The sequence below is a fragment of the Chloracidobacterium sp. D genome (assembly GCF_018304685.1).
GTDB classification, from domain to species: domain Bacteria; phylum Acidobacteriota; class Blastocatellia; order Chloracidobacteriales; family Chloracidobacteriaceae; genus Chloracidobacterium; species Chloracidobacterium thermophilum.
On sequence record NZ_CP072635.1, the window covers coordinates 634,388 to 994,244 of the forward strand.

Sequence of the window (359,857 nt, forward strand, 5' to 3'; positions counted from 1 at the left end):
ATGGCCAGCACGCAGCCCAGAGCGAACCACAGGGCAAGGGTGCGGTAACGGGTCAGTACGGCTGTGGCGAGACCAATTCGCTCGATGTATTCCACTGCGCCTTCGGGCCGACCGGCCCGTTTGATGGGCACGCATATCCAGTAGGCATCTCCGCCGCTGCCGTTCAGACGCAGTTGAGTGGGCAGGTTCGTCATGGCCGGTGTCCGCAGTGCATTGGCGACGGCTGTCGGGTCCGGCGGCGGCAGGTCGTCTTCGACCAGGGCCGTGACGACCTGGTAGCTTTTCCCCGACCGCTCCCAGACCCGGATACCCAGGGCGTCGGGCCGCGCCTGCTTGGACAGCGCCACAAGGCGGTTGAGGCCGGGCTGTTCATTGGGCAGGCGTGCAATCTGCTCGGCGAGCGTGACAGCGTGGAGTTTGACCCACACGCGCTGCTCATCGCGGAGCAGCCGTGCCAGTTCACGGTTCGACAGCCACACGAAAGCGCCCAGAACAGCAATCGTGAGTGCTGAGGCCAACAACGTTGTCCGGGTATGCAGTTTCAAGGCCATAGCCGAAACGGACCCCACCTCCGGGACTGACCAGGTTCGGCAACCGACGCCGCCGGGTCACGGATGTATCTGCCGGCGGGCAAGCATAAGGCACCGCCGGGTTTTCACGGAACTCGCAGGTGGCTAGGATCGTCACGAGTTTCTTACAACTTCAGCTTCGCCTTCTGGCACAGTATCGTGGCGCAGCCGCCTGTCCGGCGGACTTGTGCAACCTGGTGTAGTTTCGAGGAGCCTTCATGTCACACCTAGCTTGTCCGACCGTCGGCATCGTTGGTCTGGGCTACGTTGGGCTGCCGCTGGCCGTACAGTTTCTTCGCAGCGGCTGCCGGGTCATCGGCTTTGACATTGACCAGCACAAGGTCACAACCCTCAATGCCGGGCGGAGTTATATCAGAAACGTCCCTGCAGCCGTGATTGCCGAAGCCGTGGCGACCGGGCAGTTCCAGGCGACGGCTGATGTGGCCCGGCTTGCCGACGTGGAAGCGATCCTGATCTGCGTTCCCACGCCGCTGACGGCGCACCGTGAGCCGGACCTTTCCTTCATCATTCAGACGGCTGAAGCCGTTGCCCCGCATCTGCGGGCCGGGCAACTCGTCAGTCTGGAATCCACGACCTATCCTGGAACGACCGAAGAAGAACTCGTGCCCCGGCTCGAACGGGGGTCAGGATTGCGCGCCGGACGTGACTTTCATGTGGTCTATTCGCCGGAGCGTGAAGACCCCGGCAATCCCGACTTCGGGACGCGCAACATTCCCAAGGTCATTGGCGGCCTGACCTCCGACTGCCTGGCGGCCGGCATCCGGCTGTACCGCCACGCGGTGCAAACCCTGGTGCCGGTTTCTTCGACGCGCGTGGCCGAGGCCACGAAACTCGTCGAAAACATCTTCCGCTGCGTCAACATCGCCATGGTCAACGAACTCAAAATGGTCTTCGACGCCATGGGCATTGATGTGTGGGAAGTTCTGGACGCCGCCAAAACCAAGCCGTTTGGCTTCATGAAGTTCGAGCCGGGGCCGGGTCTTGGCGGGCACTGCATCCCCATTGACCCGTTTTACCTGACGTGGAAGGCGCGGGAGTTCGGCGTGCAGACCAAGTTTGTGGAGCTGGCTGGCGACATCAACACGAGCATGCCGCGCTACGTGGTGATGCGCCTGCTGGAAGCCCTTTCGGATCGCGGCCGGGCGCTGCGCGGGGCCAGCATCCTGCTGCTGGGGCTGGCCTACAAGAAAAACGTGGACGACCCACGCGAGTCACCGACCTTTGCCATCTGGGACCTGCTGCGCGCCCGGCAGGCGAACGTACAGTTTCATGACCCGTACATCCCGGTCGCCCCGGCCATGCGGGAATATCCGGCCTATGCCGGCACGCCATCGGTTCCGTTGACCGAAGCGGTTTTGGCGCACAGTGACGCCGTGGTGATTTGTACGGCGCACGACGGGCTGGATTACGGTTTTGTCGTCCGGCATGCCCGGCTTGTCGTGGACACCCGCAATGCCTGCGCCGGGCTGCCGGCCGAGTTGTTGCATAAGGTGGTCAAGGCCTGAAACCAAAGGATGTCACTGTAAGCCTGACCACACCTTGACTGTAGCTACTCGCCGGAAGGGGTTTCCGTCCCAGCGTTCTCAAGCGCCGACCTCAAGCGCCGACCGGCCGGGCTAGCCTTCAGCCGGCTTCAACTTGCTGTGCCGGATGCCATAGTTGAAGTAGATGACATAGCCGGCAGCCATCCAGATGACGAGCCGCAGCCAGGTGTCGAGGGGCAGGGCGGCCATCATGGCAAAGCACACCAGAATCCCAAGCACCGGCACAACCGGCACGAACGGCGTTTTGAAGGGCCGCTCCCGCTCCGGCTGCGTGTAGCGCAACACGATGACCCCGGCGCACACCAAAATGAAAGCAAACAGCGTGCCAATGCTGGTCATCTCGCCCACGACGCGCGCTGGCACAAAGGCGGCAAAGAGGCTGACGAAAACGGCAAACAGCGCGTTGGACTTCCACGGCGTACGGAAGTATGGGTGCACTTCCGAAAAAATCTTCGGCAGCAGCCCGTCGTAGGACATCGAGAAAAAGACCCGCGACTGTCCCAGCAACATCACCAGGATGACCGAGGCGTAGCCGGCGAGAATGGCGAGGATGATGCCCTGGTTGAGCCACTTGTAGGGCGTATGGGCAATGGCTGTCGCCACGGGTGCAATTCCTTCGACCCCTTGAAATTCCGTGTAGTGGGCCAGTCCGGTCATGACGTGTGCAAACAGGATGTAGAGCACGGTACAGATACCGAGCGAGCCGAGAATGCCAATCGGCATGTCGCGCTGTGGGTTGCGGGCTTCCTGGGCGGCTGTCGAAACAGCATCGAAACCAATGTAGGCAAAAAAGATAATGCCGGCGGCGCGGATGATGCCGCTCCAGCCGAAGCTGCCGAACTCACCCGTGTTGGGTGGGATGTAGGGTTCATAGTTTTTCGGCTCGATAAACGCCCAGCCCAGCCCGATGAAAGCCAGCACGACGCCGACCTTGAGCGCCACGATGAGGTTGTTGACCAGGGCGGATTCCTGAGTTCCCTTGATGAGAATGAGCGACATGGCCACGACGATGAACACCGCCGGCAGGTTGGCGACGCCGGTGATGGTCGTGCCGTTGGCTGTGGTGATGGAATCAAAGGGCGACATGGTGAGCTGGGGCGGGAGCACTACGTTGTAGTACTCCAGAAACTTCACCAGATAGCGCGACCAGCTTATGGAGACGGTGGCCGCGCCGACGGCATATTCCAGCACGAGGTCCCAGCCAATTGTCCAGGCGACGAGTTCACCCATGGTGGCGTACGAGTAGGTGTAGGCGCTTCCGGCAACCGGAATCATCGCGGCAAACTCGGCGTAGCACAGGCCGGCAAAAAGACAGCCGACAGCGGCGATGATGAAGGAAATGGTGACGGCCGGCCCGGCGTTGTTGCCGGCGGCCAGGCCGGTGATGGAAAACAGCCCAGCACCGATGATAGCGCCGATGCCCAGGGTAATCAGGTTGAAGGGTCCAAGGGTTCGTTTGAGCGAGCTGTGTTCTGGTGATGACTGGGCTTGCAGTTCATCAATGGATTTGACGACGAAGAGCTGATTTGCCACGCTGCACTCCTCTATCAGTTCAGTTGAAATGGATTCAGGTCAAGCAGCCGACACAGACGCCCGTGTACACATAAGGCGATGCGGTTCCCTCTGTGGCTGGTTCTGGGCTGACGTTGCCGGTAAGCGGCAACATAGCGCGAACGGCACGCGGTTGCAAAAACTTGGTTTGCAGAATTTGGTTTGTATGAATCAGCTACCAGAGGATGGGCTTCCTCGCACGTCACCGTCTGTACGGCCCTGGCTGGGCGGCATTGGGCTGGTGGCGGGGTTGTTTTTGCTCAACCAGGCGTTCGTGCATGGGGTGGGCGGCTATGGGTTATCGGAGTACTACCTGCGGGTTCTGACGCTGGTGGGCATTTCCATCATCCTGGCCGTGAGCCTGACGCTGGTCAACGGCTGTGCCGGACAGTTTTCCATCGGGCATGCGGGTTTTATGGCAATTGGCGCGTATGCGGCCGGCGCGGTGACGCACTTTGGCGGGGGGCCGTTCGTGGCCCTGCTGGAGGGGCTGCCGGGGTGGCCGGTTCATGCGGTACGGCTGCTGGTGTCCCTGACGGTGGGGGCTTTTGCCAGTGGACTGGCGGGGTGGCTGGTTGGGCTGCCGACGCTGCGCCTGCGGGGTGACTATCTGGCGATCGTGACGCTGGGGTTTGGGGAAATCATCCGGGTGGTGTTGTTGAACATCGAGCCGACGGGTGGTGCGCTGGGCTTTACGAACATTGCGCAGGGGCCGGATGTACCGGGACGGTTGCCGGACCAGCGGTTTGCCCTGTTTCTTGAAGGCACGATGTTTTTCTGGGTTTCGCTGGCGGCCGTGTTGACGACGCTGGCTGTGGGACGGCTGGCCTATTCCAGTTTTGGGCGCAGTCTGGCGGCAATTCGTGAAAACGAAATTGCGGCGGCGGCGATGGGCATTGACACGACGCGGGCCAAAACGATGGCTTTTGTCATCAGTGCGGTGCTGACCGGCATTGCGGGGGGGCTATATGCGCACTATGACAACTATCTGAATCCGGGTTCGTTTACCTTTCTGCGTTCGGTTGAGATGGTGACGATGATTGTGCTGGGCGGGCTGGGGAGCATTTCCGGGGCGATTGTAGGGGCAACGACGTTGACGGTCTTGCCTGAAGCCCTGCGTGATCTGACGCGCATTCTGCCGCCGGCAGTGATTGAGGTGGCGCCATTTCTGGCGAATCTGCCCGACTACCGGATGGTGTTGTATTCGCTGCTTCTGATTGGGCTGATGATCGTACGTCCGCAGGGTTTGTTTGGGCGGCGCGAATGGGCGTGGCTGGCGCGGTCGTTCCGGTAGGGGGGTCGGTGGCGAAGTTTCACTGGAAGCTTCAAAGATTGAAGGTCATCATTGACAGCGGGCGAGGGAAAACGTAAGGTCGCACGTTGCTGACAAGCTTCCGGTGCAACGCTGGTACTTGGAACATTGGAACAAGGTTGGCATCGGGATGGCGCAGTGGCCGGGCAGCCGGTCAGTGCACGTGACAGATCAGGTATATGGCTAGGTAGCTCAGTTGGTAGAGCAACGGACTGAAAATCCGTGTGCCGGGGGTTCGATTCCCTCCCTAGCCACCAATAAAATCAATAGCTTACGGGGTACTCAAAGGCAGAAAACGCAGTCGCAGCCAAACGATGTAGCCACTATGTAGCCGGTTTTGGGAAATCGGGGCGGTTTTTCTGCCCCGCCGGGTAGTGTGCTGCGGTTTGCCGGCCGCCTGCCAGAGGAATTCAAACTCCGCTTCAATCCAGGCCACGCCCTCCGGCGATTCATCCTCCCACAGGATTTCATAGTGCCGCTGCCAGCCGCTGCGGGTCTCGTTCATCGAACCGATGAAGCCCAGCTTGCGGCCATCAGCCAGAGTGATGACGCCGGCCTTGCCGTGCACAAAACCGCAAAGGTCATCCGGGGCCACGCGGACAGACTGCCCGTGTCTTTGCAGAAAGGCATCCAGACGGCGGTACCGCTCCCGGTGCAGCAGCGTTTCGGCCTCCAGCGCGCGCTCGTTCCAGCGGCCCAGCATCCGGCTTTCCCGAAGCTGCGCCACTTTCAGATCGTCCGGGTGAATGTCCACGTTGCAGACAATCCGTACGTCGGGAATGTCCTCCAGAACTTCGCCGGCCACCTCAAACAACGAACTCGTGAAATAGCCCGCAATGCGCATGTAACTGCGTGCGCCCCGCAGATGCGGCAGCAGAAAACTGACATCAAGCCGCTGGGTACGCGAAGAAAAACGGCGGATGGTCATCGCCTCCAAACCTCACTCGCCAAAGCGCAGATTCTTCAGCCGCGCGGCCAGGACCTCGGCCGCCTCGCGTACGGGCTGCTCCGGTGACTTGCGCGCCAGAAATGCCAACACCTCCGCCAGCAGCAGGCGTACGTCCAGAAAATCATCCATCTCCCGCTTGAACTGCTCCACAACAACCCGCGCCTCAGTCTCCCGAAGCATCTGCTGCAAACCCAGAATGAGCCGCCCCAGCCGGCTGCGCCCCAGTTCCGTCGCCTCGGTCAAATCACGTCCGGCAAATTCACTGACGCGCTTCACACGCGCCTGATTCGGGCGCATATCGCCCATCACCTGACTGTAGTCCCCCACGTGAAAGGCCTTGGCGAAGTTCTGGTAGTTGTAGAGCTTGCGCGCGCCAGCCGCTTCCATCTCCAGCATGCGGCAGTAGAACCGCTCGATGCCGGTGAGACGGCCCCAGGTGTCCGGCGACAGACCTTCCGGCACCAGAAGGTTCGAGGCGGTCTCCGCCGCCTGTTGCACCATGTCATCCACAACCGTCACTTCCCGCCGGGTGCGCGGGCGCAGGGCAAAGGCCGTCACCTCCTCGCCGCCAATGTGCGTGCATGCCGTCAGCACCTTCAGCGCCGCCGCATAGCCCGCCATCTGCAGGTCGGCGTCATTCCACACCGGCGCGCCATGCTGCGCCGCCACCCGTTCGTTCAGGTGCAGCATGGTTTCCATCTGCCGCTGCACTTCCTGCCGTACCTCGGGCAGAAGCCGCTGCCTGAACCCTTGCCGCTCGCCGGGGGCGCGCTTCCTGAGCATCAGGATGACCGTCCCCTGTACGTAGCCGCCCTGCTTGAGTTCGGAAGTGGTCTCCGTGGCGATGTACCACGCGGCCGCCACCTGCAGTCCCGCCGCCCAGAAAATCGCGATGAGATCGCTCCACACGCCGGTGTCCTGGTGCGTGAACATGACGCACTGCACGCCGTTGTCCGGCATGTGCGCGGCCATGGCCCGGTAGGCGGCCACCATGCCGCGCCGGAACTCCGCGCCGGAACCCTTGATGGCGAGCGCCCGGCGCGAGTCCCAGACCCACGCATCGAAGGGAACGGGCGGATTCTTCCTCAGCCAGGCAATGAAGAATTCGGTGATCTCGTGGTAGTTGACGGCGTCGGCGTAGGGTGGGTCGGCGATCCAGAATTCGCAGTGCTGTTGAGGATGATTGGCTGGGACAGAGACGATCTCGCGCTTTACATCCGGCATCGTCACCCTACTTAACTCGAAGAAATCTGGTGTGAATCGAACAAAGCCTCGCACGGCGTAGTTGTAAAAAACGTTGAGTGCCTGGTTGTAGAAAACGTGCTTAGGGCCACCTTCGCCTTGGGTCGGCAACCACTGACAAAGCTTGGCGTAGAAATTCAGCATCTTGGCTATGTTGATCCAGCCTACATTAGCCACTTGTGAGGTTCGCCATTCTTGGATCGTCAGCGCCATTGATAACAACTGCCGTGCGTTGAACAAATGATGCCAATACGTCCAGCCGCGCGTACGGATCGGTTCATCGGTCTTGTCACCCGGCTCAATAGGCATGTCGGGCACGAGTCCGTCGGCCTGCCAGCGCGCAAGGTTCTCAGCCACGATGGCTTCCACGCGGCGCTCGCGCTCCAGATCAGCCTCGGTCGGCGCGGCAAAGAAGGTTTCCTGCCGGGCAGCGGGCGGATGGCCCTCCGCCTGTCCGCCCCGCCTGATCCACTGGATGCAGTAGAGCCGCTCCTGGAAGATGTCGTCCGGCCGGGGCTTGAAATCGGTTTTCTCCCAGCGGCGCAGGCGGTTGGCAGTTGATCCGTCGGGCAGCCGGTAGTCGCCGCGCAGGGTCTTGATCGGCGTGCGGTAGGTTTTGCCATCAAGCTGATAGACCATCTCGCCATCCTGCACCGTGCCGCGCCCGGCGGCCTTGAGTTCCCTTTCGCTCACACCGCTGACAATCCCGATGTCAAAGCGTTTGCCGGCGTGATCGGGTCTGAGGCGGGCGATGACACGGCGCGTTCTGGAAATGACCCACGAGGGCGCAAGCGGCACCAGCCAGCCGGTTTCCGGGCAGCGCGTTTCCAGGCAGTAGAGATAGGCCTTGGCGCGGTTGCCCTGCTCATCGTGCTCGATGCCCAGCCGGGTAATCTCGGCATCCACTGCGGCGGCCACTTCGCGTTGCGCCTGCTCAATTTCGGCCCGGCGTTCTGGACTGGCGCCGATGATGTTGAGCGCCCCCCAGGTGAGCATGCATGCCACCGGGTTCAGGTCGCTGGCATAGACATCACAGCCCAGCCGCGCCGCCTCGAACGGAATGGAGCCGCCGCCGCAGAAGGTGTCGCCGACACGCGGGCGATGGCCGTAGCGCAGGATGCCCAGTTGCTCGATGAGTTCCGGGAACGAATGCGCCTCGATGCCAAGGTGCGCGTAGTGGCGGTTGACGACGGGCCAGGCCGGGGCGTAGAGCCAGTCGGGATTGACTTCTTCGGGGCGCTTGCCGAGGCTGGCTTTGGCTTCGTAGCTCCCAAGGGTGGCCAGCGCCCGGCGGTAGAGGGTGAGTTTGTCGTCATCCGTGAGGTCCCGTCGCCAGCCGCGTCCGCTGAAGTAGCGTTCCGGGTCGCGGATGGTCAGCATTTCCTGGAGTCTGGCGGCGGAGAAGGCGTTGGCGGCGAGCGCCCGGCGGGCCAGCCCTTCGTCATCGAAGGCCAGCAACCGCTCGAACACATTGAGGTCGGCTTCGGTGTCGTCCGTAGGGGGCAGAAGGCAGCCCAGCACGATGGCGCGCACAAGGATCAGGGGCTTTCTGCCCTTCCAGTAGGAGCCGAGACATGTCAAGGTCTGCGCCGCAACGGCCTTGCGTTCCGCCTGTGCCTCGAAGGAAACCTTCTGCGCCGGGAAGACGGTTTCAATCAGCGCTGGGGCGCCCCTGAGCACCAGCGGGGTGAGGGTTGTCTTCACTTGGGAGTCCATGTTCAAGCATCCCGGATTGAACGCATGCAGATACCAGTCACCCGGAACATGGGCTTGGTTGGTTTCCCGGCGCTCATGAATTCATCCACCTCTGCGGCTATGGCATGGGCAATGTGGACAGCCTCCATGGCAGCGATGCCGTAGGCTTCGGCAATGTTTTGCGCCTGCTCCAGGGCTGAAACATTCCAGGCAATGTTTTCAGCCCGGCTGAACACGGCTTCGTAAAAAGCGGCTTCCTGCGGCTGCCGGTGATAGTGGGCCATAGGCAATGCCTCCAGGCGCACCGCGTCACTGACAACCAGCGTGCGTTCCGGGTCATCCAGCACGCTCAGTGCCCGTTGCCCTGTTTCGCCCTGCCCCGTGAAGGCTGCCATCAGCACGGAAGTGTCAATGTAGGTTCGCTTAGGCATGGCTTATGCCACCTCGCTTGTGCCACCTCGCCGGGCGCAGATTTCAGCGCCCACCTCATCGGCAGAGAGTAGCTGTCCACCCTGGGCAATATAGGCTTGACGCAGCTCAATGAGCTTCCTGCCCAGTTCGGTTCGCGGCTGATAGCTGGTCAAACAGTCCAAATGCGCCCATGCCGCGTCCTCCCCGGGACGCAGCCAGTCTTGCGCCAGGCTTTTTTCATCTGGTGTCAAGGCAGTGGTCGGCGACGCGGCTTCCCTTGGGACTTCCTTCCCATTCCCGATATGGGGGCCGACATGAGGCTGGCATCCGGCCTCAATCCACCGTTGTTCCTGAAGGCGGTGTATCGCAAGCTCAATTTGCTGCCGCGAAAACTGGGGGCCCTTACGTGGATTCCAGGCGTGGACGCGCGCAACCACATCGTCGGGATGATGCGCACCCTCGTGCGTCATGACCCAGTGCACCGTCGAGAGCAACCCAAGCCCATCAGACGACTCAAACCCTTCAATGAGACGGCTGACACGCTCAAGGCGCGCCCGGCTTTCGGGGATGGCGGTCGAGGAAGGCTGTGGCTTCCTCAATCGCGCCGGGAACCAGCCTCAGCGGCTTGTTCGCTCTGTCGCCACCGTCGGCATAACCGGCAATCAGATAGCCTTCAACAGCACGCAGGACGTGGTGCAGATTTTCGGCATAGGGGCCGTAATGATGCCTGACATAGTTCAGGCGCAGCGGTTCGCCGGCCGCCTGCATGAAGTACATCAGCCTGTGTGCTTCCAGCAGGGTGATGAAAGAATCGGGCAAGCCATCAAGATACCGCTGCATCAGCCTGACCATCGCCGCGCGGCCAGTGGTCATGGTTGGCACTTCGCGCGCATGGGGCATTCTGTCGGTAGTCGGTGCACCGTCTGGTTCAAAGATGAGCACATGCACATCCGTCAGGGAAGCCAATGCCTGCTCGATGCGGGGGCGGACATCATTTCAGTCCAGGCCACCCAGGCCGCATCCCAGCGGCGGAATGGCGATGGAGCGGATGTTCCTGTCGCGGATGACCTTGACCAGATCGCCAAGGCCCGCCTCAATGTCCTCAATACGGCTCTTGCTGCGCCAGTGGCGCTTCGTGGGAAAGTTGATGATGAAGCGCGGCGGCGTGAGCTGCCCCGTCTCAAAGACGAACATGCGGCCCGGCTGCACGGCTTCGCGCTTGCATGCAGCTTCGTAAGCCTTGAAGTTCTCAGGAAAGGCCTGCCTGAAGTGCAGGGCGATTCCCCGTCCCATCACGCCGACACAGTTGACCGTGTTGACCAGCGCCTCTGCCTCACACTTGAGGAGGTCGCCCGAAGTGAACTCTATCACAGCAGCCTTCCTTTCGTTGCCCTTGCTGTCAGTAGTACCAGTCACGGCGGACCTCAACCCGCGGCCAATGGCCCCTTGGCGACACCCTGTTCAGGACTTCCAGGACTTGCTGACGGATCGTGTGTCAAACACACCGATGCGATCCATCAGGCGCCAGGGGAAGTTGTACTCCATCAGAAACTCAGCCTGTTTCTCTTCCTTGCACCGCCGCCAATCCCGGGCTTGAACGGCCGCCCAGTTAATCTCATCAAGGTGCGCCAGGTCACAGCGTTCCTCAAAGTTGGTCGAACCGGCGTTCGAGAGCGTGAACACCCACCTCCGCCCGCACTTGTGCGCCCAGGCGACGGCAACACGCAGCTTGGCCTCGAAATGCAGGATTGGTTCCTGCCCGCCGTCATAATCCAGTTCCGGATGCTCACCTCGATAAATCACATACAGCATTACGGAGCGCGGGCAGAAGTAGAACGGCACACAGTCCCCCACACACAGGTCAGGGTAACTATCCAGCGCCAGCATCAATCGCCGCTGCTTGATGCTGCTCATGCCAATGTTCGTACCTGCAAGCCCACGGCATATCACTTCTGCATCGCACCAGAGGTACTTGTCGGCAACGATGGATGCCAGACGATCAATGTGGGCGATGTGGTAAATCCTGGGTTCTTCCGGTACGCGGACGCTGGTCATAGGGGGTCATCGCCAAACAGGTTCAGCCGGGGCTGGCTGTCTTCATGCAAACGCTGGCTGCGGTGGGCACGGATTTCCAGCATCTCGCTCTGGACGACATCCCCCAGCGCATGCTCCAGCGCAGCGCGCCAGCCCCTGCCGGCATCCAGCACTCCCCCCGTGCCCATGGCGGTCATGCCAAACAACCACCAGCGTTCTTCAGGCCGCAGCGCCACCCGGTTACGTACGGCCACGGGAATCCGGTCAAGGTTCATCCGCTCCACAGCCCAGGCGAGGACACACAGTTCCTCGCCAAGCAGGCGATCCACGGGATTTTTTCTCCAACCTTCACCAGCAGGCGGCAGGCTTGCGGACCAATCTTGAAGGGACCGTCGTAGCGCCGCCGTCTCTGGGATTGGAGCCGTCCAGAGTGAAGTACAGCTCAGCCCGTGGTGTGGCTTCGAGGCGAACCAGCCGCACATCTCCGGCGGGTTCAACCTGGTGGCGGATTTTCAGGTCGGCGAGCCACCGTACGGGCGGCGCACTTTCGTGCTGGCCGGTTGTGTCCCTGACCCAGGAGTAGAAGGTTCCTTCCGTGGTGATGAAGTTGTCGGGGTCGCTGACCGGCTGCATCCCGGCGACATCCCCGCTGGTTGATCAGTATCTGTCGCAGTGATACACCACATCCAATGCTGAAGCCCACAACTTTGGTGCCGGCCACGCAAGGAAAGTCTGCGCCAGCAAAGCTGCCAGCCGTCAGGGCCGACGGCAGGGCGGCTCAGACTCGGTGTCCGCCCGTACCAGCGAGACCGTCCCGCTGAAGGTACTCAAAAGAACCTTGGCAGCACCATCCCCGTGTCGCCAGACAACGAAACGGCCGTGACGCGGTGGCGGTGGCGGCGCCCCGGGTCCCGGCAGCGGTTCCGTATCCGGGCCTGACCCACTGGCATCCGCACCGCCCACCGGAAAATCCGACTTCAACGTTCCACTGAAGCTCTTGAACCGCGTCTCAAAACCACAGGTTTCGGGCACAGCCAGCTTGATGTCACCCGAAAACGCATTGATGGTACACCGCCTGACCGGCGTCAGCGCCCCGACAAAAAACACATTCCCGCTTGTCGTCTCGACAGCCACTTCATTTTCCAGTCGGCTCAGCCTGACCTCCCCACTGACCGTCATCACATCAACCCGACCCCGGCTGCACCGGATGCTGGCATTGCCACTGACAAGCTGGGCCGTCAGATCGCCCCCAATGTCGGACGCTTCCAGCTTCCCGCTGACGGCACTCACCGCCACACGGCCCATCACCGCCTGCACCTGCGCATCGCCGCTCACGGTACGGAGCTGGACCGTCCCCACTTCAGTCAAACGGACCCGTCCGCTCGTCGTCGCCACGTTGACCGGACCGGGCACCTGTTCAACCAGGACCCCGCCGCTGACCGTCGCCACATTGGCGGCCGCCACTGCGCGGACGGTCACGTTGGCGCTGCGCGTCCTGACCTCCTGCAGCGAGGCTTCCCGTGGGACAGTGATACGTAGCCGATGTGGCATCATCGGCGGATCGACCGAAATACCGTACGCTCCATCAGCAAGCTGTTTGACCTTGACCATGGACGGATTGCCATCCGTCGTGACCGTCAAAACCGCCTCATCACCGCCGGTAACGGTAACTTCCCCTACCTGACACAGAACCTTGACCCGACCGTTGCGCTCGATGGGCTGCCGGATTTCCTGCGCCAACACCGAAAGACTGCCGAGCAGCCAGCCCAGCGCCAGAACGCGCGCCATCAACACAACCGATTTCATAGCAACTTTCCCCCGCATGCGTCGTTTCCTTACCCCCACGGGCCAACCTGTTTCGGAGCCAACCCGTTCCGTTTCCGAAAGGACAGGTTCAGGAACCTTCCCCTTCGGTCATGACAATGATTTCACTCAGCACTTCCGCCTTCCTGCGATAGGCCGTCACCAGAAAATGCAGGGCGGCTGGATCGGTCGGCGACTGGCGGACAACCTCCCGGGTCTGCGCAATCTGGGCATCCAGTCCGGCCAGAGTCCGGTCCATGGCCGTCCGTGTCGCCGGATCGAGTCTCATGCGCCGTAACCGGGCCTGGGACTGAAGGCCCTCGATGACCACGAGATAGGTTTGTTCCGCCTGGGCGAGAACCTGCTCCGCCTCGGAGGGCGGGCGCTCGCGTATGGGTGGCGGGCTGGCCATTCCCGTACGCCGCCGGGGTGGCTCAATGATGACAGTATCCGCCGGCGCCAGCGTTTCCGAAACCGACGGTGAAGGGCTTGCGGGCGGCGAGATGCGTGGCAAGCCGCCGGTATCCGACCGGCTGGGCGGAGTCGGCTCCTGAGCCAGAAGCGGCTCCGGCGTGGCGGACGGACGCAGCCAGAGCCAAAGGCCAATAGCCAGCGCCAGAAGGCAACCCAGCGCTGGCCCCAGCCGCCACCAGCCAGACCATTCCGGCCGGAACCAGTCTGTGCGCCCCCCACTTGACCGACGCTGTTCACGCTCGTCCACCGCCGCCATGCCGGCAGCAATGCGCGGCCACAACCCCTCCGGGAGCGAAGCCCCGGCGGCTACGTCGCGGTACAGCCGGTTTTCCCATTCGCGGGCGCGGTACTCCGCCTGACAGCTCGGACACTGGCGCAGGTGCGCGGCCAGCAGGCTGGCGTCCGGCGCGTCGAGTTCACCATCCAGATAGGCATCGAGTTGTTCGAGGCAACGTTCACAATCCATCAGTTACCTCCATGTCCTGCCAACAGGTACGGTCGGACGTGGCGGCGCATTTCCAACCGCGCGCGATGCAGGTCCGTCTTGACCTTGCCGACCGAAAAGCCTGTGATCGCGGCAATGTCCTCATAGCTGTACTGCTCGAACGTTCGCAGGACGAACACCATGCGCTTGTCGGATTCAAGCTTTGCCAGCGCCGCCCGTACGACGAAGCGCAGTTCGGCATCGAGAAGCTGCGCATCGGGGGTTGTGCCATCCGTCGGTTCCGGTTGGCGCTCGCCGTCAAAGATGTCATCCAACGAATCCCAGCGGGCATATTCACGGACATGCTCACGCGACACATTGCGTGCAATCCCAAACAACCACGCCGCCACACGGGCGCGATCCCGCAGGGTGGCGCGCTGCTCATAGGCCCGCACGAAAGTCTCCTGGGTCAGCTCCTCGGCCAGTTCCCGCCGGCCGACCAGCGCACACAGAAAGTTGAATACCGAACGGGCATACCGGTCGAACCAGTGACGAAAGGCTTCCGCATCCGGGAGCGGTGGTGATTCAGTCGGTAGGGACGCATCGTCCATGACAGGTGCGGTGACTCCCAAAACGATTTGACTCCGACGGCATACGCTGTGCTCCTGGCGAAAGTTGCTCCGTCATGGAGCATGTGCCAAATGCGCCGAAAAAGTTTCACACGTTATGGAGGTTTTCGCGGCTGTGTCCTGACGCGCGTCCCCAAGCTTTGGCCCGGGGTCCGGGCGACGGGATGTTGCCCAAACGAAGCACCAAACAAAACGGGACGCACCCGATAAGGGCACGTCCCGCAGGTTTTGGATTTGGGCGCACTCAGCGCCCGGTGTCGCGCTGATCAATGGCTGCCGCGTTCATAGCTTCATAGCTGCTACCCGGTGCTTCACGCAGACAGGCTTCAGGTCAGGCAACCCGCCGGGGGCACTAATCCGTTACGGTCAAGGTAATCGTTACGCCGTCATCATTGACAGTAACCTGATCAAAGATACTGTCTGAACCACCCTGCCCATTGGGTCGCCTGACATCCATGATTCTTACTTCAAGCAAATAGTCTCCAGCCGTATTGGCCGAACCAATGGTGAACCTTGCGTTGGTATTGTTTCGTTCCAGCAACTCAATGGCGATTTCTTGTCCTGGCGGTGGCGGATGGGCAAAAGTGATTCCTGAACTTGGACCTTCCAGGATAGTGATTCCCAAGACCGCAAAATCCCTACGCCGGATACCACTCCCTGAGACGCTGACGGTCACATCAAGATGGGTGGAGTCAAGGCTAACCCTGATGGGATTCCTGGTAAGCCTTGGATTCCGAACAATGACCCGCGTTCTAGCTTGAGTGATGACATTCCCTCTTCCCAGATACAGCTCATCCGACCGCCTCGTGCGAAACGGACCGTACCCCGAAGCTACCAGGCAGTACCAATTCTCCCAACCCCCACCGATCAACTGCGCCCGCTGAAAGTTCCAGGGGTCAAGGTAACAACCACAGCACCCACAGAACGGATCATAAATCCCCAGCCGTAGGCGGTACTCTCCACACGCCCCGTAGGTCAGTCCCTCCTGCCCCACCATCTGCACGATGACCGACACCGTCCCATCCCCGTCGGTGTCCTCGGCACTCTGACTCGCCAGCGGGTTGCCATCCCCGTCGCGGAGGCTGCACGTCACCCGCCCCACATACCAGTCCTGCGCCGTGTAATCGAGTTCGACCGTAGCCACCCCCGTCACAAGTCCCGTCTCAGGGTCATAACTGATGAGGGTCACTCCAGTAGCCACAGCTTCCGTTGGCGTCTGCGGCACCGGATTGCCTGTTCCAGACTGCCCCTCCCCACCACGCGCCAGCGCGCGGCTGGTGCGCATCCCCGCCCGAACCCGTGCCAGAACCCGCCGGTCAAACTCCTCCCACGCCCGCGGCCCAAAGGCTTCCTGCAACCGGTCACGGTAACGCAGCACCACCGCCTCCCGCTCCCGCTGCAACGCCAACAACTCCGCCGACGGCGGCAGCGGCGGCTGCCCCGCCCCCAGCTTCCCCTCAGGATAGTTCGCCCGCCGCGCCGCAAGGATTGCCCGCGCCCGTGCGTCCACCGCCCGCACCGCCGCCTCACACTCCGCCGCCAACCGGTCAAGGATCACACCCTGCTTCGCCTCCAGTTCCGCTTCCTGTTTGAACGCACGCCGCAACGCCTGCGCCGCCTCCGTCCGCCCAGCCCGCTCCGCTTCCTCCGCCTCCTCGTTGAGCAGAAACACCGTGTGAAACAGCGTGCGGTAAAGCTGTGGCTCAGGGACAAAACCGGATGCCTTCCGGTCAGACCGACGCTCCACCTGCGCGTTGGTGCTGAAGCCGGGCGGCACCACAAGCATCAGCACCAGACCAACCAAGACAAACATCCCGGAAATACACCGGTGTTTTCCGGTCGCCTTCAACATCAGGTTTACCTCCCTGCAGAAAGTGTGATTGCCTTTTCGTCACCGGGGACACGCACTTCCCAACCGGTGTCGTGACTCCCAAGAACCTGCTATCGCCGTCGGCTGATGTTGCACTTTGGGAAGAATCTGCTTCAGGTTAATCACCACCTTTGGCAGCATCAACAGGACTTCCGGTTTTTCCAGTCTTTTTGCCAATCCGTTATGACTTCAACTATCCGCCTGACGAAACTGGCCAAGCGGGCCGGTTGTGCCGCCAAGCAACCACCGGGCTACCTGTTTTCCCTGCTGGGACAGCTTCCACCGCTCCGCGATCCGCAGGTGCTGGTGGGCAGCGCCACGGCCGACGACGCCGCCGTGTACCGGCTGACCGACGAGCTGGCGCTCGTGCTGACAACGGACTTTTTCACGCCCATCGTGGACGACCCAACCGACTTTGGAGCCATTGCCGCCGCCAATGCGCTCAGCGACGTGTATGCCATGGGCGGCACGCCACGGGTGGCGCTCAACCTGGTCGGTTTTCCCGATGACCGGCTGCCACCGGAGGTTCTCGGCGACATCCTGCGCGGCGCGGCCGCCGTGGCGGAAGCGGCCGGGGTCAGTATCGTCGGCGGCCACACGATCAAAAGCGAAGAACCCATCTACGGGCTGGCCGTAGTCGGTACAGTTGCGCCCGACCGGATGCTGACCAACGCCGCCGGACGACCGGGCGACTGGCTGGTACTGACCAAACCCATCGGGGTGGGCGTCATCACCACGGCCGCCAAAAACGACGTGGACACGCTGGGCGCCATCGGTGAAGCCATCCAACTGATGCGGACCCTCAACCGTGCGGCCGCCGAAGCCGCCTGCGCTGTCGGCGTCCGGGCAGCGACGGATGTCACCGGTTTTGGCCTTCTGGGCCACCTGCGCAATCTGGCTTATGCCAGTGGTTGCGCGGCAGAAGTTGACCTGACGGACGTTCCCATCCTGGCGGCGGCGCGACACTATGCGGCGGAGGGCTTCGTTCCCGGCGGCACGCATGCCAACCGGCGTTTCCTGCAGGACTGGACGACCTACGCGCCGGAAGTGACCGAAACCGACCAACTGCTGCTGTGCGACGCGCAGACTTCGGGCGGTCTGCTGCTGGCCGTTGCGCCGGAAACAGTAGAAGACCTCGTCAGAGAGCTGAAGCGCCGCCAGACGCCATGCGCCGCCCGGATCGGCCGCCTGGCAGCCGGGACGCCAGGGCGGCTGACCGTCCACCGCTCATAATGCGCGGCATCAAGCCCTGGCTCAGGGTCGGGGCGACGGCACGTTGCACCAATGAAGCACCAAACGAAAAGGGACGCACCGGCAAAGGGCGCGTCCCACAGATTTTTGGCTTTGGGCGTACTCAGCGCCCGGTGCGGTGACTACCAGCCGCCACGACGGTTGCCGCCACCATAGCCGCTACTCTGCTCTTCCGGTTCTGTTACGGTCAAGGTGATCTCCACCGGGCCACCGATAATAACCGCATCCGCGATACTGTCCGAACCACCCTGCCCGTCGGGTCGCCTGACATCTATGATTCTTACCTCAAGCACATAGTTCCCGGCCCTATTGCTTGAGACAATGTTGAACATCTTCGTGGTAATGTCTCCCGGCACCAATCGAACGCCGATTATTCGGTCGCCAAAAGTGAGGTGTCCTTCGCTTGGTCGATCCAAGATATTGACTTCCAAGACCGCAAAATCCTCAGACTGAAGCCCTGCCAGTGAGGCCCTAACAGTCACATCAAGATCGGTGGAGTCAATGTTGACCTTGATGGGATTTTTGGTAAACCTCAGCCTCCTAATAGCGACCAGCGGTTTTACCTGAAAGGTGACATCCCTTGCTCCCAGAAACAGCGTACCTGACCGCATCGTGCAAAACGGACCGTGCCCCGAAAATACCGTGCAGTACCAAGGCCCCCAGCCCCAACCGCCCAGCAGCGCCCGCTGAAAGTTCCAGGGGTCAAGGTAACAACCACAGCACCCACAGAAAGGATCATAAATATCCAGCCGTAGGCTGTACTCCCCGCGCGCCCCGTAGGTCGTCAGCCCCTCCTGCCCCACCATCTGCACGATGACCGACACCGTCCCATCGCCGTCGGTGTCCTCGGCACTCTGGCTCGCCAGCGGGTTTCCGTTCCCGTCGCGGAGGCTGCACGCCACCTGCCCCACATACCAATCCTGTGCAGCATAATCGAGTTCGGTCGTGGCCACCCCCGTCACAAGGTTCGTCTCAGGGTCGTAGCTGATGAGCACCGAGCCGGTGACAATAGACTCTCCCGCCTGTGTCGTCAGGTTGCCCGTTCCAGAACCGTCCTCAACCGGCTGGTGCCTCTGAGTACCGCCTGCGCTCAGCCCGGCGGCAAAAGGCAGCAGAACCCGCTGCTCAAACTCCTCCCACGCCCGCGGCCCAAAGGTTGCCCGCAACCGGTCACGGTAGCGCAGCACCACCGCCTCCCGCTCCCGCTGCAACGCCAACAGTTCCGCCGATGGCGGCAGCGGCTGCTGTCCCGCCCGCAGCTTCCCGTCAGGATAGTTCGCCCGCCGCGCCGCAAGGATTGCCCTCGCCCGTGCATCCACCGCCCGCACCGCCTGCTCACACGCTGCCGCCAACCGGTCGAGGACCACCCCCTGCTCCACCTCCAGGCCCGCTTCCTGTTTGAACGCGCGCCGCAACGCCTGCGCCGCCTCCGTCCGTCCAGCCCGTTCCGCTTCCTCCGCCTGTTCATTCAGCAGAAAAATGGTGTGAAACAGCGTGCGGTAAAGCTGCGGCTCATGGACGAAGCCGGACGCCTTCCGGTCAGACCGACGCTCCACCTGCGCGTTGGTGCTGAAGCCGGGCGGCACGCCCAGCATCAGCACAACAACCACAAGGGCCACAACCCCGGCGACACAGCGGTGTTTTCCGGTCGTCTTCAACATCGGATTTACCTTCTTCTGAAAGCGTGATGGCCTTTCCGTCAGCAGGGAGGCACCCTTCATAACCGGCGCCGTGACTCCCGAAACCAGGCATACCTGCCCGCCAACATTGCACTTCCGGGAGAAGCTGTTTCAGAATCAATAACACCTTTGGCAATGTCAACAAGGCTTCAGGTTTTTCCTGTCTTTTTGCCAATCCGTCATGACCTTCCCCATTCGCCTGACCGGGCTGGCCAAACGGGCTGCCTGTCTTCCCGGCCGGAACGGCATGCGACCTGCCAGCCCCGGGCCCGGGGTACGGGCGACGGCACGTTGCACCAATGAAGCACCAAACGAAAAGGGACGCACCCGCGAGGGCGTGTCCCACAGATTTTTGGCTTTGGGCGTATTCAGCGCCCGGTGCGGTGACTACCAGCCGCCACGACGGTTGCCGCCACCATAGCCGCTACTCTGCTCTTCACGGTTCCGTTACGGTCAAGGTGATCTCCACTGGGCTACCGATAATAACCCTATCCGCGATGCTGTCCGAACCACCCTGCCCATCGGGTCGCCTGACATCTATGATTCTTACCTCAAGCAAATAATTCCCAGGTGGTGCGATTGAGAGAATAGTGAACCTCGCGTCGGTATAACCTCCTGGCACCAATTCAACGTCGTCCGTTACTCCCGGTGGGTAGGCAAAACTGACTTGTGGGTTGCTTGGTCCAGTGATGAGATTGACTTCCAAGACCGCAAAATCCCTATCCTGAAGCCCTGCCCGTGAGGCCCTAACAGTCACATCAAGATCGGTGGAGTCAATGTTGACCTTGATGGGATTTTTGGTAAACCTCAGCCTCCTAATAGCGACCAGCGGTTTTACCTGAAAGGTGACATCCCTTGCTCCCAGAAACAGCGTACCTGACCGCATCGTGCAAAACGGACCGTGCCCCGAAAATACCGTGCAGTACCAAGGCCCCCAGCCCCAACCGCCCAGCAGCGCCCGCTGAAAGTTCCAGGGGTCAAGGTAACAACCACAGCACCCACAGAAAGGATCATAAATATCCAGCCGTAGGCTGTACTCCCCGCGCGCCCCGTAGGTCGTCAGCCCCTCCTGCCCCACCATCTGCACGATGACCGACACCGTCCCATCGCCGTCGGTGTCCTCGGCACTCTGGCTCGCCAGCGGGTTTCCGTTCCCGTCGCGGAGGCTGCACGCCACCTGCCCCACATACCAATCCTGTGCAGCATAATCGAGTTCGGTCGTGGCCACCCCCGTCACAAGGTTCGTCTCAGGGTCGTAGCTGATGAGCACCGAGCCGGTGACAATAGACTCTCCCGCCTGTGTCGTCAGGTTGCCCGTTCCAGAACCGTCCTCAACCGGCTGGTGCCTCTGAGTACCGCCTGCGCTCAGCCCGGCGGCAAAAGGCAGCAGAACCCGCTGCTCAAACTCCTCCCACGCCCGCGGCCCAAAGGTTGCCCGCAACCGGTCACGGTAGCGCAGCACCACCGCCTCCCGCTCCCGCTGCAACGCCAACAGTTCCGCCGATGGCGGCAGCGGCTGCTGTCCCGCCCGCAGCTTCCCGTCAGGATAGTTCGCCCGCCGCGCCGCAAGGATTGCCCTCGCCCGTGCATCCACCGCCCGCACCGCCTGCTCACACGCTGCCGCCAACCGGTCGAGGACCACCCCCTGCTCCACCTCCAGGCCCGCTTCCTGTTTGAACGCGCGCCGCAACGCCTGCGCCGCCTCCGTCCGTCCAGCCCGTTCCGCTTCCTCCGCCTGTTCATTCAGCAGAAAAATGGTGTGAAACAGCGTGCGGTAAAGCTGCGGCTCATGGACGAAGCCGGACGCCTTCCGGTCAGACCGACGCTCCACCTGCGCGTTGGTGCTGAAGCCGGGCGGCACGCCCAGCATCAGCACAACAACCACAAGGGCCACAACCCCGGCGACACAGCGGTGTTTTCCGGTCGTCTTCAACATCGGATTTACCTTCTTCTGAAAGCGTGATGGCCTTTCCGTCAGCAGGGAGGCACCCTTCATAACCGGCGCCGTGACTCCCGAAACCAGGCATACCTGCCCGCCAACATTGCACTTCCGGGAGAAGCTGTTTCAGAATCAATAACACCTTTGGCAATGTCAACAAGGCTTCAGGTTTTTCCTGTCTTTTTGCCAATCCGTCATGACCTTCCCCATTCGCCTGACCGGGCTGGCCAAACGGGCTGCCTGTCTTCCCGGCCGGAACGGCATGCGACCTGCCAGCCCCGGGCCCGGGGTACGGGCGACGGCACGTTGCACCAATGAAGCACCAAGTGAAAAGGGACGCACCCGCAAGGGCACGTCCCACAGATTTTTGGCTTTGGGCGTATTCAGCGCCCGGTGCGATGCTTACCAGCCGCCACGGCCGTAACCGCCACCGCCGCCACCGCGCCGGCCGCCACCGCCGTAACCACCACCGCGACGGTTGCCGCCACCGCCATAGCCGCCGCCGTTCCGCTCTTCACGCGGGCGGGCTTCGTTGACGGTCAGCGTCCGTCCGTTGAACTCAGTGCCGTGGAACATCTCAATGGCCCGATTGCCATCTTCGGTTGAAGTGAACTCGACAAAACCAAAGCCACGTGAACGGTTCGTGTCACGGTCTTCGACGACCTGCGCCGATTCCACTGTCCCAGCCTTTGAGAAGTGGTCGCGCAAGTCCTCACTTGTGGTCTGAAAACTCAAATTACCAACATACAGCTTCATGGATGCGTTTTCCTCTTTCGGATGAAGAAACCCACGCCGGAAACGCACTCTGGAAACGGTGCAAAAGAGTGACGCACGGCTGACCGGCAAGCGGCGGATTTCGTAGTAACCTAAACCTTCCTATCTCTGACTATCCGAAACCGCCACGCCCAACACACTATCCGAAACGAGGCACGTCACCGTTGATGAGCAAGAGAAGGTGTACACTGCCGCCATCATAGGGGGCGTGGCTGGGAAAAGCAACGGTCGGCGACGGCTTTTCTGAAAATTATTTCCCAAGGATGCGCCCCGGCCGGAAAGCCAGCGTGGGGAGTTGACACCGGATGCCCGGCACAGCAAAGCCACACCGGCATGGTAGAGTGCCGATGGGCAACCTCATCCCGATGTCGTTCCAAGGAAAGAACCCATGTCACTCAGAACGAATGCGGAACTATCATCCCTTGCGGCGCTGCCGGACCAGTCACGGGTCTGGGTGTTCACCACGGCGGCGCCCCTGACAGACGACCTGGCCGCACTGGTCGAAACCGGGCTGAAAACCTTTGTCGCCGATTGGATGTCGCACGGCCAGCGGGTACGTGGTGGCTTCGCCATCTGCAACCGACGTTTCATCCTTGTTGCTGCCGATGAAACTGCCAACGATGTTTCGGGCTGCTCGATTGACAGCATGTTTCGTGCCGTACAGGCGGCTGTAGGCCGCGCTGGTGTGCCGTTGGCCGACACGGCCGACATTGCCTACTGCGGCCCGAATGGTGTCGAACTCGTTGACCGTCCCACCTTCCGGCGACTGGTGCGGGAAGGCGTCATCCGGCCCGACACCCTTGTGTTTGATGGCACCGTCCGTACGCTGGGGGAAGTGCGGGCCGGCCGCTGGGAGCGGCCGTTTGCCGAAAGCTGGCACGCCGAACACTTTGCCCCACCGGCCGTCGGAAGCAGCGTGCGGTAGGAAGTGCGGCTGGCAGGTATGTGGACTTCACTGCACCTTCTCGCCCTGGCCCTTGGGGTGCGTCCGTGGGAAGGACCACCACCTCCCGGATGGGAGCACCTGCCGGCAGCGACCTGCCAGCAGTTACAGCCTTTCTTTTCAGAGCTGGACCTTGGCCGGGATGTGCTCTGGCGCGTGGGTGAGCTTCCGTGGTGGGTTCGCCGCCTGGCGGTCGTGCCGCCCGTGGCCATCACCTTCGGCGCACTGGTCTGGGTTGTTCCAGGGTGTTATGCCCCCAGCACGCCAGCCGGATTGGAACTTATTGCCCACGAACTGACCCATGTCGTCCAGTACCGCCGCCATGGGTATTTCGGCTTCACGCTGCGTTATGGGCTGGAATTTCTCACCAACGTCCTGCGTGGCGACAGCCTGACTCAGGCTTACGAAAACATCACCTTTGAGGTGGAGGCGCGCACCCACGCTGCGGCTGTCGCCGGACAATACCTTTTCGTTTGACAAAGTGCGCCGGGTCTGAGTAGTCTGACGGCTGTTTCAGCCCGCGCCCAACAACAGCGGCAGAATTCGTGGCTGGAACGGTTTGCACGGGGCGTGGCTCAGCCTGGTAGAGCGCACGGTTCGGGACCGTGAGGTCGGAGGTTCAAATCCTCTCGCCCCGACCACATTTTTGTCGTCCACAGCACGAATTGCCGACCCGATGGTTGTGAGAGCAGGGACGCTCTGCGGCCATCGCCCTTTTGGCCTTAGCTTGCATACGGAACAGAAAATGGCGGTCATCGCACGACACTTTCGCATCACGGGGCGGGTGCAGGGCGTCGGTTATCGCTATTTTGTGCTGTGTGTGGCGCGTGAACTCGGTATCGTCGGATGGGTACGCAACCTTCCCGATGGAAGCGTCGAAGCCTGGGCCAAAGGGTCTCCGAATGTCCTGGAAACTTTCCAGCACGAGTTGAGTTTTGGCCCCTACAACGCCCAGGTGACTGGCATTGAGGTCACGGAAGCCGATGCTTCCATCAAATATGATGAGTTCCGTATCCTGCGGTAGTGGCGCTAATGGAAACGGACAATTGAGAATGGGCAATTAAAAATGCTTTATCCTGCCCTCTTAATTATTCTCCATCAAGCGCCGCCAGGCTGAATAGCATCCACACGCCGGAGAACTGCCTGACCAACGGCTTTTTGCAAAACGGCGGATGCGGGCGCTCTTTTGTTCGCAGCTTGAAGGCACTGGGTAGCCATGCATGGACTTATGGGGTAATTGTGGGTAGGTTTCAGTCCCACTGCGCAATGCCCTTCCCACCGGAGACCGCGATGGACGAGTTACGACGCCTGATTCGTGAGATTCCTGATTTTCCCAAGCCCGGCATTCTTTTTTACGACATTACGACCCTGCTCAAAGACTCCCGTGGCCTGAAGCTGGCCGTCAACCGGATGAGCGAAGCCCTGGCCAACCAACCTGTTGATGTGGTCATTGGTGTTGAGGCGCGTGGCTTCATCTTTGCTCCGCCGCTGGCTTACCAGCTTGGCGCGGGCTTTGTGCCTGTGCGGAAGCCCAAAAAGCTGCCCGGCGAAGTCGAGCGTATCAGTTATGACCTCGAATACGGTAGTGACACACTGGAAATTCACCGGGACGCCATCCAGCCGGGCCAGCGGGTCGTGATTGCGGATGACCTTCTGGCCACTGGCGGGACAGCCGCCGCCACCGCCGCGCTCGTGGAAAAGCTGGGGGGCGAAGTCGTCGGTTTGACCTTTCTCGTCGAGCTGACCTTCCTTGGGGGGCGTGAAAAACTCGCCCGGTACCCGGTTACATCCCTGCTCACCTACGACCGATAGGCACACAACGGCAGCCGCAGACAAAACCTGATGGCGTCCGGCTCAAGTCGGCCGGCGACGGAGTTTCGTACCACCATGACACGTCCACCCCTGCAGCGTCGGGTCTGGCCGGCACTGGCGCTCGCTCTTGCCTTCTGTGGACTTTTCAGCCTGCCGCTTCTTCCAGCAGTTGCCGCGCCGCCAGCTACCGCCCGGCAGGCAACGCCACCCGAAACCTTTGACGTTGCGGCCCACTACACCAAGACTGAAGTCCGCATCCCCATGCGCGACGGCGTCAAGCTCTTTACCACCATTTACGCCCCGCGCGACACCTCGCGTCCCTACCCGATCCTTCTCAACCGGACGCCCTACAGTTGCGCTCCCTATGGCGACGCCTACCGGCAACGCATCGGCCCCTCGGACGAAATGATGCGCGAGGGCTATATCTTCGTGTTTCAGGACGTACGCGGGCGCTACATGTCCGAAGGCGAGTTCGTCAACATGCGCCCCCACAACCCGGCCAAGCGCGGGCAGGAAGTGGATGAGTCATCTGACACCTACGACACCATCGAATGGCTTATCCACAACGTTCCCAACAACAACGGCCGGGTTGGCATGTGGGGCATCTCCTACCCGGGCTTTTATGCCGCCGCCGGGATGATTGACGCTCATCCGGCGCTCAAGGCGGTTTCCCCGCAGGCGCCCATCGCCGACTGGTTCATCGGCGATGACATGCACCACAACGGCGCTTTCTTTCTGATTGATTCCTTCACGTTCTTTTCTTCCTTCGGCCAGGCCCGTCCTGAACCTACTACCAAAACGCCGCCCGGCTTCCGTTTTCCGACGCCCGATGCCTACCGCTTCTTTCTCGATGTCGGCTCGCTGCGGCACATCGAGGAACGGTACTTCAAGGGCAGCATCGCGTTCTGGACTGAAATGGCGGCGCATCCCAACTACGATGCCTTCTGGCAGGCGCGCAATCTTGTGCCGCACATGAGGCGTGTCGCGCCGGCGGTGCTGTTCGTTGGCGGCTGGTTTGACGCTGAAGACCTCTACGGCCCACTCAAGCTCTATGCCAGCACAGAGCGCCAGAACCCGACAGTGAAAAACGCACTCGTCATGGGTCCCTGGTTTCACGGCGGCTGGGCGCGCAGCGACGGAAGACGCCTCGGCCCGATTGATTTCGGACAACCGACGGCGGAATTTTATCGCCGCGAGATTGAAGCCAGGTTTTTCGCCCACCACCTGAAGGACGCACCCGATCCCGGACTACCCGAAGCCTGCATCTTTCAGACCGGCTCGAACGAATGGCGGCGCTACGCGCAGTATCCACCCGCCGGACTCAAACCGGCCCGGCTGTACTTCCGGGCCAACGGCGAACTGTCGTTTGATCCGCCCCGGGAACCCTCTGGCGCTGACGAGTATCTCAGTGACCCGCGCACCCCTGTGCCCTACACGAACCAGATTACAAACCGGCGCGGCATCACTTACATGATCGAAGACCAGCGTTTTGCTGCGGCACGGCCGGATGTGCTTACCTATCAGACGCCGCCTCTGTCGGCGCCGGTGACGATGACGGGGCCGCTGCGCGCCGAGCTGTTCGTCACCACGACGGCCACTGATGCCGATTTCATCGTCAAGCTCATAGACGTGTTTCCCGACGACACCCCGGACCTGCCCGATCTGCCGCCGGGCGTCCACCTGGGCGGTTATCAGATGCTGGTACGTGCTGAAGTCATGCGCGCGAAGTTCCGGGACAGCTTTGAACGTCCAAAGCCACTCCGGCCGGGACGTGTCGAACGCATTGCCTTTGAGCTTCAGGATGTTGACCACTGCTTCAAGCCCGGACACCGCATCATGGTACAGGTACAGAGTTCGTGGTTTCCCCTTGTTGACCGCAACCCACAGGTTTTTCTGGACAACATCTTTCAGGCGCGTGACAGCGATTTCCAGCCGGCGACGCACCGCATACACCGCAATGCCCGCCATGCCTCCGGTCTCAGTGTTTTCCTTGCCCCCTGAAACCGGACGCAGTGGCTGAAACCAACCGTTGGCACGCCCCTTGCTGAACCAGCCTTTGAAAAGTGGAGCAAAAGGCGTATCTTCGTTGTAGAAACAGTCTGGAGTTATCCTTATGCTCACAAAAATTCAGAAATGGGGTAACAGTCTTGCCCTGCGAATACCGAAAGTCTTTGCGGCTGAAGCTCAGCTTCAAAATGACTCACTTGTAGAAATCAGTATCGTCGAAGGCAAAATTATTATCACTCCGGCTCCAGCGCCAAGCTGGACACTTGACGAATTGCTGGCAGGTATCACCAAGGACAATCTCCATCCTGAAGTCGAGACCGGTTTTGCCGTAGGAGATGAAGCCTGGTGAAGCTATGGCATACATTCCCGACAGTGGTGACATCGTTTGGATCATGTTCACTCCGCAAGCCGGGCACGAGCAGGCAGGGCGCAGGCCGGCTTTGGTTTTATCGCCGAAGAGTTACAACAGCAAAGTTGGTCTTGCCCTGCCCTGTCCAATATAAGCCAGTTCAGAGAACATCACGCAAACACGTAAATAAGAGGAATTCAAGATGAAATATAGAGTATTCATTGAGCAGGATGAAGACAATGTGTATGTTGCAACAGCACCTTCTCTGCCCGGCTGCGTTTCCCAGGGAAAAACTCGCTCTGAGGCTTTGGAAAACATTAAGGAAGCTATCACAGGATACCTGGAGAGCCTGAAAGCTCATGGTGAACCTGTCCCGCCTCCAATTTCTGAAGAAATCGTGGATGTTTCATCGTGAGCGACCTACCTAAAATCTCTGGACGTGAGTTAGTCAAAGCTCTCAAGAAGATAGGTTATGAGCAAGACCGACAGCGAGGCAGCCATATCATACTCCGGCAAATAGACCCTCCACACCGGAGAGTGACAGTGCCAGACCACAAAGAAATAGCAAAAGGGACATTGTGGACAATAATCCGCGAAATCGGACTGACAATTGATGAGCTTAAGGACTTGTTATGATGACTTGAACAATGTCCAACAAGCCTTTGGATGGAGTATGCAAGGCACAGCCAGGTGTTCATCATCGTACCGCTCACTCCCTCATTGAACGGGAGCGGTGTTAGCCTTTTGCAGGTTTTGTCAAGGAGGCGACCCGATTGCCCGGACACCGTTACACTGCAACGCCTGCCACGCCTCCGGTCTCAGTGTCTTCTTGGCCCCTAGAAGCGGTCCGGTTAGAAAGGCACTTGGCAACCCGCTTGATCATAATACTCACAATGTGTTTATAAATGGACACTTGTGGGAACCAACTGATTGTTCTCATCCGGTCTGGTGAGGCTGCCCGATGATGAACAGAGTCCTGTCTGACATTGTTCCCTAGGAAACGACGATTACGCTGGCGTCTCGCTAGAAACCTAAGTCTGGTGGCTTTTTTCTGCTGGTATGTAATCTGCTTTTGGCAGTAACAGGTTTCATATTCTTTACGCTAGCGGTTGATATTTGATGCTGTTGTTGAACACGCAGTCACCGGTCCACGCCATGAGATGTAGCAGTAACTGCTGTCGCCTGCACTCAGACGAAGCGAATTTTGTCCGCTGCAAATAGTATGGCTTGCCCACCTGCTGATGTGATGGTATTATACCGTACGCAAAATGATTGCATGACTATTTCCTTAAGAAGTGTGGTGGCCGCGCCATCGTGATATGTTGCACTTGGTGCTTTTCCACTGCGCTTCACGGGGCAGGGGAAGCTTTGGCCGTCGGCTACACAACGCTCCGGCGTTTCCCCGTAAGCCCTTTAAGTAAAAATACTCCAATTCCGAAAGGAGGCTTAGAATGGAGAAGCGTTACCCAGCCCTTAGAATCATAGGCACCTTCTATAAAACGCTCGGGGTGTTGATCTTGGTCATTACAATACTGTCTGGATTTGTCATGCTCCTCACAGGCCAACCTAACCTTGTTGCGGCAGCTGTAGTCACTGTTATTATTGGCAGTGCACTAGCTGTGAGTTGCTACGCTATTGGTGAATTGGTATATCTTTTCCTTGATTTGGAAGAGAACACACGTGCTACTAACAAGTTGCTGCGACAACAGGTGGACTCTAGTTCTTCATAGAAACGCCGAAACTCTGGAAACTGTTGAATCAGTACTGCATCCTTGAAGTCACGCCTTCAAAAGGTAAGCCTGCCAAAGGCAGAGTACCTTGTTGTTTATTTAGAAACCTATTTCCGGCGGCTGTTTTCTGCTGACGCTGGCACTTAACCTGTTGTCATTGGGAGTGCAGTACATTCTTCTGCACCGAGCAGCTCATGCACCAAGCGGCTCATATTCGACGTTGTCGTTGAACACAGAGTCATTGATTTGTAGATGAAATCTGGTGACCCCACTACTACATATACCGGGTACAAGTGAACATCATCTGACGATAAAAGATGCTTAGGAAACTCGGAACTGGACTAACGCAATAATACGGTTTGCCTACCTGCTGATGTGAGAATACTGCCTGTCAGGTGACTGCGCCGCTGTTTCCTTTAAGAAACATGAGAACCGTATTACCAGGAGATGTTCTGACGAAAAATCTCTGGATGTGGAAGTGAAGCAACCACATCCTACGAAGCAGCCCGAACGGAAAGGCGACGGTCAACCGAAAACCAACTACCGGCTTTGACAGGATGATGTTTCAGCGGTTGCTCGTGCGCGGCACCAACTGGGTTGGCGACAGCATCATGACGCTCCCGGCGCTGCGCGAACTTCGGCGCTTGTTTCCCACGGCGCACCTGACGCTGATGGTACGCCCATGGGTAGCCGACCTGTTTGCCGACACGCCGTTGGCCGACGGTCTGCTGCTGTACGACAACCGCCAGGAATCCTTCCTTTCCGGGGTGGCCAAACTCAAAGCCGGCCGTTTTGACGCCGCCATTTTCTTCCAGAACGCCTTTGAAGCCGCGGCGCTGGCCACGGCGGCCCGCATTCCACGCCGTATCGGATTCGCCACCGATGGACGCCGCTTCCTGCTGACGGATGCCTTCCCGGTGACGCCGGCCACCCGACGCAAGCACCAGCTATACTTCTATCTGGACCTCGTTGCCCAACTGGAAGCCCACCTGACGGGCACCAACCACGTCAACTATGAGACGCCTGACTACCGGCTGCCCGTCTCAGCGGCGGCGCAGGCGGCCCTCGACGCCAAACGGCCCGATCTCCGGCAGGTTGCGCACCCGCTGGCAGTTGTTCCCGGTGCCGCCAACAGCCGCGCCAAACAGTGGCCGGCCGCGGCGTTTACCGCCCTGCTTGACCGGTTGGCCGCAGAGCATGACTGGCCGCTGTTTCTGGTGGGCGCGCCGGTTGAACGTCCCCTGTGCGAAGCCATCCGTCAGGGAATGCAGTGCCCCGAACGGGTCACGATTCTGGCCGGTGAACTGTCCCTGCGTGAAAGCGTGGCGCTGCTTTCCCGGTGCGCCGCCGTGGTCAGCAACGACACGGGCCCGGCCTATGTCGCGGCCGCGCTCGACCGTCCCCTGGTGACGATCTTCGGGCCGACCGACCCAAACCAGATTTCGCCCTTTTCGCCGACGGCGCGGCATGTACGCAAGCTCGTTCCGTGCGCGCCCTGCCTGCTCAAGGACTGCCCGATTGACCACCGCTGCCTGACCGGTGTAACGCCCGACATGGTGTATCAGGCGCTGCTTGCCACCCTTGAGGAACATCGGGACTTGCGTCCGGCGCGGCTTCACGCTAGGCTGTAGCCAACTTTCAGCTTTCGTTTCCGGTATGCACGTACGCAGCTTTACGTTTAGCGGCTATTGGTATTGGTGGAGCCCCAATGGGAAGGCTCGACCGGCTGCGCTGGCGTGCGTGCTTGACGACTGAAACAACACTCCGCCAAATTTTTCCAGAAGCCGCCGACCTTCCCAAGCGTGGGGGTCGGCGGTTTTGCTTTTGGCCATTTCCAGTGAGGACCTGCTGCCATGCTCGTTCGCCAAAGTTCCCCGTCACAACATACGACGGTCACGATTGCCGGTGTCCCGGTGGGTGGGCCGTCCATGGTTGTGATTGCCGGCCCCTGTGCGGCCGAATCGGAAACCCAACTCCGCACCGTCGCAGAATGTCTGACCTGCCTCGACATCCGGTTGCTGCGGGCTGGTGTCTATAAGCCACGCACGTCGCCCTACAGCTTCCAAGGGCTTCAGGACGAAGGTCTCCAGCTTCTCCACGACATCAAGCGCGCCTACGGGCTGGGCATTGTCAGTGAAGTGATGTCGGTGGCCCATCTCGAACGCGCCTGTGAGGTCTTCGACTGTTTCCAGGTCGGCTCGCGCAACATGCAGAACTTTGAACTGCTCAAGGCGCTCGGGCAGGTACGCAAACCCGTCCTGCTCAAACGTGGCCTGGCTGCCACCATTGAGGAGCTGCTCGGTGCGGCGGAGTACATTCTGGCCGGGGGCAATCAGCAGGTTATCCTGTGCGAACGCGGAATTCGCAGCTTCGACCCGGCCACGCGCAACGTCCTTGACCTGGGCGCGGTGGCACTGCTCAAGCGCCTGACGCACCTGCCGGTCATCGTTGACCCAAGCCATGCGACCGGTCGCCGGGAACTGGTCATTCCGGCCGCCCGGGCCGCCGTAGCGGTTGGGGCCGATGGTCTCATCGTGGAATGCCATCCCATTCCCCAGCAGTCGGTTTCGGATGCCGCCCAGGCGTTGTCGCTCGATGAGCTGGAGCAGCTTGTCCGTGAAACAGCCCGTGTGGCGCAGGCGGTTGGCCGCCAGCTTCCCTGCCCAGTGGAGCGTGCGGCATGAGCATCCTTACCGTGTTGTCAGATGCCGTAACGCCGGCAGCCCTTTACCATGAGCTGGCCGCTGCTTCCGACGTGGCCTTCCTGCTTGAAAGCGCCGAAGGTGACGCCCGCCTGGCGCGCTATTCCATCATCGGCATCGAGCCGCGTCTGGTCGTGGCTTTTCAGGACCGGCGCGTGACGGTTTGTGACCTTCACCGCCAGACCGAGCGCCAGACACAGACGGATGATCCACTGCGGTTTCTGTGTGAAATCCTGGAGCGCGAGCAGGCACAGGTTGCTGACCAGATGCCAACGTTGCCGCCGATGCTGCCGTTCAAGGGAGGTTTTGTCGGCTATCTTGGTTATGGGGCCACCGCCTGTCTGGCCGGCATTCCCATCCAGACGGCGATACCCTATGCCGCGCCGGACGGCTGCTTTGGTCTCTATGACACCTTTGTGGTGTTTGACCATCTCTACCGCAAGCTGCACATTGTCTCCTACGGTGGCGAGGCCATTGTCGAGCAGATATACGAACGGGTCTGCCGCCGGACGCCGCTCCCACCACTGCGCGATGCCACGGCGTCGTTACGCAGCCGCGACGTGTTTGCCGATGCCGAGACCTCACTCGACGATGCCGCGTTCGGCGCGCTGGTTGAACGCTGCCGCGCCTATATCACGGCCGGCGAGGTCTTTCAGATTGTGCCTTCCCGGCGCTTTTCACGTCGGATCAGTGCGACGCCATTTACGGTGTACCGCTCGCTGGTGGCGCTCAATCCATCACCCTATGCCTACTGTCTCAAGTTCGGACGCTTTACGGGAACACCGGGCTTTACCTACGTTGGCTCTTCGCCGGAAACGTTCGTCACGGTGCGGCAGGGCAGCATCACGCTGCGGGCCCTGGCCGGCACGCGCCCACGCGGCGAGACGCCGGAAGAAGATGAGGCGCTGGCCCGGGCGCTGTGCGCCGACGAAAAGGAACTGGCCGAGCACCGGATGCTGGTTGATCTGGCGCGCAACGATGTCGGCCGGGTGGCGCAGGTGGGAACAGTCGCCACTGGTGAAGTGGCGCGTCTGGTGCGCTACACCCACGTGATGCACCTGGCAACGGACGTGACCGGGCAACTGCGTCCGGGGTTGACGGCCTTTGATGTCATCCGAAGCTGCTTTCCGCGCGGCACCGTGACCGGCGCGCCGAAAATCCGCGCCATGGAACTGCTGGCGACGCTTGAACCCGAACGGCGCGGCCTCTATGCCGGCATGGTGGGTTATGTGGACTTTGCCGGCCAGGCGGACAGCGCCATTGCCATCCGCTCGGCGCTCATGCAGGACGGCATCGCCCACATCAACGCCGGGGCCGGTGTCGTCTTTGACTCGCAGCCGCAGCTCGAAGCCGAAGAAACTCGTAACAAGGCGCGCAGCGTCCTGACGGCGCTCTATCTGGCCGAACAGCAAACCCTGCCCCCAACACGGCACTCCACCCATGAAGGCCCGTCGGCTCCGGTATAACGGCGCTCCAACGGCCCTGACCCGTATGATCGTCATTGTTGACAACTACGATTCGTTTACCTTCAACCTGTACCAGATGCTGCAAATGCAGACAGCCGAAGAAGTGGTTGTCGTCCGCAACGATGCTGTGAACCTGGCCACCTTGCGGGACTGGCGACCAACGCGCATCGTCCTGTCGCCGGGGCCCGGGCGTCCCGACAACCCGCGTGATTTTGGCGTCTGTCGGGACATCCTGCTGGCAGCCACCGAACTGGCGGCACCGATTCTGGGCGTCTGCCTGGGACACCAGGGGATTGCCGTTGCCTACGGCGGGCGCGCTGTCCAGGCGCCGCGCATCGTTCACGGCAAGGCCTCGGAGATGGTGATTACCGCCGATTCACCGCTGTTTGACGGACTTCCGCCACGCTTTGCGGCCATGCGCTACCACTCGCTGGTGGCGGACGAAGCCACACTGCCGGACTGCCTGATGGTCACCGCGCGTGACGCCGTGGAAGGCATCATCATGGCGCTTCAGCATCGGGATTGGCCGGTGTACGGTGTCCAGTTTCACCCTGAATCCATTGGAACGCCGTTGGGGCAGCGCATCCTGGCCAATTTTCTCCGCTGCTGAGACCGGGGAGTACAGGGTTTCCAAAGTGAAACACCCCCGCTTTGTCATCCACATGCGGTCAAAAAAGCGGCGGATTGATACGGCATTTCGTCGTAAGTACGACCCTCCAGCTTACGTCCGGTCAAGTCCTTGCGCACCCCACCCCATTGCTTGAAAAAGAATGGAACGCCAGCCTGCCGACACTGCCGCAGGATTCCCATCACCCAGGCTTTGTCTATTGGACGTGCATGGGGGCCGGATTCACCTCCGACAATAACCCAGTGAATACTTTCCAAGCTCAGGTCCTGCATCGGTCCCAGCAAAGGTTCACAGGACAGAAACCGTACTGCGGCCGGCACAGCACGCAAATCATCAATCCGGTGCATTACGGCAGCGTTTTCTACACTAACGCCCATCCAGACGTTTTTCGGCCAAGGCAATTTGTCGGCTATGGCGCGCAGCCGCGCTGTGCGTTTGGTAAGCACCTGAAAAGTGTGCTGCGGGCAATTCTGCATCGTGTCGAACACACGCTGGATGAATTCCAACGGTACCTGATCGTGAAACAAGTCGCTCATAGAGTTGACAAAGACCACACGCGGCTTGCGCCATCGTTTGGGCATCTCCAGCAGATCAGCATGCAGGGTGATGTCAAAGCCGTTGCGATACCGGGCGCTCCCCATGACCCGTAAGCGTGACGCCAACCGCTCTGCATAACAATTTTTGCAGCCATCACTAATCTTGGAACAACCTGTCACTGGGTTCCAGGTGGCTTCAGTCCATTCGATTTTTGAATTGTCAGCCATGGTTACGGTCTCAGGATATGTTGCGCGATCCTCACTGCCGTCTTGGCACCTCTCGGATTCCCTGCCGCAAAGCAAAGCAGGTAAAGTGGCGTGTTTCGACTGTTTCGCAGTGGCAAGGGGTTTTCAGCAACTTCGCTGAAAACTGTCTTCAACCGGTTGACAAAGAATTTCCCGATTTTCACAAAGTCTGCTTCCTTAACAGTGACATCAATATCACCAAACAACGTCGGCTCAGTCTTTTGTGAGTAGAAAATTCTTACGCCAATCTTCAGTACCAAACACTCGTGTCAATGCCTGTTCCCAAGCCGCTGGTGGTTTTCCTCCCTTCGTCAGCAGGCGATTTACTGCCATGCCAGGTGGAAACAGTAGCCACAAATCAATAGCCTTCGTTTTGGCAAGCGCCTCAATCAGTGTCCACTCCACCTGCATTCCGTAGGGATCGAGGAATACTACTGCCCGGTGTCTTTTTCAGTCTGTACCACGGCACCAACCTTGCAGCCAACTGTTTGCATCACTCTGGATAATTTGGATATTGCCTTGTTTTTGGGGAAAGATGGTCTGTAATTTCTGTAGTTCTTCTACACGGGCGGTATTTTGCTCAATGAAAATATACTTTTGAAATGAAGGCTCAACTTCCAACGCCAGCCGGGCACTTCCTTTTAAAAAATTGTCAACTTCCGGCTCGGTAAATTCTTCAAAAAGCTTCAATGATTTAGTCAGTTGCAGCGGGCTGGTGCGGTAGCCAGTACCGGCAAATGCATCCACGTAAATCGGGATCAGACTCTGAGCACGTTCATTCTTTGTAAATATCGTCGTATAAGCCTTCAGATACTTTTGGAGCCGCTCCAGCTTTTGCTCTGTCCAATCACCGCCGAAGGTATGTGATGTTTTCATAGAGCAGAGCCTGCCCTTCTCAGTTTTGTTGTGTCTCTCAAGCTGGGTTTGCCTGGGTTCAGCACTGGTCAACAGTAGCTTACATCAATTTGAGCTGAGGCTCGGAAGTTGGATTTCCTGCATAGTTGTATCAGGAAGACAAGTGGCAAAATGGCGTCAAGTCCGCTTCCAGCACAGGAAACGCGCGTCATCGGTTGAACCCATCGCGACGATAAAGGCGTGGTTGTCAAAGCCCGGCAGTTCCTGAAGGCGTTTCAACAGCACGCCCGAACGGTCGGCTGACTGCGGAATGACCAGCGGCGGACCGTCCGACAACAACCCCCGGAAGACATCCACGGCAAACGGCCCGTCGCTGGTGGTGACGATTTCAACCGCTTGCAGGTCTGCCCAGGCGAGGCGACGCGCAGCACCATCAGGCGGGCTGTATGAAACAGCCACATCGTCAAACGAAATCTTGCCTGCCGATTGGTTTGCCAGCCGGCCTTTTGGAAAGAGCGCATTCCAAATCCTTGAAAACATGGGCCGGGCTTTGGTTCTCTCCGGCAAGTCGCCGTCGGACGGCACGGCTGATCCCTGAGATACCCCTTGAAAGTATCAGGCCGTCGGGCGTTCAGGCACCGGCTGGCGGGTGAAGAAATCCACCCGAAAACGTGCCATGTAGTCATCCAACAGGCGGCTGACGCGCCCGTAATCAGGCGACTTCACAATCAGGCCGGCATGAAACGCCTTGTTGAGCCGCCAGACGACTTCAGGATCATTGTAGGCACTGGTGTCCGGCCACTCCTGGCGCGCCAACGAAATGATCAACCCGGCATATTCGCGCCGTCCCTGTGGTGGACGGTAGGTTTCCGGCGGTTCCGCGCATTCCAGCCGGGCCCACTCCGCCCACAGGTTCACGCCCGTCGCCGCCTCGACCAACTCGACGATGTTGGCCCCGCCCACCCGCGCCGAAGTCTCCAGAAAGTAAAACGTCCCATCCGCGTGGGATTTGATGAACTCCGTGTGGGACGCGCCGCGTACCAGCCCCATCGCCTTCAGCACCCGGCGGTTGAACTCCAGAAGCTGCTGCTCGTCCTCCGACCCGTACTCCACCGTGCGCGTCGCAAACACATCCCCATCGTGCATGACCTCAATAGGTGGACGCGCGTACTTGCTGACCGCCGCGAACACCACCTCCCGCTCCGAGACAATGGAATCCACGTGATAGACATCGCCCGGAAGGAACTTTTCCAGCAGGTGGTAGGAACGCCGGTCGCCAAGCTGGTTCAATATCTCCCACACTTCATCAGGGGAGCTGGTGCGCTTGATGCCAATGGTCGAAGCTTCGGAGCGCGGCTTGACCAGCCACGGACCCGGTACTTCCGCCAGGTACGCATTGACGACCTCATCGTTGAACACCGGCGTAAAGGGCGGCACAGGAACGCCATATTCACGCGCCCGGGCCCGCATTGCGAGCTTGTCACGGAAATAACGCGCTGTTGTTTCTCCCATGCCCGGAATGCGCAGGTGCTCCCGCAAGGCGGCTGCCGTCTCCACGTCAAAATCGTCCAGCGCCACGATGCGGTCAATGCGGTGGGTACGGGCCAGGTAACTGACACCCAAAATCACGTCGTTGAGTCGCCACTTTTTGTTTTCATCGGGCATCAGGAAGATGTCGTCGAGGCTTTCACGCGGCCAGGCAGCGTCCCGGATGCTTTCCGAAGTGACCAGATAGACCCGCCACCCCTGGCGCTTGGTCTCGCGCATAAACTCCGCGCCTTTTTCATAACTGGCAAGACACAACATCGTGAGCGGATGTGTCGGCATACAGAAAGCCCCCCGCAAAGCTGAAGCAGCACTGGGATCGTTGACCGGAAGCTGCATTCTTATCCGCGTACGCCGACCGACGCAAGCGATGTCACAGCCGACTCCAATCCAAGGATTTCCACAACGCCCAGCGCCGCCTGCACCCGAATCCGGTCGCCCGTCCGAATGACGCGCGTCACATGACGGACATTCGTCACCGCTGGCAGACCAAGCTCGCGCAGGACAATCGAGCCATGTGAAAGGTCACCGCCGATTTCAACGACAACACCTGCCACACCGGCAAAGACCGGAACCCAACCGGCATCCACAGCCGGGGCAACCAGAATGAGCGGTTCAGTCGAAACCGGCGGGACAGATGGTGTGTGGCAGACCCAGGCGCGTCCTTCAACAACACCACGGGTCAGTCCTGTTCCCTGCAGGACGGCCGGACGGCTTCCTTCGGCAGGCACGGCCAGAAAAGCCGAAAAGTTATCAAAACGCCGAAACACGTCCGGGAAGGCATAGCCGGCCAGCGTCGCCTGTGCCTGCCGGCGCACAGCCAGGAAGTCCGGCGTTGCACACCAGCCGCCGTCAAGCTGCCGGAGTTCTTCGATGTCCAAAAGCCAAAGATCATCTGCCGCCGGCAGCCGTCCGTCCTGAAGGGCCTGCGCGGCAAGGCGTTTCATCCGCTGCCGGATGCGGTCAAAGGTCTGCATGGCGGCATGCCGCAACTCCTCCCGCGCATCGAGTGCCCGGCGGGCCTGCTGCCACAGGGGATACACCAGCCATGCCAACCAGGGCAGCGGCAGGGGGGCCTGCCTGGGACGCTCAGCAAGCAGGCTGCACAACAGCGTCTCCGGTTGCTCGTGATAACGCGGGCACGCGATGTCACTTTCAAAAACGCCCCGAAAGCCATAGCGCGCAAGATACGCCTGCCATAGCGTTTGAAAACCATCGTCTTCGGGCACCCTTCCTTCAGCCAGGACAGCCGTGAGATGGGGATGAGCCTGTACATATTCACGCAGCGGATCGAGATCGGTCAGCAGGCGCGTCGTCACCGTTTCATGACACGCCGCCAGCGCGGAAAGCACACCCAGCCGGCGGAGCAGCGCCAGCGGGCCGCTCATGGCCTGGGTCAGTGAAAACATCTCACGAACAAGCGCCGTGTAAACCGTCTGCAAATCGCTTATGCAGTTGGTGAAACTGTCCGTATCAGGTGGAGCATGGCCAAAACCGGAAAGCCAGGCCATACACCGGCGCGCCGAGGACGGCGCTCTCAACTGCGCCCATCCCAGACGTATCAACACCGGCAGAGAACAGAGCAGGCGTCCCCATCGCCATCCCTGTGTGCCAATGTCGCGCCCGCCAATGGCATCCGTGACGAGGCGCGTCGGCAGGCCCCAGAGGCGCATCATGTCCGTCAGCAGCGACAGGTTGATGAACGGTCTTCCGGCAAAGACCTCAATGAACGGCCGGTGCTCCTGCAGACGCGCGTCAAACCCACGGTAGTAATCAAACAGGTCAGACGCACAGGACGCGATGAGACTCGTCATCAACGGTGACGGCAGCGGCGGCAGAATTTCCCGGTGGTTGGCATAGGTGAACCACTCGTTGCGTATCACCGGGCGCGTCAGCGGACGTACCTGAAGCAACCAGCACTGTTGCCCGTCATCGGCAAACTCGACATCCCAGTTGCGTGCCCCAAACACGCGGCGCACGTCACGCAGAAGCCGCTGCAACCGCCCTGCAAAGCCGGCTTCCGTTGGTTTCTCGAAGGCACGCAGCTTTGGCAGATGCAGGGTTTCACCGGCTACGAGTCCACTCACGAGACGGTCGCCCAGTCCCTGCGTCACATTGACGAGATCATCCTCATACTCGGTTTCGGTGACGGCAACTCCAGCATGACGCGCGTCAACCATGGCCATGATGAGCACGTCGCGGCGGAAGGGTGCATCCAGACGGTGACTCGAATTCCAGACCCGGCACACCGCCGGCCAGACTTCTGGAAAGGGAACGTTTAGAAAGGAAGCGAAGTAGCCTGCCAGACTCTGGCTTTCGCCATCTTCACGCGAAAAAGCCGAACGCACGGCCACTCTGGAAGCTACTGGCGGGAGGTCGAGCGCCTTCTGAAGGGCTTCTTGGTCGGCGATAACGAAACCTTCCCCGGTAGCGCGAATCCATCCCCTGTGCAGGCTGTGGGTCAGGGCTTCCTCCACGACAAGAACACCCGGCGGCACCGGCAAACCGGCCGCCTTTGCGCGGTGGAGAGAGTCTGCCTTCGGCCCAACCCGCGCCGGCCACGGTGAACGCCCCAACCACACAACAAAGTCGCCTGTTTCCGGCATGGCTTTTTCGGTCCCAACAGTCTCACTGCCAGCGTTCTGCACGTCAGCGCGCGGTGGCAGCCCGTTCGGCGGTGAGTTTGGAGGCAAGCTGCATGAGCTTGTGCGCGTAGGCTTCCGGCTGCTCAACCATGGGAAAGTGATCCCAGTCGTTGACGATTTCCATAGTGGCTGCCGGCAGCTTGGCCCGAAACTCAGCCGCCTGATCGAGCCGCAACACCCGCTCGCGCGCCCCCCACAGCAGGACAGAAGGCAGCGTGACGGGCTTCAGTGCAGCAAACCACTCAGCGGTAATCAGCTCGAACATCTGCCCGAAGGCCTCACATGTGCCGTATTCGGCAAAAAACCGGTTGAGAAACTCATCCGGGACCGGCTGCGAAAAAAACAGCCGCTTCCACAGCGGACGAAGCAACGCCGAAGCCAACATCCGCTTGCCCAGTTCACGGACTGTTTCGGAGGACATCAGCCGTGGAAACCAGCGGGTGTCCAGCCGCGCACCAACTGGCGCATGCAGAATGACGCCAGCAACGGAGGGCGCGAAATGCTGGAGATATTCCAGCACCAGCGAACCGCCAATGCCGTGCCCAAGCAGGATGCGTGGCGCGTCAATGTGCGTCACGAACTGCTGAATATGCGCGGCATAATCCGACAGCGTGACACACTGTGTGTCCCGTGGCGTCCCGCCAAAACCCGGCAGGGTCAGGGCTGTAAAGCCGACCGGAGAGGTTTCTGAAAAAAACGGCTCCACCCGTGCAAAACGGAAAGCGCCACCACCGTTTCCGTGGATGGCAATGATCGTCGGGCGCGTCATGCCTTCGCGGCAGTAGCAGCAGGTACGATTGCCTGCCAGTCGGGATGATCACCGGCATGCCTGAAGTCATGTTGCCAGAGAACGTCACCGGCTGACGACACCAGGAAAGCGCCGGGCATAACAAACGGATCACCAACCGGCAGACCGATGAAGTGTCCCTTGCCCACGGCGCGCAATCCGCAAGCCCACACTTCGGGGCCGAACATCTCGCGCAACCCGCCACGCTGAATGCCCAGTGCTTTGTAGAACACCAGCGGTGTGTCGCTGATGGCGCGGGCTTCCTTCCAGAGGTTGGCAAAAAAATCCTGCCCCTGCTCGACCGTCCCCTGATAAAAGAAGACCACGTTCGGATAGTTGGCGTCCTGCGTGGCCGCGTTACGCACATCGGCCACCATTTCGCGGCAGAAGACGCAGCCAAAGTGCCGGAGAAAGACGAGCAGATTGACCGGTGCAGTTAACTGCCCGGCCAGGGTACGCCCGGCCAGATTCAGCCCTATCACTTCACGTTCGAGGATGTCTTTCGGAATGCGTTTCGTCATGACAGCAGCCACCTTGTGTTACGCCAGATGAACAGGCGGCAACAAGCCCTGTGTTTCACCTTGCCGGGGGTGGGTTCATCATCCGGGCAGAACTGGATTCAACCGTGCGCCCACACACACTGGATGCGCGTTTTCCGGGTTCCTGCCGGCTCGCGTGGAAACCGGCTCGCGTGCCGGTGAAGCGACACCTACCGACCAAATGTTAGCTTCCTAACAGTTTCCAAGGGTTATACTTCTCACTGTAAAACCTTACAAGAAAGTAAGGTTTTACACTGCGTCCCCAAACAGGTGTCTGGCGGCGTCCGGTCCTTCCCGGATACCGCCGCTGACATCGCCGTGGGTACGTCTCCCACGGGTTTTCTGAGCTGTACCAAGGAGGCATCAGTGATGGCACGCATCAAGTTGACTGAGGAGAATCGTTTTTCGACCTACGTCAAGAGCCGGAACTCACCTCAGTACCGTGACCTGGAAAAGTGGCAGCAGTGGTTTGCATCACGTGGGATTCCATCCGTCATTGCCTGCTCGCGCAGTGGCTATGCCCTCTACCGGGAAGGGCTGCTGCCGGTGGACATTCACGATGAATCCCCGGCATCGGCGGGGGGAAACGGATCGAAGGCGTTTTTCGCTCCAACCACGGAGCAGAGTGAGGCTAAGCCTCCCCAGACGCTCAACGATAACCTCACCAACCCGAACGTACGGATGGCTACCGCCTGAAAACAGCTTTTCAGAAAGGTCACACGGCGCGCTGGGTTGCCTACCCTGGCGCGCCGTATGCTGTGTGCCGGTTTGCCTGACCGATGGCGGCCGAACGACCGCCGCCACTCCGAGCCGAAAAGTGTTTACATGGCTGGGGGCGGCAGCACAGGCCCGAAGCCGCGCCCGTGATGCCACCTGGGACCGCCCTGCATCCGCTGGTGGAACCGCTCCAGTATCTGTTTGGCACGCTCACGCTGTTCCGGCGTCAGCACGGCTGCAACCCGCGCTTTTGTGCGTTCCTTGACGACGATGAGTTCGGTCATCGTTTGTGCCTGTTGCTGGGCCAGCACACGCACCTGCGCTTCATTGAAAACACCATCTGTACCGAGAGTGCGGAGTTGACCGTGAACGGACTTGAGTTGCCGCATGAGCGGTTCCGCCACAGCCCGCTCCTCTTCCATAATCTGCCGAATCTGGGTCTGTTGTTCTTCGCTGAGGCCCAGTTGCGCGGCCATGCGTTGGATGAAAAAGCCCATGAAGCGTCCGGGGCCACGGTCGCGCCCGGCTGCATAGGCCACCCCGCCCATCACCCCGGTCAGGATGAAGGCCAGGAAGGCGACGGCGATCAAGGGACGTAAGCTGAAACGGTACAACATACGCGATACTCCTTCTCTTCGCTGCATTTGCCCCTGCGTTTGCCCCAGGGGACGGACTTGAAGCCGTGAACGGCTCGGTTCGACGGCTACCCCTATAGACGCCGGGCGTCGCTCCAAAGTCCGTCAAATTGGGTCAACCGATTGTCAGGAATCGTCAACCGGTCAGGTCAGCCAACCGGCAAGCTGCGAATCGGCGCGCAGAATGGTGTCGTGGCGGTCGGGACCCGTGGATACCAGCCCGATGTCACAGCCCACCAGGGCTTCAAGCCGCGCAATATAGCGCCGTGCATTCGTGGGAAGTTGTGCAAAGTCGGTCAGCCCCACGGTCGAGGATTGCCACCCCGGCAGGGTCTCGTAGATGGGTTCAACAGCTTCGAGGTCTTCGGCGTCGTGGGGAATGGCGTCGAGCACTTCCCCGTGCAGCCGATAGCCGGTGCAGATGTCAATGGTCTCGAAATCGTCCAGGACATCCAGTTTCATCAGGGCCACTGTCGTCAATCCATTGATCATCCGGGCATAACGGGCCACGACGCCATCGAACCAGCCACATCGCCGGGGACGGCCGGTTGAAGCGCCGTACTCGTGACCGCGCGCCCGCAGCCGTTCGCCGGTGGCATTGGTGAGTTCCGTGGGGAAAGGCCCGCTGCCCACGCGCGTCGTGTAAGCTTTCATAATGCCAAGCACACCGGTAATCGCGGTTGGCGGTACGCCGGTGCCGACCGTGGCCCCGCCAGCCGTTCCGCTTGATGAGGTAACGTAGGGATAGGTTCCGTGGTCAATGTCGAGCATCGTTCCCTGCGCTCCCTCGAACAGGATACTTTTCCCGGCGGACATCTCCCGGTTGAGCCACAGGGCCGTGTCGGTGACAAAGGGGGCGATACGACTGGCTTTGCCCAGCAGGTCATCCACGGTAGCGGCCAGGGCAATGGGTTCGGCCCCGCGCATCTGCAGGATGTCATTGGCTTCGCCGATGATTTCTTCAAGCTGACGTTTGAGCCGTTCGGGGTGCAAGAGATCGCCAGCGCGCAGTCCCCGGCGGCCGATTTTGTCTTCGTAAGCAGGGCCAATCCCGCGCAGGGTCGTCCCGACCTGCCGGATGCCGCGCCGCTGTTCGCTCGTGCGTTCAAGCGCCAGGTGGTGGGGCAGGATGATGTGCGCCCGGTTGCTGATGTGCAGCCGCCCCGTGAAGTCAATCCCACGGGCGGCAAGCTCATCCATTTCGGAAAGCAGTGCGGTCGGGTCAATGACCACCCCGTTGCCAATCACACAGCTTTTGCCCGCATGCACGATGCCCGAAGGCAGCAGGTGCAACACGAACTTCTCTCCCCGGACGATGACGGTGTGGCCGGCATTGTGGCCGCCCTGATACCGGGCCACGATGTCGAAATGCGGAGCAATGAGATCGACGACTTTGCCCTTGCCCTCATCACCCCACTGCGTTCCGACGACAACGATGTTTTTCATGCGCGCAACACGGTTGAACCCTCGCCCCTGGCAACACCCGCCCAGTGCGCCGGGAAGAGGGCTTCAAGCTCCTTTCAATGGCAGGCAGACAGCGTAGCGCCCACATCATCCCGTACAGTGGTTCCCAACGGGCAACTACACCGCCACAGCCAGATGACCTGGATAACCCATCGGGCGAGTATTGCCGCCGGGCAGCATTTCGTCAACGCTGGCCTTCGGCATCAGAAGACGGCGCATCCGCTTTGCCTGGCTGCCCAAGCCACCGCTTGACGTGTAGCCAGGGCAGCCAGGTGGTGCTGTCACTGTAGCGCCGTCGCAGATAGTCTGCCGATGGCCATACCAGTTCCCGCAAAAACAGTATCCGCTCGCTCCAGGACAGCGCCTGTAATTCCAATCGGAAGCGTTGCCAGCGGCTCAGGTGACGGACGAGCACCTGCGCTGATCGCTCAGATGTGGACTGCCGCACCAGTTCCGCGCAGAAATCATCGGCACAGGGCGTGCCAAACCAGGCCCGCGACAGCGCCAGACAGGCCAGGCAGACCCGCGCCATCTGCAATCGCCGGGCGCGGAGCAAACACCGCTCCAGCACTTCCGGCGGCCAACGGGTCGCCATCAGGTGGATGTCGTAGAGCCAGACCAGCGCAAACTCATAGCTGATGTGCAGTGCCAGGTGAAAACAGGCATGCAGGAACAGGTCCTCATCCGCCGGGGCATAGGCGGCCGCACCGAGTTCAGAAATGGGCAGACGCTCGCGCCACATAGTCTCGAAGTCCAGCACGTGGGCAAAGAGCGCCGTATTGGCGGCGCTCCAGTGAACATCCAAAGCCACGTCACCCCGGGCCAGTGTCGTCTGCCGGTTCACGAGCTTTCCGGTAATGCCGACCGAGCGCGTGTAACCCAGTTCCTCCAGCAGGGCAACCAGACCGGCAACATCCGCCGGGCAAACGAGCAGGTCCACGTCGGTTTTGACGCGATGGTGGGGTTCGGCATAGTACCGATAACCGACGGGCACGCCCTTGAGCAGCAGCACCCGGATGCCCCGCGCCTGCGCCAGGGGGAGCAGTTCCTGAAGCGCCAGGGTCTGCTCAAGGTCCAGCACCACCTGCCCCCGCGCACTGGCTTTCAGCCATGTCTGCAACTCGCCAGGCAGGGTGGCCCAGGTTTCTGGCAACAACTGCGCACACAGTAACGGCCCCAGCCGATGGGCCTGCAAAACAGCGATGACCTCCGCCACCGACAGCCCCGCCTCCCAAACCACCGGCTGACCGGTCAGTGCCCGTTGCAGGAAAACATCCACCGGTGTGGCGGGGAGCAGCGGCGCGAGCGTGTCTGGCAACATGGGGTTGGCGGACATAGGCGGCGGTCGGTCAGGACCTGTGGCCGTCAGCGTCACCGCCGCCGCACAGCGTCCAGAACCCGAACGAAATCCACGATGCGGTGTTCGGCCCAGTACCAGTCTTCATCGCCCTGCTGGGCCGCGAGAAATCCGACATGCCCACCCCGCTCGGTCAGGAGTACCGCGATGCAGGGATTGTCGGCAAAGGCCGGCTCGTACAGCGGCGTCGCCGGAATGAACGGATCATCCTGCGCGTGAATGACGAGCGTGGGCAGCCGGATGGCCGCCGCAATGCGTACGGCGCTGGCCCGGTAGTAATAATCGGCAGCGTTTTCATAGCCGGCCGCCACGGCGGTGTAGGCTTCATCAAACTCACGAATCGTCCGAATCTGCGCCAGCCGTCCGGCGTCGTAGCGATCAGGAAACAGGGCGGCCTTGCGCCTCATGCGCGCTTTCAGGCTGCGGACGAAGCGCCGGTGATACAGCCAGTTGGAACGGCGTTCGATGGCGGCTGTACTGGCGGCCAGATCGGCCGCCGGAGAAATAGCGGCGACGCCGCGTACGTGCCGGGGGGCCTGCGCGCCGTACTCCCCGGCCAACCGCAACACGACGTTGCCGGAAAGCGAAACGCCGACGACATAAACATCCTGAACGCCGTCCCGCTCAGCCAGCTCGGCGATGATGGCGCGGGCATCTTCCGTCAGCCCGGCATTGTAAAGATGTGGTGAGAGATGCTCCGTCCCGCCACATGTACGGGTGTTGAGCCGAATGACGTGGAAGCCGGCCCGCAGCGCCTTCTCCGCAATGCCGCGCATGTAGCTCGACTCGACCGACCCTTCCATGCCGTGCAGCAGCAGCAGAGTCGGACGATCAGCCGGGGCGCATCCGGGCTGCCAGTGGCAGACGGCCGTTACGGCCGTATCCGGGCAGGTGTGAAAGGTACGCGGCTGCCCGGTCTGCCCGACAAGCGGCGACCGCCGGGGCAGCACCGATCCCAGAATGGTTTGCAGATGGGGATTGGTCAGGCGCGGGTCGGGTATGAACGGCCGCTGCCCCAGCCGCTCCAGCAGGTAGGCACGAGGTGTCACAGCGCGCGTCGCCGTCCCTAACGCTCCAAGCTGCATACCCAAAAACCCGTTGTGCGTAGGGGCGGGCCGCCAACCCGCCCCTACATTTGGGCGGGTATGGGAACCCGCCCCTACATTTGGGCGGGTATGGGAACCCGCCCCTACTCGGTTGGGGTCTCGCTGGCGGCGGCGGCAACCACCACCCGTTCCGCCAGCGCCTTATCCACCCGAAGCTGTCCGCTTTCCTTCAGTCGCGCCTTGACGCCATCAATGTAGGTCTCAAACAGATTGTTGGCACGGTCGCCACGCAGGCGATCCATGGTTTGCTTGCGCTGCTCGGCAAACTTCGTCAGGTCAGCATCCTTGCGCGCTGTCACTGCCACAACGGCCACCGTCGGCACGGTATTGCGGGCAGAGTAGAGCGGCATCGGGATAAGCTCACCGACCTTGACTTTTTCGGCATTCGGGAAGGCGGCCGGGAAGGATTTGTTGTCCAGGTAGGCCGTGTCGTTGAAATCCTTGATTTCTTCAACCTTGAGCTTTCTGGCCTCGGCCGCAGCCTTCAGGCCGGCAGCATTTTTGGCCGCAGCGATGAGTTCTTTGGCGCGCTCGTACGCCTTTTGCAGAGCCTTTTCCTGTTTGACCTTGGCCGCCACCTTATCGCGTACCTCATCCAGGGTTGGATCGCCGGGCTTTTTGATTTCCACAAGCTGGGGAACGGCAAATCCACCCCGGATGCCAACCTTCTCACCCACTTCGTTCGGCTCGGTCAAAGCCGATGTTTTTTCCTCGAATGACGGGTTGCTGCCGATGTCGGGCACGTCGTCACCCGGAGCGAAAAACGGGGTCTCGCGCTTGACCTCTTCCGGTTTGACATTGAGTTTCGTCGCAATGGAGGCCGCCGTTTCCTCAAAGTTGCGCGTCCGGGAAAGCAGCGATACCGCCTCGTCTGCCAGTTGCGACGCCTTGGCATAGGACAGCCGGTTGCGCACGATGGCAAGCAAACCCGGCTTGGCTTCTTCAAATGACTTGATGGTGCGGTCGGTCACTTTGAAGATGTAGAAGGCATTGCCCCGTCGGACCGGCTCGCTGATTTCCCCTACGCCGAGATTGAATGCCGCCTCAACGGCATCACCAGGCTTGACATTCGCCCGCTCAACCACGCCCAAGTCGCCGCCTTTGACGGCGGTGGCCGGGTCCTGGGAGTTCCCCCGCGCCAAGGCTGCGAAGTCTTCCGGCGGTGCGCCTTCCTTGCCCCGCGCACGTGCCACGAGATCGTTGGCTTTCTGGAGCACCTTGTCTTCGTCCTTGGGTGTCAGCACTTTCAGGACGATCTGGCTGACCTGGACTGACTTGACCTGCTTGTTGGGATCGTATTCCCTTCGCAACTCCTCATCGGAAACCGGGATGATTTCCGCGGCCTTGTCCTGGCTGATGTAGATGTAGCGCACCTTGCGCCGGTCTTTCGTCGGACGGAAGTCTTCCTTGTGCGCCTCGAAGTAGGCGCGCAGTTCATCTTCAGTCGGCTCGCCAACTTCCTTCTCAAAATCGGCAGCCGGCAGTACCACATAACTCAACTCAAAACGGGTGTTCTGCCGCCGGTATTCCTCTTCAGCTTCCTTTGGGGAAATCTGGATGCCGCTGGTGATGAAGTTGCGCAGCTTTTCCTCCGCGATGGTGTAGGCCAGGTCGCGCTCGAAGTCCACGTAGTTGGTGCCCATGCGCGCCAGTTGCCGCTTGTACTTCTCCACACCAATGAAGCGCCCGTTTTCGTCGCGGAACTGCTCCCGCAACCGCTGCTGGATTTCACCTTCAGTGGCTGTCAGGCCCAGACGCTCGGCTTCGAGTTCGATGACGCGCCGCCGTACCAACTGCTGCAAAATAGCCCGGTCGCTGCCCTGCTGACGCAACTGCTGAATGGTCATCGGGAAGCTGCCCCCGCCGGACATCAGTTGCTCCGCATAACGGCGGTACATGGCGACGAGATTTTTCAGCGAGTCGGTGTACTCCTTGGCCGTCACCGTCCGGCTTCCGACGCGGGCAATCACCGTGTCGTCCGGCACAGGCCGTACAGCCTTGGGGCCGCTCGCCCCAAAGAGGGAGCGGGAGGGCAACGAGTACGCCAGCGCCATGACGAAACCCAGGAAGCAGATGACAACGATCAACAGGGTACGCCGCGGCTTGGACGCCGGTTGTGTGGAAGACGTTTCAGACTGAGCCATTGGGGAACACTACACCTCACCCAGGGATGGTCTCTGCAATACGCAGCAAACGAAGTCGGCGAGCGTATCGAATCCGCCTCGCAAACGCAATCCGGCTTTTTTCGCCGGGAAGTGTACGGACAACCCGTCACAACTTCTCCCGGCCGGCACTTAGGGCGTGGGATTGCCGCCTGTGGGCCGGCATGTCACCATGCCGGCCGCTACTGACCAGTGGATTTGCACGCCTTCACTGGCCGCCCAACCTTTCGTGAACGTAAAGCTACCCGATGCACCACCAGACCTGCCCCCACTGTCAGCTTCGTCAGCCGTTGACCCAGACCAGTTGCGTCCGCTGCGGGATGCCGCTGCCGCTGGGGTGGGCGCATCACGAAGCCTGGCAGCCGCCGCTGGAGGCGGAACGGGTGGACCGGCCGGGCTACCAGTCCATCCTTGGCGGCGCCGGGTTGGCGGCAGCCGTCGTTTTCCTGCCCTTTTTTGGCTTCATTTCGTTTCTTTTGCACCCGCTTGTGACCCTGGTGCATGAACTGGGACACACGCTGGCCGGCTGGCTCTACGGCTATCCTTCGATTCCGGCGTTCGACTTCGTGTATGGCGGCGGGGTGACGCTTCACCAGGACCGGCAGTGGCTGCTTACCGGGCTGTGGCTGGCCGCCTTTGCCTGGCTGCTGTATTGCTTCCGCCGCAATCCGGGGACGCTGCTCGTCATCAGCAGCCTCGCCGGGGCGTACATCACCACGGCTGCAACGTCCTGGCACGAGGCCATCGTCATCGCCATGGGGCACGGCGGCGAACTGCTGTTTGCCACCGTGTTTCTCTACCGCGCGTGGAGCGGCACCTCGCTTGTCCATGCACTGGAGCGTCCCATCTATGCCTTTGCCGGGTTTTACATCCAGTTCCATGACCTGCGCTTCGCCTTTGAGCTGCTGACCAGCCAGGCGGCGCGCCTCGATTACGAAGACGCCAAGGGTGGCGGCCACTGGATGGACTTCAGCCGGCTGGCCGATGAGTTTTTCGGAGGCCGCTTTCTGCTCGTCGTACTGGCCTTTTTCGTGACCTGCCTGCTGCCGCCGCTCATCGCCTGGCTGCTGCATCGCTACCGTCCCCACTGGCAGCGATGGCTTGTCAACCGGCTGGCCGTTGAGACCTGAGACCGCTTCGCGTCCGCCTTCCGGCCTCGCCCGTGAATAATGGCAACCCGGCGGGCCGGAACCGCTGAATCGGTTGGCAAACGCACAAAATAGTGGTTGCATGGAAGAAACACCCCACGTTACTTCCTGCGGTTTTTACGTCCCATGCCCACGACTTTTTCGCTTGCATCGCTTTCCGCCCTGGCCGGTCAGGAACTGGCCGTCAGCGACTGGTTCACCATTGACCAGGCGCGCATCACCAGCTTTGGTGAAATCACCGGCGACACCCAGTGGATTCACTGCGATCCCGAACGGGCGGCTGTCGAATCCCCGTTCAAAACCACCATTGCGCATGGCTTCCTGACGCTGTCGCTGATTCCGCATCTGGTGGAGCAGACCCTGCACTTCGAGGGAGCGCGGCTGGCGCTCAACTATGGTCTCAACCGGGTGCGGTTCGTCACGCCGGTCCCGGCCGGAAGCCGCATCCGGGGACGCTTCGCCATGGCCCAGGTCAAGTCGCTCGATAACGGCCTTGACCTCACGCTCAACTGCACCGTGGAACTGGACGGCGCGGACAAGCCGGCCTGTGTCGCGGAGTGGATTCTGCGCGTTCTGGTTTAGGCATCCTGGTTGAGGTTCCGGCTATGTTTGAGTTTTCACCCAAAGCCCTTGAACTCCGCGAACGGCTGCTGGCCTTTATGGACGAGCACATCTACCCCAACGAGGCCACGTTCCGGGATGAACTTGCCGCCGGCCCCCGCTGGCAGCCAACGCGCATCGTCGAAACGCTCAAGGCCAAAGCCAAAGCGGCCGGGCTGTGGAACCTGTTTCTGCCGGAAAGCGAATATGGCGCCGGGCTGAGCAATCTCGACTACGCCCCGCTGTGCGAAATCATGGGGCGGTCGTTTCTGGCGCCGGAGGTGTTCAACTGCTCGGCCCCGGACACCGGCAACATGGAAGTGCTCGTGCGGTACGGCACGCCGGAGCAGAAAAAGCAGTGGCTCGAACCGCTCCTGGCTGGCGAAATCCGGTCGTGCTTTGCCATGACCGAACCGGACGTGGCGAGTTCGGATGCCACCAACATCTCAGCCCGTATTGAGCGCGACGGCGACACCTACATCGTCAACGGCCGGAAGTGGTGGACGAGCGGGGCAGGTGATCCGCGCTGCAAGCTCATCATCTTCATGGGAAAAACCAACCCGGAAGCGCCCAAGCACCAGCAGCAGTCCATGCTGCTCATTCCGATGGACACGCCCGGCGTCCGGGTCGTCCGCATGCTGGATGTCTTCGGTTATGACGATGCCCCCCACGGCCACGCCGAGGTCATTTTTGAAAACGTCCGGGTTCCGGCATCCAACCTGCTGCTGGGGGAAGGGCGGGGCTTCGAGATTGCCCAGGGGCGGCTTGGCCCCGGCCGCATTCACCACTGCATGCGCTTGATCGGCCTTGCCGAGCGGTCTCTGGAGGCCATGTGCCGACGGGTGCTGACCCGGACGGCCTTCGGCAAGTCGCTGGCGGAACAGGGCGTGCTCCGGGCGGCCATTGCCGACTCGCGGATCGAGATTGATCAGGCCCGGTTACTGACCCTGCAGGCGGCGGCGATGATGGACCGCTACGGCAACAAAGCCGCCCGCACAGAGATTGCAATGATCAAGGTCGTCGCCCCCAACATGGCGCTGCGGGTCATTGACCGCGCCATTCAGGCGCACGGTGGCGGCGGGGTCTGCGCCGATTTCGGGTTGGCCTACGCCTGGGCGCAGGCGCGCACCCTGCGCCTGGCCGACGGCCCTGACGAAGTGCACCGGGAAACCATCGCCAAGCTGGAGTTGACAAAACACCGTTCCAAAACCGAGGAACGTGCAAGCGGAGGGAAACATGGCCAGACATGAGCTTCCAGCCGTAGGCATCATCATGGGGAGTGACAGCGACTACCCGGTGATGAAGGATGCGGCGGCTATCTGCAGTGAGTTCGGGGTCGCGCACGAGATGCGAATTGTGTCCGCCCACCGGACGCCGCGCGACATGTTCATGTATGCCGAAACGGCCCACATGCGGGGGTTGCGGGTCATCATTGCCGGGGCGGGCGGCGCGGCCCACCTGCCGGGCATGGTCGCGTCCCTGACGCCCCTTCCGGTCATTGGCGTGCCGATTCAGTCGAAGGCGCTCAACGGGCTGGATTCGCTGCTCTCCATTGTCCAGATGCCGGTCGGCGTACCGGTGGCGACGGTGGCCATCGGCGCAGCCAAAAATGCCGGCATCCTTGCCGTCCAGATTGTCGCGGCGGACAACCCGGAGCTCCAGCGCGAACTGGTGGACTTCAAAGCCAAGATGGCCGAAATCTCGCGCAGCAAAAACCAGCTCATCAACAACGGGAACTGAAGTAGCGGCGGCAGGTGCGCCGGACGAAACCGGAGTGTCTGCGCCGCAATGAGTCAACCATGCGTTTGAACGGAAAAGTTGCTCTCATTACGGGCGCTGCCGGCGGGATCGGCAGTGTCGTGACACGGATGTATTTGCGGGAAGGCGCGCGCGTCGCCATTTCCAGCCGGTCGCTCGAACGGGCTGAGCAGTTCCGGGCGGCGCTCATGGCCGAAGGCTTCTCCGGCGACGACATCCTGCCGGTGGCTTTTGCGTCCACAGACCTGGCAGGCATGCAGACAGCCATCGAAGCCATTGCAGCGCGCTGGGGCGGGCTGGATGTGCTCATCAACAATGCCGGCTCGGCCGGGGCCAAACAGCCTCTGTTTCGGATTCCCTTCACCTTGGAAGACCTGGCCCAACTGGCGGCCGAAGGCTTCACCGAAACCGAAACCATGCGCGAATCGGCAGCCAACCTGCTGGGCATGCCGTGGCACCTGACGCGCCTGGCGCTGCCCTACCTGCGCGTCGGGGCCAGCATCATCAATGTCTCCACGATTTTTTCCCGGACGAACTACTACGGGCGGATTCCCTACGTCGTGCCCAAATCGGCCCTGAATGCGCTGTCGCTGGGGCTGGCCAAGCAGCTTGGGACGACCGACCGCGCCGTGCGCGTCAACACGGTCTTTCCAGGGCCGATTGATTCCGACCGCATCCGCACCGTGTTTGGGGCGATGGACCGCCTCAAGGGTGTTCCTGAAGGAACGACGGCGCAGGAATTTTTCGACATCATGATTTTGGCGCGGGCGCGCGGGGGTGAAGCGCCGACCAAATGCTATCCGACCCAGGCCGATGTCGCGCACGTCATACTCTTTCTCGGTTCGGACGAATCAGCCGCCATTTCCGGGCACAACTTCGAGATTACGCACGGCATGCAGGTCAAGGCCCAGAGCCGCACCAAGCTCACGGCGTGGCCTGACCAGCGGCTCATTGACCTCAGCCGGCGCGTCGTGCTCATCGTGGGCGGCGAGCAGGTTCACGATGCCGTGACCATTGCTGCCAGCCAGCAATCGTACGGGGCATCAGTCATTTTGACGTTCCGGCAGCCGGAAGCCGTCAATACGGCCAAGGCCCAGCTTGAAAGCCGCGGACTCAACCACAGCATCGCCGTCACCTGGCTCGACCCCCTGCGGCGGGAGTCCGTGACGAGCGTCTTTGACCTCATCCGGGAACGCTACCACCGGCTGGATACGGTCATTGTTTTTCCGGCGCACGCGGCGGGTCACTACGGCCCGGAACTCATCCCGGACGAGCCGGAACGCATCCGGCAGTTCACCGACGAGGCCATTCTCGGAACGACGGCTTTTGCGGCGCAACTTTCGCGCTTCCTGCTCGCTTTCGACGCCGAAAACGAACTCCAGGAACCGGTCAACGTCCTGTTCGTCACCAACGAACACGACGGCGCCACCAACGCCTTTGAAGACATCTACCGCGCGGCCGTGGAACAACTGCTGCGGGTGTGGCGGCACGAAGACGAGCTGCAGGTGGCGGCCGGAACGCGCCGCTTTGCCGTGCGAACCAACCAGATTGTCCGCTACGCCAACGCTGAACCCGACAACCTCAAGTTCACGGCCGACTGGCTGGCGACGCTCGCCAACCGCGTCCGTATCTTTGACGAACTGAACCTCTACGTTCCCGAAAACATCCAGCGCACCACCGGCAAGACCGAACTGCCCCGCGACATTGCCCGGACGCTGCTCGGCCTGCACATCGGCAAGGTGGCGGTCATCACCGGGGGCAGCGCCGGCATCGGCGGCGCAATTGGTCACTACCTGGCGCTTTCCGGGGCCAAGGTCGTTCTGGCGGCGCGGGATGCCGAACGACTGGCAGCGCTCAAACGCGAGATCGTCGCCGAACTGTTTGCCGTTGGCTACCCGCAGCCGGAAACACGGGTTGAAACCCTGGCCAACATTGATGTGGCGGATGAAGAGGCCCTGGGGCGGCTGGTCAAATTCGCCCTGGACAAGTTCGGACGCATTGACTTCCTCATCAACAACGCTGGCATTGCCGGGGCGGAGGAAATGGTTGTTGACCTGCCACTGGCTGCCTGGCGGCACACCCTCAAGGCAAACCTGCTCAGCAACTATTCGCTCATCTACAAAATCGCGCCGCTGATGAAAAAACAGGGCGCGGGCTACATTCTCAACGTCAGCTCGTACTTTGGCGGTGAGAAATACGTGGCCGTGGCCTATCCCAACCGCAGCGATTATGCCGTTTCCAAGGCCGGGCAACGGGCGCTGGCCGAGATTCTGGCGCGGCATCTGGGACCCGAAATCCAGATCAACGCCCTCTCGCCGGGTCCGGTCGAAGGCAAGCGGCTGCGCGGGGAAGGCTCGCGACCGGGGCTGTATGCCCGCCGGGCGCGGCTCATTCTCGAAAACAAGCGTCTGAACGACATCCACGATGCTGTCATTCGTGCGTGGCGCGAAGGTGAAGCTGTCAAGTCCACGTTGGGGGCGCTGGCGCACAACCACTTTGAGGATGTGCTGGCGGCCGGTCCGCCTGAACCCGTGCGGAGACTCATCACGCATCTGCGCGCCGCCGCCGTCAATGAAGGCCACTCGGACAGCCACTACCTCATGACGCGCAAGATTGCGGAAAAACTGCTCCACCGGCTGTTCGAGGGGGGCTATCTGACCTCGGTCGAAGACCGGGAAGCCTTTACGCTGGCTTTTCTGCGGGAGTTGCCCGAACCACCTGACCCATTTTTTGACCCAAAAGAGATCGACAGGGAAGCCGAGCGTGTCCAATCGGGCATCCTGACGATGCTCAATCTGAGACGGATGCCCACCGAAGAGGAAATTGCGATTGCGACGGTCTTTTACCTCTCCGATCCGAACATCAGTGGTGAAACGCTGCATCCTTCGGGGGGGTTGAAGTTCGACCGGACGGTGACGGAAGGGGAGTTTTACGGTCTGCCGCGCAACGAACACCTCATGGAACTGCGGCGCAAGAACGTCCTGCTCATCGGCGACTATCTGGAAGAGGAACTCCGGTGGCTGGTCGGAGCCTTTGCCATTCAGCTCGTCGTCCGCAACTGCATCATCCTGACCAAGACGGCGGAGCGGGCGGATTCGCTGCGGCACTATTTCTCCGCCCAGCGACTCAACAATCTGCACATCTTCAGCGCCGGTGCCAACGTCGAGGCCGCCATGGATGACCTCATCCGACGGTTTGGGCATCTGGATGTCGTGGTGTCCACACCCTTTGACCCGCTGCCGCTCAAGCCGCTGGCGGCAACGGATGACTGGCGCGGCGTGCTCAACGAAAAGGACTTTGAGCAGCTTGTCGAAACCCACATCACCCACCACTTCCGGGTGGCCAAAAAGGCGGCGTTGCAGGACAAGTCGCAGATTGTGCTCGTTACGCCCAAAACCTCGCGCAACTCATCCCGTGAAGAGTTTGCCCTGGCGTTGTTCGTCAAGACGACACTTCACGCGCTGACGGCGACGCTGGCCGTGGAGTGCGAGCGGTTCACCCACCATCCAACGGTCAACCAGGTGGACCTGACGCGCCGGGCGCGAGTCGAAGAACCACGCAACGAACGGGAAGAACGTGAGGAGTTGGAGCGCTTTGTAGATGCCGTTTTGCTGGCGGCGGCCCCGGCCCCGGAGCCGGAGCAGAGCCGCTACCTGTCACGGATTCACCGTGGCAATGCCATCACGGTCTGACTTGGTACGACAAGCCCCGCCATACCGGGGCGAATGGCCATCCGCCCCTGCTGCCCCGTGTCCTTCCCGGTCTTCAGTCTGGGAAGGGCATCAACATCACCCACCGGTCTCGCGGCGTTTGGCAACCAGCCGGTTGGCGGCCTGCCGCAGCGCGTCGGGAATGGACTTGCTCTTGGTCAGGTTGACGAGATCGCGGCTCTGAAGCCGGTTGATGAACTGCATGCTGAAGTTGAGCGGACAACGGGCATTCCGCACGAGGTTGTGCATGATGGCGTAGTTGCTGACCCACGCCCGGTTCATCGCAATGATGCGCAGAACATCCTCGTTGATCCCCTTGATGTTGGCGATGGCCTCAATTTCGGCTTCCGAAATACGTGGGTTTTTGACCACCGCCGTGCTGACCATGCGGTTCGAGTCACGAATGAGGATGGCCCGCACATCGCGTCCCCCCTTGAGCGCCGCAAAAATACGTTCCTTGACCGACATGCGCGCCAATGCCTGATAGATGGACAGGCGCTCCTTGGTTGCCGGGTCGCTTGACTGGCGCAGATCAATGCCTTCCTCGCTCTTGACCGCAGCCAGCATAGCCTCAAAGTCGGCGTCGGCGTCAGCTTCACTGGGGGCTTCATCGGAAAAGGTCTGGCCGACTTCGGCCTCGAAACCGGCCAGGACGGACTGAAACTCGGCCTCGAAGGCCTCATCCGGCATGGGCGGCAGGTCGAGGACGGCCGCAAATTTCGCCGCCCGCGCCTTTTGTTCGCGTGCAACCCGCTCCGCGCCAAGTTCTTTCTCGAAGAACTCGGTTTTGACCTCACGTGCCTTGCGCTTGGCTTCAAACGTGCTTGCCGGGTTTTCCAGGATGGCATCCAGCAGGGCCGGCAGACGGATGAGCCGTTGCTGGTTGATGGTGACAGCTTCCAGCAGATACCCGCTCGTGGTTTGCCGGACGAATTCGAGTACCGATTCATCCAGCAGCGCCGGATGCAACAACAACTGCTCGCCAAACCGCTCTGGAAGGCCGGGGTGCAGAAGCAGGTAATGCAGCACTTCCTCCGGCGTTTCCGGGTTCTGTACCACGGGTTGCAGGGTGTTGAAGTCCAGCGTGGCGAGCGAAGCGCGGGCGGCCTCGGCAATTTCCGCATCCGCATCGGCTGTCAGAAGCACCTGCGCAAACAGCAGGTCTTCCGGGGCCAGCGGGAGTTTCCCCTGCGCCACCATGAGTTTGGCCGGGCGCGGGGCTTTCCCCTGCTGAATCATGGCCACCGGGGGCGACTTGGACAGCTTGAGCGGTTTGGCCGGCGGTGGTGGCGCGCTGACGCCAGACGACGTGGGAGCCGTCACCGGCGGCGGAGAAGGCGGCGCGGCAGGTGGCCCGGCCGGGGACGGCGTGGATGTCACCGGCGGCGGGCCGGAAGGGATGCCCGGCGGGGCATCCACAAAGGCTTCCGGGACAAGGTCAGCCGCAGACTTGAGCGGAACTTCGGGCGTGGACGCCGCCCGTTCACCGGCCACCTGGCGGCGCCCGAATTCCTTTTCGAGAAACTCGGCCTTGACCTCCCGCGCCCGGCGCTCGGCTTCCGGCGTCCGGTGGGGATTGTGCAGAATGGCCTCAATGAGCGCCGGGCGGCGAATCAGGCGTTGCTGGTTGATGGTCAGGGCTTCAAGGATGTGGGGCTGCGTTGTTTTGAGCGCCAGCGCCTCGACGGCGGCATCCGGGGTGGCCCGGTTCAAAACGGCGGCTTCGGTGATGGACGGATCGGTGCTGGCCGTGCACAGCAGGGACAGAATCGCTGGATCGGTACGGTCATCGCGCGCAATAGGCAGCACAACCGTTGGGTCAAGCTTCGTGACTGAGGTTTGGGCGGCCGTGCGAATTTCCTCGTCACTATCGTGAACCAGCGTGGACAACACGAGCAGGTTGTCATCCGGGGCCAACGGCAACAAACCATTGGCGGCGGCCAGTTTTGCCGCACGCGGGGCAGCTCCGTTCCGAATGGCGTCAACGACAGGATGGGGCATGGCTTGCTGGCAAGGGGTCTGCTATCTAAGGAAGCCGAAATGTTCAGGAAGCCTTATTTTTGGTCTATGTCCAGGCAAAGGCAACGAAAATCCGCACGGGAGACTTCTCCGGCCGCGGCCTGTCCAGTCACCTGGCGCCGGTGGGGTGCACGTTTTCCGTCCCTTATGTCGGCGCTGCTTGTTCTGCTGTTGTTGCCGGCTCTGCCCACAGTGCAAACGGTTCTGGCCGATGAACTCCAGGCTCCGGCTCCAGCAGTTGAAAGCGGCGTGCCGGTGCAACTGGGCGGAGAGACGGTGTTTCGCATCCGGGCGCGACTGGGCACGCTGTCGCCGTCAGAGCGGGCATCCATTGTTGAGCGGCGGCTGGTCGAGCTGGCCGCCACGCCATTTCTCAATCTGGAAGACCTGCGCCCGGTCGAGTATGACGACACGGTTGAAATTGTGCTGGGCAGCCGGGTGATTACGGTGGTTACGGAAGCCGACGCCGTTGCCGCCGGTCTGCCACGTGCGGAGCTGGCGCAACGTACCGCCGGGAACATCAAAGCGGCTCTGCAACGTGTGCGTCAGGCCACTTCGTGGCAATCGCTGCTGACCGGGGTGCTGTTTTCCCTGCTGGCCACCGTCGTCATTGCTGCGGTCTGGCGGGCAGTGGATGAACTGGTCGCACGTCTGCGCCGGGCGTGGCGGGCTGAATCTTCCACGCCACACTCGTCACGGCTGCTGAACCGGTTGGATGTCCTGGTCGGGGGACGGCTGCGTGAAGCGCGGCTGACGGCCCTGACGGGGCTTTGGTTTCTCACGCGGGCTGGGATTGTCATTGCCTACCTGCCGCTGCTGTTCACGTTTTTTCCGGCCACGCAGGGACTGTCGCGGTCATTCTGGGAAGCCGTCCTGACGCCACTCGTGACGCTGTGGGGAGCGTTCATTCTCTACATCCCCAACCTGCTGTTCATTCTGACGGTGATTGTCCTGACCTGGGCGGCGATCAAGGGCGCGCGCCTGATTGCGCTGGCGCTCGAACGGGGTGTCATCGTCATCGGGGGCTTTGACCCGGAGTGGGCGCGTCCGACCTACAAGCTGGTGGTCATCTTTCTTGTCGCGGCCGGCCTCATCGTGGCGTTTCCCTACGTGCCGGGCGTCGAGTCGCCGGCATTTCGCGGGGTTTCCATCTTCATCGGGGCCCTGTTTTCCCTGGCCTCGAGTTCGGCCATTGCCAACGTGGTGAGCGGAATTGTGTTGACCTACACCCGGGCCTTTCGCATCGGCGACCGGGTTCAGATTGGCACGACGACCGGGGATGTCGTGGAAAAAACCCTTTTCGTCACCCGTCTGGAAACCATCAAGCAGGAAGTCGTCTCGATTCCCAACTCCCAGGTACTCAACGGCACCATCATCAACTACTCGACGCTGGCCCGGACACGCGGCATTATCCTGCACACAACCGTGACGTTGGGTTATGACATTCCGTGGCGGCAGGCGCAGGAACTGCTCATCGCTGCGGCGCGCGCCACGCCGGGTATCCGCGCCGAACCGCCGCCGTTTGTCTGGCAAACGCAGTTGAACGATGTTCACGTGTCCTACGAACTCAATGCCTACACAAACGACGCCTGGCTGATGCCATACACTTAGGCGGCCCTGCATGCCAACATCCGGGACGCTTTTGACGCTGCCGGCATCGAAATCATGTCCCCCCAGATCACGGCACTGCGGAATGGTCCGCAAACACCCGTTCCTCACGACAGCGAAGCCCGGCGCTCCCCGGCACCCCCTTTTCGGATCGTGGTGGAAGGCGACGGCCAACCAAACGCTGCACGTCCGCCAGCGGAGCAACGTCCCCGCCAACCATAGCTGCTGGAGGTGAACCGACCGCTGCCATGAACTTCCTGCCGACCTGGCCCATCGCCTTCGACACGATGACCGTCTTCGGTCTGCTGCTCATTCTGGGCGCACTGGGGGGCTATCTGTCCCATCGTTTCCCCTGGCTGCCAAGTATCACGGGTTTTATGCTCATCGGACTGCTCTTCGGGCCCAGCGGGCTGGTTGTCCTCGACGAGGAGACCCTGGCCAAGTCCAGGATTCTGGTGGACATCGCCTTGGGACTCATCCTCTACCGGCTGGGGCTTTCGCTCAACCTCTCCCTGCTGAGGAAGCGTGTGACGTTGGGTGTCATGGGACTGGCCGAGAGTTCCCTGACCATCATCGTCGTTGCCGGCGTTCTCTGGATCGCCGGGTTTGCCCTGCCGGTCGCCGGGCTGGTGGCGGCCATTGTCGTTTCTTCGTCTCCGGCCGTGCTTCTGCACGTGGCCCACGAAGTGCGCGCGTCAGGCGACGTGACCGAGACCACCAAAACCCTTGTCGCCATCAACAACGTTGTTTCCTTCGTGGCGTTTTCGGCCCTGCTGCCGCTGGTGCAGTTTTCTTCCGGTAAAAGCTGGAGCGAGATTCTGCTCCTGCCAACCTACCGGTTCTTTGGCTCACTCATTCTGGGGTGCGCTGCCGGGGCGGTGGTGTATGTGTTGACCCACCGTACCCGCGAGGCCACGCAGTACCGGCTGGCCTTTGTCATCGGGGGCGTCATGCTCACCACGGGGTTGGCCAACGTCTTCAACCTGTCGGCACTGTATGCGCCACTGGTTTTGGGGATCGTGGTCAAAAACCTCGAACAGGAAGATACGGTGTCGCAGATTCAGTTCGGTGAATCGTTCGAGCTGTTCTTCATCGTCCTGTTCGTTTCGGCCGGGGCCAACCTGCACCTTCATGACCTCATCACGCTGGCGCCGGTCGTCATCCTGCTGGTTGTGACACGCAGTCTGGCCAAGGTTGGGGGCGTGGTGGCCGTGGCGGCCGCCACCCGGGAAGCGCTTAACAAGGCTGTGGCGCGCGGTATGTTGCTGATCCCGATGGCCGGGATGGCCATCGGGCTGACGCGCACCACGGCGGAACTGTTCCCGGACCAAGCGGCGAGTGTCGCCGCCGTGGTGCTGGGTGCGGTGGCGGTGTTTGAAACCATCGGACCGCCGCTGGCCGCCTATGCGTTCAACCTCGCCGGGGAAGCCGGGCAGGCGCAGAAACACACCAGCCCGGAAGCCCTGGCCACGACGGTCGAAGAAGTCTCCTGATGGGCTTATTCAACGACCACCGTCGTCTCAAACTTGCCGTACTTCTGGAAAGTAATGCAGTTGAGGGAGGTGATCCGGTCCTTGCGGTCGGTCAGCGCGACCCGTGCTGCAACCGGCAGCAGGTAGTCGTTTTCGCCCACCGTGACCCACCCGAACTCGACAATCGAGACGGCCTCGGAAACCGGAAAATCCGGTGGCAGGTCAAAGCTCTCGGATTCGAGCCGGACAATCCGCCGGGTTTCGGGGTCAACGAATATCCGCCCCCGGTAGCCGGCAATCGTGCGCGCCTTGCCGACCTGCAATGTCTGGCGGGAGTACGCGGTCTCGACAACGTAGGCAAAGACCTGGCACGTCCGTCCGTAGAAGTTCGTCGTCCCGGCATCCCGGAAGGTCGTCTGTGAGGTTTCATCAAACAGCGACTTGAGCAGTCCGGCAAACTGCCCGGTCGAGGTCAGTCCGCCCACTTCGTCCAGTCCGAGCGAGGTGGAGACGCCGTTGTGCAGCTTGAGTTCCAGTTTCTCGCCTTTTTCGGCCGAGTAGGCAATGGCGATTTCAAGGTAGTCGCCGAGTTGCCAGGGGCGGCCGGCCACCCGGTAGTACCGCTGCACCCGCTGGCGGACGGTAAAATCCGGCAGGCTGGAGACATACGCCTGGGCCACGGCGCGGACCTGCTCGATAAACGGCTGTGTCTCCCGATAGACCGGAACGTTCGGGTTGTCGGTCATCAGCGCCACAGGGCGCTGGGGGCGGGCGGTAACGGCCTGCCGGCGCTCATCAGCCCGCCACAGGGCGCTTTCGACCTGGGCGGCGCGCAGAAAGCGCATTTTGCGCCCGAAGGCTTCGGTCATCTCAAAGGCAATCCCCCGCTGGTCAATATCGGCAGCAACATCGTCCACTTCGCGGTTGCGCAGGTAGGCTTCCCGGACGCGCCCCTCAATCTCGGCAGCTCGCAGCGGCGGCCCTATGGACGAGAACCCTTGGGAGATCGTCGCTTCGGCCGTCTGCGCTGCGCCAATCTGAGCCAGGACAGGGGCCGGTGGCAGACCCAACGGAAGGGACAGGGCGACACCCAGCCCCAGAAGACCGGCCAGGGTTGGTCGCCAGACGCTCCGGCCGGGCTGATGACGCACTGCAAAATACGGTTTCCACACAGGTTGACGCATCTGACGCAGACTTGCACCACCTGCGCACCACGTGCTAGAAAGCTGTACATTCACGGTTTTTTCCTCAAGCTAAAGTGCTTTGGTACTGGAGGTTCAGGCATCGAGTGCCGGGACGTATGACGGTCGGTTTATGTCCCGTGAGATGTCGCCCGTTGACTCATACACGTATGTCCGGCCCCCATCAACTCGGTTGCTCCGGGCAATCTATGGAAAAAAAGGAGTTACTTCCATGCTGCTGTGTCATTTGCGCCGTGGGCTGATTGGCTTATGTCTTGGCGCAGGTTCGCTGATTATGCCTTCGTTGCTTTTGCCGGCGACGACGTTCGCCCAATCACAGGTCAACGCCGCCGACTTGCGTGGAACGGTCAGTGATGAAGGTGGCAAGGTCATTGCCGGGGCCAAGGTGATGGCGCGTGACGAGCGCACGGGCTTTACCCGTGAGGCTACAACCAACGAGGTCGGCGTCTATCAGTTCATTGCCCTGCCGCCGGGGTCGTATGAAATCACGGTCGAATCGCCCGGCTTCGCCCGCGCCGTCAACCGGAATGTCATCCTCACCATCGGTGCGGCAGCGCAGCTCGACTTTACCCTGCGCGTGGGTGAGACCACGGAAGAAGTCGTGGTGACGGCGGATACGCAGGTCATCGAAAGTTCGCGCACCTCTGTGGCGGAAACCATCAACCAGCGTGCCATCAACAACCTCCCGACGAGCAGCCGGAACTACGTCGGGTTTACGCTGCTGACCTCGACCACGACACGCGACAACCAGCCCAAGCTGGGTGTGGCGCCAACCTCCGGGTTGAACTTCGGCGGACAGCGCGCCCGCGCCAACAATGTCTCCATTGACGGTGCCGATGCCACGGATTCAGGTGTCAACGGGGTGCGGGCGACGGTTTCCCAGGAAGCCGTCCAGGAATTCCAGATTCTGACCAACAGTTACGCCCCGGAGTTCGGGCGGGCTTCATCGGCCGTCATCAACATTGTCTCCAAGGGCGGCGGCAACGAGCTGCGCGGCAACGTCTTTGCCTTCCTCCGCGACCAGGCGTTTTCGGCCAACAACGCCTTTGCCGGCGTGCGGGAGTACCCGGAAACCCGGTTCCAGGGTGGCTTTACCCTTGGTGGGCCCATTGTCAAGGACAAAACCTTTTTCTTTCTGTCCTTTGAAGCCCAGACCCTCAACGGCACAGGTTTCAACATCACAGGGCGCAATGGTTTTGGCTTTACGACGTTTACGCCGCCGGCCCTGCTGGCCACCTCCCCCAACCTGGGATTTCTCCCGGCGGGTATCTTCGTGCCCATCGGCGGTCAGGTTGCCCAGGTGACACCGCAGCAGGCGGCTTTTCTGAATGCTGCACTCAACAGCCTGTCCCAAGCGACTGGTATTCCCCTGAGCACACCGTTCACGGCACTGCCGCCGGCGGTTCAAACGGCGTTGCTCACCAATGCCTCCTTCCAGGCGCTCAACACCTACTACTTCCTGGCGCGGGAAGGCTCCAGCGTTGGGTTGACCGGCCGCCAGACCAACGGTCAGGCCATCTTTCCGACGCTGGCGGCGCTGGGTATCACCAATCCCGGTGTCAACTCTCCGGTTCCGCTCGGCACCGGCGCCTTCCGTCCGATGAACACGCTGCTGGGGAACTACACGGTGCGCGAGCGCACCTTCCTGCCGGCGCTGCGCATTGACCACCGCTTCAACGACATCCACCAGTTTTTTGTCCGGGTCAGTGTCACCCCCTCGACAGTACGAGGTATCCCCTCCAACGGGCAGAACCAGCCCACGGCGCTCAACGAATTCACCCGCACGGGCTTCCAGGGCACCCGCGATGTGGCCCTCGTTGCCCAGAACCTGGCCACTATCAGCCCGACGCTTATCAACGAGTCGCGCTTCCAGTTTGCCCGCCGGGGCGTGGATTACGGCCCGCAGGGCCAGACCGTGGGGGTCGAAATACCGGGCTTTGCTTCCTTTGGGCGCGAGCCGTTTTCGCCCGCCCGGCGTGTTGAAAAACGCTGGCAGGTGACGAACAACCTCACCAAGATTGCTGGCAACCACACCATGAAGTTCGGTGCCGACTTCAACCTCCTGCTCTACAACGCCCTGTTTGAGGTCAACTTCGGCGGCGTTTATGGCTTTCCACCAAATCAGCTCTTCCCGGCGGCACAGGGGTTTCCGCCTTTCAGTGGAGTCCAGGCTTATGGGCTGGGGCTGCCGGAGTCCTACGTGCAGAACGTCGGCAATCCGAACAGCAACTTCAACAATCCGGTGCTCGGCGTCTTTGCCCAGGATAGCTGGAAAATTCGCTCGAACTTCACCCTCAACTATGGTGTGCGGTACGACGTGCAGTACACCAAACAGATTCGCCCCGTCCAGCCGGAGCCGTTCACTGGACCCGGCAACGTCGGCCTCATCAACATGCCCAACCTGTTTGCCGCTGGGGAGGAAATCGTCGGCATCCAGCAGGGCATCCCGCGTGACTACAACAACATTGCGCCACGTATCGCCTTTGCCTGGGACCCGTTCAACAACGGCAAGACGGTCGTTCGCGCCGCCTACGGGCTGTTTTACGGCACGCCTCTGGCGGGATTGATCTTCCTGTCCGACGTGGTGGATGGAGCCCAGTCACCGTTCCTTGTCTTTCCGGGCCTGCTCGGTGGTGGGGCCATCTTCCGCAATGAACGGGTCAACATCCCTGTTCCGCCCCTGCCCGGCTACCAGGTTGGACAGCAGCGGTACAACCCGCTCGATCCGGGCTTCGAGATTTTCAACGGCGGCCCTATCCGGTCGCTGCTGTTTTCACCCATCACCTCCCAGACCCTGCACCTGAACCGGGGCTTCGAGTTTGACTACACCCAACAAGGCAACCTCTCCATCGAGCGGCAACTCGGACGGACGATTACGGTCAATGCCACGTACAGCTACATTCGCGGGCTGCAACTGGTGCGCCCGCGCAACGTCAACCAGCAGAACCTGGCGCTGCTTCAGGCCAACGCTCAGGCGCAAACCAACCCGATTGTCGTTGGCGGGCAGACGGTCGGCTTCTTTGGCACAGGGCCACTTGCCGGGTTGTACAACCCCCTGCCCAACAGTCTGGGGCCGGGTCTGTCGGGGCTTCCCGCCCAGGTGGCCCCGATTGGGCGCTTCCTCTTCAATGACTTCCGGCGGACAGGGCCAAACCTGCTCTACACCGCCGCCACGCTGAACATTCCGGTGGCCCAGGCCCAGCAGCTACTCACGGCTCTGACCAACCGCTTCAACCTGCCCCGCCTGCAGGGTGCGCCCTTCGTACCGTTTGGCAGTGCCAAGAACTATGAGTCGTCAGGCAGCTCGATTTACCACGCCCTGACGCTCAGCGTGAACAAGCGCTTCTCCAACAACTTCCAGTTCCTGGCGTCCTACACTTGGTCGCACGCCATTGACGATTCGACCGACGTGCAGACGCTGCAGGAACCGCAGGACAACAGCAACCCCCGGCTTGACCGGTCCAACTCCAACTTCGACCAGCGCCACCGCTTCATTTTCAGCGCCGTCTTCAACAGCCCCTTCAAGCGCAACGAGGGGCCGGGCCGCTACCTGCTGGCGGACTGGACGTTTGCACCGATTGTCGAAGCCGGCGCCGGACGCCCCTACACGCTGCTCATCGGGGTGGATCAGACCCAGGTCAACAGCTCCTCCACGGCGCGCCCGAATTTCGTCACCTCCTGCCCACCCGGGACGGCCGGTCTCACCTGTTTCCCATCCCCGCGCGGCAACGGCTTTCTCACGCTGCCGCCTGACAGTCGCCTGCCCCAGAACTTCGGGCTGCCGGTTTCAGCGTTCCTGGGCAATGTCGGACGCAATGCCTTCACCGGGCCAAACTTCATCTCGGTGGACTTCCGGCTGGCGCGCAAGTTCTACTTCTCACGCGATGCTGACGCGACGGCACGGAATCTGGAGTTCATCTTTGAAATGTTCAATGCCTTGAACCGCGTCAACATCACGGAGATCAACCCCAGCTACCAGTTGAGCGGCGCGCCAACGCTGGCCGCTCCGCCCCGGCAGATTCAGTTTGCCCTGAAGTTCAACTTCTAGCTGGCGGGTGATGCGTCAGGGACGGCCCAGGTCGCTGACGCATCACCTTCAATCTCGTCGGAAATGTTTTTGGGGGCGGCCTTGGTTGAAAGGTCGCCCCCGGTTTTTTCGGGCAGTGTCAGGCCGTGCGCGCCGGCGTCCACAGCGTGATGGCGCGCGCCCGGGGTGAGGTGCGCAGCCGCCGCTCCCGGCGGGCCAGCAGCGGCAGGAAATAACGCGCGAGTTTCATCCGCCGCAGGGCCGCGTGCGGGTCCACGAGGTGTGTCGTCGGGAGTTTCTCCCCGCCCATTTCCAATACGACACTCAACGGCAGCGTCATGCTGTCCTGAAGCTGAATGAACTGAGCCAACAGATCGGCGGCCGGGCTGGCCAACGGGCCGAAGCCATAGCGGGGTTGGCTCGTGCCGAACACGTACAGGTTGCGGGTCCGGGGCGGGATGACCCCGGCGTAAAGCTGCGCCGTGCTGCCCTTGATCTCGACGAGTCCGGGCGGCAGAAACGGAAAACTCAGGTGAAAGCCGGTGGCGCAAATCACCAGGTCGTACTCATCCGACGTGCCGTCCACGAAATGCACCCGGCGGCCTTCCAGCCGGGCAACATCCGGGCGTGGACGGATGCGCCCGTGCTTGAGGTAGTGCAGCAGTTCGGAGTTGACCGTCGGATGCCGCTCAAAGATGCGGTGGTCGGGTTCGGGCAGGCCATACTGGGTGTACTTGCCCACGATAATCCGCAGCAGCACGCGCAGCAGCAGGCGCTGCAGGGGAACCGGCATCCAGCCGCGCATGATTTCGACTGTAGGGATGCCGAACATGGTCTTGGGCAGGAACCAGTAGCCCCGGCGCAGGCTGAGGTGGCTACAGACGCTGACACGGGCCGCTTCGGAGGCAATGTCGCAGGCGGAGTTCCCGCCTCCGATGACAAGCACCCGCTTACCGACAAGCTGCTCCGGGTGGCGGTAGTCCTTGGAATGCCACCACTCGCCCGTAAACGTCCCCGGATAGGTTGGGAAACGCCGGTCCCAGTGGTGGCCGTTGCAAACGATGACGCCTTTGTAGCGGCGTTCCTCACCGTTGGCCAGCCGAACCCGCCACGACCAGTCTTCCAGGGGCGTGGCTGCGGTTACTTCCTGCCGGAACTGGATGTGTTCGCGCAGTCCGAAATGGCGCGCATAATCACACAGGTAGGCCAGCATCTGCGCGCGACTGGGAAAATCAGGGTAGTGCGCTGGCATGGGGTATTCCGGGAAGGACGTCGTCCGCCGGGAGGAAATGATGTGGGCCGTGGTATAGACGCCGTGCCGCCAGTTGCCGCCCACGTCTTCGTCGGCTTCGACCTGCTCGTAGGGAATGCCTGCCTGTTTGAGCGCGCGCGCCACAACCAGCCCCGTCGGGCCGGCGCCGATGATGAGGAAACGGTCGGAACGGTCTTCCATGGACTGCCTGCTGCCTCCGATGCGGGAAAGCCGGTTTCCAGAGTTGCCGTAGGGATTCAGTTTTCCGGGACGATGCGCAGGGTCTGATGATAACCAAATCCCAGGTCACGTGTCTCGATGGCAAGCCGATACACCCGGTCTTCCTGTGCCGGATGCCAGGCGTACCACACTTGGTTTTGGGCGTGAATCATCTGTTCGATAAACAGGGAGAGGTGGGCAAAAGTTTGCTCCAATGTCGCGGCACTGAGCTGATAGCCCCCCTCCAGTTCCAGCAGGACGTGAAACAGATCGGCTGTCAGGCGTAGACGCACCGTGTTGCCTGCTGGCAAGCGATACACCAGAAATGCCTCTGCGGGCAGTCCCCGCCGACCAGTTTCCGAGACTCCGGTGCCAAGCAGCGGTGATTCCAGGGTGAAATCTTCCAGCCGGGTTTCGACCCAGAACATGGTATCGGTCGGTGTGCGCGGATGCAGCCGGAAGGGAATCCGGCCCGGACGGTAAGCCGGCTGCGGCAGTGGCTCAAGGCGCGACAAGCCACGGCCCAGCCGCGCCAGCACTGCCTGCTTTTCTTCGTCCGACATCAGCGGCAGCCGGCGCAGTGTGTCCAGATGCCGGCCGCGCGCCAGATCGAGGGTGGTTCCCGGCCCCCCAGCCCGCTCGATTTCTTCCGGCAGCCATGTAAAGTAAGCGCGCCGCCGCGCCTCGGCCAGCCGGTGGACGCCCCGGTAGTGCCTGAGCAGCGCCCGGTCGAGCCGGGCATGGGCTTCCAGCGCCGGGTCGAAGGAGGCCAGTTCTTCCAGCAGCCGTCCCTGGCGGTCAGGCGTCGCCACCCGAAACGCACGCTCCCAGAAAGGTGGATAGGGCTTTTTTGCACCGTCTGCCTTGCAGTAGGTGTCGCACGAGGCCATTCCGAACAGGATATAGACCAGCGCCCCGCGCAGTTCCCGGATGGTGATGTGGATTTTTCCCCGCTGGTGGACGGCCTGAAACAGCCGGTAAAGCTGTTGCCGGGCATGCTGCCGTCGGCGTTCATCTTCGATGCCGGACAGGTTAGCCGGTCCAAAATATCTTGCTGCCTCAAAGACCCGGCAGCGGGGTTGCGCCACACAGGTTTGGCACTTCTGCCAAATCCTGCCAGCTTCAGCGCCTCCGTAAAGCTGGTCCAGCAGTTGGTCGAGAAAATCTGTCCGCAGGTTGCCATGCTGATCGAATTCGCCCACCAGCGAGCGGTTGTTGAGGTGGAAAAAGCCAATGTGCGGTGCGTCGGAGGGTTGTCCATTGAGCAACCGGCGCAGGGACTGGGCCAGAGGCGTTGTTTGCCCGTCGAGCCAGCCCATCAGACGGCCGTCGTTGATGGCCAGCAGATGCACAATGTCTTCCGCTGGCGCACCGTTGGCAAACGGACGGAGCAGGTCGTTGAGCAGGTCATTCGAGGAACTCGTTTCCCAGGCGGCCGAACCGTCCAGATTGAGGCGCACCAGCAGTCCATCCGGCAGCCGATGCTCAATGGTTCCAGTGGGCTGACGGGTTTTGTCTATGCCTAACTGACCGGCCAGTTTTTGCAGCAGGGCCGTTTTCCCGTCGCCGGGGTTCCCACACAGGACGACCAGCCGAAAACGCCGGTTGATAACGTCTCGGTAGAGCGCTTCCTCCAGACCGGTCGGCACGTAGGTCTGGTGGGCAAAGGGGCTGTCCAGGCCGTGGGTTTCCCAGTTGCCCCGACGCGCCCCGGGGTAGGCTTTCTGAACCTCACTCAACCATTTGAGGCGGCGCGGTTGGCGTTCCATGGTCATAGCATCCTTTGGCTTTGAAACAGGTCAGGGCCGGCACCATTGCGCCACCACCTGCCGGTCAAGCACCAAGACCGTTCCAACATTATGCACCGTCAGCCAGCAACCGGACGTGGCGCACAGGCTCCCCTTCACTGAAGTACAGCGCCTGAAACTTCGGCAGCGACTTGAGGCGGTCCATCACCGTCCGCTGCTCGGCGGCCGTGGCCATGTTCCGGGCCAGCGCTTTGGCGTCAGCTTCATTGACGCGCAGCACTAACTGGTGCGCTATGGCCGAAAAGACGCTTTCGTGGAAATCCCGCGCTTCCTGCGAAGCGAGCACCAGCGAAATGCCGTACTTGCGACATTCCTTGGCCATGGTCGGAATCAGCCTGAGCTGTTGGGCGCGGTGGGCTTCGTCAAAAATGACGGCATGCGTGATCCGGGACTGAAGCCCACGCCGGAACATGTCCTTGTAGAGCTTGTAAAACACCAGCATGGCAAAGGCGCGCTGAACCAGCTCACTCTGCTCACGGTGCAGGCAGACGACAACCGGCACATCCCGCTGCCACAGATCGCGTGCCACTTCACCGGAGAGGGTCTGGAAAAACCCATAGTCTTCCAACTCGGTCAGGCGCACCAGCAACCGCTTCAGGGCGGCATCTTTGACCGCCCGCTGGCGCACGATCTCAACAAAACGTCCAAAGCGTGGCGTCTGTCCGGCGCGCTGATCGTCCCAGCCGCATTCCCGGAAGCTGTCCACCAGGGACTGGCGGATGGCTCCAAGCTGAAGGTCGCCCAGGTCCGGGTACATCGCCGCGAAAAGGTCGCGGACAGCACCGGCCACATCCACGTAAGTCCGGGGATGGGTTGGGTTCGGAACCTCCAGCGGGTTGAAGCTGAGCTGTCCGACGTTGAGGAAATCCACCTGCGGGATGCGCGCCTGAAGCTTCTCATCAAAATCCTGGTGGTAGGAAAACACCACCGGGCACACGCCGTACGGATACATCTGGACGCACAGGTTGAGCAGACAGGTGGTTTTGCCCATGCCGGGCAGTCCGACGACAAGCAGGTGGGGATTGCCCCGAATGGTGAGTTTCCAGTGAACGTCCGCGCCATGGTTCGTCTTCCCCAGAAGGATGTCCGGCTCCGGCGGCTCTCCCTCCGCCTCTTTGTCCGGTCGGGTCACCTGGTCGTCGGTTTCACCATTCTGTGCGGCATTGGCTGAGCCGCCTGACAACTCACCGGAGCCGTCGTCCGGGGTGCGCTCTGGTGTTTCACTTTCCTTTGGTTTCTGAATGGAAATGGGGTGGTCATCCTGGGTCGGCAGGTGAAGGCCGAAACGAAATGTTCTGACGGGCCAGCCAGCCCAGGACAGCTCCACCGGCTTCACCGCCTGACAGTCTGGAGAACACACCCACCCGCGATGCTCACCTTCTTCCACCAGAAACCGGTAATCGCCGGCTGCGTGCAGGATGCGGTCGAGTTCGGCCGCGATCGCCGCGTAGCTTTCCGGTTCAAGGTTGTGGCGCCGTGCCTTGTCCAGATAGGAACGCAGCACACGCACGAGCCGCGCCTGCCGCAGGGCACGCAGGGAAAGTGGCGCGGACCCGTCCAGATACTGTTCACGAAACTGCCTCTGTGTGGCTTCAACCTGGCGGCGAATGTCGTCGAGCAGGACATTGACCTGCTCAGGCGAAAAGTTCTCCAGGTTTTGGCGATACTTGACCTCGATGAAACGCACGGCCAGCGTCCCCTGCGGATGGCAAAAGGTATAGAGGAAGTCGGCACGGCGCTCATGTGGCGTGGAGGGGTCGGCTGGTTGTTTTGCCCGTGGCGGTTCTCCGAGCACATCGGTGAGGTCATCGAGGGGCACGAGGATGCCCTTGCGCAGCGAAACCCAGCAGGGGTCATCCGCAGTGGCGTTCCGGCAATGCGCCGCCGCCCAAGCTACGGCGAGCAGTTCTTTGGCAGGAGGCCGCGCTCCCGCCAGCCGAATTGGCAAACGGCCACTGATTTCCCTAAGCCGCGCCAGAAAGAACCGGGCTGCTTCCGGGCTGGGGTCGCCGCCGGCCTGTCTGATGAGTTCGGCGAGAAGTTCCTGGACTTCTTCCACCAGCGCCGTGGAAGCCACCAGCCGCAGATCGGCCAGATCATCCCGTTCGGGCACACAGTCCAGAACGTGGGCTTCATAGACCTCGCCGTGGACGTAGGGATGGTCGAAGTATTCCACGCCGGCGAAATGGTCGAGGATCAGCACCCAGTCACACTGCTCATGCATCCGGCGCAGCTCAAGCTGGCGTTCTTCCGAAAGCGTCGTTTGCAGCGCCAGCACACCCGATGTCTTCCCCAGATGCTTTGCCAGCAGGGCATCCAGGCTGGCTTGGAGACTTTTCAGCCGCGCCGTGTGTCGCGCATCGGCGGGATGATCGGTTGCGCGACCACAATCAGGCAGGAAGGCTGTCCATCGGGGCGTAGGGTCAGGATGGTACACGCGATGCAGACCTGCCAGCAGGCCGTACAGCGCCGCCGGCGGGCGACGAGCCGGACCCATTGCCTTCTCGTCCACAACCGTGACCTGCGAAGTAAAGAGGTCAAATACAACCCCCAAGTGAGCGGGCGTCTCCGGGAGTGACTTCATCCGTTGTACCCACTGCAAGTTAGGCTGGTTAACGCCCTCCGGCTCATAACGGGTCACACCACTCACCCAGCGGTCTTCCTGGGAAAGATGGTTTGCGCCCCGGTGACGGGAGCGTGCCAGAAGGCGATGCAGAAACTGCCCCGTCGTAGGCGTACCGGCGGATGCCGCATACAACTCCAGCACAAAAGCCGGTGGTTTGTCGGCTTCTGTTTCAGCGTCGTCTTCGGTATTGGTTTGGGTGGCTGTTGCCGGAGCCGTCTGATGCAACCGGCCTAGCGCCCGGACAACCACCCTGGCATCGCCGGCGCGCAAGGCGTGGACGTGTAGCAGCTTTTGGTCAGGATGTCCGGCAGCATAGACCCTGATTTCTTCACCGAGCAGGCCGGCGCTCCGCTCGGCTAGGGATTCCTGCGCCTGGCTTTCCTGCCCGCCGTTGTCGAGCGCCTGCGCCAGCAGGGCCACTGTGGCTTTGGGTTCGGGGTCGGCTTCGGGCGTCAGCACCACAGCGTGAAAGCCCAGCGTGTCAGCAAAGACGAAGGCACGCACGCCGTCCACACCCGGCAACCAACCCGGAAACCAGGCGCCACTCAGATAACTCAGGTCGTGCTTACGTCCTTTGAGCGTTGCACCCTGCCTGAAACGCAGCTCAAACAGCAGGTCATCGTAGGCGGCCTGCCAGGCCAGCCGCAGCGGATGGGTGGGCAACACGATCAGCCCACGGACGTTGTCCTGTCCGTCACGGACTTCAACCGTCCCCACTAGCGCCAACTCCGGGTCGCCGACCGCCAGCAGTTCACACCAGGCATCAAGGTAATCTTCGATCAGCTTTGCCTGGGGCGTGCCGACGACATAACACAGGCCACTCATGCTGACCCGGTGGCATAGCTCGGACAGGGCTTCGGTGGCTGCCTGCGTGCGCTGCCAGAGACCAACCGATATTTCCTCACCGGGCAGCACGGGTACAGGACACAGGTCGGCAGCCTGCCAGCGCCCTGAAGTGCGGACTTTGAGCCGCCACCGTACGATGTCTCCCTTCCAGCGTGAGGCGATTTCGTCAAACAGCTCCGGATGGGCGAGACGAAACCCACGCCCCCGGCAGACAGACAAATCCACCTGACCCTCCGCAAATACTGTTTCCAGGGAGGTATAGGCGGCGCTGGCCTGTTCTAGTTCATCCAGTTGCACCAGGCCCTCACTGAGCGTCCGCACCCGGGGAAATGACCGTGAGTGTGCAGCGTCGGGTGGCAGATCGCCATACCGGATGATGAACGGCTCGGTTTCCTGTTCAATCCGCGTCTGCCCGTCTTCAGCCGTGAGGCGCACCCGCGCCCGGACGTAGAGCTGCCCGGTATCGTCCGTCAGCTCATCGGAGGTAAAGGCGGCGACCTCTTCCTTTTTGCCGCGATGCGAAACCTGTTTCCCGGCCAGTGCCTGGCCGTCTTCAGCCACGATGGACAAGTGGTACTGCACGCTGCCTTCCGGCAGTTCCGGCGGCACAGTTTTCCATTTGATTTGGAGCTGCCCCTCGTCGTCATCCGGGCTGATGACCCACACGGGGTCTTTTTCCTGTTCGTCCGCAATGAGTCCCGACCACTTGAAGGGAGCAGTGCCGCGCTTGGTACGCCAGGGACTGAGTTCAATCGCACTCAGGCTGGTCGCGGCCGAGGCAAGCTCAATCTCACCAAGCCAGAAGTGTGGATGTTCGGACAACGCCCGGAGCAGGGCTTCTGTCGGTTCGTGCCGTCTGGTTTCCAGGAATTGTTGGAGCGCCAGAGTGTCGGCTTCGGTTTTTGTCCGCACCTGGGCCCGCGCCAGACGTTCTGCAACCGACAAAAGCGGGTCTCTTGTGTCCAGCACCTCAGCTACCAGCCGGGCAGATTGCTTCAGATAAAGCAGCGCCTTCTGCTCATCAGCCTTGCTGGTGATGGGGAAGCCAACCACGGGCCATAGTCCGAGCAACCACAAGAACTTCCCCCAGGATGAGGGGTCGGTGGCGCTCCGCACAAGAAAATCAAACCGAAACCAGGGTGAACGATGTTCCTGCTGTTGACTCGTTTCTTTAAGCAGGTGGCGCAGCCATTTGCGGTAAGTGGGTGATTCAATCCCCTGCACGACCTCGTCACAGGCCTGCTTGAAGAGTTTTTCTTCCTTGATTTCCCGGCAGGCACTATAAACCCCGTCCATACCGGGGCCGGCTTTCTGACGGTCCACGAGCAGCAACAGCGCCGGGCCTTTCTGTTCCCGCAGCGCCACAGCCTGGTCAGAAGTAATGATGTTGTCGTACCTGTCTTCCCGCTCAGCAACGCCGTAAACCTGCCAGTGCTGTTCCTTCAGAACTTGCTGAAAGTGCAGGTCGCAGGCCAGCCGGCGGATGACATCCAGTGGGGCATCCCGCACAAAGGCCACCTTGCCCGGATGCGCCTTGCCGAGCAGCCGCAGGAAAGCCTGTGCCAGAACATCCGCCTGTTTGTCCCAGTGTTCAATGCTGGTCAGGAACCGCGTCATCCCTGATCTCCTCCGGGCTTCTCACTCGTGGGCCGTTCACTCGTGGGCCGTGGGAAAGCGCGCCAGCAGGCGCTTGCCGGACTCAGCATCGCTGACGCTCACGAACAGGCCCAGATCGCGCAGACGGTCTTCTGTCCACTGCCGGTTTCTTCTCAGCAGGGTCGCCGGCACCGGTGCCTGGGAGGGAAGCGGCTCGTGAACATACAGGCCGTAACGGTTGCGCAACCACCTGAAAAACCCCTCCACCGTGGGCGGCTGCTTTTCCCGAAGCTGATGCGCCACCCACAGGTGCACCAGATAATCGAGCATGGTATCGGTCAGGGTCGGATGCCGCGTTTCCTGGCGCGCGCGACTACCGGCAGCCGCCGGTTTCGTCACCAGACCACAGGGGTGATTGCACAGAAAGCAGGCATCGAGCAGCTCAAACCACTTCCTGGTCTGTTTCCTGCCGCGCAGGGCTGTCAGGACACGGGCCAGCCGCCATACCGACTCGTGGGAAGGCCGCTGCGCCGCTTGGAGGTCGCGCACGATCTGGGGGTCATCTTCTGCCCACAGTTCAGCTATCCGGGCCGCTTTTTCAGCCAGTGCCTTCAGGACAGCCCCGGAAGCGGGATGGCGTCCGCAGAGCACCTCACCCAGCAGGTTGAGATAGGCGTCGCCGTGCGGGGTCCGGGTGGGCAACGACGCTGAAAGTGTTGCCATGGCCGAAACTTCCGCGTCGAGCAGGCGCAAGGCCATCAGGATCACCGGCACTTCCGCCAACAACCGGCTCTGCGCTTCAAAAACCTTTTTCGAGGCGCGTTTGAGTTCCCTGTCCAGCCCGTTGGAAGCATCCACAAGCAATGGCAGCCGTGGCAGTTGGGAGGGCAGACGCCCGTCCTGCGCCCATGCCGTCAGGGCGACAGCCGTGCTCGTCAGGATGGTTGACAGACCCACGGCCAGGGCCGCGTCGAGCAGGTTGATGAGGACGCCACGCGGCATGGTTTCGCCGTAAGCCGCCATGAACACCTCCAGGTCTTCCCGCAGCGGCGCGGCAATGCAGGCCAGCGGCTGCTGGTTGGGGATAGCCGCCCCCCCGGCGCTGGCGCTGAGCGGTCGCGGCGGCTGCTCCAGGGCTTCCGCCAGCCGGATTGTCAACCATTCCGGGAGTGTCACCGGTGTGACTTCATCAAACTGGTCGCTGGAAAGGTCTCTGAACGGCTCCGGTGGTTTCACCCCATGCAGGAAGGGCTTGAGCAGCAGGTTTTCCCGAAACCGCCGCCCGACAGGAAACGGTGTGGGATCATCGGCCGGCGAGTCGGTGACGACCGGGCCGTTTTGACCGGCCAGCATGGCCACAATCGTCTCCGGCACGTAACGCAGGTTGACGCTGCGTTCCGGCAGATCGAGCCAGCCGGCAAAGTAGTGCGTCGGCAGCGCCCGCCGGAGCGGTTCCTGCTTGTCTTCCGAGCGGCTGCGGTTTTCCAGACAGAACCCCATGAGCAGATCGCCCAGGATGTGCCGGGTGGTTTCGTCTTCAAAGCCCCTGAAATGGGGGGTTTGGGCAAGCTGACTGGCAACGGAAGCCACTGAAGACTCTTTGTCCCCGCCGCCGAAGACCTCGGCCAGCCGCCCCTTGCCGCGCCGCTGCACATAGCGGGAAAGATAGAAGATGGCTGGCAACGTCGCCGTAATGTCCACGTCCTGAATCGAAAACGGTACGGCTGGCCGGTAGTCGCCGGTGAGGACCCGGTCACACCACGGCTTGCCAAAGGCAGTTTGAAGCCGGGTTTTGTAAGTGCCTTCTGTCATGACACTTTCCCTTCCCAATCCAGCCCCAGTGCGGGGTGGTGCCTGACGTTTGAGCCAGGCTGCCCGCGTAGGCAGTCACTGTAAGCCTGCCGCAGCGGGTCAGCTTAGACGAGGGGTTAGGACTCATCGGCGAAGCTGTGCCGCCCACTTGCACCTGCTCGTGGTGCAGCGACCAGGCTTGCCGGGCGGCTTGCGCCCATTCAAGGATGGCAACGGCGTGGTCTGCGGCAGTCCTGGCTGCCAGAGGGTGCAGGACATTGATCTTGTGTGTCGTCACAGGGGGCTCCAGCCATCGGAAGCGTTCTTTGTCTGCACAAAGTTTCAGAAATGCGGCAGGTTGGTCCGCCATGGTTTTCCATCATGAGACGAAACATTCGTACTCATCATGGCTGCCAATCCAGAACCACGTTACCGTGTCACCTTCAAGAACACCAAAGCACGATAGCCGCGTGTGATCCTTACCGACCACACATTCTCTTCGCGATTGACGCACTTGAAATACAAGGATGGATGAAAGGGATTTTCCACCCACAAGCGATAGGCTTTTCTGGCACTATGCTTGACGTCGGCATTGAGCATGTCATACGCCGCCCAGAAAGACGGCAACACGGCTGACTTCATAATTGCTCATCGTCCATTGGTTGTGCGCGTCCCTGCACAATATCCTGTTTCGCACGACGGGCAGCGGTCACCAATTGGGACTGTGTCTGCTCAAACAGGCTATCCCATTTCAATTCATCCTGCAGGTCAGCAAGATACTCGCGCAAATGCTCGACTACCCGCTCCTGTACCGATTCGGGCAAAGATTCCAGCATTTTTGTTACTGTCATAATGGCTGCCGTAGATGACATGGTTGCACCTCTCTTTCCACTGCTGGAAAAACATCCTGCACAAATTGTAAGCGACACGCCGGAGCGGACGAAGCCAAGTCTGAACTCTGCCATGCGGCACACGATTGGCAAGCCTCGGAAGCTCGGCCTGTAGCCACCTCAATGGTTGACGGGTCGTGCGGTGCTTCGATACGAGGTCGCCACTCGTTGCCCGGCAGGCTGCTTCGCAACGGTGACACTCTTCACCACGCTAATGGTGACGTGCCCCAGCCGGTGCGCTGCATTCCGCACCAACTGCCACGGTTTGCACAATCCTCGACAAGCGCAACAAGCGGTGTGCCTCGGTGCTCACGGACAGGGTCTGACGCCAGAGTTCAGCGGCGCGCGGCAGTGTCCGCTGCATGCTGCTGTTAGCCGGCGTGCTACCGAAGGCGTTGATCACGTTTCTTCGGATTGGTCCACAGGTGCGAACTGCCCGGCACCGAAGTGTGCGTCGGCACCGAGTGGCCAATTGAGGCTCACAGGTTCGTCAAACGTAAGCTGAAGCCAGAAGCCAAGCCGTCCCGTCAGCGTCCAGCTCCGTCCGCCTGTTCCGTATTCATGTGCCAGGACAGGCGAGACACGGCCGAGGCCACCAGGACCGGACAGACTCTTAGGGCACCGACCGCAGACTTCCTTGGCGCATTCGATGGCTTGCCGATCCACACGGGTCTCCTGCTATCAAGAATGTGCGCAAAAGTGCGCACGGTTCTCTTCCTGCCCCGACGTGTCCTGTTGACCACCGTCGTATCTGACAGGCGTGACTTTCCCGACTACGGCGGGGACCGTCCCCGCCGCAGCGCCGCCATTGCTGGACGGACTCGCCACGGGTAGGGCAGTTTCGGTTGCCAGCCGTTTCAGGTTCAGCGCCGCATTGAGGTCACGGTCATGGTGCGCACCACATTGAGCACACACCCATGTTCGCTCTCTCAATGTCAGCGCCTCGTTCTTCCAGCCACAGATGGAGCACAGTCGGCTACCTGGATACCAGCGATCAGCGATGGTAAGCTGAGTACCGTAGCGCCGGGCCTTGTATTCCAACGGCGAGCGCAACATCCCAAAACCCACGTCAGAGATGGCGCGGGCGAGTTTCTCGTTCTGCAGCATCCCTTTGACGTTTAAATCCTCGATCACCAACGCTTGGTTTTCGCGGCAGAGTCGAGTCGTGAGCTTGTGGGTGAAATCCGCTCGGATATTGGCCATGCGGGCATAGAGCCTTGCCAATATCGCAGCGGACTTCTGCCGGTTGTTCGATACCGGCAGGCGCGTTCCTTCAGGCAGGCGGGCAGGGCGTTCAAATCCTGCTGCCTTCCTGGCGGCTTCCAGCTTGCGGCTGAGACGTCGGCTACGGATTTCCAGACGGCGCAGCGCTGCTTTGAGCGGCTTTGGCGCCTCGATGACTTCACCGCTGGAGACCGTTGCGGCAGCCTTGATGCCCAGGTCGATGCCGTTGACCTCGTGCGACGTGCGACGCCGATAGAATTGCGCATCAGGCACCTCGACCTGTATTGCCACAAACCAACGATCCGCGGTGCGAGAAACCGTTGCGCCCAAAATCCTGCCCGCGAAGCGCAGTTCCTCGGTCATGGCGACTTCACCGATCCTGGGCAGACGGATCGTCCTGCCTTCCAGGGTGAACTTGTCGTTGGCAACATAAAAGCTGTCGCGGCAACGGCCCTTTTTCTTGAGCCGTGGCTCGTGCGCTTCTTTGCCCTCCTTAGCGAAGAACCGTTCCCATGCTTTGGCGGGATTCCTGAACGGCTGGGCGTGGGCATCCCGGTGAATGTCTTGCAACCAAGGCCGACCGTTCTCATCGAGCCACTGCGGGTCGGTGTACTTGATGGCGTTGAACTGTTTTTTGAGCGCCATGGCGTTTGGCCTGCCGCCTGCTGCGTATTGCCTGTTCCACTCATTGAGCGCCCAGTTCCAAACACGCCGCGCCGTGCCGCAGGCGCGCTTGAAGCAGTCCACTTGCTCAGGAGTCGGACAAAGAGCGATCTTGTGGGTTAGTTGCATTGTTGGGCCTTTTTGACGTCATTCGCATCCTGTTTCAGCGCTTCATCCAACTTCTTTCGATAGTCCCTCAAACCGTACAGCCGGGACGAAAAACAGTGCACGATGGTCATCAAGTCTTGCACCATTTCCTGTTCGGGAGACAGCCGTTCCTGGTTGAGTACCAGCACTTCGCAGCCATGGGTTTGGGCGTAATGTTCGAACCACTCAAAGCCGAAACGGGTGAGGCGGTCCCGGTGAGCGAGGATCAGCATCCTGACTTCCCGTCGCCCGATCTCGTCCATAAGGGCCAGAAACCGCTTGCGCCTGAAGTTCAGCCCGCCGCCCACTTCCCCGATAAACCCGACCCCCGCCAATCCCTTCGCCACCACGAACTCTTCCAGCACTTTGCGCTGATTCGCCAGGTCCGGCTTCTGCGCCGCACTCGATACCCGACAGTAGGCGACAAGCTTTGTTGGCGCATGGTTGGCCTGCCGCAAACCGATGAACTCACGGATCTGCGTCTCAGTGTAGAGGCGGCGGTTGCTGTCCGTTCGGGCCACCGGAATTAGCCTTCCTTCGCGTTCCCAACGCTGCAACGTCTTGACCGGGACACCAAGGAGTTTTGCCGCCTTGCCTGTGCTTATAGTGCTTTCAATGAGCATTATTATACACTATCGCGTACTATACGGCAAGCTAGAGTCCGGCTCCTGTTCGTCAATCGGCACCCAGAGACGCCGCGATAGGGCGAGCGTGTCGTCTTTCAAGATGGGGACGAGAACTGCGAGCAGCATTCGCGCTGCCTCGTCACCCGGGATCGTCGCGGCGAAGCGCGCAACAGCCTTTCCGGTCGGTCTCGGATTCGTGCTCCAAGGGAGTCCGTTGACTCGCAGGCACCGGAGCGCCAATTCAACAGTCCTCTCGACCTCGCTGGCGCTGCCCAACGAGAGAAGCCGCGCAACAGTGCCGTCGCGCGGGGGCCGCGACTCCGGCGGCGGATCGATGCCCAGCTCGAGCCACAGACGGAGCGCGGCGTACGACGGCGGCACAGGAACGCATGCACCTGACGCTTCACCCCGCCCGGTTCCCAACGATTCCCAGTCGAGAAGCGCGTAAAGACCAGCGAGGCAATGGACCTCCCGAATGTTCACGTCACCACGAAGCAGGGCGGCGATGTCGGCGAGGCGCGCGAAGCGCGCGGCGGCAAACGGCAGCTTCGGCAACTCGGCACTGTCGAGCCAGCGGTACCAGAAGAGGTCCCCGAAGTCACCGAGGGGGTTCAGGCCGGACCACCGGAGAGAACGCGACGGAGGCGATTCCGGAACCGTCCAGGCGCAGTCGTCCCAGCGGTATCGAACCGGGAGCATGTGCTCAAGGATGGGCCCGACAACCGCACCCTCGGCTCGAACCCCGAGGATCGAACCGATGGCACGTCCCAGTCGATGGGCCGGGTCTGGCCCGTTCCCGAGTGCACGCTCCCATAGGAGCGCCGGGAGCGGTGGCAGTGGGCGCGGCTTCCGGCGTGTGTCCTCGAGGTCCCGGCGCAGGGCACCGGACACAACAAGCGCCTGGTTGAGATCCCAGAGCGACTTGAGGATGCCACGATACGTATCGGGCCCGGGCTCATCGACTGCGCGATGGATGGCCTCCTCCGCGCGCGCACGTTCCGCGCGCAAACGATCCGTGCTGAACTGGTCGAACCATCCCGTTTCCGCGAGCGGTGCCAGCATCAGCCGTAGCGTTGCGTGTTCCTTGCCCTTGCCCCCAACGCGCGTCGAACCGCGTGGGATGCCTTGACGCATCCGCTGGCCCTTCCCTGGGCGGCGCCCTTCGAGGACGAAGCGATGGAAGGTGTCGAAGGCGGCACCGGGGCCACGCCCGACGACCGCCGCCCGGAACTCTGCTGCGGTGGCGGCGAAGCCCCGGCCTGACAGACGTGCCTGGAACTGACGCATCTGGACCTCAAACTCCGCGAGCGTCCGAGGGCAGTCGGCGTTCCACGTGGGGAGGTGGATCTCGACGTTCCGGAAGAACTTGCCCTTCCCGAGCTCGACCACCGAGCCCTCGAACACGAACGGGAACGCGGGGTACGCGCGGCGACCCCAGCGGAGGCGACGAAGGCTGCCACGCAAAAGCACAGCCCCACGCACTGCCAGCAGGAAGCACCATGGGCTGAGCGCAGCGCGATCCTGCACCCACTTCGCGATGCCCGTCGCGTAGCGTTTCATTGGCTCGGGAAAGAAGAGATAGCCGCTGTCGAGCCCCTTCTTGAGTGTGGGGTTCCCTTCCGCGAAGAGCGACCACGCGATGTCCAACGGAGCACCTCTGGCCGCCTCGACTGCCTTCTCGACCTGGGAGAAGTAGTCGCCGCTGCCCTCCTGCCCATGGGCCGGGAACAGCGGGTGCGGTTCGGTCTTCTCCTTGTCCGGGTCGGGAAGAGCGATCGCCCGTGCCCATGCCGCAATCTGGGGCTCGAACCGATCATGGTTATCGCGCAGCTTGAGCTTCGAATCTTGCCGTTCGAGGCCCTTCTTCTTGTCGCCGCGAACGGGCTTGAACGCCTCCGCAACGACACTCCCCCACCCGAGCAGGTGGCCGCGCACCACATCCTCGATCGCCTGCCTCGCCTTCGTCTGATCCGCGCCATCGTCGCAGGGCCGCTCGACCGCCAGGTGAAAGGCGTCGTCCCACCAGAACAGTGCGTCCGGACAGTTCTCCCCCACGATGGCCATGATGCCGAAGCCTTTGAGGAGATCGCCGAGCGAACGCGGCGAGACCCCGCCGAGAACGACCGCTGCCATCAGCTCGCCCTCCAGTCCGCGACGCGCACGAGGCCTTCCAGGTAGGCAAGGAGAAACGGCCCGTGTTTTTTGAGAAGTTTGTGCACGCGCTCTTGCCATCCCCGGTGCTGGCGGGATGGAAGCACGATTTTCGTGTTGAGCACGATCGGGTTATTTCCGACGGGTAAGGCGGCCGCGGGGATCCTGTCGCCGTCCCGCACGCCACACAGATCCACGGGGTCATCATCGTCCCACGCCTCGGGAAGCAGCCGCACCTTGCCGTGGTGAGCGAGGATCAGGAACGCCGCGAGGTCGTCGTCCACGTGCTTCGACTGGAGGAACGCGAGGAGCGAGGCCATCTCGTGTCGGAAGCCTGAGGTATCGCCCGGCTTCCGTCCGTTGGACTTCGCATAGAGAGCGTTGCCGCGCGGATGTGGCCCGACGGCCGTGCCGCCGCGCCGCAAGTACTCCTGAAACGGCCGGGTGAATGTACCGTTTCTATCCCGCTCGAGCGCCTTCCCGACGTCGTGCCAACGCGCGGCTCGGATGACAGATTCGCCGACGGTGCCATTCAACGCGAGCCTTCCCACGAGGTCCATTGCCTTCTGCTCCGCGAGGAGCAGGTGAGGTTAGAGCTCCATCCAGTCCTTGGTGAAGCACCGCCGATCTTCGAGCCGCGCGCGTGGGCCCACGATGTGCTCGTCGATCTCGCAAACGAGCGGCGCCGTTCCACCGTCGAGGCGGACCCAGGCGCGTACGCGCTTGCCGTCGTCCTTCTCCCGGCGGTCAATGATCACGTTCGGTTTGTCTGCGTCCCTGGCGGTCCACCCGACGTCTTTGCGATAGCACCCGGCCTCACGATCGACCATGACGGTGTCGCCCGCGCGAATCTCACGGCCTGTCGCCTTCCGCCACGCGGCGCGGCGTTTCCGGCCAGTGGCGAGCGTGAGGATCCAGACCTCGCGTTCCGCGAACGCTTCCTGCGCTTCGTAGAACGGCACGGGGCACAGCTCGTCGTGATGAATCGGCACCTGCTCGTCTGCATCGAGCCCACCTTCGATCCGCCGCCCGATCCGCCGCCAGAGCAGGTACGCATCGACGTCGCGATCGGCGGCGCGCAGATAAGGCGTTACATCCGTGTAGCCACCAGACAGATCCGGATCGGTGTCGAAGAGATCGTCTAGATCGAAGCGCCGGAGGACGGGTCCTTCGAGCGGGAGCGAGATCGAAAGAGTCGACAGCGTCTCGGGCGAGAGGGAGCCGTCGTGAGAATCCTTGACGCTGTCGAGTAGCTTTCGTGTCTCTTGGAGCGCATTTGGCTCATACGGTAAGCTCTGCTCTCGCGCGCGGCGGCTCTCGTAATCGGATGCAGACTCTCCATCCTTCTGTGGGGGACACGGTGGCTCGAAGACCACCGCCTTCGCGGGCTCTCGCGTCCCTGAAGCGACCTCTTGCGCGGTCGGCCGCGTGCCGCTGCGATTCAGCCGTCCAAGCCGCTGCACAAGCGACGGCCACGGACAGAGTTCCGTGAAGAGCGCATCGGCGTCGAGGTCCACGCCGGCTTCGAGGACCTGTGTCGTGACGACGATGCGTCCGGAAGCAGGTGTGGCGGTCCCGAGCTTGCTCACGACTGCGTGCCGATCGCACGGGCGCATGCGGCCGTGGACGAGGAGAACCTCCAACCCCGCGGCAGCCTTCTGAAGACGAGCGTGGAGTTCGCGCGCACGCTTGACCTGGTTCACGAAGACAAGCACGAGGCGTCTTTCTTTCGCTTTATTCTTATTCGCTTCATTGCAAATCGCCTTAAGCAGCCCGGGACTCTCGACGGTCCAGCCGCGCTTGCCTGGCTCGGCGGAGTCCAGGTGCAGTTCCAGGCGCTTAGGAGCGTTCCACCGCAGGGCGAACGCCGGGTTTTGAAGGTCGGCGTTTGTGTGCTGACATGCAAGTGTGTGCTGACATGCAAGCGACTGGCTCTTTTCAGGCGTTTGCATCCAATTCGGAAGCTGGAGCGAGCCGGCCTGGCTGCCGAGTGTGGCGCTCATCCAGAGCGTCTGGCGCAGCCCATGGGACGGAGGTGCAGCGTCCCAGAACGCTTGGAGCTGTACGCTCGTCGTGCGCCCCGGCCCCATGAGCTGGACTTCGTCCATCACCCAGAGCGCGTCCACGTTAAGAAATCCGAAGTCGATCGGCCACTCCTGGGGAGGCATCGCGAAGCCGCGGTTAAGCGCCCGAGACAGAAGCATGTCCTGCGTCCCGATGAGGATCGCCTCGTGTTCCGGATGCTCGCGCCAATCGCGCTAGGCCTCGCCACCCATGAGCGTGACGACAGCGATCTTGTTCTGCTGCTTCCAGTCGACTTCGTAGCTTTTAAGCCGGTTGCCTTTGAAGATCGCCGTGCCGGCGAGCAGGTTGAGGTTGTTCAGCCAGCGGACAGCACACGCGCGCGTCTGTTCCACGAGCACGCGCATGGGGAGGCAGTACACGAGACGGCGCGGCGTCGCGTTGCACACGGTCTCGCCCTGATGATGGCATCGCCGACGCCACAACCAGCCGAGGATTGCAGCAGCCGTCTTCCCCGTGCCCGTCGGCACCTCGAGCAACTCGGGAAGTCGCCCGCCTTGGGCGAGAGCACGCTGGTATGGGAAGAGCTTCCTGCCTGTCGCCTTCTTGAACCAATTGTTGAAGTAGTTCGCTCGCCCCTGAATCATAACAGTGCAGATCGGCTCGCAGGAAAGTACTGATGAGTTTGTTTGCGTTGGGCTTGTTCACACGGCGCAGCACCATAAGTAAAACCGGCAAACAGTGCAATCTTTCTCTAAATGCTCAAGACTAGCCAGTCACGCGGGATGCCGACCTGCCGGCCAACGCCCAAGGTGACGGTTCAACACATGCCTGGCATCGGCCGTTTTTTGGCTTTCAAAACAGTTGTTACGCCTTCAAAAAGTAGCGCGAACCACGGCAATGCACCAGACGGTAGGGTGACGGCAGCGGTTTTCCAGCCGGAAACCTCTGCCGGGTCCGGCTGACTTGACCTTTGACATAAAACCTTTGCAGGCCTGAAAAGATTGTACACCTGCCTTTCCGCCGCTGTACGTTGGAAAAAGAAGGCTTCGTTCAAGCCTGTGTTTTTGCGCGTCCCCACCCCGACCTTTTCCTTCATCTTCTGTCGGCAGTTCCAAGCTGTGAGGACGCACCGTCATGAAAATTCTGATGCTTCAACCCAACTACCACTGCGGCGGCGCAGAAATCGCTGGAAACTGGCCGCCAAGCTGGGCCCCTTACATTGGCGGGGCCATCCGGGCGGCCGGTTACACCAACTACCGCTTCGTGGATGCCATGGCGCTCGACCTGTCGGATGAAGCCGTCGCCAACATCATCCGTACCAACCAGCCGGATGTCGTCATGGCCACCGCCATTACGCCGATGATTTACAAGGCCCAGGACACCCTGAAACTGGCCAAGGACATCAACCCGTCCACCGTGACCATCCTGGGCGGCATTCATCCGAGCTTTATGTATGGGCAGGTGCTGGCCGAAGCGCCGTGGATTGACTACATCGTACGCGGCGAAGGCGAGGAAATCATCGTCAACCTGCTGCGCGCCATCGAGGCCGGGGATGACCGCCAGCGCCGCCATGAGATTCGCGGACTGGCCTTTCGCAGTGACGAGGGCAACGTCGTGGCCACGCCGGCCCATCCGCCGATTGCCGATCTGGACTCGCTGACGCCGGACTGGAGCGTGCTCGACTGGAGCCAGTACATCTACATTCCGCTCAACGTCCGGGTGGCTGTCCCGAACTTTGCGCGGGGCTGCCCGTTCACCTGCCGGTTCTGCTCGCAGTGGAAGTTCTGGCGCAAGTACCGGACACGCTCGCCGCGCAAGTTCGTGGATGAAATCGAAACGCTCGTCAAAGAGCACCAGGTCGGGTTTTTCATCCTGGCGGACGAAGAACCCACCATCAACCAGAAGAAGTTTGTGGCGCTGTGCGAGGAGATGATTGCCCGCAAGCTCGACGTGCACTGGGGCATCAACACGCGCGTGACGGACATCCTGCGCGATGCCGATCTGTTGCCGCTCTACCGCCGGGCGGGGCTGGTTCACGTCTCGCTCGGCACCGAGGCGGCCACGCAGATGAACCTCAACCGCTTCCGCAAGGAAACGACCATCCAGGAAAACCGGCGCGCCATTCAGCTTCTCAAGGACAACGGCATGGTGGCGGAAGCGCAGTTCATCATGGGGCTGGAGAACGAAACGCCCGAAACCCTGCAGGAAACCTATCGGCTGGCGCTCGACTGGAATCCCGACATGGCGAACTGGAACATGTACACGCCGTGGCCGTTCTCGGAACTGTTCGAGGAACTCAAGGACCGCGTCGAGGTCCGCGACTATTCGCGCTACAACTTCGTCACGCCCATCATGCAGCCTGATGAAATGGAACGCGAGGACGTGCTCAAAGGGGTGCTCAAGATGTACGGCAGGTTCTACAGCCGCAAAGCGTTCCTGGAATATCCCTTCATCCGGGACTCGTTCAAGCGCAAATACATGCTGGGCTGCCTCAAGGCGTTTCTCAAGATGACGGCCACCAAACGCTTCTATGACCTGGGGCGCGTCAAGCGCAAGGGGCTTGGGGTTGAGGTGGACCTTGGTTTTGATTCGTCCAAGGTCTTCACCCGGGAACAGCTCACGGCGCTCAACGAGGGTCCGGGCGCGGTGCGTGCCGACGTGGACTACCTGGGTTCCATCTCCGCCTGTGGCGGGCCGCGTGAGCAGACCGTACCCCCGACTCCGCTGGTGTCATTGGGCAAAAGGGAGCAGGCTGACGATGAGGATCGACCAACTGTTGCAAAAATATAGCCGCCCCGGGCCGCGCTACACGAGCTATCCCACTGTCCCGGTGTGGAGTGAACAGGTTGGAGCGACCGATTACCGCGCGGCCCTTCAGGCGCTTTCGGAAACGCCAGACGCCCAAAACCTTTGTCTTTACGTTCACCTGCCGTTTTGTGCCATGGCGTGCCACTACTGTGGCTGCAACAATGCCGTCACCAGCAAAACGGAAGTTGTGGATGCCTATCTCGACCGGGTGGCGCGGGAAGTGGCGCTGGTGGTTGAACAGCTCGGACGCGGCCGGCGCGTCGTCCAGATGCACTGGGGCGGCGGTACGCCCAACACGCTGACGGCGCGCCAGATGGAGCGCCTCGTACGCCTGCTGGAAGAAGCCTTCGTTCTGGACTGGAACGGGGAAATGTCCATCGAGATTGACCCGCGCATTGCGTCGCCGGCGCAACTGAAGCACATCCGGTCACTCGGTTTCCGGCGCATCAGTCTGGGCGTCCAGGATTTCCACCCGGAGGTACAGGCGGCTATCGGCCGGCATCAGCCGGAAGCTCTCACGAAGGCAGTCTATGCCGCCTGTCGGGACGTGGGCTTTGAAAGCATCAACCTTGATCTGGTGTACGGACTACCCCGGCAGACCCGCGCCACGTTCGAGCATACGGTTGCGTCCGTTCTGGAACTGCGTCCCGACCGCCTGGCGCTGTTCAACTACGCCCACGTGCCAAAACTTCGTCCGCGCCAGCGGCACATCCGTACGGAAGACCTGCCGGATGTCGCCACCCGCTTTGCCATGTTTGACGATGCGCGCCAGCGGCTGACGGCGCACGAGTACGTGTGGATTGGCATGGATCACTTTGCGCGCCAGGACGATGAGTTGGCCGTGGCGGCCTACGAGCGTCGTCTCCACCGCAACTTTATGGGTTACACCCTGCGTCCGGCGGCCAATCTCATTGCCTTTGGGATGAGCGGCATCAGCGAACTGGAAGACTTCTATGCCCAGAATGATGCCCGGCTGGGACGTTACCAGACGGCCCTTGACCAGGGGGAGCTGCCTGTCGTGCGCGGCCATCGGCTGAGTGCGGACGACCAGCGACGGCGGGAGGCGATTCGTTACCTGATGTGCCACATGGAGCTTCCGGTGGCCGTTCTTCGGGACGACTTCGAGCGGCAGCGCGCGGCTTTCCGTGAAATGGAAGCCGACGGCCTCATCTGCTTTGACGCCGGACGCCTGGTTGTCACGCCGTTGGGACGCCCCTTCGTGCGCAACATCTGCATGACGCTCGACGCCTATCTGGAAACCGACGCGCCACGCCCCGTTTTTTCAAGAACCCTGTGAATGGCGAGTGGCGAGTAGCGAGTGGCGAATGGTGAATGGCGAGTGGTGAATGGCGAGTGGCGAGTGGAAGAGGGGTGAATAGCGAATGGCGAATGGAACATCAGTTTGCGCCACTGGAGTTTCCGTGACGATTTGACGACGGCAGCCGGAACCCGGAGAAGGTCCTGGCCATCGGCGGCACAGAGAAGCTCATTGCCACGCACCACTCACCACTCGCTACTCGCCATTCGCCACTCGCTATAAACCTGTTTACAACCTGAAAAAAACATCCTAAATCTCACAACACCCTGAACAGGCAACCAGCCGGCGCTCAACCTGGCTGGCCTTCTGCGAGGAGCGCCTATGGTCAAATGGATACAGGTGATGGCTCTGGCTGCCGTGCTGTGCCTGACTGGCGCTATGGCTTACGCCCAAGGCGCGGGCAGTGAGTGGGAGACACTCCAACAGGAGGCAAGGAAGCTTTATCGGGCCGGTAAATATGACCAGGCCGTCATAGTTGCGAAAAAGGCGCTGGAGTTGGCCGAGAAAAGCGTCGGGCCTAACCATCCCGATGTGGCGACAAGCCTGAACAACCTGGCTGGCATCTATCGCGCCCAAGGTCAGTACGCCCAGGCCGAGCCGCTCTACAGGCGTTCCTTGGTCATCCGCGAGAAGGCTTTGGGCCCTGACCATCCTGATGTGGCGACAAGCCTCAGAAACCTGGCGCTACTCTATCGCGCGACGCAGCGGACTACCGAAGCGGAGCAGCTTGAAGAGCGGGCGGCAAAAATCAAAGCCAACGACAAGTGAGAAAAATGGTTAGGTATCTGCGAGGAGTGCCAATAATCAACCTGGTGCAGGTGATGGCTCTGGCGGCTGTGCTGTGCCTGACCGGTGTCCCGTCCCACGCCCAAGGTGCAGGCATCGAGTGGGAAACACTCATTGAGGAAGTGCGGACGCTTTATCGGGCTGGCAAATATGACCGTGCCACCGTGATTGCGAAAAAGGCGCTGGAGGTTGCCGAGAAGCGCGTCGGGCTGAACCATCCCGATGTGGCGACAAGTCTGAACAACCTGGCCAAGTCCCATCAGGCCCAAGGGCAGTACGCCCAAGCGGAGCCGCTCTTCAAGCGCGCGTTGGACATCCTGGAAAAAACCCTGGGTTCCGACCATCCCGATGTGGCAACAAGCCTGAACAACCTGGCTGATTTCTACCGGGAACAGGGTCAGTACGCCCAAGCTGAGCCGCTCTACAAACGCGCGCTGACCATCACGGAAAAGGCTACAGACCCCGATTATTCCGTTGTGGCGATGATCCTGAATAACCTGGGCAGGCTCTACGATATCCAGGGTCAGTACGCCCAGGCGGAGCCACTCTTCAGGCGCTCACTGGCTATCAGGGAGAAGGTTCTGGGTTCCAACCATCCCGACGTGGCAACGAGCCTTGAAAACCTGGCCTTACTCTGTCGCCTGACCAGGCGGATTGCTGAAGCGGAGAAACTTGAAGAGCGGGCCGCAAAGATCAGGGCCACCAAAAGGTGAGAGAAACGGCTGAATCTGTCGCAAAGGCGGTTTATGCGGCTTGTCGGGCCGGCTTTGAAAGCATCAGCCCCGACTGTTTACGGGACCGGTGTACGGGCTTACCCCGGCAAACCCGCGCCACTATCCGCAAACACCGGCTGGGTGTGTACGACCAGCAGCCAGAGGCAATTCATTACTTCAACAAACCAGAACACCATCTGCCGCGCCTGCTCGGAGCACCCCTCAAAACATCCCCCACTTCCACCTACTCGCCACTCGCTACTCACCACTCGCCATAAACCCGTTTACAACCTGAAAAAAACCATTCTAAATGTCACAACACCCTGAACAGTGAGTCAGACGACCAGCCTGCCCTCAACTTGGCTGGCTTTTTGCAAGGAGCACCTATGATCAAACGGATACAGGTGATAGCTCTGGCTGCCGTGTTGTGCCTGACCGGCACGATAGCCTACGCCCAAGACACGGGCAGCGAGTGGGAGGCACTCGACCGAGAGGCAACGGAGCTTTATCGGGCCGGTAAATATGACCAGGCCCTCGTGGCTGCGAAAAAGGCACTGGAGGTAGCTGAGAAGCGTGTCGGGCCGGACCATCCCGATGTGGCGACAAGCCTGAATATCTTGGCTGAAATCTATCAAGCTCAGGGGCAGTACGCCCAAGCGGAGCCGCTCCACAGGCGCGCGCTGGCTATCCGGGAAAAGGCCTTGGGTTCTGACCATCCCGATGTGGCGCTGAGCCTGAACAACCTGGCCATGCTCTACGCCAAACAGGGTCAGTATGCCCAAGCAGAGCCACTCCACAGGCGCGCACTGTCCATCCGGGAGAAGGCTCTCGGCCCCAACCATCCCGATGTGGCGATGAGCCTGAGCAACCTGGCAGGACTCTACGATGCCCAAGGGCAGTACGCCCAGGCCGAGCCACTTTACAAGCGCGCGCTGACTATTCGGGAAAAGGCCTTGGGCACCGACCATCCTGATGTGGCGACCAGCCTGAACAACCTGGCTGGTATCTATCAAAACCAGGGCCAGCACGCCCAGGCTGAGCCACTCTACAGGCGCGCACTGTTTATTAGGGAGAAGGTACTTGGTACCGACCATCCTGATGTGGCGACCAGCCTGAACAACCTGGCCACACTCTACTGTGACCAAGGTCTGTATGCCCAAGCGGAGCCACTCTTCAAGCGCGCGCTGGTCATCACGGAAAAGGCCTTGGGGGCAGACCATCCTGATGTGGCGCAGAGCCTGAACAATCTGGCCATGATTTATGCCAACCAGGGGCAGTACGATCAAGCAGAGCCACTCCACAAACGCGCGCTGTCCATTCAGGAGAAGGTGCTGGGCCCTGACCATCCCGATGTGGCAACGAGCCTGAGCAACCTGGCCGCGCTCTACCATGCCCAAGGTCAGTACGCCCAGGCGGAGCCGCTCCTCAAGCGCTCACTAGCCATTATGGAAAAGGCTCTGGGCCCTGACCATCCCGATGTGGCAACGAGCCTGAACAACCTGGCCGCGCTCTACTATGTTCAGGGCCAGTACACCCAGGCAGAGCCACTCTTCAAGCGCACGCTGGCTACTATGGAGAAGACTCTGGGCTCCGACCATCCCGATGTGGCAACGATCTTGAGCAACCTGGCTGGTATCTACATAGACCAAGGTCAGCATGCCCGGGCGGAGCCACTCTACAGGCGCACGCTAGCCATCAGAGAGAAAGCCCTGGGCCCCGACCATCCCGATGTGGCAACGAGCCTGAGCTGCCTGGCTCTGCTCTACGCCAAGCAAGGTCAGTACACCCAGGCAGAACCACTCTACAGGCGTGCGCTAGCCATCATGGAGAAGGCCCTGGGTCCCGACCATCCGGTTGTGGCGATGAGCCTGAACAACCTGGCTGGACTCTACCGTGCCCAAGGGCAGTACGCCCAGGCCGAGCTGCTCTACAAACGCTCATTGGTCATCAGGGAGCAGGCCCTGGGTCCTGACCATCCCGATGTGGCGGCGAGCCTGAACAACCTGGCTGCCGTCTATCGAGACCAAGGTCAGTACGCCCAAGCGGAGCCGCTCCACAGGCGCGCGCTGGCTATCTTGGAGAAGGCCCTGGGTCCCGACCATCCCGATGTGGCAGCGAGCCTGAGCAGCCTGGCTGGACTCTACCGTGCCCAAGGGAAGTACGCCCAAGCAGAGCCGATCTACAAGCGCGCGCTGGCTATTCGGGAGAAAGCCTTGGGATCCGACCATCCCGATGTGGCGGAGAGCCTGAACAACCTGGCTCTGTTCTACACCAAGCAGGGTCAGTACACCCAGGCGGAGCCGCTCCACAGGCGCGCGCTGGCTATCTTGGAGAAGGCCTTAGGACCTGACCATCCCGATGTGGCGGCGAGTCTGCACAACCTGGCTGGATTCTACCAAGCCCAAGGGCAGTACGCCCAGGCCGAGCCACTTTACAGGCGCACATTGGCCATCAGGGAGAAAACCCTGGGACCCGACCATCCCGACGTAGCGACGAACCTGAGCAACCTGGCTGAAATCTATCGAGGACAGAGTCGGTACGCCCAGGCGGAGCCGCTTTACAGGCGTGCTCTAGCCATCTGGGAAAAGGCCCTGGGACCCGACCATCCCAATGTGGCGGCAAGCCTGAACAACTTGGCTGACCTCTATCGAGAACAGGGTCAGTACGCCCAAGCGGAGCCGCTCTTCAGGCGCGCATTGTCCATCGGGGAGAAGACCCTGGGGCCTGACCATCCCAATGTGGCACTGAGCCTGAGAAACCTGGCTGGACTCTACTATGCCCAAGGTCAGCACGCCCAAGCGGAGCCGCTCTTCAAGCGCGCGTTGGCCATACAAGAGAAGACCTTGGGGACTGACCATCCCGATGTAGCGCTGAGCCTGAACAACCTGGCCCTGCTCTACGCCGACCAAGGTCAGTACACCCAAGCAGAACCTCTCTACAAGCGCACTCTGGCCATCTGGGAGAAGGCCTTGGGACCCGACCATCCTGCGGTGGCGACAGTCCTGCACAACCTGGCTGGTATCTATCAGGACCAAGGTCAGTATGCCCAAGCGGAGACGCTCTACAGGCGTGCGCTGACCGTCAAGGAGAAGTCTTTGGGCTCCGACCATCCCAATGTGGCGACGAGCCTGAACAACCTGGCCATGCTCTATGCCAAACAGGGTCAGTACGCCCAAGCGGAGTCCCTCTTCAGGCGTTCACTGACTATCAGAGAGAAGGCTCTAGGCCCTGACCATCCCGATGTGGCGGCGAGCCTGCACAACCTGGCTGGTATCTATCAAGACCAAGAGCAGTATGCCACGGCGGAGCCGCTCTTCAGGCGGGCGCTGGCCATCCGGGAGAAGGCCCTGGGTTCCGACCATCCCGCTGTTGCGCAGAGCCTGCACAATCTGGCCCGGCTCTACTATGCCCAAGGGCAGTATGCCCAAGCCGAGCCGCTCTACAGGCGTTCACTGGTTATCCGGGAGAAGGCATTGGGACCCAACCATCCTGATGTGGCGACGAGCCTCAGAAACCTGGCGCTACTCTATCGTGCGACGCAGCGGATTACCGAGGCGGAGCAGCTTGAGGAGCGGGCAGCAAAAATCAAGGCCAACGACAAGTGAGAGAAACGGTTGAATTCCATCGCAAAGGCAGTTTATGCGGTTTGCCGGGAAGCCAGCTTTGAAAGCATCACGACTGGTTACAGAACCGGTTACGGGCTTACCCCGGCAAACCTGCGCCACCATCCGCAAACACTGACTAAGTGTGGACAAGCAGCGACGGCAGGAGGCGATTCATTCAGCTTCACACGTCAGAACAACCACTCCCCACGCCTGCTCGGAGCAACTCCCAAAACATCTCCCACTCGCCACTCGCCATTCGCTACCCACCACTCGCTACTCGCCACTCGCTACTCACACCCATTCCTCAGTCCCAGATGCGGTTTACGCCGTAAGTGTCGAAAATCGTGTCGGCGCTGAGGAGCGGCATGCCCTCGATCAGCGACTGAGCAACCAACATCCGGTCAAATGGATCGCGGTGGTGGAATGGCAGCGTGGTCAGGCAGTTGAAGTGGTCATCGCGGAATGGCAACCACTCAAAGTACGTGCGCAGCATGTGCTGGCGGAAGAATCCGGCGTACGATCCGCCGATGTCGAGCTTTTTCAGGCTGACCTTGATAGCGACTTCCCACGGCGAGACAAGGCTGACGAACTTCTGGTTCGCCGGATTGCAGATTGCAGCTTTGGCCGTTGCCCCCAGTTGCGGGTCATCCCACCAGAACCACAGCACCGTATGCGTATCAAGTAACAACTTCATTCCATATATTCCGCGAAGTCTTCAAGTGGGGCGTCGAAATCGGGGGACATCCAGAACGAGCGGTCCTTGGCTGTGCCAGGAACACTTGGCCAACTCGTGCGCTCCAAGCGCTTGATGACGGCGACAGGTACACCATCAGCCGTCAGGATCAACTCCTCGCCGCCAGCCATTCCAGCCAGAAGTTCAGGCAATTTGGACTGGACGGCCGTCACCGGAAACGTGCGGGCAATCGTTTCGGTCATGTTGTTCTCCTTGTTGGTGGGCTTGTTCTGTCGTAGCCGCCAAAGCTACCTGGATTGTTATTCAGGTGTCATTTTCGCCGGCAACACGACTATCCGCAAACACCGGCTGAGTGCGGACGACCAGCGACGGCGGGAGACAATCCGTTCGGCTTCACAACAACGGCTTTGCCTGCCTCAGAGCACCCCCCAAAACATCCCCCACTTCCACCTACTCGCCACTCGCCCGTACGGGCGGGTTCGGAACCCGCCCGTACTACCACTCGCTACTCCCGAGGGTGCGAAACGCTGGATGCCGGGTGGTTCCGGGGCGGGTTCGGAACCCGCCCCTACCACTCGCTACTCGCCACTCGCCATTCGCCATTCACTATAAACCTGCACAACCCGAAAAAAAATTGCTTCTATCTAAATGTCACAAAACCTGAAACGTGATAAGGCAACCAGTCGGTGCTGAAGTGGTTGGATGCGGCGAGGAGAACATAATGATCAAACGGATACAGGTGATGGCTCTGGCTGCCGTATTGTGCCTGACCGGCGCGATGGCCTACGCCCAAGGCGCAGGTGGCGAGTGGGAGACACTCAGCCGAGAGGTAATGGAGCTTTATCGGGCCGGTAAATATGACCAGGCCCTCGTGGTTGCCAAAAAGGCGCTGGAGGTAGCTGAGAAAAGCGTCGGGCCGGAGCATCCCAATGTGGCGAAAAGTCTGAACAACCTGGCTTATCTCTATAATGCCCAAGGGCAGTACGCTCAGGCCGAGCCGCTCTTCAGGCGCGCGCTGGCTATACAGGAGAAGGCCTTGGGCCCCGACCATCCCGACGTGGCGACAAACCTGAACAACTTGGCCGTGCTCTACAAAAACCAAGGCCAGTACGCCTAGGCCGAGCCGCTCCTCATGCGTGCGCTGGCTATACAGGAGAAGGCCTTGGGCCCCGAACCATCCCGATGTGGCGCAGAGCCTGAACAACCTGGCTGATCTCTATCAAGCCCAAGGGCAGTATGCCCAGGCCGAGCCGCTCTACAGGCGCGCGCTGACCATCCGGGAGAAGGCCCTCGGCCCCGACCATTCCGATGTGGCGACAAACCTGAACAACCTGGCCCTGCTCTACGATGCCCAAGGTCAGTACGCCCAGGCCGAGCCGCTCTTCAGGCGGGCGCTGGACATCCGGGAAAAAGCCTTGGGTTCCGAGCATCCCGACGTGGCGCAGAGCCTGCACAACCTGGCGGTCTCTATCAAGCCCAAGGGCAGTACGCCCAGGCCGAGCCGCTCTACAGGCGCGCGCTGACCATCCGGGAGAAGGCCTTGGGCCCCAACCATCCCGATGTGGCGCAGAGCCTGCACAACCTGGCCGGTCTCTATCAAGCCCAAGGGCAGTACGCCCAAGCTGAGCCGCTCTACAAACGCGCGCTGACCATCACGGAAAAGGCTACAGACCCCGATTATTCCGTTGTGGCGATGATCCTGAATAACCTGGGCAGGCTCTACGATATCCAGGGTCAGTACGCCCAGGCGGAGCCACTCTTCAGGCGCTCACTGGCTATCAGGGAGAAGGTTCTGGGTCCCAACCATCCCGATGTGGCAACGAGCCTTGAAAACTTGGCCTTACTCTGTCGCCTGACCAGGCGGATTGCTGAAGCGGAGAAACTTGAAGAGCGGGCTGCAAAAATCAAGGCCAACAACAAGTGAGAGAAACGGCTGAGTTCCGTCGCAAAGGCGGTGTGTGCCGCTTGTCGGGAGGGGCAGCTTAGAAAGCATCAACCTCGACTGGTTACGGGACTGGTGTACGGACCTGCCCGGCAAACCTGCGCCACTATCCGCAAACACCGGCTGAGTGCAAACGATCTGCGCAGCCGGAGACGATTCATTCAGCTTCACGCACCAGAACACCACTTCCCCACACCTGCTTCAGAGCAACCCTCAAAACATCTCCCACTCGCTACTCACCACTCGCTACTCGCCACTCACCCCCATTCCTCAGTCCCAGATACGGGTTACACCATAGGCGTCAAATTGCGTATCGCTCCCGACAATCGGTATGCCCTCAACAAGGGACTGTGAAATCAGCAAGCGGTCGAAAGGATCACCATGATGGGGCGGCAATGCCAACTGCCGGTCAGTATGGTCCAGGGTGATTGGCAGCAGCGTCAGGTAGAGATCAGCAATGGCGATCTCCATCCATTGCCGGAACGGCTTCGATAAGGGAAGCCGCTTCTTGCCAACCTTGATGGCGATTTCCCAGACGGTTGCTACACTGATGAGGCGGTCATTGGCTGGGTCTGAAAGGGCGGCAAGTGCAACTGGCGACAACTGACTGATGTCGTCCTGGCTCCAGATCAGAGCGTGGGAGTCAAGCATTGACATACTCCCCTGCCTAAAGGCAGGGGATTCTTGTTCTTGGTTCTGCGAGCGCACTTACTTCATCAGGTTGCCCCTCTAAAGCAGCGGTGCATCTCTCCCCAAGCGTTCCCTCTTTCGAGGCAGTTCCCTTTTGCCCAAAGGTACTGTAGTGGCAAGTAGCGAATAGCGAACAGGGAGCGAGCAGCGAGTAGCGAGTAGCGAGTGAAGCGAGTAGCGAGCAGCGAGTAGCGAGTAGCGATCAACCACTCGCCACTCGCCATTCGCCACTCGCCAATTCCGCCACTCACCACTCGCCTCTGAACCACTCGCCACTCGCCACTTGCTTCCTTATTGAGGACAACTATGGGTTCTGGTGGATAGGGTTTTTACTACCATAATGCCCACAGTGACTACAGTCCTGTGTGGTGTACTGCGGCGGTACGCTGACGACTGCCTTGTCCCACACCTTGCCGTAGTAGTCCAGCCACGCAGTGAATTGAGACCAGCCAGCATCATGAATGGATTTGGCAAGATGATGATTTTTGACCAGGTTCTTCACCTGCAAGTCTTCATACGCCACGACATCGTGAGATGCCACCACGCACCGTGCCTGCTTAATTGCCCAGTCCTTACGCTGGCGTTGGACTTTCAGATGAACTTTACCTAGTCGTTTTCTTTGCTTGTGGTAGTTCTTGGATTGAGGTTTCGCCCCTTTCTTGAACTTCCGACTTAATCTGCGCTGGTGTTGCTTTAACCTTCTTTCACTACGCCTCAAAAACTTAGGATACTCTACAGGGTTGCCGTTCTGGTCGGTGTAGAAAGCCTTCAAGCCCAAGTCAATGCCAATAACATTGCCTGTGTATTCTCCCCGCTCTTTGCGCTCCACATCCAGGCAGAACTGGGCATAGTATCCATCTGCCCTGCGTATCACCCGCACCCGATTGATTTTGGATTCAAGAATCAACCGTCTTGCTTCACCATTGCAGTACAGAGCAAACGAGCCAGCATTGAAGCCATCGGTGAACGAGATAGTCATCCCATCCCCTGACAGCTTCCAGCCAGATACCTTGTATTCCACAGAACGGCAATGCTTCTTGAACTTGGGATACCCTTTCTTGACCGCCTTGTTTCTGCAGTTGGTATGGAACCGGGAAATGGAAGCCCAGGCTCGCTCTGCACTTGCCTGCCTTGCCGCTGAGTTTAACTTCCTGACAAAGTCAAACTCTTTGGCCAGGTCTTTGCAGTGGGCATAGAGAACAGCTTTGTTGACGCTCTTGTTGTCCATCCAGTACCGCACACGTATGTTTCTGACAAACTGTGCGGTACGGATGGCTTCATCCAGAGCCTGATACTGCTCTGCTGTCCCGTTGAGTAGCTTGGCTTCCATGACTCTCATACTGCTATTTTATCACAGGTTTGGCTTGATAAAACAGCGTGCGCCTTATATCCCTGCCCTAAAGTGCAGGGCTTTACGGCGTTTTTTTCGGTAACCGCATCACTGGTATTCCTCAAACTCTTCCAGCGGATCGTCAAAGTGCTCCATTGACAATACCGAACCGCGTTGCGTGCCAAGCTTCGGGACCGGGCGCGGTGGTGGTGTGCAGGTAGCAACCAGTCTGGCGACAGGCTGACCGTTTTCTGTGAGAATCACTTCCTCACCAGGGGACAGGCGGTGAATGAGGTCTGCCAGGCATGCTTGAGCTTCCTGAATACTGAGGGGGTTCATGTCGTTCTCCTTGTTGGTGGGCTTGTTCTGTCGTAGCCGCCAAAGCTACCCGGATTGTTATTCGGGTGTCATTTTCGCCGGCAACACGACTATCCGCAAACACCAGCTGAGTGCGGACGACCAGCGACGGCGGGAGACAATCCGTTCGGCTTCACAACAACGGCTTTGCCTGCCTCAGAGCACCCCCCAAAACATCCCCCACTTCCACCTACTCGCCACTCGCTACTCACCACTCGCCATTCACCACTCGCTACTCGCTATTCGCTATTCGCTATTTGCTATTTGCTGCTCACCACTCGCCATAAACCTGTTTACAATCCGAAAAAACGATTCTAAACGTCACAAACCATAACTGTGATAAGGCAACCAAGCCGGCGATAAGCGGTTGGGTGTCTGCAAGGAGCACCTATGGTCAAATGGAGACAAGTGATAGCTCTGGTTGTTGTGCTGTACCTGACTGGCGCTATGGCTTACGCCCAAGGTGCAGGCCGCGAGTGGGAGACACTCAACCAGGAAGTCATAAAGCTTTATCAGGCCGGTAAATATGACCAAGCCGTCGTGGTTGCCAAAAAGGCGCTGGAGGTGGCTGAGAAGCGCGTCGGGACAGAGCATCCCAATGTGGCGAAAAGCCTGACCAACCTGGCCTATCTCTATAATGCCCAAGGGCAGTACGCTCAGGCCGAGCCGCTCTTCAGGCGCGCGCTGGCTATACAGGAGAAGGCCTTGGGCCCCGACCATCCCGATGTGGCGACGAGCCTGAACAACCTGGCTGGTCTCTATCAAGCCCAAGGGCAGTACGCCCAGGCCGAGCCGCTCTTCAGGCGCGCGCTGGCTATCCGGGAAAAGGCCTTGGGTTCTGACCATCCCGATGTGGCGACAAGCCTGAACAACCTGGCTGGTCTCCATCAAGCCCAAGGGCAGTACGCCCAGGCCGAGCCGCTTTACAAGCGTGCGCTGGACATCCGGGAGAAGGCCCTGGGCTCATACCATCTCGATGTGGTGGCGATCCTGAACAACCTGGCTGAAATCTATAAAGCCCAAGGGCAGTATGCCCAGGCTGAGCCGCTCTACACACGCGCGATGGGCATCCAGCAAAATGTCTTGGGTCTTGACCATCCCGATATGGCCACGACCCTGAACAACCTGGCTGAAATCTATCGTGAACAGGGTCGGTACGACCTGGCTGAGCCATTCCTCAAGCACTCGCTGGGCATCCTGGAGAGGTTCCTGGGCGCCGACCATCCTGATGTAGCAACGAGCCTCAACAACCTGGCTATCATCTATAAAGCCCAAGGGCAGTACGCCCAGGCCGAGCCGCTCCTCATGCGTGCGCTGGCTATCCAGGAAAATGTCTTGGGTCCCGACCATCCCGACGTGGCGCAGAGCCTGAACAACTTGGCGGCGCTCTACCAGGCACAGGGTCAGTACGCCCAGGCCGAGCCGCTCTTCAAGCGTGCACTGACCATTCGGGAGAAGGCTTTGGGCTCCGACCATCCCGACGTGGCGACAAACCTGAACAACCTGGCCCTGCTCTACGAGGCCCAGGGTCAGTACGCCCAGGCCGAGCCGCTCTTCAAGCGTGCGCTGGCTATCCGGGAGAAGGCCTTGGGCCCCAACCATCCCGATGTGGCAACGAGCCTGAACAACCTGGCTGGTCTCTATCAAGCCCAAGGGCAGTACGCCCAGGCCGAGCCGCTCTTCAGGCGTGCGCTGGCTATCCGGGAGAAGGCCTTGGGCTCCAACCATCCCGATGTGGCGACGAGCCTGAACAACCTGGCTGGTCTCTATCAAGCCCAAGGGCAGTATGCCGAGGCCGAGCCGCTCTTCAGGCGTGCGCTGGCCATCCGGGAGAAGGCCCTGGGCCCCAACCATCCCGATGTGGCGACGAGCCTGAACAACCTGGCTGGTCTCTATCAAACCCAAGGGCAGTACGCCCAGGCCGAGCCGCTCTTCAGGCGCGCGCTGGTCATCCGGGAGAAGTCCTTGGGTCCAAACCATCCCGATGTGGCGGCGGGTCTGAACAACCTGGCAGGTCTCTATCAAGCTCAAGGGCAGTACGCACAAGCAGAGTCACTCCACAAACGCACGCTGGCTATCAGGGAGAAGGTCTTAGGACCTGACCATCCCGATGTGGCGACAAGCCTGAACAACCTGGCCATCATCTATAAAGCCCAAGGGCAGTACGCCCAAGCCGAGCCGTTCTTCAGGCGGGTGCTGTCCATCCGGGAAAAGTCCCTGGGTCCAAACCATCCCGACGTGGCGACAGCCCTCAGAAACCTGGCTCAACTCTATCGTGCGACCAAACGGATTGCCGAAGCGGAGCAGCTTGAGGAGCGGGCGGCAAAAATCAAGGCTGGCGACAAGTGAGAGAAACAGTTGAATCCTGTCGCCAAGACAGTTTGTGTGGCTTGCTAGGCGTCCAGCTTTGAAGGCGTCAACCCCGAATGGTGTCACGTCAACGGCCAAGTGAAGCAACCCGCAGGATATCCCTCACTTTCGCTCATTTTTCATTCTCCATTTTCCACCGACAAATGGTTAGGTGTCTGCGCGGAATACCAATGATCAATCTGGTGCAGGTGATGGCTCTGGCGGCTGTGCTGTGCCTGACCGGCGGGCCGGCTTATGCCCAAGGTGCGGGCATCGAGTGGGAAACACTCATCGAGGAAGTGCGGACGCTTTATCGGGCTGGCAGATATGACCGCGCTGCTACCGTGGCGAAAAAGGCGCTGGAGGTTGCCGAGAAGCGCGTCGGGCTGAACCATCCCGATGTGGCCACCAGTCTGAGCAACCTGGCCAAGTCCCATCAGGCCCAAGGGCAGTACGACCAGTCCGAGCCACTCTACAAGCGCGCGCTGGACATTGTGGAGAAAACTTTCGGCCCTGACGATCCCGCTGTGGCCAACAGCTTGGGCAACCTGGCTGACTTCTATCGGGAACAGGGGCAGTACGCCCAAGCCGAGCCGCTCATCAGGCGTGCGCTGGCTATCCGGGAAAAGGCCTTGGGTTCCGACCATCCCGCTGTGGCCCAGAGCCTGAACAACCTGGCTGTTGTCTATCTGGCCCAAGAGCAGTACGCCCAAGCCGAGCCGCTCCTCAAGCGCGCGCTGGTCATCCGGGAGAAGGCCCTGGGTCCCAACCATCCCGATGTAGCGACGGTCCTCAAAAACCTGGCTCAACTCTATCGTGCGACCAAGCGGATTGCCGAAGCGGAGCAGCTTGAAGAGCGAGCTGCAAAAATCAAGGCCAACAACAAGTGAGAGAAGCGGCTGACACCCAGCAGCGGCAGCATTGTGCGTACCAACTGAACTGCCGGGATGCTTGAGAGAGCGCGCAACCCTGAAGCCCACGCGGGCGGGACGCCCGCGCCCCCAGAGCTGCCCGCGCTCCCAAGGGACTTACGGCCAGTCGGACTAGCCGACGTGAGAGCAACCGATTAGACTTCCGCCTTCTCAGCCCCAAGTTGCTTCTCACAGACGGCTACTTCCCTATCCGATGTCTTCTCCAACCACAGCCCTGCTCGAACAAGCCCTTCGTGAACGCATTCTCGTCCTCGACGGCGCTATGGGGACGATGATCCAATCCCACAAACTCCAGGAAGCCGATTACCGCGGAGAGCGTTTTGCCAGCCATACCCACGACCTCAAAGGCAACAACGACCTCCTGTGCCTGACCCGCCCGGACATCGTCGAAGCCATCCACCGCGCTTATCTTGAAGCCGGCGCGGACATCATCGAAACCAACAGCTTCAATGCCCAGCGGATTTCGCAGGCCGATTACGGACTGGAAGACCTGTCCTACGAAATGAACCTGGCTGCGGCCCAGTGCGCCCGGCGCGCCGTCGAGGCATTTCTCAGGGAAGACAGCTCGCGCCCGCGCTTTGTCGCCGGGGCGCTGGGGCCGACCAACAAAACCGCCTCGATCTCGCCCGATGTCAACGATCCCGGCGCACGCGGCACGACCTTCGACGAGCTCGTTGCCGCCTATGCCGAGCAGGCCGAAGGACTGCTCGACGGCGGCGTGGACCTGCTCCTGCCCGAAACAACCTTCGACACGCTCAACCTCAAGGCAGCGCTCTTTGCCATCGAGGAAGTCTTTGAACGGCGTGGGCAGCGGGTGCCGGTCATGGCCTCGGTGACGGTCGCCGACGCCAGCGGGCGGACGCTTTCCGGGCAAACCGTCGAGGCGTTTCTCATTTCCGTCGAACACGCACCGCTGCTGGCGCTCGGAATGAACTGCGGCTTCGGAGCCGCCGAAATGCGTCCGCACGTCGAAGAACTGGCCGAAAAGTCGCCGTTTTACCTGATCTGCTACCCCAACGCCGGCCTGCCGAACGTCTTTGGCGGATTTGACCAGACGCCCGACATCATGGGCGAACTGCTGCGCGACTTTGCCCGCCATGGCTGGCTCAACATCGTGGGCGGCTGCTGCGGGACAACCCCTAAACACATTGCTGCCATTGCCGCAGCCGTTGCCGGCATGCCCCCGCGCATTCCTCCCAAACCGTCGCGCTACACCCGCCTGAGCGGCCTGGAAGCCCTGGTCATCCGCCCGGAGACAAACTTCGTCAACATCGGCGAACGTACCAACGTCACCGGCTCGGCCAAATTCGCCGAACTCATCCGTGCCGAACGTTACGAAGACGCCCTGACCATTGCCCGCCAGCAGGTAGCCAATGGTGCGCAGATGATTGATGTCAACATGGACGAAGCCATGCTTGACAGCGTGCGCGCCATGACGCGCTTTCTCAACCTTGTCGTCGCCGACCCGGACATCGCGCGCGTCCCGATTGTCATTGACAGCTCGAAGTTTCACGTCATCGAAGCCGGGCTGAAATGTGTTCAGGGCAAGTGCGTCGTCAACTCCATCAGCCTCAAGGAAGGCGAAGCCGTGTTCATCGAGCAGGCGCGGCGTATCCGCCGCTACGGCGCGGCCGTCGTCGTCATGGCCTTTGACGAAATCGGACAGGCCGACACGGCAGCGCGCAAGATCGAAATCTGTACCCGCGCCTACCGGATTCTCACCGAACAGGTTGACTTCCCGCCGGAAGACATCATCTTTGACCCGAACATTCTGGCCATTGCCACTGGCATTGAAGAACACGCCAACTACGCCGTGGATTTCATCGAGGCCACGCGCGTCATCAAGCAGACCCTGCCCGGCTGCAAGGTTTCCGGCGGCGTCAGCAACCTGTCGTTTTCCTTTCGTGGGAACAACGTCGTCCGGGAAGCCATGCATTCGGTCTTCCTGTACCACGCCATCCGGGCCGGCATGGACATGGGCATCGTCAATGCCGGACAGCTTGCCGTCTATGACGAAATTCCGCCGGATTTGCTCGAACTCGTCGAAGATGTGGTACTCAACCGGCGCCCGGATGCCACGGAGCGGCTGATTGCCTTCGCCGAATCGGTCAAGGGGGCCGGTAAGGCCGAGGTCAAGGACGAAGCCTGGCGGCAGACCAGCGTCGAGGAACGGCTCAAGCATGCCCTCATCAAAGGCAATGCCGATTACATCGAGACCGATGTCGAGGAAGCCCTCCAGAAGTACGGCGCACCGCTGGCGGTCATTGAAGGGCCGCTCATGGACGGCATGAACGTCGTCGGCGACCTGTTCGGAGCCGGCAAGATGTTCCTGCCGCAGGTTGTCAAATCGGCGCGCGTCATGAAAAAAGCCGTGGCCGTGCTGCTGCCCTACCTCGAAGCCGAGAAAAAGGCAGCCGCCAACGGACAGACGGCCAATGGCTCCGGCCGCAGGAAGGTGCTGCTGGCAACGGTCAAAGGCGACGTTCACGACATTGGCAAAAACATCGTCGGCGTCGTTTTGGGCTGCAACAACTACGAGGTCATTGACCTGGGCGTGATGCAGCCCTGTGATGTCATCCTGGCCAAGGCCCGCGAACACAATGTGGATGTCATCGGTCTCAGCGGGCTGATCACGCCGTCGCTGGACGAAATGGTTCACGTGGCCAAAACGATGACCGAGGCCGGCTTCACCGTGCCGTTGCTCATTGGCGGGGCGACGACCTCAAAGCTGCACACGGCCGTCAAAATTGCGCCAGCCTACAGCGGGACGACGGTTCACGTTCTCGATGCGTCGCGCGCCGTTGGCGTCGTCGGGGCGCTGACCAGCCACGAGCAGCGCCAGGATTTCATTGCCCAGAACGCGGCCGAACAGGCTGCCTTACGGGAAGAACACCAGTCCCGCCTCGACCGCAAGCACCTGCTGCCGCTGGCGGAAGCCCGTGCGCGCCGTCCACAGTTGCGGTTTGACGCCGAAACTGTCGCCGTCCCTGAACAGCTTGGCGTCATGACGTTCGACGATGTCACGCTCGACGCCCTTGTGCCCTACATTGACTGGTCGCCTTTCTTTCATACCTGGGAACTGCGGGGGCGCTATCCGAAAATCTTTGACGACCCGACCATTGGTGAACGCGCCCGCGAACTGTTCGACGACGCCCAGCGCCTGCTCGAACGCATCATCACGGAACGCCGTCTGCATCCACGCGGCGTTTTTGGGCTGTTTCCGGCCAATGCCGTCGGCGATGACATCGAGCTGTACACCGACGAAACCCGAACCGAAGTGCTCACCCGCTTCCACACCCTGCGGCAGCAGGTCGAGCGTACAGACGGGAAGCCCAACATCGCCCTGGCGGACTTCATCGCCCCGAAGGATACCGGCCGGCTGGATTACATCGGCGGCTTCGTGGTGACAGCCGGGCTGGGACTGGACGAACTCTGCGCCGCATTCGACGCTGACCACGACGACTACCATTCGATCATGGCCAAGGCGCTGGCCGACCGCCTGGCGGAAGCCTTTGCCGAACTCGCCCACAAGCGCGTCCGTGACCTCTGGGGCTACGGACGGCACGAAAACCTGACCCGCGAGGACCTCATCCGGGAACGCTACCGGGGCATCCGCCCAGCGCCGGGCTATCCGGCTTCGCCCGACCACACGGAAAAGCGCACGCTGTTTGCCCTGCTGGGCGCAGAGGAAAATGCCGGCGTCCGCCTGACGGAAAGCTGCGCCATGTGGCCGGCCAGTTCGGTCAGCGGTCTCTACTTTGCCCATCCCGACGCGCATTACTTCGCCGTCGGCCTGCTGGGACGCGATCAGATCGAGGATTACGCCGCGCGCAAAGGGTGGACGGTTGCCGAGGCCGAGCGGTGGCTGCGTCCGAACCTGGGCTACGATCCGGCCTGATGCGACGCCGGTTCCGTCACCGGGCTGACCGCATGGGGGCGGAACGCACCAACCAGCGCCGGTATGGTTGTCCCCTGCTCGCGGCAGTAGGCTTCCAGCCCTTCGATGACGTGCAGGGCGGCACACGGTTCGGTGTAGTTGATTGTGCCGAGCTGCACGGCTGTCGCCCCGGCCAGGATGAACTCCAGCGCGTCCATCCAGTTGGTGATGCCGCCCATGCCCAGCCGGGGAATGCCGACGGACTGTGAGACCTCATACACCATCCGTACGGCCAGCGGACGGATGGCCGGGCCCGACAGTCCGCCCGTCGTAAAACCCAACCGCGGCCGGTGGGTATAGACATCAATGGACAGGCCGACAAAGGTATTGACCAGCGACAGGGCATCGGCTCCGGCCTGCTCGACGGCGCGGGCCACCTCGACAACACTTGGTGCATTGGGCGACAGCTTGACGATGACCGGCCGCCGCGCACGGTTTTTGACGGCTTCCGTGACGCGGGCCGCCAGCCGGGGGTCGTTGCCAAACTGCGTCCCGCCTTCCTTGACGTTCGGGCAGGAAATGTTCAGCTCGTAGGCCGATACACCTTCGGCATCATCGAGCACGGCGACGACTTCCAGAAAATCTTCGATGGAAAAGCCAAAGACGTTGGCAATGACGTGCGTATCATAAGCGCGCAGCAGTGGCAGTTTTTCCGTGACGAAAGCCCGTACTCCGATGTTTTGCAGCCCGATGGCGTTGAGCATGCCGGCGGGTGTCTCCACGATGCGCGGCGGAGGGTTGCCTTTGAGCGGCTGCGGCGACAGGCCCTTCGTACAAAAACCGCCCAGCCGGGACAGGTCGAAAAAGGGCAGAAATTCCAGCCCGTAGCCAAACGTCCCGCTGGCCGGGATGACCGGATTTTTGAACGTCAGGCCGGCAATGGTCACAGCCAGCGGGTTGTCCAATCGGGAGGCGTTCGGCGTGTGGCTGGTGGATTCGCTGCTCATGACGCCGTTGTTTCCGGGACTGGTTCGTTGACCATGAGCACCGGCTGCCCGGTTGCCGCCAGCACCGAAAGCCACATACTGCTTTTGGGCGAGAGGTGTTTCTTTTGGCTGGTCACCAGGTGCATCGGCACGTGGACGAACAGCCCATGCCAGTATCCAATGAGCAAATCCGTCTTTCCGGCCATGGCGGCATGCACGGCGTACCGCGCAAAGCGGTCGCTCAACTGGGCGTCGTCACAGTTGGCCGGGACGCTCCGAATGAGATAGCTCGGATCGATGTATTTGACATTCGCCTCGATGCGACGCTCGCGGAAGTGGGCAATGATGCGGTCGCGCAGGTACGTCCCGATGTCGTGGTGCTTGATGTTGCCGGAGGCGTCGCGTTCAACCGGCAGATCGCCAAACAGGTGTTGCCCGGCTCCTTCGGCCACGACGATGACGGCGTGCCCACGCTGGAGGACCCGCTTTTCCAGGTGCGCCAGAAAGCCGTTGGGTGGGTCGAGATCAAAGGGCAGTTCGGGGATGAAGGCGAAGTTGACTTCCTGGCTGGCCGTCGTCGCGCCGGCCGCGATAAAACCGGCATTGCGGCCCATCAGCTTGACGATGACGATGCCATTGGGCGCGCCCTTGGCTTCGGCATGCGCCCCGGCAATGACTTCGCGCGCCTTTTCGACGGCCGTACCGTAGCCGAAGGAGCGAAAGACGTAGGGGATGTCGTTGTCAATGGTTTTGGGAATCCCGACCACGGCCAGCGGCAGGTTGCGTCGGCGGGCCGCCTGGGCCAGAGCGTCAGCGCCGCGCTGCGTTCCATCGCCGCCGACACAAAACAGCATGTCAATGCCACGGTCGGCCAGGGTGTCGAGCATGACTTCCACCGGCTGCGGCCCACGGGATGACCCCAGAAATGTGCCCCCATGCAGGTGGATGTTTTCCACCATCTCGTGCGTCAGGCGGATGAATCCGTCGCCATAGGCCGGATTGAGGCCCCGGTAGCCATAGCGGATGCCATAGACTTCCGGGACGCCGTAGTTGTACTTGAGGGACAGAAAAACCGACCGGATGACGTTGTTGATGCCCGGACACAGCCCGCCGCAGGTGACAATGGCGGCTTTGACCTTGGAGGGATCAAAAAAAAGCCGCTCCCGTGGGCCGGCCCGCTCGAAGAACAGGTCATCGGGACGCCCTTCCAGACGTTCCAGTTCGACGTGGAAGCGGACTTTGGCGGCGTCGGACATAAACTCCCCGTGGTATTCACCGGAAGCCGCGCCAAGCTGGAGCGGCGACGGAAACCGACACTCCCCCAGCGAGTGGATGATGAGGTCTTCGGGTTTGGGCAACGTCATGACTTCCTGCTATCAAGAATGTGCGCAAAAGTGCGCACGGTTCTCTTCCTGCCCCGACGCGTCCTGTTGACCACCGTCGTATCTGACAGGCGTGACTTTCCCGACTACGGCGGGGACCGTCCCCGCCGCAGCGCCGCCATTGCTGGACGGACTCGCCACGGGTAGGGCAGTTTCGGTTGCCAGCCGTTTCAGGTTCAGCGCCGCATTGAGGTCACGGTCATGGTGCGCACCACATTGAGCACACACCCATGTTCGCTCTCTCAATGTCAGCGCCTCGTTCTTCCAGCCACAGATGGAGCACAGTCGGCTACCTGGATACCAGCGATCAGCGATGGTAAGATGAGTGCCGTAGCGCCGGGCCTTGTATTCCAACGGCGAGCGCAACATCCCAAAACCCACGTCAGAGATGGCGCGGGCGAGTTTCTCGTTCTGCAGCATCCCTTTGACGTTTAAATCCTCGATCACCAACGCTTGGTTTTCGCGGCAGAGTCGAGTCGTGAGCTTGTGGGTGAAATCCGCTCGGATATTGGCCATGCGGGCATAGAGCCGTGCCAATATCGCAGCGGACTTCTGCCGGTTGTTCGATACCGGCAGGCGCGTTCCTTCAGGCAGGCGGGCATGGCGTTCAAATCCTGCTGCCTTCCTGGCGGCTTCCAGCTTGCGGCTGAGACGTCGGCTACGGATTTCCAGACGGCGCAGCGCTGCTTTGAGCGGCTTTGGCGCCTCGATGACTTCACCGCTGGAGACCGTTGCGGCAGCCTTGATGCCCAGGTCGCTGCCGTTGACCTCGTGCGACGTGCGACGCCGATAAAATTGCGCATCAGGCACCTCGACCTGTATGGCCACAAACCAACGATCCGCGGTGCGGGAGACCGTTGCGCCCAAAATCCTGCCCGCGAAGCGCAGCTCCTCGGTCATGGCGACTTCACCGATCCTGGGCAGACGGATCGTCTTGCCTTCCAGGGTGAACTTGTCGTTGGCAACATAAAAGCTGTCGCGGCAACGGCCCTTTTTCTTGAGCCGTGGCTCGTGCGCTTCTTTGCCCTCCTTGGCGAAGAACCGTTCCCATGCTTTGGCGAGATTCCTGAACGGCTGGGCGTGGGCATCCCGGTGAATGTCTTGCAACCAAGGCCGACCGTTCTCATCGAGCCACTGCGGGTCGGTGTACTTGATGGCGTTGAACTGTTTTTTGAGCGCCATGGCGTTTGGCCTGCCGCCTGCTGCGTATTGCCTGTTCCACTCATTGAGCGCCCAGTTCCAAACACGCCGCGCCGTGCCGCAGGCGCGCTTGAAGTAGTCCACTTGCTCAGGAGTCGGACAAAGAGCGATCTTGTGGGTTAGTTGCATTGTTGGGCCTTTTTGACGTCATTCGCATCCTGTTTCAGCGCTTCATCCAACTTCTTTCGATAGTTCCTCAAACCGTATAGCCGGGACGAAAAACAGCGCACGATGGTCATTAGGTCTTGCACCATTTCCTGTTCGGGAGACAGCCGTTCCTGGTTGAGGACCAGCACTTCGCAGCCATGGGTTTGGGCGTAATGTTCGAACCACTCAAAGCCGAAACGGGTGAGGCGGTCCCGGTGAGCGAGGATCAGCATCCTGACTTCCCGTCGCCCGACTCGTCCATAAGGGCCAGAAACCGCTTGCGCCTGAAGTTCAGCCCGCCGCCCACTTCCTCGATAAACCCGACCCCCGCCAATCCCTTCGCCACCACGAACGCTTCCAGCACTTTGCGCTGATTCGCCAGGTCCGGCTTCTGCGCCGCACTCGATACCCGACAGTAGGCGACAAGCTTTGTTGGCGCATGGTTGGCCTGCCGCAAACCGATGAACTCACGGATCTGCGTCTCAGTGTGGAGGCGGCGGTTGCTGTCCGTTCGGGCCACCGGAATCAGCCTTCCTTCGCGTTCCCAACGCTGCAACGTCCCCAACGCTGCAACGTCTTGACCGGGACACCAAGGAGTTTTGCCGCCTTGCCTGTGCTTATAGTGCTTTCCATGCGCATTACTATACACTATCGCGTACTATACGGCAAGCTAGAGTCCGGCTCCGTGACGCGGGACGGGCCGGGGCAGAACCCCTTGGTGACTTGGGGCTTCCCGGCCCTGAAGTTGCCGGCTTGGCGGCTGGACGAACCAGCCGCTGGGACGGTGCGGCGGGGGACTGGGCAGTGCGGCCGATGGTCGTTGCCAGCCCCTCACGCTGGCGGGCTTTGGCTTCCCCGACCGGACGGGGCTTGCCGGTTTTTTGCGCTGCTGCCTTTTTGGCGACAACCCGTGGGGCAATTTTCCGCTTCGAGAAGAACCGCTGCACTTCAGCCGGAGTCAACTCCCGAACGGCTCCGACCGGCAGGCCGGCATCGGTCAGGTGGCCGATGGCCACGCGCCGGAGTTTGAGCACGGAATGCCCGATGGCGTCAAACATGCGCCGAATCTGGTTGTTTTTGCCCTCGTGCAACACGAGTTCATACCAGGCGTTGTTGTGATCCGTGTGTTCCAGGGGGGTCAGGTTGGCAATCCGGTGAACTTCCCCGTCAATGGTGATGCCACGTTGCAACCGTTCAAGCTGGGCAGGGCCGGGTGTTCCCTTGACCTTGACGTGATAGACCTTCGGGCAGTGGTCGCCGGCTTTGGTCACAAGGTTGGTCAGGGCCCCGTCGTTGGTCAGGATGAGCAATCCTTCGGTGTTGAAATCGAGGCGGCCGACGGGATGTACGCGCGGCGCGCCTTTGGGCAGCAGGTCCGTCACGAGCGGGCGCTGCTCCGGGTCGGAGAGGCTCGACAAATACCCCTTCGGCTTGTTGAGCAGGTAATAGACCAGCTTCCGCTGCGCCAGCTTCGGGTTGATGAGCTTGCCCTTGACCTTGATGGCATCGTGTTCCGGGTCGGCTTTGGCCCCCAGCGTGTCCACAACCTGGCCATTGACCGTCACCAGCCCGTTCTGAATCCACGTTTCGGCTTCCCGCCGTGAGGCCAGTCCGGCGGCGGCAATGAGTTTCTGTAACCGTTCCTGCATGGCGGTGTTATGAACCCGTTTCGGCCGGTGCTGCCGGTGGGGCAAGTGATGGCGTCTCCGGTGGCAACGCCCCAAGCCGTTCGGCAGCGTGCCGGGCCACGGCATGGGATTCCAGCATTTCCTGCATCAGTTCCTGCGGATGCTGCCGGATTTCAAGGCTGTGCCGTTCGATCTCCTTGCGGTACTGCCGGCGGAGCTTGGCGGCAGCCCACCGGCGCCGGTCATCTTCGGTTTCAATTGGAACCGGCGGGATAGGGCGCGGATGCCCCTGCTCATCCACGGCCACCATCGTGAAATAGCACGTCATGACGTGGCGGGACGTGCGCTCGCGGATGTTTTCGGCCTCGACGCGAATGCCAATCTCCATGGAAGTTCGGCCCGTGTAGTTGACCGAAGCGCGAAACGTCACCAGTTCACCAACGTGAACCGGCTCCCGAAACACGACCTGGTCCACCGAAACGGTCACGACATAGCTGCCTGAATAGCGTGACGCACAGGCATAAGCCACCTGGTCGAGCAACCGCAACATGGCCCCGCCGTGGACGTGGCCGGAAAAATTCGCCATGTCAGGCGACATCAGAACCGTCATCAACAATCGCTTTTCAGACATGCCTGGCTCCTGCATAACCGTTTTTCCCAGATGACCAACCGGCCGGATGACTACAGACTCCCAACGATAATGCTGCTCAGGTCGTTGGCGCGTCGAGTTCGGCCAGGTCTTCCAGACTGGGCAGGACACTCAAATCCTTTAACCCAAACTGCACCAGAAATTCCTTTGACGTGCCGTACAAAATGGGACGCCCGACGCACTCCTTGCGCCCCTTGGGCACGATGAGCTTCCGGTCAAGCAGTGTCTTGATAGCGGAAGACGAACTCACTCCGCGAATTTCCAAGATTTCGGGAATGGTAATCGGCTGCTTGTAGGCAATCACGGCCAGGGTCTCCAGCGCCGCCAGGGAGAGCCGCGCTGCCGGGCGGGCACGGTGGTAGCGCCGGACGTACTCGCTCAACTCCGGGCGCGTGGCAATTTGCCAGCCGCCGGCAATCTCGCGCAGCACCAGGCCGCGCCCGGCGTAGTCGTTGACCAGGCTGTGCAGTGCTGCGTCAATGTCCGCCGGAGCCGCTTCCGGCAGCAACTCGGCCATCTGCTTGCGCGTCAGCGGCTCCTCGGCCACGTAGATGAGGGTTTCCAGAATCGGTTTGAGCGTTTCAGGAGTCATAGGGCTGGGGTCACTTCTGCTGTCGCTGTCACCTGTTCGAGATGGATGCTACCGAAGGTCTCTGTCTGAATGAAGCGCACGGCCCCTTCCCGCAGCAGCTCCAGAATGGCCAGAAAGAGGCAGACCATTTCGCGTTTCGTCCGGGCCGCTTCAAAGAGCCGGGTGACATCAAGGCGCGGCTGTTCAGCGAGCAGCGCCCGCAACTCGGCCAGCTTTTGCGCCTGGGTTATGGCTTCGTGGGCAATCGTCAGTTCAAGCCGCTGGCGGCGGCGGTCGAGAATGCGTTTGAACGTTTCCAGCAGGTCAAAAACCGTGACGTTGACTTCTTCCGAAGCGGCGGTTTCACAAGTACGACGGGTATAAACGCCCTGCTCCAGCTCGTACCGCATCCACAGGTCTTCGGCAGCGGCCCGGTAGCGCCGGTGCTCCAGAAGCTGGCGTACCAGTTCCGCCCGTGGGTCGTCGGCGACGGCTTCGGCGGAAGGTTCAGCCGGCAGGGGCAGGAGCATCCGGGACTTGATGTGGATCAGCGTGGCTGCCATGACGAGAAACTCACCGGCAACATCAAAGTCCAGTTCGCGCAGCGCCTGAATGTAAGCAAGATATTCCGCCGTAATCCGCGCTATGGGAATGTCGGTAATGTCGAGTTCATGGCGCTTGATGAGATAGAGCAGCAGGTCGAGCGGCCCTTCAAAGACTTCCAGCCGCACCCGGTAGTCTCCGGGGCGGCTGTCGTCGGGAACGGCCGCCGTTTTGGCTTCCTCCGTTCTGGTTTCAGCAGGTGGCTGAGCGTGCATCGCCATGGAAGACATCGGTCTGACCAACGGACAATGGGCGGTCGGCGCAGTCTGGTCGTTCAGAGCAGGCTGAACAGCAGGACCAGGAAAAATCTCATCAGCGGCAGATAGATTTGCGACAGCAGGCCGGTCAGAGAAGCCAGGATGATGATGAAAAAGCCATACGGGCGCAGGCTCTCGTACGCTTCCATCAGCGGCACACTCACCACACTGAGCAGGCTCGACAGAATATGGCTGCCGTCCAGTGGGGGGATGGGCAACATATTGAAGACGGCCAGCAGCAGGTTGACGACAATCATCATCCGCAGAAAAATCAGCACCGGCTCAGCCAACCCCAGCAGGGCCTGGGGATTGGCCGGTTCGTGGCCGCTGAACATACTCAACACATCGCCCCGCCCGACGCCCCCCGTGACCACCAGAAGCTTGAGCAGCAGCACGGCACCAAGGGCCAGCAGCAGGTTGCTGATGGGGCCGGCCGCCGACACCACGATGTTGGCCACAACCTTGTTTTTCCAACGATTGGGATTGACCTCGACCGGTTTGGCCCAGCCAAAGATAAAACCACCCCCAATCAAACCGATCAACGGAAAGAGGATCGAGCCGATGGGGTCAATGTGGGCCCGGGGGTCAAGGGTGATACGTCCCTGGTAGCGCCCGGTGTCATCCCCGAAACGCTCCGTCGTCCAGGCATGGGCAAATTCGTGGACACACAGTGAAAAGAGAAACGCGACGAAGCCCAGGACGACGTTCCCCAGATGAATACCTTGCATGGTGCCTCTCGGAAAACTGAGCCATCAGGCGCGGGCGGGATCGTAGCCAATGACCCCGACCGGAACCCGATAGATTTCATGGTTGGAAGCCAGAATGGCATTGCCGCGATTGTCGAAGGTGAGTCCGACCAGCCGGGCGCCGGCGATGAAGGGTTCGGCCTCCTGCCCATCGGGCGTGATTTTGATGACTCCCCGCAATCCATTGAGACTGGCACAGACATAGGCATTGCCGGCCCGGTCGAAGGCCAGCCCCTGTGGCCGTCCCAGCCCGACGAACCACGGCTCGACCTCACCACCCGGTGTCACCCGATAGATGCTCTCGCGGGTGCCGGCCAGCGTTGGGGCTGTCACATAGAGATGACCATCCGGCGAGAAAGCCAGATGATAGGCAGCCATGCTCGGTTCGAGGCGGGCGTGAGGGCTGACCTCTCCAAACGGCGTCACCCGGTAAATCGTCCCCTGCCGGTCGCCGACAAACAGGTTGCCCATCCGGTCAATCGCCAGCCCGGTGGCAATCCCCAGGTTTTCGGCCACGGGTACAACCTCCCGGAAAGGAGACACCCGATAGAGCGTCCCATCGTGCCGGCTTGTGATGTAGAGCGTCCCCTCGCGGTCAATGGCCAGCCCCGTCGGGTTCATGACGTTGTCCAGAAAGGGTGTGGACTGCCCCTCCTGGCTGATGCGCCACACCGAAACTTCAACTTTTTTGCCGCGTGAGCCGGAAATCGTGGTGAATATCGCTCCGGTTTCCGGGTCACAGACCGGATTGGCCACCGGATGCATGTTTTCGGCCAGAAGCTCAGCGACCAGAAAGGGAATACGGGGACTGGTTCTTCCAGCGGACATCAACTGCAAGCCGGTCAGACGGTCCGCTTTGGTCACATCGTCAGGCACCGTGACCAGTACCCGGTCGGGCGAGGCGCTGACGATACGGCCCGGTGTCTCACCAAACAACACCTCACAGTCCGCATAGTCCGAGGCATCGAATCCCCGACAGTCAATAATGATGAGGCCGCCCGGCACACCGGCCTGGGGCCGAACCTGAAGCACTTCAAGCATGGTTACGATGTCACGGGTGAAAACATAGCGGTCTCAGAATGGTGGGAGGGGGGACGCCAGCGATGGAAGACGTTCCAGTTCCCTGCGGGCATCCTTGACCAGCTCGCTTTCCGGGAAACGTTCGAGCAGTTCGGAAAAGTACCGGCGGGCTTCAGCATCATAGGTGCGCGCTTCGTCGGCTTTGCGCTGTCCTTCATCGCTCTGCCCCTGCTTCCGCAGTCGCTTTGCCTCATCTTCCAGAAGACGGCGCTGCCCCAGATGATACTTGCCAAGCAGAAAGAGAATCCGGTCAAAGCGTGTAAACTGCGGATACACCTCGTAGATTTCCGTCAGCCGGTTGATGGAGGCCCGGAAGTTCTTCTGGCGGGCGTAAAATTCCGCCACTTCGATGTTCTTGCGCGCCCGCTTTTCCAGCAGGGGGTCACGGGTTCCCATTTCCCGCCAGTCAGCAGCCTGCTCTTGCGCTTCATCCGGCTCTGCCTCCGGCTCGCGGTCCGGCGCGCCGGGCGGCGGCGCCGGTTTTTGTGGCGACTGGCTTTTCCAGGGGGCCACCTGAACGACCCTCCCTGCCACCGAGGCTTCTGCCGTGCCGGAAGCTGCAACGGAAAACAGCACGCTGGCAAAGAAAACGACACGTACGCCAAACATCCAAAACCTACTCCCAAAAGCTGTCTGAAGACAGGGCGGGGAACGGTCACATCACCCGGTATCGCCATCCATTGTTCCCGCGCACCCAGTCCCCTGCCCATCCGGCTTTGCGCGGGCAAAGGACGGTTCTGCGACTATACCAATGTCGTGGAAGCGCGAAAACCCAAGACGGGCGGCCCGGACCGACGGCCAACCGTCAGGCCGGGTTCTCAGCACTTGGGGCGGCGAGACCGGCCGCCGGTGTCGGGCGGATGCTCGTTTCAGCCGCCGGCAGAGTAATGGCAAAGCAGGTTCCCTGTCCGACCTGGCTTTCTACGGCAATGGTTCCGCCGTGGGCTTCGGTAATGCGCCGGGCAATGGCCAACCCCAACCCGACGCCAAGCCCTTTCTTCTCAGAAGCCTGCACCTGGCGGTACGGGTCAAAAATGTAAGGCAGGTCGGCTTCGGGGATGCCTTCCCCGGTATCGGCAACGCGGATGACGACCAGCTTCTGGCGTGGTTTTTCGGGGTGACTTTCCACCTGACAACTGAGCCGGAGTTGCCCACCGACCGGCGTAAACTTGATGGCGTTGGAGGTGAGGTTCGTCAATACCCGCCGGAGCTTCGACCAGTCGCCCAAAACCGGCGGGACGGGGCTGCACATCAGCAGGACATCAATCTGCTTTGGACGCGCCGCCACACGCACTTCCTCAAGGAGTTCGTTCAGGCAGGGCACAAGGTCCAGCCGCCGCCTCTCCAGCGTGATTTCCTGGCTTTCCGACCGCGCCACTTCCAGCATCTCGTTGATGAGTGTCAGCATGGCTTCCGTGCTATTACTGGCAGTTGTGACCAGTTGAGCATAAGGCCCGTTCGAAACGGCCGGTTCTTCAGCGAGAAGTTCGAGCGTGGCTTTGACAACACTCAGCGGCGATTTCAGGTCATGGACGAGCATGGCCGTAAAGGCCGCCTTGACCCGGTCCAGTTCACGCAGGCGGTCGTTGACGTGGCGCAGTTCCGTGTTGCGCGCATCGAGTTGGGCCTGGGTCCGAATGAGACGGCTTTGAATGGCATCGCCCGAACCCGTGATCTTGATGGCCTGACGCAACAGGGTTTCATACTTCCTGAGCAGCTTCGCATAGTGGGACTGCCACTCCGCCGGTGAAAATTCACCCTGCTGAACCAGTTCATGGGCGGCCGCCACAAGCGCGCGTTCCTCGGCAAACAGCTCGAACGCATTGGCATGGTTGGAATCTTTCGCCATGGCAGTCCAGACCAGTTGGAGTCCGAAGGGTTGGTCGTGAAGGGTTCACTGTCGCCGTCAGGCGATCAGGCGGACAGTGTCTTGGCAATCCGCGCCGTGAGGATGAAGAAAGCCCGCCCGTCAGCAATCGGGCGCATTTCATAGTCCAGCGGAAAATCGGCCTTGCGGGCAATGTCAATCAGGCCCAACCCGGCACCCTTGCTTCCGGCCCGAACCTGTTCTGCCTTGAGCCGCTCGTCGTAATACTGCTTGAGCTGGCTGGCATCCGAGTTGTGGATGCGCTCACACTGCTCGCGCAGGTAATCCATTTGCTCGGCCGTGATGACATTGCCGGCCGACACCGAGTAGTCATCCGCCGATTCCGATACGACCACCACGCCGACCCCGACGGGATGCACCGCACCATTGCCCCCAAAGGGAACGGTTTCCGTCTCGGCCGAATAATGCAGGATGTTCTGGGTCATCTCGATGAAAATGGCGAAAACCTTTTTCACCTTGCGGTCAAGGACCGACTTGTTTTTGAGCAGCGTACCCAGCTCCACAAGGACATCCTGCGAGATCGCCCCTTTGAAGGCCAGCCAAATCTTACGCTGACTCATGTCCTGATAGAGCCGGAACAGGTCTTCCGCCATCATTGTGCCTCCAGATCAACCGGCCGACGGGTTGCATCGGTCATCCATTGCCTACCGACAGGATGGGCGCGCATGAAACCCGATTGCGCCCGGCTTCTTTCGCGGCATACAGCGCCTTGTCAGCGGCCGCGATCAGCGAACTCACCCCTTGTTGTTCCACGGCCACAGCCGTCGCCGCCCCGACACTGACCGTCAGGACGCCATACGGCGACACCGGATGCGGAATCTCCAGCGCCGCAATCGCCTGCCGGACCTCCTCGGCAAAGGACATCACCCAGTCCGGTTGGGCACCGGGCAGGATGACGGCAAATTCCTCGCCGCCGTAGCGGGCGGCCAGATCGCCGGCACGCCGCACGCTCGCCGCCAGCGCCGCCCCCACCTGCCGGAGACAGTCATCGCCATACGGATGACCGGCTATGTCGTTGAGCCGCTTGAAGTGATCCACATCCAGAAGTATCAGCGACAGCGAGGCCTGCTTGCGCATGGCCCGGCGCCATTCCTGATCGAGATACTCGTTGAAGTGCCGCCGATTGGCCACGCCCGTCAGGGCATCCAGATAGGACAGCCGGTGAAGCGCCTGATTGGCCTGTTCCAGGTCCACGCGGGCTTGTTCGAGTTCGGCATTGCGTCGCTCCAGCTCCGCCTGCATCCGCAGCAGCTTGCCCTGGAACATGTCGCTGACGTGCGTGAGCTTGATGAGCTGGCGAATGGCGTGGCGGTATTTCCGGGCTAAAAACCGGTAGTGTTCGTGCAGCGCATCGAAGGTCACTGTCGGATCAGCGGCCACCCGGGCCGCTTCCGCGGCAACGGCTTCTTCCTCGGCGTACACCGCCTCTGCATTTCGCTTTGCCTGCGCTTCAGTGCCCACGCCCTTTTACCGTCCCTGCTACGGACGCCCAAAGCCGACGGCGCTGGGCGCTGTATTCCCCGAACCGGGTCAGTGCTTGACAAACTGGAACGTCAAGCTCAAATCCTCGGCAAATTCCTCTCCACTTTCCCGAATGTCCTCATCATCTTCCCGATAGTGCCAGTGCAGACTCACCTGCCGTCCATTGCGACTGGCTTCTTCCAGCTTTTCCAGGATGTTGAGAATGCACTTGGAAGAACTCGTGTTGAAATAGGACAGCTTGAAATGAAAGGCGATGGGGATCGTCGTCCGCTGGATGAAATCATCCAGCCACTTGAACACCGGCTGGTAAAACTGAAGCGAGTGCTCCGGGTAGGAATCCCCCTCGATTTCAAGTACCCCGCTGGCTCCATCAAAATGCACTCTTGGTGTTACCTTCGTCGCGTCAAGCACCAGGTTGTTCATTGCCCGCATCCTTGAAAAACTTTCCACCCGGCAGACGGTGTGACGCAGCGCTGACCGGCACCCGGCCGCGTCTGCACCGGTCTCCCCTTTCGCTTGGGTAGCAAAACCCAAAAGGCTTACTGATGAAGCTATTCAGGATTTGACCAAAGCTGACTTTACCACCCGCCTCCGGTACTTCCAAGCCTGCCGTTGACCCAAAAACCACAGGCGAGGAACAGGCTGCCGTGCCGTCGTGAACCCGGCACGGCTTCGGCATTACCGGAAAATGGTGGCGGCATCATCCTCGGTCGTCGCTTCTGCCGACTGCGCCGCCCAGGCCTCGAACAACTCAGCCTTGGTTTTCAGTCCCAACCGGGGCAGTGCATGGTTGACAACGTAAGTCGCCCCGGCGTGGCGGTTGTCCCACATCGCCTGATGCGCTTCCGGCAGGTCGGCCCACCCGACGACGACCGGCGGTGTCACTTCCAGCAACCCGGCCGCGACGGCATCGTTCATCGCCACGACCTCGTAGGCGTTGTTGAGGTGTGTGCCCCAGATGTTGGCCGTCGGCATGTCAATCCGGCGCTGCCGCATCCAGACCTGTGGCGCATAGAAACTGTAGCGCCGCCCGGACATATCCTCGGCATAGACGACGCGCCCGGTGTAGGGCTTGACCAGGGTCGTGCTGATGCCCAGGGTGTCCTGTCCGGCGCGTTCAAAAATCATGTCCGGGTAGCCACGGGGATTGTCCGGCGCGGCCAGCAACCGTCCCACGGCCGCCGCGAAAGGTTTGAAGTTGATTTCGTTGAACAGACGCACGGCCTCCTTGAAGGCTTCCGTGTCAGCCTTGGGGTCAGGAAACGCCGGCATCGTGGCCGGCCAGACGAAGTCCGCGCCATAGCGCCGTCGCAGGTCCTCGATGCTGACCAGTCCCCGAATGGCATCACCAAAACCCAGACTGGCGACAAACTCTTTCTGGGCATCCGTCTGCGTCGCCACGACGATCCGCGCATGCGCTTCCCGTACGGCCTCGATAATCTCGATACCGGTCTCATCCACGATATCTTCACTAATGCCGTAATAGACCAGCACCGACTGCCCGGCCCGCAGCCCGACCCGCTGGAGCATGTCGGACGGCGCAGCCGCGCCGGGTTTGCCCATAAACGTGAAGTGATAGCCGGATGATGCGCCGTAGAAGGTCAACGTCCCGCCCGGTGCCAGCAGTTGAAAACTCCGTGGAAAGGAACGCTCCCCGGCGTGGGAAACCACGTAGTCGGCCAGATGCCCCTCATTTTGTGCGCGGAACATCGCCAGCAGGGGTTCACCGGCGGCCTCCCAGGCGGCCCACTGCGCCGGGTCTTCCGGCACTTTCGTAAAGCAGGGCTCCAGTTCCGGCGCCCGCCGGTTGATCACACCCGTTGCCCCGTGCTGTTTGACAACCTCCGCCCGCTCAGCGCTCGACACCATGCCCGTCACCTTTACGTTGTTGCGCACACCAACCTTGAGGGCCTCGAAGCCGGTGCCCGTGGCCGCGCCTTCCACAAACAGGCGCTTGCCGGGCGCCACCTTGAGCGTCGTAAACAGCGCCCGGTAAATCGTGCCCAGGTTAAGCATGTAGCTTCCCGCCGCCTCGATGGTCAGGTCTTCGAGCTTGTGGTGAAGCTGGGGCGGCTGCACGAGCAAAAACTGCCCATGCGAGCCGTTCGGTTCCTGGTAGCCTTGGATGCCAAAATCGGCAAACATCGGGTCCAGCCCGACCAGCGGTGAAAACAGGTCATTCTGGCCGGAGTAAATGGACACCAGATCGCCCACCTGCAGCCGTCCTTCCCGCTTGACCTCGCTGCCCATCGCCACAATGAGACCGATGCCACCGGAGCCGGTGATGTGAAAATCCTGGTCATGGTCGTCCATAACGGAGATGGGAATCCCGGTCAGCGCCCAGATGTCGTTGAAGTTGACTTCGCTTACCAACACATACACCAGGACTTCAGCCGGGCTGGGCGTCGGGACGGGCACGATGAAGTGCTGTTCCACGTCTTTCGGCTCACCGTGCAGAGCAGCACCGGTCATCGGGTCCTTGATGATACCTTGGGCGTACTGATACTTCGGCAGCGGTGTCAGACCGGGATAAAACGGCGTTCCGACCGGGAGCAGTTCGCCGCGTTCCAGCAGCGCCTGTTCTTCCGGTGAGCCAACCATAATGAGCGGGCGCGGTGGCAGGGGTGCGCTTTTCTTGTCGAGAAACGCCTGAATACCTGCCTGCCCGCCCTCCGGGTCGGCCACAGCTTCGGCAAACACGTTGGCTTCGTGCCGGAGTCCGGCTGCATAGCCCTGCTCCAGGCCAAAAAACACACAGTCCAGAGCACGCTGGACGGCCTTTTCACGCCCGACGGCCCGCGCCTGTGCCAGCAGGCGTGCCACGCGCGGATGGGCTTCGACCTCGGCGCGGGAAAGCCCCGGCTGCGGTGTGGCCCACTGGCTGAGCGCCGCCTGCCGCCGGGCAAACGCTTCGGCCAGCGGGCCGGTTCCCGTCAGGATGTACTCACGGGCCAACTGTGCGGCGACCTCGACGGCTGAATGCGCCTCGGTGGCAATGACATCCACCAGCCCCAGAGCTTGCGCCGTCGGGGCATCAAGGTTTCGCCCGCCAACGATGATTTCGATGGCATCGAGCAACGTATCCGGCACGGCCGAAGGGGCCGGCGCCGCGCCAGAAGCAGCAGAGTTCGACATGGCTGGAGAAAACCTTTCGCTGAAGTACCGGTAGCGTTCAGTATCGCATGATGGCCCGGTTCTGCGCTATGTTCGGGCGTTTGAATCCCTGCGTTGACTGTGCTCTCATCCCACGACTTCCCTGCCTGTCATGTTTGACCAACACACCAGAAGCCTGCTTCCCGATGCGGAACTCTCGCGGCGGCAGTTCGTGCTGACTTCACTTGCTGCCGGCTTTGCACTGGCCGCGCAACCCATCAGCGCCCAGACCATTGTGACCGACACAGCCGGCCTCACCACCGCTGAAGTCAGCATCCCGGCGGCCGACATTGCCTTTCCGGCCTATCTGGCGCGGCCTGAAAAAGGCACCCGTTTCCCGGTGGTCATTGTCATTCAGGAGATTTTCGGCGTTCACGAGCACATCAAGGACATCTGCCGGCGACTGGCCAAGGTCGGTTATCTCGCACTGGCCCCAGAACTCTTTGCCCGTCAGGGTGATGTCTCCAAACTGGAAACCATCGGCGACATCATCTCCAAGGTGGTGTCGAAGGTCCCGGACGCGCAGGTGCTTTCTGACCTGACGACGTGCGTTGCCTACGCCGCCAAAACCGGCTACGGCGACATCAAACGGCTGGCCGTGACGGGCTTCTGCTGGGGCGGGCGCATGACCTGGCTGTTTGCCGCCCACGAACCACGGGTCAAAGCCGCTGCGGCGTGGTATGGCTCACTGGTTGCCAACCCACGCAACAACCCGGATTTCAAGCCTGACCCGTTGCGTCCTACATTCCCGATTGACATTGCGCCGACGCTGCGAACACCAGTGCTTGGGCTGTACGGCGGCAAGGACCAGGGCATTCCGCTCGAAACCGTTGAACAGATGCGGGCGGCGTTGGCCAAGGGCAGGTCCGGGTCGAAGATCATCGTCTATCCCGACGCCCCCCACGGCTTTCACGCTGACTATCGCGCGTCCTACCGCAGGGAGGACGCCCAAGCGGCCTGGAAGGCAATGCTCGCCTGGTTCAAGCAGCATGGCGCAGCCTAGTCGTCACCCGGGACAGGATGCCGCTGCGGCCCGCGCCGCCCTGGCTGCGGCCCGGCGCATTGTCGTCAAAGTCGGAAGCAATGTGCTCGTGGAGCCGGAGGTTGGTCTGGTTGAAGCTGTGCTGCGGCATCTCGTCGGGCAATGTCTGGCGCTGCGCGCGGGTGGGCGCACGGTGGTCATTGTTTCCTCCGGCGCGGTCGCCTGCGGCATGACGTATCTGCGGACGCATCATCTGCCGCTGGGCCGGGACCTGTCCTTCAAGCAGGCGGCGGCAGCCATCGGTCAGCCCTTTCTGATGCGCTACTACGAGCAGGCCTTTGCGCCCGTCCCGGTGGCACAGGTGCTGCTGACCTACGACGACGCCCGCGACCGGGAGCGGTTTCTCAATGCGCGGCACACGTTGCGAACGCTGCTGACGCTCGGCGTCGTGCCCATCATCAACGAAAACGACACCGTGGCCACGGCTGAAATCAAGTTCGGCGACAATGACTTCCTGAGCGCGCTCGTGGCCAACATCGTGGATGCCGACCTGCTCGTGCTGCTTTCGGACGTGGACGGTCTGTTTGACCGCGATCCCAAACAGTACCCGGAAGCCCGGCAGTTGAGCTTCGTCCCGGAAGTCACGGTCGCAACGCTGGAACTGGCTTCCAGCGGAAAAAGCGCCTTTGGCACGGGCGGCATGCAGTCCAAGCTCACGGCAGCGCGGACGGCGGCGCGGTTTGGCGTTACGACGGTCATTGTCAATGGTCGTGCGTCAAACATCCTGGAGCGCGTCATAGCGGGGGACGACGTTGGGACGCTGTTCCCACCGGCAACGGCAGCCCTCGGCGGCCGCAAGCGCTGGATTGCCGCCCTGCGCCCGAAAGGCACCCTGACGCTCGACGCCGGCGCCGTGCGCGCCGTAGTGACGCAGGGCAAGAGCGTCCTGCCGTCGGGTATCATCCGGGTCACTGGACGGTTCGCCGCCGGGGATGTCGTGGCGTGCTGCGATGAGCAGGGGCGCGAAATCGCGCGTGGACTGACCAGCTACAGCGCCGATGAAACTGAAACCATCCGTGGACTGAAGTCCTCCGAGATTGCGCAGCGGCTTGGCTTCCGCGCGCACGACGAGGTGATCCACCGGGATGACCTCGTACTTACCGGCGAACGCTAGCGCCCCATCCAACCGCCATCCACGACGAGCACGTGGCCGTGGACGTAATCACTGGCCGCTGAGGCCAGAAACACCGCTGCGCCGGCCAGATCGGACGGCTGCCCCCATCGCTCGGCCGGAATGCGCTCCGTGATCTGGCGGTGACGCACGGGGTCCTCCCGCAGCGGACGGGTGCTTTCGACTTCCAGATAACCCGGCGAAATGGCGTTGACGTTGACGCCCCGCGCGGCCCATTCGTTGGCCAGGGATTTCGTCAGTTGCACGACGCCGCCTTTCGAGGCCGCAAATGCCGGAGCCTGCCAGCCGCCCTGAAAGGCCAGCAGGGAAGCAATGTTGATAATCTTGCCTGACCGCCGTTCGAGCATGTCCTTGGCCACCATCTGCGACAGCCGGAACACCGTTGTCAGGTTGATGCCCAAGATGAAATCCCAGTCTTCGTCGCTCAGTTCCACGGCAGCGCCGCGCCGGATTGTGCTGGCATTGTTGACCAGAATATCAATCCGCCCGAAATGGGCGAGGGTCGTGGCCACGATATGACGGTGAAAGGCGCGGTCGTAGAGGTCTCCCGTCACGGCCAGCGCCCGCCGGCCCAGCGCCCGAATCTGCTCACAGAGGGCTTCCGGCGGGCGGGCCGAACCGTGACAGGCGACATCCGCGCCGGCTTCGGCCAGCGCCAGCGCAATGGCCGTCCCAATCTCGGAAAGCGCACCCGTCACCAGCGCGACCTTCCCATCCAGACGAAACAAATCCAGTACCACGTCTCGAACCGTCCCTGTCGTTGGAAAATGTCATGTGACCGCTGAGCTTACCGCGTCCCTCCACGTAACAACAACGAAAATGGCTGTTGGCCGCTGGGACTGAATCCGCTAACGTGTGCCGACCAACAGTAGCAACTCCATTCACCCACAGCCGGCGTGCGTTTTTTCGGCCTGACGCGCCGGTTTGACAGGACATGTCTGACGTTTGACCCAGTTAATCCCCACCTACGCTACCCAGAGGCTTTGGTATAAAACAGTTCAAAGGAAACATTCCCTTTATTTACAGGAGAACAGATCATGGCATTCGATGAAAAAGTTTTCCAATCCGTGCAAAAACTTCCCCGGTCACTCCAGGAAGAGTTGCTTAGCTTTATCCAGTATCTTCTCGTCAAGGCAGAGCAGCAGGAAAAGCAGGAGTGGGGAGCTTTGTCGTTATCTTCAGCCGTGCGGGATATGGAGGATGAGCCTGCGTTATACAGCACGGCAGACATCAAGGTAAGTTTTGTATGAAAAAAGCGGGGCAGGTTGTTGTCTTTCGTTTTCCACAAGCTGATCTGGCAGAAGGGAAGCTAGGACCTGCACTCCTGTTGGTTGACATACTCCCCTGCCTAAAGGCAGGGGATTCTTGTTCTTGGTTCTGCGAGCGCACTTACTTCATCAGGTTGCCCCTCTAAAGCAGCGGTGCATCTCTCCCCAAGCGTTCCCTCTTTCGAGGCAGTTCCCTTTTGCCCAAAGGTACTGTAGTGGCGAGTAGCGAATAGCGAACAGGGAGCGAGCAGCGAGTAGCGAGTGAAGCGAGTAGCGAGCAGCGAGTAGCGAGTAGCGATCAACCACTCGCCACTCGCCATTCGCCACTCGCCAATTCCGCCACTCACCACTCGCCTCTGAACCACTCGCCACTCGCCACTTGCTTCCTTATTGAGGACAACTATGGGTTCTGGTGGATAGGGTTTTTACTACCATAATGCCCACAGTGACTACAGTCCTGTGTGGTGTACTGCGGCGGTACGCTGACGACTGCCTTGTCCCACACCTTGCCGTAGTAGTCCAGCCACGCAGTGAATTGAGACCAGCCAGCATCATGAATGGATTTGGCAAGATGATGATTTTTGACCAGGTTCTTCACCTGCAAGTCTTCATACGCCACGACATCGTGAGATGCCACCACGCACCGTGCCTGCTTAATTGCCCAGTCTTTACGCTGGCGTTGGACTTTCAGATGCACTTTGCCCAGTCGCTTTCTTTGCTTGTGGTAGTTCTTGGATTGGGATTTTGCCCTCTTCTTGAACTTCCGACTTAATCTGCGCTGGTGTTGCTTTAACCTTCTTTCACTACGCCTCAAAAACTTAGGATACTCTACAGGGTTGCCGTTCTGGTCGGTGTAGAAAGCCCGCAAGCCCAAGTCAATGCCAATAACATTGCCTGTGTATTCTCCCCGCTCTTTGCGCTCCACATCCAGGCAGAACTGGGCATAGTATCCATCTGCCCTGCGTATCACCCGCACCCGATTGATTTTGGAGTTTAGGATATGGTGTCTTGCCTCACCATTGCAGTACAGAGCAAACGAGCCAGCATTGAAGCCATCGGTGAACGAGATAGTCATCCCATCCCCTGACAGCTTCCAGCCAGATACCTTGTATTCCACAGAACGGCAATGCTTCCTGAACTTGGGATACCCTTTCTTGACCGCCTTGTTTCTGCAGTTGGTATGGAACCGGGAAATGGAAGCCCAGGCTCGCTCTGCACTTGCCTGCCTTGCCGCTGAGTTTAACTTCCTGACAAAGTCAAACTCTTTGGCCAGGTCTTTGCAGTGGGCATAGAGAACAGCTTTGTTGACGCTCTTGTTGTCCATCCAGTACCGCACACGTATGTTTCTGACAAACTGTGCGGTACGGATGGCTTCATCCAGAGCCTGATACTGCTCTGCTGTCCCGTTGAGTAGCTTGGCTTCCATGACTCTCATACTGCTATTTTATCACAGGTTTGGCTTGATAAAACAGCGTGCGCCTTATATCCCTGCCCTAAAGTGCAGGGCTTTACGGCGTTTTTTCGGTAAACTTCCTGGCGAGTATGACGACTGGCTGATTTGCATGATTTCATCCCAGACGCGGCATTATCTTGCAGGATTTGATGAAGTGGTTCGGGAAGGTGATGAAGATTTTGAACAAAGTGGCTTGAAGGTAGCGAGTGTCATCCGGGCAGGGCGCCTGGCTGTTGTGTCGGGCGACCTGCTTCTTGGTGCAATTGGTGAAATTTCACGGGAGCGTTTGGAGCGTGTAAGACAGAGTATAGCGAAGTGGTTATTAACAATGCAAAATGGCGGCTGAGAGCTTATCCGAACAACCCAGTGGCACGGAGGGGGATCAAGCCACAATCGAAGTGAAGGAAGGCCAGTGTTGCTCAGGCTTCTTCTTTCAGGCCCGGCCGGAAAGTAGCCGAGTTGCGCCGGAAGTGCGGTGGTCACCCATCATCTGTCAGCGCGCCTCGTACTGCCGTGCAGCAGGCACGTGCCACCCCGGCAGCCGCATCCCCCGCCCTTCCGGGCTGCGCTCAATCGGCCGCCCTCCGCATCAGCTTCTTCAGCTCTTTCCCGGCATACCGATCAACCTCGTGGATTGGCAGCGCCGCTTCAGTGAAGAATGATGTTGGCCACGGGGATTCGAATTCGCTAACGTGTCCTGACCGACAGTGACAACTCCCTTCACCACAGCCGGCGTGCATTTCTTCGGCATGACGCGCCGGCTTGACAAGACATGACTGACGTTCGACTGGCCTGGATTGATTACGTCCTGATGGCGATTTACTTCGCCTTCGTCATTGGCATTGGTGTGGCGCTCAAGCGTTTCATGCGTTCGAGTACCGACTACTTTCTGTCAGGCCGCGCCATTCCGGCCTGGGTCGCCGGACTGGCGTTCATTTCCGCCAATCTGGGTGCGCAGGAAGTCATCGGCATGGGCGCTTCCGGCGCGAAGTACGGCATTGCCACGAGCCACTTCTACTGGATCGGGGCTATTCCGGCGATGGTCTTTGTGGGTGTTTTCATGATGCCGTTTTACTACGGCTCGCGGGCCCGCTCCGTGCCGGAATACCTCAAGCTGCGCTTCGATGAAAAAACCCGCGCCCTGAACGCCATTTCCTTTGCCGTGATGACGGTGTTTTCTTCCGGCGTGTCACTGTATGCCATGGGCAAGCTGTTCCGGCTGCTGCTCGGCTGGGATGAAGATGCCAGCATGCTCGTCGCCGCTGGCATCGTGCTGGCCTACATCTTCCTGGGTGGGTTGACGAGCGCCATCTACAACGAAGTCCTGCAGTTTTTCCTCATCGTCTTTGGTTTTCTGCCGCTGGTGCTGCTCGGGCTGAAAGACGTTGGCGGCTGGGAGGGGCTTCAGGCGCGCCTTATGACGCACTCCGTGACGCAGGGCTATGCACCGACAGCCTACACGCAGTCCTGGGCGTTTATGGGAGACGCCACGCGCAATCCGGTTGGCGTCGAGTGGTTCGGGCTGGCGATGGGGCTTGGCTTTGTGCTGTCGTTTGGCTACTGGTGCACGGATTTTCTCGTTGTGCAGCGCGCCATGGCGGCCGACTCCATGACGGCGGCCCGCCGCACGCCGCTCATTGCCGCCATTCCCAAGATGCTGTTTCCCTTTCTGGTTATCCTGCCGGGGATGATTGCCCTGACTGTCGAGCCGCGCCGGGAAGCGACGCCAGCGGCGACCGTCGCCCGCGTCGGCATCATCCCGGCCAAGACAACTGATGCTGGCGAAGTGCTCCGCGACACCAACGCGCGCCCGGTTATTGACTACGACCTGGCCACACCGGCCATGCTGGCGCACTACCTGCCGGCCGGACTGCTCGGCCTGGGGCTGACGGCGCTGCTGGCGTCGTTTATGTCCGGCATGGCGGGCAATGTCACGGCGTTCAACACGGTGTGGACGTATGACATCTATCAGAGCTATTTCAAACGCGACGCCAGCGATGCGCACTACCTCTGGATGGGCCGCGCCGCCACCGTCGGCGGAATTGCACTCTCGGTAGCGACGGCCTACGTGGCTGCGGCCTTCAACAACATCATGGATGTGCTCCAGCTTGTGTTTGCCTTTGTCAATGCGCCGCTGTTTGCGACGTTCCTGCTGGGGATGTTCTGGAAACGCGCCACGGGACACGGCGCGTTCTGGGGTCTGGTGGCGGGCACGCTGGCAGCCGCGTTTCATCACGGGATTTCCCTGCCCGAAGGAGCTACCGTCGGCGTCAAGGGGGGCTTTTTCGGCGTCCTTCTGTCGCCCTACCGCAGCGAACTGGCCCAGACCTTCTGGACGGCCATCATCGCGTGGACGGTGTGCTTCATCGTCACCATTGCCGTGAGCCTGGCTACGAAACCGCGTCCCGATGAAGAACTTACCGGACTGGTCTATGCCCTGACGCCCAAGCCGACGGAAGAGGCGTCCTTCTGGCAGCGCCCCGGAACGTTGGCCGTCGTCGTCCTCAGCGGTACGCTTTTGCTCAACCTGATTTTCTTCTAGCCATCCTCTTCCGGAAGGAGCCTTGTGTATGAGCGGCGGTATCGGACTCGACGTGCGCCTGCCCATTGGAGTCATGTTCGTGCTGATGGGTCTGACACTCGTCCTCTACGGCTGGATGACCAATGGCGTCCCCGGCTTCTACGACAAATCGCTGGGCATCAACATCAACCTCTGGTGGGGACTGGTGATGACCATCTTTGGCGGCGCGATGCTTGCGCCGGCACTGCTCAAGGGACGATGACCGAGACTTCCACCATACCACCGGAACCCACTATGACGCGGCAGGTCATCATCAAGCCTGATGGCCGGCGGCTCATCTTCTATACCTTTGCGCAGCCGACCGAAACGGCGGATGCCGCGCGGCGGCCAGACGAAATGACACCCAATGTCGGAGCTTCGCTGGAACCCTCTGCTGGGTGAGTGGACCATTACCGCCACGCACCGGCAGGAGCGCACGTTTCTGCCGCCGGCAAACTACTGTCCGCTGTGCCCGACCCAACCGGGCGCTTTTGAAACCGAAATTCCGGCTCCGGCCTTCGACATCGTGGTTTTCGAGAACCGCTTTCCGAGCCTGCAGGCTGTACCACCACTGCCAGCCGTTGAAGGCAGCGCGCTCTATCCGGTACGGCCGGCGCAGGGCGTCTGCGAGGTTGTGGTCTATACCGACCGCCACACGACGACGCTGGCCGAAGAAAGCGTCGAGCGCATCCGGCGGCTCATTCTCGTCTGGTGTGACCGCTTTGCCGAACTCGGCGCGCGGGAAGAGGTGGCTTACGTCTATATCTTTGAAAACAAGGGCGAAGCCATCGGCGTCACGCTCCACCATCCGCACGGGCAGATTTACGCCTATCCGTTCATCCCGCCGCGTGTTGCCCGCCAACTGGCGCAGTCCCGGCAGCACTGGGCGCGCACCGGGCGCGACCTGCTGGGCGACATCCTGGTGGCAGAGCAGGACGATGGGCGGCGCATCGTCTGCGAAAATGAAGCGTTCGTCGTGTTTGTTCCCTTTTTTGCGCGCTATCCGTATGAAACGCTGGTTGTGCCCAAACGGCAGGTCACAGCCATTGTGGACTTCAATGCGCGCGAACGTCAGCTTCTGGCAGAAATCCTCAAGGCCCTGCTCGTTGGCTATGACCGGCTCTTTGGGTTTTCCCTGCCGTACATCATGGCGCTCCACCAGCGGCCGACCGACGGGCAGGACTATCCCTACGTCCGCTTTTACATCGAGTTTCTGCCGCCGCACCGGACGGCCGCCAAGCTCAAGTATCTGGCCGGGAGTGAAAGTGGTGCCGGGGCCTTCATCAACGACACCATTCCCGAAGAAACTGCGCCACGGCTGCGCGCCTGCTGTCTGGAGAGGTAAGTGGAGACCGTTTATCTGGGCCGAACGACCCGGTGGGCATGCCGCAGGATGGCTTCCATGTGGCTGACGTAGTCTTCCAGCGCCGCGCGGCCAGTGGCCGTCAGCCGATACCTCGTGTGGGGCATCCGTCCCCGAAAGCCCTTTTCACAGTGCAGATAGCCAGCTTCTTCCAGCCGCCGCAGGTGGACGCTCAGATTGCCGTCCGTCGTGGAGAGCAGTCGCCGCAGCTCCGTAAAGGACAGGTATTCGACTCCGGCCAGCGCGCACAGGATACCCAGCCGCAGGGGTTCGTGAATGAGCTTGTCCACGCCCTCGCAAACCACCTTGGCCGCCGAGACGACGGCTTTTGGCGGGGCGGGCAGAGGTTCTGGTTTGTTGGCTTTCCGTTTAGCCGCCATACTTTCGCGCAATGACAAGTCCGAAGCCGACGTGGAGTGCACCAAACCCAAAGGCCATCGCCCAGTGCGTCAGGGGCAACGGGAGAAACAGCGTGACGCTTCCCAGAAGCAAAAACGCCAGGCCCAGCAACGGCACGACACGGACAGAAAAAGCCCCGGCTGCCGTGACGCCGGTGCCATAGAGCAGCAGCCACGTGCCGGGCAGCAGGTCATACGCGCCGTGCCTGACCAGCACCACTGAGAGCAGGCTGCCCACCACCAGTGGCGGGACAAAAGCAAAGAAAAAGCGGCGCGCCGCCGCCGAAGCCAGCGAGTGATCCTGCCGACGCGCCTTGCGCCACATCGTCGTTGCGCCAATGGTCAGCGCCAGAATGGCTTCCCCAATCCACACCAGCAGCCAGCGCCAGAGCGTCGGTTGAAGCGCCGCCAGAACTACGGCCACACCAGCCGTCAACCCGACGGCCACCATGCCCCAGCCGGGCACAGCCGTAAACAGCGTAGCCCGCTCCATGGTGTCACGGATGAAGCGCAGGTTCGCTTCAGCACGCTCATGGAGCGTCACGGTCGGATTGCCGTTTCGCAGCGGCGTGGCAGCCATGTTCACATGCGTTCCAGGCTTCAGCGCCCGGTAAACACCGGCGGTCGTTTTTCGATAAACGCGGTGACGCCTTCCCGGAAATCGTGTGTTGTCGCGCAGGCCGCCTGGTGGTCGCGTTCATGGTTCAACTGCGTGGCAAAGTCAGCATTCTTGCTGCTACGCAGGAGGGCTTTTGTCCGGGCGATGGCCTGGGTCGGAGCAGCAGCAAACTGTTGGGCGCATAACTGAACCGTGTTGGCAAACTCAGCATCAGCGACCGTCTGATGTACCAGACCGATGGTTTTGGCCTCTCCGGCCGGAACCGTCCGCCCGGTCAACATCAAATCCGTGGCGCAGGCCCAACCGACAATGCGCGGCAGGAGAAACGTCCCCCCACCGTCGGGAACAAGTCCAATCCTGATGAACGCCTGGGAAAAGCTGGCGCTCATGGCGGCAATCCGGTAGTCGGCGGCCAGCGTCAGGCTCATGCCCAACCCATGCGCCGGGCCGTTAATGGCGGCAATCACCGGCTGTGGCAGGTTGTACAAAGCCAGCACCATGCCGTTGACGCGCTCAATCATGGCGGTGACAGCTTCTGCAGCCGTTTCCGGGGCTGCCGCCAGCATGCCACGGATGTCGCCACCCGATGAAAAGGCCCGGCCGGCGCCCGTGACCACTACGGCCCGGACATCGGACTGCCCGGCAAGCCCGGTAAACACCTCGGTCAGCTCACCGATCATAGTCTGGTTCATGGCGTTGAGTGTGTCCGGACGGTTGAGCGTCACCCGCGCAATGGCGTTCTGCGTCTCCACGAGGATGGTTTCGTAGGCCATGCCTGAGTCTCCCTTGGTTATGAAAGTTGCGTTTGGCCTACATAGCCCAACCGACTATAAAAACACAACCAAAGGCACAGCCTTTGCGCCTTGCAGCAAAGTGGGTCTTCAGAAAAATGTCACCAACCTTGCCCTGCCAGCCACGCCGGCTGACCGTCCTCTTGTTCGTTGCCGGGCAGTTCCTGTCGCGTACCACCGTCATCTTCGAGGACAGCCGACTTTGGCTTTCGGTCGGCACAACCTCGGAATGCGACATCCTCGTGACCGAACCGGACTTTCCCCAGCTTGCCTTTCAGATCAACTGGCATCCGGCCCGCGAACCGCTGTTGTACGTCCACCCGGCTGTCGTCTGGCTTGACGGTCAATGCCGGCAGGCAACGCTGACCGAGTCCATTTTTCCCCTGGGTGCCCATACCGCCGTCCGTCTGCATGGCACGCGGACGGTCTTTCTGGTCCTGCGTACCGATGGCACTGACGTTGACGGGCAGGACTGGGACGGGCAGAACCGGGACGGGCAGGACTGGGCTTCAGCCGTCAGATGGCTCTTTGCCGACCCGGCTGCCGACCGGTTTCAACCGGCAGACGCAGCCAGCCGGGCTGTTCACCCATAGTCATGTCATCCGGCAGACCTACCACTTCAGGAGAAACATCCAGGATGAAACGCATCGTCCGCCAGCTTATCCGACGAACAGGTTTTGACATCGTGCGCTACCGAAGCGCCCCTCCCAAGGCCGCCGGTCCGGCCGAAGTCAAACCTGTTTTCCCACCGGATTTTGACCCCGAAGCGATTGACATCATCCAGGCCGTCCAGCCTTACACCATGACCAGCATCGAGCGCATCTTTGCGCTGATTCAGGCGGTCAGATACATCGTCCAGGCCAATATCCCCGGCGATATTGTCGAGTGTGGCGTCTGGCGGGGGGGCAGCATGATGGCCGTTGCACATACGCTCCGGCGTCTCGGCCAGGACAAGACGAACCTCTATCTCTTCGACACGTATGAGGGCATGACGAAACCGGATGCCACCGACGTGGACTATACCGGTCAACCCGCCTTGGTCGAGTTTGAGGCCACGAAAAGAGGTGAAGACAGCTCTTCCTGGTGCTATGCCCCACTCGAAGAGGTTCGCCAGAACATGGCCAGCACCGGCTACGACATGAACCGGGTCAAATTCATCAAGGGCAAAGTCGAAGAGACACTTCCCGGTTCAGCGCCAGACCGGATTTCGCTGCTGAGACTCGACACCGACTGGTACGAGTCCACCAGACACGAACTGACCCACCTGTTTCCCAGGCTGTCCACAGGCGGTGTCCTGATTGTTGATGACTACGGGTACTGGCAAGGCCACAGAAAGGCCATAGATGAGTACCTGGCAGAACATGGCTTCCACCTGCTGCTCAACCGGATTGATTTCACGGGACGAATCGCCGTCAAGTGTATTCCCGGCTGAGGTCAGGGTTCGGCCAGAGGGCGACGGATTCAGCCAGTCGTCATCCGGCGGGAGAAGCATCAGATTTCCTGGGGCGAAGCGCCTCGGCCAGCGCCTGGAATTGGTCGCGTGGCAGCATCGTCAGGGTATTGAACGACTGCCCCATCAGCCATTCGCCGCCGTCTATGGTGACACATTCCCCGTTGATGTAGCTGGCGGCATCGCTGATGAGATAGGCTGCCAGGTTGGCCAGTTCGGGCGGCTCGCCGAAGCGACCCGTTGGGTTGCGGCGTTTCCCTTCCTCTTCCATCCCCGGCAGCATCAACCGCGACCAGGCCCCCTCGGTCGGAAATGGCCCCGGTGCAATGGCATTGAGCCGAATCCGATAGCGCCCCCATTCCACTGCCAGTGAGCGCGTCATTGCCAGGACACCGGCCTTGGCGCACACCGAGGGCACAACGTAAGCCGCACCGGTCCAGGCGTAGGTGGCCACGATGTTGAGAATGCAGCCTCCCTTCCCCTGGGCAATCATGTGCTTCCCTACCGCCGACGTGCAGTGAAACGTGCCGTTGAGCACAATCCCCACCACGGCGTTGAAGGCATTGGGCGACAAGGTCTCGGTCAGCGCCAGAAAGTTCCCGGCGGCATTGTTGACCAGCACATCGAGCGTGCCAAAGCGTGCAACGATCTCATCCACAGCGCTACTGACACGGGCAGCATCCCGAACATCAGCGCAAACTGCCATAGCTTCTCGACCTTGGGCTTCAATCTGTTGCACGACTTCGGCCAGCGGTTCAGGCCGTCTTCCCAGCACGGCAACCCGGGCCCCCAGTTCGGCAAAACGCAGCGCCATGACGCGCCCCAGCCCCGTGCCGCCGCCGGTGATGAGAATGTTTTTCCCAGCAAGCAATGTGGTTTCAAACATAACCCGTGACTTTCACGAACAGGAAAGGAACAGCCTCTGGAGATTGGGGCAGGCGGTAAGCCCACCTGCCCCGTCAGTCATCTGCCAACCGATGACCGCCGCTGGTCAGAGCTTGATGCAGACGGATTTCGTTTCGGTGTAGGCGTTGAGCACAGCGTGGCCCATTTCACGCCCCCAACCCGACTGCTTGTAACCGCCGAAGGGCAGCGCAGCATCAAAAACGTTGTAGCAGTTGATCCACACCGTGCCGGCCTTGATTTCGGCCGCCAGAGCGTGGGCCTTGCTGATGTCGCGCGTCCAGATGCCGGCCCCAAGCCCATAGACCGTGTTGTTGGCGCGGGCACTGACTTCCCGAATGTCCGAAAACTTCATCGCCGCCACAACGGGACCGAAGATTTCTTCCTGCACGACCTTCATATCGTCCCGCACGTCGGTGAGCACGGTAGGCGCGACGAAGTACCCCTTGTCGCCGATGCGATGTCCGCCGGCGACGGCTTTGGCGCCATCCTTTTCACCGGATTCGAGATAGCCCGTCACCCGCCGGAGCTGCGTCTCGGACACAAGCGGCCCCATCTGGGTTGCCGGATCGAAGCCCTCGCCGACGCGAATCCGCTTGGCAATTTCACTGACGCCGGACACGACATCGTCAAAGATGTCTTCCTCGACGAAAAGCCGCGAACCGGCCACACAGCACTGACCGTGGTTGAAGAAGATGGCGTTGGCTGCGCCTTCAATGGCAACCGACAGGTCGGCATCCTTGAAGACGATGTTGGGTGACTTGCCGCCGAGTTCGAGCGTGACCTTCTTGAGGTTGCCGGCTGCCGCCTGCACGATGAGCTTGCCGACCTCTGTCGAACCCGTAAAAGCCACCTTGTCCACGTCGGGATGCGCGGCTAGCGCCGCCCCAGCCGTTTCGCCGTACCCCGGCACAATGTTGACCACGCCCGGCGGGAAGCCGGCTTCCAGGATGAGTTCACCCAGCCGCAGCGCTGAAAGCGGCGTTTCCTCGGCCGGCTTGAGCACCACTGTACAGCCCGCCGCCAGCGCCGGGCCAAGTTTCCAGGCCGCCATCAGCAGCGGGAAGTTCCACGGAATGATCTGCCCGACAACCCCCACCGGCTCCCGCAGCGTGTAGGCCAGATAGTTGCCGCCCGGCACAGAGAGCGGAATCGTCTCGCCTTCGATCTTGGTGGCCCAACCGGCCATGTAGCGGAACAAATCCACGGCCAGCGGCACATCCGCTGCCCGCGACACCGTCAGCGGCTTTCCATTGTCAAGCGTTTCGAGTTGGGCAAATTCTTCCAGGTGCTGTTCAACCAGGTCGGCCAGCTTCCAGATGAGCCGCCCCCGCTCGGAGGGCGTCATTTTGCGCCACGGGCCTTCCTCAAAGGCGCGCCGCGCTGCTTTGACGGCCAGATCAATGTCCTCGGCATTGCCTTCGGCGACATGGGCAATCACTTCTCCGTTCGCCGGGTTATAGACTTTGAACACTTGACCGCGTTTGGCCTCAACCCACTGACCGTCAATCAGCAGGTGATGCGTTTTCTCGACAAAGGATTTGACTTCAGGCGCAACTTCGTACGTCGCGGTAGCCTGTGCACTCATACGCGAAACTCCTTGATCGTAAGCGTGGGGGAAAGTTTGAAGGCTGGGACCCGACAGGGTGAGTAAACTTACACTTTCCGGGGAAAAATGCAAAACCTTTTGAGTGCATTCCGCTGACGCAACATAACGCACAGCGTCGCAAGAACGCAGCGCGTCATGTCAGCCGGCTTACCTTATGGTGCAGGAACAAGGGCTAAATGACGGTGGTGACGATTTCCTGGATGCTCCGCTGAAGGTCGCGGTCATCCGTAATGGGGTTGACGATGGCTACGGTGCAGGCACTGACGGGCGAAATACCGCCCCGGATGAGTTGTGCGGCATAGACGAGCAGGCGTGTGGACACGCCTTCTTCAAGGCCATGCCCGCGCAGGTTGCGCACTTTCTGCCCAATCGTCACCAGATCGCGCGCCGTGGATTCATCCACCTGCCCCTCGTGCGCCACAATCGCCACTTCAATGTCAAACGGCGGGTAGTCAAACTCGATGGCGACGAAACGCTGCCGGGTGGATTGCTTCAGGTCCTTGAGCACACTCTGGTAGCCCGGATTGTAGGAAATGACGAACTGGAACTCGTCCGGGGCTTCAAGAATGACACGGCGCTTTTCAACCGGAAGGATGCGCCGGTCATCGGTGAGCGGGTGAATGAGCACCAGTGTGTCCTTGCGGGCTTCGACGACTTCATCCAGGTAGCACATGGCACCGTGTTTGACGGCCAGGGTCAGGGGGCCGTCGTGCCAGACAGTTTCTTCCCCCTCCAGCAGGTAGCGGCCCACCAGATCGGTTGCCGACAGGTCTTCGTGACAGGCCACCGTCACCAGCGGACGTTTGAACCGCCAGGCCATGTGCTCGACAAACCGGGTTTTGCCGCACCCGGTCGGGCCCTTCAGCATGACGGGCAGCTTGGCCTGATAGGCAGCCGTAAACAGTTCGATCTCATTGCCGACCGGCAGGTAGTAAGGCTCTTTTTCAAGGATGTACTTCTCGATGGCGCGTTCGGTGAGCATGCATTCCCTCAGAGAGAACGTTCTTGCAGCACGGTACCGTGACCCCGGCAAGGCTGGGGCAATGCAGTTTTTCACAGCCGCTTGGGCAACGTCCACTAACGACCGTGGGCGGTTGGCAGCTTGACAATCCCAGTGCCATCAGGCATCCGTCGCGCCGGTCATTCTGTTCACATCAGGTTTGCCGATGATGCTTTTTTCTGTTCGCACGTTTCGTATCCGGTCATTACTTTTTCGACCGGCGGGCTTTCCGTCGCAGCTTCTGCTCTGGTTTTTTCTGCTCGGCTGGACGCCACTGCTGGCCGTAGCGCAGCCGACAGTGGCATACCGCATCACCATCAGCGTTCCCGGCGACGATGAAGCGCGCGTCGAAATGACGATTCACAACCTTGACGGGCGCGAAACCCTGGATGTCGCCCTTCCGGCCTGGACGCCGGGTTCCTACGAAATTCTCAACCACGCCAAACATCTCTTCGAGTTGACGGCCCAGGGCCCTGATGGGCAACCGCTGCTGCTGCGGCGACGGGACAAACAGACCTGGCGCGTCCGATGTGCCGGACAGTCCACGGTCATCCTGCGGTATGGACTGCTGTGCGACCGCCAGAGCGTGGATTCCAACTGGCTTGGCCCGGATTACGGGCAGCTTGCCGGCGCGGCAACGTTGCTCTACGTCCCGGATGGACGACACTGGCCCGCAACGCTTACCTTCCACCTTCCCCAGGGCTGGCAGGCGGCTCTGCCGCTACCCCGCCGCGCTGACCAGAGTTACACGGCTGAAAGCTATGACGCACTCATTGACGCCCCAATTGCGGTTGGCAGGTTGACGCGCCTGGACATTTCGGTACGGAACAAACCCATTGCCATTGTCACGACGCGCCCGCCCAAAGACCCAGCCGGGTTGCAGAAGGCTGTGACAACCATCATTGAAACCTACGCCGACCTGATGGGCGGCCTGCCCTTCGAGCAGTACATGTTCCAGTACCTGCCCTTCGCCGACGAAGACGACGAGCGGCTGGAAGGCCTCGAACACGCCAACGGAACCCTTATCAACTACGCGCCGGAAGACCTGCTCGACCAGCCCCAGACGAAGAACTGGCTGGTAGTGACGGCGCATGAGTTCTTCCATGCGTGGAACGTCAAACGTCTCAGGCCACGGGAGTTTGCCGACTACACACTTGACCGCGAGCTGTACACGCCGCAGTTGTGGTTTGCCGAGGGTGTCACGGAATACTATGCCTGGCGCGGGCTGCGGCGGGCCGGACTGATTTCCGCGGCCGATTTCGATGAAGCCATCCGCAGCGCGCTAACCTATCTGGCCAACAACCCGGCCGCCCGGCAGGTCAGCCTGGCCGAAGCGTCCATCGGCACGTGGTTGACCGGCACGAGCAGCTTCGAGGACATCCCGCTCGATTACTACCGCAAGGGTTTTATCGTCGGGCTGCTGCTCGACATTGAAATCCGCACCCGTACGTCAAATGCACGCGGTCTCGACGACCTCATGCGGCAGCTTATGCGGGATTTTCCGCCCGAAAGCCAGGGCTACCGGCACGAGGACATCATAGCCACGGCCAGCAAGTTGGCTGGGACAGACCTGGAAAGCTGGTTCCGGCGCTACGTGGAAGGAACGGACGAGCTGCCGCTGGAGACGGCCCTGAACCACATGGGCATGGCCATGCTGGCCGAACCCATGACGGAACTCGATTTCGGCTTCGAGTTGGAAGCCACGCCGGCCGGACTGGAAATCGTCGAGATTGATCCCGATTCGCCGGCCGGGGAATCTGACCTTGAAGAAGGTGACCTGCTGCGCACCGTGGCCGGCAAACCTGTCCGCAGTGAAGCCGATTTTGCGGCGGTGCTGTCCACCCTTCAGCCGCAGAAAGCGGTCAAGCTGACGGTCCTCCGGGAAAAACGCCCCCTGACCGTCACTCTGACCCCGGAGGTTATCACCACGCTCGATGTGGCCGTCGGCCCCCTGCCCAACCCAACTCCGGCCCAGAAGGCGCTGCGGGTGGCATTGCGTGGCGAGTGAAAAGCCTCGCGTCAGGGTCTGAAACTCTCCTCGCAGCGCCGGATGTCATCGGCGGTGAGCGGAACGTCCCGTGGGAGAATGGTGACGTGACCGTTCCGAATCGCCACGTTCGGGCGGAAGCATTCCAGGTATCCGGGCGGCGGGCTGCGGAAGTGTGCCATGAGGTTCCCCGTCGCCTGCCGGTTGCGGGCGATGACGTAATCGTTCAGCCCATGCTCGTCTATGACGTTGACGTAGGGTAACACCCACGCCATGACACCAACGGAAGTCTGGGTCACGACCGGATAGGCATCATCCCGCACCTTTTCCCCAACCGCGCGCGGCGGCAGCACCTGCATCAGAAACAGGTGAAAGCCCTTGTGTTCCTGGTGGCGCATACATGCAGCATGGTCAATGAGCCAGAACTGCAAGCGGTCATACAGCCGGACATACGCCAGAACGATGTCCGGCAGGGCTGGAAAACGCTGCGCCAGAGCGTCGGCGACGGAAACCTTCAGGTAACTGGTTTCCTCGCGGGTGCGTTTGTCTCTCGCCGCCAGCCAGTGCGTCCACGGAATGACGAGGGAGGCGGCCAGAAAGAGCGCCAGAAAGATGACGACCGAGCCAAACCGGAACTGAAGCACATTCAGCATCCAGAGGGTGCTCAGAAAGATGAGCGGCAGCAGGTGGCTATAGACGCGAAACTCGAAGTGGTCACCGCCGATGACCAGCGTGTAGTAGGCCACCTGCACCCCGATGCTGAATCCCATGATGCTCCAGCCCAGGGCGCTTTCCAGATGCGCCGGATGCTCCCGCAGCCAGCCCATGATGAACTGGCGACGGCGTATCCCCACCCAGACCGTCGCCAGCGCCAGCGCGATCCAGAACCACAGGGCGTACTCGATGATGAAGGAAAGCGCATACCGCAGACCGCTCATCACCCAGAGCCAGCGCGGGTCTGACTTGGCATAGTGGGTATTGGGCAGCCACTCACCGTAAAAGGCCTTCCGCCAGAGCAGATGCACCGGAATGAGTAGCAGGGGCGTGACGGCGAGCCAGTCCGCGGCGCGCCACCGGACCTCCCGACACCAGGCATCGGCGGCAAACAGGGCCACTGAAGCCAGGGCAAAAAGCAGCCCATCGGGACGGGTCAGATAGACCAAAGACGCCAGGGTGGCCACCCCGGCCAGACGCGCGGGTGTACCACGCGGCAGCCACCACCAGGCCAGCATCCAGGCCAGCAACAGCGCGTTGAACAGGGCTGTTTCAAGACCCGAACTCGTCCAGGCAAGGAACGTCCGGTTGCTCAGCAGGCCGATGAACACCGCCACCAGCAGGGCGTGGCGTCCGGCAGCCAGGGAAGGCCGTAGCGGGAGCCGCAGCACGGCCACGCCGGTCAGCACCAGCGTCAGCGCCGCACAGGCCAGCGCAAGGTAGTTGGCGGACGTCGGCGGATCAAAGCCGGTGACCTTCCAGACCCACGCGAGCAACATCACCCACAGAAAGCTCGTGTAGCCCTCGACCGGCCGAAAGGGCGGCGGGTTCCACACCAGCCCGTAACCAAGCCGGTAGTTGCTGACATAGCGGAAGGCAATGTAGGCGTCATCCGTCAGAAACCAGAAGGTTTTCCAGCCAATCACCAACGCCACCAGCGCCGCCAGAAAGATCACAACGGTCAGCATTGGCGAACCGGCGACGAGCCGATAGGACATAGGGTGAATCGTGTCTGGCGTCATGCAGGCAGGCCATGACCAGTGGAAGGCAGCTTGTCAAGCAGCACTGAGCAAATACTCGCCAAAAAAAGACCCCGTGCAGCATGTGTGGCTGCACGGGGCGTCGTCACCAACCAGAGGACGACTCAGAAGGAATAACGCAGAGCAAACACGATGCGCCGGTTGCCGCCGTCGGTGCCCCACTGGTTGAGGAAGGCTGCCGACGTGCGGATGGCGTTCGGAATCCCAAAGTTGCGCGTGTTGGTCATGTTGAAGAAGTCCACGCGGAACTGGATGGTATGCCCCTCCACAATGCGCGTGTTCTTGGCGAGGCTCAGATCAACGTTGCCAATCCCGTCCGCGCGCAGGATGTTGCGCCCGGCGTCACCAACGCGCTGCCCCGGACGCAGGGGTGCAAACAGGCTCGCGCCCCCGGCCCGCAGGATTTCAGCCACCGTCATGCGGCTGAGATTGCGGGTTGTGTTGAGGTTCGGACGGATCGGATCGCCTACCAGCGCATTGATGCCAGCCAGCGACTGAAGTGGGTCTGAACCGTTGAGCACCGTAAACGGCGCGCCGCTCTGGAAGGTGATAAACCCGGAGGTCTGCCATCCACCAAGCAAGCGTCCGACAGCCCCCTGCTGTTCACGGAAGAACGGCAGTTCATAGACGAAGTTGCCCGTCAGGCGGTGCGTCCGGTCGTAGCTTGACACGGCACGGTCAGCCCGGCGGTTGAACGAATCCTGTGGGAGCGCAATTTCACCCGTCGAGGGGTTGAATATCTCCGAAGCCTCGTCAATGAACTTGCTCCAGGTGTAGTGCACACCGGCGCTGAAATCACGGCTCAGTCGCTTGTCCACGCTGATCTGGAGCGAGTGGTAAATCGAAGAGGCCGCATTGGCCCGCAGGCGCACCGGGCCACGAGTCGGGTCAAGGCGGACATTCGGGTCGGTTGATGTCGGTGGAGTCGTCCGGGGACGGTTTGGGTTCCCGTCAATTGTCTGGAACAGCGCCGTGCCTTTCGTCCCAACATACGCGACACGCATCACAACGTCGCGCGTCAACTCACGCTGCACTTCAAGGCTGAACTGCTCAGAGAAAGGCGAGCGAAAATCCGGCGCAACAATCGTCGCCGCCAGCAGGCGGGGATTGCCGCTAAAAGGCTGTACGGCGCGCAGCGCGGCAAAAGCCCCATTGGAAGGCAACGTTACCGTTGCGGCAAACGGTGACGCCGTGCCGACGTTGAGCGCGATGTTGAGGAAGGAAGCATCAAAGGTCCGGGCGTAGCCGCCCCGTACCACCAGTTTATCGCCCCCGGTGATTGCGCCCCAGATGCCATCAGCTTGTGTGCGTGGATTCCAGTTGAAGCCAAAACGCGGCTGGAAGTTGTTGGTGTCGCGTCCGGGACGCTCCTGGAGACGGAAGTTCGGATCGTTGCCGTTGGCCGCCACAATGCGATCATTGAGGCGGTAGAGGTTTTCCATAGGATTGCCCGGCGTCTCGTAGCGCAACCCGTAAGTGATGGTGAAGTTGGGCCGGATGCGCCACTCATCCTGCCAGAAGGCGAAAACATCCGTGAAGTCATAGTACTGAATGGCCTGTCCGCCGCGCAGCGGCAGGTTGATCTGGGCAATCTGGGCCACGTCGTTGACGAAGTTCTGGAGCGTGGTGTACTGCAACCGTCCGCGAATCGTCGGGAAGAAGAAGCTCCGCACGTCCCGGTTGGTCACTTCCACACCGAACTTCATCGTGTGATTACCCACCGTGTAGGTCATTACATCCTGAAACTGGTAGGTGTTGTTGGTGCGCGCCTGCGGCAGGTTGACCGCCAGACCGATAGCCGTCCGGCTGGGCGCGGCATTGAAGCCAAGCATCCCCAGCGAGTTGATCTCAATGGAGGGAATTTCCTGGGAAGATGGGTCGCTGGCATTGGTGACAGAGTTGAAGCGGTTGTACGCCGCGCGAAACTCATTGACCCAGCGCGGCGAAAAAATGTGCGTCCAGGTGAGATTGAGCGCCTGCTGGCGCTGCTTGACGCGGGTGGTCAAACCCGGCGGTGTCACCTGTCCAAAACCTGATGAAAGCTGGTCGTTGAACAGAAAACTGCCCGAAATCCGGTTGCGCTCATCGAACTGGTGGTCAATCCGGGTGGACCACTGCCAGTTGTCAAACTTCTGCGACGCCGAACCGGTCAGCGACCCCAGCGGCACGGTAAAGGTCTGGTTGCCAATGGTAAAACTCTCGCTGCGGCCAATCGGCGCCTGCGCCGGAGGGAGGAAGCGCAGCAGGGCGGCCACCTGGGGACGGTTTCCGGCCGCCGACTGCAACACCTGCCGGCCGGCTTCCGTCGGCGCGCCGTTCAGCGTGAAGCCCGAACCCAGCGCCCGGTCGGTCCACCGCTGAAGCGTTCCGAAGAAAAAGGTTTTGTTGCGCCAGATGGGTCCGCCCAGTGAGCCACCGATGCGGTTTTCGACGCGGAAGGGGGCTTCCGTCCGCCCGGCCCGCTTGTCGAGGTTGCTCCGTGCATTGAGCGCGTTGTTGTTGTTGAACCAGAACAGCGAACCGTGAAACTCGTTCGAGCCACTCTTGGTGACCATGTTGACCACCGAACCGCTGTTGCGTCCGAACTCCGGCGCAAACTGGCTCGTGATGATACGCACTTCCTGAATGAGATCAGGGTTGTTGAGCGGCTGCTGCACGCCGGCCACGCTGGGGTCGTTGAGGTCCTGTCCGTCCACCATGAAGTTGTTGGAGCGGACGCGCCCCCCGTTGGACGAAAAGCTGATGCCGTTGGCAAACCCGGTCTGCCCGGAAGCGAGCTGACTGACGCCCGGAACGGACAACAGGATGTTGTACACGTTGCCATTCGTCGCAAATGGCAGGTTCATCAGCCGCTTGGAGTCAAAACGGGTGCTGACTTCAGCGTTCGTGGTGTTCAGAATCGAGGCATCGCCCGTGACCGTGACCACTTCCTGGGTCGCCGCGACCTTCAACCCAATCTCCAGCACTGCCACCTGGTTGACCAGCAGTTCAATGCCCTGCTGGACATACTTGGACTGTCCGGTGGCTTCCACCGTCAGTTCGTAACTCCCGATGGGCAGACTGCTGAAACGGAAACGTCCGTCGCCATCCGTCTGGGTCGTGCGGGTCAGCCCGGTACGGACGTTCCGCACGGTAACGGTCGCATTGCCAACCACAGCCTTGGATTCATCGGATACCGTCCCGGTGATCGTCCCGGTGTCGAGTTGGGCATAACCTGCCGTCACCAACCCGAACACCAGGACGACGGCGTACACCAGACGACTCATCCAGTTCGTCATACTGCTTTCTCCTCTCTGCTGCGCAGAAAACCACCCGGCTTGTTTTGGCTGCCGGTTTTGCCCGGACAGGTAGAGGCAACTTTGATGCCACACAGACGTTACCTTACCAAACCATCGCCAACCGGCACGGAAGAGGTCATCGCCGACGCTGGAGACACGGGGAGGTAACTCAGGTAAAAACGTAAAATGTTGTAGAGTCTGATTTTATAGCGCAACTTCGGTCGTGCGCCACCCGCTTGCAGGTATGGCCGGGGATGCAGCCCGGCATCGGGGATGTAGAATTTCGGAGCGACATCCAAAAACTTGAGTTGTCCTACGAAAATTTCATTACCGGCCAAGCCCCCGCTACTCGACCCAGAAGCAGAGACTTCCTGCCGGGAAGGGTTTGCCCCTGACGCCGCGCTGCACGAAGACGAGGGTCGTATAGACGCCCGGCTCGCGTTTGGGAAAAGACAACTCGAATTTGAAGCGCCCGCCAGCGCCGACTTCAACTTCCCCGGTCGTGCCATCGGTATATTGCGAACCGTCGGTGAGGCGGGGTTTGAGCATGCGGGAGGTTTCCGGCAGGGCATAGGGGCGCGGCTGGCGGAGGCGTTCGAGCGTCAGCGGCTGTGGCAGCGGCTCGTGATATACCGCGGCAGCATAGAAGGCATACTCATCCGGGTTGAGCACCTGTCCGACGACATTCAACCGGTCGCCTGGCCGGGCCTTGGTGGGCAGCGGTTCAAAGCGGATGTAGCGGCTCAGAAACTCCTGTGCCAAGCGCAGCTCCTTCCCAACCACCGCCAGGCCCAGACCGACGTGGGTATGCTCCGGGTTAAGGATCGTGCGGCGATGGCCGTCATTGGGTGGCGTTTCATCGTGCATGGACTGCTGAAGCTGGAGGATGGCTTCCCTGACTTCGGCCGTGCCGGCACGTGGTGACAACCCCGAAAGCATGGAGACATTTTCGGCGCAGTAGGCCGTCCCACCCCGCAGCCCGTAGCGCATGTAGGGCAGGAAGCCATCGCGGTTCCAGTGGCTCAGGTAGTTGTACTGTGCCATCTCTTGTGCATGGGCTTCGGCAACCTGACCGGCGAGGTCATCGAGCGCGACAGGCGGCGCACCGGCCCGCGCGCGCTGGGCGTTGATGACATCCAGCAGTTCGCGCTGGATACGGGCGAAGTCCACCTTCGTTTCATTTGTGGTTTGCGCCCCGGCGGCGTCCACTGCCGATTCAGGGTGCGCCCCAGGCAGCAGCACCAACACCAGAAACCACCAGCCGGCTAACCTGCACCGCATGCGTCTGCGACCTCCCCGCGCTGCGCGTCCAATCCAACCTGCACTGCACGCCCAGCCGCAGTGGACTGACCGTTTTTGCAAAGTATGATTTCCAGCGGGCGCAGGTAAGATTACCATTGGACTATTTCTCAATGGAACTTCTCCGAAATGCCGTTTGAAATCGTGAATCGCTGTTTGCAAGACCATGCCCGATGACGCTGTCACCACTTCCACTCATCCGCGCTCGTTAGATTCGGTCAAACACCGTGACCGGTATGTGGCCGATCTGGTAGCCCACCTCGAACCCCGGCTCATTGCCACCCGACGCGAACTGCACCAGCACCCGGAACTTTCCAATCGCGAAGTCCGCACCTCACGCTTTCTGGTTCACCGGTTGCGTGAAATCGGTGGCTTTGAGCTGCGTACCAACGTCGCCCACCACGGCATCGTGGCCACGCTCCACGGCCGGCAGCCAGGCAAGGTCGTCGGCATCCGGGCCGATATGGACGCCCTGCCCATTGACGAACCACCGGGACTGCCCTTTGCCTCAACCGTGCCGGGCGTGATGCATGCCTGCGGCCACGACGTTCACATGACGGTGGCCTTGGGTACGGCAGAGGTGCTCGCACGGCTGCGCCAGCACTTCTGCGGTACCGTTCGCTTCTTCTTCCAGCCGGCCGAAGAAGGGCCGCCGCCGGGCGAGGCAGGTGGGGCCAAGCTGATGCTGGACGAAGGTGCGCTCGAACCCCAGCGCCCGGACGCCATGTTTGCCCTGCACTGCTACCCGCCGCTGGCCGCCGGACAGCTTGGTTACAACGAGGGCGTGATGATGTCGAGCTGTGACCGGTTTACCATCACCGTCCGAGGGCGCATGGCCCACGGGGCCTATCCGCACCGGGGCGTGGATGCCATCGTCGTGGCTTCGACCATCGTCATGATGCTTCAGACCATCCGCAGCCGGATGATTGACGCCCAGCAGCCGATGGTGTTGACGGTCGGACGGATGCAGGGCGGACGGCGCTACAACATTGTCGCTGATGAAGTTGTCATGGAAGGCACGGTACGGGCTTTTGACGAAACCGTGCGGACCGAGACTGAGCACCTGATTCACCAGATCGTCTCAAATGCGGCAGCCGGCAGCGGAGCCAGTTGCGACATTCGCTATGAACGGCTCGTTCCACCACTGGTCAATGACCAGTCGCTGGTCAGGCAGATGCTGCCGACACTCCAGCGGGTGATCGGCGCCGAGCGCGTGATTGAGCATGCCCCACGGATGGGTGCCGAAGACTTTGCCTACTTTGCCTGCGCCGTGCCAGCGATGTTTTATTCGCTGGGCGTTTCCAATCCTGCGGCCGGTATTGAGGGCGACATCCACACCCCCAGGTTTGCGGTGGATGAAGTCTGTATTGCCACCGGCGTGCGGGCAATGTCTGCGCTGGCACTGGATTTTCTGGCCGCTTAGTCAACAGCAGCTCTGACCTCTGAGAACGACATCTTTGACAACTGTCCCCAACCCGACAACGCACGCATGCCAATGACAGCACGACTTGCCGATAACCACTGACGAGCTTGTCCGTTCCGGGTGAGCGTACGAGGTGTGGCCATGAACATGCAATTCTGGGAGGCAACCTTTCCCAAGGCGGAAGCCCTTGCGGTGGGCGGACTTGAATCCTATGCCTTTGCCCTGCTGGCACGCTGGAAACAGGCCCTGCAGGAGGGTTTTGTTGTACCGTTCTGTGAGAAAAAAAATCGCTCGGCCCGGGAGGCGCTCGAAGAGCAGGGATTTCTCATTGTAGGGTCAGCCGGTACACTGGTCGTCGGCATGAATCACCTGATCATCCTGGCGGTGGGCAGCCTGGAGCGCTCTGACAGCTACTGGAGTGTCAACGTCACTCCGCTGTTCCCGGAGGAATTTCATCCGCCGGCTTATCCGTGCTGAGCCTTACGCCCACAAAGAACCGGTATGCTGTCCAGCCGCGGGTCTGGTACGGTTTGCCAGGGAGACCATACGATATGTACCCGCGCCGGGGCCTGACCTGCCGGGCCCGGCGCGCCATCCGTCAAGCGTCGTTTGGGAAACCAGGTTCAAGCGACACCGGGCACAGCCGTCTGTTCTTCACCTTGGAGGTCAGACCTGCGCCCTTTTGCCCCACGTCAGGCCCAGTATGTCAGGACGATCAGGCAAAACCGACTCCGAAGGTCCCATGCTCGCCTTCTACACGGGTTCTCCGAAGGGGCGGTCCAAAGCCGACGCCAAAACCACGGAAGAAAGCTTCACCCTGCCGCACGACCTAGACGCCGAGCGCAGCATTCTGGCTTCAATTCTGCTGGACAACGAGGTGTGCCACGAGGCGCTGGAACTGCTCCAGCCGGAAGACTTCTTCCGGCCCAGTCACCAGCAGATTTTTGCGGCCATGCGCGAGCTGTCGGAAACCGGACAGCCGATTGATCCGACCACTTTGGCCACACTCCTGCGCCAGCGGGGTCAGCTCGACAAAGTCGGCGGCATCCCTGCCCTTTCGGCGCTGCTGGATGCCTATGCCATCCCGGCCAACCTCGAGGCCTATGCCAAAACTGTCAAAGACAAGTCCATGCTCCGCCGGGCCATTGACATCTGTCAGGCCGGCATCCGGGCCTGCCGACTGGAGGAACAGGACGCGCACAGCATCATTGACGAGCTGGAGCGCAGTATTTTCGAGGTCGGGGAAGCCCGTATCCGCAGTGGCTTCGTACCGGTGGCCGAGGTGGCCCGCACACAGCTCCAACAGGTTGAAGCCGCCCAGAGCAACAGCGGCCGCCTGACGGGGCTGGCCACAGGATTTACCGACTTCGACCGCCTGACGAATGGCCTTCAGCCATCAGACCTTATTATCGTCGCGGCGCGGCCGTCGGCGGGCAAAACGGCCTTCTGTCTCAATATCGCACAGCATGCAGCCGTGGCGGACGGCAAGCGGGTGGGCATCTTTTCCCTGGAAATGTCCAAGGAATCGCTGGTGATGCGCCTGCTGTGCGCCCAGAGCCGCGTGGATTCACAGCGGTTGCGGAGCGGCTACCTGAGCCGTGAGGAATGGCGAAAACTCGCCGAAGCCCTCCAGGAACTCACGACCGCCCCCATCTTCATTGACGACACACCAGGCATTTCGGTCGCTGAGATGCGTGCCAAGGCGCGGCGGCTCAAGGCGCAGCACGGCCTTGATCTGCTCATTGTGGATTACCTGCAACTCGTGCGGGCCCGCGGACGGCACGAAAACCGCCAGACGGAAGTTTCCCAGATTTCCCGCGATCTGAAGGGGCTGGCCAAGGAACTCGACATTCCGTTGATTGCCCTGTCCCAGCTCAGCCGTGCGTCAGAGAATCGCTCTGACCATCGGCCAATACTGTCGGATTTACGCGAAAGTGGCAGCATCGAGCAGGATGCGGATGTGGTGGCGTTTATTTTCCGCGAAGAGATGTATAACCCCACGGAAGACAATGCCGGGCGGGCGGAACTCATCGTCGCCAAACAGCGCAACGGCCCTACGGGCACGGTTGAACTGACCTTTATCAAAGCCTGCACCCGCTTTGACAACCTCTGGGAAGAAGACTTATGAAGTGGCAGGCCAGGCTTCTGACGGTTTCCCCCCGTACTGTCACACACCTCACGTCAAGGCACCCTGCTGCCCACCAGCGAAACTTATCCAAGCCTGTGGAGTCCGCTTATGGATACCCTGCCACGCCCCATCTGCTGCCGTCCCATTACCGATGAAGAGCGCGCCGCCCAGCTTTCGACAGTCCGCCACTGGAAAGTTCAGGGCAGCCTTATCAAGTCACGTTTGCTGTACCTGCAAATGAAGCATGGCATTGCCACGCTCAAACACGTTCTACAGAGCCTTAGCGAAGCGGATCGGGCGGTTCTCACCAAAACCGTCTTTGTGGGCGAGTGGTATGAGCTGGGGCTGCTCGTCCGGCTCGATGCCGCGATTGTGGCGGAATTGGGCGCGACCACACCCGATCTGCCGGAGGCGCTCGGTGCATTTTCCGCCGAACTCAACATCGGCGGCACCTATGAAAGCCTGGTGCAGCGGGATGTGGAGGGGTTTCTGCAGCTTTCGGCCGTGGTCTCCCCCACGTTCCAGACCTTCGGCAGTGCGCGCTATGAGCCGGAAGGCAAAACGGGGTTGGTTCACGCCGGGACGGTCTGCCTGGCGTATGACACAGCACCGCCGTCACAGTACTGCCAGTCAGGTATTGGCTATTTCCGCCGCGCCGTCGAGTTGTGTGGCGGCATTCACCCTGAAGTCACCATCACGGGCTGTCGGCGCGAAGGGGCACCGGAGTGCCGGTTTCGGATTTGCTGGCAACCCAGTGGTGCGTCCACGATTCCGATGACCTGAATCCGCTGACCGGAAACTTCTTCACAAAACTGTCAGCCGGTGGCTCCCGGAAGTGTGGCCCTGCTTGCTGCGACCGGGAGTCTCCCTGCTTCTCCCTGTTGCCAGAGGCGCTATGCAACGCCATCACCTTTGCGAGTTACGTCGTTCATCCATTCATGGCTGGGGCGTCTTTGCCACAACGTTCATCAAAGCCCGCACCCGCATCATTGAATACCGTGGCGAACGCATCAGCCGGGAAGAAGCCGACCGGCGCTATGCGCGCAAACTGGAGCGGACGACCCATACGTTTCTCTTTATCCTGGACGAACACACGGTCCTGGATGGCGGTCGCTTCGGCAACCTGGCGCGCTACATCAACCACTCCTGCGAACCCAACTGTGAAAGCCTCCAGGAAGCCAGTGGCCGCGTTTTTATCGAGGCGATTACGGACATCCCGCCAGGCGTCGAACTGACCATGGACTATCACCTGCAAGTTGCCGATGGAGACCCTGAAACCTGGCGGCGGGACTACCCCTGCTTTTGTGGCGCGCCGCGCTGTCGGGGAACACTGGTGGGGCGGCCCCTCTCACATTCAACCTTCAGCCCCACCTGCAAACCTCCCTTTGTCTGACAACCTGGAGGGCTGCCTATGAGCGATCCCCTGGCGGAACGCGCCCGCCATATCGGTCTGCTGCTGATGGATTGCGACGGCGTGCTGACCGAAGGTTTCATCCATCTTCTCCCGGATGGAACGGAACTCAAAAGCTTCAACTCACAGGATGGTCACGGACTCAAACTGGCCAGGCGGGCCGGCATTCGGACCGGCGTCATCACCGGGCGGCACTCACCGGCGCTCGAACAGCGGGCGCGCGAAACCGGCATCGAATTCCTCTGCCAGGCCACCAGCGACAAGGCCCAGGCGCTGACCGAACTGCTGACGGCCCACGCAATCCCCCGGCAGGCGGTAGCCTTCATCGGCGATGACCTGCCGGATGTCCCGGTGATGCAGCAGGTCGGGTTGGCGATTGCTGTAGCCAACGCCGTCTTGGAAGTCAAACAGGCGGCCCACTACGTCACCACCCGGACAGGCGGGCGCGGGGCCGTCCGGGAAGCCATTGAGCTGATTCTCAAAGCACAGGGCAAGTGGAACGCCGAGTTTCTTTTTCTTGCCTGAACCTCACTTGGGGCGTCTCCGCGACACTTCAGCCGGCACCGGCTACACCGCACAACCAAAAAAGCCCGTCCATATCCTGGAACACAGACGGGCGGCTGCGGCTGGTGGCACCGGACAGCGGCCAGCCACATCAGGCATAAGCCAGACGGGCCTGGCGGGCGCTGCGCAGGAAATCCGGCGGGAGCGGCTCTGGGAACCGATGCTTGATGATGCTGCGGAAACGGAGATTGGAAATGGTCGCCAGCAGCTTGCGCTGGGCATGGGAGCGTGGCGACAGCACCCGTTTGTAAATGGAAGGCACGGAATAGAACTGCTCGAAGGCAAGCTGCAACAACCGGCGGGTCTGCTCGGCATCTGTCCCTTCGCGCACCCAGACGACTTCCTCACCCGTGTAACGGTCCCAGTCGGTGTGCAGCAGCTTATCCTTCGTGCGCTGGTAGAGCGCCGTTCCCGGAAAGGGCGTCATCACGGAGAAGATGGCCGTCTCCACGTTGCACCGTTTGAGTTCTTCGATGGTCTCCAGTGTGCTCTCGACGGTCTCATCCTCAAATCCGAAAAGAATGCCGACATCCACGGCAATGCCGTTCCGGTGAAAGAGGCGGATGAGTTCTTCGTACTTCTCCGGCCGGTTGAACTTTTTGTTCACCGAGGCCAGTTCGTTCGGGTGGATACTTTCAATGCCCAGAAAGGCCCGGCGGCAACCGGACTTGGCGGCCAACTCCACCAACTCCGGCCGCTTGATGGATTGGGTGTCAAAAAATCCAAACCAGCTCAGCTTACGCTTGGCCAGGGTCTTGAACAGTTGTGCCGCCGCATCGGGATTGACGATGAGGTTGTCATCGGCAATCGAGAAAAATTCTGCCCCGTAGGCATCAATTTCGCGCAGCAGATGCGCCGGGTCACGGTAGCGCATCTTACCGCCGGCAAAGACCGGCACCGTACAGAAGTCACACTTGTGCGGACACCCACGGGAGGTCTGAATGCTCATGATGGGCATCTTCAGCGTGGGAATGGGCTTGAAGTAACGTTCGAGTTTGAGCAGGTCCCAGCGTGGCACCGGCAACTCATTCAAATCCTGCGAATGCCCCCCCTGATACACCGGCTTGAGGTCGTCATTCTGCACATCTTCGAGAATTTGCGGCCAGAGGGCTTCCCCTTCGCCGGACACCACGGCATCGCAGTGCTGAAGCGCCTCTTCAATCATGAAGCTGACGTGAATGCCCCCCATGACGACCGGAATGCCCCGTGCCCGGCACTCATCCGCAATCTGGTAGCCACGCTGGACGTTGCGGGTGTAGGTCGTGATCGCCACCAGGTCGGTGTCGTCAGGGATATGCAATTCCTCAACATTCTCATCCACAATCGTCACCTTGTGCGGTGCCGGCGTAATCGCCGCCAGCGTCGGCAGGACGATGTTTGGAAAAATCATGAACGGCTTGTGCTGCTGTCCTTTTTCCGGGTTGTAGTACCGGGGCAAAACCAACCGGATGTTGAGCGGACGATGCTGGCCGAGTTTCTTGCGACGCTTGATTTGAACGACGACAGGCATGGCAACGAGGGGTCTCCTTGGAGGGATGCAAAAAGTTGAGCCACAGGCCCGGATGACGCGCTCCCACAGGTCATCAGCAGGCAGCCTGTTTCACCACGGGCGTAGGCACTTTTCCAAAAAACAGACGTGGAAGATTCTCCAGAATGTATCTCGGACGGGTGTAATACATCGCCGTCATGGCCTTGCGCGTGACTTCAATTTCCCAGGCTTCGAGATGGTCCAGTTTGAAGGTCACATGTGAGATGTCATAGTCTTCCCAGGACAGATTCGGCAGCAGCCTTCCCGACTGAATGAATTCACGCCGCATGGTCGTGCCGACGTAAGGCGTCAGGATGTTAATCCAAAGCATTTCGGGGTTGAGGTCGCACATGTACTTCATCGTCGCCTGGAGTGACTCACGGGTTTCTTTTGGATGCCCGATGATGATCGAAGCCATCGAAGCAATCCCGTGCTTTTTCAACAGGCGGATGCACTCGGCATTGTCGTCGCTGGTTGCCGTCTTGTTGTAGTCCTTGAGGGTTTCCGGGTCCATGGACTCAATCCCCATGATGACGCCCATGCAGCCGGCCGCAGCCATGATTTCGACGACTTCCGGGAACTTCACAAAAATGTTGGTGACGCACTGCGCTGTCCATTTGATTTTGTCTGCCAGACCGGCATCAATAATGGCCTGTGAAATAGCCATAGCACGCTTCGGACTGGCGTTGAAAATGTCATCCGTAAAGAAAAATGTGCGGTACTTGTACTTGTAAAAACCTTCCTCGATTTCCTGCATAATCGAGTCAACCGAACGATACCGCCACTTGGCCCCGTAGTTGGCCGTCACAATGCAGAACGAGCAGTCATAGGGGCAGCCCCGTGAGCCTGAAATGTTGTAAACCGGATCAGCGAATCTCCCCAACCAGGAGCGGGTCTGTTTCCAGTAGCGCGGCACATCCAGCAGTTCCCGGTTGGGAATCGGCAGGCTGTCAAGGTCTTTGATGAACGGCATCGGCGGATTGCGCACAAATTGGTCGCCATCGAGCCAGGAAACACCCTTGATGGTCGAAGGATCAACCTTGCCGTTGGCCTCAAACTGCTGGACGATTTCCAGCATTTGATACTCCCCTTCACTCCGCACGACGACATCCACGTAGCCGGAGCGCAAGGTGGCTTCATCGTCAAAAGTGGGATGCGTTCCCCCCATCACCACATACTTTCCGGCCGCCTTGGCCGCCTTGGCCACCCGCATCCCAACCGTATATTTCACTGTGTCACAGGAGATGCCAACGATATCAATGTCATCCCCGAAGACAGGCTCCTGGCCAGCGTTCATATCACAGAGTTCAACTTCGTAGCCGTGCGACTGGATGAACGTGCCAATGTAGAGAATAGCCAACGGCATGCTGATGAAGCTGAAGCGTTCGGCTACCTTCTCGATGACCGGGGGGTTGACAAACAAGCACTTGGGCTTTTTCCTCATGGCGATGTTTTCTCCCTATGACAGTAATCCCTGATTGATTCAAACAACTGATGCCATACAGGTTCAATGAACAAACCTGTTTGGCGGAAACTGCACGCTACCTGGTTTCACCCAAGCTCATCTCATACCAGCTTCAACGGACCGGAGCTGACACCTTGGGAAGCAAAACGGAAAATCCGGGGACGTACCCTCAGCATCAGCACTGTGTCCACGATGGCGTGAAAGAAAACGACACTCCAGAAATCCTCAAAAACATAAAACGTCAAACACCAGGAAAAAGAAAGCGCGCTTTCTGACCAGAGCCGAAACTTCCGAATCCTTCGCGCCCACTCGTCTTCCCGAAAGTGAGGAGGGAAAATGCGCATCCAGAAAAGACCGTGGATGGCGCCCCCGTAAATGAGAAAGGTGAAAAAGCCGCTGCCGAAAACGAGCAGGTGAAAGGGTATCCCGGTCAGTCCCACGAGGTTCACCAACCAGGTTCCTATTGCTGCCCCGCATTTGAAGACCAGCAGAAACGCCAGTGTCTCTCCAAGACTGTTGCCGATGATGAAGATGGGCGTGCCAACAAGATTGAATGGACGTTCTTCGTGAATGGCCACCTGGGCATAAAGCCACTGGGAAAAGCCAAGGGTCGCAATCAGCAGAGCAATGCCCCAGACCGAGGCAATGGTCTGGTTGACATTGAAAACAAAAGGCTCCGGGATACGGAACAGCCAGGTGAGCGCAAAAGCCCCCAACCAGTAGAGCACGATGGCACCTTCGCGCCCCCAACTCGGCGTGTCCGTATCTACTCCGCCCGGCGCATAACGCTCCAATTTTTCAACAGCCTGCAATACCGGCATAAGAACTCTGCTTTCGTGGTGTTTAAGGAACCAGAAGCCCAAGGCATGTCCCCGGCAATCGTATAACCGTGGCTTTTCAGTTTCTGCCGGTTGATGACGTACTTACGCACAAACTGGTATGCATTGATGCAGTATGTCAGATAGGCCACAAGGGCCACATAGGCCAGCGTCATTTCCTCCCACTTGAGGAAAAAGCCGATAACGTAGAGCGTGTGTGAGATCAGGACGAAGGTCGAGAAGAAATCTTCCCACCAGAACTCTTTGGCAAAGGCATAGTGGCCGAAAACATCTTTTTCCCAAAACGCCCCTGTAATGGCCATAACCCACAATACGAAGACTTTGACCATCACGCTTATGTTGGCCAGCCAGAATCCGCGGCCAGTGGAGAGGAAATAGATGATGAGCGCCAAACTGATAAAGAAAATGACGAACTGCACCGGGGCCAGAAATGCCTGCACTGGCATCCATTTGCTTTTCTGACGGCGGAGCATCTGCTCCGGGGTGTAGGTCGACACGGGTGTAACCTCCCAGATGAACCTGTGTGATGTGTCTGTGATCCATCAGCCAACGCCAACCGGATCACTGCTTTCCAGAATCCTGTCCTTCACGGGCTTACCCAACGTCGCTAACCGACGCGGGCGCTTCACGCCGACAGGCGGACGCGGCGGCTGGGTCTCGCCCGGCAGGACGTACTTTTCAAGCGGGACATAGGCGTAGCGCGGAACGAGCAGTGCCTCCCGGTGTCCGGCCTTGCGGCGTACCGTAAACAGCCCTTCCGCCAGCTTCATCTCGACGCGGGTCCGGGCAAACTCCAGCCCCCGCGGCCCGAACCGGCGCTGGAGAAAAGCGATGAGTTTTTTGACCGGACGGGGCGCGCCTTTGGTGTAGGGCTTCCCAAGCTGGGACAAAAAGCCCTTCATCGCCAGCGCGCGGCTGCCACTCTCGGTCGGCTCGGACAACTCCACGTCATCGCGGATGAGGTCAAGCAAACGCCAGCCCTTGGCATTCCGAATGAGCAACCACTGGTTGTCCGGCATGCCGCCGCCCATGTAGCCCACCGACAAATCGGCCAGCGAGTTCGTGTAGTTGAAACACACCCGGCAGGAAGGCGCGATGAGGTCGGGGCCAATCTCGTGCATCGGGATTTCGACGAAGTTCAGCTTTTCGACTTCCCCGTTGGTATGCCGCATCCACAGGCGGAAATCCGGCATGAACTCCATGTGCACGACCGTGTCCGGCGAACGGCTGACGGACTTCAGAAACGTCATGTAGTTTTCGTGCGTCGTGTTGTCGCTGCACAGAATGCCCAGGCACCACAACTCGTCAAAGGGCAGGGTTGACTCGATGACGCGCAGGGCGTGGAACTGACACGGCGTGCCGACTACCATGACGCGCTTCAGGCCGGCAGCGATGGCGTCATCTATCTTTTCCAGGGTCGGTGAAAGGCCGAACTTGTTGCCGCGACAGGCGAGCACTTCTTCCGGTGTGCGCGCCAGAACGGGCTGGGGTTTGTTGAGCGTACCGGGTTCCGTGCCGGTCAGGATGACGCCTTCCACCAGCCCCTGTTCCAGGGCGCGCATGGCAATGGTCGTCACCACCCCCGTCCACTGCGCCCCGGCGATGGGGCGTTGCCGCCGGACGCGCAGGATTTTTTTGTACGGCCCAAAATACACCTCATCCGTTCCGGCCCGCCGGGCGTGTCCCTGCACGGTCAGCTCCAGTTCATCGTATTTTTGCACCAGGAAGGCGCAGGCCTCCTTGACGTGCGGGCGCAAACTGGACGTGCAGATGCCACAGTCGCTGCAAATGCGCGAAAACCGCTCCGCGGCATCCGGTTTCACAATGGGCAGTGGGGTTGCCATAGATTGCCTTTCTGGAACATGTCCGTCCAAAATGCGCGCTACCGGCGCTCACGGCTCATCTTTTCCCAGCCCACGGCTTCCACTGTGGGCAGCGTTGGGCCGGCTTTCCTCGCTTCACAACCTCAGTTCAGAGCCAGACACGAAGGGTCTTCAAGCAACTCCAGGTCTTCGGCATTGAAACGCTGAATGTTGATGTTGATGTACTCACTGCGCAGATGCTCGAACACTTCCCGGTCGGTCAGGGGCTTGACCTTGAGGGCTTCCGGTTCGGACAGCAGGTAGTCGGCAATTTCGAGATACCGATCCTGCGCCAGGGCAATTCCGCCGATGCGCTTCATCTCGAAGATGGAAACCCCAGCCAGCCGTGACCGCCGGATTTCGTCAATCTGCGGGACGTGCCCGACAATCCGCGCGCCGGTCCGGTCGCAGTACCGTTCGACGTGGTCGGTGTCGGGGCAGCGGTTCACAATCAGACCGGCAATGTAGATGGGATAGTTTTTGGCCTTGGCCATCACTGCGGCACAGATGCGGTTGGCCGCAAAGAGCGAGTCGAAATCGTTGGACGTCACCACACAGGCGAAATCCGAGTGGTTGAGTGGAGTGGCGAAACCGCCGCAGACGACATCGCCCAGCACGTCGAAAATCACCACGTCGTATTCATCCATCAGCTTGTGGTCGCGCAAAAACTTCACCGCTTCGCCGGTCACATACCCGCCGCAACCGGCGCCGGCAGCCGGGCCGCCGGATTCCATGGCATCCACGCCCATCTTGCCCCTGAAAATCACCTCGGATGGCTCGATTTCCTCGTGGTGGTAGTCGTGCTCTTCGAGGATTTCGACGAGGGTCGGGATCATCCGTTTGGTGATGGTAAAGGTCGAATCATGTTTGGGATCACAACCCACCTGAAGGACACGCGCGCCACGCTTGGCCATGGCGATGGCGATGTTGGAAGAGGTCGTGGATTTACCGATACCGCCTTTGCCGTAGATTGAAACGATCATGAATCAGCACCTCACCTGGGGTTGGAATGGATGAAAACTGGTCAGGGGACGAAGGGCCGGTTCCAACCCTCCATCACAGATGTCATTTCAGGCCGAACGCGCCAGGCGCACCTGCTGTTGAGCACCAACCCGCACTTCCAGCCCGAAGGTTTCACACAGCCGGCTTTGCTCGCCCTGCGCCGCCGCTTCACGGATGTTTTCGATAAGTGGATGGGCGAATTTGCGCAGAATCGAGGTGATGATGACCTCGCGTACGTACCGCTCGACTTCAGGCGGCATGCCTCCGAGCCGTTCAATGCGCTTGCGATGGCGCTCATATTCCGTCTGGGCCATCTCCACAAGGTGCGCATTGAGCGCGGCAATGAAAGGCGCAGCGGCCATGCTGCGCCATTCGGCCACAAAGGCCGCGACTTCCTCCTCGACAATGCGGCTGGCCCGTTCGGCTTCCTGTTTCCGCTCGCGCAGGTTGCTTTCGACCACCGCCTGCAGGTCATCCACGTCATACACAAAGACCTGTTCCAGGTCATTGATGGACGGGTCCACGTTGCGTGGCACGGAAATGTCAATGATGAACATCGGGCGGTGCCGCCGCCGCTCCATGGCCGCCGCCACATCGGCCACGCGCACGACGAAGTGCGGGGCCGCCGTGGCAAAGATAAGGATGTCGGCTTCCGGCAACCGCTCCCGGAAGCGGTCAAAAATCACCGCCGAGCCATTGAACTTGGTGGCCAACTGAACGGCTTTGTCGAAGGACCGGCTGGCCACGACGATGTGGCTGGCTCCGGCGCTCATCAGATGGGTAGCGGCCAGCTCGGCCATCTCCCCGGCGCCGACCAGCATGACGGTCTGCCCTTCAAGACTGGTGAAAATACGCCGCGCCAGCTCGACGGCGGCGTAACTGACCGAAATGGCGTTGGCGCCAATTTTCGTCTCCGTGCGGACCCGCTTGGCAACGCTGAACGCCTTGTGCATCAGCTTGTTGAGCAGCGTCCCGGTCTTGTTCAGCGCCTGCGCCGTGGCGTAGGCGTCCTTGACCTGTCCCAGAATCTGCGGCTCGCCGATGATCATGGAGTCCAGGCTCGACGCTACCCGGAAGACGTGCCGTACCACATCCTGGTCGGTGTAGTAGTACAGGTGCTCGTCGTAGCTGTCGCACTTCTGATGAATGGCCTTGAGGAAGTTCTTGACGCAGGCGATACCCTGGGTTCCTTCGTGAGGCGTTACACCCAGCAGTTCAACCCGGTTGCAGGTGGAGAGAATCATCCCTTCGCAGATGTTTTGCCCATCCACGAACAGGTTGAGGGCTTCAGGCAGGTAGTGCTTGCTGAAGGCAAAGCGTTCGCGGACCGCAACGGGCGCCGTATGGTGATTAAGGCCAACGAGTACAAACTTCATGGCAGTTCACTTGGGGGGTTCGTTCCCGGATAAAGGCTTGGGGATTACAAAGTCACGTTTTCCAGTGCGTCTTCCATCTGGGCGTAGGCTTCACGCAACTGTTCGAGCGTCGCCTCGTCCGTTTTCCACAGCCCCCGCCCATGGGCTTCAAGCAACCGGCGGGTCAACTTCGACAAACTGCTGGGGTTGAGGCGCTGCAACCGCGCACGCATGGCTTCGTCGAGCACGTAGGTCTGCGCCACGCCGTCATACACCCAGTCATCCACAGCCTGGCAGGTCGCACTCCAGCCAAAGGTGTTGGAGACCTGCCGTTCGATCTGGCTCACACCGGCGTAGCCGTTCTCCAGCATGGCTTCGTACCACTTGGGATTGAGCAGCTTGGTACGGGATTCGAGCCGGACCGTTTCTTCGAGACTGCGCACCTTGGCTTCGGCTCCCGTCGCATCGGCCAGCATCACAGCCGGCGCGGTGCCATCGCCCCGCAGGTGCTTGACGGCGCTGGTGACGCCGCCCAGGTACTCGTAGTAGTGGTCAATATCGGTGATGTTCATTTCGGTGGAATCCACGTTCTGAAACGCCAGCGTGACGCTGCCCAAAACCCGTTCATAGTCGGCCCGGGCCGCGACGAACTGCCCGTTCGGGTCGTATGCAAAGCCCTTGCGTGAGAGGAACGTCTGGGCAATTTCGCTGTCGTTTTCCCACGTGGACGAATCCACCAGATGGTTGACGTTGGCGCCGTAGCTGCCGGCAGCATTCGAGAAAATCCGCCGGACGGCATCTTCCCAAGTCACCCCCTGCCGCAGCATTTCCTGCACGTGGGCGCGGATGAAGTTTTGTGTCTCCGGCTCATCCGCCTCGGCTGCCAGGCGCACAGCGCGGTCAAGCAGACGTATCTGCTGTGGCAATACATCCCGGAAGATGCCGGACAGCGTCAGCACGACATCAATCCGGGGCCGGCTCAACTCGGTCAGCGGGATGAGTTCAACGTTGGCAATGCGGCCCATTTCATCGGCCACGGCCCGCGCTCCCAGCAGCCACAGGGCCTGGGCCACGCCCACGCCGCCACTTTTCAGGTTGTCGGTACCCCACAGCACGAGCGCCACGCTGCGCGGCAGTGTGCCGCCGTGTTCGCGCGCATACCGCTCAAGAAGCTGCTCCACAGACTTCTGGGCTTCGCGCGTTGCGGCATAGGTCGGCATGCGGTACGGGTCAATGGCATGCAGGTTGCGCCCGGTCGGAAGAATGCCGGGGTCACGCACGACATCCCCGCCCGCCACAGGGGCAATGTAGCGCCCGTCCAAAGCCCGCAGGATGGCATCGAGTTCAGCGTTGGTGCGGAGCTTTTCGTGCAGGTCAAACAGAAATGCAAAGTGCGCGTCAAACAGACTCCGTTTGGCGCGGCAGAGTTTGGCCAGGTGGCTGGCCCCGGCGCTGGCCGAACGCTTCTGGTGCATTTCCAGGATGGCCTCGCCGATGAAATGCCGCGCCTGTCGCTCCAGTTCAACGTTTCGTGAAAAGGCCGCCAGCGCGTCATCCCCTCCGGCAGTTCCGGCGGCCGACTTCGCGTTCAGTTCGGCCCAGTGAGCCAGGACGGTTTTGGTCAGGCTCGGCAGGCGCTGCCCGGCAACCGGAAAATCCGCCACGACGCGCAGCATGCCGACGAGTTCCTGGCTGTCGAGACCGTCATCCATCGTGTGCAGCCCCGTTGGAATGAGGCTGTACTCCAGTTCCAGCAGGTCGTTGTAGAGCTTCTGGAAGCGTTCGGTTGTCAGTTCGTCGGGAGTGAAGTCGTGGTCGAGCAGGTTGAGTTCCTTGGCCTTTTCGACGATGGCCGGAACGTAGGCCTCGCGCCGGGTCGGTTCATTGCGGAAACCGTCCATGGTTTCCTTGAGCGTCACGAATTCCTTGTACAGACCCGCTGCCTCAATGGGCGGGCTGAGGTAACTCACCAGCGTCGCGTAACCCCGGCGCTTCGCAATGAGACCTTCCGACGGGTTGTTGGCGCAGTAGGCATAAATGTTAGGCAGGTCGCCAATGAGCCGGTCGCTCCAGCAGAACCGGCTCAACCCAACCTGCTTGCCGGGCATAAACTCCGTCGCCCCGTGCGTTCCGAAGTGGAGCAGGACATCCGCCCCCCACGTCCGGTTGAGATACGCATAAAAGGCGGTAAAACCGTGGTTGGGCGTGACATCCTCCGAAAACAGCAGGCGCATCGGGTCATCTTCAAAGCCAAAACTCGGCTGGACAAACACCCCGACGTTGCCAAACACCCGTCCCATGATGGCGAAGTCCCCGCCATAGACGTTCTTTTCACCCGGCGAGGGTCCCCACGACCGTTCAATTTCGCGGTAGGTCGGCACAAGCCGCTCGTATTCCAGCCGTGGAAACAGGTCACAGACGTTGGCCGGCTGGCCGTACTGGACGGCATTGCCGTGAACGATGCTGTCGCGCAACTCGTCCACGGTGGCAGGTACGTCCGTGAGGTGGTAGCCGGCCTGCTGCATTTTGCCGAGCAGACGGTGCAGGCTTGTCCACACATCAAGGTAGGCCGCCGTGCCGACGTTGCCCTGGCTCGGCGGAAAGTTGAACAGCACGATGGCAACGCGCCGTTTGGCCGGCGGCAGGCGGCGCAGACGGACCCGCGCCATGACCCGCCCAACCAGACGCTCCACCCGATCCGGGATGGGTTCCAGCAGGCGCGAGTTCCCGGACTTGCCGGCAAAAACAATCTGATCGGTTGTCCCGTCCAGCTCTGGAATGGAGACCATCAGCGTGGCCTGAAGGCGGTTCAGCCCCTGGGTGTCGGAGAGCCACTCCTCGATGGTCTGAAACTCCAGCGAGGGCGCGCAGATGTAGGGCACGTCAAGCTGCTTCAGCAGCCGCTCGGCCGCCAGGGCGTCGTTGTAGGCCGGCCCGCCGACGAGTGAAAACCCGGTCAGCGACAGCACGGCATCCACTACCGGGCGGCCGCGTTCGAGGAAGTATTTTTCCACCGCCGGCCGGCCGTCCAACCCAAAGGCATAGGCCGGAATGACATTCGCGCCACGCTGTTCGAGGGCTTCAATGACGGCCGCATAGTGCGCCCGGTTGCCCGACAGCAGATAGGACCGCAACATCAGCACGCCAATCGTGGGGGCATTGGGCCGCGCCGGGACGTGCGCCCGCAGTTCCCTGATGGATTCGACAATGCGCCCTTCACGGGGGTGAAACAGCCCCACATCGGGGTATTCAACCGGCGGCTTCGGGTTGAAACGGCCACGGTAGGCTTCCGTGTAGCGCGTCAGCAAAAACAGCAGAAACTGCTCCAGATTGTCAGCCGAGGCATTGAGCCAGTACTGGATGCTCATCATGTAGGCGTGAATGTCCTGCGCCGTGCCGGGGATGTACTTCATAATCTTCCCGGCATTCTTGAGCATGGTGAGCATGGTGCGTCCCGGCGGCTGGGCCGCCTTGGGTTCGGCGGCCGGGTCGTCGTCCTTTTTGAAGGAATCCTTGACGGCCCGGATCATGCGCAGCGGCGAATACCACGGCGTTTCGCCTTCATCCTTTTTGGCCAGTATGAAGCGTCCCAGGCGCGTCTCCCGAATCAGCGACGGCGCGCACATCACGCAGATGACAGCCTGGTAGCGGGCGGCATGGCGGTGGAGCAACTCCCGGATAAGGGCAATTTTTTCGTCGTCAAACTGGTGGACGACAAACACCAGGTCGGCTTCCGCCGCGTCGGCGCGGAGCTTTTCAATGGCCTCAGCCCGGTCAAGTTCGGCTGCAATGTGAAAGGCCACCTGGAGATTGACGCCGTGCTGCTCACGGACCCGCGCCGCAGCAACAGCAAGGGCCAGATCGGCCTGTCCATCGAGTGCGATGAAAAGAAACTTCATACCCGAAAACGCTCTTCTGAAACCCAAAGCAAGCGCACCGCCGGCTTTCCCGGCAGGACACGCCTCGGATGGGACTCACGCGATTCGGGGACGCACACCTTCCAGCAGGCAGGTGAGGGGGGAAGGCTGTGAGGGACTGGGTGAGCCTGAAACCAAGCTATAGAACGGTTTATGGCATCGCAAAAAAATTCTTTGAAGTTTTTCCGTATCAGGCCCGGAACGCGCAGCGCAGGCCCGGAACGCACGGCGTCAGGCGCCGGGCGGCAGCTCCAGCGCCCAGCGTTCAACCCCCTGTGCGGACTGGGCCATCACACACAGAGCCAGAAAGCCAACGGTCCAGCGGGCATTGATTTCCAGAAGGCAGCGCCACCCCTGCGTGTGTTCAAGAATGTCCATCCCCCACGGGCCGCGGTAGCCCTCCGCAGCCAGGCGCACACCGACCTGCCTTCCCAGGGACAACACCGCCGCCGGCAGCGATGCAGACTGCAATTCATAGCCAATGAGCACACCGGCCCCATTGGTGACAGGACGACTGACGCCCGGCAGCCGCAGGTCGCCATCAGGGCCAATGAAGCCGCACAGGCCGTATTCCCGCTGCACGTCATACCAGGGTTCAAACAGCAGTGGCACCCCTTCGGCAAAGCGCCGGCGACACCAGGCGGCGGCCGGCGGCGGCACCCGGGGCCCCCGCCCCAGCACCCGCTCGCGGGCCGCCACGCCGTAAGGGTGCTTGATGACCCATTTGGCTTCCGCCTGCGGACAGACCTGCGCCACATGCGCCATGAGTTCCGCCTCGGACGCCACCAGCCGCGCCCGTTCATCGGCTACAGCGAGTTCGACTTCCAGACTGTGGCTGTAGACTTTCGAGTTGACCCGCGCCACGCTGTTCAGTGGCGGCGGTGACAGCCGCGCGCCAGCGCGCACTCCAACGGCCAGCGCCGTGGGCGTCCAGCCCCAGGGCGTGAAGTGGTAGGCAGACGCCTCCCGCGTGCTTTCCAGCGGCAGCAGGGCGATGCCGCGCCGGGCGGCCACGTCCTCCAACGACGTCCGCCAGGCGTCGGGCGTCAGCAGGGCATCACCGGGCCGAAGCAGGTATTTCAGCAGGTTGTAGGCGATCACCCGGTTGCGTCCCGCAAAGCGTCCGGTCGGGACGTAGCGCCGCCCCTGCGACAGAGCCGCCAGTTCGGCCTCAAAATCGGTGTTGACGTACCACAGGCGCGGTTCACCCGGAACGTCCCCCATGGCGTCCTTGTCATGGCTTGACGCCAACGCACCCGGTGAATGACTGTGCGTTAATCTCCCCCGGACTCCAGTTCCTTCAGGAAGCATTATGATCAAGTTCTATTCCAAGGCATGGCTCGATGAAATGGCGCGGCGGATGGAGACCGACCCGCGCTTTCTGGCAGATGGCAAAAAACTCAACGGCACGTTCGTCTTTCGGGTCTATGACGGCCCGGACGGCAAGGACCGGCGGACCCAGTGGACGTTCAAGCAGGGCAAGGCCATCGAATGGAAGTACGAAGACCACCCCAGCCCATGGCAGGCACTGCGGGAAGAACCCTTCAGCGCCAATTTCGTGTCGCGTACGACGATGACCTACGACAAGGCGGCCCGGCTCAACCGGGGTGAAATCACCGTGCAGCGGGCGCTGTCATCGCCGGATTACAAAATCGAGGGCAACATGAGCCTCGTCATGGCGATGATGAAGTCCTTTCAGGCGTGGAACCTCGTCGCCTCGGAAATTCCGGTCGAGTACGACTTCACCGCCGAAGACCAGCCCCAGTCAGACCCGCCACAAGCGCCGCCCCCACCTGACCAGGCCGGCAGTACGAACGCCGGTTGAGCACCGGTTGAACGGACGCGCCAGGCACACAACCAGCCAGCCAGCTTTCAGCCTCCTATCGGAAGGCTGGCGCCACTGACGGCCCGGGCGGCATCGGACAACAGAAACACCAGCACGGCGGCAATGTCTTCCGGTGCAACCCACGTGGCGCGGTCCGCCCCCGGCATCGCCGCCCGGTTGGCCGGCGTGTCAATCATGCCGGGCAGGACGACATTGGCCCGAATCCCGTAGGGCGCTCCTTCCGCAGCCAGGGTTTCGGTCAGGCGGATGACGGCAGCTTTGGCGGCAGCGTAACCGGCATGCCCGGCCGTGCCGCGCAGCGCCCCCAGCGAGGAGACATTGACGATGCTGCCCCGGCGGCGCGGTTGCATGGCGCGGAAGGCAGCGCGGCTGCCCAGAAAGGCCGTCCGCAGGTTGAGCGTCAGCATGGCTTCAAACTCTGCCAGTTCGAGGTCGGCGACGGGCGTTCCCCCGGCATAGCCGCCGACCAGATTGAGCCAGCCGTCGAGTCGGCCGTACTGCTGTATGGCGTGGTCGGCCAGTGCCGGGACGCTGGTTTCATCCGTCAGGTCGGCTGACACAAGCGCAAGCTGCCCGTCTGCGCCCTCAAACCGGGATCGCCATTCATCGGGGGCAACGTGTCCGCGATGACCCGCTACAACCACGGCTCCGGCGCGCAGACAGGCCTGCACGACGGCCGGCCCCAACCCGCCGGTACTGCCGGTGATGACAACAACCTGTTCCTGAAGTGACATAGGCAACGTCCCGCCTTCCTCAGCAGTCCGCAGGCACACGGGGCCGGGGCGGGGATACATCCTTTCCGAAAATTTGCGCTTGGCGAAGGGCGGCGCTTCCGTGTAGGATTACGGTTTCGCTTTGGCTTCGGCCCGGCGCGTCTCAGCCGGTGAGTTTGTGCAAGACCAAACAGGGCGTCCAGTGAAAATGGCATAGCATCCGGCGCCCGTCTGGCAGGAAGGTGAGCAGTGAAAAAAGGCATCCATCCCGAAAATTACCGTCCCGTCGTGTTCCGGGACGAATCCGCCGATGTCAACTACATCATCCGTTCGACAGTCAAAACCAACAAGACCATCACCATTGACGGGCAGGAATACCCGCTGGTGATGCTGGACATCTCCGCGGCTTCCCATCCCTTCTTCACCGGGAAGCAGAAGTTTGTGGACACCGCCGGGCGCGTTGACCGCTTCAACCGGCGCTATGGGAAGAAGACGACCGGGGCCGCGGACAAACCAGCGGCGAAGGCGTCAAAGTGACAGACACTGTGGCGGCTGCCCGCCAGAGCCGGTGGGTGAGTCAACATTGCTCATTTCACGAGAGTCGTTATGGCCAAGAAAAGTCGCATTGCCAAAGCTGAGAAAATCAAGCGCCTTGTCGCCAAGTATGCCGAAAAGCGGGCCGCGCTGAAGGCCATCATCCGCAACCCGAACGCAACTGACGAAGAGCGCGAAGCGGCGCTGTACAAGCTCCAGGACCTGCCGCGCAACTCCTCCCCGGTACGCATTCGCAACCGCTGCGCTATCACGGGACGCCCACGCGGGTATCTGCGCAGGTTCGGCCTGTCGCGCATCAAGTTCCGCGAACTGGCCCTGCGGGGTGAGATTCCGGGTGTCAGAAAGGCCAGTTGGTAACGTCCGCCACACGGCGCAACCGACTTACCGGCCCTTACGTTCACCAGCACCGACTTCCCCACCCGGCCCGGCGTGTGTAAACCCGCCGGGCCGGGGTGTTTTTCTGTGGCTGTTGTTTCCGCCGTCACTCGCCGGACCGGCTTCGGTAGGGCGAGAGGGCGTGCTGCACGAACATCCAGCCGATGAGAAACGCGATGAAGGTGCTGGCCCAGCCCATGGTCGTCTCGCCAATCCAGAACGTGACAGCAATGTTGAAGGCAAAGATGCCGAAATAGACCCCCAGCGGAGCAACATGCTGGAACGGAAAGGCAAAGCTTCCCGTGCGCGCCACACCACGCAGCAGCGTTGCTTCCCACAGGCGAAAGGTCGTGGTGATGAGTACGCTGACCACAAACCACCCGACATAGTTTTCAATCGTCACGCCAAAGTGTGGGCCGCCGTGTGGGTAGCCGTAGATTTGCCCCAGAAACCACCGCTCACCCTGGAGCGTCACCGGATCAATCACCACATCGAGAAACATCATCAGCAGTCCGGCATAGACGGTCGTCAGCCATGACCGCCGCGCTGGCGCGTCATCGGGCGCCACATGCCAGGAAGTCAACGGCGTACGCAGGATGACAGCCGCTTCAAAGCTGATGAAGGAAAGAAAGGCAAAGGACAGCGAATCAAAAAAAGGCACGCCCGCCACCCACAGTTCGCGGTCACTCGTGCGGTCAATGTAGTCGTACCGCCCGAAGGGAAACCCGTTGTGAACGGAACTCCATTCACAGGCCCAGGCGATGAGATACGCCGTAACAGTCCAGACCAGGGTACGCAGCCAGCCCAGCCGCGCCACAGCCAGAAACAGGTACGCCAGCAGGAACACAAAGACGTAGGGACGCAGCAGGACGGTCCCCGCCAGGCGATGCAGCAGATCGGTCATGGTTGAAAGTCGCGGATGAGCGGCAACGGCTCATCGGCGGTCAACAACTCCAGCGCCGCCAGGATAACCCGCCGTTGGAGCGCCGGGTTGTGGGGTTCGCCCAGGGGATACCCCAGCGGGAACGGTACCCACAGGGCGCGCGGCGGACGTACCTTCTCGGTGACGAACCGGTACAGTGAAATCGAGACCGTCACGATGCCTTCGTTTTCAAATGCAGCCTGAATCAGTCCGACCGACTGATTGCACATCGGTCAGACCGGGGTCAGCAGGGCGACTTCCACGCCGTCGGCCCGGGCCTGGGCGGCAGCTTCCGGCGCGGTACGGGCAATGAGTTCCCCCGGCTTGGCAATCGAACCGCAAAATGACCAGGCCCGCGCGTTGAGTTCGCCCACGACACCTTCCGCCACGAGTTCCTGAAAACGGGTGATGGGCAGTGCCAGGTTCGGGTCGCGCTCGATACCCGTGTGATCAAACGAAGGGCTGACATGCCCGACCTTGAGCGTGGTGAGGTCACAGTCGGTCGGAATGATGCGAAAGGACGGATCGCCGGCCAGCTTGAGGTCAAACGTCGGTTGCGTGGGCAGGTGAAAGGCGGCCGTCGTCACCAAGCCGACCTTGCAGGCGGACAGCGGCTTGGTCAGCCGCGCCGGTTGCCAGACGGATACCGTGTAGCGGTAGGCGCGCATAAAGGAGCGGACAAGCAGGCTGGCATCGGAAAGTTCCGCCATGGCGGCTCACCTCCGGCAGTTGGGGCGTTTCACGGGTGACACGGTGACACGCTCAGGCTGGATTTTCAATGAGCTGCGCGTGCAGCTTCTGGACGGCCGTCGGCGCGGCAGCTTCCGCCAGAAGAAACAGACGCGCGTGGGGCGATGGATGGGGCAACAGCGGCGTGGAACGAAACTCGGCCAGAATTTCGCTCAGCGCCGGATGTAGTTCCGTGGCCTCAGTTCCGAAGTTGCCGACGACACACAGCAGCGCGCGGTCGGTCGTCACCTGCACGTCGCCACAGGTCTGAAGGTCGCGCCGGGCCGCTTCCAGTGCCTCGCCGTCCTCCACTGTGGCCGTCAGCCCCAGGCGCGAGGCCGCCAGGTGCTCGACCAGGATGCCGTGGGCGTCCAGAATCTGGGCCATTTCGTCCAGGGCCGCGGCCGTGCGCCAGCTCCCCCGTGGACGCACGTGAACGGCGGCCACACCGTTGCGGTGGGTGACGGCCAGAATGGCCCCGGCCGGGGCGCCGGATGAAGCCCTAATCGTCGAGTAGCCAGCTTCCGGGTCGTACGAGTTGCGAATGCTCACCGGAATGCTCAACCGCTCGACCGGCTCGATGGTGCGTGGATGCAACACTTTCGCCCCGTAGAGCGCCAGATCGGTGGCTTCCCCGTAAGCCAGTGTGTCCAGCCGCCGCACTTGGGCAACCAGACGTGGATCGGCCGAGTAAATGCCGGCGACATCCGTCCAAATCTGGACTTCGCAGGCCTGAAGTGCTGCGCCAATCAGGGTGGCCGAATAATCCGAGCCGCCGCGGCCAAGTGTCGTGGTCGCGCCGTCAAAGGTCGCGCCGATGAAGCCGCCCAGCACCGGGATGACTCCTTCCGCCAGCAGCGGCCCCAAAACCTGACGGGTGTAGGCCTGGGTTGCCTCCCAGCGCGGGCGCGCGCGTCCGTAAACATCATCTGTCACGATGCACGTCCGGGCATCCACCGTGCGACAGGGCGTACCGTCACCGGCCAGAACGGCCGTCAGCAGCGCGGCGGAAAGGTGTTCGCCATAGGCCACGACTTCATCGCGCAGCGGTGGAATGGTGCCCGGATAGCGGCGCATCACCTCCAATGCCTGCGCGATGCGTTCGCGCGCGGCATAGAGCACGTGGACGAACTCACCGTAGGCACTCCCTTCGGTCAGCCGTTCGGCCACCTCGCTGTAGCGGGCAAAATGGGGTTCCAGCCACTCCAGCGCCGCCGTCGTGTCCTGTTCCAGGGAACGCTTGACGGCATCCAGCAACGCATCGGTCATCCCGGCCATGGCCGACACCACGACGACGGGCTGCTGTCGGGGCGGCTGACCTTGCTGCCGACGAATGATGGCGGCCACCCGCTCAAAGGCCGCCGTGTCCTGAACCGAAGTGCCGCCAAACTTCATCACCACGGGGCACAGCCCGGGGTTGGCGGCCGAAGGCACAGAAAGGGATGGTGTTGGGTTCATGTGGGTTGGGTTGTGAGTGCCGCACGCAGGCAGGGGGCAACAGCATCGGGTTCGGCCAGAAAGCCATCGTGGCCATGGTCGGTTATGATTTCATCATACTGAACCGCCACATTGACTGCCCGCAGCCGGTGGGCCAGCGCGCGTACGCCGGCGGCCGGAAAAAGCCAGTCCGAAGACAGCCCCACCAGGTGTATCCGGGCGCGAATCCGCGCCAGTTCCGCATCGGTGAGGTCGAAGGTGTCCATGGCTTTGCTCAGCACAAGGTAGCTGTTGGCATCAAACCGCCGGACGAACTTTTCTCCCTGGTGGTCGAGATAGCCGGCTACGTCGTATCTTCCGGTCAGCGTCTTTCGGGGGTCTTCACCTGACCGGTCGGGACGGCGGCCGAAACGGGCATCAAACAGCGCCGCTGACTTGTAACTGCACATGGCAATGGCGCGGGCCAGGGCGAGTCCGGCCACCGGCTGCGTCGTGTAGTCGCCATCCTGCCAGGCGGGGTCGGACAGGATGGCCTGCCGCTGAAGATGGTTCAGCGCCAACCCCATGGCCGGCAGTGGCGTCGCGCCAATGGCGCAGCAGACATCGAGCAGGGCGGGGAAATCCGTGGCCCAGCGCAGCGCCTGCATGCCCCCAATCGAACCGCCAATCACGGCCGTCAGGCGCAGGATGCCCAGTTGCCGCAGCGCAAGGTACTGGGCGCGCACCATATCCCCGATGGTCACCAGCGGAAACCGCGCTCCGTAGGGGCGTCCACGCCGTCGGTCAAGCGTCGTCGGCCCGGTCGAACCATAGCAGGAACCAAGCACATTGATGCCCACGATGGCATAGTGCGCCGGGTCCAGCAGGCGCCCCGGCCCGACCAGTCCGCCCCACCAGTCGGCCACCCGGGCTGAACCGGTCAGGGCATGGCAGACGAGAATGACGCCGCCGGGAGCCGTTTCCGGTTGGCCGTACCAGGCGCACCGCAGTGTCACCTCCGGCAGTTCGCCCCCGGCTTCCAGGCGAAAGGGATGCTCGTCGAGGGTGACATCGCACTCGACCGTTGGTTCGATGGCATCCATGGCGTTTTTTTCAGAGCCCCGGCAACTTTTCCTTCCCGCCGGGAAGGAAAAGCGCCGCTGGCAAAAACCATCGCCGACGCCGGGCGCTGGGACGGAAACTCTCTCAGCCCGAACCGTCACAAAAGAGCGCCGGCGCCGACGAAGCTCGAAAGCTCAGGCCGTGGCCGATTGCGCCGCCGCTGGCGATTCCGAAATGACGGCGCTGCGCAACCCGGCGTCAAGGTCGGCCAGGATGTCGCGGATGTCCTCAATCCCGACGGAGAGCCGGATCATCTCCGGCGTCACACCTGTCGCCCGCTGTTCTTCTTCGGAAAGCTGGGAATGCGTGGTTGAAGCCGGATGAATGACCAGGGACTTGGCATCGCCGATGTTGGCCAGCAGGCTGAACAGCCTGACCGAATTGATGAAGCGCTTGCCGGCCTCGTAACCGCCCTGAATCCCGAAGGTCACGAGCGCCCCGGCCCCCTTGGGCAGATACTTCTCTACCCGCGCCTTCTGTTCGCCTTCCGCCAGACCCGGATAGTTGACCCAAGCGACGTGGGGATGGTTTTTGAGGAAGTTGGCGACAGCGAGGGCGTTTTCCGAATGACGCGCCATGCGCAGGGAGAGCGTTTCCGTCCCTTGCGCCAGCAGGAAGGCGTTGAAGGGCGACAGCGCCGCGCCGGTATCCCGCAGGCCCTGCACCCGCGCCTTGATGATGAAGGCCAGATGGCCAAAGGCTTCCGTATAAACGATGCCATGGTAGGACGGATCGGGCGTCGTGAAATCGGGAAAACGCCCGGAAGCCTTCCAGTCGAAGTTGCCTCCGTCAATGATGACCCCGCCGATGCTCGTTCCGTGACCGCCGATGAATTTCGTGGCGCTCTCGATGACAATGTTTGCGCCGTGCTCGATGGGACGGCACAGCGCCGGTGAAGCCGCGGTGTTGTCAATGATGAGCGGCAGTCCATGGCGATGGGCAATCTCTGCAAGGCGTTCGATGTCGGTCACAAGCAGGTTCGGGTTGCCCAGGGTCTCTGAGTAGATGGCCTTGGTGCGTTCGTCTATGAGCTGCTCGATGCCGGCAAAGTCGTCGGCATCCACAAACTTCACGGTGATGCCCAGCTTGGGCAGGGTGTAGCGAAACAGGTTGTACGTCCCGCCGTAGAGTGAGTTGGTCGAAACGATGTTGTCACCGGCGCTGGCGATCGTGGTGATGGCCAGCGTTTCGGCTGCCTGCCCGGAAGCTGTCGCCAGCGCAGCCACTCCACCTTCGAGCGCGGCCAGGCGCTTCTCGAACACGTCGGTCGTGGGGTTCATCAACCGCGTGTAGATGTTGCCAAACTCCTTGAGTGCGAACAGCCGCGCAGCATGGTCGGCATCGTCGAACTGGTACGAGGTCGTCTGGTAAATCGGCAGGGCGCGGGCTTTCGTTGTTGCCTCGGGCGCGTAGCCGCCGTGAAGGGCCAGGGTATCGAAGTGGTATTCCGCCATTGGGACATCCTCCCTAAAGTGACCTGTGTGAAGTGACCCGGCGCAGCCCAAAAAGCAACTGCCCCGCACGCTTTGCCCAAAGCGTGCGGGGCAGATACGGCTTGGACCACCGGCGCTTTAGCAGTTTTTAGCGTGGAGCAAGTTGCCTAAATCGCCACGTCAGGTTGTCAAATCATCCGTTATGACGGACGAACGATGGATGATAACGGAGAACCTTGTCAACCCATTTCTGTGTCGGCGGCCGACAGCGCAGAGGAGGAAGAAAGCGGGCATGTTTTCGTTGTCGGCAGGACGATGGTAAAGGCGGTTCCGACGCCTTCGGTGCTTTTCACGCTCACCTGCCCGCCGTGGGCAGCCGTGATGCGCTGCACAATGGCGAGTCCCAGTCCCGTGCCCAACTGCCGGGTGCGCTGCCGGGCCTGGTAGTACGGGTTGAAAATGTAAGGCAGGTCCTTGGCCGGAATGCCCGGCCCGGTGTCTTCGACGTGAATGACCAGAAAACTTTTACCCGCGTCCAGCCCGACGCCTTCCGTTCGCTCGGCGCGCAGCGTCACTGTGCCGCCGGCAGGCGTGAACTTGATGGCGTTGGAGAGCAGGTTGCCGATGGCACGCAGCATTTTGCCCCGGTCAAGCAGCAGACTGGGCAGGTCAGCCGGGTACTCGACGCGCAGGGTGATGCCCTTGCGCTCGGCGTTGAGGGAGACCTGATCAGCCGCTTCCTGGACGAGTTCCCCGGCGGCCACCAGCTCCAGTTCAAGTGTGGCTTCCCCGGCTTCAGCCTTGGAGAAATCCAGCACTTCGTTGACGAGCCGGGTGATGTGGTCGAGGGTACGGTAAGCGTGCTGAAAAATCCGGCGCAGTTCATCGTCTATGATGCCGGTTTCCTCCGCCCGGAGTTCCGTCAGTTCCAATGCGCCATAGACTGTGGCGAGTGGCGAGCGGATGTCGTGGACGAGCACGGCCGTGAACTCCTCCCGCTGATGGGCCAGCTCTTCCAGCTTGGCGACGGTTTCCTGAAGCTGGGCAGCTTTTTCGCGCAGTTGGTGTTTGAGTTCGTGAATGCGCATGGCGCTGCGCACCCGCGCCAGAAGTTCCTTGGTTTCACAGGGCTTCACCAGGTAGTCATCCGCCCCGGCATCAAGCCCCTGCACCCGGTCTTCGAGTTCGCTGCGCGACGACAGCATGATGATTTGGCTGTCGAGCAATTTGGGATTGGTGCGAATCAAACGGCACACCTCAGGCCCATCCAGACCCGGCATCACCCAGTCCAGCAGAATCACCCCCGGCAAGGCAGCATCCACCTGCTGCAAGGCATCTTCGCCATTCACAGCTTCCAGTACGGCAAAGCCGGCCCTGGTCAGGATTTTTCTGAATAACAGACGTACAGTGGATTCATCATCCACCACCAGCACTGTGTTGGACATAAGCTCATGACCCCTGTGGCGGCGTCGAACGCAGCCGCGTCTCTCCAAAGGTCAATTCCGTGCCCCGATAGAGCCGCTGGAGGTTCTCGCGGTGGCGCGCAACAATGACCAGACCTATCACAACCGACCACACCAGGGTCGGCAACCAGACGGCTGGTGGACGCCCCGCCCACCAGCCATCACAACTCCAGATGCCAAACGGCAGCGCGACCACCCCCAGCAGCGAACCCAGCGACACTGTGCGCGTCAGGGCAAAGGCAACCACCCAGACTCCGAGCGACAGAAGCGTGGCCCACGGCGACAGCATCAGAAACACACCCACTCCGGTCGCCACGCCTTTGCCGCCGCGAAAGCCGAGATAGACCGGAAACATGTGGCCCAGGATGGCTGCCAGCCCCACGGCGCCCTGAGCTGTGGACGCGGACAATCCGAACCACCGCACCGCCAGCCACAGCACCAGCATGCCCTTGGAAACATCCAGTATGTAGGTGGCCAGTCCGGCGGCGAGTCCGGCCTTGCGGACGACATTCGTCGCCCCGGTACTTCCCGACCCGGAAGCGCGGACATCTTCACCCGTCACGGCCTTGGCAATCAGGAAGCCCGAAGGCAGGCCGCCGATGAGGTAGGCCAGCGTCAGAGCGACAAACCAGGTTGCCAGCGGTACGGTTGCCATCGGTTCCGGTATCGTTGCACTAGTTACGGTATGAGGCGTCCACCCGGTCGAGTTTGCGCAGCAGCGCAGGCCAGACCAGTTCGGCGCCCAACCCAAGCGTCACCTGGTCAGCCTGGGCGCGAATGCCCCGCAGAATCGGCTCAGGAATCGTCACGAGCGGTTGCCCGCCGGACTGCGCCAGAACCTGGATGCGGCAGGCGCTTTCCACAACGTACATCAGCAGGAAGGCTTCGGCGGCCGTCCGGCCGACGGTCAGCAGGCCGTGGTTGCGCAGGATGAGAATCTGCTTGTCGCCCAGGTCGGCCACCAGACGTGGCTTTTCGTCTTCATTGAGCGCCACGCCTTCGTAGTCGTGATACCCAAGGCTGGCAAGGGCAAAGAGCGACTGCTGGGAAAGCGGCCGCAGCCCTTCGGCCTGGGCGGCAACGGCAATGCCATGTGGCGTGTGCGTGTGGAACACACACCGGGCATCTTCCCGCGCGGCATGAATGGCGCCGTGAATGGTGAAGCCGGCCGGATTGATGCGGTAGGGTGTTTCCATGACGATCTGCCCATTGAGATCAATCTTGACCAGGTTCGAGGCCGTCACTTCTTCAAAGAGCAGACCGTAGGGATTGATGAGAAAGTGGTGGTCCTCCCCCGGGACGCGCATTGAAATGTGCGTAAACACAAGGTCATCCCAGCCATACAGCGCCGTGAGGCGATACATGGCGGCCAGATCAACCCGCGCCTGCCATTCTTCCGGCGAGACACGGTCACGAACACTCAGCGGCGCAGGTGCGGTCATAGGACAATTCCTCCGTAGGCGCAAATGGACGGGTTCAGGCCGGGCGGTGGGTAGCCCGGTAGGTGGCTTCGATCAGGGAACTGATGCCGCCGCGTGGCGTAAAGTCGCCCGTGACCGTACATTCGACCGGATCGCAGGCGGCAACGACATCCCGCAGGATGCGGTTGATGGCGTTCTCGTAAAAAATCCCCAACTGGCGGTAGGCGTGAATGTAAAGTTTCAGCGATTTCAGCTCCAGGCAGCGGTCACGGGGCACGTAGGTGATGGTCACCGTCCCAAAATCCGGCTGCTCGGTGAGCGGGCACACGGACGTAAACTCCGGGATGCGAATCGTAATTCGGTAGTTCGGAAACTGGTTGGCCCAGCACTCGATGGGTGGCAGCGGTGCATCCAGCCCCTTTCTGGCATGTTCATCGGTGTAAGCGCCCATGAGACATTCAGACCTCGTTTCCTGAAAATCGGTGTTACCTTACCAGCCGCCAGGCGGACTGGCACGAATTTTTCTGACACGAATTTTTGCGCTGTGGAGCTGAACTTTTGCGACATTGAGGCGCAAGCACTTTTCATTTGAAAGGAATCATAACGGTATGACTGAACTGCGCAACATAGGCGTCGTCGGCTGCGGCACGATGGGCGCCGGCATTGCCCAAACCGTGATTCAGGCTGGCCTGGATGTGGTGGTGGTCGAAACGGACGATGACCGGCTGCAACGCGGTTTTACGACGATTGTTTCATCCCTGTCGAAACTGGTCGAGAAGGGCCTTTTGGAAGATGAAGCCAAAAGTGCGGCCCAGCAGCGGCTGCGTGGCTCGACCGAGCTTTCGGCGCTGGCGGGATGTGACCTCATCATCGAGGCTATTGTGGAAGACCTGGCCGCCAAGCAGACGTTGTTCCGCCAGTTGGATGCGTTGTGCCGGCCTGAAACGGTCTTTGCCAGCAACACCTCCTCGCTCTCGATTACCCAGATGGCGGGTGTCGTTTCACCGGCGCGGCAGACCCGCTTTCTCGGCCTGCACTTCTTCAATCCCGTCCCGCGCATGGCGCTTGTGGAAGTCGTCCGGTCGTTTCTGACCGACGCCGCCGTGGCCGAGCAGGTCACGGCCTTTGTGCAGGCGATTGGGAAAACGCCTGTTCAGGCTACGGACAAGACGGGCTTTATCGTCAACCGCCTGCTCGTGCCCTACTCCCTCGACGCCATCCGTGCGCTGGAAGAGGGCGTCGGCTCGATAGCCGACATTGACCAGGCAATGAAGTTGGGGGCGGGGCATCCCATGGGGCCGCTGATGCTCAACGACCTGGTGGGGCTGGATGTCCTCCTCAACGTGGCCAATGTCATGTACGATGCCTTCCGGGAACGGCGGTTCGCGCCCCCGCCGCTTCTGACGCGCATGGTGGCGGCTGGCTGGCTGGGTCGCAAAACCGGACGCGGCTTTTACGACTACAGCGACCCGAAACAGCCCAAGCCCATGACGCTACAGTGACAGGCCGGCTGCCCGGGCCGGGCAACGGGCCTGGGACAGGCAATTAATAAGGAAGGCCCTCCACTGGCAGCTTTCTTTTGGGAGGCGTCGGCATGGTCAGGAAAAAGTCTTCAGAAGCAGCCGAAGGGCGTTTGGTGTGGAACCATTCGACCCACATTCCGGGACTCATCCCCGTGCTGACGCGCCTGTGCAAAGTGCCCGGCGTCAAGACGGTGACGCCGGGACGCCTGGGACAGGCCAAGGGCCGCCCGCTGCCTCTGACGATTCGGGTCACAGTGCCGATTGTCGGTGGCTTCAAACTTCAGGCGCGTTCCAGTGGGGGCGTCCAGGAAATTTTTGTCGTCACTTCCCTGACCGAAGCGGAGTTGCAGCAGGCCATAGATGAACTTCTGGCCGACGACTGACCGCTGCGCCCGCAACCCACTACGATGTCTGACGCTGCTCCCACCCTGTTTTCGGAATCTCTGCCATTGACGCGGCAGGCCGCTGAGCGCGAAGCGGCAGCCCTGCGGGCTGAAATTGCGCGTCATGACGAGTTGTATTACCAGCAGTACGCGCCGGTCATCAGCGATTACGACTACGATCAGCTCGTCAAACGGCTTCAGGCCATCGAGGCGGAGTTTCCCGACCTCATCACGCCCGATAGTCCGACGCAGCGGATTGGCGGACGCCCCAGCGAAGGCTTTGCCTCCGTACCGCACCGGATTCGCATGCTGTCGCTGGATAACGTCTATTCGCCTGACGAACTGCGCGAATGGGAAGCGCGCTGCCGGCGCACCTATGACGGGCCATTTGACTACGTGGCCGAACTCAAAATTGACGGCATCAGCCTGGCGCTGCGCTACACCGATGGGCTACTGACGGAAGCCATTACCCGTGGCGATGGGCTGACCGGCGATCTGGTGACGGAAAATGCCCGTACGATCCGACAGATTCCCCTGCGGCTGGCGCAGCCGCTGGCAGCCGACATCGAAGTACGGGGCGAGGTCTATCTGCCTCTTTCGGCGTTCCGGCGGCTTAATGCCGATCTTGAAGCCGAAGGCGAAAAAACCTTCGTCAATCCCCGGAACGCTGCCGCCGGCACGATGAAGCTGCTGGACTCACGGGTGGTTGCCAGTCGGCGGCTGGCGATGTTCTGCTATGAGTTGTTTGCCGACGGCGTCAAACCCTTTGCCACGCACTGGGAAAGTCTTGAATGGCTGCGCCAGGCGGGTTTTCCGGTCAATCCTCACGCCCGGCGTTGTGCGACGCTCGATGAGGTGCTGGCGTACTGCGCCGAAATGGAAAGCCAGCGGATGGCGCGCGACTATGACACCGACGGCGTGGTGGTGAAAATCAACCCGGTGCGTGTTCAGGACGAGTTGGGTGCGACAGCCAAAGCGCCACGCTGGGCGGTTGCCTACAAATTTGCGCCGATGCAGGCCCAGACCCGCCTGCGCGGCGTGACGTGGCAGGTCGGCCGTCTGGGCACGCTGACGCCGGTAGCCGAACTCGAACCGGTTTTTGTGGCCGGGACGACTGTGGCGCGCGCTTCCCTGCACAATGAAGACCAGATTCAGCGGCTTGATGTACGGCAGGGCGATCTGGTCATCGTCGAAAAAAGCGGCGACATCATTCCGCAGGTTGTGGGCGTGGTCACGGCGGCGCGCACGGGCGCGGAGACTCCGGTTGGCGTCCCGGAATACTGTCCGGGCTGCCCGGAGCGGCAGGTCCGGCTGGTGCGCCCGGAAGGTGAGGTGGCGTGGCGGTGCCCCGAAATGCACTGCCCGACCAAGCTGCGGCAGCAGGTGCAGCATTTTGCCAGCCGTCTGGCGATGGACATCGAAGGGCTGGGCGAAGTGCTCGTGGACAAGCTGGTACGGGAGGGCCTCGTGACGGACGTTGCCGATCTCTACGCCCTGACGGCCGAACAGGTCGCGGCACTGGAGCGGTTGGGGGAAAAGTCCGCAGCCAATCTCATGGCACAGCTTGAGCGCAGCCGGACGGCCGGGTTGGAACGGCTTATCTTTGCCCTGGGGATTCCCGATGTCGGCCGCCGCAAGGCGCAACTGCTGGCGCAGCACTTCGGCTCGCTGGCGGCGCTGGCGGCAGCTTCGGAGGCGGAACTGGTGGCCGTACGGGACATCGGTCCGGCCACAGCCGCGCACATCCGCCAGTGGTTTGCCGATGCCCGGCATCAGCAGACGGTGGCGCGGCTGGAAGCGGCCGGGGTTGTGACCCGGCTGGACTCGTCCGGTGCGGGTACGACGGCGCGGCTGGCAGGCAAGCAGTTCGTACTGACGGGAACTCTGCCCAACCTGACGCGGGAGGAAGCGACAGCGCGCATCGAGGCGGCTGGCGGACGGGTGACGAGCGCCGTCAGCAAGAAGACGGATTATGTTGTGGTGGGTGAAAATCCCGGCTCGAAGCTGGCCAAGGCTGAGGCGCTGGGCATTCCCCTTCTGGACGAAGCCGGGCTGCTGGCGCTACTCGCCGGATAAGAAGACCTGCCGCTATGTTGGATACTGCTGCCGTCTGCACACCTGTCCCGGTGAATCCAGGCGGCTTCAACCAATTGTTGAAGAAAAAAGCAGATTGGTTTTTACAGAAGTGCCAGCATTAATTAGTCTGATACATTTTGAAATAAGCTACCACGAGCTTCATCACTAATAAGCGTATTACCATATCAAACATAGCAAGTTTTCCAGCGGAAGACCTGGATTATTCCTGCTATGACGTTCTACCACAGGAAACTTAGTTGTTTCTCTTGCAAATTCCTTTCGTGCAGCTTAGTCAAATAGTTTGAAATAAAGAGTTCCTTGCCCGTCTGATTGGAGTGAGGGGTAACATTACGCATTCCGTATTTCAAATCCCAAGTCAAGATTGTCGCAAATGAAAAGAGTTCTCTGATATACTCGCTATCATCATACGTGATGAGCCAATCGTGGCGGCACCTTTTCATCGTCTCGGCAAAACGAACATGGTCAAAGCATTTGTGTAAGTTTCCATTCTTACCATACAATGCAGATTTAGTTGCGGAATAGTAGGGCGGATCAAGAAAAAGAAACACATTTTTACCTTCCTGCTCAACAACTTTTTGGAAATCTTCATTAGTGATCTTTGTTCCCTTAATGACCTCTGCAAACTTTTTCAATCGATGAATACTACTTTCAGTAAATCTTCCTCGAAATGCTTGTTCGCTGTACCCACCACTTTCACTTGTTCCAGAAAATGTCATGCGATTGAGAATAAAAAATGCAGCAGCAGTTTCAATGTCATCAAATGCAGAAGTATTGCTGACGAGAAATCTATGTAAGTCTTTACCTTCTTGGAATTGCTCGCGCCATTCATAGACTTTTTTGATTACATATTCCACGTTAGATTCGCACATCTTCCAAAATTTAAAAATTGGAAGGTGCAAGTCATTAACCCAAAATTTTCTGTTCGGAAATTTTTGCTTGAGATAGATAAATACAGATCCTCCGCCGAGAAATGGTTCACGGTATTCTTCGAATTGAGGCACAAGCGAGGCGATCAAGTTTACTGCGCGGCTTTTACCTCCTGGGTATCTAAGTGGACTTCTGATCATTGGCTTCTTGCACTTTTACCTCAAAATTATTACTTTTTGCTTCTAAGAAGAGTTGCTCTATCAATCTTTTTTGCGTCTCATTGAGACGATTCGCGCTGAAGAAATTTTTGAGTTCTTCTTCTAAGGACTTGGAACTAATGTAGCCACTTAATTTTTCAGATGTCAACTTCAAGGTTGGGTTACATACGACATTCGCCCCATTTACCTTTGTGTTGGAAAGATTGGAATATAAAACCATCTTCAATAATCCGTCCTTGATGTCGCTCTTACTGGGTATCAAAGTATTTTTACTGTGCTTTGCCTCAATCAATGAAACAGTTTTACCTGGCTGAACCTCATCCACAGTAAGAAAATACTGCCCACCTGAGTAATCTTCAATAGTTAGTTTTGCCTTTGTAAAGTTTGACAATTTTTCTTTCGGCTGAACAGTAGCATATTCTCTCATTTGCGCTTTTTGTGCGTTTTCCCTTGAAGATTTCATATATTGCGATATATCCTGCCTGATCTTAATCTTTGAATTTTGCTATTCCATTGGAGCTGTGGAGCTTGACTCCTGTTTCTTTTTCAATCTTATTGTAGGCAGCTTGTACCTTTTCTGCAATACTTTCCAAATTAACTTTTAGCTCTTTCAAGTTCCAATGTAAAGCTGAACTATGGTATTGTTTTATTTCTCTGATTTTTGTTAATATATATTCATTGTCAAACTGCTGACTGGTTATTTTCTCACCCTTCTTTTTTGCTTTATCGTAATAAGCGAGAACAACAAACACGTCAAGTAAACTCATCAGTGATATTGTATCCCATTGGATAAAATCTCTATCACCTACTGCACCTTCATCCTTGATTACTGGAATCACTGTTACCCTTTTCGGGTAAGCCAATGTGTTGTAAACTCTCTCAAACGGATAAGAGCGGGTACGTTTTGGCGAAACCCATTTTGAAACCGCAAAAGTGTGTGTATCATCTTTGATAATGCAGGCAGGAGGAGTATTGCTAATGTCAAACTCTGCAATTCTGATTTCTTGTAAACTTTCTACAAGAAAGAATCTGTAAGTAATGCCCTTAATTCTGCCTGTGATGTTCATTTTGCTACTTGCTGTAGTAGTAACCCGGATTTTTCTCGATACCAAGGGTAGAATATCCAACCACCCCGGCAGTCGCAATCGTGGAGCTTGAACCCATAAAGAAGAATACCTTCGCCAAGCGGCAAAGGAGCATACACAAGCTGACGCAGAAAAGATTGCGGTTTCAGGCTCGGATGATTGGCCAGCATCCGTTCTTTTCGTGGCGTGCGTTCACTTTCAATAACGTCCTCGAAAGGATTGCCATCGGGCTTGCGCCGCGAGCCACCGGTCTGAAACTGTCGCAGACATTCGCTGACGGTCATGTCCCTGGGTAACAGTTTACGGAAGATGCCCCACGGTTCGTAACACCCACGCGGCATGGAACAGACATCGGGAAACTCCTCTTCGGCATTTTTGGGCTTGTCCCCACCCCACAGGGTTCTCACCAACCGGATGACCTGCCCCCGAAACTCCAGGCCGGCGCGCACCAGAGCCGCAAAAACGGTTTGCGACAGAAAAACATTGGAGGCAAGAAAAAGATGCCCGCCTGGGTACAGGACCCGCAGGGCAAGCATTGCCCACTCCTGAAAATACACTTCGATTTGTTCCCGCTCCTTCCCGTTCAGGGCCGTGAAGCGCGGGAGCGGTGATCGGGTGTGCCCATCAAAGGAAGGTGGGATGCGCCAGATACCGCCGTGACCGTTTGAGCGTTTGGCCAACTGTTCCGGGTCATACTCTTTCAGCCCGTATGGCGGATCGGTGACGATGGCATGGAAACATTCGCCCGGCACGCGACGCATCCACTCCAGGCAGTCGGCGTGAATTACCACGGAGTTTCCCACAGACTGATACGCACAGTCGCCGGCGTAGCGTTGTCCAAGCTGTTCCGCAGTCATTCAGATTACCTGTTCATCGGCTGTTCACAGAACGAACCCCAGCACACTGGCTTTCATACAGCAGGTTCGGTTTCCTGCATCTTTCGCCGTGTTCCGTTTCCGGGAGTTTTCAGAAACGCCGGCGGAATTGGTAGCACAATCCGGAGCAGGTCAGACATTGAACGCTGCGCCAGACCTTTGTCCACAGCACCAAGTATCCTGGACTCAACAAATTGGCCGCAGTGTTCCGAAGCGGTAAAGTCCCGGCTGGCGGGGATTTTTCTGGCGAGGTGAAGGATTTTGCCTGCAATGCGGTTTCTTATCAGCGTGCTGTTACTGGGTCTGTTGGCCCGGCCGTGGCCGGTTGTCCACGCCGCGCGGGCGGCCCGTCCAGTGAAAACCACGGCTGTAGAGGTCAGGGCGGAAGAGCCTCCGGCCGAACCAAGCTACCCGGACATCGCGGCCAACGACGAACCGACGCCACGCCTCAACGGCCCCCGCGTGGTGGGCACGACGCCGGGGCGCGAGTTCATCTACCGCCTGCCCGTAACCGGCGCAGCCCCGCTGACCTGCACCGTCACCAATCTGCCGCCCGGCTTGACCTTCGATGCCGCCACAGGTGTCATCCGCGGCCGGGTCGAAAAGGAAGGGACGACACCGGTTGCGATTACCGTACGCAACCGCTACGGCACGGTGCGGGCCACGCTGCGCATCGTCGCTGGCCGGAACAAACTGGCGCTGACACCACCAATGGGCTGGAACTCGTGGAACGTCTGGGGCACACAGGTTTCGGACGAAAAGGTACGCGCCGCCGCCGAAGCCCTTGAGCGCACGGGACTGGCGGCTTGTGGTTATCGTTATGTCTGCATTGACGATGGCTGGCAGGGCCGCCGTACGCCAGAGGGTGTCATGCAGCCCAATGAACGATTCCCGGACATGAAAGCCCTTGGCGACTGGCTGCATGCCAGGGGCCTGCTTTTCGGGATGTACACCTCGCCAGGGCCGTTTACCTGCGGGCGCTACCTTGGTAGTTGGCGACACGAGGAAGCCGATGCCCGGCTGTATGCCAGTTGGGGTGTGGATTACCTCAAGCATGACTGGTGTTCCTACGAGGGCATTGCGCGGCAGAAGACACCGGAGGTGCTGCAGCAGCCATACATCGTGATGCGGGCGGCACTCGACAAAACCGACCGCGACATCGTTTATGCCATCTGTCAATACGGTATGGGTGAAGTGTGGACGTGGGCGCGCCAGCCCAACATTGGCGGCAACCTCTGGCGGACAACGGGCGACATCGAAGACACGTGGCAAAGCGTCGCGGAGATTGGGTTTCGACACTCGCCGCTGGCGCGGTTTGCCGGGCCCGGCGGCTGGAATGACCCGGACATGCTTGTGCTGGGGGTTGTCGGGTGGGGGGAAAAGACCCGTCCGACGCGCCTGACGCCGGACGAACAGATTACGCACATGACGTTGTGGGCGCTGCTGGCAGCCCCGCTCATCCTGGGTTGTGATCTGACCCGGCTGGATGAGTTCACCCGGCGGCTGCTGACGAATCCCGAAGTCATTGGCATTGACCAGGACGAGTTGGGCATACCGGCCACCCGGCGCGATACAGCACAGGATGGAACGGAAGTCTGGGCGCGTCCGCTGGCTGACGGCCGTCTGGCGGTCGGGTTGTTCAACCGCAGCAACGACACGCAGACGGTTACAGCGAACTGGCGTGACCTGGGATTGCGCGGGCGCTGTACTGTACGGGATGTGTGGCAGCGGCGTGATGTCGGGACGTTTGACCAGGTGTTTGCCGCGCTCGTACCGCCACATGGCGCGCGGTTGTTGCTTTTGCGCCCCCAGCCGACAGCGCCACGCTCCCCACGGCGGACGGCCACGCCGCCCGCCAACCAGCACGGGAACGGGAACTGAAAGCTGCCATTGCCATTTCCTCACCGGTCAGGAATCCTACCCGGTGCCTTGAGGGAAGTTTACCGAAAAAACGCCGTAAAGCCCTGCACTTTAGGGCAGGGATATAAGGCGCACACTGTTTTATCAAGCCAAACCTGTGATAAAATAGCAGTATGAGAGTCATGGAAGCCAAGCTACTCAACGGGACAGCAGAGCAGTATCAGGCTCTGGATGAAGCCATCCGTACCGCACAGTTTGTCAGAAACATACGTGTGCGGTACTGGATGGACAACAAGAGCGTCAACAAAGCTGTTCTCTATGCCCACTGCAAAGACCTGGCCAAAGAGTTTGACTTTGCCAGGAAGTTAAACTCAGCGGCAAGGCAGGCAAGTGCAGAGCGAGCTTGGGCTTCCATTTCCCGGTTCTATACCAACTGCAGAAACAAGGCGGTCAAGAAAGGCTATCCGCAGTTCAAGAAGAACTGTCGGTCGGTCGAGTACAAGCTGTCCGGCTGGAAGCTGTCTCCTGACGGCATGTCCATCACGTTCACCGACGGCTTCAACGCAGGAACATTCGCCTTGTACTGCAATGGTGAGGCAAGACACCATATCCTAAACTCCAAAATCAATCGGGTGCGGGTGATACGCAGGGCAGATGGGTACTATGCCCAGTTCTGCTTGGATGTGGAGCGCAAAGAGCAGGGAGCATACACAGGCAATGTGATTGGCATTGACTTGGGCTTAGGGGCTTTCTACACCGACCAGAACGGCAACCCTGTAGAGTGTCCTAAGTATCTGCGGAAAGCAGAGAAGCGGCTAAAGCGCCACCAGCGCAGGTTGAGTAGGAAGTTCAAGAAAGGGGCGAAACCTCAATCTAAGAACTACCACAAGCAAAAGAAAAGACTAGGCAAAGCACATCTGAAAGTCCAACGCCAGCGTAAAGACTGGGTGATTAAGTTAGCTCGGTGCGTGGTGGCATCTCACGATGTCGTGGTGTACGAAGACTTGCAGGTGAAGAACCTGGTCAAGAACCATCATCTTGCCAAATCCATTCATGATGCTAGCTGGTCGCAGTTCACCCAGTGGTTAGACTACTACGGTAAGGTATGGGACAAGGCAGTAGTCAGCGTACCACCGCAGTACACCACACAGGACTGTAGTAACTGTGGGCATTATGGTAGTAAAAACCCTATCCACCAGAACCCATAGTTGTCCTCAATGTGGATTTGAATCAGACAGAGACCAGAATGCGGCTTTGAACATCCTCAAGAAGGGACTAAGCATCTTGGGAATGGAGTGGCAAAACAGTACCTTTGGGCAAAAGGGAACTGCCTCGAAAGAGGGAACGCTTGGGGAGAGATGCACCGCTGCTTTAGAGGGGCAACCTGATGAAGTAAGTGCGCTCGCAGAACCAAGAACAAGAATCCCCTGCCTTTAGGCAGGGGAGTATGTCAAAAACGCTTTGCCTCTGGAAGTATCCTGGATTCAAAGAAGTCCATGATGAGCAGCCTGCCTTTGTTTCACCCGGTCAAATCAATTGAAGCCACTTTTCATCAGGAAGCTGAAATCGTAGCTTTCAATGGCGATGTGGCGGACTTTGTGGCACAGATTCCAGATGAATCCATCACACTCATTATCACTTCCCCGCCATACAATCTTGGAAAAATCTACGAAAACCGCACAACGATAAGTGACTATCTGGAAACCCAATCCAGTCTGATTTCGGAGCTTTGCAGGATACTGAAACCAAACGGGAGTATATGCTGGCAGGTTGGTAACTTCGTGGAAGATGGAGAAATCTATCCATTGGATATTTTCTATTATCCCATTTTCAAAAAGTTTAGAATGAAGTTGCGCAATCGGATAATATGGACGTTTGGACATGGACTGCATTCCTCCAAACGTTTTTCTGGTCGGTATGAAACAATACTATGGTTTACCAAGTCAGATGACTACATATTCAATCTCGACTCCGTTCGTGTTCCCTCAAAATATCCGGGAAAACGTCACTTCAAGGGACCAAACAGGGGAAAGCCATCAGGCAATCCCCTTGGTAAAAACCCATCCGATGTCTGGGAGATACTCATCCAGGACTGGGAAGCCGCGGTATGGGACATTCCCAATTTGACATACTCCCCTGCCTAAAGGCAAGGGATTCTTGTTCTTGGTTCTGCGAGCGCACTTACTTCATCAGGTTGCCCCTCTAAAGCAGCGGTGCATCTCTCCCCAAGCGTTCCCTCTTTCGAGGCAGTTCCCTTTTGCCCAAAGGTACTGTAGTGGCAAGTAGCGAATAGCGAACAGGGAGCGAGTAGCGAGCAGCGAGTAGCGAATTACCTTCCGAACCACTCGCCACTCGCCACTCACCACTCGCCTCTGAACCACTCGCCACTTGCTTCCTTATTGAGGACAACTATGGGTTCTGGTGGATAGGGTTTTTACTACCATAATGCCCACAGTGACTACAGTCCTGTGTGGTGTACTGCGGCGGTACGCTGACGACTGCCTTGTCCCACACCTTGCCGTAGTCGTCCAGCCACGCAGTGAATTGAGACCAGCCAGCATCATGAATGGATTTGGCAAGATGATGATTTTTGACCAGGTTCTTCACCTGCAAGTCTTCATACGCCACGACATCGTGAGATGCCACCACGCACCGTGCCTGCTTAATTGCCCAGTCTTTACGCTGGCGTTGGACTTTCAGATGCACTTTGCCCAGTCGCTTTCTTTGCTTGTGGTAGTTCTTGGATTGGGATTTTGCCCTCTTCTTGAACTTCCGACTTAATCTGCGCTGGTGTTGCTTTAACCTCCTTTCACTACGCCTCAAAAACTTAGGATACTCTACAGGGTTGCCGTTCTGGTCGGTGTAGAAAGCCTTTACGCCCAAGTCAATGCCAATAACATTGCCTGTGTATGCTCCCTGCTCTTTGCGCTCCACATCCAGGCAGAACTGAGCATAGTACCCATCTGCCCTGCGTATCACCCGCACCCGATTGATTTTGGAGTTTAGGATATGGTGTCTTGCCTCACCATTGCAGTACAGAGCAAACGAGCCAGCATTGAAGCCATCGGTGAACGAGATAGTCATCCCATCCCCTGACAGCTTCCAGCCAGATACCTTGTATTCCACAGAACGGCAATGCTTCTTGAACTTGGGATACCCTTTCCTGACCGCCTTGTTTCTGCAGTTGGTATGGAACCGGGAAATGGAAGCCCAAGCTCGCTCTGCACTTGCCTGCCTTGCCGCTGAGTTTAACTTCTTGGCAAAGTCAAACTCTTTGGCCAGGTCTTTGCAGTGGGCATAGAGAACAGCTTTGTTGACGCTCTTGTTGTCCATCCAGTACCGCACACGTATGTTTCTGACAAACTGTGCGGTACGGATGGCTTCATCCAGAGCCTGATATTGCTCTGCTGTCCCGTTGAGTAGCTTGGCTTCCATGACTCTCATACTGCTATTTTATCACAGGTTTGGCTTGATAAAACAGCGTGCGCCTTATATCCCTGCCCTAAAGTGCAGGGCTTTACGGCGTTTTTTCGGTAAAATCCAATCATCCTGAAAAGACCATCCATCCCTGCCAGTTTCCCATTGAACTCGCCGAACGCTGCGTACTGGCACTGACCAACGAGCGGGATTGGGTTTTTGACCCCTACATGGGCGTTGGCTCAGCACTGGTGGCGGCTGTCAGGCACGGCCGGCGGGCTGCAGGATGCGACAAAGAAGCCACCTACGTTGAAATTGCCCGCCAGCGCCTGTCCGACTATTTCAACGGCACCCTTGGGTATCGCCCAATAGGCAAGCCGGTTCATCAGCCGACGGGGAGAGAGAAGGTATCGCAGGTTCCAGATGAATGGAAAGAAAACCTGCAGACTGGCATTAGCGAAAATCGGAACAAAGCTGAATGAAAATTGCAGGCATTTACTCGTTCAATAATGGCAAAGAAGTTGTCGAAAGCAAATACAATCTGGAATTCAGCGAAATCAAAAATATCATCCACAGCATAGACAGCGAAAGGTGCAGAACGAAAATCAGCAGGGAAAAAACAATGTCTGGAAGAAAGCTCTACAATCCAAAAGAACTGAATAAAGCATTCACAGAAGAGTTTGCAAGGCAAAATTGGAAAAGGTATAGAATAGAATGTACATATTCCAGTGAATACTACACAGAAGACTTTCATCCCGCAGAAAAACCAAAGAGTGCATTCCGCGAAATTGATTTTGTAAAAAATCGTCTCGGTGTAGAGGTTCAATTCGGCAAATATGCTTTCGTGGTGTATAATGTGTGTGCGAAAATGACTATTTTTCACAATTTGAATGCGATAGACACAGGCATTGAAATCGTACCTGTCAAATCTTTTGCCAACGAAATGTCAACCGGTGTTTCCTATTTCGAGCAGTTTGTCTGGGACCTGGAGCACCGTGGTGTCTCTGACATTGACATCCCGGTGCTGGTGCTGGGCATAACAGCCTGAAAGACGGCATCGCGTCAGGATGCAAGGTGTAGGACCCCACGCCACAGCCAACCTGGCAACTGCTGTCTTGCCATCGGCAGATGTCTCATCTTCACGCAGGCTGACAAACAATCAACGCTGCAAAAGCTATATCCAGCTCAAAAATTACGCCAGCAGGTGCCCTTCAGCTTTCAATGACGGCGGCAATCGGCACACGCCGGCCGCGCCCAAATGCCTTGGGTGTCACCTTGATGCCGGGCGCGGCCTGCTGCCGTTTGTACTCGTTGCGGTTGATGAGTTTGGCAACATATTCGACCGTGGCCCGGTCAAATCCCTCGGCCACGATTTCATCCAGGCTCTGGTACCGCTCGATGTAACGCTCCAGAATCGCGTCGAGGATGTCGTAGGGCGGGAGGGTATCCTGGTCCGTTTGGCCAGGGCGCAGTTCGGCGGAAGGCGGTTTGGTGATGGTACGGGTTGGGATGATCACCCGCTGCCGGTTGATGTAGGCCGCAAGGCGATAAACATCGGTTTTGGGGACATCAGAAATTGCGGCCAGTCCGCCGCACATATCGCCGTAGAGCGTGCAGTACCCTACGGCCAGTTCCGACTTGTTGCCAGTCGTCAGCACCAGCGCGCCCGACTGGTTGGAAAAGGCCATCAGGGTCACGCCGCGCAGTCGGGCCTGCAGGTTTTCTTCGGTCACGCCCTGCGGGGGAAAGCCAAAGGCCGGCGTCAGCATCTGCGTCATGGCGCTGACGGCTGGTTCGATGGGCACGACGTGGAAGCCAATTCCCAGGTTGCGAGCCAGTTCGGCCGCGTCCTCAAGGCTGTGGTCTGAAGAATACTTCGAGGGCATCGCCACTCCGGTGACGTTTTCCGGCCCGAGCGCCTGTACGGCCAGGGCTGCCGTCACGGCCGAGTCAATCCCGCCGCTCAGTCCCACCACGGCCTGGCGGAAACCGCACTTGCCCAAGTAATCCCGGATGCCCAGTACGAGTGCGTCATGGATGTCGGCAATCTCGTCGGCGAGGTGGGGCGTGATGGGTGCCGGTAGCTCAGCCAGATCAACGATGCGGAGGTCTTCCTGAAAGGCATGGGCTTCGAGCACCAGTTCCCCCTGCGCATTGAGCACCAGACTGCGCCCATCGAACACCAGACTGTCATTGCCGCCGACCTGGTTGACCAGCACCACGGGCACCTTCAGGGTGCTTGCGTGATGGGCCAGCATGGCCTGCCGGAGTGCTCCTTTGCCCCGGTGAAACGGTGAGGCGGAGACGTTGATGATGACCTGCGCCCCCTGCTCGGCCAGTTCCCGGACGGGATCGACCTCATACAGGTGGGTGTCCCAGAATTCACGGCTGTTCCAGGCGTCTTCACAGACGCAAACACCCAGCCGATAGCCGTCCCAGTGGATGATTTCCCGGCGTTCAGAGGGTTCAAAGTGCCGCGCCTCATCAAAGACATCGTAGGTGGGCAGCAGGGTCTTGTAGCGGATGGCCCGCAGTTCGCCGCCTTCGAGCAGGGCGACAGCATTGTAGAGCGGCTTGCCGAAGTCATCGGGATTTTCTGCCACGAACCCGACCAACAGGGCCGCATCCACCGTAGCTGAAAAGCGTACCAGGTCGTCCAGCGCAGCCAGGTTGCGCGCAATAAACGCCGGGCGGTCAAGCAGATCGAGCGGCGGGTATCCCGGAATCGTCAATTCGGGAAAGATGACCAACCGGGCCCCCTGTGACGCCGCCCGCAGGGCATATTGGCGGACCTTGGCCGCGTTGGAGACAAAAGCCCCGACCGTGGTGTTGATTTGGGCAAGCGCAATTTTCATGGTTATCCTCTGGCTCGAACGGCGTGCAGGGAAAAGTCTCAATTGTACATGCCAGGGCACGGTTGTCACGGGGTTGATATTGTGGTGTTCCGGTTGCTTGCCACAAGAAAACGGACACTACCCGTGGCGGATAGAACGGCTACAAGCACTATCGGTCGTGGGGCATACAAAAATTGCTTGATTTCATGCGGATTGCCGGCTAGTCTCGCGGAAGAATCCGCTTCACGACAAGGGTAAATCACATCACGTGCGTACTTGCGCTTTCAGGAGGATCCACTGCCATGGCGGCTAAAGCTCCAAAATCCACGGCAACCAAAGCCACAACCAAGGCCAAAGCAGCCGCTCCCAAGGAGGAGGCACCAGCCAAAAAGGCACCGGCTAAGAAAGCGGCAGCCAAGCCGATGACCAAAACCGAAATCGTCAACCACTTCGCCGAAAAGTTCGGCCTCCCGAAACAGAAGGTGCGGGAGTTTTTCGATGAACAGGCCCGGCTCGCAGCCGCTCAGGCCAAGGTCGGCTTCATGATTCCAGGGATTGGGAAGCTGGTTGTGCGGGAATACAAGGCGCGTGAGGGGCGCAATCCACGCACTGGTGAAAAAATCACCATCAAAGCCCGGAAACGGCTCAAGTTCGTCATTTCCGCTGCCGCCAAAAAAGCGGCCGGGTTTGAGTAACGGATAGAAGAGGGCGACAGCGACTGCCAACCGATGGCAGACGCAGAGATGCCCCGGGGCCGGAAAACCTTACGCCGTGTCAAAGTATAGCAGCCACAGGCCGGTTTTGCCTGTGGCTGCTATGCTTCCTAAAACAGCAGGCGCAGCGAGAACTGAATCGAACGCGGGCTGCCAAACTGGAAAAGCTGGTTGAAACCGTTGGACGGACTCGTCTGCCGGGTAGCTGTGCCGCCAACACCCGCCAGCGCCCGCCCCAGCATACTCGACGCCTCTCCGTTGCCCACCAGGGTGCCGTTGGGCAGCCGCGTCGGGCTAGGCGGTGTGAAGTTCGCCTGGTTGAAGGCATTGAAGAAATCCGTCGCAAACTGCAACCGCAGGCGCTCGCCGAAGTTGAAGGTGCGGCGAACGGAAAGGTCCCACTGCGTCGCGGCCAGCCAGCGCAGGCTGTTGCGGCCCAGCGTCCCCTGCCGGTTGCGGGCCGGCTCGGCAAAGGCCGCCGGGTTCAGCCGCCGGCCACCCGGCGCATTCCGGTCGCTGATAAACACCGGCTGCCCCGGAACGCGGTCAACGCGGCGTGTCGTCCCGATGTTGAAGACATCAAAGGACTGGGAAATGACGTTGAGCGGGGCCCCGGAACGCGCCCGGAAAATGCCGTTGATGGACCACCCCCCAATGAGCGCCTTCACGAAGGGCTGCTGCGTCAGGGTCGGCAGGTCATAGGTTGCAGCCGCCGTAAAGGTGTGCCGGATGTCGAAATCCGAGGGGCCGCGTTCCAAACGCTGATTGTACCCCTCCAGCGGAATGCCCTGCAGGACCTCATCCGACACGTCATCAATAGACTTGGACCAAGTGTACGAAGCCAGCGCCTGAAGGCCCCGTGACAGCCGTCGCCGGTATTGCATCTGCAGGGCGTTGTAGTTTGATGCCGTTGCATTGCGGGTGACACTGACCGGCGAGCCAGCGGCTGGCGAAGCCGAAGGCGCCGGGCCAAACACAGCCGGGTTGATGACAATCACCGGCCGGTCCAGACCAAAGTTCTGCCGGGCAAAGGCTTCGTTGTAGTTCCGCAGTTGTTCGGCGCGCAACAGCCGCCGCGCCGCCGCGCCGACATACGAAATGGTGATGGCATTGTGGCGCCCGATGGCGCGTTCGAGCGTCGCGTTCCAGTGGTGCGTATAGGGCAGGCGCAGGTTTCTGTCAAAGACGAAAAAGCTGGCGTTGATAGGCAGGTTGTTGGGATCAAGAAACGGCGGCGGCTGAAGGTCAGCTTCGTTGGCCGGAAAGCGGAGCTGGGCCGGGTTCGTAATCGTTCGGAGTGTGTTGTAGGGGAAGCTGTTGAACCCACGCAGCGCCGTGCCGGTTCCGAGGTCGTAAAATATCCCGTAACCGCCGCGCAGAATCCAGCCGCCGAAGAACCGTCCCAGCGCCGAGCCGGATTGTTCGGCAAACTGGTAGGCCACGCCCAGCCGGGGGGCAAAATCCGTGTAGCGCGTCCGCCACTGGCGCGTGCCGGCCGGAGCCAGCCTGGCCGTGAGCGGGTTTTCCAGCCCGTCAATGGAGAAGGGCAAACGCTCGCCGGCCAGCGGCGGATTGAGGTCATGACGCAACCCGAAAGTGAGCGTCAGACGCGGCCGGATGCGCCACGTATCCTGCACGAACGATGAAAAGTTGTGGATGCGGAAACCCGTGACCGGCGCAAACGCCTGAATGGAAATCGAGGTCGGGACGCCTGTGGCCCGGCTCGCCACAGTACCAAAGACATAGCTGATGGAAAGCGACCGCGTATCCTGAATGGGGCGCAGCAGCCGATAGTCCGCGCCGACCTTGATTTCGTGGTTGCCAACAACGTAGGTCACGCTGCTGACCAGGTTGAACTGGCGCTGAAGCTGCCCCAGCGTGCGCCCCTGCGTGAGGTTGGCCGCCGAAACGCCCGACACACCGGGAATGGTCTGGAGGCTCACGGCCGTCGTGGCGCGGGGCGCAAAGGACGGAAAGACGAGTGAATCCGGCGGCAGCACCGCGCCGTCGCGCTCGACGCCCCGAAAGTCGAAGTTGCCGCGCGAACGCCCGAAGTTGAGGCGTGTATCCAACACCAGATTGGGACGAATGGCCCAGGTCAGGCCGCCGGTCAGACTGCGGTTGTTGCGCTCGAAGGCGTTTTCCTGGCTCGGAAACGACCGGAAGCGGCTCCCGGAAGGCGAGTTCAGGAAGGTGAAAAACAGGTTGGCCGACTGCCCGAACTTCTGGTCAAAGCGCAGGTTGACCGTGTCAATTTCCGAAGGGTCGGAAATCCCGGTGATGTAGCGCGCTGCATCGGCCGGGTCGCCAGGTTGCGCCGGAGCATTCGGAAGCGGAAAAGCATTGAGCACGGCCCGAAACGGCTCCGGCGCGGCCTGGCGGGCCGCCAGCGACGGCACGCGGGCGACAAATACCGTTCCCGGCACAAGCAGCCGCAGCCCTTCGTACGTAGCAAAGAAAAATGACCGGTTGCGTCCGTCATACAGCCCCGGAATCCGAATGGGTCCGCCAAAGGTCCCGCCAAACTGATTCAACCGCAGTGGCAACCGTGGGAGTCCGTTGCGGTTGTTGAACCAGTCGTTGGCATCGAGCTTTTCATTGCGGAAGTAATGAAACAGCGAGCCGGTGAAATCATTGCTACCGCTGCGGGTTGAGATGGAAATCTGTCCGCCCGGCGTCCGGCCGTATTCAGCGGCAAAGCTGGAGGTCTGGACGCGGAATTCCTGCATGGCATCGGCCGGGACGAGACTGCTGGTAGTTCCCAAGATCGTCAGCGCCGGCTGCGTCCCGGCGCCCTGCTGGAAGGACTGCGCGGTGACGGCCGCCCCGAAATTGGCGCTGACGCCATCCACCATGAAGTAGTTGGCATTGGTACGCTGTCCGTTGATGCTGAACTGCCCGGTCGAAAAAATGCTTGGTCTCGCCAGCACGACTCCCGGCGTCAGCTCGATGAGCGCCTGAAAACTGCGTCCGTTGAGCGGCAGGTTTTCGACGAACTTGCGTTCAATCACCGTGCCGACGGCGCCCGACTCGCGGTTGACCAGATCGCTGTCACTTTCGACCGTGATGGTTTCACTGATCGCCCCGGCCACGAGCGTGAAATCCTTGGCGACGATGGCCTCGACGTTGACGACCACCCGCGTTTCCACGGCCGTCTGAAAACCGTCGCGTTTGACTTCCAGCTGGTAGTCGCCGGGCAGCAGTTCGGCAATGACGTAGCGCCCGGAGGCGTTGGTTATGGCCGTACGGGTGAAGTTGGTCGCCAGATTCGTGGCGGAGACTTCCGCGCCACTGATGAACGCGCCGCCGCTGTCCCGCACAACGCCGGTGATGGTGCCCGTCGGCCCGGCGAGTATGGTCAGGCTCCACATGAAGCTGCACAGCCAGATCACAGCCGCCACGGCCCAGAGGCGCCGCCCAAACCAGACACGTATGCGTTCAACCATAGGTAACTCCTTGGAGAAGACAAACATAATTTCAAGACAATTCCTGTTTACTTGAATAAGCGTCCCGTTGTCCACCCGGTGCCGTGTGTCGTTTTCAGTCAAAAACACTTGACCCTATGCAACTTGTGGACCTAGCTTGCTGAATGTAAATCGTATTTTTACGAATCAAGCCATCTTCAAAAGCAGACTGGACAGAGACCATGCTGGACTGGTTGGTGATAGGCGGGGGGATTCACGGCACCCATGCCGCCTTGGTTCTGACGGTCCGGGCCGGAGTGGCCACGGACCGGCTGCGCATTCTCGATCCGCAGCCCACGCTGCTGGCGCGCTGGAATCAGTGTACGGGCAACGTTCAGATGCCGTTTCTGCGCTCTCCGCTGGTGCACCACCTTGGGCTGGGAGCGTTTGACCTCTTTGAGTTTTCGCGCACTCCCGAAGGAAAACCGTTTGCCGCTTTTGCGCCGCCCTACGACCGCCCCGGTTATGCTCTTTTCCAGGCGCACTGCCAGCACTTGCTGGCGCAGTACCGCCTGATGGAGCTGCACCTTCAGGGCGAAGCCGTTGGCTTGCGTCGGCTGGGTGAGCGTGGCTGGCAGGTCGAAACACCGGACGGCAGCCTGGAAGCGCGCCGCGTCATTCTGGCGCTCGGTTTGAGTGACCGGCCGGCCTACCCCGACTGGGCGCGTCTCTGCCGGGCAGCCGGCGCACCGGTGCGTCATGTCTTCGACCGTGACGTTCATACAGCACAGTTACCGCTGTGGCGTCACGCCGTGGTGTTTGGTGGCGGGATTTCCGCGGCCCAACTGGCGTTGGCGCTGGCGGCCCGGCAACCGGGCACAGTGACGCTGCTGATGCCGCATCCGGTTCGGATTCACCAGTTCGACAGCGATCCGGGCTGGCTGGGGCCCAAGTACATGCGCGCCTTCGAGGCTGAAACCTCACTGGAACGGCGGCGGCAGATGATTCGTGAGGCGCGCCACCGGGGTTCGATGCCCAAGGATGTCTATCACGACCTGCGGCGCGCGGCAGAGCATGGCGAGCTTTGTCTTCGGGAAGCCAACGTCACAGGAGCGACGCCCCAAGGTGATGGGCGGCTGCTGTTGTCACTGATGACCGGTGACACCCTGGAGACCGACAACCTGCTGCTGGCGACCGGTTTTGAACCACAGCGCCCCGGCGGGCCGTGGCTTGATGAGGCAATTGCGGCCTACGGGCTTCCGGTCGCTCCATGTGGTTATCCCGTGGTTTCCAAAGCTCTGCGGTGGGCGCGTGGGCTGTACGTCATGGGGCCGCTGGCCGAACTCGAACTTGGGCCGACGGCGCGCAACATTGCCGGCGCACGCAAGGCGGCGGATCGTCTGGCGCACATTGTCGAGCGGGGGCAGGCCAACCGTCCGGTTGTGGCGGGTTGCCAACGGTAGGGACGGTTGGCCAAAGGTAAGGGCGGTTGGACAACGGTGTGGGCGGTTGCCAACCGCCCCTGCTTGGTGGACGCCCCAGCAGCGGTATAAACTCCGCGGCCGCCAGCCCAAAATGCTCTGGAGACCTGCTCCGATGACCGACCTCCGCATTGTTTCCCTGCTGCCAAGCGCCACAGAAATCATCTGCGCGCTTGGCCTCGAAGCGCAGCTCGTCGGCGTAACGCACGAGTGTGACTACCCGCCTTCTGTCCGGGACCTGCCCAAAGTCACCCACACGCTCATTCCGACCGACGCCACCAGCCAGGAAATAGACCACCTCGTACGCGAGCGGCTCCAGTCGGTACAGGCGCTTTACACCCTCAACCTGCCCGTCCTCGAAGCCTTGCAGCCAGACGTGATCGTGACGCAGGCGCTGTGTGATGTCTGCGCCGTCGCGGAAGAAGAAGTCAAAGCCGCCGCCTGCCGTCTGCCCGGCAGCCCACAGGTCATCAATCTCGAACCCCAAACCCTGGAGGAAGTCTTCGCCAGCCTGCATCAGGTGGCCGCCGCTACCGGGCGGCAGTCCGTGGCCGAAGAAGTCGTCGCCGGCTTGCAGGCGCGGGTAGAAGCCGTTGCCCGCCGCAGCGCCATGGTTGACCGGCGTCCACGGGTGGCCCTGCTGGAATGGCTCCATCCGCCCTTTTCCTGCGGCCACTGGAGTCCGGAGCTGGTACATCTGGCTGGTGGCGAAGAAGTGCTGGGACGGGCCGGCGTACCCTCCCGGACGCTCACTTGGGAAGAAGTCGCTGCTGCCCGTCCCGAAGTTGTGTTCGTGGCCTGCTGCGGTTTTTCGGTTGAGCGTACGCTGGAAGACCTCGACCTGCTGGCAGCGCATCCGGTCTGGTCATCCCTGCCGGCCGTCCGGCAGGGACAGGTCTATGTCACCGACGGCTCGCATTACTTCAGCCGTCCAGGGCCGCGCCTGGTTGAAAGCCTGGAGATTCTGGCGCATGCGCTGCATCCAGCGCTGCACCTGCGGCCAACCGTCGCGCCGGCTGTTGCCTACCGCCCGAAGCATCAGGGCGCGGCCGTTGGTGTGTGACGGACGTTTTCCTGCAAGGGCGATTGACTAGTCGCCCCTACTGTGGGGTGGCGGGTGGGTTTTCAGTAACGTCTTTGGTTTCGGTCGAAAACTTCCGGTAATCGCTGTAGCGGTTCTCAACGCTGATGTTCAGGCCTGCCAACAGCAGGACCTTGATGCCGGCGTTGAAATCCTCGCGCAGCGGCAACCAGACGCCTTCCACATTGCGGGTCTGCTCAAAAACAAATGCCGCCCCCCGCTTGAGCGACGCCAGCAATCCGCCGCCAACCTTGAAATCACTCGCAAAGCGTCCTTCAAGTCGCGTCACTTCCTCGTCTTCGGCGTCGAGCCAGACCGTGCCGACGAGCTTCTGGATGATTTTCTCGGCGTCATTGGTCGGCTTGTAGCCAGGGCGTGGACGAAAGTCGCAGACGATGACCTCCCGCCCCCGAAGGTTTTCCCGGCGCGGGTTATAGAACTCGCAGGCACGCAGAAACTGCGAAATGGCAAGGCGTCGCCGCTGGGCTTCATCGTTATCATCCACTTTCCCGGCCTGGCGCTTTCGCTGCCGTTCTTCGTTTTCCTCGATGAACTTCGTCACCCGGCGCTGTTCTTTTTCGGCTTCCGAAGGTGAAAGCGGTTTCCCATTGACCGCGACCAGCTTTCGGGCGCGCACACCACCGGTCAGGGGATAGACTTCATACACCTTGACTTCGGTTTCCTTGACCCGTCCATCGCCGTCCAGCCGCCGGATGGTCTCCGTCAGCGTGTAGGTGTACTGCGTCACGCGCTCATCCAATGCCTTTTGGTTCTGTGCGATGCGTGTCAGCAGTGCTGGCACATCGAGGGCCGGATCGCCCGTGGGAATGTCAAAATGGTTGGTGGCAAAGCTGTTGACCGGTATCGCTTCCTGCACCGTCAGGGTCAGGGACGGCTCGCCGGGCGCTTCGAGGGTCAGGGTGTAAGGTTCACGCCGGCCGTTGACCAGACGGTAGTCGGCAAACTGAAAGACCTGCCGCGCCGCACCTTCCCCGCTCTCGAGGCGGACGAGCAAACCGGAAGCGGCAGCAAAATAGCCGGTGGCTGTGGCCCGTTCGCGTGACGTGAAGACAACGCGGTAGCAGGGCTGCCCGGCGAGTTCCACAACCGGCAGCGAACGCAGGGCGATTCCCTGCTGTTTGGCGTCGAGCAGGTTTCCGGCTAGAATCCAGCCTTCGAGCAAGCGCTGCCGGCCAATCTCATCCACGAGCGTCGAAGCACCGTCGCGGGTCGTCTGTACCCAGGCTGAAGTGCCATTGATGCCCAGGCAGCGACGGTCATCCTCAAACACGAGTTCCAGACGCAACTGGTTGGGGGCGCGGCGGTCGAGCGTAAAGCTGCCAGTGTCACTTGCCGCCGTCTGCACGGTTCCGCGCAGCGTGGTGGCACCGGCTGCCCGCAGGGCTTTCTCGCCGCCCAAGGCCGCCCAGTACCGCGCCACGACTTTCGGCGCCGGCAGGGATTTGACCGAACGCAGGGCCGGGGCTGAAGTTTGGACCGAAGCCTGGGCCGGGGCTTGTGCCGGAGACTGGGCAGGGGCTATGACCAGTCCCAGCAGGAAGCTGCCGAATATCCACAGCCAACACTGATGACCAAAACCAAAGCGACGCAATGACAGGCAGGGCAACATAGGTTCTTTCTGCAGCAGGGTACGTCCGGGGGGGGCAGTCACAGGGGGTATCCACGCGACGTACGCAGCGCCTGGGCCGGCCGGGCCACCGGAACCGTCCGTCGGGGAACAAGATTGTGCACCAGCCGGACGATTCCCATACGTTGGAAATCATGCCATTGAAGTACAGGTGGCTGTACGGCGTCTGTGCCCATCAGCCCGTCCGATGCCACGCACGATGGAGGCCAGCGTTTCCGAGATCAGCGTTTCCTGAGAAACGCCCTAGCACTCGCTATACCCACAGGCGTGACACTTGCGACACCCTTCCCCATTGAACAGCGCTGCATTCTGACATTCGGGACAAAGCTCGGCCGTTTCCAAAATCCCTGGCCTGGCATCCAGGTGCAGAGAAACATCCAACACAGAAGTGGCTTTGCCCATGCGAGCCATATCCCCGTGGACAGTTCCGTCGTGGCTGTCACCAGTCCCGTTCCCACGGCCGTTCCTGACATAGTGCTCGAACAACACCTTACCGATGGCGTCGGGGACGGAAAGCACGCGCGCCGGGCCAAAGCCGGCCGAACGCGAACCGCCAATGCCGCGAAGCTGCTCGGCAATGAGCTTCACCGGCACACCACAGCGCAGGGCCAGCGAAATCAACCGCCCGATGGCTTCGGTAAAGGCCGTCACATCACTCCCAGCCCGCCCGATGATGGCAAAGACTTCAAACGGTTTCCCGTCCAACTCAGTGACAAACAACCGCAGCTTGCCGAGTGGGGTCATCACCGGGAAGGAATGGCTGGGCAAGCCTTCAGCCGGGACCGGTCGCGGTTTCAGCCCGGTCGGTGCGGGTTCCGCCGCCGGTGCGGAACTGGCGCTCCTGCCGGTGGAACCGGTGGAGAGCACCTGGTTGGCCCGTGAACCGTCGCGATAGACGGTGATGCCCTTGCACCCCAGACGGAACGCCAGCTCGTAGGCTTCACGGACCTGATCGGCAGTCGCCTCGTGGGGGAAGTTGATCGTCTTCGAGATGGCACTGTCGGTGTATTCCTGGAAGGCCGCCTGCATGCGCACATGCCACTCCGGCGCGATGTCGTGGGCCGTAACCCACACCCGCTGTACCTCGGCCGGCACTTCCGGGTGATGGATGTGACCGGTATCGGCAATCCGTTCCATGAGTTCAGGGCTGTACCAGCCTTCCCGTCTGGCCTGGGCCACGAAATCCTGATTGATGTCAAGCATCCGGCTATCGGCCTGGTAGCGCCAGAAGGCAATGGCAAAGAGCGGCTCGATGCCCGACGAACAGCCGGCAATCATGCTGATGGTGCCCGTGGGGGCCACGGTGGTGACATTACAGTTGCGCAGCAGGCGCGGCGGACGAATCCGCGCGCCGTCCGGGCGGCGGGCGCAGGTGGCGTCGGGACCCCAGATGCTGTGCTCCCATTCGGGGAATGCGCCACGCTCGCGGGCCAACTGTTCGGAAGCCACCTTCCCTTCCTCGTCAATAAAGTGCATGACCTTCCGCGCCAGATCGATCGCCTCATGCGAGTTGTACGGAATCCCCAACCGCACCAGCATGTCGGCCCATCCCATCACGCCCAGCTCGATCCGCCGGATGCGCTGGCTCAGGTGCGTGATCTGTTCCAGCGGGTAGTGGTTGGCATCAATCACGTTATCGAGAAAGCGTGTGCTTTCGTGGACCACCTCGCGCAGGTGATTCCAGTCAACGGTTCGTTCGGGCGTGACAAACTTCCCCAGATTGATGGAGCCGAGATTGCAGACATCGTAGGCCAGAAGTGGTTGTTCGTCGCATGGATTACTGGCTTCGTACTCGCCGAGATGCGGAACCGGATTGTACTCGTTGGCGCGGTCAATGAAGAAAAGCCCCGGCTCGCCGGTGGCATGGGCGCACTGCACGATCAGGTCGAAGACCATCCGGGCGCGTAGGCGCATGAGTTGACCGGGCGGCACCAGTATCTCGCCGGTCAACGGGTGTTTCAGTCCGTCGCGTGAAGCCATCTGTACGGCGCGGGTGCGCGGATTGATCAGTTCATAAGTTTCATCGCGCTCAACAGCGCGCATGAAGGCATCGGTGGTAGCGACCGAGATGTTGAAGTTCGTGATTTTCGTCGTATCGCGCTTGCAGGTAATAAACTCCAGAATATCGGGGTGATCGCAGCGCAGAATGCCCATATTCGCACCACGGCGCGTCCCTCCCTGCTTAATCGCCTCGGTCGAGTGGTTATACACCTCCATAAAGCTGACCGGGCCGCTCGCCACGCCCATGGTGCTGCGTACCACGTCGTTGCGCGGACGCAGCCGTGAAAAGCTGAAGCCGGTACCGCCGCCGCTCTGATGGATCAGCGCCTGATGCTTGAGGGTGTCGTAAATGCTGTTGAGGGTATCTTCAATGGGGAGCACAAAGCAGTTATGCACCACCATCTGGTTGGCGACGTAGGTGTGATCCTGCTATCAAGAATGTGCGCAAAAGTGCGCACGGTTCTCTTCCTGCCCCGACGTGTCCTGTTGACCACCGTCGTATCTGACAGGCGTGACTTTCCCGACTACGGCGGGGACGGTCCCCGCCGCAGCGCCGCCATTGCTGGACGGACTCGCCACGGGTAGGGCAGTTTCGGTTGCCAGCCGTTTCAGGTTCAGCGCCGCATTGAGGTCACGGTCATGGTGCGCACCACATTGAGCACACACCCATGTTCGATCTCTCCATGTCAGCGCCTCGTTCTTCCAGCCACAGATGGAGCACAGTCGGCTACTTGGATACCAGCGATCAGCGATGGTAAGATGAGTACCGTAGCGCCGGGCCTTGTATTCCAACTGCGAGCGCAACATCCCAAAACCCACGTCAGAGATGGCGCGGGCGAGTTTCTCGTTCTGCAGCATCCCTTTGACGTTTAAATCCTCGATCACTAACGCTTGGTTTTCGCGGCAGAGTCGAGTCGTGAGCTTGTGGGTGAAATCCGCTCGGATATTGGCCATGCGGGCATAGAGCCGTGCCAATATCGCAGCGGACTTCTGCCGGTTGTTCGATACCGGCAGGCGCGTTCCTTCAGGCAGGCGGGCATGGCGTTCACATCCGGCTGCCTTCCTGGCGGCTTCCAGCTTGCGGCTGAGACGTCGGCTACGGATTTCCAGACGGCGCAGCGCTGCTTTGAGCGGCTTTGGCGCCTCGATGACTTCACCGCTGGAGACCGTTGCGGCAGCCTTGATGCCCAGGTCGATGCCGTTGACCTCGTGCGACGTGCGACGCCGATAGAATTGCGCATCAGGCACCTCGACCTGTATTGCCACAAACCAACGATCCGCCGTGCGCGAGACCGTCGCGCCCAGTATCTTTCCTTTGAATCGCAGTTCCTCGGTCATGGCGACTTCGCCGATCTTGGGCAGACGGATCGTCTTGCCATCCAGACGGAACTTGTCGTTGGCCACGTAAAAGCTGTCGCGGCAACGCCCCTTTTTCTTGAAGCGCGGTGCGTGCGCCTCTTTGCCAGCCTTGAGGTCAGTGAAGAATCTTTCCCAGGCTTTGGCGAGATGGGCAAACGGCTGGGCGTGGGCATCCCGGTGAATGTCTCGCAACCAAGGCCGACCGTTCTCATCGAGCCACTGCGGGTCGGTGTACTTGATGGCGTTGAACTGTTTTTTGAGCGCCATGGCGTTTGGCCTGCCGCCTGCTGCGTATTGCCTGTTCCACTCATTGAGCGCCCAGTTCCAAACACGCCACGCCGTGCCGCAGGCGCGCTTGAAGTAGTCCACCTGCTCATCGGACAAAGAGCGATCTTGTGGGTTAGTTGCATTGTTGGGCCTTTTTGACGTCATTCACATCCTGTTTCAGCGCTTCATCCAACTTCTTTCGATAGTTCCTCAAACCGTATAGCCGGGACGAAAAACAGTGCACGATGGCCATTAAGTCCTGCACCATTTCCTGTTCGGGAGACAGCCGTTCCTGGTTCAGTACCAGCACTTCGCAGCCATGGGTTTGGGCGTAATGTTCGAACCACTCAAAGCCGAAACGGGTGAGGCGGTCCCGGTGAGCGAGGATCAGCATCCTGACTTCCCGTCGCCCGATCTCGTCCATAAGGGCCAGAAACCGCTTGCGCCTGAAGTCCAGCCCGCTGCCCACTTCCTCGATAAACTCGACCCCCGCCAATCCCTTCGCCACCACGAACGCTTCCAGCACTTTGCGCTGATTCGCCAGGTCCGGCTTCTGCGCCGCACTCGATACCCGACAGTAGGCGACAAGCTTTGTTGGCGCATGGTTGGCCTGCCGCAAACCGATGAACTCACGGATCTGCGTCTCAGTGTAGAGGCGGCGGTTGCTGTCCGTTCGGGCCACCGGAATCAGCCTTCCTTCGCGTTCCCAACGCTGCAACGTCTTGACCGAGACACCAGGGAGTTTTGCCGCCTTGCCTGTACTTATAGTGCTTTCCACAAGCATTATTATACACTATCGCGTACTATACGGCAAGCTAGAGTCCGGCTCCTCGACCTCAAAGTTATAGACGATCGCCTCTTCATCAAGCGCGGCGACTTCAAGGACCCGATAGGCGCCGTCGCGGACCATCCCGGCGTTGTACGTTTCGCCATAGGCCAGCGACCAAGGCTGCACGGTGCCGAGGGCTGGCAGCGAATCTGCCCGTAGCGTCGGGTAGTAGCCCAGGCTGTAGGCCAAGGTGAAGAGCTGGCGGACCAGCACCTCATTGCAGAGGGTGATCCGGGTCTGATGGCTGTTGATCGGGGTGCCGTCGCCGTCGGCGACACCTTGGAGCAGCGCCTGGCGAAGATCGGGCGACAGGCTCATGGCCCAGGCGGGCAGCCGCTTCTGGTCGAAGCCGGCGCCGAAATGCTCGACGAGCCACTGCGCAAGCAGCTTGCTCTGGAGGCGCACGGTCGTCCAGCCATCGCCCCGCCGGCCTTGCGGCTGGGTGCTTTTCTGCACACGGGCGGGCAGGCCGAGTTTACCCTCAAGGATCGCGGCGAGGCGTGCGGCGTGCTCATCCTCATCCCAGGAGAGCGTGAAGCGGATATCGTACCCGGCCGAGATGGACCCTTCCGCGAGGTAGAGGCCCAGCATCCAGGCGAGAGCCGCATCAATTGTGACGCCGTCGCGGATCGGAGCGACCTGGCGCGAGATCGCATCACGCTGGGCGTAGCGGCGCTGTGAGCGTGGGCTGGTGCCCTCAAGCCGGGCATGGACCCAGCCATCCTCAACGTGGCCGTCAAAATGCATTGTGACGGTTGCGCTCCCGATCTCTGGGCAGCCGATCTTCACGAAGTGCTGTTTGGGCGCCAGATCCCTGACCTGCACCCAGCCATCGGTCGTGAGGAAGGGATGCTCGGCGGTGACATAAAGCGCCGGCAACTTATCAACCTTCACCCGGTAGAGGCAGCCGGTGCGGCGCATCGTCCCGGTGACGGGACGGTAGCGGCCGGCGTGGGTAAGCACAAGGGTGCCGACCTGCACCTCCTCGATGGGCTGCGGCCCAGCGATCGTCTCGATCATCGTACCGGCGGCGAAGCACGCGCTGAGCTGTCCCAGAGGACGCCCGGCGTTCATCAGGGTCGGGCTGTTCGGCTCAAACCAGCCCTGCGCCATCAGTTCGTAAAAACGTTCGGCACGTTCTGCAACCTGCCCGGCCGATGCCCCATAGCGGGCATCAACTGCAGCAATAGTTTTAGCTACCCGCCAGAACATGGCTTCGGGGGTCTCAATCACCTCGCCCTGCTCGTTCTTGAGCAGATAGCGTTTCATCAGGACCGTACGGGCGATGTCGGTGAGACTGGCGGGGGCAGGTTCCTGTTTCATCATGGATCGTAAAACTCCTCGGCTGGACAGAGGGACAAAGCGTGCCGGTATGCACGGCTGGAAAGCGAAAATCAGACAGAACCACTATATCTGGTAGCGGCGATGGTTGGTAGGGTACACATCTTGATTCTGCGCGCGGCCCTGCCAGTGCCGCCCAAGGGCGGGCACCGCCTGCTTGCCCGCAGCTTTTCGCCAAAAAAAGTATTCACCGGGTGTCTGGGCTACGGTATGCAGATAGGCTTTCTCAGGCAGGCAGCCTACGGTGCCACATCCACGTGGGACAGGTTGGGTCATCATGAACCGTCCCGTCAGACTTACCCGTTCCTGCCCAATCAGGAACGTGAAGGACACCACACGCCGGACACGGCCACCGGCAACACCCACTGCCCGGTTGAGGCTTCAACCGGCCGCGCTGACTCACGCGCGCCGCGCTGACCAGATTTCTCCACGCCGGGTACATCCGGGGAACTATCAAGCAGCATCCGAAGCGCCCGGGCCAGCCACGCCGCCGGACACCAGCCATCGAGAAAATGGGTTTTGCATCCGCCGGACGATTCCATAAGTTGGAAATAACGCCATGGAAGGGTTGAGGAAACGTCTGGCCGTGAAAGAAGGTATTGCACCATCATCGCTTCCGCTGTCACGGGCGACACCTCGCACCGCCAGTCCGGCGCGCCATAAAGTCTCGGCATGGGTCGAGTTGCTCAAGCCCGTCACCTGGATTCCTGTCATGTGCGCCTACGTCGCCGGCGCCCTGTGCAGCGCCGCGTTCACCTTGGCGAGCCTCGCCGACTGGCGGCTGTGGCTGGGACTGCTGATGAGCGGGCCGCTCATTTCCGGCACCTGCCAGGCCATGAACGACTACTTCGACCGCGACGTGGATGCCATCAACGAACCCTACCGGCCCATCCCTTCCGGCCGGATTGGGCTGCGCGAAGCCACGCTGGGCATCAGCCTGCTGTGCGCCCTCACCCTTCTGACGGCCTACCTCATCCATCCGTGGATTGTGGCGCTGGCGATCATCGGCATCGTCAACGCTCACCTTTACAGCGCCAAACCCATCAAGCTGAAGCGCATTGTGTGGGTCGGCAATGCCACGGTTGCCGCTTCGTACATCCTGCTTCCCTGGATGTCGGGCGAGCTGGCCTTCAAGGGCCACATCAGTTGGACAGCCACCGCCGTCGCCGTCTGCTACGTCATTGCCAGCATCGGCAGCATGACGACCAATGATTTCAAGTCGCTCGAAGGCGATGCGCGGATGGGCATCCACACCCTGCCCCAGGTCTTTGGGGTGGCGCGGGGAGCCTGGCTGGGCATCTTCGTGCTGGACGCCGGACAACTCGCCGCCGCCGGACTGCTGGCGCTGCTGGGTGAATGGCTGTGGGCAGTGCTGGTGGGCGCTACGGTACTGCCGCAGATGTGGTTTCAGCGCACATTTCTGGCCGATCCCATCCACAAGGCTATCTGGTACAACGCCCACGCCCAGGGCTTTCTCGTGCTGGGGATGTTCCTTGCCGCCTGGGCCGTCCGCGCCTGACGGCCATCAGTCTTCTGCGTGAACTTCCGCCGGAAGGGGAGGTTTGCCTTTTTTCCAGTAGGGCGGGATGTCGTGGAACTCGCGCCAGAGCTGCTCGAGCCTGGCCAGACGGTAGGCCTGCTCACAGGCCAGAAAGCCCATGACCAGGCCCACGGCTTCCCGGCTGGCAGCCTCGCCGGCTGGAGCAAGCTCGGACAGCAGGCGCGCCGTCACGGCGGCATCATTGAGTACGCCCAGCACATCCTGCAGGTCGGCCAGGTGCCGGATGAAGCGCCGGGCCGCCTTGGGATGCCAGACGGCAAAAAATTCCGCGCTGTAGCGGAGTTTTTTGGCCGCAATCCGCATGGCATGGCGTTCAGTTGCATCCAGCTCGTGCAACCGCTCGCCCAGGCGTACCAACTGGCGCCGCCAGCGGCGCAGGGCCGCCCGCGACCAGTCGGCCGTCGTGGCCGGCGAGACGGGCAGCAGTGCCAGCTCGCGCTCAACCTTCAGCCACAACGGTACCAGACGCGGCGATGTCACTGCCGCGCGCGCCCGGTCATTGGCCGCCCGGCGCTGCGCTTCGGCAGCTTCAAGCAGGACGGCCAGCCGCTCCGGTTGCGGCAGATGCGCCTGAATCCGGGGCAGGGTTTCCGTCGCCAGCACGTCCCAGTCACGCGCTACGGACAGTTCACCCATCAGCCACTTGAGTTCGCCAAGCCAGTCCGGTTTGGTATAGCCCATAAAGCGCAGCAGGCCGATGGCCGCCCGCATACGGCGCAGGGCAACCCGCATCTGGTGAATGAATTCGGGGTCGGGATCGGACGTGCTGAGCAGGCCCGGCAGATTGGCTTCAAACTGGCGCAGGCAACTCCGTACGATGTGCTGAAACGACACACTGGCCGGAGCATCGAGCAGCAGGAGCGGCGGGCTGGCTTTGACCGGCGTGCAGGGCAATGCACCCACGAGCTGGTAGCCACGCTGCGCCTTGCTGCGAGGTTCGAGTTGGAATGGCAGGTCGGCGGCCAGGCGTTCGGCGATGTCGAACAACGGCGGCAGGTCGCCGCTCCTGAGTTCCAGTTCAACTTCGGCAATAGGGCAGACCCGTGCTCCGGCGCGTACTTCACCGCGATCCAGGGCGACTTCAATGAGAGCGCCCTCGTGGTTGAGTTGCCAGGTGTCGCGCCAGACTTCTGTCTCGAAACAGGGCGCAAGGCTGGCGGCAGCCTCCGGCGGGAGCAGCGACCGGGCTTCAGCAGGCAGCAGGTCCAACTTCAGGCGTTTGCCGGAAACCGGCATCTCCCACTCCGGGCGTTCGGCAAGCAGCCCACCGCTGCCAGCCCCCGCCTTCAGGGTTTGCAGCCAGCGGCGTCCACTGCGGCGCAGGCGCAGGGCAATGCCCTGGCGGAGCAGGGCGGCATCCGGGGTGTCCACATACAGGGTGTACAGTTTGGCGCGGGACCGCGCCGCCTGGCGCAGAAGAGGATGCCGTCTGAAGCGGGGCATCAGCCTGGGCGAGAGCGCCAGTTTGATTTCGATTTCGACCGGAGCAGCCGCCGTGGCGACCTCCGGTGCATTGACTGACCTACCCATAAGCACGGCTTCACGCCGTCGGCCGGGCAGCCGGCGCATAAAACTTCCGCCACGTAGCACGCAGTGACGACGACACTTCAGCGTCGGCCAGCGCGCCGGCTTCCCGCAATGCCGCATGGCAGGCCGGCAGCCGGTAGTGCGGCACACTGGGATACAGGTGATGTTCGATGTGATAGTGCATCTGGTGCGGGAAAAGCCACCAGCGGATGTACCACGGCACCAGGTTCGTGCGCGCTGCACGCAACGGCGTCGAAGTGTCCGCTACCGCGCCATGTTCACAGAGCGCGCGCAGCCGCAACAGCCACTGAAGCAGCGTTACCAGTGGTAAAAGCCATAAAACGACATAACTCTGCCACCACCCACCAGCAACGGCAGCGACAAGCAGCGTCACCTGGAAGACAATGACAAAACGCTGATCCCGACGGGCCGCCCGCCGCAGGTTTTCCGAAGTGTCATCCACTATGGACACATGTGCCGCTGGCTTTTCCGGCGCGGTGCGGCGCAGCGGCCGGCCGAAAAAGTACAGGTAGTTTTTGACCGCCGTAATCCCCAGCAGGTCCTTGATGAACTTTTTGAGCAGGTGCCAGCGTCCACGGGGATACCCCGCCATCAGCGCCATGTCCGGGTCAACCGGGCTGTACAGATGGTTGTGGTGAATCCGGTGAACGATGCGGTACGTGTGCATGGAAACCCCCAGCGGAGCAGCACACAGCATCCCCACTGCATCGTTGAGCCATCGGGTTTCATACATCCGGTAGTGCGCCGCCTGGTGGGCCAGAATGGCCAGCCCGTGCTGCGCCGCCGCGATACCCAGGGGTGCCAGGCACCACAACAGCGGATGGTTGAGCCAGACCGTTGCGGTGACAAGACCGACGATGATACCCCAGTCAAGAAGCAGCGAAGACGTTGCCCGCAGCGGCGAGAGCGCCGAAAGCTGTTTGACCACAGCCGGCGCCAGCAGTGGCCGCCGGCCCGTCTGGCGGAATTCCTCGCCCCGTTCTCCCACAACCATCGTCAACCGACACTCCATGCTAATCTGACCGGGGGACGCTCAGCCCACGTCGGCCAGTGCCACGATGCGTTCAATACAATCTCCGACGACCTTGTTGGGCGTCGAAGCCCCAGCCGTGATGCCAATGGTGACGGGCCCTTCCGGGAGCCAGTCCCACGAAGTCGTCTCTTCCTTGCTGAAAGCCGGCTTGTGGCGGATTTCCCTTGCCGATACCAGACACTCCGGCGCATTGATGTGGTAAGTCGGCAACCGCTCTGCGGCAATTTCACACAGGTGCTCGGTGTTGCTGCTGTTGTAGCCGCCCACCACAATGACCAGATCAAGCGGTTCTTCGATGAGCTTCAGGATGGCATCCTGCCGTTCCTGGGTGGCGCTGCAGATGGTATCAAACGAACGAAAGCGTGTTTTGACTTCTTCCGGCCCGTACCGCTGCTCGATAGCGCGCCGAATCATCTCCGCAATTTCCAGGGACTCACTCGAAAGCATCGTTGTCTGGTTGGCCAGCCCGACGCGCTGCAAGTCGCGGTCCGGGTCAAAACCCGGCGTCGCCACGGCAGCATACCTGGCCAGGAAGGCTTCGCGGTGGCCGCGCCCAAGGATGTAATCACAGACATCCTGCGCCTGCACCCGGTCGCGCACGACAAGAAACTTGCCGTCGGGATAGAGCGTCGTCCGCGAGCGCGTGGCCTCGGTTTCCTCGTGGTCGTACTTGCCGTGAATGATGGCCGTAAAACCTTCCCGCGCATACTTTTCGACCCGCTTCCAGACGTGGACCACCGAGCCGCAGGTCGTATCCACCAGCAGGCAGCCGATGCGCTTGAGACGTTCCAGCTCGTGGGTCGGGGCGCCAAAGGCCGGGATCAGGACAATATCATCGGCTGTCACTTCGTCGCCCGGCCGCAGAAAACAGTAGCCCATCCGGGCCAACTGCTCGTTGACTGTGGGGTTGTGGATGATTTCCCCGGTCAGATACACCCGCCGGTTGGGAAACCGCACGTGGGTCTCGTAGGCCAGGTCAAGGGCGTGGTCAACGCCATAGCAGAAACCGAACTCCTGCGCGAGACGGAAGGTGAGACGGCCCGCCTGGTGCGTCCCCCCAGAAGCCTTGATGCGCTGGACCAACGCACTGTCAAAGTCGTTTCGGATTTCATCGTGAACTTCAGCGCGCAGACCAAACCCGCTCCGGGAAGGATTTTGCCGTTTTGCCGGCGCAGCCGCATCATTCGCTATTGCCATGAGAAACACCTGTGTCTTCCGGGAAGAGTCAACGACCTTAGCTGCAAGCTTACATCGCGCTGTAACCATTCGCCAAGCAACGCCGAAATCACTCCGGCCAGTCACCTTCCCGCCCCCGGCAGGTGTAGCCTGGCTTCTGATTCTGAGATAGAGTCGCCGACTTCGCGCTGGCTGCCCGACAGCCGGCGTCCGTACCCTGCTTTTCCGAGGAACCACCGCTATGCCCGGATTTGCGCCCCGCTTTGTACAACCTGTCGTCGAGTCACCACTGCCGCCCGCCTTCCGCTCGGCGCGGCCGGCGCCGGCCACAGCGGCCGCCGTCGAGGCAGCCATCCGCAAAGCGCAAGCGTATCTTCTTTCCAAGCAGTACCCGGAAGGCTACTGGTGGGCCGAACTTGAAGCCAATGTCACCCTGACGGCTGAGTACGTGTTTCTCCACAAGGTGCTCGGCACGGACGGTGAACGGACGCGGCAGTTTGAGAAAATCCGCACCTACCTGCGCCGCCAGCAGCGCGAACACGGCGGCTGGGAGCTGTACTACGGCGACGGCGGCGAACTCTCCACGAGCATCGAGGCCTACTTTGCCCTCAAACTGCTCGGCGACAGCCCCGACCTGCCGCACATGGCGCGCGCCCGGCAGTTCATTCTGGCGCGCGGCGGCATCACCAAAGCGCGGGTGTTCACCAAAATCCATCTGGCGCTGTTCGGCGCGTTTCCCTGGGAAGGCTGCCCGACGCTTCCGCCGTGGATTATGCTCCTGCCGGACTGGTTTCCCTTCACCATTTACGAGCTCGCCAGTTGGGCGCGCAGCTCGACGGTTCCCCTGCTCCTTGTCAGCGACCGGAAACCCGTCGTGCGCGTACCGGGCGGCGATGCCGATGAGCTGTATGCCGAAGGCCGCGCCCAGGCCGACCTGTCCCTGCCCAATCCCGCCGGCCTCCTGTCGCTGGGAGGTGTGTTCATCGGCTTCGACCGGATGCTCAAACTCATGGAGCGGTTCGACTTCTCGCCCCGCAAGGCGGAAGCCCTGGCGCGGGCCGAACAGTGGACGCTCGAACACCAGGACGACAGCGGCGACTGGGGCGGCATCATTCCGGCCATGCTCAACTCGCTCCTGGGGCTGCACTGCCGGGGCTATGCGCCGACCCACCCGGTCATGCAGAAGGGCATCGCGGCCGTGGAGCGGTTCTGCATTGAGACCGAAGATGAGTTCCACACGCAGCCCTGTGTTTCTCCCGTCTGGGATACGGGCCTGACCATCCTCGCCCTGCTCGATTCAGGGCTGCCCAACGATCATCCGGCGCTCGTCCGCGCCGGCGAGTGGCTGCTCTCCAAGCAGATTTTCCGGGACGGCGACTGGCGGTTCAAAAACCGGACCGGGCCGGCCGGCGGCTGGGCCTTCGAGTTCTGGAACGATTTTTTCCCCGATGTGGACGATACAGCCGTCGTCACCATGGCGCTGCACCGGCTCAAGCTCCCCGACGAAGCCGAAAAACAGCGCCGCCTGAAACTCGCCATCGAGTGGACGCTCTCGATGCAGAGCAAAAACGGCGGCTGGGGCGCTTTTGACGTGGACAATGACCTCGAAATCCTCAACGACATCCCGTATGGCGACCTCAAAGCCATGATTGACCCGCCCACTGCCGACCTCACTGGACACATCCTCGAAATGCTGGGCGTCACCGGTTATGCCGCGCCACGGGAAAAGGTCGAACGGGCCATTGCCTTCATCAAAAGCAAACAGGAACCGGAAGGCTGCTGGTGGGGACGCTGGGGCGTCAACTATATCTACGGCACGCACATGGTCATCTGCGGCCTGGTTGCTCTGGGGCTTGACCCCCGCGAAGCCTTCATCATGCGCGGTACGCAGTGGCTCAACTCCTGCCAGAACGAAGACGGCGGCTGGGGCGAAACCTGCGCCAGCTACGGCGACCGGACCCTGATGGGCGTCGGCAAAAGCACGCCTTCCCAGACGGCCTGGGCACTGCTGGGTCTGATGGCCGGCGGCGAAGGCAAGTCCGACTGCGCTCGCCGGGGCATCGAATATCTCGTCACCCACCAGAATGACGACGGAAGCTGGACGGAAGCCGAGTTTACCGGCACCGGCTTCCCCAACCACTTCTACATGAACTATCACTTCTACCGGAACTACTTCCCGCTCATGGCGCTGGGGCGTTACCGGGCTTTCGCCCGGACCTAGACCAGCAAGCTAGAAAATTCGCCACACCTTTCAGTGCAGAAAATTCTTGCCTCTCCCGGCTGGAACAGGGTACTGTCACTGCCATCGCTGGATTTTTCCAGTTTGCCATTCCACAGTGGCTTCCTGAGAAGCTCGTGATGTCGCATTGGGCGCGGCTGCCCAGGGAGGGAGTGATGAGCACCTACACGAACGGTCAGGTTCCCGATTTCCGCGTCGCCGTCATAGATGAACTCAACCATGCGGCCAAGGCGGTCGAGAAATACGGGCTGCCGGTAACGGCGACCTATACGCTCGAAGAGGCTGGGACGCGACTTTCCGAACTGAGCAAGTACCACATCATCATCGTTGGGGTGTCGCTGTTTCCCATCCGGCGGCGAATTGTGAATGAACTGCGGCGGGTCGCGCCGAATGCCTGTCTCGTGTTCCTGCGGCGCTCCCATGAGTTCTCTAACGGGCAGTCTCCGCTGGAGGTCAAAAACACGGTCTCGGCCGACTTTATGCTGAGTGCTTCCTCGCCGGATGAGGTCTGGCAGGCCGCACAGTCTCTGAAGCACATGTTTCCGCTGCCGACGACCGCCGAACTTGAACCGCCGGCCGAAGCGTTTCTGATGGACCGGGTGATGAAAGTCGTTGCCGCGCACTATCAGGACCCGAACCTCAACCTGCGCGCGGTGGCAAGCCGGCTCAACCTTTCTTCGGGGCAGTTGTCGCGGCTGCTCAACCGCCATGCCGGAATGCGGTTCCGGCAGTTGCTTCAGCAGACCCGCCTCGAAGCCGCCAAGCAGTTGCTGATGACAGCCAACTGCACGACCATCAAGGAAGTGGCCTTCAAGGTCGGTTTTGCAGACAGCGACTACTTTTCGCGGGCGTTCAAACGCTACACGGGCTGCTGCGCCACGGAGTACCGCGAAAACAGCGCCCTTCAGTAGGACCGGCAGCGCGCGGGACGGCCCGGTGTGATGCGGGCGAGCCCCCAATGACAGGCAGGCATGACATTCCTGCCCGTCAGCGGGGGCGTTGCTTTCCGGCGTACCGCTGAAAGACCACGGCCGGCTGTTCGACGACCCGCCTGGCTTCGATGCACATCACGAGCCGCACGAACTGCGCCATGCTCCAGGCCAGAGGCGTGGCGCTGCCCGTGCCCTGACCTATCCGGTAGCGGGCGTCGGGCGGATAGGCCTGGTCCCAGACCTGTTCAGGGATCATCCCCGTTGGGCCGGCAAAGGCCAGCATGGTTTTCGCGTAGGGATTGGCATCGCCGCCGCTGGCAATGACGTATTCGCCGCGCTCGCCGGTCAACAACGGCCAGATACGCCCGATGCCTTTGTCCTGCCAGCCGCTGCCGTCGGCGCGCTCGCCATACCCGTCGTAGTTGTAGCGTCGCCAGCCCGGCCCCATGGGCGTTTCAACCCGAATCACCCGGTCAACTATCCGCAGTGAACGCAGGATTTTGGGGTCGTCGGGCGGTACGATGCCCAACCGCACGAGTTCCAGAAAACCCGCATCCACGATGGCGCGCTCATCGTGTTGGCCGCCGCCGTTGTTGATGTCGAGCTTGAAACCGTCGTTTGGGTCGCGGTTGTTATTGATGCGCAGGTAGTACCCCCGTTCGGCTTCACCTTCGTCCCACGGGCCGGTCGTTGTGTAGCACCACTGCTGGACGCCTTCGGCCCAGCGGTCAGCCGTGCGCTCATAGCGTTCGGCGTCTTCAGCGCGGCCCAGCCGCCGGGCAATGTCCGCCGCACAGATCAGGCCGGCGATTTCGGCGGCTATCGTGGAAGGGGAATAGCCCTCTTCCTCTTCCCATCGTTCCTGCGGTGTGTAAGGGCCGTGGCGCAGGATGTACTCGGCGGCCGGCCGGACGTGCTGGGTGTAGGTCTGGCGGTCAAAGCGTTCGAGCTGCCAGGCGAGAATGATGGGGTAGGCCACTTCGTCGAGCTGGACGCTCGGCCAGTAGGGACGCCCGTCCAGCCAGCTATTCTGGGGAAAACTGCCGTCGGCGTTCTGCTGCACCTTGAAAAGGTAGTCCAAGGCGCGGCCGGCGGCATCACGGTCGCCAAGGGCCAGCCAGGCAGTGGCAACGTGGTAGAGATCGCGTGACCAGACAAGATGATAGCCGCCGGAGGTCGGACGGTCGGCGTCGGCTGCCTCACCCCAAGGGATGCTCAGGCTGGCGACGCCCGCGCCAGGGTAGGTTTTGTCCTCGTGGGCCAGCAGGGTCATGGCGGCCACGGCAAACTGGGCGCGGTATTCGGCAGCCACCCGTGGCAACCGCGCCGTAAAGGCCTGCCATTCGGCTTCGTAACGCCCGGCAATGGCGGCAAAGCCCTCGGCCAGCGCTGCTGCGGCAACATCGGCCGCCGCTTCCGGGCGGTCGGCAAAGGCCAGTGCCAAAGTCGTCCGGGGTGCAGACAACTTTCCAATCTGCACGACGTTGCCATCCACGGCGCGCTGCTCACGTCCATCCAGCCGTCCGTCGGCAGCCAGATCGGTCCAGCCATCACTGACCCCGGCAAAGCCACTCGACACCACCTCAAAGGCCGGCTGTGCGGCGAAAGCCATGGCAATGGTCTGGTTGGTCGTGGCATCACGGTCGGAAGCGACGAGCGTCCGGCCGCGGTGTTCGCCCGTGTCCCCCAGGCCGCTGTTGGCCACGGCCGGGTCAAGCAGCGCGAAGACCTCGTAGTTGCCGCCGTCCAGCGCCGTGCATTCGACTTCGATGAGCAGTGCATCGCGGTTGGGGTCGCAGGCATAACGCTGTGCGATGCGCCACCGCTTGCCGTCGCTCAGGGTCTGGGCAAAGGACAGGGCATCATCGCGGGTCCGGCGCGTCTCCCGCTCCAAGGCATCACGGGACGCACATCCGACGTATCCGTTGCCGACGATGACAAAATCCAGCGCCCGCAGGTTGGGCATATCCACCGTCGGGTAATAGACCTCCGTCAGGCCCGTTGCGCCCAGGGTGAACCACACCCGTGACCGCCGGCTGACGGCGGTGCCCACACCCAGTTTGCCGCCGGAAGTCCACGTGGACTTGACGCCGGGCCGGCCCGGAGCCTCTCTTGTTGCGTCTCCCGATGGCGACAGGGAAAACAGCCCCGGACAGACCAGCGCCACGGCAAGCGCCATGCTTACCAGTTTTGTCATTTCCAACTCCCTGTGAACACGCGCTCACCGAACGCGAAACACCCGGTAGCCAAAGGGTTCCACCGGCACGCGCAGGGTTTCCCGCGCCTGCATTTTTCTTTCGTTGACGGGAAATGAACTGTGTACCGGATTCACCGTGCACGGCCGGTTGGGTGCGCCGTCACAAAAGGATGCCACAGGTATCGGTACTTCAGCCCGGTTTCCGCTGCCATTGACGACGACGAGCAGCTTTTCCTTGCCGTCTTCGCGCACAAAGGCCCACTGCCGGCCTTCCACAACCAGATCGCGATGCCGGCCATGCCGCAGCGCCCGGTGACGGCGACGGAGTGTCAGCAACTGCTGCGTCTCCTCCCACAGTTTCTGTTGGTCGGGCGTCCGCCCGGCCGGGGTAAAGGCATTCGGGGTATCGCCGAAGCCGCCGGGAAAGTCGCGCCGGTTGTCGGGGTCTTCGCCACCATCCATCCCGATTTCATCGCCGGCGTAAAGCTGTGGGATGCCGCGCAGCGTCATCAGCAGGGTCAGGGCCAGTCTGACGCGCCGCCAGTCACCGCCACATGCACGCATGATGCGCGGCACATCGTGATTGCCGATGAAGGTGACGTTCATGTGGGCGTTGCCGTAGAGCGCATCCTGCCGCAGCAACCCGGCAATACGCGCTGCGGGAGCATTTCCGGCGGCAAAGTCCCGGATGGCATAAAAGAGCGGAAAGTCAAACTGCGACCGCAGGCCCGTGTCAATGCCGTCCCAGCCCGTTCGCCCGCCACGAAAGAAGGCGATGATATTCGGGTCGCCGTGCCAGATTTCGCCGACGGCCGTGAAGTTCGGAAAGGCGTCATCCATGGCGCGCTGCCAGTCCCGCCAGAACGTCCGAACAACATACGGGTAGGTGTCGAGCCGCATGCCGTCAAGGCCCACTTTTTCCGTCCACCAGAGGGAATTCTGGATGGCATAGCGTTTGTACTTCTCATCTGCACCGTTGAGGTCGGGCAGAATGCCGGCAAACCAGCCTTCAAGCACCAGCGCGCGCTCGTGCGGCGTGGCGTCGGGGCGCGTCAATGCCGGGATGTCAAAGTTACAGACGAGATGTTGTTCCGGGGTTCCGTTGAACCAGGTCGGCGTTGGCGGACGGCGCACCCACGGGTGCAGCGGCCCGGTGTGGTTGGGAATGACATCCTGAAGCAGCTTCATGCCGCGTCGCCGCACTTCCTGCGCCAGCGTCTGGTATTGCTCCAGCGTCCCGAAGCGCGATTCGACGGCGTAAAAGTCCGTCGCGCCGTAGCCGTGATAATCCTCGCTGGCATCGGCGTTGTCATAAACCGGCGTCATCCAGATAGCGGTGACGCCCAGCGCCTGGAGGTAATCGAGTTTCTCGATGACGCCGCGCAGGTCGCCCCCGTGATAGGCCCGTGGGTTGGCACGGTTGGCCGGCGGCATTCCGGGTGGCGCGTCATTGCGGCGATCGCCGTTGGCAAAGCGGTCAATCATCAGCAGATAGACGACATCATCCGGTGTCAGGCCGCGAAAGGCCGCCGTGCGGGGCAGGGGCGCAAACAGCGCCCAGGGGAGCGGACGCACACCATTGGGCGTAAGCAGATTGAGTTGGACAGGTCCGGGACGCGCCTCCGGGGTGATGGTCACTTCGCAGAACGCATAGCGCCCGTTGGAGGTCACTTCGACCCGGCCGGTGGTGATGCCGGGCGTGTTGCTGGCAAGGTGCGTACCGGTCAGGTTTTCGCCCGTGAGGAGCAGCTCGATGGTCGTCGGACGGATCACGGTAGGCCAGTCGGGCGGCTCGACTTTGGTTACAACCTGGGCCAGGCCTGCCGCGGTGAGCCACACCAGCCACCAGCCAGCGCCGACGGTGTAGAACAACCATTTGCTTCGTTTCATAAGCCGGAAAGTGGCGTGAGCAGAAAAGAATTCCGCTCACGCCCGGAGTGAGTCCAGTGACAGGCTAGAAGGACAACCGCAGGCCAAGCTGCACCGAACGGTTCGAGCGGTTGCGCACCGAGAAAATGCGCCCGAAGTCGCCGCCCAAAAAGATGTTCGGGAAACCAAGCTGGGGTTTGTTGAACAGGTTGAACGCCTCTGCCCGGAACTCCAGGTTCAAGCGCTCGGTGAGCGTGAAGCGCCGGAAAATGGAGGCATCCACTGTGGAGATACCCGGCGACCGGAGAAAGGCATTGCGCGGATATTGTTCGGACGGATTGGCGGAAGGCGCAAAGGCGGCGGTGTTGAACCACCGCGCGGCACTGCGCCGACCGGCATTGGGGTTCTGCCCCGGCACGAGTCGCGCCCGGCCGCCATCGCCGCCAAAGACCGAGAAGGGCGTTCCGCCCTGCAGCGTCACAATGCCGTTGAGCTGGTAGCCATAAAGCAGCGCCCGGACGGCCCGGTTGCTGGCTTCCTTGAAAAACGGCAGGTCGTAATTGAAGCCAAAGGTAAACCGATGTCGTACGTCATAGTCGGCCAGACCCGGAGCCAGTCCGCCGGGGTCAGCCGGCGTGGAGCGGCCGGCCCCGCCCGTTCCAGGAAACGGTCCAGGTGAGTTGTTGGTGGCTTTCCCGAAGGTGTAGGCCGCCAGGTAGCTCAATCCCTTCCAGGCCCGTTGGTTGACCTTGATCTGGAGCGAGTCATAGCGCGATTCACCCACGTTGGCGATGGTCGTCAACCGCCGGGTGATTTCGGCATCGCCAAAGCCGCCGACAGTTGTCACGGCGGTGACGTTGGCGCCGCGTGTGCCGACGTAGGCAATGTGGAACGCCAGGAAGTCCGTCAACTGGTGCTCAAAGGCAACGTTGAACTGCTGTACCCGCGTATTTTGCGTATTGCGGGGTGTGTAGCGAATCTGCGTGCCGGGCGGAAGGTTGGGTGACGCCAGGTTGATCGGATCAGGCGGTGGAATCGGATCACTGAGTCGGACATTGGAGCCCGGACCGTCAAAGCGGAACTGCGTCACGATGAACGGCGGGTTCTGCGTCAACTGGTTGGCAATGCCGCCGCGGTCCAGCGAGTAGAATATTCCCCAGCCGCCACGTAGCACGGTACGGCCCTTGCCGGTCAGGTCAAACGCGGCCCCGATACGCGGGGCAAAGTTGTTGCGGTCGGTATCCACGAGCGAACGTGAATTGCCGTCGCGCCCGGCCAGCAGGATACGCCCACTGAACGGGTCAAAGTTGGCCATCCGGTTGTTGAGTTCGTAGTACGGCGTAAACAGCTCATAACGCAAGCCGGCGTTGAGCGTCAGCCGACGGTTGATGCGCCAGTCATCCTGCGCAAAAAAGCCCATCTCATAGCTGCGCGTCGTCGCGGCCGGGATTTCCGGGTTGGCCGTGGTGGTAAAGGCTGTGCGCCCGACGAGCATCTGCGCCACCTGGTAGCCGGTCTGCCCCAGGCCCGGACTTGCCGGCGGCGGCCCGCCAGGGGTGAAGGTCACGACCTGGTCGGAGAAAAAGTAGAAGCCCTTGCTGAAATCCGCCTGCACCGAGCGGATGTTGCGCTGAATGATGGAAGCCCCGAACTTGGCCGAATGGTTGCCAGTAACCCAGGTCACGGCATCGGTGAACTGAATTGTCCGCTGGTTGAGGATGAACTCGCCAAAGTCGCCCAGGTATTCCAGAAAGTCCCCGTTGCCGCCGCCAATGAGCGAAATGCCGTTGGCGCGGGTGATGCCGTTGATGCCGGGGATGCCGAGCTGACGGTTGAGGTCTGTCCCAAAGCCGAGTGGTAGAAACTCGATGTTCTGCTTGACGTAACCAAACCGCAGCTCATTGACGACGCTGGGCGTGAACGTGCGCGTGTAGTTGCCCATCACACTGTGGTTGAACTGCCGGTTCGTGCCTGAACCAAAGCCGGTCTGGGCATTGATACCCAACCGCCCTGGATCAAACTGCGGGTCGTCAGCAATGCTGAACCGCACAAAGACGGTATCCCGTTCCGTGAACCGGTGGTCCAACCGGAGGTCGCCACCCTTGAAGTTCTGCCGCTGGATTTGGCGGTTGAAGAAGTTGAAACGCGCCCGGTCGGGCAGGTCGGGAAGCGGAAAGAAGTTCAGATACCGGACGGCGGCCGGGTCGAGCCGGTTCTGGGGAATGATGTTGCCTGGAAACGGCAGGCCGGTCAGCGGGTCAAAAATCTGCACCGCCGCGCCCAGACCGGTAAAGTTCGGGTTGAGCAGTTCGCTGAAATCGCCCTGTCGCATGCGCGCCGTCGGCACGGTGAAGGTACGCCCTTCCTCACGCGGCAGCCGCTGCCGTAGTTGTTGGTAGTCGGCAAAGAAAAACGTCTTCCCACGGACGATGGGGCCGCCAAAGGTGCCGCCAAACTGGTGCCGAATGAACACCGGCTTGGGCGGTACAACACCGACCAGATCGGTGGCGCGGGCATCCATGGCCGAGTTGCGGAAAAACTCAAAAGCCGAGCCGTGAAAATCATTCGAGCCGGAGCGAATCGTGGCGCTGACAATAGCCCCGCCACCGCGCCCAAACTCGGCCGGGGCCACACTCGTGATGACCCGAAACTCCTCGATAGCTTCAATGGGCGGGAAAAAGACGATGGTGTTGACAATGGACTCGTTGTTGTCAATACCGTCGAGGGTGAAGTTGTTGTTCTGCTCCCGCAGGCCGTTGACGGAGAGCGCCGCCGAGCCGGTGTCGCCCTGGCGGAAGGTTTCCGCGTTGCCGCCGGACCCATCGGCGTTGCTGCCCGGTGTGCCGCGCGTCACGCCCGGCGTCAGCGTGGCCAACTGGGTGAAGTTCCGCCCGTTGATGGGCAGGTCAATGATCTGCCGGCCGGTAATGGTCTGCCCGACCGACGAGCTTGCCGTCTCCACCAGCGGCGCGCCGGCCGTGACTTCGACAACGTCCGTGATGTTGCCCGGTTCCAGCTCGGCATTCAGGCTGAGCACCTGGTTGACGCGCAAAACGACCTCCGGGCGGGAGACTTTTTTGAAGTTGGGGGCCGAAAATTCGATGAGGTAAGTTCCGGCTTTGAGTACCGGGAACACATAGACCCCATCCGCATTGGTCGTTGTTTCAAGCTTGGCATTCGTTGCGGTTTCGGTGGCGGTGACGGTCGCACCGGCAATGACGCCGCCGCTGGTGTCGGTGACAACACCGGTCAGCCGCGCCGTATCACTCTGGGCCAGCGCCGGCCAGACGAAGCTATACAGAATGCCCAAAATTATGCCGCACGAACGGAGCCAGTGATGTGTTCGCAGGGGTTTCAAACTGTTTTCTGCGATTGACACACGTTGCCTCGTTCGCGCGGGGTGAGCGTAAGACATAGTGAGATTCCTCCTGAGAAATGATGCTCTAATTGCAGCCAACAGGGGGCGACCGAATCCAGTCGAGTCAGGCTGAGGCATCTGCACACAGGGCACTGCCACCAACCGGGACGGCACGCAGGCCCGCTTTCGGGCATACACCGCCTTCGGCTGGCTATAGCAGCAAGACTCATTCCGTCGGGGGGACCGGAATAAGCGCGTCATCAATGTTGACGCCGCGTTATAAGCGTGTTAGAGCGTGCGAAAACTTACGAAGTCTGTTTCACGGTGTCAACTGCCCACTGACTGAAAGGTGAAAAAACTGATTTCCCGGTTTTCGGATCGGCTGTTCGGCTGTATTGCGGGGATATGCCCAAAGCCCCTGGTAACAGCCAGGCCGTAATCCAAAGCTGACTCTTGCCGCCAGAAAACAAAACTTCTATGGACTCCTATCCATCTGCCGTTCCGTCGCGCCGTCGCTCGTTCGGCGACATCTTCACCATGAATTTCGGCTTTCTGGGCATCCAGTTCGGCTGGGGCTTGCAGATGGCCAATATGAGCGCCATCTACGAAAAACTTGGCGCACAGCCGGACGAGATTCCTCTGCTCTGGCTGGCCGCGCCGATGACGGGTCTCATCGTCCAGCCCATCGTCGGCGCGCTGAGTGACCGGACATGGACGCGCCTGGGCCGCCGCCGGCCCTACTTTCTGACCGGGGCGATCCTGGCCAGCCTGGCGCTGTTTGCCATGCCCCATGCTCCGGCGCTGTGGGTTGCGGCAACGCTGCTCTGGGTGCTCGACAGCAGCATCAACATCAGCATGGAGCCGTTTCGGGCCTTTGTCGCCGACCGGCTGGACGACGAACAGCGTCCGCTGGGCTTCGTCATGCAGAGCTTTTTCATCGGCGTTGGCGCAACACTGGCGAATGTTCTTCCCTACATCCTGCGCGAATGGCTGGACATCACCGGGCGCGCCGCCAATGGCGTACCGCTGGCAACGCTCTACTCCTTCCAACTTGGTGCAGCAGCGTTTCTGGGTGCCGTCCTTGTCACCGTCCTGACGACGCCGGAAGACCCACCGCCAGACCCGGAGGCTTTCCATCGGGCAAAAGCCCAGTCCGGCCCCTTTGACTGGGTCGGCGACATTGGAAATGCCCTGACGGCCATGCCATCGGTGATGAAGCGGCTGGCTGTGGTGCAGGTGTTGACCTGGCTGGGGCTGTTCTGCATGTGGCTGTTTTTTGGCCCGGCCATCGCGCGTCATATCTTCGGAGCGGCCGATCCGGCGGCTCCAGCCTACGACGAAGGCATCAACTGGGGCGGCATCTGCTTTGCCACGTATTCGGTCGTCTGTTTTGTCGTGGCCTTTGCCCTGCCCAAGCTGGCAGCGCGTCATGGCTGTGCAACCGTCCATGCCATCGCCCTGACCTGTGGCGGGCTGGGACTGCTCTCAACGGGACTCGTCGCCAACCGCTACTGGCTGCTGGTCGCCATGGTTGGCGTCGGCATTGCCTGGGCCTCGATTCTCTCGATGCCCTACGCCATTCTGGCGCGCGCCCTGCCCGGCCACCGGATGGGCGTCTTTATGGGCGTCTTCAATTTCTTCATCGTGCTGCCTGAAATTGCGGCGGCGCTGACCTTCCAGCCGCTCGTCAAATACGTGTTTGGCGGCAACCCGCTCTATGTCGTGCTGCTGGGCGGGGCCAGCCTGCTGGCGGCGGCCGGCGCGACACTCTTTGTCGAGCGACCGGCAACTGCCACCGCCTACCGTCCGGTCTGAGTGGCCGCTCTCTGAGTGTCGCCTTGTCCGGTGTGGTGGCACCAACCGGGTTTTCGGACTCCTGCGGCCGCGTTTTGCCTGGCGGGCGGTAGCTTGCGTATGCTTGCTTCGTCCCGATCCTGCTTCAGTCCAACGCCTCTATGACCAACCTCACTCCGGCAGAACGATTCAGCGTGATGGAACGCCGGCTGGCGGAAGGCGCCAAACGGTTGACCCTCACTGAGGCGGCCGCAACCACCGGACTGTCCATTGACGAAGCCGAAGCTGCGCTCCGTGAACTGCTCATGCGCTATGACTGCGTTCTTCAGGTCACAGAAAACGGCGACCTCATCTATGACTTCGGCCCGCGACTGCATCGCCGCGATGAAAAATCATTCCGTGAATATCTCGACGAGTTTCTGGAGCTGTTGTGGAAAGGCTTTGTCCTGTTCTTCAAGGCGTGGATTGCCATCACACTGGTGGTCTATTTTCTGATTTTCCTCACCATACTCGTGATGGCCGTCATTACACTGCTGTTTGCGGGAGACAACAAAAGCAAGGGACGACGCTCGCGGAGTGCGGCTCCGTTTCACCTGATCTACTACGCCGCGCGGCTGTTCGTGGCCATTTTCGACTGGGGGACGGCGGCGACGACGACAACCTACCAGACCGATCAGCATGGCTATCGGTATGCAACCTACCAGCCCAAATCCGCCCCCCTTTCCCCCTTCCAGCCGAAGAACGCCCAGACGGCACAACCCGCCAAAAAGAGCTTTATTGCTTCCGTGTATGACTTCGTTTTCGGGCCGCCGCGCGTAACCCGTGACCCACTCGAAAACCAGAAGGAAATCGCCGCCTATGTGCGCCGCAACAAGGGCATTCTTTTTGTTTCTGAAATCAAGGCGCTGACGGGACTGGACTCGACGCCGGCGGCGCTTCTGTTCTCCGATTGCATCGGACGCTTTCAGGGCGATATTCGGATTAGCGACCGCAAGCTGATGTACGGGCTGTTTGACCGGCTGCTGCGCACTGCCGGCGAGGATGAAGGCCGCATTGTGTACTACTGGGACGAATACGAGCCGCCGCACTTTCTGACCGGCAATACGCCCCAGATGAATGTCCTGATTGTCTTTCTCAACGGCTTCAACCTGCTGTTTTCGCTTATCATCCTGTCCGGTGCGTTCGGGGAGGCCCTGTCGCTGTTCTGGCTGGGAACCGTGCCCCTGCTTTTTTCGGTCATCTTTTTTGCCGTGCCCCTGCTGCGCCTGCCGGTGGTACTGCGGCGGGAGGCGCGCCGCAACGCCGAAAACCAACGCCGCAGGGTCATGCGCGCCATCTTTCTCAACCGCGGCCGGGCGCAAACGCCGGAACAGGTGCTGCATATTGTCAATCAGCCCGGCGGGCCCGAACCACTCTCAAAAAAGACCGTCGAAGACATCCTGGCGCGGCTGGTGCGCGACCTGCCCGGCGAGATACGCACCGATGCCCAGGGGCAGGTGCTTTATGAGTTTCCCATCATCACGCTCGAACTCGAAGAAGCCGAACGGCTGCGCGCCCAACGCCGGGTTGAGCGTGATCTCGGCAAGGTTGTCTTCGACAGCCGCCAGTAATGCCGGCCGCCCACCCCGCCTGCATGTGAAGTCACCCTATGTCGCAGATACCCAACTCATCCCGCCCGGCAGTCGTTCTGCTGAGCGGTGGACTTGACTCGACAACCGCGCTGGCCATTGCCCAGGCCGAAGGCTTCACCTGCCATGCCCTGTCGTTCGACTACGGACAGCGGCACCGGCTGGAGCTGGAAGCCGCCCGCCGGGTGGCAGCGGCGTTCAACGTGGCCCGCCATCTGGTGGTGACGTTCGACCTGCGCGCCATCGGCGGTTCGGCGCTGACCTCTGATCTGCCCGTACCCAAAGACCGCCCGCTTGAAAGCGTGGGAATTCCGCCAACGTACGTTCCGGCCCGCAACACGATTTTTCTTTCCTTTGCGCTCGCCTGGGCGGAAACCCTGGCGTGCACGGATATTTTTCTGGGTGTCAACGTCTATGACTACGCCGGTTATCCCGATTGCCGGCCGGAATATCTGCGCGCCTACGAAGCCATGGCCAAACTGGCGACCCGCGCCGGCGTTGAAGGCGCCCGGCCGTGGAAGATTCACGCGCCGCTCATCACGCTGACCAAGGCCGAAATCATCCGGCGTGGACTGGAGCTGGGCATAGACTACGGCCTGACACACAGTTGCTATGACCCGACGCCGGAAGGACTCGCCTGCGGCCGCTGTGATAGCTGCCGTTTTCGTCTGAAAGGATTTGCCGAGGCTGGCGCAACCGATCCGCTGCGCTATGCTTCCTGAATCCAACACTCCCGCACGAACGAACCCTTACCAACCATGAATCGGTATGCCGCGCGGTTTGCCGCGCTTCGCCAGGCTGGACGAAAAGCCTTCATTCCCTTCACCGTTCTCGGCTTCCCTGACCGGGCGCGCTGCCTGGCCAGCATCGAGGCCATGCTGGCTGGCGGTGCGACGGCGCTGGAACTGGGCATTGCCTTCAGTGACCCGATTGCCGATGGGCCGGTCATCCAGCAGGCCACCCACGACGTGCTGGCGTCCGGTTTCGGAGTTGACGATGCGCTGGCGCTCATCGCCCAGGTACGGCAACGGGATGCCGACATTCCCATTGGTCTGCTGGTCTATCACAACACGGTGGCGGCCCGTGGGGCCGGGCGGTTTTTTGCCGATGTACGCACAGCCGGCGCGGATGGTGTTCTCATTGCCGACCTGCCGCCGGAAATGGCCCACGAGACGACGGCTGCCGCCAAACAGGCCGGCATTGCGCCGATTTTTATGGTCTCTCCGCTGACCGATGCTGCGCGGTTGGAGCGGTTGGCTGCACTGGCGGAGGGCTTTCTCTATGTCGTCTCCCGCCTGGGCATCACCGGCAGCCAGACGCACTTCGACAACCAACTCCGGGCGACGCTGGAGCGGGCGCGCGCCGTTGTGGACCTGCCGCTCTGTGTCGGATTCGGGGTTTCGACGCCGGCGGCCGCGCAACACATGGTGGCGCTCGGCGCGGATGGGGTCATCACCGGCTCGCGGATCATTGAAATCATCCGCGCCGCCGGGGAAGACTTCAGGCCGGCAGTGGAGCAGTTCTGCCGCACGATGCAGGCTGCGGTGGATGGCACGGCCGTTCAGGCCGTGTAGATGTTCTCGCTGCCGGACAGCGCCGCCGGGGTGGTGGCGTCCGTGGTTTCCACGCTTTCGGCCACTGTGTCGGTCATCTGGTGCTGCCCGAAAGGTGACGCTGCCGGGCCATCGCCGCCGTTGCCGGATGACGCCCCGGCGTCCGCGCCGGCCAGTCTGGTCGAGGAGGAAACCACATCGAGACCCCGCGCCTGGAGCAGTTCATTGAGTTCGCGCGCGTGGGCATCCACGATGCGCTTGGCGGCTTCGGTCGTGGCCGTGATTTCCGCCGAGACACGGCCGCGGGCGTCAGTTTGCAGCGTGATGCTCAGCCCGTGCAGCACTGAATGGCTGAGCTGAATCGTGGCCTGCGCTTCGTTGCCGGAAAAGGTCTGGGTTCGCACCGTCGCCACGATTTTTTCCATGTCGAGGACGTGCAGGATACGGCGTGGCGTCACTTCGGCCGTGGCTTCCGGGCGGATTTCCCGGTTGGTCGGGAGCATGGCCGCGCGGGCAGCATCCTCGGCGGCAGTCGGGGTCTTCCGGTCGTCTTCGGCAGTCTGTTTGTGGTCAGACGCGCCGGCGCTTTCGGCCTGGGTGTCGTGCAGGAAGTCCTGTCCCAACGGGGTGGCCGCGTCAGGCTGGCCGGCGGCTTCGCCTTCGGTCAGTCCATCGAGCTGGCCGAGCAGGTCATCAAAGCCGCGCGTCGGTGGCGGAGTGGACGGTTTGCCGGTGGGACGGGAAGACGCTGACGGGTTTGCCGACGGGTTGACCTTCATTGGTGCATGACTCCGAACAGTGAAACGTAACGGCACATGGCGGCCCATCCAGGTTTTCGGCACTTTGCAGCCAATGTTGCGTCCCGCAAGCGGACACCTTTGCACCTGCTGCCTTTCTACTTTTTCTTGCCGGCAGCCTTCTGGAGCAGCGTACGCAGTTCGGTCGTGTTGACCTGCTGCCCGTCCGGGTCCAGCTCCACAGCCTGCTGAAGATACGGGCGCGCTTCCTTGTACTTTTTGGCGCGGAACAACATTTCGCCCAAGCGCGCATGGGGCAAGGGCGAGGATGGGTTGCGTTGCAGGGCGGTTTCGTAAGCTTCCCGCGCCATATCGGTTTTCTTCTGTCCGGCGTAGGCGTCGCCCAGCGTAACGAGCACCTCAACTGAAGGCGACAGCATCAGCGGCCGCAAGCGCTCGATGGCCGCACTATATGCCCGTTGGGCCACCAGCGCGCGGGCAAGCTGCAACGGCAGTTCCGGCGGCGCGTAACCCAGGGCTTCAGCGCGTTCCAGACTGGCGATGGCTTCGCGCGACTGACCGCGCCGCAGCAAAGCCAGCCCCAGGCCGTAGTGCGCCATGGGCAGCACGGGATTGGCGGCAATCGCCCGCTGGAAGGCAGTGGTGGCTTCGGCCGGCTGGTTGGCGGCCAGATAGGCCAGCCCCAAGGCATAGTTGGCAATCGAGGAAGCCGGCACCAGCCGGGTCGCTTCCAGCAGCCGTGGGATGGCGCTGGCCGTATCGCCAATGCGCAGCGCCAACTGGCCCTGGCCCAACAGCCCCAGCGCCCGGTACTCGATGCGCAGGTCTCCGGCCTCGATGTGGCGGTTGGCCGTCTCCACCAGAGCTTCCCACTCCTCGGCCGTGACGAGGTTCGTCGTCCGGGGGTTCTCATAGCGCGCAAACAGGGCGCCGACATCGTAATCCAGCGCAATGTCGAGGCGCTTTGTCTCCGGGATGATCTCGACTTCCTGCGAAAAGGGCAGGTAGTTCTCACTTGTGGCGCTGATGCGCACGACACCGGGCAGCAGTTGGAGCTTGAGCGGCTGGTCGCGGCGGGCCACACCGACCACTTTCTCTCCAATCAGAATATCCGCCTTGGGAACATTGACCGTCACGAGAATGTCCAGTGGCTTGGGTGGCGCTTCGTCCGGTGGGGCGGCCAGCGGGGCTGGCTCAGCTACTGGAACGGGTTTCTTCCGTGGCGGTGCCGGAGTTCGCGGACGTGGCGCAGCTTTTCTGTCGCTGGTGGGTGCTGGCTCCGGGTCGGGAGCCGGCTCGGCCGGCTTTGGCTCACCCTTCAAGCGCCGCTCAATGTTGGATTCCTGGGCCAGGCAGGACGCCTCCGACCAGTTCCCACCCATCAGCCCAATGAGCAGCCCCACAAGCATTGCGCCAGATTGCCGGGTCATGCTTCCTCACCTCATCAGCTCACCTCGCCAGGGGTTTGCCTGGGTCTAGGGCGTCGTGGACGGCCGGGGCGTGCCGGCCGTCGTGGCGTTGTTTGCCGGTGCTGAGCTTGGCACGACGATGTAACGAAATCCAAGCATCGGGTCCGTCACCGTGGGCGGAACGGCCTTACGTACGAAAAGGCTCAGTGTACGCGGCTCTTCATCTGCCGAGCCACCCTTGATGATGCGCCGGGTCTGCCCTTTTTCGTCCGTTTTCGGAGCGCCTTCGGCATCGAGTTCCACATCGTTGGTCCATTCCCAGACGTTGCCGGCCAGGTCATAGACGCCGTAGGGGCTGCGCCCGGCCGGGAAGCTCTTGACCGGAAATATCTTGCCGCCGGTCTGTTTGGAAGCGGCCACGTTGTCCTGCCAAGTGCGCCCCCAAGGATACACCAGGTTGTCATCGCCCTGCGCGGCGCGCATCCACTCGGCTTCAGTGGGCAGGCGGACGGTCGCGCCAATTTTGGTGCTATACCAGGCGCAGAAGTCATTGGCATCGTACCAGGAAACATTCGTCACCGGCTGCATGGCGGTTCCGACGGGAAAGTTGTTCCCCGTCCAGCCGGCCGGGGCAGCGTGGCGTGTGGCCACGATGAATTCGTGATACTGCTGGTTGGTCACTTCCGTTTCGGAGATGAAAAATGCCTCCACGGCAACCTTGCGCGGGGGGATGCCCTCGACACCTCCCATAGCGACCGTTCCACCCGGAATGAGAACGGTGCCGATGACCGGCGTAGGCGGCACCGGTGACGGCGGGGGCGACGCAGGCAGGTTGGCTGGCGGGGACGGCGGCGCAGCCACTGGGGCCGGTGAGGACTGCCCCCCAAAGAAAAACCACAATCCGCTACCCAGCAGAATAGAGAGCAACAGGCACACCGCCGTGGCGATACTGAGAGCCACCAGGCGGGCGCTGTCTGAGGGTTTCTGTTGCGTCCGAAAGTTCATTCAGGTGAGCTTTGGCGCGCCTCACGCCGCTGCGTGGCATGCATTTCGAGCAATGCCTGCTCGATGACGCGCAGTTGGGTGTCGAGTTGGGCATCCACAATACCGGATTCGCTTTCCAGGATGCAGCCCCCTACCGACACGCGGGTATCGGGAACGATGTTGACAAACTGTCCCCGCCGGAGGGTTTCAATCGCTTCGCGGTGCCGTTCAAGCCGGGGCACATCAGCCGGGTTGACGCAGATGGTGACGGTACTGGCCTGGCGGAGGTTGCGCATCGCCGTGCGGACAATGTCCAGCAGGGTTGTTTCCTGGACTTCCAGCTCCCGCCCGATGATTTTCTCGGCAATGCGCAGCGCCAGGCGCAGCACTTCCTGCTCGGCATCGTTGAGCAGCGCCTCGCGGCGGCGCTGAAGGTCAAGCAGGCGCGTGGTGAACTCCGCCAGTCCGGCTTCGTAACCGGCCTTCCAGGCTTCCGTACGAATCCGCTCCACTTCGGCCTGGGCTTCGGCAATGCGGCGGTCGGCTTCAGCCTGTGCCTCACGCACAAGCCGCCGGGCCTCGGCGCGGGCCTCGACGACGGCGCGTTTGACGATCCCTCCGGTGAGCGGGAGCAGGTCGGTGACAGATGGCTTGACGACGAGCATAGACAACGTGGGCCGGACTGACGGGCGCTATTTGAGCACGACGGCTGCGCCCGACAAGTCGGGCATAGATTGGTTACGATGATGTTGCGCCCAGCGCAAAACGTCCTCAAACAGTTGTTTTTGCAGCTCCGGGCGCGCGGCGGCCGGTGGGGCGTCGAGCCACTCCTGCAGGCGCCGGACGAGCTTCGGCGGCAGCTTCTGAAAGGTAAAGGCCAGGCGGTTGGCATCACCGGCGGCCGGCAGCGCCACCATGATGACCTGCCAGCCCAGCGTCATCACCAGTTCGGGGTCGCGTTTGTGAGCGGTCATGGCGGTCCGTACGAGCTGGCGCGCAAACTCCCGCCGCGCGGCCGCTGGCGGCCGGGGGCGGACGCGCAGCGCCGCAATCTGTTCGGCGATGGCGCGGGCCTCAGCTTCAGGAAAGCGCCGCAGCAGCGCCGTAACCGCCTCGGTCGTGGGCAGGTCATAGCTGGCCAGCGCCACCTCGGCAACTCCCATGGCGTGCGCCACCCGGTACAACTCAGCTTCGGTCAGTTCGTCAAACACCGTCAGCGGCGCAATCTGGTCGGCGCTCACAAACTGGCTCAGGAAACGCTGGCGGATGGCATTGAGCACCGGGGCTACGGGGGCAAGGTCATCCATATTGAGACGTATCTGGCTCTGGCGGAGCGCGCGCGCCACGGCCGTTCCAATGGCAGCCGGCAACGACGCCAGCAACAGCCGCTGAATGTAGAGCGGCTCATGGCGCAGCGCCGCCGCGATGTGCGACGGATGGACCCGTTCATCAAGCGCTGGCGACCGCTGCCGCACCCGTTGCCGCAAACCGTCGAGCGTCTGCGCCAGCCAGGCCGTCACCGTGGCGTCATCCTGCGCGCTTATTTCCTGCTGACGGGAAGTCAGGCGTTGCTGCGCCTCTGCCGGCAGAAGCGCGAACAGTTCGGAAGGCGGAATGGGCTGCTGTGCGGTGTTGCGCTCATACGCCAGCGCCAGTGCCAGTAACCAGTCGGTGGGATTTCCCATGGCGTTGTTCTCCGCGTGGCAGCCGGCCGGAGACTGTCGGAAACCCAGGGGCCGCTGCGCCCGGGCCTATTCCGGCGTCTCCGAAACTGACGCCGTGTGTTTGGGATAGAAGTCATCCAAGCGGCGCTCGTGCGGTTCGCCCAGCAGACCCAGGTTATGGGCCACCAGCATGGACACACAGGCGTCGCTTGTCACATTGGCAACGGTACGGCACATGTCCAGCGGGCGGTCAATGGCAAAAATCAACGCCAGCCCCTCCTGGGGAATCCCGGCAGCGCCCAGAACGATGACGAGAATGACCAGTCCGGCGCCGGGCACGGCGGCCGCTCCAATCGAGGCCAGCGTTGCCGTCAGCAGGATGCTCAACTGGTCGCCCAAGTCGAGGTTCAGGCCCAACACCTGTGCGATGAATACCGCGGCCACACCCTGGTACAGCGCCGTCCCGTCCATGTTCACCGTTGCCCCGACCGGCAGGACGAAGCTGGCGACTTCTTCATGAACGCCCAGATGTTCCTGTACGCGCTCCATCGTCACCGGCAGGGTTGCCGCGCTCGAACTCGTCGAAAAGGCCACCAACTGCGCCGGCAGGATGCCGCGCACAAAGAAGCCGTAGGATTTCCCGGTGAAGGTCCGCACGAGCAGCGGATAGAACAGCAGCACCAGTACGGCGAGGCCGGCCAGCACACACAGTGCATACCAGACGAGGCTCACCAGAATGTCGGCGCTGGGCGATTCCGTCATCAGGGCTGCCAGCAGTGCCATGACGCCCACCGGTGCGGCCAGCATGATGAGGTCCACCAACCGGAGAATCACCTCGTTCAGGCCGTCGAAGAAGTCCTTGACCGGCTTGGCTTTGTCTTCTGCCACAAGCATCAGCCCGATGCCGACCAGCAGCGCGAAGAAAATAACCTGAAGCATGCGGCGGTTGTCCGTCGTGGCGGCAAAGACGTTGTCGGGAATGATGTCCACCAGCGGCTGGAGCGGCCCTTTTTCCTGCTCGGCCTGGGCGGTGCTGATACGCTGGCCGGCTTCACCGGCATAGGCGCGCAGCAGGGTTTCGCGTGTGGCCGGGGTGACGCCAGCGCCCGGTTTGACGACATTGACGATGACCAACCCCAGAGCAACAGCCACGGCGGTCGTCAGCAGGTACAGCACAAGAGTTCGGCCGCCCATCCGGGACAGGCGGCCGATGTCCTTCATGTCGGACGTCCCCTTGATGAGCGAGGCCAGAATGAGCGGGACGGCAATCATCTTGAGCAGGTTGATGAAGATCGTCCCGAAGGGCTTGATCCAGTGCCTGACGAACTGCTGCGCCCCCAGCCGGTCGGCGGCAAAGCCGATGAGAACGCCGGCTGCCATCCCGGTCAGGATTTGCCAGTGCAGGGGAATCTTTTTCAACATAGGGCGGATGCGACCGATGCCGGAGATGCCTTTTTCAGGCAAGGGTTTCGTTTTTCGCAAAGCCGGTCTGAAATGTCAAAGCCCGGTTTTCTGTGGCGCTTCCGGGGACTGGAAAAGGCCGGCTTGCAGTTGTGCCTTTCCACGGGTAGCGTTGTGCGCAGCAGCAGGACATTTCAGGTGAAAGCGCCCATGCTCACCAAACAGGACCACGACTGGTTGCAGGGAGGGCTGTCGCTGGCGGCGGCGACCGGCTGGACGCCCGAAGAAGTCCGTCTTGTCACCGATCTGGGCTACAGTCTGGCCGAGCAGGGCCGTCATGCGGAAGCCATCACGGTGTTCGAGGGGCTGGCGGCGCTCGTGCCGGCGACGCTGTACTTCCAGTCGGCGCTCGGGGCGCTCAAACTGCGCATCCGCGACTATGCCGGGGCGCTTCCCCATCTGAACCGCGTCCTGGCAGCAACGCCCGACGACGCCGTGGCGCTCATCAACCGGGGTGAAACCCTGCTCCATCTGGGTGACATTGCCGGGGCGCGCGCTGATTTGCAGCGGGCAGTGGCGCTTGTCCGTGAGCCAACGCCGCCACCCTACATCCAGCGGGCGCGGGCGCTGCTGATGTTTATCGAGCAGGGCGGGCGACCGCTAGCGCGGACGGCACTGCCCCAGCGTGACACCCGCCAGCTTGGGGATGGTTTCCAGTTGTGACAACGACAACGGCAACGCCGGACGGACGAGTGCAGCGCCGGTGGTGGGCCGTCACCCGGTGGCTGCTCCTGTTGGCCCTGCTCTTTTTCCTTGCCCGGTCGGGTCATCTGGGTGGCGTCCTTGCGGCCCTGCGGCAGGCTGAGCCAGGCGGGATCGGTCTGGCCCTGCTTCTGGGAAGCATGATGCTGGTCATCCGGGCGGCCAAGTGGTGGATTCTGCTCCGGCGCGTCCTGCCGGGCTTGCCGGTGGCCTATGCTTGGCGCTCCCTGCTCGGCGGCATGGCGCTGGGACTGCTGACACCGGGGCGTATTGGCGAGGTCGGCCGCGCGGCGGCTTTTCCGCCGGGCGCGCGGCTGGCCATAGGCGGGCTGTTTCTTGTGGATCGGTCTGCCGATGTGGCGGCTATCGCCATGGCAGCCGGTTTTGGAACGGCGGCCGTTGCGCCAGCGGCGTGGCGTGGCTGGCTCGTTCTGGCCGGACTCGGCGCCGGGGGACTGGTTCTGGCGCTGCCGGCTGTCGTTCCGGTGGTGCTCCGGTGGGAACGGCTGCCGGAGCCGGTACGCACGCAGCTGGCCACGCTGGCGGCGGCCTTTGCGGCGCTGCGCCGGCGCGATGTGGCGGTCAACCTTCTTGCCAGTATTGTGCTTATGGCGCTGGATGTCGTGTCGCTGTACGTGCTGGCCTGCGCCTTCGAGCCGGTGGCCTTTGCGGCCGTGGCCTTTGCCTTTCCCTGGATTCTGCTCACCAATCTGGTGCCCATCACGCCGGCCGGTCTGGGCGTCCGCGAGGGGACGGCCGCGGCACTGCTGCACACCTGTGGCGTACAGGTCGCCACGGCCGTCAATGCCACGCTGTTGCTGTTTGTCATCAACAGCGTCCTTCCGGCGCTCTTCGGCTGGCGTTACCTTGGGCAACACACGCCGGTGTCTTCCGGCTATCAGTTGGAAAAGCCAATCGGCGGCGCTGAGGCTTCCCCAACGCCGCCGACCGCTTACCGGCACTGACCTTTCTGGCAGACACAGCTTCCAGCGCTGGATGCGCGCCGGCAGGTCCGCCCGCCAGTCAGCCACAGGGGTTCAACTGTCTCCTAGCGCCGCACCAGCGCCCCCTTCACCCCCTGCACGCCAACGCCAATCCCTTGCCAGGTCAGTTTCCGCTCCGGCACAAACCGTGTTGCCAACTGCGGCTCTCCACTCCGGTCAAAGCCCGTCACCTCGATGGCCAACTGCCCCAGGCGCTCCCGCTTCAACCCCTTGCCGCCGGCTGGCACGTGTTCCGAAACGCCACCCACCACGGCAAACACATCCACGAAAAACCGGAACCGGCGCGGCTGAATGGGGCCCGGCAGGTCAATCTGAAACGCCACCGGGACGGCAGCGCCCGGGTTGAGGTTGAACGGTGCTGGCGATACCTGCTGCGTTGAACCCACCACCCCGCCAGTGTTGCAAGCCACGTAGTCATCCGCCGTCTTGAGCCGGTAGGGATTGGGCGGCGGCGTTCCGTTGGCCTGTTGCAGTTCCACGACCTGAAACTCAGGATTGCCCAGCACCGCCGCCCCGGTGTTGACCAGGTTGGCGTTGATGTTGAACTGGTTCAGGTAGTTCGGCCCACAGGCCGACCCCAGCAGCCCGGTCAGTGTGGTCACCAGGTTCACGTTCGCGTTGACATTGGTTTTGAAGAAACCCGTCACGGTAAATGCGTAGTGTGGTGGGGCAGGCACCGTGCTCGTTGGAACCCAGTTCGGGTAACCAAAAAAGGCGCTGCGGAAGTGACCTTCCTGCTCGGTGCTCGGCGAGGCGCCGTTGGAAGTACACAAAAAGCCGCGCCCACTGCCAGTGCCAATCACATACCCGCTGACCCAGTACCGCCCGGCCGCCAGGTTCAGCGGCGGCGACAGCGTCACCGTGTAGCGCCGGATGTCAAGGCCAAAGCCTGACCCAACGACCGTGAAGGTCGTCGAGGTGTAGGTGGCCAGCGGCAGGGCGTTGACCGGCCCGATTCCGCCGCTGTGGGCATAGATGTCCACGACGCCGGGCTGGGTGACCGGTGTGTCGGCGTAAATGTCGAAGGTGATGGTGTGAATAGTGGCGCTGGATGTCAGCACGAAGTCATCCGCCGTGCGGGCGCTTGGGACAAGGGTGTTTTCCTCCGAAGCCAGCCCAATCACATTGTTGAACGGGCCGTTGTCCCACAGCACGACGGGTGAAGAAAGCGTCGTGGGCGGCAGGTCGGTGGTCTGCTGACCGTTGTTGCGCCCCGGCGTCTCACTGACCGTCATGCGCAGACTGGTCCCGGCCGGTTTCCGGTCCTGCGCCAGAACCGGGGGATGAAAGGCGGCAACATATAGCAGTGTCACCAGCACCGCGGCCAGCGACGGCCAGCGATGCCGGGCGTAAAGGCGATAAACAGGTTGCGCTGTCATTCTGTTGGTCTCCGTAAGTGGCGTGTGATCCCTTTGTGGTGCGACGGCCGAACCCGAGCTGCATCGGGTAGAAACAATGCACCAGGACTCCACCGGGCAGAGACTCGGCTACCCAAAACAGGACAGGTGTGGAACACCAGAAAGTGTTAGTGTTATACCACAACCAGAACATCAGGCTACAAAAAACCTGACGGATGCAGAAAAAACCGCGCTGGCCGCCCGCGCCAGCCGGCGCAGTGCTTCCCACCCAACCCGGCTAGGCCGCCAGTCGCCCGCCGTGCGGCAGGGCAATCCGGGCAATGGGCTGAATGGTCAAATCCGGTGACAACTCCTGATAGGAAAGCACCGAGACGTTCGGAAACTCCACTTCCACGAGCTTGCGGACAAACCGCCGGATGTCCATATCCGTCACGATGACGGGCTTCTGCGCCGTGGGCGGCAACTCGCCGATTTCCGCCCGCAGCGCCGCCAGGATGTCGTTGCTGATGGTCGGGTCAAGCGCCAGAAAGGCCGAAGTCGAGGTGCGCCGGATCGAGCCGCGTACGATGTCCTCAATTTCCGGGTCAAGCAGATAGACAAACAGCGTCCCGCGTCCGCCGGAAGCCTTGAAGGAAATGACCCGCTTCATCGAGGCGCGCACGTATTCGGTCAGTTGCGCCGGGTCCTTCTCGATGCGTCCCCATTCCGCCAGCGCATCGAGAATGGACTTCACATCCCGGATCGAGACGCCTTCCTGCACGAGGCGCTGCAGGACATCCGTGAACAGGTGCAGCGAAACAATCTTCGGGACGACTTCCTCCACCAGCTTCGGTGCGCCGCGCCCGACGAAATCCAGCAGCGCCTGCGCTTCCTGGATGCCCACATATTCGTGCGCGTGGCGGCGCAGAATGTTCGAGATATGGAGCAGCAGAAAGTCGCTTGGCTCCCAGATTTTGAGACCAGCCACGGCTGCCAGCAGGCGGTACTCATCTGGCACCCACGCGCCGGGACGCAAATCGGCCGGGTTGCGCACTTCCTCGCCCTCAATGCCAAACACCCGGATGTTCTCCACCGAATCGTTGACGTAGAAGTGAAACGGTTTGACGACGCCCTGCGCCACGGGTACTTCCTTGACGGCAAACACATAGTGGAAGGGTTCGAGCGGGGCGTTGCCGGTGACGTAAATCTGCGGCATGAGCACGCCGGTGTCGTAGTACATCGTGTTGCGCAGCGCCGTCAGTCCTTCGCGGAACTTCGCGCCGGCCGGAAACTCCGGGTCAATGTAGGGCGCCAGCTCGGCGCTCGTCACAATCGCCATCGGGACGGTGTAGGACGGCTGGATGTCGTCGCTTTCGGAAGCCTCCGCTGCCGGCCCTTTCTTCTCGGCCGCCTGCGCCGCCAACGCCTGCTGGCGTTTGCGCAGACTGAACGCCAACGGGGCCACCACGGCCGCCACGATGAGCACCGGCAGGGCGACGACGCTCCCGGCCAGTACCGCCACGACAGCCAGCGAACCCAACAGCCCCGAAACCACGAGCAGCGGCTTGGGATTGGCCAGCATCTGGGCGCTCATATCCGCGCCGACGTTGCTGCTTTCGTCCGTATCGTCGCCAGCAACGCGCGTCACCACCAGACCGGCTGAAATGGCGATGAAGATCGAGGCGAAAATGGCACCGAGACCATCGCCAATGGTCAGGATGAGGTACTTCTTCGCTGCCACAGCCGGAGAAAGCCCCTTGTACAGCACCCCAATCGTCATCCCCGCCACGATGTTGACAACGGCAATGATGATGGTGGCGATGGAGTCGCCCTTGACGAACTTCATCGCCCCGTCCATCGCGCCGTACAGCCGGGATTCCTTCGCCAGGTCCGAGCGCAGCTTTTTGGCGACATCCATCGTGATGAGGCCAGACCGCATATCGGCGTCAATGGCCATCTGCTTGCCGGGCAGCGCATCGAGGGTAAACCGGGCCGCCACTTCGGCGACGCGCTCAGCGCCTTTGGCCACGACCAGAAACTGGACGACCAGCAGGATGATGAACATCACGAACCCAACGACAAGGTTGCCCTGGGCCGTGATTTCTCCCAGCGCCCGGATGACATCGCCGGCGTCGCCCTTTGTCAGGATGCTGCGCGTACAGGAAATGCTCAGCGCCAGCCGGAACAGCGTCGTCAACAGCAGGATGGTCGGGTAGGTCGAAAGCTGCAACGGACTCGAAATGTAGAGCGACACCATCATCACCGCGAGTGAAATGGTGATGTTGACCACGATGAGGATGGAGAGGATGAAGGTCGGCACGGGCACGATGATCGTGCCGATGAGCACAATCATTCCGGCCGCAATGAGCATGTCGCTGTTTTTCGAGAGGGCCGCGGCAAAGTCAATGCCGCTGAAGCTTTTCACCTGGTCAGTCAGGGAAGTCATAGCTTTCTCCGCACCAGTCACCGTCAAATCAGAAGCGTTTGGACAAACCGGGCGCCCTACAGCGCCGCCAGCCTAGAACATTTCAAGGAAAACATAGACGAGCAGCGCCCCCAGAAGCGTCCCCACAGCCATGACCGCCAGTTCAATGCCGGTGAAATAGCCCAGATAATAGTACGTCACGGCTCCCGTTGCCGACGCTGTGCCGCCGGTTGCCGGGGACGCGCCGGATGAGACCTCGGACGACACAGCTGGCGCATCGGGCGCAGCCGCCGATGACAGTGACGCCGATGGCGGCGATTCAGGCGCCACGGAACGGATGTCCGCTTCGGTCACAGCCGGCATTTCCATCACCTGGCGCAAGGGAACATCATCCACCTCCAATGGGCCGGCAGCAGGTTCGGGAGCAGCCAGCGTTCCATTCAAAAGTGGCTCCGTTGGCCGCAGCGGTGCCGTGGCCACGGCTTCGGTCAGCATGGACAGGGTGGACGGCGTACGGAAGACGAGCGTCGGCAGGGGCCGCTCCAGCGGACGGGTCAGTGGCGAGGCAAACCGGATGCGGTCACGGTCAACGAGGACCCGTGGCTCCGTCACCGGCTCGTCATTGACCGTCAGGCGATGGTCGGGTAGAACCGGATGCAACACAACCCGCTCTCCGGTCTTGCGGACAAGTGCGCAGTACGTCACCAGTTCCTGCTGGTTGATCGTGATGCGCAGGCCCGAAGCCTCCCATCCCAGCGGGACTTCGGCATCCCCGGCCGGCAGCGGCAGGGAGACGTTCGGCTGGTAGCCCCCCTCGATGACGAAGCGGAAACTGTCCTCTGGCGCGACCAGGGCTTCGAGTATCTGTGCAAAACTGGCGTTTTCGGGAATCTCCAGCGACTTGCGCGGGCTGGAAGGGCGAAATGCCGCCGGCAGCAGGCTGTCAAGGTCGAACTTCAGTCCACTCGTGAACAGTTCACGGGTGGCTGCCTGGAGCAGGCTCGTGGCCCGGGGGTCATCAAGTCGGGCCGCCGGGGAGTTGCCGTCGAGCACCGTGATGACGTAGTTGCCGATGTGTATCCGGTCGCCAAAGGTCAGCGGCCGCCGGTCGCCGATGCGGACCGGCAGGCCGTTGAGGCGTGTGCCGTCACCATGGTTGACGAAGATGATGTGCCCGTTTTCCTCAAAGATGATCACGTGTTCGGCGGCAATCCCCAGGCCGGTCAGCCGCAGGGTGGCCTGGGGGCTGCTTCCCACACTGATGACACTCGTGCGCCAGATGTCTTCCAGCAGCGGTTTGGCAGCAGGTGGCGCACCCACCTCACGCACGATGAGTTTGACTTCCATTCAGAAACTCCTCCGACTGGCGACCGGCGCCACCTGCGAACCGGGCTGCACGCCGTGGCGCTTGTCTTTCCAACCGATGTTCGGTCATGCTAGCCGACACATGTAAACTTCAGGTTAGTGCATGGCCAACGTCACATCGCTGTAACCTTGATGTTTCTGGCGTACGCCACAAACTCAGGGCAGAAAATTTTCCCGGTTCTGCCGCTTTGGACGCAACACTGTGACGCCCGCTTCGATAACGAGAGTGCAAGCGGAAACGGCTTCACGGTTGCGTCCGAATCCGATGACCACAGAGAACGTACAGGAGACCCTCCCGATGAGTGCCAACGGAAACGAAACGCCACGCCAGCAACTCGGCATTACCGATGAAGACTTCCAACGCATGGGCGAAATCGGTGCCATGTACTATGAACAAGGCGACCTGAAGCGCGCCCGCACGATTTTCGAGGGACTGGTGGAAGTCGATCCCAACAGTGCTGCGGCCCACGCCGCACTGGGTGCGCTTTACACCCGAACGCAGGAAGATGAGTTGGCACTCGCCAGCCTGGAACGGGCGATTGCCCTTGACCCGCAGATGATTGCCCCTTACGTCAACCGCGCCGAGGTCTTTCTGCGCATGGAGCGTTATGAAGAAGCCATCGCTGATTTGCAACGCGCCATTGACCTCGACCCCGAAGAAAAGGACCCCGGTGCCAATCGCGCCCGCGCCATTGCGCTAGGCATTCACCAGATTGTGCAGGAAGCTGCCGAGCAGGGCGGCGACAGCATTCAGTAACCCAACCGGTCTTCTTGACCTACTCTCAAAGAAAGGAACGCTCGCACGATGTCGAACTTCGGTCTTCCACCAAAGCCAGTGATGCCCGGTCCCAATGCTTCAGACGTTGAACGTCTCAAGTATCAGCAGGACATGCAGAACTACCAGTTTGCCCTCCAGCAGGCGGTCAACGCCATCACGCAGGAAGGTGTGACGAAGTCGAACCTGCAGAAGGCAGCTCACGACGCCATCATGCAGATGATCAACAACCTGCGCTAAGCCTGCGGGCCTGGGTCACACCCGGGCCTGATTTATGAAGGGAGGCTCGTCATGCCGTTAGGAAAGATACTCGGTGGTATTGCCCGCGTGGCCGTACCGATTCTCAGAACTGTCGCTGGCAGCAATCCGCTGCTGGGTATCGCCACCTCGTTTCTCCGTGGGGGAGGCATTGGTAACGCACTCACCAACCTGGTTCAGCGCATCAGCAGTTCCTTCCTCCGGGGCGGCAATCTCAACATCGCCAAGAATCCGCCGCTTGGTCCCTTTGGTCAGGTAAGCAATTTCCTTGATCGCACGGCGAAAGGTCTCAGTGATTTCGCGCAGCGGCTTCAACAGTTCAGCCAGCGCCTTCAGAACATTGCCTCAGCGTTGACGAAGTTCAACGAAGCCCTCAAGACGCTGATGGACGCCATCACCGGGCGTACAGCGGTTGAGGACAAGGTCAAGCAGGCGCAAGTTTCCGCACCTTCGACGGGGCAACCGGCCGCAACTGGGCCACCGGCTTCCTCTGCCACACCTTCCACGGCGGTGATGCCGCGTGCCACCAGCAATGAGTTCGGCCTGCCGGAAAAGCCGCAGATGCCGGGTCCGAATGCCTCCGACGAAGAACGTTTGCGCTATCAGCAGAAGATGCAGGAATATCAATTTGCCCTTCAGCAGATCAAAGATGCGATTACGCAGGCTGGCCTGGCAAAGTCAAACCTGCAGAAAGCCATGAATGACGCCGTGATGCAGGCGCTCAACAACCTGCGGTAGGCACACCGCACACACTTCTTAGGAGGATTCCATCATGCCACTTCCGGTACTTGCTGGTCTTGCGAAAGTTGCCCTTCCGATGCTGAAGGGTATTGCGATGAATGCGGTCAAAGGCTTGGCCACCTCCCTCTTGAGCAATGGCGTCAAGGGTGCGTTGGCCAGCCTCGTACAACGGATTGGAACTTCGCTGCTCAGCGGCAACAATACCAACATCGCCAAGAATCCCCCGCTCGGGCCCTTTGGACGTGCGACAGACTTCCTTGATCGGGCGGCTGGCGGCATCGGCGGCTTCGCCCAGCGGTTGCAGAGTTTTGCCGAGCGGCTGCAGAAGATTTCCACGGCGCTGACGAAGTTCAACGAAGCTCTCAAGACGCTGATGGATGCGGTGACGGGACGCGATGCTGTCGCCGACAAGGTCAAGCAGGCGCAACTGACGATGTAGTTTTGGCAGCCCACTGCTGGTTCTCTGTCGGCAGTCCCACCACATAGCAGAACGCGGCGCGCCCTCGGTCGGCGCGCTTCTTTTTTGCCCGATCTCGTTTCTTTGCTTCGTCCCCGGTGGGTCGGGCACTACCAGCCCGTCCCACCCGAACCCAACCGGCAACTACGGCAACGGTTCGATGACGCGCACCACCGGATAGCGGTCCTTGTCGGCTTCGTAGTACGGTGTCTGCTCGTAGAGAAACTGCAACCGCGCCCGGGGACTGGCGGCAAAATCGGCGTCTGTGGCCAGCCGTCGCTCGAACTCAGCCTTGAGTTTCGGGTTTCTGGCCAGCAGCTCGCGGGCAATCGGCTCGAAAACGTAATCCGCCGCGTATTCCTTCTGCTCAAAGATGGTGTTGAACCACCCCCAACGTACGGCGGAGTCAGGGCCTTCAGGTTCGAGCCAGTTGAAAATAACGCGCGCCGCCGGCTGCGTCATGGGTACATAAACCGTCCCCGCTGGAAACGTCTGTGTCGCCCGCACCCGCTTGGCCGTAACACCGGTCAGCATCACACGACCTTCAAAAGGCCGCGCGGCCCACTTTGGCTCGGTCAACCGGTAGGTCTCGCCGGTTACGGTCGTGGGCTGCTTCAGACGGTGCATTTCAACGCCGTGGGCCGCCAGCACATCGAGGATGCCCGTCCAGGCCGCCGGGATGAGATAGCCCAGCGGCACGGGAACGGCTGCCGTGGTTTTCAGCTTTCTGAACAGCCGGGTGGGGATGTCCACCGGCTGGCTTTCATAGACGCGCACAGGCTGGCCCGTCACGACGCTGGTTTCCTCATGCCAAGCGACGCCTTTGTAGGTAAATGCTTCGCCAGCGCTGCTCCACGTCCCGGCAAGGAACAGCGGGGATTTTGGGTCATAGCGTGCGCCGAGCTGCGCCATTTCCCGTTCAGCGGTGGAGATGAGTGCACGCAGTCGCGGCCCTTCTGCGCCCACCAGTTCCAGTGTGTGCACCATGATGTCGTAGTGCGCCCACATCTGTGTCCGGTGCGACTTGAGGCTGTGGGTTTCGACGAGCAGGGCCGGACGGTGCCACAGCGCAACATAGGTCGTCGAATACCGTGGCTCGATGACGCCGACATCAAATCCCTTCGACCAGTCGGATGGATCGCGCGGCTCGGCATAGGGGCCGACAATGTGGCCATCGGACTCCAACCTTTCATAGAGCCGGGGCAGGAAGCTGTCCTTTGACCACGCTCCAACGGAGGGCCAGATGTTCTGCTCGGTGGGCATGTCGAGCGTCACGTCGTACTGATGATCCATGCCGTCCGTCACGTGGTTGTCCACAAAGAAATCCGGCTTCCAGGTGGTGAAAAACCGCAGCCAGGCGCGCATTTCCGGTGCATCAGCTTTGAGGTAATCGCGGTTGAGGTTCAGGCGGGTGGCCGTGGCGCGAAAGCCCATTTCCCGCGGCCCATTCTGGTTGATGCGGTGCCACGGACTGAACCGCTCGTGCCCATCGGCATTGAAGACCGGCATGGCGAGGATGATGACCGAATCGAGCAGCGCTGCATGGCGTTTGGTGATGAGGATGTCGCGCAGCAGCATTGAGGTCGCATCCTTGCCTGAAATTTCGCCGGGATGGATGCCGTTCTGGATAAAGACCAGCGGTTTGCCCGTCGCCTGGGCGGCAGCCGGTGTGAAGGCTTTGTCCTTCGAGGCCACGAGGACGTACAGCGGCCGTCCTTCGGCCGTTTTTCCAATGGTCAGCAGTTTGGCCAGCGGCGAGGCGGCTGCCATCTTCTGCCACAGACGCACGGTTTCGGCGTAATGGCCGGTTTCGGCATAGCCGGTTTTTTCGCAGTGCGTCAGAAAGGCTTTGGGCGCGGCCGCCGTACTTTCCACGAGCGAACGGGCCGCGGCTGCGGCCGGGGCTTCATAGCCGGAGCGGGGCGGCATGGGTTCGAGTTTGACAGGCATAGGCGGTGCGGTTTCAGGGTCAGGGGCCGGCATTTGCCCCCATGTGGTCAAGGTCAACGCAACATACAGAACGAAAGCCCAGCCACACCACTGAAATCTTTTTCGCCACGCCGGGCGGCCCTGACCGACGGCAGGGTGTACGTCGAAAGACATCGCAACATCCACCGGTTTTCGGTTTGTTCCTGATGTTTCTCACAAAGGCAGAAGGTCAGGAAGCCTTTTCGTTTGGTCTTACCTGCCCACGGACACCGGCCGATACGGCCCGCAGAAAAGACCATTGAGGTTGTTTTCGTCGGGCTAGCCTTTCCTGCCGGGAACCCGGCCTTCGTTCAAACGTCAACGGGCAATGCCTGATTTCATCTCTCAACACAGAAAGGTCTGTGCCATGCTTTGCTGTCATCGTTTGGATAAACGCCTCACCGGAGGACGGCGCTGCGCTGTCCTCTGGGGGCTGTTCCTGATGCTTGTCTTTCAGCCGGCCCACGCCCAAACCATGGATTTCCAGTCTGTCAAAACCGAAGCCGAACGCCTTTATGCCGAAGGCTCCTACGCTCTGGCGCAGCAGCGTTATGCCCAGCTCGACCTGGCCCGGCTTGCCCCGGACGACGCCCGGTGGGTCCGCTTCCGCCTGGCCGATACCGACTGGCGCGCCCGCGCCGCCACCCGCCAGGCAGATGCCCAGGCCTTCGAGGCCGCGCGAACAGGACTGGAAGCCATTGTCAAAGCCGCATCGCGGCCCGCGGAGCGCGATCGGGTGTGGGCCGAAGCACAGGTTTCTCTTGGTGACTTCTGGTGGACACGTCCCGCCAGCCAGAACTGGTATCAGGCGTGGCCACACTATGCAGCGGCGCTCGACTGGTGGGCGCACTCGCCAGACCTGGCGACCGCGCGCGACCGCTACCTGCACATCCTTTTCAGGGCCGCCTACGCCGTGGATCGCGAAACACGGCCCTTCGGCCAGCCCGTCCAGCCAATTCCCATCGCCACGCTGAACGAAGCCATGAGTCTGGCCCGCAATGACGAAGAACGCGCCCATCTGCACTACCTGACAGCCATGAGACTCCGGCAACAGGGCGGCGATTACGAATCAAACGCGCGCGTTGAGGAAGAATTCGCCGCCGCCGTCGCCCTTGGTCAGAAAACAGCCTGGTACGACGACGCCCTGTTCCACTACGGGCAGTGGCTTGAATCCACGGGCCGCCCTGTGCAGCAGCCGGACGGCACCTTTCAGATGCGCCCTGATTATGCTGCTGCACTGGCGCAGTACCGGCAGCTCGTTGCCGCCTACCGTCCGGGAACCTCGCGCTATCTGGAGGAAGCCCAACGGCGCATCGCTGACATCACGACCCCTTCCCTGACGCTTGGCGTCGGCAACGTCTTTCTCCCTGATTCCGAAATCCGGTTCGGTCTGTCGTGGCGCAATGTGAAGCGCATCGAGCTGGCCCTGTATGCCATTGATCTGCCGCAGGACATACAACCGACCAGCACCGATGAACAGGGACTGAAGGCCGTTGACCTCTCCGGGCGCAAGCCCGTCAAAACGCTGTTCCGCGATGGAGATGACCAAGGCGACCATCGCCCCGGGCAGGCGCTCGTCACCCTCGATGAAACGCTGCCCGTCGGCGCGTATCTGCTCGAAGCCCGCGCCGGAAAACAGACGGCGCGGGGACTGGTGCTTGTTACCGACGCTGCCCTGCTGGTCAAGTCCGACGGCCGGCGGCTGGTCGTCTTCGCTGCTTCGGCACTCGACGGCACGCCCCTCCCCGGCATGCGCCTGCGGGTGTGGTTCAACGCTTACGACCGGCAACGCCATACGCCCGTCTGGGTGGAGCAAACCGGCACGACGAATCAGGACGGTCTCGCCACCTTCGGGAAAGCCGGACATCAGGGCTATGCCACGCTGGTGCTGGCCGCTTCCGGCGCACGGCAGGCGCTTTGTCTGCATAGCGGCGGCGCAGTTTCATCCTCGCCTGCGGATTGGAAAATCTATGCCTTCACCGACCGGGCCGCTTACCGTCCCGGCGACACAGCCCGGTGGAAAATCATCGCCCGCCAGCTTGAAGGGAAAACCTACCGCACCCCGGCCGGCAGCCCGCTGGGATACGAACTGCTCAACCCACGGCGTGAGCGCGTGGCGTTCGGGCAGGTGACGCTGAGCCGCTTCGGTGGCGCATGGGGCAGTTTCACACCCGATACCACGTGGCCGCTCGGCGAGTACACCATCCGCTTCGGCAAGCCCCGTGACGGACAGGAATTTGACGCCATCTACGGCGAAGCCAGGCTGTTTCGCCTCGAAGAATACCGCCTGCCCGGATTCCGTGTGGCGATTGCGACCCCGGAAGAAAACGGCCGCCGCAAAGCATTTCGCGCTGGCGACCGCGTCGAACTCACCATCACGGCCGAGTATTACTTCGGCGGCGCCGTGGCCGGCGGACGGGCCGAAGTCATCGTGCGCGAACAACCCCTCTACCGTCCGTTGTTTTACCGAACCGAAAGTCTGTGGTTCGACGATGACGCAGCCGGTTTCCAGAATAACACCGACGGCCGCGGCGGCCGCATCATCCGGCGTGAAAACCTCATTCTCGACGGCAACGGACGCGCCCGCATCAGCCTGCCGACGCCACGCTTTGCCGCAACCGATCTGGCCTACCACATCGAAGTGCGCGTCACGGATGCGTCACGGCGGGAAGTCGTCGGGCAGACAAATGTGCGTGTGGGCCGGCAACGGTTCGCCGTGGGTGTACGCCCGGAGCACCGCCTGCACCGCCCCGGCGAAACCATTGCCGTTACCTTTCTGGCCCGTGACATCAACGGCCAACCCGTTGCTGCTGAAGGCACTGTCACCGTCACCCGCGAGACGTGGCGGGAAATTTTCCTTGACGCCCGTGGGCGCACGGTCACGGCAGCCGAAGCCAGGGCACACCCGGAGGCTGGGCCATACCGACTCCGGCAGCGCGGCTACGAACGCGAGGAAGTGCTCAAACGCACCGTACAGACAGACCCGGCGCAGGGCGAAGGGAAACTCACCTTCACCGCGCCCAGGGAAGGCTTCTACCGCATTGCCTGGGTGACGCCCGAACCCAACCGCAACCCCATCACTGCCGAGGCGACGGTCTGGGTTTCGACCACGGCAACCAGCGACACCGGCTACTTTGCCTCCGACCTGGAGATCATCGCCGACCGCGACACCCTGGCCGTCGGGCGGACCGTCCCGGTGATGCTTGTGGCGCCGACGAGCGGGCGTACCGTGTGGCTTTCCATCATCCGCGATGGTCTGGAGGAAACGCGCGTCATTCGTCTGACGGGAACGGCCAAACTCGTTGAACTGGAGATTACCGACCGCGACACCCCCAACTTTCACCTTGAAGCCGACTCGCTGCTGGACTTGCGCTGGTCACACGTCCGCCGGGAATTCACCGTGCCGCCCACTTCCCAGGTGCTGGATGTGCAGGTGAAAGCTGACCGCACCGAAGTCAGGCCACGCGAACCCGTCACCTTCACGCTGCTTACCCGTGATGCCGCCGGACGCCCCCTGCCGGCCGAAGTTGCCCTGGCCGTTACGGATGACGCTGTCAGCGCGATTCAGACCGACTACGCCCCCGATCCCCGGCGCTTTTTCCACGGCAACCGCCGCCAACCCTATGTGGCGACGACGACTTCCCTTCAGTACCGCCCCTATGTGCGCCTGAAACCGGAACCGCCGACGGACGCGCGCCCGGAAGCTCCGCGCGCCGAAGGAGCCAAAGACTTCGAGGGCGCGTCCGAAGCCGCACCGGAAGCCGTTGCAGGCACGGCTCGCCCGGCAGTGCCAGCCCCTTTTGCCCGCAGCCGGGAAAATGCAGCCAAAGCCGGGCGCGACGAACTCTCTGCCGGCGTGGCAAGTGGCAGCGCAGACGACGCTGGCGGGCAGATCATTGTGCGCAGCGACTTCCGCGCCACGGCCTTCTGGCAACCCGACATCGTGACCGGGTCCGACGGGCAGGCCACTGTAACGGCGACGTTTCCCGACTCGCTGACAACCTGGAAAGTTGTGGCGCGCGCCGTTTCGGCCGCCAGCGAAGTCGGGCAGACGGAGATGCGTACTGTCACCAATCAGCCGCTCATCGTCCGCCTGCAAACGCCGCGTTTTCTGGTGACGGGCGACCGGACGACGTTTTCGGCCGTCGTCAACAACCGAACCGACCGGCCGCTGACAGCGACGGTGACGCTGGCGGCCGAAGGTCTTGCTCTTGACGCAGCGCATCAAACCCGCCAGGTGACGGTTGCCCCCAATGCGGATGGCCAGGCCACGTGGGAAGCCATCATTCAGCAGCCGGGTGACGTGAAGCTGACCGTAACGGCCGTTGCCGGGGAACACCGCGATGCCATGACGCGCACGGTACAGGCTTACGTGCGCGGCATCGAAAAATTCGTGGCGCAGGCCACGCAGGTGCGTCAGAACGAAGGACACCTGCGGCTCGACCTGCCCCGCGAACGGGAGAACACCCAGGTTGTCATCCAGGTGGCGCCGAGTCTGGCCGTGACCATGCTCGATGCCCTGCCCTACCTGCTCGATTATCCCTACGGCTGCACCGAACAGACGATGAGCCGGTTCCTTCCGGCGGCCATCATTGCCAAAACCCTGCGTGAGCAGGGCATCGCACCGGAAGCCATTGCCGGGCGCATGTTCGGCGGCATCGAAGCCGCCACGGCCGACAGGACGCACCCACGCAGCAAACGTGATCTGGCCGAACTCGACCGCATCATCCGCCAGGGACTGGACCGGCTTTACGAGGCGCAGCACCCGGACGGCGGCTGGGGCTGGTGGAAAGAGACGCCTACCGACCGCTTCATGACGGCCTACGTCGTGTGGGGGCTGGCGCTGGCCCGGCAGGCCCGGCTGGAAGTCCGGGACGACGTACTGACGCGCGGCATGACGTACCTTAAACAACAGCTCATCGCCGAGGAAACCGCCCCCGACCGGCAGGCCTGGCTGCTGCATGCGCTGGCCGAAGGCCGGCGCGCCAAAGGCCACACGGCTATTGCTTCCACGGAACAGACGGCACTTGACAACCTCTGGCAACACCGCGACCGCCTGACGGCCTACGGGCGCGCGCTCTTTGCTGTGGCGGCCCAGCACTACGGGATGCGCGAACGGGCGCAGGTTCTGGCGCGCAATCTGGTCAATGGCGTCACCCGCGACAGCGCACCGAACAGTGACCTCACCACGGCACGCTGGGGCGCCGGCGGCTTCTGGTATCGCTGGACGGACAGCCCCGTGGAGACGACGGCGTTTGTGCTCCGGGCGCTGGTGGCAATTGAACCCGGCCACGAACTCGTCACGCCGGCGATGAACTGGCTGGTCAAAAACCGGCGCGGCGCGCAGTGGAGCAACACCCGCGACACCGCCATTACCCTGCTGGCGCTGAACGACTACCTGCGGGCCACCGGCGAAACGGCCGAACCGGTGGCCTACGAGATTGTAGTCAACGGAACCTCCGTGGCCCGGCAGCGGCTGGAACCCGGCGCTGGTCTGATGACGCCGGGAACGGTAGTCGTCCCGGCTGCCGTGTTGCGGGATGGCACCAACGACATCCGCATTCTCAAGCCGCAGGGCAGGGTGCTGTATGTTGCCGCCAGCGCCCGGTTTTTCAGCCGCGAAGCGCCCATTCCGCCGGCTGGCAATGAGATTTATGTCAAACGTCAATACTGGCGGCTTGTCCCGCGGCCGACGCTGCTGCGGGGCGTCGTCTATGAGCGCGTGCCGCTGGCGGACGGCGCGCCCGTGACCACTGGCGACCGGCTGCTTTGTACCGTCACGGTTGAAGCCAAAAACGACTACGCCTACCTGGTCTTCGAGGACCTCAAACCGGCCGGCTTTGAGGCGGTTCAGGTACGCTCCGGCGCGGGTCTCACCATCCGCGAAGTCCGCCCCCAGACATTGGAGCCGACAGGCCGCACGCAAGTGGTCTATCAGGAACTGCGTGACCGCCACGTGGCGCTGTTCGTGGAACAGTTGCCACAGGGGGTCTGGCAGATGGAATATGAGCTGCGGGCTGAGACGCCGGGGCAGTTCGCTGCCCTGCCGACGCTCGGCCACGCCATGTACGTCCCGGAAATTCGCGCCAATGGCGCTGAAGTGCAGGTTGTTGTCGGAGACACCCCGCCGGCAACGGCCCGCCGCACGGTGAGGCATCCATGACGAAGTTCATTTTTGTGACGGGCGGTGTGGTCTCGTCGCTGGGCAAGGGCATTGCGGCCGCCTCCATCGGCTGTCTGCTGGAAGCCCGTGGGCTGCGGGTGACGCAGCAGAAGTTTGACCCCTATATCAACGTGGACCCGGGCACGATGTCGCCGTTTCAGCACGGCGAGGTGTTCGTGACGGATGACGGCGCCGAAACCGACATGGATTTGGGTCACTACGAACGCTTCACCCGTGCCACCATGACCCGCGCCAACAACTTCACGACCGGCCGGATTTACCTTTCGGTCATCGAGAAGGAACGGCGCGGAGACTATCTGGGGCAGACCGTGCAGGTCATTCCCCACATCACCACGGAAATCAAGGATGCCATCCGGTCAGTAGCCCACGGCGTGGATGTCGTCATCGTCGAAATCGGCGGCACGGTCGGCGACATCGAATCGCTGCCCTTTCTGGAAGCCATCCGGCAGATGCGCTACGAAGTCGGGCGCTCGAATGTGATGTTCATTCACGTGACGCTCGTGCCCTTCATCCAGGCGGCCGGGGAACTCAAAAGCAAGCCCACGCAACACTCGGTCAAGGACCTGCTGAGCATCGGGATTCAGCCCGATGTGCTCATCTGCCGCACCGACCGCGAAATTCCGCGTGGCATCAAGGAAAAAATCGCGCTGTTTTGCAACGTCGCCGAAGAAGCCGTCATTACGGCCGAGGATGTCTCGACAGTCTATGAAGTGCCGCTCAAGTTTGCCGAACAGCGCCTTGATGAGCTTATTCTGCAACGGTTGGGACTGACCGCCGGCGAAGCCGACCTGCGCGCCTGGCGGCGCATGGTGGACATCATCCGCCACCCGGACGACGCCGTGACTGTCGGCATCGTTGGCAAGTATGTCGGCTCGCGCGAATCCTACAAAAGCCTTACCGAGGCGCTGCTGCACGGCGGCATTGCCAATCGCCTGCGAGTGGACATCCGCTGGATCGAGGCCGAAGACCTTACTGTGGACGAACGCTGGGAAAGCCGCCTGCACGACGTGGATGCGATTCTCGTTCCCGGCGGCTTCGGCAAGCGGGGCATTGACGGCATGCTGCGCGCCATCGGCTATGCCCGGCGGCACAGGCTGCCGTTCTTTGGCATCTGCTTAGGGATGCAGTGCGCCTGCATCGAGCTGGCGCGCACCACGGCTGAACTTGCCGACGCCGACAGCACCGAGTTTGACCCGGACACGCGCCACCCCGTCTTTTTCCTGCTGCGCGACCTCATCGGCGTCGAGGACATGGGCGGGACGATGCGCCTGGGCGCATACCCGTGCCATCTGGAACCGGGCAGCCAGGTGGCGGCCATCTACCAGACGACCGAGATTTCAGAGCGCCACCGTCACCGGTATGAGTTCAACACCGAGTACGAGCCGCATCTGGCGCGGTTGGGTCTGCGCGTTGTCGGACGGTCGCCTGACGGGCGTTTCGTGGAAATGGTCGAACGCAACGATCATCCGTGGTTCATTGGCTGCCAGTTTCACCCGGAATACAAATCGCGCCCCCACATGCCGCATCCGCTGTTTGTCTCGTTTGTTGCGGCCGCACGGCGCTACCGGGTCGAACATGAAGTCCGGCAGCAGACGACGACCGGCAGGCACCCGGTTGCGCTGCTCACAGCCAGCAGCGAACGCGCCGGCATCGCCGGGCAGGCCGCCAGCGGCGGGTGAAACAGCGCAGGGTCAGGTCCCTTGACCTGTCCCCTCGGTTGGACCGGTATGAACCTGCTTCCTCTGATTGGGCAGGTCAGGGACCCGCCCCCACCCTTGGCACCACCGTTGCATCAATAGGTTTCAACGTGCCAGCGGTGGCTCTTTTCGAGGTGTTCGCGGTACTCCGCCCACCGGATGCCCAGCCCCGCCGTATACGCCTCGAACGCCGCATCAATGCCGTCTTCCATGCCGCGCAGGCCACAGATGAACACGTGCGTGTTGTCGCGCTGGAGCAGCTCCCACAACTCGCCCACGTGTTCGGCAACGCGGTCCTGGATGTACATCCGCCCGCCCTTGGCATTTTTCTGCTCGCGGCTGATGGCGTAGGTGAGGCGGAAGTTGGCGTGCCGCTGAAAGTCTTCCAGTTCTTCCCGGTAGAGAATGTTGGGCGTGGTGGGAATGCCGAAAATCAGCCAGGCCGAACCGCGAAACTCGTAGTCCGGGTTGTTTTCCCGGAACATCCGCCACAGGTGCGCCCGAAACGGGGCAATGCCGGTGCCCGTCGCCAGCATGATGATGGTTGCTGTCGGATCGTCCGGCAGCAGCATGGCCTTGCCGGTCGGGCCCGTCATGCTGACTTCTTCACCGACCTTGAGGCCGCACAGATACGTGGAACACACGCCATAGACGGTTTCGCCCGTCTCCGGGTGCGGATACTCCAGCCGCCGCACGCACAGGGAAAGCGTTTTGCCGTCGCCGGTGTCGCCGTGGCGCGTTGAGGCAATGGAATAGAGCCGCAGTTTATGGGGCTTGCCGTTGGCGTCGCGGCCCGGTGGGAGGATACCGGCGCTCTGGCCTTCGAGAAACGGGTAGGGACCGGCTGAGGTGTCAAACACGAGGTGGCGAACCGTCCCAATCCCGCCGGGGCCGACCAGTTCGCGGTTTTCCAGGCAGACGGCGCGCAGCGGCGCGCTCTGCCGAAAGACATTCATGGGAATGGCGCGTTTGACGGCCGTTTCGGTCACGGAACTGTGTGTTGCTGTGGTCATCGGGCCTCAATCCAGAGAAGTGTACGATTTCAAACGAAAGCGACTCTAGCATGCCCGCTGCCGGTTTGGGCAGTTGTTTTCACGTCAGAAACCGGCCCGGCCGAACGCTTTGGCGCGACCGGCACGGGTAGTTGGCATCACGCCCACCACCGCCGGCCCGGCGCGGCACGGACGGTTCACCCACGTAAAGAATCGTCAAACGTCGCCCCCGGCACATACCCGCGCGGAACTCTGCGGCACAACCGGCGTACGAGTCGCACAGACGCGACCGATTCCAGCCTTGCTGTTGCGAGGTGTACCAAACGATGTATATCCGAGCCTTCATCATTTCCTGCTGTCTGGCAGGCAGTCCGGAGCTGCTCCAGCACACGATCTGGGGACAGGAAACCCCGGCGCCGGCCCCGGCCAGCGTCACCGTCATTGGCACGGTGACGGACCTCGACATTGAAACCTCAACCATCACGGTCAAAAGCGACACTGGCGAAGTCGTTGTTTTTCCCTACGACGACAAATCACAGTTCAAACGGCTGCCGCTGGGCAAAACCGCCATGGCGGACGCCGTTCCCATCACCCTGGCGGAGATTGAGCTGGGCGACCGCGTCACAGCCAAAAAGCGCCTGACGCCAACGGGCAGTGTGGCACCAATCACGCTCATGATTGTCATGAGCAAGGGCGACATCGCCAAAAAGCAGGAAATCGAGCGGGCGGCGTGGCGCGAGCGGGGGACATTCGGCAAGGTCACGGCCGTTGACCCTGCAAAACGCACCATCACCGTCAGTCAGCGTACCCGCGAAGGTCTCAAAGAGCTGACCATTGTGACGAACGACAAAACGACCTTTCGCCGCTATGCGCCGGACTCCGTGAAGTTCAGCGATGCGCAACCGAGTCGGCTTGAAGCCATCCGCGTCGGCGACCAGGTGCGGGCGCTCGGCAAGCGCAACGCGGACGGCACGAGCTATGAAGCCGAACAGGTTGTTTTCGGGACGTTCAAAACGCTCTCTGTGACGGTTGTGAGCGTGAATGCCGAAAGCAAGGAAATTATCGCCAAGGATGACAGCGGCGCGACGCTGACCCTGCGCATCACGCCGGATTCCAGCCTCAAACAGGTGCCCGAACAGGGCGGGTTCTTCGGGCCTCCTGGTGGCCAGCGCCCGGGAGGCCCGCCGGACGCGCCGCCAACTGGTGAAGGGCCGCGCCCCGGCGGTCCTCCCGGCGGTGAACCGGGACGCCCCGGCGGCGTGGGCGGCCCGGGAGGCAGGCGTTTCATGGCCGGTGGATTCGACCCGGCGGCGCTCATCGAGTTTCTGCCGCCACTGCAACTGAGTGAACTCAAGCCGGAGACCAAACTGCTGGTCCTGACCACCGAAGGCGCTACGCCCAACCGCGTGACGGCAATTACCGTCGTCAAGGGACTCGACACCCTCTTTGCCCGGTTTGCCCGGCAGGCTGGCGGCGCTGCTGGCGTCGGGGGTGGTGGCTTTGGCGGACTGGAACTCGGCATCGGACTGCCCTGAAAAGGTTTTCCCGGAACACACCCCCTGAACACAGTGCCGCCACGACGGACCTGACCAGACGAGAGCCCGGCACGAACCCAAAAGCAACCTGCCCAAAAGCAACCTGAACGCAGAATGAAGGAAAAGAAACACACCAAGATGAAAACGCTGACGACCTGGCAAACCTTGGGATGCTTTCTGGCGCTGGGCGCCGGCTGGATGGCGGCAACCATCACGCCCACGCCGGCCCAGGAACGCCGCACAACCTCCGGACCCAGCCAGAGCAAGGGGGCCTTGCGGGGGCAGGTGACGGACGAAACCGGCGCCGTCATCGGCGGTGCCAACGTCACGCTGACCGACGCCGCCGGCAAACGCCTGTCCGCCACCAGCGACGAACTGGGGAGCTTCACCCTTGCCAACCTGCCGCCCGGCACCTACACGCTGCACGTGGAAATGGAAGGCTTCAAGCCCTACGAGGACATCACGGTGACGATTGCGCCGGGGCGGCGGGAAAACGTCACCATCAAGCTGGCCATCGAGGTGGCCGAACAGGTGCAGGTCAACTCCGAAGCGCCCGTTTCGACGGCCCCGGACAACAATGCCGGGGCCATCGTGCTGCGCGGCAAGGACCTCGAAGCCCTGCCCGATGACCCCGATGACCTGCAAAGCGCCCTGCAGGCCCTGGCCGGACCTTCCGCCGGCCCCAACGGCGGGCAGATTTTCGTGGATGGCTTTTCCGGCGGACGGCTTCCCTCGAAGAACGCCATCCGGGAAATCCGCATCAACGCCAACCCCTTTGCCGCCGAGTTCGACCAGATTGGCTTCGGGCGGATTGAAATCCTGACCAAGCCGGGCAGCGACAGCTTCCGTGGCTCGGCGTTTTTCAACGCCGGAGATGCCATCTTCAACTCCCGCAATCCGTTCACCCCGCGCCGCGCGTCCTTCCAGCAGCGGCAGTATGGACTCAACCTCGGCGGCCCGCTCAAAAAAGGCAAGGCGTCGTTTGCCCTGGATGCCGAGCGCCGGGAAACGGATGACAACGCCAACCTCAATGCCACCATCCTCGACGCCAACCTCAACCCGACGAGCTTTGCGCGCGCCGTCGTCGTCCCCCGGCGGCAGTGGGAGATCACACCGCGCTTTGACGTGCAGTTGAGTGAAAAGCACACGCTCGTTGGCCGCTACAGCTTCAACAGCAGCCGCATCAGCAACGGCGGGTTGTCTTCCTTCAGCCTGCCGGAGCAGGCGCTGTCCAACGAACTGCGCGACCACCGGCTGCAACTGACCGAAACGGCGATTCTGTCACCTTCCGCCGTCAACGAGACGCGCTTTCAGTTCGTGCGGACGACCCTGGCCACGACCCCGGCGCTGGACACCCCGGCCATCAACGTTCAGGGGGCGTTCATTGGCGGCGGCGCCCAGACCGGTAACGCGCGTTCCAGCACCAACCGCTTTGAGGTCAACAACTTCACCACCTGGACCGTGGGCGATCACACGATCAAGTTCGGCGGACGCTACCGCTACATCCGCACGGAGGACATCTCGCCCAACAACTTCGGCGGGACGTACATTTTTGCCGGCGGTGTCGCTCCGGAACTCGATGCCAACAACCAGCCCGTTCCCGGTTCGGTCGTGCAGATCACCAGCCTCGAACGCTACCGCCGGACGCTGCTCGGCCAACGGCTCGGCCTGCCGCCGGCGCAGATTCGCGCCCTTGGCGGCGGAGCCACGCAGCTTACGCTGTCGGCTGGCAACCCGCTCGCCACGGTGGGGCAGCACGATGTGGGACTGTTTGCCCAGGACGACTGGAAAGTGCGCCCAAACCTGACGCTGAGCTACGGGCTGCGGTACGAAAACCAGACCAACATTGCGAGCAACTTCAACTTTGCGCCGCGCGTCGGGCTGGCCTGGGGGCTCGACGGGCGCAACAGCGGACAGACCAGAACCGTGCTGCGCTTCGGGGCAGGAGTGTTCTACAACCGGATTGACGAATCGCTGACGCTGCAGGCCCGGCGCTTCGACGGCCAGACCCAGCAGCAGTTCATCGTTACCGATCCGGCACTGCTCGACCTGTTTCCGGCCATTCCGCCGGCGGAGTTGCTGGCACCCTTCCGGCGCGCCCAGAACATCCGGCGGCTGAACAACGCCATTCAGGCGCCCTATTCCATCCAGTCCAACATCGGCATCGAGCGGCAGTTGCCCAAGGGCGTTGTGGCCTCGGTCAACTACATTTTCAACCGTACGCTGCACGCCCTGCGGACGCGCAACGTCAACGCGCCGCTGCCGGGGACGTTCAACCCGCGCCAGCTAGGGAGCGGCGTGTTTCCGCTGGGGCCGATTGGCAATGTGTTTGAGACGGAATCCACAGGCAAGCTCATCCAGCACCAGCTTGTCATCGGCGTCCGGACGGGTTTCAACAGCCGCTTCTCGCTGGGCGCGTTCTATCGGCTCTCGAAGGTGGAAAGCGACACGGACGGGGCCTTTACCCAGCCGGCTGACCCCTACGACCTGCGCGCCGAGTTCGGGCGCTCCTCGCTCGACATCCGGCACAACCTGTTTATGTTCTCCAACTTCAACCTGCCGTTCGGCATCACGCTGTCGCCGTTTGTCATTGCCCGCAGCGGTGCACCGTTCAACATCACCGTCGGGCGCGATCTCAACGGCGATACGGTCTTCAACGACCGGCCGGCCTTTGCCACCGACCTGACCCGTCCCAGCGTGGTCACAACCCGGTTCGGCACTTTTGACACCGAGCCGTTGCCGGGGCAGCGCCTCATTCCGCGCAACTTTGCCCAGGGGCCCGGCTTTTTCATCATCAACCTGCGGCTGGCCAAAACCTTCGGGTTCGGCCCCAAGCGTGAGGGCGGCCCGGATGCCAGCGCTGCCGGCGGCAGTCGGGGTGGCGGCCGGCGCGGCGGTGGGGGCGGCGGCTTTGGCGGTTTTGGTGGTTTCGGTGGTTTTGGGGGCTTCGGCGGCGGCAGTGGCTCTGACCGGCGTTTCAGCCTGACCTTCAGCGTCCAGGTGCAGAACCTGCTCAACCGTGTCAATCCGGGGCCGCCGGTGGGCAACCTGGCGTCGCCTTTCTTCGGGCAGTCCACGAACACGGCCGGCTTCTTTGGCGGCCGGTTCGGTGGGGGCGAACCGGTGGACGCCGGCAACCGGCGCGTCATCCTGAGCCTGCGGTTTAACTTCTAGTCAGGCATTATCGGAACATCCGCGGCCCGGCCGGGGGCGACGCCCGCCGCACCCCGGCTAATGCATCTCAAAGGCTTTGCCAGCAACAATTTGCAGCGTTGTCAACGCGTTGACAGCACCCGCCGGTCACGCCTCCCCGGCGGCCAGCCGGTCGAGCGCCGCCTGAAGGGCCGCCCGCACCTCGGCCGCCGTTGTCACCGCCCGGCGGGCCGTCGTCGTCACCGTCACCCGCAGCGTGGCGGGCTTGTCCGGCAGGCGGTAGGCAAACCGGAAGACCGCCGCCCCGGCCGGCGCTTCCGCCTTCCGGGTCGGTGCGGCCGCCGGTTGTCCTCCCTCGCGGGCGGGGGCGCGTCCGGCTTCCGGGGCCGGCCCGGCGGACGGCCCCAGGGCCAGCCGCCTGGCGGCGGCCAGCCGCCGCGCCGGAGCCAATGCCAGCAGATCGAGCAGCATCCGCAGCGAACACTGGGGAATCGTCGCGCAGACTTCCAGCACGGCGGCGTCCAGCTCCAGCACGCGCAGCCACATCGCCAGCGCCGACCGCTTCATCCCCAGCGCCTGCGCCGCCTGCGCCTGGGTCGGAAACCGCCGCGCCACCGCCCCCAGTGCGCGTGCCTTTTCCACGGCGTGGAGGTCTTCCCGCTGAAGGTTCTCGATAAGCGCCAGCACCTGCAGGTCGGCATCCGAGACTTCCGACCGCAGCACGACGGGCACCGCCGACAGCCCGGCCGCTCTGGCAGCCTGCCAGCGCCGGTGGCCGGCAATGACCGTCACCCGCCCGTCGGCTTCGCGCCGCCCGATGAGCGGCTGCAAAATCCCGTGCTGCTGTATTGAAGCCGTCAGGTCGCGCAGGGCGTCGGCATCGAAGGTACGCCGTGGCTGGTAGGGATTTTCCCGCAGCGCGTCGAGCGGCACGTCCAGCACCCGGGCCGCCGGCTCCGCCCCCAGTTCAGCCGCCACGTGGTCGGCCAGGGCCGACAGGCGGGCGGGCGAAAGGGTCGTACTTGTGGCAAATCGCTTGCTTTTGGACATAACCTCACCCGTGGTCAGATGACATCTGGAGCACCGCCGTCGCCAGCGCGGCCACATCGGCCGCCGCCGGACACCGGGGTGCATAGCACTTGAGCGGCTGCCGCCGCGTACCGGCTTCGGAGACCGCCACATAGTCCCGAATGGGACTGAAGACGTGAAACCCGAACGAGGGGCAAATCCGCCCGGTGAGTTCGGCGTAGTGGTGGCGGTGCAGCACCAGACGGGGGTTGTACAGCGTCGGCACCACGCCCAGCACCCGCAGCGGCGGCAGCCGCATGTTCTTGCGCCGCCGCTGCGCCCGGACGACCTCCAGTTGCACCTCGGCGAAGCTCTCCACCGACTTGGCCTCGGTCTGGACGGGGGCCAGCAGGGCATCGGCCGCCAGCAGAATCTGAAGCGTGATTTCGGAAATCTTCGGCGGGCAGTCAAACAGCACCCAGTCGTAGGCCGTCAGGTGCGCCTCGACCACAGCCAGCAGCCGGGCCGGATCGCTCTGCTGCATCAGGCTCAGCTCGTCGCCCACGAGAAACCGGTTGGCCAGTCCGATGGTCAGGTCAAACTCCGTCGGCCACAGGCGCGGAGCGGCTTCTGCGCCGTCGCAGACGGCGGCCCAGAATGTCTCCTCGCGGGGGCGCGCCGCCGGTTCCATCCCCAGAAAGCTGCCGAGCGTTCCCTGCGGGTCGGCGTCAATGACGAGCACCCGCTGACCGCGTGTGGCCAGTTCATAGCCCAGGTCGCGCGTCAGCGACGTTTTTCCCACCCCACCCGACTGGTTGAAAATTGCCACGCGCATCAGCCCCACCATGCCTCCACTGGATCGTCCGTGGTCAGCACCCGCGCGCCAGCGGCTTCAAAAGAAGCCAGCGCCTGTTCGGCGGCGTCCGTGAAGTCGGCGCCGGGAACGACCACCGGCGCCATGGCATCCCGCAGCAGGACTATCCGGTGCGCCAGATACGGGTTGTGCTCCTGCACGAAAGCCAGCAGGTCGGCGACGCTCGCCGCCACACAGTGGCTCGATGCCAGACCGGCCACCAGAATGACATCCGCCGTCAGCAGGCGCTTGAGCAGCGCCTCGTGGCGTACGGCACCCGGCATCGGCTGTCCGTCCCAGCACGTGGTCACTTCCGGGGCAAAGACGGAGTAGTTTTCCGTCAGGGGGCTGTCGCCTTTGAGCACCGGCGCATTCGCGGCACCGCGGGCAAAGGCGTGGAACAGGCAGGCATCCGCCAGCACCCCGGCCAGCCGGTGGCCGGCTGTGCCCACGAGGCAATGGTAGGGCCAGACGTAGAGCGCATACTTGCCGGTCGCTTCCAGGCGCGTGCAGTAGTCCGTAACCTGGTGTGTCAGCCATTCCGTCGTCACGCCAAGCTGTGCCGCCAGGGCCGGATTGGGGCGGTAGCGGCCGGCGCGGTAGTCGGCGGCGGTGATGACCGTGTGGGGAGCCACCGGCGCACCGTCTTCGGTCAGATGCGCGCCCGGAAAAAACACCTGTCCGGGCACGTGGCTGTCCAGCGTGCAGGTGATCTCTGAAATCCAGGGCAGGTAACGGTACATAAACTCGACCGTCCGGCGGAGGGCATCCGTTCCGCCGGTTCCCGACCGGCCGGCGACGTACAGCGCCCCGGAGGGGAAACAGAAGTCCACCTGCATGTCAATGACGAGCAGGTGCGCCCGCCGGGCATCGTCGGCCGCCGGGCGCAGGGAGTGGGCCTGTTGCCAGGCCATCGCTGGCGCAAAGAGCGCCTGTGGCGCCGTGCCCGGGTACTCGGCGGCAACAGTCTGGATGGGATCGTAGTGGGGCGGAAAGGGCAAGGGCGTGGTGTCAGACATCGGGGAGTTTTTCTGAAGAGAAGAGGATACGCTGGCAATGCGGCTGGAAGTCAGCGCGGCCGGCAACGCCATCCAGCGAGCACTGCGCACACAGACTTTGGAGCGCCGACAGACGAGCGTCAATAGACAACCTGCGCAGCCTCGGTTTATACATCCAGCAGTACCACGCAGTTACCAGACACCGGACGCCCCACCTGTGGCCATCGCAACCCTCTTATGCAGTCCCGCTACGGATACTTTCTCGGTCTGTGTCTTTGTGTCTGGCTGGCGCTTACCGGCCCGGTCTTCGGACAGGCGACCACCTGGCCGCATGCACTGCGGTTTCAGCGGTTTGAACACAACCAGGCGCTGTCGAATCTGGCCGTTCACACACTGGTGCAGGACCGGTTTGGGCTGCTCTGGATTGGCACCGAAGACGGCCTCAACCGCTACGACGGGCACAGCATCAAGCGGTACCGCCACCGGCCGGACGATCCGTACAGCCTGCCTGCGAACGGGGTGTTCAAGCTGCACGCAGCGCGCGACGGTACCCTGTGGGCACGGCTGGCAGACCGCAGTCTGTGCCGCTACGACTGGCAGCAGGACCGGTTTCTCCGCGAGCCACTCAACCTGTCTGAAACTTCAAACTGGAGACTCAACATCCTCGCCGAAGACCAGCAGGGATACCTCTGGCTGGCCGGTCAAACCACACTCGTCCGCTATGACCCACGCACGAAGGCGTCCCGGTCCTTTACCCTGCCGGAAGTGAAGCCGCCGGCAACCGCACCGGCACACCCCTTAGGCATCCGCGCCCTGACCATTGACCAACAGGGGCGCTTCTGGGTCAACGTTTCCTTCCGGCTCTGCCGGTTCCACCCGGAGACCGGGTCCCTGGCAGCCACGGAAGTCAGCCTTGACCAAAACAACCCGCTTTTGGCGCACCCCAACGGCTACCTCTATGGCGCGGCCAAGGTGAATGGTCAGCTTACGCTGCTGGAGGTGTCACCGGAGACCGGGCAGGTGGTCGGGCGGTATCCCATCGAGCAGCAACTGACCCTGGCAGTGGCCCCCCAAGTCAACGACCTTGCTGTGGACGGGGAGCTGCTCTGGCTGGCTATCAATGGCATTGGCGTGGGGCGGTTCAACACGCGGACAAAAGCCCTCGACTACGCCGTGTATGACCGCACCAACCCGCGCAGCCTCGCTGGCGGCGAACCGCTCACCATTCTGCGCGACCGCTCGGGTGTGCTCTGGGTAGGCGATAGACGTCAGGGACTGTCCCTGCTCACCCCCTATGCCGCCTATTTCAAGACCTACCGCAGTGACCCCAATCGCCCTGACCACCTGAGCCTCAGCGACGACTACATCCGGGGGCTGTGTGAAGACCGCGCTGGCAATATCTGGGTCGGGACCCAGTACGGCGGCCTCAACTGTCTCGTCGCCCGGACCCGCACGATTCGGCACTTCCGGCATCGTCCGGGCGATACTGCCTCGCTGGCCCACGACGCTGTCTGGGCCGTGCTGGAAGACCGGCAGGGGCAACTCTGGGTGGGTTCACGCAGCGGGTTGCAGACCTTCGATCCCCAACGGGAACGGTTCACAACCTTTCCCTTACCGCCAAATGAAGCAGGGCAACAGCCGGCGGTGCTTGCCCTTTTTGAAGACGTGGACGGAACATTGTGGATTGGCAGTGAATTGCACATCTTTGCCATCCCGCCTGACCGCCGCCGGGTTACGGCCCCCCTTGCAGCGCGCCTGACAGAAACTTCCCTTGCCGGGAAGATTGGCGAAGTACAGGCATTTTACCGGGACGCCCAAGGTGCGCTCTGGATTGGCCTGGACGAAGGACTGCTGCGCCTGGCGCCGGATGGCCAGACCCTGCGCCACTTTCGGGAAGAACTGGGCAAGTCGGTTTCCGGTATTCCGATGGTCTGCTCATTTCTTACGGACAGCGCCGGCCGGTTCTGGCTGGCGACCAAGGGCATGGGCCTGTTGCAGTACGACCCGGCGCACGACCGCTTTCAGGCGCTGACCGAGCGCGACGGGCTGCCCCACAACAACGTCTATGCTGTGCTGGAAGACCGCCGGGGACGGCTGTGGATGAGCACCGACGACGGCATTGCCCGGTACGAACCCCGGACGGGCAAGCTGCGTCACTACCGCGCCGAAGAAGGCTTGCAGGGCCGGGAGTTCAACCGCCGGGCCTATCTCAAGACACGAAGCGGGATCATGTTCTTTGGCGGCACGCAGGGGCTGACCGCCTTTTCGCCAGACGAACTGGAAGACAACCCCTACCCGCCACCTGTTGTTGCCTTTGTTCAGACGGGACAGCAGACACGACTCGTTACAGCGGAAAGCCCCCCGGTTGACATCCCCCGCGATGAACGCACTGTAACCCTCCAGTTGGCGGCGCTCGACTTCAACGCCCCCCAATCCAACCAGTATGCCTACCGGGTGGAAGGGCGGGACGCCGGGTGGCGGGTGCTGGACCGGCAAAGCACACTTACGCTGCCCGATCTGTCGCCGGGCAACTGGGTCATCCACGTCAGGGCGTCCAATAACGACGGCGTCTGGAATGAGGACGGTCTGCGGGTCCGCCTGTACGTCCAGCCGCCCTGGTGGCGTACGACCTGGGCCTATGCCGGCTATTTTCTGGTCGGGACGCTGCTGGCGTGGGGTGGCTACCGGCTGCGCCGTGACCGGGAGCGCCTGCTGATGCGCACGCGCATCACTCAGGCCAGACTCGCCGCCCAGATTCGTGCCAAGCAGCGGCAGGTAAAACTTAGCCGTCAACTCGCTTACAAGAACCGGGAACTCATTGAGGCCAACGACCGGCTGCGGCAACTGGATGAAGTCAAGCAACGCTTTACGGCCATGCTCGTCCACGATCTGAAAGCGCCGCTGGCTTCGGTAAAGATGCTGCTGGAACTGCTCAAAACCCTTCTTGGCGACAGCATTGACCGGGAAATTCAGGAGATTATGGACAACACAGCCCGGAGCGCCGAGCGGACGCTTCAGCTCATCCATGAAATGCTGGAGGTGATGCGGGCGGAGGCCGGCGGGCTGCAACTTGACCTGCAGGAAACCAACCTGCGCACCGTGCTGGAAAGCGCCCTGGCAACCATTCTGCCGCTCAGCCGGGACAAGCAACAAACCGTGGAAAGTGAGCTTGCGGCTGACTTGCCCAGCCTCAAAGCCGACGGGCCAAAGCTGGAGCGCGCCCTGGTCAACCTGCTGTCGAACGCCGTCAAATACACCCCGGAAGGTGGCTGCATCTGGTTGAAAACAAAAGTCATTCAGGGAACCGGAGTGGAACGTGGGCGATGGTTCCTGGTGATCGAGGTCAGTGACACCGGCATCGGCATCCCGGAGACGGAACTGCCCTACATCTTCGATCCCTACCGCCAATCCACCAGAGGGCATGCCGTCGGGGCCGGGTTGGGACTGGCCATTGTGCGCAACATCATTGCCGCCCACGGCGGGAACGTCACTGTACGCAGCCAGGTCGGTGTTGGAACGACGTTCTGGGTCACGCTGCCACTTCCCCAGTCTGCACTTCCCAATCAGAATGAGGACCGCCCGGATGAGCCGGCAGCGGCGGCATCCTGAGCCAATCTGTTGCTTCGAGGAGCTTTTATGTCGTTTCCCATCGTGGTTTTAGCCTTTTTTCGCGCCAAACCGGAACACCTGGCGGAGTTTCGCGCGGCGCTTGCCGAGCTTATCCGCGCCACCCGCCTTGAGCCGGGCTGTCTGCGCTATGATTTGCAGGTATCTGCCGATGATCCGACCTCGTTTGTCCTCATCGAGGAATGGGCGGCCCCGGCTTCACTCGAAGCCCACCTGGCACAGCCCCACACCCGGACAGCGCTGGCCAAGATGGCAGACTGGTTGGCAGAAAAGGTCCAGGTATCCCGCTGGAAAGCGATAGAACTCGACCAGCTCACAGCGGCCCGGTAACACTTTCCAGGCACATCCCGGAGGCGCAAAGCATGGAATACCGACAACTTGGCCAAACCGATATGCGCGTCAGCGCCCTGGGCTTTGGCGGGGCCGAAATCGGCTTTACGCCGGGAATCACCCAGGGACAGGTGACGGCCCTGATTACGGCAGCACTGGATGCCGGGCTGAACGTCGTGGACACCGCCGCAGCGTACCAAACCAGCGAGGCGCTGCTTGGCGTGGCGCTCCAGGGACGGCGGTCAGAGGTGTTCATCTTCACGAAGTGCGGGGCGACGGAGGGCTTCACCCGCTACGACTGGTCCACGGAAGGCATCCTGAGCCACATCGGCGAAAGCCTCCGGCGGCTGCGGACGGACTACGTTGACCTTGTGCAACTGCACTCCTGCGATGCCGCCACCCTGCGGCAGGGCGATGCCATTCTGGGGCTGCAACGGGCGCGGGAAAAGGGCTGGACGCGCTACATCGGCTACAGCGGGGATGGCGAAGCAGCCCGGTTGGCCGTGACCATGGGCGTGTTTGACACCCTGCAAACTTCCATCAGCATTGCCGATCAGGAAGCGCTTGAGCTGACGCTGCCGCTGGCCCGCGAGCGGCAGATGGGCGTGATTGCCAAGCGTCCGATTGCCAACGCTGCCTGGCGCACCGGGCGCAAGCCGAAAGACCCTTACCACCACGTGTACTGGGAGCGGCTTCAGAAGCTCGACTACCCGTTTCTGGCCTGGGAAGTGGATGCGGCTGTCGGTTATGCCCTGCGGTTTACGCTCTCCCAGCCGGGCGTCCACACGGCGATTGTCGGCACGACCCAGCCGGGCCGGTGGGAATCCAATGCGCGGCAGCTTCTGGCCGGGCCGCTTTCCGAAGCGGAAATTGCTGCCATCCGGGAACGGTGGCACGCGGTCGCCGATGCTTCCTGGGTCGGTCAGGTGTAACGCACGGCGGCCGGCGCAGCCGGGAATCGTTCACCGGGCAAGCACCCGGACGAGAATGCCCAGGCGATCCACGAGGGTACGGGCTGCCGTGCCGAAACCCAGCCGCAGCGTATCCACAAAGCGGTCGAAGGGCGAGGCGCTGCCCTCCGGCGGACCGTCAAGCAGGAAGGCCGTAAAGGCCGCGGCCAACCCCTGCCCGCCATCCGCCACGACATTCCAGCCGGGACGAAAGTTCGACGCCACGCCTTCCAGCATCTGCACCAGCCGAAAGGCATAGAGCAGGTCGGGCGGAATGATGAACTTGAGGTTTGGATAGCTGCGCAGCAGGTCCTCCAGCGCCGTCACCCGTCCGCGGGTGTCCTGATTGAAGGCGACGCTGAGGCGCGCAAACGCCACCACGAAGCGTTCCGCTTCAGCACGGGGTGCGTCGGGCGGCAGCATCCCGGACGCATAGAGACACTCGACCACCCGCCCGATGTCGCCGCTGAGCGCGGCCCGGGCAGCGGTGTAGAGCGTACGGCGCGTCGGTTCGGAAAGCTCCCGTACCAGTCCGAAGTCGAGCAGAACCAGCGTGCCGTCGGGCTGCACCAGAAAGTTCCCCGGATGCGGATCGGCGTGGTAGTAGCCGTCCAGCAGCATCATGCGGGCGTAGAGTTCGACGAGGCGGTTGAGCAGGGCGTCGCCATCGAGCCCCCAAGCGCGGATTTGCTCCACGTTGGCAATGCGGACGCCGGAGCAGAACTCCAGCGTCAGCACATTCGGCGTACAGCGCGCCGGAACGGTGTAGGGCACATACACGCCCGGTATTCCGGCCAGTTGCTCGCGCAGGCGTTCGGCATGCTCGCGTTCGGCGGCAAAGTCGGCTTCCTCGAAAAAACCGGCCTCAATGGCATCCAGAATGTCGTCAATGAGGTCCCACTGGCGGCGCGGATCGATCCGGCGGCCTAGACGCGCCCAGAAACGGAGTACCCGCAGGTCAAGCGCCAGCAGTTCACGGGTGTCGGGGCGCAGAAACTTGACGACGACTTCCCGGCCGGCATACCGGGCGCGGTGCACCTGCCCAATGCTGGCGGTAGCGAGGGGCGTTTCCTCGAAGGCCTCGAAAGCCAGGTGGAGCGGCATCCCGAACTCACGTTCGAGTGCCGGTTTGACCACCCGAAACGGCACCGGTGTCACGCTATCCTGAAGACGGGCAAGCTGCGCGACGTAGGGCGGCGGCAGAAAGTCCGCGCGGACGCCGAGAAGCTGCCCCAGTTTGACGAAAATGACGCCCAGCCGCTCGCAGGCTTCGCGCAAACGCTGCGCCGCGCGCTCATCGAGCGGGGACAGACGGGCGGGGGAAGCGCGCAGGGCCGCCCAGAGCAGCCGGCGGGCAACCAGCCACCACACCGGCAGCAGCGTCGCCACAATCGTCAGCGTGCGGACGAGCAAACGCAGCGGGCGCACCGCTCTGAGAGGCCCGGTTGTGACGGAAGGCGGCATGGGAACGGCCTGGGTCAGTCAGAAGAGCGGGCAGCCAGTACCATGAGCCGCCGCTTGCTGGCATACAGCACCAATCGGTCGCCCAGCATTTCAAACCGGTTGACCTGGGGAAGCAAGCGGTTGAAGCGGGCTTCCAGCCGCCGGACCGGCTCATCGAGGCAGGCGCGCTTGGTTCTGGTGGGCGGTGCAAACCGCAGCCCGTTGCTGCCCCGGAGTTCGTAGCGGCCGGAAAAACGGTTGCAGCCGTCCGAGCCGGTGTAGCGCTGATTGGCGGCATCAAACTCGATGAAGGGTTCGGTGACGCTGACCGTCTCGCCTTCGGCTTCCACCAGCGTCCAGCGTTTGCCGGCCAATCGGTCCGGTCCGGCAGTTCCGCTCACGCCGCCAATCGGTGTCCCTCCACTGGATGCGCCCGGCTCGGCCGGCCGTTCGGGACAGGTTTGGAAGTGTGAGACATCTTCGGCCCGAAGGGTGGGTGCCTCGCCCGGCTGCAGGACGTAGTTGACGACCGCCGTCCGCGAAGGACAGCAGGCCGGGTCGCCGGGGGCGTAACGACTGAACTCGGCCGTCAGGCGCGAGGGGGAAGGCAGCTCGACCCGGACGAGCGCGCCATCCGTGCGCGCCTGCATGGCGACCGGCGACAGCGTGCCGGCATAGCGGCCGTCCCAGGTGACAAACGCCTGGAAACCCAGTGGACGGCACATGCCATCGAGTCCCGACGTGGCCATGACGACCTGGGCCGGGCCGAAGACCTGCACCGGGCCAAACAGCTTCCAGCCACGGGCAACAAGCGCCCGCTCGAATGGCTGGACCGGTTTGCGCATCTGTTCATTGCAGATGTCCGGCGCAGCAATGTCCGGGACAGCGGGCGGTTCAGGCAGCGGCGCCACCTGGCCACGGACGCGGTTCCAGTCGGTCAGCGGGCGGTCCAGCCAGCTTTCACCGGCCGGACGCGCTTCAGCCGCCGCTGCCAACAGGAGAGTCAGGGCGCAGAACAACGCCAGAAAACGGGGCAGGAAGTGGAGGGTGACACGCATGGGGACGGGAGAAACCTTCGCTTTGGAGCTTTTTGGAGGACGCGCGTCTGCGATGCCGGCCGGCAAACGTGGGTGGCTTGCGGGGGGATCAGCCACCCAGCGCCAACTCAGGATTCCTCCGGGGCGGCGGCTTTGGCGGCCGGCCTGGCTGGGGCCTTGGCTGCCGGTTTTTCAGCCGCCTTTGGCGCTACCGCACGCGGTGCGGCACCGCTGCCCATCGTGCCAGCCTTGCCGGGGTCAAAATCGGCCAGCTCGTTGTAAAGCCGGATGTAGAAGTTCGGGAAAAAGCTCGAAACCTGAAAGGTCGTCACGTAGAAGATGCCCGTCCCGGCAATGGCTGCCAGCCGCACCAGGCCCTCAAGGGGCTTCAGATCGTCACGTTCAAACTTGAGCAGGTCCATACATACACTCCTTTGGCGAGGTTATTCGCCTTCCGGCTTGCCGGGGCGGTTCGGACGCGGCCCGCCGCCAAAAGGTGGCGGCGCGGACGGTTTTGGTCGCGGGGCAGCCGCTGGCGGCGGCGCCGCCGGCGAGGCCATGGGCTGGGTTTCTTCAAGGGATTTGGTGTCCGGCGGCGGCGAAGCCAGTTTCTGCGTCTTCTCGGCGGCCGGCATGCTTTCCGTCGGACCGGCCGCCGGACTCTCCACCGTCGGCTTGTTTTCCGGCAGGCTGGCCGTGGACCTGGCTTCCGGCGCGGGCGGCGCCTTGGTTTCGGCCGGGGGTTCGGGTTTGGGCGCGGCCGCCGGTTCGGCCTTTGGCGCCGGGGCCGCTTTGGCTTCCGGTGCCGGTTCGGGCGGAGGCGCTGGAGCAGCTTTCACTTCCGGCGCCGGCGGGGTGGGTGGAGCCGGCGCCGGTTCAGATTTTGGGGGCGGAGCGGCCGCCTGCGGTTTCGGTTCCGGTTTGGTTTCGGCCTTCGGTTCGGGCTTTGCCGCTGGCTCCGGCTTGGGCGCCGGCGCCGGTTTGGCGGCCGGCGTGGTCATTTTTGGGGCCGCCGGCTTGGGAGCTTCCGGCGCGGGCGCCGGAATGGGCAACTCCTCCACATCGGCCGACAGGTCAGGAAACATGGTTTTCTGAACCTTGATGAAGGCCCCGGCAAAGGCCGTGTAGGTGTTGCCGACATTGTCAATGTATTCGGCGAGCGCATTTTCAAAGTCGCCGAACCGCTCGTTGATGACGTTGCGAAACAGTCCCATAACAGGTTTGGCTTTCCTTTCAAGACAGTGATGCCGCGCCCCGACACCACTCGACGGGGACTGAAGCAGGAAGTCTGACCAGACGGGCGCGTGAATGCTTGTTTTTACTGTAGGTCGTCACGGGCTGAAGTGTCAATTTGGCTTTGACTTTGCCGCGTTTTGTGTTTTTTTGGACAAACCTTGCCGCACGGGTAAAAATACATCCCAACCGGGGCACTCCCACCCCCAGTCTGGCCCGGCTCCGGCTCGCTCCACTTCCGTGACTCCTGGCGGTTTCGCCGGTCGGTGCATGCACGATGGACACTTCACTCCACCTTCGTTCGTCCGTACGCTTGGGTATCATCGGCCTGTTTGTGCTTGTGGGGGGATGGCTCGCAGCCTGCTCACGCCACACGCCTGAAGCGCGTCCGCCGAAACCGATTCAGGCCGACACCTTCGACATCGGGCCGCTGACGCCGGTGGTGATTTCGCCCACCAAGGACCTGACGAAGTTTCTGCACGCAGACCACACCGAGCAGGTGGATGCGCGGCTGACCTGCAACTACTGCCACGGCGTCGAGGCGAACCTGCAGAAACTGGCGCGGTACGCCGACAACCCCAAAGAAGCCAACAAACCGCCCTATCCCGGTCATGCCAGTTGCATGGCCTGTCACATGGCGGAGTTCACCCAAACCCGACCGACGCCGGTGGCTGACAAGGGGGGACGTGGTGAACCGTCCGGGCAATGGTCGGCGATGTGCTACGTGTGTCACCAGCAGGTGGGTCTCGACCGGGAAGGCGTCAATGCGATGGATGCCTTTCCGGGACGGCTCAGCCACAATGTCATCTTCACGGCGGAGCAACACCGGGAGCACATGGCCTACGTCTATCCGTCCGATCTGCCCGACCAGAAACGGGCCGGGCAGAAGATGGACGATAAAACCTGCCGGGACTGTCACAGCGTGCTGCCCCATCCCCAACCGGGGGTGACGTTCGAGGCGCACACAACCTGTTATGCCTGCCACCGGACGAGCGAGTACCGGCCGCCAGCTCTGGGCACGAAAAGCGAGGTTCAGCCGGGGGCGCTGGCTTCCGGCGCCTGCAACACCTGTCATGCAGCAACGACCAAGCCGGAGGAACTGCGGCCGCTGGCGGCCAAAATGCAGGGTGTGCGGTCGTACTCATTCAAGTTCACCCATGCCACCCACCAGCAGGGCAAGTGCACCGACTGCCACAACCTCAACGGCACCTATGCCAACCAGGTCGGGACGCCGCGCGCCAAACAGCATTTGACGGGAACGCGCTCGGCCGCGGGGCAGGGATGCTTCAGTTGCCACGATGGCCGGCGGGCCTTCGGCGACCTGGACGCCAACGGACAGGCCACCCAGGCCCACTGCCTGAAGTGCCACACACCTTCCCAGCTCGGCCCCCTGTTTGGCACACCGACGGCCGCCCTCAGCCCACCGCCGGTTCCGAATCCGGTTCTGAATCTGGCCTGGCGGTGACATTTCCAGAGTTGACCGGCCCCGGTTGATGGGCAGACCGGGAACGTTTCCGGGCATGACAGGCAGCGGGTGGGTCGTGTATCGTCACTGGCGATTCGACCTGACCAACGTCGTCACACGGGCCAGCATCAGACAAGCGTCGCCTCAACCACCTGCTGCACGCCAATGTGCCTCCCCCGTTTGCGGATTTCTCCACCAGAGGAGCGGGAACAACCTATGAAACGATGGTTCATCGCAGTCTATCTCTTCAGCGCCGTCTGGCTGCTTGCCGCGCCGACGGCTGCGCGTCTCACGAACACGGCTCTGGATGAGGACGCCAGCACGAAAATGCCGGGCAAGCTGGTGTTTGACAACACCGAAAGCGATCCGCCGTTCTCAAAATACGCCGGGTACAAGGACGACAAAGGCAAAGCGCCCTTCGACCACCAGCAGCATGTGGACTACGAGGGTTCAACCTGCGTCGTGTGCCATCACACCAACTCCAAGACCCTTGTCGCCAAGGGCGATGTCGCCAGCGAGCCGGTCATGAAGTGCACCGTCTGCCACACCGACCAAGACATGGCACCGTCGCCGGTCGAGGGGACGAACGAGGACCACAAGTTCAAGGGTGTCCCGGCGGTTGAAGCGGAGACGGCTTACCACGGCGTGGACAACTCCAGGAGTGCCGCCAGTGAGGCCGGGTGCATCACCTGCCACAAGCGGCTGGAGAAGGAATTTCCCAAAGCCGGCAAGGTGGTCTCGTGCAGCAGTTGCCACACCGGCCAGGATTCCTGACGTTTCACGGACACGGGCAGCACGACCTGGGGCCAGGCTTCCCGTGTGATCTTTCGCAGCTTTGTTTTGAACCGTCGTTTTCGGAACCGGTGAGTACGGCTTCCTTCAAAACCTTTGTCCTTGGGTTGGTGGTGGGCGCGCTGGGCGGCTACGGACTGGGGCACTGGCTGCCATTGGGCGGAGCTGCCGGAGCGGGGGCGTCGCCACCAGCGCCGGCCGGCCGGCCAGCAGCAACAGCGGTCGCGCCACCATTGACGCCGGACCAGAGCCGCGGTGCCCTTCCGGCCACGCATCCACCACTTACCACGGCTGGTGGCCCCAGTGCCTCGCCAGCGGTCAGGGCGGCTTGTCAGTCGGCCGATGCCGATCCGGGCAACTACTTGGCGCAGATGGATGCGGCAGCGGCACTGTACCGGGCGGGAAACTTTGCCGGGGCGCTCGACTACGCCCAGCGGGCGCGCCACCTGCGCCCCGACAGTGTGGATGCCCTTCTGGCCGTTGGTGTCTCACAGGCTGAGCTGGAGCAATACGACGCAGCGGCAAAAACGCTGGCCCAGGCCGTCGAGCGGCGTCCTGACGATGCCGACATCCGTACCGAACTGGCCTACGTTCACCTGCGGCGAAAAGACTTTCGGGCGGCCCTGGCCGAGGCCGAACGCGCCCACCGTCTGGCAGCCCATGCGGAGCGGACGCTTGAAATCATCGTCCAGTCCGCGCTGGCGCTGGGAGAGAAGGCGCGGGCCAAAGCGGCGCTCGACCGCCTGGCGGCCGTCAACCCTGGCAATCCCCGCCTGGCTGAACTGGCCCGGGCGCTGGCGGCAGCCACGCCCACGGCGAAAGGAAAACCTTCATGAGCGATGATTATGACAAGAGCAAGACCCTTCATAAAATGGGTAGGTGGCAAAAGCCAACTGCTGGAGCAATTTGAAAATTTCTACCCTGATGAACTTAGAAAAGGCATCATTAAAAACTATGTTGAGCCTTTTTTGGGCGGAGGCGCATTGTTTTTCGCTCTTTCACAACGGTATAAAATTGAAAGTGCCTATCTGTCGGACTTGAACAAAGACCTGATTTTGACCTATCAGGTTATCCAACAACGCCCTAACGATTTACTTGACTTTTTGGAGCAGTATCAAAAGGATTACGACCAAACTGAAACAGAGAAACGCAAAGATTTATTTTTGGCAGTCCGCCGACATTTCAACTTGCAACGTTTTGAAATAAACTATAAAAAACTATCGGATAATTGGATTCCGCGGGCTGCACAATTTATCTTTTTGAACAAAACATGTTTTAATGGGCTCTTCCGCCTTAACTCGAGAGGTGAGTTTAACGTGCCTTATGGAAAATATAAAACAGCAGTGATTTTTGACGAACCCAATATTTTAGCTGTCTCAAAAGTCCTGCAACGTGCTGAGATTCAGCAAGCTGATTATACAAGTTGCTTTGACAAAGTAAACGAAAATACATTTGTCTATCTTGACCCACCTTACAGACCCATCAGTCAAACAGCAAGTTTTACAACTTACACAGACGCAGGATTTGATGATAAAGAACAACTGCAGTTAGCCCAATTTTTCCGAAAATTGGATCGGGAAACAGGAGCAAAACTAATGCTTTCTAATTCCGACCCTAAGAACGAGAATCCCAAAGACGATTTTTTTGAAAAGGCTTATTCCGGTTATAACATTTTCAGGGTTTCGGCAAGCAGGGCGGTAAATTGCAACGGCGAAAGACGTGGCAAAATTAACGAACTCTTAGTCATCAACTATCAATGTGAACAACAAACCCTGGAAGTCAATTTTCAACACGTGCGAAACCCGTGAACACAATTTTCCGTAAAGTATGAAAAAGATTGTAATAGCGTAAGACTCTTGAAAAGCTATCAGTTTGAAATAGAAAGCAGGCAAAACCTTCTAACAATACGCGCACAGTTCAACATGACGCGGCCGCAAAAGCGCTGGGGGACAGGGACCGGGACAAAGCGATGCTCGATTGCCTGGCGGCCGTCAACCCTGGCAATCCCCGCCTGGCTGAACTGGCCCGGGCGCTGGCGGCAGCCACGCCAACGATGAAAGAGAGACCGTCATGAGCAGCAATGATGCGGAAATCCACGGCAGCCTGCGCGCCCTGGCGCTTCCCCGGCGGGCCGTCCTGCACATGGGCTTTGTGGCCGGCATCAGCGCCGGTCTGGGCCATCTGGCTGAAGCAGCGCAGCGAAGTCCGCGCAACGCCGATGTGGCCCTTCTCAACGCGGCGCTGGCACTGGAACACCAGGCGATTGCCGCCTATGACGCAGGTGTAGGAACGGGACTTCTCAAGGGCGAAACCCTCGAACTGGCCCGGCACTTCCAGAGCCAGCACCGGGCGCACCGTGATCTCCTGGTCGGGGAAATTCGCAAGCTGGGCGGGACGCCGGCCGTGGCCCTGGCCAGCTACACGTTCAAGGGCAAGGACGATGCCCCCATTGAGTTCAGGACGGCCGAGGATGTTCTGGTCTTTGCCCTGGGACTGGAAGGTGGCGCGGCCAGCGCCTACCTGGGACTCCTGCCGCAGTTGACTTCCAGGGCGATGCTTTCCACCATCGCCGGTATTGCCTGTGATGAGTCCCAGCATGCAGCAGCGATTCGGCTCCTTCTGCGGCAGCAGCCGGCGCCGGATGCCGTCGTGAGATAAGTACGCTGCCAGGCTGTTCGTTCCTGATGTACGGGTTATGTCTGCCAAAGTTCTGATTGCCGAAGACGATCCGGCCTCGCGCAAGCTTCTGCAGGTCTGGCTTTCCCAGGACGGTTACGAGGTGACGAGCGTGGACAACGGGAAAGCCGCCCTGGAAGCCGCGCGGCGCGTTCTGCCCGACGTTGTGCTGTCGGATGTGATGATGCCGGAAATGGATGGCTTTGCCCTGTGCCGGGAGCTGCGGGCCGACCCATGTCTGGGCGAAATCCCGATCGTGCTGGTGACGGCCCTGAGCGACAAGGCCTCGCGCCTCCAGGGGATCGAAGCCGGAGCGGATGACTTTCTGACCAAACCCTACGACCAGGCCGAGCTGCGGGCGCGCATCCGCAGCATCGTCCGGCTCAACCGCTACCGCCTGCTGCTTCAGGAACGGGAACAGCGGGCCGCAGAACGCGCCCGGGCCGCGGCCCGCCTCAAAGAGTTGGCCGAGTTGCTCGATCAGACCCAGGACGCCGTTGTGCAGATTGACCGGCAGGGCCACATCACCTTCTGGAGTGCTGGCGCGGCGCGGATGTTCGGGTGGCTTTCAGAGGAAGCCCAGGGTCAGCCTGCCGCCAACCTGTTGTTTCCCCAGAGCGGCCAACTCCCCCTGGACGCTCTCACATCCGTTGTTCAGGAAGGATACTGGACCGGAGAACTGACAACCCACCGGCGCGACGGCCGCGAAATCATCCTGATGACCCGCTGGTCAGCCGTTACCCGCTCGGAAGATGGCGCACGTTCCACACTCCTGATTGCAACCGACATCACCGAACAGCGGCAGGCCGAACGACGGTATCTCCGCGCCCAGCGGATGGAGACCATCGGCATGCTGGCCAGCGGCGTGGCGCACGACCTGAACAACATGCTCACGCCGATTGGCATCGGCCTCGAAATTCTCCGGCAGGAAATTCAAAACCCGGCGCTGACCGAAGTGCTCAACATGATGAACAGCAGCGTCGAGCGCGGCGCGGCGCTCGTCAAACAGGTGCTTTCGCTGGCACGGGAAGGCAGCGGCGCGGCAAGTCTGGTCCAACCCAAGCACATTCTGCGCGAAGTGGCCTCCATTGCCCGTGAGACGTTTCCCAAAAACATCACGGTGCGTACGGACTACCCGGCTGCACTGCGGACGATTGCAGGCGACCCGACGGAACTCACCCAGGTGCTGCTCAACCTGTGCGTCAATGCCCGCGACGCCATGCCCCAGGGGGGCACCCTGACCCTGGCTGCCCGCGACCTGCCGGCCGAAGAGGCCACCCGGTTGCACCCCCATCAGACCACGAGCGGAGAGAGTGAGTATTATGTCCTGCTGGAAGTGACAGATACCGGCACAGGGATTCCGCCGGAACTGCGGGAGCGCATCTTCGAGCCGTTTTTCACCACCAAGCCGCAGGGCAAGGGCACGGGTCTGGGACTGGCTACAGTTGTCTCGATTGTCAACAAGCGCGGCGGCTTCATTGCCCTGGACAGTGAAGTTGGGCGTGGCACGACGTTCCGGCTCTACTTCCCGGCCACCGAAGCCCCGGAGGTGCCGTCAACGCCACCGGAGCAAGGTGTTTCCGGGCAGGGCGAACTCGTCCTCGTGGCGGATGCCGAAGCTTCCACCCTCGACCTGCTGCGTACGGTTCTGGAAGCCAACGGCTACACGGTCATCACGGCGCGCGACGACGCCGAACTGGCTACCGGGTTGGCCCGGCATCCAGCGGTAGCCATCATTGACGCCGCCCTGCCGACCGTCATGCAGAGCCATTCGGTGTTTGCGTCGTTGCCAGCCGATTTACCGCTCATTGGCATCTGTGGCGAAGATGCCGAAACCTGCCGCCGCCGGACAGAGCACCTGCCGGTCCGAGCCTGGCTCAACAAGCCGTTTACGGCCTCACAGGTGCTCCGGGCGCTGCGCGAAATCCTGAAGGCGTAAGCGGGGATGCCGTTTGGCGGTTCCGCGCCGAAGCGGACAAGGTGGCACACAGAAACGTGCAGGGTTCAGTCCTCCGAGGTGGTCGAAGGGCGCATGAGTGCGTTGAGTTCCACGCCGCGCGCAGCGCACCAGGCGGCAAAGGACTCGACCTTGGCTTCAGCCAGCTTGCGTCCAACCAGGCGGCGCAGGTGTTCATCCAGCACATCCGGCTCCCACCGGGCGTAGATTTTCCGCCGGTCTGAAGCCAGCAGTTCCTCCCGTTCACGAGCCACCAGCTCCTTGAGTTCGGATTTTTTGAGCTGGGCCAGCAGGGCCTCGCCCGTCCGTTCGAGATGTTCGAGGTAGCCGAGTTCGAGTTCCTGCATCTGCTCCTGAGAAGGCGTAGAAAAGAGCGGAACTGCCTCATGGCTGTCTCTAGTCTCCCCGGTGCTTTCCGACGCCTCAGCGGGCTTCTCAGCGCGAGCACGGGGCATTTTGGCAGATGACCGCCGTCGTTTGGGAGGCAGTTTGGGCAGGGCTTCCTGGCCGTTGACGATCAGGGTGTAGAGCAGTCCGCCCGGATTGGCGAGGTCGCGCTGGCGGTATTGCCGGTCAAACGTGGCAATGGCCTGCTCGATGGTTTCCAGCTTGCCCTGCAGCTCGAAGCTCTCCACAAGCTTCTTGGCGACGGACCCAATCATGCCGCGCGCCGTGAGCTGCCCTTCCAGGTGCAGCGCCACGTCGCGGACAGCGCGTTCTTCGGGCGACAGGTCATCGTCGCACATGGCATCCATCACGTCGTAGATGGGCAGGGCCATCTGCTGGATGCGCGCCCCGAACTCAAGGTTCTTGCGGAAGTGGATGGTTTCCTCTGTCAGCGTCCATTCAACCAGGAACTGCTTGGCCACCAACTCGTTCAGGGCGGGTTCCAGGCGCTGCATAATCTGCGAGACGTAGGTCATCTCGCGGGACATGCCGACGTGTTCAAAGGCCAGCTTGCGCACGTTGATGACGAAGTAATCGGAGCTGCCGAACTTCTTGTCGAGGTAACGGAACAGCCGCTTGGCGATGGGCGAGGTCAGGTTGAAGTAAAAATCCGCATCCAGCTTTTTGAAGAGCTTTTCGCTCAGGCTCTGGGCCACGCGGTCGCTCCACATCACATAGCTTTTGGCGCCGGTGCGCTTGCCAGCCCCCTCATCGAAAATCTTGAACTCCTGGATGATGCTCATCCCGACATCCACCAGGCGTCCCGTGTGGCGGTCCACGTAGGCGTTCTTGGCTTCGATGCGCACGGCGGCGAGTTTCCGCAGGGAACTTTCGAGCCGTTCGTAGTGCTTGGCGTTCATCGGCCACCCCAGCCGGCGGATGAGGTCATAGCGGCTGAAGTACACTTTCTTTTGCGCGCCCTGTTCGTATGAAAGCTCCATCAGGGCCACGTACACATCTTCATCCGTCGTGCTGGGCAGGCCCTCGATGGGGTGGGGCATGACGGTCCACACCCGCTGGATTTCACGGCCGTTCGAGGTGATGTGCTCGGTAAAGGTCAGGTAGTTTTTGCTTTTCTGGGCGCGCTTGTCGAGGACGGCAATCGGGAAAACCGCCAGGTTGAACTCATCTTGGGCAATGCGGATGACCTCCGGCTTTTCGGCGTCATCCGCTTCGGCCGTGGTAGCTGCCGTAGCGGATGTGGCTCCGGCAGCAGTGGGCGACCCTTCAGGTATGTCCGTCTCGCGTTTCTTCCGGCGGCCGCGTTTCTCTGCCATGGCTGGCGCTCTCCTGGCTTGTTCCAGCGCCGGCGTCCCGGCCCGGACAGGCGGGGTTGGGGATGGAATGACAAAAAGGTGTCAAATGCCGGCTTTGGCTTAAATTATCATCATCATCATCAATTATCATTAATTAGTTAATGGCGCCCAAAAGTCTTTTGTTTTCAATAATTTACGGGCGAATTTTTATGTCAAGGGTCAATAGCACCTTGACCTTGACCTTTGACATAAGAGCCAAAAAAGGCTGTTTTTTACGTCAAAGGTCAATAGTTTTATGTCAAAGGTCAATAGCGTTTACGTCAAAGGTCAATGGTTTTTATGTCAAAGGTCAATAGTTTTACGTCAAAGGTCAATAGTGCCGCCCAACGTTCGAGTCAAACCGACGCAAAAAACGCGGAAATTATGCCAACCACAAGATATTGTGGTCTGCAAGGGGGCAGATAGTGGTCATCCGCGGGTGTTTTCTTACGTCAAAGGTCAATAGCCTTACGTCAAAGGTCAATAGTTTTACGTCAAGGGTCAATAGTTTTATGTCAAGGGTCAATAGTTTTTATGTCAAAGGTCAATAGTCTTTATGTCAAAGGTCAATAGCCACAAGATATGGGTCAGACGCGGTTCAGGGGCGGTACAAGGCAGGACTGGGCAGTACCTTACCGAGGGCGGCTTCAAGTGGTATGTTGGGTGAGCCAGGGCTGGGAGGGCCGGATTTTTTATGTCAAGGGTCAATAGTTCTGGAGGCATGGTGCTGGCGGACCGGGGAACTGCTGCCCGGTGCTGTCAGGGCCGTGCTGTGCGGACGTGGTGCAACGTACCGGTGCAGGCCTGCCTTCCCAGGGAGTGAAGGGTTGGCGTTCCGGTTGCGTGCCGATAGGTTGGGAGCTGTGGGAGGTGGGATATGCGTATCCGAGTGTTGCCAAGCGTGACGGATCCACGGAGTCAGTTGTTGATTACGTTCCTTGTCAATGACTGCGTGGCAATTGATGCCGGTGCCCTGGCCTTTCACCTCACCGGGGAGGCGCTCCTGGCAGTACAGGACATCGTGTTGACCCATGTCCATCTGGACCACATTGCTTCACTGCCTTTCATCTTCTCGGAAATGTTCTCCAGCATTCGGACACCGGTGCGTATTCACGCCACGGTGGCTGACATCGAGCGGTTGCGCTGCCACATCTTCAACGATGTCATCTGGCCAGACTTTACCCGGCTGCGGAATGTGCATGGCGAACTGCTGACGTTTGTGCCGTTCACGTGGCGGGATCCATTTGAGGTTGCCGGGCTGCGCCTGACGGCGGTTCCGGTGACGCATACGGTGGAAACAGCCGGTCTCGTCGTTGAAGATGGGCAGGGCCGCTGTGTTGCGTTTACTTCCGACACTGGCGTGACGGACGAGTTCTGGGAGGTCCTCAATGCCCTGCCACGGCTGGACGCCGTTTTTGTGGATGTTGCCTTTGACAATGCCAATGAGTTTGTGGCGAAGGCTTCGTATCATCTCTCACCCCGCCTGCTGGTTGGCGAGTTGGCGAAGTTGCGGCGGCCCTCGCAGGTGCTGGCGGTGAATCTGAAACCTTTCTGCCGTGAGCAGGTGAAGGATGAAGTCCGGGCGCTCGCGCTGCCCAACGTACAGGTGGCGGAACTGGATGTGGACTACACCTGGTAAGAGGGGTACCGGGGCCGTTGCGGCGCTGGGGAGTCACGTTTCAGCGGTGGTGCTGCGGGGGATAACGCACTTGGAAAGGGAAGGTTGAGTTTATGGAGTTTCCCAAACTGATTGTGACGGGACCGACGGCAAGTCAGCGGGTGGATGAATGCCGGAAGTTTCCGCTGGTGATAGGGCGCGCCACTACTTGTGATGTCATTGTGGCGGATGAACGGGCGTCGCGTTCGCATGCCAGGATTGAAGTCTCGCCGGATGGGAACTACCAGTTGGTTGATCTGGGCAGCCGGAATGGCACCCTTCTCAATGGCAAGCTGGTGACGCAGCCGACGTTTCTGAAGGATGGCGACAGCATTGGCATTGGCAGTCATACGTTGGTGTTTCGCCTGCCGGCGCCGGCAACCATCCGTTACGATGACGCGCCGATTACCGGGACGGTCAGGTTGCAGAAAGCGGCTACGCTGCTGGCACTGGGGCTTTCGGGAGATGTGACGGGAAAGCCGTCGGGCAGCTTTCGGGCCGTGGCACCGCCGCCCGCGCAAAGCATTCTGGTCAGGGCCGAGGAACTGCACCTTTTGAAGAAGCGCAGCCAGATGCTCAGTCTCTTTTACGATTTCAACAAACGGGTCGCGCGTGAGTTTGACAAAGCGGCCATCTATGCCGAGGTTGCCCGGCAGGTTTTTGAAATCTCGAATGCGGGGCGGCTGCTGATTGGCAAGCGGGGGTTGGATGATCAGCCGATGATTGAGTGGGCCACATACCGCGATGACGTCACGCGTGCGGCTTACGGGAAGATGCCTGTCAGCCGCAGTGTGATTCGGAAGGTGATGCAGGAGCGGGTTTCACTGCTGAGCCGGGACATGACGGACGTCAAGGGCACGGCCATTCTGGGCATCCAGTCTCTGATGTGTGTGCCGATGCTCGGTCAGGAAGAGGGTCCGCTGGGTGTGATTTATGCCGACAGTTTGCATCGGGATGGTTTTACGGAAGACGATGTGGATTACCTGACGGGTTTGGCTTCGACGGTGGCACTGACGTTGGAGAGCCTCATGGCTCACGAGCGTTTATTGCACGAAGAAGCTGCGCGAACGGCTTACCGGCGGTTTTTGCCGCCGCACGTTGTTGACCAGATCATGCAGGACCCGGACAGCCTGCAACTTGGCGGCACAAACCAGGTGGTGACGACGCTGTTTGCAGACATCCGGGGTTTCACCACGCTTTCCGAGCGCAAGTCGCCGCAGGAAATCGTTGCCATTTTGAACAACTACTTTGAACGGGCGGCGACGGCCATTTTTCGGCACGGGGGGTCGCTCGACAAGTTCATTGGCGACGGCATCATGGCGTTGTTTGGCGCGCCCCAGCCCAGTGAGCGTGACCCGATCAACGCCGTCCAGGCGGCGATTGCCCTGCAGGAAGTCATCGAGCAGGTCAATGCCGACCTGGAAGCCCAGGGATCAGACCTGCGGTTGAGTATTGGCATCGGCATCAACACCGGGGAGGTGACGGCGGGTAACATTGGTTCCCGCCAGCGTATGGATTACACCGTCATTGGAGATGCCGTGAACCTGGCGGCCCGGTTGGAGTCCAATGCCAAACCGGGGCAAATCCTGATTGGGGAGACAACGGCCCGGTGTTTGAAGGCGTTGCTTCAGACCGGCTTTGAGTTTGGGGAAGAGGAACAGGAGTTTGCTTTTGTCCCGCTGGGTGGTTTGAAGGTCAAGGGAAAGCTCCAGGAGGTCAACGTATATCGTGTGTTGTGGGGGCAGGAACTGGTTGCGCTGAAGGGTGAAGGGAAAACGGATGGTAGTGGAGACCAGACATTTTTTCACAGCGCGGCAAGAGACCCGGTGGTGGAATCTGAGACGATTTTGCGGACAGGTTTGGGTGGGACGGCAGTTCAGCGTGAACCGCGCCGGAAGCTTACAGTTCGGGTGGTTGTGGCCGGGACGGACCTCAGCGGCCGGTCTTTTGAGCAGGAAACGGAGACGGTGGATGTCAGCCAGTCAGGTGCCTGTGTTCGGCTGGCGCAGCCGATGGCGATTCCATCACCGCTCACCATTTCGGTGCCGGATTACGGCTGGCAGGGAGAGGCGATTGTACGGACGATAGCCCGTGACACGCATGGGTATCTGACCGGCATTGAGATCATCGGCCAGTCCCCACGCTGGTGAAGGCTGGAAGTTCTCGAACACTCTTGCTTCGGTTCACTGAGACCTTGCAAAGGTTTCAACAGGGCTGCTTTTTTCAAGGCAGAAAATCACTCACCATTCACCGCTCGCTTTTCTGCCGCTTTGATGAAGCCGCTTTTTTCAAAGCGGAAAACGGCGTGGCAAGCAGACTGCAGTTGATTTTTATTCTTCTTCCTTTTGGCGTCGGAAGTATTCTTCTCTTTTCGCCAGAAGTTCCGCCATTTCCTGTTCTATCCGTGCCCTGATTTTCTGAAACGCTGGTAGCATCTCGTCGGTTATTTCTTTAGCGCTTTTTCCTTTTCAAACTCAGCTCAATCATCTTCCGTAAGAACTCTAGTTCTGTGTTCATAAACTCTCCCTTCATAACCACGAATCAATGCCTGTCCGATTTCATTCAAAGCAGCATTAGTCGCTTCGGTTAGCATTTTCGGAAAGAAAAACCACTTCGATGAAGCCAATTTTTCAAAGTGGAAAAAGTTTGGCACAGTTTGGTTGTCTTGTCAAGCATCGGGCTTCAATGAAGCAACTTTTTTTCAAAGCGGAAAACTCAAGACGGGCGCTTTCCTCAAGCAGGGCGGCATAGCAGCTTCAATGGAGCCGCTTTTTTTCAAAGCGGAAAACTGCGCCGGTAGGCGTGTACAGCGCCGGTGTAGGACGGCTTCAATGGAGCCGCTTTTTTTCAAAGCGGAAAACACTCCTGGAGCCGAAGGAAGCCGTGCGGCAACGCCTGGCTTCAATGGAGCCGCTTTTTTTCAAAGCGGAAAACATGGCAGAGTGGGGCCATTGGTGCCTCCCTAAAGGCGCTTCAATGGAGCCGCTTTTTTTCAAAGCGGAAAACCAGATGACGGGATAGAACCCGTTGAAGTGGTGTTCGGCTTCAATGGAGCCGCTTTTTTTCAAAGCGGAAAACGCCAGATCAGGTCTAGCTGCTGTGCTGCCCAAGTTGCGGCTTCAATGGAGCCGCTTTTTTTCAAAGCGGAAAACGCGTGACCGCAGCGTTGGCGGTCTGGAGCGCGTTGGGCTTCAATGGAGCCGCTTTTTTTCAAAGCGGAAAACTTCCTGATTGCACTGAAGACTACGGGCGAGCAGGCGGCCGCTTCAATGGAGCCGCTTTTTTTCAAAGCGGAAAACTAGCGCTGACGTGTACCTCAGACCGTCCAGTAAAGGGCTTCAATGGAGCCGCTTTTTTTCAAAGCGGAAAACACTCGAATCCGCTCGCCGTGCCGGAGACCTTGACCTTGGCTTCAATGGAGCCGCTTTTTTTCAAAGCGGAAAACAACGCGCGGGCGCGTCACCGCGTCTGGCTGTGACCTGCTTCAATGGAGCCGCTTTTTTTCAAAGCGGAAAACGTGCTCATTCCTGAAGGCATGATTTTGCCTGCAGCCGGCTTCAATGGAGCCGCTTTTTTTCAAAGCGGAAAACGCGTCAATCGAAAGTACGAAGGGCAACTCCGTGGCGTCGGCTTCAATGGAGCCGCTTTTTTTCAAAGCGGAAAACAAAGCGGGGGACAGACTGAAGTGAAACTCACCTGCGCTTCAATGGAGCCGCTTTTTTTCAAAGCGGAAAACTGATTGACACGCTGCACCGGGCATTTCGCGGTAACGGCTTCAATGGAGCCGCTTTTTTTCAAAGCGGAAAACAACCTAGTTAAGTGTGTCCAGTGTACTATTACTGAAGCTTCAATGGAGCCGCTTTTTTTCAAAGCGGAAAACACGGCTGGTAGCGGGCGGCTGTTCGACGGACTGAAGGCTTCAATGGAGCCGCTTTTTTCAAAGCGGAAAACGCGGCGCGGAGCGCGCTACCTGGTGGTGGTTGAGGGCTTCAATGGAGCCGCTTTTTTTCAAAGCGGAAAACGTCAAGCAAAAAGTTTCAACTTTTTTCTACTTGCGCCGGCTTCAATGGAGCCGCTTTTTTTCAAAGCGGAAAACTCTCCAAGGTCAATCAACTGGGGCAGTTCCTGGAGCGGCTTCAATGGAGCCGCTTTTTTTCAAAGCGGAAAACCGGGTGTGGCGCTTTTTTTTGGCGTAAGCAGAAAGCTTCAATGGAGCCGCTTTTTTTCAAAGCGGAAAACACAGTGCGAACACTCAACGTTCGGCGTCTTCAACTCGCTTCAATGGAGCCGCTTTTTTTCAAAGCGGAAAACCCGGAGGTGTCCCGGTCGTTGTTTGCGTTCTGGATGCTTCAATGGAGCCGCTTTTTTTCAAAGCGGAAAACGGGACGTGTCCGTACTCAAGCACGTACAGTTGATAACGCCCGCTTCAATGGAGCCGCTTTTTTTCAAAGCGGAAAACACTCCCAGGACATTTCAGCCGCCAGAGGCGACTGTCTGCTTCAATGGAGCCGCTTTTTTTCAAAGCGGAAAACCGAAGGCATCGCGTCACGGCTTTTAGTCTGGAAAATCTGCTTCAATGGAGCCGCTTTTTTTCAAAGCGGAAAACGCCAAGCCCAATGTTGTATGCGAGGCTGACCATTGCCGCTTCAATGGAGCCGCTTTTTTTCAAAGCGGAAAACGTCAAAGGGAAAGCTGATTGCCGAACTGATTGCCGCCGCTTCAATGGAGCCGCTTTTTTTCAAAGCGGAAAACCCTGAGTACACCATGATCTATGCCAGCCCGGAAGCGCTTCAATGGAGCCGCTTTTTTTCAAAGCGGAAAACCCGGTCCGGGGGCGGCCAGACCCCCGTAACCAGATGCGCGCTTCAATGGAGCCGCTTTTTTTCAAAGCGGAAAACAAAGAAATAGGGACCCAAGGCCCTGTTCCAGGGGACGGGCTTCAATGGAGCCGCTTTTTTTCAAAGCGGAAAACAAAAGATTGCCGCCGCGCGGTCGGCGGAAGAGATGGCTTCAATGGAGCCGCTTTTTTTCAAAGCGGAAAACGTCAGCGACGCCGAAGCGGTCATCCAGCACGAAAAGGGCTTCAATGGAGCCGCTTTTTTTCAAAGCGGAAAACCGTTAGGCGGAGCGAACCGGATTTGCATATCTCCACCCGGCTTCAATGGAGCCGCTTTTTTTCAAAGCGGAAAACAGGCACTCGTCTGGCGTGCCTTACCAAAAGAAGGAGCTTCAATGGAGCCGCTTTTTTTCAAAGCGGAAAACCGCCTCAGGATAGGAAGTCCGAAAGCGCCCATTAAAGAGCTTCAATGGAGCCGCTTTTTTTCAAAGCGGAAAACCCCACGGCGTCTGAGGGCGACTGCCCTGGGCAGGAGGGCTTCAATGGAGCCGCTTTTTTTCAAAGCGGAAAACGGCGGCTTGGCGTCGTGAATCCACGGCTGCGACTTAGGCTTCAATGGAGCCGCTTTTTTTCAAAGCGGAAAACTGACTTTGCTACGCCGGAGCTGCTTCTGCCGTAGCGTGCTTCAATGGAGCCGCTTTTTTTCAAAGCGGAAAACGCTTTTGCCGAAAGGAGAAAAGAAAATGGAACTCTCGGCTTCAATGGAGCCGCTTTTTTTCAAAGCGGAAAACTGGACGACAGCCAAAAGACTTTTGAACTAGTCCAAGCTTCAATGGAGCCGCTTTTTTTCAAAGCGGAAAACTCAAAGACGCCCGTGAAGCCGCACCGGTTTACGCCCGGCTTCAATGGAGCCGCTTTTTTTCAAAGCGGAAAACAAGCTTTGCTGGAGTCCACCAAGCGACCCGTCTGGCTGCTTCAATGGAGCCGCTTTTTTTCAAAGCGGAAAACACCAGGTAAGCGTGTTCGCGGCACACGCGCATTTCCCGGCTTCAATGGAGCCGCTTTTTTTCAAAGCGGAAAACGGCAGAAGGAGTGGTGGACGCTGTAGCCGCCGCCTTGGCTTCAATGGAGCCGCTTTTTTTCAAAGCGGAAAACAGTGCTCTGCAGCCCCCAAGACGCGCTTAGCCTCGGTGGCTTCAATGGAGCCGCTTTTTTTCAAAGCGGAAAACTCTCCTTTCGGCAAAAAAGCGCCACACCCGAAGGTGGCTTCAATGGAGCCGCTTTTTTTCAAAGCGGAAAACGGGCAAAATAAACCCGATGGTGAAGGATACGTAGCTGGCTTCAATGGAGCCGCTTTTTTTCAAAGCGGAAAACCCGGACACCGGCCCGACGGCTATCCGGCAGGACGGGGCTTCAATGGAGCCGCTTTTTTTCAAAGCGGAAAACGACGAAGCCAAGTCGGTCGGCTAGCACCTCGTGCGGCTTCAATGGAGCCGCTTTTTTTCAAAGCGGAAAACGCGCCCCAAGTCCGCTGGCGTCAGCTTGTCCAGCCCGCCAGGCTTCAATGGAGCCGCTTTTTTTCAAAGCGGAAAACGGACGGGCTGTTTGAAGTGGTGCAGCCAGGTGGCGGCGCTTCAATGGAGCCGCTTTTTTTCAAAGCGGAAAACAAGGAAAAAGAAAATGATCACAGATCGCTTTACCTGGCTTCAATGGAGCCGCTTTTTTTCAAAGCGGAAAACCTTCACCGTCGGGTTTATCCTACCTTGCGACAGCGACGCTTCAATGGAGCCGCTTTTTTTCAAAGCGGAAAACGTCCGTAGCAATCACGATGCGCCCCCGGGCCCGGGCCAAGCTTCAATGGAGCCGCTTTTTTTCAAAGCGGAAAACCCGCCGCTTCCTTCGGCGTCGGCTATAAGCGACGCGCTTCAATGGAGCCGCTTTTTTTCAAAGCGGAAAACGCGGAAAAAACTTGAAACTTTTTGCTTGACAGTGCGTAGCTTCAATGGAGCCGCTTTTTTTCAAAGCGGAAAACTCCCCGGTGTGGCGCATTTTTTTTACCGAAAGGAGGCTTCAATGGAGCCGCTTTTTTTCAAAGCGGAAAACATATAGTCTGTGCGGAAACCAGCCCGGCGCATCAGCGGCTTCAATGGAGCCGCTTTTTTTCAAAGCGGAAAACAGCTCTGCCGTAGCAAAATCATCAGCGTGCGCTTGGGCTTCAATGGAGCCGCTTTTTTTCAAAGCGGAAAACGAGACCCTGGCCGTTGACTTTTGTCTCTCTCATGCGCTTCAATGGAGCCGCTTTTTTTCAAAGCGGAAAACCCCCAGCCGGTGTGGTGTACAAGCAACACAGCAGCGCCGCTTCAATGGAGCCGCTTTTTTTCAAAGCGGAAAACGCCTGTCGGCAGAACAATGCACGGGTTGCCTTCGTAGCGTGTGCTTCAATGGAGCCGCTTTTTTTCAAAGCGGAAAACAGCCCGATTCGCGCGTTGCGGTCAATTTGTCCCGTCAGGCTTCAATGGAGCCGCTTTTTTTCAAAGCGGAAAACTCCATTTGGCCCCTCCTTTCTGCGATGAAACGGCTTCGCTTCAATGGAGCCGCTTTTTTTCAAAGCGGAAAACGGTTCAAGCAGGCAGGCCCAATGCCCGTCTGGGAGCGGCTTCAATGGAGCCGCTTTTTTTCAAAGCGGAAAACAAAGACGCCACGCGGGTGCTGCGAGTGCAGGCCGCGCTTCAATGGAGCCGCTTTTTTTCAAAGCGGAAAACACGGGCACAGCCGATACGACCGGCTCGCCGTCCTCATCTTCCGCTTCAATGGAGCCGCTTTTTTTCAAAGCGGAAAACGCCGTCTATGAGATGTGCGGAAACCACTACGACATCGCTTCAATGGAGCCGCTTTTTTTCAAAGCGGAAAACAGCTGCACCTGCGCCCAATGGTCGGGACGCGCAGCCTGCTTCAATGGAGCCGCTTTTTTTCAAAGCGGAAAACGTACAATTTACTGGTCGAGTGGCGCGTGGCGAAGCAGCTCGCTTCAATGGAGCCGCTTTTTTTCAAAGCGGAAAACCGTACATGGCGTCCTGCATTGCCATGTACGCCTGGCGCGCTTCAATGGAGCCGCTTTTTTTCAAAGCGGAAAACTGTACGCCTGCCGAGGGTCTTTGCTGTTTCTTTTCTCGTTCGTGCTTCAATGGAGCCGCTTTTTTTCAAAGCGGAAAACACGAATGTGTGGCTATAGTACACGTGCGCATTGAGCTTGAGCTTCAATGGAGCCGCTTTTTTTCAAAGCGGAAAACGCGTAGATTCAAATCAACCAATGGGCGGCGGCCCTAGCTTCAATGGAGCCGCTTTTTTTCAAAGCGGAAAACAACTCCGGGCGTGGAAGAAAGCGCCCGAACACGTAACGGCTTCAATGGAGCCGCTTTTTTTCAAAGCGGAAAACAGGTTGACGGGACGCTGGTGCGCCAGCTCGCGCGGGCGCAGCTTCAATGGAGCCGCTTTTTTTCAAAGCGGAAAACTTCAGGGAGAGCTTTTGCAGGCTGTCCCTGAGGACGGCTTCAATGGAGCCGCTTTTTTTCAAAGCGGAAAACCCAACCAATGGGAGGGAGACGGTGAAGAAAGTCAAGCCGCTTCAATGGAGCCGCTTTTTTTCAAAGCGGAAAACACATTGCCGCCAACGACACCGAGGCGGTCGTCCAGCACGCTTCAATGGAGCCGCTTTTTTTCAAAGCGGAAAACGGCGCTGGCGGCTGGCGTTGCGCCAGCGCACGTAAAGCTTCAATGGAGCCGCTTTTTTTCAAAGCGGAAAACCGCACTCTCACAAGTCCCTTGCTTTCAAAGACCTGCAGGGTATCTTGCGAGCGGCGGAGAGTTTGTACCCACGAAACCCGGATCGCGTCAACCCTGTTTTTGTAAACTCAAGCCACATAAGCCCCTAAGTCCTGCGAGCGGCTCCCGCACCACACGGCACCACCCCGCCTCTCGCACAGACCCCACACGTCACCACTCTAAGCCAATGAACGCTATACAACAACCGTGATGCGCTCCGTCGGCGCCACTTCCAAAGGCTTCCCAAGCGCCTCGATGCAAGTCCGGCCACGCCCGTCCACCGGACCAACATCCACCAGCATAATCCGATCCTCACGCTGGTTGATCACTTCGGTCACCGCCATCAACAACAGGACACGCTCCGTCGCCGACAAATCACACCGAAAAACCGAATACTGCAAGGGATCGCCAAATCCACGCATAATCCGATAGACCTGACGCCACCGCTTCGGATTGGCAATGTCATAGCAAACAATGTACCGACTCCGCATCGAACCCTCTCCTGGTTTTTCCACCCGTCAGCGAGTGACAAAGGGAATGTAGCGTGGAATTTCACCCATCAGCGTACGCGCCAGAAGTCGCGCCTGAATTTCAAAAATCCGGCGATAGCTGACCTGATAATTGAAAACCGGATGCATGACCAACTGATCAAGCCGACGCTCAAAAGCCTCAATGAAGGTCTTTCTACCACGCGGTGTCAATGCCACTGCTTCACCCCGCTGGATGAAATCAGAAGGCCCGATTTCGCCATTGTTGATAACCGTGATGACTACCGAATCCGCTACCAAAGGGCGAAACTCCTCCATCAGGTCAAGGGCCAAAGCCGGTCTTCCATAGCGCGGCTGGTGGTAAAAACCAAGGTGAGGGTCAAAGCCAACGCCAATGACCGCCACCATCATTTCCTTGACCAAAAGACTGTACGCAAAGGAAAGCAAGGCATTGACCGGGTCTTTGGGCGGACGCCGGTTGCGCCCGGTAAAATCAAATGGCGGCTCATTGCCCGGCTTGAACATTGCCGGGAAATGACGGAAATACTCGCGCGCTGCATTGCCCTCAATTCCCAAAAGCGAAGGCATTTCCTCACACCTCTCAACTGCACCACGCAAGGCCGCCAACTGGGACAACACCTCTGGATCAAGTTGGCGCCCATTTCGCCGCAAAAGAAGACGGCTGTTACGGATTTTTCCACTTACAAAAGCCTTCGCCAGCCTGAGACAAAACCCCGGATCGCCGGCTGCCTGAAACTGCCGCTGACGTAACTCAATGTTTTTGTGTGGTGGGGCCGTCGTCACAGCCTGCAACCAGCCACCATAGCTCAGGTGCAAGACGGGAACCTCCCGGTTCACCAAGGCCCGAAGCGCCTGCGCCGAAATCTGTACGTTGCCAAAAAGGTTGACCTGGCTGATTTCAACCAACCGCACCGCATCTACGGCCTGTCCTTTGTCGCGGATTTCAAGTACGGTGCCATTGAGGCCTAACGCATAACCCTGACCCTGAACATAGACGGCCTTTTTGTCGTCACGCGCCGGTACCAGTCGCCGTACTTCCCTGCCGGTTGGAACCGGCAACGCGACTTCAGCCGCTTCGGCTGCAGACGGTAGAACCGTTGCTGCCGTGGCTTCTGAAGCCCTGTCATCAACCTTGTCATCGCCGCGCAGGAAATTGATTTCATCCGGCAGACAAATACCGACCAGAGAACAGCGTGGGCACTTGTTGGAGTTGACCAACGGCGGAGGTATCGTACCGGAAACCGCCAAAGCCCGCGCCGCTGCCAAAAGCTGCTTTGTCCGCGCGATGAGAACCGGCGTGAAATCCACCCGGACACGGGTTTTATCGGCTGCGTAGTAGATGATCCCATAACCAGAGCGGTAGCCATTGGCGCGCAGCAAAAGCCCCTGCAAACAAACCTGAATGCGCTCCGGTTCCCAAGCGCCTTCCGGCAGGTCCGGCGCGGCACCCCGTTTGTAATCCACCGGCACCACCTGCCCGTCGTCACTTTCAAGCAGGTCAATCACAGCCACAGCGCCAAGCTCCGGGCAGCCAACCTCCACCGAACGCGCATGGATTTTGCTCTCCGCCGTGATTTCGGCCGGCACCGGCGCCGGCCCGCCCGGCCGATCAACGCGCCGATGGACAAAACGTCCTTCCAGAACGTCAACATTCTCCGCCCACTCACGCTGTACATACTCAAGGTAAAACAGACGTGGGCAGTACACATACTCATTGAGCATCCGGGCCGGAATGAGGTCCGGTGTGGCAAGGAAGTTTTCTTTCATAGGCTTTCAGTGAAACGGTCATGCGGGCGAGACGCCCGCGCTCCCAGGCTTTCACGCGGGCGAGACGCCCGCGCTCCCAGGTTTCATGCGGGCGAGACGCCCGCACTCCTAGGTTTTCACGCAGGCGAGACGCCCGCGCTCCCAGGCTTTCACGCGGGCGAGACGCCCGCGCTCCCAGGGATGCCCGCGCTCCCAAGGGGATTAGGCGATCTTGCGCGCCGGCGTGAAGTTCGGTGTCTGGCCGACCAAAATCCGCCGTACGCGATACACCGCTGCAATCCCCATGTGACGCAACCGCCGCCGGTCGCTCTCCCCGATGGGATCATCCTGAAGTGGCGCCAACGCCAGCAGGGAAGGGATGAGATCAGGCGGAACAAAGGGCGTCCAGATGGGCCACGTCCACCGCGTCTCCCGGCTGCCAAACCCGCTGAATCCAAGCGTTTTGAGCGCGCCACCCACAGGCCAGACGGTGAACCACGCAAACGCCTCAATGGCCAACCGGTTGGCACCCAACATCGTGCCCCGCTGCCTGCGGGTCGGGTCGCCAGAGGGCTTGTGCCACTGATAGGCATGCCGCCGGTCCTCCGAAGGGTCGAGATGTAGGGATTGATTGTCCATCGGGTCGGCGTAATCCCACGGCTTGAACAGCGTCCGGTCCAGATGACTGCGCGTAGTTCTTTCCAAAATGGACTTGATATTGCCTACGTGATAATCCCGGCGCGTTGTCTGAAGCTGGCTCGTCGCCTCTGCCGGCGCCAGATTGCTGGCGATCGCGGCCAGAAAATCAGCCTCCCGACGATGACCAACAGCCGCTGCCTGACGTACCTGCAAAAACACATTCCCCGGCTGTTGTTTGACTTCTTCGTAAAGCCGCGCCGGATGCTGGTCCAGCGACCTGACCAGCATTTTATCCAGCCAGTTCAGCAGGTCGGCCTGACGGATTGGCGCTGAGCTGCCCAGTTGGGCTACCCACCCGCCCTCGTCAGTCGTCCACGCCAGACACAGGTCGGGCAGGCATTCCCGCAAAGCATTCACCAGCCCCAGCGCCGCCAGAAAACCCAGCGGCGTTGTGCCATCCAATCCGCGCAACACAATGTGGTGATTCGGTGTCATCGGTTTCTCCCAAGTCAGTCGGAAGCGGTTTTCCCTGCCGGTCAGGACACAAGACCGGCTTCTTCATCGGCGCTGGCCTGGTGGTCGGCCAGACGCAGAATCGTCTCCAGATACGCCGCGCCCCACCAACCGAAACGGCGCTGCATCCGCCAGAAACGCGCGCCAATGCCCGAATCGAGCCGGTGCGGCGGCGCTTTTTCACGCCAGGCATGCGATACCGCCACGGTGTACGACTGGCCCAAAAGCTCGGCCGTGAGGGCAACGTCAGGCGCTTCGAGGTCCACCACGACCGGGGCCAGCGGGCGGCCCCGTCCGTGGTGCGTGCCAATGAGGTAAAGGATGAGATCGAGTTCGGCGGGCGAGATGCATGCGCTCCCAGGCTTTGCGGGCAGGATGCCCGCGTTCCCAGGCTTTGCGGGCGGGACGCCCACACTCCCAAGGAGGGTTTCCATCATCTGCACTGAAAGCATCTCATGCCGGAAACCGGCCGGCAGCCCGGCCCGCTCGTGCGCCTGCCGCCGTTCGAGCGGCGTCAATGGCAAGCCGTCCGACTTGGCCAGCAAACCCAGCGGGGAAGCCCCCAGCAGCCAGGTTTCCGTCCGGTCAGCACGCTGCAAAAGCGCTTGGAAGCGTTCATCCGCCTTGCCCCAGTCGTGGGCCTCGGCCGCCGCCAGAAACACTTCCTCCCGAATGTTCAGCGGCAGCGCCCGTACCGTACGCTGGATTTCATCCCGGACATGCCGGCTGTGCGCCGCCAGCGTCACCGGCTCGGCGCTGGCAATCCAGGAACGCTCATCTTCGCCTTCGTCCATCAGCGGCAGCGACCAGTCCGCCCTCCCGGCCAGTCGCTTCCGGGTGGTAAGCACGTAGCCCCGGCCGTCCGGGTAAGGCGTACGAAGCAGGCCCAGCTTTGGGTCAGCCAACTGGTGCAGCGCCGTGCGCAGGGCGTCAGCCGGCCAGTGCTGAGGCAACTTGTCTTCCGCTCCGGTTTGCAGGTCGTCAGCCAGAGCGCGCAACGCTTCGCGCCAGTCCTCCACCCCGAACACGGTTTCCGGCTCGGCGAGGCGGGCGAAGAGTTCCTGCAGAGCCGGCCACTCGCGGTCAAAAAGATGTGGGTGCAGCCGTACGACAGGGCGGTTGCGGGCTGTCACAGAAGCAGCTTCGGCTACATCTGGCGATGCGTCCGCCGGCAGATGTCCCAACACCTCCCAGCTGCCGGCCGCCACCGGCAGGATCAGGGTATCGCCCGGACGCAGGTCACCCACTGCCGTCAAAAGCCGGTTGTCCGCCAGACCACGCCACAGCAGGCCACGGCGCTCACGCTTGACGGCACTTCCGTCTGTAGCTTCCGGTTTGGCATCCGTCCCGGCTGTTTCGCCGCCAAGCTCCAAAAGGTCAGCCGCATCGTCTTTGCCAGTCTCCTCCGCACCGGTCAGCCACCGGCGCACTACCGACATCGGTACGGTCATGCACTCGGTTGCCGTCGGCGGCAGCAGGCTGACGACTTCACTCCAGTCGTCCGGCGGAAAAGCATCGAGGTCAGCCCGCCAGCACACCTGCACGTCCGGTTCGCCGGGCTGCGGGCCGTGCAGCAACTGTCCCACGTTGGGTTCCAGCGCCGGGCGGGGACTCGTCTGGCAGAGCAAATCCAGATGCGCCGGCAGCAGCACCGCAGGTTCGCGCCGGGCGGCAGGTGCCAGACATTCCACGGGCAGCCCCTGGCCGTTCAGGTAGGCATCGAAGGCGTCAATGCCAAAATTCACCAGGTTGGATTCCCCCCACTTGGCAAGCCATTCCCAGGTTTTGGGCAGGGCGTCGCCATAGACAGGATCGGGCTTTTTGGGATCGAGCGACTTTACTTCAATGAACACCACGGCCAAGGCTGCAATGGGCCGACCGCGGCGGTTGAGCCGTCCGAACCGCTGCCGCAGCGCGTCCAGTGAGGCGCATTCCGTCAGCAGCACGTCAAAGTCATAGTCAGCGCCGACTTCAAGGCACTGGGTCGCCACCACAAAGCTGAGCTGCGCACTTTCGTCAGGCCGGTCAGGGCCAATGAGCGGCATCAAGCGCCGCTGCTGGGTATCGCGGTCAACCGGACGCATCGGGCCGATGACGAGTTCCACCGGGGCATCGGGAAAGGCTTCGGAGAGCAGCCGGTGGACGGCGCGGGCCGTCGCCACCCGGTTGACAATGATGCCAACAGCCGCTTTGCCCAGTTGACCGGCTTCCGCCATCGCCTTGGCTTCACGAACAAGGCCTTTCGGAAGATCGGAGACACCCCTGAGCTGCACCAGTTTGTCAGCACCCAGAACGGCAGCCAGGCGTGGCGTGCGCCGGTCGGTATGGTCCAGTCGGAAGGCCGCCTGGCCGGCGGCTTTGGGCGGCGTTGCCGTCATGGCTACGAGCTGAAAAGGGGACACACCGATGGCTTCTTCTGCCCACCGCTGCGGGTCAAGGTAGTCCCGGACGGCACACAGGGTTTGCCGGAAAGGTTCGCTGATGTGGGCTTCATCGAGAAACACCAGGCTGTCGTAGGCGGCCAGACTGGCGTGAATCGGAGCCGCGTGGGCCGAAACACCGTAGCCGCGAAAGAGCAGCCGCGAGCCAAACTGGTCAATGGTTGTGCAGACCACCATGGGCTGCGTCACCGACCGGGCCCAGCGATTGTCGCGGTACAGACCGCCGTGCAGTTCCAGCACATCGAGCGGTGGCGCGCTTTCCGGGCGGAGGGTTGAAAGCTGCCGCAAAGCCGCCGCAACCTTGTGCAGCGTCGGCCACCGGGTCGGGGAAGCTTCCGCTTCCAGCAGTCTCCCGGCCAGGCGCAGGCCCCGCTCGTAAGCGGCATCCACAATGACGCGCCGGTTGACGCAAAAAAACACCCGGCGCGCGGCCGTGCGCGCCGTTGGTTTCAGCGCCGCCTGACAGGCGAGAGCGAACACGGCAATGTCAATGACGGCCGTTTTGCCGCTGCCGGTGGGCAGATCGAGCACTGGCGGCCAGTCTCCAGCCACGGCTGCGGCCGCCAGTCGCCGCTGCCATGGGTAGGGATCACAGTTGTGGGCTTCGCGGAAAAAAGCGTCAAAGTCGCCAATACCAACCTGCGTCATGGGCTAGCTCCGTTTGGGAACAAAAAAATCGAGGGGTTTGAACAGGCCGTAGCCGAGAAAGCGGCCAGCGCCGAGCAGAACCGGGCCAACGACCGGCTCGGCAAAACGCAAGAAGACATGAACCTGTGGCTTTGCAGCGCGTGCGCCTTTGAGCAGGTAGGGGGGAAATCCGTCGCCCAGCCTGGCCTGCGCCGGCGGGGAAGCGCCGCGCACGGGACGCTCTTTGGCAATGGCGCGGGGAGCACCCGGAGTCCAGGCCGTTGTGCCGAAGTCAATTTCAACCGGCTCCGGCAGCCCGGCGTACTGGCAGGCCTCAAAGAGAATGGAGCCGACTTCGTATTCCCAGTTGGCGCGCTCGGTCAGGCGGTTGGCTTTGGGGAAGCGGTCGAGCACGACCGGCGTCACGCTGGCCCAGCGTTTGGCTCCACGGGGAAAGGCCGTCCAGGTTTCAGGCTGGAGCGTGAGGCGGGTGTCGTCCCAGGCACGCTTGCGCAGCACCCAGACGCCCAGCCGGCCGAGCCGGAGACTGACATCCGCCGGCTTGCCCTGCTGGTTGACAAAGAGCGGCCCGATGACGCGGCCGCGCTCGCGGCGGTCAATCTCCGTGGGGAACGCCAGCGCCACGCCGAGCAACCGCCCATCAGCATATTCGTAGCCCACGAAAGGCAGAGGGAGCAGCGCCAGATGTCCGCGCCCGTCGGCCAGCGGTTGGCCCTGGGCGTCATGGCCGCTCACCCATGCCGGCGGCGGCTGCGGGCAGTGCGCCATCAGGGTGTCCCGGAGCGCCTGCATCACCTGAAGGCTGGCGGTGACCGGCAGCGCCGGGCCGTCAACTTGCGTCAACACCAGAAGGTCGCGGTCGAAAACCGTTGTGTTGGTCATAGGCGGCGGTGTGAAGGTGGCGGCACGATACCCGGCGGCCAGACCGACCAGCGGACGCCGGCCAGCCTGAAACGTTTCCCGCAGGCGTTCGAGTGAAGGTCCCTGGAAGATACGGCGGAGGTGCAGGTCAGCCAACCCGCTGTCCGCCTCTTCCGTCGGCAGCCAGCCAGCAAAGCTGTCCTCCGGTGTGGGCGGTCTTTCGGCGACCCACATCTGCACCAGTGAAGCCGAGTGTCCGAGGCGCGTCACCCTGGCGCAGAGCTGCGTCAGCGCCGGTCGGTAGCGGTCGCTGTCCGGGGCTTCCGGCCAGTGCAGGAAGCATGGCCGGTCGCCAACCCAGACCGCCGGAAATGTGCGCGGCTGCTTGCTGCGTGCCAGCGGGGCGGATTGCAGCAGGGCCGTGCCTTCGGCCTTGTCGTTGACCGGCACGTAGGCGGTGACAACGTGCCGGCGGCCGCCAGCCTGGAGAGGAAGCCACACCTGCGGGTCAGGCAGCGTGCGCAGCCACTCCAGCGCATGACCTTCGGCGGGGTCCTCGCCGGTCTCGAAAAAGGCGGCCGCCAGCGCCAGCCACACCCGCGCCGGATGTGGCGGCCACTCCGGGGCGTCGCGCCGCGCCGGGTCGGTGGCGCGGGCGTAGCCCGTCAGGTAGGTCCAAGCCAACGTCAGCATGGCGGTTACTCCTCCTGGGTTCCCTGGCTCTGCGCCAGTTGTTGGCTTTTGACGACGAGCCTGACGAGTTCCGGCGCTGGCTGGAGGTGGAGCGGCTTTGTGCGCCACGGCAGTCTACAGTTCTGGGCTTCGTCAACGGCTTCCTTGAACAAACGGAGTGCGGCTTCCGCATCGAGAACGATGTCTGACTGAATTTCACCGGGGCGGCCCAGCAGCTCCCACTTCAACGGCTCTTGCGGCCACAGTAAGCATCGGGAACGCAAATCCAGCCCGGCCTCATTGGCGAGGATGGCCGCACACAGGCCCAACGCCGCCAGCACGGTCCGCGCTGCTTCATCTGCCCGGCGGTCATACTGGCCGTTGACCGGGAAGCGCAGCCGGCGCAGGGCCGGCAGCGACAGGACGATGCTCTGTTCGGCGTAGTCAATGGTGACGCCGCCGCCCAAGAATTCACCCTGCTGGTCACGTTCGGAGATGGTTGGGGTGACATTGCCGTGATTGGCTTCTGAAGGGCGTCCGGTACCTGCCTGCTGCCTGTGCCGGGGTGTCGGAGGGTGACCATTGCCGTGATTGGCTTCTGAAGGGCGTCCGGTATCGCCGAGCAGGACAGGCTTGCCCTTGTTGTCCTTGACGGCTTTCCCAGGGTCAAGCGTCCATCCGAGCGGTTCGGTGGGCGGCGTCCGGTACAGCGGCCCGGCCTTGAGCTGGATGCCCAGCGGGTCGATCCGGCTGCTGGTTTTCGCGCCCAGAACGGCGTTGATGCCCACGATCTCGCTCACCATGGCGCGCTCGAATTTGGCGCCAAGGCCGCCTTTGGGGCCGGTGGAATCCCACATGCCAAACAGAAGCGCTGTCGGGCACAGCTCGAACAAAGGCGTGGCATGGTGGGCTGCCGCTTCACGAAGCCGGCGTCCATAAGAGGATTCCTGCTTGACGTTGGACGAACGAAACGGCTTCCCCTGTTCTTGAATCACGACGCTGTCGCGCAGGATGGCATCCACGATGCGGTGTGGGGCCTGCAGGGACGACACCCTGCCGATGGGTTCCAGAAGCCGCATGTCTTCCGGCTGGCCATTGCCGGGGAAGTAGGGCGTGAAATCCACTTCGACCAGGGGAAGGGCAAGGCGGTCGTCATCCACGGCCTGCTGGAGCGCCTCTTCCATGCGGTTGGCCTGGGATTGGACCGAATCCATCAGGACGCAACGTACCGGACGGTCATAATCCGGTATCCGGCGTTCTTCGAGGGCGTAGCGTCCGCCTTTGTAGGTTGGGGGAAAGACCTTGGTGCCAGGGCCGCCAGCCGGTTGGAGACGAAGACGGCAGCGCAGGGCCGTCGCCGTGCGGACGGCCTGCCGGAGTTGCTGAAGTGAAAGTGACATAGCGTTGACCTCGCTGGGTTTGGATTCGGCTGCCGACAGCAGCCAGTCCGATATGGTAGGGACGACAGTGGACAAGAACGGGGCAACGTTCTAACCTGCTCGCCACAGGTTCAAAGCGTCAGCCGCAACGGTTGGGCGTACGCAAAGGCCACGCCCGCCGGGGTCGTGCTGTGCGACAAAAGCTTTCAGGCTGAGGCGGGGAGAAAACCGATACGGGCTGAATCCAAAGGAAAGTGGTCGCTGGCTAACTGTGTTTTGAGCCGACAGCGCCTTCGGTACCGGGCTTGTGGTACTCCGGCGACAGCACCCTTTCCGGTACATTGCCTGACACTGCATCAAGCGGGATGCACCGCAAACGGCACGTCCCTTGCGCCAAGCGTCAGCCATTACAATGAGCGTTCAAGCACTCTCAGACATTACATTTGATGAGCAGGATGCCAATCTCTTTCTCGTTGACGACGCTCAACTGCGGGCGGATGCGCTCAAACACTCAGTTTTGCCGCGCCTGCGCGTGGTGATGAACGTCGCAATTGCCCGCATACGCGAGATTTACGGTATCGAGGCGCTTGAAGATTCCATCGTCAGCGTCTATCCCAACTTCCGGCAGAAGCGTGACCGGGAACTGCTCATCAAGTATGAATCCGTCTTTGTCGGTCTCGGTGGGCAGCGCAAAGCCAAGTGGCCGGGCTTTGCGCGCAAAGATGGAAAACCCGTTCAAATCCTGCCCTTCCGATTTGCTTTTGTGCTTGACCAATATGGCGTTTTCACCGTTTTGGAGAATGCGTGGTTGAAGGGACTTGACACGCGATCTTTTGAAATGCTGCTCCGCTTTCACATTGATAACGAACACAAGGTCAATCCCTTGTGTTTCGCGTCGGGCATGGCACCGGGTATTCCGTACTTGGAAGACTTGCCGCTCCTTGCACCACTCCGTGACGAATATCAACTCCGGTTGAAGCATAAGCTCTATGACAATCATTTCCTCGGTCACACTTATCACTTCCCGGTATCGGGAGACACTCTGGAGCAAATAGTGAATCGCTTCGCTTATTTCTTCCCCGTTTATGATTCATATATCCAGATGGCAAAAGGTTTGCCGATCCGGCTTGATGCACTTGTTGCGAAGCTGTCTGCCTGGCTGGAACGGGAGCTGGAGGAAACTGAGGAACAAACTGAATTGCCAGTGCCGGAAACGCTTGGAGTCCATGCTGCCCGGGCGGCAGAATCGAAAGTCCGCGTCATGCCTGCAATGCGCTGGCAGGTGTTCCAGCGGGATCAATGGAGATGTGTTGCCTGTGGGCGAAGTTCACACGATGGAGCCATACTCCACGTTGACCACATCATTCCCCGCTCACGCGGTGGTCTTGATGCGCTCGAAAACTATCAGACACTCTGTGACATTTGTAACATTGGAAAAAGCAACAAGGATGCCACAGACCTGCGTAACAGGAAGGGCTGACAACCGCTTCAAAAGGGACGCGCCGACAGTCAGTTTCGCCGTCTGTTTCCGCGCCACTTTAGTGGACAGGAACGGGGCAACGTCCTAATCTATCTGCCACAGGTTCAAAACAGCCGCCGCAACGGTTGGGCGTACGCAAAGGCCACGCCCGCCGGGGTCGTGCTGTGCGACAAAAGCTTTCAGGCTGACGCAAGGAGTACAGAAAGCCGTTCATGCTCCCGGTCTCTCCGCAGGCAGACTCCAAACGCGGCAATTTGACGCGCCTGGCCATTGAGCTGCCCCTGCTGCTGGCCTCCGGCTTCAAATCCAAGACCGAACTGGCCAAACACTTCGGCTGTGACAAGAAAACCATCAAGCGGCTCGTAGATGAGCTTTCGTTTCACTACCGGATTACTGAGGAGAAACGGGGGCGGGAGGTGTTTTACGGTTTCGCTGATGGCTACACCTTCCGGCCGCCAGCGCTCAAGCCAGCGGAAGTGGCCGCGCTGTGGTTGGCGCAAAAGGCGGTGCTCATGGATGGCTCCTCGCCCCGCTGGCCGTTGAGTCAGGATGGGCGGTCGCTGCTGGAAAAGCTCCGCGCCACTTTGCCCCCCGCCCTGGCTGCGCATCTCAGTGAGCTGGCCGCCGTTTACGGTACGGCACTCATTCCGGCCAAGGACTACACGCCCCACGTGGAGACGCTGAACCAGGTGCTCACGGCCGCCATCGGGAAGCGGCGCATCGAGGTCGAATACGTCTCACTCAGCAGCCGCCGTCCGAAGACCCGGCGCTATAACCCGTACGGGCTGTATTTCGATCCCAACGGCGGGACGCTCAAGACCTTTGGTTACGACAGCCGCCGGCGCGGCATTGTCACCCTGGCCGTTGACCACATGCGGCGCGTTACCCTGCTTGAGGAGCGGTTCACCCTGCCGCCGGATTTCACCAGCGTGCAGAGCTACCTGGAGCGATACCACTTCAACGGTTTTTTCGGGGAGCCGCTCCGGGTCCGGTTGCGGTTTTTCGGCGTCACCTCACAGGTTTTTCGGGAGCGCCAGCATCACGTCACGCAACGGATTGTAAACTACACACCGGCGACACGCGGCCGGCCGGAGACGGTTGACATCGAAATGACCGTGGCGCGGGGGCGCGGTCTGGAGCGGTTCATTCTGAGCTGGCTCCCGGAAGTCGAGGTTCTGGCGCCCGCCACGCTGCGCCGGCGCATCGAAGCCTGCCGTCTGGGCCGCGCGCGCGTGCTGCCGCCGTCAGCGTACCGCCCCCGCTGGCCAGTTGCGGTCAATGAACGGGCGTGACTGCACGATGTAGAGCTGCCCACGGTAGGTCAGCCACTCAATGTCCTGCTTCCGGCCGCCAAAGAGACGCTCAATCGCCAGCGCCGCCTGCCCCAGCCGGCGGATCAGGTCGGCGGTGAGTACCGGTTGGTCGGGAACGCCGGCCACTTCCCTGACGCCGCCTTTTACGTCAAAGGTCAATATCGTTTCGTCATCCGCCCGGGTGAGAACAAGGGCTGCATCGCTTTGGGGACGGTAGATGATCTGCTCCGGGATGCGCCGGCCTTCAACAACCCGCAGTCCCAGACCCCGTTTGGCGTTGATGTAGATACCCTCGGCGTCGCGCCGGTCAAAGGGATTGGTCGTGATAAGTACACCGGCGCTGTCCGCGTTGATGCCTTCCTGGATGAGGACCGCCGGATAGACGGCCAGATGGTCAATGCGCGCCGCTTCACGGGCTTCAAACGCCTCGAAGTTCCAGATCGAAGCCCAGACGGTCTTGATGGCCGTCATCAAAGCCTCGTCGCCAATGACGTTGGGCACGGTGGTGTACAGCCCGGCGCCGCTGAAGTCGGGCAGGTCTTCGGCGTTGGTCGAGCTGCGGACGAACAGCCCGCGTCCACGGTATTCCCGGTGAACCTTCGCCAGAACAGCGCGGCGCAATGCCCGGTCAAAAGGCGCGGCCACGATGAAGTCCCGCAGCTTCGCCAGCTCAACCTGCCGGGTTTGTGGGTCGTGGTGAAACTGCTCGTCGTTGAGCAGCGCCAGGACGCGCGCCTCGATGCCGTGCCGGTCGGCAAAGGCCTTGTAGTGGGCAAAGGGAATGGTGAAGCCACGCGGCACGATGATGCCGGGCAGACGCGCCTGGGCGACTTCGCCCAGATTGGCGGACTTGGCCCCAAACCGGACGACATCCCGCGCCCGTTGGCGGTGCAGGTCGGTCAACGCGCGCCAGCGCAGGTCAGCGCGTGGGAGGCGCAGTTCCCGGCTGAGTTCGCGTTCGCGTTCCGATTCGGTGATTTGTTCAGCCGGTTCGAGTGTGATGCCGTCATCCGTGACGACGAGCGTGACCCAGCGGTTGACGAGGCTCCGAAAGCGCACGTCGGCATCTTTGACGTAGGCGTTGGGAATGCCCCAGCCCTTGGCCAGCAGATTCAGGTGCGACAACGGCGCGCCCGGCTGCGTCACGAGGATGCCGCGCAGGGGCGTCGTCGAAAGGGGCGTTTCCTTGAAGATCACAATGTCTTCGCGCTCAAAGGGTTGCGCCGGCGGCAACTGCTCCACCAGCCGCAGCACACCCACGGCGCGGCCGGGATTGAGCGCCAGGAACGTCGTTTCCGGCAGTGTGGTCTCCGCCCGAACCCAGGGCAGGTCGGGAAGCTGCGCGGCAATTTCCTCGTGACGGCGGGCGTTGGCCTTGAACGTCAACGGGGCAAAGCCGGTGGCCGTCAGGCGTTGGTGAGCTTCGGCCAGCAACGACGGCGTCAGCAGGTCACCTTCCCAGAACTCGTAGGTGAAACGTTCCAGCCGGGGTTGAAACGTCAGCGTACCGAGCAGGAACCGCCGGCGTTCGTTGGTGTAGTTGTGGCGCAGAAAGACATCGCCGGCATCGAGCGTCAGGTAGGTGGCGCGGGCAAAGTCGCTGTGAAACCGGAACCGGCGCGAGTTGGCGTAATAGACGCGCCCATCCGCGCGGTCAATGACGAACATGACAGCCGGAACGTCCAGCCCTCTGCCCTGGCGGGTCAGACGCGCCAGCCGGTCAAAGTCGGCGCGGGTCAGGCGGTTGACATAATCCGGGGCTGTCGGGTCATCGGCCGGAGCCGCCGCATCCACTGCCGCCGAAGGAACACTTTGCGCGCCGACAACCGACACACAAAACAGCAGTAACGCCAGGCTCCAGGCCAGGTGGCAACGGACAGCCCGGCAGAGGGCGCAAAACGCACGCATCAGATCACGTCTTCGGACGAAACACGGTAACGTGCTCCGGGTTGCCCGTGATGTAAGGTCCACCGATGAGATCAATGCAGTAGGGAATCGCCGGAAACACGGCAGCCAGGCACTCCCGGATGGATTTGGGCTTGCCGGGCAGGTTGACGATGAGACTGCGCCCCCGGATGCCGGCCGTCTGCCGCGAAAGAATTGCCGTCGGGACGTACTGAAGTGACACGGCGCGCATGAGTTCGCCGAAGCCGGGCAGCATTTTGTCGCAGACGGCTGCCGTGGCTTCCGGCGTCACATCGCGCGGGGCGGGACCCGTGCCGCCGGTGGTGACGACCAGGCAGCAGCCGTCTTCGTCTGTGAGCCGCCGGAGTTCGGCCTCGATAAGCGGCTGTTCATCGGGCACAAGGCGCATGAGGGGCGTCCATTCGTTGGCGATGTACTCGCGCAGCACGGCCAGAATGGCCGGGCCGGATTCATCCTGATACACCCCCTGACTGGCGCGGTCAGAAATGGTCAGAATGCCGATGGTGATGGTTGAGAGTGTCATGGCGAGTAGCGAGTGGCGGGTAGTGAGTGGCGAGTGGTGAGTGGCGAGTGGCGAAGTGTAGCGCCACGCCCAACAAACTGGCTTTGATGCCTGAAAAGAATGCTTTACAGTGAGCATCACTATCTGACTCTCTATCGAAAATTCTGATTCAGGATGGCGCTATGTTGAACCGACGACACATGCTTTACCTTGCGTTATGGTTGTTGGCGTTGCCGGGGCTGTCCGGTTCCAGTTTTGCCCAGGAGCCAGCGCCGAATCCACCTTCATTTCCGCCGGTGATGCCCAGCCCGGCCGTGCGGGCCACCCAGGTCTATACAGCGCCAACCGGAGACTACGTGATTGGCCCAGGGGATGTCGTGGACATCAAGGTGTTCAAGCAGCCCGACCTGACGGGGCGCTTCCGGGTGGGCGACAGCGGCAGCGTCGAACTGCTGTTTATTGGCAAACAGCAGTTGGCCGGGCTGACCGAGAGCGAAGCCGCCGATTTGCTGCGGCAGGAGTTGCGGAAGTATCTCCGGCAGCCGGAAGTCAGTGTTACGGTGACGGAATTCAACTCGCGGCTCGTGACCGTGATTGGCGCCGTCCGCACGCCGGGACGGCAGCCGCTGCGGCGCGCCATGCGCCTGCTCGATGTCATTGCCTTGGCAGGGGGGCTTGCCGAAGACTCCAGCCGCTTTGTCAATGTCATCCGCTACGTGTCAAAACCGGCGGAAGAAGCCCAGCCGGCACTGGGAGCCGCACCGACACCGGAGCCAGATGAGGATGTGCCACCGGATGTCGAAATTCTTTCCATCAACATTGATGACATCATCGCCGGCAATGCCAAAAACAACCTTCTGTTACAGCCGGGGGACATCATTTCCGTACCACGAGCCGATGTCGTCTATCTGGCCGGGAATGTGCGCAAGCCCGGTCCCATTACGGCACGCAACCCGATTACTGTCACGCAGGCGATTGCTATGGCCAGCGGGCTGGCCGACGGAGCCAAACGCAATGACATTCGCCTCTACCGGACGGTTCCCGGCAAGCTGGAGCGTGAAGAAATCAAGATCAGCCTCGCCGCGATTCAGTCCGGGAAACAGAAAGACCTGGTGTTGCAGGCTAACGACGTGCTTTACGTGCCCCATTCCGAACTGTGGTCGGCTGGAACAACCCTGATGCGCAGCCTGCCTACACTTGTCACTTCAGCACTCATTCCCCTTCTGACGACCGCCATCATCCGGTAATCCGGGTTTCCGTAGGCGGGTTCCCGGCAGCCTGCGGCCATGCGCAACATCCACAACACCACCAACTTTCGGGCGCTCGACCCGGAGCTGATGCAGGACCTGCTGCGGGCGCAGGAGCAGGACACACCCGCACCGGGAAGCTGGCAGGTGTTGCGGCATCGCGCACTGGCGTGGCTGCTGGGAGCGGCCCTGCTGTCGAATGTCGGGACCTGGATGCAGAACACCGCCCAGGCGTGGTTCATCTATGAAACCACGCGCAGCGCCTGGTATCTGGGGCTGAATGCCTTTCTGATGTTGTCGCCGCTGTTTTTGCTGACCTTTCCCGGCGGCATGGCGGTGGATCGGTTCGAGCGGCGGCGGGTTTTTCTGCTGGCTTCCCTGTTGCAAATCCTCTGCACAGCCTGGGGGACGCTGCTGTTTGTGACCGGACAGCCAAAGGTCTGGTGGTTGCTGGCACTGTCGTTTGGAACCGGCATTGGGCAGGCCTTTGCCAATGTGGCCTATGTCTCCCTGCTGCCACGGTTGGTACCCACCCGCGAAGTGCCCCAGGCGACGGCACTTAACTCGCTCCAGCTCAGTGTGGCGCGCATGGTTGGCCCGCTGGCGGCAGGCGGAGTTCTGCTGATGTTGGGGCCGGCCGCCTGCTACGCCGCCAACTGTCTGTCCTTTGTGCTGCTACTGGTAGTGGCCGGGCGTGTGCCGGAGCACCCGCCAGAAGCCCTGGCGATGGATGCCTTTGCCAGGATTACCCGTCCGCTGCGGCCGCTGGCCGAACTCAGCCTGTGGCAGGCGCTGGCCCAGGAAGCCCGGCAGGTGCGCCACTATCTGAAGCGGCGTCCGGGGCTCGTCGAAGTCTATGTCCTGTGCTTTGTGGCCACGTTCTTCGGAGGTTGTGTGCCGGTGCTGCTGCCCAGTCACGTACGGGAAGCCTGGAATGGCCCGGCGTGGCTCTACACCGTGCTGCTTGGGCTTTACGGACTGGGAACAGTGCTTGGCTCGCTCTACATTGCACAGCGTCCGAAACCGGTCGGCGGCGGACGGCGGGCACTCTTTCTGACGGGTGCGACGGGCACCGCACTGTGCATCTTTGCCCTGATGCCCTCGCCACACACCGGGGCGCTGGCCATCGTGGCTACTGGCGGAACGCTGATTGCCCTGCTGAGCCAACTGACGGCGCTCGTCCAGTTTGGTCTGGTGGATGAAGTGCGCGGGCGTGTGATGAGCCTCTTTCTGGTGACGTTCCAAGGAGGATACGCCTTGGGAGGACTGGCAGCGGGTGCCATCGCCAGCCGCCTTTCCACAACGATAACCATCCTGGCGTGTGGGGCCGCAGTGGGCGTCGCGGCGCTGGGCGGCTGGTGGCTGGATTCGCATCTCGGCAAAACCTAGCCGAAGTCCAACCGGGCCCGGTGGTGCCTTTCAGTCGTGGCACCCTACAGCTACAGCGCGCTCAGGTGCGCCTCAATCTGACAGCGGATGCGGTAGTAGTCTTCGAGCAGGCGATTGACACTCACCACAAAGGGAATCTGGGCAGCGGCGGCTTCCTCGATACGGGCTTCGAGCGCCGCCGCTTCCGGTGTGTTGGGAGCGGTTTTTTCTTCCAGCGCCATCAGCTCATAGACGTTCTCCCCGCGAGGATGGTGGTGGTAGCAGTGCGTCACGAAAGCCAGGGTCAAACCATCAGCGATCTGGCGCAGCAGGTCAGCATCCACCACGGCAAAATCGGAGAACAGAAACGAATCGGAAGGAACGCCAAGGGCGCGGGCCAACTCGTGGATACGGTTGACAAGCGATTCGTCAAGCGTGGCTGGCGGGGAGGTCCCAACGTCCGTCATGGCTGATTGGTGTCAATCATAAGCTTTTCAGACATGGCAAAGAGCAGCTTTTGCCGGGCGCTCACTCCATTGCGACGGGACGATTGCCAAAGAGCAACGGCCTGCGCATACTGCTCCTGCACCTGTGGTGGCGTACCTTCCTGACTGAGTTGTTCACCCAGAGCCCGAATTTGGCGCAGCGCCCGTTCCTGCTCCTGACGGGCATGGATGAGACGCCGCATCTGCGTTGCCAGATAGGCTTCGAGTTCAGCCGGTGATTGTGGGGCGACAGCGGATTCGTACACCTCGTCGGCATACTGAGGCAACCCGTTCGCCTGGCTGGATTGTCCGGAGCGTTTTCCTTTGAGGCTTTTGGCAACATTGCCATTCTGGTTGTTGCCGTGATTACCACCTCGGCGTGATCTGCGGTGCTGCTTCATCGGCACAATGCCCTTCGTGTCGAATGTGGTGGGGGCGGCTGTGCGGCGGACATCTCATCAAAGACTTGACGCACAGCTTGGCAGCTTGCTTCAAGTTCAACTCCGGTAAGGATTTACCGGAACTGAACGGGAAGCTCGGCATGCCGATTGTAACGGTTCCAGATTGCCTGTCAACTCACCGCCTGGCGGGTGGATGAAGCCAGGCCGGGCAATTCAAACGTTTGTTTGGAGAACGGTCTTGATGCCGCTCGTGACCTGATCCACGACCTTGCTCAGAATTTCGATGTTCTGAGTCAGTTGGTACATGCGTGCCTGCAAGCCGAGCAACTCTCCCTGCGACAGTTCCCGGTCGGAATTGAGTATCGTCTCAATCTGCATCCACTGATTTTCGACCTGTGAGAACCGCGCCAGCAGGTCTGGGGAGCGCCGGTCGGGAGCCATGCCGTGGATACCATCCCGCAGAGCAGAAATCCGCAGCCGCGCCTGGTCAAAGGAAATTCCAAAGTCGTTGGCGTTTGGGTTGGCTAAGCGTTGCATCAGGTCAGCACGGAGTTGCTCCAAGGTCAGGCCCGACGTACCGCTTCCCTGGTGGAGCACATCGGTCGGTTGCCCGGCTGTCTGCTGCATAATGGATTCAAAGGATTTGCCGCCAGTCGCGGGTGACTGTGCTCCGTGGGGATGGTTGGAAGTGCCCGGCGTGGGAACGCCGGGCGCAATGCCACCAATTTGTCCGCTCATAGATGTCTGTCCTTTCCTGCACCGCCAGTGCGATGCGGTTGTTCCTAGCCAACCGTGACCAAAACGTACTGGAACCGCTGCTGGTTGCCAAGCGAATCCCAGAAGCGGTTGAACTCACTCTGGGGCATGGTCTGGCATCCGGCTGAGTAGGTGTTGGTCGTGCCGCCACGGTGGAAGTACATCGTCTGTCCCTCAAAGCTGTTCCGGTTGCGATCGCGCTCGTCGAAGACACCGTCGTGGTTGGTGTCGCGCACGACCGGGCGGCTTGTCGTGGGCATCAGGATGTTGTTCCCGTCGGGTTGGGTCGGGCCGAAGTTGGGGCCGACATTGGCGCGCATGTACTCGTGCGTGCCATCCACCAGCCGGCCCAGGTCAAGCCGGCCATCCCGGTTGCTGTCCACGCCCATCGGGCGCCGTGTCCGTCCTGACCAGCCATCTTCGTACTGGCTGCTCGGTTCCGTGTTGGCGCGCAGTTCCGTCACCTGGAACTGACCGTTGGGCAGCTTGCGCAGGGTCACGATGCGGTCGTCATAGACGCCCTGCCCACCATTGGCGCGGGTGTTGGTCTCCACGCGCAGCCCCAGAATCACGACCCGTCCGGCGGCCAGATCGGCCTTGGCCTGAGCGGAGCCGTGGCGCTCGATGTAGTTGGCATACAGGGCGAACTTCTGGGCTGTGGTCATCCCTTCCGTGCGTGGCAATCCCCGGCCAGGAGGCACAGGCGAGCCGGAGGTCGGCGGGGTGGACGGGGCTGGTGTCGGCGCTGGCCGACTGCCATTCGTGCTGCCGCTGCCGGGAATCACAATGCGCTGGCCCGGATAGATGAGGTTGGGGTTGGTGATGCTGGGATTGGCGCGCTGAAGCGCCGCGACGGTCGTCCCGTACTGCTGGGCAATACCGGAGAGCGTGTCGCCGACCCGAACCCGGTGCTCCCGCGTGCCGGCCGCCGGCGGTGCCGAGGGCGCAGGTGCCGGGGTTGGCGCTGCCGGAGGCAGTGCCGGTGTGGCGTTGCCATTCCGCGCAATGGCGTCAAAGCGCGTCAGATTGTACTCGCGCATGAGACTGTGGAGCAGTTTGGTGTAGTTCGGGTCGGTGGCGTATCCGGCCTTGTGAATCTCCGCCGCAAAACGGAAGGCGTCGTTGGTGTGCCGCATAGCGGTGGCATAGCGTGGATTGCGGATGAAGAACTGGGCATGGTCGGCGAAGGACTCGGCGGCGGAGTTGTACTTGCGGAACTGGGCGTTGACATAGACCTCGCGGCCGTTGAAGACCTCGCGCGTCCGCATCGTGACGGACCCGGCGGGGCCCGTGCCCTTGATGCCGAAGTAGTTATTGGCTTGGCGGGTCAACTCCGAACGTCCCCAGCCGCTTTCGAGAATGGCCTGAGCAATCGTCACTGACGCTGGCACACCGGTTGTCCGCTGGCTGCGGATGGCATCGGCTGCAATCGAATCAATGAAAGCGTTGCCGGTGCGTGGAATCGTGCCAACCGGGGCGGTGGTGTCCACCCGGGGCGGCGCAGGCGTGGTCGGTTGGGAGGGCGCGGGCGTCGGGCGTGAGGGCGCCGGACCGGGCTGGGCCGGGCTGGGCTGAGACGGATTGGGGCGCGCCGGAGCCGGAGTTGCCACCTGGCGGCCCGGCAGGTTGATGACCTGTCCGGGATAGATGAGGTTGGGATTCTGAATCTGCGTATTGGCCTTGATGAGCCGCGCCAGATCAATGCCGTTGCGGGCGGCAATTTCGGAAAGCGTATCGCCCCGGCGCACGACATACTGGCTGCCAGCCTGACTGCCGGCCTGGTTCGGCGCACTTGTGTTACGGGTCGTTGGAATCGTCAGCGTCTGTCCGGCGTAAATGAGGTTCGGATTTCTGATCTGGCGGTTGGCCTGCAGGAGCGCATCCACTGTCGTCCCATAACGCTGTGCAATGCCCGACAGGGTTTCCCCGCGCCGGATCAGGTGTTGGGTGCCGGTGGTTGGAGTCTGTGAAGAAGTCGCCGGTGTCCGTGTAACCCCGTTGATCCGTGCCATCGCGTTCAAGTCTCCCATCCATCGTGGTGTGCCGACACTGTCGGTCCTCACTTCCGTTATCGGTTGGCAGCGTCCGATGTTGCGTCAGGGCAGCATGTTTTTGAGCCGGCCAGTTGCCGGCGAAATGTCTGCCCTGCCTGCTCAAAGTGTGCGCCACACGGAAGCCGCGCCGGTCAGGCTTCGGTGAGAACCACCAACCGCCGCAGGGCCAGGGCAAAGGGGCCAGCCTGCTTGCCAGCAATCATCAGGCCCACGGTCGTCGTGGCTTCCGTCCGCAGGGGCGGAGCCGGAACAGGGCGGCCACGAAACGTCGGCACAAAGTCAGTCGCGGCAAACCGGCAGGTCTGCCACGTGTTGGGCGCAGGCGTGAAGGTGGCCTGATAGGCCAGTCCGTCAAAATTGGCATCGGTGCGTACCACGAACCTGTAGGTTTTCCCGTCGCCCCTGACCTCGATGACAAACACCGCCTGGGGCGGCAGGCGCTGCGCGAGAGGAGCTGAGCGCACGGAAGCAAAGCCACCATTGTTGGCCAGAGACACCACACCTTCAAAGACGGCAAAGCCGTGGTTCGTCGGACGCAACTGCCCGGACGAACAGCCGCCCATGACCTGATCGCCAATGGCGTACCAGGCGGTGGCGGCCGTCGGGTCTGCAAAGTCGAACACCACCATTATCAGGAAGCTGGCACCAGCGGTTTGAAGGTGTTGTCGCTGGGACGAAACAGGATGTCGTGGCGCTTGCCCTGCGCATCCTTGCATGAGACGTTGTTTTTCTGGTCGCGGAACAGCTCGAAGAAGACCGTCACCAAGGCTTCCAGTCCGGTGAAGCCAGCAGGAGCCGGTGCTTCGATGTATATCCACGTCATATCCACCCGCTGCTCCATGCCGACCCACGCCATCCGCACCGGTGTGCCATCGGTACAGCGCAGTTTGAACCGTTCCCGCACATAAGCGCTGGCCAGCTCGGCGACATCCGGCGTCCGGTCGAGTTCAATGCGCCGCCGCGCCTGGCGGCTCAGGGCGTTTTCCAGATCATCACTGAAAACGCGCAGGGAAATCTCCAGCGAGCCGGTTTCCGCGTTGAACTCGATGGTCGTAAAACTGGCGTGAAATTTGTGCGCCGCCGCTGGCGCACCCAGGCCCGTCCCGGAAGCCAGCCACAAAGCCATCGTCAGAAATGCTCGTCGTGAGGTCATGATGTTTCCTGTCCCATTCCCGTCTGTAAAAACCGGCGGCCCGTTGTCGCCCGGTCAACAGTATGTTATTTCCCCTTTTCCAGACCTCTGTCCAGACGCAACTGCCGAGACTGACCGGCCGCGCCGGTTCATCCAGTGAGGCACACCGATGACCATTCCGCTTTCTGCCCTTGATGCTCCGCGTCCACCCCGGGCTGGTGAGGACTTGGATGCAGAGGCGCTGTTGGCCTGCCTGCAACCGCATCTCCCGGAACTTGCCCCGCCGCTCATCATCGAGCAGTTTCCGGCCGGGCACTCCAATCTGACCTACGCCCTGCGGAGCGGCGACCGGGAATACGTGCTGCGGCGTCCGCCCTTCGGCGCGGAACATATCCGGGCGGGACACGACATGCACCGCGAGTTTCGGGTGCTGTCGGGCCTGCACCGGGTCTATCCGCGCGTGCCACAGCCGCTGTGCTACATCCCGGCGGAAAGTTCGCCGTTAGGCGTGCCGTTTTACGTCATGACGCGCGTGCGGGGCATCATTCTGCGCACCAGGGTCCCGGAAGGCATCACGCTCGATGCCGAAACCATGCGCCGGCTTTCGACAAACTTCATTGACCATCTTGCCGAGCTGCATGCCGTGGATGTCGAAGCCGCCGGATTGCGCGATCTTTACCGGGGAGCCGGGTACGTCCGCCGTCAGGTCGAGGGCTGGGTCAAGCGGTATCGCGCTGCCCAGACCGATGACGTGCCGGCCATGGAACGGGTCATTGCCTGGGTGACGGCGCGCATTCCCGAAGACAGCGCCGCCACGCTCATTCACAACGATTACAAGTACGACAACGTCGTTCTCGACCCGGACGATCTGACCCGGATTCGCGCCGTGCTGGACTGGGAAATGGCTACGGTGGGCGATCCGCTGACGGACGTGGCCACAGCACTTGCCTACTGGGTGGAGCGGGATGATCCGCCGGAAGTCCACGCCATGAGTTTCGGGCTGACGGCGCTGCCCGGCAACCTGACCCGCGCCGAACTGCTGGCCCGCTACGCCGAAACCAGCCGCCGGGATGTCCGTGAAATGCGCTGGCACGAAGCCTTTGCGCTGTTCAAGGTGGCGGTCATCGTGCAGCAAATCTACTTCCGGTATGTGAAAGGCTTCACGCACGACGAGCGTTTTGCCCGCATGGGGGCTATGGCCCGCCTGTTTGCCGAACTGGCCCAACGCGCCATGGGATGACCGGTGGTAGGGGCGAACCGCCGTTCGCCCTGCACCATTATTCCTTTGAAGGCTTGCGGCGGGTGGCGACCCACGTGCCGGCGTAGCCCGAAATGTCGAACTCACCCTTCATCGTGTCGCCTTCGAGTTTGCCTTTGAACTCGAATTCCATGCCCTGGTAGTTGCCGGTCAACGTCACCTGCCCGTCGTCGTCCACAGTGATACCCGTGATGGACACGCCAATCTGGTCTTTGGACTCACAGATGAGTTTGCCTTGCTCGTCGCGCATGACCTTCAGCTCAACGGGAAAAATCCCCGCGCCGGTCACGGTGATTTCCATGTCATATTCGCCTTCGACGGCCGGAGCCTTCTTCGGTTCATCGGGCCCGTAGGCTGTGGCGGCCACGGGCAGCAGTCCAAGGACGACCCACAGGCAGAGTCCGTATCGCAGCCAGGCGTATCGCAGCCAGAGGTTTCGCATTGGATGGGAACACTCCTTTCGGATAACAAGTGTTTGACACGAGCCGTTTGAAGATGGGGTGCAGATTAGCACAGCCCGCCAGCGCAGCGCGTACGTCTTGGCACGGACGTTTCCTGGGACGCGCGCAACATGGCTGTACATCGAACGATAACCAAGGATAGGGCGCACTGTGCGTGAGCGCCGGAAACGTTGCAAAGCCCCCGCGTCGGCAGCGGTAAAGGGCAGACGGGGTTTTGAGTTTGGCTTGACGGGGAAGTGCCATGGCAAACGAGCAAAACATTCAGCGTACTGACTTGGCGCGGATACGGCCGGATGCCTTTCTGCGGCAACCGGCCGCTGCCACCCGTGCCACCGGCAAAACGGCCTTTGAAACCCGCCTGGAACAGGCTCTGGGCAACGACCCGGAGACGCAGCGCCGGACCCGTGAAGAACTCAAGACCATTGTCCTGGCGGTGCAGGCCGGCTTTACCGATCCGTGGCAGTTGACAGACCTGATCTTTCAGGCGCGCCATCCAGAGCTGATTGGCGCTGACCTGTCGCAGTCGCCGGAACTGCTCGATGAATGGAACGACATCAGCGCCCGGCTCGTGCAGCCTATGCTCAATGACCTGGCCGCCCTTCAGTCATCGGCTGCGCCGGGCCAGGCGCCAGGGGGACCCGACCGGCACTTCGTTGCGCCATCGTCTGACGATGCCGCGCCGCGTGGAGTGGGCAAAGACAAAATGGCCGCAGCCAGTGCGCTTGATCCCCTCATCGAGCAGGCCGTGGCCCTGTGTCCGGGATTGCCGCCACGGTTGCTCAAGAGTTTGCTCGTGCAGGAGTCGGGGCTGCGCACCGATGTCGTCAACCAGTATGGCTACGCCGGTATTGCCCAGATTGGCCGCCGTGAAGCCCGCGAACTGGGGTTGTCCGTAGGCGTTCCGGGAACGGAAAGCGACGAGCGGCTCAATCCGAGCCTGGCCATTCCGGCCGCTGCGCGGTTGCTGCACGTCAAGGCGCAGCGCCTGACGGAAATGGCCTTTTCGCGCTACGGCACGCCGCAGGGGGATGAGTACTGGAAGTTCGTCATGGGTGCGTACAACGGTGGAGAAGGAACGATTACCGTGGCGATGGGGCATGCCTACCGGGATGGCCTTGCCCGCGCCCGCGAGGAAGGGCTGACCGGGCCGGAAGCCGTCGCGTTTGCCCGCGAATGGGCCACCAAGTGGGAACATCTGGCGCTTGGGGGCGAAACTGCGCCCTTGGCGTTGGCCGCTGCGCGCTACTTTCCTAAACTGGCTGCCCAGAAGTTTGTCGAAATCCGCAACTACCCAGAACAGATCGTCGCTCGGGCCGCGCGCCGCCGTACCGCCGCCGGGTGACGTGAGGTCACTCCCGTACGGTGGCGCGAAACGGCATGAGCGGAACGCAGCCATCTCCCAATGTCCAGCGGGATGCGCTCATCGAGCAGCATCTGCACTACGTGCGGACGATTGCCTACGACATTGTGCGGAAGTTGCCGCCCACCGTCGAACTCGACGACCTGATTGCCTACGGCAACCTGGGACTGGTGCGCGCCGCTGAGAAATACAATCCGGCGCGGGGTGTGTCGTTTGTGACCTTTGCCCACTACTACATCAAGGGTGCCATCTGGGATGAAGTGCGCAAAATGGCCAACTTTGCCCGGGTGGATGGCGGGCGCGTGCGTGCCGAAGCCAATGCGACGGATTTTCTCCACAGTCTGGCCGAAGAGGAGTCCGGGCGTCCGTCCCATGGCACGACCCTCGACGACGACATTGCCGACGCGCAGGCGCAGCTTGAAAGTCTCATCCCGATTTACCTGCTGTCGCTCGATCACGAGGAACTCACGATTGCCGACGACCGGAGCCTGGATTTTGCCAGCGCCCTGGAACGGGATGACCTCATCGGCCGGATGATGCGCCTTGTGGCGCAACTGCCTGATGAAGACCGCGCCACCATCAAGGCTCTGTATTTCAAGGGGCGGAGCGCGGCGGATTACGCCGCTGAACTGGGGCTGTCACGGTCGTGGGGATCGCGCCTGCATGCGCGCGCCATCAGGCGCCTGCGCGAAGCCATGCAGCGCGAGGGGCTGCTCAGGCCGGACGAAGCCGGCTAGTTGCGGCTTCATCGGTTTGGGCTGGAGCGGCAGCCTGCCGGCCAGCGGGAAACTCAACTGTTACGGGCACCAACGTCACCACTACCTCCCCCACGCTTCGGGGCTGAAGTTTGGCGTCTGGTAAGTGATCCGCCCAGAGCAATAAGGATACCGGCGGGAAGGTGCAGTTTCAGCGGCAGGGCTGGCCGTGCCGTCCAGACTGCCGTTGTCGGCGTCCGGGTTTGCAACCAGCCGGGGCGTCCGGCCGGGAACAAGCCGGTCGGGGAGGTACCTGAGCATTTGGCTAGGCTGCCTGATTCACCTGTGCCTGTGCGGCAGCCTGCCGGACAGCATCCACAGCGCGCTCGCCGGTAGCGAGCAGGCTTTTCGCAATTTCACCCATCCACGTGCCGCCCACCCGCACTTTCAGCCCCATCGTCGGAAGCTTCGTCAGATAGACCGCACGCCGCATCGCCGCGCCAAGTGTGCCGCCGATGCACATCCCAAAGGCATCCGCGCCAGCTTCTCCGATACCCAGGGTGAGCATTTCACCCAGCCCGATGTAGATGTAGGGCAGCTTCACCCAGCCTTCGATGTCGGCGCGAATGTTCCAGGCAGCGATTTCTGACTGCCGGACGGCAACCTGAGCCGTGGCCGGCAATCCCTGCCCATCGTCGGTCGGAAAATGCGTGGCATCCCCCAGTGCATAGACGCCCCGCTGGCCCGGAACTTCAAGCTGCTGGGTGACCCGAATCCGCCCGTGCGCATCCTTCTCAACGGGAAGGGCCGTCAGAAGCGGATGCATCTCGATGCCGCCAGTCCAGGTGACAGTGGCCGCCGCCACCTGCTTGAGCGTGCCCTGCTTGTCGCAGCGGATTTCGACGCCTTCCGGGGTGACTTTGGTCACGCCCCAGTCCAGAACCAGGTTGACCCGCCGCCGCCGCAGCGCGTCGAGGGCAATTGGCTCCAGACGGTGGGCCACACCCCGCAGAATCCGCTCGTTGCGGTCAATGAGGTGGATTTCCATTTCCTGGCGGTCGAGTCCGTACGCCCGGGACTGCGCATCAAGGTAATCGGCCAGCTTGCAGCTTACTTCGACGCCGCAGGTGCCAGCGCCAACCACCAGAAAGTTCAACAGCGCCTTGCGCACCTTGGGATCAGTGGTCTGCCTGGCGCGGTCGAGCGTGTGGGCCAGGTGCTTCTGATAGGCCTGGACGTGTGCCAGGTCATAGAACGGCTGCGAGTATTTGTCAGCGCCCGGCACCTGCCGGAAATTGGGGCGTCCCCCCAGCGCCAGCACGAGATAGTCATACCGGTGCGTCGTATCGCCAACCTGTACCTGGCGTTTTTCAAGGTCAATCCGCTCAATGACGCCCTGCACAAACCGCACCGGCCGGTTGCCGAGGATGTCGCGGTACAAGGGGGCAATCTCCCACACCTCGACTTCGCCGGTGAGAATTTCGTAGGCCATCGGCGTGAACAGGAAACGGTCGTTGCGATCGACGAGCGTAATGCGCACGGGGCGCGTCCAGGGATAGTTCGACAACTGGAAGGCGGTGTTGAGGCCGGCAAAGCCACCGCCCAGAACCAGAATGTCAACCGGCGATGAGGTTGTATGCGGGGCAGTCATCAGTGGTGAACGTCCGTGTCAGAGAAGTTGGCGGGAGGACAGACGCATCCTATCCCACACCGGCGTTACTTGAGAATGAAAAAACGACACGGGTGTGTCACCCGTACAACGTTGCTTCCTAGCCGGCTTCCGATTCGACCGTCCGTGTGATCTGGGTCATCAGCACGGCGTTGTCGAGAGTCTGCTGCCCGGAAAACGTGAACGTCACCCGTGGCGACTGCAAAAGATGTGTGAGCGCCTCGGGGCCCGTGAGCCGACAGTTCCCGTTGGCCGCTTCGGTTTCCGCTGCCGTCAGGTTGCCCTGCTCGAACACAGCCCGCCCAACCTCGCCCTGGGGGAAAATAACCGTCAGCAGTCCGCTCAGCGCCTGGCTGCGAATGACGTGAAGCGCCTGCTCGAAGGAAAACTGCCCCAGGTGGTTGGGGTTGACTTCGAGGGCTTCATCCACGAGCGGGGAACGGCGATTGGTCAGCAGGCGGTTGACCCGATAGACCAGCTCATCGAGACTGAACGGCTTGCCCAGAAAATCATTGGCCCCGGCAGACAGCCCCTGAAGGCGGGTCTCGATGTCCTAGTAGGCGCTGAGGAAAAGGAACGGTATGGCGGCTGTCCGCGGGTCGCTGCGGACGAGGCGGCACAGCTCGATGCCATCCATGTGCGGCATTCTGATGTCACAGACCACCAACTCAAAGGTCGCGGTGCCAAGCTGCTCAAGGGCATCACGCCCGTCTGCGGCCAGTGCAACCTGGTGTCCTTGTTTCTGCAGGGCCTCTCCAATGGACTGACGAATCAATGGCTCGTCGTCAACCACCAGGATTCGGGCTGAAGACAATGAAGACGTCTCGGCCGGCGACACATAGGGCAGGGTCATAAACGGCATCCTTACTGGATGTGATGTGCGTTTTCTAACACATTCCGGTTTCCCCTGACCAGCCGGAACCTTTTGCTTGACTTGCCGTGGGTGTGGCGCGCACAGTGCACCATATCCACGTTCCATCAGCCGGTCTCCCACCAGCTTCGGACGCCACATGCTCAAACCGTGTTGAACATGGGCAGCGCCTTGCGAAAAGCCACCGTGCAGGGGCATTCAGCTTCCGCCCATCCCCTGCGAAGTTATGTCCGGCGTCGGTCTGAACGCCGTTGCCTATGGTGCGCCCTGCTTGGCTTCTGGCTGTATCTTTCGGGAGGATGGGCACAGCCGCAATCCCTTCCCCATCCGGGAAAAACACCGTCGCCGTCAACTGCCGCAACGCCATTCAGCATTGCCCAGCCGGCGCTGCAAATCTACACCGACCAGCAGGGGCTGCCCCAGAACTCCATCCGGGCGTTGGTACGTGACCAGCAGGGCCGACTCTGGGCTGCAACACAGGATGGTGCGGCCTATTTCGACGGCCGCCTCTGGACGCCGGTTGCTGTGCCACGCGCCTTGGGTTCCAACTTCGTGACGGCGCTGGCCGTGACCGGGGAAAGCGTCTGGTTGGGCACGCCCAACGGACTCTGTCGCTACGATGCGCTGGCGCATCCGTCCCAGCCATGGCGGACATTTTCTCTCGGCAGTGAACGCGCCAACAACATCACTGCGCTGCTGGCCATACCGGACGACAGGGCAGGAGGGCTGTGGATTGGCACGCATGACGGCCTGTTTCGCTTCCGGGATGAGCGGTGGGAGCGCCCGCCAGCGGCCCTGCCGCTCCAGGGCTGTGTGGTGCAGTGCTTGAGCGTAACCGACAAACCTGTGCCCTGCCTGTGGGTGGGGACGCAGGACCGCGGTCTCTGGCGGCAGGTGCTGGGCACCGAGCAGTGGGAACCATTGACAACCGCGGATGGCCTGCCGGCGAACAACATCACCTGCCTGTCCCGACGGCTGGCACCCGACAGCGTTTGGGTTGGCACCGTACGCGGCGCGGCGCTGGTGGTCGGCCGGCAGGTGCAGGCGTTGTCAGGAGTACCGGCGGAACTTGCGACGCTGTCCATTAACGCCATGCTGGAAGTCGAGGGCCCGGATGGCAGCCCCCTTGTGTGGATCGGCACGAATCAGGGACTGTACGCCCAAGCCGGCGGCCAGTGGCGGCGCTACGCAACAGCCCAGGGGCTGTCGAGTGACCTCGTGCGTTCCCTGTTCATCAGTCAACCCCGCAGTGGCGGGATTTGGATCGGACAGGGCGGCGGCGGTGGCGTGACCTACCTGCACCACGGTGCCTGGTGGTCGCTGTCAAAGGCGCAGGGGTTGCCTTCCAACATGGCCTGGTGTGCCGAAGTCTGGGACGCCGCCGATGGTACGGAAATTCTCTGGGCCGGAACGCTGGCCGGATTGGCCAAGTGGGAGCGTGGCACATGGGCAACCATTGGCCCTGAACAGGGCTTCCCGGCCGACAACGTCCGCACGCTGCTGACAACCGGGCAGCCGGGCCGGCGGGTGCTGTGGATTGGCACGGCCACGGCCGGTTTGTGGCAACTTGCAGAGAACAGACGCCCCTTGCGCGCTTCGCGTGTTGAATTCGTCCCGGCGGATGCCCACATTCATGTCCTGTGTCCGTCACGCGCTGCAACGACACCGGCGCGGCTGTATGTGGGAACCAACCGGGGGTTGCTGGCCCTGCGCCCCGATACGGGCGAAAGCGAGTCGTTGGGTCTCGAAAATGAAGCCGTGTACACGGTGGCAGAAGTGTCCGGCCCGGATGGGGAAGTGCAGCTCTGGGCCGGCCTCGACCAAGGCATTGCCTGTCGGACGGCGGCCGGGTGGAAGCGTTTTGAGCTTGGGCTGAGCGGGCAGCCGATGGTCAATGCCCTGCACGTGACCCGCGACGCCACCGGTCACACCCGGCTGTGGTGTGGTTTGCAGGGCGGGGGTCTGGTTTGTCTCGAACCGGGCGACCCCCCGCGCATCCTTGAACATCTCAACACCCGGACCACGCCGGCACTGCCCAACGATGTGGTGTATCACCTGTTCGAGGATGATCACCGCCGGTTGTGGGCGACGACCAACCGGGGGGTTGTGTGTCTGGCGCTGGACAGGGCGCAGGAAGGTCAGGAGCGTGTGCTGAAAACCTTCACCGTGGAAGACGGTCTGCCCAGCAATGAGTGCAACTTCGGGCGCGCCGGCTGTGATGACCGGGGTCGGGCCTGGGTGGGGACGGTGCGTGGCCTGGCCATTCTCAACACACATATCTTTCCTGCCGAAGAGACACCGGGAAAACTGCTGGTGCACATCGCCACTGCGGAGGATACCCTGTTGTCCCCGTCGCCCGGGCTGGCTTTCCCGCATACGCTGCGCGACCTTTCGTTTCACTTTGTCCTGCCCGTGCTGCGGCGTGGGCAGGAGGTGATGTACCGCACGCAGCTTGCCCCTTACGATGCCGAACCGACCCCCTGGACAGGACGCACCCGGCGCGACTGCTCAAATCTGCCGCCAGGGAACTACACGCTCACGGTCTGGGCGCGGGATGCCACGGGGCAGATGGTCAGGCCCGTCACCCTGTCGTTTTCCATTCAGGCGGCACCGTGGCGTCAGCCTTGGGCCTACGTGCTCTATGCCTTGGCGCTGTTTGGCTTTGGCTATGCCCTGTATGACCTGCGGGTACGCCAAATCCGACGCCATCAGGAACTGCGCATTGCGGCGCTGCGGCAGTTGCTCGACAGCACGCGCGTCATCAACTCGACTCTGGATGTGGGGGAAGTCCTGCGCAAGATTGCCTCGGAGAGCGCGCTGCTGGTACGGGGTGAGCCGGGCGGGATTGGCCTAATGGAGGGCGATACGCTGGTCTTTCGCCACGTCTGGAATGGAAAAGCCTGGGAAGATTGTGAAGTCCCCTTTCCGCTGGGCAAGGGGGTTGCCGGGAGTGTGGCGGCGACAGGGAAGCCACGGATTGTCAATGATGTCCGCACCTGCCCTGACCTGGCGCATCCTGACCTCATTGAGGTGTATGGGGTGCACGGCATCATGGACGTGCCTATCCGCAATCGCAGCGGCGCGACGATTGGCGTCCTTGACATTCGGCGTCCACTTGGACGGGAGCCTTTCACTGAGCAGGACTGCGACCTCATCGAAGGGCTGACCCATCAGGCGGCCGTAGCTATCGAGAATGCCACCATCAACCGCCAGCTCCGGGAAGCAGCCGAGCGGGCCGAGCGTCTCTACCGCCGTGAACAGGAAGTCGTGGCGCGGATGCAGGAACTCGATGTCATGAAAAACAACTTCCTGGCCGTGACCTCGCACGAGATGCGCACCCCGCTGACGGTCATCAAGGGCTTTCTCGAAGCCATGGCATTTGGCGCGTTTGACCCGCCTACTGAACGCCAGCAGATGGCTCTCGCCACCTGCCTGAAGACCACCGACCGGCTGGCGCGGATTGTCGAGGACATCTTCGAGGTACTCAAGATTCAGGAAGGCTACATTGGTCTCCAGCGCGAGCCTGTCATCGTCGAGTCATTGCTGCGCGAGATTCTGGAGGAGGTCAGCGTCTTTACGTCCAGGCGCCGGCAGCAGGTGCTGTTCGTCGCCAGTGGCAACACCCAGATTGAAGGCGATGCCCACAAACTCAACCTGTCGTTTCTCAACGTCATTCAAAACGCCATCAAGTTCACCCCGGATGGCGGCGAGATTGCTGTAACCGTGACGGGCGGGGAAACATTCGTCACCGTTGAAATTGCCGACAACGGAATCGGCATTGATGCCGCCGATTTGCCTCACATCTTTGAGCGGTTCTACACCGGCCGGGATACGTCACGGCATTCGTCCGGGCGGTTTGAGTTCAACACACGCGGCACAGGTCTCGGCCTCACCATTGCCAAAAGCTACATTGACGCGCATGGCGGTTGTATTGAAGCCACGTCGGAGGGGCCGGGCCGGGGCAGTCGCTTCACCATCACGCTGCCGCGCGTCCAGCCCCAGGAGGCTGAATCGCGCATCACGATGGCGATTGCCAGGATTGAATGAACGCCGGCAGCGCCGCCGGGAGGCAGCGCCTGTCCGGCAGAACCTGCCCGTAGAAGGTTTCCCCCATGTGCGGACGCTACACACTGACCACACCCCAGGAAGCTTTGATGACGCGCTTTGGTCTGACGACCGCCCAGGTTGCGGTGCGCCCGCGATACAACATTGCGCCGACGCAGCCAGTGGCCGTCGTGTTTGACGACGCGCCAACCACACTCTCCAGCGCGCGCTGGGGGTTGCTCCCGGCCTGGCAAAAGGACACCTCCGGGCCGCCGCTCATCAATGCCCGCGCCGAGACCCTGCGCACAAAACCTTCCTTCCGGGAAAGTTTCCGGCGGCGGCGCTGCTGGGTGCTCTGTGACGGTTTCTACGAATGGCGCAAGAACCAGGACGGCACACGGACACCGTTCCGGGCCGTCCTCAAAGACGGCGAGCCCTTTGCGCTGGCCGGCCTGTGGGATGAGCGTCCAGCCCCTGACGGCGGTGTGCTGCGTTCCTGCACGGTAGTGACGACCCAGGCTAACCCTCTGCTGGCCACTGTCCACGAGCGCATGCCGGTCATCCTGTTGCCGGAAGAGGAGAGAATCTGGTTGGAAGCCAACGACCTCGACCGCCTCGAACGGCTGCTGCGCCCCTATCCGGCTGAAGCCATGCGGCTCTATCCGGTATCGCGCGCGGTCAATGTCGTGACCAACGATGACGCATCCCTGATTGCGCCGGTGATGCCGGAACCGCATCAGACCGGGCTGTTCTGAATGTAACCAGTGAGTGAACCGCGGCTGCCGGCTTCGGGTGGATGAGTTCTTTCAGGTAAGGCGAAGGCGGTTGACGCGCGCAAAGTGACCCGCCACGATAGTTGCCATCTGCCTGCGTCGGTCCGGCCCATTCCGGGTCGTGTCTGCCGGATGCGTCAATCTCTCTGAAAAGGTGTGTGTCATGGTGCTTCCTGCTGCTGCCACGTATTCGATTGCTTCCATCCTCGACCATCATGCCGTACATCGTCCTGACCGGCTGGCCGTCATTGCCGGGCCAGCCCGTTTGACCTATGCCCAGCTTGCGGCGGCGGCCAATCAGATTGCCAATGGCCTGCGGGCGCGGGGCATCCAGCCCGGCGACCACGTGGCGCTGTCCTGTCCGAACATAGCCTACTTTCCCATGGCTTTTTTCGGCATTCTCAAGGCCGGCGCGGTGGTTGTACCACTCAACGTCCTGCTCAAGCCGCGTGAGATTGCCTATCACCTCAACGACTGTGACGCCAAAGCCCTGCTCTGCTTTGAGGGTCTCCCGGAACTGCCCATGGCGCAGATGGCGCAGGCGGCGCTTCAGGAGGCGCAGCTTTGCCAGACATTCGTGGTGATGCCGGCCAATCCCGAATCTCCACCTGCGCTCCCAGGCGCGATCACGCTGGCAGAGCTGATGGCTGGTCAGCCGCCGACCTGTGAGCGTCCGCCGGTCAGCCCGTTCGATACGGCGCTGATGCTCTACACTTCGGGCACGACCGGACAGCCCAAGGGGGCGGAACTCACGCACTGGCAGCTCATTCTGAACTTCGTTCACCTGCGCGAACTGCTGCTGCCGACCGTGGATGTCCGAATCGAAGCCGACTTCAAGGTGCTTTCCACGGCCCCGCTCTTTCACGCCACAGCCCTCATTGCGCAGTTTGGTGTGGTGATGTATGCCGGCGGCACGTCGGTTCTGCTGCCGCGCTTTGATCCCAAACAAACCATTGAGACCATGATCGCCGAGCGCATCAACTCCTGGGCGGCTGTGCCGACGATGTACTGGGCGCTGCTCAACTACGCCAACGAGCACAACATTGATGTTTCACCCATTGCCGAGACGCTCAAAGTTGCCAACGTCGGGGCGGCTCCGATGCCAGTCGAGCTGATGCGCGCCTTTGGGGAGAAGTTCAAGACCCTTGTGCTGGAAGGCTATGGAATGTCCGAAACCGGCGTGCTTTCCTACAACCAACTCACCAAGCCGGCGAAACCGGGGACGGTCGGGCAACCGCTGATGGGGATTGAAATCCGGGTCCACGACGAAAACGACCAACCCGTGCCGACCGGCACGGTGGGCGAAATCGTCGTGCGCGGCCACTGCGTGATGAAAGGCTACTACAAGCGGCCCGAAGCCACAGCGGAAGCCATGCGCAACGGCTGGTTTCACACTGGCGACCTGGGCTTCATAGATGAAGATGGCTACATCACCATCGTTGACCGCAAGAAAGACCTCATCATCCGTGGCGGCTACAACGTCTATCCCCGCGAAATCGAGGAAGTGATGATGACGCACCCGGCCGTTTCGCTGGTGACGGTCATTGGCGTTCCCGATGAGCGGCTGGGCGAGGAAGTCAAAGCCTATGTTGTCCGCAAGCCGGGCGCCACGATCACAGAAGACGAACTCCGCGACTGGTGCAAAGAACAGATGGCCGCGTATAAATACCCGCGCCTGATTGAGTTTCGCACGGAGTTGCCGATTGGTCCGACGGGCAAGGTGCTCAAACGGGCGCTGCGCGAGGGGCTGGCGCAGGGGTCGGCCGGTGCCTGAAGATGTGAGCGCCTGACGGCGTAGCGCACTGACACGGTTGAGACGGGTGAGAGGACGATGCCTTCCGGCCGAACGCATGATCTGGTGACGTACGTCCTGGCCATACCCACGGCCGTCGGGTTGTTCTTTCTGACGCGCCACGTGGGGCTGACGGTGCTGGGGACAGCGACGATGCTCTTCGGCGGACTGATGTTCGGCCCCGACCTCGACACGCACAGCAAGCAGTACACGCGCTGGGGCATCCTGCGCTGGTTGTGGTATCCCTACAAAAAGCTCTTTCCGCACCGGTCACACTGGACACACGGCCTGTTGTGGAGCACCTGGCTGCGGGTGGGCTACTTCACGCTGGTGATGACCCTGGCGCTGGCCGCTGTGCTCTACGTGCGGGCGGTCTGGATTGACGGACTGCCGGCCGATGGCGATCAAGCCGTACGGACCCTGCAAACAGCCGGGCATCACATGTCGCGTCTGTTCCGCGCCGTGGACGGCAAGGTGTGGCTGGTGGCTTTCATCGGCTTGTGGTGGGGCGCGGCCACACATACGCTGACCGATGTGATCGGGAGCACGCTCAAGAGCATGTTCAAGACGTTTTAGCCTGGGGCACATCCGGTCAGCGTGAGTCTGGCCGGTCAGCGTGAGTCTGGAAGGAGAGCGTGAGCTGGCGGCGGGGGCTGCCGGCCGCCGACGCTATGCTGCGGAAATGGTTGATTGGAATGGTGATGGGGTGGTGCCTGTGTGGTGGCACCCTGTTGGCTCAGTCGCCAATAGCCACGGGCAGGCTGGAAGGGCGCGTCGTGGCGCGTGAAAACAAACAGCCGCTGGCCGGCGCCAAAGTGACCCTGACCCGCTCGGTGACAAAGGAAACCTATACCGGGGAGACCGGCGCCAAAGGGGAGTTTCACTTGGACGGCCTGCCGCCGGGCAACTACGTGGTCGAAGTCGAAGCCGAAGGCCGGTCGGCGGCGCGGTTGAATATCCTGCAGACCGTTGAGGGCGGAAAGACGACGGTCATCAAGCGTCCCTTCGAGCTGGAAGCCGAGCGCACCTATTCGGTGATTCGCGGCGCAGTGTTCAACGAGCACGGTCTGACGATGCCCAACGTGACCGTCGTTGCCGAGCGGGTGTCGGCGGCGGATGCCAGTCTCAAGCCGGGCAAGGTTGGAACCACCACGACCAACGGCGCCGGTGAGTTTGCCTTCCGGTTTCCCGGTGGGGAAGCGGTGTACCGTATCACGGCGACAGCCAGGGGCTACCGCCCACAGACCAAGGAACTGGATGTGCAGAAGCGGGAAGCACGCAACATGGCCTTTCAGCTCGAACCGGAGAAGCGCCGGCCATGACCGATCTCCTGCCTTTTGCTGAAGCCGTCGCCCGCGAGGCCGGGGCGCTGCTGCGCGAGCGGTTTGGCGCGCCCCTCGATGTGCGCCACAAGGGGCGGATTGACCTTGTCACCGAAGTGGATGTGCTGGCCGAGCAGTGCATCCGCCGTCGCATTCAGGCGCGCTTTCCAGACCATGCCATTCTGGCGGAGGAAAGTGGATTGACGGAAACTGCGTCAGCCTTCCGGTGGATTGTGGACCCGTTGGACGGCACGACCAACTATGCCCATGGGTATCCGTTTTTCAGCGTCGCCATTGCCGTTGAGTGGCAGGGGGAAACCATCGTCGGTGTGGTCTATGACCCGCTCCGCGATGAGCTGTTTTCGGCAGCGAAGGGGCAGGGAACCCGGTGCAATGGCCGGCCGCTGCACGTTTCAGACGTAACCAGTCTGGAACAGGCATTGCTTGTCACTGGATTTCCCTATAATGTCAAGGCGTCGCCACAAAAAAACCTGGATCACTTCAGTGCTTTTCTGGACGTTGCGCAGGCTATCCGGCGCGACGGATCGGCAGCACTCGATCTGGCGTATGTGGCGGCCGGGCGTTTCGATGGCTTTTGGGAGCTGAACCTTGCGCCGTGGGATATGGCTGCTGGCAGTCTGCTCGTCACCGAAGCCGGAGGGCAGGTCACGGCTTTCAGCGGGCAGGTGTTTAGTCCCTATGTGCCTGAGATCGTGGCCAGCAATGGGCATCTCCACGCGGCCATGTGCCAGGTGCTCATGAAATCAACCCCACAGTAAGCGAGGGAGGGCGGGCCGGGTGGTCAGCCCGGCTTGGCAAGCGAGGCAAGCAATGTCGGAAAGTTCAGAAGTGCCAACCATCAAAACGGCTCGGCTCGATGTGGAGACCCTGGGGCGGCTCGCATCGTCGGATGACCAGTTTGCCACACTGCTCGTGTTGGAGGGCGCTGCCGTCAAGCAAACCTATATCCTCGACAACCCGACGACAGTTATTGGGCGTTCCCCGCTGGCGACAGTATCGCTTGTCAATGACGCCGTGGCTTCCCGTGAGCATGCCAAAGTGATGCTCGACCTCGAAGCCGCTGGTGAGTCTGACCGGCGGCGCTACTTCCTCATTGATCTGGGCAGCACAAACGGTACGTTTCTCAACGGACGGCGGCTCGCTCCCCAGGAACGCTGCCTGTTGTCGGATGGCGACCGTTTTACGATTGGCTCCCACACCTTTGTCTTTGTGCTTCCGCTGCGCAGCGGATCGAAGTTTCTGACCGGGGACCTGAGCCGGATTTCCGTTTTTGATGTCATCCAGGTGGTGGAAGCCAACCGGTTGACGGCTGCCTTCACCGTACGCGCCACCCATGGGCAAAGCGGCTGGCTCGGCTTCAATGAAGGTCTCATCGTCACCTGCGAGGTGGGTCACTTGCGCGGACTGGAAGCCTTCCGCAAGTTCGTGAGCTTCACCGAGGGATTTTTCGAGGTCGAACGTTCGACCAAGCCCTTTCCGGTTACGATCACGGCCGGAAGTAACACCAGCCTGACGCTCGACATTCTGCGTGAACTCGACGAAGCCAACGCCGGGCTGTCCGGAAACACTGAATCTTCCTGAGTCCGTGCGCGCTCTCTGGTTGGTATTGCCGCTTTCGCGCATTCACTTTTTGCCACAAAGTTGTAGTCAGCCCACCGGGGAGTGAAGGGTGATCCGGCGGTTTCCGTCCTGCAGTTCATCGAGATAAACCCGCCACGTCCGGTCCTCGCTGGCAGCAAGCGTGGGCAACACCGGGCCGAGCCGTTCCGGCCACTCGATGGCCACGATGCCGGGTTGCCCCAACAGCTCCGCCAGGGCGATGGCCTCGGCCGCACCGGGGCCAGTCGGCAGGCGGTACAGGTCCACGTGCCAGAGCGTGCCGCCCGGAAAGGCATGCGCCTGAACGAGGGCAAAGGTCGGGCTGGTGACTTCCGCCGGGTCGAGACCGAGCGCTGCGGCCAGACCTTTCACAAACTGCGTTTTTCCGCTGCCGAGTTCCCCGCTCAGCAACACCACCCGCCCCGTGGGTTCAGGCCACGCCGCCAGACGCTCGCCCAGGCTGTAGCCCACAGCGAACGTCTCATCCGGACTGTGGCTCAGGTAGATTTGTTCGTTCACCGGGCTGACCGCAGAAAGGAGAAACGGGGCAGGTGGTTTTGCCTGCCCCGTCGTTGAGGGTTGTGAGGTTCAGGGCCTCCCGTTATTCGGGGCGTTGGGCGCCTTCCGGCACGACCGTCACCACGACCCGGCGGTTGTTGCCACCCGGGGCCTCGGCGGCCCGCTGGTCATCGAAGATGCGCAGCTCAATGCGGTTCGGGTCAACGCCCTTGCCCACCAGGTAGGCCCGGACATTGTCGGCCCGCTTCCGCGCCGTGCCGCGCTTCTCGCCCTTGTCGGAATGGCCGTCCACGATGACCTGCGCCGTCGGGTCGCTCTGGAGGCGGGTCACGATCTGGTCGAGCAGCGCCTTGCACTGGTTGTCCACCCGCACCACGTTGCGGCGGAACGGCGGGTTGGCCAGGGTGCCATCGCAGGCAATGGTGTACGCCTGTGGCGGCGGCGGCAGCGACAGGATTTCAATTGCCGTCGAAGCCTCGCCCGTGCACTTGCCATCGTCCACCGTCACAGTCACGACGACGCGCCCGGCCGAAAGCCCGGTCGTGTCGAGTGTGACATTGGCGCCACTACCTTGGATGCGCCCGGCCGAGGTCGTCCAGCGGTAGGTCAGCGGATCGTCATCGGCGTCACGTCCCACGGCCGAGAGGCTGATGAGGGCGTCGGAGCCTCCCTCGACGACCTGCGTGGGGGAGGCCGTCACCGTCACCGTCGGGCAGGTGTTCTTCTCGATGGTGAGTTCAAGCGAGGCTGTCGCTGTAGCACAGCACAGGTCCGAAACCGTGACCGTCACCGTGGTTGTGCCGGCGCGGTCCGTGGGCGGAACATAGGTCACATTCGGCCCGGTGCCTTCAATCCGTCCGACGCTGGCCGTCCAGTTGTAAGTCAAGCTCGTGTCATACGGATCGGGGTCACTGGCCACGGCCGTCAGGCGCGCCCGTTCGGTGGTCTTGAGGCGCGTCCGGTCAGAGGACAGTGTAACCGTTGGCGGCCGGTTGTTGGCGCAAGGGTCGGGTGCTTCGACCGTCTGCACCCGCCGCCGGTAGCCAATGACCGCGTTCACGACGAAACCATTGACATCACCCCGGTTTGAGCCGCGTTCCGAGTTGGCATTGTTCAGCAGCCGCCGGTAGCCGCCGCCGAAGCTGAAGTGAACCGACTTGTCATTGCCGGTTGGCGTGAAGCGGGCGCCAACGGTCAGGTCGAGTGGATTGACCGGGTTGAGATTCGGCGTGCCACTCCCGTAGTAGATGTTGGAGGTGATTTCACCGATGGCCTGGAAGTATTTGTTGACGGCCACATCCACCGCGCCGGAGGCGATGAAGATGTTGCGCCGGTCAAGGTAGCGGATGTTGTTGGCCGAAGGATCGCCGGTTTTGACGGCGCCGAGGTTGCCGGTAAAGGTGAAACGCCCGGCACGCACGGCCGGGACGAGGATCACACCGTAGTCCACCGCGCCCGGTCCGCTGCCACGCACCACGCCGTTGCCCGCACCACGAAAGATGCCGTTGGCAAAAGAGGTCGGGATGTTCACGAAGCCGACAATCGCCAACCCAAGTGGATTTTCTGGATTGGTGAAACGAAACTTGGCGCCGAGTGTTGTGTTACCGCTGGTGTATTCACTGCTGGCCAGGAAGGGAAAGTCGTTCAGATAGCCAGGCAGATTGCCTACCAGGCGGGCATTGATGCCGATACCGACAATGCGCGTTCCGCTTTGCACCAGCCCCGGCAGCACCCCGCCAACGGCGGCGCCGGCGTTGGAGATGTTGGTTGTGCTTGGCCCGATGAGACCGACAAAAGGCGCGCCGGCCGAGGAGCCGGGTCCCAGGGGCACCGGCCCGGCCAGCGTTCCTGGAAAACGTACGTTTGGCAGGAGAAAGCCGCTGATCTCACGGCGCTGGTCAGCGACAAGCTGCTGCCGAAAAACCGAAGCGGCAAAGAATTCCAACCGATCCGTGAGCCCGACAGCGCCGCTCACAATTTGTTGACTGATGTCCACGTTGCCCGGTTCACGGTCGAAGTTGTTGTAGTAGGCCGCGATATTAAACTCGCCCCGCTTCAGCGTTGAGGCGTCATAGACCGTAAACAGACCGGTGCCGCCGGTGACGGTCGGATTGAGCGGGCGGTCCTGCTCGCGCGCCGATTGCGCCATGACCGTCGCACTGCCCAAAAACATGCAGGCGAACAGCGCAAGCCAAGTACGGTGTTTCATTCTTTATCCCCTCCTGGTCACATGACCAGTTGATGTTGTTCCAACCTTGTCACGTCCGCACGATACAAAAAAAGCAAAAGACCTTCATCGTTTTTCAGACCCATCAGCCGGTGGGCTGCCTCGTGCAACGCTTTTGGTGACAAAACTTGGGCAAAGCTAACACAGCCAACTCCCGGAAACCAAGTTTTATCGCTTCCGGGTCTCAGGCACTTCCAGGCAGAACCGCCTTGGAGTCGCTTTCCAGCAAAAGCTCCCGGAGCCGTCGGGTATCAGGCGTAGATGCCCCGCATCTTGGTTTCGTAGGCTACACGGTCAATGGCCAGCATGTACGCCGCCGTGCGCATGTTCACCTTGTGCTTTTCGGCGTAGCTCAGCACGTCATTGAAGCTGGACACCATCGTGTCCTGCAGGCGCTCGTTGACAAAATCTTCCTTCCAGAAGAAGCCCATGCGGTTTTGGACCCACTCGAAGTAGGAAACCGTCACGCCGCCGGCGTTGGCGAGGATGTCCGGGATGACGAAGACGCCCTTTCTTTCAAGCACCTCGTCGGCGGCTGCCGTCGTCGGCCCGTTGGCCCCTTCGCACAGGATGCGGCACTTGATCCGTTCGACATTCTGGGTCGTGATCTGGTTTTCCGTCGCCGCCGGCAGGAGTACTTCGCAGTCGAGTTCGAGCAACTCCGCATTGGTGATGAGTTCGCCGCCCTCAAAACCCTCGAAGGTCTTGTGTTTGTGCAGGTGAGCAAGCGCCGCCGGAATGTCCAGCCCGTTCGGGTTGTAGAGTCCGTGGCGAATTTCCGAGATGCCGATGACCTTGAACCCGGCCTCGTGCAGCAGGGTGGCGCCGATGCCGCCGACATTGCCTGCACCCTGGACGACGATCCGGGTTTCCTCCGGCTTGAGGTCGAATTTCTTGCAGGCTTCCTGGATGACGAACAGCAGTCCCCGTCCGGTGGCTTCCCGCCGGCCCCGCGAGCCGCCGAGTTCAACGGGCTTGCCGGTGACGACGGCATTGACGGTGTGGCGGGCATGCATCGAGTAGGTGTCCATCACCCACGCCATGACCTGCTCGTTGGTGTTCATGTCCGGCGCCGGAACGTCCCGTTCGGGTCCAATGATGTCAAGAATTTCAGCCGTGTAGCGCCGGGTAAGGCGTTCGAGTTCCGTCATGGACATCTTGTGCGGGTCACACACAATGCCCCCCTTGCCGCCGCCGTAGGGAATGTTGACCACAGCGCACTTCCAGGTCATCCAGGCTGCCAAGGCGCGGACCTCATCCAGCGTCACGTCGGGCGCATAGCGGATGCCGCCTTTGGCTGGCCCACGGGCAAAGTTGTGTTGGACGCGATAGCCCACAAAGACTTCATAGTGACCGTCATCCATCATGGTCGGGATGTACACGGTCATTTCGCGTGTGGGGCAGCGCAGGATGCGATAGATGTTCGGGTCAAGGTCGAGCAGTTTTGCCGCATTGTCGAAGCGCGACATCATGGACTCGAACGGGTTGTCTTCCTTGAAATTACGGGCGTCATCAACAAAAGCGTTTGGCATGGGACGTTCCTCACGAAATGATGGCGGTCAGAGTGTCCTCGAAAGTGCGGACGGCGATTCGGTATGACGTTCGGTATGACAGGCCGCGGCATGGCTGGCCGCAGCAGGGTTGAGCGAGCCGCTGCGAAAGCCTTCAAGGTCGAGGGTGATGAAGCGAAAGCCAAGGGGTTTGAGTGCCGCCACCAGCCGGGCGGCCATAGCCGGATCAAGGGCGCGGGGCAACTCGGCAGGAGCTACTTCAATCCGGGCCACCTCTGCGTGGTGCCGAAGGCGTACCTCACGGAACCCCAGCGCCCGCAGCGCTTGCTCGCCGCGCTCAACGGCTGTGAGTTTGCCAATGGTCACCGGCTGCCCGTGCGGAATCCGCGATGCCAGGCAGGGCGAAGCCGGCTTGTCAGCCATGGGCAATGCCCAGTGCCGCGCGCGCTCCCGGATGTCCGCCTTGGTGAACTCAAACTGTGCCAGCGGGCTGCTGACGGACTGTTCGGCTGCTGCGCGCCGTCCGGGACGGAAGTCGCTGGCATCATCGGCGTTGGTGCCGTCGCAGACGACACCCATGCCTTCCTGCCGGGCCAGAGACCAGAGTTGGCCAAAGAGTTCCTGCTTGCAGAAGTAGCAGCGTTCAACCGGGTTGGCACGATAGGCCGGATGGTCGAGTTCACGGGTTTCCACAAACACATGACGCATTCCATAGCGCGTCACAAATTGCGTTATGGCTTCCCGCTCCGCACGGGCCAGACTGGGGCTGTCACCAGTGACCATAAGGGCTTGCGTGCCCAATTCCTGATGGGCCACAAAGGCCAGATAGCCACTGTCCACACCACCCGAAAGCGCCACAATCAGGCGTTGCGCCTGGCGCAACCACGCCCGGAGAGCCTGTTCTTTATCGGCAGCAGTGTGGCTGGGTAAGGAGGGGGAGGAAGCGGCGTCCACGGAAGCATAGCTCCGTTGGTCGAAAGATGCGCGAAGCGTGCGAAATCATACGCCCGCCATCCGCGCGAGTTCAAGCCCTTGCCAGCGAGGCGGCCGCGGCGGTTTGACCGCCTCACAGCCACCGGGACAGCACATCCACCAGCCGGGCAGCGCCCACCCGGACGTCGCCCCGCGCCACAGAGGCGCGGGTATGCCGACGCATGGCCTCGACAGCCTGCGGGTGATCGAGACAAAAGGCCAGCGCCCGGTGGATGTCTTTCGGGTGCGGCTCAACGAACAGGCCGTTGACGCCAGCCTCGACATAATAACGCGCTGCTTCGACGCCGCGCGTGGTGATGACCGGCATCCCCGCGCCCAACGCTTCCGGGATCACCAGTCCCCAACCGGCATGAAAACTCGGCAGTACCAGCACGTCCGAAGCGGCAAACGGCCGCAGACGGTCGTTCCAGGTCGCAAACTCCCGGTCGAAGCTCACCGCCTGCGCCAGCGCCGGGCAACGCGCCATGGCCTGCCGAATCCAGCGTTCTTCGTCTCCAGTGCCTGAAACACACCAGTGAAAGCGGCCGGGATGCGTCTGCGCCAGCTTTTCAAAGGCCGCCGCCAGACCACGGATGCCATGCTGCGCTGCCAGCCGGCCGGAAAAGAGAAAGTGGAGAGTGTCCCGCGCCGGCCGGTCGGGAATGGCGAGCACCGGGCGTAAATCCTGATAGTACGGGAAAAACACGGCTGCTTCGGGGTCGCGCAACAGACGCCGGTAAAACTGTACGGCGCGGTCGCCAACAGCCAGAACAAAGGTCGGAGGCATCCGCCGCCAGAGTTGGGCGTAGTAGGCCCGGCGCGCCAGATGCTTGAGCCGGCCATCGCGCATGGGCTGTTCGGCAAAGACGCCAAAAACCGCACCGGTACGCCGGCAGTGGGCAAAGGTGGCTTCGTACGCCGGCCCCCGCCCGTAACCACAAATCACAACTTGCGGACGGTAGCGGTCAAACCACTCCCGCAGGAAGTCCCGCACCGGCACGTCGGCCGGGCGGCGATGCGTATCCGGGCGCTCGGCCGCTGTGTTCCAGTGCGCCCCGTGGTTGGCAAACTGGGAGGTTTCGAGATAGGCGGCGTGGAACGTCACCTGTCCCAGGTCATTGACGGCCGCCGTCAGCTCGGTCATAAACGGCGACACATAGCTGGTGACAAAAAGAACAACCGGCGGCGGGCGCATCATTCCGTGACCGTCTGAAAGCCGGCCAGGGTGGCGGCAATTTCAGCATCGAGCACCGCTTCTTCGGGCGGCGACCATCCCAGCCGGCGCAGGGTGGTGGTGTCCACATGAAACGGAACCCGGAAGGCATCCGTCCGGTTGCCCGTCGTCAGCACCACCTTCCAGTGGTACTGCCGGGCGGCAACCTGTTGGATGCGTTCGGCCAGCGCCCGCAGTGTCATCGCACGGCCGGCAGCCAGGTGACACTGCCGGGGCCAGGAAGGGGCATCGAGCAGGCAGTGAATGGCAGCCAGCGCCGCCGGGATCGGCAAGAAGTCCCGGTAGGCCAAACCGTCGGTCAGCAGCGTCAGGGCGCGTTGGGTGACAGCCTGCCGACAGAGATCAAGAAAGATGAGTCGTTGCTGCGGACCCAAGTCAGCGTGCGCCGGCCGCCCCACAAGGTTCGTCGGTCGCACAACCAGGACGGAGGGCAGGGCTGCCTCGGCCAGACGGGCCTCGCAGGCGGCATGGATATGTCCGTAGGGGTGCGTCGGCGTTGGCGGGTCGTCCTCCCCGTACCAGGTGCGCGGCGTTTCAGGCGACGGCGCGCCATAGACGTGGAAGGTCGAAAAATGTATCAGCCGACGCGCGCGCCCGGTGGTGACGAGGTGTAGCGCCTGCTCCACGGTGGCCAACGCCTGCTGCCGGGCGGCTTCCGGCTGTGCGGCAGCTTCGGCCGCGCCCGGTGTCGCCAGATTGAACACGGCGGCGTATTCCGTTTCCGCCGGCAGCCGGGACGTTTCGGCGGCGTCATAGCACTGCCAGGTGATGCGTCCGGCATGGCGCGCCAGCCACCGGTCACGCGCGGGGGAGCGGCGGCGGCCGGTGATGACAACCCGCCCGTGTTGGGCAAGGTCTTCCGCCAGCCGCGCGCCAAAGTAGCCGGCTCCGCCAATGAGGAGATACACCGGTTCAGCCATGCCTGGACATGTGCCGGAACTCATCCGTGGCGGATGTCCCAGCGGTAGGGAATGCGGTCGGTGAACGGGTCCATCCGTTCGATTTCCTCCGGGTCATGGGGCAGGGTGGCACAGTTGGCCACGATGGCTGTTTCCGTGCCAATGCCTTTGAAGCCGTTCCAAATCCGGGGCGGGATGGTCACGAGCGCATAGTTGCCGTCCCCGATGAACAGCTCCATGAGTTCACCACGGGTCGGCGAGTGCTCCCGGTCGTCGTAGAGCACGAGCTTGATGCGCCCGACGATGACGGCGTAGTTGAGCGTCATTGCCTTGTGGATGTGCCAGGCCTTGATGGCTCCCGGATAGACACAGGAAAAGTAAATCTCGCCGAACCGCTCGAAGTGCGGCGCATCAGCCCGCAGCATGTGCATGATTTTGCCGCGTTCATCGGGAATCTGCCGCAGGGGGCGCACGGCCACGCCGTCAATCATGGTTCAAAGTCAAGCTCCCGTCAGATTTCGGTCTTTCCAGAGGCGGTCCTGCTCATCGAGGAAGGCACGATACCACGCAATGGTGGCGCGCAGGCCGTCCTCCAGCGGACGCCGGGGCGTCCAGTGGAGACGCTCCCGCGCCTTGGAGGCATCCAGGTACTGCGAGTGAATTTCGCCCACGGCCGTATTGCGGATGTCGAGCAGAATATGCCGGCAGTCCATCAGGTCCTGAATCCGCTCTACAAGTTCCAGCACCGTCAGAGGCCGTTCGGGACTGAAGTTGAACCCTTCCCCTGCAACGCCGGGCCGGTCAAGGTAAACGGCCAGCCGCAGGTAAGCGTCAACCACGTCCTCGACATAGAGGTAGTCACGGACGTACGTGCCGTCACTGCGGATGACAGGGCGTTCACCCCGCCAGAAGGCGCGGATTGTGCCTGGTACGATGCGGCTCCAGTTCAGGTCGCCACCGCCGTAGATGTTGCCGCACCGGGCAATGGCTACCGGCAGTCCGTAAGTGTGGTGGTAGGCCGCCGCGATGAGGTCAGCACAGCTTTTGGCCACTTCGTAGGGATGCTGGCCGCGCAGCGGCATGGTCTCGACATAAGGCAAGGTTTCAGCCGTGCCGTAGGCCTTGTCGCTTGAAGCCACCACGATGCGCTGAACGAAGGGCTGCGCCCGCCGGCAGGCTTCGAGCAGGTGATATGTGCCACGGACATTCGACTCAAAGTTCTCCAGCGGATTGCGGTGCGCCGCGCCAACGATGGTCTGTGCTGCCAGATGAAATACGGTGTCGGGTTCGTGGTCGTGGAGGGCGCGTTCGAGCGTTGCAAAGTCTTCCAGCCGGCCGTTGACGACGGCGACGCGCCGGAGGTCGCCGGAGCGCAGCAGTTCGGATTGCGGATCGGCATCCCGGATGAGGGCAATGACCTGCGCGCCTTGGGCGAGCAACGCCTTGACCAGCCACGACCCGACCAGACCTGTGGCCCCGGTAACAAACACCCGCCGGTCGCGCCAGAAGTTCACCAGATTTTCCACGGGGCTTGGCCACTCCTCCACAGGTCGTTCAGAAGTTGAAACTCGCGCGGTGTGTCCATGGGTTGCCAGAAGCCATCGTGCCGGAAGGCCATGAGTTCGCCATCCCGCGCCAGGGCTTCGAGAGGTTCCTTTTCGAGCATGAGGTCATCGCGGTCGGGAAAATACCGCTCCAGGACATCCCGGTGAAAGACAAAAAAACCGCCGTTGATGTAGCCACCGCTCACCTGGGGCTTTTCGTTGAAAACCCGCACGTGGCGGTGGTCATCCAGCACAAGTTCGCCGAAACGTCCCGGCGGGCGGACGGCCGTGACCGTTGCCAGCCGCCCGTGCTGCCGGTGGAAGGCGAGCAGGGCGGTGATGTCCACGTTGCCGACGCCATCCCCGTAGGTCAGGCAGAACAGCTCGTCCGTTTCCAGATAGCGGCGCGCCCGGCGGACCCGCCCGCCGGTCAGGGTGTCCTCCCCGGTGTTGAGCAGTGTCACCTGCCACGGCTCGGCCGGCGGCCCGTGAAAGGTGAGGCGGCGGTCGCCGGTTGCGGACAGATCCACCGTCACGTCACATTCGTAGGCAGCGAAGTTGAGAAAATACTCCCGGATGACCGTCCCCTTGTAGCCCAGCAGCAGGACAAACTCGGTCAGCCCGTGCGAGGCGTAAAGTTTCATGACATGCCACAGAATCGGATGCTCGCCAATCGGCACCATGGGCTTCGGGATGGTTTCGCTCACCTCCCGCAGGCGTGTCCCTCGTCCGCCACAGAGAATGGCAACTTTCATGACAGAGCGTTCCTTGGCTTAGTACGGGGCGTCGCCGGGTGTGGTCAGTGCCGGGTCAGCCGCCCACAGCTTTGCTGATGGTAATGCCATAGGTTTTGCACTTGGCATAGAGGCTGGGACGGCTGATGCCAAGTTCCTGCGCCGTCCGGGTGACATTGCCGCCGTGGCGTTTGAGGCTTTCGGTGATCAGGTGGCGTTCGAGCAGCGCGACGGCGTCGGCGAGTTTTGGCGGGATGTGCCCTTCCGGGAAAATGGTTTCCAGTCCGGCTTCGGTCGGCGGGCTGGCGGACGGCACGGTAAAGTTAAACGACGACGGGGTAAGCAGCTCCCGGTCATCGGCCAGTGCGACGACACGCTCGATTTCATTCTGCAACTGCCGGACGTTGCCCGGCCAGTCATAAAGGGTCAGCGCCGTCAGGGCTGCTTCGGACAGCGTCACTGTCTTTTGGTTGCGCGCTGCGGCTTCCTGAAGGAACGCCTGGGCCAGCACAGGGATGTCAGTCCGCCGTTCGCGCAGCGGCGGCAGGGCGATGTTGAGGACATTGAGCCGGTGAAACAGGTCCTCCCGAAAGTTGCGGGCGGCGACTTCCCGTGCCAGATCGCGGTTGGTGGCGGCAATGACCCGTACATCCACGGCCATCGCCCGGTCAGCGCCGACCGGGTGGACTTCCCGTTCCTGAAGAAAGCGCAGGAGTTTGGGCTGAAGGTGCAGTGGCAGCTCACCAATTTCATCGAGGAAGAGTGTTCCGCCGTCGGCGGCCCGGATGACCCCCAGGGCATCTTTGTCCGCCCCGGTAAAGGCCCCCTTCTTGTGGCCGAAGAGCTGGCTTTCAAGCAGTTCGGACGGAACAGCCGCGCAGTTGAAGGCGACAAAGGGTTTGTGACGCCGCGCCGAGGCACGGTGAATGGCGCGCGCCACGACTTCCTTGCCAGTGCCGGACTCGCCAGTGATGAGCACCGTCACGGAAGCATCCCGGATGCGCAGAATCCTTGCGGCAATCTCGCGCATCGCTGGCGAGACGCCAATGAGTCCCAGTTCAGACAGAGTAGCATCATCCACGCGCACTTCGCTGACTTTCTGGGCGGTGGAGAGTTCCTCCACCACAGCCCGGAGATGACATAGCTCCAGGGCCGTTCCGGCCAGACGCAGCAGGGAATGAACGAGTGGCTCGATGTCCGGTTTGAGCCGTCCCAGATGAACCCACAGGCTGCGCGGACGATGCGGCGAAAGATGGGTTTCGGTCTGCCAGAGACACTCGAAGCGGATGGAGTCGCTGTGGGGCGTGTCCGGGTGCTGGAGGCGTCGTCTCAGAAGGGTGCGCAAATCCTGAACGGTTTCATTTTCCAGCCCACGGGAGGTGATGACCAGGACATCGCCTTCGACATTTTCGGCAAAGACGGCGACGGCGATCTTGTAGCTGTCAATGATGGCGGCGAGTTCACGGGCGACGGATTCGGTCGAAGCCATCGCCGTTGTCAGACGCTCAACCTGGGTGGTGTTGAGACCGGGCAGGTCCTGCAGGGTCACGGGCGTGCGCCGGCTGAGTTCGACCAGCGCCGCTTCCGCCGCCATCAGGTGGGGGGCCGTCCCAAGATGCCGGAAGATGCTGATGGCCGTTTCGAGCCATTCCCGCTGCTGCATGAGAGGAATGTTGTCGCCTACGGCCGTCCCAATGTCGAAGTAACCCAGGGCCACCTGCCAGGCGAAGTTGAGCGATTCGAAGCCGTGGATACTGCGCAGCAGCGCCACGAGTCCGGTTGTTGTATCCCCCTGTGCCAGAGCGAGTTTGCCGCTGATCCGCTCTACGTGGGCTTCAAGCAGCGGATTGGTCGTACGGGCCGCCAACTCGCGGGCAACTTCAAAAAAGCCTTGGGCCCCGGCAAGGTCCCCCTGCGCGAGACGGGTTTCGGCCAGCCGCAGGTTGGCGTAAGCCACCCGGCTGGGTTGGTTCATCTTGATGAACAGGTCGCGCGCCGCCGCAAAGTTGTTTTCGGCGTCGGCGTAGTTTTGCTCCAGCAGGTCGGTTTCACCAAGGGCATCGTGGTATTCGGCCAACAGGCTGCGGCTGCCGGATTGTGACGCCAGCATGTTGGCGTCGGCCAGCGCCAGGCGGGCGTCAGAAAACTTGCCACGCCGGGCCGACAGGCGGCTCATGGTAATAAGTGTTGAACAGCGGATGGAGGGATCGCTTTCGCTAATCAGGTAGTCCGCCTGTTCGAGCAGGTCCTCGGCCTGGTCCCAGTTGCCGGTGGCAAAGTGAATTTCGGCGACATTGCGGTAGCCATTGGCCAGCAGGCGCGGGTCATTTGTGGACATCCAGTGATCAAGCGCCCGCTCGTGGATCATGAGGGCAATCTCAACATTGCCGCACTCAAAGGCGATGACCGCCTGGCTGGCCCGCAGGTGTCCGAGAATGGTCTGTCCGAAGGGCGTGTCGGCCTTGGGGGAGTTGGTCAGCGCCACAATGCCACGCTCCGAAACCTCCTGGGCTTCAGAGGTACGTCCCAGCAGATTGCAGACGTAGGTCAGCGCCCAGCAGGCTTGTGCAAAGGCGCGCAGGTTTTTGGTCCGCCCGAGCACTTCAACGGCCTGCCGCAGGGCGTCGTAGGCCATTTCGTATTCATCCAGCAGCCAGTAAGCGTAGCCGATGACCGCTGCGGCTTCGCCGGCGCATTCGTCATCATTGACCTTTTGGGCAAGTTCCTGCGCCTGCTTGGCGAGGTGAATGGCCTGCGGCGCATCGTTCGTCCAGCGGCAGAGGCTGGCCCGCCGCAGCAGCACCTGGGCTGCAATGTCATCCGGCAGCCCTTCCATGCTGATTTGGGACAATTGCTGCTCCGCCGCACTGTAGTTGCCCAGCACTTCCCACTGTTCAGCAATTTGACAGCGGCGCAGCGAGTCGAGTGGGGGTAGGGAAATCGAAAGCAGGTCTTCGAGTTCCTTGAGGGCAGCCAGCGGGTCGCGTCCCGAAACGTCCCCAATGTTCTGAGTGATGCGCCCTATGGCGGAAAGGTCATCAGCCGGTTGCAGGTCAAAGTAACGCATGGTGCCAGGTTGTGGTCAGGCAAGCCTGATGTGGTGAAACGTGTTCATTCGACAGTCATCTGTCCGGGACATTGACGCATGAAACCCATGAGAGTCTCTGTGAGACAGTTATCGCCGCCGTGGAAATTTTGTTGACACTTTTATCTAAGGCTTTTCTTGCAAAGACTTTGCGGTTTGTCCCGGCGTCGGCGGAGGGCGACATCGAATGAAGGAAGCGTGTGGCGCGGAAGTTGCACCAGGACTCGGTTGAGCCGCAGGCACCGCGACAAACACGGCGGCTGAGTTCGGGTTCGGTTCTGGAGCGTAACACGATGGCGCGATTCTTTCACGGTCTGACACGCACTGTCATCCTGGTTTGCCTCACCTTTCTGTTCTGTGGCACAGCGACGCTCGCCGGCGAAGTGGCCGGTGACCGTGCCCATGCCTCGTCTTCAGCCGGAGCTTCCCGGCAGCCGGCGCTTGGCATGAAAACGATTGCGCCAGCCAGTGTGAAGTCCGGTCGGTTTGTCCGGCGCAAATCCTGCCGGGCTTCCTGCCGGGCGCAGGTGCGCCGGACGGGTAAGGCGGCCAACAACCGGGCTGCGAACAGGATGTGGTCTGGCAAAACCCGCACCGGAAAGCGCGCTCTGGCGGCCCGGACGGCCACCAGTCCGGTCAAGCCGACAGTTGCGGCGAAGACGGCGGCGGCGCAGACGGCCGTCGTCGCCCGCACAACCCGGAAGCCGGCCGCCGTTGACGTTGTTGCGCCGGCGGTTCCGCCGGCTGATGCCACGGCCACCCAGGTTGTGGAAAGCATCGCCTATGAGTTTGCCGGGTACACGGCCACGGCCGACGGGGCCACCGTCAAGCTCTGGTACAGCCATGCCTACACCGTCCGGTCGCCTTACGCCTACTTGGGTCGGATGCCGGTTGGCGGCCGTGAAGTTCACGTCTGGATGGAAACCGCCGGTACGCTGCTGGCCAGTGCCGTCACCGAACCGGCACAGGAACCCCTGCCCGACGTTGCCCGGATGATGGAACGTTTCCCCGACGGTGGCCTGGGGGTGGTGGTGGCCGGCTGGGATGACTTCGCACCGCCGGCGGAGCCGGCCGTGGAAGTCGTGGAGTTCACGGAACCCGGTCGGTAATTCTCTGGATACCCACACGCCTCATTTCCTTTCGTCATGCGGGCAGGATGCCCGCGCTCCCAAGCTCGTGCGGGCGAGACGCCCGCGCGCCCGGTTCTTGCATCGGGGGCGGCTCTCTGGTATTCAGATTATTCTTATTTGCTGATTCCTGTGTGCCGGTAGGATGCCCCTGTGCCGCCCATGCTCGAAGCCGTCCACCTCACCAAAGCCTATGGTGAGCGCATCGTCCTGGATGACCTCAACCTGCAGGTTGCCCCCGGCGAGATTTTCTGCCTGCTGGGTGCCAACGGCGCTGGCAAAACAACCACCATCAACCTGTTCCTGAACTTCATTACGCCGACCAGGGGCGAAGCCCGCATCAACGGCTATGTCGTCGCCGAACATCCCATCGAAACCAAGCAGTGGCTGGCCTACATCCCGGAGCAGGTCATGCTGTATCGAAATTTTACAGGACTTGAAAACCTCGACTACTTCAGTGAGCTGGCCGGAAAACACTACACCAGGCGCGAACTTCTCGACTGGCTGGCCGGTGTTGGTTTGTCTGCCGAGGCTGCCGAGCGGCGCGTAGCCACGTACTCCAAAGGGATGCGCCAGAAGGTCGGCATCGCCATTGCCTTGGCCAAAGAAGCCAAAGCCCTTCTGCTGGACGAACCAACTTCGGGACTGGACCCACAAGCTGCCAATGAGTTTTCACAACTGCTGACCCGGCTGGCCGCCCAGGGCATGGCCGTCCTGATGGCGACCCACGATCTGTTCCGCGCCAGAGAAATCGGTACGCACATCGGCATCATGCGCCAGGGAAAACTGTTGACGACCCTGACCGGCGCAGACATGACACCCCAGGCGCTTGAACAGCTTTATCTCGACTACATGCGGAACTGAACCCCGCCACCGGGGAGAACCGAACAATATGGCTGGATGGTTGACCATTGCCCGGCAGGAGTTCCGAGGCCTGCTCCGCGACCGCCGCTTTCACTGGCTGTGCAGCGCCGTTGGACTCTGCCTTCTGGCCGTCCTCATCGTCGGTTGGCAACAGACGCAGACGGTTCGCGCCCAGCGCACTGCCGCGAACGCTGTCGCCCGCGAGCACTGGGTGACACAGCCGCCGAAGAATCCCCATGCGGCGGCCCACTACGGCGTCTATGCCTTCAAGCCCCAGACGGCGCTGGCGTTCGTTGATATTGGCGTGGATGAGCACGCCGGCGTCGTGGCTTTTCTCGAAGCTCACAAACGCCATGATCTCACCGGCGCTGCCGCCCAGGATGGACGTACCCAACGCCTGCTCGCGCTCACCGCCGCCGGGGTGTTGCAGTACCTGCTCCCGCTGCTCATCATCGTCCTGGCCTTCGACGCCCTTGCCGGCGAACGCGAACACGGCACGCTGCGCTATCTCCTCAGCCTTGGCGTCCGCCCCCGGACGCTGCTCGCGGGCAAGCTGGCCGGCATCGGGGCCGCCCTGGGTGTGGCGTTGCTGCCGGCTGCGGTCAGTAGTTTCCTGCTTCTGTGGTGGCTGGAGGATGCCCCGTGGGATTTCGTCCGCCTGGCCCTGATGGTGGTCAGCTATCTGCTCTACGGTTTCATCTTTCTGGCGCTGACCCTGGCGGTGTCGTCCCGTTGGTCAGCACGGATGACACTGTTGGGTATGTTGACATTCTGGGCGGTGAGTAGTTTTGTCGTGCCGCGGATGGTGACTGACCTGGCGGCCCGCTGGTATCCGACGCCCGCCCGCGCAGCTTTTGATGCCGCCGTCGCACACGACATCAGGCAGGGGATTGATGGTCACAATCCCCAGGAAGAGCGACTCAAAGCCTTCGAGTCCAGGTTGCTGGCCCAGTACAACGCCAAGCGCCTGGAAGACTTGCCCATCAATCCGGCTGGCTTGCTGATGCAGGAAAGCGAAGAGCACAGCAACCAGGTCTATGCCCATCACTATGCCCGCCTGTGGTTAGCGTTCGAGCAGCAGGTGGCGCTGCACAACGCCGCCGCCGCCGTCGCGCCGGTGCTGGCCGTCCGCAGTCTCTCGATGGCCCTGGCCGGAACGGATGTTTTTCACCATCTGGATTTCGCCGACGCTGCCGAGCGATACCGCCAACCGCTTATCAAAGCCCTCAACGAAGACTGGGCCTACAACTCAACGCTGGCGACGGATGAAACCTACGTCGCCGATGCCCGGCTTTGGACGAGTATCAAGCCCTTTACCTACGCCCCGCCGCCGCTCACGTTGGCGCTGCAACGGCAGTGGTTGGCGCTGGCCTGGCTCGGTGGTTGGGTGGGTCTCTCACTGCTGGCACTCTGGCTGGCAGCGCGCGCCCTGGCCGCGACAACCTGAACGGACAACCCTTTTCATGATGCACTCAAAACTCTGGCTGTCTGTCTTCCGGCACGAGTGGCGGCACCTTCTGCGGGAAAAGAGTCTGTGGCTGGCTGGGCTGGTTTTGCCCGGCCTGTGTGTCTTCGGGGCTTACAACGGCCTGCGCTGGACAACCTTCCAGCAAACGGCCAGCGCCGCGTTCCAGAAGTCCGCCGATGAGCGCCTGGCTGCCTACCGTGAAACTGTGGCGGGGCTGGAACAGAAGCAGGCCCCCGACCGTGAGTTTGATCCCCGCCGCCCGTTGATTGCCGGTATGTTCCGGGTCTTTCAACCGGCTGTGCTGCCGCCTGCGCCCTTGGCGACCTTTGCCATTGGCGACCGCGATCTGCGTCCCTACGCCTTTCGCATCACCATGCGCGAGGCAGCCGTACAACCCGACCCGGAAAACCCGCTCCATGCGGCAACCGGGTGGTTTGACATCGCCTTTGTGGTCACCTTCCTGCTGCCGCTCATGGTTTTTGCTTTTGGTTACGATGTGCTGTCGGGCGAACGTGAGCGGGGAACGCTGGCGCTGGTGTTGGCGCAGCCCATCACCCCCTTTGCGTTGCTGGTGACAAAGCTTGCGGCCCGGGGCGTCTGGCTGGTGGGAACCCTGTGGGGGGCAGGCCTGCTGGCCTTTTTGCTGACCGAAGGGCCATCGGGAGCGGCCCTGCTGCGGCTTGTCCTCTGGATGGGGCTGGTCGCGGTGTATGTCTGGCTGTGGCTGGCGGTGGTGGCTGTCGTGGCGGCTGGTGGCTGGGCTTCGGCAACGAACGCCGTGGTGTTGTCAGTGGTGTGGTTGGTGTGGGGCCTTCTCATTCCGGCGGCTGGTGCGGGAGTCGCCAACGGGTTGGCTCCCGGGCCGTCCCCCATCGAACTCGTCAATGCACGGCGTTCGGCTGACCGCGCCTTTGAGGCCAACGAAAAGGAACTGACAGCCCGCTACCTTGCCGCCCAAGGTGCACCGACGGCGCTTCCGCCAGAAGACTTCTCCCTGCAGGCGCTGGCGCGATTGGCTGCCATAGAGTCCGACATGCGTCCGTTGTGGGAATCCGAGGAACAGGCGCGCCGCCGTCGTCACCAATGGCGTTCGCGCCTGGCGTGGCTTTCACCAACAGCCCTGATGCAGTCGCTTCTGGATGGGCTTTCCGGCGTGGATGCCGACCGCTGGCTGGCGTTTTACGACCAGGTGTTGGCTTTCCAGAAGACGTGGCGTGAACGGTTTGCGCGGCGCGTCCTGCCCAACGACCTCATTCGCGCTGAAGAAGTGCCAACCTGGCCGCGCTTCACCCTGCACGAACCGCCTCTTTCGGCATTGTATCCGCACCTGGCCCTGGCTGGTGGTTTGTGGTTGGGTCTGGGGGGCGTCCTGCTTTGGGTGGCAGGCACGCGGGCTGGGAGTGCGGGCATCCTGCCCGCACGATGAGGTTGAAAATCAGGCGCGCGAGACGCGCGCGCTCCCAAGAAACGCTTTACTCAGGAAAGGAGCTTCGGCGTCAATGTCCATATCCCAGCGTTTGCCCGTTACCGTGTTGTCCGGTTTCCTTGGAGCCGGGAAAACCACCCTGCTCAACCACATCCTGCAAAACCGCGAGGGAAAGCGCGTGGCTGTCATCGTCAATGACATGAGCGAGGTCAACATAGACGCACAACTCGTCGCCCAGGGTGGAGCCGCGCTCAACCGGGTCGAGGAAAAGCTCGTCGAAATGTCGAACGGCTGCATCTGCTGTACGCTGCGGGAAGACCTGCTCGTGGAAGTCGGAAAGCTGGCGCGGGAAGGACGGTTTGATTACCTGCTCATCGAGTCCACCGGCATTTCTGAACCCCTGCCCGTGGCAGAAACTTTTACGTTTACCGATGCGTCCGGGAACAGCCTGTCGGACATCGCCCGTCTCGACACCATGGTGACGGTCGTGGATGCCCGGAACTTTCTGCACGACTACCAGGCGGCACAAAGCCTTGCTGAACGCCAGCTTGAAGTTGGCCCGGAAGATGACCGGACCATTGCCGATCTGCTCATCGAACAGGTCGAGTTTGCCGATGTCCTGCTCATCAACAAGGCTGACCTTGTGACCCCGGAGGAACTGGCCCGGTTGCGGGGCATCCTGCGGCGTCTCAACCCGGAAGCCCGTCTGCTGGACTGCCGGTTTGGTGTCGTGCCGCTGACAGAAGTGCTTGGGACAGGACGCTTCAGCTTTGAGCGCGCCAGTCAGTCCGCCGGCTGGCTCAGGGAGTTACGTGGCGAGCATCCGCCGGAAACCGAGACCTACGGCATATCCAGCTTTGTCTATCGGCGGCGGCGTCCGTTTCATCCCGAACGGCTGTGGGCGTTTTTCCACGGCGAAACCGACGGTCAGGAGTGGCACGGGGTGTTACGGTCAAAGGGCTTTTTCTGGCTGGCCACCCGCATGGCTATGGTAGGTGTCTGGAGTCAGGCCGGCGGAGCCTGTCGGATCGAACCCGGCGGTTACTGGTGGGCCACCCAACCGGAGAGCGAATGGGGCGTGGATGATGCCATGCGTGCCGAAATCCGCTCCCTTTTCGAGGGCCTCTTCGGCGACCGACGCCAGGAGTTGGTTTTCATTGGCGACCGGCGGATGAACCGGGAGGCCATTGAAGCCGCCCTCGACGCCTGTCTGCTGACCGACGCCGAAGCCGAACGGGGTCTGGCCGCCTGGGCCAGACTCCCTGATCCGTTTGGCGACTGGGAACTCACGGCTGCCGAGGCCAGCTAGTCGGCGGCCCCGGTCACATTGAGCACACAACCGGACTGGCACACTTCGGACGCCGTTCTTGCTTGTAGGCGTGAGCGGTCTCCGGGGGAGTTGTTCTGCTCCCGGCCGCGCAAGTTCACCGACAAGGAGCATGGCCATGCGTTGCCTCTGGGTTTTCGCGCCGCTTCCCGTTGGGAGAAGGTTTTCCCCGTGGTGGTTTTCAGTTCGTCTCGGTGTGCTGCTCACGGCCCTGTGCTTTCTCAGTCTCCACGCCGATCAACCCGTTGCCGGCGTTACGCCACAGGACGCAGCCGCGCTGAGTGAAGTCGGGCGGGCTGTTCTGAACTGGGATGGCCAGTCTCCGGTGACGCTGGCCGAGCGTGTCCGGCAGCTCGTGCCCGATGGATGTGTGATTGATACCCTGCGCGCACTCAACCTGGCTCAGCAGCGGGGACAACTCGCGGAGGACGTACGGCAGCAGTTTGCCCAAATCGAGGTCAAACAGCGCACTTACCAGGGCAAAGTCCGCCAGGCCATTCTGGAAGGCCGCCAGAGGGCCTTGCGCTCATGGGTTGGGACTCCCCAGGGACGCAGCCTGAGTGCCATTGGCGACTCTGGTTCGTGGCCCGATTCCAACCAGCCGGTCAATGTGGGGAGCGACTTTGATTTCACCATCTTTGGGGCGGATGTGGAGGTCAACAGTCAGGTCCGCGATGCCTGCGGCGCTGCCATTCTGGAGACGCTTGGAGCGCAGGGGTTTCAACTCCGGGATTTTGATGTCGTCATCACGGCCGAGGGAGCGGAAGTCGAATCCCGTGTGTTTGAAACCCAGGGGGGCATTGACTGGGCCGAACGTAATCTCAAACGGATTGAACTCATCTACCCTGATGGCACGACGCGCACCATCGAACTGTGGCGTGGCGACCCGGCCGGCGAGTTGGCCTATGCCTCGATGATGGCCCGGTTGCGCCATGAAGCCGCCCGCAACGGCGATTATGACCGGATGTTTGATGCGCGTGGGTTTTTACGTGAGAGCGTCTTCAACGATACGGGCGGCGGGCAGGGACAGACGCTTTGGGAACGCTTACCGCCCGATTCTCGAAGGACTGGGCGTGGATTACTTCCGCAGCCAGACTTCGACGGCACCCGGCGGTTGCCTGGACATGGCCCGCCACCTGCGCCTGGAGGTGCTCGATGTTCCTTACCTGGATGCCAGGACGCGGCTCAAGCGTATGCTCAAGTACCTGTCCCGCGCCCACACCTTGGCCCAGGCTGCGCCAGGGTTCAGGGAACTCATCGCCGATGATCCGCTGCTCTCCGATCCAGCCTACACCTCGCTGCTGAGCCTGGCCCGCGCCGTTGAGAAAGCCACGCCGGCCGAACTCGGCATCCTGCTCAAACAACATTTCGGCAATTACCCGGACGCCGGTTTGCAGGAACTCGGCAACCGGCTGACGGAGATGATCCTGCGGTATTCGGAAGTCGCCTACCAGGCCGAGATTGACCGCATCATCCTGCAGGAGCCGACGCCGGAACGCCGCCGGCAGGCTTTGGACCGGCTGGAAAATGATTTTCGGATCATTGAGACCAGGGGCGACCCCGGCGGCTCCTATGCCGAACATGCCCGGGCCGCCCGGCAAACCATCGAAAAGGTACGCCAGGCCGAAGCGGACGGCACGATCGAGGCCCTGCGCCAGCAGCGCCGCGCTTTTGAAAAGATTCGCCAGGCCGAAGCCGGGAAAAAGAACCGTCTGAAAGAGCTTCTGGAACTCACCGGACTGGGGCAGGAACTGCTCAAGCGGGCCGGTCAGATGCTGGACATCGGGCGCATCTTTCCACCGGCCGAGGGGCGCTACCGAAGCGGCACAGTTGATCTGTTGACCGAGATCGGCACTTCGGCGCGGGCCCAAGGGTTGAAGGTGGTGGATTATCTGGGGTCGGCGTCCATGTGGGCCGGTGTGCTGAACAGCATCACCACGGCGCAAAGCGATGTCGAACTCGTCATGGCGCTGAGCCGGACCCTCGTGGAAAACACCTTTTTCGGGATGGTCTTCCAATCGCTGTACGCCTTCAAACAGGGTGACAACGCGGCTTTTCTCCGGGCCGTGATGTATCTGCTCGTGCCTGAAACGGCGCTGCCGGCGCTGGTCGAAGCCCTCGGCGAAACGGTCATCACCCTGGGGGCACAGACGCTGTTCGACCAGCAACTCGACCGCCTCTACGCCGCCAGTCACTTTGATGACCAGGCACGGCTCATTGATCTGGGGGGGCTGGGTGTCGGCGGGGTGCCCGGCGCACGCCAGTTTGTGGACGCCATGTGTGACAGAGAAGCCGAAGCCGTGGCGCAGGATTTCATCCGCCGCTCAACGGCGACGGACTTCGGTTCGGGCGCCAATCGCCTGGCCATTCTGGCGCTGGCCAGAGCCATTCAGGCCACCGTCAACCAGGGGCGGCCGGGACTGTTTACCCAGGATGGCCCACTGATGCGGGCCTGTGCCGGAACTCGCAAGGTCAATGAGGACCTCACTGACCTGGGCAAAATGTGGGGCGTGAATCTGCCCCAGGATGCGACCACGGCGGGAGCGTGGGCGTCGTCTCTTGACCGGGGGCAGCGCCGGGCGCTCGATACCCTCCTGGCAGCCCGTGAGTCCTGGCGGCAACAGGCCCGGCAAGCCACGGCCGAAGCCATTGTGCGTACTTTTGAAGAACGCCGGGCCGCCGAACTGGCGCTGGATACCGACCGTGGCCGGAAGGCCGTCGAGCAATATGAACGGCTGCAAACAGTTTTCAAGGCATTGGAAATCACGACGGAAGGGAACCGGTCGCTGGAGGCGGAAGGCGCACCCTATAGCGTCATCAAGGGGTGGCTGATGTCTGACCGGGAGAAACAGGTCGCCGCCGTCAAAGCCATCCAGAAGTTTCTTCGCGTGTACGAAGGTGTTGTGCAGGCACGGGACGCCATTGAAGGCGCCATGATCAGCCGGTTGGGCCGGGTCGTCCGACCACGGCCCCTGACGCGCTCGCTGCCGTTGACCGCCAAGCCCGAACTCGATGCCGACCTGCTCCGGCGCTACATCACCGATATAGCCAAAGCTGAGGCTTCGGTGACGCATGACCTGGAACTCATCAAGCGGGCCAAACTCGAAGGATGGGTTTGTTTTGACCCGCAAGCCCGCGGTCATCAAAGGCCCCTACGGGTGGGAGAGCCGTGTGACGGCCACCGTCCAGGCCTACATTGAGCCGGTGTCCACAACCGATGAACTACAACATCCGCAGGCTATCCGCGCCTGGGCGGAAAAAATGTTGAAGGACCGTCCGCAGGGCGACGTGCCTTCTGACATGGCGGTTGGGCTATTCAAAGGCGGCGGCATCGAAGGGGTCAGCAGTTTGAAAATTGGCGCATTTGACGGGGCGCTGGCGGATTTTGCCGTCTGGATACGCCGTGGGTCGTGGGGCTCTGGATACACCGGTTCTTACTTGGGAGCGAGTGGGCGGGGGCAGGCCATTGGCAAACCGGGGCGCCTGGTCGTCAGGTACAGTGTCAGCGGCGGCGGTTGCTGGGACAACAGCGACCGCGCCTACCTGGTGCGACAGGTTGAGGCCGCCCAGCGCGAAGCGAAAGCCATCATTGCCAGTTTACCGGGCTTCCCCGCGAAAAGCCCCTCCCTTCAGGGCGGGGATGGATAGCGAAGAATTGCTCCTGATATTCGTTCGGAAGATAGTGCATCATATCACCATGGCAACCGTAACCAAGACCCTCAAGCTCCCTTTCCTGCGCCTGAACCGGGTCAAGGCGGAAGAATTGGCGCGTCTTCAGTCCCGTAACACAGAGGTTGCCAATACGATCCTGGCGATGCCGAAACCAGAACGGCGCAAGCTCACTAGCGCAAGCTCACTAGCCGGTCGTTTGCCCAGATCGAGATCGGCAGCGCATGGATCAACCAGACCATCTGCAAAACCATAGCCCGCACCAGAGTCAAGCGATTCCGTTGCCTGCCTCTGGAAACCAGTAATCAGAACTGGACGCTGCACAGGGTAGGGTTGTCACGCCTGTGGGCGTATCAACCACAGGAACAAACACGCCTACCGCTGCGAACGCTGTGGCAGGCGGGCACATGCCGATGCCAATGCCGCGATGAACATCCGGGATTGGGAAGGCTTGTGCTGTCCGTTGGTTCTTGAGGCTCCGGCGGACGGGCCGCATGACCCGGCCCTGAAGCGTGTAAGTGACACCGCCGTACAAGCGGCGGCGTAGTGAGAAACGCAACTTCTCGCGACGGGCGGGAATCCCCCGCCTTCAGGCGGGAGAGGAGGTCAAGACGTACCACTGGAACTACGGCCGGGGGGCGCGTCCCGGAACCGTGGGGCTGCTGCACAGCAGCGGGAAGCTGTACGGTCCGTGGCAGGCGCGGGGGACGCCGGGGCAGGGTGGCGTGCCGAATGCGTACTGGGAATGTGCGCCGAATGTCGTCGTACCGGCCGGGACATACACGGTTGTGGATTCCGACCCGGCGACGTGGGCACAGAGGAGTGGAGGCGCCGGGATAGCGCAGGTGAAGGGGTATCCGGTCGAAGAAAGCAGTCGGATGCCGCCGGCCAGTCCACCGGACAACCCACCCGGTGGCGGGAGACAGCAACCGCCGCCGCCCAACCCTCCAGGTGAGGGGACGCAGCAACCCCCACCTTCATCCCGGAAGGTGATCGAGGCCGTGTTCAAAAATGCTTCAAGTGACCCGGTTCACATCTGTGTTGCCGGCGAAGCCTTCAGTCCCGGAAACCGCATCGGGCCAGGTGAGACCCGCACGGTACGGGTCACGATTCCGGCCGATGCCGAGCGCACCGGCCGCGTCAGGTTCGTTGCCGGGCGCAATGGGCAAGTCCTCGCCACCGGTATGTGGGATTACGATCCTTCCTTCCCGTCAAGGTATCCCGTGGTGACGTTTCCTGACGAGAGCAACCCCTTTGCAAGGGGCAAGCTGGTTGTGACAACGGGCCTGCGCTAGTTGCGGCAAGCGGTCTCCTCTGAACCCTGGCGGTGAGCTGGCTGATGAAACCGGCTCGCCGCCAAATTTTTTTCATCCGCTGGCATGCCTGACGCCTGTTTTGCGCTTGAAGGGGTGAAGGGAAAACCACTGCGACACGACCCCGTCATCGCCGTCCCCAAACCAGGCAGAGGAGCAGGTACCATGGCCACCGCGACATATACTTCACCAACCATAACCAAAATCGTTTTGCGTCATGTCAGTGGTTCGCGGGTCAACCAGAGTGAGGAATTTCCGCTGGCGCACCTGAACGAACTGGAGATCGGGCGTGATGCTGCCTGCCGGGTTCGCTACGACCCGGACCGGGATGATCTCGTGGGGCGGCACCATGCCAAAGCATCGAGGGTGGAGAACATCCAGTCTTCACGCTGAAAGACCTGGGAAGTCGCAATGGGACGTATGTCAACCGGCAGCGGATTGCGGCTCCGGTTCGGCTCTATCCGGGCGATGTCGTACAGCTTGGCCCGGGTGGGCCGGAGTTCATCTTTGATCTTGAACCGCGTCCGCCGGAAGCCCCCCGTCCCACGCGCATTGCCGGTGAAGGGCTGGCTCCAGCGCCGCCCAAACCGACCCGGGTGGCCGATGTTCAGCCACCGGCTGCCATGGCGCCAGCCGCCATGGCTTCTCCAATGACGCCCCCTGGGGGGCCGGCTGGCGCTCCGCCGCCTGCCACCTGGCAGCCGCCGGTTGCGGTGACGCCGGTTGCAGCAGGGGGTGGGATTGGCAAGGCGACGGTCGAACGCATGATTGGCCAGGCCAAAAGTGACAACCGGTTGACCATTGTGCTGGTGTCCTCCCTGGTGCTGCTCGTGGTGGCCGGGCTGGTCAGTTACCTTGGCTATCTGGGATACAAGCAGCAGCAGGTGAATACAAAAATTGTTGTTGCTGAGCAGGAAACCCAACGGGCCAAACAGCAGGCGGAAGCAGCCCGCTCGGAGGTTGAGCGTCAAAAATTGGATACCCCTCTCGATGCCAGCGCCATTGCCGCGGCGAACTCGGCGTCCGTGGTGTATCTCGAAGTTGGCTGGAAGCTGATCTACACCCCAACCGGACAACAGTTGTACCACCGCTTCCAGGACGGTTTGCCGCTGTTTGTACGCCTTCAAGACGGCACGATTGAACCGTGGTTGACCACGGATTCAAAGGGCAACCGCCCGATTGGCGGCGAACACACGGGCACGGGGTTTGTCGTGAGTGAGGATGGTTTCCTGCTCACCAACCGGCATGTGGCCGCGAGCTGGAAGTCGCGCTATGAGTTTCCAGATGCCACTGGCATGGTCTTCGATGTGGGTAGCGGCAATTGCACCTTTCTGGCGACCCTGCCGGAGTGGGTGCCCAGCGAGACGAAGCAGGCCGGAGGGAAGTTTCTCCAGGGTGGCTTCGAGGGACGCAACGACTATCTCTACGTAACCTTTGCCAACAAAACCCAGCGGATTTTGGGCCAGCTCTCCGTGGCTTCGGACCGCCACGACGTGGCCCTGGTCAAAATCGGTGTTCCGGGACGGATCAAGCCCGTCGAACTGTTTGACAGCTACGACAGCATCAAGCCCGGTGACAGCGTCACGGTCCTGGGGTATCCCGGACTGACGCCGAAGAAATACGGTGTCGTTGCTTCCAAAGACATCTTCAACCGTGAGGCGCAGACCAGAGTGGTGCCCCATGTCACCGTCAGTTCGGGCGTCATCAGCTCGCTGCTGCGCGATGACACCTCGACGACCATCGCCGGTCGGGACCGGATCGTGAGCGTCATGGGGGACAGCTATCAACTCTCCATCAACTCGACAGGTCCGGGCAACAGCGGCGGACCGGTTTTCGATAACCGTGGGCGCGTCATCGCCGTGTTCAATGCGGGCGCCGAGCGCGTCACCTACGCCGTGCCGATTCGGTATGCCCTGGAGTTGATGAACCCGGCCAGCCGGTAGGCGCTGCCAGAAGCCACGTGCGCTGGCAGAAAGGAGAGACGGCCATGACGCAAGGTGTTGGTGACATCCAGCTTTCCCAACCGACGCTGGGCGTTGCTCTGCTGAGCGATGTGGGTTGTCAGCGGAGCGTCAATGAAGATTTTGCGCTTTCGGAAGTGCCCCCGGCTGAAACGTCGGAAGCCGCGCACAAGGGGACGCTGGTGGTGGTTGCCGATGGTCTTGGCGGCCACGCGGGAGGGGAGGTGGCCAGCCGGATGGCGGCGGAAGTCATCCGCCAGGTCTATTACACCTCGCCAGCCGAGCCGGCTGAAGCCCTGCGGGAGGCTTTTGTCGAAGCCAACCACCTGATCTGGGAGACTGCCCGGCGACACCCCCTGCTGCGCGGCATGGGAACAACCTGTACGGCGCTGGCCATCCGGGGATGGGAAGCCTTTGCTGCCCACGTCGGGGATACCCGTCTCTACCTGATTCGGGGCGGGCGTATCTACCAGATGACCGAAGATGATTCAGAGGTCATGGAGTATGTCCGCCAGGGGCGCCTGTCACGCGAGGCTGCTGAGCGGCATCCGGAGAAAAACATCCTGCTCAAGGCGCTGGGCACGAAGCCCACCGTCACACCGGGTTTCTGGGAGCGCCCCTTACGGGTATCCGCTGGGGATCGGTTTTTGTTGGTGTCGGACGGCGTGCACGACCTTGTCACCGACGGGGAAATGTGCGCCGTTCTGCTTGACTCGCCGCCGGGCATTGCCTGTCAACGTTTGGTTGATCTCGCCAAAGCGCGTGGCGGCCACGACAACATCACGGTTGGGGTGGTGTGGGTGTCTGGTTCGGAGGGGCCTGCGCGGTCAGTCGGGGCCATGCCTCCGCTGCTGCGCGAGACCCGGGAAGTGAGGGTCGTCTCATGATCGGCAGTGTGATTGGCACTTATCGCGTCGAATCCTGCCTGGGGACGGGTGGCATGGGGACGGTCTATCGCGGTGTGGATGTCATGCTTGACCGTCCGGTGGCCATCAAGGTTCTCAAGCCGGAACTCGTCAACAACCTGCAACTCATCGAGCGGTTTCGTACCGAAGCCGTTCTGCTGGCGAAACTCAATCATCCCAACATTGCGACGCTGTATGGCTTTTTGCCGATTGGTCCCCACCAGTTCGCCATGGTGATGGAGTTCCTGCCGGGACTGTCTCTCGATGCCTGGCTGCGACAGTACGGGGCCATGCCGCTGGGCCAGGCCGTTGTCGTGTTTTCCGGCATCCTCGATGCCATCGGCCATGCCCATCAGCACGGCATCATTCACCGCGACCTCAAGCCGTCCAACGTCATGATGTTGCCGGATGGCACACCCAAGGTCATGGATTTTGGCATTGCCCGCGCCATGGGAAGCAGCCACCAGACACGGGTCGGCGCCATTGTGGGCACGCTCGAATACATGTCGCCCGAACAAATCCAGGGCAAGGAAGCCGATGCCCGCAGCGACATCTATGCGCTGGGGATTCTGCTTTACGAAATGCTGACCGGGCGCGTGCCCTTCGTTGCCGACAGTGAGTACGCCCTGCTTCAGGCACACATCCACAATCCCCCGCCGCCGCCACAGGTGTTGACGCCGACCATCCCGGAAACCGTCGCCCAGGTGGTCCTGCATGCCCTGGAGAAAGACCCGCTGCGGCGTTTCCAGACGGCGGAAGAATTCAAGCTGGCCCTGTCGCTGGCTGCTGCGCCGGGCCTCGCTTCAGTTCCTGCCCACCTGCGCGTGGCCGTTCAACTTCCACACGCGCCGCCGCCCGTAACACCCGTGGCGCCTGTGGCCGCACCTTTCACGCCGCCGGCCAGGGCCATACCGTCTGTGGCCAACCCCACCCTGCCACGTCCGGCGTTGAAGCCAACCGAACCGCCGTGGCGCAAGGTGCTCACCTGGAGCCTGGCCGGCTTTGCCGTCTTTGCGTTTCTGCTGGCGATGCTGGCTTATGTCTGGGTGCACCACCACCCGGCCACGCCACCGACAGGCAGCGTGACGACACCGCCTCTGCCGCCAGACAGGGAATCAGCTTCTTCCCAGATACCTGCTGCGACATCGCCGGTATCCATCGAGGAACGGCCGACCACGGTTCCGGAAACTGATCCAGAGAACACTCAGACCTTGCCACCACCCGGAGCGCCGGTTGGCTCGACCCCGACAACACCACCATCGGTGGTTCCGCCACCGGTGGCATCCGACCGGGCGACGGCGCCGGAAGAGTCCAGGGAAAAGCCATCGCCGAAACGCAGGGACAAAGACCGCGCCGTGGTAAGTGAGCGCGAACGCCGCCGCCGCGAGGCCCTCAAAGCCCTCGACCAGTGACGGCGCACTGACCAGGAGAAAGTGAGGTGGACGATGAACTGCAGAAGAGGACCTTCCCGGTCGTGGACTTTCTTCGTCTTTATGATCGTTTTTCCCCTCATCCTGAGTTGGCAGTTCTCCAGCTCCGAGATGCTTCTCGTTGCGGGCCAAGCGCCCCAGGCTGCCAAACAGAACCGGGGCGACAAACCACTGCCCGCGCCAAGCGTCCGATTCGCTTGCCCGGTTTGACACAGGCCCTCCGCATCAATGGACTGTCAACGGCAGAGATTATCCGTGAGATTGAACGGCGCGGGGTTGATTTCGAGCTTACAGACGAGAACGAGCAGGCATTGCTGGCCGCCGGTGCCACGCCCGAAATTATCGAGGCTGTACGCCTCAACTACCGTGGCATCCTGGCAGACCCGGTTGGCATGTACGAGAACGATACCCAGTCCAATGCCACGGCGACGAACAACAACGCATCGTCCTGGAAACAGGATGCTGAGTCGTCAGTCAACACGCCGCCGCCCCCAACTCCAGGGCCGGACTATGATGAAATTTTCGACCAGGGGGTGGCGGCCCTGCGCAGTGAGCAGGCCGATCTGGCACTGACCCACTTCACGACGGCCGCCAGCTTGAATCCTTCCGACCCGCGTGCCTTCTCAATGCTGGGGATGACCTGTCTTTACTGGAAGCCGGACCTCGCAATGGCTGAACGCCACATGCGGCGCGCCATCGAGTTGGGCGGCAGTGCCGCATTACGGGTAGCCCACGACCACGATGGTTTCTTCACCAGCGTTTGCTTTGGCTCCCTGTTCATCAGTTCCCAGGATGTGACCTTCCGGGCGGATGATGGCCAACATACCTTTGCCGCCACCCGCGACAGCATCAGGGAATTCAAACTCAACGCCTTCGTCGGGTCGGAATACGGCGCTTTTCACATCAAGGTGCGCACGGGTCAGAACCAGACCAAAAACTTCAACTTTGCTCCCCGGACACAGCAGCGTTCTGAATCAGAGCTGGCTATCCGGCTCTACAACGCCGCCGGCCTGACGCGCCTCCCGCCCTCCAGGGACTAGCCTCCTCCAACCGTGTGTGGTGAAATCAAAACATCACCACACACGCATTGGGTCAGTCTGTCACGAGGGGATTGCCTGCCGGCAGAAGCCAAAGGGCGCCAACCCGGCAGAGGGTCCCGGCCGTGAACGTGCCATAACGGGCGCGCAAGCGCTGCTGTCAAACCCTCAACCTGTGACTTCTGACTGACCGGGAAGAAGAGAGGTTGGGGGAGCGATGAACCACAAAAAGAGCACTTCCCGGTTGTGGGTCTGCCTTGTCTTTCTGGCTTTTCCAGTACTGACGCTGAGTGGGCAACCGTCGGTTTCCGGGAAAAACCTGGCTTCTGAACGGTTGCGCCAGACCGTCAAACAGAAAACCAGACGACAAACCGCCGGTATCGGACATCCCATGCGCCTGGTTGGGCGGGCAGAATGTTTTTCCCTCAACCACCCAAGCTGCAAAGGCGTTGCCCCACCCCACAACTGGAGGTCCTCCGACAACCCCCCGCAGGACCCGGCGCAGAATACGCCGCCTTCTGATGCCTGGGCGCCGGAGTATGAACCTCTCCTGAAGCAGGGCATGGAGGCCCTGTGGAGAAATGAACCGGATAAGGCAGAGCGTCTCCTGACAAAAGCGGCCGATCTGGAACCTTCCGGTCCCTACGCCTTCTCACTGTTGGGAATAACCTATCTGTACTGGAAAGACCAGTTGGGTGCTGCCGAGTACTGCATGCGCGAGGCCATCAAGCGGGGGGGAAGTGCCGTGTTCCGGGTCTTTCATGACCACGATGGCCTCTTTGTACGCAACTGTACCGGCTATCTGCATATCAGCGCCGACGGCGTGGCCTTCCAGGCCGACGATGGCCAACATACCTTTACCGCTGACCACAACAGCATCCGGGAATTCCTCCCCAATGAGTTCGTCGGATCGGAATATGCCGCCTTCCATGTCAAGGTGCGTGACAGCCAGAAAAAGACGAAAAACTACAACTTCGCCCCCTGGACGAATCGGCATGCTGAAAAAGAACTTGCTCTGCGGGTCTATAGATTTGCCACGGGGATACAGCCCGCCACCCCATAGCCTTGACCTCCCAAAAACTGTGGGTGGTGAGCTTGAGACCTCACCACCCACGGGATTGACTCACGTCTGCCTGTTGCCAGGAACTTAGGATTGGCCGCGGGCAATCGCGTCAAACTGCGTCAAATTGTACTGCCGCATGAGGCTGTGCAGCTTGTTCGTGTATTCCGGGTCCGTGGCATACCCGGCGCGGTGAATTTCCGCTGCAAACCGGAAGGCATCGTGCGTGTGCCGCATGGCTTCGGCGTAGCGCGGGCTTTGGGTGAAGAGCCGCGCGTGGTCAGCAAACGACTCCTGCGGCGTGTGGTATTTGCGGAATTGTGCGTTCACGTAAACGTCACGCCCGTTGATGACTTCGCGCGTCCGCATCGTCACCGAGCCGGCCGGCCCCGTGCCCTTGATACCGAAAAAGTTATTTGCCTGGCGGGACAACTCTGAGCGGCCCCAGCCGCTTTCCAGAATGGCCTGGGCAATGGTGACGGAAGCTGGCACGCCGGTCTCCCGCTGGTTGCGGATGGCATCCGCCGCAATCGAATCAATGAAAGCATTGCCCGTGCGTGGAATCTGCCCGATGGGTGCACTCCCACCCACGCCGGAAGGCGGCGGGCCCGGATTGGGGGCTGGTGTTGGAGCCGGGCGCGGCGCTGGCGCTGGCGCGCTGGATGACGGCGGCAGGCGCAGTTCCTGACCGGGATAGATGAGGTTCGGATTGCGAATGTTGTTGAGCCGGACGAGTTCATCCACCGTTGTCCCGTGCCGCTGTGCAATTTGGGATAGCGTATCGCCGGGGCGTACCGTGTACGTCCGGGCCGGCAGGCGCAGTTCCTGACCGGGATAGATGAGGTTGGGATTGCGGATGTTGTTGAGCCGGACGAGTTCATCCACCGTCGTCCCGTGCCGCTGCGCAATCTGGGACAACGTATCGCCGGGGCGTACCGTGTAGGTGCTGCCACCACCCTGCACCCGTGCCAGGGCCTGGGTCAGTGCCTGCCGGGTCTGTGGCCCGTAAATGCCGTCCACGGTGATGCCAGCATCCCGCTGGAAGGCGCGCAGGGCGGCATCCGTCCGGGGACCGAAAACGCCAGGGCCGGTGTTGTAGGCGGCTTCGGTCATGTAGCCAAGCCGGATGAGGGATTGCTGAAGCGCGCGGACGGCTTCACCCCGGTCGCCCTGCCGCAGTGTGGCCTGTGGCAGCCCGGTTGTCGGAGGTGTCGTGCTGGGAGGTGTTGCCGGTGGCGGCGTTGGAGCTGGCGGTTGCGGGGTCGGTGTGGGGGCGGGCGATGAACCGCCGGCTGCACGTCCCCGGTCATTGACCCAGTATTCAACCGGCCGGCTTCCGAAGGTGTCGCGTACGTGGGCGTAGTTGACATTGGTCGAACCGGCCTGCGCAATGGCCGGGCCGCGCTCGTTGATGTTGCCCGGACGCACGATGGCCACGTGGCCAATCCCGCCTGGGTTCTTCCACCCGACCATCGTCGGGTGTCCCTCATTGGCCAATCGCTGGGCTTCTTCGGCGCTGACCCGCCGCCAGCCGTGCTGCGCGCCGTGCTGACGCAGCCAGTCCATGGTGGCATTGGCGTCGAGTTCACGGCTCTGGCTGTAGTTGTAAACAGTCGTCGGCTGACCGGTCCGTTTGTCCACCCAGTGCGGAATTTCAGCGCCCATGGCGCGGGTGACATCCCAGACAAAAATGTTGCAGAACGTGTCCTTGATGCCGTCGCCGCTGGAGTCACGGATGGCGTAGCGCGGGTTGTGCGCCACGGCAAACTGGTTGATGACGTTGTTGTAGGTCTCCGGTGTCCGGTGGTTGGGATCGCCTTTGAGCGGCGCATCAATCGGGCGCGCGGCATTGGTGTTCGTCGTCCCGGGTGCCGGGCGTGTGCCGTCGTAGATGAGGCCCGATGTCAGCCGCGCGCGCGTCATGGCGCCGGCGGTGGAAAGTTCTGCCCGGCGTGTGGCGGCCTCCTGAGGCGTGGCCGTGGCGGCGCTGGTCGTCTGACGGCGTGCCGTTGTTGCCGGGGTTGTGGTTTGACGCGAGACGGGAGGTGGCGAGGAAACCTGCCGGGTACGAACAGACATAGCGCGAGCCTCTCTTTTCCGGGGTCGGGATTCCAGGGATTGCGGCCACATTCATGACCTTCTGACCTGGCAACCAGGTTATCGGGTGGCTTCGGCAGATGTTGCATCCATGTTGCCGAAAAACATGCTGATGTTCTCCAACAAGCCTTCGCTTCCGGCGTCGCTTTTGATGAATGCTGCTAGAAAAACCGGCGTGAGTGATGTACTTGTGAAGTGTGCTCCTCTTGAAGCTGAACGACTGACCAGGTTGTGTTGGCACTTGGGGACGGCCGGCTGGCTCCTGCTCTATGACGAAAGGAAAGCAACGGGAAGCTGCGGCCTGTGCGCGAAGTTTCGGGAATGCTACTGAAGAAACGAGGCTCCCCCTCTATGCCGGACTCCCTTGCCTGCCTTGCCTCCACCACGACCTTCGTGGAGCGGGATGTTTCTCCACCGGACAGCAACCAGGCTGGCATCAATCAACTTGTGGAAGATGTCTATGCTGAGTTGCACCGTCTGGCGCACGCTCACATGCGGCGCGAACAGGGACTGCATACCCTGCAAACCACGGCGCTCGTTCACGAAACCTACCTGCAACTGGCCAAGTACAAGCACCTGAACCTTATCTAACCGACGGCTGTTTTTCGGTCTGGCCAGTCGGATCATGCGTCACATTCTGGTGGACTATGCCCGTAGTGCCAAAGCGGCCAAGCGTGGCGCGGACTGCCGTCTGGTATCGCTTCAGGAGATACCGGCAGTGGCCGGACTGCCAAGCGCGGACATTCTGGCCCTGCACGAGGCCCTGCTCCGCCTCGAAGCCCACGACCCCAGATTGGGGCAGGTACTTGAACTGCATGCCTTTGGCGGGTTGACCAACCTGGAAATTGCCGAGGCGCTGGGGTTGTCGCTTCGCACCGTCAATCGGGAGCTGGCACTGGCCCGGGCCTGGTTACGGCGTTTCCTGTCCGTCAGTACGCCGGGTTCTGACGCTGAAGCCGCGGGCTGCCCGACGGCGGCCTGATTCGTCAGGTTTTCCCAAAAACAGAAGCAGGAGGTCATCCCCCCATGGCCACTGACTTGTCTGCTGATCGCTGGGCGCAGGTCAACGAAATCCTGCGCCAGGCGATAGAACTGCCTCCGGCGGCCCGCCGTGAGTTTGTGCAAACGGCCTGTGGCGGGCATCCGAGCCTGTGCCGGGAAGTGTTGGAGTTGCTTACGGCCTACGAGGCGGATGAGGCTTCGTGGAACTTTGGCTCTTCACCGCTGGTTGACCATGCTCTCCGCGCCCTGGCCGCCAGGCAAACCGCATCGGTGCTCGAAGATAAGGTTGGCCCCTACCGCATTCTCCGTGAACTCGGCACCGGAGGCATGAGGACCGTCTATCTCGCCGTGCGGGATGACTTGGATTTTGAACAACGGGTCGCCATCAAAATCGGACACCAGTACGCCTTCAACCGCGACTTTTTGCAGCGCCGGCTGCGAACCGAACGGGCCATTCTCGCCCGCCTCGAACATCCGAACATTGCGCGCCTGCTGGACGGCGGAACAACCCGGAACGGGTTGCCCTTTTTCGTCATGGAGCCGGACTCTAGCTTGCCGTATAGTACGCGATAGTGTATAATAATGCTCATGGAAAGCACTATAAGCACAGGCAAGGCGGCAAAACTCCTTGGTGTCTCGGTCAAGACGTTGCAGCGTTGGGAACGCGAAGGAAGGCTGATTCCGGTGGCCCGAAGGGATAAACCGCCGCCTCTACACTGAGACGCAGATCCGTGAGTTCATCGGTTTGCGGCAGGCCAACCATGCGCCAACAAAGCTTGTCGCCTACTGTCGGGTATCGAGTGCGGCGCAGAAGCCGGACCTGGCGAATCAGCGCAAAGTGCTGGAAGCGTTCGTGGTGGCGAAGGGATTGGCGGGGGTCGGGTTTATCGAGGAAGTGGGCAGCGGGCTGAACTTCAGGCGCAAGCGGTTTCTGGCCCTTATGGACGAGATCGGGCGACGGGAAGTCAGGATGCTGATCCTCGCTCACCGGGACCGCCTCACCCGTTTCGGCTTTGAGTGGTTCGAACATGACGCCCAAACCCATGGCTGCGAAGTGCTGGTCCTCAACCAGGAACGGCTGTCTCCCGAACAGGAAATGGTGCAAGACTTAATGACCATCGTGCGCTGTTTTTCGTCTCGGCTATACGGTTTGAGGAACTATCGAAAGAAGTTGGATGAAGCGCTGAAACAGGATGCGAATGACGTCAAAAAGGCCCAACAATGCAACTAACCCACAAGATCGCTCTTTGTCCGACTCCTGAGCAGGTGGACTGCTTCAAGCGCGCCTGCGGCACGGCGCGGCGTGTTTGGAACTGGGCGCTCAATGAGTGGAACAGGCAATACGCAGCAGGCGGCAGGCCAAACGCCATGGCGCTCAAAAAACAGTTCAACGCCATCAAGTACACCGACCCGCAGTGGCTCGATGAGAACGGTCGGCCTTGGTTGCAAGACATTCACCGGGATGCCCACGCCCAGCCGTTCAGGAATCCCGCCAAAGCCTGGGAACGGTTCTTCGCCGACCTCAAGGAGGGCAAAGAAGCGCACGAGCCACGGCTCAAGAAAAAGGGCCGTTGCCGCGACAGCTTTTATGTTGCCAACGACAAGTTCACCCTGGAAGGCAAGACGATCCGTCTGCCCAGGATCGGTGAAGTCGCCATGACCGAGGAGCTGCGCTTCGCGGGCAGGATTTTGGGCGCAACGGTTTCTCGCACCGCGGATCGTTGGTTTGTGGCCATACAGGTCGAGGTGCCTGATGCGCAATTCTATCGGCGTCGCACGTCGCACGAGGTCAACGGCATCGACCTGGGCATCAAGGCTGCCGCAACGATCTCCAGCGGTGAAGTCATCGAGGCGCCAAAGCCGCTCAAAGCAGCGCTGCGCCGTCTGGAAATCCGTAGCCGACGTCTCAGCCGCAAGCTGGAAGCCGCCAGGAAGGCAGCAGGATTTGAACGCCATGCCCGCCTGCCCAAAGGAACGCGCCTGCCGGTATCGAACAACCGGCAGAAGTCGGCTGCGATATTGGCAAGGCTCTATGCCCGCATGGCCAATATCCGAGCGGATTTCACCCACAAGCTCACGACTCGACTCTGCCGCGAAAACCAGGCGTTGGTGATCGAGGATTTAAACGTCAAAGGGATGCTGCAGAACGAGAAACTCGCCCGCGCCATCTCTGACGTGGGTTTTGGGATGTTGCGCTCGCAGTTGGAATACAAGGCCCGGCGCTACGGTACTCAGCTTACCATCGCTGATCGCTGGTATCCAGGCAGCCGACTGTGCTCCATCTGTGGCTGGAAGAACGAGGCGCTGACATTGAGAGATCGAAAATGGGTGTGTGCTCAATGTGGTGCGCACCATGACCGTGACCTCAATGCGGCGCTGAACCTGAAACGGCTGGCAACCGAAACTGCCCTACCCGTGGCGAGTCCGTCCAGCAATGGCGGCGCTGCGGCGGGGACCGTCCCCGCCGCAGTCGGGAAAGTCACGCCTGTCAGATACGACGGTGGTCAACAGGACACGTCGGGGCAGGAAGAGAACCGTGCGCACTTTTGCGCACATTCTTGATAGCAGGACGGCATACCGAAGCTCATTGATTTTGGCATTGCCAAGCTGCTGGACGAGCAGACCTCCACAGCCGAAGCCCACACTGTCACCCGCCAGCGGGCG

273 protein-coding genes, 2 tRNA genes, 17 pseudogenes and 2 CRISPR repeat arrays (1 of these 294 only partly in view) are annotated in these 359,857 nt (G+C 61.3%); of the genes and pseudogenes, 130 read left to right on the forward strand and 162 right to left on the reverse strand.

The window, feature by feature from the left end:
- Positions 1–551, reverse strand: partial view of a sensor histidine kinase gene (locus J8C01_RS13810; RefSeq protein WP_211432807.1) — the start only. 1,012 nt of this gene lie to the left of the window's left edge; the window shows 551 of its 1,563 coding nt (coding positions 1–551); it begins with the start codon at positions 549–551; the stop codon falls past the left edge of the window.
- Between the two features lie 236 nt (positions 552–787).
- On the opposite strand from J8C01_RS13810, the gene J8C01_RS13815 reads away from it, so the two are divergent.
- Positions 788–2,095, forward strand: a complete 1,308-nt coding sequence (locus J8C01_RS13815; RefSeq protein WP_211432808.1) for a nucleotide sugar dehydrogenase — start codon at positions 788–790, stop codon at positions 2,093–2,095.
- Positions 2,096–2,206: 111 nt separating this feature from the next.
- On the opposite strand, the gene J8C01_RS13820 is transcribed toward J8C01_RS13815, so the two are convergent.
- Positions 2,207–3,667 (reverse strand): amino acid permease, encoded by a 1,461-nt coding sequence (locus J8C01_RS13820; RefSeq protein WP_211432809.1) that lies wholly within the window; start codon positions 3,665–3,667, stop codon positions 2,207–2,209.
- A 184-nt stretch (positions 3,668–3,851) separates the two neighbouring features.
- Here J8C01_RS13820 and J8C01_RS13825 point away from each other — a divergent pair, with 184 nt between their 5' ends.
- Both J8C01_RS13825 and J8C01_RS13830 read left to right on the forward strand, forming a co-directional pair.
- The gene (locus J8C01_RS13825; RefSeq protein ID WP_211432810.1) at positions 3,852–4,979 is read left to right on the forward strand and encodes a branched-chain amino acid ABC transporter permease; all 1,128 of its coding nucleotides are present in this window, start codon (positions 3,852–3,854) and stop codon (positions 4,977–4,979) included.
- 199 nt (positions 4,980–5,178) lie between these two features.
- Positions 5,179–5,254, forward strand: a tRNA-Phe gene (locus tag J8C01_RS13830).
- A 134-nt stretch (positions 5,255–5,388) separates the two neighbouring features.
- On the opposite strand, the pseudogene J8C01_RS13835 reads toward J8C01_RS13830, so the two are convergent.
- The 11 genes and pseudogenes from J8C01_RS13835 to J8C01_RS13880 all read right to left on the reverse strand — a co-directional run.
- Positions 5,389–5,925 (reverse strand): annotated as a pseudogene (locus tag J8C01_RS13835) (phospholipase D-like domain-containing protein); the annotation flags it as partial.
- 12 nt (positions 5,926–5,937) lie between these two features.
- Positions 5,938–8,904 (reverse strand): anti-phage-associated DUF1156 domain-containing protein, encoded by a 2,967-nt coding sequence (locus J8C01_RS13840; protein WP_211432811.1) that lies wholly within the window; start codon positions 8,902–8,904, stop codon positions 5,938–5,940.
- 2 nt (positions 8,905–8,906) lie between these two features.
- Positions 8,907–9,314, reverse strand: coding sequence for a PIN domain-containing protein (locus J8C01_RS13845; protein ID WP_211432812.1), 408 nt, complete (start codon positions 9,312–9,314; stop codon positions 8,907–8,909).
- 315 nt (positions 9,315–9,629) lie between these two features.
- A pseudogene (locus tag J8C01_RS13850) lies at positions 9,630–10,665 on the reverse strand (macro domain-containing protein); the annotation flags it as partial.
- Between the two features lie 90 nt (positions 10,666–10,755).
- The gene (locus J8C01_RS13855; protein WP_249355501.1) at positions 10,756–11,349 is read right to left on the reverse strand and encodes a type II toxin-antitoxin system toxin DNA ADP-ribosyl transferase DarT; all 594 of its coding nucleotides are present in this window, start codon (positions 11,347–11,349) and stop codon (positions 10,756–10,758) included.
- A complete protein-coding gene (locus J8C01_RS13860; protein ID WP_014100942.1) occupies positions 11,346–11,657 on the reverse strand; it encodes a DUF3780 domain-containing protein in 312 nt (103 codons plus the stop codon). Before J8C01_RS13860 ends, J8C01_RS13855 begins: the two co-directional genes overlap by 4 nt.
- A gap of 19 nt (positions 11,658–11,676) precedes the next feature.
- The gene (locus tag J8C01_RS15450) at positions 11,677–11,961 is read right to left on the reverse strand and encodes a hypothetical protein (protein WP_014100941.1); all 285 of its coding nucleotides are present in this window, start codon (positions 11,959–11,961) and stop codon (positions 11,677–11,679) included.
- A gap of 123 nt (positions 11,962–12,084) precedes the next feature.
- Complete coding sequence (locus J8C01_RS13865; protein ID WP_211432813.1) at positions 12,085–13,134, reverse strand: DUF4097 family beta strand repeat-containing protein; 1,050 nt, start codon at positions 13,132–13,134, stop codon at positions 12,085–12,087.
- Between the two features lie 88 nt (positions 13,135–13,222).
- Positions 13,223–14,071: an anti-sigma factor family protein gene (locus J8C01_RS13870; protein ID WP_211432814.1), complete on the reverse strand. Its 849-nt coding sequence runs from the start codon at positions 14,069–14,071 to the stop codon at positions 13,223–13,225.
- Positions 14,071–14,640 (reverse strand): RNA polymerase sigma factor, encoded by a 570-nt coding sequence (locus tag J8C01_RS13875; RefSeq protein WP_211432815.1) that lies wholly within the window; start codon positions 14,638–14,640, stop codon positions 14,071–14,073. The genes J8C01_RS13870 and J8C01_RS13875 overlap by 1 nt, the downstream gene beginning before the upstream one ends.
- Before the next feature lie 370 nt (positions 14,641–15,010).
- Complete coding sequence (locus J8C01_RS13880; protein WP_211432816.1) at positions 15,011–16,510, reverse strand: hypothetical protein; 1,500 nt, start codon at positions 16,508–16,510, stop codon at positions 15,011–15,013.
- A 201-nt stretch (positions 16,511–16,711) separates the two neighbouring features.
- On the opposite strand from J8C01_RS13880, the gene selD reads away from it, so the two are divergent.
- Positions 16,712–17,761: a selenide, water dikinase SelD gene (gene selD / locus J8C01_RS13885; RefSeq protein WP_211432817.1), complete on the forward strand. Its 1,050-nt coding sequence runs from the start codon at positions 16,712–16,714 to the stop codon at positions 17,759–17,761.
- Positions 17,762–17,901: 140 nt separating this feature from the next.
- Here the strand turns inward: selD and J8C01_RS13890 are convergent, their stop codons facing one another.
- From J8C01_RS13890 to J8C01_RS13900, 3 genes are all read right to left on the reverse strand, one after another.
- A complete protein-coding gene (locus J8C01_RS13890; RefSeq protein WP_249355502.1) occupies positions 17,902–19,440 on the reverse strand; it encodes a hypothetical protein in 1,539 nt (512 codons plus the stop codon).
- A 454-nt stretch (positions 19,441–19,894) separates the two neighbouring features.
- Positions 19,895–21,394: a hypothetical protein gene (locus J8C01_RS13895; RefSeq protein ID WP_249355503.1), complete on the reverse strand. Its 1,500-nt coding sequence runs from the start codon at positions 21,392–21,394 to the stop codon at positions 19,895–19,897.
- A 405-nt stretch (positions 21,395–21,799) separates the two neighbouring features.
- Entirely contained in the window at positions 21,800–22,153 is a 354-nt protein-coding gene (locus J8C01_RS13900) for an RNA recognition motif domain-containing protein (RefSeq protein WP_211432820.1), read from the reverse strand.
- A 406-nt stretch (positions 22,154–22,559) separates the two neighbouring features.
- Here J8C01_RS13900 and J8C01_RS13905 point away from each other — a divergent pair, with 406 nt between their 5' ends.
- The 14 genes and pseudogenes from J8C01_RS13905 (at position 22,560) to J8C01_RS13970 (ending at position 33,790) form a co-directional block, all read left to right on the forward strand.
- Positions 22,560–23,096 (forward strand): hypothetical protein, encoded by a 537-nt coding sequence (locus tag J8C01_RS13905; protein WP_211432821.1) that lies wholly within the window; start codon positions 22,560–22,562, stop codon positions 23,094–23,096.
- Between the two features lie 18 nt (positions 23,097–23,114).
- Positions 23,115–23,591, forward strand: a complete 477-nt coding sequence (locus J8C01_RS13910; protein ID WP_014100927.1) for an eCIS core domain-containing protein — start codon at positions 23,115–23,117, stop codon at positions 23,589–23,591.
- Positions 23,592–23,678: 87 nt separating this feature from the next.
- Positions 23,679–23,755 (forward strand) — tRNA-Pro (locus tag J8C01_RS13915).
- A gap of 104 nt (positions 23,756–23,859) precedes the next feature.
- Entirely contained in the window at positions 23,860–24,138 is a 279-nt protein-coding gene (locus tag J8C01_RS13920; protein ID WP_014100926.1) for an acylphosphatase, read from the forward strand.
- Between the two features lie 266 nt (positions 24,139–24,404).
- Complete coding sequence (locus J8C01_RS13925; RefSeq protein ID WP_014100925.1) at positions 24,405–24,926, forward strand: adenine phosphoribosyltransferase; 522 nt, start codon at positions 24,405–24,407, stop codon at positions 24,924–24,926.
- 75 nt (positions 24,927–25,001) lie between these two features.
- Positions 25,002–26,927, forward strand: coding sequence for a CocE/NonD family hydrolase (locus tag J8C01_RS13930; RefSeq protein WP_249355504.1), 1,926 nt, complete (start codon positions 25,002–25,004; stop codon positions 26,925–26,927).
- A 112-nt stretch (positions 26,928–27,039) separates the two neighbouring features.
- Positions 27,040–27,282 carry an AbrB/MazE/SpoVT family DNA-binding domain-containing protein gene (locus tag J8C01_RS13935; RefSeq protein ID WP_211427109.1) on the forward strand — a complete coding sequence of 81 codons (243 nt, stop codon included), beginning with the start codon at positions 27,040–27,042 and terminating at the stop codon, positions 27,280–27,282.
- Between the two features lie 4 nt (positions 27,283–27,286).
- Positions 27,287–27,433: pseudogene (locus J8C01_RS13940) on the forward strand (type II toxin-antitoxin system PemK/MazF family toxin); the annotation flags it as partial.
- Between the two features lie 51 nt (positions 27,434–27,484).
- On the forward strand, positions 27,485–27,697 hold the full coding sequence (locus tag J8C01_RS13945) for a type II toxin-antitoxin system HicB family antitoxin (protein ID WP_211432824.1): 213 nt from the start codon (positions 27,485–27,487) through the stop codon (positions 27,695–27,697).
- Positions 27,694–27,918, forward strand: a complete 225-nt coding sequence (locus J8C01_RS13950) for a type II toxin-antitoxin system HicA family toxin (protein WP_211432825.1) — start codon at positions 27,694–27,696, stop codon at positions 27,916–27,918. Before J8C01_RS13945 ends, J8C01_RS13950 begins: the two co-directional genes overlap by 4 nt.
- A gap of 1,651 nt (positions 27,919–29,569) precedes the next feature.
- Complete coding sequence (gene waaF / locus J8C01_RS13955; RefSeq protein WP_211432826.1) at positions 29,570–30,643, forward strand: lipopolysaccharide heptosyltransferase II; 1,074 nt, start codon at positions 29,570–29,572, stop codon at positions 30,641–30,643.
- Between the two features lie 222 nt (positions 30,644–30,865).
- Positions 30,866–31,696, forward strand: a complete 831-nt coding sequence (locus tag J8C01_RS13960; protein ID WP_211432827.1) for a bifunctional 3-deoxy-7-phosphoheptulonate synthase/chorismate mutase — start codon at positions 30,866–30,868, stop codon at positions 31,694–31,696.
- Positions 31,693–33,180: an anthranilate synthase component I family protein gene (locus J8C01_RS13965; RefSeq protein WP_014100920.1), complete on the forward strand. Its 1,488-nt coding sequence runs from the start codon at positions 31,693–31,695 to the stop codon at positions 33,178–33,180. Before J8C01_RS13960 ends, J8C01_RS13965 begins: the two co-directional genes overlap by 4 nt.
- Positions 33,155–33,790 carry an anthranilate synthase component II gene (locus J8C01_RS13970; RefSeq protein ID WP_228374105.1) on the forward strand — a complete coding sequence of 212 codons (636 nt, stop codon included), beginning with the start codon at positions 33,155–33,157 and terminating at the stop codon, positions 33,788–33,790. The genes J8C01_RS13965 and J8C01_RS13970 overlap by 26 nt, the downstream gene beginning before the upstream one ends.
- 44 nt (positions 33,791–33,834) lie before the next feature.
- On the opposite strand, the gene J8C01_RS13975 is transcribed toward J8C01_RS13970, so the two are convergent.
- From J8C01_RS13975 to J8C01_RS14005, 7 genes and pseudogenes are all read right to left on the reverse strand, one after another.
- A complete protein-coding gene (locus J8C01_RS13975) occupies positions 33,835–34,572 on the reverse strand; it encodes a DUF5131 family protein (RefSeq protein WP_041569954.1) in 738 nt (245 codons plus the stop codon).
- A 231-nt stretch (positions 34,573–34,803) separates the two neighbouring features.
- A pseudogene (gene tcmP, locus J8C01_RS13980) lies at positions 34,804–35,466 on the reverse strand (three-Cys-motif partner protein TcmP).
- Positions 35,467–35,622: 156 nt separating this feature from the next.
- A complete protein-coding gene (locus tag J8C01_RS13985; protein WP_014100916.1) occupies positions 35,623–35,985 on the reverse strand; it encodes a hypothetical protein in 363 nt (120 codons plus the stop codon).
- Between the two features lie 75 nt (positions 35,986–36,060).
- Positions 36,061–37,272 (reverse strand): ATP-grasp domain-containing protein, encoded by a 1,212-nt coding sequence (locus J8C01_RS13990; RefSeq protein ID WP_041570099.1) that lies wholly within the window; start codon positions 37,270–37,272, stop codon positions 36,061–36,063.
- Between the two features lie 59 nt (positions 37,273–37,331).
- Positions 37,332–39,596: a PEP/pyruvate-binding domain-containing protein gene (locus tag J8C01_RS13995; RefSeq protein ID WP_211432828.1), complete on the reverse strand. Its 2,265-nt coding sequence runs from the start codon at positions 39,594–39,596 to the stop codon at positions 37,332–37,334.
- Positions 39,597–39,639: 43 nt separating this feature from the next.
- Positions 39,640–40,404: an alpha/beta fold hydrolase gene (locus tag J8C01_RS14000; protein ID WP_014100913.1), complete on the reverse strand. Its 765-nt coding sequence runs from the start codon at positions 40,402–40,404 to the stop codon at positions 39,640–39,642.
- Positions 40,401–40,943 (reverse strand): SelL-related redox protein, encoded by a 543-nt coding sequence (locus J8C01_RS14005; protein ID WP_211432829.1) that lies wholly within the window; start codon positions 40,941–40,943, stop codon positions 40,401–40,403. The genes J8C01_RS14000 and J8C01_RS14005 overlap by 4 nt, the downstream gene beginning before the upstream one ends.
- Positions 40,944–41,330: 387 nt before the next feature.
- On the opposite strand from J8C01_RS14005, the gene J8C01_RS14010 reads away from it, so the two are divergent.
- Complete coding sequence (locus J8C01_RS14010; RefSeq protein WP_211432830.1) at positions 41,331–41,657, forward strand: hypothetical protein; 327 nt, start codon at positions 41,331–41,333, stop codon at positions 41,655–41,657.
- A 125-nt stretch (positions 41,658–41,782) separates the two neighbouring features.
- Here J8C01_RS14010 and J8C01_RS14015 read toward each other — a convergent pair whose 3' ends face one another.
- From J8C01_RS14015 to J8C01_RS14035, 5 genes are all read right to left on the reverse strand, one after another.
- On the reverse strand, positions 41,783–42,295 hold the full coding sequence (locus J8C01_RS14015) for a Spy/CpxP family protein refolding chaperone (protein WP_211432831.1): 513 nt from the start codon (positions 42,293–42,295) through the stop codon (positions 41,783–41,785).
- A 162-nt stretch (positions 42,296–42,457) separates the two neighbouring features.
- Positions 42,458–43,759: an adenylosuccinate synthase gene (locus J8C01_RS14020; protein WP_014100909.1), complete on the reverse strand. Its 1,302-nt coding sequence runs from the start codon at positions 43,757–43,759 to the stop codon at positions 42,458–42,460.
- 202 nt (positions 43,760–43,961) lie between these two features.
- Complete coding sequence (locus tag J8C01_RS14025; RefSeq protein ID WP_211432832.1) at positions 43,962–45,113, reverse strand: nucleotidyltransferase domain-containing protein; 1,152 nt, start codon at positions 45,111–45,113, stop codon at positions 43,962–43,964.
- Between the two features lie 35 nt (positions 45,114–45,148).
- Positions 45,149–46,183 (reverse strand): YheT family hydrolase, encoded by a 1,035-nt coding sequence (locus tag J8C01_RS14030; RefSeq protein ID WP_211432833.1) that lies wholly within the window; start codon positions 46,181–46,183, stop codon positions 45,149–45,151.
- Positions 46,184–46,323: 140 nt separating this feature from the next.
- Complete coding sequence (locus tag J8C01_RS14035) at positions 46,324–48,384, reverse strand: peptidyl-prolyl cis-trans isomerase (RefSeq protein ID WP_211432834.1); 2,061 nt, start codon at positions 48,382–48,384, stop codon at positions 46,324–46,326.
- A 338-nt stretch (positions 48,385–48,722) separates the two neighbouring features.
- Here J8C01_RS14035 and J8C01_RS14040 point away from each other — a divergent pair, with 338 nt between their 5' ends.
- The 5 genes from J8C01_RS14040 to J8C01_RS14060 all read left to right on the forward strand — a co-directional run bounded on the left by J8C01_RS14040 (position 48,723) and on the right by J8C01_RS14060 (position 55,600).
- Positions 48,723–49,532, forward strand: coding sequence for a hypothetical protein (locus J8C01_RS14040; RefSeq protein ID WP_211432835.1), 810 nt, complete (start codon positions 48,723–48,725; stop codon positions 49,530–49,532).
- 144 nt (positions 49,533–49,676) lie between these two features.
- Complete coding sequence (locus J8C01_RS14045; protein WP_211432836.1) at positions 49,677–50,132, forward strand: MaoC family dehydratase; 456 nt, start codon at positions 49,677–49,679, stop codon at positions 50,130–50,132.
- Positions 50,133–50,155: 23 nt separating this feature from the next.
- Positions 50,156–51,400 (forward strand): acyl-CoA dehydrogenase, encoded by a 1,245-nt coding sequence (locus J8C01_RS14050; RefSeq protein WP_211432837.1) that lies wholly within the window; start codon positions 50,156–50,158, stop codon positions 51,398–51,400.
- Complete coding sequence (gene purE, locus J8C01_RS14055; protein WP_014100902.1) at positions 51,387–51,890, forward strand: 5-(carboxyamino)imidazole ribonucleotide mutase; 504 nt, start codon at positions 51,387–51,389, stop codon at positions 51,888–51,890. The genes J8C01_RS14050 and purE overlap by 14 nt, the downstream gene beginning before the upstream one ends.
- A gap of 59 nt (positions 51,891–51,949) precedes the next feature.
- Positions 51,950–55,600: an SDR family NAD(P)-dependent oxidoreductase gene (locus J8C01_RS14060; protein WP_211432838.1), complete on the forward strand. Its 3,651-nt coding sequence runs from the start codon at positions 51,950–51,952 to the stop codon at positions 55,598–55,600.
- 96 nt (positions 55,601–55,696) lie between these two features.
- Here J8C01_RS14060 and J8C01_RS14065 read toward each other — a convergent pair whose 3' ends face one another.
- Positions 55,697–57,619 (reverse strand): hypothetical protein, encoded by a 1,923-nt coding sequence (locus J8C01_RS14065; RefSeq protein ID WP_211432839.1) that lies wholly within the window; start codon positions 57,617–57,619, stop codon positions 55,697–55,699.
- Positions 57,620–57,784: 165 nt separating this feature from the next.
- Between J8C01_RS14065 and J8C01_RS14070 the strand changes: the two genes are divergently transcribed.
- Both J8C01_RS14070 and J8C01_RS14075 read left to right on the forward strand, forming a co-directional pair.
- Complete coding sequence (locus tag J8C01_RS14070; protein ID WP_211432840.1) at positions 57,785–59,248, forward strand: mechanosensitive ion channel family protein; 1,464 nt, start codon at positions 57,785–57,787, stop codon at positions 59,246–59,248.
- A gap of 245 nt (positions 59,249–59,493) precedes the next feature.
- On the forward strand, positions 59,494–60,738 hold the full coding sequence (locus J8C01_RS14075; protein WP_211432841.1) for a cation:proton antiporter: 1,245 nt from the start codon (positions 59,494–59,496) through the stop codon (positions 60,736–60,738).
- Between the two features lie 5 nt (positions 60,739–60,743).
- Here J8C01_RS14075 and J8C01_RS14080 read toward each other — a convergent pair whose 3' ends face one another.
- Complete coding sequence (locus J8C01_RS14080; protein WP_014100897.1) at positions 60,744–61,901, reverse strand: hypothetical protein; 1,158 nt, start codon at positions 61,899–61,901, stop codon at positions 60,744–60,746.
- 292 nt (positions 61,902–62,193) lie between these two features.
- On the opposite strand from J8C01_RS14080, the gene J8C01_RS14085 reads away from it, so the two are divergent.
- Positions 62,194–65,967 (forward strand): carboxypeptidase-like regulatory domain-containing protein, encoded by a 3,774-nt coding sequence (locus J8C01_RS14085; RefSeq protein ID WP_211432842.1) that lies wholly within the window; start codon positions 62,194–62,196, stop codon positions 65,965–65,967.
- Between the two features lie 118 nt (positions 65,968–66,085).
- On the opposite strand, the gene J8C01_RS14090 is transcribed toward J8C01_RS14085, so the two are convergent.
- The 13 genes and pseudogenes from J8C01_RS14090 to J8C01_RS14145 form a co-directional block, all read right to left on the reverse strand.
- The gene (locus tag J8C01_RS14090; RefSeq protein WP_211432843.1) at positions 66,086–67,399 is read right to left on the reverse strand and encodes a flavin-containing monooxygenase; all 1,314 of its coding nucleotides are present in this window, start codon (positions 67,397–67,399) and stop codon (positions 66,086–66,088) included.
- A 56-nt stretch (positions 67,400–67,455) separates the two neighbouring features.
- Positions 67,456–69,186, reverse strand: coding sequence for a hypothetical protein (locus J8C01_RS14095; RefSeq protein WP_211432844.1), 1,731 nt, complete (start codon positions 69,184–69,186; stop codon positions 67,456–67,458).
- Positions 69,187–69,274: 88 nt separating this feature from the next.
- Entirely contained in the window at positions 69,275–74,314 is a 5,040-nt protein-coding gene (locus tag J8C01_RS14100; protein WP_211432845.1) for an ATP-binding protein, read from the reverse strand.
- A gap of 36 nt (positions 74,315–74,350) precedes the next feature.
- The gene (locus J8C01_RS14105; protein WP_211432846.1) at positions 74,351–76,105 is read right to left on the reverse strand and encodes a hypothetical protein; all 1,755 of its coding nucleotides are present in this window, start codon (positions 76,103–76,105) and stop codon (positions 74,351–74,353) included.
- A 358-nt stretch (positions 76,106–76,463) separates the two neighbouring features.
- Positions 76,464–76,726 (reverse strand): annotated as a pseudogene (locus tag J8C01_RS15455) (hypothetical protein).
- Entirely contained in the window at positions 76,723–76,956 is a 234-nt protein-coding gene (locus J8C01_RS14110) for a hypothetical protein (protein ID WP_041569950.1), read from the reverse strand. The pseudogene J8C01_RS15455 and the gene J8C01_RS14110 overlap by 4 nt, the downstream one beginning before the upstream one ends.
- A 699-nt stretch (positions 76,957–77,655) precedes the next feature.
- Positions 77,656–78,990, reverse strand: coding sequence for an RNA-guided endonuclease InsQ/TnpB family protein (locus J8C01_RS14115; RefSeq protein WP_211432847.1), 1,335 nt, complete (start codon positions 78,988–78,990; stop codon positions 77,656–77,658).
- Positions 78,981–79,631 (reverse strand): IS607 family transposase, encoded by a 651-nt coding sequence (locus tag J8C01_RS14120; protein ID WP_211432848.1) that lies wholly within the window; start codon positions 79,629–79,631, stop codon positions 78,981–78,983. Before J8C01_RS14120 ends, J8C01_RS14115 begins: the two co-directional genes overlap by 10 nt.
- Before the next feature lie 9 nt (positions 79,632–79,640).
- Positions 79,641–81,767, reverse strand: coding sequence for a type I-G CRISPR-associated protein Cas8g1/Csx17 (csx17, locus tag J8C01_RS14125; RefSeq protein WP_211432849.1), 2,127 nt, complete (start codon positions 81,765–81,767; stop codon positions 79,641–79,643).
- Positions 81,767–82,345 carry a hypothetical protein gene (locus J8C01_RS14130; protein WP_211432850.1) on the reverse strand — a complete coding sequence of 193 codons (579 nt, stop codon included), beginning with the start codon at positions 82,343–82,345 and terminating at the stop codon, positions 81,767–81,769. The genes csx17 and J8C01_RS14130 overlap by 1 nt, the downstream gene beginning before the upstream one ends.
- Before the next feature lie 30 nt (positions 82,346–82,375).
- Positions 82,376–83,989: a helicase-related protein gene (locus tag J8C01_RS14135; RefSeq protein ID WP_211432851.1), complete on the reverse strand. Its 1,614-nt coding sequence runs from the start codon at positions 83,987–83,989 to the stop codon at positions 82,376–82,378.
- Positions 83,990–84,043: 54 nt separating this feature from the next.
- Positions 84,044–84,454 carry a DEAD/DEAH box helicase gene (locus J8C01_RS14140; protein ID WP_211432852.1) on the reverse strand — a complete coding sequence of 137 codons (411 nt, stop codon included), beginning with the start codon at positions 84,452–84,454 and terminating at the stop codon, positions 84,044–84,046.
- Between the two features lie 173 nt (positions 84,455–84,627).
- Positions 84,628–84,906, reverse strand: coding sequence for a hypothetical protein (locus tag J8C01_RS14145; RefSeq protein ID WP_211432853.1), 279 nt, complete (start codon positions 84,904–84,906; stop codon positions 84,628–84,630).
- Between the two features lie 38 nt (positions 84,907–84,944).
- Between J8C01_RS14145 and bchE the strand changes: the two genes are divergently transcribed.
- From bchE to J8C01_RS14170, 5 genes are all read left to right on the forward strand, one after another.
- Complete coding sequence (bchE, locus tag J8C01_RS14150) at positions 84,945–86,600, forward strand: magnesium-protoporphyrin IX monomethyl ester anaerobic oxidative cyclase (protein ID WP_211427075.1); 1,656 nt, start codon at positions 84,945–84,947, stop codon at positions 86,598–86,600.
- A complete protein-coding gene (hemN, locus tag J8C01_RS14155; protein WP_211432854.1) occupies positions 86,569–87,915 on the forward strand; it encodes an oxygen-independent coproporphyrinogen III oxidase in 1,347 nt (448 codons plus the stop codon). Before bchE ends, hemN begins: the two co-directional genes overlap by 32 nt.
- Positions 87,916–88,257: 342 nt before the next feature.
- Entirely contained in the window at positions 88,258–88,704 is a 447-nt protein-coding gene (locus J8C01_RS14160; RefSeq protein ID WP_211432855.1) for a tetratricopeptide repeat-containing protein, read from the forward strand.
- Between the two features lie 26 nt (positions 88,705–88,730).
- Positions 88,731–89,435 (forward strand): tetratricopeptide repeat protein, encoded by a 705-nt coding sequence (locus tag J8C01_RS14165; protein ID WP_249355505.1) that lies wholly within the window; start codon positions 88,731–88,733, stop codon positions 89,433–89,435.
- A gap of 386 nt (positions 89,436–89,821) precedes the next feature.
- Positions 89,822–93,040 (forward strand): tetratricopeptide repeat protein, encoded by a 3,219-nt coding sequence (locus J8C01_RS14170; protein WP_249355506.1) that lies wholly within the window; start codon positions 89,822–89,824, stop codon positions 93,038–93,040.
- A gap of 304 nt (positions 93,041–93,344) precedes the next feature.
- On the opposite strand, the gene J8C01_RS14175 is transcribed toward J8C01_RS14170, so the two are convergent.
- Complete coding sequence (locus tag J8C01_RS14175; protein WP_014100880.1) at positions 93,345–93,734, reverse strand: type II toxin-antitoxin system VapC family toxin; 390 nt, start codon at positions 93,732–93,734, stop codon at positions 93,345–93,347.
- Complete coding sequence (locus J8C01_RS14180) at positions 93,731–93,976, reverse strand: type II toxin-antitoxin system Phd/YefM family antitoxin (protein ID WP_014100879.1); 246 nt, start codon at positions 93,974–93,976, stop codon at positions 93,731–93,733. Before J8C01_RS14180 ends, J8C01_RS14175 begins: the two co-directional genes overlap by 4 nt.
- A 479-nt stretch (positions 93,977–94,455) precedes the next feature.
- Between J8C01_RS14180 and J8C01_RS14185 the strand changes: the two are divergent.
- A pseudogene (locus J8C01_RS14185) lies at positions 94,456–95,658 on the forward strand (tetratricopeptide repeat protein).
- A gap of 288 nt (positions 95,659–95,946) precedes the next feature.
- Here the strand turns inward: J8C01_RS14185 and J8C01_RS14190 are convergent.
- From J8C01_RS14190 to J8C01_RS14200, 3 genes and pseudogenes are all read right to left on the reverse strand, one after another.
- On the reverse strand, positions 95,947–96,327 hold the full coding sequence (locus J8C01_RS14190) for a type II toxin-antitoxin system VapC family toxin (RefSeq protein WP_249355507.1): 381 nt from the start codon (positions 96,325–96,327) through the stop codon (positions 95,947–95,949).
- Between the two features lie 333 nt (positions 96,328–96,660).
- Positions 96,661–97,705 (reverse strand): annotated as a pseudogene (locus tag J8C01_RS14195) (RNA-guided endonuclease InsQ/TnpB family protein); the annotation flags it as partial.
- 99 nt (positions 97,706–97,804) lie between these two features.
- A complete protein-coding gene (locus J8C01_RS14200; RefSeq protein ID WP_014100874.1) occupies positions 97,805–98,035 on the reverse strand; it encodes a type II toxin-antitoxin system Phd/YefM family antitoxin in 231 nt (76 codons plus the stop codon).
- Positions 98,036–98,443: 408 nt separating this feature from the next.
- Here J8C01_RS14200 and J8C01_RS14205 point away from each other — a divergent pair, with 408 nt between their 5' ends.
- The 3 genes from J8C01_RS14205 to metH all read left to right on the forward strand — a co-directional run bounded on the left by J8C01_RS14205 (position 98,444) and on the right by metH (position 105,232).
- On the forward strand, positions 98,444–100,402 hold the full coding sequence (locus J8C01_RS14205) for a tetratricopeptide repeat protein (protein WP_249355508.1): 1,959 nt from the start codon (positions 98,444–98,446) through the stop codon (positions 100,400–100,402).
- A 191-nt stretch (positions 100,403–100,593) separates the two neighbouring features.
- Positions 100,594–101,292, forward strand: coding sequence for a tetratricopeptide repeat-containing protein (locus J8C01_RS14210; RefSeq protein ID WP_211432858.1), 699 nt, complete (start codon positions 100,594–100,596; stop codon positions 101,290–101,292).
- A 235-nt stretch (positions 101,293–101,527) separates the two neighbouring features.
- Positions 101,528–105,232 (forward strand): methionine synthase, encoded by a 3,705-nt coding sequence (gene metH / locus J8C01_RS14215; RefSeq protein WP_211432859.1) that lies wholly within the window; start codon positions 101,528–101,530, stop codon positions 105,230–105,232.
- Here the strand turns inward: metH and J8C01_RS14220 are convergent.
- The 16 genes and pseudogenes from J8C01_RS14220 to J8C01_RS14295 all read right to left on the reverse strand — a co-directional run bounded on the left by J8C01_RS14220 (position 105,217) and on the right by J8C01_RS14295 (position 120,965).
- Complete coding sequence (locus tag J8C01_RS14220) at positions 105,217–106,218, reverse strand: dihydroorotate dehydrogenase (RefSeq protein ID WP_211432860.1); 1,002 nt, start codon at positions 106,216–106,218, stop codon at positions 105,217–105,219. The genes metH and J8C01_RS14220 overlap by 16 nt on opposite strands.
- Positions 106,215–107,561, reverse strand: coding sequence for an ATP-dependent 6-phosphofructokinase (locus tag J8C01_RS14225; RefSeq protein WP_014100870.1), 1,347 nt, complete (start codon positions 107,559–107,561; stop codon positions 106,215–106,217). Before J8C01_RS14225 ends, J8C01_RS14220 begins: the two co-directional genes overlap by 4 nt.
- 12 nt (positions 107,562–107,573) lie before the next feature.
- On the reverse strand, positions 107,574–108,908 hold the full coding sequence (locus J8C01_RS14230) for an RNA-guided endonuclease InsQ/TnpB family protein (protein WP_211432861.1): 1,335 nt from the start codon (positions 108,906–108,908) through the stop codon (positions 107,574–107,576).
- Positions 108,899–109,491, reverse strand: a pseudogene (locus J8C01_RS14235) (IS607 family transposase). Before J8C01_RS14235 ends, J8C01_RS14230 begins: the two are co-directional and overlap by 10 nt.
- Positions 109,492–109,567: 76 nt before the next feature.
- Positions 109,568–110,575 carry a pseudouridine synthase gene (locus J8C01_RS14240; RefSeq protein ID WP_211432862.1) on the reverse strand — a complete coding sequence of 336 codons (1,008 nt, stop codon included), beginning with the start codon at positions 110,573–110,575 and terminating at the stop codon, positions 109,568–109,570.
- A 118-nt stretch (positions 110,576–110,693) separates the two neighbouring features.
- Positions 110,694–111,200, reverse strand: a pseudogene (locus J8C01_RS14245) (acyl-CoA thioesterase); the annotation flags it as partial.
- 61 nt (positions 111,201–111,261) lie between these two features.
- On the reverse strand, positions 111,262–111,795 hold the full coding sequence (gene scpB, locus J8C01_RS14250; RefSeq protein ID WP_014100867.1) for an SMC-Scp complex subunit ScpB: 534 nt from the start codon (positions 111,793–111,795) through the stop codon (positions 111,262–111,264).
- Positions 111,792–112,598 carry a segregation and condensation protein A gene (locus J8C01_RS14255; RefSeq protein WP_211432863.1) on the reverse strand — a complete coding sequence of 269 codons (807 nt, stop codon included), beginning with the start codon at positions 112,596–112,598 and terminating at the stop codon, positions 111,792–111,794. The genes scpB and J8C01_RS14255 overlap by 4 nt, the downstream gene beginning before the upstream one ends.
- Before the next feature lie 53 nt (positions 112,599–112,651).
- The gene (locus J8C01_RS14260; protein ID WP_211432864.1) at positions 112,652–113,362 is read right to left on the reverse strand and encodes a site-2 protease family protein; all 711 of its coding nucleotides are present in this window, start codon (positions 113,360–113,362) and stop codon (positions 112,652–112,654) included.
- 24 nt (positions 113,363–113,386) lie between these two features.
- Positions 113,387–114,421 carry an SMP-30/gluconolactonase/LRE family protein gene (locus J8C01_RS14265; protein WP_014100864.1) on the reverse strand — a complete coding sequence of 345 codons (1,035 nt, stop codon included), beginning with the start codon at positions 114,419–114,421 and terminating at the stop codon, positions 113,387–113,389.
- Between the two features lie 33 nt (positions 114,422–114,454).
- Positions 114,455–115,069 (reverse strand): outer membrane protein assembly factor BamD, encoded by a 615-nt coding sequence (locus J8C01_RS14270; RefSeq protein WP_211432865.1) that lies wholly within the window; start codon positions 115,067–115,069, stop codon positions 114,455–114,457.
- Between the two features lie 196 nt (positions 115,070–115,265).
- Complete coding sequence (locus tag J8C01_RS14275; protein ID WP_211432866.1) at positions 115,266–116,309, reverse strand: sensor histidine kinase; 1,044 nt, start codon at positions 116,307–116,309, stop codon at positions 115,266–115,268.
- Between the two features lie 65 nt (positions 116,310–116,374).
- Entirely contained in the window at positions 116,375–116,941 is a 567-nt protein-coding gene (locus J8C01_RS14280) for a SiaB family protein kinase (RefSeq protein WP_211432867.1), read from the reverse strand.
- A gap of 40 nt (positions 116,942–116,981) precedes the next feature.
- Entirely contained in the window at positions 116,982–117,809 is an 828-nt protein-coding gene (locus J8C01_RS14285; protein WP_211432868.1) for a diguanylate cyclase, read from the reverse strand.
- Positions 117,810–117,878: 69 nt separating this feature from the next.
- Positions 117,879–118,253, reverse strand: a complete 375-nt coding sequence (locus J8C01_RS14290; RefSeq protein WP_014100859.1) for a DUF1987 domain-containing protein — start codon at positions 118,251–118,253, stop codon at positions 117,879–117,881.
- A gap of 255 nt (positions 118,254–118,508) precedes the next feature.
- On the reverse strand, positions 118,509–120,965 hold the full coding sequence (locus tag J8C01_RS14295; protein WP_211432869.1) for a zinc-binding dehydrogenase: 2,457 nt from the start codon (positions 120,963–120,965) through the stop codon (positions 118,509–118,511).
- Positions 120,966–121,095: 130 nt separating this feature from the next.
- On the opposite strand from J8C01_RS14295, the gene J8C01_RS14300 reads away from it, so the two are divergent.
- Together J8C01_RS14300 and proB are read left to right on the forward strand one after the other, a co-directional pair.
- Positions 121,096–121,986, forward strand: coding sequence for a dienelactone hydrolase family protein (locus J8C01_RS14300; protein WP_014100857.1), 891 nt, complete (start codon positions 121,096–121,098; stop codon positions 121,984–121,986).
- Positions 121,973–123,139, forward strand: a complete 1,167-nt coding sequence (gene proB / locus J8C01_RS14305) for a glutamate 5-kinase (RefSeq protein ID WP_014100856.1) — start codon at positions 121,973–121,975, stop codon at positions 123,137–123,139. The genes J8C01_RS14300 and proB overlap by 14 nt, the downstream gene beginning before the upstream one ends.
- On the opposite strand, the gene J8C01_RS14310 is transcribed toward proB, so the two are convergent.
- Positions 123,136–123,897 (reverse strand): SDR family oxidoreductase, encoded by a 762-nt coding sequence (locus tag J8C01_RS14310; RefSeq protein ID WP_211432870.1) that lies wholly within the window; start codon positions 123,895–123,897, stop codon positions 123,136–123,138. The genes proB and J8C01_RS14310 overlap by 4 nt on opposite strands.
- 297 nt (positions 123,898–124,194) lie before the next feature.
- Between J8C01_RS14310 and J8C01_RS14315 the strand changes: the two genes are divergently transcribed.
- Positions 124,195–124,407, forward strand: a complete 213-nt coding sequence (locus J8C01_RS14315) for a DUF2281 domain-containing protein (RefSeq protein ID WP_014100854.1) — start codon at positions 124,195–124,197, stop codon at positions 124,405–124,407.
- A 406-nt stretch (positions 124,408–124,813) separates the two neighbouring features.
- Here J8C01_RS14315 and J8C01_RS14320 read toward each other — a convergent pair.
- Positions 124,814–125,860 (reverse strand): annotated as a pseudogene (locus J8C01_RS14320) (RNA-guided endonuclease InsQ/TnpB family protein); the annotation flags it as partial.
- Between J8C01_RS14320 and J8C01_RS14325 the strand changes: the two are divergent.
- The 5 genes from J8C01_RS14325 to galT all read left to right on the forward strand — a co-directional run bounded on the left by J8C01_RS14325 (position 125,850) and on the right by galT (position 129,783).
- Positions 125,850–126,224 carry a type II toxin-antitoxin system PemK/MazF family toxin gene (locus tag J8C01_RS14325; protein ID WP_014100852.1) on the forward strand — a complete coding sequence of 125 codons (375 nt, stop codon included), beginning with the start codon at positions 125,850–125,852 and terminating at the stop codon, positions 126,222–126,224. The pseudogene J8C01_RS14320 and the gene J8C01_RS14325 overlap by 11 nt on opposite strands.
- Before the next feature lie 426 nt (positions 126,225–126,650).
- Complete coding sequence (locus tag J8C01_RS14330) at positions 126,651–128,420, forward strand: sodium:solute symporter family protein (protein WP_211432872.1); 1,770 nt, start codon at positions 126,651–126,653, stop codon at positions 128,418–128,420.
- 28 nt (positions 128,421–128,448) lie between these two features.
- On the forward strand, positions 128,449–128,661 hold the full coding sequence (locus J8C01_RS14335; protein ID WP_014100850.1) for a hypothetical protein: 213 nt from the start codon (positions 128,449–128,451) through the stop codon (positions 128,659–128,661).
- Positions 128,658–128,840: a hypothetical protein gene (locus J8C01_RS14340; protein ID WP_014100849.1), complete on the forward strand. Its 183-nt coding sequence runs from the start codon at positions 128,658–128,660 to the stop codon at positions 128,838–128,840. Before J8C01_RS14335 ends, J8C01_RS14340 begins: the two co-directional genes overlap by 4 nt.
- Positions 128,806–129,783, forward strand: a complete 978-nt coding sequence (gene galT, locus J8C01_RS14345) for a galactose-1-phosphate uridylyltransferase (protein WP_211432873.1) — start codon at positions 128,806–128,808, stop codon at positions 129,781–129,783. Before J8C01_RS14340 ends, galT begins: the two co-directional genes overlap by 35 nt.
- Positions 129,784–129,794: 11 nt before the next feature.
- On the opposite strand, the gene J8C01_RS14350 is transcribed toward galT, so the two are convergent.
- From J8C01_RS14350 to J8C01_RS14360, 3 genes are read right to left on the reverse strand one after another with little or no spacing between them, the layout of a single operon-like run.
- Positions 129,795–130,181: a winged helix-turn-helix domain-containing protein gene (locus J8C01_RS14350; protein ID WP_014100847.1), complete on the reverse strand. Its 387-nt coding sequence runs from the start codon at positions 130,179–130,181 to the stop codon at positions 129,795–129,797.
- Positions 130,171–130,779 (reverse strand): hypothetical protein, encoded by a 609-nt coding sequence (locus tag J8C01_RS14355; RefSeq protein WP_211432874.1) that lies wholly within the window; start codon positions 130,777–130,779, stop codon positions 130,171–130,173. Before J8C01_RS14355 ends, J8C01_RS14350 begins: the two co-directional genes overlap by 11 nt.
- A 20-nt stretch (positions 130,780–130,799) precedes the next feature.
- Positions 130,800–131,591 carry an enoyl-CoA hydratase/isomerase family protein gene (locus tag J8C01_RS14360; protein WP_211432875.1) on the reverse strand — a complete coding sequence of 264 codons (792 nt, stop codon included), beginning with the start codon at positions 131,589–131,591 and terminating at the stop codon, positions 130,800–130,802.
- Between the two features lie 116 nt (positions 131,592–131,707).
- Between J8C01_RS14360 and J8C01_RS14365 the strand changes: the two genes are divergently transcribed.
- Positions 131,708–132,202, forward strand: coding sequence for a hypothetical protein (locus tag J8C01_RS14365; RefSeq protein ID WP_211423574.1), 495 nt, complete (start codon positions 131,708–131,710; stop codon positions 132,200–132,202).
- 44 nt (positions 132,203–132,246) lie between these two features.
- The gene (locus J8C01_RS14370) at positions 132,247–133,041 is read left to right on the forward strand and encodes a TylF/MycF/NovP-related O-methyltransferase (protein ID WP_211432876.1); all 795 of its coding nucleotides are present in this window, start codon (positions 132,247–132,249) and stop codon (positions 133,039–133,041) included.
- Between the two features lie 40 nt (positions 133,042–133,081).
- Here J8C01_RS14370 and J8C01_RS14375 read toward each other — a convergent pair whose 3' ends face one another.
- From J8C01_RS14375 to J8C01_RS14385, 3 genes are all read right to left on the reverse strand, one after another.
- The gene (locus tag J8C01_RS14375; RefSeq protein WP_014100843.1) at positions 133,082–133,945 is read right to left on the reverse strand and encodes an SDR family oxidoreductase; all 864 of its coding nucleotides are present in this window, start codon (positions 133,943–133,945) and stop codon (positions 133,082–133,084) included.
- 105 nt (positions 133,946–134,050) lie between these two features.
- Positions 134,051–135,550, reverse strand: a complete 1,500-nt coding sequence (locus tag J8C01_RS14380; protein WP_211432877.1) for an aldehyde dehydrogenase family protein — start codon at positions 135,548–135,550, stop codon at positions 134,051–134,053.
- A 193-nt stretch (positions 135,551–135,743) separates the two neighbouring features.
- Positions 135,744–136,553 (reverse strand): CbbQ/NirQ/NorQ/GpvN family protein, encoded by an 810-nt coding sequence (locus J8C01_RS14385; protein ID WP_211432878.1) that lies wholly within the window; start codon positions 136,551–136,553, stop codon positions 135,744–135,746.
- 184 nt (positions 136,554–136,737) lie between these two features.
- Here J8C01_RS14385 and J8C01_RS14390 point away from each other — a divergent pair, with 184 nt between their 5' ends.
- Positions 136,738–138,579 carry a M61 family metallopeptidase gene (locus J8C01_RS14390; RefSeq protein WP_211432879.1) on the forward strand — a complete coding sequence of 614 codons (1,842 nt, stop codon included), beginning with the start codon at positions 136,738–136,740 and terminating at the stop codon, positions 138,577–138,579.
- A gap of 11 nt (positions 138,580–138,590) precedes the next feature.
- On the opposite strand, the gene J8C01_RS14395 is transcribed toward J8C01_RS14390, so the two are convergent.
- The 3 genes from J8C01_RS14395 to J8C01_RS14405 all read right to left on the reverse strand — a co-directional run bounded on the left by J8C01_RS14395 (position 138,591) and on the right by J8C01_RS14405 (position 144,871).
- Entirely contained in the window at positions 138,591–140,270 is a 1,680-nt protein-coding gene (locus J8C01_RS14395; RefSeq protein WP_211432880.1) for a hypothetical protein, read from the reverse strand.
- Positions 140,271–140,416: 146 nt separating this feature from the next.
- A complete protein-coding gene (locus J8C01_RS14400; protein WP_211432881.1) occupies positions 140,417–143,590 on the reverse strand; it encodes a TonB-dependent receptor in 3,174 nt (1,057 codons plus the stop codon).
- Between the two features lie 345 nt (positions 143,591–143,935).
- On the reverse strand, positions 143,936–144,871 hold the full coding sequence (locus J8C01_RS14405) for a CAP domain-containing protein (RefSeq protein WP_211432882.1): 936 nt from the start codon (positions 144,869–144,871) through the stop codon (positions 143,936–143,938).
- 184 nt (positions 144,872–145,055) lie between these two features.
- Between J8C01_RS14405 and J8C01_RS14410 the strand changes: the two genes are divergently transcribed.
- The 6 genes from J8C01_RS14410 (at position 145,056) to J8C01_RS14435 (ending at position 150,376) form a co-directional block, all read left to right on the forward strand.
- Complete coding sequence (locus J8C01_RS14410; RefSeq protein ID WP_014100836.1) at positions 145,056–146,312, forward strand: M20 metallopeptidase family protein; 1,257 nt, start codon at positions 145,056–145,058, stop codon at positions 146,310–146,312.
- 141 nt (positions 146,313–146,453) lie between these two features.
- Complete coding sequence (locus tag J8C01_RS14415) at positions 146,454–146,789, forward strand: hypothetical protein (RefSeq protein WP_211432883.1); 336 nt, start codon at positions 146,454–146,456, stop codon at positions 146,787–146,789.
- Positions 146,790–147,015: 226 nt separating this feature from the next.
- Positions 147,016–148,440, forward strand: coding sequence for a replicative DNA helicase (gene dnaB / locus J8C01_RS14420; protein WP_228374102.1), 1,425 nt, complete (start codon positions 147,016–147,018; stop codon positions 148,438–148,440).
- Between the two features lie 108 nt (positions 148,441–148,548).
- Positions 148,549–149,223, forward strand: coding sequence for a hypothetical protein (locus J8C01_RS14425; protein ID WP_211432884.1), 675 nt, complete (start codon positions 148,549–148,551; stop codon positions 149,221–149,223).
- Positions 149,224–149,335: 112 nt separating this feature from the next.
- Positions 149,336–149,833, forward strand: a complete 498-nt coding sequence (locus tag J8C01_RS14430) for an SET domain-containing protein (RefSeq protein ID WP_211432885.1) — start codon at positions 149,336–149,338, stop codon at positions 149,831–149,833.
- Between the two features lie 18 nt (positions 149,834–149,851).
- Entirely contained in the window at positions 149,852–150,376 is a 525-nt protein-coding gene (locus J8C01_RS14435) for a KdsC family phosphatase (protein ID WP_014100828.1), read from the forward strand.
- Positions 150,377–150,506: 130 nt separating this feature from the next.
- Here J8C01_RS14435 and J8C01_RS14440 read toward each other — a convergent pair whose 3' ends face one another.
- The 9 genes from J8C01_RS14440 to J8C01_RS14480 all read right to left on the reverse strand — a co-directional run bounded on the left by J8C01_RS14440 (position 150,507) and on the right by J8C01_RS14480 (position 163,607).
- Positions 150,507–151,925, reverse strand: coding sequence for a B12-binding domain-containing radical SAM protein (locus tag J8C01_RS14440; RefSeq protein WP_014100827.1), 1,419 nt, complete (start codon positions 151,923–151,925; stop codon positions 150,507–150,509).
- A gap of 73 nt (positions 151,926–151,998) precedes the next feature.
- Entirely contained in the window at positions 151,999–153,387 is a 1,389-nt protein-coding gene (locus tag J8C01_RS14445) for a B12-binding domain-containing radical SAM protein (protein WP_014100826.1), read from the reverse strand.
- A 122-nt stretch (positions 153,388–153,509) separates the two neighbouring features.
- Entirely contained in the window at positions 153,510–154,229 is a 720-nt protein-coding gene (locus tag J8C01_RS14450) for a hypothetical protein (protein WP_148264081.1), read from the reverse strand.
- Positions 154,175–154,744, reverse strand: coding sequence for a 2-vinyl bacteriochlorophyllide hydratase (gene bchF / locus J8C01_RS14455; protein ID WP_228374101.1), 570 nt, complete (start codon positions 154,742–154,744; stop codon positions 154,175–154,177). The genes J8C01_RS14450 and bchF overlap by 55 nt, the downstream gene beginning before the upstream one ends.
- A 45-nt stretch (positions 154,745–154,789) precedes the next feature.
- Positions 154,790–156,091, reverse strand: coding sequence for a Coenzyme F420 hydrogenase/dehydrogenase, beta subunit C-terminal domain (locus J8C01_RS14460; RefSeq protein ID WP_014100823.1), 1,302 nt, complete (start codon positions 156,089–156,091; stop codon positions 154,790–154,792).
- A gap of 122 nt (positions 156,092–156,213) precedes the next feature.
- Positions 156,214–157,092: a ferredoxin:protochlorophyllide reductase (ATP-dependent) iron-sulfur ATP-binding protein gene (gene bchL / locus J8C01_RS14465; protein ID WP_211432886.1), complete on the reverse strand. Its 879-nt coding sequence runs from the start codon at positions 157,090–157,092 to the stop codon at positions 156,214–156,216.
- Positions 157,093–157,179: 87 nt separating this feature from the next.
- Positions 157,180–158,487, reverse strand: coding sequence for a glutamyl-tRNA reductase (gene hemA / locus J8C01_RS14470; protein ID WP_211432887.1), 1,308 nt, complete (start codon positions 158,485–158,487; stop codon positions 157,180–157,182).
- Between the two features lie 44 nt (positions 158,488–158,531).
- Positions 158,532–162,365 (reverse strand): magnesium chelatase subunit H, encoded by a 3,834-nt coding sequence (locus tag J8C01_RS14475; protein WP_211432888.1) that lies wholly within the window; start codon positions 162,363–162,365, stop codon positions 158,532–158,534.
- 249 nt (positions 162,366–162,614) lie between these two features.
- Entirely contained in the window at positions 162,615–163,607 is a 993-nt protein-coding gene (locus J8C01_RS14480; RefSeq protein WP_211432889.1) for a hypothetical protein, read from the reverse strand.
- Between the two features lie 88 nt (positions 163,608–163,695).
- On the opposite strand from J8C01_RS14480, the gene J8C01_RS14485 reads away from it, so the two are divergent.
- Entirely contained in the window at positions 163,696–164,208 is a 513-nt protein-coding gene (locus J8C01_RS14485) for a hypothetical protein (protein WP_014100818.1), read from the forward strand.
- A gap of 47 nt (positions 164,209–164,255) precedes the next feature.
- Here J8C01_RS14485 and J8C01_RS14490 read toward each other — a convergent pair whose 3' ends face one another.
- The gene (locus tag J8C01_RS14490) at positions 164,256–164,963 is read right to left on the reverse strand and encodes an SDR family NAD(P)-dependent oxidoreductase (protein WP_211432890.1); all 708 of its coding nucleotides are present in this window, start codon (positions 164,961–164,963) and stop codon (positions 164,256–164,258) included.
- 228 nt (positions 164,964–165,191) lie between these two features.
- Between J8C01_RS14490 and J8C01_RS14495 the strand changes: the two genes are divergently transcribed.
- Both J8C01_RS14495 and rpsN read left to right on the forward strand, forming a co-directional pair.
- Positions 165,192–165,479, forward strand: coding sequence for a type B 50S ribosomal protein L31 (locus J8C01_RS14495; protein WP_014100816.1), 288 nt, complete (start codon positions 165,192–165,194; stop codon positions 165,477–165,479).
- Between the two features lie 69 nt (positions 165,480–165,548).
- Positions 165,549–165,854, forward strand: coding sequence for a 30S ribosomal protein S14 (gene rpsN / locus J8C01_RS14500; protein WP_014100815.1), 306 nt, complete (start codon positions 165,549–165,551; stop codon positions 165,852–165,854).
- Positions 165,855–165,978: 124 nt separating this feature from the next.
- On the opposite strand, the gene J8C01_RS14505 is transcribed toward rpsN, so the two are convergent.
- The 10 genes from J8C01_RS14505 to queF form a co-directional block, all read right to left on the reverse strand.
- On the reverse strand, positions 165,979–166,776 hold the full coding sequence (locus J8C01_RS14505; protein ID WP_211432891.1) for a carotenoid biosynthesis protein: 798 nt from the start codon (positions 166,774–166,776) through the stop codon (positions 165,979–165,981).
- Positions 166,773–167,024, reverse strand: a complete 252-nt coding sequence (locus J8C01_RS14510; protein WP_014100813.1) for a hypothetical protein — start codon at positions 167,022–167,024, stop codon at positions 166,773–166,775. The genes J8C01_RS14505 and J8C01_RS14510 overlap by 4 nt, the downstream gene beginning before the upstream one ends.
- Positions 167,025–167,027: 3 nt before the next feature.
- Positions 167,028–167,504, reverse strand: a complete 477-nt coding sequence (locus J8C01_RS14515) for a glycine/sarcosine/betaine reductase selenoprotein B family protein (RefSeq protein ID WP_014100812.1) — start codon at positions 167,502–167,504, stop codon at positions 167,028–167,030.
- Positions 167,505–167,556: 52 nt separating this feature from the next.
- Positions 167,557–168,981 carry an aspartate kinase gene (locus J8C01_RS14520; protein WP_211432892.1) on the reverse strand — a complete coding sequence of 475 codons (1,425 nt, stop codon included), beginning with the start codon at positions 168,979–168,981 and terminating at the stop codon, positions 167,557–167,559.
- Complete coding sequence (locus tag J8C01_RS14525; RefSeq protein WP_211432893.1) at positions 168,978–170,042, reverse strand: homoserine O-acetyltransferase MetX; 1,065 nt, start codon at positions 170,040–170,042, stop codon at positions 168,978–168,980. The genes J8C01_RS14520 and J8C01_RS14525 overlap by 4 nt, the downstream gene beginning before the upstream one ends.
- A 153-nt stretch (positions 170,043–170,195) precedes the next feature.
- A complete protein-coding gene (locus J8C01_RS14530) occupies positions 170,196–171,515 on the reverse strand; it encodes an O-acetylhomoserine aminocarboxypropyltransferase/cysteine synthase family protein (protein WP_014100809.1) in 1,320 nt (439 codons plus the stop codon).
- 218 nt (positions 171,516–171,733) lie between these two features.
- The gene (locus J8C01_RS14535; RefSeq protein ID WP_014100808.1) at positions 171,734–172,939 is read right to left on the reverse strand and encodes a hybrid sensor histidine kinase/response regulator; all 1,206 of its coding nucleotides are present in this window, start codon (positions 172,937–172,939) and stop codon (positions 171,734–171,736) included.
- A gap of 4 nt (positions 172,940–172,943) precedes the next feature.
- On the reverse strand, positions 172,944–173,612 hold the full coding sequence (plsY, locus tag J8C01_RS14540) for a glycerol-3-phosphate 1-O-acyltransferase PlsY (protein WP_014100807.1): 669 nt from the start codon (positions 173,610–173,612) through the stop codon (positions 172,944–172,946).
- A gap of 19 nt (positions 173,613–173,631) precedes the next feature.
- The gene (locus tag J8C01_RS14545; protein ID WP_014100806.1) at positions 173,632–174,399 is read right to left on the reverse strand and encodes a class II aldolase/adducin family protein; all 768 of its coding nucleotides are present in this window, start codon (positions 174,397–174,399) and stop codon (positions 173,632–173,634) included.
- Positions 174,400–174,433: 34 nt separating this feature from the next.
- A complete protein-coding gene (gene queF / locus J8C01_RS14550) occupies positions 174,434–174,829 on the reverse strand; it encodes a preQ(1) synthase (protein WP_014100805.1) in 396 nt (131 codons plus the stop codon).
- A 157-nt stretch (positions 174,830–174,986) separates the two neighbouring features.
- Between queF and J8C01_RS14555 the strand changes: the two genes are divergently transcribed.
- The 3 genes from J8C01_RS14555 (at position 174,987) to ligA (ending at position 178,360) form a co-directional block, all read left to right on the forward strand.
- Positions 174,987–175,880, forward strand: a complete 894-nt coding sequence (locus tag J8C01_RS14555; protein WP_014100804.1) for a 3-hydroxyacyl-CoA dehydrogenase family protein — start codon at positions 174,987–174,989, stop codon at positions 175,878–175,880.
- Between the two features lie 92 nt (positions 175,881–175,972).
- Positions 175,973–176,284, forward strand: a complete 312-nt coding sequence (locus J8C01_RS14560; protein WP_014100803.1) for a DUF2103 domain-containing protein — start codon at positions 175,973–175,975, stop codon at positions 176,282–176,284.
- Positions 176,285–176,308: 24 nt separating this feature from the next.
- Entirely contained in the window at positions 176,309–178,360 is a 2,052-nt protein-coding gene (ligA, locus tag J8C01_RS14565; RefSeq protein ID WP_211432894.1) for an NAD-dependent DNA ligase LigA, read from the forward strand.
- Between the two features lie 239 nt (positions 178,361–178,599).
- Here the strand turns inward: ligA and J8C01_RS14570 are convergent, their stop codons facing one another.
- From J8C01_RS14570 to J8C01_RS14585, 4 genes and pseudogenes are all read right to left on the reverse strand, one after another.
- A complete protein-coding gene (locus J8C01_RS14570) occupies positions 178,600–179,448 on the reverse strand; it encodes a DNA adenine methylase (RefSeq protein WP_211432895.1) in 849 nt (282 codons plus the stop codon).
- Positions 179,429–179,929 (reverse strand): hypothetical protein, encoded by a 501-nt coding sequence (locus J8C01_RS14575; protein ID WP_211432896.1) that lies wholly within the window; start codon positions 179,927–179,929, stop codon positions 179,429–179,431. The genes J8C01_RS14570 and J8C01_RS14575 overlap by 20 nt, the downstream gene beginning before the upstream one ends.
- Before the next feature lie 25 nt (positions 179,930–179,954).
- On the reverse strand, positions 179,955–180,533 hold the full coding sequence (locus tag J8C01_RS14580) for a hypothetical protein (protein WP_211432897.1): 579 nt from the start codon (positions 180,531–180,533) through the stop codon (positions 179,955–179,957).
- Between the two features lie 16 nt (positions 180,534–180,549).
- Positions 180,550–181,408: pseudogene (locus tag J8C01_RS14585) on the reverse strand (DNA-methyltransferase); the annotation flags it as partial.
- Positions 181,409–181,696: 288 nt separating this feature from the next.
- Here J8C01_RS14585 and J8C01_RS14590 point away from each other — a divergent pair.
- The 3 genes and pseudogenes from J8C01_RS14590 to J8C01_RS14600 form a co-directional block, all read left to right on the forward strand.
- Complete coding sequence (locus tag J8C01_RS14590) at positions 181,697–183,307, forward strand: putative Ig domain-containing protein (RefSeq protein ID WP_211432898.1); 1,611 nt, start codon at positions 181,697–181,699, stop codon at positions 183,305–183,307.
- Positions 183,308–183,459: 152 nt separating this feature from the next.
- A pseudogene (locus J8C01_RS14595) lies at positions 183,460–184,723 on the forward strand (RNA-guided endonuclease InsQ/TnpB family protein).
- Between the two features lie 62 nt (positions 184,724–184,785).
- Positions 184,786–185,412: pseudogene (locus tag J8C01_RS14600) on the forward strand (DNA-methyltransferase); the annotation flags it as partial.
- A gap of 14 nt (positions 185,413–185,426) precedes the next feature.
- Here J8C01_RS14600 and J8C01_RS14605 read toward each other — a convergent pair.
- Positions 185,427–186,730, reverse strand: a pseudogene (locus tag J8C01_RS14605) (RNA-guided endonuclease InsQ/TnpB family protein).
- A 71-nt stretch (positions 186,731–186,801) separates the two neighbouring features.
- Here J8C01_RS14605 and J8C01_RS14610 point away from each other — a divergent pair.
- Positions 186,802–187,185: pseudogene (locus J8C01_RS14610) on the forward strand (DNA methyltransferase); the annotation flags it as partial.
- The gene (locus J8C01_RS14615; RefSeq protein WP_211432900.1) at positions 187,182–187,751 is read left to right on the forward strand and encodes a BglII/BstYI family type II restriction endonuclease; all 570 of its coding nucleotides are present in this window, start codon (positions 187,182–187,184) and stop codon (positions 187,749–187,751) included. The pseudogene J8C01_RS14610 and the gene J8C01_RS14615, both read left to right, overlap by 4 nt.
- A gap of 163 nt (positions 187,752–187,914) precedes the next feature.
- On the opposite strand, the gene J8C01_RS14620 is transcribed toward J8C01_RS14615, so the two are convergent.
- Positions 187,915–189,558, reverse strand: a complete 1,644-nt coding sequence (locus J8C01_RS14620; protein ID WP_014100793.1) for an NAD+ synthase — start codon at positions 189,556–189,558, stop codon at positions 187,915–187,917.
- Between the two features lie 281 nt (positions 189,559–189,839).
- On the opposite strand from J8C01_RS14620, the gene J8C01_RS14625 reads away from it, so the two are divergent.
- The gene (locus J8C01_RS14625; RefSeq protein ID WP_014100792.1) at positions 189,840–190,232 is read left to right on the forward strand and encodes an HU family DNA-binding protein; all 393 of its coding nucleotides are present in this window, start codon (positions 189,840–189,842) and stop codon (positions 190,230–190,232) included.
- Between the two features lie 128 nt (positions 190,233–190,360).
- Here J8C01_RS14625 and J8C01_RS14630 read toward each other — a convergent pair whose 3' ends face one another.
- Positions 190,361–193,696 carry a TonB-dependent receptor gene (locus tag J8C01_RS14630; RefSeq protein WP_211432901.1) on the reverse strand — a complete coding sequence of 1,112 codons (3,336 nt, stop codon included), beginning with the start codon at positions 193,694–193,696 and terminating at the stop codon, positions 190,361–190,363.
- 200 nt (positions 193,697–193,896) lie between these two features.
- On the opposite strand from J8C01_RS14630, the gene J8C01_RS14635 reads away from it, so the two are divergent.
- Together J8C01_RS14635 and J8C01_RS14640 are read left to right on the forward strand one after the other, a co-directional pair.
- A complete protein-coding gene (locus J8C01_RS14635) occupies positions 193,897–195,117 on the forward strand; it encodes an FAD/NAD(P)-binding protein (RefSeq protein ID WP_211432902.1) in 1,221 nt (406 codons plus the stop codon).
- A gap of 133 nt (positions 195,118–195,250) precedes the next feature.
- Positions 195,251–196,198 (forward strand): cobalamin-binding protein, encoded by a 948-nt coding sequence (locus J8C01_RS14640; RefSeq protein ID WP_211432903.1) that lies wholly within the window; start codon positions 195,251–195,253, stop codon positions 196,196–196,198.
- A gap of 37 nt (positions 196,199–196,235) precedes the next feature.
- Here the strand turns inward: J8C01_RS14640 and J8C01_RS14645 are convergent, their stop codons facing one another.
- From J8C01_RS14645 to J8C01_RS14670, 6 genes are all read right to left on the reverse strand, one after another.
- A complete protein-coding gene (locus J8C01_RS14645; RefSeq protein WP_211432904.1) occupies positions 196,236–197,846 on the reverse strand; it encodes a hypothetical protein in 1,611 nt (536 codons plus the stop codon).
- 261 nt (positions 197,847–198,107) lie between these two features.
- Positions 198,108–200,267, reverse strand: coding sequence for a vitamin B12-dependent ribonucleotide reductase (locus J8C01_RS14650; protein ID WP_249355509.1), 2,160 nt, complete (start codon positions 200,265–200,267; stop codon positions 198,108–198,110).
- A gap of 30 nt (positions 200,268–200,297) precedes the next feature.
- Positions 200,298–201,608, reverse strand: coding sequence for an RNA-guided endonuclease InsQ/TnpB family protein (locus J8C01_RS14655; RefSeq protein WP_249355510.1), 1,311 nt, complete (start codon positions 201,606–201,608; stop codon positions 200,298–200,300).
- A gap of 16 nt (positions 201,609–201,624) precedes the next feature.
- Positions 201,625–202,275 (reverse strand): IS607 family transposase, encoded by a 651-nt coding sequence (locus J8C01_RS14660; RefSeq protein ID WP_211432905.1) that lies wholly within the window; start codon positions 202,273–202,275, stop codon positions 201,625–201,627.
- A gap of 9 nt (positions 202,276–202,284) precedes the next feature.
- Positions 202,285–203,646: a ribonucleotide reductase N-terminal alpha domain-containing protein gene (locus J8C01_RS14665; RefSeq protein ID WP_211432906.1), complete on the reverse strand. Its 1,362-nt coding sequence runs from the start codon at positions 203,644–203,646 to the stop codon at positions 202,285–202,287.
- A 329-nt stretch (positions 203,647–203,975) separates the two neighbouring features.
- Entirely contained in the window at positions 203,976–204,203 is a 228-nt protein-coding gene (locus J8C01_RS14670; RefSeq protein ID WP_211432907.1) for a hypothetical protein, read from the reverse strand.
- Positions 204,204–204,220: 17 nt separating this feature from the next.
- On the opposite strand from J8C01_RS14670, the gene chlG reads away from it, so the two are divergent.
- The gene (gene chlG, locus J8C01_RS14675) at positions 204,221–205,180 is read left to right on the forward strand and encodes a chlorophyll synthase ChlG (RefSeq protein WP_211432908.1); all 960 of its coding nucleotides are present in this window, start codon (positions 204,221–204,223) and stop codon (positions 205,178–205,180) included.
- Positions 205,181–205,186: 6 nt separating this feature from the next.
- Here chlG and J8C01_RS14680 read toward each other — a convergent pair whose 3' ends face one another.
- From J8C01_RS14680 to J8C01_RS14690, 3 genes are read right to left on the reverse strand one after another with little or no spacing between them, the layout of a single operon-like run.
- On the reverse strand, positions 205,187–206,752 hold the full coding sequence (locus tag J8C01_RS14680; RefSeq protein ID WP_211432909.1) for a CYTH and CHAD domain-containing protein: 1,566 nt from the start codon (positions 206,750–206,752) through the stop codon (positions 205,187–205,189).
- A 10-nt stretch (positions 206,753–206,762) separates the two neighbouring features.
- A complete protein-coding gene (locus tag J8C01_RS14685; RefSeq protein ID WP_211432910.1) occupies positions 206,763–207,782 on the reverse strand; it encodes a fatty acid desaturase family protein in 1,020 nt (339 codons plus the stop codon).
- A gap of 21 nt (positions 207,783–207,803) precedes the next feature.
- Positions 207,804–209,000 (reverse strand): 4-hydroxy-3-methylbut-2-enyl diphosphate reductase, encoded by a 1,197-nt coding sequence (locus J8C01_RS14690; protein WP_249355511.1) that lies wholly within the window; start codon positions 208,998–209,000, stop codon positions 207,804–207,806.
- Between the two features lie 220 nt (positions 209,001–209,220).
- On the opposite strand from J8C01_RS14690, the gene shc reads away from it, so the two are divergent.
- Together shc and J8C01_RS14700 are read left to right on the forward strand one after the other, a co-directional pair.
- Entirely contained in the window at positions 209,221–211,200 is a 1,980-nt protein-coding gene (gene shc / locus J8C01_RS14695) for a squalene--hopene cyclase (protein ID WP_211432912.1), read from the forward strand.
- A 173-nt stretch (positions 211,201–211,373) separates the two neighbouring features.
- On the forward strand, positions 211,374–212,129 hold the full coding sequence (locus J8C01_RS14700) for an AraC family transcriptional regulator (RefSeq protein WP_014100778.1): 756 nt from the start codon (positions 211,374–211,376) through the stop codon (positions 212,127–212,129).
- A gap of 76 nt (positions 212,130–212,205) precedes the next feature.
- Here J8C01_RS14700 and J8C01_RS14705 read toward each other — a convergent pair whose 3' ends face one another.
- The 3 genes from J8C01_RS14705 to J8C01_RS14715 all read right to left on the reverse strand — a co-directional run bounded on the left by J8C01_RS14705 (position 212,206) and on the right by J8C01_RS14715 (position 219,526).
- A complete protein-coding gene (locus J8C01_RS14705; RefSeq protein WP_211432913.1) occupies positions 212,206–214,347 on the reverse strand; it encodes a glycoside hydrolase family 15 protein in 2,142 nt (713 codons plus the stop codon).
- 24 nt (positions 214,348–214,371) lie between these two features.
- On the reverse strand, positions 214,372–216,237 hold the full coding sequence (locus J8C01_RS14710; RefSeq protein WP_211432914.1) for an alpha-amylase family glycosyl hydrolase: 1,866 nt from the start codon (positions 216,235–216,237) through the stop codon (positions 214,372–214,374).
- Positions 216,238–216,301: 64 nt separating this feature from the next.
- Complete coding sequence (locus J8C01_RS14715; RefSeq protein WP_211432915.1) at positions 216,302–219,526, reverse strand: TonB-dependent receptor; 3,225 nt, start codon at positions 219,524–219,526, stop codon at positions 216,302–216,304.
- A gap of 525 nt (positions 219,527–220,051) precedes the next feature.
- On the opposite strand from J8C01_RS14715, the gene J8C01_RS14720 reads away from it, so the two are divergent.
- The 4 genes from J8C01_RS14720 (at position 220,052) to trpA (ending at position 224,570) form a co-directional block, all read left to right on the forward strand.
- On the forward strand, positions 220,052–221,389 hold the full coding sequence (locus tag J8C01_RS14720; protein ID WP_249355512.1) for an MFS transporter: 1,338 nt from the start codon (positions 220,052–220,054) through the stop codon (positions 221,387–221,389).
- Between the two features lie 140 nt (positions 221,390–221,529).
- Positions 221,530–222,978 carry a hypothetical protein gene (locus J8C01_RS14725; RefSeq protein WP_211432916.1) on the forward strand — a complete coding sequence of 483 codons (1,449 nt, stop codon included), beginning with the start codon at positions 221,530–221,532 and terminating at the stop codon, positions 222,976–222,978.
- A gap of 38 nt (positions 222,979–223,016) precedes the next feature.
- Complete coding sequence (queC, locus tag J8C01_RS14730) at positions 223,017–223,718, forward strand: 7-cyano-7-deazaguanine synthase QueC (protein ID WP_211432917.1); 702 nt, start codon at positions 223,017–223,019, stop codon at positions 223,716–223,718.
- A 36-nt stretch (positions 223,719–223,754) separates the two neighbouring features.
- Positions 223,755–224,570 (forward strand): tryptophan synthase subunit alpha, encoded by an 816-nt coding sequence (gene trpA, locus J8C01_RS14735; RefSeq protein ID WP_211432918.1) that lies wholly within the window; start codon positions 223,755–223,757, stop codon positions 224,568–224,570.
- Here trpA and J8C01_RS14740 read toward each other — a convergent pair.
- From J8C01_RS14740 to J8C01_RS14765, 6 genes are all read right to left on the reverse strand, one after another.
- A complete protein-coding gene (locus tag J8C01_RS14740) occupies positions 224,558–225,328 on the reverse strand; it encodes a flagellar hook-length control protein FliK (RefSeq protein WP_211432919.1) in 771 nt (256 codons plus the stop codon). The two genes, trpA and J8C01_RS14740, sit on opposite strands and share 13 nt — an antisense overlap.
- Positions 225,329–225,444: 116 nt before the next feature.
- Positions 225,445–226,737, reverse strand: a complete 1,293-nt coding sequence (locus J8C01_RS14745) for a tetratricopeptide repeat protein (RefSeq protein ID WP_211432920.1) — start codon at positions 226,735–226,737, stop codon at positions 225,445–225,447.
- 45 nt (positions 226,738–226,782) lie between these two features.
- Entirely contained in the window at positions 226,783–227,721 is a 939-nt protein-coding gene (locus tag J8C01_RS14750; protein ID WP_211432921.1) for a formylglycine-generating enzyme family protein, read from the reverse strand.
- Entirely contained in the window at positions 227,718–228,365 is a 648-nt protein-coding gene (gene sctL / locus J8C01_RS14755; RefSeq protein WP_211432922.1) for a type III secretion system stator protein SctL, read from the reverse strand. Before sctL ends, J8C01_RS14750 begins: the two co-directional genes overlap by 4 nt.
- A gap of 27 nt (positions 228,366–228,392) precedes the next feature.
- Positions 228,393–229,385, reverse strand: a complete 993-nt coding sequence (locus tag J8C01_RS14760) for a hypothetical protein (RefSeq protein WP_014100766.1) — start codon at positions 229,383–229,385, stop codon at positions 228,393–228,395.
- A gap of 66 nt (positions 229,386–229,451) precedes the next feature.
- Positions 229,452–230,783 carry a dicarboxylate/amino acid:cation symporter gene (locus J8C01_RS14765; protein ID WP_211433300.1) on the reverse strand — a complete coding sequence of 444 codons (1,332 nt, stop codon included), beginning with the start codon at positions 230,781–230,783 and terminating at the stop codon, positions 229,452–229,454.
- Between the two features lie 192 nt (positions 230,784–230,975).
- On the opposite strand from J8C01_RS14765, the gene J8C01_RS14770 reads away from it, so the two are divergent.
- Together J8C01_RS14770 and J8C01_RS14775 are read left to right on the forward strand one after the other, a co-directional pair.
- Complete coding sequence (locus J8C01_RS14770; RefSeq protein WP_211432923.1) at positions 230,976–231,488, forward strand: tetratricopeptide repeat protein; 513 nt, start codon at positions 230,976–230,978, stop codon at positions 231,486–231,488.
- Positions 231,485–232,492, forward strand: coding sequence for a lysylphosphatidylglycerol synthase domain-containing protein (locus J8C01_RS14775; protein ID WP_211432924.1), 1,008 nt, complete (start codon positions 231,485–231,487; stop codon positions 232,490–232,492). The genes J8C01_RS14770 and J8C01_RS14775 overlap by 4 nt, the downstream gene beginning before the upstream one ends.
- An 83-nt stretch (positions 232,493–232,575) precedes the next feature.
- On the opposite strand, the gene J8C01_RS14780 is transcribed toward J8C01_RS14775, so the two are convergent.
- From J8C01_RS14780 to J8C01_RS14790, 3 genes are all read right to left on the reverse strand, one after another.
- Positions 232,576–233,910, reverse strand: coding sequence for a hypothetical protein (locus J8C01_RS14780; protein WP_211432925.1), 1,335 nt, complete (start codon positions 233,908–233,910; stop codon positions 232,576–232,578).
- A 256-nt stretch (positions 233,911–234,166) separates the two neighbouring features.
- Positions 234,167–236,314, reverse strand: coding sequence for a type III secretion system export apparatus subunit SctV (gene sctV, locus J8C01_RS14785; protein ID WP_014100760.1), 2,148 nt, complete (start codon positions 236,312–236,314; stop codon positions 234,167–234,169).
- 72 nt (positions 236,315–236,386) lie between these two features.
- Entirely contained in the window at positions 236,387–237,640 is a 1,254-nt protein-coding gene (locus J8C01_RS14790) for an FHA domain-containing protein (protein WP_211432926.1), read from the reverse strand.
- 316 nt (positions 237,641–237,956) lie between these two features.
- Between J8C01_RS14790 and J8C01_RS14795 the strand changes: the two genes are divergently transcribed.
- Genes J8C01_RS14795 through J8C01_RS14810 form a run of 4 tightly spaced genes read left to right on the forward strand, consistent with a single transcriptional unit; the run spans position 237,957 to position 239,871 of the window.
- A complete protein-coding gene (locus tag J8C01_RS14795) occupies positions 237,957–238,415 on the forward strand; it encodes a tetratricopeptide repeat protein (RefSeq protein WP_014100758.1) in 459 nt (152 codons plus the stop codon).
- Between the two features lie 48 nt (positions 238,416–238,463).
- Positions 238,464–238,673 carry a hypothetical protein gene (locus J8C01_RS14800; RefSeq protein ID WP_041569943.1) on the forward strand — a complete coding sequence of 70 codons (210 nt, stop codon included), beginning with the start codon at positions 238,464–238,466 and terminating at the stop codon, positions 238,671–238,673.
- A 51-nt stretch (positions 238,674–238,724) separates the two neighbouring features.
- Positions 238,725–239,429, forward strand: a complete 705-nt coding sequence (locus J8C01_RS14805; RefSeq protein WP_211432927.1) for a hypothetical protein — start codon at positions 238,725–238,727, stop codon at positions 239,427–239,429.
- A gap of 34 nt (positions 239,430–239,463) precedes the next feature.
- Positions 239,464–239,871 carry a hypothetical protein gene (locus J8C01_RS14810; protein ID WP_211432928.1) on the forward strand — a complete coding sequence of 136 codons (408 nt, stop codon included), beginning with the start codon at positions 239,464–239,466 and terminating at the stop codon, positions 239,869–239,871.
- A 162-nt stretch (positions 239,872–240,033) separates the two neighbouring features.
- On the opposite strand, the gene J8C01_RS14815 is transcribed toward J8C01_RS14810, so the two are convergent.
- Positions 240,034–241,839, reverse strand: a complete 1,806-nt coding sequence (locus J8C01_RS14815) for a M14 family metallopeptidase (protein ID WP_211432929.1) — start codon at positions 241,837–241,839, stop codon at positions 240,034–240,036.
- A gap of 385 nt (positions 241,840–242,224) precedes the next feature.
- On the opposite strand from J8C01_RS14815, the gene J8C01_RS14820 reads away from it, so the two are divergent.
- Both J8C01_RS14820 and J8C01_RS14825 read left to right on the forward strand, forming a co-directional pair.
- Positions 242,225–248,020, forward strand: a complete 5,796-nt coding sequence (locus J8C01_RS14820; RefSeq protein ID WP_211432930.1) for an alpha-2-macroglobulin family protein — start codon at positions 242,225–242,227, stop codon at positions 248,018–248,020.
- The gene (locus tag J8C01_RS14825) at positions 248,017–249,720 is read left to right on the forward strand and encodes a CTP synthase (RefSeq protein WP_014100752.1); all 1,704 of its coding nucleotides are present in this window, start codon (positions 248,017–248,019) and stop codon (positions 249,718–249,720) included. Before J8C01_RS14820 ends, J8C01_RS14825 begins: the two co-directional genes overlap by 4 nt.
- A 113-nt stretch (positions 249,721–249,833) precedes the next feature.
- On the opposite strand, the gene J8C01_RS14830 is transcribed toward J8C01_RS14825, so the two are convergent.
- The gene (locus J8C01_RS14830; RefSeq protein ID WP_014100751.1) at positions 249,834–250,751 is read right to left on the reverse strand and encodes a ferredoxin reductase domain-containing protein; all 918 of its coding nucleotides are present in this window, start codon (positions 250,749–250,751) and stop codon (positions 249,834–249,836) included.
- A 305-nt stretch (positions 250,752–251,056) separates the two neighbouring features.
- On the opposite strand from J8C01_RS14830, the gene J8C01_RS14835 reads away from it, so the two are divergent.
- Positions 251,057–252,265, forward strand: coding sequence for a DUF5666 domain-containing protein (locus tag J8C01_RS14835; RefSeq protein ID WP_211432931.1), 1,209 nt, complete (start codon positions 251,057–251,059; stop codon positions 252,263–252,265).
- Positions 252,266–252,403: 138 nt separating this feature from the next.
- Positions 252,404–255,439 carry a TonB-dependent receptor gene (locus tag J8C01_RS14840; protein ID WP_211432932.1) on the forward strand — a complete coding sequence of 1,012 codons (3,036 nt, stop codon included), beginning with the start codon at positions 252,404–252,406 and terminating at the stop codon, positions 255,437–255,439.
- A gap of 126 nt (positions 255,440–255,565) precedes the next feature.
- On the opposite strand, the gene J8C01_RS14845 is transcribed toward J8C01_RS14840, so the two are convergent.
- From J8C01_RS14845 to J8C01_RS14855, 3 genes are read right to left on the reverse strand one after another with little or no spacing between them, the layout of a single operon-like run.
- Entirely contained in the window at positions 255,566–256,468 is a 903-nt protein-coding gene (locus J8C01_RS14845; RefSeq protein WP_014100748.1) for a ParB/RepB/Spo0J family partition protein, read from the reverse strand.
- A gap of 4 nt (positions 256,469–256,472) precedes the next feature.
- Complete coding sequence (locus tag J8C01_RS14850; protein WP_187288463.1) at positions 256,473–257,261, reverse strand: ParA family protein; 789 nt, start codon at positions 257,259–257,261, stop codon at positions 256,473–256,475.
- On the reverse strand, positions 257,261–258,298 hold the full coding sequence (locus J8C01_RS14855) for a cysteine hydrolase family protein (protein WP_211432933.1): 1,038 nt from the start codon (positions 258,296–258,298) through the stop codon (positions 257,261–257,263). Before J8C01_RS14855 ends, J8C01_RS14850 begins: the two co-directional genes overlap by 1 nt.
- Before the next feature lie 216 nt (positions 258,299–258,514).
- Between J8C01_RS14855 and J8C01_RS14860 the strand changes: the two genes are divergently transcribed.
- The 3 genes from J8C01_RS14860 to J8C01_RS14870 are packed head-to-tail and all read left to right on the forward strand — an operon-like array spanning position 258,515 to position 263,166.
- Positions 258,515–261,886 (forward strand): sensor histidine kinase, encoded by a 3,372-nt coding sequence (locus tag J8C01_RS14860; protein WP_211432934.1) that lies wholly within the window; start codon positions 258,515–258,517, stop codon positions 261,884–261,886.
- 27 nt (positions 261,887–261,913) lie between these two features.
- Positions 261,914–262,234, forward strand: a complete 321-nt coding sequence (locus J8C01_RS14865; protein WP_211432935.1) for a putative quinol monooxygenase — start codon at positions 261,914–261,916, stop codon at positions 262,232–262,234.
- Between the two features lie 32 nt (positions 262,235–262,266).
- Positions 262,267–263,166, forward strand: coding sequence for an aldo/keto reductase (locus J8C01_RS14870; protein WP_041570042.1), 900 nt, complete (start codon positions 262,267–262,269; stop codon positions 263,164–263,166).
- Between the two features lie 30 nt (positions 263,167–263,196).
- Here J8C01_RS14870 and J8C01_RS14875 read toward each other — a convergent pair whose 3' ends face one another.
- The 4 genes from J8C01_RS14875 to J8C01_RS14890 form a co-directional block, all read right to left on the reverse strand.
- Positions 263,197–264,648, reverse strand: a complete 1,452-nt coding sequence (locus J8C01_RS14875; RefSeq protein WP_211432936.1) for an ABC1 kinase family protein — start codon at positions 264,646–264,648, stop codon at positions 263,197–263,199.
- 14 nt (positions 264,649–264,662) lie between these two features.
- Complete coding sequence (locus J8C01_RS14880) at positions 264,663–265,685, reverse strand: META domain-containing protein (RefSeq protein ID WP_211432937.1); 1,023 nt, start codon at positions 265,683–265,685, stop codon at positions 264,663–264,665.
- Between the two features lie 107 nt (positions 265,686–265,792).
- Positions 265,793–266,086 (reverse strand): hypothetical protein, encoded by a 294-nt coding sequence (locus J8C01_RS14885; protein ID WP_014101566.1) that lies wholly within the window; start codon positions 266,084–266,086, stop codon positions 265,793–265,795.
- A gap of 21 nt (positions 266,087–266,107) precedes the next feature.
- Positions 266,108–266,878, reverse strand: a complete 771-nt coding sequence (locus J8C01_RS14890; RefSeq protein WP_211432938.1) for a hypothetical protein — start codon at positions 266,876–266,878, stop codon at positions 266,108–266,110.
- Positions 266,879–267,174: 296 nt separating this feature from the next.
- On the opposite strand from J8C01_RS14890, the gene J8C01_RS14895 reads away from it, so the two are divergent.
- The 6 genes from J8C01_RS14895 (at position 267,175) to J8C01_RS14920 (ending at position 273,769) form a co-directional block, all read left to right on the forward strand.
- Entirely contained in the window at positions 267,175–268,362 is a 1,188-nt protein-coding gene (locus J8C01_RS14895; protein ID WP_014101564.1) for a cytochrome c3 family protein, read from the forward strand.
- Positions 268,363–268,578: 216 nt separating this feature from the next.
- On the forward strand, positions 268,579–269,136 hold the full coding sequence (locus tag J8C01_RS14900; RefSeq protein ID WP_211432939.1) for a cytochrome c3 family protein: 558 nt from the start codon (positions 268,579–268,581) through the stop codon (positions 269,134–269,136).
- Positions 269,137–269,225: 89 nt separating this feature from the next.
- Positions 269,226–269,990, forward strand: a complete 765-nt coding sequence (locus J8C01_RS14905) for a tetratricopeptide repeat protein (protein WP_148264142.1) — start codon at positions 269,226–269,228, stop codon at positions 269,988–269,990.
- A 9-nt stretch (positions 269,991–269,999) separates the two neighbouring features.
- A complete protein-coding gene (locus J8C01_RS14910; RefSeq protein WP_371821110.1) occupies positions 270,000–270,962 on the forward strand; it encodes a DNA adenine methylase in 963 nt (320 codons plus the stop codon).
- 262 nt (positions 270,963–271,224) lie between these two features.
- A complete protein-coding gene (locus J8C01_RS14915) occupies positions 271,225–271,812 on the forward strand; it encodes a ferritin-like domain-containing protein (RefSeq protein WP_211423391.1) in 588 nt (195 codons plus the stop codon).
- A gap of 37 nt (positions 271,813–271,849) precedes the next feature.
- A complete protein-coding gene (locus J8C01_RS14920; RefSeq protein ID WP_211432941.1) occupies positions 271,850–273,769 on the forward strand; it encodes a response regulator in 1,920 nt (639 codons plus the stop codon).
- A gap of 65 nt (positions 273,770–273,834) precedes the next feature.
- Here the strand turns inward: J8C01_RS14920 and trfA are convergent, their stop codons facing one another.
- Positions 273,835–275,511, reverse strand: a complete 1,677-nt coding sequence (gene trfA, locus J8C01_RS14925; protein ID WP_211432942.1) for a plasmid replication initiator TrfA — start codon at positions 275,509–275,511, stop codon at positions 273,835–273,837.
- 919 nt (positions 275,512–276,430) lie between these two features.
- On the opposite strand from trfA, the gene J8C01_RS14930 reads away from it, so the two are divergent.
- From J8C01_RS14930 to J8C01_RS14940, 3 genes are all read left to right on the forward strand, one after another.
- Positions 276,431–277,168: a 3',5'-cyclic-nucleotide phosphodiesterase gene (locus tag J8C01_RS14930; protein WP_211432943.1), complete on the forward strand. Its 738-nt coding sequence runs from the start codon at positions 276,431–276,433 to the stop codon at positions 277,166–277,168.
- 92 nt (positions 277,169–277,260) lie between these two features.
- On the forward strand, positions 277,261–279,336 hold the full coding sequence (locus tag J8C01_RS14935) for an adenylate/guanylate cyclase domain-containing protein (RefSeq protein WP_211432944.1): 2,076 nt from the start codon (positions 277,261–277,263) through the stop codon (positions 279,334–279,336).
- Positions 279,337–279,380: 44 nt separating this feature from the next.
- Entirely contained in the window at positions 279,381–279,599 is a 219-nt protein-coding gene (locus J8C01_RS14940; RefSeq protein WP_211432945.1) for a hypothetical protein, read from the forward strand.
- Positions 279,600–279,865: 266 nt separating this feature from the next.
- Positions 279,866–281,067: direct repeats of the CRISPR family, unit length 36 nt; unit sequence GCTTCAATGGAGCCGCTTTTTTTCAAAGCGGAAAAC.
- Between the two features lie 105 nt (positions 281,068–281,172).
- Positions 281,173–285,827: a CRISPR direct-repeat array (repeat unit 36 nt; unit sequence GCTTCAATGGAGCCGCTTTTTTTCAAAGCGGAAAAC).
- Between the two features lie 212 nt (positions 285,828–286,039).
- On the opposite strand, the gene cas2 is transcribed toward J8C01_RS14940, so the two are convergent.
- The 6 genes from cas2 to cas7u all read right to left on the reverse strand — a co-directional run bounded on the left by cas2 (position 286,040) and on the right by cas7u (position 295,274).
- The gene (gene cas2, locus J8C01_RS14945; protein ID WP_014101551.1) at positions 286,040–286,336 is read right to left on the reverse strand and encodes a CRISPR-associated endonuclease Cas2; all 297 of its coding nucleotides are present in this window, start codon (positions 286,334–286,336) and stop codon (positions 286,040–286,042) included.
- A gap of 27 nt (positions 286,337–286,363) precedes the next feature.
- On the reverse strand, positions 286,364–288,121 hold the full coding sequence (cas1, locus tag J8C01_RS14950) for a CRISPR-associated endonuclease Cas4g/Cas1g (protein WP_211432946.1): 1,758 nt from the start codon (positions 288,119–288,121) through the stop codon (positions 286,364–286,366).
- Positions 288,122–288,322: 201 nt separating this feature from the next.
- The gene (locus tag J8C01_RS14955) at positions 288,323–289,234 is read right to left on the reverse strand and encodes a type I-G CRISPR-associated protein, Cas3-extension family (protein ID WP_211432947.1); all 912 of its coding nucleotides are present in this window, start codon (positions 289,232–289,234) and stop codon (positions 288,323–288,325) included.
- Positions 289,235–289,275: 41 nt separating this feature from the next.
- Positions 289,276–292,341, reverse strand: a complete 3,066-nt coding sequence (cas3u, locus tag J8C01_RS15565; protein ID WP_211432948.1) for a type I-G CRISPR-associated helicase/endonuclease Cas3g — start codon at positions 292,339–292,341, stop codon at positions 289,276–289,278.
- Between the two features lie 3 nt (positions 292,342–292,344).
- A complete protein-coding gene (csb2, locus tag J8C01_RS14965; RefSeq protein WP_211432949.1) occupies positions 292,345–293,895 on the reverse strand; it encodes a type I-G CRISPR-associated protein Csb2 in 1,551 nt (516 codons plus the stop codon).
- Between the two features lie 5 nt (positions 293,896–293,900).
- Complete coding sequence (cas7u, locus tag J8C01_RS14970; protein WP_211432950.1) at positions 293,901–295,274, reverse strand: type I-G CRISPR-associated RAMP protein Csb1/Cas7g; 1,374 nt, start codon at positions 295,272–295,274, stop codon at positions 293,901–293,903.
- Positions 295,275–295,665: 391 nt separating this feature from the next.
- Here cas7u and J8C01_RS14975 point away from each other — a divergent pair, with 391 nt between their 5' ends.
- Both J8C01_RS14975 and J8C01_RS14980 read left to right on the forward strand, forming a co-directional pair.
- Positions 295,666–296,733 carry an HNH endonuclease gene (locus tag J8C01_RS14975; RefSeq protein WP_211432951.1) on the forward strand — a complete coding sequence of 356 codons (1,068 nt, stop codon included), beginning with the start codon at positions 295,666–295,668 and terminating at the stop codon, positions 296,731–296,733.
- Positions 296,734–296,945: 212 nt separating this feature from the next.
- Positions 296,946–298,025, forward strand: coding sequence for a helix-turn-helix transcriptional regulator (locus J8C01_RS14980; RefSeq protein WP_211432952.1), 1,080 nt, complete (start codon positions 296,946–296,948; stop codon positions 298,023–298,025).
- Here the strand turns inward: J8C01_RS14980 and J8C01_RS14985 are convergent.
- Together J8C01_RS14985 and mog are read right to left on the reverse strand one after the other, a co-directional pair.
- Positions 297,978–299,954: a PEP/pyruvate-binding domain-containing protein gene (locus J8C01_RS14985; RefSeq protein ID WP_211432953.1), complete on the reverse strand. Its 1,977-nt coding sequence runs from the start codon at positions 299,952–299,954 to the stop codon at positions 297,978–297,980. The two genes, J8C01_RS14980 and J8C01_RS14985, sit on opposite strands and share 48 nt — an antisense overlap.
- A gap of 4 nt (positions 299,955–299,958) precedes the next feature.
- Positions 299,959–300,495, reverse strand: coding sequence for a molybdopterin adenylyltransferase (gene mog, locus J8C01_RS14990; protein ID WP_211432954.1), 537 nt, complete (start codon positions 300,493–300,495; stop codon positions 299,959–299,961).
- Positions 300,496–300,656: 161 nt separating this feature from the next.
- Between mog and J8C01_RS14995 the strand changes: the two genes are divergently transcribed.
- Both J8C01_RS14995 and J8C01_RS15000 read left to right on the forward strand, forming a co-directional pair.
- The gene (locus J8C01_RS14995) at positions 300,657–301,721 is read left to right on the forward strand and encodes a polysaccharide biosynthesis/export family protein (protein WP_211432955.1); all 1,065 of its coding nucleotides are present in this window, start codon (positions 300,657–300,659) and stop codon (positions 301,719–301,721) included.
- Positions 301,722–301,760: 39 nt separating this feature from the next.
- The gene (locus J8C01_RS15000) at positions 301,761–303,110 is read left to right on the forward strand and encodes an MFS transporter (RefSeq protein ID WP_211432956.1); all 1,350 of its coding nucleotides are present in this window, start codon (positions 301,761–301,763) and stop codon (positions 303,108–303,110) included.
- A gap of 50 nt (positions 303,111–303,160) precedes the next feature.
- Here the strand turns inward: J8C01_RS15000 and J8C01_RS15005 are convergent, their stop codons facing one another.
- The 6 genes from J8C01_RS15005 to J8C01_RS15030 all read right to left on the reverse strand — a co-directional run bounded on the left by J8C01_RS15005 (position 303,161) and on the right by J8C01_RS15030 (position 307,938).
- Complete coding sequence (locus J8C01_RS15005) at positions 303,161–303,556, reverse strand: hypothetical protein (RefSeq protein WP_014101540.1); 396 nt, start codon at positions 303,554–303,556, stop codon at positions 303,161–303,163.
- Positions 303,553–303,861, reverse strand: coding sequence for a hypothetical protein (locus tag J8C01_RS15010; protein WP_211432957.1), 309 nt, complete (start codon positions 303,859–303,861; stop codon positions 303,553–303,555). Before J8C01_RS15010 ends, J8C01_RS15005 begins: the two co-directional genes overlap by 4 nt.
- 327 nt (positions 303,862–304,188) lie before the next feature.
- The gene (locus J8C01_RS15015) at positions 304,189–304,713 is read right to left on the reverse strand and encodes a hypothetical protein (RefSeq protein WP_014101538.1); all 525 of its coding nucleotides are present in this window, start codon (positions 304,711–304,713) and stop codon (positions 304,189–304,191) included.
- Between the two features lie 44 nt (positions 304,714–304,757).
- Positions 304,758–306,743: a LysM peptidoglycan-binding domain-containing protein gene (locus J8C01_RS15020; RefSeq protein WP_211432958.1), complete on the reverse strand. Its 1,986-nt coding sequence runs from the start codon at positions 306,741–306,743 to the stop codon at positions 304,758–304,760.
- Positions 306,744–306,916: 173 nt separating this feature from the next.
- Entirely contained in the window at positions 306,917–307,414 is a 498-nt protein-coding gene (locus J8C01_RS15025) for a CIA30 family protein (protein ID WP_211432959.1), read from the reverse strand.
- A gap of 2 nt (positions 307,415–307,416) precedes the next feature.
- Entirely contained in the window at positions 307,417–307,938 is a 522-nt protein-coding gene (locus J8C01_RS15030; protein ID WP_148264140.1) for a DUF6702 family protein, read from the reverse strand.
- A gap of 148 nt (positions 307,939–308,086) precedes the next feature.
- Between J8C01_RS15030 and J8C01_RS15035 the strand changes: the two genes are divergently transcribed.
- Positions 308,087–309,157: a phosphotransferase family protein gene (locus J8C01_RS15035; RefSeq protein ID WP_211432960.1), complete on the forward strand. Its 1,071-nt coding sequence runs from the start codon at positions 308,087–308,089 to the stop codon at positions 309,155–309,157.
- 37 nt (positions 309,158–309,194) lie between these two features.
- Here the strand turns inward: J8C01_RS15035 and J8C01_RS15040 are convergent, their stop codons facing one another.
- On the reverse strand, positions 309,195–309,617 hold the full coding sequence (locus tag J8C01_RS15040; protein WP_014101533.1) for a hypothetical protein: 423 nt from the start codon (positions 309,615–309,617) through the stop codon (positions 309,195–309,197).
- Positions 309,618–309,877: 260 nt separating this feature from the next.
- On the opposite strand from J8C01_RS15040, the gene J8C01_RS15045 reads away from it, so the two are divergent.
- Both J8C01_RS15045 and J8C01_RS15050 read left to right on the forward strand, forming a co-directional pair.
- A complete protein-coding gene (locus J8C01_RS15045) occupies positions 309,878–310,978 on the forward strand; it encodes a transglycosylase SLT domain-containing protein (protein ID WP_211432961.1) in 1,101 nt (366 codons plus the stop codon).
- 35 nt (positions 310,979–311,013) lie between these two features.
- Positions 311,014–311,733: a sigma-70 family RNA polymerase sigma factor gene (locus tag J8C01_RS15050; protein ID WP_211432962.1), complete on the forward strand. Its 720-nt coding sequence runs from the start codon at positions 311,014–311,016 to the stop codon at positions 311,731–311,733.
- Positions 311,734–312,016: 283 nt separating this feature from the next.
- On the opposite strand, the gene J8C01_RS15055 is transcribed toward J8C01_RS15050, so the two are convergent.
- The 3 genes from J8C01_RS15055 to J8C01_RS15685 form a co-directional block, all read right to left on the reverse strand.
- The gene (locus J8C01_RS15055) at positions 312,017–313,342 is read right to left on the reverse strand and encodes an NAD(P)/FAD-dependent oxidoreductase (RefSeq protein WP_211432963.1); all 1,326 of its coding nucleotides are present in this window, start codon (positions 313,340–313,342) and stop codon (positions 312,017–312,019) included.
- A 118-nt stretch (positions 313,343–313,460) separates the two neighbouring features.
- Positions 313,461–313,790, reverse strand: a complete 330-nt coding sequence (locus J8C01_RS15060; RefSeq protein WP_211432964.1) for a DUF4388 domain-containing protein — start codon at positions 313,788–313,790, stop codon at positions 313,461–313,463.
- Between the two features lie 123 nt (positions 313,791–313,913).
- Positions 313,914–314,429, reverse strand: a complete 516-nt coding sequence (locus tag J8C01_RS15685) for a response regulator (protein ID WP_371821111.1) — start codon at positions 314,427–314,429, stop codon at positions 313,914–313,916.
- On the opposite strand from J8C01_RS15685, the gene J8C01_RS15070 reads away from it, so the two are divergent.
- From J8C01_RS15070 to J8C01_RS15100, 7 genes are all read left to right on the forward strand, one after another.
- A complete protein-coding gene (locus J8C01_RS15070) occupies positions 314,403–318,278 on the forward strand; it encodes an ATP-binding protein (protein ID WP_211432966.1) in 3,876 nt (1,291 codons plus the stop codon). The two genes, J8C01_RS15685 and J8C01_RS15070, sit on opposite strands and share 27 nt — an antisense overlap.
- 65 nt (positions 318,279–318,343) lie before the next feature.
- Positions 318,344–319,030 carry an SOS response-associated peptidase gene (locus J8C01_RS15075; RefSeq protein ID WP_211432967.1) on the forward strand — a complete coding sequence of 229 codons (687 nt, stop codon included), beginning with the start codon at positions 318,344–318,346 and terminating at the stop codon, positions 319,028–319,030.
- Positions 319,031–319,211: 181 nt separating this feature from the next.
- The gene (locus tag J8C01_RS15080) at positions 319,212–320,822 is read left to right on the forward strand and encodes a long-chain-fatty-acid--CoA ligase (protein ID WP_014101523.1); all 1,611 of its coding nucleotides are present in this window, start codon (positions 319,212–319,214) and stop codon (positions 320,820–320,822) included.
- 57 nt (positions 320,823–320,879) lie between these two features.
- Complete coding sequence (locus J8C01_RS15085; RefSeq protein ID WP_014101522.1) at positions 320,880–321,416, forward strand: metal-binding protein; 537 nt, start codon at positions 320,880–320,882, stop codon at positions 321,414–321,416.
- Positions 321,417–321,475: 59 nt separating this feature from the next.
- Positions 321,476–322,162 (forward strand): carboxypeptidase-like regulatory domain-containing protein, encoded by a 687-nt coding sequence (locus tag J8C01_RS15090; protein ID WP_211432968.1) that lies wholly within the window; start codon positions 321,476–321,478, stop codon positions 322,160–322,162.
- Positions 322,159–322,941: an inositol monophosphatase family protein gene (locus J8C01_RS15095; RefSeq protein ID WP_211432969.1), complete on the forward strand. Its 783-nt coding sequence runs from the start codon at positions 322,159–322,161 to the stop codon at positions 322,939–322,941. The genes J8C01_RS15090 and J8C01_RS15095 overlap by 4 nt, the downstream gene beginning before the upstream one ends.
- 52 nt (positions 322,942–322,993) lie before the next feature.
- The gene (locus tag J8C01_RS15100) at positions 322,994–323,764 is read left to right on the forward strand and encodes an FHA domain-containing protein (protein ID WP_211432970.1); all 771 of its coding nucleotides are present in this window, start codon (positions 322,994–322,996) and stop codon (positions 323,762–323,764) included.
- 66 nt (positions 323,765–323,830) lie between these two features.
- On the opposite strand, the gene tsaE is transcribed toward J8C01_RS15100, so the two are convergent.
- The 10 genes from tsaE to J8C01_RS15150 all read right to left on the reverse strand — a co-directional run bounded on the left by tsaE (position 323,831) and on the right by J8C01_RS15150 (position 336,489).
- Positions 323,831–324,301, reverse strand: a complete 471-nt coding sequence (gene tsaE / locus J8C01_RS15105) for a tRNA (adenosine(37)-N6)-threonylcarbamoyltransferase complex ATPase subunit type 1 TsaE (RefSeq protein WP_211432971.1) — start codon at positions 324,299–324,301, stop codon at positions 323,831–323,833.
- An 82-nt stretch (positions 324,302–324,383) separates the two neighbouring features.
- Positions 324,384–326,510 (reverse strand): OmpA family protein, encoded by a 2,127-nt coding sequence (locus J8C01_RS15110; RefSeq protein ID WP_211432972.1) that lies wholly within the window; start codon positions 326,508–326,510, stop codon positions 324,384–324,386.
- Between the two features lie 269 nt (positions 326,511–326,779).
- Complete coding sequence (locus tag J8C01_RS15115) at positions 326,780–328,060, reverse strand: Glu/Leu/Phe/Val family dehydrogenase (RefSeq protein WP_211432973.1); 1,281 nt, start codon at positions 328,058–328,060, stop codon at positions 326,780–326,782.
- Positions 328,061–328,087: 27 nt separating this feature from the next.
- Complete coding sequence (gene larE / locus J8C01_RS15120; RefSeq protein WP_211432974.1) at positions 328,088–328,993, reverse strand: ATP-dependent sacrificial sulfur transferase LarE; 906 nt, start codon at positions 328,991–328,993, stop codon at positions 328,088–328,090.
- A 112-nt stretch (positions 328,994–329,105) separates the two neighbouring features.
- Entirely contained in the window at positions 329,106–330,209 is a 1,104-nt protein-coding gene (locus J8C01_RS15125) for a glycosyltransferase family 4 protein (protein WP_211432975.1), read from the reverse strand.
- Positions 330,206–331,165 (reverse strand): NAD-dependent epimerase/dehydratase family protein, encoded by a 960-nt coding sequence (locus J8C01_RS15130; RefSeq protein ID WP_211432976.1) that lies wholly within the window; start codon positions 331,163–331,165, stop codon positions 330,206–330,208. Before J8C01_RS15130 ends, J8C01_RS15125 begins: the two co-directional genes overlap by 4 nt.
- Before the next feature lie 20 nt (positions 331,166–331,185).
- The gene (locus tag J8C01_RS15135; protein ID WP_014101512.1) at positions 331,186–331,635 is read right to left on the reverse strand and encodes a dTDP-4-dehydrorhamnose 3,5-epimerase family protein; all 450 of its coding nucleotides are present in this window, start codon (positions 331,633–331,635) and stop codon (positions 331,186–331,188) included.
- A gap of 9 nt (positions 331,636–331,644) precedes the next feature.
- Positions 331,645–332,670: a GDP-mannose 4,6-dehydratase gene (locus tag J8C01_RS15140; protein ID WP_249355514.1), complete on the reverse strand. Its 1,026-nt coding sequence runs from the start codon at positions 332,668–332,670 to the stop codon at positions 331,645–331,647.
- The gene (rfbF, locus tag J8C01_RS15145) at positions 332,655–333,443 is read right to left on the reverse strand and encodes a glucose-1-phosphate cytidylyltransferase (RefSeq protein WP_211432977.1); all 789 of its coding nucleotides are present in this window, start codon (positions 333,441–333,443) and stop codon (positions 332,655–332,657) included. The genes J8C01_RS15140 and rfbF overlap by 16 nt, the downstream gene beginning before the upstream one ends.
- A gap of 55 nt (positions 333,444–333,498) precedes the next feature.
- Entirely contained in the window at positions 333,499–336,489 is a 2,991-nt protein-coding gene (locus J8C01_RS15150) for a sigma 54-interacting transcriptional regulator (RefSeq protein WP_211432978.1), read from the reverse strand.
- 311 nt (positions 336,490–336,800) lie between these two features.
- Here J8C01_RS15150 and J8C01_RS15155 point away from each other — a divergent pair, with 311 nt between their 5' ends.
- The 15 genes and pseudogenes from J8C01_RS15155 (at position 336,801) to J8C01_RS15230 (ending at position 354,097) form a co-directional block, all read left to right on the forward strand.
- Positions 336,801–337,616 (forward strand): hypothetical protein, encoded by an 816-nt coding sequence (locus J8C01_RS15155; protein WP_211432979.1) that lies wholly within the window; start codon positions 336,801–336,803, stop codon positions 337,614–337,616.
- Between the two features lie 180 nt (positions 337,617–337,796).
- Positions 337,797–338,498, forward strand: a complete 702-nt coding sequence (locus J8C01_RS15160) for an ABC transporter ATP-binding protein (protein ID WP_211433302.1) — start codon at positions 337,797–337,799, stop codon at positions 338,496–338,498.
- Between the two features lie 28 nt (positions 338,499–338,526).
- Positions 338,527–339,945, forward strand: a complete 1,419-nt coding sequence (locus J8C01_RS15165) for a DUF3526 domain-containing protein (RefSeq protein ID WP_211432980.1) — start codon at positions 338,527–338,529, stop codon at positions 339,943–339,945.
- A gap of 16 nt (positions 339,946–339,961) precedes the next feature.
- The gene (locus tag J8C01_RS15170; RefSeq protein ID WP_211432981.1) at positions 339,962–341,392 is read left to right on the forward strand and encodes an ABC transporter permease subunit; all 1,431 of its coding nucleotides are present in this window, start codon (positions 339,962–339,964) and stop codon (positions 341,390–341,392) included.
- 73 nt (positions 341,393–341,465) lie between these two features.
- Positions 341,466–342,701 carry a zinc metallochaperone GTPase ZigA gene (gene zigA / locus J8C01_RS15175; RefSeq protein ID WP_211432982.1) on the forward strand — a complete coding sequence of 412 codons (1,236 nt, stop codon included), beginning with the start codon at positions 341,466–341,468 and terminating at the stop codon, positions 342,699–342,701.
- Between the two features lie 1,142 nt (positions 342,702–343,843).
- A complete protein-coding gene (locus J8C01_RS15180; protein WP_211432983.1) occupies positions 343,844–345,919 on the forward strand; it encodes a hypothetical protein in 2,076 nt (691 codons plus the stop codon).
- Complete coding sequence (locus J8C01_RS15185; protein ID WP_211432984.1) at positions 345,891–346,367, forward strand: hypothetical protein; 477 nt, start codon at positions 345,891–345,893, stop codon at positions 346,365–346,367. Before J8C01_RS15180 ends, J8C01_RS15185 begins: the two co-directional genes overlap by 29 nt.
- 367 nt (positions 346,368–346,734) lie before the next feature.
- A pseudogene (locus J8C01_RS15690) lies at positions 346,735–346,935 on the forward strand (zinc ribbon domain-containing protein); the annotation flags it as partial.
- Positions 346,907–347,683, forward strand: coding sequence for a hypothetical protein (locus J8C01_RS15195; protein ID WP_211432985.1), 777 nt, complete (start codon positions 346,907–346,909; stop codon positions 347,681–347,683). The pseudogene J8C01_RS15690 and the gene J8C01_RS15195, both read left to right, overlap by 29 nt.
- Positions 347,684–347,866: 183 nt before the next feature.
- Entirely contained in the window at positions 347,867–348,094 is a 228-nt protein-coding gene (locus tag J8C01_RS15200) for a hypothetical protein (RefSeq protein WP_211432986.1), read from the forward strand.
- 245 nt (positions 348,095–348,339) lie between these two features.
- Positions 348,340–349,644: a S1 family peptidase gene (locus J8C01_RS15210; RefSeq protein ID WP_211432987.1), complete on the forward strand. Its 1,305-nt coding sequence runs from the start codon at positions 348,340–348,342 to the stop codon at positions 349,642–349,644.
- Positions 349,645–349,688: 44 nt separating this feature from the next.
- Positions 349,689–350,549: a PP2C family protein-serine/threonine phosphatase gene (locus tag J8C01_RS15215; RefSeq protein ID WP_211432988.1), complete on the forward strand. Its 861-nt coding sequence runs from the start codon at positions 349,689–349,691 to the stop codon at positions 350,547–350,549.
- Entirely contained in the window at positions 350,546–351,979 is a 1,434-nt protein-coding gene (locus J8C01_RS15220) for a serine/threonine protein kinase (protein ID WP_211432989.1), read from the forward strand. Before J8C01_RS15215 ends, J8C01_RS15220 begins: the two co-directional genes overlap by 4 nt.
- 224 nt (positions 351,980–352,203) lie before the next feature.
- Entirely contained in the window at positions 352,204–353,037 is an 834-nt protein-coding gene (locus tag J8C01_RS15225) for a tetratricopeptide repeat protein (RefSeq protein WP_211432990.1), read from the forward strand.
- Positions 353,038–353,251: 214 nt separating this feature from the next.
- On the forward strand, positions 353,252–354,097 hold the full coding sequence (locus J8C01_RS15230) for a tetratricopeptide repeat protein (RefSeq protein WP_014101492.1): 846 nt from the start codon (positions 353,252–353,254) through the stop codon (positions 354,095–354,097).
- Positions 354,098–354,181: 84 nt separating this feature from the next.
- On the opposite strand, the gene J8C01_RS15235 is transcribed toward J8C01_RS15230, so the two are convergent.
- Entirely contained in the window at positions 354,182–356,173 is a 1,992-nt protein-coding gene (locus J8C01_RS15235) for a LysM peptidoglycan-binding domain-containing protein (protein ID WP_049787552.1), read from the reverse strand.
- Between the two features lie 369 nt (positions 356,174–356,542).
- Between J8C01_RS15235 and J8C01_RS15535 the strand changes: the two genes are divergently transcribed.
- The 5 genes and pseudogenes from J8C01_RS15535 (at position 356,543) to J8C01_RS15260 (ending at position 359,755) form a co-directional block, all read left to right on the forward strand.
- The gene (locus J8C01_RS15535) at positions 356,543–356,782 is read left to right on the forward strand and encodes an ECF-type sigma factor (protein ID WP_211432991.1); all 240 of its coding nucleotides are present in this window, start codon (positions 356,543–356,545) and stop codon (positions 356,780–356,782) included.
- Between the two features lie 34 nt (positions 356,783–356,816).
- Positions 356,817–357,173 (forward strand): ECF-type sigma factor, encoded by a 357-nt coding sequence (locus tag J8C01_RS15540; protein ID WP_211433304.1) that lies wholly within the window; start codon positions 356,817–356,819, stop codon positions 357,171–357,173.
- 44 nt (positions 357,174–357,217) lie between these two features.
- Positions 357,218–357,766 (forward strand): protein kinase family protein, encoded by a 549-nt coding sequence (locus tag J8C01_RS15250; RefSeq protein ID WP_211432992.1) that lies wholly within the window; start codon positions 357,218–357,220, stop codon positions 357,764–357,766.
- 15 nt (positions 357,767–357,781) lie between these two features.
- Positions 357,782–358,424: pseudogene (locus J8C01_RS15255) on the forward strand (IS607 family transposase).
- Positions 358,415–359,755, forward strand: a complete 1,341-nt coding sequence (locus J8C01_RS15260) for an RNA-guided endonuclease InsQ/TnpB family protein (RefSeq protein ID WP_211432993.1) — start codon at positions 358,415–358,417, stop codon at positions 359,753–359,755. Before J8C01_RS15255 ends, J8C01_RS15260 begins: the two are co-directional and overlap by 10 nt.
- Positions 359,756–359,857: the final 102 nt, after the last annotated feature.

Coding starts and splice junctions, on each gene's coding strand:
- scpB (WP_014100867.1), bottom strand. CDS start 111,795: ATGACTCCTGAAACGCTCAAACCGATTCTGGAAACCCTCATCTACGTG.
- queF (WP_014100805.1), bottom strand. CDS start 174,829: ATGGGCGCTTACACCGATGAACATGCCAGAAAGGGGCTGGATGCACCG.
- J8C01_RS14490 (WP_211432890.1), bottom strand. CDS start 164,963: ATGTCACTTCAGGAACAGGTTGTTGTCATCACCGGCAGTACCGGCGGG.
- J8C01_RS15165 (WP_211432980.1), top strand. CDS start 338,527: ATGGCTGGATGGTTGACCATTGCCCGGCAGGAGTTCCGAGGCCTGCTC.
- J8C01_RS15040 (WP_014101533.1), bottom strand. CDS start 309,617: ATGCGAAACCTCTGGCTGCGATACGCCTGGCTGCGATACGGACTCTGC.
- J8C01_RS14005 (WP_211432829.1), bottom strand. CDS start 40,943: ATGACGAAACGCATTCCGAAAGACATCCTCGAACGTGAAGTGATAGGG.
- J8C01_RS13930 (WP_249355504.1), top strand. CDS start 25,002: ATGACACGTCCACCCCTGCAGCGTCGGGTCTGGCCGGCACTGGCGCTC.
- J8C01_RS14020 (WP_014100909.1), bottom strand. CDS start 43,759: ATGAAAAACATCGTTGTCGTCGGAACGCAGTGGGGTGATGAGGGCAAG.
- J8C01_RS14015 (WP_211432831.1), bottom strand. CDS start 42,295: ATGTTGTACCGTTTCAGCTTACGTCCCTTGATCGCCGTCGCCTTCCTG.
- J8C01_RS14010 (WP_211432830.1), top strand. CDS start 41,331: ATGGCACGCATCAAGTTGACTGAGGAGAATCGTTTTTCGACCTACGTC.
- J8C01_RS14515 (WP_014100812.1), bottom strand. CDS start 167,504: ATGGCGGAACTTTCCGATGCCAGCCTGCTTGTCCGCTCCTTTATGCGC.
- J8C01_RS14270 (WP_211432865.1), bottom strand. CDS start 115,069: ATGTTTGGCGTACGTGTCGTTTTCTTTGCCAGCGTGCTGTTTTCCGTT.
- hemN (WP_211432854.1), top strand. CDS start 86,569: ATGAGGATCGACCAACTGTTGCAAAAATATAGCCGCCCCGGGCCGCGC.
- J8C01_RS14025 (WP_211432832.1), bottom strand. CDS start 45,113: ATGTCCGCCAACCCCATGTTGCCAGACACGCTCGCGCCGCTGCTCCCC.
- J8C01_RS15155 (WP_211432979.1), top strand. CDS start 336,801: ATGGCGCGATTCTTTCACGGTCTGACACGCACTGTCATCCTGGTTTGC.
- hemA (WP_211432887.1), bottom strand. CDS start 158,487: ATGAAGTTTGTACTCGTTGGCCTTAATCACCATACGGCGCCCGTTGCG.
- J8C01_RS15170 (WP_211432981.1), top strand. CDS start 339,962: ATGATGCACTCAAAACTCTGGCTGTCTGTCTTCCGGCACGAGTGGCGG.
- J8C01_RS14705 (WP_211432913.1), bottom strand. CDS start 214,347: ATGACAAAACTGGTAAGCATGGCGCTTGCCGTGGCGCTGGTCTGTCCG.
- J8C01_RS14740 (WP_211432919.1), bottom strand. CDS start 225,328: ATGAAGGTCAACCCGTCGGCAAACCCGTCAGCGTCTTCCCGTCCCACC.
- J8C01_RS14660 (WP_211432905.1), bottom strand. CDS start 202,275: ATGCTTGTGGAAAGCACTATAAGTACAGGCAAGGCGGCAAAACTCCCT.
- J8C01_RS13900 (WP_211432820.1), bottom strand. CDS start 22,153: ATGAAGCTGTATGTTGGTAATTTGAGTTTTCAGACCACAAGTGAGGAC.
- J8C01_RS14530 (WP_014100809.1), bottom strand. CDS start 171,515: ATGGCGGAATACCACTTCGATACCCTGGCCCTTCACGGCGGCTACGCG.
- dnaB (WP_228374102.1), top strand. CDS start 147,016: ATGTCAGGACGATCAGGCAAAACCGACTCCGAAGGTCCCATGCTCGCC.
- J8C01_RS14360 (WP_211432875.1), bottom strand. CDS start 131,591: ATGGCCTACGAAACCATCCTCGTGGAGACGCAGAACGCCATTGCGCGG.
- J8C01_RS14645 (WP_211432904.1), bottom strand. CDS start 197,846: ATGTTGCCCTGCCTGTCATTGCGTCGCTTTGGTTTTGGTCATCAGTGT.
- J8C01_RS14630 (WP_211432901.1), bottom strand. CDS start 193,696: ATGGTTGAACGCATACGTGTCTGGTTTGGGCGGCGCCTCTGGGCCGTG.
- J8C01_RS14375 (WP_014100843.1), bottom strand. CDS start 133,945: ATGTTTGAAACCACATTGCTTGCTGGGAAAAACATTCTCATCACCGGC.
- plsY (WP_014100807.1), bottom strand. CDS start 173,612: ATGGCAACCGTACCGCTGGCAACCTGGTTTGTCGCTCTGACGCTGGCC.
- J8C01_RS14685 (WP_211432910.1), bottom strand. CDS start 207,782: ATGGAGTGTCGGTTGACGATGGTTGTGGGAGAACGGGGCGAGGAATTC.
- J8C01_RS13890 (WP_249355502.1), bottom strand. CDS start 19,440: ATGTTGAAGACGACCGGAAAACACCGCTGTGTCGCCGGGGTTGTGGCC.
- J8C01_RS14330 (WP_211432872.1), top strand. CDS start 126,651: ATGACTGACGTTCGACTGGCCTGGATTGATTACGTCCTGATGGCGATT.
- trpA (WP_211432918.1), top strand. CDS start 223,755: ATGAATCGGTATGCCGCGCGGTTTGCCGCGCTTCGCCAGGCTGGACGA.
- J8C01_RS14710 (WP_211432914.1), bottom strand. CDS start 216,237: ATGAAACGAAGCAAATGGTTGTTCTACACCGTCGGCGCTGGCTGGTGG.
- J8C01_RS14115 (WP_211432847.1), bottom strand. CDS start 78,990: ATGCAACTAACCCACAAGATCGCTCTTTGTCCGACTCCTGAGCAAGTG.
- J8C01_RS13935 (WP_211427109.1), top strand. CDS start 27,040: ATGCTCACAAAAATTCAGAAATGGGGTAACAGTCTTGCCCTGCGAATA.
- J8C01_RS14580 (WP_211432897.1), bottom strand. CDS start 180,533: ATGAACATCACAGGCAGAATTAAGGGCATTACTTACAGATTCTTTCTT.
- J8C01_RS13995 (WP_211432828.1), bottom strand. CDS start 39,596: ATGCCGGAAACAGGCGACTTTGTTGTGTGGTTGGGGCGTTCACCGTGG.
- J8C01_RS14820 (WP_211432930.1), top strand. CDS start 242,225: ATGCTTTGCTGTCATCGTTTGGATAAACGCCTCACCGGAGGACGGCGC.
- J8C01_RS14040 (WP_211432835.1), top strand. CDS start 48,723: ATGCCGCTGCCGCTGGGGTGGGCGCATCACGAAGCCTGGCAGCCGCCG.
- J8C01_RS14670 (WP_211432907.1), bottom strand. CDS start 204,203: ATGGAATCGTCCGGCGGATGCAAAACCCATTTTCTCGATGGCTGGTGT.
- J8C01_RS15260 (WP_211432993.1), top strand. CDS start 358,415: ATGCAACTAACCCACAAGATCGCTCTTTGTCCGACTCCTGAGCAGGTG.
- J8C01_RS13825 (WP_211432810.1), top strand. CDS start 3,852: ATGAATCAGCTACCAGAGGATGGGCTTCCTCGCACGTCACCGTCTGTA.
- J8C01_RS15015 (WP_014101538.1), bottom strand. CDS start 304,713: ATGAGCGGACAAATTGGTGGCATTGCGCCCGGCGTTCCCACGCCGGGC.
- shc (WP_211432912.1), top strand. CDS start 209,221: ATGCCCGGATTTGCGCCCCGCTTTGTACAACCTGTCGTCGAGTCACCA.
- J8C01_RS14100 (WP_211432845.1), bottom strand. CDS start 74,314: ATGACGCGGTTCCTGACCAGCATTGAACACTGGGACAAACAGGCGGAT.
- J8C01_RS14520 (WP_211432892.1), bottom strand. CDS start 168,981: ATGAACCCAACACCATCCCTTTCTGTGCCTTCGGCCGCCAACCCCGGG.
- bchE (WP_211427075.1), top strand. CDS start 84,945: ATGAAAATTCTGATGCTTCAACCCAACTACCACTGCGGCGGCGCAGAA.
- J8C01_RS14590 (WP_211432898.1), top strand. CDS start 181,697: ATGCGGTTTCTTATCAGCGTGCTGTTACTGGGTCTGTTGGCCCGGCCG.
- J8C01_RS14390 (WP_211432879.1), top strand. CDS start 136,738: ATGATGCTTTTTTCTGTTCGCACGTTTCGTATCCGGTCATTACTTTTT.
- J8C01_RS15005 (WP_014101540.1), bottom strand. CDS start 303,556: ATGACGGACGTTGGGACCTCCCCGCCAGCCACGCTTGACGAATCGCTT.
- J8C01_RS14560 (WP_014100803.1), top strand. CDS start 175,973: ATGGTCAGGAAAAAGTCTTCAGAAGCAGCCGAAGGGCGTTTGGTGTGG.
- J8C01_RS15160 (WP_211433302.1), top strand. CDS start 337,797: ATGCTCGAAGCCGTCCACCTCACCAAAGCCTATGGTGAGCGCATCGTC.
- J8C01_RS15045 (WP_211432961.1), top strand. CDS start 309,878: ATGGCAAACGAGCAAAACATTCAGCGTACTGACTTGGCGCGGATACGG.
- J8C01_RS14900 (WP_211432939.1), top strand. CDS start 268,579: ATGAAACGATGGTTCATCGCAGTCTATCTCTTCAGCGCCGTCTGGCTG.
- J8C01_RS14615 (WP_211432900.1), top strand. CDS start 187,182: ATGAAAATTGCAGGCATTTACTCGTTCAATAATGGCAAAGAAGTTGTC.
- J8C01_RS14815 (WP_211432929.1), bottom strand. CDS start 241,839: ATGCCTGTCAAACTCGAACCCATGCCGCCCCGCTCCGGCTATGAAGCC.
- J8C01_RS14650 (WP_249355509.1), bottom strand. CDS start 200,267: ATGGTGGTGCATAACTGCTTTGTGCTCCCCATTGAAGATACCCTCAAC.
- J8C01_RS14910 (WP_371821110.1), top strand. CDS start 270,000: ATGACAAGAGCAAGACCCTTCATAAAATGGGTAGGTGGCAAAAGCCAA.
- J8C01_RS14570 (WP_211432895.1), bottom strand. CDS start 179,448: ATGATCAGAAGTCCACTTAGATACCCAGGAGGTAAAAGCCGCGCAGTA.
- J8C01_RS13895 (WP_249355503.1), bottom strand. CDS start 21,394: ATGTTGAAGACGACCGGAAAACACCGCTGTGTCGCCGGGGTTGTGGCC.
- J8C01_RS13870 (WP_211432814.1), bottom strand. CDS start 14,071: ATGGATTGTGAACGTTGCCTCGAACAACTCGATGCCTATCTGGATGGT.
- J8C01_RS14475 (WP_211432888.1), bottom strand. CDS start 162,365: ATGAAGTTTCTTTTCATCGCACTCGATGGACAGGCCGATCTGGCCCTT.
- J8C01_RS14980 (WP_211432952.1), top strand. CDS start 296,946: ATGCTCCCGGTCTCTCCGCAGGCAGACTCCAAACGCGGCAATTTGACG.
- J8C01_RS14135 (WP_211432851.1), bottom strand. CDS start 83,989: ATGCTTCTGTCTCGGGCGCTTAACCGCGGCTTCGCGATGCCTCCCCAG.
- J8C01_RS14230 (WP_211432861.1), bottom strand. CDS start 108,908: ATGCAACTAACCCACAAGATCGCTCTTTGTCCGACTCCTGAGCAAGTG.
- J8C01_RS14690 (WP_249355511.1), bottom strand. CDS start 209,000: ATGGCAATAGCGAATGATGCGGCTGCGCCGGCAAAACGGCAAAATCCT.
- J8C01_RS14385 (WP_211432878.1), bottom strand. CDS start 136,553: ATGCTCACCGAACGCGCCATCGAGAAGTACATCCTTGAAAAAGAGCCT.
- J8C01_RS15085 (WP_014101522.1), top strand. CDS start 320,880: ATGCCTTCCGGCCGAACGCATGATCTGGTGACGTACGTCCTGGCCATA.
- J8C01_RS14880 (WP_211432937.1), bottom strand. CDS start 265,685: ATGCGTGTCACCCTCCACTTCCTGCCCCGTTTTCTGGCGTTGTTCTGC.
- J8C01_RS14300 (WP_014100857.1), top strand. CDS start 121,096: ATGTTTGACCAACACACCAGAAGCCTGCTTCCCGATGCGGAACTCTCG.
- cas1 (WP_211432946.1), bottom strand. CDS start 288,121: ATGAAAGAAAACTTCCTTGCCACACCGGACCTCATTCCGGCCCGGATG.
- J8C01_RS14720 (WP_249355512.1), top strand. CDS start 220,052: ATGGACTCCTATCCATCTGCCGTTCCGTCGCGCCGTCGCTCGTTCGGC.
- J8C01_RS14225 (WP_014100870.1), bottom strand. CDS start 107,561: ATGACGTTGCCCAAACCCGAAGACCTCATCATCCACTCGCTGGGGGAG.
- J8C01_RS14075 (WP_211432841.1), top strand. CDS start 59,494: ATGAACTTCCTGCCGACCTGGCCCATCGCCTTCGACACGATGACCGTC.
- J8C01_RS14825 (WP_014100752.1), top strand. CDS start 248,017: ATGACGAAGTTCATTTTTGTGACGGGCGGTGTGGTCTCGTCGCTGGGC.
- J8C01_RS15050 (WP_211432962.1), top strand. CDS start 311,014: ATGAGCGGAACGCAGCCATCTCCCAATGTCCAGCGGGATGCGCTCATC.
- J8C01_RS14920 (WP_211432941.1), top strand. CDS start 271,850: ATGTCTGCCAAAGTTCTGATTGCCGAAGACGATCCGGCCTCGCGCAAG.
- J8C01_RS14190 (WP_249355507.1), bottom strand. CDS start 96,327: ATGCTTGACTCCCACGCTCTGATCTGGAGCCAGGACGACATCAGTCAG.
- J8C01_RS15235 (WP_049787552.1), bottom strand. CDS start 356,173: ATGTCTGTTCGTACCCGGCAGGTTTCCTCGCCACCTCCCGTCTCGCGT.
- J8C01_RS14810 (WP_211432928.1), top strand. CDS start 239,464: ATGCCACTTCCGGTACTTGCTGGTCTTGCGAAAGTTGCCCTTCCGATG.
- J8C01_RS14120 (WP_211432848.1), bottom strand. CDS start 79,631: ATGCTCATTGAAAGCACTATAAGCACAGGCAAGGCGGCAAAACTCCTT.
- J8C01_RS13970 (WP_228374105.1), top strand. CDS start 33,155: ATGAAGGCCCGTCGGCTCCGGTATAACGGCGCTCCAACGGCCCTGACC.
- J8C01_RS14700 (WP_014100778.1), top strand. CDS start 211,374: ATGAGCACCTACACGAACGGTCAGGTTCCCGATTTCCGCGTCGCCGTC.
- cas3u (WP_211432948.1), bottom strand. CDS start 292,341: ATGACGCAGGTTGGTATTGGCGACTTTGACGCTTTTTTCCGCGAAGCC.
- J8C01_RS13920 (WP_014100926.1), top strand. CDS start 23,860: ATGGCGGTCATCGCACGACACTTTCGCATCACGGGGCGGGTGCAGGGC.
- J8C01_RS15000 (WP_211432956.1), top strand. CDS start 301,761: ATGCGCAACATCCACAACACCACCAACTTTCGGGCGCTCGACCCGGAG.
- J8C01_RS14830 (WP_014100751.1), bottom strand. CDS start 250,751: ATGACCACAGCAACACACAGTTCCGTGACCGAAACGGCCGTCAAACGC.
- J8C01_RS14480 (WP_211432889.1), bottom strand. CDS start 163,607: ATGGGGGACGTTCCGGGTGAACCGCGCCTGTGGTACGTCAACACCGAT.
- J8C01_RS15180 (WP_211432983.1), top strand. CDS start 343,844: ATGGCCCGCCACCTGCGCCTGGAGGTGCTCGATGTTCCTTACCTGGAT.
- J8C01_RS15030 (WP_148264140.1), bottom strand. CDS start 307,938: ATGACCTCACGACGAGCATTTCTGACGATGGCTTTGTGGCTGGCTTCC.
- waaF (WP_211432826.1), top strand. CDS start 29,570: ATGATGTTTCAGCGGTTGCTCGTGCGCGGCACCAACTGGGTTGGCGAC.
- J8C01_RS14760 (WP_014100766.1), bottom strand. CDS start 229,385: ATGGGAAATCCCACCGACTGGTTACTGGCACTGGCGCTGGCGTATGAG.
- J8C01_RS13865 (WP_211432813.1), bottom strand. CDS start 13,134: ATGAAATCGGTTGTGTTGATGGCGCGCGTTCTGGCGCTGGGCTGGCTG.
- mog (WP_211432954.1), bottom strand. CDS start 300,495: ATGACACTCTCAACCATCACCATCGGCATTCTGACCATTTCTGACCGC.
- chlG (WP_211432908.1), top strand. CDS start 204,221: ATGGAAGGGTTGAGGAAACGTCTGGCCGTGAAAGAAGGTATTGCACCA.
- J8C01_RS14985 (WP_211432953.1), bottom strand. CDS start 299,954: ATGCGTGCGTTTTGCGCCCTCTGCCGGGCTGTCCGTTGCCACCTGGCC.
- J8C01_RS15110 (WP_211432972.1), bottom strand. CDS start 326,510: ATGAAACACCGTACTTGGCTTGCGCTGTTCGCCTGCATGTTTTTGGGC.
- J8C01_RS14450 (WP_148264081.1), bottom strand. CDS start 154,229: ATGCCGGTATTGCAGGCTGTTGAAAAATTGGAGCGTTATGCGCCGGGC.
- J8C01_RS13840 (WP_211432811.1), bottom strand. CDS start 8,904: ATGGACTCCCAAGTGAAGACAACCCTCACCCCGCTGGTGCTCAGGGGC.
- J8C01_RS13845 (WP_211432812.1), bottom strand. CDS start 9,314: ATGCCTAAGCGAACCTACATTGACACTTCCGTGCTGATGGCAGCCTTC.
- J8C01_RS15130 (WP_211432976.1), bottom strand. CDS start 331,165: ATGGCTGAACCGGTGTATCTCCTCATTGGCGGAGCCGGCTACTTTGGC.
- J8C01_RS15055 (WP_211432963.1), bottom strand. CDS start 313,342: ATGACTGCCCCGCATACAACCTCATCGCCGGTTGACATTCTGGTTCTG.
- J8C01_RS14840 (WP_211432932.1), top strand. CDS start 252,404: ATGAAAACGCTGACGACCTGGCAAACCTTGGGATGCTTTCTGGCGCTG.
- J8C01_RS14405 (WP_211432882.1), bottom strand. CDS start 144,871: ATGCGGTGCAGGTTAGCCGGCTGGTGGTTTCTGGTGTTGGTGCTGCTG.
- J8C01_RS13815 (WP_211432808.1), top strand. CDS start 788: ATGTCACACCTAGCTTGTCCGACCGTCGGCATCGTTGGTCTGGGCTAC.
- J8C01_RS14575 (WP_211432896.1), bottom strand. CDS start 179,929: ATGAAATCTTCAAGGGAAAACGCACAAAAAGCGCAAATGAGAGAATAT.
- selD (WP_211432817.1), top strand. CDS start 16,712: ATGACTTCAACTATCCGCCTGACGAAACTGGCCAAGCGGGCCGGTTGT.
- J8C01_RS14460 (WP_014100823.1), bottom strand. CDS start 156,091: ATGGCAACCCCACTGCCCATTGTGAAACCGGATGCCGCGGAGCGGTTT.
- J8C01_RS14060 (WP_211432838.1), top strand. CDS start 51,950: ATGCGTTTGAACGGAAAAGTTGCTCTCATTACGGGCGCTGCCGGCGGG.
- J8C01_RS13975 (WP_041569954.1), bottom strand. CDS start 34,572: ATGGCTGACAATTCAAAAATCGAATGGACTGAAGCCACCTGGAACCCA.
- J8C01_RS14835 (WP_211432931.1), top strand. CDS start 251,057: ATGTATATCCGAGCCTTCATCATTTCCTGCTGTCTGGCAGGCAGTCCG.
- J8C01_RS15685 (WP_371821111.1), bottom strand. CDS start 314,429: ATGCCCCTGCACGGTGGCTTTTCGCAAGGCGCTGCCCATGTTCAACAC.
- J8C01_RS14430 (WP_211432885.1), top strand. CDS start 149,336: ATGCAACGCCATCACCTTTGCGAGTTACGTCGTTCATCCATTCATGGC.
- J8C01_RS14200 (WP_014100874.1), bottom strand. CDS start 98,035: ATGAACCCCCTCAGTATTCAGGAAGCTCAAGCATGCCTGGCAGACCTC.
- J8C01_RS15115 (WP_211432973.1), bottom strand. CDS start 328,060: ATGCCAAACGCTTTTGTTGATGACGCCCGTAATTTCAAGGAAGACAAC.
- J8C01_RS14210 (WP_211432858.1), top strand. CDS start 100,594: ATGATCAATCTGGTGCAGGTGATGGCTCTGGCGGCTGTGCTGTGCCTG.
- zigA (WP_211432982.1), top strand. CDS start 341,466: ATGTCCATATCCCAGCGTTTGCCCGTTACCGTGTTGTCCGGTTTCCTT.
- J8C01_RS14140 (WP_211432852.1), bottom strand. CDS start 84,454: ATGATTCAGGGGCGAGCGAACTACTTCAACAATTGGTTCAAGAAGGCG.
- J8C01_RS14365 (WP_211423574.1), top strand. CDS start 131,708: ATGTCACCAACCTTGCCCTGCCAGCCACGCCGGCTGACCGTCCTCTTG.
- J8C01_RS14850 (WP_187288463.1), bottom strand. CDS start 257,261: ATGCGCGTGGCAATTTTCAACCAGTCGGGTGGGGTGGGAAAAACGTCG.
- J8C01_RS14780 (WP_211432925.1), bottom strand. CDS start 233,910: ATGACAGCGCAACCTGTTTATCGCCTTTACGCCCGGCATCGCTGGCCG.
- J8C01_RS15250 (WP_211432992.1), top strand. CDS start 357,218: ATGGCCACTGACTTGTCTGCTGATCGCTGGGCGCAGGTCAACGAAATC.
- J8C01_RS14085 (WP_211432842.1), top strand. CDS start 62,194: ATGCCTTCGTTGCTTTTGCCGGCGACGACGTTCGCCCAATCACAGGTC.
- J8C01_RS15095 (WP_211432969.1), top strand. CDS start 322,159: ATGACCGATCTCCTGCCTTTTGCTGAAGCCGTCGCCCGCGAGGCCGGG.
- J8C01_RS14180 (WP_014100879.1), bottom strand. CDS start 93,976: ATGACCGAAACGATTGCCCGCACGTTTCCGGTGACGGCCGTCCAGTCC.
- J8C01_RS15075 (WP_211432967.1), top strand. CDS start 318,344: ATGTGCGGACGCTACACACTGACCACACCCCAGGAAGCTTTGATGACG.
- J8C01_RS14325 (WP_014100852.1), top strand. CDS start 125,850: ATGACTCTCATACTGCTATTTTATCACAGGTTTGGCTTGATAAAACAG.
- J8C01_RS14795 (WP_014100758.1), top strand. CDS start 237,957: ATGAGTGCCAACGGAAACGAAACGCCACGCCAGCAACTCGGCATTACC.
- J8C01_RS14105 (WP_211432846.1), bottom strand. CDS start 76,105: ATGACAGAAGGCACTTACAAAACCCGGCTTCAAACTGCCTTTGGCAAG.
- csb2 (WP_211432949.1), bottom strand. CDS start 293,895: ATGCTGACGTTGGCTTGGACCTACCTGACGGGCTACGCCCGCGCCACC.
- sctL (WP_211432922.1), bottom strand. CDS start 228,365: ATGCTCGTCGTCAAGCCATCTGTCACCGACCTGCTCCCGCTCACCGGA.
- J8C01_RS14205 (WP_249355508.1), top strand. CDS start 98,444: ATGGTCAAATGGAGACAAGTGATAGCTCTGGTTGTTGTGCTGTACCTG.
- J8C01_RS13855 (WP_249355501.1), bottom strand. CDS start 11,349: ATGACCAGCGTCCGCGTACCGGAAGAACCCAGGATTTACCACATCGCC.
- J8C01_RS14090 (WP_211432843.1), bottom strand. CDS start 67,399: ATGGAAGACCGTTCCGACCGTTTCCTCATCATCGGCGCCGGCCCGACG.
- queC (WP_211432917.1), top strand. CDS start 223,017: ATGTCGCAGATACCCAACTCATCCCGCCCGGCAGTCGTTCTGCTGAGC.
- J8C01_RS14400 (WP_211432881.1), bottom strand. CDS start 143,590: ATGACGAACTGGATGAGTCGTCTGGTGTACGCCGTCGTCCTGGTGTTC.
- bchL (WP_211432886.1), bottom strand. CDS start 157,092: ATGATCGTTTCAATCTACGGCAAAGGCGGTATCGGTAAATCCACGACC.
- J8C01_RS14355 (WP_211432874.1), bottom strand. CDS start 130,779: ATGGCTGCCACGCCGCTGCGAAACGGCAATCCGACCGTGACGCTCCAT.
- J8C01_RS14975 (WP_211432951.1), top strand. CDS start 295,666: ATGAGCGTTCAAGCACTCTCAGACATTACATTTGATGAGCAGGATGCC.
- J8C01_RS14130 (WP_211432850.1), bottom strand. CDS start 82,345: ATGGACCTCGTGGGAAGGCTCGCGTTGAATGGCACCGTCGGCGAATCT.
- J8C01_RS14805 (WP_211432927.1), top strand. CDS start 238,725: ATGCCGTTAGGAAAGATACTCGGTGGTATTGCCCGCGTGGCCGTACCG.
- J8C01_RS14370 (WP_211432876.1), top strand. CDS start 132,247: ATGAAACGCATCGTCCGCCAGCTTATCCGACGAACAGGTTTTGACATC.
- metH (WP_211432859.1), top strand. CDS start 101,528: ATGTCTTCTCCAACCACAGCCCTGCTCGAACAAGCCCTTCGTGAACGC.
- J8C01_RS14725 (WP_211432916.1), top strand. CDS start 221,530: ATGACCAACCTCACTCCGGCAGAACGATTCAGCGTGATGGAACGCCGG.
- J8C01_RS14145 (WP_211432853.1), bottom strand. CDS start 84,906: ATGAAGGAAAAGGTCGGGGTGGGGACGCGCAAAAACACAGGCTTGAAC.
- J8C01_RS15135 (WP_014101512.1), bottom strand. CDS start 331,635: ATGATTGACGGCGTGGCCGTGCGCCCCCTGCGGCAGATTCCCGATGAA.
- J8C01_RS15080 (WP_014101523.1), top strand. CDS start 319,212: ATGGTGCTTCCTGCTGCTGCCACGTATTCGATTGCTTCCATCCTCGAC.
- trfA (WP_211432942.1), bottom strand. CDS start 275,511: ATGGCAGAGAAACGCGGCCGCCGGAAGAAACGCGAGACGGACATACCT.
- J8C01_RS14445 (WP_014100826.1), bottom strand. CDS start 153,387: ATGAGGAAAAAGCCCAAGTGCTTGTTTGTCAACCCCCCGGTCATCGAG.
- J8C01_RS15020 (WP_211432958.1), bottom strand. CDS start 306,743: ATGGCACGGATCAACGGGGTTACACGGACACCGGCGACTTCTTCACAG.
- J8C01_RS14220 (WP_211432860.1), bottom strand. CDS start 106,218: ATGAGCAGCGAATCCACCAGCCACACGCCGAACGCCTCCCGATTGGAC.
- J8C01_RS13945 (WP_211432824.1), top strand. CDS start 27,485: ATGAAATATAGAGTATTCATTGAGCAGGATGAAGACAATGTGTATGTT.
- J8C01_RS15540 (WP_211433304.1), top strand. CDS start 356,817: ATGCGTCACATTCTGGTGGACTATGCCCGTAGTGCCAAAGCGGCCAAG.
- J8C01_RS14240 (WP_211432862.1), bottom strand. CDS start 110,575: ATGCAGGAACGGTTACAGAAACTCATTGCCGCCGCCGGACTGGCCTCA.
- J8C01_RS14415 (WP_211432883.1), top strand. CDS start 146,454: ATGAACATGCAATTCTGGGAGGCAACCTTTCCCAAGGCGGAAGCCCTT.
- J8C01_RS14915 (WP_211423391.1), top strand. CDS start 271,225: ATGAGCAGCAATGATGCGGAAATCCACGGCAGCCTGCGCGCCCTGGCG.
- J8C01_RS15215 (WP_211432988.1), top strand. CDS start 349,689: ATGACGCAAGGTGTTGGTGACATCCAGCTTTCCCAACCGACGCTGGGC.
- J8C01_RS15125 (WP_211432975.1), bottom strand. CDS start 330,209: ATGATGCGCCCGCCGCCGGTTGTTCTTTTTGTCACCAGCTATGTGTCG.
- J8C01_RS13925 (WP_014100925.1), top strand. CDS start 24,405: ATGGACGAGTTACGACGCCTGATTCGTGAGATTCCTGATTTTCCCAAG.
- J8C01_RS14935 (WP_211432944.1), top strand. CDS start 277,261: ATGGAGTTTCCCAAACTGATTGTGACGGGACCGACGGCAAGTCAGCGG.
- J8C01_RS15100 (WP_211432970.1), top strand. CDS start 322,994: ATGTCGGAAAGTTCAGAAGTGCCAACCATCAAAACGGCTCGGCTCGAT.
- J8C01_RS13910 (WP_014100927.1), top strand. CDS start 23,115: ATGTGGACTTCACTGCACCTTCTCGCCCTGGCCCTTGGGGTGCGTCCG.
- csx17 (WP_211432849.1), bottom strand. CDS start 81,767: ATGGCAGCGGTCGTTCTCGGCGGGGTCTCGCCGCGTTCGCTCGGCGAT.
- J8C01_RS14275 (WP_211432866.1), bottom strand. CDS start 116,309: ATGGCGAAAGATTCCAACCATGCCAATGCGTTCGAGCTGTTTGCCGAG.
- J8C01_RS14625 (WP_014100792.1), top strand. CDS start 189,840: ATGGCGGCTAAAGCTCCAAAATCCACGGCAACCAAAGCCACAACCAAG.
- J8C01_RS14260 (WP_211432864.1), bottom strand. CDS start 113,362: ATGCAAGGTATTCATCTGGGGAACGTCGTCCTGGGCTTCGTCGCGTTT.
- J8C01_RS14870 (WP_041570042.1), top strand. CDS start 262,267: ATGGAATACCGACAACTTGGCCAAACCGATATGCGCGTCAGCGCCCTG.
- J8C01_RS15025 (WP_211432959.1), bottom strand. CDS start 307,414: ATGGTGGTGTTCGACTTTGCAGACCCGACGGCCGCCACCGCCTGGTAC.
- proB (WP_014100856.1), top strand. CDS start 121,973: ATGGCGCAGCCTAGTCGTCACCCGGGACAGGATGCCGCTGCGGCCCGC.
- J8C01_RS14255 (WP_211432863.1), bottom strand. CDS start 112,598: ATGGCGATGCACGCTCAGCCACCTGCTGAAACCAGAACGGAGGAAGCC.
- rfbF (WP_211432977.1), bottom strand. CDS start 333,443: ATGAAAGTTGCCATTCTCTGTGGCGGACGAGGGACACGCCTGCGGGAG.
- J8C01_RS14485 (WP_014100818.1), top strand. CDS start 163,696: ATGATCAAGTTCTATTCCAAGGCATGGCTCGATGAAATGGCGCGGCGG.
- cas2 (WP_014101551.1), bottom strand. CDS start 286,336: ATGCGGAGTCGGTACATTGTTTGCTATGACATTGCCAATCCGAAGCGG.
- J8C01_RS14555 (WP_014100804.1), top strand. CDS start 174,987: ATGACTGAACTGCGCAACATAGGCGTCGTCGGCTGCGGCACGATGGGC.
- J8C01_RS14290 (WP_014100859.1), bottom strand. CDS start 118,253: ATGAACAACCTGGTGCTTGACGCGACGAAGGTAACACCAAGAGTGCAT.
- J8C01_RS13960 (WP_211432827.1), top strand. CDS start 30,866: ATGCTCGTTCGCCAAAGTTCCCCGTCACAACATACGACGGTCACGATT.
- J8C01_RS14170 (WP_249355506.1), top strand. CDS start 89,822: ATGATCAAACGGATACAGGTGATAGCTCTGGCTGCCGTGTTGTGCCTG.
- J8C01_RS14435 (WP_014100828.1), top strand. CDS start 149,852: ATGAGCGATCCCCTGGCGGAACGCGCCCGCCATATCGGTCTGCTGCTG.
- J8C01_RS14175 (WP_014100880.1), bottom strand. CDS start 93,734: ATGAAGTTGTTACTTGATACGCATACGGTGCTGTGGTTCTGGTGGGAT.
- J8C01_RS14350 (WP_014100847.1), bottom strand. CDS start 130,181: ATGGCGGCTAAACGGAAAGCCAACAAACCAGAACCTCTGCCCGCCCCG.
- J8C01_RS14395 (WP_211432880.1), bottom strand. CDS start 140,270: ATGTCCTATCGGCTCGTCGCCGGTTCGCCAATGCTGACCGTTGTGATC.
- J8C01_RS14425 (WP_211432884.1), top strand. CDS start 148,549: ATGGATACCCTGCCACGCCCCATCTGCTGCCGTCCCATTACCGATGAA.
- J8C01_RS14875 (WP_211432936.1), bottom strand. CDS start 264,648: ATGCCGCCTTCCGTCACAACCGGGCCTCTCAGAGCGGTGCGCCCGCTG.
- J8C01_RS14070 (WP_211432840.1), top strand. CDS start 57,785: ATGTCGGCGCTGCTTGTTCTGCTGTTGTTGCCGGCTCTGCCCACAGTG.
- J8C01_RS15535 (WP_211432991.1), top strand. CDS start 356,543: ATGCCGGACTCCCTTGCCTGCCTTGCCTCCACCACGACCTTCGTGGAG.
- J8C01_RS14045 (WP_211432836.1), top strand. CDS start 49,677: ATGCCCACGACTTTTTCGCTTGCATCGCTTTCCGCCCTGGCCGGTCAG.
- J8C01_RS14995 (WP_211432955.1), top strand. CDS start 300,657: ATGTTGAACCGACGACACATGCTTTACCTTGCGTTATGGTTGTTGGCG.
- J8C01_RS14885 (WP_014101566.1), bottom strand. CDS start 266,086: ATGGACCTGCTCAAGTTTGAACGTGACGATCTGAAGCCCCTTGAGGGC.
- cas7u (WP_211432950.1), bottom strand. CDS start 295,274: ATGTCACTTTCACTTCAGCAACTCCGGCAGGCCGTCCGCACGGCGACG.
- J8C01_RS14295 (WP_211432869.1), bottom strand. CDS start 120,965: ATGTCGAACTCTGCTGCTTCTGGCGCGGCGCCGGCCCCTTCGGCCGTG.
- J8C01_RS15035 (WP_211432960.1), top strand. CDS start 308,087: ATGACCATTCCGCTTTCTGCCCTTGATGCTCCGCGTCCACCCCGGGCT.
- J8C01_RS14000 (WP_014100913.1), bottom strand. CDS start 40,404: ATGACGCGCCCGACGATCATTGCCATCCACGGAAACGGTGGTGGCGCT.
- J8C01_RS13875 (WP_211432815.1), bottom strand. CDS start 14,640: ATGGACGATGCGTCCCTACCGACTGAATCACCACCGCTCCCGGATGCG.
- J8C01_RS15210 (WP_211432987.1), top strand. CDS start 348,340: ATGGCTTCTCCAATGACGCCCCCTGGGGGGCCGGCTGGCGCTCCGCCG.
- J8C01_RS14800 (WP_041569943.1), top strand. CDS start 238,464: ATGTCGAACTTCGGTCTTCCACCAAAGCCAGTGATGCCCGGTCCCAAT.
- J8C01_RS14410 (WP_014100836.1), top strand. CDS start 145,056: ATGCCCGATGACGCTGTCACCACTTCCACTCATCCGCGCTCGTTAGAT.
- J8C01_RS14635 (WP_211432902.1), top strand. CDS start 193,897: ATGCTGGACTGGTTGGTGATAGGCGGGGGGATTCACGGCACCCATGCC.
- J8C01_RS13905 (WP_211432821.1), top strand. CDS start 22,560: ATGTCACTCAGAACGAATGCGGAACTATCATCCCTTGCGGCGCTGCCG.
- J8C01_RS14665 (WP_211432906.1), bottom strand. CDS start 203,646: ATGATGAAACAGGAACCTGCCCCCGCCAGTCTCACCGACATCGCCCGT.
- galT (WP_211432873.1), top strand. CDS start 128,806: ATGTCGGAGCTTCGCTGGAACCCTCTGCTGGGTGAGTGGACCATTACC.
- J8C01_RS14535 (WP_014100808.1), bottom strand. CDS start 172,939: ATGTCCAACACAGTGCTGGTGGTGGATGATGAATCCACTGTACGTCTG.
- J8C01_RS14050 (WP_211432837.1), top strand. CDS start 50,156: ATGTTTGAGTTTTCACCCAAAGCCCTTGAACTCCGCGAACGGCTGCTG.
- J8C01_RS13985 (WP_014100916.1), bottom strand. CDS start 35,985: ATGTTTTCAAGGATTTGGAATGCGCTCTTTCCAAAAGGCCGGCTGGCA.
- J8C01_RS14080 (WP_014100897.1), bottom strand. CDS start 61,901: ATGCGTCAACCTGTGTGGAAACCGTATTTTGCAGTGCGTCATCAGCCC.
- J8C01_RS14750 (WP_211432921.1), bottom strand. CDS start 227,721: ATGAACTTTCGGACGCAACAGAAACCCTCAGACAGCGCCCGCCTGGTG.
- J8C01_RS14855 (WP_211432933.1), bottom strand. CDS start 258,298: ATGTCTGACACCACGCCCTTGCCCTTTCCGCCCCACTACGATCCCATC.
- J8C01_RS15230 (WP_014101492.1), top strand. CDS start 353,252: ATGAACCACAAAAAGAGCACTTCCCGGTTGTGGGTCTGCCTTGTCTTT.
- J8C01_RS14745 (WP_211432920.1), bottom strand. CDS start 226,737: ATGACCCGGCAATCTGGCGCAATGCTTGTGGGGCTGCTCATTGGGCTG.
- J8C01_RS14110 (WP_041569950.1), bottom strand. CDS start 76,956: ATGTCATCTACGGCAGCCATTATGACAGTAACAAAAATGCTGGAATCT.
- J8C01_RS14510 (WP_014100813.1), bottom strand. CDS start 167,024: ATGTGCAATCAGTCGGTCGGACTGATTCAGGCTGCATTTGAAAACGAA.
- J8C01_RS14340 (WP_014100849.1), top strand. CDS start 128,658: ATGACCGAGACTTCCACCATACCACCGGAACCCACTATGACGCGGCAG.
- J8C01_RS14620 (WP_014100793.1), bottom strand. CDS start 189,558: ATGAAAATTGCGCTTGCCCAAATCAACACCACGGTCGGGGCTTTTGTC.
- J8C01_RS15220 (WP_211432989.1), top strand. CDS start 350,546: ATGATCGGCAGTGTGATTGGCACTTATCGCGTCGAATCCTGCCTGGGG.
- J8C01_RS15200 (WP_211432986.1), top strand. CDS start 347,867: ATGGCCACCGCGACATATACTTCACCAACCATAACCAAAATCGTTTTG.
- J8C01_RS14065 (WP_211432839.1), bottom strand. CDS start 57,619: ATGCCCCATCCTGTCGTTGACGCCATTCGGAACGGAGCTGCCCCGCGT.
- J8C01_RS14845 (WP_014100748.1), bottom strand. CDS start 256,468: ATGTCCAAAAGCAAGCGATTTGCCACAAGTACGACCCTTTCGCCCGCC.
- J8C01_RS14525 (WP_211432893.1), bottom strand. CDS start 170,042: ATGGATGCCATCGAACCAACGGTCGAGTGCGATGTCACCCTCGACGAG.
- J8C01_RS14265 (WP_014100864.1), bottom strand. CDS start 114,421: ATGCTTGAAGTGCTTCAGGTTCGGCCCCAGGCCGGTGTGCCGGGCGGC.
- J8C01_RS15150 (WP_211432978.1), bottom strand. CDS start 336,489: ATGCGTTACTTTGACCTGCAACCGGCTGATGACCTTTCCGCCATAGGG.
- J8C01_RS14380 (WP_211432877.1), bottom strand. CDS start 135,550: ATGAGTGCACAGGCTACCGCGACGTACGAAGTTGCGCCTGAAGTCAAA.
- J8C01_RS14280 (WP_211432867.1), bottom strand. CDS start 116,941: ATGGCGGAAGACCTGTTCCGGCTCTATCAGGACATGAGTCAGCGTAAG.
- rpsN (WP_014100815.1), top strand. CDS start 165,549: ATGGCCAAGAAAAGTCGCATTGCCAAAGCTGAGAAAATCAAGCGCCTT.
- J8C01_RS14035 (WP_211432834.1), bottom strand. CDS start 48,384: ATGGCTCAGTCTGAAACGTCTTCCACACAACCGGCGTCCAAGCCGCGG.
- J8C01_RS14315 (WP_014100854.1), top strand. CDS start 124,195: ATGGCATTCGATGAAAAAGTTTTCCAATCCGTGCAAAAACTTCCCCGG.
- J8C01_RS14770 (WP_211432923.1), top strand. CDS start 230,976: ATGCTCACCAAACAGGACCACGACTGGTTGCAGGGAGGGCTGTCGCTG.
- J8C01_RS14335 (WP_014100850.1), top strand. CDS start 128,449: ATGAGCGGCGGTATCGGACTCGACGTGCGCCTGCCCATTGGAGTCATG.
- J8C01_RS14095 (WP_211432844.1), bottom strand. CDS start 69,186: ATGGAACGCCAACCGCGCCGCCTCAAATGGTTGAGTGAGGTTCAGAAA.
- J8C01_RS14790 (WP_211432926.1), bottom strand. CDS start 237,640: ATGGAAGTCAAACTCATCGTGCGTGAGGTGGGTGCGCCACCTGCTGCC.
- purE (WP_014100902.1), top strand. CDS start 51,387: ATGGCCAGACATGAGCTTCCAGCCGTAGGCATCATCATGGGGAGTGAC.
- J8C01_RS14865 (WP_211432935.1), top strand. CDS start 261,914: ATGTCGTTTCCCATCGTGGTTTTAGCCTTTTTTCGCGCCAAACCGGAA.
- J8C01_RS14680 (WP_211432909.1), bottom strand. CDS start 206,752: ATGGGTAGGTCAGTCAATGCACCGGAGGTCGCCACGGCGGCTGCTCCG.
- J8C01_RS13990 (WP_041570099.1), bottom strand. CDS start 37,272: ATGCCGACACATCCGCTCACGATGTTGTGTCTTGCCAGTTATGAAAAA.
- J8C01_RS14640 (WP_211432903.1), top strand. CDS start 195,251: ATGACCGACCTCCGCATTGTTTCCCTGCTGCCAAGCGCCACAGAAATC.
- J8C01_RS13880 (WP_211432816.1), bottom strand. CDS start 16,510: ATGTTGAAGGCGACCGGAAAACACCGGTGTATTTCCGGGATGTTTGTC.
- J8C01_RS14860 (WP_211432934.1), top strand. CDS start 258,515: ATGCAGTCCCGCTACGGATACTTTCTCGGTCTGTGTCTTTGTGTCTGG.
- ligA (WP_211432894.1), top strand. CDS start 176,309: ATGTCTGACGCTGCTCCCACCCTGTTTTCGGAATCTCTGCCATTGACG.
- J8C01_RS14895 (WP_014101564.1), top strand. CDS start 267,175: ATGGACACTTCACTCCACCTTCGTTCGTCCGTACGCTTGGGTATCATC.
- J8C01_RS15450 (WP_014100941.1), bottom strand. CDS start 11,961: ATGCAGCCGGTCAGCGACCCCGACAACTTCATCACCACGGAAGGAACC.
- J8C01_RS14505 (WP_211432891.1), bottom strand. CDS start 166,776: ATGACCGATCTGCTGCATCGCCTGGCGGGGACCGTCCTGCTGCGTCCC.
- J8C01_RS14160 (WP_211432855.1), top strand. CDS start 88,258: ATGGTCAAATGGATACAGGTGATGGCTCTGGCTGCCGTGCTGTGCCTG.
- J8C01_RS14890 (WP_211432938.1), bottom strand. CDS start 266,878: ATGGGACTGTTTCGCAACGTCATCAACGAGCGGTTCGGCGACTTTGAA.
- J8C01_RS14955 (WP_211432947.1), bottom strand. CDS start 289,234: ATGACACCGAATCACCACATTGTGTTGCGCGGATTGGATGGCACAACG.
- J8C01_RS14440 (WP_014100827.1), bottom strand. CDS start 151,925: ATGCCTGTCGTCGTTCAAATCAAGCGTCGCAAGAAACTCGGCCAGCAT.
- J8C01_RS14545 (WP_014100806.1), bottom strand. CDS start 174,399: ATGACCGCACCTGCGCCGCTGAGTGTTCGTGACCGTGTCTCGCCGGAA.
- sctV (WP_014100760.1), bottom strand. CDS start 236,314: ATGACTTCCCTGACTGACCAGGTGAAAAGCTTCAGCGGCATTGACTTT.
- J8C01_RS13965 (WP_014100920.1), top strand. CDS start 31,693: ATGAGCATCCTTACCGTGTTGTCAGATGCCGTAACGCCGGCAGCCCTT.